General features: G+C 48.7%; 409 protein-coding genes, 2 tRNA genes, 3 rRNA genes and 9 pseudogenes (2 of these 423 only partly in view). 195 read left to right on the forward strand and 228 right to left on the reverse strand.

The genetic code is table 11. The features are described 5' to 3' along the window. Both tnpC (AC566Q_RS21080) and AC566Q_RS21085 read left to right on the forward strand, forming a co-directional pair. Positions 1 to 625, forward strand: the 3' portion of a protein-coding gene (tnpC, locus tag AC566Q_RS21080) for an IS66 family transposase (RefSeq protein ID WP_499617577.1). It extends 944 nt beyond the left edge of the window; the window shows 625 of its 1,569 coding nt (coding positions 945-1,569); its start codon lies off the left edge, out of view; the stop codon is at positions 623 to 625. Between the two features lie 37 nt (positions 626 to 662). Then, complete coding sequence (locus tag AC566Q_RS21085) at positions 663 to 1,397, forward strand: IS4 family transposase (RefSeq protein WP_499617579.1); 735 nt, start codon at positions 663 to 665, stop codon at positions 1,395 to 1,397. Positions 1,398 to 1,657: 260 nt separating this feature from the next. Here AC566Q_RS21085 and AC566Q_RS21090 read toward each other — a convergent pair whose 3' ends face one another. The 10 genes from AC566Q_RS21090 to AC566Q_RS21135 all read right to left on the reverse strand — a co-directional run bounded on the left by AC566Q_RS21090 (position 1,658) and on the right by AC566Q_RS21135 (position 16,639). Then, positions 1,658 to 2,779 carry an ISAs1 family transposase gene (locus AC566Q_RS21090; RefSeq protein ID WP_499610468.1) on the reverse strand — a complete coding sequence of 374 codons (1,122 nt, stop codon included), beginning with the start codon at positions 2,777 to 2,779 and terminating at the stop codon, positions 1,658 to 1,660. 72 nt (positions 2,780 to 2,851) lie between these two features. Then, positions 2,852 to 3,763: a WcbI family polysaccharide biosynthesis putative acetyltransferase gene (locus AC566Q_RS21095; protein WP_499610472.1), complete on the reverse strand. Its 912-nt coding sequence runs from the start codon at positions 3,761 to 3,763 to the stop codon at positions 2,852 to 2,854. Beyond that, the gene (locus AC566Q_RS21100; RefSeq protein ID WP_499610475.1) at positions 3,760 to 4,509 is read right to left on the reverse strand and encodes a Stf0 family sulfotransferase; all 750 of its coding nucleotides are present in this window, start codon (positions 4,507 to 4,509) and stop codon (positions 3,760 to 3,762) included. Before AC566Q_RS21100 ends, AC566Q_RS21095 begins: the two co-directional genes overlap by 4 nt. Further along, positions 4,502 to 4,819: a hypothetical protein gene (locus tag AC566Q_RS21105; protein ID WP_499610478.1), complete on the reverse strand. Its 318-nt coding sequence runs from the start codon at positions 4,817 to 4,819 to the stop codon at positions 4,502 to 4,504. The genes AC566Q_RS21100 and AC566Q_RS21105 overlap by 8 nt, the downstream gene beginning before the upstream one ends. Next, positions 4,816 to 8,430 carry a glycosyltransferase gene (locus AC566Q_RS21110; RefSeq protein ID WP_499610480.1) on the reverse strand — a complete coding sequence of 1,205 codons (3,615 nt, stop codon included), beginning with the start codon at positions 8,428 to 8,430 and terminating at the stop codon, positions 4,816 to 4,818. Before AC566Q_RS21110 ends, AC566Q_RS21105 begins: the two co-directional genes overlap by 4 nt. A 25-nt stretch (positions 8,431 to 8,455) precedes the next feature. After that, positions 8,456 to 9,397, reverse strand: a complete 942-nt coding sequence (locus AC566Q_RS21115) for a sulfotransferase family protein (RefSeq protein ID WP_499610483.1) — start codon at positions 9,395 to 9,397, stop codon at positions 8,456 to 8,458. Beyond that, complete coding sequence (locus tag AC566Q_RS21120) at positions 9,390 to 10,469, reverse strand: hypothetical protein (RefSeq protein ID WP_499610486.1); 1,080 nt, start codon at positions 10,467 to 10,469, stop codon at positions 9,390 to 9,392. The genes AC566Q_RS21115 and AC566Q_RS21120 overlap by 8 nt, the downstream gene beginning before the upstream one ends. A gap of 15 nt (positions 10,470 to 10,484) precedes the next feature. Beyond that, positions 10,485 to 11,651 carry a hypothetical protein gene (locus tag AC566Q_RS21125; protein WP_499610489.1) on the reverse strand — a complete coding sequence of 389 codons (1,167 nt, stop codon included), beginning with the start codon at positions 11,649 to 11,651 and terminating at the stop codon, positions 10,485 to 10,487. Positions 11,652 to 11,659: 8 nt separating this feature from the next. Further along, complete coding sequence (locus AC566Q_RS21130; RefSeq protein WP_499610491.1) at positions 11,660 to 15,469, reverse strand: coiled-coil domain-containing protein; 3,810 nt, start codon at positions 15,467 to 15,469, stop codon at positions 11,660 to 11,662. Positions 15,470 to 15,682: 213 nt separating this feature from the next. Continuing rightward, positions 15,683 to 16,639, reverse strand: coding sequence for an IS1595-like element ISAma5 family transposase (locus AC566Q_RS21135; RefSeq protein WP_499610494.1), 957 nt, complete (start codon positions 16,637 to 16,639; stop codon positions 15,683 to 15,685). 126 nt (positions 16,640 to 16,765) lie between these two features. Between AC566Q_RS21135 and AC566Q_RS21140 the strand changes: the two genes are divergently transcribed. Both AC566Q_RS21140 and AC566Q_RS21145 read left to right on the forward strand, forming a co-directional pair. Next, on the forward strand, positions 16,766 to 16,945 hold the full coding sequence (locus AC566Q_RS21140; RefSeq protein ID WP_499610497.1) for a hypothetical protein: 180 nt from the start codon (positions 16,766 to 16,768) through the stop codon (positions 16,943 to 16,945). A 138-nt stretch (positions 16,946 to 17,083) separates the two neighbouring features. Continuing rightward, positions 17,084 to 17,467, forward strand: coding sequence for a hypothetical protein (locus AC566Q_RS21145; protein ID WP_499610500.1), 384 nt, complete (start codon positions 17,084 to 17,086; stop codon positions 17,465 to 17,467). Between the two features lie 111 nt (positions 17,468 to 17,578). On the opposite strand, the gene rplQ is transcribed toward AC566Q_RS21145, so the two are convergent. From rplQ to AC566Q_RS21240, 19 genes are all read right to left on the reverse strand, one after another. Next, complete coding sequence (gene rplQ / locus AC566Q_RS21150; RefSeq protein WP_070176332.1) at positions 17,579 to 17,980, reverse strand: 50S ribosomal protein L17; 402 nt, start codon at positions 17,978 to 17,980, stop codon at positions 17,579 to 17,581. A 40-nt stretch (positions 17,981 to 18,020) separates the two neighbouring features. Beyond that, a complete protein-coding gene (locus tag AC566Q_RS21155) occupies positions 18,021 to 19,010 on the reverse strand; it encodes a DNA-directed RNA polymerase subunit alpha (protein WP_123324765.1) in 990 nt (329 codons plus the stop codon). Positions 19,011 to 19,029: 19 nt separating this feature from the next. Then, a complete protein-coding gene (rpsD, locus tag AC566Q_RS21160) occupies positions 19,030 to 19,650 on the reverse strand; it encodes a 30S ribosomal protein S4 (protein WP_070176334.1) in 621 nt (206 codons plus the stop codon). Between the two features lie 24 nt (positions 19,651 to 19,674). Next, on the reverse strand, positions 19,675 to 20,067 hold the full coding sequence (gene rpsK, locus AC566Q_RS21165) for a 30S ribosomal protein S11 (RefSeq protein WP_012519215.1): 393 nt from the start codon (positions 20,065 to 20,067) through the stop codon (positions 19,675 to 19,677). Between the two features lie 16 nt (positions 20,068 to 20,083). Further along, complete coding sequence (gene rpsM, locus AC566Q_RS21170) at positions 20,084 to 20,440, reverse strand: 30S ribosomal protein S13 (protein ID WP_070176335.1); 357 nt, start codon at positions 20,438 to 20,440, stop codon at positions 20,084 to 20,086. Between the two features lie 165 nt (positions 20,441 to 20,605). After that, a complete protein-coding gene (gene rpmJ / locus AC566Q_RS21175; RefSeq protein ID WP_070176336.1) occupies positions 20,606 to 20,722 on the reverse strand; it encodes a 50S ribosomal protein L36 in 117 nt (38 codons plus the stop codon). Positions 20,723 to 20,747: 25 nt separating this feature from the next. After that, positions 20,748 to 22,067, reverse strand: a complete 1,320-nt coding sequence (gene secY, locus AC566Q_RS21180) for a preprotein translocase subunit SecY (protein ID WP_123324766.1) — start codon at positions 22,065 to 22,067, stop codon at positions 20,748 to 20,750. Between the two features lie 5 nt (positions 22,068 to 22,072). After that, complete coding sequence (gene rplO / locus AC566Q_RS21185) at positions 22,073 to 22,507, reverse strand: 50S ribosomal protein L15 (protein WP_499610508.1); 435 nt, start codon at positions 22,505 to 22,507, stop codon at positions 22,073 to 22,075. Between the two features lie 3 nt (positions 22,508 to 22,510). Continuing rightward, positions 22,511 to 22,690, reverse strand: coding sequence for a 50S ribosomal protein L30 (gene rpmD / locus AC566Q_RS21190; protein WP_014950907.1), 180 nt, complete (start codon positions 22,688 to 22,690; stop codon positions 22,511 to 22,513). Between the two features lie 6 nt (positions 22,691 to 22,696). Continuing rightward, complete coding sequence (gene rpsE / locus AC566Q_RS21195) at positions 22,697 to 23,197, reverse strand: 30S ribosomal protein S5 (RefSeq protein ID WP_070176339.1); 501 nt, start codon at positions 23,195 to 23,197, stop codon at positions 22,697 to 22,699. A 9-nt stretch (positions 23,198 to 23,206) separates the two neighbouring features. Continuing rightward, a complete protein-coding gene (gene rplR, locus AC566Q_RS21200; RefSeq protein WP_105934291.1) occupies positions 23,207 to 23,560 on the reverse strand; it encodes a 50S ribosomal protein L18 in 354 nt (117 codons plus the stop codon). Between the two features lie 12 nt (positions 23,561 to 23,572). Further along, entirely contained in the window at positions 23,573 to 24,106 is a 534-nt protein-coding gene (rplF, locus tag AC566Q_RS21205) for a 50S ribosomal protein L6 (RefSeq protein WP_105934290.1), read from the reverse strand. Between the two features lie 13 nt (positions 24,107 to 24,119). After that, positions 24,120 to 24,512, reverse strand: a complete 393-nt coding sequence (gene rpsH / locus AC566Q_RS21210; RefSeq protein WP_105934289.1) for a 30S ribosomal protein S8 — start codon at positions 24,510 to 24,512, stop codon at positions 24,120 to 24,122. A 12-nt stretch (positions 24,513 to 24,524) separates the two neighbouring features. Further along, positions 24,525 to 24,830: a 30S ribosomal protein S14 gene (rpsN, locus tag AC566Q_RS21215; RefSeq protein WP_070125769.1), complete on the reverse strand. Its 306-nt coding sequence runs from the start codon at positions 24,828 to 24,830 to the stop codon at positions 24,525 to 24,527. 11 nt (positions 24,831 to 24,841) lie between these two features. After that, a complete protein-coding gene (gene rplE, locus AC566Q_RS21220; RefSeq protein ID WP_499610514.1) occupies positions 24,842 to 25,381 on the reverse strand; it encodes a 50S ribosomal protein L5 in 540 nt (179 codons plus the stop codon). 16 nt (positions 25,382 to 25,397) lie between these two features. Beyond that, complete coding sequence (rplX, locus tag AC566Q_RS21225; RefSeq protein WP_105934287.1) at positions 25,398 to 25,712, reverse strand: 50S ribosomal protein L24; 315 nt, start codon at positions 25,710 to 25,712, stop codon at positions 25,398 to 25,400. A gap of 12 nt (positions 25,713 to 25,724) precedes the next feature. After that, positions 25,725 to 26,093 (reverse strand): 50S ribosomal protein L14, encoded by a 369-nt coding sequence (gene rplN / locus AC566Q_RS21230; RefSeq protein WP_105934286.1) that lies wholly within the window; start codon positions 26,091 to 26,093, stop codon positions 25,725 to 25,727. Positions 26,094 to 26,374: 281 nt separating this feature from the next. After that, entirely contained in the window at positions 26,375 to 27,757 is a 1,383-nt protein-coding gene (locus AC566Q_RS21235) for a DUF4397 domain-containing protein (protein WP_105934285.1), read from the reverse strand. A gap of 211 nt (positions 27,758 to 27,968) precedes the next feature. Then, a complete protein-coding gene (locus AC566Q_RS21240; RefSeq protein ID WP_499610520.1) occupies positions 27,969 to 30,362 on the reverse strand; it encodes a TonB-dependent receptor in 2,394 nt (797 codons plus the stop codon). A gap of 318 nt (positions 30,363 to 30,680) precedes the next feature. On the opposite strand from AC566Q_RS21240, the gene AC566Q_RS21245 reads away from it, so the two are divergent. Beyond that, a complete protein-coding gene (locus AC566Q_RS21245) occupies positions 30,681 to 31,232 on the forward strand; it encodes a DsrE family protein (RefSeq protein ID WP_499610523.1) in 552 nt (183 codons plus the stop codon). 18 nt (positions 31,233 to 31,250) lie between these two features. Here AC566Q_RS21245 and epmA read toward each other — a convergent pair whose 3' ends face one another. Next, positions 31,251 to 32,228 (reverse strand): elongation factor P--(R)-beta-lysine ligase, encoded by a 978-nt coding sequence (gene epmA / locus AC566Q_RS21250; RefSeq protein ID WP_499610526.1) that lies wholly within the window; start codon positions 32,226 to 32,228, stop codon positions 31,251 to 31,253. Positions 32,229 to 32,284: 56 nt separating this feature from the next. Then, positions 32,285 to 32,854 carry an elongation factor P gene (efp, locus tag AC566Q_RS21255; RefSeq protein WP_499610531.1) on the reverse strand — a complete coding sequence of 190 codons (570 nt, stop codon included), beginning with the start codon at positions 32,852 to 32,854 and terminating at the stop codon, positions 32,285 to 32,287. Positions 32,855 to 32,888: 34 nt separating this feature from the next. Here efp and epmB point away from each other — a divergent pair, with 34 nt between their 5' ends. Further along, complete coding sequence (gene epmB / locus AC566Q_RS21260) at positions 32,889 to 33,920, forward strand: EF-P beta-lysylation protein EpmB (protein ID WP_499610533.1); 1,032 nt, start codon at positions 32,889 to 32,891, stop codon at positions 33,918 to 33,920. A 20-nt stretch (positions 33,921 to 33,940) separates the two neighbouring features. Here the strand turns inward: epmB and AC566Q_RS21265 are convergent, their stop codons facing one another. Continuing rightward, positions 33,941 to 34,132 carry a hypothetical protein gene (locus AC566Q_RS21265; RefSeq protein ID WP_499610536.1) on the reverse strand — a complete coding sequence of 64 codons (192 nt, stop codon included), beginning with the start codon at positions 34,130 to 34,132 and terminating at the stop codon, positions 33,941 to 33,943. Positions 34,133 to 34,254: 122 nt separating this feature from the next. On the opposite strand from AC566Q_RS21265, the gene priC reads away from it, so the two are divergent. After that, complete coding sequence (gene priC / locus AC566Q_RS21270) at positions 34,255 to 34,566, forward strand: primosomal replication protein PriC (protein ID WP_499610539.1); 312 nt, start codon at positions 34,255 to 34,257, stop codon at positions 34,564 to 34,566. A gap of 38 nt (positions 34,567 to 34,604) precedes the next feature. Here priC and AC566Q_RS21275 read toward each other — a convergent pair whose 3' ends face one another. From AC566Q_RS21275 to nudF, 7 genes are all read right to left on the reverse strand, one after another. Beyond that, on the reverse strand, positions 34,605 to 35,876 hold the full coding sequence (locus AC566Q_RS21275) for a hypothetical protein (protein ID WP_499610542.1): 1,272 nt from the start codon (positions 35,874 to 35,876) through the stop codon (positions 34,605 to 34,607). 35 nt (positions 35,877 to 35,911) lie between these two features. Then, positions 35,912 to 36,577, reverse strand: coding sequence for an HAD family hydrolase (locus tag AC566Q_RS21280; RefSeq protein ID WP_105934276.1), 666 nt, complete (start codon positions 36,575 to 36,577; stop codon positions 35,912 to 35,914). After that, on the reverse strand, positions 36,577 to 38,469 hold the full coding sequence (gene parE, locus AC566Q_RS21285) for a DNA topoisomerase IV subunit B (RefSeq protein ID WP_499610546.1): 1,893 nt from the start codon (positions 38,467 to 38,469) through the stop codon (positions 36,577 to 36,579). Before parE ends, AC566Q_RS21280 begins: the two co-directional genes overlap by 1 nt. 126 nt (positions 38,470 to 38,595) lie before the next feature. Beyond that, positions 38,596 to 39,189: a YqiA/YcfP family alpha/beta fold hydrolase gene (locus tag AC566Q_RS21290; RefSeq protein WP_499610549.1), complete on the reverse strand. Its 594-nt coding sequence runs from the start codon at positions 39,187 to 39,189 to the stop codon at positions 38,596 to 38,598. A 13-nt stretch (positions 39,190 to 39,202) separates the two neighbouring features. Further along, positions 39,203 to 39,940, reverse strand: a complete 738-nt coding sequence (locus AC566Q_RS21295; RefSeq protein ID WP_499610552.1) for a metallophosphoesterase family protein — start codon at positions 39,938 to 39,940, stop codon at positions 39,203 to 39,205. After that, the gene (locus AC566Q_RS21300) at positions 39,941 to 40,378 is read right to left on the reverse strand and encodes a DUF1249 domain-containing protein (protein WP_499610557.1); all 438 of its coding nucleotides are present in this window, start codon (positions 40,376 to 40,378) and stop codon (positions 39,941 to 39,943) included. Continuing rightward, the gene (gene nudF, locus AC566Q_RS21305; RefSeq protein ID WP_499610560.1) at positions 40,368 to 41,000 is read right to left on the reverse strand and encodes an ADP-ribose diphosphatase; all 633 of its coding nucleotides are present in this window, start codon (positions 40,998 to 41,000) and stop codon (positions 40,368 to 40,370) included. The genes AC566Q_RS21300 and nudF overlap by 11 nt, the downstream gene beginning before the upstream one ends. A 316-nt stretch (positions 41,001 to 41,316) precedes the next feature. Between nudF and tolC the strand changes: the two genes are divergently transcribed. Continuing rightward, positions 41,317 to 42,699: an outer membrane channel protein TolC gene (tolC, locus tag AC566Q_RS21310; protein WP_105934271.1), complete on the forward strand. Its 1,383-nt coding sequence runs from the start codon at positions 41,317 to 41,319 to the stop codon at positions 42,697 to 42,699. 62 nt (positions 42,700 to 42,761) lie between these two features. On the opposite strand, the gene AC566Q_RS21315 is transcribed toward tolC, so the two are convergent. Continuing rightward, on the reverse strand, positions 42,762 to 42,920 hold the full coding sequence (locus AC566Q_RS21315; protein ID WP_170308447.1) for a hypothetical protein: 159 nt from the start codon (positions 42,918 to 42,920) through the stop codon (positions 42,762 to 42,764). Positions 42,921 to 42,994: 74 nt separating this feature from the next. Here AC566Q_RS21315 and AC566Q_RS21320 point away from each other — a divergent pair, with 74 nt between their 5' ends. Beyond that, positions 42,995 to 43,798, forward strand: coding sequence for an ion transporter (locus tag AC566Q_RS21320; RefSeq protein ID WP_499610564.1), 804 nt, complete (start codon positions 42,995 to 42,997; stop codon positions 43,796 to 43,798). Positions 43,799 to 43,922: 124 nt separating this feature from the next. On the opposite strand, the gene AC566Q_RS21325 is transcribed toward AC566Q_RS21320, so the two are convergent. Next, complete coding sequence (locus tag AC566Q_RS21325) at positions 43,923 to 45,449, reverse strand: S10 family peptidase (RefSeq protein WP_499610566.1); 1,527 nt, start codon at positions 45,447 to 45,449, stop codon at positions 43,923 to 43,925. Between the two features lie 167 nt (positions 45,450 to 45,616). After that, positions 45,617 to 48,391 carry an XrtA/PEP-CTERM system TPR-repeat protein PrsT gene (gene prsT, locus AC566Q_RS21330; RefSeq protein WP_499610569.1) on the reverse strand — a complete coding sequence of 925 codons (2,775 nt, stop codon included), beginning with the start codon at positions 48,389 to 48,391 and terminating at the stop codon, positions 45,617 to 45,619. A 161-nt stretch (positions 48,392 to 48,552) separates the two neighbouring features. Here prsT and AC566Q_RS21335 point away from each other — a divergent pair, with 161 nt between their 5' ends. The 4 genes from AC566Q_RS21335 to AC566Q_RS21350 all read left to right on the forward strand — a co-directional run bounded on the left by AC566Q_RS21335 (position 48,553) and on the right by AC566Q_RS21350 (position 55,271). Beyond that, a complete protein-coding gene (locus tag AC566Q_RS21335) occupies positions 48,553 to 50,307 on the forward strand; it encodes a DEAD/DEAH box helicase (RefSeq protein ID WP_499610573.1) in 1,755 nt (584 codons plus the stop codon). A 90-nt stretch (positions 50,308 to 50,397) separates the two neighbouring features. Further along, positions 50,398 to 51,795, forward strand: coding sequence for a siroheme synthase CysG (cysG, locus tag AC566Q_RS21340; protein ID WP_499610578.1), 1,398 nt, complete (start codon positions 50,398 to 50,400; stop codon positions 51,793 to 51,795). Between the two features lie 61 nt (positions 51,796 to 51,856). Further along, complete coding sequence (locus AC566Q_RS21345) at positions 51,857 to 52,831, forward strand: hypothetical protein (protein ID WP_499610581.1); 975 nt, start codon at positions 51,857 to 51,859, stop codon at positions 52,829 to 52,831. Between the two features lie 247 nt (positions 52,832 to 53,078). Beyond that, positions 53,079 to 55,271, forward strand: coding sequence for an ammonia-forming cytochrome c nitrite reductase subunit c552 (locus tag AC566Q_RS21350; RefSeq protein WP_499610584.1), 2,193 nt, complete (start codon positions 53,079 to 53,081; stop codon positions 55,269 to 55,271). 148 nt (positions 55,272 to 55,419) lie between these two features. Here AC566Q_RS21350 and AC566Q_RS21355 read toward each other — a convergent pair whose 3' ends face one another. Beyond that, complete coding sequence (locus AC566Q_RS21355; RefSeq protein ID WP_123324791.1) at positions 55,420 to 56,817, reverse strand: PhoH family protein; 1,398 nt, start codon at positions 56,815 to 56,817, stop codon at positions 55,420 to 55,422. A gap of 296 nt (positions 56,818 to 57,113) precedes the next feature. Between AC566Q_RS21355 and rapA the strand changes: the two genes are divergently transcribed. From rapA to AC566Q_RS21380, 5 genes are all read left to right on the forward strand, one after another. After that, positions 57,114 to 59,936 (forward strand): RNA polymerase-associated protein RapA, encoded by a 2,823-nt coding sequence (gene rapA, locus AC566Q_RS21360; protein ID WP_499610588.1) that lies wholly within the window; start codon positions 57,114 to 57,116, stop codon positions 59,934 to 59,936. 15 nt (positions 59,937 to 59,951) lie between these two features. Continuing rightward, positions 59,952 to 60,662 carry a bifunctional tRNA pseudouridine(32) synthase/23S rRNA pseudouridine(746) synthase RluA gene (gene rluA / locus AC566Q_RS21365; RefSeq protein WP_499610591.1) on the forward strand — a complete coding sequence of 237 codons (711 nt, stop codon included), beginning with the start codon at positions 59,952 to 59,954 and terminating at the stop codon, positions 60,660 to 60,662. Positions 60,663 to 60,808: 146 nt separating this feature from the next. Further along, the gene (locus tag AC566Q_RS21370; protein ID WP_499610594.1) at positions 60,809 to 61,567 is read left to right on the forward strand and encodes a DUF3530 family protein; all 759 of its coding nucleotides are present in this window, start codon (positions 60,809 to 60,811) and stop codon (positions 61,565 to 61,567) included. A 242-nt stretch (positions 61,568 to 61,809) separates the two neighbouring features. Further along, a complete protein-coding gene (locus AC566Q_RS21375; RefSeq protein ID WP_499610597.1) occupies positions 61,810 to 62,133 on the forward strand; it encodes a hypothetical protein in 324 nt (107 codons plus the stop codon). Positions 62,134 to 62,239: 106 nt separating this feature from the next. Next, positions 62,240 to 63,583 (forward strand): AmpG family muropeptide MFS transporter, encoded by a 1,344-nt coding sequence (locus tag AC566Q_RS21380; protein ID WP_499610600.1) that lies wholly within the window; start codon positions 62,240 to 62,242, stop codon positions 63,581 to 63,583. An 11-nt stretch (positions 63,584 to 63,594) separates the two neighbouring features. On the opposite strand, the gene AC566Q_RS21385 is transcribed toward AC566Q_RS21380, so the two are convergent. The 7 genes from AC566Q_RS21385 to rppH form a co-directional block, all read right to left on the reverse strand. Continuing rightward, entirely contained in the window at positions 63,595 to 64,542 is a 948-nt protein-coding gene (locus tag AC566Q_RS21385; RefSeq protein ID WP_499617581.1) for a GGDEF domain-containing protein, read from the reverse strand. Positions 64,543 to 64,561: 19 nt separating this feature from the next. Continuing rightward, a complete protein-coding gene (locus tag AC566Q_RS21390) occupies positions 64,562 to 65,575 on the reverse strand; it encodes a response regulator (RefSeq protein ID WP_105935733.1) in 1,014 nt (337 codons plus the stop codon). Positions 65,576 to 65,583: 8 nt separating this feature from the next. Then, positions 65,584 to 66,417 (reverse strand): thymidylate synthase, encoded by an 834-nt coding sequence (locus tag AC566Q_RS21395; protein ID WP_105935732.1) that lies wholly within the window; start codon positions 66,415 to 66,417, stop codon positions 65,584 to 65,586. Positions 66,418 to 66,424: 7 nt separating this feature from the next. Continuing rightward, entirely contained in the window at positions 66,425 to 67,249 is an 825-nt protein-coding gene (gene lgt, locus AC566Q_RS21400) for a prolipoprotein diacylglyceryl transferase (protein WP_499610604.1), read from the reverse strand. Positions 67,250 to 67,252: 3 nt separating this feature from the next. Further along, positions 67,253 to 68,059 (reverse strand): sulfite exporter TauE/SafE family protein, encoded by an 807-nt coding sequence (locus AC566Q_RS21405; protein WP_105935730.1) that lies wholly within the window; start codon positions 68,057 to 68,059, stop codon positions 67,253 to 67,255. Positions 68,060 to 68,144: 85 nt separating this feature from the next. Then, positions 68,145 to 70,439 (reverse strand): phosphoenolpyruvate--protein phosphotransferase, encoded by a 2,295-nt coding sequence (gene ptsP / locus AC566Q_RS21410; RefSeq protein WP_499617583.1) that lies wholly within the window; start codon positions 70,437 to 70,439, stop codon positions 68,145 to 68,147. A 44-nt stretch (positions 70,440 to 70,483) separates the two neighbouring features. Further along, the gene (gene rppH, locus AC566Q_RS21415) at positions 70,484 to 71,014 is read right to left on the reverse strand and encodes an RNA pyrophosphohydrolase (RefSeq protein WP_105935729.1); all 531 of its coding nucleotides are present in this window, start codon (positions 71,012 to 71,014) and stop codon (positions 70,484 to 70,486) included. A gap of 115 nt (positions 71,015 to 71,129) precedes the next feature. Here rppH and mutH point away from each other — a divergent pair, with 115 nt between their 5' ends. Together mutH and AC566Q_RS21425 are read left to right on the forward strand one after the other, a co-directional pair. Next, on the forward strand, positions 71,130 to 71,807 hold the full coding sequence (gene mutH, locus AC566Q_RS21420; protein ID WP_499610612.1) for a DNA mismatch repair endonuclease MutH: 678 nt from the start codon (positions 71,130 to 71,132) through the stop codon (positions 71,805 to 71,807). Between the two features lie 118 nt (positions 71,808 to 71,925). Beyond that, positions 71,926 to 72,171 carry a YfhL family 4Fe-4S dicluster ferredoxin gene (locus AC566Q_RS21425; protein WP_105935727.1) on the forward strand — a complete coding sequence of 82 codons (246 nt, stop codon included), beginning with the start codon at positions 71,926 to 71,928 and terminating at the stop codon, positions 72,169 to 72,171. A 19-nt stretch (positions 72,172 to 72,190) separates the two neighbouring features. Here the strand turns inward: AC566Q_RS21425 and AC566Q_RS21430 are convergent, their stop codons facing one another. Together AC566Q_RS21430 and AC566Q_RS21435 are read right to left on the reverse strand one after the other, a co-directional pair. Further along, on the reverse strand, positions 72,191 to 73,273 hold the full coding sequence (locus AC566Q_RS21430) for a helix-turn-helix domain-containing protein (RefSeq protein ID WP_499610617.1): 1,083 nt from the start codon (positions 73,271 to 73,273) through the stop codon (positions 72,191 to 72,193). A 25-nt stretch (positions 73,274 to 73,298) separates the two neighbouring features. Beyond that, positions 73,299 to 74,804 carry a CYTH domain-containing protein gene (locus AC566Q_RS21435; RefSeq protein ID WP_499610622.1) on the reverse strand — a complete coding sequence of 502 codons (1,506 nt, stop codon included), beginning with the start codon at positions 74,802 to 74,804 and terminating at the stop codon, positions 73,299 to 73,301. 217 nt (positions 74,805 to 75,021) lie between these two features. Here AC566Q_RS21435 and AC566Q_RS21440 point away from each other — a divergent pair, with 217 nt between their 5' ends. Then, the gene (locus AC566Q_RS21440; protein ID WP_499610625.1) at positions 75,022 to 75,588 is read left to right on the forward strand and encodes a TIGR04211 family SH3 domain-containing protein; all 567 of its coding nucleotides are present in this window, start codon (positions 75,022 to 75,024) and stop codon (positions 75,586 to 75,588) included. 92 nt (positions 75,589 to 75,680) lie between these two features. Here the strand turns inward: AC566Q_RS21440 and putA are convergent, their stop codons facing one another. After that, positions 75,681 to 79,481 carry a bifunctional proline dehydrogenase/L-glutamate gamma-semialdehyde dehydrogenase PutA gene (putA, locus tag AC566Q_RS21445; RefSeq protein WP_499610631.1) on the reverse strand — a complete coding sequence of 1,267 codons (3,801 nt, stop codon included), beginning with the start codon at positions 79,479 to 79,481 and terminating at the stop codon, positions 75,681 to 75,683. A gap of 329 nt (positions 79,482 to 79,810) precedes the next feature. Here putA and AC566Q_RS21450 point away from each other — a divergent pair, with 329 nt between their 5' ends. The 10 genes from AC566Q_RS21450 to rpoS all read left to right on the forward strand — a co-directional run bounded on the left by AC566Q_RS21450 (position 79,811) and on the right by rpoS (position 88,131). Further along, the gene (locus AC566Q_RS21450) at positions 79,811 to 81,523 is read left to right on the forward strand and encodes a TIGR03545 family protein (RefSeq protein WP_499610635.1); all 1,713 of its coding nucleotides are present in this window, start codon (positions 79,811 to 79,813) and stop codon (positions 81,521 to 81,523) included. A gap of 49 nt (positions 81,524 to 81,572) precedes the next feature. After that, a complete protein-coding gene (gene ftsB / locus AC566Q_RS21455; protein ID WP_206427258.1) occupies positions 81,573 to 81,863 on the forward strand; it encodes a cell division protein FtsB in 291 nt (96 codons plus the stop codon). 40 nt (positions 81,864 to 81,903) lie between these two features. After that, positions 81,904 to 82,644 (forward strand): 2-C-methyl-D-erythritol 4-phosphate cytidylyltransferase, encoded by a 741-nt coding sequence (gene ispD, locus AC566Q_RS21460; protein ID WP_499610639.1) that lies wholly within the window; start codon positions 81,904 to 81,906, stop codon positions 82,642 to 82,644. 9 nt (positions 82,645 to 82,653) lie between these two features. After that, the gene (gene ispF, locus AC566Q_RS21465; protein WP_105935720.1) at positions 82,654 to 83,124 is read left to right on the forward strand and encodes a 2-C-methyl-D-erythritol 2,4-cyclodiphosphate synthase; all 471 of its coding nucleotides are present in this window, start codon (positions 82,654 to 82,656) and stop codon (positions 83,122 to 83,124) included. 5 nt (positions 83,125 to 83,129) lie between these two features. After that, a complete protein-coding gene (gene truD, locus AC566Q_RS21470; protein ID WP_499610644.1) occupies positions 83,130 to 84,188 on the forward strand; it encodes a tRNA pseudouridine(13) synthase TruD in 1,059 nt (352 codons plus the stop codon). Between the two features lie 45 nt (positions 84,189 to 84,233). Beyond that, positions 84,234 to 84,977 (forward strand): 5'/3'-nucleotidase SurE, encoded by a 744-nt coding sequence (surE, locus tag AC566Q_RS21475; protein ID WP_499610652.1) that lies wholly within the window; start codon positions 84,234 to 84,236, stop codon positions 84,975 to 84,977. A 41-nt stretch (positions 84,978 to 85,018) separates the two neighbouring features. Then, entirely contained in the window at positions 85,019 to 85,654 is a 636-nt protein-coding gene (locus AC566Q_RS21480) for a protein-L-isoaspartate(D-aspartate) O-methyltransferase (RefSeq protein WP_105935717.1), read from the forward strand. Continuing rightward, the gene (locus tag AC566Q_RS21485; RefSeq protein ID WP_499610663.1) at positions 85,651 to 86,229 is read left to right on the forward strand and encodes a YqaA family protein; all 579 of its coding nucleotides are present in this window, start codon (positions 85,651 to 85,653) and stop codon (positions 86,227 to 86,229) included. Before AC566Q_RS21480 ends, AC566Q_RS21485 begins: the two co-directional genes overlap by 4 nt. 20 nt (positions 86,230 to 86,249) lie before the next feature. Continuing rightward, complete coding sequence (locus AC566Q_RS21490) at positions 86,250 to 87,065, forward strand: peptidoglycan DD-metalloendopeptidase family protein (protein ID WP_499610667.1); 816 nt, start codon at positions 86,250 to 86,252, stop codon at positions 87,063 to 87,065. Positions 87,066 to 87,138: 73 nt separating this feature from the next. Next, positions 87,139 to 88,131: an RNA polymerase sigma factor RpoS gene (gene rpoS / locus AC566Q_RS21495; RefSeq protein ID WP_499610672.1), complete on the forward strand. Its 993-nt coding sequence runs from the start codon at positions 87,139 to 87,141 to the stop codon at positions 88,129 to 88,131. Positions 88,132 to 88,172: 41 nt separating this feature from the next. On the opposite strand, the gene folA is transcribed toward rpoS, so the two are convergent. The 4 genes from folA to rplU all read right to left on the reverse strand — a co-directional run bounded on the left by folA (position 88,173) and on the right by rplU (position 90,591). Further along, on the reverse strand, positions 88,173 to 88,667 hold the full coding sequence (folA, locus tag AC566Q_RS21500; RefSeq protein ID WP_499610677.1) for a type 3 dihydrofolate reductase: 495 nt from the start codon (positions 88,665 to 88,667) through the stop codon (positions 88,173 to 88,175). Positions 88,668 to 88,697: 30 nt separating this feature from the next. Further along, positions 88,698 to 89,843 carry an Obg family GTPase CgtA gene (gene cgtA, locus AC566Q_RS21505; protein ID WP_499610684.1) on the reverse strand — a complete coding sequence of 382 codons (1,146 nt, stop codon included), beginning with the start codon at positions 89,841 to 89,843 and terminating at the stop codon, positions 88,698 to 88,700. A 163-nt stretch (positions 89,844 to 90,006) separates the two neighbouring features. Next, positions 90,007 to 90,264 (reverse strand): 50S ribosomal protein L27, encoded by a 258-nt coding sequence (rpmA, locus tag AC566Q_RS21510; RefSeq protein ID WP_105935713.1) that lies wholly within the window; start codon positions 90,262 to 90,264, stop codon positions 90,007 to 90,009. A 15-nt stretch (positions 90,265 to 90,279) separates the two neighbouring features. Beyond that, on the reverse strand, positions 90,280 to 90,591 hold the full coding sequence (gene rplU / locus AC566Q_RS21515) for a 50S ribosomal protein L21 (RefSeq protein ID WP_499610703.1): 312 nt from the start codon (positions 90,589 to 90,591) through the stop codon (positions 90,280 to 90,282). A gap of 422 nt (positions 90,592 to 91,013) precedes the next feature. Between rplU and ispB the strand changes: the two genes are divergently transcribed. Continuing rightward, positions 91,014 to 91,985, forward strand: a complete 972-nt coding sequence (ispB, locus tag AC566Q_RS21520; RefSeq protein ID WP_499610706.1) for an octaprenyl diphosphate synthase — start codon at positions 91,014 to 91,016, stop codon at positions 91,983 to 91,985. Here ispB and AC566Q_RS21525 read toward each other — a convergent pair. From AC566Q_RS21525 to AC566Q_RS21535, 3 genes are read right to left on the reverse strand one after another with little or no spacing between them, the layout of a single operon-like run. Continuing rightward, positions 91,982 to 92,692, reverse strand: a complete 711-nt coding sequence (locus AC566Q_RS21525) for a ZIP family metal transporter (protein ID WP_499610715.1) — start codon at positions 92,690 to 92,692, stop codon at positions 91,982 to 91,984. The two genes, ispB and AC566Q_RS21525, sit on opposite strands and share 4 nt — an antisense overlap. Before the next feature lie 30 nt (positions 92,693 to 92,722). Then, positions 92,723 to 94,048 carry a Xaa-Pro dipeptidase gene (pepQ, locus tag AC566Q_RS21530; RefSeq protein WP_499617585.1) on the reverse strand — a complete coding sequence of 442 codons (1,326 nt, stop codon included), beginning with the start codon at positions 94,046 to 94,048 and terminating at the stop codon, positions 92,723 to 92,725. 57 nt (positions 94,049 to 94,105) lie between these two features. Beyond that, complete coding sequence (locus AC566Q_RS21535; RefSeq protein ID WP_499610722.1) at positions 94,106 to 96,058, reverse strand: transglycosylase SLT domain-containing protein; 1,953 nt, start codon at positions 96,056 to 96,058, stop codon at positions 94,106 to 94,108. 415 nt (positions 96,059 to 96,473) lie between these two features. Between AC566Q_RS21535 and fadB the strand changes: the two genes are divergently transcribed. The 3 genes from fadB (at position 96,474) to AC566Q_RS21550 (ending at position 100,809) form a co-directional block, all read left to right on the forward strand. Further along, entirely contained in the window at positions 96,474 to 98,624 is a 2,151-nt protein-coding gene (fadB, locus tag AC566Q_RS21540) for a fatty acid oxidation complex subunit alpha FadB (protein WP_105935709.1), read from the forward strand. A gap of 20 nt (positions 98,625 to 98,644) precedes the next feature. After that, positions 98,645 to 99,808: an acetyl-CoA C-acyltransferase FadA gene (gene fadA / locus AC566Q_RS21545; protein ID WP_105935708.1), complete on the forward strand. Its 1,164-nt coding sequence runs from the start codon at positions 98,645 to 98,647 to the stop codon at positions 99,806 to 99,808. A gap of 128 nt (positions 99,809 to 99,936) precedes the next feature. Beyond that, the gene (locus tag AC566Q_RS21550) at positions 99,937 to 100,809 is read left to right on the forward strand and encodes an MBL fold metallo-hydrolase (protein ID WP_499610728.1); all 873 of its coding nucleotides are present in this window, start codon (positions 99,937 to 99,939) and stop codon (positions 100,807 to 100,809) included. On the opposite strand, the gene gmhB is transcribed toward AC566Q_RS21550, so the two are convergent. From gmhB to AC566Q_RS21565, 3 genes are all read right to left on the reverse strand, one after another. Continuing rightward, positions 100,803 to 101,360, reverse strand: a complete 558-nt coding sequence (gene gmhB / locus AC566Q_RS21555; protein WP_499610731.1) for a D-glycero-beta-D-manno-heptose 1,7-bisphosphate 7-phosphatase — start codon at positions 101,358 to 101,360, stop codon at positions 100,803 to 100,805. The genes AC566Q_RS21550 and gmhB overlap by 7 nt on opposite strands. Positions 101,361 to 101,395: 35 nt before the next feature. Then, on the reverse strand, positions 101,396 to 102,484 hold the full coding sequence (locus AC566Q_RS21560) for a hypothetical protein (protein WP_499610734.1): 1,089 nt from the start codon (positions 102,482 to 102,484) through the stop codon (positions 101,396 to 101,398). Between the two features lie 187 nt (positions 102,485 to 102,671). Further along, the gene (locus AC566Q_RS21565) at positions 102,672 to 103,922 is read right to left on the reverse strand and encodes a hypothetical protein (RefSeq protein WP_499610737.1); all 1,251 of its coding nucleotides are present in this window, start codon (positions 103,920 to 103,922) and stop codon (positions 102,672 to 102,674) included. A gap of 639 nt (positions 103,923 to 104,561) precedes the next feature. Between AC566Q_RS21565 and AC566Q_RS21570 the strand changes: the two genes are divergently transcribed. Then, on the forward strand, positions 104,562 to 105,137 hold the full coding sequence (locus AC566Q_RS21570) for a D-sedoheptulose 7-phosphate isomerase (protein ID WP_499610740.1): 576 nt from the start codon (positions 104,562 to 104,564) through the stop codon (positions 105,135 to 105,137). Positions 105,138 to 105,585: 448 nt separating this feature from the next. On the opposite strand, the gene AC566Q_RS21575 is transcribed toward AC566Q_RS21570, so the two are convergent. The 28 genes from AC566Q_RS21575 to AC566Q_RS21710 form a co-directional block, all read right to left on the reverse strand. Further along, positions 105,586 to 106,941, reverse strand: coding sequence for a cytochrome-c peroxidase (locus AC566Q_RS21575; RefSeq protein WP_499610742.1), 1,356 nt, complete (start codon positions 106,939 to 106,941; stop codon positions 105,586 to 105,588). Positions 106,942 to 107,152: 211 nt separating this feature from the next. Further along, positions 107,153 to 110,146 carry a thrombospondin type 3 repeat-containing protein gene (locus tag AC566Q_RS21580; protein WP_499610745.1) on the reverse strand — a complete coding sequence of 998 codons (2,994 nt, stop codon included), beginning with the start codon at positions 110,144 to 110,146 and terminating at the stop codon, positions 107,153 to 107,155. Positions 110,147 to 110,189: 43 nt separating this feature from the next. Then, positions 110,190 to 113,186, reverse strand: a complete 2,997-nt coding sequence (locus tag AC566Q_RS21585) for an ArnT family glycosyltransferase (RefSeq protein ID WP_499610748.1) — start codon at positions 113,184 to 113,186, stop codon at positions 110,190 to 110,192. A gap of 9 nt (positions 113,187 to 113,195) precedes the next feature. Then, positions 113,196 to 114,536 (reverse strand): hypothetical protein, encoded by a 1,341-nt coding sequence (locus AC566Q_RS21590; protein ID WP_499610751.1) that lies wholly within the window; start codon positions 114,534 to 114,536, stop codon positions 113,196 to 113,198. Next, positions 114,537 to 116,027: a flippase gene (locus AC566Q_RS21595; protein ID WP_499610754.1), complete on the reverse strand. Its 1,491-nt coding sequence runs from the start codon at positions 116,025 to 116,027 to the stop codon at positions 114,537 to 114,539. Between the two features lie 5 nt (positions 116,028 to 116,032). After that, positions 116,033 to 117,376: a TolC family protein gene (locus AC566Q_RS21600; protein ID WP_499610757.1), complete on the reverse strand. Its 1,344-nt coding sequence runs from the start codon at positions 117,374 to 117,376 to the stop codon at positions 116,033 to 116,035. Next, the gene (locus AC566Q_RS21605) at positions 117,366 to 118,523 is read right to left on the reverse strand and encodes an efflux RND transporter periplasmic adaptor subunit (RefSeq protein ID WP_499610761.1); all 1,158 of its coding nucleotides are present in this window, start codon (positions 118,521 to 118,523) and stop codon (positions 117,366 to 117,368) included. Before AC566Q_RS21605 ends, AC566Q_RS21600 begins: the two co-directional genes overlap by 11 nt. Before the next feature lie 12 nt (positions 118,524 to 118,535). After that, a complete protein-coding gene (locus AC566Q_RS21610) occupies positions 118,536 to 119,144 on the reverse strand; it encodes a metal-dependent hydrolase (protein WP_499610764.1) in 609 nt (202 codons plus the stop codon). A 10-nt stretch (positions 119,145 to 119,154) separates the two neighbouring features. Beyond that, positions 119,155 to 120,306, reverse strand: coding sequence for a beta-galactosidase (locus tag AC566Q_RS21615; RefSeq protein WP_499610767.1), 1,152 nt, complete (start codon positions 120,304 to 120,306; stop codon positions 119,155 to 119,157). Continuing rightward, on the reverse strand, positions 120,303 to 121,046 hold the full coding sequence (locus AC566Q_RS21620) for a nucleotidyltransferase family protein (protein ID WP_499610770.1): 744 nt from the start codon (positions 121,044 to 121,046) through the stop codon (positions 120,303 to 120,305). The genes AC566Q_RS21615 and AC566Q_RS21620 overlap by 4 nt, the downstream gene beginning before the upstream one ends. Positions 121,047 to 121,061: 15 nt before the next feature. Then, positions 121,062 to 121,649, reverse strand: coding sequence for a serine O-acetyltransferase (locus tag AC566Q_RS21625; RefSeq protein ID WP_499610773.1), 588 nt, complete (start codon positions 121,647 to 121,649; stop codon positions 121,062 to 121,064). After that, positions 121,639 to 123,030, reverse strand: coding sequence for a glycosyltransferase family 4 protein (locus AC566Q_RS21630; protein WP_499610779.1), 1,392 nt, complete (start codon positions 123,028 to 123,030; stop codon positions 121,639 to 121,641). Before AC566Q_RS21630 ends, AC566Q_RS21625 begins: the two co-directional genes overlap by 11 nt. Continuing rightward, positions 123,023 to 123,700, reverse strand: a complete 678-nt coding sequence (locus AC566Q_RS21635) for a hypothetical protein (protein ID WP_499610782.1) — start codon at positions 123,698 to 123,700, stop codon at positions 123,023 to 123,025. The genes AC566Q_RS21630 and AC566Q_RS21635 overlap by 8 nt, the downstream gene beginning before the upstream one ends. Next, positions 123,688 to 124,536, reverse strand: coding sequence for a sulfotransferase domain-containing protein (locus tag AC566Q_RS21640; protein ID WP_499610786.1), 849 nt, complete (start codon positions 124,534 to 124,536; stop codon positions 123,688 to 123,690). Before AC566Q_RS21640 ends, AC566Q_RS21635 begins: the two co-directional genes overlap by 13 nt. Then, positions 124,537 to 125,085 carry an LbetaH domain-containing protein gene (locus AC566Q_RS21645; RefSeq protein ID WP_499610789.1) on the reverse strand — a complete coding sequence of 183 codons (549 nt, stop codon included), beginning with the start codon at positions 125,083 to 125,085 and terminating at the stop codon, positions 124,537 to 124,539. It lies immediately after the preceding gene. A gap of 39 nt (positions 125,086 to 125,124) precedes the next feature. Then, positions 125,125 to 125,706 carry a serine O-acetyltransferase gene (locus AC566Q_RS21650; protein ID WP_499610791.1) on the reverse strand — a complete coding sequence of 194 codons (582 nt, stop codon included), beginning with the start codon at positions 125,704 to 125,706 and terminating at the stop codon, positions 125,125 to 125,127. Further along, positions 125,699 to 125,947 carry an acyl carrier protein gene (locus tag AC566Q_RS21655; protein ID WP_499610794.1) on the reverse strand — a complete coding sequence of 83 codons (249 nt, stop codon included), beginning with the start codon at positions 125,945 to 125,947 and terminating at the stop codon, positions 125,699 to 125,701. Before AC566Q_RS21655 ends, AC566Q_RS21650 begins: the two co-directional genes overlap by 8 nt. A 12-nt stretch (positions 125,948 to 125,959) precedes the next feature. Beyond that, a complete protein-coding gene (locus tag AC566Q_RS21660) occupies positions 125,960 to 126,547 on the reverse strand; it encodes a chorismate--pyruvate lyase family protein (protein WP_279321223.1) in 588 nt (195 codons plus the stop codon). A 12-nt stretch (positions 126,548 to 126,559) separates the two neighbouring features. After that, positions 126,560 to 127,993 (reverse strand): class I adenylate-forming enzyme family protein, encoded by a 1,434-nt coding sequence (locus AC566Q_RS21665; RefSeq protein ID WP_499610797.1) that lies wholly within the window; start codon positions 127,991 to 127,993, stop codon positions 126,560 to 126,562. A 19-nt stretch (positions 127,994 to 128,012) separates the two neighbouring features. Continuing rightward, entirely contained in the window at positions 128,013 to 128,792 is a 780-nt protein-coding gene (locus AC566Q_RS21670) for a glycosyltransferase family 2 protein (protein WP_499610800.1), read from the reverse strand. 15 nt (positions 128,793 to 128,807) lie between these two features. After that, positions 128,808 to 129,863 (reverse strand): GHMP family kinase ATP-binding protein, encoded by a 1,056-nt coding sequence (locus tag AC566Q_RS21675; RefSeq protein WP_499610803.1) that lies wholly within the window; start codon positions 129,861 to 129,863, stop codon positions 128,808 to 128,810. A gap of 439 nt (positions 129,864 to 130,302) precedes the next feature. Beyond that, positions 130,303 to 130,560 carry a hypothetical protein gene (locus tag AC566Q_RS21680; protein ID WP_499610807.1) on the reverse strand — a complete coding sequence of 86 codons (258 nt, stop codon included), beginning with the start codon at positions 130,558 to 130,560 and terminating at the stop codon, positions 130,303 to 130,305. Next, positions 130,539 to 131,568 (reverse strand): IS630 family transposase gene (locus tag AC566Q_RS21685; protein WP_499610811.1). Its coding sequence is split into 2 segments (ribosomal slippage): positions 130,539 to 131,115 and positions 131,114 to 131,568, totalling 1,032 coding nucleotides; the frame shifts between segments, so codons are not numbered across the junction. Before AC566Q_RS21685 ends, AC566Q_RS21680 begins: the two co-directional genes overlap by 22 nt. 355 nt (positions 131,569 to 131,923) lie before the next feature. Continuing rightward, positions 131,924 to 132,039: ribosomal RNA gene (rrf, locus tag AC566Q_RS21690) — 5S ribosomal RNA — on the reverse strand. A gap of 219 nt (positions 132,040 to 132,258) precedes the next feature. Then, positions 132,259 to 135,218: ribosomal RNA gene (locus AC566Q_RS21695) — 23S ribosomal RNA — on the reverse strand. A gap of 698 nt (positions 135,219 to 135,916) precedes the next feature. Then, positions 135,917 to 135,993, reverse strand: a tRNA-Ile gene (locus AC566Q_RS21700). A 37-nt stretch (positions 135,994 to 136,030) separates the two neighbouring features. Further along, a tRNA-Ala gene (locus AC566Q_RS21705) sits at positions 136,031 to 136,106 on the reverse strand. Positions 136,107 to 136,200: 94 nt separating this feature from the next. After that, positions 136,201 to 137,744: ribosomal RNA gene (locus AC566Q_RS21710) — 16S ribosomal RNA — on the reverse strand. Together the 16S, 23S and 5S rRNA genes with 2 tRNA genes alongside form the textbook arrangement of a ribosomal RNA operon. Before the next feature lie 506 nt (positions 137,745 to 138,250). On the opposite strand from AC566Q_RS21710, the gene AC566Q_RS21715 reads away from it, so the two are divergent. Continuing rightward, positions 138,251 to 138,739 (forward strand): RNA recognition motif domain-containing protein, encoded by a 489-nt coding sequence (locus AC566Q_RS21715; RefSeq protein WP_499610814.1) that lies wholly within the window; start codon positions 138,251 to 138,253, stop codon positions 138,737 to 138,739. A 35-nt stretch (positions 138,740 to 138,774) separates the two neighbouring features. On the opposite strand, the gene AC566Q_RS21720 is transcribed toward AC566Q_RS21715, so the two are convergent. Beyond that, positions 138,775 to 140,019 (reverse strand): DUF5610 domain-containing protein, encoded by a 1,245-nt coding sequence (locus AC566Q_RS21720; protein WP_499610818.1) that lies wholly within the window; start codon positions 140,017 to 140,019, stop codon positions 138,775 to 138,777. Between the two features lie 146 nt (positions 140,020 to 140,165). On the opposite strand from AC566Q_RS21720, the gene trmA reads away from it, so the two are divergent. Next, the gene (gene trmA, locus AC566Q_RS21725; protein WP_499610822.1) at positions 140,166 to 141,266 is read left to right on the forward strand and encodes a tRNA (uridine(54)-C5)-methyltransferase TrmA; all 1,101 of its coding nucleotides are present in this window, start codon (positions 140,166 to 140,168) and stop codon (positions 141,264 to 141,266) included. 5 nt (positions 141,267 to 141,271) lie between these two features. Here trmA and fabR read toward each other — a convergent pair whose 3' ends face one another. Then, a complete protein-coding gene (gene fabR, locus AC566Q_RS21730) occupies positions 141,272 to 141,889 on the reverse strand; it encodes an HTH-type transcriptional repressor FabR (RefSeq protein WP_499610825.1) in 618 nt (205 codons plus the stop codon). A gap of 120 nt (positions 141,890 to 142,009) precedes the next feature. On the opposite strand from fabR, the gene AC566Q_RS21735 reads away from it, so the two are divergent. The 4 genes from AC566Q_RS21735 (at position 142,010) to sthA (ending at position 148,993) form a co-directional block, all read left to right on the forward strand. After that, a complete protein-coding gene (locus AC566Q_RS21735; protein ID WP_123324726.1) occupies positions 142,010 to 143,137 on the forward strand; it encodes an acyl-CoA desaturase in 1,128 nt (375 codons plus the stop codon). A gap of 258 nt (positions 143,138 to 143,395) precedes the next feature. Continuing rightward, on the forward strand, positions 143,396 to 145,561 hold the full coding sequence (locus AC566Q_RS21740; RefSeq protein ID WP_499610829.1) for an EAL domain-containing protein: 2,166 nt from the start codon (positions 143,396 to 143,398) through the stop codon (positions 145,559 to 145,561). A gap of 21 nt (positions 145,562 to 145,582) precedes the next feature. After that, positions 145,583 to 147,445, forward strand: a complete 1,863-nt coding sequence (locus AC566Q_RS21745; protein WP_499610832.1) for a sensor histidine kinase — start codon at positions 145,583 to 145,585, stop codon at positions 147,443 to 147,445. 120 nt (positions 147,446 to 147,565) lie between these two features. Continuing rightward, positions 147,566 to 148,993 (forward strand): Si-specific NAD(P)(+) transhydrogenase, encoded by a 1,428-nt coding sequence (gene sthA, locus AC566Q_RS21750; protein ID WP_499610835.1) that lies wholly within the window; start codon positions 147,566 to 147,568, stop codon positions 148,991 to 148,993. Between the two features lie 69 nt (positions 148,994 to 149,062). Here sthA and AC566Q_RS21755 read toward each other — a convergent pair whose 3' ends face one another. Next, positions 149,063 to 149,371, reverse strand: a complete 309-nt coding sequence (locus AC566Q_RS21755) for a pyridine nucleotide transhydrogenase (protein WP_279321990.1) — start codon at positions 149,369 to 149,371, stop codon at positions 149,063 to 149,065. 132 nt (positions 149,372 to 149,503) lie between these two features. Then, positions 149,504 to 151,735 (reverse strand): bifunctional diguanylate cyclase/phosphodiesterase, encoded by a 2,232-nt coding sequence (locus AC566Q_RS21760; protein WP_499610839.1) that lies wholly within the window; start codon positions 151,733 to 151,735, stop codon positions 149,504 to 149,506. Between the two features lie 128 nt (positions 151,736 to 151,863). Between AC566Q_RS21760 and AC566Q_RS21765 the strand changes: the two genes are divergently transcribed. Further along, complete coding sequence (locus tag AC566Q_RS21765) at positions 151,864 to 152,766, forward strand: TIGR03899 family protein (protein ID WP_499610842.1); 903 nt, start codon at positions 151,864 to 151,866, stop codon at positions 152,764 to 152,766. 12 nt (positions 152,767 to 152,778) lie between these two features. Here AC566Q_RS21765 and AC566Q_RS21770 read toward each other — a convergent pair whose 3' ends face one another. The 11 genes from AC566Q_RS21770 to dusA form a co-directional block, all read right to left on the reverse strand. Further along, positions 152,779 to 153,528, reverse strand: a complete 750-nt coding sequence (locus tag AC566Q_RS21770) for a phosphoadenylyl-sulfate reductase (RefSeq protein ID WP_499610844.1) — start codon at positions 153,526 to 153,528, stop codon at positions 152,779 to 152,781. Continuing rightward, positions 153,521 to 155,233: an assimilatory sulfite reductase (NADPH) hemoprotein subunit gene (gene cysI, locus AC566Q_RS21775; RefSeq protein ID WP_499610847.1), complete on the reverse strand. Its 1,713-nt coding sequence runs from the start codon at positions 155,231 to 155,233 to the stop codon at positions 153,521 to 153,523. The genes AC566Q_RS21770 and cysI overlap by 8 nt, the downstream gene beginning before the upstream one ends. Then, a complete protein-coding gene (locus tag AC566Q_RS21780) occupies positions 155,233 to 157,071 on the reverse strand; it encodes an assimilatory sulfite reductase (NADPH) flavoprotein subunit (protein WP_499610850.1) in 1,839 nt (612 codons plus the stop codon). Before AC566Q_RS21780 ends, cysI begins: the two co-directional genes overlap by 1 nt. A 90-nt stretch (positions 157,072 to 157,161) precedes the next feature. After that, entirely contained in the window at positions 157,162 to 157,917 is a 756-nt protein-coding gene (locus AC566Q_RS21785) for a TIGR04219 family outer membrane beta-barrel protein (RefSeq protein WP_499610853.1), read from the reverse strand. A 3-nt stretch (positions 157,918 to 157,920) separates the two neighbouring features. Next, complete coding sequence (locus tag AC566Q_RS21790; RefSeq protein ID WP_499610856.1) at positions 157,921 to 158,913, reverse strand: DUF2333 family protein; 993 nt, start codon at positions 158,911 to 158,913, stop codon at positions 157,921 to 157,923. 131 nt (positions 158,914 to 159,044) lie between these two features. Further along, the gene (locus tag AC566Q_RS21795) at positions 159,045 to 159,371 is read right to left on the reverse strand and encodes a hypothetical protein (RefSeq protein ID WP_499610859.1); all 327 of its coding nucleotides are present in this window, start codon (positions 159,369 to 159,371) and stop codon (positions 159,045 to 159,047) included. After that, positions 159,371 to 159,574, reverse strand: a complete 204-nt coding sequence (locus AC566Q_RS21800) for a PspC domain-containing protein (protein WP_499610861.1) — start codon at positions 159,572 to 159,574, stop codon at positions 159,371 to 159,373. Before AC566Q_RS21800 ends, AC566Q_RS21795 begins: the two co-directional genes overlap by 1 nt. Before the next feature lie 65 nt (positions 159,575 to 159,639). Beyond that, on the reverse strand, positions 159,640 to 160,308 hold the full coding sequence (pspA, locus tag AC566Q_RS21805) for a phage shock protein PspA (protein ID WP_499610863.1): 669 nt from the start codon (positions 160,306 to 160,308) through the stop codon (positions 159,640 to 159,642). Between the two features lie 570 nt (positions 160,309 to 160,878). Further along, positions 160,879 to 161,157 (reverse strand): hypothetical protein, encoded by a 279-nt coding sequence (locus AC566Q_RS21810; RefSeq protein ID WP_499610866.1) that lies wholly within the window; start codon positions 161,155 to 161,157, stop codon positions 160,879 to 160,881. A 507-nt stretch (positions 161,158 to 161,664) separates the two neighbouring features. After that, positions 161,665 to 161,943, reverse strand: a complete 279-nt coding sequence (locus tag AC566Q_RS21815; protein WP_499610869.1) for a hypothetical protein — start codon at positions 161,941 to 161,943, stop codon at positions 161,665 to 161,667. Between the two features lie 188 nt (positions 161,944 to 162,131). Next, a complete protein-coding gene (gene dusA / locus AC566Q_RS21820; protein WP_499610872.1) occupies positions 162,132 to 163,178 on the reverse strand; it encodes a tRNA dihydrouridine(20/20a) synthase DusA in 1,047 nt (348 codons plus the stop codon). Between the two features lie 349 nt (positions 163,179 to 163,527). On the opposite strand from dusA, the gene AC566Q_RS21825 reads away from it, so the two are divergent. Together AC566Q_RS21825 and AC566Q_RS21830 are read left to right on the forward strand one after the other, a co-directional pair. After that, a complete protein-coding gene (locus AC566Q_RS21825) occupies positions 163,528 to 164,559 on the forward strand; it encodes a type IV toxin-antitoxin system AbiEi family antitoxin (RefSeq protein ID WP_499610874.1) in 1,032 nt (343 codons plus the stop codon). After that, positions 164,543 to 165,403, forward strand: a complete 861-nt coding sequence (locus AC566Q_RS21830; protein WP_499610877.1) for a nucleotidyl transferase AbiEii/AbiGii toxin family protein — start codon at positions 164,543 to 164,545, stop codon at positions 165,401 to 165,403. Before AC566Q_RS21825 ends, AC566Q_RS21830 begins: the two co-directional genes overlap by 17 nt. A gap of 168 nt (positions 165,404 to 165,571) precedes the next feature. On the opposite strand, the gene AC566Q_RS21835 is transcribed toward AC566Q_RS21830, so the two are convergent. From AC566Q_RS21835 to AC566Q_RS21865, 7 genes are all read right to left on the reverse strand, one after another. Further along, complete coding sequence (locus AC566Q_RS21835) at positions 165,572 to 167,125, reverse strand: tryptophan halogenase family protein (RefSeq protein ID WP_499610879.1); 1,554 nt, start codon at positions 167,123 to 167,125, stop codon at positions 165,572 to 165,574. Next, on the reverse strand, positions 167,122 to 168,681 hold the full coding sequence (locus tag AC566Q_RS21840; protein WP_105933328.1) for a tryptophan halogenase family protein: 1,560 nt from the start codon (positions 168,679 to 168,681) through the stop codon (positions 167,122 to 167,124). Before AC566Q_RS21840 ends, AC566Q_RS21835 begins: the two co-directional genes overlap by 4 nt. 52 nt (positions 168,682 to 168,733) lie before the next feature. Continuing rightward, a complete protein-coding gene (locus AC566Q_RS21845; protein ID WP_499610883.1) occupies positions 168,734 to 171,763 on the reverse strand; it encodes a TonB-dependent receptor in 3,030 nt (1,009 codons plus the stop codon). 446 nt (positions 171,764 to 172,209) lie between these two features. Continuing rightward, entirely contained in the window at positions 172,210 to 173,418 is a 1,209-nt protein-coding gene (manD, locus tag AC566Q_RS21850; RefSeq protein WP_105933329.1) for a D-mannonate dehydratase ManD, read from the reverse strand. Positions 173,419 to 173,442: 24 nt separating this feature from the next. Continuing rightward, positions 173,443 to 174,729 (reverse strand): TRAP transporter large permease, encoded by a 1,287-nt coding sequence (locus AC566Q_RS21855; protein ID WP_105933330.1) that lies wholly within the window; start codon positions 174,727 to 174,729, stop codon positions 173,443 to 173,445. Beyond that, entirely contained in the window at positions 174,726 to 175,193 is a 468-nt protein-coding gene (locus AC566Q_RS21860) for a TRAP transporter small permease (protein WP_105933331.1), read from the reverse strand. The genes AC566Q_RS21855 and AC566Q_RS21860 overlap by 4 nt, the downstream gene beginning before the upstream one ends. After that, positions 175,190 to 176,197 carry a C4-dicarboxylate TRAP transporter substrate-binding protein gene (locus AC566Q_RS21865; RefSeq protein ID WP_499610894.1) on the reverse strand — a complete coding sequence of 336 codons (1,008 nt, stop codon included), beginning with the start codon at positions 176,195 to 176,197 and terminating at the stop codon, positions 175,190 to 175,192. Before AC566Q_RS21865 ends, AC566Q_RS21860 begins: the two co-directional genes overlap by 4 nt. Positions 176,198 to 176,571: 374 nt before the next feature. Between AC566Q_RS21865 and AC566Q_RS21870 the strand changes: the two genes are divergently transcribed. From AC566Q_RS21870 to AC566Q_RS21880, 3 genes are all read left to right on the forward strand, one after another. Then, complete coding sequence (locus AC566Q_RS21870) at positions 176,572 to 177,642, forward strand: glycoside hydrolase family 43 protein (protein ID WP_499617586.1); 1,071 nt, start codon at positions 176,572 to 176,574, stop codon at positions 177,640 to 177,642. Continuing rightward, positions 177,642 to 179,072 carry a sugar porter family MFS transporter gene (locus tag AC566Q_RS21875; RefSeq protein ID WP_105933333.1) on the forward strand — a complete coding sequence of 477 codons (1,431 nt, stop codon included), beginning with the start codon at positions 177,642 to 177,644 and terminating at the stop codon, positions 179,070 to 179,072. The genes AC566Q_RS21870 and AC566Q_RS21875 overlap by 1 nt, the downstream gene beginning before the upstream one ends. Positions 179,073 to 179,622: 550 nt before the next feature. Continuing rightward, positions 179,623 to 180,399: a hypothetical protein gene (locus AC566Q_RS21880; RefSeq protein ID WP_105933334.1), complete on the forward strand. Its 777-nt coding sequence runs from the start codon at positions 179,623 to 179,625 to the stop codon at positions 180,397 to 180,399. A gap of 32 nt (positions 180,400 to 180,431) precedes the next feature. Here the strand turns inward: AC566Q_RS21880 and AC566Q_RS21885 are convergent, their stop codons facing one another. Continuing rightward, a complete protein-coding gene (locus tag AC566Q_RS21885; RefSeq protein ID WP_205664740.1) occupies positions 180,432 to 180,572 on the reverse strand; it encodes a hypothetical protein in 141 nt (46 codons plus the stop codon). A 272-nt stretch (positions 180,573 to 180,844) separates the two neighbouring features. Here AC566Q_RS21885 and AC566Q_RS21890 point away from each other — a divergent pair, with 272 nt between their 5' ends. Further along, the gene (locus AC566Q_RS21890; protein ID WP_105934978.1) at positions 180,845 to 181,015 is read left to right on the forward strand and encodes an acetyltransferase; all 171 of its coding nucleotides are present in this window, start codon (positions 180,845 to 180,847) and stop codon (positions 181,013 to 181,015) included. After that, the gene (locus AC566Q_RS21895) at positions 181,015 to 181,416 is read left to right on the forward strand and encodes a type II toxin-antitoxin system death-on-curing family toxin (RefSeq protein ID WP_105934977.1); all 402 of its coding nucleotides are present in this window, start codon (positions 181,015 to 181,017) and stop codon (positions 181,414 to 181,416) included. Before AC566Q_RS21890 ends, AC566Q_RS21895 begins: the two co-directional genes overlap by 1 nt. A 145-nt stretch (positions 181,417 to 181,561) precedes the next feature. Here AC566Q_RS21895 and AC566Q_RS21900 read toward each other — a convergent pair whose 3' ends face one another. Continuing rightward, positions 181,562 to 182,434: an alpha/beta hydrolase family protein gene (locus AC566Q_RS21900; protein WP_499610901.1), complete on the reverse strand. Its 873-nt coding sequence runs from the start codon at positions 182,432 to 182,434 to the stop codon at positions 181,562 to 181,564. A gap of 462 nt (positions 182,435 to 182,896) precedes the next feature. Between AC566Q_RS21900 and AC566Q_RS21905 the strand changes: the two genes are divergently transcribed. Then, positions 182,897 to 183,991, forward strand: a complete 1,095-nt coding sequence (locus tag AC566Q_RS21905; RefSeq protein WP_240621875.1) for an MBL fold metallo-hydrolase — start codon at positions 182,897 to 182,899, stop codon at positions 183,989 to 183,991. 49 nt (positions 183,992 to 184,040) lie between these two features. Here the strand turns inward: AC566Q_RS21905 and AC566Q_RS21910 are convergent, their stop codons facing one another. From AC566Q_RS21910 to AC566Q_RS21925, 4 genes are all read right to left on the reverse strand, one after another. Further along, entirely contained in the window at positions 184,041 to 185,237 is a 1,197-nt protein-coding gene (locus tag AC566Q_RS21910) for an IS4 family transposase (RefSeq protein WP_499610904.1), read from the reverse strand. A 187-nt stretch (positions 185,238 to 185,424) separates the two neighbouring features. Further along, positions 185,425 to 188,271 carry a glycosyl hydrolase 115 family protein gene (locus AC566Q_RS21915; RefSeq protein WP_105932871.1) on the reverse strand — a complete coding sequence of 949 codons (2,847 nt, stop codon included), beginning with the start codon at positions 188,269 to 188,271 and terminating at the stop codon, positions 185,425 to 185,427. A 14-nt stretch (positions 188,272 to 188,285) separates the two neighbouring features. Continuing rightward, on the reverse strand, positions 188,286 to 189,974 hold the full coding sequence (locus AC566Q_RS21920; protein ID WP_105932872.1) for a glycoside hydrolase family 43 protein: 1,689 nt from the start codon (positions 189,972 to 189,974) through the stop codon (positions 188,286 to 188,288). A 251-nt stretch (positions 189,975 to 190,225) separates the two neighbouring features. Further along, the gene (locus AC566Q_RS21925; RefSeq protein WP_499610907.1) at positions 190,226 to 191,428 is read right to left on the reverse strand and encodes a XylR family transcriptional regulator; all 1,203 of its coding nucleotides are present in this window, start codon (positions 191,426 to 191,428) and stop codon (positions 190,226 to 190,228) included. Between the two features lie 231 nt (positions 191,429 to 191,659). Here AC566Q_RS21925 and xylB point away from each other — a divergent pair, with 231 nt between their 5' ends. The 8 genes from xylB (at position 191,660) to AC566Q_RS21965 (ending at position 204,173) form a co-directional block, all read left to right on the forward strand. Then, on the forward strand, positions 191,660 to 193,117 hold the full coding sequence (gene xylB / locus AC566Q_RS21930; RefSeq protein ID WP_499610909.1) for a xylulokinase: 1,458 nt from the start codon (positions 191,660 to 191,662) through the stop codon (positions 193,115 to 193,117). Between the two features lie 110 nt (positions 193,118 to 193,227). Beyond that, positions 193,228 to 194,547: a xylose isomerase gene (xylA, locus tag AC566Q_RS21935; RefSeq protein WP_499610911.1), complete on the forward strand. Its 1,320-nt coding sequence runs from the start codon at positions 193,228 to 193,230 to the stop codon at positions 194,545 to 194,547. Between the two features lie 67 nt (positions 194,548 to 194,614). Further along, the gene (locus AC566Q_RS21940; protein WP_499610913.1) at positions 194,615 to 196,543 is read left to right on the forward strand and encodes a sialate O-acetylesterase; all 1,929 of its coding nucleotides are present in this window, start codon (positions 194,615 to 194,617) and stop codon (positions 196,541 to 196,543) included. Positions 196,544 to 196,567: 24 nt separating this feature from the next. Then, on the forward strand, positions 196,568 to 198,289 hold the full coding sequence (locus tag AC566Q_RS21945; RefSeq protein ID WP_499610916.1) for a glycoside hydrolase family 9 protein: 1,722 nt from the start codon (positions 196,568 to 196,570) through the stop codon (positions 198,287 to 198,289). Between the two features lie 323 nt (positions 198,290 to 198,612). Continuing rightward, complete coding sequence (locus tag AC566Q_RS21950; protein WP_499610920.1) at positions 198,613 to 199,401, forward strand: TonB-dependent receptor plug domain-containing protein; 789 nt, start codon at positions 198,613 to 198,615, stop codon at positions 199,399 to 199,401. Next, positions 199,359 to 201,944 (forward strand): TonB-dependent receptor, encoded by a 2,586-nt coding sequence (locus AC566Q_RS21955; RefSeq protein WP_499617588.1) that lies wholly within the window; start codon positions 199,359 to 199,361, stop codon positions 201,942 to 201,944. Before AC566Q_RS21950 ends, AC566Q_RS21955 begins: the two co-directional genes overlap by 43 nt. 68 nt (positions 201,945 to 202,012) lie before the next feature. Further along, positions 202,013 to 203,518 carry a tryptophan halogenase family protein gene (locus tag AC566Q_RS21960; RefSeq protein WP_499610924.1) on the forward strand — a complete coding sequence of 502 codons (1,506 nt, stop codon included), beginning with the start codon at positions 202,013 to 202,015 and terminating at the stop codon, positions 203,516 to 203,518. Beyond that, a complete protein-coding gene (locus AC566Q_RS21965; RefSeq protein WP_499610927.1) occupies positions 203,511 to 204,173 on the forward strand; it encodes a DUF6445 family protein in 663 nt (220 codons plus the stop codon). Before AC566Q_RS21960 ends, AC566Q_RS21965 begins: the two co-directional genes overlap by 8 nt. On the opposite strand, the gene AC566Q_RS21970 is transcribed toward AC566Q_RS21965, so the two are convergent. Both AC566Q_RS21970 and AC566Q_RS21975 read right to left on the reverse strand, forming a co-directional pair. Continuing rightward, positions 204,174 to 205,295, reverse strand: a complete 1,122-nt coding sequence (locus AC566Q_RS21970; RefSeq protein ID WP_240621805.1) for an endo-1,4-beta-xylanase — start codon at positions 205,293 to 205,295, stop codon at positions 204,174 to 204,176. 9 nt (positions 205,296 to 205,304) lie between these two features. Further along, positions 205,305 to 208,034, reverse strand: a complete 2,730-nt coding sequence (locus AC566Q_RS21975) for a glycoside hydrolase family 3 C-terminal domain-containing protein (protein WP_499610930.1) — start codon at positions 208,032 to 208,034, stop codon at positions 205,305 to 205,307. Positions 208,035 to 208,315: 281 nt separating this feature from the next. On the opposite strand from AC566Q_RS21975, the gene yihG (AC566Q_RS21980) reads away from it, so the two are divergent. From yihG (AC566Q_RS21980) to AC566Q_RS21990, 3 genes are read left to right on the forward strand one after another with little or no spacing between them, the layout of a single operon-like run. Beyond that, entirely contained in the window at positions 208,316 to 209,218 is a 903-nt protein-coding gene (gene yihG / locus AC566Q_RS21980) for a 1-acylglycerol-3-phosphate O-acyltransferase, YihG family (protein ID WP_499610938.1), read from the forward strand. A 3-nt stretch (positions 209,219 to 209,221) separates the two neighbouring features. Continuing rightward, positions 209,222 to 210,118, forward strand: a complete 897-nt coding sequence (gene yihG / locus AC566Q_RS21985) for a 1-acylglycerol-3-phosphate O-acyltransferase, YihG family (protein WP_499610941.1) — start codon at positions 209,222 to 209,224, stop codon at positions 210,116 to 210,118. Beyond that, positions 210,119 to 211,423, forward strand: a complete 1,305-nt coding sequence (locus AC566Q_RS21990) for a mechanosensitive ion channel family protein (RefSeq protein ID WP_499610944.1) — start codon at positions 210,119 to 210,121, stop codon at positions 211,421 to 211,423. 58 nt (positions 211,424 to 211,481) lie between these two features. Here the strand turns inward: AC566Q_RS21990 and AC566Q_RS21995 are convergent, their stop codons facing one another. Beyond that, positions 211,482 to 211,673 carry a hypothetical protein gene (locus AC566Q_RS21995; protein ID WP_105932886.1) on the reverse strand — a complete coding sequence of 64 codons (192 nt, stop codon included), beginning with the start codon at positions 211,671 to 211,673 and terminating at the stop codon, positions 211,482 to 211,484. A 258-nt stretch (positions 211,674 to 211,931) separates the two neighbouring features. Here AC566Q_RS21995 and AC566Q_RS22000 point away from each other — a divergent pair, with 258 nt between their 5' ends. Continuing rightward, positions 211,932 to 212,735, forward strand: coding sequence for a YggN family protein (locus AC566Q_RS22000; RefSeq protein WP_499610946.1), 804 nt, complete (start codon positions 211,932 to 211,934; stop codon positions 212,733 to 212,735). A gap of 54 nt (positions 212,736 to 212,789) precedes the next feature. Further along, the gene (locus AC566Q_RS22005; RefSeq protein WP_499610950.1) at positions 212,790 to 213,626 is read left to right on the forward strand and encodes an SDR family oxidoreductase; all 837 of its coding nucleotides are present in this window, start codon (positions 212,790 to 212,792) and stop codon (positions 213,624 to 213,626) included. Between the two features lie 13 nt (positions 213,627 to 213,639). Here AC566Q_RS22005 and AC566Q_RS22010 read toward each other — a convergent pair whose 3' ends face one another. From AC566Q_RS22010 to AC566Q_RS22020, 3 genes are all read right to left on the reverse strand, one after another. Then, the gene (locus AC566Q_RS22010; protein WP_499610955.1) at positions 213,640 to 215,061 is read right to left on the reverse strand and encodes a sodium-dependent transporter; all 1,422 of its coding nucleotides are present in this window, start codon (positions 215,059 to 215,061) and stop codon (positions 213,640 to 213,642) included. A gap of 194 nt (positions 215,062 to 215,255) precedes the next feature. Continuing rightward, complete coding sequence (locus AC566Q_RS22015; RefSeq protein WP_499610957.1) at positions 215,256 to 215,975, reverse strand: SDR family NAD(P)-dependent oxidoreductase; 720 nt, start codon at positions 215,973 to 215,975, stop codon at positions 215,256 to 215,258. After that, positions 215,972 to 216,379 carry a thiol-disulfide oxidoreductase DCC family protein gene (locus tag AC566Q_RS22020; protein ID WP_499610960.1) on the reverse strand — a complete coding sequence of 136 codons (408 nt, stop codon included), beginning with the start codon at positions 216,377 to 216,379 and terminating at the stop codon, positions 215,972 to 215,974. Before AC566Q_RS22020 ends, AC566Q_RS22015 begins: the two co-directional genes overlap by 4 nt. 93 nt (positions 216,380 to 216,472) lie before the next feature. Between AC566Q_RS22020 and msrA the strand changes: the two genes are divergently transcribed. Further along, positions 216,473 to 217,024 (forward strand): peptide-methionine (S)-S-oxide reductase MsrA, encoded by a 552-nt coding sequence (gene msrA / locus AC566Q_RS22025; RefSeq protein ID WP_499610965.1) that lies wholly within the window; start codon positions 216,473 to 216,475, stop codon positions 217,022 to 217,024. A gap of 60 nt (positions 217,025 to 217,084) precedes the next feature. On the opposite strand, the gene AC566Q_RS22030 is transcribed toward msrA, so the two are convergent. Then, positions 217,085 to 218,227: a hypothetical protein gene (locus AC566Q_RS22030; RefSeq protein ID WP_499610968.1), complete on the reverse strand. Its 1,143-nt coding sequence runs from the start codon at positions 218,225 to 218,227 to the stop codon at positions 217,085 to 217,087. Between the two features lie 153 nt (positions 218,228 to 218,380). Here AC566Q_RS22030 and AC566Q_RS22035 point away from each other — a divergent pair, with 153 nt between their 5' ends. The 4 genes from AC566Q_RS22035 to AC566Q_RS22050 all read left to right on the forward strand — a co-directional run bounded on the left by AC566Q_RS22035 (position 218,381) and on the right by AC566Q_RS22050 (position 222,162). Then, the gene (locus AC566Q_RS22035) at positions 218,381 to 220,294 is read left to right on the forward strand and encodes a metallophosphoesterase family protein (RefSeq protein ID WP_499610972.1); all 1,914 of its coding nucleotides are present in this window, start codon (positions 218,381 to 218,383) and stop codon (positions 220,292 to 220,294) included. Next, the gene (gene fldB / locus AC566Q_RS22040; protein WP_499610975.1) at positions 220,287 to 220,829 is read left to right on the forward strand and encodes a flavodoxin FldB; all 543 of its coding nucleotides are present in this window, start codon (positions 220,287 to 220,289) and stop codon (positions 220,827 to 220,829) included. The genes AC566Q_RS22035 and fldB overlap by 8 nt, the downstream gene beginning before the upstream one ends. A 7-nt stretch (positions 220,830 to 220,836) precedes the next feature. Further along, the gene (locus AC566Q_RS22045; protein WP_499617590.1) at positions 220,837 to 221,625 is read left to right on the forward strand and encodes a CLCA_X family protein; all 789 of its coding nucleotides are present in this window, start codon (positions 220,837 to 220,839) and stop codon (positions 221,623 to 221,625) included. 135 nt (positions 221,626 to 221,760) lie between these two features. Then, positions 221,761 to 222,162 carry an ExbD/TolR family protein gene (locus tag AC566Q_RS22050; protein WP_499610979.1) on the forward strand — a complete coding sequence of 134 codons (402 nt, stop codon included), beginning with the start codon at positions 221,761 to 221,763 and terminating at the stop codon, positions 222,160 to 222,162. 67 nt (positions 222,163 to 222,229) lie between these two features. On the opposite strand, the gene AC566Q_RS22055 is transcribed toward AC566Q_RS22050, so the two are convergent. After that, positions 222,230 to 222,973: a tRNA1(Val) (adenine(37)-N6)-methyltransferase gene (locus AC566Q_RS22055; protein WP_499610984.1), complete on the reverse strand. Its 744-nt coding sequence runs from the start codon at positions 222,971 to 222,973 to the stop codon at positions 222,230 to 222,232. Beyond that, positions 222,970 to 223,605, reverse strand: a complete 636-nt coding sequence (locus tag AC566Q_RS22060) for an NAD-dependent epimerase/dehydratase family protein (protein ID WP_499610987.1) — start codon at positions 223,603 to 223,605, stop codon at positions 222,970 to 222,972. Before AC566Q_RS22060 ends, AC566Q_RS22055 begins: the two co-directional genes overlap by 4 nt. Positions 223,606 to 223,742: 137 nt before the next feature. Between AC566Q_RS22060 and AC566Q_RS22065 the strand changes: the two genes are divergently transcribed. Beyond that, a complete protein-coding gene (locus AC566Q_RS22065) occupies positions 223,743 to 225,947 on the forward strand; it encodes a S9 family peptidase (RefSeq protein WP_499610990.1) in 2,205 nt (734 codons plus the stop codon). Between the two features lie 86 nt (positions 225,948 to 226,033). Here AC566Q_RS22065 and AC566Q_RS22070 read toward each other — a convergent pair whose 3' ends face one another. Next, positions 226,034 to 226,255 (reverse strand): hypothetical protein, encoded by a 222-nt coding sequence (locus tag AC566Q_RS22070; protein ID WP_123323448.1) that lies wholly within the window; start codon positions 226,253 to 226,255, stop codon positions 226,034 to 226,036. Positions 226,256 to 226,354: 99 nt separating this feature from the next. Here AC566Q_RS22070 and AC566Q_RS22075 point away from each other — a divergent pair, with 99 nt between their 5' ends. Together AC566Q_RS22075 and AC566Q_RS22080 are read left to right on the forward strand one after the other, a co-directional pair. Continuing rightward, entirely contained in the window at positions 226,355 to 227,311 is a 957-nt protein-coding gene (locus tag AC566Q_RS22075) for an IS1595-like element ISAma5 family transposase (RefSeq protein WP_499610992.1), read from the forward strand. A gap of 215 nt (positions 227,312 to 227,526) precedes the next feature. Beyond that, the gene (locus AC566Q_RS22080; protein ID WP_499610995.1) at positions 227,527 to 228,171 is read left to right on the forward strand and encodes an MBL fold metallo-hydrolase; all 645 of its coding nucleotides are present in this window, start codon (positions 227,527 to 227,529) and stop codon (positions 228,169 to 228,171) included. 49 nt (positions 228,172 to 228,220) lie between these two features. On the opposite strand, the gene AC566Q_RS22085 is transcribed toward AC566Q_RS22080, so the two are convergent. Next, positions 228,221 to 229,129, reverse strand: coding sequence for a MipA/OmpV family protein (locus tag AC566Q_RS22085; protein ID WP_499610998.1), 909 nt, complete (start codon positions 229,127 to 229,129; stop codon positions 228,221 to 228,223). 213 nt (positions 229,130 to 229,342) lie between these two features. Between AC566Q_RS22085 and AC566Q_RS22090 the strand changes: the two genes are divergently transcribed. The 6 genes and pseudogenes from AC566Q_RS22090 to AC566Q_RS22115 all read left to right on the forward strand — a co-directional run. Then, complete coding sequence (locus AC566Q_RS22090) at positions 229,343 to 229,696, forward strand: hypothetical protein (RefSeq protein WP_499611001.1); 354 nt, start codon at positions 229,343 to 229,345, stop codon at positions 229,694 to 229,696. A 177-nt stretch (positions 229,697 to 229,873) separates the two neighbouring features. Then, positions 229,874 to 230,869 (forward strand): annotated as a pseudogene (locus AC566Q_RS22095) (IS630 family transposase). A 169-nt stretch (positions 230,870 to 231,038) separates the two neighbouring features. Next, positions 231,039 to 232,019 carry an IS5 family transposase gene (locus AC566Q_RS22100; protein ID WP_499611003.1) on the forward strand — a complete coding sequence of 327 codons (981 nt, stop codon included), beginning with the start codon at positions 231,039 to 231,041 and terminating at the stop codon, positions 232,017 to 232,019. A 292-nt stretch (positions 232,020 to 232,311) separates the two neighbouring features. Continuing rightward, positions 232,312 to 233,295, forward strand: a complete 984-nt coding sequence (locus tag AC566Q_RS22105; RefSeq protein ID WP_499611006.1) for a hypothetical protein — start codon at positions 232,312 to 232,314, stop codon at positions 233,293 to 233,295. 78 nt (positions 233,296 to 233,373) lie between these two features. Then, entirely contained in the window at positions 233,374 to 233,679 is a 306-nt protein-coding gene (locus AC566Q_RS22110) for a hypothetical protein (RefSeq protein WP_499611009.1), read from the forward strand. Between the two features lie 499 nt (positions 233,680 to 234,178). After that, positions 234,179 to 234,796 (forward strand): annotated as a pseudogene (locus AC566Q_RS22115) (ISAs1 family transposase); the annotation flags it as partial. Between the two features lie 229 nt (positions 234,797 to 235,025). On the opposite strand, the gene AC566Q_RS22120 reads toward AC566Q_RS22115, so the two are convergent. Continuing rightward, positions 235,026 to 235,298 carry a tyrosine-type recombinase/integrase gene (locus AC566Q_RS22120; protein WP_499611012.1) on the reverse strand — a complete coding sequence of 91 codons (273 nt, stop codon included), beginning with the start codon at positions 235,296 to 235,298 and terminating at the stop codon, positions 235,026 to 235,028. Positions 235,299 to 235,401: 103 nt separating this feature from the next. On the opposite strand from AC566Q_RS22120, the gene tnpA (AC566Q_RS22125) reads away from it, so the two are divergent. Genes tnpA (AC566Q_RS22125) through tnpC (AC566Q_RS22135) form a run of 3 tightly spaced genes read left to right on the forward strand, consistent with a single transcriptional unit; the run spans position 235,402 to position 237,601 of the window. Further along, entirely contained in the window at positions 235,402 to 235,686 is a 285-nt protein-coding gene (gene tnpA, locus AC566Q_RS22125) for an IS66 family insertion sequence element accessory protein TnpA (RefSeq protein ID WP_499611014.1), read from the forward strand. Beyond that, positions 235,686 to 236,021: an IS66 family insertion sequence element accessory protein TnpB gene (gene tnpB / locus AC566Q_RS22130; RefSeq protein ID WP_499611017.1), complete on the forward strand. Its 336-nt coding sequence runs from the start codon at positions 235,686 to 235,688 to the stop codon at positions 236,019 to 236,021. The genes tnpA (AC566Q_RS22125) and tnpB (AC566Q_RS22130) overlap by 1 nt, the downstream gene beginning before the upstream one ends. Before the next feature lie 23 nt (positions 236,022 to 236,044). Then, complete coding sequence (tnpC, locus tag AC566Q_RS22135; protein ID WP_499617592.1) at positions 236,045 to 237,601, forward strand: IS66 family transposase; 1,557 nt, start codon at positions 236,045 to 236,047, stop codon at positions 237,599 to 237,601. Here tnpC (AC566Q_RS22135) and AC566Q_RS22140 read toward each other — a convergent pair. After that, positions 237,584 to 237,952, reverse strand: coding sequence for a site-specific integrase (locus AC566Q_RS22140; protein ID WP_499611020.1), 369 nt, complete (start codon positions 237,950 to 237,952; stop codon positions 237,584 to 237,586). The two genes, tnpC (AC566Q_RS22135) and AC566Q_RS22140, sit on opposite strands and share 18 nt — an antisense overlap. Positions 237,953 to 238,131: 179 nt before the next feature. On the opposite strand from AC566Q_RS22140, the gene AC566Q_RS22145 reads away from it, so the two are divergent. Both AC566Q_RS22145 and AC566Q_RS22150 read left to right on the forward strand, forming a co-directional pair. Then, complete coding sequence (locus AC566Q_RS22145; RefSeq protein ID WP_499611023.1) at positions 238,132 to 238,302, forward strand: acetyltransferase; 171 nt, start codon at positions 238,132 to 238,134, stop codon at positions 238,300 to 238,302. Further along, on the forward strand, positions 238,302 to 238,703 hold the full coding sequence (locus tag AC566Q_RS22150) for a type II toxin-antitoxin system death-on-curing family toxin (protein ID WP_499611025.1): 402 nt from the start codon (positions 238,302 to 238,304) through the stop codon (positions 238,701 to 238,703). Before AC566Q_RS22145 ends, AC566Q_RS22150 begins: the two co-directional genes overlap by 1 nt. A 116-nt stretch (positions 238,704 to 238,819) precedes the next feature. Here AC566Q_RS22150 and cysE read toward each other — a convergent pair whose 3' ends face one another. Then, a complete protein-coding gene (gene cysE / locus AC566Q_RS22155) occupies positions 238,820 to 239,635 on the reverse strand; it encodes a serine O-acetyltransferase (RefSeq protein WP_499611031.1) in 816 nt (271 codons plus the stop codon). Between the two features lie 326 nt (positions 239,636 to 239,961). On the opposite strand from cysE, the gene uvrD reads away from it, so the two are divergent. The 7 genes and pseudogenes from uvrD to AC566Q_RS22190 all read left to right on the forward strand — a co-directional run bounded on the left by uvrD (position 239,962) and on the right by AC566Q_RS22190 (position 248,996). Beyond that, entirely contained in the window at positions 239,962 to 242,130 is a 2,169-nt protein-coding gene (uvrD, locus tag AC566Q_RS22160) for a DNA helicase II (protein ID WP_499611034.1), read from the forward strand. 9 nt (positions 242,131 to 242,139) lie between these two features. After that, positions 242,140 to 243,393, forward strand: coding sequence for a GGDEF domain-containing response regulator (locus AC566Q_RS22165; RefSeq protein WP_499611037.1), 1,254 nt, complete (start codon positions 242,140 to 242,142; stop codon positions 243,391 to 243,393). A gap of 950 nt (positions 243,394 to 244,343) precedes the next feature. Continuing rightward, on the forward strand, positions 244,344 to 246,344 hold the full coding sequence (locus AC566Q_RS22170) for a serine hydrolase domain-containing protein (protein WP_499611040.1): 2,001 nt from the start codon (positions 244,344 to 244,346) through the stop codon (positions 246,342 to 246,344). Between the two features lie 247 nt (positions 246,345 to 246,591). Continuing rightward, on the forward strand, positions 246,592 to 246,729 hold the full coding sequence (locus AC566Q_RS22175) for a hypothetical protein (protein ID WP_499611043.1): 138 nt from the start codon (positions 246,592 to 246,594) through the stop codon (positions 246,727 to 246,729). Positions 246,730 to 247,079: 350 nt separating this feature from the next. Next, positions 247,080 to 248,186: pseudogene (locus tag AC566Q_RS22180) on the forward strand (M13 family metallopeptidase). Positions 248,187 to 248,266: 80 nt separating this feature from the next. Continuing rightward, on the forward strand, positions 248,267 to 248,446 hold the full coding sequence (locus AC566Q_RS22185; RefSeq protein ID WP_499611046.1) for a hypothetical protein: 180 nt from the start codon (positions 248,267 to 248,269) through the stop codon (positions 248,444 to 248,446). A gap of 1 nt (position 248,447) precedes the next feature. Beyond that, positions 248,448 to 248,996: a M13-type metalloendopeptidase gene (locus AC566Q_RS22190; protein WP_499611049.1), complete on the forward strand. Its 549-nt coding sequence runs from the start codon at positions 248,448 to 248,450 to the stop codon at positions 248,994 to 248,996. Positions 248,997 to 249,065: 69 nt separating this feature from the next. On the opposite strand, the gene rarD is transcribed toward AC566Q_RS22190, so the two are convergent. Beyond that, positions 249,066 to 249,980, reverse strand: a complete 915-nt coding sequence (gene rarD, locus AC566Q_RS22195; RefSeq protein WP_499611051.1) for an EamA family transporter RarD — start codon at positions 249,978 to 249,980, stop codon at positions 249,066 to 249,068. 15 nt (positions 249,981 to 249,995) lie between these two features. Beyond that, positions 249,996 to 251,338: pseudogene (locus tag AC566Q_RS22200) on the reverse strand (magnesium transporter). A 158-nt stretch (positions 251,339 to 251,496) separates the two neighbouring features. Between AC566Q_RS22200 and recQ the strand changes: the two are divergent. Continuing rightward, positions 251,497 to 253,377, forward strand: a complete 1,881-nt coding sequence (gene recQ / locus AC566Q_RS22205) for a DNA helicase RecQ (protein ID WP_499611053.1) — start codon at positions 251,497 to 251,499, stop codon at positions 253,375 to 253,377. Positions 253,378 to 253,405: 28 nt separating this feature from the next. On the opposite strand, the gene AC566Q_RS22210 is transcribed toward recQ, so the two are convergent. Further along, entirely contained in the window at positions 253,406 to 254,083 is a 678-nt protein-coding gene (locus tag AC566Q_RS22210) for a glutathione S-transferase (RefSeq protein WP_499611056.1), read from the reverse strand. Positions 254,084 to 254,273: 190 nt separating this feature from the next. On the opposite strand from AC566Q_RS22210, the gene AC566Q_RS22215 reads away from it, so the two are divergent. From AC566Q_RS22215 to AC566Q_RS22230, 4 genes are all read left to right on the forward strand, one after another. Further along, positions 254,274 to 255,686, forward strand: a complete 1,413-nt coding sequence (locus tag AC566Q_RS22215) for a protein adenylyltransferase SelO (RefSeq protein WP_499611059.1) — start codon at positions 254,274 to 254,276, stop codon at positions 255,684 to 255,686. Further along, entirely contained in the window at positions 255,674 to 256,006 is a 333-nt protein-coding gene (locus AC566Q_RS22220; protein WP_499611062.1) for a DUF3630 family protein, read from the forward strand. The genes AC566Q_RS22215 and AC566Q_RS22220 overlap by 13 nt, the downstream gene beginning before the upstream one ends. 158 nt (positions 256,007 to 256,164) lie before the next feature. Continuing rightward, on the forward strand, positions 256,165 to 256,785 hold the full coding sequence (gene ribA, locus AC566Q_RS22225) for a GTP cyclohydrolase II (protein ID WP_499611065.1): 621 nt from the start codon (positions 256,165 to 256,167) through the stop codon (positions 256,783 to 256,785). 118 nt (positions 256,786 to 256,903) lie between these two features. Continuing rightward, a complete protein-coding gene (locus AC566Q_RS22230; RefSeq protein WP_499611067.1) occupies positions 256,904 to 258,259 on the forward strand; it encodes a DUF3300 domain-containing protein in 1,356 nt (451 codons plus the stop codon). On the opposite strand, the gene AC566Q_RS22235 is transcribed toward AC566Q_RS22230, so the two are convergent. Together AC566Q_RS22235 and AC566Q_RS22240 are read right to left on the reverse strand one after the other, a co-directional pair. Beyond that, on the reverse strand, positions 258,243 to 259,112 hold the full coding sequence (locus AC566Q_RS22235) for an ATP-grasp domain-containing protein (RefSeq protein WP_499611069.1): 870 nt from the start codon (positions 259,110 to 259,112) through the stop codon (positions 258,243 to 258,245). The genes AC566Q_RS22230 and AC566Q_RS22235 overlap by 17 nt on opposite strands. Positions 259,113 to 259,136: 24 nt before the next feature. Further along, a complete protein-coding gene (locus tag AC566Q_RS22240) occupies positions 259,137 to 259,580 on the reverse strand; it encodes a hypothetical protein (protein WP_499611072.1) in 444 nt (147 codons plus the stop codon). A gap of 391 nt (positions 259,581 to 259,971) precedes the next feature. Here AC566Q_RS22240 and AC566Q_RS22245 point away from each other — a divergent pair, with 391 nt between their 5' ends. From AC566Q_RS22245 to AC566Q_RS22265, 5 genes are all read left to right on the forward strand, one after another. Continuing rightward, positions 259,972 to 260,952: an IS5 family transposase gene (locus AC566Q_RS22245; RefSeq protein ID WP_499611075.1), complete on the forward strand. Its 981-nt coding sequence runs from the start codon at positions 259,972 to 259,974 to the stop codon at positions 260,950 to 260,952. A 202-nt stretch (positions 260,953 to 261,154) separates the two neighbouring features. Continuing rightward, on the forward strand, positions 261,155 to 262,033 hold the full coding sequence (locus AC566Q_RS22250; RefSeq protein ID WP_499611078.1) for a mechanosensitive ion channel family protein: 879 nt from the start codon (positions 261,155 to 261,157) through the stop codon (positions 262,031 to 262,033). Then, a complete protein-coding gene (locus tag AC566Q_RS22255) occupies positions 262,033 to 263,004 on the forward strand; it encodes a zinc transporter ZntB (RefSeq protein ID WP_499611081.1) in 972 nt (323 codons plus the stop codon). The genes AC566Q_RS22250 and AC566Q_RS22255 overlap by 1 nt, the downstream gene beginning before the upstream one ends. 115 nt (positions 263,005 to 263,119) lie before the next feature. Further along, positions 263,120 to 264,598, forward strand: a complete 1,479-nt coding sequence (locus tag AC566Q_RS22260; protein WP_499611083.1) for a methyl-accepting chemotaxis protein — start codon at positions 263,120 to 263,122, stop codon at positions 264,596 to 264,598. Next, complete coding sequence (locus AC566Q_RS22265) at positions 264,598 to 265,125, forward strand: DUF6436 domain-containing protein (RefSeq protein ID WP_499611085.1); 528 nt, start codon at positions 264,598 to 264,600, stop codon at positions 265,123 to 265,125. Before AC566Q_RS22260 ends, AC566Q_RS22265 begins: the two co-directional genes overlap by 1 nt. 8 nt (positions 265,126 to 265,133) lie before the next feature. Here the strand turns inward: AC566Q_RS22265 and AC566Q_RS22270 are convergent, their stop codons facing one another. The 4 genes from AC566Q_RS22270 to AC566Q_RS22285 all read right to left on the reverse strand — a co-directional run bounded on the left by AC566Q_RS22270 (position 265,134) and on the right by AC566Q_RS22285 (position 272,400). Further along, on the reverse strand, positions 265,134 to 266,066 hold the full coding sequence (locus tag AC566Q_RS22270; protein ID WP_499611088.1) for a histone deacetylase family protein: 933 nt from the start codon (positions 266,064 to 266,066) through the stop codon (positions 265,134 to 265,136). Further along, the gene (locus AC566Q_RS22275; protein ID WP_499611092.1) at positions 266,056 to 267,936 is read right to left on the reverse strand and encodes a GNAT family N-acetyltransferase; all 1,881 of its coding nucleotides are present in this window, start codon (positions 267,934 to 267,936) and stop codon (positions 266,056 to 266,058) included. Before AC566Q_RS22275 ends, AC566Q_RS22270 begins: the two co-directional genes overlap by 11 nt. 181 nt (positions 267,937 to 268,117) lie before the next feature. Continuing rightward, on the reverse strand, positions 268,118 to 271,243 hold the full coding sequence (locus AC566Q_RS22280; RefSeq protein WP_499611097.1) for an efflux RND transporter permease subunit: 3,126 nt from the start codon (positions 271,241 to 271,243) through the stop codon (positions 268,118 to 268,120). A gap of 32 nt (positions 271,244 to 271,275) precedes the next feature. After that, positions 271,276 to 272,400 carry an efflux RND transporter periplasmic adaptor subunit gene (locus tag AC566Q_RS22285; protein ID WP_499611103.1) on the reverse strand — a complete coding sequence of 375 codons (1,125 nt, stop codon included), beginning with the start codon at positions 272,398 to 272,400 and terminating at the stop codon, positions 271,276 to 271,278. A gap of 125 nt (positions 272,401 to 272,525) precedes the next feature. Here AC566Q_RS22285 and AC566Q_RS22290 point away from each other — a divergent pair, with 125 nt between their 5' ends. Then, a complete protein-coding gene (locus tag AC566Q_RS22290) occupies positions 272,526 to 273,134 on the forward strand; it encodes a TetR family transcriptional regulator (protein WP_499611106.1) in 609 nt (202 codons plus the stop codon). 92 nt (positions 273,135 to 273,226) lie between these two features. Here the strand turns inward: AC566Q_RS22290 and AC566Q_RS22295 are convergent, their stop codons facing one another. The 5 genes from AC566Q_RS22295 to AC566Q_RS22315 all read right to left on the reverse strand — a co-directional run bounded on the left by AC566Q_RS22295 (position 273,227) and on the right by AC566Q_RS22315 (position 277,219). After that, positions 273,227 to 273,667 carry a hypothetical protein gene (locus AC566Q_RS22295; RefSeq protein WP_499611108.1) on the reverse strand — a complete coding sequence of 147 codons (441 nt, stop codon included), beginning with the start codon at positions 273,665 to 273,667 and terminating at the stop codon, positions 273,227 to 273,229. Between the two features lie 96 nt (positions 273,668 to 273,763). Beyond that, complete coding sequence (locus AC566Q_RS22300; protein WP_499611112.1) at positions 273,764 to 274,327, reverse strand: CBS domain-containing protein; 564 nt, start codon at positions 274,325 to 274,327, stop codon at positions 273,764 to 273,766. Between the two features lie 70 nt (positions 274,328 to 274,397). After that, positions 274,398 to 274,706, reverse strand: coding sequence for a hypothetical protein (locus tag AC566Q_RS22305; RefSeq protein ID WP_499611116.1), 309 nt, complete (start codon positions 274,704 to 274,706; stop codon positions 274,398 to 274,400). Between the two features lie 199 nt (positions 274,707 to 274,905). Next, complete coding sequence (locus AC566Q_RS22310) at positions 274,906 to 275,478, reverse strand: YceI family protein (RefSeq protein ID WP_105936968.1); 573 nt, start codon at positions 275,476 to 275,478, stop codon at positions 274,906 to 274,908. A 106-nt stretch (positions 275,479 to 275,584) separates the two neighbouring features. Beyond that, positions 275,585 to 277,219, reverse strand: coding sequence for an IS1634 family transposase (locus AC566Q_RS22315; RefSeq protein ID WP_202942833.1), 1,635 nt, complete (start codon positions 277,217 to 277,219; stop codon positions 275,585 to 275,587). Between the two features lie 477 nt (positions 277,220 to 277,696). Here AC566Q_RS22315 and AC566Q_RS22320 point away from each other — a divergent pair, with 477 nt between their 5' ends. Together AC566Q_RS22320 and AC566Q_RS22325 are read left to right on the forward strand one after the other, a co-directional pair. After that, the gene (locus AC566Q_RS22320; protein WP_499611130.1) at positions 277,697 to 279,001 is read left to right on the forward strand and encodes a methyl-accepting chemotaxis protein; all 1,305 of its coding nucleotides are present in this window, start codon (positions 277,697 to 277,699) and stop codon (positions 278,999 to 279,001) included. Positions 279,002 to 279,136: 135 nt separating this feature from the next. Next, positions 279,137 to 280,495, forward strand: coding sequence for an 8-oxoguanine deaminase (locus tag AC566Q_RS22325; protein ID WP_499611137.1), 1,359 nt, complete (start codon positions 279,137 to 279,139; stop codon positions 280,493 to 280,495). A gap of 317 nt (positions 280,496 to 280,812) precedes the next feature. On the opposite strand, the gene AC566Q_RS22330 is transcribed toward AC566Q_RS22325, so the two are convergent. After that, positions 280,813 to 282,105 (reverse strand): NAD(P)/FAD-dependent oxidoreductase, encoded by a 1,293-nt coding sequence (locus tag AC566Q_RS22330; protein ID WP_123323424.1) that lies wholly within the window; start codon positions 282,103 to 282,105, stop codon positions 280,813 to 280,815. A gap of 456 nt (positions 282,106 to 282,561) precedes the next feature. Here AC566Q_RS22330 and AC566Q_RS22335 point away from each other — a divergent pair, with 456 nt between their 5' ends. The 8 genes from AC566Q_RS22335 to AC566Q_RS22370 all read left to right on the forward strand — a co-directional run bounded on the left by AC566Q_RS22335 (position 282,562) and on the right by AC566Q_RS22370 (position 292,284). Beyond that, positions 282,562 to 283,605, forward strand: coding sequence for a porin (locus AC566Q_RS22335; protein ID WP_499611144.1), 1,044 nt, complete (start codon positions 282,562 to 282,564; stop codon positions 283,603 to 283,605). Between the two features lie 252 nt (positions 283,606 to 283,857). Continuing rightward, complete coding sequence (exaC, locus tag AC566Q_RS22340; protein ID WP_499611149.1) at positions 283,858 to 285,375, forward strand: acetaldehyde dehydrogenase ExaC; 1,518 nt, start codon at positions 283,858 to 283,860, stop codon at positions 285,373 to 285,375. 98 nt (positions 285,376 to 285,473) lie between these two features. Next, positions 285,474 to 285,746, forward strand: coding sequence for a DUF4242 domain-containing protein (locus AC566Q_RS22345; protein ID WP_105936961.1), 273 nt, complete (start codon positions 285,474 to 285,476; stop codon positions 285,744 to 285,746). A gap of 13 nt (positions 285,747 to 285,759) precedes the next feature. Next, positions 285,760 to 286,755 (forward strand): ABC transporter substrate-binding protein, encoded by a 996-nt coding sequence (locus tag AC566Q_RS22350; protein WP_499611157.1) that lies wholly within the window; start codon positions 285,760 to 285,762, stop codon positions 286,753 to 286,755. A 6-nt stretch (positions 286,756 to 286,761) separates the two neighbouring features. Further along, a complete protein-coding gene (locus AC566Q_RS22355) occupies positions 286,762 to 287,505 on the forward strand; it encodes an ABC transporter permease (RefSeq protein ID WP_123323419.1) in 744 nt (247 codons plus the stop codon). After that, a complete protein-coding gene (locus AC566Q_RS22360) occupies positions 287,496 to 288,236 on the forward strand; it encodes an ABC transporter ATP-binding protein (RefSeq protein ID WP_499611161.1) in 741 nt (246 codons plus the stop codon). Before AC566Q_RS22355 ends, AC566Q_RS22360 begins: the two co-directional genes overlap by 10 nt. A 180-nt stretch (positions 288,237 to 288,416) precedes the next feature. Next, a complete protein-coding gene (gene nosP / locus AC566Q_RS22365; RefSeq protein ID WP_499611163.1) occupies positions 288,417 to 289,625 on the forward strand; it encodes a nitric oxide-sensing protein NosP in 1,209 nt (402 codons plus the stop codon). Further along, positions 289,594 to 292,284, forward strand: a complete 2,691-nt coding sequence (locus AC566Q_RS22370) for a NahK/ErcS family hybrid sensor histidine kinase/response regulator (protein WP_499611166.1) — start codon at positions 289,594 to 289,596, stop codon at positions 292,282 to 292,284. The genes nosP and AC566Q_RS22370 overlap by 32 nt, the downstream gene beginning before the upstream one ends. A gap of 13 nt (positions 292,285 to 292,297) precedes the next feature. Here the strand turns inward: AC566Q_RS22370 and AC566Q_RS22375 are convergent, their stop codons facing one another. From AC566Q_RS22375 to AC566Q_RS22415, 9 genes are all read right to left on the reverse strand, one after another. After that, positions 292,298 to 292,705, reverse strand: a complete 408-nt coding sequence (locus tag AC566Q_RS22375; RefSeq protein ID WP_499611169.1) for a hypothetical protein — start codon at positions 292,703 to 292,705, stop codon at positions 292,298 to 292,300. Between the two features lie 320 nt (positions 292,706 to 293,025). Then, positions 293,026 to 293,328 carry a type II toxin-antitoxin system RelE/ParE family toxin gene (locus tag AC566Q_RS22380; protein WP_499611172.1) on the reverse strand — a complete coding sequence of 101 codons (303 nt, stop codon included), beginning with the start codon at positions 293,326 to 293,328 and terminating at the stop codon, positions 293,026 to 293,028. Then, the gene (locus tag AC566Q_RS22385; protein WP_012841716.1) at positions 293,316 to 293,573 is read right to left on the reverse strand and encodes a type II toxin-antitoxin system Phd/YefM family antitoxin; all 258 of its coding nucleotides are present in this window, start codon (positions 293,571 to 293,573) and stop codon (positions 293,316 to 293,318) included. The genes AC566Q_RS22380 and AC566Q_RS22385 overlap by 13 nt, the downstream gene beginning before the upstream one ends. Positions 293,574 to 293,943: 370 nt before the next feature. Further along, the gene (locus AC566Q_RS22390; RefSeq protein WP_499611176.1) at positions 293,944 to 294,102 is read right to left on the reverse strand and encodes a hypothetical protein; all 159 of its coding nucleotides are present in this window, start codon (positions 294,100 to 294,102) and stop codon (positions 293,944 to 293,946) included. 174 nt (positions 294,103 to 294,276) lie between these two features. Next, complete coding sequence (locus AC566Q_RS22395) at positions 294,277 to 294,945, reverse strand: response regulator (RefSeq protein ID WP_105936952.1); 669 nt, start codon at positions 294,943 to 294,945, stop codon at positions 294,277 to 294,279. A 113-nt stretch (positions 294,946 to 295,058) separates the two neighbouring features. Then, complete coding sequence (locus AC566Q_RS22400; RefSeq protein WP_105936951.1) at positions 295,059 to 295,850, reverse strand: ABC transporter permease; 792 nt, start codon at positions 295,848 to 295,850, stop codon at positions 295,059 to 295,061. Beyond that, entirely contained in the window at positions 295,851 to 296,588 is a 738-nt protein-coding gene (locus tag AC566Q_RS22405; RefSeq protein ID WP_499611180.1) for an ABC transporter ATP-binding protein, read from the reverse strand. Then, complete coding sequence (locus AC566Q_RS22410) at positions 296,585 to 297,541, reverse strand: YVTN family beta-propeller repeat protein (protein ID WP_499611183.1); 957 nt, start codon at positions 297,539 to 297,541, stop codon at positions 296,585 to 296,587. The genes AC566Q_RS22405 and AC566Q_RS22410 overlap by 4 nt, the downstream gene beginning before the upstream one ends. A gap of 16 nt (positions 297,542 to 297,557) precedes the next feature. Continuing rightward, the gene (locus tag AC566Q_RS22415) at positions 297,558 to 298,685 is read right to left on the reverse strand and encodes an ABC transporter substrate-binding protein (RefSeq protein WP_499611186.1); all 1,128 of its coding nucleotides are present in this window, start codon (positions 298,683 to 298,685) and stop codon (positions 297,558 to 297,560) included. Positions 298,686 to 299,024: 339 nt separating this feature from the next. Here AC566Q_RS22415 and pedF point away from each other — a divergent pair, with 339 nt between their 5' ends. From pedF to AC566Q_RS22435, 4 genes are all read left to right on the forward strand, one after another. After that, positions 299,025 to 299,471, forward strand: a complete 447-nt coding sequence (pedF, locus tag AC566Q_RS22420) for a cytochrome c-550 PedF (RefSeq protein WP_123323522.1) — start codon at positions 299,025 to 299,027, stop codon at positions 299,469 to 299,471. 37 nt (positions 299,472 to 299,508) lie between these two features. Next, positions 299,509 to 300,408, forward strand: coding sequence for a substrate-binding periplasmic protein (locus AC566Q_RS22425; RefSeq protein WP_499611191.1), 900 nt, complete (start codon positions 299,509 to 299,511; stop codon positions 300,406 to 300,408). A 412-nt stretch (positions 300,409 to 300,820) separates the two neighbouring features. Further along, complete coding sequence (locus AC566Q_RS22430; RefSeq protein WP_296047582.1) at positions 300,821 to 302,515, forward strand: PQQ-dependent methanol/ethanol family dehydrogenase; 1,695 nt, start codon at positions 300,821 to 300,823, stop codon at positions 302,513 to 302,515. A 108-nt stretch (positions 302,516 to 302,623) separates the two neighbouring features. Beyond that, entirely contained in the window at positions 302,624 to 304,735 is a 2,112-nt protein-coding gene (locus AC566Q_RS22435; RefSeq protein ID WP_499611194.1) for a 4Fe-4S binding protein, read from the forward strand. A 26-nt stretch (positions 304,736 to 304,761) separates the two neighbouring features. Here AC566Q_RS22435 and AC566Q_RS22440 read toward each other — a convergent pair whose 3' ends face one another. The 4 genes from AC566Q_RS22440 to AC566Q_RS22455 all read right to left on the reverse strand — a co-directional run bounded on the left by AC566Q_RS22440 (position 304,762) and on the right by AC566Q_RS22455 (position 307,474). Beyond that, positions 304,762 to 305,775, reverse strand: coding sequence for a cytochrome-c peroxidase (locus AC566Q_RS22440; RefSeq protein WP_499611197.1), 1,014 nt, complete (start codon positions 305,773 to 305,775; stop codon positions 304,762 to 304,764). Between the two features lie 297 nt (positions 305,776 to 306,072). After that, the gene (locus AC566Q_RS22445) at positions 306,073 to 306,495 is read right to left on the reverse strand and encodes a GNAT family N-acetyltransferase (RefSeq protein WP_499611200.1); all 423 of its coding nucleotides are present in this window, start codon (positions 306,493 to 306,495) and stop codon (positions 306,073 to 306,075) included. A 3-nt stretch (positions 306,496 to 306,498) separates the two neighbouring features. After that, entirely contained in the window at positions 306,499 to 306,786 is a 288-nt protein-coding gene (locus AC566Q_RS22450) for a peptidylprolyl isomerase (RefSeq protein ID WP_105936941.1), read from the reverse strand. Between the two features lie 88 nt (positions 306,787 to 306,874). Then, positions 306,875 to 307,474 carry a pentapeptide repeat-containing protein gene (locus tag AC566Q_RS22455; RefSeq protein WP_499611204.1) on the reverse strand — a complete coding sequence of 200 codons (600 nt, stop codon included), beginning with the start codon at positions 307,472 to 307,474 and terminating at the stop codon, positions 306,875 to 306,877. Between the two features lie 198 nt (positions 307,475 to 307,672). On the opposite strand from AC566Q_RS22455, the gene AC566Q_RS22460 reads away from it, so the two are divergent. Beyond that, positions 307,673 to 308,116, forward strand: coding sequence for a DUF2721 domain-containing protein (locus AC566Q_RS22460; protein ID WP_105936939.1), 444 nt, complete (start codon positions 307,673 to 307,675; stop codon positions 308,114 to 308,116). A gap of 22 nt (positions 308,117 to 308,138) precedes the next feature. Next, positions 308,139 to 309,851, forward strand: a complete 1,713-nt coding sequence (locus AC566Q_RS22465) for a GGDEF domain-containing protein (protein WP_499611210.1) — start codon at positions 308,139 to 308,141, stop codon at positions 309,849 to 309,851. On the opposite strand, the gene AC566Q_RS22470 is transcribed toward AC566Q_RS22465, so the two are convergent. Genes AC566Q_RS22470 through AC566Q_RS22480 form a run of 3 tightly spaced genes read right to left on the reverse strand, consistent with a single transcriptional unit; the run spans position 309,848 to position 312,496 of the window. Beyond that, positions 309,848 to 310,465: a flavin reductase family protein gene (locus AC566Q_RS22470; RefSeq protein ID WP_499611218.1), complete on the reverse strand. Its 618-nt coding sequence runs from the start codon at positions 310,463 to 310,465 to the stop codon at positions 309,848 to 309,850. The genes AC566Q_RS22465 and AC566Q_RS22470 overlap by 4 nt on opposite strands. A gap of 13 nt (positions 310,466 to 310,478) precedes the next feature. Beyond that, positions 310,479 to 311,462: a hypothetical protein gene (locus tag AC566Q_RS22475; protein WP_499611225.1), complete on the reverse strand. Its 984-nt coding sequence runs from the start codon at positions 311,460 to 311,462 to the stop codon at positions 310,479 to 310,481. Further along, a complete protein-coding gene (locus AC566Q_RS22480) occupies positions 311,462 to 312,496 on the reverse strand; it encodes a 5'-methylthioadenosine/S-adenosylhomocysteine nucleosidase family protein (protein ID WP_499611234.1) in 1,035 nt (344 codons plus the stop codon). Before AC566Q_RS22480 ends, AC566Q_RS22475 begins: the two co-directional genes overlap by 1 nt. Before the next feature lie 252 nt (positions 312,497 to 312,748). Between AC566Q_RS22480 and AC566Q_RS22485 the strand changes: the two genes are divergently transcribed. The 13 genes from AC566Q_RS22485 (at position 312,749) to AC566Q_RS22545 (ending at position 326,122) form a co-directional block, all read left to right on the forward strand. Beyond that, on the forward strand, positions 312,749 to 313,192 hold the full coding sequence (locus tag AC566Q_RS22485) for an Hsp20 family protein (RefSeq protein ID WP_123323399.1): 444 nt from the start codon (positions 312,749 to 312,751) through the stop codon (positions 313,190 to 313,192). A gap of 191 nt (positions 313,193 to 313,383) precedes the next feature. After that, positions 313,384 to 313,692 (forward strand): c-type cytochrome, encoded by a 309-nt coding sequence (locus tag AC566Q_RS22490; protein WP_123323398.1) that lies wholly within the window; start codon positions 313,384 to 313,386, stop codon positions 313,690 to 313,692. A gap of 165 nt (positions 313,693 to 313,857) precedes the next feature. Then, a complete protein-coding gene (locus AC566Q_RS22495) occupies positions 313,858 to 314,397 on the forward strand; it encodes a porin family protein (RefSeq protein WP_499611250.1) in 540 nt (179 codons plus the stop codon). A 186-nt stretch (positions 314,398 to 314,583) separates the two neighbouring features. After that, the gene (locus AC566Q_RS22500) at positions 314,584 to 315,636 is read left to right on the forward strand and encodes a DNA topoisomerase IB (RefSeq protein WP_499611253.1); all 1,053 of its coding nucleotides are present in this window, start codon (positions 314,584 to 314,586) and stop codon (positions 315,634 to 315,636) included. Between the two features lie 305 nt (positions 315,637 to 315,941). Further along, positions 315,942 to 317,126 (forward strand): pyridoxal phosphate-dependent aminotransferase, encoded by a 1,185-nt coding sequence (locus AC566Q_RS22505; protein ID WP_499611256.1) that lies wholly within the window; start codon positions 315,942 to 315,944, stop codon positions 317,124 to 317,126. A 125-nt stretch (positions 317,127 to 317,251) separates the two neighbouring features. Beyond that, the gene (locus tag AC566Q_RS22510; RefSeq protein WP_499611258.1) at positions 317,252 to 317,656 is read left to right on the forward strand and encodes a GFA family protein; all 405 of its coding nucleotides are present in this window, start codon (positions 317,252 to 317,254) and stop codon (positions 317,654 to 317,656) included. An 80-nt stretch (positions 317,657 to 317,736) separates the two neighbouring features. Then, positions 317,737 to 319,188, forward strand: coding sequence for an NAD-dependent succinate-semialdehyde dehydrogenase (locus AC566Q_RS22515; protein ID WP_499611261.1), 1,452 nt, complete (start codon positions 317,737 to 317,739; stop codon positions 319,186 to 319,188). A gap of 365 nt (positions 319,189 to 319,553) precedes the next feature. Next, a complete protein-coding gene (locus tag AC566Q_RS22520; protein WP_499611264.1) occupies positions 319,554 to 320,630 on the forward strand; it encodes a CDP-glycerol glycerophosphotransferase family protein in 1,077 nt (358 codons plus the stop codon). A 222-nt stretch (positions 320,631 to 320,852) separates the two neighbouring features. Beyond that, entirely contained in the window at positions 320,853 to 321,788 is a 936-nt protein-coding gene (locus AC566Q_RS22525) for an ABC transporter ATP-binding protein (protein ID WP_499611267.1), read from the forward strand. Then, positions 321,785 to 322,567: an ABC transporter permease gene (locus AC566Q_RS22530; RefSeq protein ID WP_499611269.1), complete on the forward strand. Its 783-nt coding sequence runs from the start codon at positions 321,785 to 321,787 to the stop codon at positions 322,565 to 322,567. Before AC566Q_RS22525 ends, AC566Q_RS22530 begins: the two co-directional genes overlap by 4 nt. A 14-nt stretch (positions 322,568 to 322,581) precedes the next feature. Next, complete coding sequence (locus tag AC566Q_RS22535; RefSeq protein WP_499611272.1) at positions 322,582 to 324,411, forward strand: amidohydrolase family protein; 1,830 nt, start codon at positions 322,582 to 322,584, stop codon at positions 324,409 to 324,411. 2 nt (positions 324,412 to 324,413) lie between these two features. Beyond that, positions 324,414 to 325,514: a sensor histidine kinase gene (locus AC566Q_RS22540; RefSeq protein WP_499611276.1), complete on the forward strand. Its 1,101-nt coding sequence runs from the start codon at positions 324,414 to 324,416 to the stop codon at positions 325,512 to 325,514. Then, positions 325,511 to 326,122 (forward strand): response regulator transcription factor, encoded by a 612-nt coding sequence (locus AC566Q_RS22545; RefSeq protein WP_499611279.1) that lies wholly within the window; start codon positions 325,511 to 325,513, stop codon positions 326,120 to 326,122. The genes AC566Q_RS22540 and AC566Q_RS22545 overlap by 4 nt, the downstream gene beginning before the upstream one ends. 10 nt (positions 326,123 to 326,132) lie before the next feature. Here AC566Q_RS22545 and AC566Q_RS22550 read toward each other — a convergent pair whose 3' ends face one another. The 4 genes from AC566Q_RS22550 to AC566Q_RS22565 are packed head-to-tail and all read right to left on the reverse strand — an operon-like array spanning position 326,133 to position 329,772. Then, on the reverse strand, positions 326,133 to 326,321 hold the full coding sequence (locus AC566Q_RS22550) for a hypothetical protein (RefSeq protein ID WP_499611282.1): 189 nt from the start codon (positions 326,319 to 326,321) through the stop codon (positions 326,133 to 326,135). Positions 326,322 to 326,366: 45 nt separating this feature from the next. Then, on the reverse strand, positions 326,367 to 327,623 hold the full coding sequence (locus tag AC566Q_RS22555; RefSeq protein WP_499611286.1) for a DUF3526 domain-containing protein: 1,257 nt from the start codon (positions 327,621 to 327,623) through the stop codon (positions 326,367 to 326,369). After that, positions 327,620 to 329,053 (reverse strand): ABC transporter permease, encoded by a 1,434-nt coding sequence (locus AC566Q_RS22560; RefSeq protein ID WP_499611291.1) that lies wholly within the window; start codon positions 329,051 to 329,053, stop codon positions 327,620 to 327,622. Before AC566Q_RS22560 ends, AC566Q_RS22555 begins: the two co-directional genes overlap by 4 nt. Continuing rightward, the gene (locus tag AC566Q_RS22565; protein WP_499611296.1) at positions 329,050 to 329,772 is read right to left on the reverse strand and encodes an ABC transporter ATP-binding protein; all 723 of its coding nucleotides are present in this window, start codon (positions 329,770 to 329,772) and stop codon (positions 329,050 to 329,052) included. Before AC566Q_RS22565 ends, AC566Q_RS22560 begins: the two co-directional genes overlap by 4 nt. Positions 329,773 to 329,987: 215 nt before the next feature. Between AC566Q_RS22565 and AC566Q_RS22570 the strand changes: the two genes are divergently transcribed. Further along, the gene (locus tag AC566Q_RS22570) at positions 329,988 to 330,488 is read left to right on the forward strand and encodes a tetratricopeptide repeat protein (protein ID WP_499611302.1); all 501 of its coding nucleotides are present in this window, start codon (positions 329,988 to 329,990) and stop codon (positions 330,486 to 330,488) included. 59 nt (positions 330,489 to 330,547) lie between these two features. Here AC566Q_RS22570 and AC566Q_RS22575 read toward each other — a convergent pair whose 3' ends face one another. From AC566Q_RS22575 to AC566Q_RS22585, 3 genes are all read right to left on the reverse strand, one after another. Next, positions 330,548 to 330,916 carry an outer membrane protein assembly factor BamB family protein gene (locus tag AC566Q_RS22575; RefSeq protein ID WP_499611307.1) on the reverse strand — a complete coding sequence of 123 codons (369 nt, stop codon included), beginning with the start codon at positions 330,914 to 330,916 and terminating at the stop codon, positions 330,548 to 330,550. An 80-nt stretch (positions 330,917 to 330,996) separates the two neighbouring features. Next, on the reverse strand, positions 330,997 to 331,818 hold the full coding sequence (locus AC566Q_RS22580) for a tetratricopeptide repeat protein (protein ID WP_499611310.1): 822 nt from the start codon (positions 331,816 to 331,818) through the stop codon (positions 330,997 to 330,999). A 218-nt stretch (positions 331,819 to 332,036) separates the two neighbouring features. Continuing rightward, positions 332,037 to 332,912, reverse strand: a complete 876-nt coding sequence (locus tag AC566Q_RS22585; protein WP_499611313.1) for a LysR family transcriptional regulator — start codon at positions 332,910 to 332,912, stop codon at positions 332,037 to 332,039. Between the two features lie 128 nt (positions 332,913 to 333,040). Between AC566Q_RS22585 and AC566Q_RS22590 the strand changes: the two genes are divergently transcribed. The 4 genes from AC566Q_RS22590 to AC566Q_RS22605 all read left to right on the forward strand — a co-directional run bounded on the left by AC566Q_RS22590 (position 333,041) and on the right by AC566Q_RS22605 (position 337,964). After that, a complete protein-coding gene (locus tag AC566Q_RS22590) occupies positions 333,041 to 334,168 on the forward strand; it encodes an S-(hydroxymethyl)glutathione dehydrogenase/class III alcohol dehydrogenase (protein ID WP_499611318.1) in 1,128 nt (375 codons plus the stop codon). 79 nt (positions 334,169 to 334,247) lie between these two features. Further along, positions 334,248 to 335,081 carry an S-formylglutathione hydrolase gene (gene fghA, locus AC566Q_RS22595; protein WP_499611321.1) on the forward strand — a complete coding sequence of 278 codons (834 nt, stop codon included), beginning with the start codon at positions 334,248 to 334,250 and terminating at the stop codon, positions 335,079 to 335,081. A 260-nt stretch (positions 335,082 to 335,341) separates the two neighbouring features. Continuing rightward, positions 335,342 to 337,249, forward strand: a complete 1,908-nt coding sequence (locus AC566Q_RS22600) for a methyl-accepting chemotaxis protein (protein ID WP_499611323.1) — start codon at positions 335,342 to 335,344, stop codon at positions 337,247 to 337,249. A 553-nt stretch (positions 337,250 to 337,802) separates the two neighbouring features. Further along, positions 337,803 to 337,964 (forward strand): hypothetical protein, encoded by a 162-nt coding sequence (locus AC566Q_RS22605; protein WP_499611326.1) that lies wholly within the window; start codon positions 337,803 to 337,805, stop codon positions 337,962 to 337,964. A gap of 8 nt (positions 337,965 to 337,972) precedes the next feature. On the opposite strand, the gene AC566Q_RS22610 is transcribed toward AC566Q_RS22605, so the two are convergent. Continuing rightward, positions 337,973 to 338,497: an acyloxyacyl hydrolase gene (locus tag AC566Q_RS22610; protein WP_499611328.1), complete on the reverse strand. Its 525-nt coding sequence runs from the start codon at positions 338,495 to 338,497 to the stop codon at positions 337,973 to 337,975. A 265-nt stretch (positions 338,498 to 338,762) separates the two neighbouring features. On the opposite strand from AC566Q_RS22610, the gene AC566Q_RS22615 reads away from it, so the two are divergent. Then, entirely contained in the window at positions 338,763 to 339,332 is a 570-nt protein-coding gene (locus AC566Q_RS22615; protein WP_499611331.1) for an exopolysaccharide biosynthesis protein, read from the forward strand. Here the strand turns inward: AC566Q_RS22615 and AC566Q_RS22620 are convergent. Together AC566Q_RS22620 and AC566Q_RS22625 are read right to left on the reverse strand one after the other, a co-directional pair. Next, positions 339,329 to 341,215 (reverse strand): methyl-accepting chemotaxis protein, encoded by a 1,887-nt coding sequence (locus AC566Q_RS22620; RefSeq protein ID WP_499611334.1) that lies wholly within the window; start codon positions 341,213 to 341,215, stop codon positions 339,329 to 339,331. The genes AC566Q_RS22615 and AC566Q_RS22620 overlap by 4 nt on opposite strands. Before the next feature lie 32 nt (positions 341,216 to 341,247). Beyond that, positions 341,248 to 342,210 (reverse strand): ketopantoate reductase family protein, encoded by a 963-nt coding sequence (locus tag AC566Q_RS22625; RefSeq protein ID WP_499611336.1) that lies wholly within the window; start codon positions 342,208 to 342,210, stop codon positions 341,248 to 341,250. A gap of 252 nt (positions 342,211 to 342,462) precedes the next feature. Between AC566Q_RS22625 and AC566Q_RS22630 the strand changes: the two genes are divergently transcribed. The 6 genes from AC566Q_RS22630 (at position 342,463) to AC566Q_RS22655 (ending at position 349,600) form a co-directional block, all read left to right on the forward strand. Then, entirely contained in the window at positions 342,463 to 344,499 is a 2,037-nt protein-coding gene (locus tag AC566Q_RS22630) for a TonB-dependent receptor (RefSeq protein WP_499617594.1), read from the forward strand. 108 nt (positions 344,500 to 344,607) lie between these two features. Further along, positions 344,608 to 344,895 carry an autorepressor SdpR family transcription factor gene (locus AC566Q_RS22635; RefSeq protein ID WP_499611339.1) on the forward strand — a complete coding sequence of 96 codons (288 nt, stop codon included), beginning with the start codon at positions 344,608 to 344,610 and terminating at the stop codon, positions 344,893 to 344,895. Next, positions 344,892 to 345,542: an SdpI family protein gene (locus tag AC566Q_RS22640; RefSeq protein ID WP_499611343.1), complete on the forward strand. Its 651-nt coding sequence runs from the start codon at positions 344,892 to 344,894 to the stop codon at positions 345,540 to 345,542. Before AC566Q_RS22635 ends, AC566Q_RS22640 begins: the two co-directional genes overlap by 4 nt. 356 nt (positions 345,543 to 345,898) lie before the next feature. Continuing rightward, positions 345,899 to 348,031 carry a TonB-dependent siderophore receptor gene (locus tag AC566Q_RS22645; protein WP_499611346.1) on the forward strand — a complete coding sequence of 711 codons (2,133 nt, stop codon included), beginning with the start codon at positions 345,899 to 345,901 and terminating at the stop codon, positions 348,029 to 348,031. A 141-nt stretch (positions 348,032 to 348,172) separates the two neighbouring features. After that, a complete protein-coding gene (locus AC566Q_RS22650) occupies positions 348,173 to 348,664 on the forward strand; it encodes an Lrp/AsnC family transcriptional regulator (protein WP_123325357.1) in 492 nt (163 codons plus the stop codon). A gap of 3 nt (positions 348,665 to 348,667) precedes the next feature. Continuing rightward, entirely contained in the window at positions 348,668 to 349,600 is a 933-nt protein-coding gene (locus AC566Q_RS22655) for a 2-hydroxyacid dehydrogenase (RefSeq protein ID WP_499611359.1), read from the forward strand. 53 nt (positions 349,601 to 349,653) lie between these two features. Here the strand turns inward: AC566Q_RS22655 and AC566Q_RS22660 are convergent, their stop codons facing one another. The 7 genes from AC566Q_RS22660 to AC566Q_RS22690 form a co-directional block, all read right to left on the reverse strand. Next, complete coding sequence (locus AC566Q_RS22660; protein WP_499611362.1) at positions 349,654 to 350,010, reverse strand: cupin domain-containing protein; 357 nt, start codon at positions 350,008 to 350,010, stop codon at positions 349,654 to 349,656. A 167-nt stretch (positions 350,011 to 350,177) separates the two neighbouring features. Next, on the reverse strand, positions 350,178 to 353,306 hold the full coding sequence (locus tag AC566Q_RS22665) for an efflux RND transporter permease subunit (protein WP_499617596.1): 3,129 nt from the start codon (positions 353,304 to 353,306) through the stop codon (positions 350,178 to 350,180). Positions 353,307 to 353,318: 12 nt separating this feature from the next. Then, positions 353,319 to 354,506, reverse strand: a complete 1,188-nt coding sequence (locus AC566Q_RS22670; RefSeq protein ID WP_499611368.1) for an efflux RND transporter periplasmic adaptor subunit — start codon at positions 354,504 to 354,506, stop codon at positions 353,319 to 353,321. Position 354,507: 1 nt separating this feature from the next. Next, on the reverse strand, positions 354,508 to 355,728 hold the full coding sequence (locus AC566Q_RS22675; protein WP_499611375.1) for a TolC family protein: 1,221 nt from the start codon (positions 355,726 to 355,728) through the stop codon (positions 354,508 to 354,510). A 66-nt stretch (positions 355,729 to 355,794) separates the two neighbouring features. Further along, positions 355,795 to 356,145 (reverse strand): hypothetical protein, encoded by a 351-nt coding sequence (locus AC566Q_RS22680; RefSeq protein WP_499611381.1) that lies wholly within the window; start codon positions 356,143 to 356,145, stop codon positions 355,795 to 355,797. Between the two features lie 15 nt (positions 356,146 to 356,160). Beyond that, the gene (locus tag AC566Q_RS22685) at positions 356,161 to 357,096 is read right to left on the reverse strand and encodes a GNAT family N-acetyltransferase (RefSeq protein ID WP_499611389.1); all 936 of its coding nucleotides are present in this window, start codon (positions 357,094 to 357,096) and stop codon (positions 356,161 to 356,163) included. A gap of 24 nt (positions 357,097 to 357,120) precedes the next feature. Beyond that, positions 357,121 to 358,293 carry a M20 aminoacylase family protein gene (locus AC566Q_RS22690; RefSeq protein ID WP_499611393.1) on the reverse strand — a complete coding sequence of 391 codons (1,173 nt, stop codon included), beginning with the start codon at positions 358,291 to 358,293 and terminating at the stop codon, positions 357,121 to 357,123. Positions 358,294 to 358,555: 262 nt separating this feature from the next. On the opposite strand from AC566Q_RS22690, the gene AC566Q_RS22695 reads away from it, so the two are divergent. Both AC566Q_RS22695 and AC566Q_RS22700 read left to right on the forward strand, forming a co-directional pair. Continuing rightward, positions 358,556 to 360,022 carry an aldehyde dehydrogenase family protein gene (locus tag AC566Q_RS22695; RefSeq protein ID WP_499611399.1) on the forward strand — a complete coding sequence of 489 codons (1,467 nt, stop codon included), beginning with the start codon at positions 358,556 to 358,558 and terminating at the stop codon, positions 360,020 to 360,022. A 23-nt stretch (positions 360,023 to 360,045) separates the two neighbouring features. Continuing rightward, a complete protein-coding gene (locus AC566Q_RS22700) occupies positions 360,046 to 361,356 on the forward strand; it encodes an NAD(P)/FAD-dependent oxidoreductase (RefSeq protein ID WP_499611406.1) in 1,311 nt (436 codons plus the stop codon). Between the two features lie 73 nt (positions 361,357 to 361,429). Here the strand turns inward: AC566Q_RS22700 and AC566Q_RS22705 are convergent, their stop codons facing one another. Both AC566Q_RS22705 and AC566Q_RS22710 read right to left on the reverse strand, forming a co-directional pair. Next, on the reverse strand, positions 361,430 to 362,941 hold the full coding sequence (locus AC566Q_RS22705; protein WP_499611413.1) for a S10 family peptidase: 1,512 nt from the start codon (positions 362,939 to 362,941) through the stop codon (positions 361,430 to 361,432). 277 nt (positions 362,942 to 363,218) lie between these two features. Continuing rightward, positions 363,219 to 363,494, reverse strand: coding sequence for a metal/formaldehyde-sensitive transcriptional repressor (locus tag AC566Q_RS22710; protein ID WP_499611421.1), 276 nt, complete (start codon positions 363,492 to 363,494; stop codon positions 363,219 to 363,221). 76 nt (positions 363,495 to 363,570) lie between these two features. Between AC566Q_RS22710 and dmeF the strand changes: the two genes are divergently transcribed. Beyond that, the gene (dmeF, locus tag AC566Q_RS22715) at positions 363,571 to 364,542 is read left to right on the forward strand and encodes a CDF family Co(II)/Ni(II) efflux transporter DmeF (protein WP_499611428.1); all 972 of its coding nucleotides are present in this window, start codon (positions 363,571 to 363,573) and stop codon (positions 364,540 to 364,542) included. 48 nt (positions 364,543 to 364,590) lie between these two features. On the opposite strand, the gene AC566Q_RS22720 is transcribed toward dmeF, so the two are convergent. The 5 genes from AC566Q_RS22720 to AC566Q_RS22740 all read right to left on the reverse strand — a co-directional run bounded on the left by AC566Q_RS22720 (position 364,591) and on the right by AC566Q_RS22740 (position 371,705). Beyond that, positions 364,591 to 367,842, reverse strand: coding sequence for a S41 family peptidase (locus AC566Q_RS22720; RefSeq protein WP_499611435.1), 3,252 nt, complete (start codon positions 367,840 to 367,842; stop codon positions 364,591 to 364,593). Positions 367,843 to 368,297: 455 nt separating this feature from the next. Beyond that, positions 368,298 to 369,287, reverse strand: a complete 990-nt coding sequence (locus AC566Q_RS22725) for an ABC transporter ATP-binding protein (RefSeq protein WP_499611441.1) — start codon at positions 369,285 to 369,287, stop codon at positions 368,298 to 368,300. Continuing rightward, the gene (locus AC566Q_RS22730) at positions 369,208 to 369,918 is read right to left on the reverse strand and encodes an ATP-binding cassette domain-containing protein (protein ID WP_499611448.1); all 711 of its coding nucleotides are present in this window, start codon (positions 369,916 to 369,918) and stop codon (positions 369,208 to 369,210) included. Before AC566Q_RS22730 ends, AC566Q_RS22725 begins: the two co-directional genes overlap by 80 nt. 1 nt (position 369,919) lies before the next feature. Next, a complete protein-coding gene (locus AC566Q_RS22735; protein WP_499611456.1) occupies positions 369,920 to 370,744 on the reverse strand; it encodes an ABC transporter permease in 825 nt (274 codons plus the stop codon). A 4-nt stretch (positions 370,745 to 370,748) separates the two neighbouring features. After that, positions 370,749 to 371,705, reverse strand: coding sequence for an ABC transporter permease (locus AC566Q_RS22740; RefSeq protein WP_499611461.1), 957 nt, complete (start codon positions 371,703 to 371,705; stop codon positions 370,749 to 370,751). A 285-nt stretch (positions 371,706 to 371,990) separates the two neighbouring features. Between AC566Q_RS22740 and AC566Q_RS22745 the strand changes: the two are divergent. Continuing rightward, positions 371,991 to 372,821, forward strand: a pseudogene (locus AC566Q_RS22745) (tyrosine-type recombinase/integrase). Positions 372,822 to 372,831: 10 nt separating this feature from the next. Then, positions 372,832 to 374,013, forward strand: coding sequence for an IS91 family transposase (locus AC566Q_RS22750; RefSeq protein WP_499611465.1), 1,182 nt, complete (start codon positions 372,832 to 372,834; stop codon positions 374,011 to 374,013). A gap of 557 nt (positions 374,014 to 374,570) precedes the next feature. Here the strand turns inward: AC566Q_RS22750 and AC566Q_RS22755 are convergent. The 5 genes from AC566Q_RS22755 to AC566Q_RS22775 all read right to left on the reverse strand — a co-directional run bounded on the left by AC566Q_RS22755 (position 374,571) and on the right by AC566Q_RS22775 (position 379,334). Continuing rightward, positions 374,571 to 375,050 carry an acetyltransferase gene (locus AC566Q_RS22755; protein WP_499611468.1) on the reverse strand — a complete coding sequence of 160 codons (480 nt, stop codon included), beginning with the start codon at positions 375,048 to 375,050 and terminating at the stop codon, positions 374,571 to 374,573. Between the two features lie 50 nt (positions 375,051 to 375,100). Next, complete coding sequence (locus AC566Q_RS22760) at positions 375,101 to 375,283, reverse strand: hypothetical protein (protein WP_499611471.1); 183 nt, start codon at positions 375,281 to 375,283, stop codon at positions 375,101 to 375,103. A gap of 480 nt (positions 375,284 to 375,763) precedes the next feature. Next, the gene (locus AC566Q_RS22765; protein ID WP_489806279.1) at positions 375,764 to 376,723 is read right to left on the reverse strand and encodes a DUF4350 domain-containing protein; all 960 of its coding nucleotides are present in this window, start codon (positions 376,721 to 376,723) and stop codon (positions 375,764 to 375,766) included. A gap of 549 nt (positions 376,724 to 377,272) precedes the next feature. Next, positions 377,273 to 378,454: an IS91 family transposase gene (locus AC566Q_RS22770; RefSeq protein ID WP_499611474.1), complete on the reverse strand. Its 1,182-nt coding sequence runs from the start codon at positions 378,452 to 378,454 to the stop codon at positions 377,273 to 377,275. A gap of 10 nt (positions 378,455 to 378,464) precedes the next feature. After that, a complete protein-coding gene (locus AC566Q_RS22775; protein ID WP_483414985.1) occupies positions 378,465 to 379,334 on the reverse strand; it encodes a tyrosine-type recombinase/integrase in 870 nt (289 codons plus the stop codon). Between the two features lie 260 nt (positions 379,335 to 379,594). Between AC566Q_RS22775 and AC566Q_RS22780 the strand changes: the two genes are divergently transcribed. The 3 genes and pseudogenes from AC566Q_RS22780 (at position 379,595) to asnB (ending at position 384,710) form a co-directional block, all read left to right on the forward strand. Beyond that, the gene (locus AC566Q_RS22780; RefSeq protein WP_069945706.1) at positions 379,595 to 381,109 is read left to right on the forward strand and encodes a transposase; all 1,515 of its coding nucleotides are present in this window, start codon (positions 379,595 to 379,597) and stop codon (positions 381,107 to 381,109) included. Positions 381,110 to 381,330: 221 nt separating this feature from the next. Continuing rightward, a pseudogene (locus AC566Q_RS22785) lies at positions 381,331 to 382,824 on the forward strand (M28 family metallopeptidase); the annotation flags it as partial. Positions 382,825 to 383,042: 218 nt separating this feature from the next. Then, entirely contained in the window at positions 383,043 to 384,710 is a 1,668-nt protein-coding gene (gene asnB / locus AC566Q_RS22790; RefSeq protein WP_105936751.1) for an asparagine synthase B, read from the forward strand. Between the two features lie 56 nt (positions 384,711 to 384,766). On the opposite strand, the gene AC566Q_RS22795 is transcribed toward asnB, so the two are convergent. Then, on the reverse strand, positions 384,767 to 385,222 hold the full coding sequence (locus AC566Q_RS22795; protein WP_499611479.1) for a hypothetical protein: 456 nt from the start codon (positions 385,220 to 385,222) through the stop codon (positions 384,767 to 384,769). Between AC566Q_RS22795 and AC566Q_RS22800 the strand changes: the two genes are divergently transcribed. The 5 genes from AC566Q_RS22800 (at position 385,212) to AC566Q_RS22820 (ending at position 390,574) form a co-directional block, all read left to right on the forward strand. Continuing rightward, positions 385,212 to 386,078: a transposase gene (locus AC566Q_RS22800; protein WP_499611482.1), complete on the forward strand. Its 867-nt coding sequence runs from the start codon at positions 385,212 to 385,214 to the stop codon at positions 386,076 to 386,078. The genes AC566Q_RS22795 and AC566Q_RS22800 overlap by 11 nt on opposite strands. Before the next feature lie 441 nt (positions 386,079 to 386,519). Further along, a complete protein-coding gene (locus tag AC566Q_RS22805) occupies positions 386,520 to 386,936 on the forward strand; it encodes a hypothetical protein (RefSeq protein ID WP_499611485.1) in 417 nt (138 codons plus the stop codon). 111 nt (positions 386,937 to 387,047) lie between these two features. After that, positions 387,048 to 387,818 carry a tryptophan--tRNA ligase gene (gene trpS / locus AC566Q_RS22810; protein WP_499611490.1) on the forward strand — a complete coding sequence of 257 codons (771 nt, stop codon included), beginning with the start codon at positions 387,048 to 387,050 and terminating at the stop codon, positions 387,816 to 387,818. Between the two features lie 548 nt (positions 387,819 to 388,366). Then, entirely contained in the window at positions 388,367 to 389,461 is a 1,095-nt protein-coding gene (locus AC566Q_RS22815; RefSeq protein WP_022992087.1) for an IS91 family transposase, read from the forward strand. Between the two features lie 246 nt (positions 389,462 to 389,707). Beyond that, positions 389,708 to 390,574 (forward strand): transposase, encoded by an 867-nt coding sequence (locus AC566Q_RS22820; RefSeq protein ID WP_499611482.1) that lies wholly within the window; start codon positions 389,708 to 389,710, stop codon positions 390,572 to 390,574. Between the two features lie 308 nt (positions 390,575 to 390,882). On the opposite strand, the pseudogene AC566Q_RS22825 reads toward AC566Q_RS22820, so the two are convergent. Next, positions 390,883 to 391,447, reverse strand: a pseudogene (locus AC566Q_RS22825) (transposase zinc-binding domain-containing protein); the annotation flags it as partial. A gap of 460 nt (positions 391,448 to 391,907) precedes the next feature. Here AC566Q_RS22825 and AC566Q_RS22830 point away from each other — a divergent pair. Both AC566Q_RS22830 and AC566Q_RS22835 read left to right on the forward strand, forming a co-directional pair. Then, positions 391,908 to 392,888 (forward strand): APC family permease, encoded by a 981-nt coding sequence (locus tag AC566Q_RS22830; RefSeq protein ID WP_499611493.1) that lies wholly within the window; start codon positions 391,908 to 391,910, stop codon positions 392,886 to 392,888. A 236-nt stretch (positions 392,889 to 393,124) separates the two neighbouring features. Next, a complete protein-coding gene (locus AC566Q_RS22835) occupies positions 393,125 to 393,586 on the forward strand; it encodes a hypothetical protein (RefSeq protein ID WP_499611496.1) in 462 nt (153 codons plus the stop codon). Positions 393,587 to 393,598: 12 nt separating this feature from the next. Here AC566Q_RS22835 and AC566Q_RS22840 read toward each other — a convergent pair whose 3' ends face one another. Beyond that, positions 393,599 to 394,162, reverse strand: coding sequence for a GNAT family N-acetyltransferase (locus AC566Q_RS22840; RefSeq protein ID WP_499611501.1), 564 nt, complete (start codon positions 394,160 to 394,162; stop codon positions 393,599 to 393,601). 101 nt (positions 394,163 to 394,263) lie between these two features. Here AC566Q_RS22840 and AC566Q_RS22845 point away from each other — a divergent pair, with 101 nt between their 5' ends. Both AC566Q_RS22845 and AC566Q_RS22850 read left to right on the forward strand, forming a co-directional pair. Then, on the forward strand, positions 394,264 to 394,449 hold the full coding sequence (locus AC566Q_RS22845) for a hypothetical protein (RefSeq protein WP_071978359.1): 186 nt from the start codon (positions 394,264 to 394,266) through the stop codon (positions 394,447 to 394,449). A 214-nt stretch (positions 394,450 to 394,663) separates the two neighbouring features. After that, entirely contained in the window at positions 394,664 to 395,575 is a 912-nt protein-coding gene (locus tag AC566Q_RS22850; RefSeq protein ID WP_499611506.1) for a transposase, read from the forward strand. A gap of 409 nt (positions 395,576 to 395,984) precedes the next feature. Here AC566Q_RS22850 and AC566Q_RS22855 read toward each other — a convergent pair whose 3' ends face one another. Next, positions 395,985 to 398,405 carry a TonB-dependent receptor domain-containing protein gene (locus tag AC566Q_RS22855; protein WP_499611509.1) on the reverse strand — a complete coding sequence of 807 codons (2,421 nt, stop codon included), beginning with the start codon at positions 398,403 to 398,405 and terminating at the stop codon, positions 395,985 to 395,987. Between the two features lie 284 nt (positions 398,406 to 398,689). Here AC566Q_RS22855 and AC566Q_RS22860 point away from each other — a divergent pair, with 284 nt between their 5' ends. After that, entirely contained in the window at positions 398,690 to 399,799 is a 1,110-nt protein-coding gene (locus tag AC566Q_RS22860) for an MBL fold metallo-hydrolase (protein WP_499617597.1), read from the forward strand. Between the two features lie 56 nt (positions 399,800 to 399,855). Here AC566Q_RS22860 and AC566Q_RS22865 read toward each other — a convergent pair whose 3' ends face one another. Beyond that, a complete protein-coding gene (locus tag AC566Q_RS22865) occupies positions 399,856 to 400,716 on the reverse strand; it encodes an alpha/beta hydrolase (protein ID WP_499611512.1) in 861 nt (286 codons plus the stop codon). A gap of 182 nt (positions 400,717 to 400,898) precedes the next feature. Here AC566Q_RS22865 and AC566Q_RS22870 point away from each other — a divergent pair, with 182 nt between their 5' ends. Next, positions 400,899 to 401,855: an IS1595 family transposase gene (locus AC566Q_RS22870; RefSeq protein WP_139336491.1), complete on the forward strand. Its 957-nt coding sequence runs from the start codon at positions 400,899 to 400,901 to the stop codon at positions 401,853 to 401,855. 90 nt (positions 401,856 to 401,945) lie between these two features. Continuing rightward, on the forward strand, positions 401,946 to 402,845 hold the full coding sequence (locus tag AC566Q_RS22875; RefSeq protein WP_499607888.1) for a winged helix-turn-helix domain-containing protein: 900 nt from the start codon (positions 401,946 to 401,948) through the stop codon (positions 402,843 to 402,845). Here the strand turns inward: AC566Q_RS22875 and AC566Q_RS22880 are convergent. Next, the gene (locus tag AC566Q_RS22880; RefSeq protein WP_499607886.1) at positions 402,826 to 403,569 is read right to left on the reverse strand and encodes an ATP-dependent metallopeptidase FtsH/Yme1/Tma family protein; all 744 of its coding nucleotides are present in this window, start codon (positions 403,567 to 403,569) and stop codon (positions 402,826 to 402,828) included. The genes AC566Q_RS22875 and AC566Q_RS22880 overlap by 20 nt on opposite strands. A 54-nt stretch (positions 403,570 to 403,623) precedes the next feature. Further along, positions 403,624 to 403,695, reverse strand: a pseudogene (locus tag AC566Q_RS22885) (AAA family ATPase); the annotation flags it as partial. Positions 403,696 to 403,910: 215 nt separating this feature from the next. Between AC566Q_RS22885 and AC566Q_RS22890 the strand changes: the two are divergent. The 8 genes from AC566Q_RS22890 (at position 403,911) to AC566Q_RS22925 (ending at position 409,662) form a co-directional block, all read left to right on the forward strand. Continuing rightward, positions 403,911 to 404,780, forward strand: a complete 870-nt coding sequence (locus AC566Q_RS22890; RefSeq protein ID WP_499611518.1) for a transposase zinc-binding domain-containing protein — start codon at positions 403,911 to 403,913, stop codon at positions 404,778 to 404,780. Positions 404,781 to 404,878: 98 nt separating this feature from the next. Continuing rightward, complete coding sequence (locus AC566Q_RS22895; RefSeq protein WP_499611521.1) at positions 404,879 to 405,778, forward strand: IS982 family transposase; 900 nt, start codon at positions 404,879 to 404,881, stop codon at positions 405,776 to 405,778. A gap of 25 nt (positions 405,779 to 405,803) precedes the next feature. Further along, positions 405,804 to 406,022, forward strand: coding sequence for a transposase (locus tag AC566Q_RS22900; RefSeq protein WP_499617599.1), 219 nt, complete (start codon positions 405,804 to 405,806; stop codon positions 406,020 to 406,022). Continuing rightward, positions 406,019 to 406,288 carry a hypothetical protein gene (locus AC566Q_RS22905; protein WP_499611525.1) on the forward strand — a complete coding sequence of 90 codons (270 nt, stop codon included), beginning with the start codon at positions 406,019 to 406,021 and terminating at the stop codon, positions 406,286 to 406,288. The genes AC566Q_RS22900 and AC566Q_RS22905 overlap by 4 nt, the downstream gene beginning before the upstream one ends. Then, complete coding sequence (locus tag AC566Q_RS22910) at positions 406,185 to 406,493, forward strand: hypothetical protein (protein WP_499617640.1); 309 nt, start codon at positions 406,185 to 406,187, stop codon at positions 406,491 to 406,493. Before AC566Q_RS22905 ends, AC566Q_RS22910 begins: the two co-directional genes overlap by 104 nt. A 334-nt stretch (positions 406,494 to 406,827) precedes the next feature. After that, entirely contained in the window at positions 406,828 to 407,256 is a 429-nt protein-coding gene (gene tnpA / locus AC566Q_RS22915) for an IS200/IS605 family transposase (RefSeq protein WP_499611530.1), read from the forward strand. 100 nt (positions 407,257 to 407,356) lie between these two features. Next, entirely contained in the window at positions 407,357 to 407,785 is a 429-nt protein-coding gene (locus AC566Q_RS22920) for a hypothetical protein (RefSeq protein WP_499611534.1), read from the forward strand. A gap of 362 nt (positions 407,786 to 408,147) precedes the next feature. Next, positions 408,148 to 409,662 carry a transposase gene (locus tag AC566Q_RS22925; RefSeq protein WP_069945706.1) on the forward strand — a complete coding sequence of 505 codons (1,515 nt, stop codon included), beginning with the start codon at positions 408,148 to 408,150 and terminating at the stop codon, positions 409,660 to 409,662. Between the two features lie 221 nt (positions 409,663 to 409,883). Here the strand turns inward: AC566Q_RS22925 and AC566Q_RS22930 are convergent. Both AC566Q_RS22930 and AC566Q_RS22935 read right to left on the reverse strand, forming a co-directional pair. Next, positions 409,884 to 410,535, reverse strand: a pseudogene (locus AC566Q_RS22930) (transposase zinc-binding domain-containing protein); the annotation flags it as partial. Between the two features lie 112 nt (positions 410,536 to 410,647). Next, on the reverse strand, positions 410,648 to 411,604 hold the full coding sequence (locus AC566Q_RS22935) for an IS1595-like element ISAma5 family transposase (protein WP_499608922.1): 957 nt from the start codon (positions 411,602 to 411,604) through the stop codon (positions 410,648 to 410,650). A 418-nt stretch (positions 411,605 to 412,022) separates the two neighbouring features. Here AC566Q_RS22935 and AC566Q_RS22940 point away from each other — a divergent pair, with 418 nt between their 5' ends. Both AC566Q_RS22940 and AC566Q_RS22945 read left to right on the forward strand, forming a co-directional pair. Further along, the gene (locus AC566Q_RS22940) at positions 412,023 to 413,003 is read left to right on the forward strand and encodes an APC family permease (RefSeq protein WP_499611493.1); all 981 of its coding nucleotides are present in this window, start codon (positions 412,023 to 412,025) and stop codon (positions 413,001 to 413,003) included. Between the two features lie 236 nt (positions 413,004 to 413,239). Continuing rightward, positions 413,240 to 413,701 (forward strand): hypothetical protein, encoded by a 462-nt coding sequence (locus AC566Q_RS22945; RefSeq protein ID WP_499611496.1) that lies wholly within the window; start codon positions 413,240 to 413,242, stop codon positions 413,699 to 413,701. A 12-nt stretch (positions 413,702 to 413,713) separates the two neighbouring features. On the opposite strand, the gene AC566Q_RS22950 is transcribed toward AC566Q_RS22945, so the two are convergent. Continuing rightward, positions 413,714 to 414,277: a GNAT family N-acetyltransferase gene (locus AC566Q_RS22950; protein WP_499611501.1), complete on the reverse strand. Its 564-nt coding sequence runs from the start codon at positions 414,275 to 414,277 to the stop codon at positions 413,714 to 413,716. A gap of 101 nt (positions 414,278 to 414,378) precedes the next feature. Here AC566Q_RS22950 and AC566Q_RS22955 point away from each other — a divergent pair, with 101 nt between their 5' ends. The 3 genes from AC566Q_RS22955 to AC566Q_RS22965 all read left to right on the forward strand — a co-directional run bounded on the left by AC566Q_RS22955 (position 414,379) and on the right by AC566Q_RS22965 (position 417,379). Continuing rightward, positions 414,379 to 414,564, forward strand: coding sequence for a hypothetical protein (locus AC566Q_RS22955; RefSeq protein ID WP_071978359.1), 186 nt, complete (start codon positions 414,379 to 414,381; stop codon positions 414,562 to 414,564). Between the two features lie 214 nt (positions 414,565 to 414,778). Continuing rightward, entirely contained in the window at positions 414,779 to 415,690 is a 912-nt protein-coding gene (locus AC566Q_RS22960) for a transposase (RefSeq protein ID WP_499611506.1), read from the forward strand. Positions 415,691 to 416,062: 372 nt separating this feature from the next. After that, positions 416,063 to 417,379 (forward strand): MipA/OmpV family protein, encoded by a 1,317-nt coding sequence (locus AC566Q_RS22965; RefSeq protein ID WP_499611537.1) that lies wholly within the window; start codon positions 416,063 to 416,065, stop codon positions 417,377 to 417,379. Positions 417,380 to 417,410: 31 nt separating this feature from the next. On the opposite strand, the gene AC566Q_RS22970 is transcribed toward AC566Q_RS22965, so the two are convergent. The 10 genes from AC566Q_RS22970 to AC566Q_RS23015 all read right to left on the reverse strand — a co-directional run bounded on the left by AC566Q_RS22970 (position 417,411) and on the right by AC566Q_RS23015 (position 427,955). Beyond that, positions 417,411 to 417,656: a helix-turn-helix domain-containing protein gene (locus tag AC566Q_RS22970; protein WP_499617601.1), complete on the reverse strand. Its 246-nt coding sequence runs from the start codon at positions 417,654 to 417,656 to the stop codon at positions 417,411 to 417,413. Beyond that, positions 417,619 to 418,179 carry a sulfite exporter TauE/SafE family protein gene (locus tag AC566Q_RS22975; protein ID WP_499611543.1) on the reverse strand — a complete coding sequence of 187 codons (561 nt, stop codon included), beginning with the start codon at positions 418,177 to 418,179 and terminating at the stop codon, positions 417,619 to 417,621. Before AC566Q_RS22975 ends, AC566Q_RS22970 begins: the two co-directional genes overlap by 38 nt. Before the next feature lie 2 nt (positions 418,180 to 418,181). Beyond that, positions 418,182 to 418,451, reverse strand: a complete 270-nt coding sequence (locus AC566Q_RS22980) for a hypothetical protein (RefSeq protein ID WP_499611549.1) — start codon at positions 418,449 to 418,451, stop codon at positions 418,182 to 418,184. 79 nt (positions 418,452 to 418,530) lie between these two features. Further along, positions 418,531 to 419,652 carry an ISAs1 family transposase gene (locus tag AC566Q_RS22985; protein WP_499610468.1) on the reverse strand — a complete coding sequence of 374 codons (1,122 nt, stop codon included), beginning with the start codon at positions 419,650 to 419,652 and terminating at the stop codon, positions 418,531 to 418,533. A 67-nt stretch (positions 419,653 to 419,719) separates the two neighbouring features. Next, a complete protein-coding gene (locus AC566Q_RS22990; RefSeq protein WP_499611553.1) occupies positions 419,720 to 420,310 on the reverse strand; it encodes an MBL fold metallo-hydrolase in 591 nt (196 codons plus the stop codon). 464 nt (positions 420,311 to 420,774) lie between these two features. Beyond that, positions 420,775 to 421,197 carry a glucosaminidase domain-containing protein gene (locus AC566Q_RS22995; RefSeq protein WP_377939713.1) on the reverse strand — a complete coding sequence of 141 codons (423 nt, stop codon included), beginning with the start codon at positions 421,195 to 421,197 and terminating at the stop codon, positions 420,775 to 420,777. Positions 421,198 to 421,743: 546 nt separating this feature from the next. Further along, positions 421,744 to 422,907: an MFS transporter gene (locus tag AC566Q_RS23000; RefSeq protein ID WP_100972757.1), complete on the reverse strand. Its 1,164-nt coding sequence runs from the start codon at positions 422,905 to 422,907 to the stop codon at positions 421,744 to 421,746. A gap of 215 nt (positions 422,908 to 423,122) precedes the next feature. Further along, positions 423,123 to 425,246, reverse strand: a complete 2,124-nt coding sequence (locus AC566Q_RS23005; RefSeq protein WP_020745975.1) for a TonB-dependent receptor family protein — start codon at positions 425,244 to 425,246, stop codon at positions 423,123 to 423,125. A 196-nt stretch (positions 425,247 to 425,442) separates the two neighbouring features. Continuing rightward, positions 425,443 to 425,748 carry a 2-oxoglutarate and iron-dependent oxygenase domain-containing protein gene (locus tag AC566Q_RS23010; protein ID WP_024024471.1) on the reverse strand — a complete coding sequence of 102 codons (306 nt, stop codon included), beginning with the start codon at positions 425,746 to 425,748 and terminating at the stop codon, positions 425,443 to 425,445. 413 nt (positions 425,749 to 426,161) lie between these two features. Beyond that, the gene (locus AC566Q_RS23015) at positions 426,162 to 427,955 is read right to left on the reverse strand and encodes a sensor histidine kinase (protein WP_499611558.1); all 1,794 of its coding nucleotides are present in this window, start codon (positions 427,953 to 427,955) and stop codon (positions 426,162 to 426,164) included. A 107-nt stretch (positions 427,956 to 428,062) separates the two neighbouring features. Between AC566Q_RS23015 and AC566Q_RS23020 the strand changes: the two genes are divergently transcribed. Continuing rightward, positions 428,063 to 428,341: a BLUF domain-containing protein gene (locus tag AC566Q_RS23020; RefSeq protein ID WP_499611560.1), complete on the forward strand. Its 279-nt coding sequence runs from the start codon at positions 428,063 to 428,065 to the stop codon at positions 428,339 to 428,341. Here the strand turns inward: AC566Q_RS23020 and tnpC (AC566Q_RS23025) are convergent. The 3 genes from tnpC (AC566Q_RS23025) to tnpA (AC566Q_RS23035) are packed head-to-tail and all read right to left on the reverse strand — an operon-like array spanning position 428,324 to position 430,523. Beyond that, on the reverse strand, positions 428,324 to 429,880 hold the full coding sequence (gene tnpC / locus AC566Q_RS23025) for an IS66 family transposase (RefSeq protein WP_499611566.1): 1,557 nt from the start codon (positions 429,878 to 429,880) through the stop codon (positions 428,324 to 428,326). The two genes, AC566Q_RS23020 and tnpC (AC566Q_RS23025), sit on opposite strands and share 18 nt — an antisense overlap. A 23-nt stretch (positions 429,881 to 429,903) precedes the next feature. Then, complete coding sequence (gene tnpB, locus AC566Q_RS23030) at positions 429,904 to 430,239, reverse strand: IS66 family insertion sequence element accessory protein TnpB (protein WP_499611571.1); 336 nt, start codon at positions 430,237 to 430,239, stop codon at positions 429,904 to 429,906. Next, on the reverse strand, positions 430,239 to 430,523 hold the full coding sequence (gene tnpA, locus AC566Q_RS23035) for an IS66 family insertion sequence element accessory protein TnpA (RefSeq protein ID WP_126874056.1): 285 nt from the start codon (positions 430,521 to 430,523) through the stop codon (positions 430,239 to 430,241). The genes tnpB (AC566Q_RS23030) and tnpA (AC566Q_RS23035) overlap by 1 nt, the downstream gene beginning before the upstream one ends. 133 nt (positions 430,524 to 430,656) lie before the next feature. Here tnpA (AC566Q_RS23035) and AC566Q_RS23040 point away from each other — a divergent pair, with 133 nt between their 5' ends. The 3 genes from AC566Q_RS23040 to AC566Q_RS23050 are packed head-to-tail and all read left to right on the forward strand — an operon-like array spanning position 430,657 to position 431,301. Then, a complete protein-coding gene (locus AC566Q_RS23040; RefSeq protein ID WP_020745969.1) occupies positions 430,657 to 430,797 on the forward strand; it encodes a hypothetical protein in 141 nt (46 codons plus the stop codon). 45 nt (positions 430,798 to 430,842) lie between these two features. Next, positions 430,843 to 430,980 (forward strand): hypothetical protein, encoded by a 138-nt coding sequence (locus AC566Q_RS23045; RefSeq protein WP_198033587.1) that lies wholly within the window; start codon positions 430,843 to 430,845, stop codon positions 430,978 to 430,980. Positions 430,981 to 430,983: 3 nt separating this feature from the next. Then, entirely contained in the window at positions 430,984 to 431,301 is a 318-nt protein-coding gene (locus tag AC566Q_RS23050; protein ID WP_499611583.1) for a DUF1801 domain-containing protein, read from the forward strand. 22 nt (positions 431,302 to 431,323) lie between these two features. Here AC566Q_RS23050 and AC566Q_RS23055 read toward each other — a convergent pair whose 3' ends face one another. Next, complete coding sequence (locus AC566Q_RS23055) at positions 431,324 to 434,104, reverse strand: AAA family ATPase (RefSeq protein WP_499611588.1); 2,781 nt, start codon at positions 434,102 to 434,104, stop codon at positions 431,324 to 431,326. Positions 434,105 to 434,357: 253 nt separating this feature from the next. On the opposite strand from AC566Q_RS23055, the gene AC566Q_RS23060 reads away from it, so the two are divergent. Continuing rightward, entirely contained in the window at positions 434,358 to 435,449 is a 1,092-nt protein-coding gene (locus AC566Q_RS23060) for a hypothetical protein (RefSeq protein ID WP_499611594.1), read from the forward strand. Then, the gene (locus tag AC566Q_RS23065; protein WP_494309805.1) at positions 435,449 to 436,741 is read left to right on the forward strand and encodes a hypothetical protein; all 1,293 of its coding nucleotides are present in this window, start codon (positions 435,449 to 435,451) and stop codon (positions 436,739 to 436,741) included. The genes AC566Q_RS23060 and AC566Q_RS23065 overlap by 1 nt, the downstream gene beginning before the upstream one ends. A gap of 173 nt (positions 436,742 to 436,914) precedes the next feature. On the opposite strand, the gene AC566Q_RS23070 is transcribed toward AC566Q_RS23065, so the two are convergent. From AC566Q_RS23070 to AC566Q_RS23080, 3 genes are all read right to left on the reverse strand, one after another. Beyond that, positions 436,915 to 437,943 (reverse strand): methionine synthase, encoded by a 1,029-nt coding sequence (locus tag AC566Q_RS23070; RefSeq protein WP_499611606.1) that lies wholly within the window; start codon positions 437,941 to 437,943, stop codon positions 436,915 to 436,917. A gap of 21 nt (positions 437,944 to 437,964) precedes the next feature. Beyond that, entirely contained in the window at positions 437,965 to 438,942 is a 978-nt protein-coding gene (locus AC566Q_RS23075; protein ID WP_499617602.1) for a DUF1852 domain-containing protein, read from the reverse strand. A 162-nt stretch (positions 438,943 to 439,104) separates the two neighbouring features. After that, positions 439,105 to 440,064 (reverse strand): alpha/beta hydrolase, encoded by a 960-nt coding sequence (locus tag AC566Q_RS23080; RefSeq protein ID WP_499611612.1) that lies wholly within the window; start codon positions 440,062 to 440,064, stop codon positions 439,105 to 439,107. A 180-nt stretch (positions 440,065 to 440,244) separates the two neighbouring features. Here AC566Q_RS23080 and AC566Q_RS23085 point away from each other — a divergent pair, with 180 nt between their 5' ends. Further along, complete coding sequence (locus AC566Q_RS23085; RefSeq protein WP_499611618.1) at positions 440,245 to 441,288, forward strand: CobW family GTP-binding protein; 1,044 nt, start codon at positions 440,245 to 440,247, stop codon at positions 441,286 to 441,288. 110 nt (positions 441,289 to 441,398) lie between these two features. On the opposite strand, the gene AC566Q_RS23090 is transcribed toward AC566Q_RS23085, so the two are convergent. The 4 genes from AC566Q_RS23090 to AC566Q_RS23105 are packed head-to-tail and all read right to left on the reverse strand — an operon-like array spanning position 441,399 to position 446,356. Beyond that, positions 441,399 to 441,614: a YgaP family membrane protein gene (locus AC566Q_RS23090; RefSeq protein ID WP_499611622.1), complete on the reverse strand. Its 216-nt coding sequence runs from the start codon at positions 441,612 to 441,614 to the stop codon at positions 441,399 to 441,401. Positions 441,615 to 441,623: 9 nt separating this feature from the next. Next, positions 441,624 to 442,979, reverse strand: a complete 1,356-nt coding sequence (locus tag AC566Q_RS23095; protein ID WP_499611625.1) for a hypothetical protein — start codon at positions 442,977 to 442,979, stop codon at positions 441,624 to 441,626. Beyond that, positions 442,979 to 443,794 (reverse strand): outer membrane lipoprotein-sorting protein, encoded by an 816-nt coding sequence (locus AC566Q_RS23100; protein ID WP_499611627.1) that lies wholly within the window; start codon positions 443,792 to 443,794, stop codon positions 442,979 to 442,981. The genes AC566Q_RS23095 and AC566Q_RS23100 overlap by 1 nt, the downstream gene beginning before the upstream one ends. 9 nt (positions 443,795 to 443,803) lie before the next feature. Continuing rightward, positions 443,804 to 446,356: an efflux RND transporter permease subunit gene (locus AC566Q_RS23105; protein WP_499611632.1), complete on the reverse strand. Its 2,553-nt coding sequence runs from the start codon at positions 446,354 to 446,356 to the stop codon at positions 443,804 to 443,806. 209 nt (positions 446,357 to 446,565) lie between these two features. Between AC566Q_RS23105 and AC566Q_RS23110 the strand changes: the two genes are divergently transcribed. From AC566Q_RS23110 to AC566Q_RS23160, 11 genes are all read left to right on the forward strand, one after another. Further along, positions 446,566 to 447,774 (forward strand): MFS transporter, encoded by a 1,209-nt coding sequence (locus AC566Q_RS23110; protein WP_499611634.1) that lies wholly within the window; start codon positions 446,566 to 446,568, stop codon positions 447,772 to 447,774. 224 nt (positions 447,775 to 447,998) lie between these two features. Continuing rightward, a complete protein-coding gene (locus tag AC566Q_RS23115) occupies positions 447,999 to 448,580 on the forward strand; it encodes a TetR/AcrR family transcriptional regulator (protein WP_499611638.1) in 582 nt (193 codons plus the stop codon). Beyond that, complete coding sequence (locus AC566Q_RS23120) at positions 448,577 to 449,524, forward strand: DMT family transporter (RefSeq protein ID WP_499611640.1); 948 nt, start codon at positions 448,577 to 448,579, stop codon at positions 449,522 to 449,524. The genes AC566Q_RS23115 and AC566Q_RS23120 overlap by 4 nt, the downstream gene beginning before the upstream one ends. 60 nt (positions 449,525 to 449,584) lie before the next feature. Further along, entirely contained in the window at positions 449,585 to 451,078 is a 1,494-nt protein-coding gene (locus AC566Q_RS23125; protein WP_499611642.1) for a leucyl aminopeptidase, read from the forward strand. A 98-nt stretch (positions 451,079 to 451,176) separates the two neighbouring features. After that, positions 451,177 to 451,248 carry a pyrroloquinoline quinone precursor peptide PqqA gene (gene pqqA / locus AC566Q_RS23130; protein WP_073324441.1) on the forward strand — a complete coding sequence of 24 codons (72 nt, stop codon included), beginning with the start codon at positions 451,177 to 451,179 and terminating at the stop codon, positions 451,246 to 451,248. A gap of 163 nt (positions 451,249 to 451,411) precedes the next feature. Beyond that, the gene (gene pqqB, locus AC566Q_RS23135; protein ID WP_499611644.1) at positions 451,412 to 452,335 is read left to right on the forward strand and encodes a pyrroloquinoline quinone biosynthesis protein PqqB; all 924 of its coding nucleotides are present in this window, start codon (positions 451,412 to 451,414) and stop codon (positions 452,333 to 452,335) included. Positions 452,336 to 452,347: 12 nt separating this feature from the next. After that, positions 452,348 to 453,106 carry a pyrroloquinoline-quinone synthase PqqC gene (pqqC, locus tag AC566Q_RS23140; protein WP_499611646.1) on the forward strand — a complete coding sequence of 253 codons (759 nt, stop codon included), beginning with the start codon at positions 452,348 to 452,350 and terminating at the stop codon, positions 453,104 to 453,106. Continuing rightward, entirely contained in the window at positions 453,107 to 453,382 is a 276-nt protein-coding gene (gene pqqD / locus AC566Q_RS23145; protein WP_123324615.1) for a pyrroloquinoline quinone biosynthesis peptide chaperone PqqD, read from the forward strand. Continuing rightward, positions 453,375 to 454,505: a pyrroloquinoline quinone biosynthesis protein PqqE gene (gene pqqE / locus AC566Q_RS23150; RefSeq protein ID WP_499611657.1), complete on the forward strand. Its 1,131-nt coding sequence runs from the start codon at positions 453,375 to 453,377 to the stop codon at positions 454,503 to 454,505. The genes pqqD and pqqE overlap by 8 nt, the downstream gene beginning before the upstream one ends. A gap of 7 nt (positions 454,506 to 454,512) precedes the next feature. Next, the gene (locus AC566Q_RS23155; RefSeq protein ID WP_499611661.1) at positions 454,513 to 455,961 is read left to right on the forward strand and encodes an insulinase family protein; all 1,449 of its coding nucleotides are present in this window, start codon (positions 454,513 to 454,515) and stop codon (positions 455,959 to 455,961) included. 239 nt (positions 455,962 to 456,200) lie between these two features. Further along, positions 456,201 to 456,986 carry a siderophore-interacting protein gene (locus AC566Q_RS23160; RefSeq protein WP_499611666.1) on the forward strand — a complete coding sequence of 262 codons (786 nt, stop codon included), beginning with the start codon at positions 456,201 to 456,203 and terminating at the stop codon, positions 456,984 to 456,986. Here the strand turns inward: AC566Q_RS23160 and AC566Q_RS23165 are convergent. The 4 genes from AC566Q_RS23165 to AC566Q_RS23180 form a co-directional block, all read right to left on the reverse strand. After that, positions 456,983 to 457,603, reverse strand: coding sequence for a DNA-J related domain-containing protein (locus AC566Q_RS23165; RefSeq protein WP_499611673.1), 621 nt, complete (start codon positions 457,601 to 457,603; stop codon positions 456,983 to 456,985). The two genes, AC566Q_RS23160 and AC566Q_RS23165, sit on opposite strands and share 4 nt — an antisense overlap. Before the next feature lie 40 nt (positions 457,604 to 457,643). After that, positions 457,644 to 458,519: an EamA family transporter gene (locus tag AC566Q_RS23170; protein ID WP_499611675.1), complete on the reverse strand. Its 876-nt coding sequence runs from the start codon at positions 458,517 to 458,519 to the stop codon at positions 457,644 to 457,646. Between the two features lie 502 nt (positions 458,520 to 459,021). After that, a complete protein-coding gene (locus AC566Q_RS23175) occupies positions 459,022 to 459,369 on the reverse strand; it encodes a Fis family transcriptional regulator (protein WP_499611677.1) in 348 nt (115 codons plus the stop codon). Positions 459,370 to 459,415: 46 nt separating this feature from the next. Then, positions 459,416 to 459,994 carry a DUF502 domain-containing protein gene (locus AC566Q_RS23180; protein ID WP_499611680.1) on the reverse strand — a complete coding sequence of 193 codons (579 nt, stop codon included), beginning with the start codon at positions 459,992 to 459,994 and terminating at the stop codon, positions 459,416 to 459,418. Between the two features lie 132 nt (positions 459,995 to 460,126). Here AC566Q_RS23180 and AC566Q_RS23185 point away from each other — a divergent pair, with 132 nt between their 5' ends. Further along, the gene (locus AC566Q_RS23185) at positions 460,127 to 460,951 is read left to right on the forward strand and encodes an inositol monophosphatase family protein (protein WP_499611683.1); all 825 of its coding nucleotides are present in this window, start codon (positions 460,127 to 460,129) and stop codon (positions 460,949 to 460,951) included. Positions 460,952 to 461,084: 133 nt separating this feature from the next. Then, positions 461,085 to 461,373 carry the 5' portion of a GGDEF domain-containing protein gene (locus tag AC566Q_RS23190; protein ID WP_499611686.1) on the forward strand. Its footprint extends 689 nt past the window's final position, so the window shows 289 of its 978 coding nt (coding positions 1-289); the start codon lies at positions 461,085 to 461,087; the stop codon falls past the right edge of the window.

Here is a 461,373-nt window from a genome sequence, read left to right on the forward strand (position 1 = left end):
ACACGAACAAAAGATAGTGCACGCTGCCTGTTGGGTACACATGCGCAGAGGCTTTGAAAAAGCCCTCGACAGTGAGCCGCAAACAGCACAACAGGCACTGGATATCATCGCCACGCTCTACCGGCATGAAAAACACATCCGGGATAAGCAATCAGACCTGGCTGATATCCATACCTACCGCCAACAACACAGCGAACCCTTAGTCACTGAGTTCTTCCGGTGGGTCTACCAACAACGCCAGCGCACCGATTTACTGCCCAAATCCCCCTTCGCCAAGGCGCTTCACTATGCGCATGAGCGGGAGAGCCAACTTAAGGTGTTTCTGAGTAACCCCGCGTTACCCATGGACACCAATCATCTCGAACGGGCACTGCGGGTAATCCCCATGGGCAGAAAAAACTATTTGTTCTGTTGGTCCGAACTCGGGGCTGAACAACTGGGCATATTACAAAGCCTGATGGTGACTTGCCGCCTGCAAGGCGTCAATCCCTACCATTATCTGGTGGATGTATTGCAGCGTGTAGCACTGCACCCGGCCAAAGATGTACTCGACCTGACGCCAAGAGTCTGGAAAGAGAAATTCGCGGACAAAAAATTGACGAGCGATTTAGATAAAATGGGGTGATCCGGGTCTATATTGATCGCTTACTACCTGCCAGCCCATTATTGTCACTGATGCGGGCTACAAATCGCCGTGGTTTCGTGAAGTGCAGGCATTGAGATGGCATATTGTCGGACGTGTGCGAAAGCCACATTTATATTCGCTGGATGGCGGTAATGAATGGCAATCTATCGCTGAGCTTTATCTAAAGGCTACAACACGGCCCAAGCGATTTGATAACGCGCTTATCGTCAAGTCACGACCTTTTGCCTGTACCTTGGTGTTGGTTAAAGAGAAAGCGAAAGGTCGACGAGCGTTTAATGCCAATGGCTCGCGCCAACGGGATACCAATTCATTGAAATATGCTGATGGCGCAAGAGATCCGTGGCTACTGGCGACGTCATTGCCCTACCATCGTCACTTATCTAAACAAGTCATCGATATTTATCGCCAGCGCATGCAAATAGAAGAAGGCTTTCGGGATATGAAAAGCACGCGCTTTGGTCTGGGGTATGAAAATAATCGCAGCACAACCAAGACACGCATTACTGTTCTGGTCTTGCTTACCACACTGGCTTCGTTAGTGGCTGTACTGTTGGGCATGCTATTAGTTGTCAGTAACAAGCATCGACGCTTTCAGGCAAATACCGAAACAAAATCCGTACTATCCTTTCACTTTCTTGGCTTGAGAGCTTTTAACACCTCAATGCGATTTACCCTGCATCAGTGGAAAAAGACGATCCGCTGGCTTGATGAACTCACCGCTGAAGCTTGCATGAGCAAGAATACATGCTAAATTCGTGGGGATCCCTCAGACTTTAACATTTGGTAAATATTCGTTATCTATCTCCAGCGAATCGTGTCGAGAATAATTTAATACCTTTTCTAAGCCCAAACACTTAAGCTCACAAAATTCAAATGAATTCAAACCAGTAGCTTTAAAATTCTTCTTAAAATGCGCTACGAACTTGAACTCATCTTCGAGGTTATCGCTAGCGAAATTCTCAAGTGTTTCATCTTCGAAGGCTAATGCAGGCAGGGCGAGAGCATGAGTGCTCAAATTTCGTTCAACGCTACCAAACCCGCCGCTAACACCTTTTCCAAGTAATCAGTGCTGCCATGCGCACGCTTCTGTTTCCGTGGCACACTCGTTTTTCTGGTTGTCTCCGCACGAAGCATGTTCAAGGCAAGCTTCCTCGCTCCTGACAGTATTTCGGCGGCATTGCCACGATATATCTGGCATTCATCTTCTTTCATTGAGACATCAAGGACCCAATGAAGACTGTTTTCTACTGCCCAATGACTACGCACTGCGTTGGCAAAGCGTGCTTTAGTTAAAGCTGCTGAACTGATGTAGTACCGGTATTCCAAAGATGCTTTACCTTTTTTTGGCTGCCGATAGCTTAACGTAACGCCTATCGTTTTCAGCCCTTTCCATTCAGGAAACCTATTCACTAACGATGCCGCATCCATAACATGGTACGCTCTTGCTTCGCCTCGTCCATGATGTTTCTCCAGACAAATGACTTCTTGGTTTACAGCACCCGCAAGCTCATTGCGCACGGCATCATGAAGTTCCTTTTGATTACCTTTTAGAGCAAGAAGATAATCACCACCACTCTCTACAATCTTCTCCGCAATAGCAGTTTGGCAGCCCATCGCATCTATTGATATCAAGCAACCTTTGATATCCAGCAGGTTCAGTAAGGCTGGAATGGCTGTGATTTCATTCGACTTACTCTGGGTCTTAATTTGCCCCAATACCACATTATTTTCGGCTGCAAACGCATTCACCATATGGATGGCTGATTGCCTGTCTTCACGATTGTAAGAACCGCAAAGCCGCTTACCATCAATCGCAATTAACTGCCCGTCGGATAACTCGGCGACTGACTGCATCCAACCGATAAAGCAACGCTGGAATTGTTCGCTATCGACTCTTGATATCACACGAGCAATCGTGTCATGAACGGGCAGTCCATTTTTGAAAAGCCCTTTCTCGCGAAACCAGTCAAAGTGTAAATCACCAAAATCTTCAATGTCTTCCCAGCCTTTGGCACCAGCGATGGAAGCACACACGACAAGGAATAAAATATCAGTGAATAAATGTGCCACCTTAGCTGATTGACGAGGATCTTCTAACTCACTAAAAAGCTGTTCAAATGCACCTGTACCCATGACTCTCTCCGCAAAAGAGAGTATAAGATCACAGTCACTAAATTTCGTCCAGTTGTAATATCTCTTGTTAACTCAGTTGGTCAATAAATGTTCGTGATCTTGCCCTGCTAATGCAGGTTTGTAATAAAAATCGGACAGTATTTCAGACTCTTCGATATACTTGGCTTTTTCCAGGTCAGAATTTCCAACATTAGGATAATGCGAGAAAGTACTAACCAACCTTACCGTGGAGTTAGTATGGCGCTGAAAAATCGAAGTATATACTTGTAGCCAGTTGGAATGATAACCATATTCAAATCCCATAACCTCAGCATCGGCCGGCGAAATACATACAACCCCTTTCGGTAAGCCCGGATACGCTAATGAACGTTTGGGAACAACTTCGTTCCAAGACAGAATCTTAATTATTTGCTCAGCAATAAAACGAAATAATGGATATGTTGGATGGTTTCTGGTATCGAATAAGGGTATTCCTCTAATATTTTCATTAATAAATTCTGAAGTCTTTATATCACACGAAACTTCTCGTGCCTTTAATATTTGCAAAGAACTTTCAAATCGTTCTAAGATATTTGTTTTCTCAAATATCGAATTTTTAATTACGAGATCACCTCGCAGCTCTCTTTCGTTTTCGTTCAAATAACTTAAAAACGGCTCCAAACCATAAAAATCCGAATTAGTATCATCCTTATTAATTAATCCAGCGAAGCCGGTGCTATACAGATAAGGGAATGATATAAGTACCTTATCCGCGTATTGTGTGCGAATGTAAGCATCAGAAAAATAATGCTGTTCTGACAAGGGTTGATAAATAATGATATCCGAATTATCAAACAACTTATGTGTTGCTTCGTTACTTAAAACATGTCCACTTTTCGGGTTGTTATAAACGGCATTCACAGTCATCCTATTAGCAAACAACTCCAAAAACATATTCGCTAGAGTGGAAGCCTGACAGTTACCGAAGAATGTTATTTTTATCATTTCCCTAAAACTTCATTTTTGTATTTTTCAATCCATTTGCCTGCCAACTCTCCAGATATTTTTTTCAAACTTCTATCTTTTAAAACAATGCCATTACTCTCCAGCTTTAACAAAGATGCCACTTCGTAAATATAATTTCTAGATTTAACTGAATCCTCGTACTTAATTTCATACACATTCATATTAAAATCATTGATTAAGTCAGTTAGAAAACGTTCTTCCTCTTCAATTTTTCTAACTTCTGCATCTATCTCATCGTATGAATATTTTAATTTACTGTCATCTCTATTTTTTACTGAAAATTTGCCGAGTAGGTCTTTCACCTCGCTATCTTCAGATACCTGATGATAGACATTCGTATGCTTTGCAAAAATCCTTGATACAGCCTGAGCAACTTTGTCGTCCCTAAAAATCCTAACCCAAAGGAAATCTTTAAAGTAATCACAAAACGCTTTTTTGTGAGAATCTCCTTGTACCAAACCGGAATCTAACAAAATCTTACCTAGCACACCAATTTGGCTTTGCATAATTTTAACTGACAAAGAATCAGATGCAGGAACATAACCTTTATTAAGTGATTTTTCAAAATCTAACTTCAACTGATCAGGGTCGTTAACATTCTGAAAATTATCAACTATACCCGAAAAATACTCGGAGGGTCTACCAAGTAAACCGGTACTAGCAACATCTTCACATATCATTGTGCTCCCACTTCTTTGAGTGGAAAGTAGTAATATTTTATTCATCTTTTTTCACCGCTTCACTAGTAATTATTTCGTATGCTTTTTCCAATCCCACAGCATTGTAATGATTTAAATCAATCCGAAACTTAGCATCTTCATTTCTCTCTTGTAGTAAAGATGCCGGAATTTGAGTATCGAAAACTTTATTTATATTGACAATATTAGTCTTGTTTAGTCTTTTCGAGATAGACTTTAGTTTTTGCTGCAACGCTTCTTTAGAAGAGTGCGTAAACCTAATTAACTTGAAATGGACTCGTTCATTTAAACGTATAGGATCGTTTACTCGACACGAGCCAATAGGTATATAATTCATACGAGGCTCCTGTAACCGACAGATACCTTTTCTAGCCCAAGCTCTTTCTTAGCGTATATGTTTGGAGTATATCTATCCTGCAAGAAAGTTAATTCAATCAGATCTGAAAGTTCCTTTGCTGAAGAAGCCCGTTCTCCATTAATAGTTTCCATTATCAATTCACCACACCCGCCATTATCAAACGTGACAACAGGCGTATTACATGCCATAGACTCCAAAATGACATTAGGTAAATTATCCTCCAAGCTTGGAAGCACAGTTACATCAGCTGCACTATAACCCACGGCAAGTTTCCACTCCTCATCAATATGGCCAAGTGCCGTAAATGGAATTGGTAGATTTTTGGTTTCTTCAGATGCGTGGCCAAACATCAATACATGCAAATCATCTCTTTTGCTCGCCAAAATGTGAGCTACTTCCATTAACTCTTTGAAGCCTTTGCGTCGCTCTCCATGGCTCTGACATGTAAAGAGAAGTATTTTCTTGTCTTGGGGTAGATTGAAGAAACTTCTTGCGTGAGCTTTTCCTGTTGGCTGAAAAACGTTTGTATCAAGGCCGTTACGAATAACCTTAACCGGCTTGTTTCTGAAAGCCTGACTTTGTTTCGCACAATCTGCCAACCACTGGCTAGGGGAGACAATTGTAAGATCTTTGTCTTTCCAGCGCTGTACCTTTTCATTTAAAACTTCGGAAGGAAAAGCCTTCTTAGGCTCACTTAACTGTGGGCAATCGCTGCAATCATTAGTATAGCCAACGCATCCGTTTGAGTAATGGCAACCGCCTGTAAACGGTGCCATATCATGTAAGGTCCAGATGACTTTTTTGCCAAAACTTAAAATATAGTCAATGACTTCTACAGAGAGAAACATCTGTACCCAATGAAGGTTTATTACATCAAAGTAACGTAAAAACTCTACTTGCTCTTTGGTTAAGCTCGGATACAACTGATTAGAGAAAAATGTGCTACCTTCATGAGTAAAGTTTCTATCAAGGCTTAAAGAGGCCTCATAAAGCTTTTGTTGCTCCTGGTTTAACTCTAGCTTGTAATCAGCGTCGTGTAATCTTGGTGAAAAACTAATGCAGCTTACATCTACGCCTTGCTGTCGCAACCCCTTCGCTAATCGTACTGCGGCAATACCAGCTCCGCCTTCAGTATAAGTTGCTAACACTGCATACTTAATTTTTTTAGCGGGCACATGCACAGGCAAAAGCTTCTGTTTGGTTTTACCCTCATCCTCACATACTGAAGATAATGATTCGATATAAGCATTTACTGTATAGCTTCTTGCTGCTTTAGATGCCTCGGTGCCGTAATGACTTAATGAGTCTTTATCATTACAGAGCTTTAAGAGTGCTTCGGCCATACTATCAATGCGGTTACCCGATTCAATTAATAATCCACTTTGCTCATGGGAAACCAGGTTTTTAACGCCTTCACAGTCTTTGAACGCTATAACGGGTAAACCGAAAGACATCGCTTCAAGGGCGGTTAAGCCAAAACCTTCAAATAGTGAAGGGAATGCAAATACATCTCCCATTGGGTAAACATTATGTATATCCTTGCGAGCCCCCATCAGAATTTCGTCTGGGTTTAATCCGAACTCTATACACTGCTGTTTCAGCTCCTTGAGGAGAGGACCCTCGCCATAAATCTTAAGTTTCCAACCAGGTAAGTGTTTCGAAACTTTTGCAAACGCACTAATTAAGGTTTTATGGTCTTTTTGCTCCGACAGCCTGCCTACTGAAAGGATAACTTTTGAGTCTGAGGCTTTTTGATGATTTTTTGCTTTTGCAAAAATTTCTTCAGAAAGAAAATTGGGTAACACGAAGCATTTGTTCTGAAAAACTTCAGGTACTTGCTGTGCAAACTCGTCAAAAAGAACACCGACTCTATCCGCTTTCTCAAGTGCGACTAAACGCATGTATCTTTCCATTTTGGATTCTGCAGGATACAAAGGCGAATAGAATTTGAACTCAGGAGCATTATGTAAAGACGCTATATGTAACGTATTATCATTTTCTTTGCGGCCTAATAACGTATACGGATACGTTGAAGGCATGTGTGAAATCACTACGTCAAATTGGTGATGATGGAAAAATCCTGCATATATTTGCGATCGCCAGAAATGCGGGCTTTTTTTCCACTCATCAAAATCAGCTTCCGTTGGTTGATAATCGAGCTTATCGAAATATCTACCGCCATATTTCTCGAAAGAAATATCTATTTGGTCGGCTGGCATTAGGTACTGATTTTTATAAGGGAAAATAGCTAAATCGATTACAGGGATATCCGGGTGTAACTGATAATATGACTCACCTGCCATACCAAAGCACTGAACGACAGTCACTGCGTGCCCTTGCTCAAACAATTTGTTGGCAGACTCTACTGCAATCCGTTCAGCACCACCGGATGCATTGGTGAGATAATTTAAAGCAATACAGATCTTAAGCTTATCGCCTTTATCTTTTTCCGCTGGCTTAATTCGTCCACAGAGCGGCTTCTTACGATTTTCTAATGACATGAACATTGCTTTATGAAGCAATGAGTCTGTCTCTAATGCTTTAACAAGATATTTATCGACAGCTTGATCGTCTACTGTATAGCCATGCCAGTTTTTATAATATTTAAGCCCATATAAAAATTCGAAAAAGTCTTGGTCCAGCTCACCGAAACAATATTCCAGAACTCTTCTATTTTCTTTGATGCCGACCTCTTCGTTGAAAGACGTGCCGCCGGGCATCATCACCAAAATATTCTTTTGTAATGGCCCAGCTCGGAAGCCAGCGAAGAAGCTTCTGACAAATAAATGGTAATCTGCGGCTAACCGATAAGATTCATCATATCCCTGAAGATAATCATAACAATCCTTATGTAAGAATAAAGTTTCGTGACCTCCAGGCACACCTTCCACTAACATAGCCTCAGACCATGGTTTAGCCTCGTCTGCAACAACGGCTACTCCATTTTCGTCGGCATAATAAAACCCTGCGTAACTAATTTGTAACTCGTTTTGAAGTAGGTTTCTAACTGACAGCTCAACCGCTTCACTTATGTAAAAGTCATCAGCATTTAAAAAAACGATGTACTCGCCTCTTGCCAGTTTTAACCCTTTGTTCATCGCGTTATAAATGCCATCATCTGGCTCACTTACAATATAATCCAAGTGCTCTTCATATTGCTTGATGACATCAAGAGTTCCATCTTTAGATGCGCCATCAATGACAATATACTCAATATTCGAATAAGTTTGGCCTAAAACAGATTCTATGCACTTGCCTATAGTTTGTTTATTATTAAATACAACAGTGACAACAGTTACTAGCGGAAGAGCATCGGAGTCATTCTGATCTCGACTTGATTGAACAAGCCTTTTTCCACCTTCATACAACGGAGGAACATCTTTTCTTGGAACTTTATCCCAGGTGCCACAAAACTTATCAAATTTGATCTCTTTGCTTACCACAGAATTCAGTTTTTCGCAGAGTTTTTTAGCAGAAGGGCTTTTAGCTTCAGCTTCTAATTTCTTTAGCTTAACAAGAGCCTGGTGGCTTCGCCCTTGCTTATGATCCAATATAACCTCATTGAATCTCGATGATAATAATGTGCTCACTGAGAAAGACTCCTTCGATCTCTCGTTACAATTCATAGTGAAATCTGTCCGCTATTGTTCGGTAGCTTTGCGACTTTTTAATTTCTTCTTGCATTTCGTTACTTACTTCTCGTCTAGTTCTTTTAGAAATGTTTGAACTCTTTCGCCCACTGTCTCCAGTAACTACAGCTGTGTCAAAGAAATCGAGAAAACTATCAACAAAGTCAAGCTCCATATACTCACAGATTAACTTCATTTGCTCGATGGGATTTTCGACAAAAGCTTCATATTTAAATACCTGAGAATTGTCATAGTTATCCAAGAAAGTAACATATCGCCGACAATATTCTTCAAAATTGTTTGGTGAAAAATGAGCCCAATCATTATTTTTCAAAGATAAGTAAGAATCTATTGGGTCTCTTACCGTCACGACGGATTTTATCGTAAAACTATGACTTAAACTTTTCACTACCTCTGAGTATCCCGTCTCCCGATCGCCTACACAATAATCAGAGTGGGTATGCTCCCTGATAACCAGTTTACTTCCAATTTCGCTTAAGAATTCAGATACACGCTTAACACTTGAATCTAATATGTTTCTAGATAACTCATCAATGTTCGGCAATTTGCCATATCGGCAGAGTGATATGACGTCTGTTGGTCTAAACTCTGTGTTATTTCCAAGGTTTAAATGAGTCGTTGGATGAACTTCACTCAGCAAATAAGTATTCGGCATAGAAGAGATACACTTTGAAATCAGTGTTCCACCGCTACATGCAAAATGATGTAAAACTCTTATCAAAGGCTTTTCGCTTTGCTTTTTATCTACGATATCAGCACATCGCTGAAGTAAACTAGCCGTTCCCTTAACAATGTTATCATGTGTACTATCTTCAACTGGGAAATCACCGAGTCTCTCCTGAAGTAAGCTCAAAGCTCCATTGAGTTCTTCATTTATTTGACTGAAGTCTGCTAGGCTTTTACTCATCAAACTTCCTTGCGATCTCTGGATAATTTTGTTCTAGCTTGTAGTAAAATTCGGAGGCTTGTTTTAACTTAACGTAAAGCTCGCTAATTAAATCAGTTAACTCTTTTTCTGATTGTACTTTTTTAGAATATTGAACCCTAATGTTATCCAGATCTGCCTGAAGCTTGAGGTTCAGTTTGCATGTAGTTTTAAGAACACTAGCTTCTTGCTCTCGCTCTTCTTTAAGCTTTTTAGCTTCTGATAACCAGGACTGCTTCTCATCTTCAAAGCGGTTACTTTGCTGTTCTAACTGTTGCTTATTTTTTTCACTTTCCACTTCAAGATTAGCCACTTGCTCTTGCGCTTGCTGCAGTTGCTTTTGTAATGATTGGGATTCTTTTTTCGTTGCTTCCAGTGCCTCAGTTTGCTTTTGGAAATCTGCATTTAGCGAAGTAAGTTCGCTCTGCATTTCTTTCTCACGGCTGAAGTATTTGGAGTAAAGAAAACCAGTAATACCATTTTCGTTCAAATTAAAATTAGTAAGATTGAACCCTTCTATTTTTTGTCTGACTTCCCAAGCTGTCGCATAATAGTTAGCATTCTTTGGATCTATCAGTATGTAATCAAATGCGTTCAACTTTTCTGCTGCATGCTGAATCAACGTAGTTTCTGAACCTGGTACAGAAAAAATTAATAAGTTTATCTTTTCTTTACCGAAAGGTAACTCAGATAGTAATTCAGCAAATGGTTTTCCGCTTCTTTGTTCGTTAGCGAGTAATTTCAGGTTAGGGCGTGATTTTAGCTTCTCTGAAGGTGCAGCAAGTGAGTTATAGCGCGGATTTGAAAACTCGTAAATTGGAACTGGCTCTGAACCAGGAGTTACCCACTCATTAACTATGCGAACATTACTTACTTTCTTTGTTCTTTTTTCTAAGGCTGCGGCCAGTTGTTTATTTGCCTCAATGCACACGAGTAAATCAGGCTGCAGAGCAATAATTTCACCCAAATCACTACCGCTACCTGCTCCCACAACTACAACGGAGCCAAGCTTTTGGTTTAATGTTCCTTCGAGGAACTCTAACTCTTTGATCATTTAATCTGGCTCCTCTCAGCTCACAACCCATGTTAAGCAATCTTCAAAAAGACTGCTGTAATAGCTACTACATCTCGTAGGCATAGGCTTATCATTAGTTTTGTCAGCAAAATCGGTTAGTGAATGATAATAAGTTATGCCTAACCGTTCGATTTCCCTGTGCATCCAAAAAGGTTGTTGGCTCATAAAAATGATTGGCAAATTGTAATAGCCGCATAGCCAGACTAAACCGGAACTTTTATTTTGGTAAGTTTGATTATCGTAAGTACATACGACTCCCGAGAGGCTAGTTATAACAGACTGAAGCTCATCTTTAGACCAAAAACGGGTATATATTTGTACCTGGGCCGGGTAGTCTTTTTCCAAGCGTTTCAATGTATATATAACTGCCGCTAATTCCGGATAGTCCCACGCTAATGTGTATTGTACCGTTAATTTAACTTTTCCATTGAATTTAGCAATCGCTTTGGTGATAACTTCGGGTAAACGTAAAAACCCTTTGTTCTCCTTGGCGTCGCCCATATATAACAGGAGGTGTGGGGTTTCCGAACTTGCTGTTTTTTGTTTGTTTAAGCTACTCCAGGGTAACAAATAACATGGGTGGAAGCCCTGAATAGTGATACCCAGGTCTTCATAATACTCTCTCGTTTCCCAGTCCGATGCGAATAGCTTCACCTCTGAGCGTTTAGCCAATTGCCCGAACGAATATTTATAAAGCCATTCACTTTTATAATTAATTTTTAGCGGCTTAAACATACAGCTTACTTTATGTGTACATAGGTACCGTTCACCACTCATTGTTAGTGCTAGGCTAATTGCACTGGCATGTTCCCAGTTCAAGCAGGGGTAAAAACACACTACCTCATTGTTAGCACTTCCTTGAGCAGCTAGTTTAATAGCACGAGCATACTCCCAAGCCAGTAGTCTTATGTAGTTCTGCATACCACTTAAGTTTAAATCCAGGCTGTCTTCGTAATGTTGATAAAAGTTAGTTGAGAAAAATCGATGAACCTGAATGCTGTTATTTTTTGCTTTAATTTCGAGATCGTTATCAAGCTGTTGATGAGTGAGTACACAAACCTTAGCTCCTCCGCTTTCGGAATGAATTAACGTTTCCAAAAGCGCAGCATGATGGCCTCCGGCTTCCATCATGCCAGGATCGATAACGAATACAGATTTCATAGCAAATTTTAAAGTATGCTTTGCTTACGATTAAGCATGTTTACCCAAAGGCGCTTCACCAGTTCATCAACTTCACTACTACTTTCCAGCTCGGTGCAGATTTGATCGTATGCCTCTACTAACCAGCTAAATTCTGCTTGGCGCTCATTCGTTATTTCACCCATAAGTGCCTCTGCGGGTATCAAAACTCTTGGGCCATACTCGTCTTCACCAAAAAATTCGCTGTCATGGTAAATAACATCAGGCTCACCATTTCGAAGTTCTACAAAGAGTTCAGCATCAAAGGTATCCGCATTGATATTCTGGGCTTTTAACTTCACCTTGGTAATATCATCAGGTTTGCTAAATAGCACATGCTGGTAGCTGCCCATACTTACCACTTCGTTAACTGAAAATAATGCTTCGGGAACCGCTGGTTTGTCAGCATCAACCTCAGGCTGTTGCTCTTGAGACAACAATTCGATTGCACTAATCCAGTCCTTCTTAGGCCGTTGCATTTCTGCATGCTGCACTTCGGCTTTTTCGATAATACTTGTGAGGTTGTTTGCTAAATGCGTAATAAGATTGAGATCTGGCGTAGCTAAGTCCGACAGGGAATTTAGATCTCCCAGTTGCACGATTAGCTTATGACCATACTCATCGGCCGTTTCTGGTGGCCAGGATAGTAACGGTGGTGTTCCATCTTCCAGCGCTCTGTACTCCAGCGCAATCTCATTACTAAAAGGTTGCTCATCGCCTGTTACATTGGATGCAGCCACTTTTAGCTCTAATCTTTCCTGCCAGTTGTCGCCAACCAGCACATTTTTAAACTCAAGCCACAAGTGCTCATAACCACTGGTTTGAAACTCTTCTTTTAAAACTACGTTATCGAAGCTTAACCACGCTGGTACACTCTCAGTTGCTTCGAGTAGCTCAATAGCAGCCAAACGCCATGAGCGCCACTCCGAGGCGTCGATTTGAACTTCGCATTCGATGGATTGATTTTGGAGTAACTCTGCTATTAGCATGATGGTGCTCATGACCAACACGCGCTCACTTGCATTCATACGGTTAAATACAAGCTTCTGCTGTTCTGTTTGCTCGGCCGGAGGATTGGCATAAAACCGTAAAAACGGGCCGTATTCATCAGTTGTATCATCAAAATGTTGGAATAAATTACCTTCTGATGTGTCTCTGAACTCTACGGCAATGTGATCACCAACATTAGCGAGTTTCACAGGTAATTCTGCAAACTCTTTACCGCAACCCAAACGTACATCATTTAGTACAAAGTGAATATCCTGATATCCATCGTCAGCATATTTACCAATTACTTTTATGCCCGCTGCCATTGCTTTGGAAAACACTTTTTGCCGTTGATTTGCCATGGTTTTAACACTTACTCCTTTATTCTGTGCTTCCTGATAGGCCTGATAGTAATATTCGAGCTCCTCTTGAAGCTGACTTATTTGTAATGAGGCTAGCTCTAATTCTGCTTGATGAAACTCTTTGTTTTTCGTCATACCGGCTTCTGATTCTTTCAACTGGTTCTCTAGTTTATCTTTCAGTTCTTTAATCTGTTCGTTTCTTTTTATTTGCTGTGCAAGTTGTGACTGTAGCTCCCCAATGAGTGCCCGGCTCTTTTTACTCTGCGACTGCGTTGCTGCATCAACTTGTTGTGTTAAGCTTTTACACTTGCTTTCAAGTTCTGAGTTTTGCTTATCTAACTGCACACTTTCTGTTTGTAACCTGACTATTTCGGATTCGGCAGCGTCCTTCTCCGATTGAAGTTGGTTATAATCTTTGGCTAACCCTTCCGAACTTTTCGTTTGTTCAGTAAGTTGTTTTGTCAATGTCTGTTGTTTGGTTAGCTCTACCAGCGTTGCTTCTAACTCTTCTTGTAACTGGGCCACGTGCATCTCTGCAAGCGATTTATCAGATGTTAACCCCTCAATTTTTTCTGCATCTTCTTGAACCATTGCCTGAGATTCTTTTAGTCTTTCAGGGAGCGGGCTTAACACATCAATTTGTGAAACCGTTGATTCAAGCTCTTCTTGCAATTGAGCAATCTGTATCTCTGCAAGAGATTTATCAGAAGTTAACTGCTCAATTTTTTCTGAATACTCTTGAACCATTGCCTGAGATTCTTTTAGCCTTTCAGGAAGCGGGCTTAACACATCAATTTGTGAAACCGTTGATTCAAGCTCTTCTTGCAACTGTGCTATTTGCAGTTCCGCCAACTCATATTGCTGGGTGACTGATTCTAATTTAGCCGGGAGTTGTTCTAATTCCGCAAGACGTTTATTTGCTTTTTCGAGCTTCTCTGAAGCTCTCTGATATTGCTCTTCAAATGCTTTTTTATCTTGTACAGCTTGTTTGTTGTCAGAGTTAGCTTGCTCCAGTTGCTGTGTAACAGCCTTATGCTCGGCCACTATACGACGATTCTCTTCTACACACGCATTAATTTCTGATTGCTGTTGATCTTTTGCTTCTACAAGCTGCTCTTTTTCGGCAAGCAAGTTTTCCTGGCTTTGTTGCAACTCTGCAATTTTTTTCTTGAGCGCAGTTACTTGATGATTTTGCTCAGCTAGTACACCCGTTTGCTTATTAAGCTGTTCATCTTTTTCATGACAGGCTTGTTTTGTTGCTTCAAGAATCTTCTCCAACTCTTTCTTGGCCTGTATTTCGGCTTGAAGCAGTTGCTTGTATTCCTCTAACTCTTTAACAATTTCTTGTTGTTCTTTTTCTAGATTTGCAGAGTGTTGCTGGGCTTGCTCAATTCTTTTATCGTATTCTGCCACTATTTGTTCTTTATTTTCTGTGGCTTCTTTGAGCTTCGTATTGGTTGAATTGAGTTGCTGTTGCAAGCTTTCCAGTTTTTCAGCCTGTTGCTTATTTAACGTTTTGCTTTGCCCTAGCTGGTCATTTAGCTCGGAAATATTTTCTTCGAATGCTTGCTTGGTATTTTTTAAAGACTCTAAGTGTGATTCAAGTTCTTTAACCCGCTCTTTATGAGTCTCGCTCATTTGGTTAAGCGCTTGCTCAACATCATTCTTTTCTGATTTGATCTTTTCAAGGGTAGCCTGTACATCGCCCTGTTTAGTCTCAGTATCATTAAGTTGCTTCTGAAGCTCCTGAATTCGCGCAGCTTTAGCCTGAATTTCTCGGTAATTAACCGTTAACGTTTCTAGTACTGACTTACCAACTGCCTCAGCTTTTGATTTTAGCTCTTCAGCCTCAGGGCCTAAGTGAACCGTAAACTCGCCGAATAGCTTACCAATTGATAATGCCTCGTCGTAAAGGGCGAAAGCATCGTCTTGTTCAAATAAGTGAAGCGTAGCAAGGTGATTAGCAAACTGTTTTTTTGTGTGCGTAGAAGGCTTAAACTCGGCGGCCTTATTGATTGCGAAAAAATCTTTAAGGAAAAGCGATGAATGTTCTAAAACATCATTAAGGTCGCACAGCGAATACAATTCACTCTCTTCAACCAATGCCATAGCCTGGCTAACTGACTCCTGCCAGCGGTTAATCACCTGCTCGGGTTTAACCGTACCGTTTGAGGTTTCGAGTGCATTTGCTAACGCAGTAGCAGGGGAGCAGTATAGTAACACCAGCTTTTCTGTGGCATCGGCAATGCGTGGTATGTGCTGGCTAAGTGAACTAATGCCTTTTAGTAGTACACATTGGCCTTGGTCATCCGCTTGAATAAGTTTGTCTATCTCATCCACCGAGCTGGTAGTAGCGTCGATAACCTTACTACTTATAGAGTTTTGTTTGAGTAAGTCATTTAAGGGGTTGAGAGGGGTATCTCCCACCGCCACTACAATGGCTTTAGGCATGGTGTCTCCACATACTACGAATATTGACAAACTTGTCCTTGTTAAGCATTTCAGTTTACCGAGTTTGTCAGTTTAATTAAACCTTTGAAAGCTAAGTATAGCGGACATTAATGTGTTTCCTCCCCTTAATAAGAATCGTAATCCAGTTAGAAGGGCTAACATTAATTACACAGCCGACAGATACCAGTAACAATTCGGTATTTTAGTACAGGGCTATGTTCGGATTAACTGTTGTTGAATCGAAAAGAGCCTGTTTTCGTTAAGGTTTTCTGGATTATCCATAAACCTGAACCAACCTAGGTAGTGTTCCAAGTATTTTGTGGCTACTCCGTGAAACCGTTTTATCCACGCTTTCAGACGGCTGTGATAGGCGTTAACATTTTGAATGTGAAAGACTTTATCTATCACCTTAACTCCTCCTGCCACATCTAAGCGCTTGTGTATTAAATCATTTTTCTCAGAAAGAGCTATGTAGGGCTTATAGCCATCACTACACAACACACTGTCTTTCTCTAATTTCCCTGCTAGCTCCTGATGCAGAGCTGCCGATGTAACACTTGGCACAACGGCTTCATACGTATTCTTAGCTCGGTCTCTGACCGTTAAAACTGGCACCCAATCATCCTTTGAACGCCCCCGTTTTTTCGCTTTCATCCCTCTTTTACGGGGCTGACGAGTCATCCGTTTTGAGCCTTTCTCTGAGTAGGGAAAAAGTGTTTCGTCTGCCTCGATAATGCCTTCTAATTTGCTCGCTTTCAGTGCTGATGGTAGCGCCAAGAATCGGTGCCGCCACCTGAACGATGTTTCAAGGTGGAGGCCACATTCTTCGGCACATTTACGCAATGGCTTACTGTCCAGCATACAGCGAATATATTCTAACCAAAGCTCTTTGTACCTCAGTCGAGCTAGCGGTGTCGCCGTTGTCGCTACAAAGGTTTTGCCGCAGTTCTTGCAGCGATAACGCTGCATCTTGTTTACCTTGCCGTGCCGATTGATCAGTGAGCTATGACAGTGCGGACATTCAGGGTTTTCAACCATCCGCTCCTCAAGCTCTGTTATCAACTGTGAGACGCTATCAGTGCCTTTCAGCAGCTTCTCAACATAACGGGTTTGACTATCTGTTAAGTGTTCTAACTCGGCTATAAGCTTTGTAAATTGTGCTGGGATCATGATCAACCCTCAATAACTGTATTCATATACAGTATAGCAACAATTTAGCAGAACATAGCCTAGTACAGTAGTTTGTTTATCAATCTCACCATAAGATTAAATCTCCACTTCACAAAGGAGGCAATAATGTACGAACTAAACTTAACCGAGCAAGAAGCCGTATCTGGCGGTAACCCACTTGTGGTCTATGTCGTTAATTTAGTAGTCGGGGGTATCGTTTATGATGGTTTAAAAGCTGCTTACGAAGAACTATCAAAAACAGAATATGGCGAAACGACTGGTGGTAATATGCAGCGCGGCAGATAATTGGATACGTAGGTTGTATCTATAATGGCTAAACTACTTTCCACTACCGTTGTGTAACCGCAAAATAAGGCCGAAACCAAGATGTTGTCGGTTGCAGTATGGCCTTTCTTCCATCTCATAATGAACAAGGTAGTTACAATGAAGACAACAGACTCACAAAGACATGCCCTGTACCTATACCTAGCTATCGCCTCATTTATACTCTGCTTGTTTTTTCAGACTTTTTATAGATCATTTATTCTTGATAATCAGATCAGTGACTTTGGCATTGCAGGTTCATCGGTGAGTTTTTGGGGGCCATTGTGCGCTATGTTTTACTTCTACTACCGTGATGTATCAGCAAATTCCTTTTCTATTTCAATAGCAACCGCGCTTGGTGCATCAATTTATGAATGTATCCAACCTTTTTTAAAATTAGGTTATTTCGATTGGCTGGATATAATTGCATCCTGTCTGGCTGGCCTGATTTTTCCGTTTATTGTTCACCTAATAAATAAAACTCAACTGACAAAAGAGCCATAAATAAAAACAAGATTGCTCTTTAAGTAGAGACCATAAAACAAAAAACCCGCCAGCGGCGGGTTTTTTAATCGAATCGGTTAAGCGTGAACTTAGCCGTTATCGAGTAATTGCTTACTCTTCAGTTGCTTCCACTGCTTCTTCTTCAGCTTCTACAACCGGACGGTCAACTAACTCAACGTATGCCATAGGCGCGTTGTCGCCAGCACGGAAACCGCATTTTAAAATGCGAAGATAACCGCCTGGGCGAGTTTCGTAACGAGGACCAAGCTCGTTGAACAGTTTACCTACTACTTCTTTATCACCAGTGCGGGCCATTGCCAGACGACGGTTTGCAACGCTGTCTTGCTTAGCCAGAGTGATAAGAGGCTCAATTACGCGACGTAATTCTTTCGCTTTTGGTAACGTCGTTTTGATCACTTCGTGCTTGACCAAAGAACCGGCCATGTTTTTAAACATAGCTTGACGATGGCTGCTGTTGCGATTCAACTGACGACCACTCTTACGATGGCGCATAGTTTTATCCTTCTAAAAAATCAGTTTCTTTTAAACCTGATTAATCTTTTTCAGCGATGCTCTCAGGCGGCCAGTTTTCCAGGCGCATGCCCAGAGAAAGTCCACGTGAAGCGAGAACATCTTTGATCTCAGTTAGCGATTTCTTACCTAAGTTAGGCGTTTTAAGTAACTCAACTTCGGTACGCTGAACCAGGTCACCAATATACTGGATAGCTTCTGCTTTCAGACAGTTAGCAGAACGTACGGTTAATTCCAGGTCATCAACCGGACGCAGCAGAATAGGATCGAACTCTGGTTTCTCTTCTTTCTGCACTGGCTCAGAGATATCACGCAGTTCAACAAAGGCATCCAGCTGTTCAGCCAGGATGGTTGCGCTACGACGGATGGCTTCTTCAGGATCTAAAGTACCATTCGTTTCCATATCAATGATCAGCTTGTCCAGGTCGGTACGCTGTTCTACACGCGCAGATTCTACGGTGTAAGCAATACGCTCTACTGGGCTGTATGATGCATCTACTAATAAACGACCAATTGGACGATCATCTTCTTCAGAGGAACGACGAGTTGACGCTGGAACGTAACCACGACCCATTTCTACTTTGATGCGCATGCTGATTTCAGCTTCGCCGGTTAAAGTACAAACTACGTGCTCAGGGTTTACGATTTCTACGTCACCATCATGCTGGATGTCACCAGCTACAACAGGGCCAGCGCCAGATTTCACCAGAGTCAGAGTCGCTTCGTTTTTGCCTTCTAAGCGTACCGCCAAACCTTTAAGGTTCAACAAGATCTCGATTACATCTTCTTGAACACCTTCTTTGGTGCTGTACTCGTGAAGGACGCCGTCGATCTCAACTTCAGTTACCGCACATCCAGGCATGGATGACAGTAAGATGCGACGTAAGGCGTTACCTAAAGTGTGGCCAAAACCACGCTCCAGGGGTTCCAAAGTTACTTTGGCACGAGTAGGAGAAACGTTTTCGATCTCAACTAATCTCGGTTTAAGGAATTCAGTCACAGAACCCACAATGCTTCCTCTTTAGTTAGCTTTACTTAGAGTAAAGTTCGACGATCAACTGTTCGTTAATTTCGGCAGACAAGTCAGTTCTTTCAGGAACACGCTTGAACGTACCTTCCATTTTGTTGCTGTCTACTTCAATCCAGGTTGGCTTCTCACGCTGTTCAGCCAGTTCCAAAGCAGCCGCGATACGCGCTTGCTTTTTAGCTTTTTCACGAACAGAAACCACGTCTTCGGCAGTAACGTTAAACGATGGAATGTTTACCACTTTGCCATTTACTAAAATAGCTTTGTGGCTAACCAGCTGACGTGCTTCTGCACGAGTACTGGCAAATCCCATACGATAAACTACGTTATCAAGACGCTGCTCAAGAAGTTGCAACAGGTTTTCACCAGTGTTGCCTTTCAGACGAGCGGCTTCTTTATAGTAGTTACGGAATTGCTTTTCTAAAATGCCGTACATACGACGGACTTTTTGCTTTTCACGCAGCTGCACACCGTAGTCAGACAGACGACCACGACGGGCACCGTGTTGACCAGGCGCCGTTTCGATTTTACATTTAGAATCGATTGCGCGAACGCCGCTTTTCAGGAACAGGTCAGTTCCTTCACGGCGGCTAAGCTTGAGTTTTGGACCCAAATATCTTGCCATGTTCTTTCTCCAACTGTCCGTCGATTAAACGCGACGTTTTTTCGGTGGACGACAACCGTTGTGAGGGATAGGCGTCACATCGGTAATGTTTGTGATCTTGTAACCTGTAGCATTCAGGGCACGGATCGCAGACTCACGGCCTGGACCTGGACCTTTAACGAAAACTTCAAGGTTTTTCAGACCGTATTCTTGCGCGGCTACGCCGGCACGCTCAGCAGCTACCTGTGCAGCAAATGGGGTAGATTTACGTGAACCACGGAAACCAGAACCACCAGATGTTGCCCATGCAAGTGCGTTGCCTGAACGATCTGTAATAGTCACAATTGTGTTATTGAAAGACGCATGGATATGAGCCATACCGTCTGCAACCTGACGTTTAGCGCGCTTACGCGTGCTACGAGCTGGTGCTTTTGCCATAACTTATACTCCCCGTTTACTTCTTAATTGGCTTACGAGGACCTTTACGGGTACGCGCATTGGTTTTAGTGCGCTGACCACGTAGAGGCAAGCTACGACGGTGGCGAATACCACGGAAGCAACCCAGGTCCATCAAACGTTTGATGCTCATAGAAACTTCACGACGTAAGTCACCTTCTACAGTGAATAACGCCACTTGTTCACGAAGCTTCTCGATTGTAGCTTCATCAAGCTCTTTGATTTTTGTATCTTCTGCAACACCAGCGCCTGCACAAATGCTTTTCGCACGTGTAGGACCAACGCCGAAGATTGCCTGAAGGGCGATCACAGCGTGCTTGTGCTCAGGAATGTTAATGCCAGCGATACGGGCCATTAACAGCACTCCTCTTAATTATAGTCGACGGCCTAAAAAGCCCGATAGGATACTTACCCGTCGAACAAATTGCAAATAAAAGGTGATTAATTCATCTGCGCCGAAAGCAGAACCTGATGTCAGGTTCTGCTTACAGTTTTAACAAATTACTCACCGTTATGGTGATTAGCCCTGACGCTGCTTGTGCTTAGGGTCAGAACTACAAATCACACGCACAACACCGTTGCGCTTGATGATTTTGCAGTTACGGCAAATCGTTTTAACTGATGCACGAACTTTCATTACATCACTCCGTAGTAGGCTTATCTTAGCGGCCGTAGCCTTTAAGATTCGCTTTCTTCAGAACAGACTCATACTGACTGGACATCAGATGGGTCTGCACCTGTGCCATAAAGTCCATGATAACAACTACGATAATCAACAGTGACGTTCCACCGAAGTAGAAAGGCACGTTCCACGCAATCAACATGAACTCGGGCACTAAACAAATAAAGGTTATATACATTGCGCCAGCAAGTGTCAGGCGAGTCATTACCTTATCGATATAACGTGAGGTTTGTTCACCCGGGCGGATGCCTGGGATAAATGCACCGGATTTCTTCAGGTTGTCTGCTGTATCACGCGGGTTAAATACCAGCGCAGTATAGAAGAAGCAGAAGAAGATAATCGCTACTGCATATAACATCACGTACAACGGCTGACCAGGCGACAGCAATAACGCCACGTCCTGTAACCATGCCATTGATTCATTTTGTCCAAACCAGCCCGCAATGGTACCAGGGAACAGAATGATACTGGAAGCAAAGATTGGTGGGATAACCCCGGCCATGTTTACTTTTAGTGGTAAGTGCGTACTTTGCGCAGCGTAAACCTTACGGCCCTGCTGACGTTTAGCATAGTTTACCACAATACGACGCTGGGCGCGTTCTACAAACACTACCAGGTACGTTAAGCCTACTACAATGGCGCCAATCAACAGCAGCAACAACATATTGATGTCGCCCTGTCTTGCTTGTTCCGCGGTCTGACCTATCGCTGTTGGCAGACCGGCAACAATACCAGCAAATATCAAAATGGAGATACCGTTACCGATACCCCGCTCGGTAATTTGCTCACCCAGCCACATCAGGAACATTGTCCCGGTGACCAGGCTTACTACCGCTGTAAAGTAAAATCCGAAGCCAGGATTAATCACCAAACCACTAATCAGGTTAGGCAGGCCGGTAGCAATACCGATAGACTGGAACGTTGCCAGTACCAGCGTTAAATAACGCGTATACTGACTAATTTTACGTCTGCCTGCTTCACCTTCTTTTTTCAACTCAACCATTGGCGGATGCACAACAGAGAGCAGCTGCATAATAATCGATGCAGTAATGTATGGCATAATCCCCAAAGCCAGAACTGATGCACGCTCAAGCGCACCACCGGAGAACATGTTAAACATTTCTACGATAGTACCTTTTTGTTGCTCGAACAGTTGCGACAGTACTGCAGCATCGATACCAGGAATAGGCACATATGAACCCAACCGGAATACTACAATCGCACCAAGTACGAACAACAACCTTGCTTTAAGCTCACTCAAGCCGCTTTTTGCGCCCGAATCCAATCCTGGTTTCGCCATTTAGCTTATTCCTCTACTTTACCGCCAGCAGCTTCAATCGCCTCTTTGGCACCTTTAGTAACCTTCAACCCGCTAACAGTAACAGCGCGTGATACTTCACCGCTCTTCAGCACTTTAACGAACAGTACGTCTTTTTTAATCAGACCCGCTGCTTTTAAAGTGTCTACCGTTACTGTGTCGCCTTCGACCTTAGCGATTTCAGTCAGTGTAACCTGATCGGATACAAAGCTCTTACGAGAGGTGAAACCGAACTTAGGCAGACGGCGCTGAATAGGCATCTGACCACCTTCGAAGCCTGGCTTGATAGAACCGCCTGAACGGCTGGTTTGGCCTTTATGACCACGACCACCAGTTTTACCAAGACCAGAACCGATACCGCGACCTACACGCTTAGCGCTTGGCTTTGATCCTTCGGCAGGAGAAATTGTGTTTAAACGCATGTCTTACTCCTCCACGATCTCAACCATGTAATATACACGGTTGATCATGCCACGAACGGCTGGGGTATCTTCGAGTTCACGAACATGGTTGATTTTACGCAGGCCTAAACCTTTAAGCGTCGCTTTGTGCTTTGGCAGACGGCCAATTGCACTTTTAGTTTGCTTTACTTTAATCGTTGCCATGTCTGATTACCCCAAAATTTCTTCTACAGACAATCCGCGTTTGGCAGCGATACCGGCTGGCGAGTTCATCTCGGTCAGCGCGTTAACGGTTGCACGTACAACGTTGATTGGGTTTGTAGAGCCGTAACATTTTGAAAGTACGTTCTGCACACCAGCTACTTCAAGTACTGCACGCATTGCACCACCGGCGATGATACCGGTACCTTCTGATGCAGGCTGCATGTAAACTTTAGAGCCAGAGTGACGACCTTTAATAGGGTGCTGCAGTGTGTGACCGTTAAGGTCTACACTAACCATGTTACGACGGGCTTTTTCCATCGCTTTTTGGATAGCGGCTGGCACTTCACGTGCTTTACCGTAACCAAAACCAACACGGCCATTGCCGTCACCCACTACTGTCAATGCAGTGAAGCTGAAAATACGACCACCTTTAACCACTTTAGAAACGCGGTTAACGGCAATCAATTTTTCAAGCATTTCACCTGTTTGAACTTCTTGTTTAGCCATTATTAACTCCTAGAACTGAAGGCCAGCTTCGCGAGCTGCATCAGCTAATGCTTTAACGCGACCGTGGTATTTGAAACCGCTGCGATCAAAAGCAACATCTTTGATGCCTTTTTCGATAGCGCGTTCTGCGATTGCTTTACCTACTAAAGCCGCTGCTTCAGCGTTGCCAGTTGATTTCAGATCTTTAGCCAGATCTTTTTCAACCGTAGAAGCCGCCGCCAATACTTCAGCACCGCTAGGAGCGATTAACTGAGCATAGATGTGGCGAGGTGTACGGTTAATCACCAGGCGATGCGCGGCCAGTTCACGAATTTTAGCGCGTGCGCGAGTTGCGCGACGCAAGCGTGCTGTTTTCTTATCCATCGTATCACCCACCTACTTTTTCTTAGCTTCTTTACGACGTACATGCTCGTCTGCATAACGAACACCTTTACCTTTGTAAGGCTCTGGTGGACGGTACGCGCGGATGTTCGCCGCAACCTGCCCAACGACCTGCTTATCGGCGCCTTTCACGACGATTTCAGTTTGGCTAGGAGTTTCAACTGTGATGCCCTGAGGCATTTCGTATGCTACAGGGTGAGAGAAACCCAGTGTCAGGTTTAGTTTGTTACCTTGTGCCTGCGCACGGTAACCAACACCATTCAGCTGCAGTTTTTTCTCAAAACCTTGCGTTACACCAACAACCATTGAATTTAACAGCGCGCGAACAGTACCAGCCTGAGCCCAGCCATCAGGGAAACCTTCACGAGGTAACGCCTTAACCTGGTTCTCTTCCTGTACTACTTCAACTGCGTCGTTAAATACGCGGGTTAATGTACCGTTTTTACCTTTGATTGTGACTTCTTGACCTGAGATAGAGATCTCTACGCCAGAGGCGAGGTCAACAGGGGCCTTTGCTACACGTGACATTTCAACTCCTCCGTTACGCTACATAACCGATGATCTCACCGCCCATGCCTGCTTTACGCGCAGCACGGTCAGTCATCACACCTTTAGAAGTTGACACGATAGCAACACCTAAACCACCCATTACTTTTGGCAGCTCATCTTTTTTCTTATAGATGCGCAGACCAGGACGGCTTACACGTTCAATAGTGTCGATTACTTGCTTGCCTTCGAAGTACTTAAGAGTCACTTCTAAAACAGGCTTAACGTCACCAGATACAGCGAAGTCTGTGATATAACCTTCAGCTTTAAGAACGCCAGCAATTGCTACACGTTGCTTAGAAGAAGGCATAAGTACAGAAACTTTCTGTGCCATCTGGCCGTTACGGATGCGGGTAAACATATCCGCGATAGGATCTTGCATGCTCATATCAGCTACTCCTTACCAGCTGGCTTTTTTCAAGCCAGGGACTTCACCGCGCATCGCCGCTTCACGCAGCTTGATACGGCTCAGACCGAACTTACGTAGGAAACCATGTGGACGACCAGTAACACGGCAGCGGTTTTGCTGACGAGACTTGGCGCTGTCACGTGGTAATTGTTGCAGCTTCAATACAGCATCCCAACGCTCTTCTTCAGAGGCGTTAACATCGCTGATAATCGCTTTAAGCGCAGCACGTTTTTCAGCATACTTAGCAACAAGCTTTGCACGCTTTACTTCACGAGCCTTCATTGATTCTTTTGCCATAACCCTACACCTTATTTTCTGAATGGGAAGTTGAACGCACTAAGTAATGCGCGCGCTTCTTCGTCAGTGCCAGCACTGCTAGTGATGGTAATATCCATACCACGAACTTTATCTACCTTATCGAAATCGATTTCAGGGAAGATGATTTGTTCGCGCACACCCATGCTGTAGTTACCACGTCCGTCGAACGACTTAGCGTTCAGACCACGGAAGTCACGGATACGTGGAATTGCAATCGAAATTAAGCGCTCTAAGAATTCCCACATGCGCTCGCCGCGCAGGGTTACTTTACAGCCAATCGGATAACCTTCACGGATTTTAAAACCCGCTACTGATTTACGTGCAACTGTAACAATTGGCTTTTGGCCAGCGATAGCAGTCATATCTGCTGTCGCGTGCTCAAGAACTTTCTTGTCAGCAACTGCTTCACCTAAACCCATGTTTAGAGTGATTTTTTCAATCCGAGGGACTTGCATGACGCTTTTGTATCCGAACTGCTTCGCAAGTTCAGCTACTACTGTTTCTTTATAGAAATCATGCAGTTTCGCCATCGTACTCTCCAATAAATTAAACGAGTTCGCCGTTAGACTTAAAGAAACGAACTTTCTTACCGTCTTCTGTACGGAAACCAACGCGATCAGCTTTACCCGTTGCCGGGTTAACTACCGCAACATTAGAAACGTGAATAGATGCTTCTTTCTCAACGATACCGCCAGCTTCACCCAGTTGTGGGTTAGGCTTTTGGTGTTTCTTGACAAGATTTACACCTTCAACGACTACACGGTCATCAGAATTAAGCACACGCACGACTTTGCCTTGCTTGCCTTTATCTTTACCCGCTAATACGACTACTTCATCATCACGACGAATTTTATTAGCCATTATCGTGACTCCTTATAGTACCTCTGGGGCCAGTGAGATGATCTTCATGAAGTTATCACTTCTCAGCTCACGGGTTACCGGTCCAAAGATACGCGTACCAATTGGTTGCTTGTTTGCATTAAGCAAAACAGCCGCATTACTATCGAAACGGATGGTAGAACCATCTGCACGACGAATGCCTTTTCTAGTACGCACCACCACTGCGTTCAGTACATCACCTTTTTTTACTTTACCGCGAGGAATTGCTTCCTTAACAGTAACTTTGATGATGTCACCGATACCTGCATAACGGCGATGCGAGCCACCAAGAACCTTAATACACTGAACCCTGCGAGCGCCGCTGTTGTCGGCAACATCCAGGTTAGTTTGCATTTGGATCATGATTAATGCTCCGCTGTTAATTATGACTCTCTCGAGTCTCCGATTGCGTTAAAAACGATCTTTTTGACCATTTTTAAACCATACCCCGCTAAAAAGGGCGCGAAATAATAACAGAAAAGATGGGGGGAGTGTAGCGGCAATTTGAATTATTTTTAGCTAATCGCGGGTTTTATGCGTTTAACTGTTAAAATATCTTTCCAATGGGCGCAGATGCCGGAATTTACTGGCCGGATGCGTAATGAAACAGCCGGCCGAAGGTGCTTAATATAGTCGATTTTGGCTTAATTTACGATCTTTATTTCATAACCAGAGCTCGTTTCAGCTGGCTCAACGGAAATAAAATAGTTTTTGGTTTCATTAAAGCCGTACAGCGGATACCTGAATAACAAATATTGTTCCTCATTACTGTCCTCATGCACGGCAATGACTTCGTAATAGTCCGCTGGCACTACATCTGAATTGGTCTCGGCAAAGCCAATATGCTGAGTGCTGTATTCGGCGGTATCAATGGTTTCATCATGCCGTACCATGTAAAAATCAACGTCAGCATAATCATCTACCAGATTTACATAGTTGATGGTTTTATCGTAAGCCTGCGATGCCGAACTCTCCACAAAGCTAAGTGATGCCAGTGACGACTCGTTTTGGTAGAGCACAATAGCCTTACTTTCACTCTGATTAAGCGTTATCAGCTTGTTGTTCATGGTGGTCAGGCTGTTATCGGCAATACTGGCGGTAATCCGGTAGTCACCGTATTCTACTTCGGTAAACTCCCCCACCTCGCCGGGCGCAAGTTCTACGCTTATGGCTTGTGCTTCGTTGTCACCGGTAAAGGTAACGGTAACCGGGGAGTCGATATTCAGGCTGTTGTAGATTCGATACTGAGACGTAGCGTCTACATCGGTCACTTCGTAAACGGTAGTTGAGTTTAGTAACACATCAAGCGCCATACCGTTTTGAATAGCACCGGATAAGTCGCGGGTAATCAGCACGTATTCTGTGTTATAGGCCAGGCTGAGGGTGGGTGTTTCAAATATTACTTCATCAGAGCCAGGTTCAGTAAGGTAGATGGTGTATTCGTCTTCATTAAAATCGTCGCTGTCGTCATCGCCGTCCCAGTACGTGTATTCGGTAAGTTCACCACTGGTGATCGTACCCAGATAGTTAGCCGCTTCGAAAGGGTCGCCCGAATCGCTCATATACAAATCGAAGGTGGTGGTGCTATCGAACATGGTGGAGGTGGCCATCAGACGGAAATGGTCTTCCAGCGATTCACGGAAATATTCGTAGGTATCAAATACCGGTGCTTCAAAGTCACCACTCAACACTACCAGCGTTTTGTATGACGTTTTTAGGGTAACGGTGATGGTATCGATCACCACTTCCTGGTCGTCGCTGTCGATGCGATAAAATTCGAGCTCCAAATCGCCCTTTTCACCGGAAATGAGCGCACTGGCATCGCCAAATTGAGCGTAGCCAAGATCCGAGCCATCCACTTCCCGCATGTAAACCGTGGCGCCATTTGGCGACCCGTTGTAAAAGTGCAGGTAAGCTTCATCGTAGTCGCTGTTGGTAGAACTGCCTGAGCCCCCGCAAGCCGTTAACAGCACAGTAAGCAGTGCAGCCATTGCCAGGCGCATTATTATTTTAAAATGGGTGAACATGAGGTATTGCTTCCTTGAGATAATCAAAAGTCATCTCAACAGACGCCCCATTGCGAAGTTGGTTCGCCAGCCTCGCGCAGCTTTGCATTCCTTAACACTTCTTTTCGTTGGCGGCGTAATTTTTCATATTCAACCCTAAGAAAGGCCAAAAAAAAGCGGCCGGGTGGCCGCTAAAATGGGAATGAAGTGAAATGTCCCAGGTACGCTCAGCTTAAAAACTAAAACGCGTGCCCAGTGTAAAATTACGACCGGGCAATGGCGCCTGATCTTTCAAAAATGAGGTATGTACCCGGGCGTCTTCATCAAACAGGTTGTTAGCTCTTACATATACCGTCCAGTCCTGCGTATCAAATAGGCGATAATCTACCGAAGCATTCACCAGGGTGTAACCGTCTGTGGCGGTTTCATATTCGGTGGTTTTCGTCTGATCGTCATACCACACTACCGATAGCTCTGAGCTTAACGCTTCACCTTCGTAACTGATGGTAGAGCCTAACCGCAGGGGCGGAATGCGTGGCAGGTTATCCGAGTCGATTTTGGCTCGGATATAATCGCCAAACACGCTTATCCGCCAGTTGAGGTTAAGATCGACAAAACCTTCTGCTTCCATACCGTAGATGGTGGCATCGTCCTGGTTGAAGTAGTACACCGGCGTGCCTTCTTCTGCGTGCTCGTCGTGCGCTTCTATCTCATCAACGCCATTTTCCTCTTCTTCATGAGCATGCGAAAGTGCCGTCAGGCCGGTGGCACTCTGATAGATATAATCATCAGCCTGGTTGTAGAAGAAAGAAAGGGTGTAACCGCTGTCACCACTGAACTTACGGAAAGTCAGATCAATATTGTTACTCACCTCTTCTTTCACGCTGCGCAGGTTTTCAGACACTTCGCCCTCTTCGTCCATGTCGTAAACCAGGCCTACCTCGAAGGTTTGCGTTGCCAGATGCTGGCCGGCCGAGAATAGCTCCTGCATACTCGGTGCCCGTTCGTTGCGAGATAAGGTCAGTGCTACCGAGTAGCCTGGTATATACTCCCAGTTTAAGCCTGCTGACAGAGAGCTACTGGTAAAAGCATATTCGTCAAAGTTGAATGCCAACTCGTGCTCTTCGTGTTCAGCCACCTCTAATTCAAAATCGATGCTATCTGCATTGTAGGTTGTTCTCTCCAGACGCCCGCCCAACTCAAGGCTCACTGAGCCAAACTTCTTCTGCTCTACTAAAAACAATGCCATGCTTTCGGTTTCGGTGGGTGGTGTGTAGGCCTCATCACCTTCTGCGGTGTAGTCACTGTTATGGTATTGCAAGCCAAACACCCCGTGCCAGGCATCAATGTCTGCGTGGGTAGCTGCCAGTCGAATATCGCTGCCCTGATTGGTAAAGCGAGTGCCAACCTGACCATCTTCAATCTCTACATGCTCGTAATCCGTATAGGCAGCGCCAAATTTAAGTGAGCTGATGCCCGTATACGGTGAGTACCACTCACCGGCCGCCTGGTAACGGGTCATGTCTACATCCAGGTTAGTTCCCTCCTCACCTGCATGCTCGGCATGTTCTTCTTCGGTTTCACCTTCATGCTCTTCTTCATGATGGTGGCTGTGACCCGGCACGCCATAAAAATTATCAAGCTTTTCTACCGAGAAGCCAAAGTAACCTTCTTCGTCTACCAACGACAGACCCGCCGTGAGATTGGTGGTATCCATTGCACTGCTTTCCAGGGTGCCCGGTTGCTCATCTTCATCGGGTATTACCGATGCGTACCCCGGAATATCCGCGTTGTCGGTTTTACGCTTAAAACCATCTACATGAAAGGCGATATTTTTTTGTCCGCCAGTCAGGTTAAAGCGGCCAAACTTGCCGTCGTTTACGGTGGCATAGTTGGCTTCTACATCGCCCTCAAGGCTGGTAGGTACTTCGCGAGGGATGCGGTTATCCACCACGTTCACCACGCCGCCGATAGCGCCACTGCCATATTGCAGAGTAGCCGGGCCGCGCAGTACTTCAACCTGGGTCGCACTGGTGCTGTTGGCCGCTACGTTATGGTCCGGGCTAATACGCGATACGTCGGACACATCCAGACCATTCTGCACAATCTTAACCCGTGGACCATCATTACCGCGTATTACCGGGCTACTGGCAACAGGGCCGAAGTAAGTGCTGTGCACCCCGGGAGTGTTTTTTAACGTTTCGCCAAGGGTTTCGGCCTGAATTTTTCTCAGTTTATATTCATCTATTACCGATACCGGGGTTACCGACTCGAGCACAGAAGAGCCCAGCACACTAGCGGTGACTACAATGTTTTCAACTGAAACTGGCGTCAGTACGAAGTCTGCTACCTGATCGCTGTTGATATCGCCAAGGTCGTTATCGCCATGCACATAATCCGGCGAATACACATGCAAATGCACATGAGGCACCTGTACGCCTTTAAATTCATAATTACCCTGCGCATCGGTATAAGTAACTTGTTTAGAGCCCTCTATGCGCACTTCAGCGCCAGCGACAGCCTCGCCGGCTTCGTTAGTCACTTTGCCCTTAATGGTAGTCGCCATAGCAACCTGGGCAGTGAATGCCATAAACACTGCAGCACTAATTGCGGTTGTTTTGTTCATTGTGTGTTTGACCCTGAATCTGTCGATAAGAGTTATTGTTATAATATAACATTACCTCGATTATGCCATTTTCGTCAAGCGTCAGTGACCGCTGAAATTATTCGTATTGTCGTAAGGCAGGCAGTAGCACGGCATTAAATGTAAGCACTCACTATCAATAAATTAACTTATTAAAAATAAGGTTTAGAGTTTATAGCTGAGTTTTTTGATGATCATCACACAACATAAACGATTAAATGCTGTATCAGTCAGGACTATTCCGTTATGGTGAAAATAGCAGCAATATCTCATCAATGAGTTTTTATTTCGGGAGGAAACATGGGCATTCGTCAGTCAGTTACGTGGTGTATTTCGGGTCTTATTTTAAATTGCGCCCTGGTTGTCGGTGTAAGCTCTGCCGCTGAATTTAACACAGGGCCGGTGTTTCAGGATTATGGCAAAAAGGTGCAGGTTGAAGGCGTCGAATTTAACGCTAACACTGAGTTTATAGTGGCTTTTGATGTGGCGAAGGGGGCAGAACCCGGTAAAGTAAACCGACAGTTCGACAGTCTTGCCCGATTTATTAATATGCACGTGGCGAGCGGTGTTCCGGCAGAAAATATTGAGCTGACGTTGGTGGTGCATGGCAGTGCCACACTGGATTTACTGGCGGACCCGGCCTACCAACAAAAGCAGGGCGGCAAAAATACCAATATTGCCTTGTTAAATGCGCTGATGGCGAATCAGGTGCGGGTAATTGTATGCGGTCAGTCAGCCGCGGCCCATGGCTATGCTAATGAGGCTTTTCTGCCCGGCGTGGAAGTGGCGCTATCAGCGATGAGCGCTCACGCGTTGTTGCAACAACAGGGCTATACCTTAAATCCTTTTTAAGCAATGCCGTTAAAATTGTCAGGCGCGGTTTACCGGAAACGCCAATACCTGTTCGATATGGGTGTAGCCATGTTTGAGCATTAAAATACGATCAATGCCCATGGCCACGCCCGCACAGGCAGGTAAACCTGCCTCTAATGCACCGAGGAAACGTTCGTCGAGCGGTTTTTCCTCAAACCGGAAAGTGCGGCGTAAGCGGTTGTCGTGTTCAAAGCGTTTGCGCTGCTCGGCGGCATCCTGCAACTCGTGAAAACCATTCGCCAGCTCGGTACCTTTAAAATACAGTTCAAAGCGGTCGGCGACTCGCGGATCATCGCGGCTAATTTTTGCCAGTGACGACTGAGAGGCCGGATAATCATAAATAAAACACGGATATTGCTGGCCAATTCTCGGCTCAATTTCATAGCTGAACAGCAACTGCAGCATGCCATCGTGATCGATGGGATACTCATCGCTTAGATCGATATTGCAATCATTAAAGACTTCAGCAATACGCTGGGTACTGTCGCTTAGCGGGTCGAGGTTCAGGTGCTTTTGAAATGCCTGCTGATAGGTCATGCGCTCGGTTTGCTGCGCGCCAATAAGCGCTTTAAGCAAGTCGCTTATTTCATCCATCAAGGCATGGTGATCCAGCCCAATCCGATACCATTCAAGCATAGTGAACTCGGGGTTATGTAAGCGCCCGAAGCCCTCATGGCGGAACACTTTCGACATCTGATAAATGGAAGTCTGGTAGCTGGCCAATAAGCGTTTTAACGCGAATTCGGGGGATGTCTGTAAATACAACGTTTCATTGTGGCCACTGTCGCTGTAGGCGAAGTTTGTCGAAAAGCCATCAATAAAAACATCAGTAACGGTACCGTGAGATAACACCGGCGTATCGACTTCCAGCACATCACGTTCGGCAAAAAACTGGCGAATGGCAGTGTAAAGTTGTGCTCGCTCGCGCAAGGCTTGTAATGAGGCGGTAGGCCGCCAGTTGTCTGGAGTTGTCATAGGGTACGCTGGTAAGTCTGCGTACCTGCCCGGTTGGAAGGTACGCAGTGAAGGGGTTATTTTTGTACGCGGGAAACGTATTCGCCAGTACGGGTATCAACCTTAATCACTTCGCCGGTTTGCACAAACAGCGGTACGCGAACCACGGCGCCGGTGCTTAGTGTTGCAGGTTTACCACCGGTACCTGCAGTATCGCCTTTCAGGCCCGGGTCGGTTTCGGTAATTTCCAGTTCAACAAAGTTTGGCGGGCTCACGGTGATAGGGGCGCCGTTCCATAAAGTAATGGTACAAACATCGTTTTCTACCAACCACTTTACATTCTCACCCACTGCTTTTTCGTCAGCAGCGATTTGTTCGAATGTTTCATTATTCATAAAGTGGTAGAATTCGCCGTCGGTATACAGATAGGCCAGTTCCGTATCCATTACGTCTGCGCCTTCTACTGATTCACCGGAGCGAAAGGTTTTTTCCAGTACTTTGCCAGAAATCAGTTTACGAATTCTAACCCGGTTAAACGCCTGGCCTTTACCGGGCTTAACATATTCGTTTTCAAGAATGTTGCAAGGTTCGCCGTCGAGCATGATTTTCAGGCCCGCTTTGAACTCGTTAGTGCTGAAATTAGCCATAATTCCTCAATAAACACTGTAGGTTTTAGTTTTAGTGGCGCAAATAATACAAAAAAATAGCATAACTGTAGAGCAAAACTGGCAAAAAGAGTTGGCCAGTGGCTTTACTGATCCATTTTCACTGCTTAGTTACCTGAATCTGGACCCCACTGACTTTGGCTCGCATGCCGAAGCCCGTCGTTTATTTCCGATGCGGGTGCCGCGCTTTTTTGCCTCATTAATAGAAAAAGGCAACTGGCAGGACCCTCTGTTATTGCAGGTGCTGCCAAACAAACAGGAATTTCTTACGGCGCCTGGTTACAGCCAGGATCCGCTTGCAGAGCATGATACCGCGAATCCAGGCCTGTTACATAAATACCACAGCCGCGTGCTGTTAATTGTAAAAGGCGGCTGCGCGGTAAATTGCCGCTACTGCTTTCGCCGGCACTTCCCCTACGCCGACAACTCACTGAGTAACACCGAACTGGAAAATAACATCGCCTATATTGCTGAGGATCCAGCTATCGACGAGGTGATACTCTCCGGCGGCGACCCGTTAATGGCAAAAGACAGCAAACTCGCTACACTGGCCGAAAAAATTGCCGCCATTCCCCATGTAAAAAGGCTGCGTATTCATACCCGCCTGCCGGTGGTCATGCCCTCGAGACTCGACGCTTCTTTCTATCGCTGGTTTGCCGGGCTCCCCGTGCAACGTGTACTGGTACTGCATATCAACCACGCCAATGAAGTGTCGACTGAACTGGCCGAAAAACTTGCGCCTTTGCGTCAGGCGGGCGTCACGGTGCTTAATCAGGCAGTGTTACTAAAAGGGGTAAACGACACCGCCGAGACCCAGGCACAGTTAAACGAAAAGGTGTTTGCTGCGGGCATTATGCCTTATTACCTGCATCTGTTAGATAAGGTACAGGGTGCTGCGCATTTTGATATTGATGTAGCACAAGCCAGAGAACTAATGGCCGAAGTGATAAAGCGATTGCCAGGCTTTATGGTTCCCAAACTCGTTACCGAAATTGGTGGCCAGCCTGGCAAAACGCCGGTTGACTTACGTCTTTATCCGCAAGACTAAACCCACAGGTTCAGTCCGAGTTACGCGAACGTATCGATGTTGGCACCGATAGCCGGGTTGGCGGATGTAGGTTTTGGTACGTCAGCGGCTGATTCCAGCAGCTGAAGCGTCGCTTGTCCTTCCTGCTCTTGCTGGCCCTTAGCCAATTTGAGAGAAGCCAACTCAAGCGACGCACCGGACGTTCCAGAGGCACCTGCACCTTGAATATCCATACCAGTTTCCTTATTTGCTTGTAGCAACGTTAAAAAGTGGGCAGAATTGCCCACCTCACTGCTATATCGGCAGACCTTAATCATTCTTTAGTCTTTTTTCTGTTTTACTTAAGGAGCGCTCTTTGGATTCTGTTCACCAGCAATTACAGGAAACGCTACAAACACTTTATCGCAAAGCGGTGGATGCCGATCAGATCCTTGATCAATTGCAGCACCAGCAACAGGGCAAGTTTGCTGCCATCTTTGCCGACGACAGCGGTTTTACCACCCGCTCAAAACGCTTTGACCCCTATGTGGAAGAAATCGCTGCCGACTGGCAGGCCCTCAAACAACTCAGCGATGAAGAGGCTAAACAGGCACTGCTGCCATTAGTAAAGAAAATAGAACTGACATTAAGCACCTTGCAGCAATTTGTCAGCAGCGTGAAGAAGTAAGCCCGCCGGGCAAATTTGAAAAGTATGGGCTGCCGCGATTACTGGTACAGCGGCAGGTTATCAATACGCTGTTGAATCTCAGCGACCTGTTTTCGGTATGCCGGGCTGTCTACCTCGCTGTAACGGTGCCGAAACGCCTGCTTGCTTAGCCCTTCAGGTAAGCCTCCGATGTAGGGCAGAATATCCCGCTCACGAAGACCCTGTTGCGCCAGCTCCTGGAGTCGCAACGCGCTGTCTGGCTGAGTAGCAATACGGGCAAACGCCATTCCCGACATATCCGCCGCCAGATCAACAAAACTGTAGCCACTGCCACCCATAGCCCGGTCCATCAGTTCCTTAAATTCGCCAATGGCCAGGGTCATGTTTTGTTGGGAAAGAATTTGCAAGGCTGCAGAAATGGTAAAGTGACGAGCCAGGTCGTTACGCTGGGCCAGCACGGCCGGCGCTTTAGACTCAACCGGCGACTCTCCTTGTGGCTGACTTGCCCCGGCCAGGCCGCTGATCCTGTGATCGCCCAGAAAGATGGCTAAAGCCAGCAGCGCAGCCTGATTATGCATTACCGGATCGCCCTCTTCACTCAGTGAAGCGGCCCGGCTGAGCATCAGGTTAAGGTAATTAGCAACCGACTGCGGCGACGGCGAACGCCCTAAAGGCGAACCATTAATGTAAGCCAGATAATCGGTAGTTAGTTCGCCTAGTGCATCGACCCCGGTACTGATGTTTTCCCGCGCCACATCGATTTGCTGCAGTAATTCATCCAGCGGGCGCATATCCAGTACCAGTCGTTCATCAGACATAGTGATTTGGGTGATCTGATTTGCAGCCGTACTGGCTACATCACTGCTGGTAAAACGATCCACCAGCCATACCGCGCTGGATAAGGCAGTATCTCCCGGCACCACCAGGTTACCAATCCTAACGTGTTCGATATTAACACCCTCCCCCGGAAACACCTGGGCAGAAAGGTTAATGTAAAAATCATCGGCCGGCGCCGGCAACGCAATACTGGCAGCAATTTGGGTTTGCTGCGCTTCTACCTCTACTGCCCCGTTAAAACCGGGCAAGGCGCGCTGGGCAAACCCCATCAGGCTTTCAAACTGTGCTTGAGACACCTCAACGCGCTGCTGTGAATGGCGCTCTTCAAGGCTGTTTTTTAACTGGCGGAGCAAAGCGTGCACTGTTTCGGCGTTATCGACCTGCTGCGCAGATACGCGACTGACCTTAGGCGAGCCGTCTACCACCAGCACGGCAAGCAGGGTTAGCGCGGCAACAAACAGCAATACAATAATAAACAGGAGTCGGCCGAACATGTTTTTGGATATCCTATCAGCACCGGGTTGGTTAGTTAGCTAAATTGCTCATTAGTCCACGCAGACAAGCTTTGATATACTGCGGCCGCGGCAGAAAAGTCATGGCCCATGGATTGTTCAGTAGGTATCGCCACACATTGCAGTCCTGCCGCTACCGCGGCAGCCAGACCGTGCTCGGTATCTTCCACTGCCATCGCCTGCTCTGCTGTCAGCCCCATGTGCTCCAAAGCCATTAAGTAACAATCGGGCGCTGGTTTACTGTGCTCAACGTCCTCTACCGCTACTACACACTCCACCCAGTCGGCAAAGCCATAACATTCCAGGGTGCGTTGCACCGAATACTTGCTGCCGCCTGTCACGATGGCAATACGTAACCCCAGCTCATGACAGAGCGTCATGGTTTCCAGCGCGCCAGGCATTAACGGGAAGGGCGCTTTTTGCAGATGTTCTTCGGTCAGCCGGGTTTTCGTATCGGCTAACGCCGCGGGCTCAGCCGACAACTTGAAATCCCGCACCACATCCACGCCATTTTGTGAAGTGGGCACACCCGCCATGGTCTCGTTATAGTAAGCGTCGGTTAATTCAACATCATAAGGCGCGAGGGTTTGCTGCCACAACTTAAAATGAACCGCCTCTGAATTTATCAGCGTACCATCATGGTCGAATAAAATTGCCTGCAGCGCTGCTCCCGGGTTTGCCATTACACTACCTCGGCCAGATTACCTTTGCTTTCCAGCCAGGTTTTACGGTCACCACTGCGTTTCTTGGCCAAGAGCATATCCATCATTTCGAGCATTTCATCGTTATCGTCAGCCGTTAATTGCACCAGCCTACGGGTATTTGGATCCATGGTGGTTTCGCGCAGTTGTAACGGGTTCATTTCACCAAGGCCTTTAAAGCGCTGTACGTTTACTTTGCCACGTTTTTTGTCTGCTTCGATGCGATCCAGAATGCCCTGTTTTTCGGCTTCATCCAGCGCATAAAACACTTCCTTGCCCACATCGATTCTGAATAGTGGCGGCATGGCAACGTACACATGACCAGCATTCACCAACGCACGGAAGTGACGCACAAATAACGCGCATAATAGGGTAGCGATATGCAGACCGTCTGAGTCAGCATCGGCCAAAATACAAATTTTACCGTAACGCAAACCGGTTAAATCTTCGGAGTCGGGATCAATCCCCAGCGCCACGGAAATATCGTGAATTTCCTGCGAGCCGAGTATTTGCCCGGAGTCCACTTCCCAGCTGTTAAGTATTTTACCGCGTAGCGGCATGATGGCCTGAAATTCGCGATCGCGAGCCTGCTTGGCAGAACCACCAGCGGAATCTCCTTCCACCAGGAACAGTTCAGACTGAGTAATATCCTGCGAGCCACAATCGGTTAATTTACCTGGCAACGCCGGGCCCTGAGTCACCTTCTTACGGGCGACCTTTTTGTTCTGACGCAGGCGGCGCTGTGCATTGTTGATACACATTTCGGCCAACGCTTCGGCGATGTCGGTGTGCTGATTCAACCACAGACTGAATGAATCTTTAACCACGCCAGAAACAAACGCCGACGCCTGGCGCGAGGACAGTCGCTCTTTGGTCTGGCCGGCGAACTGCGGATCGTGCATTTTGGTAGAAAGAATATATGCACAGCGATCCCAGATATCATCGGGTGTTAATTTAACCCCGCGTGGCAGTAGACTGCGGAATTCACAGAACTCACGCATAGATTCTAACAAGCCCTGCCGCAAGCCATTAACGTGTGTACCACCCTGAGCGGTAGGAATCAGGTTTACGTAACTTTCGGTGGTCAGTTCGCCACCTTCCGGTAACCACATTACAGCCCAGTCAGCCGCCTCGCCGTTACCACTAAAGCTGCCGGTGAAGGGCACATCGTCGGGCACGGTAATGTAATCTTTAACGGCGCTTATCAGGTAATCCTGTAAACCGTCTTCATAATGCCACTCGTGCGTTTCTTTGCCGATCTTGTCTTCAAACTTGATCCGCAGACCGGGGCACAGAACCGCCTTTGCACGCAGGTTATGGCACAGTTTTGCTACAGAAAACTTTGCCGAATCAAAATATTGCGGATCGGGCCAGAAGCGCACGCTGGTGCCGGTATTACGCCGGCCGCAGGTATCGATAACGTTGAGGTCTTCAGCTCTGTCGCCATCGGCGAAGGCGATGAAATACACCTGACTGTCGCGACGAATGGTCACTTCCACCCGGTTAGACAGCGCGTTGACCACCGAAATCCCCACCCCGTGTAAACCACCGGAGTACTCGTAGTTTTTATTGGAAAATTTACCGCCGGCATGAAGCTTAGTCATGATAAGCTCAACGCCGGAGATCTTTTCTTCCGGGTGAATATCAACAGGCATACCACGACCGTCATCGACCACTTCCAGGGACTGGTCTTCGTGCAGTACTACTTTGATATTCGAGGCGTGCCCCGCCAGCGCTTCATCCACACTGTTGTCGATCACTTCCTGACCCAGGTGATTCGGGCGGGTTGTGTCTGTGTACATTCCCGGACGCCGTTTAACCGGCTCCAGACCATTTAGGACCTCAATTGCATCTGAATTATATTGATTCGACATTGTTGTGATTATTCTTCGTTTGAGCTGCACACGTGTTGTGCTGGCAGCATTGCAAGCAGACGCCACCAGAACAACCTTTTAACTGATGTTATCAGGGGTCTGGTAGAAGCGCAATTTGACCTAACTTTAGGTTGCGTCGGCCGAATTCAGAAAAGCCATTATTCCCTCAAGGTGCGCTTCGTAATTCACAAAACTGTGATCGCCGCCATCCTCTATATACACATCTGCACCGGCGTAATGCTCAACTGCCTGGCGATAATCAAGGGTTTCGTCGCCGGTTTGCAGCAGCACCTTATAGTGCTCTGGATGACGCAGCTGCGGCTGATAAAACTCGCGGATGTGGCCAATGTCATCTTCGGTAAGAACGAAACGTTTATTGGTGTAGGGATTTTCATGTTCGCCGAGATAATCCTTGAGCAACTCAAACGGCGTTACCGCCGGATTGATAAGCACCGCTCTGCCACCGTATTGCTCGATTAACCAGCTTGCCAGATAGCCGCCCATAGAACTACCTATCACTTTAAGGCCCCCGGTGAGTAACTCCGGATGGTCTTTTAGCAGCGACTGCAATTGCGCCTCGAGTTCGGCCGGGCTATTAGCTAATTCCGGGCAGATAAAGGAAGTGTCCGGATAATGGTGCAGCAGATACGCCCGGGTTTGATTGGCTTTTAACGAGCTTGGAGAGCTTAAGAATCCATGTAGATAAAGTATCGACGCCATGACGACTCCTGTTTTATTGCGTTATCCGGTGTATGCGGGAGGTAAAAGTACCATTTTCTGCCCATTCAATTACCCGAAAGCCTGGTTTTTCGCTGGCCAGGCCAAATTTGCTGGAGAGTTGCCACTGCCAGCACGAAGAAGGCACGCCAAGTACCGGCGTATCGCTAAGCTGAGCCTGATTGTCGGCATGAATGTGACCATGTAATACGGCTTTCACCGGGTACTCTGCAAGCCAGCGGGCAAGCGCGACAGTATTTTGCAGCGCATGATTATCCATCCAGCTGCCCGTGGCAACCGGATGATGGTGAATTGCCAGCAGGTGCCCGGCATCGGGTGCAGTAGCAATACTAGCTGCAACACTGGCCAGTTGCCTCTCATCAACCATACCAAGCGTACCCTCAAGTCGCGTATCCAGGCCATGAATATATTTGCCTTCAAGTACCCAGGGCGCATTAGCCTGTAACCAGTTGGCTTTAAGCGTCTGGTCAAAATAGGCGTTATTATCGTGATTGCCGGGGATCACCCGCCATGGTATCTCCCCGCCCCATCGGTTCAGCAGACTCAGAAACAACTGGTAACTGGCCCAGCTGTCGTCGCCGGAGATATCTCCGGTAAATAACAGACCGTCCGGTTGTTGCTCAAGAGCAGCAATCAGCACAGCAGTAAGAGATTGAGCGGGATTAATATCACCGTAGGCGGATAATTCGGGTGATTCAAACAAATGACAGTCAGATATTTGGATCAGCTTCATTCAGGTTGAGGCAATAGGTTGTGCGTTGTGATTTAAACAAAAATGCAGCCACTCGGTTAAAAATAAATTCACCATGTGTTTTTCGTTGCGAAGACGCATTTTGGCATTGGGGTATTCATAAGAAGGTGCCAGCGCACCGGCATTCTGACTGGAGGTCACCTCTGCCATTCGCGCATCATGGTACAGCCGTACTGTCATGGATGGTTTAAGGTAACCGGGCGTGGACACATTTACCTGCTCCACCAAAATGGTGCTGGTGTATCGTGCCGACTCAATAATCTGAATACGGTAAGATAACCCCAGTCCGGCCGTAAACCGGTAGGTCAGATCTTCGGTATCACAGTCGGGTAACAGATTTAACAGATGCACATAATTACGCTCGCAGATTGCCTGCAAGGTGGGTAAATTAGGGACATATTTACGCTTGTTACTGGTCACCGGACTGCCACTGCTCTAACAAAGTGTGTTTGTTCATAAAAAACCATTGTAACGCAATTATGCTTGCAGCGTTGTCTATTTTACCTGATTCGAGCCACTCACGGGCTGAGTCTTCTGCCACGCGGTGGACTAATATATCTTCTGATTCATACTCCAGTCCGTGCACGCCGGACGCATTAGCCGCATCGGTGCAGGCCACGTACACATGCAACCTTTCGGTGGTGCCACCCGGGCTCGCCAGGTAACTCAGAGCTTTAGTAAGGTGAGTGAGTGCAATTCCCGCTTCTTCCTGCGCTTCGCGGTGACAGACTGATTCCTGACTTTCCCCTTCGTCGATAATGCCGGCGATAATCTCAATTAGCCACGGAGAATTGGTGGTGGGCAACGCACCAATCCGAATTTGCTCAATCAACACAAACTCCTGACGAACCGGATCGTATGGCAGCACGGCAACCGCGTGGCCCCGTTCGAAGATTTCCCGGCTGATGTTTCCGGTCCAGGTACCGTCGTATTTCTTGTGCGAAAAGTCGTAGCGAACCATCGTGAAGAAACCTTCGTACAAGGGTTCAATTGCCGCGATTTTGACGTCTTCTGAGTTGAAACGTTGAATTTTCGCTGTCATTGCATTCTCATTTATTGGTTAAACCAGTTAATATACGCGATTGAGTATTTACGATCATGAGTGTATATATAATTTTCGTATAAACACGCTCAGACAAAGAAGACACATATTCTGTTACACTTACGCAAGCTCTGTTACGACTTAGTTGTGTCTTTTATTATGTGATTTTTTTAAAGTACACCAATGTAATAGAAGTGAGATCGTCATTTGGGTGCATGGTTCGGGCAAAGGCATACCCGTTAACCATACTAGCGTAATTTTGCTACCCATATCACCCATTTAGTTAGTAAACACAGTTGAGATTGAAGGCACAAACATGAAAAAAACACTTTTATCGCTAATGCTTGGTCTGGGAATGACCACACCGGTATTAGCAGATAGCTTATTGGACGTTTATCAACAAGCCATGGCCAACGATCCGGTTGTTAATCGTGCAAAAGCACAACGCGACGCCGCTTATCAGGCTATTCCAATTAGCCGTGCCGCGCTGTTACCACAAATTTCAGGTTCACTGGGATATTCCACGTCTACCAGTGAATCTACCCAGAACATTCAACGTGAAGATGAAAACGGCAACCCGACCTTCGAAATTTTTGACGTAGATGTTGACCTTGACTCGACCAGTTGGGGCATTGACCTCAGTATGTCGTTATACGACCACTCTCGCTGGTTAGGTCTGGACCAGGCTGAATTAACCGCAGAGCAAAGCGATGCCACGTACGCTGCCGCAGTACAACAACTTATCGTCCGTACCGTTACGGCTTACCTAGATGTATTGCGTGCCCAGGACAACCTGGATTTTGTGCAGGCAGAGAAACGTGCCATCGAACGCCAACTGGAACAAACCAAACAACGTTTTGAAGTGGGCTTAACTGCCATCACCGACGTGCACGAAGCGCAGGCCAATTACGACAATACTGTTGCTCAGGAAATTGTCGCAGAAAACAACATCGAGCTGGCCCGTGAAGCACTGCGTGTGATTACCGGTAAATATCACGACCGTCTGGACGTGCTGGATACCCAGCGTTTTTCCGCCTCATCACCATCGCCGCAGGCCGTTACTGAATGGCTGGACATCGCCGAAGAGTCTAACCTGACCCTACTAGCGCAGCGTCTGGCCATGGATGTAGCGAAGATGGAAATCGACATTGCCACAGCGGGTCACTACCCAACGCTTGGCCTGTCTGCATCGTATGGCAGCTCAAAAACCGAAGTTTCATCACCGTTTTTCATTGACGAAACGCCATTTCAGGATAGTCAGAGCATTGGTGTAAATGTGTCCGTACCTATTTACCAGGGCGGTCAGGTATCGGCGCAAACGGATCGTGCCCGCGCGTTGTTTATCAGTGCCAGTGAAGATTTAGAACTTGCCCATCGTCAGGCCGTTCAGTCAGTACGCAGTTCGTACAACGATGTGAAGGCTGCCATTTCGACTATACGCGCACTAGAACAAGCTGTGCTTTCAGCCGAAAGTGCATTAAAAGCCACTGAGGCGGGTTTTGATGTGGGTACGCGTACTATTGTTGACGTACTCAACAGCACCCGTAATCTTTTCAACGCTCGCGCTAACTTGTCTGGTTCGCGTTATGACTTTATTCAGGCGATGGTGACGCTAAAACAAGCGGCTGGTAATCTGACCGCCAGTGACCTTGAGCTAATTAGTCAGGGCCTGAAAGATGCGCCAATGGACAGCGAGTAATTCGCTTTACAATACACAACAAACGCGCCCTTGCGGCGCGTTTTTTATTGCACGATGATTTATCAGGGTTTAGATATAAACTGTATGGCCTCGAGACGTTGCAGGATTTCTTCCATAGACGCCTTAATTTTAAGGGTCTCTTCAACACTCGGCGCATGGTTATTTAATTGTTCTGCCAGTTGCGCTAATTTAGCTTGCAAACTTTCACTGCTGTCGTCCATGATACGGCCTGAAAAATTGATATTTCACAATCATATAGTCTTATTTCACGATTCTCAAACGAAACTAACTGACCATGAAGGCATCTCATCTACAGCACAAATTTGAACAGGTTCGAACCAATAAAGTGTTCGAACTTTTTGTTATTGCAGTTATTTTATTTTCGGCGTTACTGGTAGGAGCAAAAACCTACGACATGCCGAGTACCGTTAATCAGGTCACCAATGTACTCGACTGGCTGATTAGCGCGTTCTTTTTAATAGAAATCACCATTCGTTTTTTGGGTGAGAAAAACAAAGTCGATTTCTTTAAAAGCTTCTGGAACTGGTTTGATACGCTGATTGTATTAGTCAGTTTATTACCACTGGAAAACAGCGATACTGCACTGATAGCCCGACTGGTGCGGGTTTTCAGAGTGCTGCGGATGATCTCTATCATTCCGGAATTAAGAATACTTCTGGTTTCCCTGATGAAGGCCTTGCCTCAGCTTGGCTATGTGATGCTGCTGATGTTTATCATCTTTTATATTTACGCGGCCATCGGCAGTACGCTATTTGAAGACATCAACCCTAAACTATGGGGCGACATTACCATTTCACTGCTCACCCTGTTCAGGGTGATGACCTTTGAAGACTGGACAGATGTAATGTACGAAACCATGGAGGTCTATCCGTTAAGCTGGTTCTTCTACCTGAGCTTTATCTTTTTCACCGCTTTCGCGTTTTTAAATATGGTGATTGGTATTGTGGTCAATGTAATGGAAGAAGAAAACGCTAAGGCATACCGTGAAGCCCACAAAGATGAACCGACCATCAATGATATCGCCGCTCACCTGCAACGGCTGGAAGAGAAAATTGATGGCATGCAGCGAAAGGAATAATCGCACTTTAAATCGCTGAGCCAGTCGGTTCTGGAAATCCCGGATAAGCACTGCGTGCTTTCCGGGAAGCAGGAATAACTGATACCGGCTAACGGCCGGTATCAAGGCGACGTATTAAACCCACTTACCGTGAATATCTAGCCGCTTTATTTTTACCGGGCAGAGAGGCTTTAATAAACGCCCGGATGTCATCATTGGCCGTTTTCAAATCTTCATGGCGCAGATACATCATATGGCCGCTGCGGTAACCTTTAAAACTCAGGCGGCCTTTCATTTTACCGCTGGCGTCCAGTTGCCATAGCGTGTATTTCGCGTCGAAGTAACTCGTCGCGCCATCATAATAACCCGATTGGATCATAACGTTAAGATAAGGGTTAGCCGCCATAGCAAGGCGAAGATTTTCACCGGTTTTGTCGTTACTGCGATCCCAGGGATGAACCGGACCAAACATGTTGTACTTCACATCGGTTTTATAATTCAGCACTTCACGTAAATAGTAATTGAGTGCCGGCGTAAACGAGTGCAGCCATGAAGTGAGTTCGGCATTGTAGTCCGGCCGACTGCCACTGTCTTTGCCATCAATTCCCAGATAACGGCTATCGAGGCGACCGACCGTTTTACCTTCTTCACGAAGCAGTTCCTTCCAGTAATACCAAGGGCTCACATCCAGATTATTTTGCTCTACGGCTTGCTCTGATAGTCCTGAATAGGCTGCCACCTGCGCAACAATCGCTTGTTTTTCTGTTTTGCTGATAAAGCCGCCCCGGGCAACCGCCGGCAACAGCTTATTCAGCGCAAAGGCTTCAACCTGAGGCAGAAATTCTTCCAGCGCCATATTCTGATACTCAGGCGCCAACAGTTTATGGTGCCAGGCGGTAGCAGCAAAGTAGGGCAATCGGTTTGCTACGTTTACCGGGCCATCACGCTTAATGCCAAGATCTGTTGGCGATACCAGTATCACGCCGTTCAGATACATCCACTGGCTGTTTTGTAATGCCAGCGCCAGGCCGGCAACCCGGGTGGTCCCGTAACTTTCGCCAATCAGGTATTTGGGTGAGCGCCAGCGGTTATTGCGGGTAACAAAGGTATTTAACCATTCTGCCAGGTACTTAACGTCGGCATTAACACCAAAGAACATCTCTTTTTGGGCGTCTTTAGAAGGTAGCTCGCCCTCTTTGTTTTTCAGGACGCGGCTGTAGCCTGTGTTCACCGGGTTAACGTATACAATGTCGGCGACATCCAGAATGGAATAAGGATTTTTTTTCACGCCGTAAGGCTGCAGCGGGTAGCCCTCGTCATCAATGTTCAGAATCACCGGCCCGGTATAGGCAATGTGCATCCACACAGAGGCGGAGCCTGGTCCGCCATTAAAACTAATCACCAGCGGGCGGGTGCTGTCATCTTTCACATCACTGCGCTTGTAATAGGTGTAATGCAAAGAAGCAACTGCATCGCCCTCTTCATTCCACACAGGTTGGGTTCCAGTAGTGGCGGTGTAGGTAATCCTGGTGCCATTAATACTGGTTTTGTGTTCAGTGGCTACGGTTCTGTCGGGCTCAATAGCACGGCCATAGTCTTTAGCAACGCCAGGCGAAGCTATAAATAATGCAGCCCCCACTGTTAGGGTGAGGAGGGATTTAATGAGTGTCATTTAATGCGCTCTTTTTATTATCGTGTCATTTATTATCATGGCACAAAAACAGGAGCAGGTTGAGTATTGCCGGGGCATTTTGCCGGATCCCGGCGATAGTTGGCTGCTAAGCTGAGCAACCAGTGGATGGGTGATACAAGTCGGCACTTGTATCACCACAGTAAAGCTTACAGGTTATATTGCTGTTCCAATTCGGCTACCCGGGCTTTGGAATCGGCCGCATCAAAAATACGATCAGCCAGGCGACGTTTTGCCAGCGGGGTTAAATCCATTTTCAGCAACAGTTCAATGTAGTTAAGGTAAATTTCATCGCTGCGCACCTGTTCAGACATCACACCGTCGTAGATCGCCTTGGCTTCTTCCTTTTCGCCCTTGTCGATAAGTACCTGAGCAAGGGTATCAGCAATTTCCGGGGCCTGGGGTACGACTTTCAGCGCCTGGCGTGCATGAACTTCAGCGTCATCGAGCATGCCTTCCTGATGTTCGAGGTAAGCCAGGTTATTGAGTGCGATGGCATTTTCCGGTTGCTTTTTAGCAAGCTGACGATACACATTGATGGCTTCGCTACGATCCCGTTGAATAAGTCGCTCTGCGTACAGCAGCATCGCCTGGGTGTTGTCCGGGTTGTTTTCTCTGAATACTGTAACCAGCTCAAAAGCTTTGTCTGGCTGATCAGCCATTTCGTGGGCAGCCATGGCTAACAGCAGGTTGCGGGTATTCGGAATGGCCTCATACGCAGCCAGTGCATTGGGAATGGCTGCGGTTGGATTATCACGGTAAAGCTGTAACCGTGCTCTGATCCCCTTAACGTAAGGTAACTGCTTTTCTTGCTCCGACAGTTGATTAAGGATGGTTTCGGTTTGCGGAATTTGCCGCAACATGGCATGAAAATGCGCTTTGACTATTTCAATTTGCCGGTCCGGGCGCTTTTCTAAAAAGCCCGCGGTCAACTCCACACCATTCTGGAAGCGGCTTTGCAAATCAAGGATCATAGCCATACCCAGCACAGCGGTTTTATGATTTGGCTGTTCATTCAGCCATGCCTCGTAATGCGCTTTCGCTTCGTTTATCCGCGAACCCGCCAGCAATAACCGGCCTCTGGTATCCCAGTATAAGTCGGGCGTATCGTCGTCAAGCTTGACCTGCTCAATAAGCTCAATACCATCGGCAACCCGTTTTTCGGCCAGATAGACTCTGGCCAGAATGGTTTTTGGTACATCGTCGTCCGGGTGACGGGCAACCACTTCCTGAATGGTATTCACCGCTTCGTTGGCTTTGTCGGTTTGCTTTTGCACAATGTAAAGTAGCGCCAGCGATGCCTGATCGGTTGGGTCGATAGTGAGCGCCTGATTAATAGCATCCAGCGCCTGCTGTGGCTGTTTTTGCACCATGGCCAGCGAGACCCGCTGAATTTTAGCTTTTATGCTGTTGCTGTCTAATGCCTCAGCTTTGGTAATGGCGGCCTCGGCGGCCTCGTAGTTTTGCTGAGCAAGGTAAACCTGCCCTTTCACCAGCCAGGGCTGAGCATTTTGCGGTTCGGCTTTCTGCCAGTTTTCTGCCACTTCCAGCGCTTTATCGAACTGCCTGGTAGCAATGTAGGCATTGGCCAGTGTTTGCTGGCCCATAGTGAGTTCTGGTGCACGCTCTACTGCAGCTTCCAGATTAACCAGACCTTCGGCATCGTTAATCGACAGCTGTAATACCCCGATACGGGTTAAGTCTTCTGCCGAGGTAGCAATAGGCACCGACTTTTCAATCATCGCCTTAGCGTCGACCACGTTACCGCTTTGCAGTAACTGATACCCGGCTTTGGAAAACAGCATGGCATCATTTTCGGCTTCGCCATCGACTCTGGCCAGGATATCGGTCGCTTCTTCATTTTTGCCCTGTTGCAGCAAGCTGTTTGCCAGCATCCGCAGTGCCGCATGAGACGGTGGTAAGTCGGAGGCAATCATCGACAGATGGCGTGTGGTGGCAGCATAGTCTTCAAGCTGATAAGCACTGAAGCCGGCTAACAAACGGGCCAACGGATCATTGCGGCCATTCTGAATTGCCGTTTCGAGGTGCTTAAGGGCCACGCTGAAATTGCCCTCGCGAGCTTCAATGACACCCTTAAACTGATTAAGCAAAGGGTTATTAGCACTTTTTTCGAGCAGATCATCAACTAATGGCGCTGCGTCTTCAAAACGTTTGGCGTCCATCAGAATAGCGGCGAGGATAAATTTGGTTTCGGTATCATCCGGCGCTACGTCCAGGTACGCATCGTATGCGGTAACAGCGGCATCCAGGTTGCGTAAATACATATTCAACCGAGCTTGCTGCATTAACACGTCTTTGTTCAACGGTGCTTGTTGATGCAGGGTATTGATGGCTTGTAATGCGCCTTCATAATCGTCGTCGAGTACTTTACCGAGCGCCAACGATAGCCCCTTATACACGCTCGATGTGTCTATTTGTGCAATGTCGTCAAGCAGGACCCGGGCTTCTTTGTTTTTTTCCAGTCGCAGCAGGGCTTCCAGTTTGTAGTACGTTACCTCGGCCCGTTTAACCGGCGTCAGACCATCCACGTTGTGGTTAATCTCTGACAAGGCGACTTCTGAATTGGTTTCCTGATAGGCCCGGGTGATGAGTGGCAGCACTTCGCTGACCTCATAGCCAAGATCCAGGGCACGGTTAAGCTCTTTTTCCGCGGCTGCAAAGTCTTTTTGTTGCAGATAGAGCTGGCCAAGTTCAAACCGTGCGTTGGGATCCTCCGGGTCTTTTTGAATGGCGCTTTTATATTCGATAATGGCCGACTGGTTATCCTTCGCCTCAACAAACTGACGTGCTGCGAGCATGTGTTCTTCACTGGTTTTCTGACCGCAGCCGGTCAGTGACAGGCTGGAAATTCCCAGCATTACAGCAGCTAACACCGCGTTACGATTAAATGACTTTCTTTTCATAAAGCTTACCTTGCAAATGATTCTCAGACTTTCCGTATTGTTGCAGCGACTAATACCAATCAGACGTGGTATCCACACTACTATTGGCCTATAATAGTGTTTTAATAATCAGCTGGCTTTTCTGCTATGCCCCATCCGAGTTATTCAGGATCCGTAATTTAATGACCACAAATGTCGAACTGACCTTCACAGACCTTAATCTTCCGCAGCCTATCTTACAAGCCCTGGAGAAAGTTGGCTACGAGAAACCGTCGCCAATTCAGGCGGAAAGTATTCCGTTACTACTGAACGGACACGATCTGTTGGGTCAGGCGCAAACCGGTACCGGTAAAACGGCAGCCTTCGCACTGCCCATGCTGGCTAACCTGGACATCGAAGGCAACTACCCGCAACTGCTGGTACTTGCACCAACCCGCGAACTGGCAATCCAGGTGGCCGAAGCGTTCCAGGCTTATGCCAGTTTTTCTAAAAAAATCCGCGTACTACCGGTTTACGGTGGTCAGTCATACGATAACCAGATCCGCCAGTTAAAGCGCGGCGTTCAGGTTGTTGTAGGCACCCCGGGTCGGGTTATCGATCACATTAAACGCGGTACGCTTAAACTCGACCAGCTGAAATTTTTGGTTCTCGACGAAGCCGACGAAATGCTCCGCATGGGTTTTATCGATGACGTAGAACTCATTTTAAGCCATGCTCCGGCAGAACGTCAGACGGCGTTGTTCTCAGCAACAATGCCAGGGCCAATCAAAAAAATAACCGAGCGTTATTTAAAAGATCCCAAGCATGTCAAAATCGCCTCCAAGGTAAGTACCGCCAGCACTATCCGCCAGCGTTACTGCCAGGTTGCCGGTCACCACAAACTTGAAGCGCTGACGCGTATTATGGAAGTGGAACCCTTCGACGGGGTTATCATCTTTGTGCGCACCAAAACCGCAACGCTGGAATTATCCGAGAAACTGGCCGCACGGGGTTATGATGTGGAGCCGTTGAATGGGGATATTCCGCAGAACGCCCGGGAGCGTACTGTTGATCGCCTGAAGCAAGGCAAGATTGATATTCTGGTTGCCACCGACGTAGTAGCCCGTGGTCTTGACGTAGAACGTGTTAGCCACGTAATTAACTTCGACGTACCATACGACACAGAAAGCTATGTACATCGTATCGGTCGTACCGGCCGTGCCGGAAGAACCGGTGATGCTATTCTGTTTATCTCTCACCGCGAAAAGCGCATGCTGCAATCGATCGAACGGGCGACCCGCCAGACCATCGAAGCCATGCCGATTCCGTCGATCACGGAATTAAACGAAACGCGCCTGAGCAACTTTAAACAAAGTATCTCAGAGGCCACCAAAGACGACAGCATTGAAAACCTGATGCCAATTGTGGATATGCTGCGCGAAGAAATCGAAGCCAGCCCGGAAGTACTGCTGGCCGCACTGGTAAAAATTGCCCAGGGTGACGAGCCGTTACTGCTAAAAGAATCTGACCGTCCGGACCTGCACAGCAAGCCCCGTCGTGACCGTGACTTTGATGGTGGTAACCGCCGCGACCGTGATGGTGGCAGAGGCCGTGATGCACGCCGTAAGTCACCCCGTGACAGTCGTCGCCCGGATGAAGGCAAGCAACGCTTCCGTATCGAAGTGGGTCATGTACACGGTGTTAAGCCCGGTAATATCGTAGGCGCCATTGCTAACGAAGCCAATATCGACAGCAAACACATTGGCGCTATCGAAATATATGATAATTTCAGTACCGTAGATTTACCGGAAGGAATGCCGGCAGACACCCGCCAAACCTTACAGGGCACCCGCGTTGCAGGCCAGCGTCTGGCCCTTCGCGAATGGTCTGATAAGCCACCAGCAAAAGGCAAAGGTAAAGGTCCTGGGGCAGGCAGAGGCAAACCTCGCGGTAAATAACGTTAACGTCTAAAAAATTCTTTTTTATTCGTTTGAACAATATAAAAAACGGGGCACACTAGCTGCAATTGGAAACACTGAGAGTTTGATATGCGCTACTTCCCGTTATTCATCGATACACAGAACCTGCCCTGCCTGATAGTGGGGGCGGGTGAAGTGGCCGCTCGCAAGCTCGAACTGTTACTGAAAAGCGAAGCGCAGGTAACGGTAGTAGCACCTGAAATCTGTGGCACGGTCAGGCATCTGGCCAGCTCAGCACAGGTTTCCCTTCATCAACGTCCCTTTGAAACCTCAGATCTCGACCATGTTAGAGTGGTGTTTGTTGCCACCAGCGACGAAGCGTTAAATGCTGAAATCCATGCCGAAGCCACGGCTCGTGGTTTACTGGTAAACGTTGTTGATAACACGCCTTTGTGCGGGTTTATTACGCCCTCAATTATTGATCGCTCCCCTATAGTCATTGCCATGAGCAGTGGCGGCCATGCGCCGGTTTTACTGCGATATATGCGCCAGAAGCTGGAGTCGCTGATTCCTGCCAATATCAGCAAGCTGGGCGCTTTTTCTGAACGTTTCAGAAATAAGGTCAAATCTTCACTGGCATCGGTCACTGCCCGTCGTTATTTCTGGGAGTCCGTGCTCGACGGTGACATCGCCGAAGAGGTCACTCAGGGGAATAACGAAAAAGCCGAGCAAAAGTTTGAGGCGGCTCTCGCGGCTGCCGCTGAAAATAAACAAACCGAAGGTCAGGTTTATTTAGTTGGTGCCGGCCCGGGCGATCCGGACTTACTGACCTTTCGTGCGTTACGCCTGATGCAAAAGGCCGATGTGGTGGTATACGACCGCCTGGTATCGCCGCAGATCCTGGAACTGGTGCGTCGCGACGCTGAAAAAGTGTACGTTGGCAAAGCCAAAAGTGTCCACACCGTTCCTCAGGACGATATCAATCAGCTATTAGTGAAATATGCTAAAGAAGGTAACCGGGTTGTACGTCTTAAAGGCGGCGATCCCTTTATCTTTGGTCGTGGTGGCGAAGAGATCCAACGCCTGATAGAAGAAGGCATTTCCTTCCAGGTGGTACCAGGAATTACCGCTGCTGCCGGTGCAGGCAGTTACGCAGGAATTCCACTTACGCACCGCGATCACGCGCAGTCTGTGGTATTTGCCACCGGCCATCTAAAGAATAACACCATCGATTTAAACTGGCCTTCGCTGGCGCAGCCAAATCAGACCGCAGTGTTTTATATGGGCTTAACCGGCTTGCCGATTATCTGTGAACAGCTGATCAAACATGGCTTAGCCGCCTCAACACCTATCGCGTTGGTGCAATCGGCAACAACCCACCAGCAAAAGGTGATCACCGGAACACTGGCCGATATGCCTGACCATCCGCAACTGGGTGAAATAGCACCGCCAGCACTTATCATCGTGGGTGGCGTAGTTAGCCTGCATAAACAACTCAACTGGTTTGAGCAGGGCCAGCCTGCTTAGGCTGCTCATAAGCTGAAAAATTGCGCTACACTTAAAGGATGACTCTGCTAAGTTGCGCGCAATGAAATATTTCAGCTTTATTGGTTGCTTCTACCTGCTTTACAGCTTGCTCAATGTTGCCCAGGCAGAGCAAACCGCATATCGCCGTTCAGCCACAGCAGAGGGAACCCAATACACCTTTGCCTGGCTCGATCACGATAGCAAACCCCGTAAAATTTCATTTTTATTGCCCGATGACAGCAGCCGGCAGTTACCAGTTCAGCAGGTTAACTATAATCCTCAACTGGCACTCAGGGCAGTCGAGATAGAATTGCTCAAAGCTGCGCGGGATATTGATCCCCGGGAGGCTCGTTTTAAACTGATTAACCGGCATGATTCACTGGAGTTTAGTCTAAGCGGTAAAAATGAAAAACGCCTGGACGAGCTGACCACTGAATTAAAGGAAACTCAGGAAACCGCCTTAGATAACTACCTGACCGAGCGTTATTTTCAGCAGTACAAAACGCCTCTGTTACAGGAAGCCATTAAACCCAACCACATACGCTACATTGAAGAAAGCACACTGCCTCTGATCCCGTTAGCCCAGTCGCTGTATGATATTGTTGATGAGCAATCCAATGCGCGCTCTTACCTTAATCTGCTGCTAAGCTGGGCACAGACCATCCCCTACGATGAGCTGACTAACCGGGTTTCCAGCAACGGCTCAGGTTTTTCGCCGCCGCTGGCGGTGCTCAATCAGAATCTTGGTGATTGCGACAGTAAGTCAGTACTTACTGCGTCTCTAATAAGAGCATTCCTGCCAAACAACTCTATGCGACTCGTGCTGTTACGCAACCATGCTTTACTGGCCATCGCCATGACACCACTCACAAAAGACACCACGATGATGATAGACGGCATGCCGTTTATTCTGCTCGACCCTACCGGTCCGGCACAGATGAAACTCGGCGAAGTCAGTAAATCTACCAAGCAGGCAATAGCCTCTCAACAGTACACACTTGAAGTTATTCCGCCCGCAGCAGCCAGGCAACAGTAGGCTGGTAATTTAATCCCGATTAAAAACAGAGATATTAACGAACGTAAAAACCATTTTGCCAGTGCTCACCCGAACATCAGAGCAAAGACTACTACGTTAAAATAGCGCACGCAGCCAGTATCAAACCAGTTGAAAATCAGCTTGATAAATGTAATAAAGTCTTCCCGTTTGTGTCCAGAGTAAGCTCCCGGAGTCTGCTATTAAACCGCTAAATTGCTGGCTCGTTCTGGCAATCGCCCTCGCTTTTGTGAGCGGTCATTCTTCTGTCTATGCCAGCGAAAATTATGCAGGCGCAGAGGCCTGTATTGCTTGTCATAAAGCCCAGGGCGATGCATGGCTGAGCTCCGATCATTATCAAAGCATGCAGCGTGCTGATGAAAACGTGGTGCTAGGAGATTTCTCGGGTACTAAGTACACCTTTGGCAAACGCACTTCGCGGTTCTTTGAACAAGACGGTGAGTATTTTATAGAAACTCTCAACCAACAGGGCAAGCAACAGACTTACCCTGTTCGCTATGTCTTCGGTTACCGCCCGCTACAGCAATATTTACTGGAAACCGAGCCAGGCCGTTTACAGGCGTTTGATGTTGCCTGGGATACCCGGCCCCGGTCTGAAGGTGGTCAGCGGTGGTATCAACTGCAAGATGAAAGTGTTACGGATCCTGAGCATCCCTTTTTCTGGACCGGGTATTATCAAAATTGGAACAGCCGTTGTGCCGCCTGTCACACTACCAATTTTGAAAAACAATTTAACAGCGAAACCAATCAGTATCACTCCACGTGGACAGACGCAAACGTTGCCTGTGAAAGTTGCCATGGCCCAGGTCAGGAGCATATACAGAGTATTACTGACAAAACCTATTCTTCTGATCATACCGGTTTAAAAGACCTGGGTGAAAAACTTGTCTTTCATTTTAGTGATGGTGATCCTATCGCTCGCCCGCAGCAGTCGCCACAAGGCCTTTCGCTGGCACTGGACACCTGCGGAGCTTGTCATAGCCGCCGGTCCGAGCTACAGGAGCCCTCAGGCGCTGAGCCCTATCACCAGCAATTTCAATTGGAAGGACTGGATGAGCCACTGTATTTTAGTGACGGACAAATTCGTGAAGAGGTGTTTGTTCTGGGGTCATTTCTACAAAGTAAAATGGCTGAAGCCGGAGTAACCTGCACAAATTGTCATGATCCTCACACAGGAAAAACGCTCTTACCGGGCGCTCTGGTATGTAGTACCTGCCATGCCCCAACCGTTTTTGCAGCACCTGAACATACTAATGGACATGAAGGCGCAGACTGCCTTGATTGCCATATGCCAGAGCGTATCTATATGGGCGTTGATGCGCGTCGTGACCACCGATTCCACCGACCCAGTCCTAAACACCCAAATAGCAGCTCGCCCTGTAAAACCTGTCATGAAGATGCATCCGAAGGGTGGCTGACAAACGCGCTGAAAGCCTGGCCAAAACGACAGGGCGCATCACCAGACACCCTTGGCGAGTGGGCAGCCTTAAACCATCGCTTGTCTGCTCTGGATACCACAGCCATGAGTTCGGCCAGTAACCTGCTGAACAACGGGAGTCTCCCCTCGCTGGAAGAGGCCGCGCTGGTCGAAAAAATGGTTGTTATTACGCCCCAACGCATGCTCGAAAAGGTTTCCGGCATGACTGATGACGATGATCCCATTATCAGACAAAGTGCTGCGCGTGCAGCCGCGAGTTTACCCGAAGCCAGTCAGTATCAACTCTTACTTAAATTAAGTCAGGACCCGATCAGATCGGTGCGAGCGGAAGTAGCCAGTACGCTTTTATCGCTGAGCCCCCAATGGTTTTCAAGGGCACCTCAACTGACCGCGTTGCTGGAGGAGTACCAGCAACTATTGCGTGATAGCCAGGATCACCCTGGCGCAAATCTAGGTTTAGCCAAGATTGCTTCGCTCCAACAGCAAATTCCCGTTGCAATAAAGCACTATGAACTGGCATTGCAAATAGATCCTCAGCATATCCCCTCATTACTGAGTTATTCGGACTTTCTACGCAGTTTTGGTAACGAAGATAAAGCCCGTAGGCAGTTGGAGCTCGCCCTGCGATATGGCAGTGATATGGCTGCGGTACAGTTCTCTTACGGACTACAGAAAATTCGCGACAAGGCATACCAGCAAGCGCTTCCCCATCTCACTAAGGCAGCAAACTCAACTGAAGCCATACCAAGATATGCCTTTGTAAGTGCAGTGGCGTTATGGCAACTCAATTATCGAAAGGACGCCATCACTGTTCTGGCCGAAGCTCACACTCGCTGGCCAGGCAATTACGATATATTAGTGACCTGGGCAAAATATGCTTACCAGCTGAGAGATGTAACCGCTTTGAAAACCGCAGTTAAAGCGTTAGGTGAGTACTATCCCAATGACGCCACTTATAAGCAGTTACTGGGATTGCTTAACTAAGAGTTGCAGTGACTGCTTGCCTTGCTGAAGTTCACTGACCATTTGTTGGTGAGTTGCATAATTCAGCGCTACTGACGGACGATGATTATTTCCTTTACTCCGCCGGTCCCGGCCCTCGCCGAGCGAGACCGGGATAGCAGGGTTGAGTTTACAGGTGATGCTCAGCAAAATCTGCCAGACGCGAGCGCACCACACCATCAAGGTTAATGGTGGCACTGCCCGAGAAGTCTTTAAACTTCTCCACCAGGTAGGTTAAGCCCGAGGTCACAGCGCTTAGATAGTTACTGTCTATCTGCGCCAGGTTACCGCTACAAATCAGCTTGGTGCCTTCACCGCAACGGGTAATAATGGTTTTAAGCTGCGATGCTGTGAGGTTTTGCGACTCGTCCAGGATCACAATGGAGTTCTGGATACTCCGCCCGCGCATAAAGTTAACCGACTTAAACTGAATATTGGCTTTCTCCATAATGTAACTCATGGAGCCTTTGGTGTTTTCGTCGTGTTTATGCAGCACTTCCAAAGAGTCGGTAATTGCCGCCAGCCAGGGCGCCATTTTCTCTTCTTCGGTACCAGGTAAAAAGCCGATGGATTCAGCGATTTCCGGGGTATTACGGGTAACGATAATCTTATCGTACATGTTCCGCTCTACCACCATCTCCAGTGCAGCGGCTAATGCCAGCAGCGTTTTACCACTACCTGCCGGGCCGGTAAGGATCACCAGATCGATATGCGGGTCGAGTAAAGAATGCAGGGCCATCGCCTGGCCAATATTTTTCGGATTAATTCCCCACGCGTGGCGCGACATCAGACGCTCATAACCAAGGTCAAGAATTTCCATCTGGTCGCTGTCCATGGATTCCACCAGGCCAGCAAACTGATTACTTTCGTCGAGTAGAAACTCATTAATGTACGCTTCGGGTAATAACGAGCGGGGCACGGTGTGAATGGTGTCTCGCCCTTCTGAGCGACTGTCTACCGATTTTACGCGCTCCCAGAAATCCCCCTCAAATTGGTGATAGCCGCGGGTCAGATATTTAATGTCTGAAATCAGCTGATCGGTACGGTAATCCTCAACATGAGCAAGCCCGGCGCCTTTCGCTTTGAGGCGCATATTAATGTCTTTAGTGACCAGCACCACTTCCTGCGAGGCAAACATCGTTTGCAAATGCAATGCAACATTAATGATACGGTTGTCATTTTCGTCACTGGCAAAAATCTGCTGTGACTCGGTCATATTTAGATCAGCATAAATCGATAACGTCCCGGTCGGTCGGTTATCACCGGCACCGAATCCACTTAGTGGCACGCCAGCCAGCATGTCTTCGGGCGTCGCATCACGCAATAAATCTTCCATGGCGCGAATACAGACCCTGGCATCACGGGCAACGTCTTTCTTGCTGTCTTTTATATAATCCAGCTCTTCCAGTACCGTCATGGGCACCACCACATCATTTTCTTTGAAAGAGAGGAACGCGAGGGGTTCGTGTAGCAGGATATTGGTATCTAGGACATATATTCTGGTGTCTGCATTGCTTTTTCTTGGCATCCGTTACTCCAATGAACATGACCAGGCTCGTCTTATTGTCGACGTGCTATTACGAGCCGATGTACACGGAGTTACAAGCCGACTGACACTCCGCATCACATCGACCATCAACTCCACCATAATCCAGTTTTTAAAACTATTCACTTTTTTTTGGCATTTTTAGGCAAATTAATTTTTATCACCTGGTTGCCTGTTCATCAGGTACGACAAGATTGAAGTTGATTGCTATATTGAGCAAGACAGCTAAGGCGGGGATCAGTACAATACGCCCCCCGGTTATCGCGGAGTAGTTTAATATGAGTACCGACACACAATTTGCCATTGGCCAGCGCTGGCTGAGTAACACCGAAACAGAACTGGGCCTGGGCGCGATTATTCGCGTGGATTTCCGTTCCATAGAAGTGTTGTATCCCGCCACCGAAGAAAGCCGCATTTACACCAAAGCCGATGCCCCACTAACCCGCCTCACATTTACCGAAGGTGAAATGGTGAAATCGCAGGAAGGCTGGAGTTTGTGTGTTGAGTCGATCACCGAGCAACAGGGTGTGCTGATTTATCATGGTGTTCGCGAAGATACCAAACAGGCCACCACGCTGGCCGAACCCAACCTCGATCACCATATTCGTTTAAATCAGCCTGAGAAGCGGTTATTTAACTACCAGTTCGACCACCCCAAGTGGTTTGACTTACGCCATGGCTCGCTAACCCATGAACATACTCACGCTAAGTCCGACACCATTGGTCTGGTGGGCGCTCGTATCGAGCTGATTCCTCACCAGTTACACATCGCTTCTGAAGTGGGTCGCCGCTATGCCCCAAGAGTACTGCTGGCTGATGAGGTTGGCCTGGGTAAAACCATTGAGGCAGCGCTGATCATCCACCAGCAAATTCTTACCGGTCGTGCGTCGCGGGTATTAATTGTGGTACCGGATACCCTGCTGCATCAATGGCTGGTTGAAATGCTGCGCCGGGTTAATCTGGCCTTTGCAATTTATGACGAAAGCCGCTGCGTAGCACTGGAAGATGAGAGCGATAACCCCTTTGATAACGACCAGTTGATCCTGTGCGGCCTGAACTGGCTGACCAGCAACCCCAAACGTCAGCAGCAGATCCAGGAGACATCCTGGGACTTACTGGTGGTCGATGAAGCGCATCACCTGGCCTGGTCTGCCGATGAGCCGTCGCTGGAATATCAAACCATTGAAAAGCTTGCCGAAGCCACACCGGGTGTATTACTGCTTACCGCTACACCGGACCAGCTCGGTCACGAAAGTCACTTTGCCCGCTTGCGTTTGCTGGACCCTGCGCGTTTTTATGATTACCCGGCGTTTTTAAAAGAAGAATCTCAGTATACGCAGTTGGCAGAAGCGGTAGCACCGCTTATTGAAGGCGATGAATTAAGTACAGAGCAAACCGCTCAGTTAACTGCGCTTGCACCTGAGATCATGGCGCAGTTTGATGATTTAAACAGTACCGAAAACCGCGATGCCATTTTGCATCAGCTTATCGATTGCCACGGTACCGGCCGCTTATTATTCCGTAACCGCCGCGCCGCGATAGAAGGGTTTCCGTCGCGCCACTTGCATGCTTACCCGCTGCCTAAACCTGAGCTTTACGAGAATGACGAGATTACCTCGATAACCGAGGCCTTGTACCCTGAGCGGCAACCGGCACTTATTGATGTCTGGCTGGATGCCGACCCACGGGTGAAATGGCTGTTAAACCTGTTGCCCGACATCAAACCGGAAAAGGTGCTGTTAATTTGTGCCAGTGCCGCCACCGCCCAGCAATTAGCTGAGCTGATCCGTATGCGAACCGGAATTCGTCAGGCCGTGTTTCACGAAGGCATGAGTATTGTAGAGCGTGATAAAGCCGCCCACTACTTTGCCGATCCGGAAGACGGTGCGCAGATTCTGCTGTGTAGTGAGATTGGCAGCGAAGGCCGTAACTTCCAGTTCGCCCATCATTTGGTGCTGTTTGATTTACCGCTATCGCCGGATCTGTTGGAACAACGTATTGGCCGACTCGACCGGATTGGCCAGACCCAGGATATCCAAATCCACGTACCAGTAATTGAAGAATCTGCTCAGTCAGTATTGTTAAAGTGGTACCACGAAGGCCTGAATGCCTTTGAACAAACCTGCCCTACCGGCGGTAAAGTGTTCGACACGGTAGAAGAAACCCTGGTAATGAACTGCCTCACCCCGTTCGACACCGAGCTGCAGCAGGAACTGATTGAGCAAAGTCAACAGCTTAATGCCGAGCTCAAAGCCAAACTGGATGCCGGGCGCGACAAACTGCTGGAATTAAACGCTGCCGGTGTGGGCCGGGTCGATACACTATTGGAGCAGATCGTCGCCCAGGACAGTGCCAGCGAGTTACCTAAATTTGCCGGCCGACTGTTTGATGCCATTGGTATTCAACAGGAAGAAAAAGGTCAGGACTGTTTTATTCTGCGCCCCAGCGAATCCATGATTGGCCATCTGCCAGGCCTCGACCCGGAAGGGATGACGGTGACCTACCGTCGTCGCACCGCAACCACACTTGAAAACGTGCACTTTTTAACCTGGGATCATCCGCTTATTCATCATGCCATGGAAATGGTAATGACCGACATTTACGGTAAGAGCAGCGTGGGCTTTGTGGCCGATACCAGCCAGCCCAAGGGCGCGTATTATCTGGAAACTCTGTTTGTACTCTCGGCCAAAGCGCCTGCGGCACTGCAGCTGGAACGCTTCCTGCCGCCTACGCCAATTCGCTTGTGCCTGGATGCCAAGAGCCAAGCGTCGGATCTTGATACCACAGCTCATCGCCCGCTCGGCCGCAAGGTAGCAACACAGTTAGTACAGGCACTAACGCCGCAGTTGCAACAGCATTTACAGCATGCCCGCGAGCTGGCCCATAAACAGGCTAACCACGTATTGGGCGAAGCGATGAACGCTATGCAAACCACCCTGGGCGGGGAGGTACAGCGCCTGAAAGATTTGCAGCAGCAGAACCCGGCTATCCGTGACAGCGAAATTGAGTTTATCGAAATTCAGATGGCAGCGTTAACCAAGGTGCTGCAGGAGAGTGACGTGCAGCTCGACGCAGTACGGGTATTGGTAAACAATCCTTAAGGTTAGCGAAATAGAATGAGTGCCAACCCGGAGTTTGTTTACCAGCCGCCACTAAGCCCCTTTTTAAGCTTGTTGTATCATGATGACGATGTGATTGTGGTTAACAAGCCGAGCGGGCTGCTCAGTGTGCCGGGCAAAGCAACAGAGCACCGGGATTCGCTAATTACCCGTATTCAACGGGTTTACCCTGATGCCAGGATCGTTCACCGGTTGGATATGGCTACTTCCGGGGTAATGGTGGTGGCTCAGCACAAAGACAGCCATCGCCAGCTTTCGCGGCAATTTGAGCTGCGCCAGACCGCCAAGCGTTACTTCGCCAGGATAGCCGGTGTACCTGCGCAATCTTCGGGCTCGGTAGACTTACCGCTAATCTGTGACTGGCCCAACCGGCCGAAACAAAAAGTTGACTTTGACTCCGGCAAGCCTGCACTCACCCATTATAAAGTTGTGCAACGGGATGCCACCGAGGCGCTTGTGGCGCTTATCCCGATCACCGGCCGCTCCCATCAGTTACGGGTCCATATGCTTGAACTGGGCCATCCCATCTTAGGCGATCGTCTGTATGGCACACCCACAGTGATTGCCAGCGCGCCACGCTTACAATTGCACGCAGAGACCTTATCATTTACCCACCCGACCAGCGGTAAACGCATGCAGTTCAGTGCGCCCCTGCCATTTGGTCACTACCAACCGGATATTTTTTCAGAAGCGTCACCGGGCCCTTAATGTTTGCGGATCATCGCCGATAACCTACTATTAGTGTTTGTCAGGACCTGCATATTTCAGTCATGAATCGCCCTTTTGCCGTCATTAGCGCTGCTTTTAGTCTGCTTTTATTGGTGCTTTATAGTCGCCCGGTGACGGCGCTCACTATGGACGATCTGACCCACTATTTTCATGACGAGGACTTACTGACACTGGCCGTGGCCGACCAGCAAATTCCCGCCCTTGCGATCCAACCGAGTGTTCCCTTGGTGCGCGGAACCGCCATTATCCTGGTATCCCTCCAGTCACAATCGATTAATCTGGATACCGGACTGGTACTGGCCGAGAGCCTGGGTGAAAAAGGCTGGCGCACCTTGCTTATTCCCACCGACTTTAATCAGGCCGAGGCTACCCAACCGGCATCGGTAACCAGTGATAAACCGGTGGCGAACCTGCTAACGGCACCGGTGGACTATGATGCCTACCGACTGCAAATTATCGGTTTGATTAACGCCGCCTACACCCATGCTAATCAGTTTAAAGGATACACGTTTATTATTGCCGAAGGCATGACCAGCGCAGTGTTACTCGATGCTATCCATAACGGGTTACTCAGTGCGCCGGATACGCTGGTGAGCGTTGGTGCTTTCTGGCCGGCCAGAACCCAAAACAATGCGCTGGCTGAGATGCTGGCCCAAAGTAGCTACCCGCTGCTCGATATTAGTTTGCCGTCGCTGAGCCAATGGCAATCCGCCACGGTTGAACAACGCAGACATGCCGTAGCGATGAGTTTGAAGCAACTTTATCGTCAACGCACGTTTACAGCGCAGCAAAGTTATGGGGGTGCCGGCGACCGATTACCTCGACCGGGGAGTGCCTGGTTAGGCACCGAGATTTACAGCTGGTTACGCTACCTCGGCTGGTAGCTAAGCTTAAAATTGCTCACTCAGAATTGAAAACTACTGAAGTCTCAATGGCTTCAGAAATGACTAAAAGTTCTTCTATAACTGCGCACCATTAAGACCAATAATTCTCTTACAGCCCTTGCCATGTAAGGTATAAACTGAGATACAGGGGTATACTGCAACTCGTCGCATTTTTATAATTCTACCGGTGACATTCGAATTTTGGACTATACTTCGATTATGTTTTCCAGCGGGTTGCCAGCGTGAGTATCAGTCAATTTATTGAGGAAAAATCCCGTCAGTTGTGTTTTTATTTGCGTGCATTCTGGCAGGGCACCCTTAACTATCAGGAACTCAATTATTTTTTCTGGGACACCCTTGAGGAGTGGTCTCTGTATCGCAGTGACGATCTGGAGCCGAGCACTCACAAAGAACGCGTCTTTTGGCACTTATTGCACCAAATACATTACTGGCGCGAAGATCAGCTTTTAGACGACGAAATTTTACGCGAAGAATTAACCCATTGTGTGGCTTACCTTAGAGGTGAGTCGGTGTATCCCATGGATTGCATCGGTATTCGTCCCTAACGCGTGCGGTATCGCTCGCCTTCTCTTTAGCCAGACTTTTACTTGCAGCCACTGGCTATCCGTGATCCAATAAGCGCATAACAATAGCTAAAAAGAGTCTTCCTTAGTGCGCACATCTCTGGCCATTTTCCGCGACAAGCGCTTATTCAGTATATTTGTTTTTGGCATTGCCAGCGGCTTTCCCTGGGTCATGATCGGCTCAGTGCTCTCCGCCTGGCTAAAAGATGAATCGCTGTCACGCTCAGCCATTGGACTGTTTGGTGCTATTTTTGCCGTTTATTCCTTTAACTTTTTATGGGCGCCATTACTTGACCGCATCAAGCCACTGGCGCTTGGTCAACGCCGCGGCTGGATAGGGCAAATGCAGTTGCTGATCATTGGTTGCTGTGTGTGGATGTCGACCCTCGATGCCCAAAGTTCGCTGTATCAGATTGCCCTGTGCGGCTTTATTATCGCTTTGAGCTCTGCCACCCAGGATATTGCCATTGATGCCTTCAGAATAGACACCATCGCTCAACATGAGACTGACGCCATGTCGGCAGCTTCTTCGCTGGCCACAGCCGGATGGTGGACAGGCTACGGCGGGCTCGGCGCGATACCATTTTTGGTGGCCGATCTACCCGGTTGGGAATGGCAGCATATTTATTTATTGCTGGCCGCTATTATGAGCTTATGCCTGATGGCCACGCTGGTGGTAGCTAAAGAGCCAGATGTAAACCGGCAGGCTATGCTGGATGCGGCCACCGCGCGCTATCAGGCATTACTGAGCGCTGGCGATAGTCTTTTCGGTAAGATCTCAAGCTGGCTGTTAGTCAGTCTGGTAGAGCCGTTCAGGGAGTTTTTTAGCCGCAATGGCGTAAAACTCGCACTGCAGATCCTGCTGTTTGTATTTTTGTTTAAAATTGGCGAGGCGTTTCTCGGCCGGATGAGCATTGTGTTTTACAAGGAGATAGGTTTCAGCAACAGTGATATCGGCACCTACTCTAAGTTACTCAACTGGTGGGTCACCATTGTGTTTTCTATTATCGGCGGGCTGGTTAATATCCGCTACGGTATCTTCCGTGGTCTGTTTGTTGCCGGCGTTGCCATGGCGGCAAGTAACCTGATGTTCGCCTGGATGGCGGAAATTGGCCCGCATAAAGGCTGGTTTGTGGTCACCATTGTGCTGGATGGCTTTACTTCGGCATGGAGCACAGTAGCCATGGTGGCCTTTATATCCCTGTTATGTAACCGGGCTTTTTCGGCTACCCAGTATGCCCTGATGGCGTCTTTGAGTGTCGCCAGCCGTACCTTACTGGCCTCGGCCAGCGGTATTCTGGTGGATGCATTAGGCGGTAACTGGGCACTGTTTTTTGTGCTCACCGCCCTGATGGTTATCCCCAGCCTGGTCATTCTGTACCGGCTGAGGCATAACATTACGGCGATTGAAAAAGGCAATTCTGCCGGATAGTGCAGGCCGAATTATTTGGCCCGCAGGATAGCCTGATTACGGCCGTTTTCCTTGGCTTCATAGAGCGCCTGGTCGGCAAGATCCAGCCACTGCATTTCATTGTGAAAGGCCGGGGAGAATTCCGCCAGCCCCAGACTTACGGTAAACCTGATGGACTGACCATCATGGGTAACTTCAGTTGCCTCGGCCGCCTTGCGGATCCGCTCAGCCACCTGCATCGCCCCGTCACCGCTGGCATCGGCTAAGATAATGGCAAATTCCTCACCACCATAACGACCAGAAAGGTCAGTTTCCCGGGTCTGCTTTTTGATGATTTGTGCCAGAGTCTGAATCACTTTATCCCCGGCCTGATGGCCATAGTTATCGTTAACCGCCTTAAAGTGGTCAATATCAAGCATCACGGCAGTATTGGCCGACTCACGGCGTTTTGCCAGCCGATACAAACTCTGAAACCGTTCCTGCCAATAGCGGCGGTTATACAATCGGGTGAGTCCGTCCACTCGGCTCATTTCGGTAAGTTGGTTATTGAGGCCTTCGATATTCAGCCGGCTGCTGGCCTGGTCTGTTACATCGTAAACCAGCATACACATACGCTCGACGTTACCGGTCAGCGATGACAAAGGAAACAGGGTCACGTTCTGATACATGACGTCCAGTTCGGAGGTAATAGGCCGGTTACAGCCAAACTTAAACAAGTAGGGGCGCTGCTCCCAAATCAGAAACACCGGGGATTTGAGGTTAAACACAGGCTCTGCTTTTAGCATTAACCAGTCCTGCTCAATCTCCGGAAAGTGCTGGAACAGCGACTTACCCACAATCTGGCTGGGCCGCAGGTTACTGTGGTTTTCCATAAACTGGTTCCACACTTCCACCTTAAAGTCGCGATCGAGCACCACTATCCCTACTTCAACGGAGCTCAGTAAGTCATGTAACCAATGCTGGCGGCTAAGTTCTTCCATTACATCAGTGTTCACGGCATTAGTCCTCAATATCTACCAGTCGTGAATAAATACGCTCCATGGAGGTATCCGGGAACAACAACAGCAACTCAAAATGAATGCCGCGCTGTTTAATACCATAACCAATTTCTACCGCCATAATACGATTCCAGCGCTGCTTGGTGTTTGCCAGCAAACTCTCCAGCTCACGATTGCGCCCCAGAATAATCGGTGACGAGTGGCTGAAAGTAACGTTAAGCTGATCAGACAGGGCATTCAGGCAGGCACCAATAAGGATATTAGAAATATCCATCAGCGCTTCAAGCTGCGCTGGCGCGGCCGACAACTGGTCATAATTTAATAGCGTAATGATATTTTCAAAGTCAGTATCATTGAAAATGACCAGCGCTTCACCGTTGATACCGGCACTAACAAACCCTTTGGACACTGCCGAAACACTGTCATTACGGTTAACCTCGGCAAAGGCCATATGCAGTTCGTTGTTCTCAATGATATTCACATTGGGAATGGGTAAGTCGATAAACTCGCCGAGTTGGCGGGCAAGGTTTTCACCCGCCCGGCCCATGGCCACATTAACTAGCTCCCGGTAAGCATCCAGCTTTTCGCTGTCGCTGCTACCAGCGAGTGCAGTTTGCTTCTTACGCTGCTCTGAACGGGCGTCGCCGGTGTAAATGCCGTACTGCTTGAGTAAGGTGATAAGCTTTTGATTATCGATGGGCTTACGAATAAAGTCTAATGCACCCATGGCCAGCATACGGGTGCGCGCTTCAGGCTGAACGTCTCCGGATACGGTAATCACCAAACAAGGTAAGTCTTCCCGACGGATGACTTCCATGGTGGCATAACCATCCATTACCGGCATATTCAGATCAAGGAACATCACGTCGCCTTTTCCGGCGCGGATCATTTCCAGCGCTTCCTGACCGTCTTTGGCAAAATGCAACAGTACGTCCCAGCCATCGGGAATAGCCCGGGCCATCTGCTTTCTGGCGAAAGCCGAGTCGTCGCAAATCAGTACATTGGTTTTACTCATAACCCACCTTAAATGGCCACCGGCGCTTTAATGTGTGGATGCGACTGATAGTTTTCTAAAGTGAAATCATCAATGCTAAAACCAAAGATATCCCTAACCTCAGGGTTGAGCCGCATGGTCGGGCGTGCAAAGGGCTCACGACTTAACTGCAGTTCTGTTTGCTCAAGATGGTTAAGGTACAGGTGGGCATCGCCCAGCGTATGGATAAACTCACCGGGTTCGAGGCCGCACACTTGTGCCACCATCAGGGTCAGCAAGGCATAGCTGGCGATATTAAAGGGTACGCCAAGGAAGACATCACCACTGCGTTGATATAACTGGCAGGAGAGCTTTCCTTCCAGCACATAAAACTGAAACAGGGTGTGGCAAGGCGGTAACGCTTGCTTGCCGTGGGCCGCATTGTCTTTCGGTGACATCGTTGGATCAGGTAGTACTGACGGGTTCCAGGCGCTTACAATCAGACGGCGGGAATCAGGGTTGGTTTTAATTTCGTTGATCAGCGCGGTAATTTGGTCGACGGTCTCGCCATCGGCGCCAGTCCAGCTGCGCCACTGATGGCCGTAAACCGGCCCTAACTCGCCCTCATCCGTGGCCCACTCATCCCAGATCGAAACACCGTTTTCCTTGAGATAGGCGATGTTGGTTTCGCCTTTTAAGAACCACAACAATTCATGAATAATGGAGCGCAGATGGCACTTTTTGGTAGTTACCAGCGGAAAACCTTCATTAAGGTCAAAGCGCATCTGATAGCCAAATACACTTAATGTTCCGGTGCCGGTTCTGTCTTCTTTTTTTACGCCGTTATCGCGAATATGGCGCATTAATGCTAAGTACTCTTTCATGCGTCGTCTAGCTCTTTACCGTTTTGTTAGCAGGTGTTGTTGTGACACCCTTGTTTTTATAGGCATATACCATTAGTCCCAGACCACCGAGGATCATCGGGATACAGAGTAACTGTCCCTGACTCAGGCCAACCTGATACAAGCCAATATGGGCGTCAGGTTCGCGATAAAACTCAACAATAAAGCGAAACGCGCCATACCCCATCAGGAATAAGCCGCCCACCGCACCGGTTGGTCTTGGTCGCGCAGAATACAGCCAGAGAATAATAAACAGTAACACACCTTCCAGGGCAAATTCATAAAGTTGTGAAGGATGGCGTGGCTGTGGACCAGCGCCCGGGAAAATAATCGCCCAGGGTACATCTGTAGTGCGCCCCCACAGTTCAGCATTAAGAAAGTTGCCAATACGGCCTGCACCGAGGCCAATGGGCACCAGTGGCGCAATAAAGTCTGCAACCTGCAAGAAGCTGGCATTCAGACGTTTAGCCTGCCAGGCCATGGCTGCAATCACGCCCAGTAAGCCGCCATGGAACGACATGCCGCCGGTCCATATTTTAAACAGATAAGTGGGATCTTCCACAAACAATCCCCACTGGTAAAACAGCACGTAACCCAGGCGCCCACCAATAATCACACCAACAAAGCCCCAAAACAGCAGATCGCTGAGCTGGTCGCGGTTCCAGGGCGAGTTTGGTAAGCGCTTTTTAGCCAGCAGATAAGCGGCAATAAAGCCCAGCAAATACATCATGCCATACCAGCGCACGCTTAGTGGCCCGAGACTGACAATAACCGGATCGATATTGGGAAATACCAGGAAGTCTGTTTCACCCATGTACTAATTCATTCCTATAATCATGCGGATACTCACTAACACCAGTAGTCCCGCTAAAATCTTTTTAAGTAATTCTGTTGGCATATTCTGCCCTAACCGGGCGCCAAAGCCAGCAGTAAATATAGAAGTGGCCATAATGCCAAATCCTGCGGGTAAGTAAACATACCCCAGTGACCAGTCTGGTAAATCGGGTAAATTCCAGCCCGCGTGGATGAAGCTTCCGGTGCCAAATAACGCGATGACAAGACCGCTGACTGCTGCACAGCCAATTGCCTGACGAATAGGCACCTGAAACCAGACCAGTGCCGGTACCAGCAAAGCACCGCCGCCGATGCCCATCAATGCCGAGATGGTTCCTACAATGGCACCCACGGTAATTAGGATGGCTGGCGTATAAGCTTTATTCGAGGCGGTACGCTTGCCAAATACCATTTGTGCGGCAATGAGTATGACTAATCCGGCAAACACTTTGGTGAGAATATCGGCCGGCAACATGCTGGCCAGTTGAGCACCGGCGATGGCACCAACCGCAATACCGGTACCGCTTAAAACAATCACCCGGGGCACAATATTGCCCAGTGAATAATGGGCTTTGGCAGAGAAAAAACCGGTGACGATAATGGTGAACAATGAAGTGGCAATAGCCATGGGCATCGCCAGTTCATGGCTGATGCCGGCAATACCGGTCAGCAGCGCAGACAGCACCGGTACGATAATCAGGCCGCCACCAATGCCGAGCATGCCAGCCAGCGTCCCGGTGAGCATTCCCAGGGCCATACAACTGACGAAAATGAGTAGCAGAGGATCCAATCTAAGTCTCCGTAATGATTGAGGTTGCTAGCATACCATAAGTCCACCTTACAGAGGGTTAGCATAGCCCTGTAATATGATGAATTTAAGAACCGGCCCGGACTAATCCACCGAGCCCTTTCACTTCCAGATACTGATTGATGTGATTAAAGACTTCTTCGTAGCTGTCGGAAGTTAATGCACAAGACAGCAACGACTGCGCCTCACTGAGGTTTACGTTGCGCACCACCCAGTTAATCTTACGCAGGTTAAAGGCATTCATACTAAGTTTACGATACCCCATACCCATCAGCAGGATGGCGCCGCCTGGTTCACCGGCGATTTCCCCACACACAGATACGGGTACCTGATACTGGTCGGCCTGTTTGGCAATGTCATACAAAGCCGAGAGTACTGCTGGGTGGTAGCTGTTATACAAGCTGGCTACCCGTGTGTTGTTGCGGTCTACGGCAAGCAGGTACTGGGTTAAATCGTTACTGCCGACCGAGAAAAAATCGACCTTTTTAGCCAGTTGCGGTAATTGATACAACACCGAGGGAACCTCAAGCATTATACCCAGGCGCGGGCGATAAAGCCGCTCGCCTTTCAGTCGGGCTTCTTCTTCTACCTCAAAAAAGGCCTGTTCTACCAGCCGGCGCGCTTCGTTCACTTCGCCAACACTGGTAATCATCGGCAGCATAATGCTGAGATTCTGTAAGCCAATACTGGCGCGTAACATGGCACGGATTTGTACCAGGAAAATTTCCGGATGGTCGAGGGTCAGGCGAATGCCACGCCAGCCCAAAAACGGGTTTTCTTCGGTAATCGGGAAATAGGGCAACGGCTTATCCCCCCCCACATCCAGCGTGCGCATAACAATCTCGCGGTTTGGTGCGCTCATCAGGACATTCTGATACAGCTCAACCTGCTCACTTTCAGATGGAAAACGCTCACGCATCATAAACGGAATTTCCGTACGATAGAGCCCTATTCCGACTTTGCCGGAGTGCACGGCAGTTTCAACCTCTGCGGATAACCCGGCGTTAACCTGCAAACTAATGTGGCAGCCGTCCTCACTTTCGCAGGGCTTGTCGGCTTCTTTGTCGATGCGCTCTGAGAGGAGTTTTTCTTCCTCTATCAGTTGACTGAACTCAGCCTTGATAGCCTTTTCAGGCGACACAATGACTTCACCGGCATAGCCGTCGAGGAGAATGTCTTTTTTCTCAAGCAGGGTTGGCGAAACATTCTGACAGCCCATGACCGCCGGTACGCCCATGGCTCTGGCCAGAATAGCAGCGTGGGAGTTATTGGAGCCACGAATGGAAATAATCCCGGCCAGAAACGCCTTGGGGAATTCGGCAAGCATTGGCGCAGAGACTTCTTCGGCCACCAGAATGCTAGCCTCGCTGGGCCGATCGCTGACCGCTTCGGTCTTGCCACTGATCACCTGCAGAATATTAACCAGGATCCGATTGGATAAATCCACAATATCGATAGCCCGTTCCTGCATGTACGGGTCTTCCATCGCCTCAAACCGGGCTGCATAGGCTTCCACCACCAGCTTTAATGATGAAGCGGCATCCCAGCCTTCGCGGATTTTTGCTTCAACTTCCCGCCCCAGACTATTGGCGTCGAGTAATTGATGATAAAGCTGAAAAATTGCCCGCACATCATCAGGTACCTGGCCTTCCAGCCGTTGCGACAGCGCTTCGACCTGGGTGCGGGTAACCTCTACGCCTTTGCGGTAATAATCAATTTCCTGCTGGGTATTATCCGACTGTTTTACAATCCAGGTAGCCAGCGTGTAAGCCGCATGAGGCGAATACCCCACGCCCATGGCCAGACCCGGTGAACCCGGCACGCCGCGAACATTCTTTTGCATGTGGCCAGCGTAAATACCGGCAATCGGGTTCAGTGCGCCACGGGTTTCAGCGTGGGATATTTCCAGCGCTATTTGCGCCGCCAGCGTCACCAGAAAGGCTTCTTCATCTTCACTGAATTTACGCTTGGCGCTTTGCTGCATGGTGATAACACCCAGCACTTTACGCTGATGGATAATCGGAGTGCCAAGAAAGGCGTGATAGCTTTCTTCTTTAACTTCCGGGTAATGTTTAAAGCGAGGGTGGTTGGGCGCATCCTGAATATTGAGCGGCTCTTCACGCTGCCCTACCAAGCCGATTAAACCTTCAGAAAAACCTATTTTAACCAGCTCCACAGCGTCAGGCGCGAGGCCGTCGGTGGCTTTAAGAACAAAAGCCTGAGAGTTGTAGTCGGCCAGGTAAATGGAGCAGGAGTCGACGCCCATGGTTTGCTTAACGCGTTCAGCCAGGCGAAACAATGCATCGGTCAACCGGGGAATTTGGTTGACCTCCTGAACAATACTTTTAAGTACCGTTAGAATGCTGTTTTTTCGACCCGCTTCTGCCGCCAAGAGTGACCCTACCCTTATCCGCGTCGTTTGCGACGATGCTGCTTTGAATGATGATGCTGGTGTCGCGGCTGCGAGGTGATCACCGTTCCGGCAAATTCTTTCATTACACGGCGGTAGACATCGCGCTTAAAGGACACCACATTTCTCACCGGGTACCAGTAACTCACCCAGCGCCAGTCATCAAATTCCGGATGACCGGATTTCAGTACATCTACGTCTTTGTCCTGGCAATCCAGTTGCAACAAAAACCATTTTTGTTTTTGTCCTATACAAACCGGATTACTGCCTTGCCTTATTAACCGTTTGGGCAGTTTGTATCGCACCCAATTTCGTGTCACACTCAGAATGCTTACGTCTTTCGGGGTAAGTCCTACTTCTTCATGTAACTCACGATACATTGCCTGCTCTACAGTTTCCCCTTCATCTATTCCGCCTTGGGGAAACTGCCATGAATGTTGGCCATAACGTCTTGCCCAAAATACCTGACCTATTTTGTTGCAAATCACTATGCCCACATTCGCACGGAATCCATCGGTATCTATCACTCAGACTCCCGGGCACTTTATAATGTTCTGTGATAGCATTCTTTCACAAACCTTTGTGCATGCAAAGTATTTATGACATTTGTTTAACGTAATGGTTTTTTAAGGGATAGAAGGTTTGCAAATACCAACCTGTGCACCCGCTGACTTATCAGAACTGGAAAGCCGCGCCCAGGCGATTGCCGGATTCACACTTGGCGAGCTGGCAGGCATGGCCGGTATTGCTATTCCACGGGACTTTAAACGCCACAAAGGCTGGACAGGTCAGTTGATTGAAACCTGGTTAGGCGCCACCGCCGGCTCTAAGCCACAACAGGATTTCCCGGAGCTCGGGGTGGAACTCAAAACCCTGCCAATTAATCAGTTCGGCCAGCCGCTGGAAACCACTTACGTGTGTTATGCCCCCTTACTGCTGCCACCGTTAATCACCTGGCAAACCTGTAATGTCAAAAACAAGCTGCAATGTGTTCTGTGGGTACCGGTTGAGGGCGAGCGGCAGATACCGGTAGCCAGGCGGCGCATTGCTACGCCTTTTCTGTGGCAACCCAACGAAGCACAAAACGCCCTGTTGCAACAAGACTGGGAAGAACTCACCGAGATGATCGCCCTTGGCCAGGTTGAGTCAGTGACGGCACGGCATGGCGAAGTCATGCAGCTTCGACCTAAAGCAGCCAGTGGCCAGGTGTTAACCGATGCCCTGGATGCCGAGGGTAATAAAATTCAAACCCGGCCGCGAGGCTTTTATCTGCGTAAACAGTTCACCAGTCTAATCCTGCAAACCCATTTTCAGCAATAATTATCGTTTCCCGGTGTTGCCTTTGACCTGAATCAAGCGATAGCGTTAACGGCTTTGCATATAAATAAAGACTTATATACAGTCGGGACTCAGAATTTGGCTGGCCCGGAGAATAACCATGGCTTTATTAATCAGCGAAGAATGTATTAACTGTGACTTGTGTCCGGCGGAGTGTCCAAACGAAGCCATTAGCATGGGTGACGAGATTTATCAGATCGATACTGCACGTTGTACTGAGTGTGTGGGCCACTACGACGAACCACGTTGTGTGGATGTTTGCCCGGTTGAATGTATTGAACAGGATCCGGCAAATAAAGAAACCCTTGATCAGCTCGCCGAAAAATACGCCGCCATGTATGCATAACGTCCACGGCCGCTAACCCTTAGCGGCGGCTTTCGAGGTATTTTAAAAAGCTGCGACTGGCAGTGCCATTCGCTCCCAGCTTCAGGCGCTTGGTAACACTGCCGAGTTTGGTGTCAGACCCCATTAATACCTGCTTGGCATACTTCATTCGATACTGGTAGATAAACCCACGGAAATGGGTTTTCTTACCCGCCAGTAACGCCAGACAAATATCACTGGCAGACATGCCTGCCCGTTCTGCGAACATCGCCAGGGTCAGGCCGATTTCTTTATAAGCTTTTTGACTGATCACCGCGGCTTCTGCGCGTTTTAATACCGCCTGAGCAGTGCTCTGCGACATTTTCGGCGCTGCACTCATAGCGTCGTGGTCGAAGGGCGACGGTGACGGCCGGTGAGCACGGCTCAACTGTGCCAGCAATACCAGCGTAGTGAGCGCCAGCCCTAAATGAAACCAGGTCAACCAGAATGTCAGCGGTAAGAAACCAAACGCAACCGCGGCAACAATAATCGCCAGGCAGAAAGCCATGCCTACCGCAAACCCACTGGCGCCGCTGAGCCCTTTGATGTGATACATTTCGGTATCCACTACCTGCAAGGGTAACTCGTGGTGGTATTGTTGTAGTTGCTCAATCAGCACAATACTGATGTACAAAAATAAAAAGGCAGCAATCAGGCAAGTTAAATACACAGCCCAGTAACTGAGTGGCTCTCCAAGCGGCGCAAATCCAGGCCATTGTTGCCAGTCACTGCCATGCAACCAGCCCTGAATAACCACTAGCACCAACATTCCAGGCCCTATCGTATAAAACGGCCACATTATCCGTTTTGGCTTACGCCACAGCATCGCCAGCAAGTTACGATAAATTCCGGCCAACAATACCGGCATTGCAGCCACAGCCGCCGCTGCCAACCAGGGTGATGCGCCGCCAACAAGCTGCCATAATTCACTGCTAAGCAGCAGCGGCCAGCTCAGCATGGCCAGCCAGAACCCCTTATAGCCTTTCGCTGCAACCTTATTCCTGCTGACTTTAAGCAGCAGACACAGCCACAGGACAGTTAGCGCACCTGCGCTCCAGAGTGGGATCATATGTTGAGTGGACATGGTGTTTTTGTTCCGCGGTGATCAGTTACCAGTACACTTCGCCGGTCATGGCGACCTGACGACTTCTTTCCATCACATTGAGCAGCCCGTGAGTTTTCTCGTGGACCCATTCCAGCAACTCCTGTTGCTCGGCCAGCTCGGCATCAAAAATTGATTTTTTCAATAATAACAGGGCATTGAGTTCATCGATACCGATTAAAATATCCAACCATGGCGCCCGGAAGTGGCCCCGGCTGTCTTCAAACATATCGGCCAGTAAAAAGCCGTTAAATAAGGTCTGGCGCAACAGCATTTCTACCGACGTATAGTTGGAAGCGTACATGCGGCGCTGGATGGGCATGGTTTGCAGAATAGTTTGCCAGCCTTGCGACAGCCAGCCTTTGGCATGCTCCATCAGCGGCATATCATAACCTTTTACCTCGGCTCGCCAGGGTTTGCTTTGCAGCATCTCAGCGATAGCCAGCTTAAGCTTTGAGGGCGCAGACTGAAAAAGCCGGCTCGCAGGATCATGAGCCTGCACCAAACCGGCCTGCCGCCCCTGCAAGTAGCTGATCAGAGCCGGATAGCGTGACAGCTTTTTATTAAACAAACTCTTCTTAGACAACAACAAACGTAAACTCTGCAGATCGTCCTGCCACAGCCAGTTATCGGCATAACTGAGCAGTTGCTTATGCAGTGTCAGCATGGCCGGGCATTGTAAAACGGGTAAATACAGCGACACCGTCTGTAACAGCATTCGCACTGCCCGGGTAACCTCAGTAAGCATTTTGGTAGCGCCGGTTTCAAAGTACAGATGCTCATGTTTTTGCCAATGCACTAATCCACATTCCAGCGCCCGGCAAAAAGCGGCTTCGGTAGAAATATTGTCTTTCAGCGGCAGGAAGTCCGGTAGCGGCGTCACTTTATGAGAAACACCGTGCAGTAACTGGTACCCCTGGGCCGCTTTGGAGGTATCACTTAATCTCGCCGGTAGCGCATCCACCAGCCGGTTTGCCAGCTCGAACATGCGGCTCAGTTCGCCGCTTTTTAACTCAAGCTCGATTTCGCGGATCGGTGCTTCCTGCTGTTGCGCAGCAACTTTGCCGTTATCGAAAACCAGCTCAATTTCAGCATCGGGATAGCTGATATCAAAGATAGTTCGGTTAAAATGTGTGCCGAACTGCTTTTCTAACTGCTCGTTTAGCGTTTGTGCCTGATGACCTTGTGGCCATGGCACATCATTAAACAGGGTCAGGTCGGGTTCCGGACTATCCAAATCAACGTTAAATTCCAACCGCTGATGCAAGCCGCCACTTACCTGTCCGGTGGTTTTTACCGTTTGCTCGTAGCGACCATCGGCACCGCGCACACGCATGCCGATTTTATTTTGCTGAAACAAATGTTCGGTGGTGTCGTAATAATCATTGAGCAGATCAATCTGCCCTTTCTCCTCAATGGAGACATCCTGCGACGTTAAGGCGGTGAAGAGATTGTTTTTAAGTGCGGGCAACGGATCTTCGCGCAGCACAAATTTGATTTCGGTTTCCGACATGGAACAGTCGTACTCATAAGCAGTTGCGAGATAGTCCGGCTACATTACCTGCCGACGGGTCATTTAGCAATAGGCGCCACGCCGCAGACCACCAGCAATAACAATGTATGTCGGGAAGCACTTGCCTTTCAGGGTATCAGCCCCTAACATCAGAGCATTATTTTATGATGTAGAGACACTCATGCGCTTGCTACCTTTTCTTTTCGGCCTGGTTTTTATGAGCCTGCCAGCCGCGGCTCAGCAATCTTCAGATAATTTAACGGCCGATAGCGATCACTATATTGCCGATAACCTTATTGTATACATGCATTCAGGACCGGGACGTAATTACCGGATCCTGGGTTCTATTGAAGCCGGATTGCCGGTAACCGTGCTGCAAACCAACAGTGAAAATGACTTTTCTCAAATCAGCGATGCCGACGGTCGTGAGGGTTGGGTGGAAAATCAGTATCTTATCAACACCATTTCCCGCCGGGCACAATTGCCGCAACTGAGTCAGCGTCTCGCCGACAGCGAACAGCAGCTTAACCGGGTTCAGTCGCGCAACGCCGAACTGAGCCAGGAGCTGGCGCAGGTAAAACAGCAAAATGCTCAGCTTGAAGCGGCGCTGAATGAATCACAGCAATCTGTTTCGTCGCTGGAAGCGCAAATCAGCGATCAGGATACTCAGGAACGTTACAGGATGTTCAGTTATGGCGGTATTGTTGCAGGTGCTGGTGTTTTACTGGGTATTATAGTGACCTTTATTCCCAAGCGTCGTCGCCGGAACGACTCTTGGATGTAGTGGCTTTTGCGAACAGAAAGGGCGCTTTAATAAGCGCCCTTTTTCGTTTTTGATGGCTCAATTTTTGATGACCTGTTTTTTTTATAGCTTTGCTACTCGTCTTCATCCACCATGGTCATCAGCGAGGTATTACCGCCCGATGCCGTGGTATCGATACTGATCGTCTTTTCGGTCATCAGACGCTGAATCAGCTTATCGTTATATTCAGCGGTGATTACCGGCAAAATAGCGCCCTGACGTTCAGCTAACATCGCCGAGATGTGTGCCGTCCGCTCGGTGCTGCTGTCGACCACCACACCAGCCAGTTGCTCATCCATTAACAGCGCATCGAGGTGGCTTAGTCTGGCAACCTGGAACACACCATCCGGCGCACCTACTGCCTTAAACTTCTCTTTTACTGCCAGCGCCTCTTCATAGAACAAATCAGAGACAACAGACACCACGCAGTTACCGGTAGCCAGGGCCGACACGATAGACAGCATCCAGTATTCGAACGCTACTTCCTTATCCGCGAAACATACCAACACGCCACGAGGCTCAAGGTACAGTTTATTCGACTCACCGGTTGGCCCGGGCAATACAGTAGGTTTAGCGAGCTTTTTATCGATGCTGATTAACTGCGAACGAGCAGAAGCCAGTGTGCGGTTAAGGTCATCGGCCAACTCCTCAACAATATCTACCGTTGCCAGTTTAGCCAGTAGCTGACGCACCTTGGAAATCCGCTCATGTAACGGCAGATAACGCCAGGTTTCTTCTGTCTCGGTTGCCTTACGCATAATGGCAGCCGCTTCTTCGTGCTGCGTCTCGCCGCCCGATAGGGCATCGTCGATACTTTCAGGCTCTTCCAGAATGGTGGGTTTCGGCGTCGCTTTTTCCATCATCAGGCGCGACAGGTAGCTTGGGCCACCCGCTTTGGGCCCGGTGCCGGATAATCCACGGCCACCAAATGGCTGAACACCGACAATGGCGCCAATCATGTTGCGGTTGATATATACGTTACCTACGCGGGAGCGTGCCGCCAGCTCATAAGCCCGCTCTTCTATACGTGAATGGATACCCATGGTCAGGCCATAACCGGTATCATTAATTTGCTTAAGCACTTTATCGAGCTCTTTACCTTTAAAGCGCACCACGTGTACAACCGGACCAAACACCTCACGTTTTAATACGCTCAGATCACTGATCTCGTAAAGAGTTGGCGGGAAGAAAGTACCGTCTTTAGCGCTTTGAGGCAGCTCTGACTGATACAGCAACTTGCCGTTTTCTTTCATGTATTCGGCATGTTCCTGTAGCGAAGACAGGGCTTTCTGATCAATCACCGGACCCACATCGGTGCTCAACCACGACGGATCGTCGATGGTCAGCTCTTTCACCGCACCGGTGAGCATTTTGATCAGGTTATCAGCAATGTCTTCCTGAACAAACAAGACCCGCAATGCAGAGCAGCGCTGACCGGCACTCTGGAAGCCGGAATGGATAACATCATCCACCACCTGTTCAGGCAAAGCGGTTGAATCGACAATCATACAGTTCTGACCGCCGGTTTCGGCAATCAGTGGTACCTGTTCACCACCACGCTGGGCCAGTGTCTTGGAAATCAGCGTACCGGTTTGGGTTGAACCGGTAAAAATAACCGCCTTGATACGCTCATCCGGCAGCAGTACGTTACCCACATCCGGGCCTTTGGCGATAACCAGTTGCAGAGCATTGTCCGGTAAGCCCACCGAGCGCATCATCTGCACTGCGCGCAGGGCAATCATGCTGGTTTGCTCAGCAGGTTTGGCCACCACAGTATTACCGGTTGCCAGCGCGGCAACCACCTGACCAAGGAAAATAGCCAGCGGGAAGTTCCACGGACTGATACAAAGCACCACGCCACGGGGGACCAGACGCTCATCCTGGCTAAGCTCCACAGCTCTGGCAGCGTAATAACGACAGAAATCCACGGCTTCTCGCACTTCGTCGATTGAATCCTGGGTTACCTTGCCCGCCTCGCGAATACAAATAGCAATCAGCTCGTCCATATGCCGTTCCAGGGAATCCGCTATCTGATTCAGCAGCATTGCCCGCTCACTGGCAGAGCGCTCTGACCATTCCTGGAAACCGCTTTCGGCGTTATCAAGGGCCTTTTTGATAGCCGCTTCATCGGCATAATGATGATAACCCACAACGTCGTTAAGGTTGGCCGGGTTCTTCACCGGCACCGCACCTTCCGGCACATCCTCTGGTTGCACAACGTACTGACGTGCATAACGGCCTACGTTGTACTTGAGAGTATTAACGGTATTGAGATCGGTAAGATCCATACCTTTGGAATTGACCCGCTCCGGGGCAAACAATTCTGAGGCTTTATTGATTTGCTTGTTATAGCGGTACGTCAGGCGCTGAGTCAGTTCCACAGGATCCTCAAGCAGGGCCTCTACCGGTTTGCTGTCGTCCACAATGGCGTTAACGAACGAAGAGTTAGCGCCATTTTCTAACAGACGACGTACCAGATAAGCCAGCAGGTCTTCATGAATACCTACCGGCGCATACACACGGCATTGAATCTGTTCTTCGGTAACCACCTGATCGTACAGGGTATCGCCCATGCCATGCAGACACTGGAACTCAAAGCCCTGCTTGTCATCACCGGCCAATTCAACAATCACTGAGGCGGTATAGGCGTTATGTGTAGCAAACTGCGGATAGATCGTATCCCGGTACGCCAACAACTGGTTAGCACAGGCATGATAAGACACGTCGGTAGACGATTTACGGGTAAACACCGGAAACGCATCCACACCGGCTGTCTGGGTGAGCTTAATTTCAGTATCCCAGTACGCCCCTTTCACCAGACGAACCATCATTTTGCGGCCAACATCCACAGTTAACTCGCGCAGCCATTCAATCACATGGATAGCACGTTTCTGATATGCCTGCACAGCCAGACCAAATCCTTCCCAGCCATCCAGATCCGGATCGCGGAACACCTTCTCGATGATATCCAGCGACGTCTCAAGCCGGTCTGCTTCTTCGGCATCCACCGTGAGGCCAATATCGTATTCCTTGGCCATCATACACAGTGATTTAAGTCTTTCTGGCAGCTCTTCCATCACCCGCTCATAGTGAGAAAACTCATAGCGTGGATGGATTGCTGACAGCTTTACTGAAATTCCCGGCGACTTGCGCGGCCCTCTGCCCGCAGCAGCTTTACCAATAACCTTGATAGCTTTTACATAGGCATCGTAATAACGGTCAGCATCGGCAAAGGTGCGAGCTCCCTCACCAAGCATATCGTAAGAATACACATACCCTTTCTTTTCTTTTTCCTGAGCGCGTTCTACCGCGTCTTCAATGCTTTCGCCCATCACAAACTGACGACCCATCACGCGCATGGCTATATTCATGGCCCGGCGGATCACTGGCTCACCGAGGCGGCCCAAGGTCTTTTTCAACAGGCCAAACTGCTCGCTTTTACGTTTGTCGGCATAGTTGACCATGTTGCCAGTAAATAATAAGCCCCAGGATGAAGCGTTAACGAACAGCGATTCGCTGTTGCCCAGGTGCGGGGTCCACTGACCTTTGGATAATTTGTCGCGGATCAGTTCGTCCTGGGTGTCTTTATCCGGCACCCGCAATAATGCTTCAGCCAGACACATCAATACCACGCCTTCGGAGGTAGACAGAGAATATTCATTAAGCAGAGCGTCAACACCACCGTGCCCCTCCTGCTCGCGCCGAATTTTAAGCACCATGCGTCGGGCGCGTTCCCATGCCCGACTGCGGGCACGGGGATTGACTTCGGCAATCGGCAGGATCTGATCGACCGCGTCAGTTTCAGGGATGCGATAATAATCGCGGATCAACTGTCGGATCGGGCTGGTAGTCGTAAACGTGCTTTTAGTTAACATTGAACCCCTTGTGTACTTTCTGTCGTATAAAATTTAAAGTTAACACCGTTTTTTAACGCGGCAGTGTGAATACAGATCACTGTTTTATTTGTAGAAGCGCTTATTGATGCGCTCTGTTAACAAAGGTTATGTATTCTAACCAAGACGACTGCGCCGGGGTATTCCCCCTAACCTGCCCGTGACGAGAAAGCCGGTGAACTAACGTAAGATTTTGTTGCCACATTAACCGGCCAGTTTTTGTGCGTCAAGGCAGAGCCGGTGCACTGCGTCGCTGTGCGATATCTAACAGCCTGACGGAAATGGCGTGTTTTACACTAAAGGAGCAAGTTATGCAGAGTCGAGCCACTAAGTTTACCGTCTGGATAGCAGGGATAATTCTCACCCCGGTGATCATCTACTGGCTGTTTGCCGACATACTGATTAAATCAGTGCTGGAAGCCCAGCTAACCGAGGCCCATGGCGCAGAAGTGAACATTGGCGGTTTTGAGCACAGGTTGTTCCCTTTGGAATTCGAAGTTACTGAGATAGGCTTTACCGATCCGGCCCAGCCACAAAACAATCAGCTGGTTGTAGGACGCCTGGCAGGCGATGTAGAACTGATCCCCTTATTGTCTGACCAACTCATCATGAATCAGGTGGATTTACTGGATGTTGCTTTTAATCAGCCTCGTCCTGTGCCGGGCAAAGTGCTGCGTCAGCCTGAGGGACAAAGCTTCGATGATCTTCTAAGCGAAGCGAAGGAGGCCCTGCCAACGGTAGATGAATTGCTGGAACGGTCACCACTGAAAACCACCGCTGCAGTGGAAGAAGCCAGCACCACCTACAACACCTATGCCACCGAGCTGAAAACTGAGTATCAGGCGTTGCCCGACAAATCCCGCCTTGAGTTTTACAAAACAGAAATTCAGAAACTTCGCGACACCGACTTTAAAAATCCGGCAGAAGTAGTGAAAGCCAAAGCGGCTTTTGATGAATTAAAGCAACAAATTCGCACCGATAAACAGAAAATCACCACTTTCAGAGAAAAAGCCAGTGAGGCCAGAACCGCGATGAGCGGCGCTTTGAAAACCTTAAAATCGGCACCACAGCAAGATTACGAATTGCTCAAAGGTGTTTACGCTGGCGACCAGGCCGCCCTGTCACAACTAACCGAAGCGGTATTCGGCGATAAAGCGGCTCAGTATAACCGTTATTTATTCAGCGCTTTTGATTTGCTGGTGCCCTTACTTAAGGGCGGCGAAGCGCCACAAGCAGATGAACAGTACGGTACGCCACTGCAGGTGTTAGTCAGGCAGGCCAACCTATCCGTTAACTGGCAGGATACACTGCTAACCGGTGACTGGAAAAATATCACCAACCAGCACTCGGTATTTGGCAACCCTACCACCTTCATATTAAATGCCGCTGCCGAGGGTGCACAAAAGTTTGTAACGCAGGGGCAGTTTTTTATGGATTCTGACGGGCTGGATGCGTCGCAGACCTGGCAGATTGCCGGTTTGCTGTTAGACAGCGTATCGCTGAGCGATAATCCGCGCCTTGATGCTTCTATTAAGCAGGCCTTACTGGCGGCCAGTGGCTCGCTGCAAATCACCGATAACGCGCTGGATGGCTCGGGCACCGTCGATCTGACTAAGCTGACCATGGCAGCAACGGGCAGCGATAACCTGACTAACGCCATTGCCAGCCTGCTCGACAGCCTGCAGCGGCTTGATATGACCATGAACATTGGCGGTACCTTAAGTGCACCAGACTTTGGCTTTTCATCCGACCTCGACCGCCAGCTGGCCAACGCGGCACTATCCAGCCTCAGCGCCTCACAACAGGACAAACTCAACGAACTGAATAGTAAATTACAGGGTATGGTAGGCAGTGAGGATGACAACCTGGCCAGCGAGCTGGGCAATATTTCAACCTGGCTGAGCGCTACTCAGGGCGATGAAGCCGCGTTGCAGGAGTTGCTGCAGGCGACCTTTAAAAACGCGGTGGAAAAACACAAAGACAAACTGTTGAATAAACTGTTCGATAAACTGGATGGACGTTGAGCATCCGGCGCGGCATAATAACTGCGACTAATTCGAACAGGTGTTCATTGTGTGGCGAGATCGGGCAATCCTTTTTATTCTGCTGGCGCTGTTAGGCGCGCTGCAGTATCGCCTGTGGCTCGGGAAAAACAGTATTCCTGATTATCTGGCCAAACAACAGGAAGTGCAAAAGCAGCATCAGCAAAACGCTAATCTGGTGCAGCGTAATGCGCTGCTAAAGGCTGATATCAGCGACCTCACTATTGGCCTGGAGGCGGTAGAAGAAAGAGCCAGAAACGAGCTTGGCCTGATCAAACGGGGTGAAACCTTTTACCGTATACTGCCCAGCGAAGATGACTAAGTGGCGCAGTTAGCGTTGGTTTCCTTAATCCACTCCAACAATGACCATCAAAAAAACAACAAAGAGAATCAAACCTTTGAGCAAAGCTAATACATCTATTGTTGCCGTGGTACCCGCGGCGGGTATTGGTTCACGGATGCAGGCCGACCGCCCCAAGCAATATCTCACCATTGGCTCGCAAACGATTCTGGAACACACCTTATTAAAACTGGCGGCCCATCCCGCTATATCCAGGGTGGTAGTTGCCCTGAGCCCCAACGATCACTACTTTAGTCAGTTGTCGCTGCAGAATGCGCCGTGGCTGACTGTAGTAGACGGCGGGGCAAGTCGTGCTGAGTCGGTAAACAATGCCCTGGCTGAGTTAGCGGGCAACGAGTGGGCGCTGGTGCATGACGCCGCGCGCCCCTGCGTAAACAGCAGCGACATTAGCCGCTTAATTGAACGTACTGAGGCAGACGACTTTGGCGGCGGCATCCTGGCCACGCCGGTTCGCGACACCATGAAACGGGCCAGCGCAGATGCTGCCAACCCGGTGGTGCTTAAAACGGAAAAGCGGGATAACCTCTGGCATGCGCTGACTCCTCAGTTATTCAGGGCGGACAAGTTGCGTGAAGCGCTGGCGTCAGCGCTCAGGGCTGGTGCCGTAGTGACCGATGAAGCCTCAGCCATGGAATTTGCCGGATACACCGTTGAGTTAATCGACAGCGATCCGGCCAACATAAAGATTACACGCCCGGCAGATTTGCCGCTGGCGCAATTTTATTTACAACAAAGCAGGTAAGTGACACATATGCGGATCGGACACGGTTACGACGTTCACAAATTCGGCGGCGAAGGCCCGATTACTATTGGTGGAGTATCCATTGACTATGAACAGGGTCTGCTCGCCCACTCTGACGGCGATGTACTTATCCATGCCCTCTGCGACGCACTGTTAGGTGCGGCCGCACTGGGCGATATCGGTAAGCACTTCCCGGATACCGACAACGCCTATGCCGGTGCCGATAGTCGCGGATTATTGCGTGATGTAATAGCCCGGTTACATAACCTGGGCTATAAGCTGGTCAATGCAGATATGACTATCGTTGCCCAGGCACCCAAAATGGCGCCGCATATCACTACCATGCAGCGCTTACTGGCAGAAGACTGCGCAGTCGACACCGATCAAATCAATGTGAAGGCCACAACCACTGAAAAGCTCGGTTTTGCCGGACGTAAAGAGGGCATTGCGGCACACGCAGTGGTGCTGATTACTAAGTGAATAGCATGCAATTAAACACGCAACACTGGCAGTACCTCAACGATAAGCCTGTCGCCAGCGGGCTGCTGAAGCAACAGGTTGAAGACTTTAAAGTAACCGAAGAGCTTGGTTATACGCTTTCCGGAGAGGGAGAGCATATCTATATCGAGCTTGAGAAAACCCAGCTTAATACCGCCTTTGTGGCAGAACAGCTGGCCAGTTTCTGCGGTTTGCCACTCCGGCAGGTTACCTATGCCGGCCGCAAGGATAAATATGCCGTCACCCGGCAGTGGTTCGGTTTGCATGTCCCGGGCAAAGCAGAATTTAACTGGGACGAGTTCACCCTCGAGGGTACACGTATTCTTCAGGTACAGCGCCATAATAAAAAGTTACGCACCGGGCAGTTAAAAGGCAACACTTTTGAAATTACCCTGCGTGACGTAAGCGACCCGGAAGCGGTAATAAACCGGCTCAATCAGGCCGCCCAACAAGGCGTACCCAATTATTATGGCAGCCAGCGATTTGGCATCCAGCGCATCAGTGAAAGCGGCGAAGTAAACCGAGGCGGCAATCTCCTGATGGCAGAACGCATGCTAAATGGTGAGGTCATTAAAAATCGTAATAAACGATCTATGGCATTATCAGCGTTACGCAGCTGGCTGTTTAATGAAATGCTGTCGGCCCGCATTGCCGAGGGCCGCCTGCAGGCCATTTTGCCCGGTGATGTTATTAATCTCACCGGTTCTAACAGCATATTTGTTGCCGATGAAGAAACGGAAGTCCTGATCGAGCGATTAGGCCGGCAGGATTTATCCACCACTGTCCCCCTGTGGGGAAAGGGCGATATCGGCTCAGCCGGTGCAGCCAAAACAGCTGAGCTGAAAACTGCCGCCGGTTATCCGGAGGTAACCGCGTTTTTGGCCGGCCAGAAACTCAACATGGAACGCCGCGCGGCGATTATTTGGCCCCAACGGCTTGAATGCAGTCAGCAAGGTGATACATTAATCATTCGGTTTTTCCTGCCCTCAGGCTGTTTTGCTACCACGGTTTTAAGAGAATGTCTGCTTACCACCGAATTAGCCTGATGGAACACATTTCCTGTAGATACAATCGGTATACGTTAACAGCTTATGAAAATACTACTCAGTAATGACGACAGCGTTTTTGCCAAGGGCATTGCCACCATGTATGCCGCGCTGGCAAAACAGCATGATGTAACGGTCATTGCTCCCGACCGCAACTGCAGCGGCGCGAGTAATGCCTTGTCATTGCATCAGCCACTGCGCATTCAGAAGATGGACAGTGGCTTTTTTGCCGTAAACGGCACGCCTTCCGATTGCGTCCATCTGGGCGTTAACAGTTTTCTGGAAGAAGATCCTGAACTGGTGGTCTCGGGCATCAATCATGGCGCTAATCTGGGTGACGACGTTATATATTCCGGAACTGTAGCCGCCGCCACTGAAGGACGTTACATGGGTCTGCCAGCCATTGCGGTGTCGCTGTGTAACTACGACGGCGGGCATTTTGAAACCGCGGCCCGGGTGGTAGTAGAAGTGATTGAAAAATTAATCACTCACCCGCTGCCTGCTAATCAGATCCTGAATATTAACGTGCCTGATCTCCCTTATGAAGAATTAGCAGGTGTGAAGGTTACCCGTCAGGGGCGACGCCATCGCGCCGAGTCCATGGTAAAAGCCAAAGACGCTTTTGGACGGCCAATTTACTGGTACGGACCGGCCGGCGCAGAGCAGGATGCCGGACCGGGAACGGATTTTCACGCTATCGCTCATGGCTATTGTTCTGTCACGCCTTTAAGTGTGGATATGACAGCTCGCGATAGTATTGCAGAAATGGAAAAATGGCTTGAAATGTAAGCCCGATAAGAAAAATAACCCGTAACAAGAATTAATGACACATGAGAACAACAAGAAAAGGCGATGCACTGGCACAATTGTTGTGCGACGAAGGGATTTCGAATCAAAAGGTGCTCAATGCAATAGCCAGTGTTCCCCGCGAACGCTTTCTGCCGGATGCATTGCAGCATAAAGCCTATCAGAATACGGCTTTACCCATTGGTCAGGGACAAACCATCTCGCAACCTTATATTGTTGCCAAAATGAGTGAGCTGCTGCTGGCAGCCCCCAATTCCGCCAGTTCAGTACTGGAAATTGGTACCGGCTCAGGTTACCAGACTGCTATTCTGGCGCTGCTGTTTCCCCAGGTATTCTCGGTAGAGCGCATCAAAGCCCTGCAATTTCAGGCTAAACGGCGCATGAATCAACTGGATTTACATAACATCAAAATGAAACACGGCGACGGCTGGCAAGGCTGGAGCAGTAAAGCGCCTTATGATTGTATTATTGTTACTGCAGCTGCCAGCAGCGTGCCAGAAGCTCTTACCGATCAACTTAATGAAGGCGGCCGGCTGGTGATCCCGGTGGGCGACGATCAACAACAATTGTTGTGCATCGATAAAATTGAGGGCGAGCTGCACAGCACCACAGTGGAAGCCGTTCGTTTTGTGCCCCTGGTGGCCGGAGACCTCCTTTGAAACTATTCCAACCTTGTTACGACCTGGCCTTACGCTGGTCTAAACACCCGGCCGCCAGTCATTACCTGGCATTGCTGAGTTTTGCCGAATCGGTGATTTTTCCTATTCCGCCTGATGTCATGCTGGCGCCTATGTCACTTTCACAACCCTCCCGGGCCTGGCATTTTGCCCTGATCACCACGCTGGCTTCTATTGTAGGAGGTGTAGCCGGTTACCTGTTAGGCTTCTTTGCTTTCGATACGTTACTCCAGCCATTCATTGAATCATCGGGATACGCGCATAAGCTGGAAACGGCCATTGGCTGGTTCGAAACCTATGGCGTCTGGGTGGTCTTTCTGGCCGGTTTCTCGCCTATTCCCTATAAAGTCTTTACTATCAGTGCCGGCTTCTTACAGATGGCTTTTCTGCCCTTTTTAATCGCCTCAGCGATAGGCCGGGGTGCGAGATTCTTTTTAGTGGCATCACTAATGAAGTGGGGCGGCGCAAGAATGGAAGAGCAATTGCGTAAGTACGTAGAAGTGCTCGGTTGGGCAGTGGTTGGACTGGCGATTGTCGCTTATCTGATGCTACGATGAAATTTAACGGGACTAGCGTAATGCGCGTTGTCATTAGCCTGATTGCCAGCATAACGTTAGTCAGCTGCGCTGGTCCGGAGCGTCCGGCACCGGTGGTGGTGCTCAATAGTCAGCATTATCCTGAAGCCGAGGAAAAGCTAACCAATTATACGGTAAAGGCCGGCGACACACTCTATGCGATTGCCTGGTACACAGGGAACGATTACCGGGATATAGCGAAATGGAATTCGTTGTCTGAACCCTACAACATTTATCCCGGTCAAACACTGAATTTACAGCAACCGCGAAGAGTGTCAAAAAAATCACACACTGTCAATAATATGACTGGTCAAACCAGTAAGCAAAACCCAAAAATGTCTATTGACCAAAAAGATAGCCAGGCGTATTGTGATTGTAAACCAGATGTTAACAACACAAAAGGAGTTGTGAGTAAACCCAAGATAAATGGTTTCCCACAACGTGTTGAAAGATGGATTTGGCCTGCGCAAGGTCGAATCGAATTATCAAACAGTAACGGTCAGACTACTCAAACAGGGGTCGACATTTACTCAAATCAGGGCAGCGAAGTCGTTGCTGCTGCCTCAGGGAAAGTTGTATACGCTGGTAACGCGCTGCGCGGATACGGGAACCTAATAATAATAAAACATACCGAATCGTTTTTAAGTGCTTACGCCCACAATGACCGGATACTGGTTAGTGAGCGGGAATGGGTTAGCGCGGGTCAGGAAATTGCGAAAATGGGCGATACTGGTACAACAAAAGTAAAGCTCCATTTTGAAATACGCTATCGGGGAAAAGCTGTTGAACCGATGAAATATTTACCAATCAAACAATAACAATAAATAATAATAATAATAATTAAGAAATCAGGAGAACGTCGTAAGGTAAAACAACGCAGGAGATACAGTTGTGGGTCAACAAAATATCGCTGTCATCGACGCAACACCCCAAGACGAAGTAGACAACATCGAAGTTAATGAGAATATCAAAGACGACGGGTTGTTAGAAGAAAATGAAAAAACCAAGACCGAAACATGGTTAAACCAGGAAGAGGTCTCTAAAACACTGGATGCAACTCAGTTGTACCTGAGCGAAATTGGCTATTCACCTCTGCTCACCGCAGAAGAAGAAGTGCATTTTGCGCGCAGAGCACTGAAAGGCTGCGAAGCATCCCGTAAACGAATGATCGTTAGCAACCTCAGGTTGGTAGTGAAAATTGCCCGTCGTTACAATAATAGAGGCCTGGCACTGCTGGATCTTATTGAGGAGGGCAATCTTGGATTGATTCGGGCGGTGGAAAAGTTTGATCCGGAACGGGGATTCAGATTTTCAACTTACGCGACATGGTGGATTCGTCAGACGATTGAACGAGCCATTATGAACCAGACCCGGACTATTCGGTTACCAATTCATGTGGTGAAAGAATTGAACGTTTATCTGCGTGCGGCGCGTGAACTGGCTCAGGAGCTTGATCACGAACCAACGGCAGAAGACATTGCTCTGCATCTCGATAAACCTATTGATGAAGTCAGCAAGATGTTGCGTCTTAACGAACGTATCAGCTCCGTTGATACTCCCATCGGTGGCGAAAACGACAAAGCACTGCTGGATATTCTGGCCGATGATAACGAATCCAGTCCGGAAGACGAACTTCAGGATAGCAATATTAAACAAAATATTGTGTCCTGGTTACAGGAGCTTAACGCCAAGCAACGTGAAGTTCTGGCACGGCGGTTTGGTCTGATGGGTTACGAACCATCTACGCTGGAAGACGTAGGCGCTGAGATTGGCCTGACCCGGGAAAGGGTACGTCAGATTCAGGTAGAAGGCTTGCGTCGTCTCAAAGACATGCTCAGCAGCCAGGGGCTGGATTTAGAAAGCGTCTTTAGTCGCCTGAGTTAAACTGATAAACAAACGCCCCTCAAAGAGGGGCGTTTTTGTGTTTACTGTCTGTCCAGAGTGACAAAGCGGTAAGGATACGGGTTTTTCTCGTCTGGCTCACATGCCTGTTCTTCAACCAGCAACCAGTCGCCGTCGGCCTGATAATCCGGAAAATGGGTATCACCGTCGGTGTCTAAATCTATGAGTGTAAGATACAGGCGGTCGGCTTTGCCAAGCAGGCTGCTGTAAATTTTACCACCACCAATAATCATCACCTCTTCAGGCGCCTGCTGTTGCGCCTGATTAAGAGCATCTTCGATAGAATTAACCACTACAGCATCTGCCAGTTGATAGCTGCTATCAGTAGTGATGACGATGTTCAGCCGTCCCGGTAAGGCTCTGCCAATCGACTCGTAGGTCTTGCGCCCCATAATGACAGGCTTGCCAAGCGTGGTGCGTTTAAAATGGGCCAAATCGGCCGGCATGTGCCAGGGCATCTCGTTATCTTTGCCAATCACCCGGTTGTTCGCCGTTGCGGCAATCATCGCTATTTTCATATTTACTGCCACCTTACTGCTAAAGCCGGATTACTTACGGTAGATCACTTCAACGTCGTAGTCGTCGTCATCATCATCGTCCCAGTCGTCATCCGCTTCAGGCTCCGGGTTATAAGTATCCCACTTAAACTCAACTTCACGCTTTTCCTGCTCATCTTCGAGTTCGTCCGGCAGATTCTCAATAAAGTTCATAATCTCAAGACACAGCGGCTCCAGACCGATGCGCTGGAATGCAGAGATATAAAATACCGGACCGTCCCATTCAAGCTTATCGACAATTTGCTGGCACAATTCTTCGGCTTCTTCCTCGAGTAACAGATCGATTTTATTAAATACCAGCCAGCGCGGTTTGCCGGCCAGCTTAGGGCTGTACTTCTCGAGTTCATTAATGATCGTAATGGCATTTTCAGCCGGATCAGACTGATCGGCAGGCATCAGGTCAACCAGATGCAACAGTACCCGGCAGCGCTCCAGGTGTTTAAGGAAGCGAATACCTAAACCCGCACCCTCGGATGCGCCTTCGATTAACCCAGGAATATCCGCAATAACGAAGCTGCGTTGTGCATCCTGCCTGACTACGCCTAAGTTAGGTACCAGGGTAGTAAAGGGATAATCCGCTACCTTTGGCTTGGCCGCCGATACCGAACGAATAAAGGTGGATTTACCGGCATTCGGTAAGCCTAACAGACCAACGTCAGCCAACAGCATTAGCTCCAGCTTAAGGTTGCGAATTTCTCCCGGGGTGCCGTTGGTTTTTTGGCGTGGAGCGCGGTTTGTACTGCTTTTAAAACGAGCATTACCAAGACCATGGAAACCGCCCTGCGCTACTTTTAAACGCTGACCATGACGGGTTAAATCGCCCAGAACTTCCTGCGTATCGGCGTCGGTTGCACGGGTACCGATGGGTACCATCACGGTAAGATCTTCACCGGCCTTCCCCGTACAGTTACCACCCATACCGTTCTGGCCACGCTCCGCGCGGTGGAAACGCTCAAAACGATAATCGATAAGGGTGTTGAGGTTCTCGTCCGCTTGTAAGTACACACTACCGCCGTCGCCACCGTCACCACCGTCCGGGCCACCCTTGGGGACATATTTTTCGCGACGAAATCCAATGGTACCGTTGCCGCCATCACCTGCTTCAACTCGAATTTCAGCTTCATCTACAAATTTCATGTTTACCCCGGACCGAACCCTAAACTTTTAAGTGTAACTCACTTTATCGAAGAGGATAGCCACCAGGGCCGTTTCTTCACTCCGATAATTATAAACTGCTATGTTACCTGCAATAAAAAACCCCGCAAGCGCGGGGTTTTTTGAATCAGTAAACGATTGCGCTTTATTCAGCAACAATGCTCACAAACTTACGGTTGTTAGGTCCTTTAACTTCGAACTTAACTTTACCGTCAGCTAATGCGAACAGGGTGTGATCTTTACCGATACCCATGTTGTTGCCAGCGTGGAAACGAGTGCCGCGCTGTCTAACAATGATGTTACCGGCCAGCACAGACTCACCACCAAAACGCTTAACACCTAAGCGTTTACTTTCTGAGTCGCGACCGTTTTTGGTACTACCACCAGCTTTTTTGTGTGCCATGTGTCTATGCTCCTATTATGCGTTAATACCAGTGATTTTCACTTCAGTGAACCACTGACGGTGACCCGCTTGCTTACGCGAGTGCTTACGACGACGGAACTTAACGATTTTTGCTTTATCGCCACGACCGTGTGTAACAACTTCAGCAGTCACTTTACCACCGGCAACATATGGTGTGCCGATTTTAACGTCGTCACCATTGCTAACCATTAATACGTTATCAAACTCTACACTGTCGCCTGGAGCGACTTCGATCTTCTCGAGACGAACGGTTTGACCTTCGGCCACACGGTGTTGTTTACCACCACTTTGGAAAACCGCGTACATAACTTTCTCCGCTCTGCGCCAAATTTATTGCGCTTTCAATTCTAAAACAGGGCGCGAATTGTACGTGAATCAATTTTCGATCACAACCCCATATTGCGAAAAAAGTTTAATTTTCGAGCGAAGTTATCGATCCCAGGTCAGAGGGACTATTTTAACAGGTTTAGCGGCTAACCAAAACGCTTGTTTTTATTGATATTTACCAACAATTTCAAGCTCATGCGATTAACATAGGTTGCAATGCTGGAGATTGTTTTTGTCCCAGAGTCGCCGGGATCGCCACCGCCGATCCTGGGATCACGCGTCGTTTATCACGGTACGGCTGTTAATTATGGCGAAATTAATCTAATTCACTGGATAGACGGTAATATTTATGTACAATCTGCTGCCAGTCAGCTTACACGTACCGGACACTACGAGACGCTATGAATATTGATCAAATAAAAGCATTGGCCGAATCCGACATGCAGGCAGTTAACCAACTGATCCAGCAGCAGGTTGATTCGGATGTTGCCCTGATCAATCAACTCGGCTTCTATATAGTTAACAGTGGCGGCAAGCGCCTGCGTCCGTTATTAACCGTGTTGGCAGCCAGAGCACTGCAAATCGAATCAGGCCAGCACCACACTCTGGCCGCAATCATTGAGTTTATCCATACCGCCACGCTGTTACACGATGACGTTGTTGATGAATCAACCATGCGCCGGGGCCGCGAAACGGCCAATGCGCTGTTCGGTAACCAGGCCAGCGTTCTGGTAGGTGATTTCCTGTATACCCGCAGTTTCCAGATGATGGTTGAGCTGCAAAGTATGCGGGTGATGGAAATACTGTCAGACTCCACTAACCGTATTGCTCAGGGCGAAGTGCAGCAGTTGATGAACTGTAACGATCCGGATACAACTGAAGCCAGCTATTTTGACGTTATCTACGGTAAAACTGCCCGTTTGTTTGAAGCAGCTACCCAGTTAGCGGCGGTAATCACCGGCCAGTCGGCTGAGATTGAACAGGCTATGCAGGCCTATGGCCGTCACTTGGGCACGGCTTTCCAGCTGGCCGATGATATTCTCGACTACGAATCAGACAGCGATGCCATGGGTAAGAACGCTGGTGACGACCTTGCCGAAGGTAAGCCAACCCTGCCATTGCTCTACGCTATGTGGCATGCCGGTAATGAAGATGCAGTACTGATCCGCGAAGCCATCGAAAAAGCCAACGGTTTACCGCATCTACAGCGTATAGTCACGGTGATGAACGACACCGGTGCGCTAAACTACACCCGTCAGAAAGCTTTTGAAGAAGCTGACATGGCAATATCCGCTCTCAACGTATTGCCAGAAAGCGATTACAAGCAGGCGCTTATTGCTTTGGCGCACATCGCTGTTGACCGCAATAGCTAAAGACTAAAGCCCAGCATTCCTATCATAAAACCCAGGATCCCGCCCAGCGGTGGCGCCCAGCTGTTTTCCATGCGTACCTGAGGTGCGATGTCCTGTAGTACTGAATACAGAATTCCCCCTGCTGCGAATAACATGATGGCCGAAACCACCAGATTATATTGTGCCAACAGAAAATAACCGGTTAAAGCCATTACCGGACCGAGCAATGCCATCAGTAAAAACATCATCAGGATCTTGCGTGAACTGAAATGCCCTGCCGCTTTTAATTCACGATAGGCATTAAATCCCTCGGGAAAGTTTTGTACAGCAACCAGCAAGCCAAGCAAAATGCTGCCTCCGCCCAAAGCTGCAGTAGTGCCAAGGGCAATGGATTCTGGAACAAAATCCGACAACATAGAAGCCAGCTGACTGGCTGGCAGATCATTTCGTGCCAGCCAGATATCCAGTCCCATAAACGCAAATGCGCCAAGCAAGAAACTGATACATGAAGCCGTAGTACCGAGGTCTTGCATGCCGTCTGGCACCAAAACCAGGGCCACCGCCGAAAGTAAAGCACCCGCCCCCATGGCAAGAATGCTGTGGCGCAACTCTTCGTCGAGCCAGGCCGGAAAAATGCCTTCAACTCTGGCGAGCAGCGCGCCCGCGGGCATAGCCAGGCCCGCAACCAGCGCAATGACAACGACATAGATTACTGACGGATCTGTCACAAATCTTCCTCCCTGAAAGTACTACATAGCTTACCCGGCCAGACGCTCCGCTGCTCTGGTCATATTTTCATTGCTGTCGCGATGCACGATAATGTTATCTTCGATACGAATTCCACCGTAGGGGCGATAAGTATCGACCACATCCCAGTTGATGTATTTGGAAGACTCGCTGCTTTTCAGATCGGCCAGCAGAGACTCAATGAAATACAGGCCCGGTTCGATAGTAAAGACCTGACGGGCTTCCACCGTACGGGTACAGCGTAAAAACGGGTGATCGTCAGGCGCAGGCTTGGGTGTGCCGCGATCGTCCATTACCAGTCCGCCCACATCATGAACCTGTAACCCCAGGAAGTGGCCAATCCCGTGGGGGAAGAAAGTACGGGTGATCCCCTGCGCCAGGCAGTCTTCAGCACTCATGTTAACCAGTCCGGCCTGCACCAGCACATCGGCAATGCCTTCGTGGGCCGCCAGGTGAATATCGGCATAATCCACGCCCGGTTTTAACCTTCCGGCCAGTGACAGGGTGAGTTTATCGAGTTCGCTGATAAGCCCTTTAAACGGATTTTCTCCCACCGTATAAGTGCGGGTTATGTCTGCCGCATAACCATTGTAATTAGCCCCGGCATCAATCAGAAAGGAACGATGCTGGTCTGGTTTAGCGGTGTCATAGTCCATGTAGTGGAGAATCGAACAATGCTCATTAAGGGCAATGATACCGGTGTAGGGCACATCGTTGTCCCCCTGCTGGGTAGCAGCATTGTAAGCAAGATTAATATTAAACTCGCTTTCGCCGGCAAAGAAAGCCTGCGCCGCCGCCCGGTGACCAGCCACCGCTATACGATTAGCTTCGCGCATACAGGCAAGCTCATAGTCGGTTTTATAAGCGCGCTGGTAATGTAAGTAATGCAGTGCCCGGTCGGGATTCACATTGTTAAAGCCCAACGCACTGGCCACCTCGATATACTCACCCACATAGGCAAAATTGCGTTTATCGTATGGCAGATGCTTTTCCACCATATCCGCCTGCTTAAGCATGACGACGTCGAAACAGTCAGTCCAGTATTCGTTGGGCTCGGGCGGTACCTTGTGCCAGAAGTCGGTAGGCCGGTAAAAAATCAGCTTAGGCTTATCCAACCCGTTAACTACCAGCCAGCAGTTTGGGTTATCGATAACCGGTAACCAGGCCTTAAACTGTGGATTAACCTTAAAAGGATAATGGTTGTCGTCTAAAAACAATCGCTTGCTTTGACCTGAGTGAATAACCAACCCTTCCAGTCCTTCACGTTCCACGGCTTCGCGAGTACGTTGCTGAAGGGTTTCAATATGCGCTGCATACAGGTCGTGATGCTCTGTCATAGTGCCTCTGTCGTTATCTTTTATGCTTATATTATGGCGCATAACACTACCACGCGCCTAAGGTAAAGTCAGGCTGTCTGCCGAGAGTTTCATGCGACTCAAAGTATCAAACAGATGTGACGGCTGGCCAAGTTGTACCTGGTAGATATAACGGTAAGCCATCACCGCTTTGACATAATGGCGGGTTTCCCGGTAAGGGATGTTTTCAATCCACACATCCAGCGACTGCTCCCCGCTGGTTGGCAACCACTCCATTACCCGTTGCCAGCCAGCATTATAGGATGCCGACACCAGCACCGGATTGTGGTTGAGCTTGTCGTTAAGGTATTTCAGATACTGAATTCCAAATTCCAGGTTTTGCTCAGGCTGAAGCAGAGTGCTATAACCCACCCGCTGCTTACTGATGTAATTCACGGTGCCCGGCATCAGTTGCATCAGGCCCCGGGCACCAGCCGGTGACACGGCATCAACCATAAACGAGCTCTCCCGCCGGGCAATCGCCATAGCCAGCGCCGGGTCAACCTCGTGCTGGGACGCTTGCTGCTGAAACTCTTCGGCAAATGCCATGGGAAAGCGGCGGCGCACATCATTGAAATAACCGGTTTGAGCAAAGCCAATAATCGCCTGATCGTGCCACCCCCAATCACTGGCAAGCAGCGTTACCGCGCGCTTTTCTTCGTTGGTCAGGCGCCGGTTCAGGTAATACCACTCACGCCGGGCTTCCACATAGCGGCCCAGTTTAAATAACTCATAGGCCCGCTGAACTGCCGGCACCGTGCTCATTCTGGCCAGAGTGTAGTCGCTCATTTCAAGGGGCTGATCGGCCAGTTCCGGGGGCTGTTGCAAACGAGCGCTGGCCAGAAAACCATAATAATGGCGTTCTTTGGCCAGTTCACCGTAAAGTTGTTGGGGAACTTGTTCAGCACTAAGCTCTGAGAGTCCACGTGCCCGCCAGTAACGAAAAGCGTCCTGGCGCTGTTCTTCTGCCGGTGCGGTCTGAATCACTTGCAAAGCCTGCTGCCAGTCATTTTGCCGCAGCATATAGGCAAGATGCCAGTGTCTGACGTCTTCTTCGGCATCAGGGACATTTGCCTTCGCCAGCCACTCACTGGCATTATCGTCACCCTCAATCACCAGACTAATAGCAATGGCGCGATAAATTTGTCTGATTTGTGCTTCACTGAATGCGATTTTGCCCTGCCAGTACTGAAAGGCTTTTATTGCTTTAGCTGGCGCCTGCCAAGCCAGCCGGATCAGGCCATAATAAAGTACGGCCTTTTCCTGCTCCGGATACTTACGCGGGAACAAGCTGTATTTCAGTACCGTAGACGATGAGCGACGGGTCTGCCGCCATAAATCCACCAAATAATGATGCGAGGCAGGCAGCCTGCGCTGCAGATAACCCAACAAATTACGATCGCCGCCTCTGACCACTTTCTCGATGCGACCTAACACCCTGTCTGTGGTCATATGGCCAGCCTGTTGCCACTGTTTGAATACCGGATCGCACTCATCCGGACGCGACTGTCCGGACAACCATAGCGTATCGACCTGCTCAAACCAGTAGTCCGGGTTGTCGGACTGCTGTAGCTGATAGTGCAGATAGCGGCAGGTATATTTAGTGCCAAGCCCCGGCTGATAGGCTTCAATGAAAGCCGCTTTTCTTTGCTGGTCGCTGAGTAAGTCCAGCCAGCGCTTGCGCAAATGAGTCGCCAGAGGCGTACCTGCATAGCGGGCGAGAAATTCATTTACGGTAGTGTCGGACAGGCTCCCCAGGGTGCGCTCGGCAAGTCGTAGTTTTAAATACGGCACCAGCGGGTAGTTTGCCAGATCCTCAATGTCTTTATGAATAGCGGGTAGTTTTGATACCGGCAGTGTATTGAGTTGTTTCTCCAGGCTTAAAAATTGTGCGCGTTGCTGTTCACGCAGTTTGCCGTCTTCGGCCACCGCATACGGCGAAGCAAACCAATTCAGTAACGTGATCAGCAGTACTAACCGCAATGCCTGCACAACATCTCCTTTTTTGCCCGGGCCATATCAGAGTCTTGTAGTGTAGAGACTCTGCGTCCGGGATGACAGCGATATTCGATGACTCGCTTTTGTACGAGTTTCAGGGCAAAAAGTAACCAACAGTGCTAACATCAACAACAGCATTGCCGGAATCGCCTGCCCGTATTTCTAATTTAGCAAAATTGGCAAAAAATGGCAGCGACACCGAATGGCTATACACAACTATAAATAAATTAAATATGCGTTAAAGGGCTTGAAAACGTTACCTTAGACACCATTGACTCAACATAATTGAAACACCTGTTTGAATTTTTGTTGATATTTTTCTCTGCATTGGAAAGAATCAGGGTTTTAAAGAAAACGCGCCTCCCTACAATTTTATTAATTTCACGCGTAACGCTGAAAGGAGACAACAATGATCTACGAAGGCCAAAATCTAACGGTATCACTGTTGGATAACGGTTTTGCTGAACTGGTATTTGATGCCAAGGGTTCAGTAAATAAATTCGACCGCCAGACAATCAGTGACCTGGACGAAGCTACCCAGGCCATCGCCGCTAACAGCGACGTAAAAGGTGTGGTAGTTCGCAGCGCCAAGCCGGCTTTTATCGTTGGAGCTGATATCACAGAATTTACCGACATGTTTGCCCAGCCTGAAGAAGAAATTCTGGCCTGGGTTGCCAAAACGTCAAAAGTGTTTGACCGCTTCGAAGATCTGCCGGTCCCCACAGTGGCTGCTGTGAATGGTTTTGCACTGGGTGGCGGTTGTGAGATGGCATTGGCCTGTGATCTTCGCGTTGTGGATACCACGGCTTCTATCGGTCTGCCAGAAGTGAAATTAGGTCTGATGCCAGGCTTTGGTGGTACGGTACGCCTGCCACGTCTCATTGGTTCGGATAACGCCCTTGAGTGGATGACCACGGGCAAAGACAGAAAAGGCCAGCAGGCACTTAATGAAGGCGCCGTTGATGCCGTTGTCGCGCCTGAAAAGCTAGCTGAAGCCGCTCTTAGCATGGTGACGGACGCCGCCGCTGGCAAAATTGACTGGCAGGCTCGCCGGGCCAGCAAAAAAGCGCCACTTAAATTAAACAGCAACGAAGCGATGATGAGCTTCTCTACCGCCCAGGCTTTCGTTGCTGCCAAAGCAGGTAAACACTACCCTGCTCCGCACATGATGGTAGAAACGGTTAAGAATGCTTCTTCACTGGATCGTGATGGTGCGCTGGCGCTGGAAAACCAGGGCTTTGTCAAACTGGCTAAAACCGACGCGGCGAAAGCACAGATTGGCATTTTTATGGCCGACCAGTTGGTGAAAGGCAAAGGTAAGAAGTTAGCCAAATCAGCCAGCAAAGCAGTCAAGATGAATGCGGTACTGGGTGCCGGTATCATGGGTGGCGGCATTGCTTACCAGAGCGCCGTGAAAGGCTTGCCAGTAGTAATGAAAGACATTAACCAGCCTGCTCTGGACCTCGGCCTGTCTGAAGCCGCTAAGATCCTTAACAAGGGCATGCAGCTGGGTAAAGTTACGCCCGAAAAAATGGCTAAAACCCTCAACGCCATTACGCCTTCACTGGAATACAGCGCCATTAAGGACGTTGATCTGGTCATTGAAGCGGTGGTTGAAAATCCGAAGGTTAAGAGCATCGTTCTGAAAGAAACCGAACAGAATGTGGATGACGATACAATCCTGTGTTCAAACACCTCTACTATTTCGATTAACCAACTGGCAGAAAGTCTGGAAAAACCAGAGCGTTTCTGCGGTATGCACTTCTTTAACCCGGTGCACCGCATGCCACTGGTCGAAATCATCCGCGGCGAGAAAACCTCAGACGACACGATTGCTGCGGTAGTGGCTACCACGCTGCAAATGGGCAAAACGCCGATTGTAGTGAATGACTGCCCGGGCTTTTTGGTAAACCGCGTATTATTCCCTTACTTTGCTGGTTTCTCGAAACTGGTACTCGATGGTGCCGACTTTGTTGCCGTTGATAAAGTGATGGAAAAACAGTTTGGCTGGCCAATGGGCCCGGCTTACCTGCTCGACGTGGTAGGAATGGACACGGCAGACCATGCCGCCTCGGTTATGGCAGAAGGTATTCCTGAGCGTATGGCAAAAGTCGAAAATGATCCGGTAACGCTGTTGTTCAAAGAAGAGCGTTTAGGTCAGAAGAATGCCAAAGGCTTCTACAACTTCAGTAAAGATAAGCGTGGTAAGCCGAAGAAAGATGCGGCCCCTGAAGCTTATGAGCTGATTAAGCCTCACCAGGCAGAAGCCAGTGAATTTAGCAGTGAAGAAATCATTGCCCGTCTGATGATCCCGATGGCCAACGAAGCGATTCGTTGTCTTGAGGAAGGCATCGTGGCAAGTGCTGCCGAAGCCGATATGGCCCTGATTTACGGACTTGGCTTCCCGCCGTTCCGTGGTGGTATTTTCCGTTACATCGAAACTATGGGATTAGCGAACTTTGTCGAACTTGCCGACAAATACGCCCATTTAGGTCCGATTTACCAAATTACAGACGGCGTTCGTCAAATGGCCGCTGAAGGTAAATCTTACTTCGCTTAATCACCTTAGGAGACATAATCATGAAAGATGTAGTAGTTATTGACTGTATTCGCACACCCATGGGTCGCTCCAAAGGTGGCGTATTCAGAAACGTTCGTGCCGAGAGTTTATCGGCGCACTTAATGAGTGCCCTGATTGCCAGAAACCCCAATGTGGATCCGGCAGAAATTGAAGACATTATCTGGGGCTGTGTTCAGCAAACCAAAGAGCAGGGCTTTAACGTGGCCCGGAATGCCCAGCTGTTAACCGAGATCCCACGCAGTACTTCTGCGGTAACAGTTAACCGTTTGTGTGGTTCATCCATGCAGGCGCTGCATGATGCCACTAAAGGTATCATGACAGGTCAGGGCGACGTGTACATGATTGGTGGTGTGGAGCACATGGGCCATGTTCCAATGACCTTTAATCTCGACTTCCATCCGGGCCTGGCAAAGTATACCGCCAAAGCGTCTGGTAACATGGGCATGACAGCAGAACTGCTGGGCCGTCAGAACGGCATTACCCGTGAGATGCAAGATGCCTTCGCAGCCCGCTCACACCAGAAAGCACATCAGGCACATTTGGAAGGCCGCTGGGCTAGCGAGATTGTAGCCACCGAAGGCCATGATGCCGACGGCGTGTTAAAGATGGTCGACTTTGACGAAGTTATCCGCCCGGAAAGTACGCCAGAAACTATGGCTGCGCTACGCCCGGTATTTGATCCGGTAAACGGTACTGTTACCGCGGGATCTGCCTCGGCGATTTCAGACGGTGCTTCGGCAATGCTGTTAATGTCGGCCGATCGTGCTAAAGAACTGGGCCTGACACCACGCGCTAAGATCCGCTCAATGGGTGTGGCTGGCTGTGACGCGGCGATCATGGGTTACGGCCCGGTGCCTGCGACTCAAAAAGCTCTCAAACGTGCGGGCTTAACCATGGATGATATTGAGATTGCCGAGTTCAACGAAGCCTTTGCGGCCCAGGCGCTTAGCTGTATCAAGCAACTTGGCTGGCTGGATAAGTACGACGAGTGCGTTAACTTAAACGGCGGTGCCATTGCGCTTGGTCACCCTCTGGGTTGCTCTGGTTCACGTATCAGCACCACGCTGATTAACCTGATGGAAGCCAATGACAAGTCAATCGGCCTGGCGACTATGTGTATTGGTTTAGGCCAGGGTATCGCTACCGTATTTGAACGCGTGTAAGTCAGTACAACTTCATTGAAAGGGCACCTTAGCGGTGCCCTTTTTGTTATTGGCAGAAAACTCTGAGCTTTACCGGCATACCTGGCGTAGTAAACCCATTAATACTTTGTTTCTGCCAGGGAGTTTTCATGAAGGTAATGATGTTTTTCTTTTCTTTTATCTGTTTGGTTTCTTTTTCTGCACACGCCGCTGAATATGCTATTGAGCAGGTGAAGGACAATGTTTATCGCTTTACCGCCGGTAATTATCATTCAGTATTTGTTACCACGGAACAGGGCACTATTGTTACCGATCCTATCAGCGCTGAAGCGGCGACTTACCTCAGGCAATACCTTTCCGAAAAGAAACTACTGCCAGTAAGTTATATGCTGTACAGCCACAATCATACCGATCATGTTAGTGGTGGCGAACAATTGGCCGGTAGTGAAACGGTGGTGGTTGCTCACCAGCTGGCCGCCCGGGATATTGCCTTCACCCGCCTGCCAACCCGGCAACCCGACATTACCTTTAACGACCAACTAGCCGTTACTTCCGGCTCAACGCAGGTGCAGCTGGCTTACCATGGCGAGAACAACGGCAAGGGCTCGGTGAGCTATCTTATTCAGCCCGCCGGAGTATTGCATGTTGTGGACTGGATAGTGGTAGGTCGCTTACCCTATAAAGACCTGCCGGGTTATGACATACAGGGCATGATCAGCTCCACCAAAGCGGTACTTAACCGCTATGACTTTGAGGTGTTTATAGGCGGCCATGCTGATATCGGTACTCGTGCGGATATTGAACATTATCTGGCGTACCTTGAAGCGCTTTACACTGCTGTGAGAGACGGCATACTGGCCGGAAAAACCTTAGCGGAATTACAGCAAAGCATTACACTAGAGCAGTTCAGCGATCTTAAAATGTATAACGAATGGCTGGCCGACAATATAAAAGGCGTGTACCAGTCACTGGTGGATGACTCCTATTTTAATTTTCGTGCCGACCTTGAAACAACCTACTGACCGTTGAAGTACTTCGTTACCGCATCAAACAGGCTGGTACAGCGTTGGTAGCCCGAGGCCACACCATCGCTTTCATACTCCGAATCCACCAGATATAAGTGCTGTATTCCGGCACTTTGTCCGGCCTGTATGTCTGACATCTTGTCGCCAATCATCACTGAGCTTGCCAGGTCAATCTGATGTTCTGTGGCAGCAGCGTTGATCATGCCCGGATTTGGCTTACGGAAATCACAATCTTTAAGGTATTCGCCCTGACCGTGAGTAGCGTGATGCGGGCAAAACCTGACATCGGTAATGGCGACCCCATGTTGAGAAAATTGCTCACACATCCATTTGGTAAGTGCCGCAAATTTCTCCTCGGTATAGTATCCCCGGCCAATCCCCGCCTGATTGGTAACAACAATGATGACAAAGCCTTCATCCACTATGCGTTTACAGGCTTCAAACACACCGGGGGCAAACTCAAAACTCTCAGGCTCGCATACATAGCCGTGATCAATGTTAATGACACCATCCCTGTCGAGGAAAAACGCTTTACGAGGTAACGTCATGTTGATTCCGCTTTTAATCGCCAGCGCTCGCTGGCCTAGTTTTCAATGTCTGCCAGATATTCAGCGTTAAGGATATCTGTGAGAGTGCCATTCTGAATATCGCTGGTCCAGAATTCAAAGTTTTTAAATCCGGCGTCAACGAAAAACGCCATTTCATTTCTGAACGCCTGCTCTGTGCTAATGCCTGGCTCAAAACGCTCAGGTTCATCGGTGAAACTGGCGATGGTCTGACAAATAGCAAAAGCATTATTCGCCGCCTGCTGTGCAACGCTGAATACCGGATATTCAGATTCACGAGGGTTAGTTGCCATACGTGATGCACACCACCAGATTGCCACACCGCAACGCTCACCTATGGTGTCAAAGCAGTAATCGTAAGCGGTTTGCGCCAGAGCGGCACTATCAAAAACGGTATGCGCCTCGATAATGATGGGCGTGGTAGGGAAATAGGTCATGTACATATCAATGACACCATTGAAAGCATCGCTGAGGCGTGAAAAGGTGTAGCCGGCCTCAGCAAACCTTTGCTCATCCACACGCCAGTGCATCTCCACACCATTGGTCATCGCTGCGTAGGTAACGTATATACCTGCCAGGCTGGCATGACTATCAAACTGAGCTCCAAGCTGGCTGACCAGCGCTTCTTTATAGTCGAGGTAAGCGGAATCCCAGGGTAAGCAGGTTACTGCCGGGTTGCCCCTGAACGAATAGTCAAAGGTTGTGCACTCATCCAGCACCCATTGGGGCATTTCTTTGCTATCGATGACGGCCAGGTTCACCCTGTCACCCAGCGCCTCTGCTTCCTGTAGTTCCCGTTCTATTACCGAAAAATCATACTCTGCAGGAGCCGGATTTATTTCTGACCAGCTTAATCTCACCAGGGTGCCGGAAACATGAGGTAAGCCATTAATATGTTCAGATACAAAAGCGCCTGGATTATTGATATTGATGGTACCAGCACTGTTGAAGATCCCCTGCGGGTGGTCTTTAAACTCGCCGGCTGGCGGCGGATTAGTCACTGGTGGCAGCGGGGTTGGCGTTGGCGAGGAAGTGGTAGAGTTACCTCCCCCGCAAGCCGTTATCAGCAGTAACAAAAAAGTCAATAAGCCGGATAGTCGAAACAAAAGAGATTACCTCGTTAGTCTGCACGGTACATTCGTTATCAGAACCGCCCGGTTACTGCCGGCAGGCTGGATACTGGTACAGCAAAGTATGCTGGTAATCCCTGCCATTCTCAACTACGGGATATCTTTTACGACAAACAAATACAAAACAGGCCCCTAAGGGGCCTGCATCATTATTTGAACACTGTTATTTTAAAAGGGGCGCGTATTCGTTTTCCAGAATGGCCTTCAGAGTGGCATCCTGTAAATCAGCAGACCAAATCTCAAAGTTCTTAAAGCCCTCGCCAATGAAGAAGTCCATTTCATTACGCAGTGCTTCTTCAGAAGTCCAGCCCTGTCCAGAGTCGAAGCGGTCTGGCTGAGTGCTGAAGTTACCAATGGTCTGACAAACCGCGAATGACAGTTCGGTAGCCTGTTGTGCCACATGATAAACCGGATATTCCGCCTCCCGGGGGTTAGTGGCCATGCGAGATGAACACCACCAGATGGCTACACCACATCGGCTACCCAGAGTGTCGTAGCAGTGATTGAAAGCATTCTCTGCCAGGTGCGACTCCTCAAACACGGTATGGATTTCCATCATAATTGGCGTAGTAGTAAAGGCCTCTGCGTACATATCCATAACATCGTTATAGGATTGCTCCAGGCGATCCGGAGTATATCCGGCAGCAGCAAACTCGTTTTCATCTACGCGCCAGTGCATTTCGATGCCGTTAGACATAGCCGCATAGCTCATATAAACCCCGCGCAGATTTGGGTGGGAATCAAACTGTGCACCCAGACGGCTGACCAACTCTGCTTTGAATTGTTGATAGTAACTATCCCATGGCAAACAGGTAGTCACTGGCTGACCACGGAAGCTGTAATCAAAAGTTTCACACTGATCCAGTACATACTGAGGCATTTCTTTGCTATCGAGTATGGCCAGACTAATACTCGCATCCAACTCTGCAGCGGCAGCCAGTTCATTTTCCAAAGGCGTAAAGTCAAACACACCTTCAGATGGATTAATAACTCTCCAGCTGACTCTCACCAGACTGCCAGACACGTGGTCTTCACCATTGATATCGTCACGGATAATGGTGCCACGCTGATCGCTGGAACTGATTACACCAGCGCTGTGGAAAAGCCCCTGAGGTGCATTTTTAGTCTCAGGCTCAGGTGTAGGTTCAGGGGTCGGCTCAGGCGTCGGTTCCGGAGTTGGCTCTGGTGTTGGCTCTGGTGTTGGCTCTGGTGTTGGCTCAGGCGTTGGCTCTGGAGTCGGCTCAGGCGTTGGCTCTGGTGTTGGCTCTGGCGCAGGCTTTCTGAAGATTGGGCGCCAGAAGCTACGGGTTGGAGAAATCACAGAGGTGGTGCCAGTGCGAGCAAATTTCAGCTGGGACGATCCATCGAGGTTATTGGTTTCCATACCTTTTCGGGTGAAGCTAGTGTCACTCATGCTAGCGGCGCCTGCAGAGAATGTTGCAGAGATTACAGCGGTAGCAACAACACTTTTGATAAAACCAGTCATTTCTATTTACCTCAAAAAAACTTAAACACGGTTGCAAGGAACGGGATGCATTAAAGTCTTTTTCGGTATGAATAAAAATCACCAACTCCATACAAACGTATATAAAACGCGACCTGAAGCCACATGAGTGTTTTTTTAGGAGGTTAATTTCGACCCTGAATTAGCAGCAATAAGCTCTGTTAGTACAACTAACTGTATGACAGAAAAGCGCTTTCGCTTTTGAGATTTTAATTTGGCTGAACCACAAGAAAAAGTATTGAAACAATCATATTAATTCTGGCAAAAAGGTATTTAAAAAAATAACAAAACAAATGAAATAAAAGTGAAAACAGCCGGCAGTGAGGCCTCAAAATTTAAAAAAGTAAGACAAAACAAAAGGATCTAGTAAAATTGGGTGACATCGCGTTTGCAGACCAAGACCTTCTTACTATTTTAGCTCAACGGTACGCCCCGGAGCCTAAAAAGAAGTGTTTTTCCCAGGGGTCTATGGCACGATAAATATCTCACACTAATAACGATATCATGCGCACTAAACACCGCAGTAGCCCTACACGACAGGAGTAACACATGAGCCCGGATATTCAGGATGAAATAAAAGCATCCATTGCTGTTAAGGAAGCAACTTTACAGGATGAACATCTGCTATCTCAACTTAGCGAACTTATCGATGCCTGCCTTGCTTCACTTCAGCAAGGTGGCAAGATTATTTTCTGTGGCAACGGCGGCAGCTTCGCTGATGCGCAACATTTATCCGCCGAGTTTACGTCCCGCTTCCTGTTTGATCGGGCGCCACTGCCGTCGCTGGCACTGGGTACCAATAACTCAGCTATCAGCGCTATTGGTAACGACTACGGTTATGAATTTGTTTTCTCCCGCGAATTACAAAGTATTGCCACCGAAAAGGACGTGTTTGTAGGTATATCTACCAGCGGTAACAGTCCAAACGTTATTGCCGCAGTAGAAGTCGCTAAACAAATGAACGTCACAACGTATGTGTTAACCGGTCAGAGCGGCGGCAAATTGAAGGCGCTCTGCAATTGCCTGTGCATTCCATCCCCCGACACAGCACGTATTCAGGAGTGCCATATCCTGCTGGGCCATATATTGTGCGGTCAGGTAGAAAAGCGATATTTTAAAGGATAAGGCTCTTGTTTATCGCCCAAGTAAAGAATCCCCCTTTAAAGAAGGTGGCTTTGCGTTAACCCCCTAAAAGGGGGCTCTGTTTAAATCGAAGAAAGGACAATAATTGTGCCCTTCTTCAGTGTTGTCATTGTCACTGACAGACATAACAAACTAGAAGAATCATCATGGATGAGGATTCAGTCGATGCGGCACAGGGACGATGACGCTTTTCACTGATAAGGGCTGCGGGGAGTCCAGAGTGGTTCCCGGTCACCGGGTCGCACTACCCCCTCTGGTCGCTGTCGGCGACTCCGACAACAATGTATAAACACCTTCCTTTGCCAGCTTACATCGATGCGGACAAAGTCCTACCATGCATGATAACCACCTACTGAAGTAGGTGGTTTAGGGCTGAAAATAAAAAAGCACCTGATGGTGCTTTTTTTGAGCTTGTCAGTTTAGGCCGCCATCAATCAAAAACCGGCAGCCCACTAGGTACTTCAGCCGGAATCATTCCGCCTCTTTCGAAGCTGTTCCAATCAGTAAGCGCCTTCAGAAACGCCATAATATCATCCACCTGCTCAGGACTAAGAGCAACCGGCTGCAGCTCATTGGCATCAATAATGGTTTGGCGTAAAACCAGATCGTTATAACCATCCAAATCGGTTAGGTCAAATTCGTCATGTTTAGCTACTACTATCTGACTACCATCGTAATTTTCCAGAGATGTCAGCGGGTCGAGGTGATGTTCAATAACGCCACGTAAGGTTGCGTAGGCACCGTCATGGCCATAAGGCGCAGTTAACCAGACATTGCGCAATGACGGTGTTTTAAATTTAGCCCAGTCTTCGGCTTTACCTGTACGCTCTGAACGTCCACGATCCTGTAACGGAAAGCGGAACTCAGGGCCCGGGCCGACCTGTGGCATGGCAATACCATGAAAGCCCTGATCCGTTTGAAATTTACCACTGTGGCAGCTCGAACAGCCCGATTCACCATAAAACAGATTCATCCCACGTACTTGTTGGGCAGTCATCGCATCGGTGTTACCTCGCAGATAATCATCAAAAGGGCTGTTGTCACTTCTAAAAGCAACAGCCTGAAACGCCGCAACCGCATTGGCATAGTGTTGAATCTGCATATCCTGAGCACTGAGTATTTCGCCTGGATAGGCATCCATAAACATTTGCACATATAACGGGATGGCCCTTAAACGCTGCATGTAAGCGTTCCAGATTGCCGGGAAGTTTGCCGGACCGACGCGGGGCCTGACCACGGATGACACTTCGTTATCGCCAATTTCGCCCATCATTTCCGCAAAGTTGGTAATTGGAAATAATGACTGGCCGGCTAACACATTTTCGATGTTGCGGGGAGTTGCTCTGCCTGAGGGCAAATCAAGGCGCCCACTGCTTATCTGATGAATCCCGTTCCAGTTCATGCGAATGAACTCTTTGGCGCCAAGATTAAACAAATGCGGCGCATGCCGGCCGATACGGGTAGAGATCGCCTCAGCCCCTTCCCCCGTGGTTCGGTAACGGCCAAGGCCCCGGCCGCCTTCGCCAACCCCCAGCGACAATCCATCGCCACTGCTTAGCAATGGGTTATGACATGTTGCACAGGATATGTTTTGGTTACCGCTCATGATCTTATCAAAAAACAGCATGTTACCCAGTTTAACTTTGGCCTCGGGAGGCGCGCCATTATCATAATAATCGGCATCGGTTACCGGTTCGGGAAGTTCCTGGGCCTGCGCGCTGGTGAGCGCGACAGAGATTCCCAGAGACACAGCTATCAGTTTCAGTTTATTGGTATATCTGACCATTAGGTCTTCTCCTTGTGTTCCAACTCATTGCACCTACTGCTGTGCACCCAGAGTGTTGCTGGTTGTTATATTTATATTTTTTGTAATTATTATGTTGCAAGATGAAAGCCATAAATTTATTTTAATAAATACATGAATTTACAAATTTCAACGTAAAACCTTGCCACCGAACTGAACAAAAAAGCATCAATCTGGTGCAAAATCGTTTAGCTTATTCGCGGATTTGTATTTCTCTGATGAACGGATATTCGCTGGCAGGATTAGCTCCAAAGTCCCGACACCAAATCCTCAGCAGATAAGTTCCGGGTTCTTGCAGCGTGCCATTACCCGACGAGCCGTCCCATTCGTAAAAGACATCCTGCGCACCTTCTTCACCATCATAACCCCCGCCCAGCTGGGTTCTGACCAGCTCGTTTACCGTGGTAAAGCCGGACTCATCAAAGATGTAGATTGTCACCACAGCACTTTCAGTAATGTGAAATCCTATGCTTCCTGGTGTACCAGCACTCAAATCCACATCGACAATCTCCAGGTTTTCTACTTTCACCGGTGTCATATCTATCACGATATCAACCGCTGATTGCGCTGTGCTGCCGTCATCTGACTGAATGTATACATTAAAGGTATAAGTACCTTCTGGGTACGAAGTACCGTCATCAAACAGACCATCCCATTCGACAGTGGTAGATGCACTCACACCGGTCTGCGAAAAAATAAGATTGTCGTCAGCGTCGAGCAACGTCACTTCCCAGGGTAACGCCTGGTTGAAGGTGGCCGTTGCAATAGCAATGTCCGTTCGACCATCATCATTTGGCGAAAATGCCTGACGGTCGGTAGCAAAAGTGAGTATCTGAGGAAGGCGTTCGGGTGAGTCAACGCCGTAAACCCGAATAGTTCCACTTCTCTCGATCGGTATTCTCTCTGGGGTATAGGCGGTTATTACGTAGCTGTATTCTCCTTCACTCACCACTTCACCGTCAGCATTCCGTCCATCCCAGAAATAGTAAGTACTGGTACCGGTGCTTGAAGCTGTTACAACACTGGCCCCCGTATTTGCATAAATTGTCACGTTGGATATCAGCGAGTCAGAAAAAGCTGCCGCAAGCATGACTGGCAACTCCTGCTCAGGGTCAAAAAAGCTGGGCACATCACTGATATCGTTAACTAAGGGGATTGAACTGGTGCCATAGGACAGCGCGATGTCAAATGATTCGTAGCGGTTGTCATCCCAACCAACAATGAAATTATTGTTTTCATCAACATCTGAATCGATAACCAGCGAACCGTTGTCACTCGGTGAAATTACCACCAGCTCACTAAACGTTTCTCCACCGTCGTCAGACTCAACATACACGGTTTCATAATTGCCCGTAGTAGTATCTGACCAGGCGAGAAAAACGTCTCCTGTGGGTCCGACAGCCAGCGACGGGTAGATTGAGGTTCCACTGTTAGTCGATATGTTAAGCGGATCACTGAAGGTCTCACCACCGTCGCCGGATTTAATCATCAGAATATCGGTGTTCTGGTTCAGGAGCTCCTGGTCCCAAACAATGTAAACATTTTCGTCGAAGGCCTGAATATCAGGACGCTGGATTGTATCCTGCGAAACAAAAAGCTGGCGAGGTGTTTCGTAAGTCTCGCCACTGTCGGATGAGGTTACATAGATAAGACTATCCTGTTGCGCCCAGACTATCCTCACCAGGCCACCTTCACTAACCGATATTGCCGGCTCCACAATCACGTTTGTCCGGTAACGCAAAGGGCTGCTAAACGTTGCACCATTATCAGTGGAGCGGATAATATTTACCGCAGAGTCCGAAGACCAAACCACGTGGATTATCCCTGCAGCATCAATAGCTATAGTCGGCTCATTACTCGCCTGAGCAGAATTGGAAAGGTTTGTTTCAGGGTTTATATCATTAGCGTTGCGCGTTGAGCTTATCTCAAACAGCTCCGTTTCTGCATTACGCTCAAGGATCAGATAATAAATATCCGAGGTATTGGTTTTAGTATCCTGCCAAACCACATGCACACTGCCGTCGGGCGCCACATCTATATCAGCCCGCTGTGCAAGACCGATAATCTCAGATTGAGAGTTTGATAGCTTAATGACCTCCTGCTGCTCAAAACCATCGATCTTTACTGCGGTATAATAAACCTCGGTAGCCCCTTCGATGCCGGTGTTGTCATCCCAAACCGCGTGGTAATAGCCATTGTTATCAAATTTTATTGCAGGACGCAGAGTCAACCCCGGATTATCGGACAAGTTAACCGGTTCGAAAAAATTGACAGCAGGCGAGGCTAAACCGGTATCACAGGCATCACCCTGTCCATTTTCGTCCTCATCTTCCTGCTCCGGATTAACATCCACAGGGCAGTTATCAGTTCTGTCGGCTACACCGTCGCTATCCCGGTCGCACGCATCGCCCAGCCCGTCCTCGTTACTATCAGCCTGATTAAAGTTAGCGGTAAACGGGCAATTATCGAGTTCTGTCGGGATAGAATCGCTATCAACATCACAGGCATTCCCTACTCCATCGCCATTGGTATCGGCTTGATCTGGATTGGCTTCAAACGGACAATTGTCGTTCACATCAAGGATCAGATCTTCGTCTGTATCCTGGCAAGCATCACCCGGATAAGCTTCGTCGCTGTTGAGCTGTTCAGGATTAGCAATGTCCGGGCAGTTATCGATACTGTTGAGAATACCGTCATTATCATCATCACAAGCATCGCCGATACCATCGCCATTAGTATCCAGCTGGTCTACGTTAGCCGTTGCCGGGCAGTTATCATCAATACTGCGAATGCCATCGCTGTCTTCGTCACAGGCGTCGCCAATTGCGTCACCATTGCCGTCGAGTTGTTCCGGATTGAAGGTGGCCGGGCAGTTATCCTCGGTACTTTCAATACCGTCACCGTCGGCATCACACGCATCGCCCAGTCCGTCGCCATTCGTGTCCAGCTGGTCGGTATTGGCTAGCAGCGGGCAGTTATCAATCTCATCGTCGATAGTATCGTTATCATTATCGGTGTCACACTGATTGATAATGCCATCACCATCCTGGTCGCCTGCATTTGGATTTACCAGCGCGGAGCAGCGGTTCTCTTCTGTATCCTCAACCGAGTTGCCTTCTCCACAACCGGCAAGAAAGCCGGTGCAAATAACAAGCATGAGCAAAACACTAAACACTTTCACTGACATTTACTCCCTGATATATCACTGCTGTACTGCCCATACATGCTGGTTAACGCTCCCAAACATACAGGCGGCTATCGTAGCTCTCAGCGACAACCCGCATATTCTGATTAATAAAATCCAGCGTCTCGGCATCGATGATCCGAGTTAAGCCGTCTACCGGTGCTGCAACAAAAAACACCCGATCATGTCGACTCAGCACATCCTGAAGTTCCTGTTTATTGCGCAGTACAGGATTGCCAACAAACTTATCCACGTAATAAGGCCGCTGCTTAACCGTGTCGTACACTACCTTGCGATCGGTAATGGTTTGCACAAAGTAGTCGCCTTTATTATCAACATAGTGCTCGGTAAGCAGTGGTATCGAAGTGATTAGAACGTCTGATTCACGCCAATACTGCGCAAGCGCAAGAGACACAGAGCGACCGTCCATACCAGCCAGTTCGGGGCGATAATCCACACGCATCGCATCAATATTGCCGCTCATCAACCGGTACAGGTGCAAGCCTCCCGCGCCGGCCGGCACCACTAGCACTGCCATGATAAGCACTGCAGTAAGTACGCCCTGAGCACGAAAGACCTGCCCTCTTACCTGGCCAATCTGACGCTGGATCAGCATTAGCAATTTTACAAAAACCGCAGCAACCGCGAGCAAAAAGACCGGTAGTACAAAGTAAAAGTAATGGGCGTTGTAGTAGCCAAGTAAATTGGTTAATGACAAATAAGCCATCACTACAAACAGCACTACAAAACTCAGTTTGCGGTCATAAAACATGAAAATCAGTCCGAGCAGGAAGAATAAACTCAGGCCGATATGAGTTTCGGTGAAAAAGAAATTATTGATGTAATACCAGGGTTCGTACGACGGCTGAGTGAAGGTGAGTTTCGGTGTTGCCAGGTCGCTTTTACCAAACCCAACCATGATAAAAGGTTCCTGCAGTAAGGAGCGACGAATGCCCTGGGCGGCCACCACAAATATAATCAACACCGCCGCAATCCACAGATTCGGCTGAAAAAACCAGCGCCAGTCCTGCCAGCGTATGACCAGCGCAACGAATGCCATAATAGGCAACACCAATCCGGAACCTTCCCAGCTCAGATAACTAAAGGTAAAGGCCAGTGCTGATAAACAGGCGAGTTTCAGGGAAATCCGGTCACTGGCTAGCAACCGATAGAAAGCTATCAGCGCCACTAAATTGAAGAACTGGATTTGAGACGGATGGAAGCAATTCTTACCCCAGTATATGGCCCACGGCGAAATCGCATAGAGCACCCCGGCGATGAGGCCCGTTAACCGACCAAACCAGGCCGAGCCACAATAGATAATTAACAGGCAGGTGCTGGTACCAAACAGCACTGCGGGAATGCGCAGGGCAAAATCACTGTAACCAAAGGTCTTTACCGAGGCGGCCAGAAAATAAGGCACCAGCTCATAGGTAGCCAGCTCAACTTCCATGCCACCAACCATTAAGTAGGGATAGCCGCGTTCCACTACCCCTCTGGCAAATCCTGCAATCGTTGCCTCATCTACCGTAAGCGCCTGTTGGTCTATATTGTGTAATCGCATTAAAAAAGCTGCCAGTGCCACAACGGCGCTGACAATATAAAAGGCAGTGTTACCCAGCTTGAACTGATTACCGCGGTTCAACTCTCCAGGCGACTGGCTACTAACTGGTTTGATAGTCGCTGCAGCCTGTTCAGCAAGCACCACAATGACCATCAGCATCCACACAATCAGCATCAATTGCAGGGCATTTACCGAAAAAATTTGGCGCGCGTCGAATCGTACATCCTGAGCCATAAACCAGGCGGCAACTAAACATAAGATAGCAATGGCATTGGCAAAACATGTGCTGGTGAGCTGTTTTTGTAGGCTTATTCCCATTAGTTTGAAGAGCGGCGCAATCAACAGAATAAACAGCACCACTATACCGCCTTGCAACCAGGGGCCGCTCTGCGCTACTGCAGGAGGGGTAAAGTTATCATTTACAATATAGGCATAGGTTAGTGGCACTGCCGGAGCTGAGATTCTTACCTGAGTTAAATTGCTGCTCGCACGAATATCCTCTAATGCAGAATGGCCGCTGCCGCCACCGCCATGAATTTGCCAATCAGGCGAAATAAACGTTGTGGTTACCTGATAATCATTCTGCCGGATAAGCCCACCAGCTACCACCGGATCTACACCGTTATTCATCAGGTTGATTTCGATACTGTTTTCACCGTCTTTCAGGCGCGGCAACACCGAATTCAAATGTAACTGCGAATCGGACGGTGAAAAGATACCGCCACTGATGCCATTAATAATCGCTTCATAAGGCACATCCGATGCTACCGCCAGCCATACCTGCTCTTCAGCCGCCGGCGCATAGTTAAAGGTAGTGGAGAGTGAAACCGACCAATGTTGTGATGCATCCAGTACGTATGAAGGTGGACTCGGTAAGGCAAGTAATAACTCTGGAGGTGTTGTTACCTGCGCCATGCGGTTGTCACCGGCAACCGGCACCGAACTGGTCCAGAATGCATCATCGTACCCTTTGTCGAACCATTTTTGCCGGCTGGTAGTTTGCGGGTATAACGACTGGCTTTTCACCATAGCGTCAGAAATAAAGGTCTGCCGCTGGCCCAGCGCATCGATAACGGTTAATTCATATCGCAGCGCAACCATTGCCGGAAATGAAGAGCGGTGCAGTTCAAAAGCCAGAACATTACTGCCGGTTTGTAAGTGGCGACTCAGATCCAGTACGGCAGTGGCCTGCACTGAGCGATTTTCCACAGTTTTAACAGTCTTACCGTTTGCAAAAATCTGCAGGTGGTCTGTGCCTGACACATGCAGCACTGCACGCTGCGGGGCATTGTCCAGCTCGATCGAATGGCGAAAGTAGCCGTTAGCGCCGGCTGACTCGGTGCTAATCCACTGACTTTGTGACCAGTTCAGTAGCGAACGGGGATTCGCCGTATCCACTGACTGCAAATAGCCAAAGATCACTGCACAGACAATCAGGATAATAAGTGTGAGGCTGCTCCACCAATGCTCGGCTTTCATTATCATCCCCTACGTCCCGCTCAGGCCTTTGACCGCCCGGTAATTCTTATCGCTATCCAGAGCAATAGACTGCTGATAGGCCTGACGGGCCTCGGCAGGGCGACCAAGCTGACTAAGACAATCACCTTTTGACGAGAAAACATCAGCCGACACGGATCGGTTATGGGTGCGTTGCAGCAATAACTCGGCAGTACTGACACAGGCCTCAAACTGGCGGGTCTGCTGGTAAATTCGTAACAATGCCGTTTGCCCGACGGGGTTACCATGAATTGCCAGTGAGGATTTAAAGTGACTCTCAGCAAATCCCCAGTCGTTGCGCCACAGGTGTAGTAGTCCCAGGCGATTATAAGCATCCATGGTGATCCGCTGCTCAGTTCGAACGTGCGCATTAACCAATTCAGGCCTGATGTTGAGCTGCTGCTCCCCAGCGTTTAACGCCGCGGCGCTTACCGACAGTGCATTGGTATCGATGACTTCAGTAAACCGGCCGGCACTAAAGCGCTGTTCAAGCTGATAAGCTTTTGCCAGAGGTGTTGCCGGCCCATAAATTGAAAAATACAGATAAGAATGTAGCAGCGTAAATCCTGGCGAATAGGTCAGCACCGGATCGAGCGTCACCGCTTCATTGAGAATGCCAATGGCCACCGCAGGTTCGCCGTTATTAATCGCCCGAATCCCCTGGTTAACCTTCAGGTACGCCAGCGACACACTCCCCAGCCCGGCAGCAAAAAAGGTGATCAGAGCAAAAATCAGCGCCAGTAATAATGCAAGCAGTTTACGCTGGCTGCTGACAATACAGTAAAGGGATACTGCGCAGCCGATAAGGATACTTAATTTGGCTCCCCAGCCCAGTATTCCAAGAGCCGCCCTGATGCGATCGGTAAAATGATAAGCATCAAATGCCAGCGCGGTTTCCACCGAGCGACCGGCATTGGGGATCGCGTTTAATGCCAGAATATGCTGTATATCGCGAAATGCCTGACTCTCGGTGATATAAAGCTGAATACGTTCACCGTCGAGCATACTTAACGACAAGGCAATACAAAACATCAGCGCGGTTAAGCCAATGCATATCAATAAACGCAGCGTATACATGCGCATGGCAGTAGTTAAAAAGATCAGCGCAGTCAGGCCCAGCACTACCAGCTTAAACTGGCCGTTTTGGCCTGCCGCCTGTAGGTCGGCTAAACGATATTCTCCGGTCAGAGGCATCACCACCCAGGCGCCGCCACTCCCCACCAGCATTAACAATGCTGCCAGTAATAATACGGGGTGTTGTTCAACAAACCGCCAGGGCCTGGTGGTTGCCGTAAGCAGACCGGTTTGCAGGAGACTAAGAGCACGCATCATCTAACTCCCCGATGCCGAGTTGTCGGCCAGCCCGGCGCGGCTTTGGCGTTCTGTTAGCAATGCCAAAGCCCGTTTAATGTCTGCCGGTTTAAACACTCGTAACACAAACAACCCGGCAATGTAGCTCACGCCATAAGCCAGCGAAAAGAGCACCTGTTCTGTGACGCCTTGTGGGGGAGAAAGGTAAGCCACCCAGCTGATCAATAAACATAACAAAACCGGGCGAGCCAGTTGGGCCAGCCAGGCATAAGCCAGTTGCACGCGAGATAAAAACACAATACACAGCAGGAAGTAACTCAGCTCTCCCAGCAAGGTTCCCCATGCTGCGCCGGTGGCGCCCATACGAGGTATTAGCAGCACATCCACCAGAGTGTTCACGGCCAGACAACTCATTGCGGCCAGCAGGTAAAACCGCTGTTTACCCAGTGCCATAAACACATAGCTAAGCAACATGTTGACAAACAGGCCAATAATGGCAAAAGCAAGGATCCGCAAAGCCGGTATTGCGCTGATATAAGTCGGCCCGTAAAAGAGCTCTATCAGGTTGCCGGCAGAAACAAATACATACCCGCATAAAGGAATGGAAACAATTAAAAAACCGGTCAGGGTTAGCGAGAAGAATGCCGGCAGTTTATCCGGCTCGTTGCTGGCCATTCGTGACATAGCCGGAAACAAGGGCAGACAGATAGCAAATGGGATCATGTCGACCACCTGAACCACTTTGTAGGCGGCGCTGAATAAGCCAACGGCACTGGCTGTTGCCAGTACGCCCAGTAATAAAGTGTCGACCTGCAACGTTAACCGGCGGATCACCATGGAAGCCCCGATTGGCACGGCATCTTTTAACAACTGCCAGGCAAAGGCAAAATCACGACCAAAACCAAAGCGAATAAACCGGGTTCTGACCACGACAACAAAATAAACATACTGACAAAGGTTTGCCACTAAATACGCCATACAAATAGCCAGCAGCGAAGAAGAAAACAACGACACGTGATAAAACAGGTAGATAAGTGCCAGCAGAATAACCTTGTGCACTACAAAGCTGATGGCGTTGTAACTCATTTGTTCAAAGGCCCGGCACACCGAGGAATAAACCACAGAGTGATAGGTGGCCAGCACCGCCACGCCCATTATGATGGCAGCGTTTTGCTGCCGGGCGGTATCCAGGCTAAACAACGCTATCAGAGCAACCAGGGTTAAGATCACAATCGAAAGTGCCCATGCCAGCGACAGTACATTACTCATAATGTATTGCGCCCTGCTGGTATCCTTGGCGACTTCCCGAACGATCAGATTAGTTAGCCCAAAATCAGCCACCAACTGACAAACACTGGTGATCGCCAGGATGTAGGAAAACACACCAAACTGCTCTACTCCCAGCAGCCGGGCAGCCAACAACACGATAATAAAACTTAGCAGTCCTCCAACGCCTTCGCTGGCAAACACCATAACCAGGTTTTTTAAAACGCGCCCGTTGCCTGCCATCATTTATATCACTCAGACTGGCAGATTTGATTACTGAACAAAGACGCCTCGGCATATTGCATCCAGGCCTGATTGTAGGCAGCCAGCAAATTCAGTTGGGCGGTAATTTTGTCATCCTCAGCCTGAACCAGCTCATCAAGCCCCGACAGCCCGTTTTCCACCCTTTCATTTTCGCTACTAAGCATTTGTTCACGGCGGTTCAGTTCAAGGCGGGCAACCTCAATTTTACTTTTAGAGCTGGCCAGATCACCGGCGATATTGGCCGCTTGCAAGCGCTTTATCTTGCGCAGGTAATCCAGCTCAGAATCAATCGCGGTAACGGTTTTTCGCAGCGCTTTGGACTCTCCGTAGTTACTGGCCACCGCACCCAGTGGATATTCTATAGTCAGGCCAATTTCGCTGTAGTCTTTGCGCAGTGCATTACCAAAGTTATCTCCGGTACGTAATTTTACATACAGGCCAAGTGAAGGTTTGAGTTTGCCGTACTGGGCATCGAGCTTGTCTTTTTCCAGTGCCAGCTTAGATTCCAACAGAGTGATATCGGGGTGCGCAGAAACCAGGCGGTCCAGATCATTCATCTGCAGGCGCCGCTCCGTAATAGCGGCTAACTCTTTAAAACTCTGTTGCGGTTGCGCGCTTAATAACTCGACATCGCGCTGGAGCATCAACAGCAAAAACTTATAGTTAACTTCCCGTTGGCGAAAGGCGTCGTCGAGCTGATCTTTCAGACTGGCGTAGGCCGCACTGGCGGTGAAGAGGTCGTCGGTAGTGCTGACTCCGGCCTCCACCTTAGTCTTCATATCATCCAGTTGCTGCTGACGTTTCACCACCAGCGGCTGCAACACGTCACGCTGAGCACTGTACATCATAATGTTAAAGTAGTACTGGCTCACCAGGGTAAGCGCCTCTCGATGAGCGGTGCTGAGCTGCGATTTGGCAACCGACAGCTGTGACTCTGCCTCTGAGTTTGCCAGTGCCGACTCTCCCAGCCACTTGCCGTCTTCGTAGAGCCCCCAGTTCATATCCACCTTCCCCTGCCAGGCTTCGCCTTTAGAGTAAAAGTTAGGTTGTTCTGGGTCCTGAACCGCGCCTTCCTGAACGGCAAAAAAACTGGTGGGCTGCCCTTTAGCCGCATACACATCAAGCCCAACGGTAACGTCCGGCATCCATTTATTGAGCTCGGCATTTTCGACCCGCTGTTTAGCCGCATCCAGCTGCAACCGCACGTTAGCCGTCATGTCATGGGCTTTACAGGACATGTCGATAAGCTGCTCATAACTGTTTACCGGCACCGCACTGTGCGCCTGCAACGACAAACAACTAATAAATAATAAAAGGTATTTAGCTCGCATTGCCCATCTCCACACGATCTCCATCCTTAAGCGCCTGCTGGCCTACCACTACAATTCTGTCGCGTGGACTCAGACCTGAGCGAATGCCCACATACCCTTGCTCATAACCAATAATGGAAACTTCTTTAAGGTGTGCCTTCTTGCTTTCATCGATAACAAAAACAAACCCACTGCGACCATTACTACCAAGCAAGGCAATAGCCGGGATCCGCAAGGTATCAGCAGAGCCTCCCGCCAGTTCAATGGTGGCAATACCGCCCATACCAGGACGTAAAATCAGGTCCGGGTTATCAACCTTAGCGTAAACAGACACCGTGTCGCTGATCCGATCCACTTCATACCCCAGACGCAGGATTTCAGCGGTAATAGTGCGTTCGGGAAAAGCATCCAGCGACACACTAACAGGCTGACCCAGAGACAACTCACCAAAATATCGCTGAGCCACTTTGGCTTCTACATAAATAGGATTAGTCACACTCAGAGTGATTATCGGCATGGTCATGCGCACCTGGGTGTTTTCAAAGGCGGATACAGCTGTTACCACGCCGCCCACAGGCGCTTTGTGTTCTACCTGTGAGTATTCAAACTCAGCTTTCTGCACTTCGTATTGATTATTGATAAGCTTCGATTTGGCCTGTTTTTCGGCCAGAGTGGCTTTGGTGAATTCGTCTTTACCAACCAGATTCTTGGCAAATAGTGCTTCCACGCGGGTAAAGTTACGCTGCGCTTCCTCGTATTCTTCCTCGGCAATCTCAGCCACTGATTTGGCCAGTTCCACTTTGGCTTTGAGCTGGTCTTCATAAAAACTCACCAGCACATCGCCTTTCTTAACCAGATCGCCGACCTGCACACGCACCTCACTGACCATGGCATTGGAGCCCGGATAGATGGGTAACTCCTGGTTTTCAACCAGGGTCGCCTGGGTGACCAGCGTGGCTTTTACCGGAGCGGCTTCCACTTCAATGACTTTTACCGGTATGGGTTTGTCGTTTTCTCTGGCATAGCTGGCATTGGTAGTACTAAGGTGTGCAGAGATGATATTTAGCGCCCAGTTACCCAGTATTAGTAAGGCGACTATCAAAACCACCAGTAAGGTGACAGACAAGCGTTTTTCCATTTTCTGGTTAGAGCTGTTATTTGCTGTCATGATTCATCTCACTCACTTGAATCTGGCCGGTACCAGATTGATTAAAAAGCTGTTTATTTGCTGTCTTAAGGTTGGCGAAAAGTACCAGAGCGCTAGTGCAAAACCGCCAAAGATGAGCGTCTCTCTGGTCATAACCCACACGTTATGCAGCGACAGTAGCTCTGTCATCGAAGCGTGATTAGGGCCGAGGAAAAGGGTTAAGGGAGCGTGAATACGCTCCATATTAAATGGCCATAAGATTACGATACCGAAACTAGGGTTTATGCCGGGGTTGGGGCCTGTAAACCAGTCAACAAACACATGACTGAGCAGCGTGGCAGACACCATGGTTGCCATAACCCGCCCTTTTCGTTCTTCCACGCCGCTAACCCGGGCAAGCAACCAGAATGTCAGGCCGCACAACAGCGCAAACATAATTGAGTGAGTTAACTGCCCGTGCAGATAATGGTGATGCTTACCTAATAAGGGACCGACCAGCAAATCCAGATCCGGCGCGTTGGCTAAAAATACGGCCGCAAAAACGGAGCCGATACTGAGCGGACTCACCAGTTTCGGACTAACCAGACGACCAACCAATAAACAATCAATGCCACATAATGCGTGACCAAGTGTACTCGCCATAACTTCTCTTCTAATCCTGTTGTAAGGTGCTACCAAAAGTTGCTATTTCGCCTTGCAGCGTGTTGTTAGCTAAATCTGCGCTCCAGACCTCAAAATACTGTGCGCCCAGCTTTTCAGCTTCCTGCATCGCACTTAGCAGGCTGCCGTTCAGTAACCGCTCAGGCTGTCTGGTTTGATTACCTATCATCTGAATATTGCAAAACGAGAATTCACAGGCACTTTCTAAAAGCGGATACAGCGCCTGGTTCCAGCGTTGTGCTTTACCACTCCACCACGCCGAGAACAGGCCAAATCGTTTGCCGTAGCGAGCTTTGCCGAATTCATAAACCTGGCGCGCGGGCTCCACAGAATCCAACACCGGGTGTATCTCAATATCCAAAGGCGTATCAGGGAATGCATCAGCAAAATAAGTGATCACCTGCTGAATGGCCTGAATGTGTTTTTCCTGGGTATAGCCGGCATCATGCCATGGGCCCAACGTCGACGTTTCAGGACGTCCCGCAATCCGCTCTTCGGGGAGCTGCATTTCAAATCCATTCTTAGAGGAATGGGTGATATGCACGAGCGCAATCGTCGGGTTATCTGCATAACGTTTACCTAACTCTGCAATCAGCTTGTGCCAATAAGACAGGTAGGTTGGGTCCCAGGGTAAAGGAATGGCTTCCTGACGATTGCCGCGACCTGAGTAACGGGTTTTAAATTCGTAGCTAAACGCTTTGGCACCCTGCTCGTAAACCCAGGCTGGCGTTCGCGGCCCATTCAGCACGCTGAGTGTCACCCGCTTATTATGCTGACGGGCCTGGGCTATCAATGTATCGATGGCAGAAAAATCGTAATTAGCCGGCGCAGACTGGAGTTGATCCCATCCCACCCGAATCAGATTACCGGCAACGTGCGGCTGCCCTAGCACCCGATCACTCACAGTTGGTCCGGAGCTAACAAAAATGCCAGCCGGTGCATTGCCCGTTGGCTTTGCTTTTTTATTAGCCTCTGGACTCTTGGGTAGTGGTTGGCCAACGCCACTTTCATTGCCAGTTACTGGTTTTGTTGACTGCGGGTATTGCATGTTATTGCCGTGACAAGCGGTAACCAGCAGTAATAAAACACTGAGGCAGACCGGGATCCGACGACAACGAATAAAGGGCCACAACCGCAATTTCATGATTGAGTATCCACAACGGCAGCCGGCCACCTCGGCCGCGAGGGGAAATAATAATCCGGCTGCGAGGCTAACCGTTGATAGTCTTCCGGTATGCCCATGTCGATAAACGGGCCCGCCGCCTCAACCGTAGCAACACCCTGAGCCATTAAGCCAGGCATGATGGCTTGCTCAAAAGAAAAGCTCTGAGGGCATTGAAAGCCCTCAAAAATATCGCCCGGCAGGCAATAAACACCAGCGTTTATCAGACCGGCCCGGGCAACTGGCTGTTTTTCATGAAAAGCTTCAACACAGCCGTTATCACGTAATGTGACTTCACCATAGCGACTAATGTTATCTACCTTCGCCACCACCATGGCCATGTTATGCTGCGAGGCAGCCTCCAGCAATTCGGCAAGGGGAAAATCACAGTAGCTGTCACCATTGAATATCAGGTAGCGTTCCGCCGGGTGGCTGGTAAAACAAAATTTCAGAGCCCCTCCGGTTCCCAGAGGTTCTGATTCAACCACCAGTTCAAGGCTTAACTCAGGCAGCAATGATTTTTGTGTGGCAATAAACTGTTCGAAATGGGCTGACTTATACCCTACTGATAAGATGAATTCCCGCAGCCCTTTGGCATACAGCGCATTCAGCATATAAGCCAGATAGGGAATATGCCGGATAGGTGCTAAAGGTTTTGGTACATCGTTCACAACACTGCGTAACCTGGTGCCGAGTCCACCGGCCAGAATGATCACTTTCATATCGCCCCCTGCCGGTTATTCAACATCAAAGCTAAGGTAATCACTGGTGACTCCCCGCGATACTATTTTGGCTGGGATCCCAACCACTGAGCAGTTATCAGGAATCGATGACATCACAACTGAATTGGCTGCAATTACCACATTGTTGCCAATTTCAATGTCACCCAGTATCTTGGCACCGGCGCCCACAAATACATTATTACCAAGTACAGGTTTACCCCGTTTGTAATAATCGGCGCCAATACAAACGTTTTGATTAACTGTAAGGTTGGTGCCAGCGCGGCGGGGATCGAGCTCTATACCGGCAAAGTTATGCAAAACCAGGCCTTTATCTATATCTGCCTGCATATTAATACGGCAATCGGTGGCCAGTTTTACCGGCGCGGAAAGCAGCCGGAAAAGAGCAAGTAAGAGGAAACTCAGAACAGGGATATCCAGCTTGCTAATCTGCTGCTCACAGCGATAAACCATTACGGCCAGGGAGCCCCACTGTAATGTCATCTTTATGTATTTATTAACAAAATTATCGATGCGCGTGTAGTGGCGACGCTTACGCCGCAAGTCTATTCTTAACGCATCAAACCCCGACAGACTATTCTGCATCGATGACTCTCCGCCGCTCGATAAAGTCGATACGCAGATGTTGCTGACGTCGCTCCCCTTTGCGGCGCTCCAGAATTTCTGCCGGTACGGGCGTTGTTTGTTCCCGGCGTTTATCCCAGTATTTCGGTTGATAGCTGTCTCTGATGTACTGTTTAAGTAAAGGTTTTCGAGTTTCAAAATCACGCTCAATCAGCATGTCATAGATAACCGCGATGCCCTTTGCCAATACTTTCCACTCATACAACTCACCCAGCGTTTGCCGGGCCTGCGCCGCCACATACTGTGCTTTCTCTTTCTCATCCAGCAGCATGGCAATCGATTTGGCGAACTCTTCCACGTTGTGATCTTCAGCCAGCACGGCGGTTTTCATATGGTGCAGCCCTTTTGCCGCGCCGGTAAAACCGGCGATAGGAATATTGCCACACATGTAGTTGAGAATTTTCACCGGATGACCGGGGCAGTCTGTTCGGGGTAACGTTGCCACGTCAGATAAGGCGAGATAATCAGGCAGTTTTTCTAGTTCCAACCCTTTTACAATGTCCACTACGTCTGCAATATCCAATGTCTGGATTTGCGCCTCAATGGTATCAAGGTCTTTTTGATTGGCGATATTCGACGCCAGAATCACTTTAAGTTCGGGGTACTGTGGCTTAAGCAGATGGGTGGCATCAAGCAGATAATCGATGCGCTGAAATTTGTCGAGACTACCCGTGTAAATGACTATCTGTTGCCCCTCGCGGTAGCCGTATTTCTCTCGCAGAACCTGTTTATCCCGGGCAGAGAACATACTGGCATTCACACCGGCAGGTAATACCTGAATCTTATCGGCTCTGACGCCAATTTTAACCAGATAAGCTTTTAAAGAATCCGATACCGCGGTGACATAGTCACCCATAAAAGGAATGGTTTTATCCAGCAAACCGGCCAGTTTAAGAGCAAACTTTTTAGACCAGATAAAGTCGTAGGTGACCAGTTCATCGACCATATTATTCACCGCGTTATAAAGCATCGGCCGACGGGTGACCAGCTTCGCCAGCCAGCCAATCAGCGCGCCTTCGTAATTGTGCGCGTGAATAACATCAATTTTATATCGCCAAATCATCCAGATAAGGCGGAATACCATTAGCGGATCGTAGACAAATTTTTCCAGCGTAGGGCCAACTGTAACCTTATCCTTATTGAGGAAGGGAAAGGACACACGGTGGATTTTGGGCCCGACTACCGGAATATTTTCTTTAATCGGGTAGGTAAGAATATGCACCTCATGGCCCAATTCTACCAACGCTTCCGACATTTCTCTGATGGATGCCGGCGAGCCATGGTTAGCGGGGAACGGGCATGCTGCCACCATCACAACTTTATGTTTACGGGATTCATCCATGACTGACTGCTACTTCCTTGTTAACCACAGGATGTGGCTCAACCACTGTGATCGCAGGCATTGCGTTCACTCGTTCGTTGAAACCACCGTACATTTTTTCTAGTCCTGCCACGATGGCGGCAGGCTGATCACGCCAGGAGGATTTTCTGGTTCGCACCTCAAAAGGTTTATCGCAATCGAAAAATGCCAGTACCTCATCAATTGAGCTGGCTAACTCCTCGTACTTGATAAGAATAATCGGATGTCTGGTCAGTTCAGGGTTCAACCAGTTATCCAACTGCCGCTCAAGGCGAAATTCATCGACTCCGCGCTCCAGATAGGCCTCGATAGACATGTTTTTCAGATCCGCAGCAGGTGTATCACTGTTGGCATTCATTGCCTTGGCGTGCATAGACTGATAGCCACGGCGAAAGACAGAAAGCACGCTGTTATAGGGATTACCAAACACGTAGCCAAGCTTGATTTGAGTTTCGTCGTTGTAGACCGCCGGTGAATAAGCATGTTCACGCACGGTTTTATCAGCAATTGAGCCGATGTGCCGCGCCAGAGCGGTTGAGCCTACGCCCCCCATTGAACAAAGGGCGACAGAAGGGCCTCGAAAGATTATTCTGCGCAATGCAGGAACCCGGTTAAGTAGCGATACCACGCCGTCGAGTTTTAACGATTCCATATTTGCGTATCCCTGCCTAGTAGTTGAGCTAATCGGGTTTGCTCCTCAGCAAAGTAATCAACCAATTGTTGCCGGCTTGCTGAGTCCATCTCAGGTAGCGGTTCTGATTTGGCGTTCATTTTTCTGACCAGCTGCGCCAGGCCAGACCTTTTGAGACGCTCGGCAAACCCGGTTAGACCGCGTTTCACCATAAAGCGATAGGTTCTGACCAGCACATTTTCGAGTTTTAAGAAGCGGTAATTAACACCCTGATTGCGTTTTTCCTCAACGCCTTCGGGTAAAAAGTTGGTGTTATTTACGCCTATAAATTCAAAGATTTGTTTATAGCAGGCGGCCAGATCGTGCTGCATTTCCTCGAGCACCAGTACCAGGATATTCTCTTTGGGAAAATGTTCGTAAAAGGGCGCCAGATAATCGGTGTAATAGCCAAACTTTAACTTGTCCTGGTCGCGGATATACTCCGAAAAGGGGTAATCGCGACTGACGTCACCCTTGCGAATAAAATGCTGATAATCTGAGTAAGTACGCTCAACCGGATCGCGCACCATGGCGATAATTTTGGCATCGGGGAAGTGCTTATGTATGCGCTCCGCCGCTTTTGGGTGGTACATATAGCTAATAGAAAACTCACCCTTGATCTTTCCTTCTGAGCCGGCGAATAAATCTTTGTACCAGTTAAAATCCTGCTGCTCGTAGAGATCACCAAAATAGTGAATTTCTTTGGGGTTACCATCAAACACTTCGGGATGCTGGATAACATTTTCATACAGCCAGGTAGAACCACATTTGCCTGATCCTACGCCAATAAAGTCAACTTTAAACTGTTCCCGAGACATCTAACTCTCCGACTCATCTGGTTTACGTTTTATCCGCGCAGGATTGCCCACCGCCATGGTGTTGTCCGGAATATCCGTTAGCACCAGGCTATTTGCTCTGATCAGCACGTTATCGCCAATCGTTACTCCGCCTAATATTTTGGCGCCGGGCTCGATGCATACATTATTGCCAATGACCGGCAGGTTTTTACTGCCACGCACATTGCCAACGGTAACGCCCGAGCCCACGACGAAGTTTTCACCAATGGTTTCAGCCAGAATAAACAATCCACCGGTACCATTGAGAACTAATCCAGGTTGTATTTTGCAGTGTGCCTGAACGCTGATCCCTGTTACGCCCTGAGTGATGAAAAACAGTGGGTAATAAAGTACTTTGCACACCACTTTCAGTGGCTTGATATCAATTTCGTTGGCATAACGTCCAAACCGGTACACACAGGTTGCTAACCATGTGCGACTCAACAGGTGGCCAGCGCCGTTGCCATTTAAGCCACCATCGACAGCCCAGATACGCCGCTGCTCAGCATCAACTTTTAATTTTTTAAACATCCCTTTGAACCTTATATGCGGGTCCGACCGAGTCCTGCGTTAATAGTTGTCGTCTTTACCAGCCAGCTTTTCTGACATCCAGTTAGTCTCACGGGATATAATCCGTGCCGGATTTCCCATTACAGTGCAATTGTCCGGCACATCGTTAATCACCACGGAATTTGCACCGATAACGACATTGTTACCAATCGTGACGCTGCCAAGTACCTTAGCGCCGGCTGCAATCAATACGTTATTGCCAATTTTCGGTGGTGCAGGTTGTCCGCGAAGGTGACCGATAGTCACTCCCTGAAACACGATGACGTTTTCACCCATCTCCCCTTCGCTAATAAAGATCCCTGAGAAGTTGTGAATAGTGAAACCCTTGCCAATTTTGGCTTTGGACGGGATATAAATACCAAAGGCCGTAACAACAATCGCTTTGGCAAAGAAATAGGGGATTCTTACCAGGAGCCTTAATAAATTAGGACTTACCGTGCGGGTCCAGTTTCCATACCGGTATACAATCGAAGCAATTGTGCCGGGTTCCAGAAATATCCGTATATTCTTGGTGAACCAGCTTTTCTGACTGAGGAACCAGTCTTGCTTAAACTTCAGGTCAGCCGTAATTAGATCAAACACTTTCGTTCACCAACCCTTCAATGTAACCAGCCAGAGAATTAAGGGTGTCGAATACTTCGGGATCCAGACCGTCTGAATCTATCTCAATATCGTAAACCCACTCCAGTTCGACGATAAGCGAAATACGATTGATAGAATCAAGATTCAGCGATTCGTCTGCACCAACCTGACTGAAATCCTTTTTCACTACTTTGGTAAGGGTTTCCCGTAACGACTCAATGATTTGCGCTTTACTGCTCATAATTCTTCCTGATTAAATGGCTTTTTTCTGAAATAAGCGGATAGGGAATCGCTCTGTAATCTGAATTGCCGGATTACCGCCAATATTAATGACATAGGTTCTGTAGATAGCTTCCACATACTCTGGCTCGCCATCCTCCTTTACACTGGCATTAAAAACTTCGCGTCCGAAATCAACAATTTCGCGGTAGGTTTCAAGGCCAATTTCACGTAATAATTCGCCGATACCTATCTTTCCACCAAGCATTTGCTGTTTTACTTCTTCATCCAGCAATCCTGTTAGCAGGTAAGACGTTGCGTAGGCATAGATATCAGAGGTTTTGGCGCCTTTTAAAATGACGTCTCGCTTCAGGGCATGCTCACCTGTTTTGGCATTAATGAACGGTAGATCCTGAGTGAGCCAGCATTGCTCCTGCATGCGCATCTCTACTTTGATATTTTCCCAAAAGAAAGCTTCCAGGCTTTTGGTTACCGTACCATCCGTTACCAACAGGGTACGCAGGAATGGAGGCAGGGCCTCCATGTCCATCGCGGTCTTTTCGCAATTGTGGACAATGCCCCCTTCTATGAAACCGCGACTTCTAAAGTGCTCTTTCAACATGATTGCTTTCCTTTATAAATACTTTCGTAAGATTTTTCCGAGCGGGCTTTTCGGAATTTCATTTCTGAACTCAATGATTTTTGGCCATTTATATTCTGCCAGGTGCGCTTTGCAATGCTCTATTACATCTCTTTCGGAAGCCGCCTCGAGCGGAACGATTACGGCTTTGACCTTTTCCCCGTAGTCACCGTCTTTCTTGCCCAGCACAACCACCTCGCTAACGCCCTCCATAGCGAGAATGGCAGACTCCACCTCAGCCGGATCTACTTTTAAGCCAGCAACGTTAATCATTTTCTTACGGCGGCCCGTTACGTATAAGTCGCCGTTTTCATCAAAGCGTCCGAGGTCACCGGTATAATAACGCCCTTCCCGGAAGGTTTTTGCTGATTGTTCAGGCATACCGACGTACAACCTTGCTGATGCAGCGCTAATCACCACTATCTCACCTTCTTCGCCTTGTGGAAGCGTTTTATCCTGTTCATCAACAATCAGAATTTCGACATTGGCCATAGGCTTGCCAACACTATTGGTAGGCGCATTAAGTTTGTTTACTGCTGCCGCACCGGTTTCAGTAGAGCCGTAAAGCTGTCGTGGCGTCACGCCAAAGGTCGAAGAGAAAGAAGATATAACATCGGCTTCAAGCGGAGCACCAGCTGTGTAGACAATCTTAAGCCGGCTTAAATCCGGTTGCTGACGCAAACGCATGACCGATAACATTTTGACCATAAATGTGGCTGACGGGTAAATGGTAATCTGATGAGTATCGAGCGCTTTAATCACACTCCGGGGATTAAATTCACCAGGAGTAACTACTATTTTTGCGCCACTTAATATTCCCGCCAGCAATACGTTACCAAAGCCATGGGTGTGATGTAGCGGCACAGTACACAAAATGGTGTCGTCAGACGTGATTTCGAACGTTTCGACCTCGGATTTCCACTCAGCAAGTAAAGCTGAGTAAGTTCTCATTACCTGTTTTGAACCACCCGTAGAGCCAGAGGAAAACATAATCAGCGCTGGTTGATCTGCCTCGCATACAGCTATTGGGGGAACAGACACAGACTCCGTAGGATGAGTATCAACGAAACTAGCGACTAAGCCCAAAGATTCGATTCGCGATTGCTGGCTTTCAGCTTCGCCAACTACCACCAGAGCCGATGATTTATCGATGTACTGAAATAGCTCTGAATCTGTGTAGTTAACATTGAGCGGAACCAAGGTAGCACCAAGGCGGAATGTTGCCAGTGTCGCAACAAAAAACTCAGCGCTATTCGGGATGATAGTTGCCACCGCGCTTTCAACGGTTACGCCACTCGATGCCAGAGAAGCAGCTAGTTGTTCTGCGCGAGCATTGAGCTGGGCATAAGACATATTTGTCTCACCAGCACTGATGGCAATTTTGTCGCCATGCGCGTCAACGATGTTTAAAAACTGTTGATAAACCATAACTCAACAACCACCCAATTTAAGAAATCTTCGCGTAGAGCTTAAATAATTCTACAAATGCTCTGATAATTACCAGCGGATTTGCCCCGGTTTGCTCGCCAAGCTGTCTGGGATAATGCGACACTGGCACATTAGTCATACTGAAACCGCGCTTTCTTGCCAGGGCTAATAGTTCTGTGTTGACCATCGCGCCACCGGCCTGAAGATTAATTTCGTTAAAAATAGCGCGACGGAATAGCTTAAAGGCGCAATCGATGTCTTTTACTTTCACACGAAATAACAGACGTACCAAACTTCCCCATGCCCAGGCATTTAACTTTCTGTGTAAAGGGTCAGCACGATGAGCCCGGTAGCCAAGTACCATATCGAAGCTGTCTATGTGCTCCAGCAATAAAGTAATTTCTTCCAAATCAAACTGACCATCTGAGTCTGAGAAGAAGATAAAGTCGTTTTCGGCAGCGCTAAAGCCACTGCGTAGTGCTCCACCGTAGCCTTTATTCACTTCATGATGGACTGGCTTAATCCGCTCATCCTTAGCGGCCATATTATCGATTATCTCGCCTGTGGCATCATGACCACCGTCATCCACAGGTATTACTGTTACTTCGTGAAAATATTTACTGAAAGCCTTGATCGCATTGTTTATCGAATTTGCGATATTCTCTTCTTCGTTATAAGCAGGGAAGATAATTGAGACACTGCTTAACTTTTCCGACAACTCAAAAGCCTTGCTTACCGCGACGCTTTCGCTCGTGCTGTCATCCAGATCCAAAGGGACTGTAGTAGCTTCACTGTTCATAATGGTATCCTTACCTTACACAGCTACGTTTAAGCGCTCACGAATGAGCTGCTCTTTTCTTATATTCCGCCAGGACTCAACACCATCCAGTTCAAATTTAAAGCTTTCTACCCTTGCCCCCATCCGTTCAAGGGTTTCAACAACCTGGCGTTTCTTATTATTTTCACAATAAAACATCATGAATCCGCCGCCACCGGCGCCACTTACCTTGCCGCCGATTGCACCGGCCTGCCTGGCTGCTTCATAAAGTTCGTCAAGATGTTCATTAGTGATGGAGTCAGCCATGCGCTTTTTCTGCTGCCAGGCTTCATGAAGCAACTCACCAAACTCATTGGTGCGGCCTTTTAACAGTAGCCTTTTCATGTCATTCGCGTGCTGCTTAATTTGGTGCATGGCCGCAATATTGTCAGTCTTCTTAGACTTAACATTACTGATTTGATCTTCGATGATGTTTGATGAGAGACGAGATTTTTGGGTGTACACAAGGATCATATTGTACTCCAGTTCCCGTACTACCCAGGGGTCCATTTTTAAACGGTTTACCAGTACGCTGTCGCCGTCGAATTCCATGAAATTAAAACCACCGAAAGCAGCTGCATACTGATCTTGCATACCACCTAATTGCTGTAATTCCTGGCGTTCTATATCGTGGGCAAGTCGGGCAATGTCATAGGGACTCATAACCAGATTTTCCAGTTCTTTGAAAGCACTGATGATGGATACCATCATGGCTGAAGACGAACCTAAACCCGAACCTGGAGGCGCATCGTTGTGGGTAATAACTTCCATGCCTAACGGCTTGCTTACCAGATGCTTATAAACTGATTTCACAAAGCAATCGTTGATGTTGTCGGTTTTCAGTGTGGAACTACAAAACTCAGTTGTAGTATCAAAGTCATAAGAATTAACAGTGATGGATTCACTGTTATTTAATGCAATGCTCGTGTATGCATACTTGTTAATGGTGGCATTAAGTACAAATCCGCCATACATCGACGCGAAAGGATTAACGTCTGTACCACCGCCTGCAAAACTGATACGCAGGGGAGCCCTTGCTCTAAAAATTTCCATCTTCCGTCTCCAGTGTGCTTCATTGCATCCCGACGCAAAAACTCACTCAGAATTATTGTAAAAATGATCTGATTGATGAGTTATAGCGTTTTAAGCAAGAGAGTGGACTTACGTCACTACTACAAAATGACTATTGCAGACGTTTGTTACTCTGTATAGGCTTCTTATATATTTATTTAATTTTAAAATCAGATAGCCTTTATCTGATTAAGGCAATTTGTATACCAGTATAATTATTTTGGTGCTTTACCCGTAAATACAGCGTTTTAGCCGCAAACTGTAAAAAATCTTAACGGTTTAAAATTGTAAGTTGCACCATTTATGACCAATAGAGTTCAGTCTAGGGCATTTATTGTTCAGACTCACTCAAGCATTGTCATGATTCTTAAACCAAAAAAATAGCACTTAAGTGCTAGGTCCCCTTGTATATACTTCATTTTTATATATCGCCCATATTTTTGAGATGTTCTGAACTCCACAACTTAATCATGGAGATCCCGGATAAGCACTGCGTACTTTCCGGGATGACGATGATAGGGTGTTCCGGGATGACGATTCTTTCTTTTATCAGCGCTGTGTACAGTGCGCGTTTTAACTCTACGGTTGCACGATGGGGGTCCCGGTCTTCGCTGAGCGAAACCGGGATGACGGTTCTTTTTATACCAATTGCATTAATTAATTGACCAAATTTGTCCACTCTCTCCAACAGAGATTTTTGACTCGCTCAACATCCGCAATGAATGTATTCCAGGCACGAGAGACCTGTTCTACTATTTCTTCGTAACCTCGAAATACCCGGTTTGATAAGCAACGCTGCCGTAGCCATTGCCATACCTGTTCCATCGGGTTCAGCTCCGGAGAATAGGCTGGGAGTTTTACGAGACTGACGTTGGTAAATGGGCTGGCCGTGTCGAATGTATGCCAGCCAGCGCCATCCATCACAACAACGGCATGACGCCCAGGCTCTGTCGCTTCGCTGATCAATTTCAGATGCTGCTTCATCACCTCTTTATTGACAAGAGGGCTGATAAGCGCCTGGGTATTGCCATTGCTCGGACACACCGCACCAAAGATATAGCCATAATCGAATTGCTGTTGCTTTACCACTCTTGGTCTGCTGCCCTTCGCAGCCCATATTCTGGACGTCTGATTTTGCTGACCGAATCGTGCTTCGTCTTGGAACCAGACGTCAACGCGATCCAGAGGGAGATGACCTGGAGTGTGAAGGATCGTTTCCAACTGGAAGTTTTTTAAAAGTATCTTGGGTTTGCTGTGATTGTTTAGGGTGTTTAGAGCGGCTGGTTATCCAACTGAAACCGAGCGTATCCATGATGCGGTATACGTTTCGCAACTGATAGTCGATTTGGAAGGTGTCGCTAATGTATTGTCGTACATCCTGTGCAATCAAACGACCTCCCTCCTTTTTAACCGCGTTTTCTTCAATAAAATGTGCGACCTGTTCTCGCTGAGAGACGGAGAGCTGGCAGGGTCTACCCGGACTAGGTTTGGATTGCAGGCCTTCAAGTCCGTGAGCCAGATAGTTGGATACCCATGTATTAACACTGCCTCTGGCAACCCCAAGGTAAGCGGCTATCTGAGTACGTGTTTCTCCTTTCTTGAAATGATACAAAGCTAAATAGCGGGTCCGTAATTGGCCGTTGGATGTCTGCTTTGCTAATTGTTTAAAGTCGTCGGCGGTATGCATATGAAAATCACTCGAATATGAATACTGCCATTAGATCAAACTTTTAAGGCAATTGGTATAAGGCAATTGGTATTATATCGGTGTGCAGAAACGAAAAAAGCCCACTCAAATGAGTGGGCTTTTTTCTTAATTGGGAGCCCCGTAGCCGGCGCGGGCGGTGTTCTACTCTCACATGGGGGCAGAGAACGGTTTCAAGCAAGCAAACCGTTTTGCTTGCTCCGTTCGGAGCGGCTTCGCCTCTGGCGAAGACTGGGGGCCCCCTTCGGGAACGGACGACCGCGAAGTAGAACTTTCAGTTTTACTTAAACGAAAAAAGGCCGACCTTCATGGTCGACCTTTTTCGTTTCAATTAGGAGCCTGGCGGTGTTCTACTCTCACATGGGGAGACCCCACACTACCATCGACGCTAACGTGTTTCACTTCTGAGTTCGGAATGGATTCAGGTGGGACCACGTCGCTATTGCCGCCAGGCAAAGTCGTGCAAAATTGAGTGCTTTTCTCGACTTTTGCGCAAGGAGGACAAACAGTACTCTCAGGTGCCTGTTCATCAGCCTTATTTAAACTTTTAATTGTTTTAACAATTCTGGAAATACTGATATGTATTCAATCTATCGAGTAACTACTACTCTCTCTGACTTAATTAGTCAGCCATTCCATCAACATCTAAATGTAAAGCCATTTAGGCGTTGTATGGTTAAGCCTCTCGGGCAATTAGTACAGGTTAGCTTAACGCCTTGCAACGCTTCCACACCCTGCCTATCAACGTCGTAGTCTACAACAACCCTTCCAGAACTTAAGTTCAGGGATGACTCATCTTGGGGCTCGCTTCCCGCTTAGATGCTTTCAGCGGTTATCGATTCCGAACTTGGCTACCGGGCAATGCCTTTGGCAAAACAACCCGAACACCAGCGGTTCGTCCACTCCGGTCCTCTCGTACTAGGAGCAGCTCCCCTCAATCATCCAACGCCCACACCAGATAGGGACCGAACTGTCTCACGACGTTCTAAACCCAGCTCGCGTACCACTTTAAATGGCGAACAGCCATACCCTTGGGACCGACTTCAGCCCCAGGATGTGATGAGCCGACATCGAGGTGCCAAACACCGCCGTCGATATGAACTCTTGGGCGGTATCAGCCTGTTATCCCCGGAGTACCTTTTATCCGTTGAGCGATGGCCCTTCCATACAGAACCACCGGATCACTATGACCTACTTTCGTACCTGCTCGACGTGTCTGTCTCGCAGTTAAGCTAGCTTATGCCATTGCACTAACCTCACGATGTCCGACCGTGATTAGCTAACCTTCGTGCTCCTCCGTTACTATTTGGGAGGAGACCGCCCCAGTCAAACTACCCACCAGACACTGTCCGCAATCCCGATAAGGGACCTACGTTAGAACATCAAACATACCAGGGTGGTATTTCAAGGACGGCTCCACAGAAACTAGCGTCTCTGCTTCGAAGCCTCCCACCTATCCTACACAAGTAGGTTCAATGTTCAGTGCCAAGCTGTAGTAAAGGTTCACGGGGTCTTTCCGTCTAGGTGCGGGTACACAGCATCTTCACTGCGATTTCAATTTCACTGAGTCTCGGGTAGAGACAGCGTGGCCATGGTTACACCATTCGTGCAGGTCGGAACTTACCCGACAAGGAATTTCGCTACCTTAGGACCGTTATAGTTACGGCCGCCGTTTACCGGGGCTTCGATCAAGAGCTTCGCTTACGCTAACCCCATCAATTAACCTTCCGGCACCGGGCAGGTGTCACACCCTATACGTCCTCTTTCGAGTTTGCAGAGTGCTGTGTTTTTAATAAACAGTCCCAGCCACCTGGTCACTGCGACCCCCGACTGCTTAAGGAGCAAGTCCTATCACAATCAGGGGCGTACCTTCTCCCGAAGTTACGGTACAATTTTGCCGAGTTCCTTCACCCGAGTTCTCTCAAGCGCCTTAGTATTCTCTACCTGACCACCTGTGTCGGTTTGGGGTACGGTTCACATAATCATAAGTTTAGAAGCTTTTCCTGGAAGCAGGGCATCAACAACTTCACCACCTTGGTGGCTCGTCTCGCGTCTCAGCCTTAAGAAACCGGATTTACCTAATTTCTCAGCCTACTCGCTTTCACTTGGACAACCAACGCCAAGCTTGCTTAGCCTTCTCCGTCCCTCCATCACTGATTATATAAGTACGGGAATATTAACCCGTTTCCCATCGACTACGCATTTCTGCCTCGCCTTAGGGGCCGACTTACCCTGCCCTGATTAGCATGGGACAGGAAACCTTGGTCTTCCGGCGTGCGGGTTTTTCACCCGCATTATCGTTACTCATGTCAGCATTCGCACTTCTGATACCTCCAGCAAACTTCACAGTTCACCTTCAGCGGCTTACAGAACGCTCCCCTACCCAGAGGACATCCTTAACCCCACTCCACTGTGATGAAACGCTTTAACAGCAGGTCGCTTCGCGACGTTGCTGTTAGCTTACATCGAAGTAGTGTTAAGTGATGTCCTCTGCCGCAGCTTCGGTATATTGCTTAGCCCCGTTACATCTTCCGCGCAGGCCGACTCGACTAGTGAGCTATTACGCTTTCTTTAAAGGGTGGCTGCTTCTAAGCCAACCTCCTAGCTGTCTGGGCCTTCCCACATCGTTTCCCACTTAGCAATATTTTGGGACCTTAGCTGGCGGTCTGGGTTGTTTCCCTCTTCACGACGGACGTTAGCACCCGCCGTGTGTCTCCCGGATAGTTCTCTTTGGTATTCGGAGTTTGCAAAGGGTTGGTAAGTCGGGATGACCCCCTAGCCTTAACAGTGCTCTACCCCCAAAGGAATTCGTCCGAGGCTCTACCTAAATAGATTTCGGGGAGAACCAGCTATCTCCCGGTTTGATTGGCCTTTCACCCCCAGCCACAAGTCATCCCCTAACTTTTCAACGTTAGTGGGTTCGGTCCTCCAGTTGATGTTACTCAACCTTCAACCTGCCCATGGCTAGATCACCGGGTTTCGGGTCTATACCTAGCAACTAGACGCGCAGTTAACACTCGCTTTCGCTACGGCTCCCCTAAACGGTTAACCTTGCTACTAAATATAAGTCGCTGACCCATTATACAAAAGGTACGCAGTCACCCCGAAGGGCTCCCACTGCTTGTACGTATACGGTTTCAGGTTCTATTTCACTCCCCTCACAGGGGTTCTTTTCGCCTTTCCCTCACGGTACTGGTTCACTATCGGTCAAATAGGAGTATTTAGCCTTGGAGGATGGTCCCCCCATCTTCAGTCAAGATAACACGTGTCCCGACCTACTTAATATGTAAACAAAGCAGCTTCATGTACGGGGCTATCACCCTGTTTCGCCCAACTTTCCAGAAGGTTCCACTACTACTTTGCTTATCGGCTGCTCCCCTTTCGCTCGCCGCTACTCAGGGAATCTCGGTTGATTTCTTTTCCTAAGGGTACTTAGATGTTTCAGTTCCCCTCGTTCGCCTCTACACCCTATGAATTCAGGTGCAGATACACATAAATGTGTGGGTTTCCCCATTCGGACATCTGTGGCTCAAATGCGTTTTGTCAGCTCACCACAGCTTTTCGCAGACTTACACGTCCTTCATCGCCTCTATTTGCCAAGGCATCCACCGTATACGCTTAGTCACTTAACCATACAACCCTAAATAGCTTCTAGGTGCAAAATCGACGTTGTTTGTCGACTTTTGCGCAAGGAGGACCAAAAGTACTCTTTGCAGCAAAAAACATCTCATCAGTCGCTATTTCCACTTATTGACATGACTCATAAGTGTCCATAGCCGTTACAACTCAATCCAAAGCGTGCGACACGCTAAAAGGATGGACTGCGTTGCGCCTTACCTCCGCCTTTTTATCCGGAGCCAGGTGTGCATTAAAGCACTGTTGTATGCATGACTGTCTAATCTTCGTGCAAAATTTTCATTATCGCCTCAGCGATGATGGAAACTTTTGCGCAAGTAGGACATACAGTACACTCAGTTGTGTACAATTGCCTTCTTGCTACACTTTCGTCAAGTAGAGTAGCTCTCGTGCAAAATCGACGTTTTTTGTCGACTTTTGCGCAAGGAGGACTCACAGTACGCTTTGTTGTTAAAACGAAACTTACTGCTAATTCTCTCAGTTACTCAATATTGATTGATTACTAATATCAGCTTTCCAAATTGTTAAAGAACAGATTTAAGGTTTAAAAACCTTAATCAATAACGTATGTTATTGATTAAGACTCTTACACATCAGCCAATTCGCATGGTAAAGGCAGTTTCAACGCGAGAAACGCAGTGTGCGCCAGCACATGAGTATCGCAGCGATTGAAAATGGCGAAACCAGGTAGAATTGGTAGGCTTGGGCAGACTTGAACTGCCGACCTCACCCTTATCAGGGGTGCGCTCTAACCAGCTGAGCTACAAGCCTGCTCTTTTTAGTGTTAGTAAACTAACAGACTAAAGAGTGGTGGAGCTAAGCAGGATCGAACTGCTGACCTCCTGAATGCAAATCAGGCGCTCTCCCAGCTGAGCTATAGCCCCAGTGATTTCCCTTACGAGTAAATCTTGGTCGTTCTTTATTTCATAACAAAACAATCTGTGTAGGCACTACATCAAGTCGTCCAACGACTTTACGTAAGGAGGTGATCCAACCCCAGGTTCCCCTAGGGTTACCTTGTTACGACTTCACCCCAGTCATGAAACACAAAGTGGTAATCGTCCTCCTCACCGCTAGGGCGAGGTTAGACTAACTACTTCTTTTGCATCCCACTCCCATGGTGTGACGGGCGGTGTGTACAAGGCCCGGGAACGTATTCACCGCAGTATGCTGACCTGCGATTACTAGCGATTCCGACTTCATGGAGTCGAGTTGCAGACTCCAATCCGGACTACGACAAGCTTTAAGGGGTCCGCTCCACATCACTGTCTCGCTTCCCTCTGTACTTGCCATTGTAGCACGTGTGTAGCCCTACACGTAAGGGCCATGATGACTTGACGTCGTCCCCACCTTCCTCCGGTTTGTCACCGGCAGTCTCCTTAGAGTGCCCAACTAAATGCTGGCAACTAAGGACAAGGGTTGCGCTCGTTGCGGGACTTAACCCAACATCTCACGACACGAGCTGACGACAGCCATGCAGCACCTGTGTCAGAGTTCCCGAAGGCACCAATCCATCTCTGGAAAGTTCTCTGCATGTCAAGTGTAGGTAAGGTTCTTCGCGTTGCATCGAATTAAACCACATGCTCCACCGCTTGTGCGGGCCCCCGTCAATTCATTTGAGTTTTAACCTTGCGGCCGTACTCCCCAGGCGGTCTACTTAGCGCGTTAGCTTCGCTACTCACGAATTAAATTCACAAACAGCTAGTAGACAGCGTTTACGGTGTGGACTACCAGGGTATCTAATCCTGTTCGCTACCCACACTTTCGCACATGAGCGTCAGTCTTTGGCCAGGGAGCCGCCTTCGCCACTGATGTTCCTCCAGATATCTACGCATTTCACCGCTACACCTGGAATTCCACTCCCCTCTCCAAGACTCTAGTCTGCCAGTTCTAAATGACCATCCCAGGTTGAGCCCGGGGCTTTCACATCTAGCTTAACAAACCGCCTGCGTGCGCTTTACGCCCAGTAATTCCGATTAACGCTCGCACCCTCCGTATTACCGCGGCTGCTGGCACGGAGTTAGCCGGTGCTTCTTCTGTTGTTAACGTCACAGCTGGCAGGTATTAACTACCAACCTTTCCTCACAACTGAAAGTGCTTTACAACCCGAAGGCCTTCTTCACACACGCGGCATGGCTGCATCAGGGTTTCCCCCATTGTGCAATATTCCCCACTGCTGCCTCCCGTAGGAGTCTGGGCCGTGTCTCAGTCCCAGTGTGGCTGATCTTCCTCTCAGAACAGCTAGAGATCGTTGCCTTGGTAAGCCGTTACCTTACCAACTAGCTAATCTCACTTGGGCCTCTCTTCAGGTGCGAGCCGAAGCCCGCTTTGGTCCGTAGACGTTATGCGGTATTAGCAGTCGTTTCCAACTGTTATCCCCCTCCCGAAGGCAAGTTCCCAAGCATTACTCACCCGTCCGCCACTCGTCAGCGATTAGCAAGCTAACCCTGTTACCGTTCGACTTGCATGTGTTAGGCCTGCCGCCAGCGTTCAATCTGAGCCATGATCAAACTCTTCAATTAAATATCGAAATTTTGAATTGTCGTTGTTGACACTCTTAATGAGTGCCCACACAGATTGTCTTGTTATAAATTGTTAAAGAACAGTGCGAAATCTTATTTCGCTGCTTCAGCGTTCTTTCAGAACCTGCCGAAGCGGGATGCGTATAATACGCTCTTCGTTTTCAGTGTCAACATCTTTTTGAAATTAATTTCGCAAGTTGTTTTCGTTGAAAACCGTTAATTGAGGCTTACTTTACCTTGATTAACGACTTCTTCGTATCCCGTCTGACGTTCCCCGTCGAAGTGGTGCGCATTCTACGCATCCGAGGTTTTTCGTCAACCCCTTTTTTGTTTTTTTAATGCGTTTTTATCAAAATCAGGCTTAAGCGCCTATTTTTACAGCAAAAGGTATATTTCGAGTTATTCTTTTGTCTATATATGTGAATCAATATTGTTCATTTTGTTATAAATGAGTAAAATTTAGATAGCCGACACTTTTTTCTCATAACAATTATTAAGGTAGCATTATGAAAGTCAGCTTAATGCAGTGTTTTTTAGTCAGTCTTGTTCTGGCTGTTTTAGGATTTGTAGTTACTCAACAGGTTTCATTTGAAGGGCAGGCACCTACCATGGTTGCTTTGTCTCTTTTGATTAGTGGTATCGTTACACCATGGATAGCTTCTTTTATAGGGACGAATAAGCAAAGTCATTCTCAGGCTTCTGCTCCCATCACTAACCACAGCGCCGATTCTTCGTCTGATAACGTTTCTACATTATATGTAGGTAACCTTCCGTACAAAGCCAATGAAGCAGCAGTAAAAGCTTACTTTGAAGATCACATCCGTATTCAATCAGTAAGGCTAATGAAGGATAAGAAAACCGGTAAGCGTAAAGGATATGGTTTTATAGAAGTCATCGACGGTGACGTTGAGGCCATTATTGGTCAGTTTAATGATTCGGTATTTCAGGACCGTACTTTGAAGGTCCGACCGGCGAAAGATAAAGTCACTGACTAACCCAAATAAGCAGGCCCCTTTCCAGGGGCCTTTTTTTATTCAGCTTTAAGAGCGTTGATACGCCCGTTAAATAAATGGAAGCGGTTAATCGCGGAAAGCACATCCGGCACGTGTACCTCTTTCATCTGATTAATAACGCCGGTGACCAACTCTTTATACCCCTCCCCCTCTTTTAAAGTCGTATCGAGTAACTGATTTAATGACTTCAGTTCATCCATATATTCTTTAATAGGACGCATGTATTTTTTCAGCTCTGACGAATCCCCATCACTGACTTCTTTATAAGCCGATATCTTTTCGCTGACGACTTCACGACTGTTAAGCTTTAAAGCAAAACCCGCCAGCTCTTTTTCGTCGTATCCCAGGTCAAGGGCTTTATCCAGCGCAGTATCCAAATCACCTTTAAAAAATGATTTGCTGACATCAGTGATTTGCCTGACCAGATCAGAAATAGCGCCGAGTTCATCATCATCCAGTTCGCCCTGCACAGAAAAACTGATACCCCGGTATTCTGAGAACTGCACATTCAGTGATCGCTGGGCAACGACATCGTTTTGCGGCGCCGCAGGCTTCTTATTATCTCCACGACTATCGCCCGACGACGTTATCCGTTCGCTGGCACTGTACTGATACTGGCGCGACTGACCGAAGTTGATTTCTACCTCGTCACCGTCTTTGGTGGTTATCTTTAACCCGCCTGACTGTGACTGGGCATACTGAGCAGATAACGAGGCCCCCACTTCCATGGTACCGCGAAACGGCGATAAGACTTCTTTCTCGATGTTATCGATACCCTCGCCGATAGCTTCTTTACTGTTGCGTATACCATCGGTGATCTCCGGGTTCATAAACCCGGCCAGGTCTTTTTCTGCCAGTGCAATACCTTTGGCTACCCCGGAACGAGCCTGACCAAGCAGATCGGTTAGCTGCGCCTCATCGGCACCACTTTTCGCCGCACCACGCACAACGCCGCCAACAAACTTCAGCACATTAGAAGCTACCTTCTCAAAATCAAAGGCAGACTTGTTTTCCTCAGCCTTGTCAAACTGCCGGTTATCGAAGCGTCTTTCGTTTAACACAACTTCCTGTTCCAGAGAACTTACCAGTACGGTACTGCCCACCCGGGTTTGTGACACAGTAACTTGTGTTGCCTGACTACTTTGCTGAAACTCGCGTGCCTGACGCAAGCCTTCTTGTTGAAGCTGCTTTTTAAGGGCAACGTCCGGCTTTTCAACGGTCGCCTGGCCGCCTTTTGCAGCAGGAATTGAATCCACACTCATAATCTTATCCTCTCACACCTCACTATAGTTATCGGCAGTTAATGAGGATTGTTTAATTTTAATACATAATTAGCTTAACGCCGCTACATTGGAAGTTTTCTGAAAAGTCTCTACAATGCCGCTGCAAATGCGGTACGGGGAACAAAATGAGCACAGCACCAACTACTACCATTACTTATCAGGACCAGCTTCAGGCGAAAGTCGACACCTTAACGTCGCTGCTGAGCCCTTTTTATCAACAAGCGTTGGATGTTTACCCGTCGCCTGAGCAGCATTACCGTATGCGCGCTGAATTCCGCGTATGGCATGATGATGATGACCTTTATTACATCATGTTTAATAAAGAAACCAAGACCCCCTACCAGGTAGATGAATTCCCGGCAGCATCAGAAACCATTAACCGGTTAATGCAGCGTATTATCGAGCTGGTAAAGCCCAACCCTGTGCTGCGCAAAAAGTTGTTTCAGGTCGATTTTCTCAGCGGCTTATCGCAGGAGTGTGTGATCAGCCTGCTGTATCACCGCCAGTTAGATAACGAATGGCAGGTGCAGGCCGAAGCACTGCGTACCGAATTGAATAAAAAATTTAAGGTCAGCGTTATCGGCCGTGCCCGCAAACAAAAGGTCATCCTCGGTGACGACTTTATTATTGAAGAGCTGCCCGCCGACGGAAAAACCTACCAGTTTAAACATATCGAAAACAGCTTTACCCAACCTAACGCTTATGTGAATACCCATATGATTGAATGGGCGATTGCGCAAAGCCAGGGGTTAACCGGCGATCTGCTGGAGCTTTATTGTGGCGCGGGGAATTTTTCTATTCCGCTGGCCGCACATTTTGATCATGTTGTGGGCACAGAAATAGCAAAGCCTTCAGTGGAAGCAGCGCAGTTTAATATTGCAGTCAACAAGATTGATAATGTCCAGATAGCCCGGCTATCTGCTGAGGAGTTTGTTGAGGCACTCGCCGGTAAACGTCAGTTTGAACGGTTAAAAGGCATTGAACTGACTGAACGGCAATTTAATACGGTGCTGGTTGATCCGCCTCGGGCAGGGCTGGATCCGGCTACCACACAAATGATCAGTCAGTTTGACAACATTATTTATATATCGTGTAACCCACACACGTTGGTAGAGAACCTGGAGGCGCTTTCGTCAACCCATGAAGTTAGCCGGGCCGCCTTGTTTGATCAATTCCCCTTCACCGAGCATATGGAGTCAGGTGTGTTGCTCACCCGCAAAGCTTAATGCTTTTATGCCTGACTCTCTGGCATGGTTTGCCAGTAGGCCAGACTGCCTAACTGAATAAACCGTAACTGGCGCTTGAGCCTGTCGCTGATATCATTTTTCAAAATGGTGTCGGCTTCCAGGGCATCGGCGCCGGCACTGAACACCAGGCGCACCATGCTTTCTGCCTGCAACACCGCAATGTCATGGGGAATGCGCAGTTGCTCAATGATGTAGTCGCTCAGTTCGTCGGTGAAGTGCTGGATTTCTCGGGACACCGCCAGTCGATAAGCGGCTGAAGTACCAGTATGCTCACGCAGCAACAAACGAAAAACGTTGCTGTTAGCCGAGATAAACTCCATAAAAGTATCCACCGAGGTATCAATCACGCCCCCACCGGATGCAATCCGTCGCCGGGCCTGGCGCATTAACTGACGTAACGCTAAACCAGCTTCGTCCACCAGGGTCAACCCCAGTTCGTCCATATCCTTAAAGTGCCGGTAAAAAGACGTCGGCGCGATGCCAGCTTCCCGGGCGACTTCCCGCAAACTGATGGCCGACAGGGTGCGATTTTCGTTAAGTAACTGAAATGCACCGGCTATTATATTCTGCCTGGTCTTTTGTTTTTGTTCCTGACGGCTCAACGACTGTCCCCGACTGATACCTATGGCTTATTCTTAAGACTAATCTTAACGGTATTTCCCTTGCGAAACACCTCTTTTAAAGCTAAATTAGCGTACAGTTGTAAGCTGAGATAGAAATCAATGAATAAGCCACGTTTAATCGTTACTAATGTGCTGGTCTTTGTGGTGACCGGACTTATCGCATTTGTAGGAGTTCCATTCTGGGCATTCTCATATGGATTTGATACCACTGAAATCATTACCACCGTTGTACTATTTTTTGTTACCGGCATGTCGATTACTGCCGGTTATCACCGCTTGTGGGCGCATAAAACCTACGAAGCTCATCCAGTTGTAAAAGTCTTCCTCGCCATTGGCGGTGCCATGGCTCTGCAAAACAGCATTTTGCACTGGTCGTCAGATCACCGGGTGCACCATCGCCATGTTGATGTGAACGACAAAGACCCGTATTCGGCCAAAAAAGGTTTCTGGTTTTCACACATGGGCTGGATGCTGCGCGAATATCAGGCCGAGAGTTATGGCGATTACCGTAACTGTAAGGATCTGCTCAAAGATAAAGTGGTTATGTGGCAACACAATCACTATCTGGCTATCGTGCTAGCTGCAAACTTTGGTATTACGGCATTACTTGGCTGGATCAATGGTGATGTGCTGAGCATGATTCTGATTGCCGGTGTATTCCGTCTGGTCATGGTTCATCACGTTACGTTCTTTATCAACTCCCTGGCGCACATCTGGGGCAGCCGTCCCTACACAGATACCAACACCGCCCGTGACAACGGCGTTATCGCGCTGTTCACCTTTGGTGAGGGATATCATAACTACCACCACATTTTTGAATACGATTACCGTAACGGCATTAAGTGGTATCAGTACGATCCAACCAAATGGCTGATTAAAGGGCTTTCTTATGTGGGGTTAACCAAAAACCTGCGCACCTGCCCTGAAGAACGTATAGAAAAAGCACGTCTGGCGATGCAATTAAAATATGCCAGCCAGAAGGTATCCAAGCTGCCCAATGCAGAAGAGGTTATGCAAACCTTGCAACACGAATATGATGTGCTGATGCAGAAAATGACCGACTACTACACCACTAAAAAACGTATTATGGCGTTGCGCAAAAAGCACCTGCTGAAAAGCATGGAGCGGCTTGAGCTGGACTTTAAATACAAAGAGCTTAAGCAATCCTTACTACTGCAAAAAGAAAAATGGCTTAAGCTAAGCCAAATGGAATTTGCTTTTAGTTAATTTTTTATCCGCATCATCCGTGGTGGGTTGCCGCCCACCACCACTTTCTGCACATTATACTTTCCGCCAACTTCTGGTATCCCGACTTGCTATTTACCAAAGTTCGTCAAAACTTAGTCCTTTAGCCCCCAATATTTATTTCAACGCGAAACCGCACAGGATATGAATACAGTCAGGAGGTGAGGGAAAGTGAATGAACGAGCTGTTTGAGTTTAGCGCAGAGGAAGATACTGCAGGGCCATCACAAAAAAATGGGTAGTGTTAAGTGTAGAGGATAACCAGCCCTATCAGGACGTGCTGGAATCAGCTTTACAGGAAGAGGCCTTTGAAGGGCGTAAAATAGAGCTACTACGTGCTTCTTCTGCAGCATCTGCGGCAACTATCTTATCCAAGCGGCAGGATATCAGCCTGATCCTGCTGGATATAGTCATGGAAACTGACGACGCTGGTTTTTACCTTATCGACACCATACGCAACGTTATTGGTGACGAGCTGGTACGCATAGTGGTGCTTACTGGCCAACCCGGCGTTAAACCCCACGATAAAGCCATTAACGAATACAACATTTCTGAGTACTGGAACAAAACCGACCTGAGCGCCGATAAACTCAAAAGCGTTGTGATTAGCAATCTGAGAACTTGGCAAATCTCTCAGGAACTTAAAATAGCCCGGCGTGGTTTACAAATGATTGTCGACGCCTCACGCTCGCTCACTGCCAGGCAGGATACGTCAGAGTTTGCTCACACGGTGTTAGAAGAAATAGCCCGGGTCATCAATGTACCAAACACTGGTGGCATTGTTTGCATAGTTAAAACGGGCATCGAGAGTTTACAGCTTGCTCCCATTGTGGCAGCAAGTAGTCACTTTCGGGAATTGATTGATGCCCGACTCGAAAATGTCTTTAGTGTTTACGACGACAACAGAAAACAACGAGTTGAAAAGGCCATCTTTGAGGCCTGGCAAACACAGCAACACGTGTTTGAAAACGATTTTACTCTGCTATTTTTTGATACCAGCGAACATGATGACAAACAGTACCTGATGCTGGTTGATTCGCCGCACGCGCTGGATAGCAACCACCTCAATTTGTTACAGGCCTTTGCCGAAAACATCAGCTCTGGCTTTGTTAATCAGGCGCTGATGAATAAGCTTAGTGAGCTGGCTTATCTCGACACACCAACCGGTATTCACAATCGCAACTGGCTGGTAAGAGAGCTAAATCAGCAATCCTCTTATCATTTAAACAACAGCTCGCTGGTATTGTTTCGATTACTTAACTACGAAACCGCTGAAATCATGGCCGGACACGAATATGCCACCAAGATGTTCAAGGTATTTTGTAACTTTATCAAAGAGCAACTCAACAACCATTACTTACTGGCCGTCTGGGATCAAGAAACCCTGGCTCTGGTTTTCACACTGGACAACAAGCCCTCTGAGGACAGGCTTAATTACATTCGACAAGCCACCATGGAAATGGACGAGCTCGACATCCAGCTTCAGTTTCAGGTAGGCCTGATGGACTTTAAAGACAGCCAGTCTTTAGGCCTCTCTGAAATACTGGTGCTGGCTAATAATGCACTTGCTAAAGCTCACCGGGCTGGTACACCTATTTATCAGTTCGACCATGCCATGATTCAACGCCTTGCAAACCGCATGCGAATTCTTACCGCATTAAAGTCGGCATTAGCTTCGCGGGAAGCGTTTTTTCTGGTGTTGCAGCCTAAGGTTAACCTGGCAACCGGCAAGCCGGTTGGCTTTGAAGCCTTGCTACGGTGGCGCATGGAAGACAATACCCTGTGCCCGCCATCTGAGTTTATTCCCATTGCCGAGGCCTCGGGCCTGAGCCTGGAAATATCTGAAATGGTGCTGGCAAAAACCATAAACGTGATCCAGCGCTTACAAAAAGAAGGATACTCATTACCGGTTTCGTTTAATCTGGCTAATAGCGATGTGGTGAGCCCGATTATCTTTAACGAAATTAACCGCTGTATTGATGAGCATGACATTGATGCCTCGTTACTGGATATCGAAGTTACCGAAACCCAGGCCACCAAAGACTATAATATCATTAACCCTCTGCTTCGCTCTTTTATCGATAAAGGCGTGGGCGTGAGCATTGATGATTTTGGTACAGGTTACTCCTCGCTTTCACAGTTGGCCGATTTAGCCGCTACTACCATTAAGCTCGACCAAAAATTTGTTAACGATCTTACCGCGGAGAATAAGGATAAAGCCCTGCACATCGTGCAAATGATTGCCCGCCTAGCCGAGCGTTTTGCCTTTAAGCTGGTTGCTGAAGGCGTAGAGACTGAAGAACAGCGACAGCTGTTAATGGCCAATGGATATCAGCATGCTCAGGGGTATTATTTTGCCAGACCCATGCCATTAGACGAGCTGTTAAACTGGCTGGGTAAAACTTAACCCGAATAAGAGGGGAGTACCTTGTTTATACCGGCCCGATGGCGCTATTTGTGGTTATTTTTTGTTGTGCTGGTGTGCGCTCTGGTGTTTCGCCTGGCTTTTGTTGACCGCCTCAATGAATTAAAACAGCCCTATGAAGTTCGTCAGGGCGCGCTTATCGATCAGGCAGCCCTGCTTATTAATACTCGCCTCAGCCTGGTAGAAACGCAAATTCGTTTATTTCGTCACGAACTAGAGCTACATAACCCCGCGCAAGCCGAGCTTGAACCGGCCATGACCTCCATGTTTAAGCTTTACAGCGACACGCTCCAGGTTCGCTGGATTAACGAACAAGGTTTTGAGCAGGTAAGGCTCAACAAAACTGCCGACAATGGTGTAACGGTAATGCTCACCGAGGAATTACAAAACAAGCGTAACCGCTATTACGTTGAGGCTGGCCTCGCATTGGCAGACGATGAGGTATTTATTTCTCAAATTGACCTCAATATGGAGCGAGGCAAGGTAGAACGGCCATATCAACCCACCTTGCGGGGCGTCATCCAAGCCAGCCTAGCAAGCATGGGAGATGGCCTGTTGGTCATTAATTTTGATTTACGCTCATTACTGGATGAGGTGGCGGCACTCAGTGAAACAAACATCCAGCTATTGATAGCAGCCGGTGATGACCGCTGGATAGTGCACCCGGATAAACGTAAGCTATGGCGCAGTGACCTTAACCTGGAAGCGGCGGGTATTGAAACAGACCTTCCCAAATTAGTGCAAAGCATAGAGGATGACGGTCTCGCCCAGGGCGCTGAACATAACAATCAACTTTTTACTGCACAGCGACTTGCTTCGCCTTATCAAGGCGAGTCCAGTTTGCAGGATATTGTTGTTATCACTCAAACAGCCCCCTTAGTACTAAGGACTCTCAAAACTCAGGCACTGCTTCGGGCTGCCTTACTGGCTATTGCCACAGGTATTGCAGGTGTGATCCTGCTGACGTTGTATTCGCGGCACTTACGTGAAGTAAACGACCTGAGTGTTATACTGGAGCACGAACGCGACAACCTTAAAACAACACTGGAGCGGCAGTCTTCGCTTATTAATGAACTGGCCGAAACCAAAAAGCTGTCTTCGTTGAGCATAATGGTGGCGGGTCTTGCTCATGAGCTTAATACTCCGGTGGGTGCTACACAGCTGGCACTCTCCAGTCAGGCGTCGCTACTGGATAATTTAATTGAAAATAAAAATACCGGCCTGACCAAATCGGCATTCGACAATTACCTTAAGCAGTCTGGTAAATCCCTGCATCAGGCCCAGCGAAATAACCAACGAGCCATCGAGTTGATCCAGAGCTTTAAACGCCTCACTTTTGAACGGGCCAATAATGAACTCAATACGTTTAACGTTGCACAGCACCTTGATGACCTTTGCAAGTCGATGCACGGCCTGTTGCACAAACACAACATTCGGCTCGACAACAACCTCCCTAACCATATCACCCTTACCGGATACGCGGGCGCGTTTAGTCAGATTGTGCAGATTATTATAAGCAATGCCATCGATCATGCATTTGAGAATATGGCCGGCGCGTGCCTGGAATTAAGCTGTGAATACCGTGGTCAGGATGTTGTGGTGATTATCGGCGACAACGGCAAGGGGATTAAGGCTGATGAGTTACCTCATATTTTTGAGCCCTTTGTTACCTCCAAACGGCAACAGGAACACACCGGGCTGGGTTTGCATATGGCCCGGGTCTGGATTGAACAGGCATTTTCGGGAGACATTAAGGTTGAATCATCACCTGGCGTGGGCACCACCTTTGAGCTGACATTCCGTTCGGTCCGAAAACTGGCTGCGCGAATAGCCAAAGATAAGATCCCGGAAAATCCATTTACCTGAAGAGTGAACAGGTAAGAACGACACGCCGGCAGAAAATCCTAAACATATCAGTATTTTTTGCTACTATAATTTTGATATCTCCCACTCATTCACTTAACGCAAGTTGAACAGCGCACAATTATGACAACCAAAAAGAAAACAGCTAAACCCAACTATCAATTTGATGCCATCGTTATCGGTACAGGTCCTGGTGGTGAAGGTGCTGCCATGCAGCTGGCCAAGGCAGGCAAACGGGTCGCAGTAATAGAAAAATATCACGCAGTGGGTGGTGGCTGTACGCACTGGGGAACCATCCCGTCAAAGGCGTTACGGCACTCGGTGAGTCGTTTAATTGAATACAACAACACGCCGTTGTTTGCCGATAATCACGTATCCCGCAGTCTGACCTTTTCCGACATTATGCAACATGCCAGCGGCGTTATTCGTAGTCAGACCCGGCTTCGTTCTACCTTTTATGATCGCAACAGAGTCACGTTAATTCATGGCGAAGCGAGCTTTATTGATGCTCACACTGTTGAAATCACCCGCAACGACGGCTCTAAAGAGATCATCACCGGCGAAAAAACCGCTATCGCCACGGGTTCGCGGCCTTATTGTCCTAAGGACATCGACTTTAATCATCCAAGAATTTATAACTCTGACACGATTTTAAACCTCGACCATGAACCCCAATCCATTATTATTTATGGTGCCGGGGTAATCGGTACTGAATACGCGTCGATATTCCGTGGATTAGGCGTCAAAGTCGACCTGGTAAATATGCGTGATCGGTTGTTGTCTTTTCTTGATGCCGAGATTTCTGACGCTCTGAGCTATCACTTATGGAATAACGGCGTAGTGATCCGCCATACCGAAACCTACAGTTCGGTTGAAGGCAGAGAAGACTCGGTTATCCTAAACCTGGAGTCTGGCAAACGTATGCGCGCCGACTGCCTGCTGTTTGCTAACGGCCGAACCGGTAACACTGATATGCTTAAGCTGGAAAACGTCGGTCTGAAAGCCGATTCCCGCGGCCAGCTTAAGGTCAACCACAATTATCAGACCGAAGTGGATAACATTTATGCCATCGGTGATGTAATTGGCTATCCCAGTTTGGCATCAGCCGCTTATAACCAGGGGCGTTTTGCTGCTGAAGCCATGTTGCACGGCAATGCGAATGCACAGTTGGTTGAAGATATTCCCACCGGCATTTATACCATTCCTGAGATTAGCTCTGTGGGAAAAAATGAGCAGGAGCTCACCCAGCTTAAGATCCCATACGAAGTAGGCCGTGCCCAGTTTAAACATCTGGCCAGAGCACAGATTGCCTCTACTCAGGTGGGAAGCTTAAAAATTCTGTTTCACCGTGAAACCAAAGAAGTACTGGGCATTCACTGCTTTGGTGAACGTGCTTCGGAGATTGTTCACATCGGCCAGGCGATTATGCAGCAACAGGGGGCCAGTAACACTATTGAGTATTTCATCAATACCACGTTTAACTACCCCACCATGGCAGAAGCCTATCGGGTCGCTGCACTCAATGGTTTAAACCGGGTCTTTACTGATTAATTATTAGGGGCCTAAAACGAAAAAAACCGGAGATAAACTCCGGTTTTTTTATTCAGCCAGTGCTGAAGGCTATTTCTGCTCGGTGGCATTACGCACTAACAGCGCGTCTCTGTGAGCGACGATATCGATAGTCATTTCTTCGACATTAAAAGTCATAGTTGCCATCGCGTACTTGCTGCTGTTGGTATCAGCAGCTTCAACAATAGTTTGTTGAGCAGCCTGGAAGTCCATGTTGTTGCTGATTTTATCAACCATACATGTACTATTAATTTCAAACGTCTTCGCATCCATACAAGAAAATGCTTTATCGTTACCGGTGTCAGCATGCGCCACACTAGCTCCAGCAAGCAACAGTGATGCTAATACAACTTTACGCATGAGATAATCTCCTTTTGTTAACGATAATTTTACTTTACTGTATTTTTGTCCAATTAGCAAATGCTAAATCACAGCTATATGACAGTAATATTACAGCGAGTGTAACAAAGCAAAAAAATTCGCTGATTGCGTTTAGTCTGCGCTTTTTTCGGCCAGAAACTCTACCAGGCTGGTAAATGGCATGGGCCGTCCAAATAGATACCCCTGGGCTTCATCACAGCCGAGCTTGATCATAAAGCTCGCCTGCTCGCGCTTTTCAATGCCTTCGGCAATGGTGGTAAGGCCTAGCTTACTGCCGAGAGTCACAATGGTCTCGGCAATAAAGGCGGTTTCGCCGGGGCGAATTTCGGCCACAAAGGAGCGGTCAACCTTCAGACGATCCAAAGGCAACTTTTGCAGGTAACTCATAGACGAAAAGCCGGTACCAAAATCATCAATGGCGATGGTCACTCCAAACTGTTTAAGGTCGGTGAGAGCATCGATGACTATTTGCGGTTCATCCATCACCACACTCTCAGTAATTTCGAGTTCAAGTAAACTGGGGCTGATGCCAGATTCTGTAATTAATCGTTTGATGCTTTTAACAAACTGCGGATCCCTGAACTGGGGAATCGACACATTAACCGCCACCCGTAAATTCGGATACCCCAGGTTCGCCAGTTCCTGAAGACGTTTACAGGACTCCTCAACAACCCAGTAGCCAATATCAACAATCAGCCCGGAATATTCGGCCAGGGGCACAAACTCAGCTGGTGAAATAAAGCCGCCGTTACCGTCGGGCCAGCGCAACAAGCCTTCCATGCCAATCACCTTTTCGCTGGAAAGGTCGACCTGCGGCTGAAACCAGAGTTCCAGTTTGCGGGCAGTAAAATCGTTGCGCAGGCGACGGATCATATGCAGTCGCCAGGTCGTTTGCTCTTCGATTTCCGGGGCAAAATACTCAAAGTTAGTGGTGGGGATTTTCTTAGCCCGGTTAAGTGCAATATTGGTTCGCTTGAGAATATCCACGCCGGCTTCCGGCTTACGACCCAGCAAACACAAACCAACCGTGACATTCAGTGGCATGGTGTTATCGTCGGCACTGAAGGGCTGCTGAAATGCTTGATTTATGAGTGCCGGTGTAACCTCCTCAGCTTTTCCAAACAGACCAAACACGTCTGCTGCTATGCGACTCTTCTTAACCTCTGTACCAAAGCAGTCATTCAGCCGTTGCGCCACGGCTTTAAGCAATTCGTTGCCGGCCTCCTGACCTAACCCGTCGTTGATATCTGAAAACTGGTTAATGTCAATTAACGCCGCACAGAGCTGCTCCTGGGTGTGGTAGTTTTTTGAATGGTCGAGAATATTAATAAATTCGTTACGGTTGGGCAGCCGAGTGAGCCAGTCTCTGAAAGCCGCGTTTCTGAGCTCATGAAACAGATACACGTTCTCATAACCTACAGAAATGCTCGACAGGAACACTTCCAGCAGTTGTTTATCCAATTCGCTTATTTCACTGTGCAGGTTTAAGTACACAGCGGCTTCAAAGCCAGAGCTATTTAAGTAAAGCACGGAAACGCCGGCTTCAAATATATGTTTCTTAAGCCGTAAACAGCGGCTGACATGCTCTACTATCAGGGCGTTATGTAACGACTCGATACGTTCGTTAATGTAGGTGGCATAATCGCCAGCCGCGCCGAGCACGTAAACACCATCATCGTCGCGATCGAGTACGGAGCCCGCCCGGGCACACACAATGCCTTCGGCTTCGAGCCCTATCATCGAACTGATTTGCGTAACGATCCCCTCACAAAATCCTTTAATGGAATGTTCTTCCAGCAGATTGGAGGCTGAGTGGATGATTTTCTGTAAACCAACCCGACTTTGATTAATGGTCAGGATTTGCTGATATGACCGAACCGAAGAAATCACTGTGGTAAGCAGTTTTGCCCGGGTCAGCTCAGTTTTGGTTTTGTAGTCATTAATATCATAGGTTTTGATGACTTTTTCTTCAGGGGCAAAACCTGGCTGACCAGTGCGTAGAATGATTCGCGGCTCATGGTGGTTGAGTGTCTCGCGCAGATAGCGAACCACTGTGAGGCCGGCGTCATCGGTTTCCATCACCACATCAAGTAGAATAATAGCAATGCTGCTGCCATATTCATTGAGTATCGTTTTGGCTTCTTTGCCGGAATAGGCATGAAGAAAGTTTAACTTGCGGTCGTGAACTTCAAGATCGGATAAGGCGAGGCGGGTCACGGTATGGATTTCTTCATCATCATCAACGATCAAGATATTCCATTCTCTTTTATTGCTCTGTTCTAATTCCTGATGGGTGTCTTCATCAAGAAATACCAGCTCGTCGTTATCGTATTGCGCAGACATCTTGTTTACGTTGTGACCAATATTATTAGCATCCTACCCCTAATATAGACCTTTGCATAGTAAACTTCCTATACACTAAAGTCGAAACAAGGTATTTTTAGTTATGTGTATACGGCGAATGTTATGAGATGAAAATACCCACGCACACTTCAGCCACGCAGTGGACCAGCGCTACCGGTAAGGAGCGTAAAGTCCCCAAGCCTGCCAGTGAAGAAACGTCATCCACCAAACGCCGCTCCACACAGCATAGTAGTTCAACTCGACACCGCATCACCCATTGGTTTTCATCCATCGGCATTGAGCAATCGGCGCTGGACTACTCCACTCAGCCGGCCCGGCAAATAGCTCAATATCAACGCCTGCGCGAACAAAAAAGACTGGCTAACCTGCAAAAAATTATGTCGGTAGCCTTATCAGTTTCCAGCGGTGAGCCGTCTCAGGAGCAGGTCGACCCAGACTGGTTTCATTCGTTTATTTCCATGGCTGAAAATATTTACTCACCTACCATGCAGGAGTTGTGGGGTAAAATTCTGGCAGTAGAAATTCAGCGACCGGGCAGCTTTTCACTACGGAGTCTGGAAACACTGACGAAACTCACTCAACGGGATGCGGGGTTATTCAGCAAGGCCTGCCAGTTAGCTTGTCGGCGCAACAACGACCCGGCGCCAGTTATCGTTACCGGATACCATCAACAACCCGGTTTACTTAATGCCCTGTTTCCCGCCCCGGCAGCACACACCCAATTGGCTCAGTTTGGCTTGTCTTACACTGATATACTGGCTCTGGGCAGCATGAAATTATTGTATGCAACGGAAATAGAAACCGGTCTGCTGGACAAGGGAACATCCATAGCACTGAAGTTTTCGACCGAAAGTTTGACGTTAGAAGCGCGAAGCAAGCAATTGCTAATGACGTATTATAAGTTTACTGCGGTGGGCAGTGAGTTGGCACGCTTGTTACCAAAACAAAAGTCTGAAGCGTTTACTGCGCATATTAAATCGCTGTTTACCCCACATTTCAGTGTGGAGTAAACAACCATTTGATTAAATACCGTCACCAAATTCGTGCAGGCCACATTCGCGCTTAAGCCCGAAGAAGCGGGTATCCTGCTCGCTCATCCCTTCCTGCAGTGACTGGGTGGTATGCCAGTCACCAATAGAAACATAACCCTGCTCCCACAGTGGATGATAAGACAAGCCATTATCTTTAAGGTAATAATGCAGGTCTTTATTTGACCAGTCGATAATCGGGTACAACTTAAACTGGTTGCCAGAGCGTTGCAGAACAGGTAAATGTTGTCGTGTATCAGCCTGACTACGACGCAACCCGGCAAACCAGGTTTGTGCCTCTAGCTCTTTTAACGCCCGTTGCATAGGCTCAACTTTGTTCATCTTGTTGTAACGCTCGATGCCGTCGATCCCCTGCTCCCACAAGCGGCCAAAACGCGCCTCCTGCCAGGCAGGTGAAATGTCGCTGCGATACACCTTTAAGTTGAGCTTGAGCTGCTCTGCCAGTTCGTCGACAAACTGGTAAGTTTCCGGAAACAGGTAACCGGTGTCGGTTAACACTACCGGAATATCAGGCTTTGCCTGGGTAAGTAAATGCAGCATAACCGCAGACTGCGCGCCAAAGCTTGACGACACAATGTGGTTACCCGGCAAATACTCCAGGGCCCACCGGATACGCGCTGACGCATCCAGTGTTTCCAGCACCTGATTGATTGCCGTCAGTTCCTCATCAGTAGTATCGGAGGTAACCGGTCGGCGAATCGATTGAAGATCGTGATCAGTCATAAAAATCCTGAGCGGAGTTGATCACCGGGGCAATCACGCCTGTGCGCACTACGAAATCGCCGAATGACTCATTCGCTTCACGCGAACCGGCCCACTGGCCAAGAAGCTCATCGAGAATAGCCATGACTTCCTGCTCGGTGATGTTTTCTTTAAACATACGAGGAATACGGGTCCCTTCACGGTTACCACCTAAGTGCAGGTTGTAACGGCCCGGGCCTTTACCCACCAAACCGACTTCAGCCAGCATGGCGCGACCACAACCATTCGGACAACCGGTTACCCGGAATATCACGCTGTCGTCGCTTAAACCGTGCTTGGCCAGTAACTCGTCGAGCTGGTCTACTGCGCCAGGTAAGAAGCGCTCGGCTTCTGCCATTGCCAGCGGGCAGGTAGGTAACGCTACACAAGCCATGGAATCTAAACGCTGAGCCGATACATCCGGTTGAATTAAACCATGCTCTCTGGCGAGCGCTTCAATGGCGTCTTTCTGATCGGCTGGTACACCCGCCACAATCAGGTTCTGATTAGCCGTCATGCGGAAATCACCTTTATGAATTTTGGCAATTTCGCGGCAACCGGTTTTCAGGGTTTTATTCGGATAATCCAGGATCCGGCCGTTTTCGATAAACAGCGTTAAATGAAATTTACCGTCAATGCCTTCAACCCAGCCAATGCGATCGCCACGGCTGGTGAATTCATAAGGCTTGCTTTGGGCAAAGGTAACACCGGCACGTTTTTCCACTTCAGCGCGGAAGTTATCCACACCTACGCGCTCAAGGGTATACTTGGTTTTCGCGTTTTTACGATTCACCCGGTTACCCCAGTCACGCTGAGTGGTTACCACGGCTTCAGCAACCGCCAACGTATGTTCTAACGGAATAAAACCAAAGTCGTCGGCCTTACGCGGGAACGTGGCTTTATCGCCATGGGTCATGGCCAGGCCACCGCCCACTAATACGTTAAAGCCCACCAGCTTGCCGTTTTCGGCAATGGCCACAAAGTTAAGGTCGTTAGCGTGAACGTCGACATCGTTTTGCGGTGGAATAACCACGGTGGTTTTAAATTTACGAGGTAAATAAGTATCACCGAGGATTGGCTCCTGATCGGTGGTTTCGACTTTCTCACCATTTAACCAGATCTCGGCGTACGCACGAGTTTTCGGAAGTAAGTGCTCACTAATCTTAGTAGCCCAGTCGTAAGCCTGCTGATGTACTTCCGACTCAACCGGGTTAGAGGTACACAGAACGTTACGGTTAACGTCACCTGCGGTCGCGATTGAGTCAATCCCTACGGAGTTAAGCGTTTGGTGCATTAACTTAATATTCGGCTTTAACACGCCGTGGAACTGGAACGTCTGGCGGGTAGTTAAACGAATACTGCCGTACATGGTGTACTCATCGGCAAACTTGTCGATAGCCAGCCACTGCTCAGGGTTACACACACCACCCGGTAGACGGGCGCGCAGCATTACGTTGTGCAATGGCTCTAATTTTTGCTTGGTACGTTCACCGCGGATGTCACGGTCGTCCTGCTGATACATGCCGTGAAAGCGGATCAGCTGAAAGTTATCTGCAGTAAAGCCACCGGTTAACGGATCCTGCAGATCCTGCTCGATGGTGCCGCGCAGATGGCGACTCTCTGCTTTAAGGCGTTCATTGTCGGCCAGTTTGCCTTCAACAATAAAAGGAGACTTAGTATCGCTCATTAGTAGACATCCTTCTGATATCGTTTTGCTTTGCGCAGTGACAGTAAGTAAGCCTTGGCTTCTTCGTCACTCTTACCACCGTGGGTCCTGAAGATTTCAAGCAGCGCACTTTCAACATCTTTGGCCATTTGGTTAGCATCGCCACACACATACAGGTGGGCGCCTTCTTCTAACCACTCATAAACCGCCTTGCCTTCTTCAAGCAACCGATGCTGAACATAAATTTTGTCTTTCTGATCACGTGAGAAAGCCAGGCTGATTTTGCTCAGCAGGCCACTTTTCACGTATCCTTGCCACTCAACCTGATACAGGAAGTCCTGAGTAAAGTGAGGATTACCAAAGAACAACCAGTTCTTCCCTTCTGCGCCCTGAGCATCACGTTCCTGCATAAACGCGCGGAATGGTGCAATACCAGTTCCCGGACCAATCATGATGACAGGTGTGTCAGAGTTTTCCGGCAGACGGAAGTTATCGTTTGGCTCAACAAACACTTCTACTTCACCGCCTTCTTCAAGACGCTCACACAGATAGCCTGATGCGCCGCCCTGATGACGATTACCAAAGGCATCGTAATCAACGTGCGCGATAGTTAAGTGCACTTCGTCTTCTACTTCTGACTGGCTTGAGGCAATCGAGTACAGACGCGGCGTTAACGGACGACAAGCTGCGACAAACTGCTCAGCCGTAACCGGATGCGGATGGTCGCGAACAATATCGATAATCTGGCGATCGGCCAGATAGTCACGCAGTGCAGCTTTGTCTTCCAGCAACTTCGCTAATGCTTCACAGCCAGAGGCTTCCTGATACGCCTTTACAAACCCCGGATAGCTCAGGGTAAGTTCCAGCTTATTGATCAACGCTTCTTTAAACGACAGCGTGTGTTCGGCGACGGTGACTTCCTGATCGGCAGATGCCTGGATCAGGGTAATAATTTCGTCGGCCAGTGCTGCATCGTTCTTAAACCAAACACCCAGCGCATCGCCAGCCTGATAAGTAATACCAGAATCTTCCAGGCTGATTTCGATGTGGCGGATATCTTTAACCGAGTCACGACCCGTAATCTTTTGCGAGGTTAACAAGGTTGCCTGATAAGGCGCTTTCTTGGTGTATACCTGCGCTGCGGTGCCGGCGGCTACTGCAGAACCAGTTTGCATGGCTACGGCGGCTGAACCGGCGGAAGTGAAATCGTCTTTTAACGTTTCGATCAGTTTGGCAACCCAGGCCTCGGCTTCAGCTTCATAATCCACATCGCAGTCTACGCGTGGCACTACCAGCTTACCGCCCAGCTTCGCCAGACGCTCGTCGAAGTCTTTACCGGTTTGGCAGAAGAATTCATAGCTTGAATCGCCCAGCGACAGCACTGCGTATTTCAGCTTATCAACCTTAGGGGCTTTCTTAGTGCCCAGAAACTCATGCAACTCAATGGCATCATCAGGCGGCTCGCCTTCACCATGAGTACTGGCCACAATGGCCAGGTGAGTTTCATTTTTAATCTGACGCGGCTTGTAATCGGCCATGCTGATTAATTTGCTGGAGTAACCTGCGGCTTCAACCTTAGCCTGTAACGACTGGGCAATGCCCTTGGCGTTACCGGTTTGAGAGCCGAACAAAATGGTTAGTACCGGCGCTTCGCCGGCCGCCACTGGCACGACTGCTGCCTGCCCTTGCGGTAACGCTTGTCCGGACGCTGCCAGACCCGCCAGGTAACCACTTACCCAGGTTAATTGCTGTGCGTTCAACCCAGAGATCGACTGGGTGATCGCATTCCATTGCGGTTCACTCAGAATTGCTCCCGGTGCACCGACTGAAGTGTTTTGGTTGTTAGAATTTGCTGACATAACTCATTAGCCTTATTTGCATACTACTAGGCTAATGAGTTTTCTTGATAACTGGAAAGAATTAAAATTACTTTTTTATATCTTAAAATACTAGAAGTGAATTTCAAGACCGGCAAAGACGCCGTCGAAGCCCAGATCGGCGTAGATATCGTCCAGATCTTCAATGTCTACAGTGATGTCGCGATAGCCAACCTGTAGGGTCATATCGATAGCTAAATTCTCGACAAAAGAATAAGTAAGCGCAGCCTGAATGTCTCGAACCTCATGATCATCAAAACTCAGATAGCTACCTTCAGCGTAAACACCTAGGCCAGTGAACGGCAGGCCAAACTCCACCCGACTGTAAGCCATTGGGATAATACCTTTAAACGATGCCTCACCACTTTCGCCGCTATCAACGTCTTCCACATAAAACGTACCGTCGATGTATTTACCGTTGACACCAATATCAAAACTAACCAGATCGTTATCGAAGATCTCGTAATACAGAATAAGGTCGGCGCTATCGATGCTCGCGTCGGTTAATAACGATGTGTTGGCTTCGTATTCAGTGCCTTCAAATTCAAAGGCTGCATTCAGATTAGTTACACCGTCGGTATCCAGTTGCAGATAGTTAACTTTTACATTAGGAACCAGCGGTACAAAGTGTTCAAACGCCACGTACAAAGACGCATTGGTAGAACTGTCAAAATCAAAATCAGCCGTGTTGGAGGTTTCAGAGAAACCGCCCGACGTGGAAGTATTCCATCCCTGAGCGCCAGCGTAGAGCCCAAGCAGCGTATCTGCATGAGTGGCAGGGGCAAGACATAACGCCCCAAGAGCGGCGGCAATGACACGTTTTTTCATCGTTTATCCTTGATTGAGTAATTCAGACAACTCAATTATGGCTGCATTTGCACGAGAAATATAGTTCGCCATTACTAACGAGTGATTAGCTAACATACCAAAGCCGCTGCCATTAAGAATCATCGGGCTCCAGATAGTCTGTTGTGTGGCTTCTAACTCTTTGATTATCTGTTGTAAACTCACTAACGCATTCTTGTTTTCCAAGACACTGGCAAAGTCTACTTCAATGGCTTTTAGCAGGTGTAAAAGTGCCCAGGTAGACCCTCTGGCTTCATAAAACACATTATCCAGTTGCCACCAGCTGGTACGGGTTTGAATAGAGTTAGGGCGCGGTGTGCTGTTAGACGCCGACTTATCACCGGCCAAATCGGTATTTACCCGCTCAGCCTCAACACTGGCGCTGAGTCGTTGAGATAAACTGCCAAGTTTCTTCTCAACCTGTTTTAAATACTCACGAAGGTTATCGGCACGGGTATAAAACTGGCTGTCGCCAAGGGTGGGATCAGCAAGGTCATCACGATACTGACTCAGATAATCAATGGCTTCTGAGTACTGCGACTCTGCGGAAGGAAACAGCCAGTTACGGCTGTCGATGTTGAATTTTGGTTGCGCTTTTACCAGATGTGGATTTTCAACCGACTGCGACTGAGAGCGACTAAAATCCTTGCGCATGGATAACAACATATCGCGGACTATCTCCAGTACCCCGAACTCCCAGCTGGGCATGTTATCCAGAAACACAGATGGCGGCATTACGTCATTGGATAAGTAACCACCTGGTTTGTCCATGAGGGTATCGGCAACAGTAATTAAGGTGGTAGTCACAGTATAGCCGGGCACTGGTTGCACATTGGTACTACTCATTTGCTCTCTGGCATTGGCTTTAACATCAAACGTATCGGGTTCGAGGCTACAGTAAAAACCAATCAGCCAAAGAAGCAGAAACAAAACACCTAAGGTAATACTAATGGTTTTTACATTTAAATACTGTTTCATAGTTTTCCTTGTTTGCGATTGGTCTTTGAGGTGAACAGCCTGTCATACATTCAAAGTATGGCTCATTATGCTAAGTTGTTCATCTCTGAAAGTAAATCCACTGTGGTTGGTGGAGGCTGACGAAGGAGAAATCAGGCTGTTGCGTTATTTGACTTCCCTACCAGCAATACAATGGCAACGATTAACAATACCGGCCAGAACACACCCAGTCCGGCAAACACTAGCCCGCCAAGTACCGCGATAGCGGCGATGCCCAGCGCAGCGGCAATGCTCATGGCGACCACAAAGCCAATAACCACTAACAGTACACCAACTCCGGCCATAATTATCCATTCCAGCGTACCACTTACCAGTTCGTCACCCATGACCAGGTGTAAATCAAACCAGTCGGATGCCACACCGCCCAATACCTTGGTGAGCACGATGGCAATCAGGATGGCAAGAATAAAGTTTTTCATTATGCTCTCCTTGGTAACAGGATCACCGCCGCAACATAAGCAGGCAGAGTAATCATTGGCACGAACACTAAACCTAAAGCAGCACCGGCACGAACCCAAACCGGATCGATGTCAGCATAGCGGGCTACACCAGCACATACACCTGAAATTACAGCCCGACCTAAATCTCTTGATACACGTTTTTTTTCATAAATAGTTTTCATAACCTTACTCCTGCTTGAATGACCCGGTTGGTTGCGAGGCCCGCACTGCGCGGGCCATCATGCGTTTACGCGACTTTTTTCGCTTTTAACGCAGCCAGTTCCTGCTCAATTGATTCGTCTTTTTCCAGGGCGTCGAACTCAGCCTGTAGTGAGGTTTTTGAAGCGCTGTCGGTTAAATCATAGGCTTCAGCCCGTGCTTCCAGTTCATCTACCCGCTGTTCATAGTGAGCGAAACGGCCCATCACACTATCTAACTTGTCACTGTGCGTTGCCTGTTTAGCCTGCATTCTTACTGAGGCAGACTGACGACGTACTGCCAGCGCTTTTTGCTTGGCTTTGGCTTCGTTTAATTTCTCGTTTAAACGGCCGGTATCGTCCTGCACTTTTAACAGCGCTTCATCGATTACCTGTAACTGCTCCTGCAGTTCTACTTGCTTTGCTTCCAGTTCTTTCTTTTCTTTCAGCGCTGCCCGAGCCAAATCATCTTTACCTTTACTGACGGCCAGCTCGGCATTTTCCTGCCAGTGAGCGGCGCGTTTACCCAGGTTATCAATCTGGCGGTTAAGGTGCTTTTGCTCGGCAATATGCTGTGCAGCCAGCGTACGGATTTCCACCAGGGTTTCCTGCATCTCCTGAATAATCAGGCGGATCATTTTTTCAGGATCCTCTGCCTTATCCAGCAGCGCGTTGATGTTAGACTGAATGATGTCGTTGATACGTGTGAACATTCCCATAATTAAATCTCCGATTGGCGAAACGTTTTTAAAAGTTACTTAACACTTGCTTAGATATAACAATTCGCATGCCAACTTATAAACCACTGATTTTTATAACTTTAAATTAAATCCCGTATTTCTCACATCGAATAAAACAATATCAAAACCATATATTGGCAAAATTGACTAACTGTTTAGCTTAATTGACCAAAACCCTTGTCTAACCCCATATACGGCGTTTAAATCATCAATTAACCACACCAGTCGGCGTACAAGAGAGCTTCTGAGCAGCGATGTGATGAGTACATTATGGTAAGACGTAATTACGGACGTACAGAGACCAGAGAAGCAGCAGAGATTAAAAGGAAAGAATAAAAAGCAGTGCAAAAAAAACAGGTAACGTTTTTACGGTTACCTGTGCCTTCGAATTTGTCTTAGTAAGACGTGGGGCCTTATGGAGCTGACCCTTTGTACGTAGCTTTGTATCGCGGATGTCACCAAAGCGCAGAGGCCTATGCTGACTATCGGTAGAAGGACTACGTAACTGGCGAGTAGTGCATGGCTGAACATCATAGCCAGTGCCGCCTGTTACTCGCTATCAACCTGGATGTTGTGTTGCTCAGTATTGGCAGCCAGTTCCTGTACAGAGACTTTACCTGCCGGCACATCAGACAGTGATACGTGATAAGTGGCATTGGCAATATTCTGCTGAACCTCACGGCTAATTTCAGCCTGAGTTACTGATACTGCACTGGAGATCAGGCTACTCATTAAACGCTCTACAGCTGATTCCTGGGCATTGGCCTGAGCACTAACAGACAGACCTAAAGCAATGACTGAAGTAAGAATGATTGATTTGATTTTCATGGTGTTTCCTCTATTTAGTTAAATAAGTAATTGGTTGACTAACAGATAGCGAAAGCTGTGCCATCCTTTAAGAAAACTGCAAATAATTGTTTTATATAGGATTTCAACAATCATGTTCGTATAACTAATAACCACATCAGATTTTTTGAACTAATAGTTAGTTAATTTCACTACTTACATTGTGAAGTTCGCCAACCATATTCGGGCATTGGAACGAGATTAGCGGTGTACTGGTGAATTATTGGTCAAAGAAAGGTGTTTAAAACGCAAGAGGAAAGGAAAATAAAAACTGTGGAGTTGCAAATACAAAAACAGGTAACGTTTTTACGGTTACCTGTGCCTTCGAATTTGTCTTAGTAAGACGTGGGGCCTTATGGAGCTGACCCTTTGTACGTAGCTTCGTATCGCGGATGTCACCAAAGCGCAAAGGCCTATGCTGACTATCGGTAGAAGGACTACGTAACTGGCGAGTAGTGCATGGCTGAACATCATAGCCAGTGCCGCCTGTTACTCGCTATCAGCCTGTTTGTTGTTCTGCTCGGTTTTGGCAGCCAGTTCCTGTACAGAGACTTTACCTACCGGCGAATCAGACAGTGATACATGGTAAGTGGCATTGGCAATATTTTGCTGAACCTCACGGCTAATTTCGGCCTGAGTCACTGATACTGCACTGGAGATCAGGCTACTCATTAAACGCTCTACTGCTGATTCCTGGGCATTGGCCTGAGCACTTACAGACAGACCTAAAGCAACGACTGAAGTAATGATGATTGATTTGATTTTCATGGTGTTTCCTCTATTTAGTTAAACAAGTGATTTGTTACACACTAGATAGCGAAACCTGTGCCATTCTTTCAAAAAACTTTAGATTATTGAAATTTAATGATTTTTCATTTTTGTGTTGGCATGCCAATTATCGTACAAAAAAGAAGCACACCAACTGTTGGTGAGTTTAACCAAATAAGGTTGTGAAATTAACCAATCTCTTTAGATTGATACTCAATAGCTTTCGATGCGGTTTCCTGCATTGCCGCTAAACCATTCATCAACAAGTTAGGATCGGGGTTTTTGCCAGTGCCTTTCTGACTAAGGTAGCGTCGCCACACTCTGCCACCCGGTTGCCCCTGAAACAGGCCGAGCATATGGCGGGCAGCATGCCAGGGTTTAAAGTACGGTGCATCCTGACGCTCAATATAAGCCTGCATTAAGCTAACAATCTCTGCGCGGTCCAGCGGCTGCGCAGTGTCGCCGTAAAAGCGCTTATCAACCTCTGTCAGAATGTAGGGATTCGAATAAACCTCGCGGCCAATCATCACGCCATCAACCTGATTAAGGTGCCCTTCGGCCTGCTCCAGGCTGGTAATACCGCCGTTGATTGAAATGTTCAGATCAGGGTGTTGCGATTTTAACTGGTACACCCGCTCATAGTTGAGTGGCGGGATATCGCGGTTTTCTTTCGGACTAAGCCCCTGCAGCCAGGCCTTGCGGGCATGTACAATAAACGTATCGCATCCGGCACCGGCCACCACATCAATAAACCGGCTGAAGTCTTCGTACTCGTCCATATCATCAATGCCAATCCGGCATTTAACGGTAACCGGAATATCCACTTCGGCCTGCATGGCTTTTACGCAATCTGCCACCACCTGAGGCTGGGCCATCAAACAAGCACCAAAACTGCCATTTTTCACCCGGTCAGACGGACAACCAACGTTGATATTCACTTCGTCGTAACCGTATTCCTGAGATTTAACCGCGCACTGTGTCATATGCTCCGGATCGCAGCCACCAAGTTGCACCGCGACCGGATGCTCCTCTTCGTTAAAACCAAGATAGTCGCCCTTGCCATAAATAATGGCGCCGCTTGTAACCATCTCGGTATACAGCAGCGTGTGGCGGGATATCAACCGCAAGAAGTACCGGCAATGCCTGTCTGTCCAGTCGAGCATTGGAGCGACAGAGATACGCCTATCCAAAGTGGGTTTCGCAAGTTCTCTATTTAAATCTTTTACATCAGCCACTTACGGCGTTCCTCAGTTAAACTTAGCATTTAAAAGTTGAGCATTTTCACACTGTTTTGTCCCCTTTGAGAGGAACTCGTTGCCCAAATAGGGGAATACTTTTGGGCAGCCGTACACTTAAAGTGAGTGAAAATAAGATGGCTAATATTAGCATAAGTAAATGGACGAGAAAAAAACCGCGTGTGTTACACCGCCAGGGTCAGACAGAAACGCGCCGATTTTCACTCACGTTCACTTTTAAGCATAGTTCAATACAAATGAACAAATAAAAATAATGAACGACATATTGCCATACTGTTCATTTTAGTGCATTGTTCAGTAGGAATGAACAATATTAATAAATGAACACATGGACACTCTACTAGCTGAAGCAGCCGAACTGTTAGCAGTAACAACAAACCTAAACGTCACCCAAACGCACAATATTGGAGATAATATTCATGAAGCCGACGAGCGTTTAACTATTGCTTACGGACAACAACAATTTACTTGGGGCGTTGAAACAAAAAAAAGACTTACGCGTCAAATACTGGCAAAGCTCACCCTAGTGAAAACGGTATTTAACGATGAAAAAGTTCTCATCATTGCTCCCTACATTAATGAAAAGCTTGCCGAACTTTGTCGGGAAATGCAGATCGATTACTTAGATCTCGCTGGTAATGCTCACCTCAATCATCCACCGATTTATATAGACATTCGAGGCCGTAAACCACCGCCAGAGCATCAGATACAACTAACTCGCCAACTAACAGGTAAGGCTTTCCAGCCTAAAGGGATGAAACTGGTGATGATGCTGTTGTTAAGACCAGAACTCGTCAACCAACCAATGCGCGTGCTCGCTGACGAGGCAGAAATTGCATTAGGCACCGTAAAGCAAGTCTTGGATGATCTCAAACAACTCACCTTTATTATCGATAGAGGAAAAAAAGGGTATGCCATCAATGAGCAAGACCTGCTCCACACGCGATGGCTGGATGCTTACCCTCACAACATGGAAGCAAAGCTGAAACAGGCTCTCTATGTCGCCCAGGATTTAACTGAAATACGTAATGCCCCGCTTGAACCATACGGTGCACTGTGGGGCGGTGAGGTCGCTGCCGACGCATATACCCATTACCTCAAACCGAAAACCTATCAAATCTACGCAGATGCTGAGGCGCATAAAACACTGTTAAAAAAATTCAGACTGCGCCGACTACATGCCAATGAAACAGACGTTACGCCAATCAGGATTGTAGAGCCGCCTGTAGCAATTGAGAAGATTAAAGGTAAGTTACCAGGCTATGCCACGCCTTTACTGGTGTATGCAGAATTGCTCAATAGCGACGACCCTCGCAACCTCGAAACCGCGAAAAGGATCTACAATGACTATCTCACTTGATGTCAGCAACAAACTACCTGATGGACTGGTTGAGGTTTATGGCCGAGTTCAGCGTATTGCAGTAGCCTTGAAGATACCACTACTAATCGTAGGAGCGACGGCAAGGGATATCATTTTAGTTCACGGCTATAACGCTGCGATTGAACGTGGTACGCGGGATGTGGATTTTGGTCTGGAAGTGCCAAGTTGGGAGCATTACAAAAAAATGCGAGATGCCCTGATTCAATCGGGGTTTACAGCACACCCAAAGAAAACACATCAACTCAATACCACTGACAGTGACGGCCTGCCTTGGGAAATCGATCTCATTCCATTTGGGGGAGTCAGTGACGCCGAGGGCCAGATCACCTGGCCGCCAGAACATGCTTTTCAAATGAGCGTGCTAGGCTTTGATGAAGTCTATGACCATGCCTGGGACATACACCTGAGCAAAGAGCCTGCGCGAAGTGTAAAAGTAGCCTCTCCGGCTGGCATCTTGTTACTCAAACTCATCACCTGGACAGAACGAGGTCGCGAGTACCAGGGAAAGGACGCTATCGATATTTATTACGTCATAAAACACTACAGTAAAATTCCCGACGTATTTGAAGCCCTCTACGAACGCGATTACATGGAATTACAGGATTATGATGACATGAAAGCCAGTGCAATGATGCTCGCTGATGAGGTCGCGGCTATGGCACACGGCGACACCTTAAACTATATCAGGCAGACTCTGCTCGACAATGAACGAGTATTGGAACGCCTCAAGACAGATATCACTAAGTTCACCCGTGTAGACTTCGAGGAAGCTGAGACACTGATTGACATAATCAAACAACAATTAGATGTAGAAAAAAACTAACGTGGGTTTCAGTAATTGTAATCCGCTTTTATAGTGGCGTGGAGTAAGGTGTACTGCAAGAACGCTGATGAGTAATAGAGAACTATCGCGATTGAATTGATACCGAAAGCTCTGGAACAGAGGGGCTTTGCCTTCCCCTCATTGCTTCCTTAACATTGCGCAACACAATTATGCCGCCGCGGCCTGGCAGTAACGGCGGATAAACTCCTCGTGTGTGGGCATAGACTCGGCCGTTTTCGCCACTGACATGCGCAACATTTGCATGTTTTTAAGTAGCGCCTGAGCAGGCACCCTATCCACCAGCACATCGTAGTTTTGCGGGTATATCCCCTGCCCCAGCATAACGGCCAGCCAACTGTGCGGCGTAAACAAGTCTTCGGGCGACGGGATCACCCTGCCACTGCTGCGAAATATTTCCAGTTTGGCTGCCAGTGTATCCGGGATTTCCATATGCTTTACGTAGCGCCAGAACTCGGTATCTTCGCGCTCGGTAGCGTTATAGTGCAGCACGATAAAGTCGCGCAGGCGCTCATAGTCGGCGGTCATTAATGCATTGTACTGCGCTATCTCAGAACGATTACAGCCGCGCCCCGGCCACAAGTTCACCAGTTGCTGTATGCCCATTTGGGTGAGGTGAATACTGGTGGATTCCAACGGTTCGATAAATCCGCCAGCCAGGCCGATAGCCACGCAATTCTTCTCCCAGAATGCTTTGCGGTGCCCGGTACGAAACTTAAGCGGCAGCGGTTGCGTAACCGGTTCTCCCTCAACTCCGGCAAGTAACTTTTGCAGTGCCTCATCCTGCTCCATAAAGTCACTGCTGTATACATGGCCATTGCCTAACCGGGTTTGCAGTGGTATGCGCCAGCGCCAACCGGCGTCATCGGCAGTGGAGCGGGTAAACGGGTCTGGCGAACCGGCTAATTTGGTTTGCACCGCAATGGCACGGTCGCAGGGTAAGTAGTGATGCCAGTCAACAAATTCACTTTGCATCGCACCATCAATCAACAGCGCCTTAAAGCCGCTGCAATCGACAAACAGGTCACCTTCCAGAATCTGCCCACTGTTTAGCGTGACCGATTGTAGCAGGCCCGTATTATGATCCTGTTTAACACTGTTAACAATGCCTTCAATTCGTCCTACATTGTGTTGCTCGGCATAGCGCCGCAGCAATTGCCCATACCGCGCTGAGTCGAAATGATAAGCGTAGCGCATGGTCGATAAGATGGTATCAGCGCCCCCCTGAGGCGGCGCATAACGCCCTTGCTTAGCCGCTACGCTACACAAATTATAGTCGCTGATAATGCCAGGGGCATCGGCAGGGATTTCGCCTTTTTCAGCCATTGCATTTAAGCGCAGCCACAGTTGGTGAAAGGAGAACTCCGGCGTATCGCGGCCGTAAAAGCCAAAGGGATGAAAATAGCTCTCGCCTTTTTGATACCAGTCGACAAAGTCGATGCCCAGTTTGTAAGTACCCTGGCACTCGCGGAGTAAATCGTGCTCTTTAATGCCGAGAAAATCATTAAACTCCATCAACGTTGGAATGGTGGCTTCACCCACGCCTATCACGCCGATATCCTCAGATTCCACCAGGGTAATGCGGGTTTCCGGCGGCGCAATGCGAGCAATGGCGGCTGCACACATCCAGCCTGAGGAGCCTCCTCCCACTATCACCACGCGTTTTACTTCAGGTGTATTAACGGGGTTAGCTGAGTGGCTCATCGACGGGCCCTCCGCGGCTGTGGTTTAAAGCCATTCTGGCATACCTCACTCACCAAATCGCGATGGGTAGGCACTGCCCGTTTGGCATTCTCACTTTGCTGGCGAATGCTGGCAAACTCGTTACGTGCATCATCAAAGAAACGCAACGCGCCTTCACGGGCCGAAATATCGGTTTTAAAGCCCATGCCATAAAGAATATATTGCCAGCTGTTTTCATCAAAAATATCGTGGCTGGCGTCAATGTCTAAAAACGAAGGCGGCCGGTGACGCCACTGTTCCAGCTTCCCCTTAAGGTACTCAGAAGCTGTGGCCGGATCCTGGTTGTCACGCCAGAATGCCGTATCGTCGCGGTCAGTAAGATAGTAGTGGAGCTTAATGAAGTCTTTTACGTGTTCGAAGCGTTTACTCATGGCGTTGTTAAACTGGGTAGCAGAACGCTCATAATCACCGGACCACGGAAACAGATTACACAGCATCAATGCGGCCACTTCCGCAAAGCTTATCCCCGTAGCTTCGAGCGGCTCAATAAAGCCCACCGACAAGCCTATCCCTACACAGTTTTTATGCCACTGGGTTTTACGATAACCCGGCTCAAATTTCAGTAAGCGGTGTTGCAGGTTATCGGCCGCTGGCCCGATATGCGCTTTGAGGGTAGCCACTGCGGTTTCTTCATCGCAGTACTTTGAGGAATACACATATCCCAGTCCACGCCGTTCATGCAAACCAATATCCCAAATCCAGCCGTAATCTTTGGCTGTAGTATAAGTACAGGATGGAATGGGGCCGCCGGCTTGTTCATAAGGCACCTGCAAAGCTACCGCCCGGTCGCAGAACAACTCATTTTTATAGGAAGTAAATTCCGACCCCAGGGTTTCACCAATGAGTCTGGCTCTGAAGCCGGTGCAGTCAATAAACAGATCGGCAGTGAGTTCGCCATGCTCTCTGGCGGTAACCGATGCAATGGCACCGCCTTCATCGAGCTTCACATCGTCAATGGTATCGATTAGTCGTTTAACCCCCATCTCCATCGCCCGACGGCGTACTAACGCTGCCAGCTTGGTCGCATCAAAATGGTAAGCGTAATTAAGGGGCGCCTCATAATTGGGATGCGATATTAACTTGGGTGCCAGCTTAGCCTCCACCGCCCGTTCCTGTACTGTGCAGCATTCAGACCAGGGCACATCCCCGGCGACACCTAACAACCAGTAGGGCAACAAATCCATATCAGTATGCTGAGATGCTACCTGAAAAGGGTGAAAGTAGCTGTCATTCGGGTCGTCAGCGGGATTTTTCTTCCAGTTATTAAAACGGATGCCCTGTTTGAAGGTAGCATCCGCGTGTTTAATCAGATCACTTTCATCCAGGCCTATACGGCCCATGGTTTTACGGATGATAGGAAAGGTACCCTCGCCTACGCCGAGGATACCGATTTCTTCAGATTCGACCAGAGTGATTGATACGCCGCCGGGGGTGTCTGCTGCCAGCATCCGCGCCATGTAAGCCGCGGTTATCCAGCCTGCGGTACCGCCGCCAACGATCAATACACTCTTTCTCATCTTACATTTACCTTTTATTTACAACTTAGTTTGAACCATCTCAACACCCTGCTTAGAAGTCAAATCCAACGTGCAGGCTGATACGACGGTCGGTCACAAACACGGCCCGGTCGACAAACACGCCGTCGAGGATTTCCATCTCGGTACGCTGGTCTTCGTCGGTCAGGTTCTGTACGTTCAGCTTAACGTTGATAGCGTCAGTCACCCGATACGAAACACTGGCATCCAGACGCCCAATAGCCGCTGCGTAAACCGGCAGACCGATTTGAATATCGTCACCGCTGAACGGGTCGGTATACACCCGCGTAGTACCTGAGTCGTTGGTGGTAGTCAGGTAACGATCACGCCAGTTATAGGCCAGACGCGCACTCAGATCGCCTTTATCGTAAAGTAAGGTGGCTGAGTAAGACCACTCAGATAAACCAATTACCGGTACACTAAGCTCATCGCCATTAATATCCAGGGCGAAGGCATCCGGCGAGTCGTTACCGATGTAAGTAACGTTAGCATCCACACCAAAACCGCTTAACCAACCCGGCAACTCGTCGAAGTAGGTTCGGCCACCCAATTCAAAACCGCTGATAATGGTATCTTCGTCGGCGTTGAAGTTGGTTCGGCTCTGTACCGGGCCATCCAGGAAGGAACCGCCACTACCGTCGGTAAACGCCGACTGCGGATAGTTGTCTTCATTAAAATACTCTGCGCCCGGGCCAGAGAAATTATTGAACGTAATGTAATTTTCAATGGTTTTATGGAACAGCGATAAATGCACCGAAGAGCCTTTACGTGGATACCACTCCACCGATACATCGTGGTTGAGTGCAATTTCCGGCTCCAGGAACGGGTTCCCCGAGGTATTGGTGTAGCCCGAGAAGATGGCCGGAATCGATACATCGTCATCCGGATACAACGCATCCAGTTCTTGGTTAATCACGTTCTCAGTAGTTTGTACTGATGCAATACCCTGAGCCCGGATGTCCGGATAACGCGGCGGCGTTAAGGTTTTGGTAAACGCGTAGCGCACAATCCAGTTTTCAACCGGCTCAAACTTAATGTTAAAGGACGGCAGGAAGTAGTCTTTTGTTAACTCACCCACACGATCGTTTTCAAACCCGACACTTTCGCGGGTAAACGGAGGTTGCACCCCTTCGTTGGCCTCCTGCCAGGCCAAAATGTTTTCCAGGCCGCCCATGGCTTCTACCGATGCCTGTGCATCAGCTTCGGTTGCGTAGTAACGGGCACCGCCATTGAAAGCAAAGTTACCCATACTTTCTATGTCATAGTTCACCCAACGCACACCAAAGTTACCGGTAAAGTTAGACCAGAACGAATCGCCGTAATTCTCAAACCCTACCATGGCATACAACGACTGGGTTTTATGCTTGGTATCGTAGAACTGCGGACGCTGATCAAAGTTACGGTTTGGCGGGTTGCCGTAGATATAGTTACTCGCTTCCGGATCGCTACACTGGTAATACAAATCTGGTCCACAAGCGGTATAGGTGTTGTATACCCGCGCAAACTGGTCGGCAGAGTTGATTTGGTCGGTACCTACCCACACTGCGCCTGGTGCCTGTACATCACCTTTAAAGAAGTCGGAGAATTCTTCTAAGTAGAAATCACCTTCCGGTGCCGTATCAACAAAAGCTCTGGGTACACCGTTCCAGTTACGGCCTGTGGCCGACCACCAGGTACCTACAAAGCTGTCTGATTCTTCACGGTCGGCGACCCGGCCGCCCACAGCCACTTTACGGAAGAAGTCATGCTCAAGATAGAAACTGGCATCCAGTTGGAACGCGTGCGCATCGCCTTCATTTTCCATATCCAGCCAGTTAATCCGCGACATACCGGTATTCGCCGGATCGGTAGACAGCGGATTACCAAAGGTTACCGCCGGACGACTGCCGGTTAAGTCCATATTGGTTTCAATAATATTCTCAAGCACCGCACCACCCAGGCTGTACTTGCCCGAACGAGATTCCGCTTTAACGTACTGATAGCTACCGCTTAAATCCCAGTAATCCGACTCGTATTCAAAGCCAAAGCTGTGATCAGCTGTTTTACTGAAGCCCGGCGTAAAGCTAGAGTTCATTGCCACTGGCAAGCCAGAAGTAAGGTTAGTGCTGGAAATTGCACCGCTAACGAATACGTCACCATCAAACTGCGCACCATCAAGCACGCCTACCGGCGCACCCGGCTCAATAGTCATGATCTGACTGTCACGGTTACTTTCACGTTCTGATATAAAGGTAGTATGGAAGAATTCCAGGTTTTCTCTTGGCTTCCACTGCAGGGCTGCGTAATAGCCGGTCCGTTCACGCTCAAACTGGTCCTGGGTAAAACGCACTCCGGCAGGGGCATATACGCGCTGGCCGTTGTAGTTGGTCGCGTGGTACGGCGGAATAATAATATTACTGTCGTGCGAGGCGATTTTTGAGTAACCCATATTGAGTAACACACCAAATTCGCCGTAGTCAGTTTCCCAGCGATCTGAGATAAGACCAGAATAAGCTGGGGTTAGCTCTTCAGAAAAGTCACCGTAATCGGCCGTTACTGAGCCATTCGCTTTAAAGCCTTCAAAGTCAAAAGGCATACGGGTTTGCAGGTTTACTGTACCGGCCACACCACCTTCAATCAGATCGGCGCGGCTGGCTTTATATACGGTTACCGCTTTTAGCAGCTCCGGGCCTACATCTGCCCAGCTCAGCCCTGAACCACCGTTAGCGGAAAATACTTCGCGCCCGTTGATCAGTGTTTTGGACTTATTTAAGCCGCGTACCTGAATACCTGAACCTTCGAAGGCGAAACCATCTGGTGAGCCTTCGCTGCCCGCTCTAACCCGGTTCATGGTAACACCCGGTGAACGTTCCAGAATTTCTAACAATGAGGTACTGGGGACTTTGCCAGCTTCATCAAGGACAATAGAATCACCAATGGTATCGGCATTCTTCTTTAAGTCGATGGCGCTTTCCAGCGACTGACGTTGACCCGTTACCGAGATCACCTCTACAGCGCTCTCGTCCTCGCTTTCTTTGCTTTCATCAACTGCCTCTTGCGCCATTACCGCTGTGGTACAAGACATAATAGCAGCGGCAAGCACCGACCTTTTAAACCGCGGGAATGACTCCCCTGGCATCAAGCCGTTTTGCTCACTTTGTGAATTTAAATTTCTGCTTTTTGATTTAGGCATGTGTAGCAGCCCTCCGGTTTCAGTGATTCTCAGCCTTTATTGAGGCAACTGTGAATTTACAATCGAGTTCGCAATCGAGTGTCAGAGTTTCCTTTGTACAACTCATTCCGGAGGGTATTATTAACTTATTATATTAACATTTAATTTACGTTTATTGGTAAGTTTATTGCTTTTGCTTAAATAACATTAATAAAAAATTACCATGTAAAATAATCACATAAACAAAAGCATGCCTCAGGGTGACAATCGCCCCGATAACCTTTCACCTCAATTCAAAATTAACCTTTTTTTAACCTACAAATGGATTGTCCTGAGTCGGTTTTAATAAGAAAAAACGATCACCAATGCCACAGCGTGCCGTCTTCGAGTCGGTTAACTGGTAGCGCCGCTCGCTGGTAAGGATATTTTGCTGCCAGCTTTTCATCGATATCCACACCATGGCCGGGCGCTTCACCCGGCGTGAAGAAACCACGGTCAAACTGGTAGTCAAAAGTGAACACCGATTCCATCAGTTCGCTGTGCGGCATATGCTCCTGAATACCAAAGTTAGGCACCCAGTAATCAAAGTGAAGTGCGGCCCCCATGCATACCGGAGACAGATCGGTCGCACCATGAAAACCAGTACGAATATGGTAGAGGGCCGCTAAATCGGCTATCCGGCGCATTTGCGTAATGCCGCCGGCGTGAACCAGCGTAGAGCGAATATAGTCAATCGACTGATTAAGGATAAGCTCCTTACAGTCATGAATAGAGTTAAACACTTCTCCCACAGCCAGTGGGGTGGTGGTGTGCTGGCGGATAAGCTCAAAGCCCTGCTGGTTTTCAGCGGGCACGACATCTTCCATCCAGAACAGATGATAAGGCTCCAACTCCTTACCCAGCCGCGCTGCCTCAATGGGTGTTAAGCGGTGATGCACATCATGTAGCAGGTGAATTTCTTCGCCATACTGGCGACGCACTTCACTGAACAGGTGTGGCACAAAATTGAGATACTTTTCGGTAGACCACACCGCCTCGGATGGCAGCGCCGCATCCGCCGGCTCATACTTTTTGCCGTCTTTAGCAACGCCGTAAGTGCTGTCCATACCAGGTATACCCGACTGCACGCGCACCGCCTGATATCCCTGATCGATAGCTTCACCCACCGCTTCTAGCGTTGAGGCCAGATCATTGCCGTTGGCATGGGTATATGTCATGATGCGATCACGGCTACGGCCACCGAGTAACTGGTATAACGGCAGGCCAGCCACTTTGCCTTTAATATCCCACAGAGCCATATCAACAGCGGCCAGGGCTGTCATACCCACTGGCCCACGACGCCAGTAAGCACCGCGATAAATATACTGCCAGATATCTTCAATCCGGGCCGGATCCTTACCGATTAATGCCGGGATAAGGTAATCCTCAAGATAACTGACTACCGTTTTCTCACGGCCGTTGAGTGTTGCATCACCAATACCGTATACCCCTTCGTCGGTGACTATTTTGAGGGTAACGAAGTTGCGACCAGGCGAACAAACAATCACATACGCATCAGTAATTTTCATAATAAAGTCTCATCTTCAAATTGGTTAAGGCGTGGCATACACATAGTCGGGTAAAAACAGCACCAGCTCGGGCAACAATGCCAGTAACAGCAATACCACCAGCACAGTGAGATAGAATGGCCAGACATGACGAATAAACTGAGTGATCGAGCAATCCATGATGTTGCACACGGTGTACATGGCAATACCCACCGGCGGTGTAGTACCGCCAAAGGTCACTACCAGTACGAGTAAAATGCCAAAGTGAACCGGATCGATCCCCACGCTTTGGATAACGGGCACCAGAATAGGAGTGAGCAACAGTACCGTAATGGTGCCCTCCATTAACGTACCGATCACCAGCAACAGCGCCAAACATATCATCAGCACAAGCAGCGGCGACTGGGTTACTGCCGACACGCTTTGGGCTAGCTCAACCGGTAGTTGTTGAAAGGCAATCACATAACCTACCGTGCCGGCTGCCAGTACAATCAACATGATCATGCCGATATCCCGTACGCTTTCGTTTAAGGCGCTGTACAGCTGTGCAAAGGTAAGTTCCCGATAGGCAAATAGCCCGACTAAAACGGCGTATACCACAGCAAAGGCACCGGCTTCTGATGGCGTGAAGATCCCCCAACGAATGGTAACAATCAGCAATACCGGGAATAACAGCGCCCACTTACAACGGCTGGCGGCGTGCATTACTTCCCGGAATGCCGGCGGCTTTTGTGTTTCGGTGTTACCCAGCTTCTGAGAGCTTGCCACCCAACGTACACAAAGCATCAGTGCGATAGTCAGCAAAGCGCCGGGTAATAGTCCGGCGATAAACAATTTACCAATCGACACATTGCCCATGTAGCCATACAAAATTAAGCCGATACTGGGCGGAATACAGGCCGTGATCAAAGCACTCACGGTGATAATGGCAGCACTGAAGCCCCGCGGTAAGCCGGAGTCTTCCATAGGCTTACCAAGAATACGGGCCTGCATGGCCGCATCGGCAATCGCTGACCCGGACACGCCGCCCATCAAAGCACTGAGCACAATAGTGACATGAGCCAGACCACCACTGATCCAACACACCAGTAAATTAGCAAAGCTAATCAGCCGCGTGGTGATACCCGAAGCATTCATAATGTGCCCCGCCAGGATGAAAAACGGCACTGCCAGTAATGGAAAACTCTGACTGCTCGATACCATTCGCTGCACGGCCACCAGCGCCGGTAAGGAGTCATGCATCACAAAAAACAGCAGGCCGCTGGCCATCAGGCTAAACGCCAGAGGCACCCCGGCTAATAGCAAGGCTAAGAAAACCAGCAGCATCATCATTGCGCCGCCCTCTGTTTATTTGAAAACCACTTAAGCCAGCTTTGTTCAAGCAGGGTTAACAGCATCAATCCGGCGCCTACCGGGAGTGCAAGGGCTACGTAGCGGTAAGGTAAAGACGTACTACCCAGCGTTCGCTGAGGGTTAAGGTTAAACAGCGCAATGCCATATACAACAATAACGGCGAGCACGCCGATCATGATAAGAGATGCCAGGCCTGAAAGCCGCCGCTGCCAACGTGCGGGCAGGTATTGGGTGGCAATATCCACGGTGGCATGTTGTGCGTGTTTTAAGGTTTGATTAGCACCAAGCATACACAGCCAGGCAAACAGAAGTTGGGCAATATCGACCGACCAGATAATCGGCAAGCCTACAGTGCGCATCACTGCCGCCGCAAAGACCAGCAACACAATGGCAGATAACAAGCCAATACACACTATGCGCTCTATCTTATCGAGGTGGTTCATTGGGCGTTCCCCTCATCCAGCAATGCACAAACCTGCTGGCGCAGCTCGCTATAGCCGAGGGCCTGATAGACTGACTCCGTAGCGTGTAAAAATGGCTCAAGCGGCGGGGTTGATATTGAAACGCCGGCTGCGGCTAGCTTAGCCTCGATGTCATTTTCAGCAGTAAGTACCTGAGAAGTGGCATACTTACCTGCCGCAGTGGCAGCGTGGATGATGATATCTTGTTCGGCGGCTGTTAGCCGGTTAAACCATTCATCACTGGTCACCAGGCCGGAGATTAGTTGAATGTGGCCAGTTTTAGTCACATGACTTATTACTTCATAGAGCCTTGCGCCCCATACAGCAGCAAGCTGTGCTTCACCGGCGTCGATAACGCGCTGCTGCAAAGCACTGTATACTTCAGACCAACTCAATGGTGTGGGCGAAGCCCCCATGGCTTCGATGGTACTTATCCAAACCGGCGCACTGATCGTGCGAAGTCTTAGTCCGTTGAGATCCTCAGGCTGAGCTACCGGCTGCTGGGTTAGCAGATGCCGTGCGCCCTGCCACCAGTTAAATGCCAGCACACGTAAACCGGCGTTTTGCTGCAGGCTGCCATTCCACTGTTGAAACAGATCAGATCCAACCAGGTGTTGTAGCTCAGCCAGGTTGTTCACCAGATAAGGAGCGCCAAGAATGCCCATTTCATGGGCATACACAGACAGACGCCCGCCATCTACCAGCACAGCAATGCCAGCACCCGCCATGGCCTGCTCCAGAATGTCGTCGTCATTACCGAGCTGAGAACCAATAAACAGGTTAACGATAAGTGAGCCCTTACTGCCCGTTTCGACCATCTGCTTAAAGTGCATCAGGCCTTTATACATAGGATCGCTGCTACTCAGCGACGTCACCACGTTGAGTGACGTCACTTTTTCTGACCCCGCATCTGCATTGCTACCGGTAGCAAAAAAAGCCAGCAGCAAGCCAAAAATCAAATTGAGCAGACGATGTTGTGTCACCATAGATTTACTTAAATTACTGCGTAAAGGCGTCAGGATAGCGCTGGTGGTTGGCAGGCGACATTGCCATTTTTCACATTCCAGCAACGTTTTTTGGATGACCGAAAAAATCCTCGGCAAAGCCAGTAATTAGCAAAGCGTTATTTAAAAAAGAATTTTTTCCATTGCCGAAAATCGAGTGCAGTATAAGCACTTTACATTGTGAAATTTATGTTATTCATTACCGCTTTATCTTTTTATCGTTTCACAGCTCGTTAACATTGCCGATTGCCGTCAGTCGCTGCATTATTTGCCCCTGAATTTTAATCACTGACCGGGAGCGTATTGTGACGTTTCAACCAAAATATTCACTGACCTTTTCTGCGTTGTTGTCAGCCATGGTGCTAACAGCGTGTCAGCCACAACAACAAAATGTTGAAGCTCAGAACACTCAGGCTCAACCTGAGCCTCAAACACAACCACAAGTAAAAAGCGGCCTTGCTGAGCCGTTAGTAGAGCATATCTATACCGCGGATCCTTCCGCCCACGTGTTTAACGGCCGCCTGTATATTTATCCTTCTCATGACGTGGAATCTGGTATTCCTCAAAACGACAATGGCGATCATTTCGACATGCGCGATTATCATATCCTGAGCATGGACGAAGTGGGCGGAGAAGTGACCGACCATGGCGTAGCCTTATCAGTTAAGGATATTCCCTGGGCCGGACGCCAGCTATGGGCGCCGGATGCCGCCGAAAAAGACGGTAAGTACTATCTGTATTTCCCGCTTAAAGACAAGAACGACGTTTTCCACATTGGCGCAGCCGTGAGCGACACGCCGGAAGGCCCGTTCACTCCTGAGCCGGAGCCAATTGCCGGCAGTTACAGTATGGATCCCGCCGTGTTTAAAGATGACAACGGCGAGTACTACATGTATTTCGGGGGAATTTGGGGTGGTCAGCTACAGCGCTATGAAGGCGGCACTTATAACCCGGAAGATGCTTATCCGGCCGATGATGCACCGGCAGTAAAACCACGTATCGCCAAAATGGCGGATGACATGCTTTCTTACGCCGAAACGCCTAAAGAAATTGAATTACTCGATAAAGATGGCAGTCCCATCCTGCAAGGCGATAATGACCGTCGCTTCTTTGAGGCAGCCTGGGTACACAAATACCAGGGTAAGTATTACTTTTCTTACTCTACCGGCGATACCCATAAAATTGTTTACGCAACCGGCGATAATCCATACGGCCCGTTTACCTATCAGGGCGTGATCCTGCAACCGGTAGAAGGCTGGACTAACCACCACTCTATCGCCAAATTCAAGGGTAAATGGTACCTGTTCTATCACGACAGCTCATTATCCGGCGGTCAAACGCATTTACGCAGCGTAAAAATGACCGAACTCACCTATAACCCGGATGGCAGCATCGTTACCATCGATCCATACCTGGAGCAGAAGTAATGCTTGAATCAACCGCCACGCCAGCATCGACGGACAGTCCGTCGGGCGAAAATATCGGCTTTGTTATTTTTATCAGTATTGTGGCCACCATAGGCGGATTTCTCTTTGGATTCGACAGCGGGGTAATCAACGGTACCGTAGATGGCTTACAGCAAGCGTTTAACTCGGCCAGCGCCGGCACCGGGTTTAATGTTTCCAGCATGCTGCTGGGCTGTGCGGTAGGGGCATTTTTTGCTGGCCGCTTTGCCGACAAATACGGCCGCCGTGCGCTACTTATTGTCTCGTCAGTACTGTTTATCATCAGCGCCTGGGGCTCTGGTATTGCTACGTCGTCTTTTGAGTTTGTTATCTACCGGGTCCTTGGCGGCCTTGCGGTAGGTGCGGCCTCAGTGATGGCGCCAGCGTACATTTCGGAAGTCTCCCCGGCCCGTTACCGCGGTATGCTTACCAGTATTCAGCAAATTGCCATTATCAGCGGTTTGTTTGCTGCATTTCTGAGTAACTACATGCTGGCTGGTGAAGCAGCCGGTTCAACCAATACGCTGTGGCTAAATTTTGAGGCCTGGCGCTGGATGTTCTGGATTGAGCTTATTCCGGCAACCCTGTTTTTTGTGATGCTATGGTTTATACCTGAAAGCCCGCGTTTTCTGGTATCCAGCAACAAAACCGAGCGAGCTCACCGCGTACTCACCCGTTTACTGGGCGATGATGCAGCCACGCATAAACTCAACGAAATTAAGCAATCACTGGCCGACGATCACCGTCCTCAACTTAAAGACTTAATCGACAATAACACCACTAAGGTGCGCCCCATTGTTTGGGTTGGTTTGGGCCTGGCGGCGTTTCAGCAACTCGTTGGTATTAACGTCGTGTTTTACTACGGTGCGGTGCTGTGGCAAGCGGTTGGCTTTTCCGAGTCGGACGCTCTGCTAATCAATGTGTTAAGTGGGGCTATCAGTATTGCCGCCTGTATTCTTACCTTGCTGGTAATTGATAAAATCGGCCGTAAACCACTGCTCAAGTGGGGCTCAATTGGCATGACAATAACCCTTGGCATAATGGTAGTAGCCTTTTTGAATGCCTCACAAGGGCCAGACGGTAAGCTTATCCTGGGTGACTGGGGAACCACTGCACTGGTAGCGGCAAACCTGTATGTCTTTTTCTTTAATATGTCATGGGGCCCGGTAATGTGGGTAATGCTGGGCGAGATGTTCCCCAATCAGATCCGTGGTTCTGGCCTTGCGGTAAGCGGCCTGGTGCAATGGACTTCAAACTTCCTGATCACCATTACTTTCCCAATGCTACTAGCCGGTATTGGCTTAGGCGGTGCTTACGGTATTTATGCCATTTTCGCCTTCCTGTCGGTAATTTTTGTGGTGAAGTTTGTTAACGAAACCAAAGGTAAAGAGCTGGAACAAATGCAGGGATAGCTGTACCCACTCCCGCACTGTTTACAATAATAAAAATCAGTGTTGCCAGCGCTTCTGCGCTGGCTTTTTTATGCTTATTTACCTATGGAAGCACCAACATCCGTTGCAATGCCGATGCACTAGGCGTTACTGACACATATTCAGCCCGCGCAAAGGGCCAGCGATGAACAGGAAAGGGGCGTCGTGATGCTTGAGTACTCAGATAAATGCACCAACACTACTGTAACGTCTATTGAACTACGTGTTCAGGTGAATTAAATATAAAACCAGAGATGATGCTCGCCAGGCGAGGTTCAATTAAATCGAAATGTTCTACAATCCCAAACGTCGACGTACCAGCAACGAATGATTGTCACCAATATAATATGGCCGGCAATATTTTAGGAACATGGAAAGTGTCTAGGATTCTCAAGCCTTATCTCTTTCGGTTAAATTAAAGGTTGTAACATTTCGCTAAACAATCGGGAGGTTCTCAAAAGGCTTTTACTTTTCATTTACCTACGGATACAGTAGCGTAGAAATTAGAGTCATATTTTGTACAGGAGGTACGATGAAAGTTTTATGGATTAGCCTGATTGTTTTCGCTGCTGTATCTGGTTTTTTGGTCGGCAGAGCGTCAGCGCCTACTGCGTCCTTGCCGGTGAGTGAATTATCAACGGATGATTCGTCAGTAGTGCCCTCCCTGCCGACATCCGCGCCGGAAAACTCGGAGACAAAACCTATATCGCCAGTTGAAAGTACTTCAACGAAAATGTCTGCGTCCCCTGCAACATCGCAACCTTCGCCTTATTCCAGAGCCGACGTTGACCCGGACAGCAGCGCGCCTTACAGTAATGAACAAATCGCAGAACAGCAGACCTATGAAGATCTTCGTCGTATGGCTCAGGACAACTATCCCGCAGCTCAACAGGAGCTGCATGAGTGGGCTGAATTGCACAAGGCGGATTTAAAATCCCGCATGGAAGCGACGCTCGGAGAGAGCAGTGGCTTCATGTTTGAGGAGGTACTTAAGGACAATGCCATGCTCAACGAACCGCTCGCACAGCAACCCATGGAAGAAGATTTTGCCTGGCGCGAGCAGGCTCAGGTTAACATTCATGATTACATTATTATGAACAGCACCGACCCCAGGCTGGAAATCCTTAATATTACTTGTATGCAAAAGAAATGCGAAGTAACCCTGACTGGTAAAGACGACAGAGCGGGAATTATTCTTTACATGCAGCTGATGCAAACTCGGCCATTCGGCATCACCGGCGGCCCCAGCCCCACTACCATGATGAATGACGACGGCTCCTACTGGATGTATATGCTGCTGACTTTCTGATTCATTTAGTCTATTGATGAGATTAGCCTGATTCATGCCGCTTCTAGCTCCGCCTTCACAGATGCCAGCGATACGTGGTCGTCCATTTCGATGACCATTTTTGCTGTCAGCTTCGGATAGTATTTTGCTAATGCCGCGATAACCTTGCCTTCTTTGTGGTCCTCCAATTCCAATCGGATGAGGATGCCCCATATGTGTGAGATCTTTAGCGGTCGGTTCTGTCCAATAATTCGGGGATGTTCCAAGGTTTGCTTGCGGTTGTCATAGCAACCTCCCAGCTATTGCTAAATTGCAGTATGGGTTGGAAGCACTGAAATAGGCACTATTGACGTTCTTTTCTCTCGAATAAGCAGTAAACTAAACACTACTATTTAGTACTTGGTTTGCCTGATTCTCTTATCTTTGAATCAGAGGTATACTAGCTGCTATATCGTTAGAGGTGATTATGAATACAAAGATTGAAATATACGGCGTGAAAGCTGTAAAGCGCCCTAAAATCGCCGCCAGCAAGAAACTTGACTTGTCCGGTGAGTCTGGCCAGCAAATTGTTAAGTCTGAAACTAAGCTGGTTTTAAGAACACATAAGCGCACTTTTGAAAAACTCGCTGATATGTAATGGATCTCATTTTCTTCCCCTTTGAACGCGTGATAGAAATTAACGTGTTCATTCTCGAAAACGAACCAGGCATGAAAGGCGCTGCTGATATCAACAAACTTCAGGGTGCCCTAGGCAGAATTGATAATGCCATTGCCTATTCAGGCTTAGATGACGTTTTCGAAATAGCTGCAAAATATGCCTCTTCAATTGCGCTTTCTCATTCACTTCCCGATGCTAATAAGCGAACAGGTCTGGCTGTTGCGCTAGAGTATTTGTCGCTCAACGATTTTGAGTTAACCGCTGATAATGATCTCTTCGCAGATGCTATCAGAGACTTAGTTATTGGAAAAATCGATGAGTCAGATTTTGCCGACTTGCTTTATTCACAATATATTTTCGAACAAAACTCAGATCTCTGAAATTTACCTTTGCTTACCAGTCCTTCATGGTATTGCTAATGTCTGCTTCTCGCTCATTTCGGCCATTTGCCAGTGACTGACAGCCAAATCTGATTTAACTCAAAATCCGTTACTGCCAGTTCGTGTACGAATCTAATTACCCTAATTACTCTTTAGGAGCATAGTTTATTATGGGCGGTGGTTGCTGATCCCTCACATAGCGGTCAAGCCAGTTACGAAGCTGCATAAAGACCTCTTCTCGATACTGACTAATAGCATGATCGGCACCTTCATACATGATAAACCGCACCGGATAGCGTTTTTCATCCAACGCCTCGACAAGCTTTAATGCCTGAGTCGAACGGGTACGCCAGTCGGAAGAGCCGTTCAGTACTAGTATTGGCACTTTAGGTAACATATCCAGCCACTTTATTACCGAACGCTCTGCAGGCCAGGCTTGCGGATCCAACTGATACTGTGGGTCCATTTCAGCAAACGTTTTGCTAAACTGCGGGCGGTGTGCCAGTGTTAAAGCCACATCTGCAACAATACCGCCAACGGCTACGGCACTTACCTTAAGTCCCTTTTTTAACGCCAGAAAACTCATCATACTCCCGCGCGACCAGCCAAATAAACCGATACGTAGAGCATCAACCTCTTCAATCGCGGCTAGAACGGCAGGTAATGCCAGCACATCGTTTACATCATCGCCACCAAAATGATCTGCCCCCTCACTGCCTCCGGCCCCCCGATATTGGGAGGCAATCACCACATAGCCCCAACTGGCAATTTCAGCCAGTTGCGCCGGTCCTATCGATGAGCCCGGAAACGCCAGTGATCCGAAATCCCGATTGCCGCCGCGATTATAAATCACTGCCGGATATTTACCCGGCGCTTTTGGTTTAAAGACAAAGCCCCGGATTTTAAGACCATCGACCTCATAGACAATGCCCGATAGGTGTACGTTATGATTGAAGGTGTTTTCGAGCATCGCTCGGTCAGGTGTTTGTTCAACCCCGGATGTGAATAAGGGAGTCATGTTCCAGCAAATAGGCTTTAAATTCTGCAGGTGAGGTAATGGGGGTATCACTGATAAGCTGTGCAAATGCACTATGAGTCATAAGTACAAAAAGAGACAGCAATAGCCCAATCAAGCGAGCATGATTGTTCTTCATTAACCGAATCGTTGTCTGAAATAATGTCAGTTCTGTTTACTAGTGCTGTTCACATCCAACATCGAAACGGCATCTACAACACTATACTAGCTCATTCAAAAAGGCTGGCAACGCCTTTTCCGATGATTACATCTTCGTGGCTTACATCGGCGCTTTGGCCAATGGAAAAGTCTATATCCATAGCGAACTTGGCCATCATCTTACTAGTATGAGGGCTAAAAACTATCCTCCCACCGCCGTTAAGTTTGTTTACAACTTTTTGCGTTTGTCGCAGACCCTGAGTTGGTAAACTTACCTTTGGAACATTTGAAGGGAACTTAACATCAGTGAAGTACATCGCTTTTTCGCTTGCCTCAGCGCTTGCGTTTTGTATTGCAGCCTGCAGCAGCAATAATCAAACAGAACGGTTAACACCGCCCGATTCGGTGGTGAAATATTCCAGCATGGAAGGCTATCAGGACCGCTTTATTAATTTGTTTCCCAAATTTAAAGATTACCCGGTAACCTGCAGCGAAGACTGCTACCAGCCCAGTGAGCTTTTGGCGTGTAATGAGCCCATGGAAAATTGCACATATAAAGGTGATTCTGCGCCGTTGTTGCTCAACACCGGCTATACGGTGAAATGGTATGGCCACGCCAGCTTTCGGATCACCACCCCGGATAACCAACAGTTTCTATTCGACCCGGTATTTAATCAGTTTGACTGGCCGGTAAACTGGGCTTTTCGCTTGTCGGCTGGCTTTAATCGCAACGAACCGGAACAGCCATCGGATTTGATGCTTAATGCAACCGATGCGGTAATGTATTCGCACATTCATTATGATCACTTTAACAAAGGCGATATCCAGGCTTTCTCTGCAGATACAGCGTTTTTAACGCCTTTAGGTTTTGCTGAGCACTTTCCCGGCGGTGATTTTAACATTACCGAAATGGCCTGGTACGCCAGCAAACCACTGGGTAAAGTGAATGTGCATTTTGTCCCCGGTCATCACTTTAGCAACCGGATTTTGGTTCCCTATTTGTATGAAGACGAGAACAAAACTCTTTGGGGTGGCTGGTTGCTTGAACATCAGGGCAACACATTATTCTTTGCCGGCGACACCGGCTATTCGCCCCACTTTAAGCAGATAAGAGAAAAGTACGGCGAGATTGATGTGTGCTTGCTGCCCATTGCGTCCTATTTCAGCGCGGAATCACCAGCCTTTTACCGAAAAGTCCATATGACGCCAGAAGATGCGCTTATTGCAGCAAAAGAGCTTAACTGCAAAGTGATGGTGCCATGGGGGTATGGCAATAACAGCTGGAAGATGGGCGATAAAACCTCACACTCTGCCCTATTCCGCCTGCTAACCATGCATAAGCGTTTAGACTCAGAGATCCCCTTACACATTCTCAACGAAGGGGAGCAGGTTAGCTTTTAATAAAGGTAATAAAGGGGTCAGAGTCTGAGGGATCCCCACGAATTTAATTTCATGTGCCTGCGGCCCAGGCAGCGTCAACTATGGAGCTGTACCATTTGAGTGCAGCTTTCCACTGTCGCATAGTGAATCTTATTCGGCAAGCAATAGCTCTCAGACCGAGATAGTGGAATGACAGCACGCTTCTGGTGTCGGTATTAGCTTGGAAGCGCCGATGTTTATTCGAAGAGACGACTACCATACCCAATAAGATAGCAACCAGTGACGCTAACGTAGTAAGTAATATCAGTATTGTTAGACGCTGCTTTTTCACGCTTTTATTTTGCTCATAGCCAAGCCCGAACTTGGTGCTTTTCATGTCCCTAAAGCCTTCTTCAATCTGCATGCGCTGGCGATAAATGGCAACGACCTGTTTCGATAAGCGTCGATGAGATGCTAGTGATGTGGCTAACAGCCACGGGTCTTTCGCACCTTGCGCATGGACTTTCGACCGCTTTGATGCTTTGCGTGTACCATCTGGATTTGAAGCGTGGCGCCCTTTCGCTTTCTGCTTGAACAGAACTAACGTACAGGCAAAGGGGTTACCTCTAGCTATTTGGCTGTTATCAAAACGCTTTGGTCGACTGGTCGCTTGGGCATAAAGGTGACGAATACACTGCCACGTATTGCCGCTGTCGAGTGAGTAAAAATGCGGTTTGCGAACCCGTCCGACAATATCCCAGCCTAACGCTAATACTTCCCTGAACCAGGGTGATTTATACCCTGCGTCGGTGACGATAATGGGTCGGCAATTTGAAGGTAACATGGCGTGTAACGTCTTTAAGAATGCCTTGTGGGTGGCGGGTTTCTCTTTGGTCTTGTTGCAGTGAACTTCTTGATAAAGTGTGACGGGTCTACCCTTTAAAGATATGGCCGCGCGTAAAAGAAAGTGCGCTTTATGGTCATCTAAATCTGACCAGTCGATTGAGATAACAGGGCGTGATGTGCTGCCACAAAATAGTTGGCAAATAGATGCATAGATAAACGGTGTTTCACTTAATAAATGCGGGTTTGAAAGCAAGCGGTCGGCACGTTTAATCCGATGTTTTTCATAAGCTTTAGTACTAACCCCACGACCAATACTCGTTACGCTTGCTGCGCTTCCATGAAGAAGGCTTTTCACGCACGCCGTTACCACATCCCGACGCGCTTTATGCATTTTATAGCTGACAAGCGATATGACATTGTTCACAATAGATAGGGCATTCATGGCAGTTTGGTCTCGGTGATTTTTGGCGATTGATCTGATCACCAAACGTCATGAATGTTCCTATCTTTTTTTATCTTATTGATATTGCATTATTATTTGTGGGGATACCTCAGACTCTGCCCCCTTTATTTAATTAACTCTGACCCCTTTATTATTTATTACGCCCCCTTTATTTCTTGATATTTTCTTAGGGTGCGCGCCTTTGGGGCGGCCCAATATAGCTGGGTTTCAGATTACCAGTATCGATGATAACCCGCTGTAATACGGCTCCTGGCGTTAAGGCTTTTACCGCCAACCGGTGGCGACCTGCCTTAGTCACAGGCAATGTAGTACTGAGTTCTTTCACGTTATCCATTACCCCCTGCGCCCAGGCTTGCTTGTCTTTTTGTGAAGGCAACGCAAGTGTAGCCACATGCTCACCATCCAGGGTTACCGCCACTTTAATGCCCGTTGCCTCATCAAACGGCAATGAAGGCGATAGCTGGAGGGTAAGCGGAAACTCGCCGGTTGAGGTAAGGAATACTGGAAACTCCAGTGCTGGCGCCTGCTGGGGTTTCAGGCTTGAGTACGGCGGCAGTGCCGCACTCATGGCTTCGCCTGTCCGCCCGTGTACCGCGACCTTATGCCAACTGCCATTCGGGGTCGACTTCACCTTGGCCTCGCTGGAATTCATCGCCACATAACCGTCTGCTTCAATAAAGTCGCCGCTAACCGGCATTGCAGTAAGTTCTGGTTTGTGCGCAGTAACTTTTATGTTCGCGCCGCCCCAGCCGGTGCCTTTCACATTAATGGTCCCCTCGTGATGGCCAACCTCTAACTGAGACCAGTCAATGGAAACCGCAACTGGTGTATCTGTCAGCAGCTCACCGCTGTTTTTTTCCAACACGATCCAGGGTTGTGAGGCTGTCGCCGACCACTTGAAAGCCTTGCCCTGCCGGTTGTACACGGTAAAGTTGCGAGTCGCTTCGCCGTAGAGCGTAAATTCCGGCAGCAACAATCCGCCGGTGGCGGGCCAGTAAGCACGGCTTCCCTCAACTGAAACGCCCATATCAGCTACAGCGGGTTGAGCCAGTGCTTTGGTTTGAACTACCGGAGGAATATTGGCCGGCGGGTTATTCCAGTACACATAACCAATGTGTGGCTGCGACATCATACGGTTCCATTTGCCACCCTTGATGCTGTGATACATTTTAGTAAGCTCGGCATCCCGTTCAAACCACGCGTTGACTGTGGCCGCCTTGGCCGACGTAGAAGCGCGATCCTGTTCGGCATACAGAGCGTTCAGCGCCTGGGCTCGGTTTAACTCAAACATGGCCTGGGTAGCCCACACCGGATGCGCAACCAGCTGGAAAAATGCATCCTGATAATCACTGTCGATGCGCTCATAAATGCTATTGGCTTTATCCGCCGCTTCGGCCAGTGTTTCGCTTATCCGGTCGGCTTCGTTGTAGTTCAGTACGCTGTAAGTTTCCGGGCTCAGCGCTTCGGGCTTACGTCGGCCGTTTTGTAGCGTATAAACTGTCAGCAACTCAGCAATATCGTTAGTAAACTGTCCGTTAAACTGACTCGCTGCCCATTCCCGGGTAAACCGTTTGGCAGACTGCGCGTTAAATGCCTCCGGATCCCAGGCCTGCGCCAGGAAAAAGCTGATAGGTAATTCCATAGGCTTTAAGTCGCCTACGTTGGTGATCCAGATTTTATCCGCACCATACTCCCAGGCGAGATTCATTTGCTCCCAGACCTTACCCAGCGGCACGGTATTGATCCACCGGTAAGACCGCGGGCCGCCCACATAATCAAAGTGATAATACACTCCGGCACCGCCGCTACGGCCGCGCTCGGCTTCGGTTGGCAGGCGGCGAATATTGCCGGCATTGTCGTCAGACCAAAGTAATGTAACATCATCCGGCACACGCATGCCCCGCTCATAGAAGCCCTGCACTTCTTTGTACAATGCCCACACTTGCGGCACTTCAGATAGTGGCTTATCCATCACATCGGCAAGAATTTCCCGCTGATCGTGAACGATTTTTTCCAGCAAGCCGATATTTTCGCCCTCGCTCATTGGCGTATCAGCCTGACCACGCATGCCAAGGGTGAAAATGCCGTCTTTATCTTTGTAACGCTTAGCACCTTCTACCCAGAAGTCGTAGAGTTTGTCGGGGTTGGTTGAATATTCCCACGGACCGCTGCCATAGCGGTTCCACTCTTTATCCGCCCGCATCATGGGCTCGTGGTGTGAGGTGCTCATTACTATGCCCATAGCATTGGCCAGATACATGTTTTGCGGATCATCGTCAGCAAAGGCATTGTTCCACATCGCCGGCCATAAAAAGTTGGATTTCAGCCGCAGCAGCAGTTCAAAAACATGCTTATAAAACTTAGCGTTATAGCCACCGAATTGCTCGTGCACCATACCGGTAAGGGCTGGCGCTTCATCGTTGAGGAAGATCCCCCGGTATTTCACTTTGGGCGCATCGCTGATATGCGTATCGGCCTTAATGTAGAGTTTGTCATGGGTGATAACCGGTACATCAGCCCACCAATACCAGGGCGACACGCCGATTTTTTCACTCAGATCATAAATACCAAAAATGACGCCGCGCCGGTCATTACCACTGATCACCCAGGCCTGTTCAACGCCGGGGAGCGGGCTCGCTATCGTATCGAGCTGATAACCTTCCCACTGCCGGGCCTTTGGCTGAACTGTGAATTGATTACTGCTAATCAGTTTATCCACCAGCGCAGCCTGACCGCGCTCACCAACGATGATCACGTGGCCTGAAAGGTCGTCTTTGTTACTGGTTAACTGAGGCTTAAGGCCGGTTACACGGAGGATATCCTGTTGCAACGATTCAGCCGCCATTCTAATCCCCGGGTTGGCGGTACTGTCTACCCAGATAGTCGCCGTTTGTTTTGCGGTGCCATCGGCCACCACAAAGTCGCCTGACGCATACTGATGGGTAACATAGTCACTCGCCAGGGCCGGTACGCACAAACACACCAATAAAATACATACAACGCGCTTTAACATGCCTTTACCTCTTATTATTTTCTGGCGTGGGGGCCAATAGTGGTACCAACAAAGCCACCCGCTTTTTGCGTACTTAGCCAGGTAGCATCCTGCGATTCGCCCACGGCCAGCCACTCACCATCCTGCTCAACAGCAAAGTCAATTAATGCTCCCTCGCCGTGAATTTTTACTTTTACTGGCTCCCCCATCGGGGTTGTCAGGGGCAGACGGGCAACAGTGGCTACCTTGCCGTCAACTACCTGTTCAACAAACGCCTCATAGCGCCCCTGCTCACCGCGTAAGCCAAGAAAATAGTGGTAGCGGGCACTTTGGAATGCCGCCAGACCAGCCTCTGCTGATGAAGCGTTGGCGATGGTCACTTCGGTAGTCGCCGCAAACGAAGCGGCAGCCTGATGCGAGCCCACATAGCTCACCATTTCCTTGCTATAAAGGGCATTCTCCAACGGCGACATAGTCAGCACGCCGTTTTCAACACTCACCCAGTGGCGGTCAAAATCCCGCGGAGTTTGCCAGCGCACGCTCAGGCTATTGCCGTCAAACTGGTCATCCCAATCGTAAAAATCCGTGCCCTGCTGCTTGCTGGTTCCAGTCGGGCGCGGGCTGGTAGGCGGAATAGGTGTTTTTGCCGGTAGAATATGCGGCCATTCATTACGCCACTCTACGGGCAGTAAAAAGGTATCCCGCCCCGTGTTATAGAGGTAATTCTCGTACGGTCGGGTGCCTAGAAACACGGCCCACCACTCGCCGGTGTCAGTCTGAATCATGTCGGCATGGCCTGCGGTATCTACCGGGTTGGGTCGCGGCCAGCTCAGATCCCGCTGGGTCAGAATCGGATTGTTTTCGTACGGAATAAAAGGCTCATCCAGAGAACGTGTGCGGAATACCACCTGCGAGTGTTGTGGCCCGGTGCCCCCCTCCGCGCAGGACAAATAATACCAGTCATTCACTTTGTAGATATGCGGCGCTTCAATCCAGATAGGCTCCTGACTAATATCTACACCGCCATTTACCAGCAGTTTGCGGCTGTCGGCTAACACTTTCTGAGCGGCGGGATCATACTCCCACATCCAGATAGCCCGGTGGCCGTTATACAAAGGCTCGCCAGGAGGGGCTTCATTATGAGTGATGTAAACACGGCCATCGTCATCAAAGAAAATGTCCGGGTCGATACCTCCGACTTCCGGTAACCAGATGGGTTCAGACCAGGGACCGGCCGGATCGCTGGCAGTGATAATGAAGTTGCCGCCGTTATCTACCGACGTAGTAATGATATAAAATAGTCCGTCATGGTAGCGAATAGTTGGCGCAAAGATCCCTCTTGAAATGCGTGCGCCGGAGAATTCCATTTGCTCTTCACGGTCAAGGGCATAACCCACCAGCTCCCAGTCGGTCAGATTTTTACTGCGTAAAATGGGTAAGCCCGGGGTATAGCTGAAAGAAGACGTGGTCAGGTAATAATAGTCACCTTTTTTGGTGATAGACGGATCAGGATAGAAGCCCGGCAAAATCGGATTGGCATATTCGCCGGCTGGCGCCGCAGGGCGGTTATTCGGCGTTGCATACTTAAACCAGTCAAAGGTCACTTCTGCAGACATCGCTGCAGGCTTAGCCGTTGCCTGCTGTGCAGACCCTGAAGAACCGGCAGAGTTACACCCGGTCATCAACAGGCCTGTCAGTAAAGATAAAATAACACGCTGCTTCATAAACATTCTCTGTGTACTAATGTGACTGGCATTTAACGTTAAAGCCCGCAAGGCTTCAACGCGCAGGCGTTATGAAAAATCTCACCAGATTTGCGTTTTTTGTGAAGTAAATGTAAACAAGCAGAAGTCGTGTGAAGCGACCGTCGCTATTTAGCTAACCTTATGAATTAAGGGGATTAAGAGATAAAAAAGTGACAAAATAGGGGCCGGAAGCAGGCTGAGTTTTGTTTACCTGCCGCCAGCTATCACATTCAGGATGCCTTGAGTGACAGGTCCTGTTCTTCCTTATCGCGCCGTGCGTCGCGGTACTCCTTGGGCGTTTGGTCAAAGTGCTTTTTAAATACCGCATACATGTACTGCAACGATGGATAACCGCAGATCTTGGCAATCTGTGAGGTGGCTTCGTCAGAATTCTCCAGCATCTTGCAGGCACGGCTTAGTTTTTCATTGTGGATCTCATTGTGAATACTGTGGCCACGTTCTTCTTTAAAACGATGTTCAAGGTTTGAACGGGAGACCCCTACGTAGTCGAGCACCTGGTCTACCTTAATACCACGGCAGGCGTTCTGCCGGATATAATGCATTGCCTGCATTACATGTGGATCGCTGATGGCTTTAAAATCGGTAGACTGACGCTCTGCAACACATTCAGGAGGGATCAGCACCGGCTTGCGCGGCTTATTATGGCCTTTCAGGATTCGGTGCAGAGTTTTAGCAGCCTGAACCCCCATTTCAAAGCAACCCTGACGCACTGAGCTCAGGCTAACCCGGCTCAGATAACGGGCCAGTTCATCATCGTCTATACCGATAACCGACATTTTATCCGGGATGAGCATACCAATATGGTCGCACACCTGCAGTAAATGACGCGCTCGCGAGTCGGTAACCGCAATGATCCCCACCGGCGTTGGCAAGCTTCTCAGCCAGTCGGCCAGACGTTTGGTTGTGTATTGCCAGGTTTCAGGCCGTACCGGATGCCCGCGGTAAACATGACACTCATAGCCCTGAGAGCGGGTGATCTCTAATACCGCATTTTCACGTTCCTGGGCCCAGCGATGATGCTCATTCACCGGTGCACCATAAAATGCAAAGCGCTGGATACCTTTTTGTCTGAGGTGCTCAAAGGCAGCCTGGATGAGGGCGTAGTTATCGGTTGCAACATAAGGTACATCGGGGTAATCGGCCGGATTAGCATAAGAGCCGCCGATGCCCACCACCGGCACCTTGGCTTTATGCAGCGCCGCCTGAATTTCCGGGTTATCATAATCGGCGATAATACCATCACCGCTCCATTCATCGAGATGATCAAGACGTGCCATAAAGTCTTCTTCCAGGTACAAATCCCAGTCAACTTTTGACGTTTGCAGATAATCACCAACACCGGCAATGATGCGTCGGTCGTAAATTTTATTGGCGTTAAATAAAAGCGTAATACTGTGTTTATTCTCAAACATGAACTGCCCCGTGCTAGCCGCTTGTGCCCATAGCGGTTAATGTTTCAGACTTTAACTGTCTAGCAATTAACCACTTTGTTTAAATTAAGTAACTTTTTTTACGATTTTTGTTGTTTCGAAGCATACTAATACACCTTGTTCGAATTAACAAAAAACTAACAAATTTTCGTAATTGCGATTTAGTGATTTCGCAATCAGCATAAGCGCCTAATCTTTCCGGTGAGAGTAACTATGTATATTGGTATTGATCTTGGCACATCCGGTGTCAAAACCATTTTGACCGATGAAAGCGGCCAGGTGGTGGACTCAGCGTCTGCTTCATTAACGGTAGCCATACCGCAACCGCTGTGGTCTGAACAAAATCCAGAAGATTGGTGGACAGCAACCTGTGCCACACTGGATGAATTAAAGCAGCGTAACGACTTATCGGTTGTTAAGGCGCTGGGTCTTGCAGGACAAATGCACGGCGCCACACTGCTTGATAAAGCAGGTCAGGTATTACGCCCGGCGATTCTGTGGAATGACGGTCGCAGTGAAGACCAGTGCCGAACGCTGGAAAGCACTGTAGCAAAAGCACGGGTGATCACTGGTAACCTGGTGATGCCGGGTTTTACTGCTCCCAAATTATTGTGGGTGAAAGAAAACGAGCCCGACACTTTTAATCAGGTAGATAAAGTTCTGCTACCGAAAGACTACCTGCGCTATAAACTCACCGGTGAGTTTGCGTCAGACATGTCAGATTCGGCCGGCACCAGCTGGCTGAACACCGGTGAACGTAGCTGGAGCAAATCCATGCTGATGGCCTGTGGCTTAAGTGAGAATCACATGCCAAAGCTCTATGAAGGTAACGAGATCACCGGCTATCTAAGCACAGCCTCGGCCAGTCGTTGGGGCATGAATGCTGTTCCGGTAGTGGCAGGCGCCGGCGACAACGCCGCCGGTGCAGTTGGTTGTGGCATTGTTGATGCCGGCCAGGCAATGTTGTCGCTGGGCACCTCCGGCGTGTATTTTGCGGTGACCAATGACTACCGCAGCGACCCGGAATCAGCAGTACACAGCTTTTGTCATGCTGTGGGTCATCGCTGGCATCTGATGTCGGTAATGTTGAGCGCGGCCAGTTGCCTGGACTGGTTTGCCAAAAACTCTGGCTATAGCTCCGTTGCCGAACTATTTGACGACGTGGTTAACAACACCCGGCCGGATGATCCGAATACGCCGTTCTTTTTACCTTATTTAACCGGCGAACGCACACCACATAACAATCCCAATGCCAAAGCCGGCTTTTTTGGATTAACCGCTTCCACCACCCGGGCACATATGGCCCAGGCTGTTGTGCAGGGCGTCTCTATGGCGTTGGCTGACGGTATCGATGCGGTGCACGGCTGTGGTATTCAGGTTGACGGGATAAGCCTGATTGGCGGTGGGGTTAAAAGTACTTACTGGCGCCAGTTACTGGCCGATGTCAGCGGCATTGCCATGAATTATCGCAAAGGTGGTGATGTAGGACCGGCTTTAGGAGCGGCAAGGCTGGCACAGCTCGGCGTTTCACCACAAACACCGGTTAGTGATATATGTCCGGTGCCGGAACTGGTTGCCAGCTACGAGCCTGACTCTGCCCTGAAAAACTATTACGTTCAGCGTCGCCAGCAGTTCCGCGAGCTATACTTTTCACTTCATTCACAATTTTAACAAAAAACACAAAAGTCGATGAAGTTTACATAATTGTCGAATACACGCCGATTGCACAGTATTAGCAATCATCATTATAACGGGCCATTCGGCCCACTCAGGAGTTAACTATGGCGGATTTTTTCCAGGACATCAGCCCAATTCAGTACGAAGGTGCCGAGTCCACTAACCCACTGGCATTTAAACACTATAACCCCAAAGAAGTGGTGTTAGGTAAAACCATGGAAGAGCATTTACGCTTTGCTTCCTGCTACTGGCACAACTTCTGCTGGGACGGCGCCGACGTGTTTGGCGGTAATACCTTCGACCGTCCCTGGTTGCAGCCAGGCGATGCCATGGAGCGAGCAAAACAAAAAGCAGATGTCGCCTTTGAGTTTTTTAGCAAACTCGGCGCACCTTACTATTGCTTTCACGACATTGACGTAGCACCAGAGGGTGACAGCGTTAACGATTATATTCGTAATTTCAGTGAAATGACTGAAGTACTGGCGGCCAAGCAGGAAGCCACCGGCATGAAACTGTTATGGGGCACTGCTAACGTCTTCAGTCACCCGCGTTATATGTCAGGCGCAGCGACCAATCCGGATCCGGAAATCTTTGCCCGCGCAGCAACTCAGGTATTTCACGCCATGAACGCCACTAAAACCCTTGGCGGTGCTAACTATGTGCTGTGGGGTGGCCGTGAGGGTTACGAAACACTGCTCAATACCGATCTCAAGCGTGAGCGTGCTCAGCTTGGCCGCTTTATGAATATGGTGGTGGAGCATAAACACAAAATTGGTTTTGACGGTTTGCTGCTGATAGAGCCAAAACCTCAGGAGCCAACTAAACACCAGTACGATTACGATACGGCAACCGTTTATGGCTTCCTGAAAGAATTCGGCCTGGAAAAGGAGTTCGCGGTCAATATCGAAGCCAACCATGCAACTTTATCCGGCCATTCCTTCCACCACGAAATTGCCACGGCATTTGCACTGGGTGTGTTCGGATCCATTGATGCCAACCGCGGTGACGCACAGTTAGGCTGGGATACTGACCAGTTCCCTAACAGCGTGGAAGAAATGACGCTGATCTGTTACGAAATTCTCAAAAACGGCGGTTACACCTCAGGTGGCTTTAACTTCGACACCAAGTTACGCCGTCAGAGTATTGATGCGGCCGATCTGTTCCACGGCCATATTGGTGGTATGGAAACCTGTGCTCTGGGTCTGAAAAAAGCCGCCGCAATGCTTGAAAACGACTTTATTGCCGATGCGAAAGCCAAGCGTTACGCGGGCTGGAACGGCGAGCTGGGCGAGAAAATCCTCAACGGTGCTTTCTCTCTGGAGTCACTGGCCGGCTTAACCACTGAGCAGCAGCTTAACCCAAGACAGGTATCTGGCAGTCAGGAACTGCTGGAAAACCAGGTTAACCAGGTTATCTTCCGCTAAGTCGTTATTTTTACTTAAAAAGTGCAGACAACCTCTGCACTTTTTTTGTTTCTGAAGGAGACATAATTTGATTCGGTTACTTTTGCTATGTACCTGTCTTATCGCCCAATGTGCAGGGGCAGCCACCACATTACACCGGCTTATTTCAGACAACGCGGTGTTACAACGCAATAAGCCTGTTCTGTTAACCGGCACCACAGATTCAAAAGCACCGGTTCAAATCTTGTTTGACGGCGAACTGCTGGGTGAAACCAGCGCAAGCAACGGCAAATGGCGCTTTGAGTTACCAGCCCAACCCGCCGGCGGCCCCCATCAGCTTATTATCAAAAGCAACGACACCCTTACCGTTAATGACTTGCACTTTGGTGATGTGTGGCTAACCTCTGGGCAGTCAAACATGGAGCTGACCATGGCCCGTGTTGAAGAGGCCTATCCGCTCGATGTAGCCGAAGCAGATTTTCCGCTGATCCGCGAATTCGCGGTGCCCGATATCTACCGTTTCGATGGCCAGAACAGCGATTACAGTGACGGTCAGTGGCGCAGTGCCACGCAGCAAAACATTCGCCATCTGTCAGCCGTAGCTTACTACTTTGCCCGCCAGATCCACCTTGATCAGAATGTGCCCATAGGCATTGTTAATGCGTCGCTGGGTGGCTCGCCGATTGAGGCCTGGATGCACAAAGACATTCTTAGCCCCTATCCGGCTAAAATTGCCGCCGGTGAACGCTTTGCCGATCCGGCAGTAGACGAGCAAACCCGCAAAGAGGATAAAGCCCGCTCAGATGCCTGGTATGCAAAACTCCATCAGTCCGATAAAGGCTTACAGTCTAACCCCACCTGGTATGACCCGAGCCTCGACGACAGCGACTGGCAATCAATCACCCTGCCCGGCAATCTGCCAACTAACGGCGAAGGCTTTATTGGTGTTTGGTGGCTCAGAAAAACAATTCACCTGGACGAAGTTCCCGCGGAGCCTGTCACACTCCGATTAGGACGCATTGTTGACGCCGACACGGCGTATATCAACGGCCATGAAGTTGGCGGCACAGGTTATCAGTACCCTCCACGGCGCTACAATGTTACGCCGGACATGCTTAAAAAAGGCGAAAATGTTATCGCCATTCGCATTACCTCCGGCGGTGGTTCAACAGGATTTGTGCAGGACAAGGCTTACTTTTTAGGCACCGACAAGGCGCGTTATCCACTGGCAGGCGAATGGCATTACAAGATTGCCGCCGAAATGCCCCGCCTGAAAGGTTCGACGTTTATCCGCTGGCAACCCATGGGGCTCTACAATGCAATGATAGCGCCAGCGACCCACTTCCCGCTTACCGGGGCCCTGTGGTATCAGGGTGAGTCGAACAGCGGCGCGCCCAATGACTACGCCGACAAGCTAACCGCAATGATTAAGCACTGGCGTGGTCAGTGGCAACAGCCGGACATGCCTTTCATTATTGTTCAGCTAACCAATTTTATGGCTCGCCGGGCTCAGCCGGTTGAAAGCAACTGGGCAGTTCTGCGAGACCAGCAACGCCAGGTTGGAACGCTTGATAACACCGCTTCTGTGGTCACCCTGGATGTGGGAGAGTGGAACGACATCCATCCGGTCAATAAGGCTACTGCAGGAGAAAGGCTTGCACTGGCTGCCCGCAACATCGCCTACGGCCAGGACATTGCTTATCAGGGCCCGGTGCCGACTACAGCAGAGCGACAGGACGACAAAGTCATTGTGCACTTTAGCCATACCGGCGAGGGCCTGACTGAAGCATCCCCCTTAACGCAGAGCTTTGCTATTGCCGGCGCTGATAACCAGTACTACTGGGCTGACGTACGCATTAGCAACGACAAGGTGATTCTATCCAGCGCTAAGGTCAGTCAACCGGTTCACGTTCGTTATGGCTGGGCTGATAACCCCGAACCCGGTTTGTTCAGTAGTACCGGGCTTCCCGCAGCGGCTTTCAGTATGGCCGTCACCAGCGCAACCAATGCTGATTAATCTTTGTTTCAGGCCGGAGTAAATATGAGCACTAAACTACTATCATTTAGCAAGCTGGCGATGTCTTTATCACTGGTTTTCGCCATAGGAGCCTGTTCGGGCGTTAACAGCACAAGCAGCACTGCCAGCTCAGCAACCCCAGATAGCCAAGCGCAGCCCGTTGAATTCTATGCCAATCAGGTTGGCTTTTTGCCCCAGCAGCAAAAGCATATCGTGGTAAGAACTTCCCAGATGCTTGCTTATCGGGTAACCCATACTGCCAGCGGTAAGACCGTGCTGGAAGGCACCACCAGTTCACCGGACTACTGGCCACTGGCAGATCAAACCGTGGCTATAGCAGACGTGAGCAGTATTACTGCTCCCGGCCTTTACCGGCTGTCTCTTGGCGACAACGACTACACCACGTTCAGAATTTCTGTCCAACGTGTGAGCGCCCTGCATGATGCGGCGATTAAAGCGTACTATTACAATCGTGCCGGCATGGCGCTGGACCCGGCCTTTGCCGGTAAATGGCACCGCAAAGCCGGCCACCCGGACACCTATGTGCTTAACCTCAACCAGCCGCAGGTTAGCCTGGCAAGCCCCAAAGGCTGGTACGACGCTGGTGATTACAATAAATACATTGTTAATTCCGGCATATCGACCTACACCCTGATGCGGGCATACCTCGACTTCCCGGCTTTTTATGCGCAGCGACGCTGGAATATCCCGGAGTCCACCAACAACCAGCCCGATTTACTCGATGAAATCAACTGGAACCTGGACTGGATGCTAACCATGCAGGACAGCGACGGCGGCGTTTATCATAAGCTCACCACGTTAAACTTTGCCCCGGCGGTAATGCCGGCACAGGCCACAGAGCAGCGTTATGTGGTGGCCAAGGGCACTGCCGCGTCGCTCAATTTTGCAGCGGTGATGGCAACAGCCGCCAGAGTGTACCCGCAACGGCAAAGCAATTTTCTGGCTGCAGCGAAAAAAGCCTGGCAATGGGCATTAGAAAACCCGCAAATGGCCTATAAGAATGCACAAAACGTAAAAACCGGGGAATACGGCGACTCATCGTTTAGCGATGAATTTGCCTGGGCCGCCAGTGAGCTGTTTGTTACCACCGGCGAGCAGGACTATCTCAGTGAGGCAGAAAATTACCTGGGCTCCCCTGCCACCCCGGGCTGGTCTGATACTATGGGATTAGCCTATCTGTCATTACTCTCTGAGCAAGGGCAAAACGCTCTTCCCGCCGAGCGCTACCAGGCGTTAAAGACGCGCTTTCTGGACTACGCTGACGCACTGGTAAAAACCAGCCAGGCATCACCGTTCAGAACAGCCATGACCGCCAACGATTTTGTGTGGGGTAGTAACGGCGTTGCCATGAATCACGCAATGGTTTTAGCCAGCGCCTTCCGGCTTAGCAATAACGTCGACTACCGTCATGCCTTCACTGGCTTGGTGGACTATGTACTGGGTAAAAACCCGGTGGGCTACAGCTATGTCACCGGGTTTGGTGAAACATCGCCACGCTTTATCCACCATCGCCAATCCCACGCCGACGGTATAGCCGAACCCGTACCGGGCTTTTTAGTGGGCGGCGCTCAAAACGGCCAACAGGATAACTGCCAGTACAGTACCTCGTTGCCGGCCACTTCATACAAAGACAACTGGTGTAGCTACTCTACTAACGAAGTCACGATCAACTGGAATGCCCCATTGGTATATTCGCTGGCAGCAATGATCACCCTAACAAAATAAGTATGTAGGTGTGGGGTAACAAATGTAAACCATTTGTTGCCCCACACTCCCATCAGACTTGTAATATAACAATTCAAATAAGGCGAATTAATCTCATAAATTCAGACTATTAGCCATCATTCTTACAACTTTTTGTTAATTAAATGTTGCGGTATATGGTTTCTAGTTTGTGATATTTTAACATCCCATTGATAGTTATGCCGGCTTCAACGAGTATGCTCCCACCATAGTTGGCTTTCAAAATAGAGGTTACCAGCCGGTCAGCTTCAAAGCCAAGTAAATGGATAACAATAACTCCATACTATTCCAGCGGAGAAGTAAAAATGGCTAGGATTCGGGCACACAGAAATAACCGATACGCTACAACCTTTAATAAATCCCTCGTTGCACTAACGATCCTTTCTGCTTTGCATGGCGCAAACGCCCAGGAACAGGACGATCAGGAAAACACGGTATCCAGCGAAGAAGAAGTCGTAGAAAAAATTGAAGTTAAGGGGATCCGCGGCAATCTCCTAAATGCACAGAACCTTAAACGTTATTCCGATACGGTAGTGGATGCCATTACCGCCGATGACATCGGCACACTGCCCGACCGCAGTGTTCTTGAAGCCATTCAGCGGTTACCCGGAGTATCCATTGAACGCTTTGCAGGCCCCGACGACCCAGACCACTTTAGCGTTGAAGGCAGTGGCGCCATTATTCGTGGCATGACCCAGACACGAAGTGAATTTAACGGGCGTGACTCTTTTACGGCTAATAGTGGTCGGGGCCTTTCTTTTCAGGATGTATCGCCTGAGTTGATGGGCGGTGTGGATATTTACAAAAACCAGACCGCCGACATGATTGAAGGCGGCATCGGTGGTACCGTGAGTCTGCGCACCCGCAAACCCTTTGATTCAGAGGGCCGGGTTATTGCCTTTGGTGGCGATTACTCCTATGGCGATGTAGCCGAAAAAGGCAGCCCCACATTTTCCGGGCTCTACAGCGATCGCATCGATCTTGCTGAAAAGGCGAGATTGGCTTTCTGGTTAACTACGCTAATTCACAACTTTACGGTGAGTCACATGGTATTCAGTCTGATGCCTACGTGCAGACCTACGCACGCGATATAGCGGGGGCGGAAGCCTTTACCGGCGCCGACAACAACGGCACAGTGTGGATCCCTAACGCGTCGAACCTGCTTAAGAAATTTGACGACCGCAAACGGGAAGGCTTTGCCAGTACTCTTCAATGGGAAAATGAAGATGAAACCCTGTTGGCGACCATGCAGTACATTCGCTCTGATGCGTCACTGTCGTGGCATGAGCAGGCGGTTAAATATCAGGGCGGTTATTATAGCCTGGATAACCGCCGTACCCGGGCGCTGGAAGGCACCGAGTTTGAGTTCGATGACGATGGCCTGTTTGGCTCCGGCACCATGGTACAGGGCGCAGACGGCTGGCGCGCCGCTGATGGTAACAACGATCGGGTTATTCGCTCCTGGGAAAGCGGCGGTCGCCCACAGTTTGGCTACCCCTATCAATTTGATTCGCGTGTTAAGCAAACCGATACCCTGGTTGAGGATCTGTCTTTTAACCTTGAGTGGATGGCCACTGATGCGCTGGAATTGGAAGCCGATGTTCAATATATTAAGGCCAAAACCCGCGACGACGATGTGGTGTTACATACTGCGGCGTTTGCCGGTCAGGCCTATGACGTAACAGGCAGCACACCTACCATGACCCTGATCGAGCCCTACTTCGGTTACCGGGATGCAAACCCGGACGTTTATGCCGAAGGTAACTATCCGGGCTTCACCGGCGACCCGGCCGGCGATAGCAATTACTTCCAGGATCCCACGTCTTATTTCCTGCGTAGTGCCATGGATCACTGGGAACGTTCCGAGGGTGATTCTTTTGCGACCAGACTGGATGCTACGTATCACCTCGACAGTGACGGTATTTTCACTTCGGTACAATCAGGTGTACGCTATGCTAAACGTGAACAGACCGTACGCTCTACCAGCTACAACTGGGGTGCATTAGGTCCAGAGTTCAGCAGTGCCGCACCTGCCGGCTGGCTAGACACCATTCCGGTCGATGCAAGTAATTTTGAACTGGTCGACTGGTCTGATTTTCATGGGGGTGGCATCGCCGATATCCCGGGCAATCAAACTATTCATGCTACCGAAGCTTATGTGCGGTCGATTATCGCTGGCGCTCGTCCCTATATGACGGGCGGAGGCACATGGGAGCCCTACCCGGACCGTCCCGGTGTCGATGATAAGTACGGTATCTTTACCCCCGGCGAGGTCAATCTGACCACCGAGGAGAATAAAGCAATTTACCTGCGGGTAAACTTTGAAGGCACAGGCGATCTGCGCTATAGCGGTAACATTGGCTTGCGCTATGTACAACTCGACCGTCAGGCCGATGGTGCAGTGACCTTTCCGGATTTAGTGCCGGACTTCATGCCACCTGAGGCTTTACAGGGTGCTCCGCTAACCGCTGAAATTGTTACCAACTGGCTCAATGAACAGATTAATGCAGGCAATTATGCCGACCTTGAGGAAGCTCTCGAGGCCGAAGAAAACCGCTGGATTGGCGATCAACGCAACTACCTGTCTAATGCCGAGCGTAATTTTGGTAATGATGCTGAAGAACGCCTGTCTGCCGAAACCGACTTTGATATGCTGCTACCCAGCTTTAACCTGAAAATCGAAGTCGCCGATGATCTCATTACCCGCTTCGCGTTCTCAAAAGCCGTTGCGCTACCTGATATGTCGGATATCCGTAACCGTGCCACGCTGGGTACTGAGTCTATCCAGGCTATCCGTCCAATCAGTAATCCTGATCCGGAGAATCCACCAGAGCCAGGTGAGAATCTGATCCAGTCGGCCTATGTGCCAGCCTGGACCGGCTCTGGCGGTAACCCGTTCTTAAAACCGATGGAATCTACCCAGTACGATCTTGCACTGGAATGGTATTTTGCTGAGGTTGGTCAGTTGAGTGTGACCTATTTCCATAAAGACCTGAAAAACTACTTCATTCAGGGCGCAGCGGTGCAGGAGTACACCAACCCCACCACCGGTCAGGTGCAGTCGGCGCTTGTCAACTCCACCACCAATGGCGGTAAAGGCAAAATGGACGGCGTTGAAATTGCCTATCAACAATTCTACGACATGCTTCCGGCGCCATGGGATGGGCTGGGTGTGCAGGCTACCTACACTTATATCAATGCGTCCGGCGTGCCCAATAACGAAGTAGATGTAGAAGATGAAAGCTGGTTAGGCGATGATTTTACCGACACTGGTATTCGCGTAAATCTGGATAATGTGCCGCTACAAGGTCAGTCAAAACATACTGCCAATATTGTGGCCATGTATGAGAAGAATGGCTGGAGTGCACGACTGGCGTATAACTGGCGTTCACGTTACCTGCTTACTACCCGTGACGTCATCTCCAAGGCACCGCTGTTTTATAACGATATTGGTCAGTTAGACGGCTCCATATTCTACAACTGGAACGAGAATGTTACGGTGGGTATTCAAGGCACCAACCTGACCAATTCGCAGTCTGAAACCATTATGGTATTAAATAACGAAGGACAGGAAGCAGGCCGCTCGTGGTTTAAATCAGACCGCCGTCTGGCATTTGTAATTAGAGCAAACTTTTAATCACACGTGCACGGCGTAATGGATCAGGCCCTGGCTAAGGGCCTGATTTTTTTGTTTCAGGGGTAAACATGCAAACACAATTAAAAAAAATCATCATTCTGGGTGGCGGTTCCGCTGGCTGGATGACGGCTGCCGCACTAGGCAAAATTTTAAGTAAACACCCCTGTGACATTCAGGTCATTGAGTCAGAAGAAATTGGTACCGTGGGGGTTGGCGAAGCGACTATCCCGCAAATCCAGTTGTTCAACGACTTAATCGGGCTGGATGAAGATACCTTTTTAAAACGCACCCAGGGCACTTTTAAACTGGGGATCCAATTTCAGAACTGGCGCAAGCCAGGCCATAGCTACTACCACGCGTTTGGTGAGGTGGGCAAAAATATGGAAGGTGTGCACTTTTATCAGTACTGGCTCAAAATGCGCCAGCAAGGTAAAGCCGCGCCACTGGATGAATACACGCTATCGTCGTTGGCCTGCAACGAAAAGCGTTTTATGCGCCCCTTTGAAGCGGGCAACTCGCCGCTTTCAAACATCGCCTATGCGTTTCATTTCGATGCCGGCCTGTATGCTAAATTTCTGCGAGAGGTGGCCGAAAGCCATGGCGTGCAGCGTACGGAAGGTAAAGTCACTGAAGTCCGTCAGCACCCGGACGGCTCTATGCAGTCACTGATTCTGGAAAACGGTAACGAACATGATGCCGACTTCTTTATCGACTGCTCCGGCTTTCGCGCTCTGCTAATCGAGCAAACCCTGAAAACCGGTTATGAAGACTGGCGTCATTGGCTACCCTGCGATCGCGCCGTCACAGCGCCATCATCGCTCACCGAAACGCCCTGGCCATTTACCCGGGCTGCCGCTCAGCAAGCCGGTTGGCAGTGGCGTATTCCGTTGCAACACAGAGTAGGTAACGGCCACGTTTATTGCAGTGAATTTATGACCGACGAGGAAGCAGAAAACACCCTGCGATTAAACATCGAGGGCGACCTGCTGGCCGACCCGCGACAAATTCGATTTGTCACCGGTAAACGAAATAAGTTCTGGCACAAGAACTGTCTGGCAGTAGGCTTATCCGGCGGCTTTATGGAGCCACTGGAGTCCACCAGCCTGCATCTGGTGCAGGTAGCGATTTCCAAATTCTTTAGCTACTTTCCGTTTCAGCAACCGTGCCAGAGTGATATTGACCAGTACAACGCAGAGATGGACTTTGAATTTACCCGTATCCGCGATTTTCTGATCCTGCACTATCATGTTACCGAGCGAGAGGACACAGAGTTCTGGCGTTACTGTAAACATATGCCTATCCCCGACACCTTGCAGGAAAAAATCGACCACTTTAAGGCTAACGGCCGCATCAGCCGTTTTAATAACGAGTTGTTTAATGATCTGAGCTGGTTTGAGGTGATGTACGGCCAGGGCCTGCGCCCCGAGGGATATCACGCGCTGGCCGACATTTTTCCGGAGGAGGAACTGGCCCGGCGCCTGGAAGGGATCCAGCGAGTGGTGAGAAAATCCGTGGATTACATGCCCGGCCACGCCGAGTTTATTGCTAAAACCTGTGCCGCAAACCGTGACTAATATCAGGATGCTGCCGGTCCCCGGCAGTAATCATCAGGTGCTGGTGATCGACGACTTTATGCCTGCGCCAGACAAATTAATCGATTACGCGGTGGCCCCGCAACAGCCACCCAGTGAATCGCCGGTGTACCCGGGTCTGAGGGCGCCAGTACCGCCCGGCTATCTGAAATACGCCATAGCCACCATAAACCGGGCTTTTCAGCACGAAAAGTTCACTGCAAGGGTAAGTGATGGTGAAGCCTACTTTGCCATGGTAACCCGTGCAGCTGACGAGTTAACCCTTGAGCAATCTATCCCCCACTTTGACCGGCCGCTGCTCAATGAGTACGCTGTCGTTCATTACCTGTGTTCACCGGCGTTTGGCGGAACCAGCTTTTACCGTTACAAACCTACCGCACAGGTGGCAATCACCCGGCCTGGTCTTCAGGCTTATCAACAAAATTTGGCGCAACACCTGAAAACTTATCCCGCTGAACGCGGCTATATAAACGGTGATACGCCATTATTTGAACGGGTATTGCAGGTGTCCTGTGAGTTTAACCGGGCTGTGATTTACCCCTGTGCGCTGCTTCACTCTGGGGATATCGCGAAGCGGTTTATTGCGGATTTAAACCCGTACACCGCTCGCTTTACCGTTACCGCCTTTTTACGCTAGTTACTCCGGCGTAACCAGCTCAGCCACGGCGTGATAAGCCGCTTTGTGCTCGCCCTCGCGGTCCAGCAGCAGTGGGTAATCCGTGCGCCCGCGAATAGGCCAGTTATTGCGCCAGGAGTCACCGTCGGTAATGCCCCACAAGGTAACGCGGCTGATATGCCCGGCATGCTTAAGAAACAGAGCAAACAACGATTCATATTTGCCAGCCAGATCTTGTTGCTGCTTCTCGGGTAAGCCGTCAACATAAGGGTCATAAACCGGATGCGCGGTAAAACTCTGGGTAATATCCGCGCCGGTATGGGCATTTTCCGGTAGGGGTAATACGGTAACGTCCAGTTCGGTAATGGCTACATTTGTACCGGCGTTAATCAGCGCTGTAATGCTTTGCTCAACATCACTGATGGCCGGATAGAACAACGAATAGTGGCCCTGCATGCCCACGGCATGTACTTTAATGCCTTTGCTGGCCAATTGTTTAACCAGCCGGACGGCCCCCGCCACTTTTTGCGGCTTGTACAGGTTGTAATCGTTGTAGTACAGCTCGGCGGAGGGATCGGCCTGCCTGGCATATTTAAAGGCGTATTCAATGTAGTCGTCGCCGATGATGCGCCGCCAGGGTGTGTCCCGCAACGAGCCATCGTCATTGAGTGCTTCATTGACAACATCCCAACCTGCTACCTGCCCCTTGTACCGACCCACCAGCGTGTATATGTGCGCTTTCATGCGGGCGAGTAACACTTCCCGGCTCACTTCTTCGCCAGCATCGTCGGTAAACACCCAGTCGGGAGTTTGCTGATGCCAGACCAATGTGTGACCAATAACCTTGCCGTTACAGTGTTCAGCAATGCGAATTAACTGATCAGCCATGGCAAAGGAAAAAACGCCCGGCTCTGGTTGAATATGCTGCCATTTCATCGCATTTTCAGCAGTAAAAGCATTAAAATCGCGACATTCCGGCGTGTTTTTAGCTGGCAATGGTGACTTCAGTGTGCCCGACTTCACCGCCGTGCCAACCAAAAATTTTCCTTCATAAGCATTCGCCAGGCTATTGCCCGGATTGGCAGCGCAGCCAGTTAACAGACAGGGGACTAGTAACGCAGCGGTCAGACGACTCAACATCATCAGGCTCCTTTACTGCAACTCAATACGGGTGTGGGCAACTTTCTCCGGCTTACCAAAGCCTGGCTGACCATCTCCCATGTACACATCGAGTGTTCCGGTATAAGGGACTTTTTGCCCTCGATCGTTAATGTATACCAACTCGTCTGCACTCAGCGTGAGTGAAACCGTCTGCGTTTCACCTGCGCCAACCTCCGTACGGGTAAAGCCCTTAAGACTAAGTTTAGGTGTATTTACCGGTGCATCCGGCATACTCACATAAACCTGAGTCACCTGACTGGCAGCCTGCTCCCCCAGGTTATTAAGCGTTACCTGCAGCGTTAAATCTTCTCCAGAAACCAGCGATGCCGGGGCTTGTAAGTTGCTATATTGCATAGCGCTGTAACCAAGGCCATAACCGAAAGCATAGAGCACATCGCCTTCGAAGTAACGATAGGTACGGTTCGCCATGGCGTAATCATCGAGCGGCGCAAAGCCATCAAGATTCTTGTAGAAGGTAACCGGCAGGCGACCCGAAGGGTTCACTTCACCCCACAGAATTCGCGCCAAAGCAGTACCGGTGGCTTCCCCCGGATAGAATGCCTGAATGATCGCATCCACATTTTGCTGCTCCCAGTTGAGCGCCATGGCACTACCACTGAAGTTAACCAGTACCACCGGTTTACCCAGTTTTTCTACCGCTTTGATCAGTGCCTGTTGCTCTGCGGGTAAGGCAATGCTGGTGCGATCGCCATAGTTAAAGCCTTCCAGCTTAACCGGCATTTCTTCCCCCTCTATACGGGGAGAAATCCCCACCGCCATTACCACCACATCGGCTGCGGCCGCTTTTGCCAGGGCTTCTTCCTGCAGCGCTTTGCTCTCATTCACCCAGCGCAGTTGCCATTCTGCCCGCAGGCCGCCGGCGGTATTGCTAACCGGATTGGATACCACCTTATGACTGACCTTAAAGTCGTAGCTTTGCTTTGCTTTCAGCTCCACCGCACCATTTACCACCTCACCGTTAAGCGTTACTTCACCCGGCCCGTCGAATCGGTAACTGCCGGACTCCTGCGGCACAAGCTGGCCACGTGCCACCAAAGCAAAGTCATCCAGCCACTTACCGCTAACCGGCGAGCGCAGGGGACGCATTTGCAATTTATTCAGTACCTCAGAGTGCACTGCGCTACCGGTTTGCCTGGCTGGCACCCTTAATGAAGAGAAATCGGTGATAGCTTCACGTGCTACAGCATAGTATTCCACCTTCACGCCGGGGCTTAATTCACCTGATTCATCGTGGTGAAACAACACCGAATCATCGAGGATTTGCCAGTGGCCGTAAATGTCATCAATCAGGGCACTGCCTGGCGCATAAGGCACGGCTTCATTGCCCGTGTAATTTTTAATGCCCTGAAGCACGGTAACCGGATTAACCGGCAGACCATTGTAATTACCCAGCAGCACATCCTGATTGTCTGCGTTGGGCCCAATCACTGCCACCTTAACTCCCGGTTGAAGTGGTAGTACGCCATTGTTTTTGAGCATTACCAGGGAGCGTTCAGACGCTTTTTGCGTGAGGGCCAGATGCTCTTCATTCCCCACTACCTCCAGCGGAATATCAGCAAAGGGGACGCTACTATCGGGGTCGAACATGCCCAGTTTAAAGCGGGTCATCATCAGGCGGCCTACAGCCTGATCTATCAACGACTCCTCAATAAAACCCTTTTGTACGGCAAAGGTAAGGTTGGCATAACTGCTTAGGCGTCCGGTGCCACAATTCAGATCGGTACCACTTTTTACTGCCCAGGCTGCCGCAGCTGCTGGTGAGCGCGTTACATTGTGGGCTTTAGGATCGTAAAAATCGGCAATTGCACCACAGTCAGACATTACGTGACCATCAAACTGGTAACTACCGCGCAGGATTTCCTTTAACAACGGATCGGAGCCGCAGGCCGGGGCGCCGTTGACCCGGTTGTAGGCACACATAACCGCCTCAACATCGGCATCCACTACCGCCTTTTCAAAAGCCGGTAAGTAGGTTTCAAACAAGTCTTTATCCGATACCACATAGTCATCAGAATGGCGTGAGACTTCCGGCCCGTTGTGCACAGCAAAGTGCTTGGCGGTGGCAGCGGTTTTTAAATAGGTGTCATCATCACCCTGTAAACCACTGATGAACGCAACACCCAGCTCGCCGGTCAGGTAAGGATCCTCTCCATAAGTTTCCTGGCCTCGCCCCCAGCGCGGATCGCGGAAAATATTAATATTTGGCGACCAGTAAGTTAATCCGGTATAGCGATAACTCAACCCGCGTTCCTTGAAGGCATGGTGCTTAGCGCGGCCTTCGTCAGAGATGACCGTGGCAATCTCATTTAACAACTCCCGGTCCCACATTGCAGCCATGCCGATAGCCTGGGGAAACACCGTTGCCTCACCCGCCCTGGCTACACCATGCAGGGCCTCATTCCAATAGTCGTAGGCGGGTACATTCAGCCGCTCGATGGCCGGTGCATCGTTGTACATTTGAGCCACTTTTTCTGTCAACGACATTCTGCCCACCAAATCATCGACCCTTTGACTCATCGGCAACGACGTATCCTGATACGGCAGAACCTGCTCAGTTTGTAAGTCATTACTCTCGCTATTGATCACTGCGTTATTGCTTTCGTTACAAGCAGTGAGGGTAAGCGCCAGCGTCAGCCAGGTTGCCAGCCGACATTTGGCCAGCAGGTCGATATTGCTTTTTTTGTGGATGGGTAGTTTCATCAGATGCCTCAACAATTGAATTAAAGGCACCATACCTGAAGGTGTATCAGGCACAATCGAAGGACGGCAAAACGTAAACAAAAAGTTAAAAAACGCTAGACTTATCGTTGAATCTTACTTCATTCATGTTCCTTTGACTGGCAGGCACCGCGCGTTTCAGTCGTAACAATGAAAGCCCCCTTTGAATATACTTTTATCTCAACTTAACTCGATTAAGTATCGGTTTTAAGCCTGGTTTACGTTAAACTGTGGCCAATTTTGCAACTGGTAAGACGACTGTAGTGAAAACCCTATTACATAGCCTTAACGGCGCGCTGTCGGCGCTACTTTACGGGCTCAATACGCTGTTCTGGGTGCCATTGGTATTAACCCTGGCGGTATTAAAGCTTTTGGTTCCGCTTAAACCCTGGCGGACCTTTATGACTTATCTTCTGGATGCCTGCGCTGTAGGTTGGATAAGCGTTAATAACTTTAATCAACGGCTGTTCAGTCGCACTACGCTGGAAGTCTCAGGGCTGGAAGGGCTGGCCCGGAATGACTGGTACCTGGTAATTGCCAATCACCAGTCCTGGGTTGATATTTTATTACTTCAGCGAGTATTTAACCGCGAAGTCCCGTTTTTGAAGTTTTTCCTTAAGCAGCAACTGATCTGGGTCCCCTTTTTAGGTCTGGCCTGGTGGGCGCTGGACTTTCCTTTTATGCGCCGCTACAGCAAGTCATTCCTGGCCAAAAACCCGCACTTAAAAGGTAAAGACATGGAAACGACCAAAAAGGCTTGCGAAAAATTTCAGTACAAACCCACCAGCATTATGAATTTTGTCGAAGGCACACGCTTCACTAAAGAAAAGCATGCCCGTCAGGTCTCGCCTTTTAAGCACCTGTTAAAACCCAAGGCCGGAGGCATTGCTTTTGTTCTTAACGCCATGGGCGGTCAGCTTCATCATTTAATTGATGTCACTATTTTTTACCCCGCCGGTACGCCATCCTTCTGGGATTTTATTAACGGTTCAGTCAGTAAGATAAAATTGCATGTAGACGTAAAACCGCTGAAAGACCTGTTTCCTGAAGATATAAAGGTGATGGACTATTTTGAAAACCCCGAACAACGGGCCCGTTTTCAGCAATGGCTCAATCAACAGTGGCAGGCAAAAGACCAACGCCTGGAAAACTGGAAGACGGTGTAAGCAATGCTTAGAGTAGTCCTGGCCCCACTGATATTTGCAATCCATTTGCCGTTACAACTGGCCAACCTTGCCCTGTGGGGCGGCCTGGTTATTGTGTTTGGCTTGCTGCGCTTTTTATTGCCCATTGGCGCAGTGCAGCGAGCGCTGGCACCGCTGATGAACTTCTTTATGCTGTGTTTTGGTAAATGCAGCTTAGCGCTGATCCGGCTGTTTAACCCGGTCATCCTTGATTACCGGGTGCAGGGTGAGCTAAGTAAAGAAAACTGGTATCTGATAGTTGCCAACCACCTGAGCTATCTGGACATTGTCCTGCTCATCGAATTCTCGGCCTTTCGGATCCCAGCACCTAAGTTCTTCCTGAAACAGGAGCTTATCTGGCTACCTTTTGTTGGCCTGGCCGCCTGGGCGCTGGAAATGCCGTTTATGAAACGCTATTCGGCCGCCTACCTGAAAAAATACCCGCACAAACAGGGCGCCGATATCGAAACCACCAAACGCTACTGCCAGAAGTTTCGCCATAAACCCACTACCGTCATCAACTTTGTGGAAGGAACCCGATTTACCCCGGCCAAGCATGCCAGTAAAAAAAGCCCCTACCAGCACCTGTTGCCGCCTAAGGCCGGCGGTATTGCTTTCACCCTGGCAACCATGGGCGAGTTGTTCACCAATATTCTGGATATCTCGCTACTGTATCCGGATAATCCTAAGCATCCGATGCTGGCCATGTTAAGTGGTCAAATGCGACGAATCGTTGTAGATGTCAATGTAGTTGACATTCCGGCCGAAGCCATTGGCGATTATTATACGGATGAACAGTTTAAAGCTGGTTTCCAGCAGTGGGTGAATACCCTTTGGCAGGACAAAGACCGCAACATTATTGGATTAAAAAAGGGTAACTAAATGGTCACAGCGGAAACGCTTCGTGAAAACTTCGTTGAGCTGCTCAGGCAGCTTGACACCGATATCGTACTAAACGGCTCGCTGTATAACAGCTTTTCGTTATTGCTGATATTTGTGCTGGCGATCACCGGCCTGTTAATTAGCAGAATCGCACTGAATTCGGTCGTTACCCGCTGGATCCTGAAAAGCAAAACTCACTGGGATGACGCACTACACAGCCACGGTTTTTTCAAACGATTAATTCACCTGACTCCGGCACTGACTATCTTTGCCTGTACCCATGTACTGTTAACCACAGACAGCCTGCTGTATACCGTTCTGCTGAAATGCTCTCTGCTGTATCTGATGACCGTAGCGGCGCTGTCTGTCAGCGCATTGCTTAATACGTTTGAAGACTGGTATAACTCCACCCCTTTTGCTGCGCAAGCCTCGATTACCGGCTTTGTGCAAGTGGCCAAGCTGGTGCTGTTTATTGTGCTGATGTTGCTCAGCGTATCGCTGATTGTAGAGCGCAGCCCGCTGTTGTTGCTATCCGGCTTAACGGCTATTGCCGCTGTATTGTTACTGATATTCCGCGACACCATTCTGGGTTTTGTGGCCGGTATTCAGATAACAGCCAACCGATTGTTTACCAATGGCGACTGGATCCAGGTCGATAAATTTGGCGTTGACGGCGAGATCATCGAGCTCGGATTAACCAACGTAAAGGTGAGAAATTGGGATAATACGATTTCCACTATCCCTACCTACTCACTAACCAATGAAGCGATTAAAAACTGGCGCGGTATGCAGGAATCAGGCGGACGACGCATCAAGCGCGCCGTGTATATTGATATCCATTCTATCTGCCTGTATGACGAGAAAAGCCTGCAAAAAGTAGCCAAAATTCGCTTTATTGCCGATTACATCAAAAGCAAAATTGATGAATTACAGCGCTACCATAAAGATAATTCCATTGATGAAGGCGACTTACTAAATCGCCGCGCATTAACCAATATCGGTACTTTTCGCGCCTATCTGGAAGCTTATTTAACCAAACACCCCAAGATTAATCAGGACATGACGCTGATGGTACGGCAGTTGCCGCCTAATGAGTTAGGATTGCCCTTAGAAGTGTATTGCTTTTGCCGGGATAAGTCCTGGGTAGCCTACGAGAAGGTACAGGCTGACATTTTCGACCACATTATGGCCATGCTGCCACTGTTCGACCTAAGAGCCTACCAACGCGATAGCCATTTAGCGGCACTTTCGGGCCCTGCACCACAAAGCCAGTCAGATGAGGCAACTGAGGCCATAAAAGACTGACACAAAAAAAGCGCTCAAATGAGCGCTTTTTGTTTACCGAAAATCGGTGAGCCGTTAATTAGCCGATTACGTAGAGCATCAACAGGCTGATCACCAGGCCGCTAACGCCCAGATATCCCATCTCAATACGCTCATGCAGGGCTTCGCTGCCCTCTTTGCCAGACATAAAGCCCATGACGATGCTGCTCATGCCTAAAGTAAACGCTACTAACGCAACACCAAATAAAATTGCATCAATCCAGTCACTCATAATCTTTACCCTATAAAAATTCTGCGCGTATTATGCACTAAGGAAATAAAAATGAACATGCGCAAAATCAATATTCCACTGAATAATGAACATGGTCAAATACGCTAATAATTAGTGTTACTTCCAAAACAATAAGCAATAAATGTGTAGATATAAAACCAATAAAAATATAAGCCTTTGTTTTATATAAATTTAACAGATTGGCCTGTGATTTGCGATACGACCTTCGTATTGTTTAAAAGCAAATTGAGGATAACCATGAAAACTGTTGCTGCATCATTGATTTTAACCACTGCTTTTATTGCCCAACCTACACTGGCACACGTTGAAGTCGATAATCAATGTAATATGGAACTGCACGGCTCGGTAACCTTTGACCATGGCGATTTGACCATTACCACCGAAAGTGGCGAAAAGGTTCTGATCACGCCAAGTCACCAGCTATATGTAGATAACCAGGCAGTCAATCTGGATAACGACGAACAACGCTGGGTGTCTGATTATTACAGCAGTATTGAAACCGCTATCCCCATGACAGTTGAAATTGCCCGTGACGGTATCAAAATTGCCAGCTTCGCCATTACCGAAGTATTCACCGAACTGCTGGGAACAGATAATGACCTCAGCGAAGATTTTGATACGCTGTTTACCGACCTGTCGAACGAGATTGATGAGCGTTTTTACGCTGCCGACGGTACGTACAAATTCGACAGCACAGGCCTTGACGGCGACTGGACAGATGCCGCCTGGAGCGAAGAGTTTGATGACAAAATTGAGTCGCTGGTAGAGCGTTCTACCGGTCACCTGTTAATGGCGATTGGTCGTCAGATGCTGTTTGAAGACGGCGACATGGACGCCTTTGCTAACCGCATGGAAAACTTTGGCGAAATGATTGAGCAACGCGTAGAAGGTGAAGCGGATGCGCTGGAAAGCAAAGCTGAAGCATTATGCACCGTGCTGGCTAAAGCCGACTATGCCGAATCACGCATGCAGAAGAATATCGCCGGATTATCTGGTCTGGATTTACTGGAAACCACCGGTCAATCACCGCTGAAACAATAATGAAATCGCTACCGATAGTGTTAAGCTTTAGCAAAACAAACACCGGTAGCATAAATGACATCTCAACAAGAAAATAAATTGATACTTTGTGGTTGTGGCTGGCTGGGAGGCTATCTCGCCAGCCACTTTCGTTCTCAGATGACTATCTACGGAACTACCCGCAGTGAAGACAAAGCCCGGGCGTTGAGCCAACAAGGTATTCAATCCATCCCTTATTCGCTGGGTGATAATCCTCAGGACCTGCTCGCGGAAGCCCCCGACAGCACCTTTATTCTTAATATTCCGCCGGGCAGACGCAACACCGATTTAAGCCAGTTTACCTCAGCCATGCAGCAACTGATTTCGGCGTTATACAGCCAGGCACCACCTAAGCAGCTTATTTTTATCAGTACCACATCGGTTTATGGCGATCAGGATGGCGATGTCACCACTGATACCGCGCCAGCCCCAAACACCGCCTCTGGCGAAGCCCACGTTGAGATTGAGCAATGGCTCCGAAACACCGCGCCGGACTCGGCTTACATATTGCGCCTGGCCGGTTTAACCGGACCCGACCGCCACCCGGTAAAGAGCCTGGCAGGCCGAACACTCAGCGGCGCCACTCAGGTAGTAAATCTGGTACATGTTGATGATGTGGTAAAGGTGATTGAAGCGCTCTTAGCGCAAAAGCCCGCCAACAAGCTTTGGCATTTATGCAGCGATGAACACCCTATGCGCGGTGACTATTATCCGCAGATGGCAAAACGGCTGGGGTTACCAGCCGTTGAGTTTAGTGACCAATTAACCAGTGCAAGCGTGCCGTCGGGCAAAAAAATTAATCCCGATGCCACTCTTACCAGCCTGGGGATAACGCTTAATTATCCCACACCGTGGACAATGCAGCCGGCCTGATGGCCGGCCCGGCTTAGCCAATCAGACTGACTCCGAAATATTTAAGCGCCACGGTATTAACAAAGATCACCACCAGGATAAGCGGAATAAACGTACCTACCGAGATATCCACGTAGCGTTCAGCCCAGCTGCCTTTGTAGTTGGGCGCGCCAACCTGCAGTGCCTTGTTAAAGTTATGGCGCTTCCAGCGATACATCACGAAAATACAGATCAGCAGGCCGTTGAGGGGCAAAATCGTATCGTAAAAAACGTCATACACGACATCGAAGAAAGACTTATCCGCTCCCGCGTAGGCGGTAAACGATGTCAGGGCCGGCACAAAGCCAAACGACAATGCACACAGCGCGGCGAAAATCACCAACAGAGCGCCCAGTACCACCAGCGACTTACGACGGCTGTAGTCTTTTTCATCCATTAACGCAGCCACAGGCACCTCAAAGATAGAGACCAGAGAGGTTATGGCGGCAAAGAAAACCAGCAGGAAGAATATGCTGGCAACGATACTGGCGCCAATAAATCCGATACTGGTTTGCAGTGCCAGAAAAATCTGCGGCAAAAATGAGAAGATCATGCTAATTGATGATTCACTCAGCTCAGTCGGATCGGTATTCGGGTTAAATGAGAATATCGCTGGCAGGATCATCAGACCCGCCGTAAACGCTACAGCGGTATCGGTGATAGCCACCAGTTTGGCCGAGTTAGGAATGTCAGACTGATTATCAATGTAACTGCCATAAGTAATCATGATCCCCATGCCCAGACTTAACGAGAAGAAAGCCTGTGACAGGGCGCCGTTAATAACCGAAGCATTAATTTTGCTGAAATCCGGTACCAGATAAAAGCTAACACCCGCCATAGCGTTGTCGCGGGTCAGCACGAAAATAACCAGTAAAACCAGCATCACAAACAAGGTGGGCATGAGTAGCTTGGCCGCTTTTTCGATACCTTGCTTAACACCGCCCTGGAGGATGCCGTACATAATGCCCAGCACCGCAGCCATGTAGGCGAATATCACCGGCGAGTTGATAAAATTACCAAAGGTACTCGGGTCGGCGAGTAACTCTAAATCGCCGGTCACCGCATAAAACAGGTAGCCAAATATCCATACCGTGATTACCAGATAAAACACGGCAATCATAAAGGGTGTGACAATGGATAACCAACCGGCTATCTTCCACTTCGCCGAGTTGCCGGTGAGCTCAGAATAGGCCCCCAGCGGATCTTTCTTGGTATGCCGCCCCACCGACATTTCTGCCATCATGACCGGTAAACAAATAGCGAAGACAAAAATGGCATACATCAGCAGGAATGCGCCGCCACCATTTTTTGCAGCGCCTACCGGAAATCCCACCAGGTTGCCAATACCTACCGCAGAGCCTGCGGCGGCCAGAATAAATCCAAGGCGCGATCCGAACTGTTCTCTGGTCCCGCTCATATAAGTTCCTCTTGTGATTTTTATTGTTGCTTTATTTCGGAACGGTGCGCACAACTTCTTTTATTGGTAATGACGGTTGGCTGCGTCCTGTCGTCCGATTTTTTCCAATTGGCATACTATCAATACCCTGTAAAAAAGTCTTGGGTTTCATCGGTAGCAATCAGCCAGCGGGCGGGTAACGCTGTACGCGCAACTTACCAGGGGATAGGTTTGTTGTCCCAATCAAGGAAATAAGGACTGTGTTCTACTTTGCGTTGCTGAATTATGGCGACCAGTTGCTGCGCGGTATATTCTGGCGTAAACAGTTTTTCAGGTTTTACGTTACGCTGAAAAGGCTCTGATAGCTGCGAGTCTACTGTGCCGGGATGATAGCAAATCAGACTGGTGTATTTGGCACGCCGTTTATATTCCACCGCAGCAGTTTTAACCAGCATATTGAGCGCTGCCTTTGAAGCCCGGTATCCGTACCAGCCCCCCAAACCGTTATCTTCGATGCTGCCGACCCTGGCGCTCAGCGCGGTTAAGGTAGAATGCTCAGAGGGGAAAAAGCCAACCAGCCGTTTTATCCACAGCATCGGCAGCACAGTGTTAATGGCAAAGTAATGCTGCAGCGCTTCAGGGGTAATGTCTTCGAGGCGTTTTTCCGGCTGTACCTCACTGTCGTGCAATATTCCGGTGGTGCACACCACATGATGAAACTGCATGTCGTGCTGCTTACATTCTGCCAGCCAGTTCGCAATCGCCTGCTCATCCGTGGTATCCAGCTGTACTGATTTGAGGTTTGCCTGCCCGTCGTCAATCTCCTGCGGCTTACGCGACACAGCGTAAACGGTAGCCTGTGGAAATGCTTTTTGCATTTGCCGCGCAAGCGCGTTACCAATAGCGCCGCTGCTACCAATAACTAATACATTCATGGTTTTTTGAGCTCACACTGCTGGCAACGTTTTTGCCCGGTTAATAAGTAAGAGATGCGGTAACGGTGTTTGGCAAACCACAGGTAAAAACGGTCGGCCAGCGGCTTTATCAATGGCCAGCGCAGCGGCGCATACAGCCAGCCTTTCCCCACCAGCCGCCAGGCTTCGTAGGTAACATCCAGGCCAATAAGCATGGTGCCGTCAACCCGCATGGCATGGATGCGGTCGTTCAGGGCCTGCCAGTCGAGCTCGGGATAACGCTGGGCAAAGTCTGCCGCCATAATATCGACAAAGCGAAGCTTATTATCCTCATTGAGGCGCTTCAGGTGGCGCATTTCTATGGCACACAGCGGACAGCCGCCGTCATAGAATATGGTGAGTTGTGGATTTGTATTTGTGTTCATGCCAGCTTATACGCACAAATTTATCGCCTGGATGACTTGAAGATCACGCTTTGCGCCACCACACTTCATGCATAACAAAATGCGGAGTTTTTTATGACAACCACAGCGACAGAAACCACAGCAACTGCCACGCTGGCCGGCGGCTGCTTCTGGTGTATCGAATCAGCCTTTAACCAGATTCAGGGCATTCAACTGGCGACATCCGGTTACGCCGGAGGCCACACTGATTCACCCAGCTATGAGGCCGTTTGTAAAGGTGATACCGGCCATGCCGAAGTGGTACAGCTTACTTACTATCCTGACCAAATCAGTTACCGGGAAATTCTCGAAATCTTTTTTGCCCTGCACGATCCAACCCAGTTAAACCGTCAGGGAAATGATGTGGGCACGCAGTATCGCAGTGCAGTGTTCTATCATGACGAAGAACAAAAGGCCGCAGCAGAAGCCATTATTCAGGAAATGACAGACGATAAGGTATGGCCGGATCCCATTGTGACCGAGATCGTACCGTTATCCAACTATTCGGCAGCAGAAGATTATCATCAGTCCTACTTTAAAAATAATCCGCAAAACCAATACTGCGCAATGGTTGTCGCGCCAAAGCTGGCGAAGTTTAAAAAGACCTTTGCCGAGCGTCTGCGTTAATCAATTCGGGCTGGTTTAGGCCAGCCCGCGCTATCTCTTCACCTAATTAAATCTCATTAGCTAATTAAACCAGCTGGCATCCAGCGGCATGCTGAACAACAGCGGTGCCATGCCCTCGTAACGACTACGGTTAGCTTCGCACTGCAGGTTCTTCATGTAATTGACTTTCCATGGATCGTTTACCAGCCAAAGGGTGTCACCAATCACGGCCAGCCCTTCTATCGAGGCGTTGTCCATGACCTCCTGTGCTGCGCAGTTCTCCGGGTCGCCACCAGGCGCGGTAAATTGCAGGGCGATTTTCCGGGTGGGCTTTTCAGCTGCCGTATCAATAACCCACAACTCGTTATCATTACGAGCAGCAGCAAGTAAAAAGCCACTGGCTGCGCCGGCAGGCTGATAATATTCCAGCCCGTTGATGGGATGGCGACCATTGTCGAACGCAGGAACCTGCAGGCCCGGATCGGTAACTACTGCAAAATCAGTGTTGTCCCAGAAGCTATCATCCAGGGTCACCGAAAACACTCTGGGGTTGCCGGCATTATCCCGCTCAAGCGCCAGGTACAAGGTGCGGTTCTGGCCCAGTGCCATGCCTTCAATCCCATCATTAGGAAAGTCTCCCACCGCATACTCGAGCGGAAATTGCAGAGGGCGCACATGGGTCATGGTAGCGTTGCCGCTGTCGTGCTTTTCAATACGCACTAATAATGTAGGGTAATCGGTTGAGCCGGTTGCCTCATAGCGCTGCTGGCAGCGGTCAGACAGGGCGCCAGTGCGTGTGGCGTCCTCCGTGACGGTGTAAAACACATTGGGTTGTTCGGGGTCGGCCACCAGGGCTTCTAAGTCAGGTTCGTCTGCCAGATACTGAGAAAAACAGCTGCGGCGAACCCGGCTTGCCATGCCCATATCGTCCGGGCGGGGCGCCAAAGTGGCACTGGCAGGATCGATTTTATGTAAACGGCGACGCTGATACTCTTTAGCGCTGCCATCGGAGATAGTGTAGAGCATCCCGTCAACATGGGTCAGGCCGGAAGTTTGCGGATCCAGCATGACACCGCCGGCGGCTTCCATAATCCAGGCGCCAGCCAGCACATGTTCTTGCGGCGCCGATTTTAATTCGTTAGTTGCTTCAGTAGGCTGCTTGTCGTTACTGCAGGCACTTAATAAGCCGGCGGCTAGCAGGCTTAAAAACCAGGCTGATTTCATTGTCAGGTCCAATCCATAGTCATTTTGCGCTTATCGTCGCTTACTGACTCACCCTGGTCAAGCCCGTTGAGCAAACGCTCTGAGCCGTTGAGCGCACTTGCCTGAAGCCAACCAGCACCGTATAGTCTGGCAGTAACTACTACAGGAGCTGTTTTGACCTCATCACCCCTTCCTCTTGTTATCGCCGGCCCTGTTTTAAGGCATACGCAACAGGCTGGTTTTACCTTATGGCTGGTTACGTCAGAACCGGCCGATATTGATGTATCCCTGCATCAGGCGCAGCAGGCACAAAACAGTAACTCTACCGACCGCGTTATTCAGGTGGGTGAAAAGGCTTTTATTCATGTACTGACCTGCTCACCACAAACGCCGCTGGCGGCAAACACGCTGTATCATTACCGGCTTAATTTTAATCACACTGAGCAACAGCAACGCTGGCAAAACGAGTTACCTTCGCTGTGCTACCCGGGCCAGAATGACCTGCATTTTCGCGTGCCCGCAGCGCTATCCAATGTGCTGCATGGCAGTTGTCGCAAACCTCATCACCCGTCAGAAGACAGTCTGGTGAGGGTTGATGAACTCATTCATCAGGAGTGTGAGGGCGGCGCGCAAAGACCAGACCTGCTGCTGATGACCGGCGATCAAATCTACGCTGATGACGTAGCCGGCCCCATGCTGCAGGCGATAATGCAAACCATCAGACGACTGGGGTTATTTCATGAAGATCTCGATGAGGCAATTGTGGATTCCACAGCCCAGCTTGATGGTCACCCGTACTGTTATTATCACCGCCAACAAATTCTGCCTCAGGTAGCCACCAATACGGCGTTATCCAAGCTCTTTTTTGGCGCCAAGAAAAAACCGGTGTTTACTTCGGTTAACGCGCAGAACCACCTGATTGGGCTGGCCGAAGTGATTGCCATGTATTTATTGGTGTGGTCAGAATCACTGTGGGCCGATATTTCGTTTAATGCCGATGAGGTCGACCCGGACCATCAGGCCTTATTTAACCGCGAAGCTGACATTATTGAGCAGTTCAGCCAATCCCTCGGGCAGGTTCGCAGGGCGCTGGCGCACATTCCTACCTACATGATATTCGACGATCATGATGTTACCGACGACTGGAACCTGACCCGCGGCTGGGAGCAGGAGGTATACGGTCATCCGTTATCCCGGCGAATGGTGGGCAATGCACTGGCCGGCTACTGGCTTTGCCAGGGCTGGGCGAATCAGCCCGATAGATTTGAAGACATCGAAAAGCTCGCCGGTGAGAACTTCACTGCCAATGGCATGATGAACCACCCCAGGTTCATCGATGCATTATTCGATTGGGAGCAATGGCATTACCAGTTGGACACCCAGCCACCGGTACACGTACTGGATACCCGAACCCGACGTTGGCGCAGTGAATCCAGTCTTAATAAACCTTCGGGTCTGATGGATTGGGAAGCTTTATGTGAATTTCAGCACCAGCTTATCGGTCAGGATGCCGTTATCGTTGTTTCCGCCGCGCCCATATATGGTGTAAAGTTTATCGAGGTCATTCAGAAACTCTTCACCCTGGCCGGCAAAGCGTTAACCGTAGATGCGGAAAACTGGATGGCCCATAAAGGTACTGCCAGTGTTATTCTGAATATCTTCAGACACTACAAAACGCCACCGCACTTTATTATCTTGTCTGGCGACGTCCATTATTCCTTTGTTTACGATGTGCGTTTGCGTTTCAGGCGCAACAGCCCTGAAATCACCCAGTTTACCTGTAGCGGTATTAAAAACACTTTCCCGGATACGCTGATCCGCTGGCTTGACCGTTTCAACCAGTGGTTTTATAGCACCCGCTCTCCGCTCAATATTTTCACCCGACGACGCAATATGTCGGTGCACGATCGCCATCCTGACAGCAACGACAGTATCGCACTGCTTAATCAGTCGGCCATTGGCCAGATGTTGATTGATCCCGAAATCGAAAATGTTCGTTGTATTGCCTTGTGTAGTAATGGCGACACGGTAGAATTCCCCCCGGAACTGTCGGAAGACGAAACCTGCAAGAGAACAGTAAATGAGTGATACCGGATTAAAAATTGGCCTGTTTTATGGCTCAACCACCTGTTATACGGAAATGGCGGCTGAAAAAATTCAGGACCAGCTGAATGCCTTATTCGGCGAACCGGTTGTGGAGCTGCATAACATACAGGATGTATCACTGAGTCAGACTGCCGGTTACGACATTTTAATTCTGGGTATCTCTACCTGGGACTTTGGTGAACTGCAGGAAGACTGGGAGTCCAGCTGGGACGACGTTCATCAGCTCGATCTATCGGGCAAAATTGTTGCTCTGTACGGTTTAGGCGATCAGTTGGGCTATGCTGACTGGTTTCAGGATGCGCTGGGAATGCTCCACGACGCCATCGCACCAGCAGGATGTCAGTTTATTGGTTACTGGCCCAATCAGGGCTATGAGTTTGCCCAGTCCAAGGCACTTACCGAAGATGGCTCCCATTTTGTGGGACTGTCGCTGGATGACGAGAACCAATATGACCAAACCGATGACAGGATCCTGGCCTGGTGTACCCAACTGGTAACCGAACTCAGTGAGCTCTGAGGGTAAAATTCCTCCTCCTGCCGGACGACTTCACCAACAATACTACCGCAACGGGCAGAGCCATCGTGATGGTGCCGATGTGTCTTTTCAGGATATTCGCCGCCTCTTTGGCTTTCAGTCTATTACAGTGGGCCGTTGGGTAACCGCCGCAGAACAACAAATAGCTGCCAACCTGTTCTTCGATGCATTATATGACCTGATTGATATATTACAGGTCAACGAACGGGTGGTGTCGCTAAATGGCTCACTGTCTCTTGCTTTTGGTACCGGCGGCCAGAAACACGCCAATGCCCATTATCACCCGGCTAAACGCCAGCTGGCATTGGCCAAGAATGCCGGCGGCGGTGCGCTGGCCCATGAGTGGTTTCATGCGTTTGATCATTACATCAGCCAACGCTTTTTAAGCGCGCCTAAACCCTTGCTATTTGCCTCCCAGGCCTGGCTTGATGATGCAGAACTGGTCGAACATCCTTTAAATCTGCGCCTGGCAGATTGCTTTCAACTGATGTTTTTAGATGCCGATGGTAGCGCCCCAAACGATTATGTTTTACGTTCGGTAGAAGCCGATAAGGCATTGAAAAGCTTTTACTTTGCATCTCCACCAGAGATGGCGGCCAGAGCCTTTGAAGCGTGCATTCAGGATCAGGACATTAAGAACGCATTTTTAGTGCAGGGGACAAAAATGTCGGTAGAGGCTAGACTTGGCATTTATCCTCATGGTATTTTGAGACGGCAGCTAAACGAAGCATTTAAGTTGTATTTTTACCAACTGGGTGTGGCGCTGTCCGCAAAATGATGTTGCTTTCTAACGAAAGTGAACGACTAAGTCAGTAAGTTTATCGCTTTTGGTGATACTGTTTGTACAAATTACTACATTTTTTTGTTACAAACAGTATACTAGGCAGACAAGTGTTAGAGACAAGAAAACGAAATGAAAAGAAAAAAGCATACTTCTGGGGATGACGAAGCCCAGGTCGACATGACGCCCATGTTGGACATTGTGTTCATCATGCTGATCTTCTTTATCGTAACGACATCATTCGTTAAAGAGAAAGGTCTGGATGTTAATCGCCCAGAAAACAAAAACGCATCAAATCAGCCAAGTAAATCTTTGTCGATTCGTATCGACGAAATGGGCAAAATCATGATGAATGGCCGCGAAGTGGACATCCGTCGTGTAATCGCCAATATCCAAACTTACTTAGCTGAAAACCCAACTGACACTGCAGCTATCCAGGCTCACGAAAATACTGAGCACGGTGTAGTGGTTGAGGTGATGAACCAGGCTAAAGAAGCTGGGATCAATAAAGTATCAGTTCTGGTTAAATCTTAATAACCTAAGCCGATGATAAAAAAGCGCGATTATCGCGCTTTTTTTGTGCCTACAGTTTCCTTTTTAATTAGAAATTAAGGTAATAATCAGCGCAGAGCGTTTTGTACTCAAGCGTATACTGGTTATCCTCAGCCCGGATAGTTAACAGATCAGCGGTAGCCTCACAGGGCTTGCGAACGAAGCAGTACACTCCAAGGTAAGGTGCCGAACAAGCATTGTGTCGGACGGCCATCTGATGCCGTAAATGCCACCCACACTGCAAGGCATTATCCAGCACTAATGCTTTTCTGGTAATTGGGTACATACAATAAAGCCGGCCCTCAGCAGTACTGAGCAAAGCCGTTTCAGCAAAAAATTGTTCTACACTCAGCGTCTGCTCCGTTCGCGCATGCCCTCGATTTTCAGCCATCGACGCATAAGCACGGGTGGGACTAACCGCGTCAGCGAAATACGGCGGGTTGGAGACTATCAGGTCAAAGCGTCCCAGGCCCTCTATCGCCTGGAGTGGGCTGTGTACCACTGAAATTTTGTCAGGCCAGGGGCTGTTAAGACGGTTTTGGCTCGCCTGTGCAATTGCAGTCTGGTCGATATCGATAGCAGTAATCACCGTACCAGGGGAACTTTTTTGCGCCAGCATCAAGGCCAGAATACCTGAACCGGTCCCCACATCGAGAACAGACCGGGCATCGGCCACTTCAACCAGGCTGCCCAGAATCAAACTGTCTGTGGAGACTTTCATGGCGCACTGATCATGAGCGACAAAAAATTGCTTACACTGAAACCCTTTGGGTTTGGCACCACGACCACTCATTTGAAGGACTGGTGGCGCATCATTTCGCGCGCGACCTGATGAGGATAGACCGCCCGGTATTTTTTTAGCCGCCCGATGAGCAAGGGTTTCAAGAGTTGCATCATGCTCGCCCCCATTCGCTCCAGCGGGCGGTTATCGTTAGCACGCTCGCCAATGAGTACGCCTGGTCTTACCGCAGCGGCATTGGGCAGTTGTGGCATGCGCATAATCGCATTTTCCAGTTCGCCTTTCACGCGCAGGTAATAGTTTTTACTTTTCGCATTGGCCCCTACCGAGGAAATCCATACAAATCCGCCAGCCCGCTGTGCCCTGGCTAACTGCGCCGCCACGTGAACATATTCAAAATCCACCTTACGAAAGGCGCTGATGTCACCGGCTTTCTTTAGCGTGGTTCCCAGGCAACAGTACACATGATCAACCGAAAAATAGCCCTGATACTCATCCAGGTTATCAAAATCAATCACCACCGGCCGCAGCTTGTTATCGGGATCCTGATAGTGCTGCTGCCCCAGTGGACGCCGCACCAAACAAGTGACCGATTCATAGCGGGGATCGAGTAACAGCAGCCTCAGCAGGTTCTGCCCTACCAATCCACTGGCTCCCAGGATAAGTGCGCTTTTTAATACTGCCAAATTGTGTCATCCTCTAGCTTTAAATAAGAGTCCGTTCAACGCAGTGCTCTTGTGTATAACAACAACTTGTTTATACGTATTTCAGAGCAAATACGTGCAGTAAGCAAGCCCTAATAACGACAGATAATAGCGTATCCATGAAAAAAGCTTTAATACTTGGAGCCCTTATGCTCACAAACACGGTAGCCGCTGAAAAGCTGACCATTGAACGAATTTACCAGTCGCCTTCTTTGGATGGTAGTTCGCCGCGAAATTTACAGGTTGCCCCCGATGGCCAGCGAGTCACGTATCTGCAAGGCAAACAATCTGATTACGAACGTCTGGACTTGTGGGAATACAATATTGCCTCGGGCACTACGCGGCTGTTGTTTGATTCCGATGACTTATCCAGTGGTGAAGAGACCCTTTCAGACGAAGAAAAAGCGCGCCGCGAGCGCATGCGCTTATCCGGTAGCGGGATTGTTAGTTATCAGTGGTCGGCCGACGGCAAGGCGCTGTTATTCCCCATGGGCGGCGATGTATTTTATCACCAGTTAGGTAAACCCGGCGCCCGCCAGTTACTCGATACCGACGCCTTTGAAACCGATATAAAGTTATCGCCCAAGGGTAACTATATCTCGTTTATTCGCGACCAGAACCTGTATATCAAGCATATTGAGTCAGGCAAGGAAACGGCAATTACCACCGAAGGCGGTGGCAACATTAAATACGGTATGGCTGAGTTTGTCGCGCAGGAAGAAATGAACCGCATGACAGGCTACTGGTGGTCACCGGATGAGTCGTACATTGCCTTTACCGAAGTAGATGAAGCCCCGGTTGAAGTGATCACCCGCTCAGAAATCTATGCTGATGAGATCAAGATGATCGAGCAGAAGTACCCCGCGGCAGGTACACCCAATGTCACCATTAAACTGGCTGTCCAAAACATTGCAAGCGGCGAACGTCAGTGGATTGATACGGGTAAAGAAGAGGATATTTATATTGCCCGCGGTAAATGGATGCCCGACAGCGAGCATTTTACCTATCAGTGGCAAAGCCGTGACCAGCAACAGCTGGAACTGCGCAGCTACAACGTAAGTAACCAGCAACAGAACCTGGTGCTTAAAGAGCAGTCAGATACCTGGGTAAATCTGCACGATGACTTTACCTTTTTAGCCGATGGCAAGCACTTCATCTGGGCCTCTGAGCGTGACGGTTTCAAACACCTGTACCTGTTTACCAATGAAGGCAAACTGGTTCGTCAGTTAACCAAAGGCGAATGGGTAGTGGACGAACTGGAAGCGGTTAACGATGACACCGGCCACCTATATTTTACCGGCCGCATGGACACGCCCCTGGAGCGCCATTTATATGTGACTGATCTTGAAGGCAGCAAACCGCAGCGCCTGACCGAACGCGAAGGTATGCACGGTATCAGCTTTAGCCACGATGCCTCAATTTATGTGGATAGCTCTTCTACCGCTAACCGCCCTACCCAGGTAAGTTTGCACAGCGCCAACGGCAAACAAGTCACCTGGCTGGAAGAAAACGCGCTGGATGAAAACCACCCGCTCACGCCCTACCTTAGCGACTGGGTAAAGCCTGAGTTTGGCACTATCACTAATGACGACGGTATTGACCTGCATTACCGCCTTTACAAGCCTGCAGAACTGAAAGGTAAGCATCCGGTAATTGTGTATTTGTATGGTGGCCCTCACGCACAGGTGGTTAATAACGCCTGGGGCGGTAACCGCGGCCTGCTGATGCAGCACTGGGTAAGCAAAGGCTATGTAGTGTTCAGTATTGATAACCGTGGTTCAAATTACCGTGGTAAGGCATTTGAGGAACCTATCTACAAAGCCATGGGCAGCGTGGAAGTTGACGATCAGGTAAGCGGCGTTAAATTCCTCCACACTCTGCCCTATGTGGATAAAGAGCGCATCGGCGTATACGGCCACAGCTATGGCGGCTACATGACGCTGATGAGCATGTTCAAGGCGGGTGATTACTTTAAAGCCGGGGTATCCGGTGCACCAGTGACCACCTGGCGGTTGTACGACACGCACTACACCGAACGCTATATGGGCAACCCGAACACCGATAGCGATGCCTATGAAGCGTCATCGGTATTCCCTTATGCAGAGGGTCTGCAAGGCCCGCTGCTGATTTATCATGGAATGGCTGATGACAACGTATTGTTTACCCACAGCACCAAGCTGTATAAACACCTGCAGGATGCCGCCAAACCTTTCGAGGTGATGGACTATCCTGGCAAAAAGCACAGCATCCGAGGTAAACAAACAGGTATACATTTGTATCACACCATCACTAATTTCTTCGACAGACATTTTGATGTGAAGTAAATCCACCCGGCGCAAAAAAGCACTCACTGGCCTTAACCACTGAGTGCTTTTTTTAGCTTTTCTATAGCAACTTTTTAAGGTAACTTTCAGGCTTCTTTGGCAAAGCCTCTGAAAACATACCCCAGTGCATCACAAGCACGTCCTACCGGACAGTCTTCTTTATGCACAATATCCAACCCTACCTTTACTGCTTTCTCTTTGCACACACTGCACTCACAAGCCGTGTTAAACGACTCATCACTGATAAACTGGCCAGCGTCGAGCAAATCCATAATGATGATCTTGAGATCTTCCCGAGAAACGTCCACTTTCGTCTCCTGCATATGATAAATTTCATGATTATTATAGGCTATGTTCTGCTAAATTGTTGCTACACTGTATATGAATACAGTTATTGAGGGTTGATCATGATCCCAGCACAATTTACAAAGCTTATAGCCGAGTTAGAACACTTAACAGATAGTCAAACCCGTTATGTTGAGAAGCTGCTGAAAGGCACTGATAGCGTCTCACAGTTGATAACAGAGCTTGAGGAGCGGATGGTTGAAAACCCTGAGTGCCCGCACTGTCATAGCTCACTGATCAATCGGCACGGCAAGGTAAACAAGATGCAGCGTTATCGCTGCAAGAACTGCGGCAAAACCTTTGTAGCGACAACGGCGACACCGCTAGCTCGACTAAGATACAAAGAGCTGTGGTTAGAATATATTCGCTGTATGCTGGACAGTAAGCCATTGCGTAAATGTGCCGAAGAATGTGGTCTCCACCTTGAAACATCGTTCAGGTGGCGGCATCGATTCTTGGCGCTACCATCAGCACTGAAGGCGAGCAAACTAGAAGGTATTATCGAGGCTGACGAAACACTTTTTCCCTACTCAGAGAAAGGCTCAAAACGGATGACTCGTCAGCCCCGTAAAAGAGGGGTGAAAGCGAAAAAACGAGGACGTTCAAAGGATGATTGGGTGCCAGTTTTAACGGTCAGAGACCGAGCTAAGAGTACGTATGAAGCCGTTGTGCCAAGTGTTACATCGGCAACTCTGCATCAGGAGCTAGCAGGAAAATTAGAGAAAGACAGTGTGTTATGTAGTGATGGCTATAAGCCCTACATAGCTCTTTCTGAGAAAAATGATTTAATACACAAGCGCTTAGACGTGGCGGGAGGTGTTAAGGTGATAGATAAAGTCTTTCACATTCAAAATGTTAACGCCTATCACAGCCGTCTGAAAGCGTGGATAAAACGGTTTCACGGAGTAGCCACAAAATACTTGGAACACTACCTGGGTTGGTTCAGGTTTATGGATAATCCAGAAAACCTTAACGAAAACAGGCTCTTTTCGATTCAACAACAGTTAATCCGAACATAGCCTTATTATATTTGCAGTGGTTAGAACAGGTGCATATTGATACAGATAATCGGGTATCGTCAGACAAACCCTGATTTATTAAACTTTAGTATAAAAAACTAAAAACTCTCAGAAAATCAACGCACCAACTGTTCACCGCCAGAGACGCGTCTGATTGTGACATCGACGAATATTTCCTGCTAACATAACTACAAATTTCCAGGTCAGATACGATTGTGAAAATACTTATTATTCCTGTAACGCCCTTTGCTCAGAACTGTTCTTTAATCTGGGACCCCGACACCATGAAAGGTGCTCTGGTCGACCCGGGCGGCGATGAAGATAAGCTTTATAAAGCGGTAAGTGAGCAACAGGTTACCATCGAAAAAATTATTCTCACCCATGGGCATCTCGACCATGTTGGCGGCACTACTGCCGTGGCTGCCCATTACAACGTGCCCATCATTGGCCCGCACATTGGCGACAAATTCTGGCTGGATGCCCTGATGCAACAGAGCCAGATGTTTGGCTTTCCACCTGCCCAGCCTTTCAGCCCTAACCAGTGGTTAACCGAGGACGATACCATTTCGGTGGGTAATCTGACGCTGGAAATTCTGCACTGTCCCGGGCATACACCTGGCCACGTTGCCCTGGTTGAGCGCAACAGCAACAAAGTGATTGTGGGCGATATTATTTTTGCCGGTTCAATTGGCCGTACTGACTTCCCTCAGGGCAACCACCAGCAATTAATTGAAGCTATACGTGAAAAGCTGTTCACACTACCAGATGAAATGACGGTATACCCGGGCCACGGCCCAACCACCAGCATAGGGCACGAACGCTCAACCAACCCATTTGTGGCAGACGCCAAATTTGGCTAACGTCTATCAGAAAACGCCGCTGTCAGCGGCTTCTTTCTTTTTACTAGCTTTACCAGGTGGCTTTAGCGTCGCTTTTACAGGCACGCCAGACAAACCCGATACCCACACTGTAGGTCACATCTTTCTCAAAAAGCGGACTGTTTTCATTCGCAGAACCACTGTTAAATTGCACCGATGTGGTTAAAAAGCCCCGCACGTTTTTAATCACCGGGAAAGCCAGTCCTGCTGACAACTCTGCGCCCAGGTAGCCACTTTGTGCATCGTATGCAGGCCTGACTGCAGTGGCATACTCTGACGTTACCTCATAGAAGTAATCCTGTAACTTTTCGGTGGCCCAGGTTGCGCTGAGAGCCAGGCTAAAACCGGTCTCAGGCAGGAAAACGCCCCGTTGCTGATAGGTCAGAGTCGGTTCGAAAACAAATCCTCTGGCATCAAATCCGCCAAAATCGGTAGAGAAGACAGCACGGGCCTGTAGACGGGCATTCAGGCGCGCGTTACCACCACCGCTAAAAGAAAAATCTTTAACTTTGTAGATCAGCTGTGGGCCAATCTCAACCAGATAGTCGAGCTCGGGCATGCCTTCACGAACGGTATTGTCATCACTGTCAGCAGCAAAAGCCCCGCCAAAACTCATATCGAGCTCCAGCCTGTCATTTTCGAGGAATACCGCTCTTGCTCCTCCTCTTCCGCCAACCCGAAAAATATCGCCGCGATAAATCACATAAGGCAATGCCAGTGCCACAAAATTGCGCTCTGATGAGGCCGGATAATTCGGTGACACTATCATGCCCCCGCCCACACCCGCTTCCCACAGGGGAAGTCGCTCATTCAGGCCCTCAAAACCGGTTAAATCACGATTCGGCGAGTCTTCGATAGCGGCATCCTCAGACGCGGCAAGACCTCCATTGCATAGCAACGTCAGCAAAATCAGCCCGCCAAGTTTATTAAAAAAATACATGGTGTAATCCTAAACAAGAAAAATACAGTCCATAAGACCGACCTTAATCTGGCATAAACCACTCTTTATACTCAGTAAATCGCGCCAGGGATGAAAAAATCACCAGAGAAAGGCAGCAAGTTACTAACCAATGGGAAATGCCGCATAATTAAGGCTTTTGCTCAAGGCAATATGCGCTATGATGCCATTACTTCAGACTAAAAATCTTTTCTGATGGGATTGCCGGACTTTATAAAACAATGGTTTCGCCCTGCCCCGCTCCCTGTGATTGCGGTAGGTACTGATATCGCCTCTTACCAACTGCTTGAATATCTCACGAACTCGCCTAAGTTTACCCCCCTGTACGTACTGAACGAAGAGCCATGGCATCACCGCACTTACATGTTTAATGCGCAATTGCGCTACGCCAGTGAGCTTATTGCTCTGGTTGAAAAGCATCAAATCAAAAGAGTCTATTGTGTCACGGCCCAAGACTACGCTAGGCTGGAGTGTGAGTACGCTAAGGCGTTATCGGTAAAAGACTGTGAGCTTTGTTTGCTGAGTAAAGGGGAGTTACCGCAACGCTAAAGTGCTCAGGTTCGAAATCAAAGGCTGACCGCTTTGAGCGAATTGCGGACATACTAAATAACTATCCTTAAGTGTAGATCACACTTTGAAGATAACTTACTGTGATTTCTGCGTCCAGATCAATCGCCAAAAAGAAATTACCGAGAACCACACTGAGCATGAAAAGAATATCATTAGATTGACCGAACTGGGCGACGCCGTTTAGAAAAAATTGTTCAAAGTAGTAAAGACTAACGCTTGAGTCGTCGAGAAAAGTCAGTGCTTTTAGTTCAAAAGGCCAATATCTTAAGCATGTTGCGGCACTGCTGAGTGCAGCGAGTTCATTGGTTAATAGCTGGTGCAAGTGGTATGAAGAATAGGGCATAGAAGGTTTAAAAGATTCGGAGCATGGCGAACCCGCTTAATTACCCGCGGACTCAATAGTTCAGATACTGTTCTTGTTGATTCCATGTACACCCCAAGATCTTGGTTATCAGCGCAGTCTCTGGAGTTCAGTATTACTGACGAAGGTGATTCATGAAAATACAGACATTCGTATACATAGCGCGACATTACGACGATGGATGCCAGAACTAGGCATTATTTGGCGCAGAGCAGCGCCTACCTTGTGAATTAGAGCCCCTCACAGGGAAGAGAAACTGGTCGCGATTAAAACGGAACTGGATATATACAGCTGATCATCCTGTGTTTTACGAGGACGAAGTGGATATTCATCTGAATCCGAAAATAAGGGCAGATTGGGGATTTAGAGGAAAACAACGGTTAGTTCCGACGCCAGGGCAAAATGAAAAATACTATCTGGCTGGAGCGTAAACCGCCGGAAAGGGTAAAGTACTTTATGTTGGCCGACAGTCAAAATGTTCAGAGTTATTTATCCGACTAATGGAACACCTGATAAAATCGTACCGGAAATCTAAAACCATTACACTGATAGTGGATAACTACATCATCCACAAAAGCAAGAAAACGCAAGCATGGCTGAAGCAGAACACCGAATCTACACTGTAGCCCTTGAGTGAACAAGATTGAAGAGCTAAGGCATGCTTTGCATGAAACCGTAACTCGCAATCATAAATGCACAGAAATGTGGCAGTTATTGCGAAAAGTACGGCGATTAATGGAAAACGCCGTCACCATTGCCCTGGCAATAAGCATGGACTGGCAAAGGTGTAGCAGAGTAGAGAGCATTTATTTATTACTTCAATTTACCCCGATGCGGCATTTTTTGTTTTTACATGAAAACTGTATTTCAACTTTAAAATGCAAATAGCCCTAAGGAAGATGCGAATAAGTCCTGAATGTGAGATCATAGCTGCATAGTGAATCACAGCCATTACCGCCCATGAGCCAACAGTTAACTTTTGCCGATAGTGAGTTTTCCAGCAAACGTCGCCAGACGAGAAAAGAGATTTTCTTATCCAGAATGGATAACCTGCTGCCGTGGTCTCAACTGCTGAAAGTGATTGAACCCTTTTATCCTAAAGCAGGCAATGGCAGACGTCCGTATGCGCTTGAGACCATGTTTCGCATTCATTGTATGCAGCAATGGTATAGCCTCGGTGATGAAGCGATGGAAGATGCGTTATATGAAATTGCTTCGATGCGTCAATTTGCGCAACTATCACTGGATAAAGCCATTCCTGACCGCACTACCATTATGAACTTCCGGCACTTGCTGGAAAAGCACAAGCTGACTCGCAAATTGTTCAAAACGGTCAACCAATGGCTTTCGGACTGCGGTGTGATGATGACGCAGGGCACACTGGTGGATGCCACGATTATTGAAGCACCCAGCTCCACTAAAAACAAAAAGAATGAACGTGACCCGGATATGCATCAGACCAAGAAAGGTAATGAGTGGTACTTCGGTATGAAAGCCCATATCGGTGTGGATGCCAAGAGCGGTCTGACTCATACGCTGGTGACCACCGCCGCCAACGAACATGACCTGAATCAGATGAAGAACCTGTTGCATGGCGATGAGGAATTCATCTCTGCCGATGCTGGATATCAAGGCGCAGAGAAGCGTGAAGAACTTAAAGAAAAGGATGTGGAATGGCTGATTGCTGAGCGTCCTGGAAAAGTTCGGGCACTGAAAAAGCATCCCCGCAAAAACAAAACGGCCATCAACATCGAATATTTAAAAGCCAGCATCCGAGCAAAAGTTGAGCACCCGTTTCGCATCATCAAATGCCAATTTGGTTTTATCAAAGCTCGCTATAAGGGACTGGTGAAAAACGACAGTCAATTGGCTATGTTATTCACTCTGGCGAACGTGTTTAAAGTTGACCAGATGTTGCGACGACAGCCAAGATCTGTCTAGAATCCGGGAATAGCCCGAAATAAGGCCAAAATCCTGCCTAAAACGGCGGCATATTGGCCTAAACTGCAAAATTAGAGTTTAAAAATTAGGCAGGTGATGCTGCGGCTTAACTAAGCGTTAAACTGCAGGACTTATTCGCAGTTTCCCTAAAATACGATAATCCCGATTTACAAAGGATGCGGGTATCATCTGGACTCAGTTTGATTTTCAAATGCCAGTATGCTAGGTTGGACTGAGAAATGCTTTTCCGATGGGATTCGGGATATTAAATTTAGAACAAGGAGTTGAAAAAGTGAATATTGCGTTTAATATTTTTCCAAATTATTTGATCAAAATAATATTCTTTTTTTTCTTAGGTTCAAGCTCAGCAATCGCAATAGTTCCGAGCACAGTGGAACCAGAAAATGTCATAATTTGTCATGGCTGTAATTCGGCTGAAAGATATTCTCTCGCTTACCAAAAAGCTCAAGAGATTGGAATAAGCACTTGGGACCCTTTAACCTCAACTGATCCAGAATCTACATTTATATTTATTTTTGACTTTGAAACTGAAGAAGTCGATGCGTTTTATGTGAGCGGAAATTACGATCTTGCGAATCAGCGCCCTATAACAGTAGCAGAACAACCACGTAGTTACATTCCCGCTTCTGTAACCAATGGTTGGTATCAGTTTTCTAATGAATTCAAAGTTGCGTTTCAAAGCGTTTCCGATATGTATATAGATGGTGACGGATTTGAATTTCTTGCAAATGCAACATATAGGGATCAGGTTTATAACACGGTTAGAAATAATTTAGATACTTCGTTTACTGGAGTATTCATTGGAATGGGATCGGCAGTACAAGTGATTGGAAATGTTACAAATTTTGTTCCTAATCATTCTACATTAACCACGCTAACGTTAAACTTTTCTAATGGCGTATCTCTGAAAATAGGACTTAATGTTGACGGAAATCTAACGCTAATCGACATTCTTGCACTTAACTATGATTACATTTCAGATACAGCTATATTTACGGATGCAGATGGGACGCAAATCCCACTTATAGACAGTCCAGACGATGTAATATTAGATTATACGATTAGCGCAAATCAAACCGTATATGAAGGTATTATTAGTAATTACGATAGAAACGGTTTTACTATCAGTGGTGGGTTTGGTTCTGGAGGACTAAGTTTTAGTAATGGTACTTATTCCTGTAATGTTGTCCGAGAGGAAACTGGGGAAACGGACGAAGACAACTTACCAATATATATTTATGTATTTTCATGCTAAATGTCTTCTATATAAAATTATTCCGTTTAAATTTAATACGTGCTAGTCGCTGCATTACTCTAACGTCAGGATAACTGTATGACAAAACTGTATGAGTTTTTTTTAGTTATTTGGGCTGCTTTTGGTTTGGTTTTCATTATCACTGCCATATCGATTTCACGTTCTTTTTTTAGCTTTGTATTGTATGGCCAAATTGCCGCGGGTGTGGCAATGGTGCTTTTTTCATTTTTCACAATCAAAGCGCAAAAAACACGTAACAAGTTTTTTATGAACGTATCTTATATTTTAGCATTGATTCCATGCGTCCTACCTGTGTTCTGGATTGTTAACTATTTTTACTTCAATCACTCAAATAAAGATAACAAGTGTATCACTCATGGTTAACGAGCCAGATTCATTTGGGATTAGGCTACTAAGCTTTGAGACGGAAAATTCTTTGCCTCAAGATCCGATGTACGAACACAGGAGATGCACAAGCAGCCACCAAAGCTTAAACTTCAATAGATTCAGATACTTCTAAAACATCGTTTACCTTGGTTCCTAAGTAGCGGATAGTGCTCTTTAATTTTTATGGCCAAGCAAAATTTGTACTACCCGAGGGTTTATAGTCCTCTTATAAATCAGATAACATTTGGTTCTGCGCATTGGGGGGATGCTGTTGAGCGATGTGTCCAGTCCAAGTTTTTCAGTCCATCCGTGAAAAATGCGATTATATTGTCTGGTTGGTATATGCTCAGCGACTTATATACACGACTTAGAAGGATAGCCAGATCAGGGCAAGATCACGAACATAAATTAGCAAAATGAGTTGCCATTCAGCATAAAACATGGACGAATAAGGCTGTCTGTGATCTTATACTCTCTTTTGCGGAGAGAGTCATGGATACAGGGGCATTTGAACGATTTTTTTGGTGATTTAGAAGATCCTCGTCAGTCAGCTAAGGTTGCACATTTATTCTCAGATATTTTATTTCTGCTGGTCTGCGCATCTATCGCAGGTGCCAAGGGCTGGGAAGAGATTGAAGACTTTGGTGATTTGCACTTCAAGTGGCTCACCGACAAAGGTTTGTTCAAGAATGGTTTACCAGTGCATGACACCATCGCTCGTGTGATATCCAGAGTAGATACAGACCAATTATAGCGTTGTTTTATTGATTGGATGAAGTCCGTGACTGAATTGTCAGATGGCGAACTGATAGCCATAGACGGAAAGCGACTTTGTGGCTCATACAACCGTGAAGACCGGCAATCAGCTATCCACATGGTGAACGCCTTTGCCACCGAAAACAACGTGGTACTAGGCCAGGTCAAAACACAAAGCAAGTCGAATGAAGTGAAGGCGATTCCCGCGTTATTTCAGCTTTTAGACATCACGGGTTGCTTCATATCAATTGATGCTATGGGTTGCCAGACTGCGATTGCTGAACGAATTGTCGATAGCGGCGGCTATTATCTACTTGCCCTGAAAGGGAATCAACAATACCTGTTTAATGCTATGAAAAACTGAGGCGACAACTATCCTGACACAGGTGGCTATTGGAAAAATTGATGAGTCAGATTTTGCTGACTTGCTTTATTCCCAATATATTTTTGAACAAAACTCAGATCTCTGAAGTTTATCTTCGATTACCACTCTTTCGTGGTAATTGCTGATGACCGCTCCTTACCAAAAGGCGCTCCCGCAGTGCTCTCTAATGACTTATGTGGGCGAAGTTCTGATTAGTATGTTTTCAAATATCGAGCGATTCAGCAATATCTAGAGCATCATCAACTTCGATCTCCAAGTACCTCACGGTGCTCTCAAGCTTTTTATGACCGAGTAGCAACTGAACAACGCGTAGATTCTTCGTCTTTTTATAAATCAGGTAAGCCTTAATCCTTCGCATGGTATGCGTGCTGTAAAGCGTGGGATCGAGACCTATTTTTTCAATCCAGTCGTGGAATATGCGGTTATATTGCCTGGTGCAGATGTGCTCTCCTGGGACTTTTGCTGATGGGAACAAATAACTGCTGTAATTGAGTAAGCGATCAATTTAGACCGTCTTCCCCAGACAGAACCACTCCGTAAAATAGTCCCCGTAGATTTTACTTACGGAGATTTAATTGATGGCAACAAAAAGACGTACACGCGAGCAATGGCAGGAATTGATTGATAAGCAAGCTGAAAGCGAACTGTCGGTCAGTGAATTTTGTACGCACCATGATTTAACGGTATCAAATTTCTATTTGTGGCGTAAAAAACTGAGCGATGATAGTCAATCGCTTGCGCAGCAAGATAACTGGCTTGCCTTTGATATGCCAGCAAGTGCGAACCAGAGCGCAGGCTCTGTCTGGGAGATTGAACTGGCATTACCCGGTGGTGTGGTGCTGCGGATGAACCGGGCTGCCTGATGTTACCCTTATCCAATGGGCGTATTTGGCTGTATACCGGAAATACGGATATGCGCAAACAGTTTGATGGGCTGGCGGCACTGGTACAGGGCAAACTGGGGATGCAAGCGCATTGTGGTGACTGGTTTGTGTTTATCAATAAGCGCCGCACCCAGCTCAAGGTGTTGTATTACTACCAGGGCGGTTATTGTTTGTGGAGTAAACGGTTAGAAAAAGGCACCTTCGCCAAAGTGACTGACGGCAAAGCAAAAACCTCTCTCAACAGTGCCCAGTTACAGTGTTTGATTGATGGCATTTACTGGCAAAAAGACAAACAAAACAGGCGATTTAATTGACTGATTTTGTTATAATTTACGCCATGAAAACGCCTTCGAATAACACCTCAAAAGATGCACAAATTGCGGCTTTATCAGATGAAGTTGCACAATTAAAGCATCAACTGGACTGGCTTAAACGCCAGTTGTTCGGGCGTAAGTCTGAAAAGGTGTTAGTGGATAATCCGGCGCAGAGCAGTTTGTTTGATGAGGGTGAGACACACGCCTTACCGGCAGACACCAAACCGGTGAAGGCCCATACCCGTTCCTCACAAAAGCAACGTCGCGACTCGGATGTGAATGATGACGGCCTACGCTTTGATGAGACGGTGCCTCAGCTGATTATTGATGTGCCTGCGCCTGAGTTACAGGGGGCGGATGCCGACCAGTATGATGTCGTGGATATCAAAGAAACCCGTCGCTTAGCACAACAGCCCGGCAGTTATGTGGTACTGGTGTATCGTCGTCAGGTCGTGCGTCATAAAACCACGCAAACCCTTAAGGATACCCCAGCCCCCATCAATGTACTGGAAGGCTGTTACTGCGATGTCTCACTACTCGCTGGGCTGATGGTGGATAAAGCGGTATATCACTTACCGCTTCACCGCCAACATCAACGGATGCTTGATAGCGGTATCACCCTTAGCCGGGCTACCTTAATCAACTGGATACAACAAGGCATTGAGCTGCTTCGGCCCATCGCCAAGGCCCAGTGGCAGCACATTCTGCAAAGCAAAATCCTGATGATGGATGAAGTGCCCATTAAAGCCGGGCGTACCAAAGGGGCTGGCCGAAAACCGGGGCAAATGAAACAAACCTACTTCTGGCCCCTATACGGTGACAATGATGAGGTGGCGTTTACCTGGAGTCACAGCCGGGGCATGTTGCACGCCAAAGCACAGTTACAGGACTTTACCGGTACCTTGCTCACAGATGGCTATGCCGCTTACACCAAAACGGTTGAACAATTAAATCAACACGAACAAAAGATAGTGCACGCTGCCTGTTGGGTACACATGCGCAGAGGCTTTGAAAAAGCCCTCGACAGTGAGCCGCAAACAGCGCAACAGGCACTGGATATTATCGCTGCGCTCTACCGGCATGAAAAACACATCCGGGATAAGCAATCAGACCTGGCTGATATCCATACCTACCGGCAACAACACAGCGAACCCTTAGTCACTGAGTTCTTCCGGTGGGTCTACCAACAACGCCAGCGCACCGATTTACTGCCCAAATCCCCCTTCGCCAAGGCGCTTCACTATGCGCATGAGCGGGAGAGCCAACTCAAGGTGTTCCTGAGTAACCCGGCGTTACCCCTGGATACCAATCATCTGGAACGGGCACTGCGGGTTATTCCCATGGGCAGAAAAAACTATTTGTTCTGCTGGTCCGAACTCGGGGCTGAACAACTGGGCATATTACAAAGCCTGATGGTGACTTGCCGCCTGCAAGGCGTCAATCCCTACCATTATCTGGTGGATGTATTGCAGCGTGTCGCACTGCATCCGGCCAAAGACGTACTCGACCTGACGCCAAGAGTCTGGAAAGAGAAATTCGCGGACAAAAAATTGACGAGCGTATTAGATAAAATGGGGTAGTCCGGGTCTATATTGATCGCTTACGTAATTGAGGCTCTTAAAATTGATCCAGTCCAGCACAGATTTTCTCGTGCCCTCAGTAATTTCGAACTGAACCGGAGAGCCTGTTTTTTGCTGTGTCACAAGTGCGCGCCGCATTACCACGCCTCCCGACATGACATCCGATACGAGCAGCTTGACCAAATCACAGCCGCGAAGTTTACTGTCCAGAGCCATATTGAATAATGCTAAGTCGCGTTTGTTGTCTTCTATTTCCAATCTGATTCTGATCCCCCATATGTGAGAGATCTTGAGCGGTCGCTTCTGTCCAATATTTCGGTGTTTGTTCCAAGGTTTGCTAGCGGCTGTCATAGCGACCTCCCGGCAATTAATAATTTGTAGTATGGGCCGGAAGTCCCGAAACAGGCAGTTGTGACGTTCTTTTCTCTCGAATAAGCTGTAAACTAAACACCACTTATTTGTACCTGTGTGCCTGATTTTCTTATCTTAGAATCAGAGGTATACTAGCTGTCATATTGTTAGAGGTGTTTATGAATACAAAGATTGAAATATACGGCGTGACAGCTGTTAAGCGCCCTAAAATCGCCGCCAGCAAGAAACTTGATTTGACCGGTGAGTCTGGGCAGCAAATTGTGAAGTCTGAAACTAAGCTGGTTTTAAGAACACATAAGCGTACGTTTGAAAAACTCGCTGATATGTAATGGATCTCATTTTCTTCCCCTTTGAACGCGTGATAGAGATTAACGTGTTCATTCTCGAAAACGAACCAGGCATGAAGGGCGCTGCTGATATCAACAAACTTCAGGGTGCCTTAGGCAGAATTGCTAATGCTATTGCCTATTCAGGCTTAGATGACGTTTTCGAAATCGCTGCAAAATATGCCGCATCAATTGCACTTTCTCATTCACTTCCAGATGCTAACAAGCGTACCGGTCTGGCCGTTGCGCTCGAGTATTTGTCGCTCAATGATTTTGAGTTAACAGCTGACAATGATCTCTTCGCAGATGCGATAAGAGACTTAGTCATTGGAAAAATTGATGAGTCAGATTTTGCTGACTTGCTTTATTCCCAATATATTTTCGAACAAAACTTAGAACTCTGAAGTTTATCTTTGCTTACTAGTCATTCGCGGTTTTTGCCGAAACGACCGCTTTTGACCATTTTCAGCCTCGGCAGTGGCTGTTTAGGACTTCAATGAGCGATCAGCCGTTAACCCTGCTAAGCTTGTTCGTAGTGTTCGTTGTCTTCCAGCACATTTTGATTCATGGAGTCGCAGGGTCGCGGACAACAGGGACGCCCCACCACTTTGGCCGGTACACCTACCACCGTAACATGAGGCGGTACATCGTTAAGCACAACACTGCCTGCGCCCACTTTTGAACCTTCGCCAATTTCGATATTGCCCAGTACCTTAGCACCAGAGCCGAGCATAACGCCCTGACGAATCTTAGGATGACGGTCGCCACTCTCGTTACCTGTACCGCCAAGCGTAACGTTTTGCAGAATCGACACGTTATCTTCAATGACTGCCGTTTCGCCTACCACAATACCGGTGGCATGGTCGAACATTACGCCCTTTCCAATGGTGGCCGCAGGGTGAATATCCACGGCAAACGTTTCTGAGTTACGGCTTTGTAAAAACAATGCCAGCTGGTGCCGCCCCTGTTGCCACAAATAGTGCGCCATCCGGTGTACCTGCACCGCCTGAAACCCTTTAAAGTGCACCAGCACGTTGAGGTAATTGGTGACGGCCGGATCACGCGTGTAGATGGCACGGATATCTTCGATAGCTGACTCAACGATGGCCGGCTCCAGCAAATAGGCTTCGTCCAGAATTTCTCTGATAGTCAGCGCGGGCATGACATCGTCGGCCATTTTGTTCGACAAAATAAAGCTCAGCGAAGACTCAAAGTTATGATGGGTTAAAATGCAGGCATGAATAAAACTCGCTAACAGCGGTTCTTCATCGACAATTTGCCGCGCTTCTTTTTTTAGCTGCAGCCAAAAATCAGCGGTATCGGTCAGTGCATGCATGGGCATTCCTAATTAATTTGCTGTGCGGGTAAAGTTGAACAAGAGTAAACCAGCCAACGCGCGTAGCGGTAACATAATGGTTTATGGCGTCAATTCAAGAGGCAACCCGAAAAAATTGCGATAGCCGGAGAGTTCAGCGCGATCTGCGACACCGGAAGGTCAATCATATCTTATATCTGACCAGACTTCGCCAGGATCACTTTCATTATGATTGCTACGGGCAATAATCCGCCATTATTGTGCAAGCGCGGTTTAACGCAGTAGGCTTTAATGGCATACTTTGCTTTTTATGGCCTGAATAAAAATACAGGTGTTTTTGTATTGTTATGGATGTTTCTGAGTTACTCGACGAATTAAACGATAAACAGCGCGATGCCGTGGCTGCGCCGCTGTCTAACATGCTGGTACTGGCGGGTGCCGGTAGTGGTAAAACCCGTGTGCTGGTGCACCGCATTGCGTGGTTAATGCAGGTAGAGAATATCGCCCCTTACAGTATTCTGGCGGTAACCTTCACCAATAAGGCGGCGCGGGAAATGCGCGGCCGAATTGAGCATGTGATGGGGCGGCCGTTAAATACCATGTGGATAGGCACCTTTCATGGCCTGGCGCACCGTTTGTTGCGCGCCCACTACGCGGAAGCCAATCTGCCGGAAAACTTTCAAATCCTCGACTCAGACGATCAGTACCGATTGGTTCGGCGAGTGCTTAAGGCCATGAACCTGGATGAAAAACACTGGGCGCCGCGGCAAATCCAGTGGTATATCAACGGCAATAAAGATGAAGGTCTGCGCCCCCAGCACATTGAAACCCACGGCGATCATACCCAGCAAAAGATGCGCGATATCTATGCCGCGTATCAGGAAGCCTGCGACCGTTCCGGACTGGTAGACTTTGCCGAGCTGTTGCTGCGCGCCCACGAATTATGGATTAAGAATCCCGATGTGCTGGCCCATTACCAGCGCCGCTTCCGCGCCGTGCTGGTAGACGAATTTCAGGATACCAACAATATCCAGTACGCCTGGTTACGCCTGCTGTGTAACCAGGACAACAACATTATGATTGTGGGTGACGACGACCAATCTATTTACGGCTGGCGTGGCGCGAATGTAGATAACATACAGCACTTCCTGAAGGACTTCGACGGCGCTTCAACTATTCGCCTGGAACAGAATTACCGGTCTACCGCGACCATACTTAAAGCCGCTAACACGGTTATCGATAATAACCAGGGCCGTCTGGGTAAAGAATTGTGGACCGACGGCGACGATGGCGAGCCGATTTCGATTTATGCCGGTTTTAACGATCTCGATGAAGCGCGCTTTATCGTGGCGCAGATTTCCGACTGGCATAACCAGGGTAATCAGTTAAAAGAAGTGGCCATTTTGTATCGCAACAACGCTCAGTCGCGGGTATTGGAAGAAGCCTTGCTGCATCAGAGCCTGCCCTACCGCATTTACGGCGGTCTGCGCTTCTTCGAACGGCAGGAAATTAAAGATGCGCTGGGCTATATGCGCCTGGTTAATCACGCTCACGACGACGCCGCGTTTGAACGGGTGGTGAATACGCCCAGTCGCGGTTTGGGTGAACGCACGCTGGCCACCATTCGTGAGCAAACCCGTTTGCAGGATTGCTCTATGTGGCAGGCCAGCTTACAGTTATTGCAGGATGGCAGCCTGAAAGGCCGTGCCGCCAATGCCCTGAATGCCTTTATTGAGCTTATCAATAAACTGGCCGATGAATTTGAGGGCCAGCCACTTGAAGAACAAGCCAACAAAGCGATTAACCAGTCCGGGCTCTACGCCATGTATCAGGCTGAAAAGGGCGAAAAAGCCCAGGCCCGACTGGAAAACTTAGAGGAACTGGTCACCGCCTGTAAGCAGTTTGTGATCCCCGAAGAAGCTGATGAAATGACCCCACTGCAGGCCTTCCTTGCCCACGCTTCACTGGAAGCCGGTGAGACCCAGGCCAGTGGCGATCAGGATGCGGTGCAGTTAATGACCATTCACACTGCTAAAGGTCTGGAATTCCCGCTGGTATTTATTGCCGGAGTCGAAGAAGGCATGTTCCCGAGTCAGATGACCAACGACGAGCCCGGCCGCATGGAAGAAGAGCGCCGCCTGTGTTACGTAGGTATGACCCGGGCGATGAAAAAACTGTACATGACCTACGCCGAAATGCGCCGGGTATACGGGCAGGAAAAATATCACACCGCTTCACGGTTTTTACGGGAAATTCCCAGCGAATGTGTGGAAGAAATCCGCCTGACGTCTACAGTATCAAGACCGGTCACCAGTCGTTTCAGCAATGCGGCTTCTCATGAGCGGATGGAGCAAAGTGGTTTTTCACTGGGTCAGCGGGTTAAACACCGCAAGTTTGGTGAAGGCGTAGTGCTAAACTATGAGGGTAGCGGCGATCATGCCCGGGTTCAGGTAAACTTTGACGAATTCGGCAGCAAATGGCTGGTACTGAGTTTTGCTAAACTAGAGGTGATATAGGGTTCATAAATGCAGCAGAAGGTGCTGATAATTGAAGATTATGCGAGTAGCATCAGCCTGCTGACCAAGTTGGTTGAAATGGCGCAATTAAAGCCGGTACTCGCGACTTCGCTGACTGCTGCGAAACACATCTTTATCAACAGCGACCCGGAAGATTTTCTCTGTGCAATTGTCGACTATGACCTGCCGGACGCCCCCAACGGCGAGGCTATCGACTTCGCCGTCAAAAGTTACCTGCCGACCATTGTTACCACAGCCAGACTCGACGAGGATATTCGTAAAGCCGTGCTGTCGCGGGATGTAGTAGATTATATCCCGAAAGAAAACGCGCAGATATTTGACTACCTCATGCGCCTGATTGGCCGGCTGGAAAAAAACAAAACTACCGGTGTGCTGGTGATTAACCCTAAGCGAAGTGAGCGCAACGCTATGGCAGCCCTATTGCGCCGACATAACTTTATTACCTACGAATGCGCCACCGCCGCTCAGGCCGAGACTCTCCTCGATGAACACAGTCACATAAAGCTGGTGTTTGTCGACAGCGATATTCAGGATAAGCCGCCTACCCAGTTTGTTGCCTGGTTGCGCAAACAATACAGCAAGGAAGATCTGGCGATTATTGGTATCGCTAATGATCGCAACAACCTGCTATCGGCGCGTTTTATTAAAAGCGGTGCCAACGACTTTGTACGCAAGCCATATCACCTGGAGGAGTTCCTTTGCCGGGTAAATCAGAACATAGAACTATTGGAAAATGTGGAAACTATCAGGCGCACGGCAAATACTGACTACCTCACAGGTTTACCTAACCGCCGACACTTTTTTTATACCGTTAATAAAATGCAGCGCAATCAGCCAGCGAATCAGGCGCTGGCGTTACTGGATTTGGACTTTTTTAAAGCCATCAATGATACCCATGGTCATGACGCCGGTGATGAAGTGCTCAAAGTGGTCGCTAACCGCCTAGCGGTAATGTGTGCTGATGTGATTATTGCTCGCTTTGGCGGTGAGGAGTTTTGCCTGTATTTGCCCGACACCACTCCTCACCAGGCGTTAACCCGACTTGAAAAAATTCGCCGTAACATCAATGAACATCCCATTCAGTTCGGCGAACTGACTTTAAAGGTAACCGTCAGCATCGGCCTTACCACACGAAGTGATCATAATATTCAGGCAATGCTCACCACCGCCGACAAGCTGCTTTATCAGGCCAAGCACAATGGTCGTAACCGAGTGGAACATGATGCACCTCCTGCCGATTAATACCAAGAACCTGCTTTGCGATTATCAGTCAAGGATGTTTCATGCGAGCTTTGGTCGTCAGATTGTGATATGTAGTTAGTCCTATAAAGACAATCAAAAGCTATTTAACGCTTCCATAATCTGCACATCGCTAACAGTAAGGTGTCCGACGGCTATGCCGTGAAATCTATTGACTTGTAAGGCTTCTGCTCATAAGAACCCCGAACCCACCCTCAGCTAGGTTTGCGTTAATACTTGTAAATGCCTTATCAGATATTGGCGGCCATCACGCAGAAGGGCGCTGGCATTACCTGGGCGTTTCCATCGTTTACACAGCTTGCCATCGATCACTGGCCTTGCTCGGAAGGTTGATGAATGATTCAGCGGATATGCGTTCTCAAAACCTGACCGCCAACACAATATTCATTCCTGACGATATCAAGGTTGTTCGCATAAGTACTTCTGAATGACCTGCCGGGTGGGAAGCAACACCATATACTCAGTATACACAAAAAATTGCGTACAGACTGGCACAGAAACAGTGAATCTGCGGTAATCCCGGTGCCATCATGCCTATGCGATGATGAATATAATTTTATTATGAATTCAGATCATCCCGATCTGACCAAGATAAAAGTAGTAGACAGTAAGCCCTTTATTTATCCCGACAGATTAGCCCTAAAGCTCTGATTTAAAATTAAAGCCATCGATTTTTTCTTGCAAACTTTGTCGCGCAGTTTCCGGACATGCCCCAAAAGGATGAGACAGCATATTCCTCATAGGATGCTTTTCTGTAAGGCTTTCTCAATGGCAGTGATGCCATATTAGTTACCAAGCTACACTGCACCAACCGGTCGTTCGCAAAATATCCGTCAATGACTTGCTCGAATTTTAACCAGTCTGTATGCTTTAAGTTCATTTTTGTTATTGCAGTTTAATAACGGAAGTCACACTGACGAAGGAAAGCAATAATGAAAACCCTCATAGTATGGATGTTAGCCCTGTTGCTAAGTGCTGCAACACTTTCGGGATGCACTGAAAAGCCGAACCAAGCCTCCACGCAGGGCTCCCCTGCAGAAGCAGACACCGACGCCAGCGTTACATTCACGCCACCACCGGGCTGGACAGAAAACGTCAAGGGGCCACTAACCATTTATACCCCTAAAGAGGGCGATGCCAACGTTGTTATCGCAGCCATTAATGATGCCCTGAATGAAGAAGATGCGGCGCAGCAAGTCTGGACAATGTTCGACCCCGATTTTTCTCGGGATATCAGGGTAAATTCTCCGGACAATATTTATGGTGGTTGGCAACGAATACGGAGTATCGAGTATGTTACTTCGCCCAGTGAGCAACAACTGATTTACGCCACAACGTTTCAAAGTGATGGGCATTGGCAGGTTGTTATCGTCGCGGGCAGTAACGCCACACTCTATAAACGCTGGGCTGAATATAATGAGTTTATTCAGAGTTTTGTAAAAGCGGATTACGTTGCGGAAGATCTGAGTGCTCGTCAGGCAAAACAGTTAACCGATAATGATATTACCGAACTGTTGACGTTTGCTGAAAAAGCGTCCGTGAGCCTGAAGATTCCAGGAGCAGGCATAGCCCTGGTACAAAATGGGAAAGTCATTTACAGCGGCGGTATTGGGGTCGAGGACATCAATACCAAAGCCCCGGTCACCAAAGATTCTGAATTTATGATTGCCTCTAACACTAAAGGCATGACAACCCTGTTGTTAGCCAAACTGGTAGAGCTGGGCAAAATAGGTTGGGATGATCAGGTAATCAGCCATTATCCACAATTTGAGCTGGGAGATAAAACCACCACAGAAAGTGTATTAATAAAACACCTGGTCTGTGCCTGCACCGGACTGCCTCGTAAAGACTACCCCTGGTTATTTAAAAATACACCCGACACGCCTGTTACAGTCACTTTCGAAGATTTGGCGAGTACCGCACCCACCAGTGATTTCGGCGAGATCTTTCAATATAACAATCAGATGGCTGCGGCGGCCGGGTATATTGCAGGCCATGTTCTCTACCCTGAAATGGAACTCGGTGAAGCTTACGACAAAGCCATGCAAGAATTGATTTTTGCACCTCTTGATATGCAAAACACAACGTTTTCTTTTAAAGAGGCTTATAGCCAAGGCATTGCTTCACCACATGCCCTGGATATAGATGGCGAGATTATTATATTAGAGCAATCAACCACTGCAGGCTTTAATCATCTTGTTATGCCTTACCGTCCTGCAGGCGCAGCATGGTCTACATCCGCAGATATGATCAAATATGTTTTTAATGAACTGTCTGGCGGCGTAACGCCAGATGGCACCCGATTGTTTGCAAAGGAACCTTTGCTGAAGCGTAGAGAGCCATTTGTTAAGACTGGCGCGAATGAAAGTTATGGAATGGGCTTATCCAATGAGACAACCGGAGGCATTGATATTGTGTTACATGGCGGCAGTTTGTTCGGCTACAAGTCGAATTTTTTTGCTATTCCGGGCGCACAAACCGGCGCAGTGGTATTGACCAATTCTGATGAAGGCTACTCTCTGCTGCAGCCATTTTTAAGAAAACTAATTGAAATTTTATATGACGCCGAACCGTTAGCCCAAAGTCAGGTGGATGTTGCAGCCGAAAGTAATCAACTTTACCTCGATACGTTCCGAAGCGAATTTACGTACCCTGCGTCTGAAGAAACTATTAACCAACTGGCAGATACTTATATAAGCGACGACCTCGGTGAACTGAAAATTGTAAAAGTTGACGAAAAAGTATTTCTCGACTCGGGCATGTGGACCGCGGAAGTGGCAACCAAAGTAAGTGAAGATGGCAGTAATTTGTTATTCGTGATCGCACCTGAATTGTTGGGTTTAGAACTCGTTATTGGTGAAGAATCAGGGGTTAGCGTGTTAACCCTTTCTGATGGTCAACACGACTACAAATTTCGGGCAGTGTCACCATAACAATGTGATACTCAGTCGTAATAGCGTTGAATAACCAGAGAGAAGCAATACCCCGCGTCATCAACTGTCTACCTCGATGGAGCACAAGCCATTCCTCGCCTGTGGCTGAACAATGATGATGCTACATTCAGCGCCAGCGCACAGGATTTATAATCTTCCCGCAGTAACGACAACCGTCGTTACTGCCGTTTCCAACGTCTGCACTATGCCGCCCGTAGTGCTTTACGCTGCTGCCGGTAGGTCTTCAGTGAGTCGAGGAAAAATAACATCAGGCCTCACCACACGAAGTGATCATAATATTCAGGCAATGCTCACCACCGCCGACAAACTGCTCTATCAGGCCAAACACAATGGCCGTAACAGAGTGGTACACGATGCTATCTAAAGTACGTCATGTTCCTATCCTCAACTTTATTGGCTGAGCAACTTTACTGGCTGAGCAACTTTAGTTGCATTGTATAAATATTGTACGATAGTCTTAAGGTATCTGCTTTCGCCTGCCTTTTTTGACGATCGAGATTTTCATAACTATCCCTGTCGGATTGTTATCACTCAAGACAAAAGGAATGTTGCATGTCTCGTATCTCACTTATAAGTTCCCTATTTATTGTATTAACGCTAACTGCCTGCAGTAAGCCCGAGCAACTGCTGACAAAAGAAGTCCAGGACAGCGTTACCGAAAGTGAACAAAGCGCAACGGCAGAAGTCGGGCAGTGGGGTATCGATCTGGCCGAAATGAATACCACAGTTCGCCCTGGCAGTAACTTTAACCAGTACGTAAATGGCAAGTGGCTCGATACCCTTGAAATACCGTCAGATCAATCCGATTACGGGATTTTCATAGCGTTACGGGAGCGTTCAACAGAACAGGTTAAAAACATCATTGAGTCACTTCGGGAGGAAAGTGCGGCTCCCGGATCGCTGGTGCAAAAAGTAGGTAGTTATTACAGCACCTGGATGAATATAGAAGCACTGAACGATAAAGGTACAACCCCATTAACGCCCTGGTTAGAAGACATTAACTCACTCAAAAGCAGCCAGGATTTAGTCAAATTAGTTGGCTCGCTGCACTTCGATTCGCCCATCGGTTTTGGCATTTTGCCGGACCCGGCTGATACCACAAAGTACACCGCTTTTATTGGCCAGGCAGGGTTGGGATTACCCGATCGCGACTATTATCTGAAGGACGACGAAAAATTTGTCGCTTATCAGCAGGCATATAAAGACTACATGGCTAAGATGATGACTCTGGCCGGGATCAGTGATGCAGAAGTCAAAGCGCAAAGCATTTATCAGATAGAACATGAACTGGCAAAAATACACTGGAGTCGCGAAGACAGCCGCGATATCCAGAAAATCTATAATCCAATGACCCCAGCCGAGCTGGTTGAGTTGGCCCCTGAATTTGACTGGCCAACCATGTTTAAACAACTTGGTATGGACAGTATTGAAAGTTTCATCGTCGCACAGCCCGATGCCATTCAGGCGTAGGGCAAATTGTTGACAGAAATCCCTCTGGAGCGCTGGAAAGAATATTTCACTTTTCATTTTATCGACGCCAATGCCCCTTATCTCACCGCAGAATTAGATCAGACCCGCTTTGCATTTTATTCCACTACACTGCGAGGCGTACCAGAACAACGGGAACGCTGGAAACGCGGCTCAGATTTGGTCAACCGTAACCTCGGGGAAGCCGTGGGTAAAATTTATGTCGATCGGCATTTCCCACCAGCGGCCAAAGAACAGATGGACGAACTGGTCGCCAATCTGCGCAGTGCCTTTGAAGCGCGGATCAAAGAAAACCACTGGATGGATGAAGAAACCAAACAGCAGGCATTGTAAAACTCAGTACCTTTGAGCCCCGCATAGGGTATACCGAGAAATGGACCGACTATGACAAGCTGAAAATTGTTGATGGAGATATGGTAGGTAACGCAGCCCGTATAGCCGAATTTAACTGGCAACAGGATGTCGACCGACTGGGACGCCCGGTGGACCGCCAGCAATGGCCTTACCCTCCTCAAACAGTGAATGCCTCTTATAATCCATTAATGAACCAGATCACTTTTCCTGCAGGTATTCTGCAACCGCCCTTTTTTTGATATGAATGCTGACCCGGCGGTGAATTATGGCGCAATTGGTGCCGTTATAGGGCATGAAATTTGCCACGGCTTCGATGATCAGGGTCGTCGGTTTGACGAGCAAGGCCGCATCCGCGACTGGTGGACAGAAACCGCAGACGAAAATTTCAAACAACGCTCCGATAAACTGGTTGCACAATACGATACCTTTTCACCATTAGAAGGCCTGAATGTGAATGGCCGCCTGACGCTGGGCGAAAACATTGGCGATTTGGGCGGTTTGGAAATGGCCTATTCGGCGTATCAGTTGTACAAAGAAAAACACGGCGAGCCAGAAGTGCTCGACGGCTTTACCGGTGATCAACGATTTTTTATGGCCTGGGCTCAGGTTTGGCGCGAGAAAATACGGGATGATGCATTACGCGAACAACTACTCTCCGATCCGCACAGCCCTGCGCAATACCGTATTAATGGTGTAGTCAGAAACATGGACGCTTGGTACACCGCATTTAATGTGACAGAAGATGACCTGATGTACCTGCCTCCCGAAGAGCGCGTATCTATCTGGTAGAACCCCACCCGCAGCTTGAAAACAGAGTCTGCGGGCTAATCACTTGAGACGGGCTTCCTTCCCCGCAGTCTAAGCAGCTTTTAATACTTTACGCTGCTGACGGTAGGTTTTCAGTGAGTCCAGACTAAATAGCACCAGCCCGCACCACACAAACCCAAAGGTTACCAGCCTGGCCGGCTCCAGCGGTTCGTTGTACATCCCTACCGCAAAGATGAACATCAACGTTGGGCCGATATACTGAATAAGCCCGAGGGTGGTAAACATGATGCGTTTGGCCGCTGCATTAAACGCCAGCAACGGCAATGTAGTCACAACGCCTGCTGCCATCAGCCAGACATTTAACGACCATTCGTTGGTTAGCATGTTGGCCTCAGCAGAGGCAAAGTACACCCAATACAGCGCCGCAAAGGGCAACAACACCAGGGTTTCCATAAACAATCCAGGCAATGGCTCAACGGGAATTTGCTTACGTAACAGGCCATAAATAGCAAAGCTGCCCGCCAGTAACAACGCCACCCAGGGTAAGGTACCGTGGGCAATAATAATATTCGCCACTCCGATGATCGCCAGCACCACAGCGGCTTTTTGCATGGTGCGCAGCCGTTCGTTTAAAAACAGCCGGGCCAGAAACACATTAAGCAACGGATTGATATAATAACCCAGGCTTGCCTCGAGCATCATGCCGGCATTAATTGCCCAGATAAAAAGCAGCCAGTTACCGCCCAGCAATACACTGGCAACGGCCAGTAACCCGATTAACCGTTTAGACCGGAAAATAGCGCTGACTTTGGCAAACTGCCTTAAACCCAGCAGTAACAACGCCAGTAACGCCGCCGACCAGACAATGCGATGCATCAGAATATCCGGCGCCGGCACGCTGGCAATTTGCTTAAAATATAATGGGGCAATGCCCCACATGGTGTAAGCCGCCACCGCATAGAGAAGACCGGCGGTGGCCTGGCGTTGAATAGCCTCAGCGTTCAAAGCATTTCCTTTTCATTACAGTAAAAACAGGCTGCCCAGGCCCAGGAAGGCCACAAAGCCAACAATGTCGGTAACGGTGGTGAGAATCACCGAGCCTGAAAGTGCCGGGTCTATTTTGAGTTTTTCAAGGATAACCGGCAATACCACGCCAGCCAGGGCCGCAGCCAGTATGTTAACGAATATGGCCAGGCAGATAACCAGTCCCAACAGCGGATCGCTGAACCACATAAAAGCCACAATGCCTATCACCACTGCCCAAATCACGCCATTAACGCCACCCACCTTGAGCTCTTTGGTCATCAGCGCTTTTAAGTTAGCACTGGTTATCTGGCCGAGGGCAAGCCCCCTGACAATCAGGGTTAAGGTCTGGCTACCGGCGATCCCGCCCATACTGGCTACCACAGGCATCAGCACCGCCAGTGCGACCACCTGTTGTAAGGTGGCTTCAAATAAGCCAATAAACCACGAGGCCATAAACGCGGTAAGCAAGTTGATACCTAACCACAAGGCACGACTACGGGCACTTTTTGCCACTGGGGCAAATAAATCCTCGTCTTCATCCATACCGGCGGTTGCCATCACCTGGCGTTCGTAATTTTCATTAACCAGTTCACTGGCACTTACAATATCGTGTCTGCCGAGCAATTTATTATTGTCATCAATCACCGGCAGCGCGGCATAACCACTGCGCTGCACCAGCAGGGAGGCCGTGGTGGAATCATCGGAGCCTTTGATGACTGGCATGGACTCTTCGATCAGCTCCACCATGGGCAAGTGTTCTGGCGCACCGAATACGGCAGTAAGCTTTACGGCGGCCGAAAACTGCCCGGAGCGATTGACCAGGAAAATACTGTCACAGTGGACCGGTACATTGCGCCTTATCAGACGCAAGCCATCACGCACCTTGGCATTGAGCGGCAGTACCAGCATTTCGTGAGATATCCAGTGACCCACCTGTTCGTCGGGGAACTGGGTTGCATCACGAAAATAGGCCTGTTGCTGTTCATCCAGTGCCTGAATAGCCAGTTCCAGCAGTTTGCTTGGCAAGGAGTCCATCAACTCAAGTAAGTCTTCAGCGTCGATGCCGAGTAAAATAGCACTCCATTTGTCGTCCGGGGTGGCAGAAATCAGCACTTCCCGCGGATCGCTGCGCATTTCCACCAGCACGTCGAGTTTGCGCACATCCGGCAGCACTTCCCACAGCGACATCCGCTCTTCAACAGGAAGTGATTCTAACAGCGTGGCGATTTCGACATCTTCAACCGGTAACAGCTGTTCCGCTACTGTTTAGGTTGAAAGTCGTCGACGCCGTTATCGGCAACGATTTCTTCAATGAGATCGGGTAAGGGTTCAGCCATGAGTTCCACCACACAACAAAATTTGCCCCATAATAACACTGTTGCTATCACCGCAGGAATGACTCTGTCGTTCTACTTCAGTCAGTTATGGCATGAATCATAAAAAGTCGGGCAAAACCCGTGAACCAGAGGCAAAAAACGCGTAAACTCTGCGACTCATGACTGCAACACCAGATACCCCTTTAGCCATCGACGATAACGATAGCCAGACCGCTATCGTGGCAAGTGCTGCGCAGCCCGCAGACAGCCGCAATGCTCAGCAAATTCTTGAAGATATCTTCGGTTACAGCAAGTTTCGCTCCGGTCAGGCCGAAGTGATTGATCACACCATTAACGGTAAGGATGTGCTGGTATTGCTGCCTACCGGTGGCGGTAAGTCGTTGTGTTATCAAATCCCGGCTATGGTGCGCGATGGCACCGGTATTGTGGTATCGCCCCTTATCTCACTGATGCAGGATCAGGTAGAGCAATTGCGCGAGGCCGGCGTAAAAGCGGCGTATCTGAATTCCTCGTTAGATCAGGACGATTATCAGGCTACCGTGCAGCGCCTTCAGGAAGGCCATTACGACATTATTTATGTATCGCCGGAGCGCTTGTTACAGCGCTACTTTCTGAACATGCTGGCACAAACTAAAATCGCCTTATTTGCGGTAGATGAAGCGCATTGCGTATCGCACTGGGGGCATGATTTTCGCCAGGACTACCGGTCATTGGGTCAGCTAAAACAGCGCTTTCCGGATATCCCGGTCATTGGCCTGACAGCAACAGCCGACACCACCACAGAACAGGATATTCAGGTGCAGTTGGGGCTGGATAATCCACTGGTGTATAAAGGCTCTTTTGACCGCCCGAATATTCGCTACCGGGTAATCGCTAAATACAAACCCTTCGAGCAAATTGTTACGTATATCCGCCAACAGGATGGCAGTGGCATTATTTACTGTAATTCCCGGGCCAAGGTGGATGATCTCAGTGCTAAATTACACCGCCAGGGTTTTAAAAGTGCCGCCTATCATGCGGGTATGGATGCCGACGAGCGGGCCTACGTACAGCGCCAGTTTATTACCGACAAAATTGATGTGGTGGTGGCTACCGTGGCTTTTGGCATGGGCATCAATAAGTCTAACGTGCGCTATGTGGTGCATCACGATGTACCGCGCAGTATTGAGAGTTATTATCAGGAAACCGGGCGGGCCGGCCGTGACGGGTTGCCCGCAGAAGCATTATTGCTGTTCGACGAGAAAGACAGCGCCCGGGTAAAACAGTGGATAGATCAGGGCTCGATGGCCGACCGAAACGCCATTGAACTACAAAAATTCGCGGCCATGGAAGCCTTCGCCGAAGCGCAAACCTGTCGTCGTCAGGTATTACTTAATTACTTTTCGCAGTTCAGCGATACCGCCTGCGGTAACTGTGATATCTGCCTGGATCCGCCGCGCCCCTTCGATGGCCTGGAAACCGCTCAAAAAGTACTGAGTTGTATTCTGCGCCTTCAGCAGCAGGCAGCTACTCAGTATGTTATTGATGTCCTGCGCGGTAAAAACCTTAAACGTCTGCAGGAAGCCGGGCACGACAAGCTATCTACCTGGGGAATTGGTAAAGATCAGAGCGATCAGTACTGGCATAATATTATCAATCAGCTCATCCACCGCGGCTATATCCGGGTGGATATTGCCAGCCATGCTGTGCTGCGCTTAACCGAGGCTGCCCGTCCGGTTCTAAAAGGAGAAATTACGGTGGAACTGGCCACCCCACGGCTTGAAATTAAAGCTGATAAACCGGCCAAAACGGCGCTTAAAAACTACGATAAAGCGCTGTTTGCCAGACTTAAACATCTACGTAAAGTACTGGCGCAGGAAAACGACGTGCCGCCTTTTGTTATCTTTAACGACGCGACTCTGGCCGAAATGGCCGCCAGCAAACCCACCGATAAGCAGAGTCTGCTGGCAGTCAGCGGCGTTGGCTTAACCAAGCTGGAGCGTTACGGCGTGCCGTTCCTGCAACTGATTAACGACTACCTGGAACGCGACGACGAGTAGCTGCTCACGCGTAAGGACGGGTAACTGCTCACGCGTAAGCGTATTCGCCGCCTTTTTCGAGGCCACGCTGGTAAGCATCGCGGCTGTGGATTTTAGTAACCCAGGCATCAATAGCGGCATACTGCCCTTTACCAACCCGCCCCTGCATGGCTTCTAATGGGAAGCTCATCTGGAAGTCGGCACCGCTTAAACATTCCCCTGCAAACCACCCATTCTCTTTAAGATAGCTATCAACATAGTCGAGACTGGCTTTTAAGTTTGGCCCGTAATAGGCACTGGTGATGGCATCAACCACCTTGGCCACCACGGGTTTCATAAAGAACGGACTGGCCTTTTCTTTGGCTTTGCTCAGCACCAGTCTGGCCACCAGCGGCGGCATCAGGCTGCCTTCGGCAAAGTGCATCCAGAACCGATACTGATTGAGCGCGTAACGGCTGTCAGTGGGTTTAAATTGTCCGCCAAACTCGTCTATCAGGTATTCGATAATGGCGCCGGATTCTGCCAGCGTGCTATCACCGTGGGTGATTATGGGCGCCCGGCCGAGAGGATGAACCGCCTGCAGACTTTGCGGTGCCAAATTGGCTTTGGCATCACGCTGATAGTGCTTAATTTCGTAGTCCACCCCCAGTTCTTCCAGCAGCCATAAAATTCGCTGCGAGCGGGAATTATTGAGGTGGTGCAATACAAGTGGAGATGCTGCTGTCATAAGTAACCTTGTGGGCCGTGTTTGGGTCACCACGGCCATAAAAAAACAATAAGATGAAACTAATACGCAAAAAGCGTGAGTTGGATTACATTGGGTTAAAAATAGTCGTTACGCGGGTTATTCATCGCTATTTCTGTATCTGTCGTACCTAATGTTACACTTTACCCAATGACGAATATCTGAGAGTCCAATGCTATTACACCATCGCTACGCTACTGAGTTGGCCGACACCGTCAGCGCAGTAAAGCCGCAGCCTTTGAGCGAAATGCGCATGCCAATGTATAACAGCGAACTGGCAGCCCAGTTTAGGCTGCCGAATAGTGACGCACTGATGTCGGCGATATTTGATGAAGGCGGCGAGCTGGCAGCTAACTCCGTGGCGCAAAAATACGGCGGCCACCAGTTTGGTCAATGGAACCCATTTCTGGGCGATGGGCGTGGTTTATTACTCGGTGAGGTAAGCGACGACCAGGGCAACAGCTTAGACCTGCATTTAAAAGGCGCAGGACAAACACCCTACTCCCGTCATGCCGACGGGCGGGCTGTGTTACGCTCGACGTTGCGAGAATACATTGCCTCAGAAGCACTGCATCATCTGCGCATCCCCACCTCGCGGGCGCTGTGTCTGATCACCAGTGAGCAATCCATTGTGCGGGAGTTGCCTGAGCCTGGTGCAATGATGATCCGCATGGCGCCAAGCCATCTGCGTTTTGGCCACTTTGAGTTTTATTACCATAACAAACAAAAAGACACGTTGGATAAACTGATGCAGTACACCCTGACTCATCATTTCCCCGAATGTCTGGCGGAGGCTAATCCACACAAGGCACTGCTAACCGCGATTACCCTGCGCACCGCGCGCATGGTGGCATTGTGGCAGACTTATGGGTTTGTGCATGGCGTAATGAATACTGATAATATGTCGCTTCACGGGATTACCTTCGATTATGGGCCTTACGCATTTATCGAACACTTTCAGTCTGATGCTGTATTTAATCACTCCGACTATGAGGGGCGCTACGCATTTGATCGACAGCCCGGTATTGCGCTGTGGAATCTTAACGCGCTGGCCTATGCCTTCTCAGATCACTTAAGTACTGACGATATTCGCGACTGCCTGACTCTGTTTGAGCCAACCTTTTTAAATCAGTACCGCCATCAGATGCTTAGCCGGATTGGCCTTGAGGATAACGCCGAACACGAGAACTGTCTGAACACCTGGTTAAGTTTGATAACTGCGGAGAAACGCGATTACACGCAAAGTTTCAGGCAACTGGCCATGGCGGACCCACACTCAGAAGCATCGCCGTTAAGAGATCATTTTGTTGACCGTAATGCCTTCGATGGCTGGTGGCAGGATTACCGCCAGCGCCGTCTTGCTGCAGCTATAGCAAGCAGCGAACTCGGCCAGCTTAATCCGGTTGTGATCCCCCGTACTCATTATTTACAGTCTGCTATCGAAGCAGCGGAGCAGGGTGACTTTAGTCCGGCCCATCAACTAATGGAAGCCATTCGTCAGCCTTTTGATGATAACGAAATCACCCGGAACTACACGACACCTGGTCCCGACAGCTCACAAGGAGGTCTGTCGTGCAGCAGTTAACCCCACACGACATTGCTCGCGCACTGGTCTGCGAAACAAACATTGTGCGATGGACCGGGCCCATGCCTCAAACTCAGCAACAAGCGGTGGGGTTATGTCACACTATTGCCCGGTTATTGGGCGCACGTCAGGGCGACAGTGACTGGGGGGCAGACCGGTTACAGGTCAGGCTTAGCGCAGAGGATTTTGAAGCGGTGTTAAATGTTGAATGGCTGTGTGAAGCAATATGGCTTGAACCGGTGGGAGCCTCGACTGCGCACATCAGTAAAGCCGACATGCTACAAAACCTGCAATTGAAATTGCGGCAAGCCCTAAAGTAACTGGATCTTTATTATGCCAATTTAGTTGCGCCTGAAAATTAGACCCATGCCCTCTTAGGCGTTATAATCGCCGCCCCTGAGGGCTTGTAAACCTGTGTCACTGCCCTCATGTAGTGGTACTTATTAGGCAGTTTCTACATCAACCCGGCTCGAGTTTCATGACCAGTAAATCCCAGCAATACCGATTTGTCAGCGCAGCAAAGCTTCCTACCCGCAAGGGCGAATTCACTATCCATGGTTTTGTGGAAGAAAACTCGGGTGTAGAGCACGTTGCGTTATCATACGGTACCTGGCAGCCGGAAGACGTGGTGCCAATTCGAATTCATTCTGAATGTCTTACCGGCGATGCCCTGTTCTCAACCCGCTGTGATTGCGGTTTTCAGTTAGAGCGGGCGATGGAAAATATCGTCGACAATGGCTGTGGCGTACTGCTGTATTTACGTCAGGAAGGGCGTGGTATCGGTCTTATCAATAAAATCCGCGCCTACCACTTACAGGATCAGGGCATGGATACCGTTGAAGCTAACGAACACCTGGGTTTCGATGCCGACATGCGCACCTACGAGATGTGCAAGGTTATGCTGGATAAGCTGAACGTTAAAAATGTAGAGCTGATGACCAACAACCCCCGTAAAACCGCGGCACTGAAGGATCTCGACATTAACGTGGTGGCCCGCAAGCCCATTGACCACGGTATCACCAAAGACAACAAGCACTACATTAAAACCAAAACCGAAAAACTCGGCCACGCCTTCGACCCGCATATTCTGGGTGACTAAGCTTTATTCGCTGTCAAGCTGAACAATTGGTTCAGCTTGGTTCAGCCTGAATTAATGTTGCCCTTGCTATAACGATACAAACATCACACCAAGTGCCCTGTTGCACAGGAGAGTTTGTATGAAAAAGCGATTAATACTGGCCCTGTTTCTACCGCTGGTCTGCACCGGTCAGGCACTGGCCACAACCGCCCCTGAATACCAACCGGCTATCAGCGAAGAGCGCCTGAGCGAAGAAACGCTCGACACCGTGTTAGCACCAATCGCGTTATACCCCGATACGCTGGTAACCCATATTCTGATCGCCAGCACTTACCCGTTACAGGTGATAGAGGCCGACCGCTGGCGTCAGAATAATCAGTCGCTGGAGGGAGATTCACTGGACAGGGCGCTGGAAAACAGCAACTGGGATCCAAGTGTTAAGGCTTTGGTGCCGTTTACCGATGTCCTGCGCCACATGAGTGATGATCTCAACTGGCTGCAAAACCTCGGCGACGCGGTGATCACCAACGAAGACTGGGTACTCGACAGAGTACAGGCACTGCGTTTACAGGCGCGCCAGAGTGGCAACCTGCAAAGCAATGATTACCAGCAGGTTTCTACCGAAGATAAGATCATTGTGATTGAATCCCGTCAGCCGGAAGTGGTGTATATCCCTTACTACGACACCCGCCATGTTTATGGCCACTGGCATTACCACAGCCAGCCGGTGTTCTGGCCCACCAGCGTGCGGATCGCCCTGGGTCATCGTATTTACTGGGGCCCGCGGGTAAGCATTTCAGCCGGTTTTTACTTTGGTAATATCTGGTGGCCCGAGCGGCACATTGTTATTCGCAGTACCCCTGTACGTCATTATGTAAGGCCGGTTTATCATGCAAAACGCTCATCCGTGAGAGAGTATCATCGCTGGCAGCATAATGTAGGCAACCGCCATGCCCGCTATTCGCAACGGGTAGCGACCCATAAACCAGCCATCGTTAAGCAGCACCGCTCGTTAGATAATGCTGCCAGACATCGTGAACTGTATACCCGAACTCAAGCTGGCAGCAGCTATCAGATAGAGGGCGGCAAGCAGGGTAAACCATTACAACGCGAGCCCAAGGGTCAGAAAACGGTAAAATACAGCCAGGACGCTAGACAATTAAAACAGCGCCTGAAAAGTCATGATAATAATCAGGGCAATCATCGCCAGCCTGAAAATGTGGTGAGAGCGCCCAAGGAGCAGGCTCGCGGTGGTAAGCCGGGTTCCAAACAGCGGGAATTTGCGCCGGCTGAACGACAACAACCAGCTCGCCAACAGCCACAGGAACGTACCGTAAACAAAGAGCGCAAGTGGGTGAATAAAACACCGTCCCACTCGCAGCGACCCCAGAAGGCCTACTCGGAGTCCCGCCAGCAGCGACCGGTTAAACAGTCACACAGTCGTCCGGCGCCACGGGATCATGCTCAGAAGCCACGTGTTAAGCGTGAGCATTAATATAGCGGAGGTAGGCATTAACAAACCGCTGGGGAGACTGTTCATCAAGATTGAAATAGAGTGAGGGCTCAATGAGCTCGAGCTCTATTATGCGCCAGTCATCGGCAAACCATAACAAATCAACCCTGGCATACAGATAGTCATCGGGCATCGCCTGAAGCGCTGCTTCTGCATTGTGTACCATTGACGGCTCAGGCGTGATTGCCTGTAAGCTGCCACCATGCTCTTCCTGAACCCTGAAGTCGCCTTTTTTGGGACGCTTCAAAATGGCATGGCTTAATTCACCGCCAAAGTAAAACAGCGACACCTCCCCCCGTTCTGTCACACTCTGCACAAAAGGTTGGACCATACACTGACGCTGCTTAAAACAGGCGGCTAGTTGCTCATGCTGCTGTTGAATTGCGGCGCGGGTTAAACGAAACGTATCATCTGCATTGGCGCTGACACATGGCTTGATAACCACTTCATCGCAGGCAAACCGGGAAAATGCACCGGACACGGCAGCCTCATCGAAGTCGCTGAGCCAAAGCGTGGGAAGTACCGGCACACCGGCAGCGTCCAGATCCTTAAGATACCGCTTGTTTAAATTCCACATCATCAGTGGCAATGAATTCAGCAGGCAGGATTGTTGATCGATACGCTTCAGGCAGGCTACAAACGCTGCTTCATATTGCTGATAGTCCCAGGGGCTGCGAACGATAACCGCTTCATAATCGCTGAAGTCGTAATCAGCTTCATGCCATGAAACGGTATCTACTGTGTAGCCATGCTCGGCAAAAGGCGCAAACAACAGGTCATCGTAAACAAAAAAATCCTGCAGATCATCCATCGACAGAAAGGCGAGTTTTTTCATGGGTATTCTCTGCGTAGAAGCCGGTTAGATTTCGATAAGTAAGCCTTTACTGGTAATGTCGATTCGCTTGGGTTTCTGAACGCCAAAAGCAGCCAGATCCAGATCGTCAAAATCCAGTAACAGGATAACCGGTACCCGCTTCCCCTCCAGACGTTTAATACCATTAACCAGGCTGTCAGACACCACCGCCTGATTATCCAGTACTTGCAGTTTGTCTAACCGCGGCTCGATAAGTCGCAGTTGCGCTAACTGGTGGTGGTAAGCAATCTGCCCGGAAATCTCGGCTTTGGCTTTAAGTTGCTGACCATTTTGCTCGGCCAGCACGGTAACTTTCACGTTCACTTCGTCTTCCAGCGGATCCAGCTCAACAAAGGGCTCAGAAAAGGTAAACACCACATCATCAAAAGTGCGCTGCTGGGGAAATACCGCGGTAACCATCGTGTTTAACTGGCTTTCAGAAAAAGTCATGGTGAATGCATTCACTGCAGGCACAACTACCAGCGATGCAAAAAGGCATGTCCAAAGACGAGAAAGGAGCTTCATAAAGCGACATCAGCAAATTAATATCTGACAAGGCTACCAGATTTTTTATATGCAGGCACGATACTATGTGAAAAGCCCTGATCTCAACATTTTGCATATTCAAGTGATGGTATGTTTTTGTGCTTCATGCGCCAAAATCGAAGTCGCGTTAACTGTCTCGAATTCAGATAATAAGTGCACCACTCATGGTTAAAGGGTGACAGACGAACAACTGCCTGTTGGCGGTACTCTAAAGTCGCCAAACAATTAGGAAAGATGCGAATAAGTCCCCGATGTGAGATCATAGCTGCATAGTAAATCACAGCCATTACCGCCCATGAGCCAACAGTTAACTTTTGCCGATAGTGAGTTTTCTAGCAAACGCCGCCAGACTCGTAAAGAGATTTTCTTATCCAGAATGGATAACCTGCTGCCGTGGTCTCAACTGCTGAAAGTGATTGAACCCTTTTATCCTAAAGCAGGCAATGGCAGACGTCCGTATGCGCTTGAGACCATGTTTCGCATTCATTGTATGCAGCAATGGTATAGCCTCGGTGATGAAGCGATGGAAGATGCGTTATATGAAATTGCTTCGATGCGTCAATTTGCGCAACTATCACTGGATAAAGCCATTCCTGACCGCACTACCATTATGAACTTCCGGCACTTGCTGGAAAAGCACAAGCTGACTCGCAAATTGTTCAAAACGGTCAACCAATGGCTTTCGGACTGCGGTGTGATGATGACGCAGGGCACACTGGTGGATGCCACGATTATTGAAGCACCCAGCTCCACTAAAAACAAAAAGAATGAACGTGACCCGGATATGCATCAGACCAAGAAAGGTAATGAGTGGTACTTCGGTATGAAAGCCCATATCGGTGTGGATGCCAAGAGCGGTCTGACTCATACGCTGGTGACCACCGCCGCCAACGAACATGACCTGAATCAGATGAAGAACCTGTTGCATGGCGATGAGGAATTCATCTCTGCCGATGCTGGTTATCAAGGCGCAGAGAAGCGTGAAGAACTTAAAGAAAAGGATGTGGAATGGCTGATTGCTGAGCGTCCTGGAAAAGTTCGGGCACTGAAAAAGCATCCCCGCAAAAACAAAACGGCCATTAACATCGAATACTTAAAAGCCAGCATCAGAGCAAAAGTGGAGCATCCGTTTCGGATCATCAAATGTCAGTTTGGCTTTATCAAAGCACGTTATAAAGGGCTGATGAAAAATGACTCACAGTTAGCCATGTTATTCACCTTAGCGAACCTGTTTAAAGTAGACCAGATGTTAAGGCGACAGCCAAGATCTATCTGAAATCCGGGAATAACCCGGAATAAGGCCGAAAAAGGTAGTATATTGGCCTTAATTGAGAATTTAGCGTTCAAAAATTAGACGGCGAATGCAAAGGCTGGTTCAAGAACTAAATTGCAGGACTTATTCGCAGTTTCCCTAAGTTATTTGCATTAATCAATAGCACACTTATTATGAGCGCCTCCGATAAATAGGGATAAGACCCGTGGAAGAAACACTACAACAAGTAAAACACTTTCTGTCGCAAGACCTGTTTACGCTGTTTGATATTACTTTCACCAGCGGTGATTTAATTGCTGTACCACTGATTTATGTGGTGGGTATCTGGCTGATGAAGAAGCTCGCACATATTGCGACTTACCGGTTACGGGCATCCGGTGCCAGCGCCGACACCATTCATTTGTTCAAGCGGCTTTTCTATATTATCGCCGGCGCGATTTTAATCGTGACCACGCTGGATGTCATGAACGTGCCGCTCACGGCTTTTGCGTTTTTGTCCGGTGCCGTAGCCATTGGTGTGGGCTTTGGTGCTCAGAACATTATTAACAACTTTATCTCCGGCTGGATTTTAATGTGGGAGCGACCAATCCGTATCGGTGACTTTCTGGAAGTAGACGGAGCCCGCGGAACCGTTGAGACCATTAATACCCGTTCTACCCGTATTCGCAGGGTTGATGGCGTACACATGCTGATCCCGAACAGTAAATTACTGGAGAACACGGTAGTGAACTGGACGCTTATCGACAACCTTACCCGCACATCGGTGCGGGTTGGCGTGGCTTATGGTTCAGACTGCAAGCTGGTGGCCCGCCTTATAGAACAGGCAACCGTGGCTCAGGATGACATCCTCAACGAGCCTGCTGCAGTGGTGATCTTTGATGATTTTGGTGATAACGCGCTGATGTTCGAAACGTTTTTTTGGGTGAATGCCACCAAAGAACGGGACTTAAGACAAATTCGCAGCCGCGTTCGATTTACTATTGATGAGCTTTTTGCACAGCACAACGTTGTGATCGCTTTTCCTCAACGCGATGTGCATCTGGACGGTACTTTACAGCTGGTTAAACCCGGCAGGAAACCTTAATGACAAATGTAAATGAAGCCTTTTTATGGGCTTATGATGTAAAGCCATCGGGCGAAATTAATACACTTGATGTGGCCCAACTAACATCCCCCTCTCCGGAACAAGGTTACCGGTGGGTTCATATGCAATCCGATGCGCCGGAAGCGGCGGCTATGCTTGATGCACTGGGGCTTTCAGAGGATGTAAGCGACAGCCTGATGGCCTTACAAACCCGGCCCCGGGTGATCCCGGTGAACCGTGGTGCACTGGTATTTTTACGCGGCATTAATGTGAATCCGGGCGCGGACCCGGAAGACATGGTATCCCTACGCCTGTGGATTTCCGGCTCGCTGATTGTCACAGCGCGTCGCCAGGATCGTAAATTAATGAGTGTGCAGGATACCCGCACCCGTTTTGAACAGGGAGAGGTGCCTGCCTCGACTGCCGAATTGCTGATTGCCCTTTTAACCCGTATTGCCGACCGCATTCACGACAAGGTAGAAGACATCGACGAAAGCCTTGGCGACTATGAAGCACAGGAATCACTCAATAAACAGGATCGTAACCAGCTGGCTATGCTGCGCCGACAAACTGCGAGTATTCGCCGTCACCTGGCCCCTCAGCGAGACGCACTGGAGAACCTGGTTCGCATTCCCGGGCTGATACCCGACTCACAGGCTTTTGATCTGCGCGACCAGTCAGACCGTATGACCCGTTCGATTGAGGATTTGGATCTCGCCCGTGAACGCGCCATTGTGCTGCAGGATGAACTGCGCAACCAGATTGCCGATAAGCAGAACATCCGCATGTATGTGCTTTCCATGATTACCGCCATTTTTTTACCCTTGTCGTTTTTAACCGGCGTTTTTGGTATGAACGTAGCGGGTTTGCCTGGCACTGAAACACCCAATGCCTTTACTTTGCTAATGTCGTCAATGGGTGTCCTCGCAATAATCATGCTGATCGCCATGCTATGGAAGAAGTGGCTGTAACATAAAGGGTAATTTTGCTCCGACCAGTTGGATTATTTAACTAAAGATTGATCTGGTTGGCTGGCGTGATTCAGATCCTCAACTACACTTAACAAAAATTCTGGAGTTTTTGCTTATGTATTCGTGGGTATCCGAAGGACATAAAATTTTTCGTGGCGTCTTGGTAGCCCAGCTGGTACTGGCCATTATTATTGGCCTGGTAACCGGCGAGCTGTTCATTGCTTTTTGGCTGGGCATTCCCATTATCGCACTGCCGCTTTTCTTAAGCTTCAATAACCCTGCAGCGGAGATAAGCGCGCATGCTATGGGCATTGGCACCCAGTTAATGACCGCCCTGCACATTCACCAGGCCTTTGGTCTGACCGAAGTACATTTTGAAATTTTCGCCTTACTTGCAGTGTTGGCCGTGTTTCGCAACTGGAAAGTGATCGCCTCAGCCGTTGTTGTTGTCGCCATTCATCACATTGGTTTTTTCCTGCTCCAGGTAAATGAAGTGGCTGTGTATGTGTTTGAGGAGGGCCACGTTACCTTTATTATTTTAGTCCTGCATGCACTATTTGCGCTAGTGGAAGGCGGCATCTTAATGTACACCACAAAACGGAGCCACGATGAAGGTGTGGGCGGCGCAGCGCTGGAAGTTGCCATAAATGAAATCCTTGCCGATCGTCAGCAAATTAATCTGCGCGTGGATATCGACAAATCCATCCCCATGCTAAAGCGTTTCGACGAATTGCTGGGTTCATTACGTCAGTTGGTACACGATGCTTCGTCACTGGCCAACGATGTGGCCAGCACCAGTGATTTTATGCAGTCATCCACCAAAGAACTCAACCGTCACGTGCAACAAAGCAGCCATGAAATTGGCGCTATTTCGGTGGCATCTGAAGAAATTGCGGTAACGTTACAGGACTCATCAGAACGCACCAATGCTGCCAATGACATTACCAAAGACGCTCGCCACACTACCGGCGAATCCCGCGCTGCAGTAGAGAGTGCAACGGCCACCATTAATTCGCTCCGCGACCGGCTGAACAATGCCGCCAAAACTAACCAGGAGCTGAATGAGCGCTGTACCAACATCTCTGATGCTATGCGCTCTATTACGGCGGTGGCAGAACAAACTAACTTGCTGGCATTGAATGCCGCTATTGAGTCAGCCCGCGCCGGCGAGCACGGCCGAGGCTTTGCTGTAGTTGCCGATGAGGTGCGCACGCTGGCCATACGTTCAAAAGAAAGTGCCGATGAAATCACCACTATCACCGAGCAACTGGTATCAAGCACTTCATCGTCGGTTACCCAGATGAATCAGTGTATCGAACTGGTGGATGAAGCAGTAAGCGCATCAGGCAATGCAGCCAGCTTTATGACCACTATTGAAGAGAAAATCCAGGCAGCCAGCGACAATATGATGGAGGTCGCCACCGCTGCGGTCGAACAGGAATCGGCTTCAAGTTCAATTGCCCAGAGTACGGCAACCATTCATGAACTGGCAAACCTGGAGGCCACAACAGCTCAGGCTCTTGAAGCTAAGTCGGTACAGCTGGCCGAGATGTGTCAGCGTATGCTACAAACCGTTAAACGCTTTGTGGTGTAATGACACAACGTACTATCACCCTGATCGTTGTGGTATGGGCGCTCGGTATTCTGAGTTTGCTGGGTATTGCCAGCGTTAACCAGATTAAACCCTTCGACCCATCCATGTTGCTGGCCCAGGCGGCCAGCGACCCACAGTTTGATAGTGATTTTACCCAAGCCTTAACTCAGGCAGGCGTTGCGCCGGGCACCCTGGTGCACATGGTTTCCAACGGCGATTGCTACTGTGATCAGCTCACTGAATCCCATCGCCAGGAGTTATCCGGCGAACTGGCCAGTGCAGGATATCGGCTTCAACAACTCTCTTTGGCTGAACATCCTGATTTATCCCGCTATCTTGATCATTACCCCGCGCTGGCGGTAATCGATGGGGCCGGACAGTTACGCTATCTGGGGCCTTACGCTATCGGCTATGGCTGCTTCACCGGTAAGAATCTGGTGGCGCAAATCAAACAGGCCGCTACCTCAGCGGAATACTACGGCGCTAGTATCAACAGCGATGTAAAAGGCTGCTTCTGCGCCGTTTAACACACTCTCTAATGGCTCTGCTCGTCGCCGTGTAAACCTTTAATATGCGCGACAACGCTTCGCCCTAAAGCACTCTGGTTATAACCGCCTTCCAGCATGCTTACTATTCGTCCGTGGCACACCTCATCGGCCACATTGCGAAGCTGTTTGCTAACCCAGTGGTAGTCATCCTCGCGTAAACGCAACTGGCCCATGGCATCTTCGGCGTGGGCATCAAACCCGGCACTGATTAAAATCAGTTCCGGCATATAATTACGCAGCGCATCAAACCAGTAATTCACCTTTTCGCGAAATGCTTCGCCGGTTGCACCGGCTTTCAGTGGCGCACTGAGTATATTGCTGGCCGATACCGGATGACCGGAGTGAGGGTAAAAGGGGTGCTGGAAGGACGAGCACATTAAAATTTGTTTGTCCCCGGCAATGATATTTTCGGTGCCGTTACCGTGGTGCACATCAAAGTCGATAATAGCCACCCGCGATAATTCATATTGCTTCAGTGCATAGCGGGCTGCTACAGCGATATTATTAAACAGGCAAAAGCCCATGGCATTGTCGTACTCGGCATGGTGGCCCGGCGGTCGCACAGCACAAAATGCCTGGCGATCGTCCCCTTCCATTACCCAGTCAACCGCGTCACAGCCGGCACCCGCTGCATATAAAGCGGCACTTAAAGTAATTGGTGTCATACCGGTATCCTGCTCCAGCCAGATGACGCCGGTACGCGGTGAGCGCTGAAAAATACTGTCTACATAGTAGGGGTCGTGAGCCAACGCTAAATTTTCCCGTTTAACCTGCCTGGCATCACCATGCTGGCAAATCATTTCCAGGCCGGAAGACAATAGCTGATCGTCGATGGCGTAAAGGCGGTCGGGGTTTTCCGGGTGTTCAGAAGACACATCGTGATGCACGCAATCTCTACCGCGGTAAATTTTAATGGTCATTTTTTGTCTCCTGTTCCGCCCCTTCCGCTGCTTCAGGTTCCTGCAGCGGCAATTCCAACTCCACCTCACTGGGATCGCCACTAAACAGGCGCTTGAATCCGTGATGTTCGAAGATGGCAATCATCGGTTTATTATCGGCCCGGCAAAACGCCAGCATCTTGTTGATTTTCCGTTTGCGGGCAATGTCGATAAGCTTGATCAGCAAGCGGCTGCCCATGCCTTTACCCTGCTGCGTTTCCCGGGTAACAAAGGCCGCTTCGCAGGAATTATCGTGCTCGTTATAATAAAAACGTCCCACCGCATGGATGGTGATCCGCGAGCCTTCCTGACGCACAATACACAAAGCCGCGTCGGAGTTCTGATCAACACTTACGAGGTTACAGGACTTCTCACGCGACATTTGCTTGGGGTCGTAGTTATAACGTAAGCGCAGGGTTTCCTTGGTATGCGAATAGAAAAACTCCTGCAAACGTCTTTCATCAGCCGGATTCAACGGCCGCAGGTAAAAGGTCTCGCCCTGGATCACCATCTTCTGAAGCTGGATAGCCCCAAGTTCAGGAATATCAGTAGGATATTTTTGCTGAAAATGCGGTACCCAGTAGTTTTTTCGAACCTCGGCTAGCAGATGAGCACGAAACTTCGGGTGTGCCACGCGGATCAGCTCCAGGGCCCGTTCACGAATACTTTTACCACGCAGCGAGGCAATCCCGTACTCGGTCACAATATAGTGCACATTCCCGCGAGAGGTGGTTACCCCAGCCCCTTCAGCAATGCACGGTACAATACGCGAAACGGTTTCATGCTTCGCCGTAGAGGGCATTGCAATAATGGGTTTGCCGCCTTTGCTCATCGACGCGCCCGAGACAAAATCCACCTGCCCGCCAATGCCACTGTAAAAATCATAGCCCAGCGAGTCGGCCACCACCTGGCCGGTTAAATCCACCTCTAGCGCACTGTTAATGGAAATCATATTATCGTTTTTAGCAATATTGGTGGGTTTGTTCACATAGCTGCTGGGATAAAATTCGATATGCGGGTTATTGTGAACAAACTTATACAGGCGCTCACTGCCCATACAAAAACTGGTCACGATTTTGCCCGGATGAAAGGTTTTCTTGCGGTTGGTAATGGCCCCTGATGCAATGATGTCCATAATGCTGTCTGACAGCATTTCACTGTGGATCCCCAGATCCTTATGGCGCTGCAGGTACTTTAACGTGGCGCTGGGAATTTTGCCTACGCCAAACTGCAGGGTGGCGCCGTCTTCCACCAGCATCGCCACATACTGGCCAATCCGTTCAGTCACACTGTCAATAGCCGGTGCTTCAATAGCTTGTAACGGTTCATCGGCTTCGATACAGGCGGTAAATTCGCTGATGTGAATAAAAGAGTGACCAGCGGTGCGCGGCATTTGCGGATTTATCTGAGCAATGGCGATGGAGGCATTGCGTACCGCCGACATAGAGATGTCTACCGACACGCCCAGTGAACAATAGCCAAACTCATCCGGCGGACTTACCGTTACCAGCGCAGCATCCAGCGGTAAGGTACCGTCGCTGAACAGGCTCGACATTTCCGATAAAAATACCGGGGTATAATCGGCCCGGCCCTCATCCACTGCCCGGCGAATTTCATCACCCTGAATAAAAAAGGTATTTACCTTAAACCTTTGCCGGTATTCTTCCTTTGCCCAGCGAGTATCGCCAAGGGCCAGCATATGCACCAGCTCAATATCGCTGAACCCTTTACTGTGCTTAATTAAATCATCGATGAGTGCATACGGCACTCCGGCATTCCCACCAACAAATACCCGGCTACCTGATTTGATCAGATGCGACCAGTCCGGTCGCGGGGGCAGAGCAACAGCCATAGTTCCAACTCCCAATCTCAACTCACTTCATAATGCCACAGTTGCCTGTGGTTCGCAGAATCAAACAGCGGTTATTTGATCTGGTTGGACTTTGCGCGTTGAATTTCACACTGATGCTACCTGGCACCAAAATCAAGAAACCCCGCTGGGAGCGGGGTTTCTATTAAAGCAAGCTACAAGATTAACTTTCTTTGCTGTCTTCCTCATGTGGATGACGCTTAGCGCCAAACCACTTAACCACCATCACGTAGAACATAGGCACGAAGAAGATAGCCAGGAAAGTTGCGGCAAACATCCCGCCCATCACGGCGATACCAATAGCGTTCTGACTTTCAGAGCCGGCACCGGTAGCGATTGCCAGCGGTGTTACACCCAGAATAAACGCCATGGAGGTCATTAGTATTGGCCGGAAACGCTGTTCTGCCGCTGTGATCACCGCTTCAAATATAGGCGTGCCGTTGTCGTAGAGTTCTTTGGCGAATTCCACAATCAGGATAGCATTCTTGGAAGCCAGGCCCACGGTGGTCAGGAAGGCAACCTGTAAGTACACGTCATTCGGCAAGCCAAAGATATAGGCAGCCACTACCGAACCGAAGATCCCCAAAGGCACCACCAGTAATACGGCAAAAGGCACGACCCAACTTTCATACAGTGCCGCAAGACAAAGAAAGACCACGATAATAGACAGCGCATAGAGCATCGGTGCTTGTGAACCGGCCGCTTGTTCCTCATAAGACATACCAGACCATTCAAGGCCAAAACCAGCGGGTAACTGACTTACCAAGCGCTCGGCTTCCGCCATGGCTTCACCAGTAGAAATGCCTTCAGCCGGACTACCCTGGATGTTTACTGAGGAAATACCATTGAAGCGTTCAAGCTTAGGTGAGCCATAGTTCCATTCAACGGTAGAAAACGCGCTGAACGCTACCATGTCGCCTTCGTTATTGCGCACAAACCACTTGTCCAGATCTTCCGGATCCATCCGGTACGGTGCATCAGCCTGCATGTAAACCCGCTTAATACGGCCTTTATCGATAAAGTCATTCACATAAGCAGAGCCCCAAGCGATACTCAGAGTATTATTAATATCACTAAGCGACAAGCCCAGTGCTGACGCTTTTTCATTGTCGATATTGACTTTAAATTCAGGTACATCGCTCAGTCCATTAGGGCGCACGCCTGCCAGTTTAGGGTTCTGTGCAGCCATACCCAAAAACTGATTACGCGCCTGCATTAACGCCGCGTGTCCATTGCCTGCACGGTCAACCAACTGGAAGTCAAAACCGGTAGCGTTACCCAGCTCCCGAATAGGCGGCGGTAAAATAGGAAATACACTGGCATCCTGAATTTGCGATAAGGCCCCAAAGGCCTGGCCGATAATCGAGAAGGCACTCTGTGATTCGTCACGTTTTTCCCAGTCAACCAAATGCACAAAGCCCATACCGGAGTTTTGTGCGGCCCCGGCAAAGCTAAAGCCAACAATGGTAAAGATGTCTTTTACCGCTTCACCTTTTTGATCAAGGAAAAAATCCTCTACCTGTTTGACTGATTCCAGGGTACGACCAGCCGTGGAACCCGCCGGCGCGTTGACCAGCACCATAATGTTGCCCTGATCCTCATCCGGCAGGAATGCGCCGGGCAACTGGGTGAAAATAGCGCCCATGCCCACAACCAACAGACCATACACCAACAACGAACGTTTTACGCGATGCGCAATACCGGTAGAAACTTTTCCGTAGGTATCACGGCCTTTATTAAACACCCGGTTAAACCAACCAAAAAAGCCTTTATCTTTTTTGTTTTCCACATCTTCTCTACGCAATAGCGCAACGCAAAGTGTTGGAGATAGAATAATGGCGACCAGAACCGAGAATGTCATGGCAGAGACAATGGTAATCGAGAACTGACGATAAATAGAGCCCGCAGAGCCGCTAAAGAATGCCATGGGAACAAATACCGTAGACAGCACTACCGCTATCCCCACCAGCGCGCTGGAAATTTGGGTCATGGATTTTTTGGTAGCTTCTTTGGCATCGAGGCCTTCTTCTTCCATCAGGCGCTCGACGTTTTCTACCACCACGATGGCGTCATCCACCAACAGGCCGATAGCCAGCACCATGGCAAACATGGTCAGTACGTTGATACTAAAACCGAAGGCATAGAGCACAGCAAAGGTACCCAACAGCACTACCGGTACGGCAATGGTTGGTACCAGCGTCGCACGCCAGTTTTGCAGGAATAACAGCATCACGAAGAAGACCAGCACCACCGCTTCGACCAGGGTTTTTACCACTGAGCTAATCGACAGCTTGATAAATGGTGACGAGTCTACCGGATACACAATTTCAACATTGTCGGGCAGGTTAACCGCCAGTTCTTCGACCCGCTTTTTAACCGCATCGATAGTCTCTAACGCATTGGCACCACTTGCCAGACTGACCGCCATACCCGCTGCTGGTCGGCGCTTATAACGGGCAATAAAGCTGTAGTTTTCAGAACCCAGCTCGACCTTGGCTACATCTCTTAAACGCACCTGAGAACCATCAGTATTTACTCTGAGTACTATATTCTCGAAGTCTTCAGCGGTTTTTAACAACGACTGAGCGGTGATGGTAGCGTTGATTTGCTGGCCCTCAACCGCTGGCATACCGCCCAGTTGACCAGCCGAAATATCGGTATTCTGCGTTTGTACTGCCGCCCTTACATCTACCGGCGTCAGGTTGTAGCTGTACAACTTGTCGGGATCCAGCCAGATACGCATCGAGCGCTGCGCACCGAACACCCGCAAGTTACCCACGCCGTTGACCCGGGCAATCTGATCCTGAAACTGCGACACCAGCATATCACTCAGGTCAAACTGTGAGAGGCTGCCGTCTTTGGAATAGAAGCCAACGACTACCGCAAAGGCATCATTGGACTTGTTTACCGTTACGCCCTGCTGTTGCACCTGAGTTGGCAGCAACGACATGGACGACTGTAACTTATTCTGCGTTTGCACCTGCGCGATATCGGGATCGGTTCCGGGTTCGAAGGTCAGAGTAATCGACATCCGCTCATTTTCACTACTGGAAATGAAATAGCGTAAGTTGTCGATACCGGTCAGACTCTGTTCGATGACCTGGGTTACCGTATTTTCGATGGTTTCGGCCGAGGCCCCGGGATAAGCGGCGCTGATCGTCACTGACGGCGGCGCAACCTTGGGGTACTGCTCAATGGGAAGCCCGCTAATTGACAGAATACCCGCCATCATAACGATGATAGCAAGTACCCAGGCAAACACCGGGCGGTCTATAAAAAAACGTGCCATATAAGATGATTTCCTGAATTAGTTAACGTGCGTTAGCCCTGAGGCTGCCATGGCTTAGTATTGACCTGAGCACCCGGTTTTACCTTCTGGTAACCGGCAACAATCACTTTATCGCCAGCGGCCACACCGCTGGTTACGATGTACTGATCACCGTAGCTGCCGGCAATGGTAATGGTGCGCGCTTCAACTTTATTCTCAGCATTAACAACCATCACTGAAAGCGAGGTATCAGGCTGGCGCGTGGCGGCACGCTGAGGCACCAGTATCTCCTGGGTATTGGAGATATTCACCCGGGCCTTAGTAAACATACCTGGCATCAACAGTGAATCAGGGTTAGGGAACTCGGCACGCAGGGCAACTGCACCGGTGGTTTCATCAACAGTCACTTCTGAAAATTTAAGCTCACCGGTGTGCTCATAGCTTTCGCCGGTCATGTCATCAAGCACTAAAGTTACTGGCAGTGTGCCACTTTCCTGCATAGCACGACGCAGTTTTAAAATGCCTTTACCAGATTGCTGCATATCCACATAAATCGGGTCTAACTGAGTAATAGTTGCCAATTGCTGCGTCTGATTAGAGGTCACCAATGCACCCACTGTCATGTAAGAGCGACTGATCTGGCCGCTGATCGGTGCATAAACCTTAGTAAAATCGAGGTCTACCTGAGCGAGCTCTACCGCCGCTTTAGCCACGCTGATTTGCGCATCAGCCTGCTCTGCCTGGGCAATTGCGTCATCATATTCCTGTTGACTAACTGCATTCTTATTCAGCAACCCCTTGAAACGTTCGGCTTTGGCTTCCAGTGTTTTGCGATTTGCTTCAGCACTTTTCACATCGGCTTTAGCGCTGGCTAACTGAGCGGCATAGCGTGAATCATCAATTTGATACAGTTGCTGGCCTTTCTCCACAAACGCGCCTTCTTCAAACAAACGCTCGGTGATGACACCTTCTACCTGTGGACGCACCTGTGACTGCCGTAGTGGACTTACACGACCGGGCAAAGTAACCGTATTTTCAACGGGTTGCAGGACAACCTCGAGAACAGAAACAGTAGGAGGCGGGGGCTGACCACCACCAGCGGCTTGAGGAGCAGGTTCCTGTGAACAACCTGATATTGCAATAATCGATATTGCGGCTATTACCAATTTTTTGATCATAAATACTTTTACTTTAATGGTTCCTGAGGACTACTTGACAGGAAGACTGGACAAAAGGGTCTGTAAGTTATAGTTTAAAATACATTCATGTATGTATGTTGTCAATCAGCCCAAAAAGTCAGAATATGCGACGAACGAAAGAAGAAGCCGAACAAACCAGAAACGCCATTCTGGAAGCTGCAGTAGACGTCTTTACCGAAAAGGGCGTAGCGCGCGCAACGTTAGAACAAATTGCTAAAGCAGCGAATGTTACCCGGGGCGCCGTTTACTGGCATTTCAAAAACAAAACTGACATCTTTGTGGCTCTTCACGATGAGCTTCATCGCCCATTTATACAAGACTTAGTAGACGGGCTGGAGAATACCGGCGATGATCCACTCCAAAGTCTCAAAAGCTACTGCATTGAGCTGGTAACCCGTTTAGAAGATGACCTGTACCTGCGCCGTGTGCTTTCACTTTTTTTACTGAAATGCGACTACACCGGCAGCCTGCAGGTATGTCAGGAGCGAACCATTGATGCCCGCCGGGAAAAGAGTGAAGTCCTGTCAAAATTTTTCGAAAAAGCACAATCCAAAGGCACCTTATCGGCAGATCTGGATCCAAAGACACTGACTCTGGCACTCAACTGCTTTATGCGTGGCATTGCCATGGAATATCTGGAAAATGCCGACACTATGTCTATACGTGAGGAAGCCCCAAAACTGTTCAGTGTTTTTTTCAGAAAGTGGAATTAACCGGTTTATAATTAAGAGACGTTGGTTATTCTGGCTGCGCTACACTCGGTTTAACGGGTGTTAGGTCATGAAGTTTGGGACGGGTTATTGAGTCAGCCAAAGAACGTCCGTATCTGTTCAGCATCTACCGCAAAGCCTGCTTTGCCGGCGAGATCAATTGCTATATCCAGTTCAGTCACATATTCCACGTTAATATTATGGGGCTCATAGAGCTTTTTGATTTGCCTTACGGAGGTAATCTTCGTGCGTGACTTTTCGGTAACAATATACACCTGCACCAGCCCGGCAGCTATTGCTCTGCCGATACGCTCGGTGAGCGCGCGCTCTGCTTCAGGCACTAACAGGCTTTCACCATCCAGCACAACAATGTCGGCCCAGCGCAACATGCCACTCTTGTATACCGTGCCGGCATAGGTGAGGCCGAAGTTTTCCACACATTCGGTGTTCCATGGACCTTTGGCATTCACCAACACAATGTCATTTACCATGGTTAGAGCAAAATCACCGTGCTGCTTAATGTACCTGATATCCATATTTTCATTCCGCAAGCAAACTTATTTTTAAGTGTAGCAAAAGCGGGCCTGCCGCGACACAGGGTTGTCGCGAACAGGCAAGGTGTGATTTAGCGGCTAAGCAGCAATAATATGGGATAGTGCCGCAAAGGAGGGCTGGGACTGAATATCCAGTGGGATCCGCAAGATGCGGGCAATGTCGCTCACGCTGATTACTCCACGAATTTCATGGGCCACCTTATCAATCACCAGGCAATGCATGGCACCATTCTCGCGCAGGGCATTCACGACGTCAGACACACTCGACAGCTTCAGCTCGCTGTAGTCGAATGCCTGCAACATGGATTTAGGTTGCATCATATCCACCACCAGCAGCTCCGACCGCGGTATTCCCAATTGAACTACCCGTTGTAGTATTTTCTGCTCTGTAATATCAGCAAACGTGACTATACCAACAAACTGTTCACGCTGGTCGAGCACCAGTTTCATTTTAACGTGAGACTGGCGCATCAGTTTTTCCAGCTCTACCGCTTTTACGTTGCCATCAATCACCAGCGGTTGGTGATCATGAAAATCGGTAAAAATACTCAGCGCAGAAGACGCTAACTCAACATGCTCAAAGATATCCGGATGAGCGAGCGTATCTATAGATTCGGTTTTGCACAGGGTTAAATTATGCATGGATTTATCCTCATTTAATTAATTTCTATGCGCCTGAATGCACCATTGCACGACGCAGATAAGAGTGAAATTAACTTACTGAGGGAGGCGCTCTGATGCCGTGGTGGGAGCGATAGGTGTGCTTGTTTCGACTCTGATAAGTGAATACAGATTGGCAAAGATGTACTTCAGAACTCGAAACAGATTGCGGCAGGTAGCCATCAAAATCGGTGTCGCTCTCATCACTGATTTCAATGCTATCGGCAGCATTAGCATCAACGACAACGTCCTGTAGATCAACACGCTGAACTCCGACGCTGTGATCATCATGCAGCACAGTGCTAACAGCGGGACAGCCCACCATTGCCACCATCACTACTAACAATCTTAACCAGTTCATCTGAGTACCACGAGTTAAAGGATATACACTAATAGACTTACAATGGTTCGTATTGGTTCCAAAGGAAAGTCAGTTACCGACCAACTGATGCTATTTTACGCCGAACTGCCAGGCTGGCGGTAAAATGCGGTAGCGCAGATCACGCCTTTGCTACCGCCCAGAGTGCTGAGGATGTGATGAAAAAGCACTCTGCGAAAAACTACTTAGCCTGGGCTTCGGTAGTCAGGCGCAGTGTAATTTCATCACCTACATAGGGCACGTACTGGTCGATGCCGAAATCAGAACGCTTAATAACCGTTTCGGCGTCAAAGCCAATGGCCTGCTTCTTCGACATCGGGTGCTCACCCATACCGTTCAGAGTCGCGTCCATAGTAACTGTTTTGGTAGTGCCTTTAATCGTCAGATCGCCAGTAACAGCAAACTTGTTATCGCCTTTTGGCACGACTTTAGTGCTTACAAAAGTGGCCTTAGGATACATCGCCGCATTAAACCAGTCTTCGCCAAGAAACTCTTCAGTCAGCTTGTCCACAAAGGTATCAACCGTTTCGATGCTAACAGAAATGGCGATATCACTTTGAGCCGGCTTTTCGGCGTCGTAGGTAATGGTGCCTTCAGCTCCGGCGAATACGGCGGTAGGCGTTGAAAAGCCAAAGTGACTCCATGAAGCCACTGCAAAGGTATGCGTAGGGTCTACCGAATAGCTGGTCGGTGCTGCAAAAGCTGATACGCTGAAAAGCGCGCTAAGAAGAATAGTAGATATTCGTTTATTCATCACAGATTCCTTTTGTTGTCTGAAAGAGTCATTGAATTTCGACTATTCTTACGTGATTAAAGGAATTTAGCTTTATCTATTAATTAACCGACATTCCGCATCAAATTCAGGAATAAATCTCTTGGTATAATGTGCCAAGTACATCAATGATCACCTGCTGGCGCTCCTGTTTGTCTGTGATTACGGGGGGAGAGTCACCAATGCTGACTTCGTGGATCCCACTAAAACACAGAAATACCCATCGTGCCGTTGGCTTCTGGGACGGTTTCTTTTTCATGTCAGGGAAGTATTGTTGTCTTTCTTTTAATGACGTTCGGATCCGGTGTTCAAGGGCGGCGTATATCATCAGACTGCACGTCATCACCATGAGCAGCGCTTCAATCCTTTCCGGTTTCTTTAGAAACAGTGAGGATGTCAGAAATTCCGGACTTTTGAGAAAACGAAATCCCCGCTCAACATGTTGCTGGGATTTGTAGGTATCTAACACTGTCTGCATACTGAGTTCCCCGCTACAATCATTGGTTGCGAGGATAAACATCCCGGTTTGCGCCTGAGCTATTCCAACTTTATCCAAACAGGTGGCTATCAGCCCATCGAGTTGGTATTCATAGTATGCTGGCTGTTGTCCTTTTTTGGGGCGACCTTTACCTGAGAACACGGGGTGGGCTATACAGTCAAACTCACTGATGCGGGTTGTTTTTAACGTCTTGCTAAAGACTTTCATTGCCGTCTCGGCATCGGTCTGGCAGGCAAAGCGTTGCTTACACAATTTAATAAATTGCTTGTGCTCTTTTTCACTGCTTTTAAGTAAATTGCGGGCCAGTGTCTGCTGCTCCCGTTTAGTCGCCTGCTCACTGCGCAGAATCAACCATTTCTGTTTCACTCCGGCATAGTCTGCATCCACCCAACAACCGTGGTAACCGTTACCCATGGCAGTGAGACTGGCTTCCGTCACGTTGCTTACGTGCTGCCTGGCGTCTTTGATGGTCATGGGGACTCGTGAGATAAACAATTGGTTCTGTGTTGCCAGGGCAGTGATAGATTCTTCGGTATAAAGCGCCGCATCGGCAACAAAATATCGGCATTGTTGTGCGGCCTTTAAACACTGAATATGGTGACGGGTGACTTCTGCAAAAGCTTTCTGGTCATTCGTATTGCCACTTAAAGCCTGCATATAGACAGGGATACCGGCTTGATTTTCACAAATCAGCTCCAGTATCACCTGGTTTAATTCTGGCCGGTGGTCCCGGCTGTAACCTTTAACCAGCTCAATGCGTTTAGTCTCGCTATCTTGTTCATCAACAGCGTATTCACCATCGACATGAAAACTGGTGATATCCAGGTGCACAGCGTTACTGGCTAACCCCAGCGTGTCGACCACTCGCTCAGCCATGACTTGATATAGCGACGACACGTCTGCTTCATAGAGGGCATCAAGACACCGACCAAGTACATCATCATTCAGGTGCTTGGCCTGTACACCCGGACCAATCAGGCGTTCAGTGGGTTTGTCAGCGAAAAAATCTGCAAACATGTGTAGGGTGCGACTGTGAAAACCCAAACCATTGAGAAGCATGGCGACAAAGGCTTCTCCATGAGTCACCTTATGCTCATTGTTTTTTGGGATAACCGCGTCAATCATCTTAGCGATACCAAGCTCCCGACACATACCGGATACTAAACCAAGATGGTCCATGCGTTTGATAGTTAACCCTGATAGGGAGGTAGTAGAAATAGCCATTTTGCTGCACCCAAAGATGAGTAATAGATCAAAATGGGGGATCGGTGTCAAGAAAAATAAATCAGTTAATTAGGTGCGGAATGACGGATTAAACGTTTCGTTCTGATTTATAGAATATGGCGGATAAAAATAATAAAAAACCGTCTCAACGTCCTCTGTCTGGCAAAAAGTCCCCCCCTCAGATAGTTATATTAAAGAATTTTCGTTCCCTCAGGTTTTAACCCGAAAAAAATATACGTGAGTATCTTTTTTAATACGTTTGATTAATCAATATACGAAATTAAATACTACTATTTATAAAACCCCGCAATGAACAGGTTTAATACAAACGCTGAGTACAACGACATTACTTTCGTTGCCTGCCAGGAACTTGCCAGCCAGGCGAAAAGTTCCTGCCAAAAGCGTAAGCTCACGGATTCAATTAGAGCCGTATTGATGACTGTGGATTGGATCAAGCAACACAATAGAGCAACAGCCATGTTAGTACGTAAATCAGTTTACACGCAGCAAATTGAAGCGCTTGAACGCCAGTTGGCGCTGAGTAAAAGTTCGGAAAAAGAATGTCTGGCCATTAAGCGCCAGACGAACTATCTAGCCATCTCTGCTGCCGGTATGATCCTCGAATCCAGTCCTCAATTTGAGGCGCTGAGCGGGTACAGTAAAGCGCAGTTGACGTGTGAGCACATTGATAATCTGCTGAGTGAGTCACTAACCCAAACCAGCTTTTTTCAGAGCTTGCTCCAGTCTGGCGCCGTAGATACCATGGAGCAGCTCGAGGTCAACCTTAAGCAATCAGGCGGGGCGCTGCGTCATATCAGCGCACAGTTTGTTCCTATCGCAGATGACAATCAGGGCATTACCAAGGTAATTGCCTTAATTCAGGACCGCAGTGACGATTTTAGGCAGCAACAAAAAAATAAAGTTCTGGCCGATACGCTGAATGCCTCCATGGCAGTCATAGCCTTTACCCCTGAAGGCGAGATTCTTGAGGCCAACGAAAATTTTTTGCAGGTAATGCAATATCAGGCCGGGGACATCATTGGCCAGCACCATCGTATGTTTTGCGAACCCGACTTTTATGCTGAAAACCCCAACTTCTGGCAACAACTGGCTGGTGGCGAACGCTTCACCGGGCGCTTTACCCGGGTGGATGCCAAAGGCAATAAAGTGGCACTGGAAGCCACTTATAATCCGGTTAAAGACAGCAACGGTAATATAGTGAAGGTTATCAAGTTCGCCACCGACATTACCGAACGTATCAACAAGACCCAGCAAGTCATCAATATGGCGGCCGCTACCTCGGAACAAACCTCTACCATAACCCGCAGTGCCGTAGAAGTACTTAGCGAAGCCATTAACTCAGCGGTAAAAATTGCTGATGAATTAAAGCAAATCGCGGAAGACGGCCGCCGCTTGTCAGAGCAATCCACAAAAGTGACCGACATGGTGGTTACCATTCAGGGCATTGCAGAGCAAACCAACCTGCTGGCGTTAAATGCCGCCATCGAAGCAGCCCGGGCAGGAGAGCACGGACGAGGATTTTCTGTGGTCGCAGACGAGGTGCGCAACCTTGCCGAAAGTACCGCCACCGTAACCAAATCGATTACTGACATCGTTAATAAAAACAGTGAGCTTACCGAAACTATGGATGGCAAGTTAGGCGTGTTATCTGAACAGGCGCTGGCGGGTACGGATAAATTTACGCTGACCTCCGAGGGGCTCGAGGATATCAGTAACGGCGTTAAACAACTGGTTGAACTGATGACGCAACTGGAAATCTAGGAACCAGCCAGGTGCCCGGGCTTTTCATTTGTGAATGATAGGGTAGAATATTCGGCGAATTTACTTCTCCTGGATCAGCAGACAGGACATAACTGAGCTGGCATTACCATTAACTTTATTATTGGAGCCATTGCTATGTCTGCAGCACAGCGTATCTGGATAAAATCGCCGTTATATGTTTTTGCCCCCGACCAGTCTCAACCGGTCACCGGTCTGATAGTTAATCAGGGTAAAATTGAAACGCTTCTGTTTAATCATGACGCCCCTGCATCGCCCTGCGATGAAGTTTTCGACGCATCTGGTCTGGTGATTTTGCCAGGGCTGATTAACACCCATCATCATTTTTATCAAACTCTCACCCGTGCCTGGGCACCAGTAGTGAATGAACCCTTGTTCCCATGGCTAAAAACCTTATATCCGGTATGGGCACGGCTCACGCCGGATGCCTTGCATCTGGCCACCCAGGTCGCTATGGCTGAACTACTGCTATCCGGCTGTACCACCGCCGCCGATCACCATTACTTGTTTCCGGTAGGACTGGATAACGCCATCGATGTGCAGGTGGATGTAGTCAGGCAACTGGGCATGCGCGCTATGCTTACCCGCGGCTCAATGAGCCTTGGTGAAAAAGATGGCGGCTTACCTCCTCAGCACACCGTACAAACCGGTGAAGCCATTATTCGCGACAGCGAGCGACTTATTAGCCAGTACCACGAGCGCGATACCGGCGCACAAATTCAAATTGCCCTGGCGCCCTGCTCACCATTCTCTGTAACCCGGGAAATTATGCAGGAAAGCGCTCAGCTGGCTAAGCGCGAAGATGTGCGCCTGCACACGCACCTGGCCGAAACCCTGGATGAAGAAGACTTCTGCCTGCAAACCTTCGGGATGCGTACCGTGGACTACCTGGAAAGTGTGGGCTGGCTGAGCGACCGCACCTGGCTGGCGCATGGTATTCACTTTAATGAAGAAGAAATTGCCCGGCTGGGCGCCGCCGGTACCGGTATTTGTCATTGTCCGGTGTCGAATATGCGTCTGGCTTCCGGGATCTGCCCTACGCTTGACCTTATTGAGGCCGGTGCACCGATTGGCTTAGGAGTAGATGGTTCAGCGTCTAATGATGCATCCAACATGATGTATGAAGCCCGTCAGGCGCTGTATCTGCAACGTTTAAAATACGGCGCAGAAAAAATCACGCCGGAAGTGGTGTTACGCTGGGCAACCGAAGGCTCGGCCAGCGTGCTGGGACGCACGGATATTGGCGCCATTGCCGAGGGCATGCAGGCTGATTTGGCCCTGTTCAGTCTGGATGACATCCGCTTCAGCGGCTCCCATGATCCACTCGCAGCTCTTATACTGTGCGGCGCAGAAAGAGCCGAGCACGTTATGGTAGGGGGCCATTGGCGGGTGAGTCATGGCCAGATAAACGGCCTTGACCTGCCTGCTCTGCTAGCTCGCCACCGGGCTGCCGCCAGCCAACTTATCGCCGGGTAATCAGCCTTACCAGACACTGTGGCGGCCTCCACCGCCACCTACTACTTAGGCATCAACCAGGCGGTACTTTGGTAGCAACAAGGCCGGTAATTTACACCTGAAAGCCTTTAAATGAGTGAAAATCGTTTGTTAAACAGTCTTTACTGAATTGGCAAATAAAGTACATTATTTGAGCAACTCAAGCCGCCATTTTTCACTTTTCAGCAAGCCAAATCTCCATGCTGTTTGTTACAAAAATCACAATTTTTTAACTGTGGTCAGAACGACCAGAGGCAGGATTTACCCGGTAACGGTATGCCGCTACCGGGTACTATTTGTTAGTGAAGTTTTAATTTAGGGGTAACCAGGTTACTGACTTTGCGCATCAGCAGCATTAAAAAGCCCTTAAACCAGCCATGCACCGCAAACAAATGCATATTATACAGCGACACATACACCATCTTAGCCAGTCGCCCTTCAATAAACATGGTGCTGTTGCTGAGTTTGCCCATCAGACTACCTACCGTGGAGTATTTACTGAGGTGCACCAGCGAGCCGTAATCGGTGTAGGTATAGGCCTGCATCGGTTTATGCATAAACAGGTTTTGCAGGTTTTTGGCCAGTAAACTGGCCATCTGGTGCGCCGACTGCGCCCGTGGTGGTACCCAGCTACCGTCTTTCTGGAGCACTCCGCAACAGTCGCCGATAGCAAAAATCTTATTATCCACAGTACTTTGCAGAGCAGGCGTTACCAGGATCTGATTAGCTTTGTTAAGCTCGAACAGATTTAAATCGGTCAGAAACTCGGGCGCCTTAACCCCGGCTGACCACACCATTAAGTCGGCTTCAATCAGCACGTCTTCGGCGGTGACAAACCCTTCTTTATCCACCCTTTGTACCCGCGTATTCTCGCGTACTTCAATGCCTAGCTTGGTAAGGGCACGACGCGCAGAGCCCGCAATTCGCTCGGGTAATGCAGGCAATATCCGTGGTCCAGCCTCGAGTATCGACACCTGCAGTTTGTCGGCCGACATTTCAGGCATACCGTAGGCTCTGGCCAGGTTACTCACGTGGTGTAACTGCGCTGCCAACTCGGTGCCGGTTGCCCCGGCTCCCACAATCGCGACGTGGATTTTTTTCTTGGTAACGCCTTCCTGATTGATCTTCAGTAGCTGATTTAACAGCGCGCGATGAAAGCGTTCGGCCTGGATAAGTGAGTCCAGGCAATAACAGTGCTCACTCACGCCAAGGGTACCGAAATCATTGGTTACACTGCCGATAGCCATAACCAGATAATCATACTCCACAGTACGCTCCGGGAGGATTTCCAGGCCGTCTTCATCGTATAACGGGTCGAGGTAGATACTTTGGTTGTCACGGTCAATATAGCTCATATTGCCGAGCTGAAACTGGTAATGGTGCTGGGCGGCGTGCATACGGTAATCAACACCGTCTGAGGCTTTATTAATGACCCCGGCAGCCACTTCATGAAGAAGGGGTTTCCAGACATGCGTGCGGCTACGGTCAACCAGTATTATCTCGGCCAGCTTGCGCTTACCCAGTGTTTTACTCAGCCGGGTAACCAGCTCAAGACCACCGGCACCACCGCCTACAACTACGATTTTTTTCATAACAGACCTACTTATTAAATGTGAATTGGTCTGCACAATGCACTGATGTGCACAGATCAATCGACACTCAGGGTCTCATCAACCACTAGCAGCTTACGCCTTTTACCGGTGAGGTAAAGTCAGACTCTGCCAGTGTAGAAATATTTTATGTTAACAAAAACAGCAAAAAACACTCTCTAAACTGCCACTTTGCGCTGGCTTTTAGTAGCACGTCAAAGCAGTGCCAAAACCGCCCTTCCAAACCAGCACTTTGGTAGTAGATCTTTAGGCGAATTTCCGCAGAGGACTAAAGTTGAATTCAAAAGGCTCCATTGAGGAGTACTCAAAATCCGGCTGCTCAACAATACTCAATGCACAAAGAGCAACGGCAAAGAATCGTTGCCAATTAACGTGAGTGACAGTGGGACGCAATTAAAGTGTTACTCCACGCAATAAACACAAATATGAGGGTTACACATGAAAAATAATAAATTTGCGTGCAAACCGCTAGCAGTTGCCTTACTTGCACTCTCTTCAGCTTCAGCTAATGCCGCAATCACCATTTACGACGATGCCGAAGTGGCTACCGTATCGGTTGATGCGTCATTTAACACATTCTACACCACAACGTCTGTTGATAACGGCCCAAACGGTGACCGTGACCAGTCCCGCGTTAAAATGGGTTTCCTGCCTAATTGGCTGGGTATGAACTTCAGTAAGCAGATTGGTGACATGAAAGTGGGCGGTCGCTCATCTTTCTGGGTAACCATCAACGATTCTAACAGTGGTGTTACCTCAACCGGTATCGATGTTCGTCAGTTTTACGCGACGCTGGATGCCGACTGGGGTCAATTACTGATTGGTAAAGATTTCACACTGTTTAACCGCAGCAACGTTTTCTTAGACGAAGTCCTGCTTGGTTACGGCAATGTCAATGATACGCTGGGACTGGTTGATGGCCAGGGCGTATCATTCGGTAACCTCGGCAGCGGGTACACTTATCCGTTCCCAGCGTCGCAAATACGTTATACCTCGCCGTCTTTCGGTGGTGGCTTCAAAGTAGCCGTCGCGGCTGTCGATCCTTCGCCAGTCAATGGCGATGCTGACCGCGAAGAATCTGCACCTCGTTTTGAGGGTGAAGTGACCTACAGCGGCACTTTCGACGACGCATCAGTCACTGCATGGGTGGGTTTCCTGTCGCAAACCTCTGAATCTGATATGGGTGACGTTGACTCAAACGGCGCTTCATACGGTGTAAAAGTAGGCTTTGGTGGTTTATCACTGCACGCATCAGGCTACAGCGGTGAAGGTATCGGCATTCTGTTAGGCCCCACAGAAGCAGCACTGGGTTTAGCACCGGTCACCATGTATGACCCAACCACTTATAACGAACTGGACAGCGAGGGCTATATCCTGCAGGCATCTTACAAGCTGGATGCTAACCGTTTTGTTCTGTCTTACGGCGAAAACGAAATTGAAGACAGTGACTACATCGGTCATGAAGGTATGCAGGCTGCCTGATTCTACGGCTACAACAGCAACGTGACCTTTGCAGTGGAATATTCTACCAGTGAGTTCTCGGGCATTCTGGGTCAGGAAGAAGCCCAAACCGTTGCTGTCGGTGCCATCGTAAACTTTTAGTAACTGACTGTTTCCTTGCCAGAAAACAGTCTTGTCTTACGGCAGTCGGTGCCGGTCAGGGAGCTTAATCATGGCTCCCGCAAAACCGACAATCTGGCAACGCTTTTATAATTGATTACCGGAGTAAGCAACATGATCTATGCAGCACCTGGAACAGAAAATTCTGTCGTCTCATTTAAATCAAGATACGAAAACTTTATTGGCGGCGAGTGGGTTGCTCCCGTTAAAGGTCAGTATTTTGATAACGTATCACCTGTTAACAACGAAAAGTTTTGTGAGATCCCACGCTCAACGGCCGAAGATATCGAATTAGCGCTGGACGCCGCACACAAAGCCAAAGCAGCCTGGGGCAAAACCTCAGTCACTGAGCGCTCTAATCTGATTTTAAAGATTGCTGATCGCATTGAAGCCAACCTTGAAGCCCTGGCCGTAGCAGAAACCTGGGACAACGGTAAAGCGGTACGTGAAACGTTGAACGCTGACGTACCATTAGCCGCCGACCATTTCCGCTACTTTGCCGGCTGTATTCGTGCACAGGAAGGTGGTATCAGTGAAATCGACCAAAACACCATTGCTTATCACTTCCATGAACCACTGGGCGTTGTCGGTCAGATTATCCCTTGGAACTTCCCACTGCTGATGGCAGCGTGGAAGCTGGCACCTGCACTGGCTGCCGGTAACTGTATCGTTCTGAAGCCTGCTGAGCAGACGCCTGCGTCTATTCTGGTACTGATGGAAATCATTGGTGATCTGCTGCCACCGGGCGTACTGAACGTCGTAAACGGCTTCGGCAGAGAAGCAGGTGAAGCACTGGCGACTAACAAGCGTATCGCGAAGATTGCCTTTACCGGTTCAACGCCTGTTGGTGCCCACATTCTGAAATGCGCTGCAGACAACATCATCCCATCTACTGTAGAACTGGGTGGTAAGTCGCCAAATATCTACTTCAGCGATGTAATGAAGCACGAAGACGAGTTCCTGAGCAAGTGTGTTGAGGGTACTGTACTGGCGTTCTTCAACCAGGGTGAAGTATGTACCTGTCCTTCTCGTGCTCTGATTCAGGAAGATATGTACGATGACTTTATCTCGCTGGTTATCGCTCGTACACAACAAATCAAACGTGGTAACCCACTGGATACCGATACTCAGGTGGGTGCACAGGCATCTGCTCAGCAGTATGAAAAAATCCTGGGCTATCTTGAGTTAGGTAAGAAAGAAGGCGCCGAAGTGCTTATCGGTGGCGGTCCTGCCAATGTAGAAGGCTTCAGCAACGGTTTCTATGTACAACCTACCCTGCTGAAAGGCTCTAACGACATGCGCGTGTTCCAGGAAGAAATCTTCGGACCGGTTGTTGGCGTAACCACCTTTAAAGACGAAGCAGAAGCACTGGCTATTGCTAACAATACTGAGTTTGGTTTGGGTGCGGGTGTATGGACTCGTGATACTAACCTTGCATACCGTATGGGCCGTGGCATCGAAGCCGGTCGTGTATGGATGAACTGCTACCATGCGTACCCTGCTCACGCAGCGTTTGGTGGTTATAAGAAATCAGGTGTGGGCCGTGAAAACCACAAAATGATGCTCGACCACTATCAGCAAACCAAAAACCTGCTGACCAGCTACGACATCAACCCACTGGGCTTTTTCTAAAAGCGTTGCCATAACTGGCGTAAGCGAGGTTCCCGCATCTGCGGGGACCTTTTTCCTTTCTGTACCCTATAGTCAATAAAAAGAAGGATTTGTCTGCCATGCCAAAATTTATTATCGAACGCGAAATCCCCGGTGCTGGTGAACTTAGCGCTGAACAACTACAAAATACGTCACAGCAATCCTGCTGTGTGTTACGTGATGCCGGCCCGCATATTCAATGGGTGGAAAGCTACGTCACCGACAACAAAATTTACTGTGTTTACATTTCACCTGATAAACAGGCCATCCTCGACCATGCTGAACAAATGGGCATTCCGGCCAACCAAATTAATCAGGTCAAAACGATGATCGACCCAACAACCGCTGAATAGCTCCCAAAAAGACATGATGATTAGAGTTGTACTGTGTAGTGTCATCCTGTGGTGCAGCGCGCTGACGTCGGGCGCAAGAGCTGCTGATCTTCCGGAAATCCGGGTTGGTGTACTGAAGTATGGCACCCTCAACTGGGAGCTGGACCTGGCAGAAGCCAAACAACTTCCTGAACAATACGGTTTTAAATTAACCCGGGTGGCATTAGGCTCGCCCCAGGCCCTTTCGGTTGCTTTGCAAGGCGGCGCCGTAGACATGATTGTGGGCGACTGGTTATGGGCAGCACGGCAGTTCGATGAAGGGCGACTGTATCATTTTTATCCCTATTCCACGGCTGCCGGCGAACTGGTTGTTGATGCCAAAGCCAATGCTTCAGACATGGGTGATCTACAAGGTAAAACCATCGGCTTTGCGGGCGGTAAAGGCAACAAAAACTGGATCCTTTACAGTGCCTATGCAAGGCAACATTTCGGCCTTGAATTAGCCAGTCAGACAACCGTTAAATTCGCCGCGCCCCCTATGCTTAATCAGCTTATGCTGCGCGATCAGCTCGACGCCGTCGTCAATTTCTGGCATTACGCCGCGGAGCTGAAAACTCACGATAAACGCTCGCTACTAACAATGGATGAAGTGCTTGGCAGTTGGCAAATCAGTGCCGACGTACCGGTGATTGGCTGGTTATTTAAACAAAGCTGGGCAGCCGAAAATCCGGCGTTGGTAGACCAGTTTTTTGCTATGTCTTTTGCTACACGGGCCAAAATGAACGAAGACGATAACCTGTGGCAATGTATTCCCTCTTTCACACAAAAGTATTCAGACGATGCCCGGCCTGTGCTCATTGCGCATTACCGTGCTGGGATCCCGACCCGCTTTGATGCCAGCATTAAAGCCGATTTACAAAAGCTGTTTAAGGTACTTAAAGCCAATGAGGGAACGACCGGTGTAACCGGTGCACTGCAATCTCTGCCCGACAGTTTGTTCTGGCAAAGTCCGGCGCTGGCAGGACAGTAAGCACTGATGCACAGTCATCCGGCACTAACCCGCATGCTGTCGATGGTGGTTTTTATTCTGCTATGGCAGGCCGCTGTGATGCTATTTACTCCCGACTTGTTACCAGCTCCCTATGCAGTGCTGACTAACCTGATGGGTCATGTCGACAGCGGCGAGTTACCGCACCACCTGACCATTACCCTGCGCCGTATTGCCATTAGTTTTCTGTGCGCTATGTTACTGGGCAGCTTACTGGGGCTGGTTATTGGCCACTTTAAGCGGCTTGATTTATGGCTCGACAGCGTCGTGACCCTGGCGCTGAACGTGCCGGCGCTGGTAACGATTATTCTGTGTTTTATCTGGTTTGGATTAAATGAAACAGCCGCGCTAATTGCTGTTATCGTAAATAAAACGCCCAATATCGCGGTCACTATGCGCGAAGGCGCCAGAGCCGTGGATAAGCGCTTGCTGGATGTGGCCAAAGCCTATCAGGTACCGGCGGGGCGCACTTTTATAAAGGTTTATTTGCCGCAACTGTACCCGTATTTTCTGGCCGCAGCCCGCGGCGGTCTGGCCCTGGTATGGAAAATTGTGCTGGTAGTTGAATTGCTCGGCTGCAGCGATGGCGTGGGCTTTCAACTGTCATTGTTCTTCCAGTATTTTGATATTACCAGTGTGCTGGCTTATACACTGGCGTTTGCCTGTATTATCTTTGCCCTGGAAGCAGGCGTATTGCGCCCCTGGGAACGGCGGGTACTCAAATGGCGATGACCTATCAGATCGATATCGCCAACAAATCATTTAAGGATGAGGGCGGCAACCAACGCACGATTATTTCAGAGCTCAGTATCACCCTGACCGCTGGCGAGTTTGTTACTTTGCTGGGACCATCTGGCGCCGGTAAAAGTACCTTGCTGAATATCGTTGCAGGTCTCGATACCGATTATCAGGGTAAGGTTAAGCTGACTTTGCCCTATGCCCAGCCAGCACGTGTGGCTTTGATGTTTCAGGAACCACGGCTAATGCCCTGGCTGACCATTTGCGATAACGTAATGCTGGTTTGCGAAGGCGCTTCATCACAACGCCGCAGTAATGCACTTTACTGGCTGCAACAGGTTGGACTGAGCGGTGCTGAGCATCAGTACCCGGCACAACTTTCCGGCGGCATGTTAAAACGTGCGGCACTGGCCCGGGCTTTTGCCTGTGAGCCGGATATTTTACTGATGGATGAGCCTTTTTCGTCGCTGGATGTTCCGGCCGCCGACTCACTCAGACACCTGCTCACCCAGCTATGGCAAGCACGTCAGACAACCGTAGTGTATGTCACCCATGATATTACTGAGGCAATCACCTTATCGGACCGCATTTTATTGCTTAGCAGCCAGCCGATGCAGATTCTGGAAGACGTCAGGCTGACCGCTCAGCGCCCGCGAAACCCTCGCGATGATGGGCTTTTTACCCTCTCCCAACGTTTTAGACAGTCGTTAGCTGATCCGGCCTGATCGTTAGTTGTATGACCAACGGCCCAATTTATGCTACTAATGGCCGAGTTTTGTGCGTAAATCACTCCTGCGAATCTTGTTAAACAATTGTGAATTATATAAACTCAGCAGCGGTGAATTGGTATCTCAGCCCTTTGGCACAGCGTAATGCAACCAGTCACCCGAGTTTAGGGAGTATCCATGCTGTCGCAACCAATTAGTCAAACCGTTGAAGTCTTCGACTCACCCTCTGTAGCCAGAGCCGGCTCGGAAAGTCTGGATCCTGTGATTGCAGCACGGGACATCTACCATGCCCTGGCTCCCTGCGAAGCAGCATGCGTAGTATTTTACTGTTGTACCCGTTATCCGCTGGAACAGCTATCAAAAGAATTAAACCGCTATTTTGGTGACACCCCTGTGATTGGCTGTACCTCCGCCGGTGAAATCACCCCCGACGGCTGCCGCATGCATTCCATCAGCGCCTTTGCCCTCAGTAAGCATCACTTCGCCGTAGAAACCGTGCTCATCGAAAATCTGGCTGCTTTTGCAGAGCGCGATGCCGACGTACTGGTTAACTCCATGCTCGACAAACTGCGCAGCAAATCAGTATCACCCGGACCAGTAGAACAACATTCCTTCGGCATGACCCTACTGGATGGCTTATCCATTCGCGAAGAACTGGTTATCGATGCACTCAATATGAGTATGCAGGATATTCCGCTGGTTGGCGGCTCTGCCGGGGACGATCAACATTTTGTCGATACCCAGGTTTACTGCAACGGCCGCTTTTACAGCAGCGCAGCAGTCTTTATGCTGATCAATACCAACTGTTATTTTGATGTATTCAGCCACCACCATTTAGCACCCGAAAACGATAAACTGGTGGTTACCCAAACCGCACCAGGGCAACGGGTTGTCGAAGAATTTAATGCCGAACCAGCTGCGCTGGAGTACTGCCGGATAAACGGTTTAAAGCTCGAGGACCTGACTTCAGAGGTTTTCGCCATGCACCCACTGGCAGTGCAAATTGGCGACCAACTGTATATCCGCAGTATCCAACAGGTGAACGATGATTTAAGCCTGACTTTTTTCTGCGCCATTGACGCCGGGATTGTGCTGACCAACATGAAATCCAGCGGACTGCACGCTCACTCCACCATGATCCTCAATGATATTCGCCGTAATGTGGGCGACATTGAATTACTCATTGGTTTTGACTGTATTCACCGCCGCGCTGAAATCGATAAGTACCAGTTAGAAGATGCCATGTCAGAGCTTTACCGTGCCAATCATATGATCGGATTTAATACCTACGGTGAGCAAATAAATGGGTTACACTTGAACCATACTTTTACCGGCGTAGCCATTGGAGCGCCCATTGAAAACCACCTCAAGTCCACTGACGCCTGAAGTAGCCGTTGAGCCGCCGGAAATGGCCGGCGATGATGAACTCGAACGACTGCGCTACGAAAACGAAAAGCTGCAGAAAATAAACCGTGTGCTGATGCGCCGGGTAGAAATGGGCTGGGGTAATCACAGTGATGCCTATCAGTCGTTCGAAGATGCGGCGATGCTCGCCGACAAAGTAAAAGAGCGCACCTACCGCCTGCAGCAGACCCTGCATCGTCTCGAGGAGTCCAACCAACAGCTCGAACTGGCCCGCCGGGAAACAGAAAAAAGCCAAATCCAGGCCGAACAGGATCGGCAGCGTCTGCGTGACGCCATTGAGAGTATTTCCGACGCCTTCGCCCTGTTCGATGCAGACCGCAAAATGGTAATGGTAAACAGCCGCTGCGCCGAGTTCTGGCAACAGCACAATATTACCTACGAGTTGGGCAAAACCTCTTTTCAGGAAATTACCGCGGCCTCGCTGGTACTGGTTGATCATAAAGCAAAAGCGCAGAAAAAAGTGGGCGTCTATCCCGACCCGATTGCCCAGACTATCTTTAAATTGCGCGATGGTACCTGGATCCAGATGCAGGAACGCAAAACTAACGATAACTGTCTGGTGGTGGTGTATACCGATATTACTAATATTAAATTAGCCGAGGAGGTCCGCTACGAGACCGCCATGGCTGAGCAGGCAGAGCTACTCAAAGCCACCCTGGAAAACATGACCCAGGGCGTTGTGCTGATTAACGCTGAACGACAAATCGAAACCTGGAACCAACGCTTTTTCGAGCTGTTAGGCCTGGCGGATGACGGCGTGAAGCGTGGTGATGTGTTTGCCGAACTTATGCAACAAAACGTGTTTGCCAAAGCTCTGCTTAGCGCCATTTCGTTTGATGTAGCGCCCGATAAAGACTTCCTTGAAGTCGAGATGATGCTCGATGACAATCTGGTATTACTGGTTCGGCGTAACCTTATCCCAGGCGGCGGTATACTGATAACCTTTGCCGATATTACCGAACGCAGTCGCAACCAGATTGCCCTGCGCGAGAGTGAACAGCGTATCCGCCTGATCACCGATGCTATGCCGGCACTGATTTCCTACGTTAATAAAGATCTGTGCTATGAATTCGTCAACCGCGAGTTTGAAAAGTGGTTTAACCGCTCACGCGACGAAATTATTAATCATCACCTCAGTGATGTGCTTGGCCATAAAGAGTATCAGACACTCACCATCCATATTGCGCGCGCCATGCTTGGTCAGGCCGTAAACTTTGAGCTCGAACACAGCCGCGATCCGGATAACGTGCGGATTTCGAATAAAACCTATATTCCCCACTTTGACGAGCAGCGCAACGTCATTGGTTTCTTTGCCCTGGAGCAGGATGTTACCGAGCAGCGCCGCACCGCCCGTGCCCTTAAGCATGCCTATGATTATATGGAGCAGCGGGTTAATCAGCGCACTAAAAAGATTTCTGAAATTAACCTGCAGTTACGCAACGAAATTGAAGAACGGCAACTGGCCGAAATTAAGCTGCTGGAGGCAAAACGGGAAGCCGACCAGGCCAATGAATCGAAATCAAAATTCCTCGCCGCCACCAGCCACGATTTACTGCAACCCATGAACTCGGCTCGTTTATTTGCCGATGCCTTAAACGATCTGACATTGAGCGATGAGGCCCAGAAACTTATTCGTTCGTTAAGCTACTCACTGGAAAACCTCGAGTCGCTTATCAGTGCTTTAGTGGATATTTCCAAGCTTGAGGCCGGCTTGATTGAACCGGTACTGGATGATTTTGAAATTAATGACTTAATTACCAATATGGCAAATGAGTTTACGCCTCAGGCAGAGGGCAAAGGCCTCGAACTGAGAGTAAAGACCACACAAACCCTTGTTCATTCAGATACTTACCTTCTGGCGCGGATCCTTCGCAACCTGCTCAGCAACGCGATCCGCTACACCAACGAAGGCAGTATTCTAATAGGGGTAAGACGGCGCAAGGCAGGCTTACAAATTCAGATTTTTGATACTGGTATTGGTATCCCGCAAGACAAACTGAGTGAAATCTTCCGTGAGTTTAATCGACTTGATGCCAAGAAGCGCCGTCATGACAAGGGACTCGGCTTAGGCCTGGCCATTGTTGAACGGCTCGCCAGTGTGATGAACCATACCATTAACGTGCGTTCGGTAGAGGGCAAAGGATCCTGCTTCAGCATAACTCTGCCTTATGCCGATGTGTCTGTGGAGCGGGTAAAACCGGCTCCACCACCGTTAATTGATCGCTTTAACGATAAACTAGAAGGGGCACGTATTTTACTTATCGATAACGATGATGAAATATGTAAAGGCATGGAAACGGTGCTGGGCAGCTGGAATTGCAACATCACGTCGATACAAACTCTGGAAGAATTGCAGGAGCCGGAGTTTTTAAACGAGCTGGACCCACAACTGATCATCGCAGATTATCACCTTGACGATGGCGATACCGGCTTTGACGCACTGGAAATTACTCACCAGCATTTAGACCCGCACCCACCGGTTATTATGATCACGGCAAACTACACCAATGAACTGCGCCAGATGGTCAGGGAAAAGGGCTATTCGCTGTTAAACAAGCCCGTGAAACCTCATAAGATGAAGCTGGCATTATCTAACCTGTTGTCCAATGCAAAAGCCTGATTGTTGGTACTTACTACCACCATAAACTAGACAGAGTTAGACCAAGCAAAACAACATAGGGATACATTACTGTGGGTCTGAGACACTGTTTTAAGTACTCTTTAATCAGGTCCACACCGCTGTTGGCGATTTGCTGATACTGTTGATTAAACTGGCAGCCGGTTTCATTGTGATTGGCAGCTAAGGCCGCCTCAACAATTAGCAAGCGGCTTTCAAAACGCCCCTGAAAGGTTTTCCAGATACCGTCCTGCAACCAGAATACCCCAACCATTAACACCGGCACTAACAGGTTAAATTCAAACCCTAAGGCAAAAGACGTAGTAAAAATAGCGACCAGCTTAATGAGCAGACTGTATTTCTCATAGCTATCGAATTGGTTTTGCAGCGTCTGCCATTCCAGTGATAAATAATCCGTGGCCATTGGCTAATCCTAATTCCAAAGTGTTGATGATCATCGCTTGCTTAGCATAACCAGTGAAGGCCCTCTGCGCGACTAAAATCGTCATGCGCGATACCGGCAACGTTTACCGTTCATGGGCACTGCCACCGAATGCATAGGACTAGACGTAATCGCAACTTTCCTAACTGAGCCGAAGGTCAAATAAGCGTAACTCCCTGTGAGGGTGTGAGCAGCGCAATGCCAACGCCACCGCATACTACCTGAAACACCACAGCCTATGGTGAAAATGCCACGCGTTGCGAATTACTCTTAAACAGATTGTTAGCCCTAATTCCAAAAGGTTATTGTTTACTCAACAGGAACTTACGTAAATCTCTCTCCCTGCGCATAACAAACAAAATAAACACGCTGTCACCATCTTGCTTATAGAAAACACGACATGGATTCACGACAACTTCACGATAGATTAAATGTTCTAGTTCGGGTGGAATACGACCTGACTCAGGGAAAGTTTGTAAGCGTTCGATTTTGGAGAAGATCGTTTGTACTAACTGCCTTGCCGCAACAATATTTTCTAGTGCGATATATTCAGCGATATCATTAAGATCAGATAACGCGGACTCAGTCCAGATTATTTCAGCCATTTTGACATTTTGTCTTTGGCTTCATCATGACTTACCGCTTTACCGTCAGCTAGTGCGCGTTCACCTCGCGCGATCCCCTCAAGGATAACCAAACGATTTTGCATAAACTCATAATCATCGACATCAACCAGATACGCGGATGGCTTACCATGCTCGGTAATTAGCACTGGTTCTTTAGTGTCGTGGAGATCCGCAAGGATCTTAGTTGCCTGACGTTTAAGTGATGTAACTAGTTCTACTTTCATGAGAGCCGCACCAAAGGAATACCAAAGTGATACTATTCTATCACTTTGAACATAATAAACTCTACAACGGCTAACCTCTTATTATGGGACTTTACTTGAAGTGACGTCTAATTCTGGAAAAACTAATACGTCATAGGAACACGAGCTTCAACTGAACTTGCTGATTGTCTTGCATTGATTTCTCCTTGTCCTACAAAACGACAGTCCATAAGCGTAGGCATTAAGATTCTATTTTAAGATACTTATGTTTACCAAATGTCACGTAATAAAGCGGAAGTAACAGCGCTTTAAGTGGGTTAGAGGCGAATGCGTTTTTGACTACGATGCGGCTACCCTGAATATCACTAACGGCAAAGTCCGGGCTGTAGCACTAATCTATGTAAGCCGTGAGTATTTTACTGTCGGGCGGCAGAGTAACCTTTTGCGTGGTACCGCGTTCGATTAACGCCACTTCCCTGCCATCGGCAAGCAAACGGTAACTGCGGGTAAAATCGGTGAATTGTTTTGGTCGGGTAACTTCGATATCCATATCAACCTTTGCAAATCTGGCGAGCAAGGCCAAAACAATACTTAATTTTTAGTGGTTTTTAAAGCACTTGCAATAAAAGACCGTCACAGGTGGGAAGTCGGCAGGAAGGAGAATCACTCACGCCATGGGCAACAGGATACCCATGGCTTACAAAGCATTATCAATCGCTAACCGCTAATTGCGCATCAGATACTGGTTAAAGTCGATACTGGCGGCACAAAGCGCTGCCTGGATGCGGTTATGGACATTCAGCTTAGTAAGAATGGCCGACACGTGAGCCTTCACTGTGGTTTCAGCGATATTCAGCTCATAGGCAATCTGTTTGTTAGACTTACCTTTGGCGATACACTCAAACACCAGTAACTGGCGGCGGGTCAGAGCGCCAATCAGCTTAGGATCGATTTGCTGCTGAGCAGAATCTTCCTTGGGCTTGCTGCTACCACCATTACGGATGATATCCGGTGGCAGGTATACCTGACCGGACAGTACCTGCTGGAGCGCACCCACAATCTGCTCACAGCTGGAAGACTTGGTGATAAACCCTACCGCGCCATAGGTAAAAGCCTGCAGCACGACGTTTTTATCTTCTTCTGCCGACACAATAACAATAGGAATTTCAGGGAACTGATTACGAAAACGCACGATACCGTTAAGGCCATCCATGCCTGGCATATTCAGGTCGAGTAGCACCAAATCAATGTTGGGGTTTTCTTCTGCTGTATTGAGTGCTTCTTCAAGGTCGATACAACTGATGGTTTTAGTGTCCGGAATATTACGCTCAACGAAATCGGTGATTGCATATTGAAATAAGGGATGGTCATCAGCGACGAGAATTTCTACCATTTTTATCACCCTGTAAATGCTATGTAAGTTATATTAGTGGATGTACTGTCATTCAGCTAGCCTTTATTTACCGCGGCTATCAGGATAATCCATCCGTTTGTTAATTCAGCGAGCTAACCGCCCACCTTGCGTTTTACCATGCCCCTTTTGGGGTCGTAGCCCCAAATAGCCAGACTGGTAAAAATCAGCGTACAAAGACCGGTTACCAGCGCTGCCTGTCCGTTAAACTGGCCATAAAGCGCAAAACGAATCAGTTCTACCGCGTGTGTGAACGGATTAAACTGGCATATCCAGTAAAGCCATTCGCTCGACTCGCGCATTTTCCACAACGGGTATAATGCCGAAGAGAGGAAAAACATCGGAAACACCACGAAGTTCATCACCCCGGCGAAGTTTTCCAATTGCTTGATAAAAGACGACAGCAATAGTCCCAGCGCTCCCAGTAATAAGGCGGTAAGGAGTAAAGCCGGAATAACCAGCAAGTAACCGATTGGCTCAGCTTCCACCTCCAGCAGCCAGGCGATGGCAAAAAAGGCATACACCTGCAACATGGAAATACAGGCACCGGCCAGCAGCTTACTAACCAGCAGAAACGGTCGGGGCATGGGGCTGGTGAGAAGCACCTTCATGCTGCCCATTTCCCGGTCGTACACCATAGAAAGCGAGCTTTGCATGCCGTTAAACAGCATGATCACGCCGGCCAGCCCCGGAATAATGTAAACCTCATAAGTGATGTAGGTTTCATAGGGAGGAATAATCGCTACCCCCAGCGCAGCGCGAAAGCCCGCCGCAAACACCACCAGCCATAATAAAGGGCGTACCAGCGCGCTTATCAGCCGCGAGCGCTGTTGCCAGAATCTCAGCAGTTCCCGTTTTAGAACACCAACAAAGCAGGTCCAGTACATCTATTGCTCCCCCTGCTGATGGAAGTGTCGGTAAAGCGCCTGCACCGAGTCCAGTTGCAGGGCCTGCATGGCCTCCTCACAACGTTGCTGCAGTTGAATCTGGCCTTTGATCAACACAATCAGCTCGTCATTCGGGCGCACTTCGTCAATCAGGTGGGTCGACGACAAAATCGTGATACCCGAGTCGCTACACAATTGGCGCAGGTGATCGTTAATCGTGTCACGGGTGGACTGATCCAGGCCCACGGTGGCCTCATCCAGCAACAGGATAGCCGGTTGATGCAATAGCGCACGTGCTATCTCTACACGACGGCGGTGACCGCCATTGAGTAAGCGAACTTTATCTTTGCGTCGCTCGCTTAATGCAAAACGCTGTAATTCTTCATCGATCCGCTGTTTTGTGTAGGCGCTTGATAAGCCGTGCAGACTGGCGTGATAAGCCAGGTTCTGCTCAACACTCAAATCTAAATCCAGAGTGGGTTGCTGAAACACCATACCGATTTGCTTTAACACCTGACGCGGCTTTTTCGCGGCACTGATGCCGTTTACCGTTACGCTACCGGATTGTGGCTGCAATAACTGACAAAGAATCGAGAACAGCGTGCTCTTGCCCGCACCATTAGGCCCAAGCAATGCATAATAAGACCCCGCTGAGAGCGAAAATGTCACCTCAGACAGTGCCTGTTTGGCCCCGTAGTTAAATCCTACTTGCTCTACAGCCAATACCGGAACACTCATGGTTTAACCACAACGCCCCATGGATAGCGGCCGGCTTTAATCGTTTTAATGACTTTCAGATCTTCCACATCAATCACCGACACATCGCCGCTAACACCATTAGTGGTGAACAATAAAGACTGTTCTTTGGCAAAAGCTAACTGCCATACACGGCGACCTACCAGCAGATAATCAAGCACTTCATAGGTGCTGGCATCGATTACCGCCACATGGTTTGCCGGGCCGAGTGCCACAAAGGCATATTTGCCATCATCGGTAAGTTTAATGCCCACCGGCTGTATTTTATCGCGGTGTACGCCAGGAATTTTAAAGGTGATTTTTTTAATCAGTTCCCGGGAGGCTGTATCAATAACGTCCACTGTGCCGCCAATCTCAGCCGACGCCCAGACCTTTTCACCGGACTTGCTGAATTCCACATGGCGCGGACGCTGATCGACCAGGGTGTTATCCACCAACTCGTGGGTACTGGCATCGATCCAGTGCAGCATGTTGGTGGTTTCCGAGGTATTGATAACCCATTTTCCATCGGGGCTCACTGCCATACCTTCCGGTTCAATGCCCACATCAATTTGTGCGATAACGGTACGGTCTACGGTATCGACAACGGTAACCACTGCGCTGTCTTCATTAGCAATATACAGATGACGGTTGTTTGGATGCAGGGCGAACTGCTCCGGATCTTCACCGGAAGGCAGATTGTGAATCACCTTGTGGGTAGCCAAATCCATTACCTGCACGGCATCAGATTCGCTGGCACAAATATACAGGTATTTATAATCCTGGCTGAAGATAATGCCGCGGGGACGCATTCCTACCTCCAGCGTATCGATGACTTCCAGTTTATCCACATCGATAAGGGTTAGCGTATCGCTTTTCTCATTGGAAACGTAAGCCACCTCGGCCTGACTCACCAGTGCCGTTAACAGGCCGGCTGCTAAAACTATTAAACGCATACTTCTATACCACCTTTTAGTAAGCCATATCACAGCGTGATTCTGGCTTGTCGAATCCCAGCGTATCTAAATCAGTGCTCGGGTGAAGATACCCTTCCTGCGGCGACAGAGAGGTCAAACCTTTTGGGTGCACCAATGGAATCGGTTGCCGCAACTGGCCGTTCCACGGCCGAAAGCTCAACTTGCGACCCTTAAACGCGGCCAGCTCAAAATCATTGCTCATCAGATACGAGTAAAGGGCTTTAGGATTATTGGTTTGGGTGCGGGTAACCGCCTCACTGATGCTGCGCACTGCCAGCCATGCTGCATAATCTTTGTCGAGCATTTCGCGACCAAACTGTTCGTAAAAACGGTTTTGTAACTGGGTAGCGCCCCACTGCTCAAGGGCCCAGTGCCAGGTTGTTGGGGTTAACCCATGGGTGCCCGCAACCGGTCTGGGTAACCAGGTATTGTTCGGAATATAGTTACCAAACAAATCAGACTCATCGGCCACCAGCACAACATCATAATCGTCGCCCTGAGTGAATAGCGGCACCTCGCGCTGAGCACTGCGGCGCAAATCGGTATCAAAGCTCCAGGTTTTCTGCTCGGTTATTTTTGCACCAAAGCGTTTGGCTGACCGGTTAATTGACTCAGCATAGGCTTTGTCGGCGTCAGATTTACCACTGATCACAAACCACTCCCGCCAGCGTCTGGCCATAAAGAACTGGGCCATGGCATCGGTTAACATAGCGCGACTCGCCAAAGTGTGTAACAACCCACCACGGCACTGAGATATACGTAAATTATTGTCGGCTTCACCGGCATTTATGATCACACTGGAGTTGGCGAGTGCTAAATCAGCTACTACTTTCAGCGTAGTCGTGGGCAGGTCTGTGAGGAGGATAGCCGGCTGTCCGTTCAGACGTTGCTTAAGGGCCGCTACAATTTCCTCACTATTATCGCCGGTTACACCAGAAAGGCTGTACTGATGTTTTAAAAAACGCCCCGTGGTATTGCTGTCTTTTATGGCCAGTTCCGCACCAGCGATGGTGAGATTGCCGGGCGTTTTTTTAAGTAATAAGGGCTGCGCAGCCTGGTTTGATGATTGCTGAACATAAATCACATCTATATTTAGTGCCTTGGCATTAGCCACTGCAGGCATCAAAACCCCACCTACAACAAGCGCGATCAGGACGCCAACGTGCTGCGAAAATCGCGTTAAACAGGTGTAAAATTTGTAATCTATCCGTTTTTTTATGTTCAAAAACAAAACCCTTTTTTAACCTTATGGTGCAATAGTAGAGCATGATTGTACACAGTTGAAATGAGCAAAAAGGATGAAAGGTTTACTACCTAAGTACAATTGGAAGGAAACCCCAGATCTCCTAACTTTCACCCTGTGCTTTGTTGTAGACATGAAAACTTATTGATGACTATTTTTACTTCCCTGCAACATTTAACGGCATGACAACTCAATGTGGCAGCTTTTGGAGAAACCGAGATGAAGATGTATTTAACTATTTTGCGCAGCGCGATGCTGGCGGTACTGACCCTGGTAACCGCTAATGCAATGGCTCACGGTGATGTAACGCCGCAAGCAGTAGACACCAGTGAATTACCACAATTAGGTGATGAGTGGCTGAAGACTAACCCTTACACTGGCAATGAGCTGGCGATTAAAATCGGTGACTCAGCTTACAACCAGAACTGTGCCCGTTGTCATGGTCTGGAAGTTATTTCTGGCGGAATCACGCCTGATCTGCGTAAACTAAACGATGAGTTTGAATTCTTCAGCCAGGAAGAAGCCGACGGCTGGTTTATGACACGTATCCGTAACGGTGCTGTGGTCGATGGCCGTGTTTACATGCCTCCGTTTGAAGGTATTCTTTCTCAGGAAGCAATGTGGGCAATCAAAGCGTACATCGAAACTCGCGGCGTGCCAGAGTAAGCCGCATACCTGATCAATTCATAGTTAAGGGGCAGTAATGGTAGTAAGAGTTGTTCTTCTGATTTGTAGTTTAATAGCCACGTCTGTTATGGCTAAAAGTTATGAGGATATTCTTGAGCAAGGCCAGATAACCATTGCTGTCTACAACAACTTCCCCCCGTACTCCTACCTCAAGGACGGCGAACCTGCCGGTGTAGATATTGAAGTAGGTAAACGTATAGCGGCGGGACTGGGCGTTGATCTGGAGTGGATGTGGATCAACGCTGACGAAAACCTCGAGGATGACCTGCGCAACGCGATCTGGAAAGGACATATCATTACCCGCCAGAAAGCCGACTTGATGCTCCGGGTACCTTACGATCGTAAATTTGCCTATGCCATTGACGGTTACGGCTTGCCCAAGAATGACCTGGTGGTAATGTTCGGCCCCTATCAACAGGAAAGCTGGGCACTATTGCGTGACCACGAAAAAACCAATGATATTCGCACTCTTGCCATATTCCAGTATGAACCGGTTGCGGTAGAGCTTGATTCATTACCCAGCTTCTTCCTCGGTGCAACTATTGGTGGCCGCCTGCGTGACAAGCTGGTGCATGTGGACTCGGTGTTCGACGGCATCAAACTGCTGCAGGAAGGTAAAGTGGATGCAGTGGCCGGAATGAAAGGCCAGTTGCAATGGGGAATGAGTACCTCAGGAGACGTTAACAAAACCGAATTCGCGCCGCTTCCCGAGCAATACGACATCAGTGCTGACGGCCTGGCCGCTATGAGCATTAAGTCGTGGGATATTGGCATGGCAGTTAAGACAGATTATCGGGAGCTGGCTTATGCAATCCAGGCAATCACCGAACCGATGATTAAAAACGGCGAAATGGAAGCACTGTTTTTAGAGTACGGCCTGAGCTACGAAATCCCCGATTACCACCGCACCGAATAAGCATTACATTTTTTTTACAAGACTTCGAAAGGCCGCTATTTTTCACTTTAAAATGCGGCCTTTTTTACTATTTATCGTTCCTCTCATACACCGTCAAAGCCACGATTTATAAGCCCTTCAGCGAAGTATTACTACCAACGAACTAAAAATGATAACCCAAGGTTTAATGGTTGTTAACAAAATGATGACTGATACTAATTCTGAGGACTCTTAGGTAAGTATGGTGTTCTATACTCACCTAGTGGACGAAAACAACACTCAACAGTCGCATGCTTTTTGATGAACAAGCCGCGGACGTTGTAACAAAGGGTACCAAACCCCGTTGAAACACTGGAGAAATCTGATGAAAAGTAAAAGAGTTTCAGGCCGCTTACTCAGCTCTGCGTTCTGTTTAACCCTGTCCCTTGGTGCTATGACTGGCATGGCCCAGGCCAAAGTGACAGATAAAGATATCGTCAATGACCAGGCAACCCCAGGTGACGTGGTCAGCTATGGCCTTGGTCCACGTGGACAGCGCTTTAGTCCAATCGACACAATGAACACTAGCAACGTTAAGAAGTTGAGTCCGGTTTGGGCCTTTTCTTTCGGTGGTGAGAAACAACGTGGTCAGGAATCACAGCCACTGGTTAAAGACGGCATTATGTTCGTTACCGCTTCTTACTCTCGTATCTACGCTATCGACGTAGAAACTGGTGATGAATTATGGCAATGGGAAGCTCGTTTACCCGACGGCATCATGCCTTGCTGTGACGTAATCAACCGTGGTGCGGCGTTATATGATGACGTAGTTATCTTCGGTACCCTGGATGCCAAACTGGTAGCACTTGACCAGAAAACCGGTAAGCCAAGATGGCGCAAAACTCTGGGCGATTACAAGGCGGGTTATTCATTTACTGCTGCGCCTATGATTGTTAAAGGCATGGTAGTAACCGGTATTTCCGGTGGTGAATTCGGTATCGTGGGTAAAGTTGAAGCCCGTGATGCAGTAACCGGTGAACTGGTATGGTCGCGCCCTACTGTTGAAGGTCACATGGGTTACCTGAACGGTAAAGAAAACGGCATCACTGGTGGTGAAGCAAACAAAACCTGGACTGGCGACCTGTGGAAAACCGGTGGTGCAGCAACCTGGTTAGGCGGCACTTACGACCCGGATCAGGACCTGATCTTTATGGGTACTGGTAACCCTGCGCCGTGGAACTCTCACTTACGTCCTGGTGATAACCTGTACAGCTCTTCGCGTCTGGCTATCGACCCTGACACCGGTAAGATCGTATGGCACTTCCAGACCACACCACACGATGGTTGGGATTTCGACGGTGTTAACGAATTAATCGCGTTTGACTACAAAGATCGTGGCAAAACCGTAAAAGCAGCAGCAACGGCTGACCGTAACGGCTTCTTCTATGTTCTGAACCGTGAAAATGGCGACTTCATTCGTGGCTTCCCATTTGTAAGCGGCATCACCTGGGCCAAAGGTCTGGACAAAAATGGTCGTCCGATTTACGACGAAGCAATGCGTCCTGGCAACCCGGCTGAAAGTGAAGACGGTAAAAAAGGTAAAACCGTATGGGCCGTACCTTCATTCTTAGGTGGTAAAAACTGGATGCCTATGGCCTATAGCCAGGACACTGGTCTGTTCTACGTGCCTTCAAACGAATGGGGCATGGTCATCTGGAATGAGCCAGTTAACTACAAAAAAGGTGCTGCGTACATGGGTTCTGGTTTCACTATCAAACCTATCTACGACCACATCGGTTCACTTAAAGCCGTTGACCCTAAAACCGGTGAAATTGTTTGGGAATTCAAAAACAACGCGCCTCTGTGGGGCGGTGTGTTAGCCACTGCAGGTAACCTGGTATTTACTGGTACACCTGAAGGCTACCTGTACGGCTTCAACGCCAAAACTGGTGAAGTGGTTTACAAGTTCAATACTGGTTCAGGCATCGTTGGTTCTCCAATCACTTGGGAACAGGACGGTGAGCAATACCTGAGCATCGTATCTGGATGGGGTGGCGCCGTTCCTCTGTGGGGTGGTGAAGTTGCCAAGAAAGTTAAAGACATTAACCAGGGTGGTACTGTCTGGACGTTCAAATTGCCTCGTAGCTAAGAGGCACCGCGACAAACCGTTTTAGTCCCACCGGGTTTGTCGCGTTTTTTCTCCTCGGGGCTGGTAGTTTAGTCATCGCTACTTGCCCCACCCACTGCAGGGAGCCCAATGAAACGTTTCACATTTGTTCTCGGTATTTGGTTAGTTATCTGCTGCAGTATTTGTTCTGTCAGCCACGCCGAAGAAAGTATTACCCCGGAACGCATTCAGCAACTGTTTCCCAAAGCCACAGTGATTGGCGAAAAGCAAGCTGACTATCCCGTTTACCCCGTTTATCAGTTACAGGAACTCCTTGGTTACGCCTTTCAAAGTAACGACCTGGTTGAGTTACCCGGCTTTTCCGGCGACCGCATTAACCTGCTTATAGGCATCGATGTGGAAGGCAATATTGTCGGCATCGATATTCTGCACCATCACGAACCTATTTTTTTACACGGCCTGGGGCCAGAACCCATGCTGAAATTTCTCGACCAGTATATTGGTCAGAACGTGTCTAACCGCGTCATTGTCGACAGCGCGTCTAACGACACCAACCCGAACGATAACACCGTACACGTAGACGGCGTGACTAAAGCCACCGTGTCGGTAATTGTTATGAGTGACACGGTGTTACTCTCTGCGCTACAGGTTGCCAGAAACAAGCTCACCGGCTTTGCCAGCGCTCCTGCGGCCACTGCTAAGCAGGATAATTACGAGCCCCTTACTACGGCCCAGCTGCTCGAAAAGGGCTACCTGAAAGAGTGGCAGATCAGTCGTGAAAGCTTTGAGGATGCACTCGGCAGCGACCTGGATGATTACCCGTCAGAGACCTTCGACACCGACTTTAACGATACATTCACGGTGTATTACGCGTACCTGAACTCACCGCTCATCGGTCGTAACCTGCTCGGTGACGACGCCTTTAACCGTCTACAGTCAATGCTGAAACCTAACGAGCAGGCGTTTATGGTGATGTCGGAAGGCTACTTCAGCTACCTCGATGCCGACTTTAAGCCCGGCACGGTACCCAGCCAGGTAAGCCTGACGCAAAATGAACTGCCGTTTGCCATGCGCGACCTCAACTTTTTTAGTTTCGAGCCACAGGCGCTACAGGGCGATATTGCCGCTACAGAAGATTTGCAGCTGTTCGCGGTTAATACACAATCAGGCTTTAACCCCAGTGTGCCAATGCAGCTGAATCTGAATGTCGAGGTGGCGAAGAACCACCTCATCAAACAACAGGCGCAGTTTTCCAGCGACTATGCCCTGCCTGAAACCCTGTTTGATATCGCCGAGGTAGAGGTGATGGAAGAGCCACTACCGGCATGGGTAAGAGTGTGGAAGATGCGCTGGCATACCATTACCATTTTAGTGCTGAGTCTGATTGCTGTTACCGCCATCTTTGCCTTCCAACACAAGCTGTCTGCTAATGAGCCACTATTTCGTAAGGTGCGTTGGGGCTTTATGTTTTTCACCCTGTTCTTTATTGGCTGGTATGCCCAGGGGCAGCTGTCGATTGTTAACATCTACCCCATTCTGCAAAGCTTTATCAATGGCTTTGATTTACAGGTGTATCTGATGGATCCGGTGCTGTTTATCCTGTGGCTGTATGTGTTTATCAGCCTGTTTATTGTTGGCCGCGGGATTTTCTGTGGCTGGCTATGCCCCTTTGGGGCCCTGCAGGAAATGGTCGGCTGGGTTGCTAAGCGCTTCCGCATTCGCCAGTATAAAATATCTTTTTCGCTGCACCGCCGCCTGTGGTGGATTAAATACGCCATTTTAATCGGCCTGGCCGGTACCTCTTATTATTCTCTGTCGGCTGCCGAAGTGCTCTCCGAAGTAGAACCGTTTAAAACCGCCATTACCCTGCATTTTGTGCGCTACTGGCCATTTGTGCTCTACACCCTGGTATTGCTCGGGCTCGGTTTGTTTATTAATAAATTCTATTGCCGTTACGTGTGCCCGTTAGGTGCCGGACTGGCAGTACTTGGCTACTTCCATAAATTTGAATGGTTAACCCGCCGCAAGGAGTGCGGTAAGCCCTGTACCATGTGCTATCACAAGTGCGACATCAAGGCGATTACACCACAAGGCAAGGTAGACTATAACGAATGTGTGCAGTGTCTGGAGTGTATTGTTTATTACAATAATGACGACTTGTGCCCGCCACTTAAAAAGGCCAAGAAGACCAGACGAGCCAAACCGGATATCGCCGACTCGCTGGCTACAGAAGTAAAGTAGCTCCCTTCAGGGAGCTACTTTAAGCCTTACTGACCCACCTCAGCACCGCTGTTTAAGTACTTAACCGTAATGGTATGGGTATCTTCCAGCGCACCCAGGAAAGCCACAATTTCAGAGACTTCCTGATCACTCAGCTTACGACCTAACTGCATCCATGCCATTTGTGCAACCGCCTCGTCCAGCCCGGCTACCGCTCCATCATGGAAATAGGGCGCGGTTTTAGTGATATTACGCAGGCTTGGTACCTTAAATACATATTTATCAGCCGGGTTGTTGGTTACCGCGAAACGTCCCAGATCGTGGGTGTTTTCGTAGGCGTTAATCAACCCCATTTTCATGTACATGGAACCACCAAACAGCGCACCATTGTGACAGGAAGCACAGCCCGATTGCAGAAAAGTCTGGTAGCCCTTGAGTTCAGTTTCGGTCATGGCGGTATCGTCGCCGGCCAGGAACTTATCGAAGCGATCCACGGTAATAAGCGTACGCTCAAAAGCGCCAATGGCTTTAGCTACGTTGTCGTAGGTAAGTGGCTCAGCTTCGCCTTTGAAAACTTCTGCAAACAGCGTTTCGTAGCCTTCCTCTTTGAGGTTATTAACCGCCGTTTTCTCATCTGGCACCGCCATTTCTACCGGGTTGAGAATAGGCCCTTTGGCCTGAGCGGCGAGATCGGCAGCACGGCCATCCCAAAACTGCGCCACATGAAAACCTGCATTCCACACAGACGGTGAATTACGATCGCCACGAGCTCCTTTCACGCCGAGTGAAGTAGCTTCGTTATCGACGCCGCCCCGACCACCATCGATGCGGTGACAGGTATTGCACGACTGGCTGCCATCGGCTGATAACGCCGTTTCGAAGTACAGGCGCTCACCCAAATCGATTAATGCCGGCGTATCCACTTCTGCGCCAGGCATGGTTGCCGGGATCGGTCCGTGCATCATTTTAGCCTGAGTACGTACCGCGTTTTTATCCACCGCCATTGCTGTGGTGGTCACGCCGCCAATCATGACGGCCAGGACGAGTTTTTTAATATCCATAGTATGAGTATCCGAAAATGATGAAGAAGAAACACATACTACAAAGCAACCTTTATGCCTGTTCAAGGAATACCAAAAGCAGCTTATATTTTTGGTATAAAGTCACTGTTTTGGCTAATTTCAGAGTAAAAACTGCCGCACTTTCAACATTTTATTTACATCCACATGAAAAGTTAACTGCCAATAATGGCAAGCCACATGACAAGTTTGTCAGGCTGCATTATTGCAGTGCATAGTTGTTTCCCTGGGGGACGTATTGAGTGAGACTATCGGGGCAAATATTTTGCTATTCAGTAGTCAGTCAACTTCGGGCCAGCTAACGCTCATGCGAAAGTAACTTACCCCTGATTTAACAAACTCACGGCCTTCCACTGAGAGGCCAAACTTCTGATAGAAAGCCGTTGCCGTCGTTCGGGCGTCACACCAGAAGCGTTTGATATTTTGTTGTTTGAGTTGTTCTATGGCCTTTGCAAGTACCTTACTGCCAATTCCCCTGCCCTGATAGCCTGGCAGCGTTGCAAACTTTCTTAGTCTGGCACTATCTTCGCGCAGGTAAACAGATGCTACACAAACCAGTTTCCCATCGGTGAATGCCCCGTAGTGGGTAGCGATTTCATCTCCATCGACCCGGGAAAACGAGACGGGTTTATCGGGCCACAGCACCTGATGCCTGACTGACAAGGTATCCTGCCAGTCAATTTCGCGGATGGTTAGCGCCATGCTTTAGTCGTTGCGATACAAGGTTTTGATCAGGTGATAACCGAACTTGGTTTTTACCGGTCCGTGGATGGTGAGGATGTCTTTTTTAAATACCACGTCATCGAACTGCTTTACCATTTGGCCACGTTTAAACTCACCTAAGTCACCGCCGCGTTTGGCAGAGGGGCAAATTGAAAACTTGCGGGCCAGGGCGGCAAAGTTTTTACCCTTGGCTTTTTTGAGCTGGGCTAGAAGTAGTTGCGCTTCTTTTTCGGTTCTTACCAGAATGTGTACTGCGGCGGCGGTGGCCATATGAAATCCTCTAATGCAGGTTTGCTGGCATTATACCTGTAAGCGGCGGATATTTGGATATGCAGGTTGTAACGCTGCCGCGCTTACTCTAATCCACCAGCACTATGCCTAAGGACTCCAGTAAATGCACTGCCTCGAAACTGGAAAAGGTGGCGCCTTTGAGCTCGTTAGCCAGCACATCAATAGAACACCCGGTAGAATCGCTAAAATCAACGCGCTCAAGATTGGTGTGCATAAACAAACTGCGATCAAAGGTGCAGTGTGTCATCTGACTGTCGGCAAAGTTGCCTTCGCGAAAGTCAGCATCATGCACCTTGCATTCATCCAGCACCAGTTCATTCAGGGTGAGGCCGTAAAAGGACGCGTCGTTAAGTAAGCAACGCTGAAACTTAAGCTCAAAATCACGGTAGTATTGCGGCCAGTCAGCTTTCGTCCAGTCGACGCCCACCAGTTTGCAATCCTTAAACGTCAGGCCATATAACTGACTGTTAGCCATATCCGCCAGGCTAAGGTTACAGCGGATAAACTCACATTGGGTAAATTTACAGCCCTGAAACCGGCTATCGGAAAAGTCACAATCGATAAACTCGCATTCTTCAAAGCTTGCTCCGGATAGCCGCTTTTCGGTCCATATCAGGCCTTTAAAGGTGTCTTCGAAATAGTCGCCGGCGTCGGTTAGTTTATCCATATTCTTCCGTTTTTGCTGTTAAGCTGACTGCAAGCAGGCAGCGTGTTTCATCCCAGATGTGGGGATGTATTATGACTGCTGTACTACACGAAGCAAAGCCTGATAACCATAGTCGCCTAAGCTCACAGCACTCTGAACTGCCAACCGTCTGCTTTTCTGTGGTATAAAGGCGAAATTGTGCGCTTTAAATAAGAAAAAATGGAAGCTTTGATCCCGTCACTGTCGACCCTGATTGAAATTGCCGTTGCCCCGGTATTTTTACTCGCTGGTATAGCCGGCTTTCTTAACGTCATGTCCGGGCGACTAGGGCGCATTACCGACCGGGTTCGTTCAGCCGAAAAGGAAATGAACAGTCAGACAGAAGCAGAGCAAAACACCCGCTTACGCCGGGAGATCATCTTGTTGTGGCGCCGGGTTAAGTTAATCAACTGGTCCATCGGTTTTTGTACTGCGTCTGCGGTAATGGTGTGTGGCGTGATAATGAGTTTATTTGCCGGGGAGCTATGGCAGGTCAAACTTAATGTGCTGGTTGTCACCCTTTTTATTCTGACAATGCTATTGTTAATTTCAGCACTGACCTTGTTTCTTGCAGAAGTGAAACTGGCGACTGCCACTATAAGAGTCATTAGGACAATTAAGTAATCACTACCCAACGGAGAGAGCTTTGTTGCGATTTGGTTGTTTTGTTTTTGCTGCACTGGCGCTGCTTAGCAATCAGGCTGCCGCTCAGGCTACAAACTCGCAATGTTTAAGCGCGTCACAATTCGCCAGCAAATTAACGGCCGCGTTGTATTCTCTGCATCTTAGTGAAGTACAGGCAATCAACACTGATATTGCTCAACATTGCGCAAGCACTCTGTCGCCTGACATTGAGGTTATTGCCGATGCGGCAACCTTGTTTACTTTTATTCATCGCCGTAATGACGGCGATTCAGCCCAACAGGCGTTTGACCGATTACTGCAACAGGATTTTACACCGCTGCCCCGGCGGCATCAGGCAGCTTATTACCACCTGATGGCCCTTTATTCGTTGCATACCGGCGAATACAAACAAGCCTTGTCGATTAGCCACATTATTAGCACAGAACTTCTTCTCGCGGCTCTGAACGCCGCCGATGATATGGCGGCTATCAACCTGGCGGTTGCCGATATTCATTACGAGATAGAGTTTTATCAGTCGGTGAGGGAATTACTGCTGCCATTGCTTACGCATCCGGCTCAATACATTCGGGTTCGCGCTGCATCGCTGTTATGGCATATCCCGCAAACCCAGCAACAACTTGCAGACACCCTTGCCGTCCTCGATGATTACTCAGCCCTACCTCAAACGCTGGTCAAACTGCATGCCCTGGAAGCATTAGTTCGCCAGGCGCTGGAAGATAATGACCAATCGACTGCCCAAGCACTGCTCGAAGAGGCATACCTATTAGCTGAAGCGTTAGACGCCAAAGCAGTATTGATTCGTTTATACCTGCTGGAAACAGACAACACGCCTTCACCACATGCTGTAGAACAACTATTGGCTTTTTCTGCCAATCAGCTCAGCCTCAAAGAGCAGTTGCCGGTACTTAAGTTAGAGGTCGAGCGAGCCACTGCCAGTCAGAATTGGCAGCAGGCTACTGCAACATTGCAGCAGGCCGTCGCGCTGAACCAGGAACTTGCCCGCAATAATGCGCTGGCCAGAGAGTATGCCGGCTTTCAGATGGTTAGCCAGGCCCGGGAGCTTGAGCAGGCACGCCAGCAATCCCGTTTACAGGCACTGGCAGCTGAACAGCAAAATCAGCAGCGACTCATCTACCTGCTGGCACTGGTATCAGCCATTCTGGCATTGGCAGTACTCACCTTATTGTTTGTTAAAAAACGCAAGGCAGCAGTGCATTTTGAAAAACTCGCCAATACCGACGGCCTCACGCAGGTACTAAATCGCCGGGCGATCCAGCTGTTTGCCAGACAAGTCGCAGACCGCAGCAAACAGCTTGGCCAGCCTTTTGTGGTCGCGCTGGCCGATATCGATCATTTTAAGACAATCAATGATACCTACGGCCATGATGCCGGCGATATAGTGTTAACCGAGTTTGCCCGGCGCACCAATGCGCTGATCCGCCAGCAAGATCGGCTCGGGCGTTGGGGCGGCGAGGAATGGCTTATTATTATGACTAACACCCGCCTCGATGCAGTAGACGGGCTGTTTAGCCGTATGCAGGAAGAAATCCGCGACATAACCGCCGGTGAACATAAACTTACCGTCACATTTAGTATGGGGGCAGTAGCCGGTAACGGCGAGCAGTCTGTTGAGGCGCTGGTGCAGGCCGCTGACGAACTGCTCTACCAGGCAAAGCACAGCGGCCGTAACCGCTTATGCAAAGGCGGGGGCTAAGGCCGCCCCATAAAGAATTTTGCCTCTGCCGACACACCAAAATAATCGCCGGGGCCACCGGCCCGCATAATCGAATTAGCCCCAGCCGTATCAAACACGCCGTCGTTTAAATACGCTTTCTGAATATGCACCGCCACTACTTGTCCGAGCACCAGCCAGGTATCGCAAGTCTCACCGTGCATGTCATTGAGCTGAATGATTTGGGTAACCTTACACTCCATTGAAGCCGGGCTGACGGCAACGTGAGGCACCCTGACCAACGTGGATGACCGCTTTTGCAAGCCAGCCAGCTCAAATTCATCTATCTCAGGATCCACGCCAGCACTGGAGGCATTCATGGCATCAGCCAGCTCCCGTGTTGCCAGGCTCCAGCAAAATTCACCGGTCGCCTTAATATTACTTACGCTGTCTTTAAAGCCTACGCTGGCGAAACCAATAATTGGCGGCGCACCGTTAAAGGCATTAAAGAAACTGTATGGTGCCAGATTGGCAATACCGCTTTGATTTTCAGAGGCAATCCAGCCTATAGGTCGCGGCGCTATAATGGCTTTAAAAGGGTCATGAGGCAGCCCGTGGCCATTACTTAACTGATAGGAATAAAATGTATCAGACATATGCATTTCTCCTTTAGTAAACCCAGCCGTCCAGACAATTTGTTGGTTCGCCCAGTTCCTGTATTTCGCTAATAATGTCGTCGATAAATGAGGCTTCATCGGGCTCATTTTGCCTGGCCTTATTAAGCCATTGCAGGGCTTGTTCAGTATTTCCCACACATGCCTGGTAGTTGCCATACCAGCGCTGGGCAACAAAGCTGCCCTGCTCCGCCGCCTCGCCAAACAAGGTTACGGCTCTTTCGCGGTCGGTAAAGCGCAGGCTGTCGGCCAGTTCGTATAAATCACCGGCCGTGTTGGTCTGTTGATATACATACTCCCGGAGCGCTACCGATTGCGGGTAATCTTTGGTGATCTGATTAGTAAAGGCAACCATGCTGTAGCGGTACATACCGCTTTCCAGCGCCATGGCCAGCCCGCGAATTTCGGCTACCGATAACTGCTGATAACGAGCTAGCTGATGAATAAATACCCTTACCAGTTGCTCTTCATCCGGTTTATCCCGCGATATACCCAGCAAATCGGGCAATTCGGTTAACTGCTCAATAGAGGGCTGCAACATATTTTGCAGCATCCCGGCAAACCATTGCTGAACAGCGCTTTCTTCACAGCCGCCAATATCGGTAAGGGTGCTACTCATCAGTTGTTCTACCAGTTTAGCTTCCTGAGCGGGGTCGCTAAACTGCTTGCGCCACTGAAAGAAGCTCATATTGGTTTGCATACGCAGTGCGTAATCGATAGCCGAATAAGACTGGCTGGGCATGGCAACTTTGGTATCACACTGCTCTGTCATCGCCGCGAATAACTTATCGGTTAATGCCAGCCGACCGACAATTTCGGCGTAACTGCGGGCCAGTGCCTGCCTTCCGGATTTATTACCGGCTGGATTGCCGACTGGATTGCCGACTGGATTGCCGACCGGTTCGCTGGTTTGTGCGCTAACTGCCACCGGGACTATGGCGCACATCCATACCAACACAGAGCAGAACAGGCGCTTCATTATTGTGCCGCCAGCTCGTCCATCACGGCGAACAACACATTAGCGCCTACCCGGGAAACTTCTTTATCGTAAATATGCTCTACGTTAACGCCCTCCTGGCCACCGGCCAGATCGCTGATGGCGCGGATAATCACCCAGTCGACTTCGTTAACCGTACACACCTGGCCAACCGCGGTGGATTCCATTTCGGTGACTTCGGCATTAAACACTTCGCGGGTCCATTTGCGGTATTCGCGGTTATCGAGGAACACTGAGCCGGTAACACCGTTACCACCAACGCTTAACTTAGCTTTGCGTTCACCGAGAATCATTTGTGCCGGCATTTTAGCCATGGCACTTTCAGCTGCGCTCAATAAACGGGGCGATGCTGAAAAATACGCAGTATCCTGTGGTTTATCCATGCCGTCTTTAATGATTAACACTTCGTCGGGATGCACAAAATGGAACGGCTTATAGTCTGGATAATGCGGGTCGGCCGCTTTACGAGCCGGTTGCTCGGCCATAAAGCGCGCATAATAGGCTGGTAACACCGATTCGCCGGGATTGTTCGGATCCGGATTCGCATACACGCTCTCGTCGTGGTAATACCAACGCTGAGGCACAATCACGTCACCAGGCTGCCACTCCGGATTCACTGCCCCGGCAATCCCCATGTACACCACTTGCTTAACCGGGAAATAATCAAACGCCATTTGCATACTCATCGCCGCATTGGCAATGCTCATGCCGGTAGCAAAAATCAAAATTGGTTCATCATGATATTTACCAATGCGGTATTTGATTCCCTTGTAGGTCACCATTTGAGTGATGCTGGCATTGGGATCGGCTTCGATGCGCCCCAGAATACCTTCCATCTCCGGAGCATAGGCCACCACAACTGCGGTAAAGCCCTGATCATGCTCAGCAAACTTTGGCCCGTAGGCAGTGCCAGTAGGAGACGACGTATTCTGACACGCCGTGGTAACCACCAGCAGCACAGCAACAATGACCAGGCGAACCGATTGGACCTGGCGGGTAAAAGGTCGGTAAGACATGTGATATCCCTTAAACAAAACGACTTTGATAGGTTAATACTGACCATGCTATCAGGCTTTGGCCTGAAGCAGTGAGGCCCTTTCTCGTAGGGTTTGGCAAACTGGTCGAAAAAAATTTAAATTTTTGCCTTGAATAAATTTAACCCGGCCCTACTTTAGAATTGTCGGTGCTTAACAGTAAGGCCGACAACACCGCCGCCGATTATCGGGGCATTTAATTTTTAAACATATTGCTTAATAAAGGATATGACTATGCGTTCTATCGATCTATCTCCACTTTACCGTTCATTCATTGGTTCTGATCACCTTGCATCGTTAGTTGATGCTGCCAGCCGTGCTGAAAAGCAAAGCACGTACCCGCCGTACAACATTGAATTACTGGCGGAAGACAAATACCGAATTACCATGGCGATTGCCGGTTTTAGCAAAGACGACATCAATATTGTTGTAGAAGACAACACCTTATCGATCACTGGCACTAAAAACAGCGACGCCGATAAACAAGAGCGGAAGTTCCTGCATAAAGGTATTTCCGAGCGCAACTTCGAGCGCAAATTTCAGCTTGGCGACCACGTAAAGGTACTCGCGGCCGACCTGGAAAACGGCTTATTACATGTTGATCTGGAAAGAGTGATCCCAGAAGCTAAGAAGCCACGTAAGATAGAAATAGGTGGGCGCTTATTCGAGAGCGAATAACACCTCCCTCACCTTGTGTTTTCATGTTCGGCGCCTTCTTGGCGCCGCTTTTTTTGTAGCGCCTGCCACATACTCCTAACACCATTGCCTCGTACGTATAGTCAAAATCGCCACTAGTTATTTTACTTTTTTTTTACAAGAAATGTACGATACTCAATCTTAAGCATTGTGCTTTTTTTGGAGTTAGAAAAATGAAAAAAATAGTATCACTTGGCGCTTTGACCTTTACTCTTTCGCTCGTCAACTTTTCAGTTGCTGCAGCGGATATTGAAAAAGGTAAAGCTCTGTCAGGACAATGTGCCGCCTGTCATGGTCCGGCGGGGATCAGCCCCAGTCCTATGTGGCCTAACCTAGCCGGTCAGAAAGCCGCCTACCTGGAAAAACAGTTAAAGGATTTTCGTGCTGATGTACGCAAAGATCCCATGATGGGCATGATGGCCAAGCCGCTATCAGATGAAGATATTGCCAATCTTGCCGCTTACTTTGCATCATTGAAATAAAATCTTTTACGGGCCTTTACCAGCGTAGGCGGCCCGTAACACACCTTTTCTGCCTATTGTTTATTACCCTCTGCACCTCACAGCCCAACTATTAAACATTTTACTTTCCATTGCTACTTGGGTAGTCTGCGCTGCGTTCTTTATCAATGATTCATAGGGATATAAATGAAACGTATTCTCGCACTGAGTGCTGTTTTTACTTCTTTAACTGCAAGTGTCGAAGCGCTAAATGCGCCGCAAAAACTGGACTTTTATGTTGGGGCCGACGCCCAGGCTACGAGTGTTTCGCTAAACCCCGTTAACGCCGACGGGCGATTTGCTACAATGGGTTTGCGCGCTGGAGTTTATCTTTTTAAAGGTGTTGCTATTGAAGCGCAAACGTCGACGTCAGTATCGGACGATACTATAGCCAGTATCAACACCGAGATGGATTCTTCTCACGCCGTGCTTATTCGCCTTCAGACACCCAGAAAACAAGGTTTTCTTTTTGATCTCGGCCTGGGTTATGCTTCAACAAATTTAACTCTTGTCGACCCGGAAACACAAACACACGAAGAGTTAACCGAAGATGGGTTTGCCTGGTCAGCCCGAGTAGATTATGCCCTCACTTCTCACTGGCGAGTAGCTTTTGACTACACGGCAAGAAATAACAGTAACACTACCGACATCGACAGCTACGGATTAGGTGTTAGCTACACTTTTTAACCAGCCGCTTGATCCCCAAAAATGCAACGACTATTCTCACTCCGGTTATTACCGGGGTGATTTATGGATCCTAACTGTAAGAAAGCACCTACTCTGCCTTATACTTCCCGCCTTTTATAAAATTCTGAACCTCTTCACAGTCTGACCGTACAAGCTTAAGGACAACCATCCAGACCACAAGGACTTATGCATAACCGAACAACGCCAGTCAGCGTGAAGCAATACTGCTGCGCCGTGGCCACCACCAGTGAAGAAATTCACGAATGTGAGAGTTTTCTTGTAACCCGGCGTAAACGCGGGCGAGGGTTTCAGTATTTGCTGACTGATAACGAAAAAGTTACCGAACAAACGTTGCTCAAGCGCTTCAGAGGTTTGGTCATTCCCCCTATGTGGCAGGATGTTCGCATTAGCTTGTGTGAACTGTCTAAGGTGCAGGCTTTTGGTTACGACCAGCGTCAGCGCAAGCAATATATTTATCATCAGCAGTGGGAAGCTCAGCAGCAGGCTGAAAAGTTCGCCCGTCTGAAACAGTTTGCCCGGGTACTGCCGCAGATCCGTAAGACCTATGTGAAACACTTAAATCACGAAAAGTGGGATTTACAGCGCTCCTGCGCACTGGCAGTTATGCTGCTCGACAGAACCGGCATTCGCATTGGCAATCGCGCATATCAGCAGAAAAATGGTACGGTTGGCCTGACAACGCTCCGCCGCAAACATATGGAACAGGAAGGTGAGGAACTTGCCTTTCACTTCACCGGTAAGCATGGCAAGACGCGGCATATCGATATCAGCGACCCAACCGCCTCACAGCTAATTTGTGATAGCGCAGCCCGGCCCGGCTACCCGGTTTTACGTTACAAGCAAGGCGGGCAGTGGAAGGATTTGCTCAGTGACGACGTTAATGAGTACCTTCACTCACTCACCGAAATGGCTGTCTCTGCCAAGGACTTTCGTACCTGGACAGGCACCCGACTGGCCGTGCAACAAGCCCATGAGGCAGCAGCGCTGGTTGCTGAACACCCACGCCGCAAGTTTACCGCAACGCTGGTAAAACTGGTGGCAGAAACACTGGGTAATACCCCGGCGGTGTGTGAGAAATACTATATCCACCCCAAAGTACTCACCGCCCTGACCGAACGTTTTGAGAGAAAAAGCGCACTGCCCTATTTTGACGACGATAACGACTGGCTATCATCCGATCATTCTGATTGCGAGCGAGCTACGTTCAAGCTGCTGTAAAAGGCACTTATCGCTGAACCTGAGCGACAGTGCTTTTTATCCCTGATTTTCGACAACTGAACGCTTTATGTACGTTTCATCGTCAGTGCTTATTTGCCGGATTAATCACTCCTGAAACCGCAAAAACTGGTGCACCAGCTGCATTTTTTCAATTTTTTGTTCACGCCCCGTTTATCTCTTAAACCATTCAGATCACCCAACTCCCTGATTTACGCCTTTAAATCGCCCTATTGCATCAACCTCAAATACCCTTTAATGTGGATACTCCGTATACTTTATATATTGAAGACAGAGTGACCTGACCTATGAAATCTGATATCCAAAATATGCCACCAGTGGACTCCTCACGCCGTAAATGGTTAAAAGCAGTTGGACTTGGAGCCGGTGCAACAGCCCTGGCTGCCTGCGTAGATTCCGGGGTTAAAGAACTCAACGCAGCGGGCATGAAGACTGAACACTTTCCGTCTGCCACGCCCAATCTGAATGATGGATTAATCAGATTATCGTCGAACGAAAATGCCTTTGGCCCGTCTGCCAAAGCGGTAGAAGCCATGCAGGGCGAACTGTTTAACCTGTGCCGCTATGCCGATCCCACCGCGTCAGTACTAAAAGAAAAAATTGCCAAACAAGAAGGCGTGTCGGTGGATCAAATTGTAGTGACTAATGGCTCATCACCTATTCTGTTTGGCTATGCCGACTGGATCACACAAAATGGCGGCAAGCTGGTTACTTCAATGGCCACCTACGAAGGCGTGCCTCGTGGTGCGGAATTCATGGGTGCCGATGTGACTTACGTACCACTTGATGCCAACATGGATTTTGACCTGGACGCTATTGAAGCGGCGGTTACCGAAGAGACCACAGCAGTCTATATCTGTAACCCGAATAACCCTACCGGCCGCGAGCTGGATCCTGCCAAACTGACCGCTTTTGCCAAACGCGTATCGCAAAAGACTCAGGTATTTATTGATGAAGCCTATATCGAGATGTCTGCGGGATACCCTGGTAACGTGCAGTCGAGCCTGGCGGCTGAAGGTTACAATGTGGTTATTTGCCGTACCTTCTCAAAAATTCACGCCATGGCAGGGCAACGTCTTGGCTACGCCATTATGCCTGCCGAACAGGCTCAGACTATCGGCCGTAAACTGCGTATGGGCGGGGTTAACTACCTTGGTCTGGTTGCCGGTATGGCAAGCATGGACGACCACGAAAACCTTAACACCATGCGTAAGCGCGTAGCGACCGAGCGCGCCAAGCTAACTGCCGTAGCAGAAGAGTTAGGCCGCCCTTACGCGAAAAACCCACAGGGTAACTTTATCTACGTGGATACCGGCATGCCTCACGATCAGTTCGCAGCTAAAATGCGCGAACAAGGGGTAAAAGTAGTAGGCAGAACCTGGCCCGGTTATGATTCGTGGTCACGCATCAGCGTGGGTACTCCCGCTGAAACTGATGCCTGTGTAAGCGCTCTGAAAACCGTTTTAGCTTAGTTCTTCAGGTGATACCGGCTCTGTTCCTCCAGGTCAGAGCCGGTATCACCTTCCTCTCAGTTTTTCCCCGCCCCTTTCAAATTATGCTTTAATTAGTCTTATTATTTCCCTTCAGGAAGAAGCGCATGGCTATACACGGCAGTTGTTTATGTACAGCGGTAACCTTTACGGTAGCCGATAATTTTGACCACTTTTTTATCTGCCACTGCCAGCATTGCCAGAAAGATACCGGCTCTGCATTTGCCGCTAACCTGTTTATCAACGCAGACGCTATTACCTGGCTCACGGGTAAAGAACATATCCGTCATTTCCAGCTTCCTTCAACCCGACACGCCAGAAGTTTTTGTGCAACCTGTGGCTCTGCGCTGCCTTATATTATGACAGACAACCTCACCGCTGTAGTGCCAGCTGGCAGCCTTAACTCGCCTCCGACTAAACAACCCGATGCGCATATTTTTACCGCCAGCCAGTGCCTGTGGGAGTCTTCTCTTGCCAGTATTCGCTCGTTTAAACAATTTCCGGGGGAATAGACAGAGTTGATCTACGCACCGACCGTTACCAGTACAAAGTAGAGGACACCTCTTATTTTTAACCAAAATGGACACCGTTTATGACCCTGAATGATATCGACATCTTTAAACAAGCCTGCCTGATCAACGGAGAATGGGTGACGACATCGGACTGTCTGGAAGTGGACAACCCTGCCACGGGAGAAGTGATAGCGACCATTCCACAGCTGGACGCTGATGCGGTTAATCAGGCGGTAACGGCGGCGAACGATGCTTTTAAACTGTGGCGCAAAAAAACACCCGCAGAGCGTGGTGAGCTGGTTCGCAAATGGTACGAACTCATGGTGGAGCGCACCGACGAGCTGGCTACCATCATGACCACGGAACAGGGCAAGCCGCTGGCCGAGGCAAAAGGCGAAATTGCTTATGCCGCCAGCTACGTTAAATGGTTTGCCGAAGAAGCCATGCGCATTAATGGTGAAATTCTGCCGGCCGGTACACCCGATACGCAAATTCGGGTTTCCCGCGACCCTGTGGGGGTTTGTGCAGCCATTACACCGTGGAACTTTCCCGCGGCAATGATTACCCGTAAAGTGGCGCCAGCACTAGCGGCTGGCTGCACTATCATAGTAAAACCGGCCAGCCAGACTCCCCTCACGGCTCTGGCTCTGGGTGAGTTGGCAATCCAGGCCGGCATCCCCAAAGGCGTTATTCAGGTAATCACCGGTAAGGCCAGTGTTATCGGCGACGCGCTGTGTGAAAACAGCACGGTACGCAAACTTACCTTTACCGGCTCCACCGAAATTGGCTCGCAATTAATGAAGAAATGCGCGCCGGATGTGAAAAAATTGTCACTGGAACTCGGTGGTAATGCCCCCTTTATCGTATTCGAAGACGCCGATATCGACCTTGCCGTAGATGGCCTCATGAAGGGCAAGTTCCGTAACGCCGGGCAAACCTGTATCTCGCCCAACCGGGTTTATGTGCAGCGTAGCGTGTTGGAAGCTTTTCAGACCAAACTGGTAAAAAAAGTGGAAGCACTTAAAGTCGGTAACGGCCTCGACGAAGGTGTTGATATTGGTCCACTTATTGACGCGCCGGGTGCCGACAAGGTAACCGAGCACGTGGACAACGCGCTCAGTAACGGTGCGACATTGCTGACCGGAGGTAAACGCCTGCCAAACGGCGACAACTGGTATACGCCAACAGTACTAACCAATGTACCGCCAACGGCACAGTGCACCTGCGAGGAAACCTTCGGCCCGCTGGTCCCTATTATCCCCTTCGATACGGAAGAAGAAGTGATCGAGTACGCTAATGATACCCCGTTCGGACTGGCCGCATATTTCTTCACTGACGACCTGCATCGAACACAGCGCGTGGTAGATGCCATTGAATCCGGTATGGTCGGTATTAATACTGGTGCCATCTCAGCGGCTAATGCCCCTTTCGGCGGGGTAAAAGCCAGCGGTCTGGGCCGCGAAGGCGCTCACGCAGGCATCGAAGAGTATCTGGAAATGAAATATCAGTGTTATGCAATTAAACAGGCCTGAGCCTGTTTAATTGTCCCGGAAAGTCCAAAGGACTTATCCGGGACCTCCATAACAGCCTGACTATTCTTCTACCTTCACCTCCGGTAAGTCCACAGGACTTATCCGGGATCGCCATAACAGTCTGGCTAGCCATTAACTGTTCCAACACAAACTAATGCCAGGGGATCCCGTACAGTGTCGGCAACACTTCCGGGATAACGCTCTCTGTTTTAGATCAACAAAACACGGGTAAATTCGCAATTTCCATCCGCAGTAGCCTTTGCTGCGAATTGCCGTTATGATGAAACAATAATGACAAATATCTTAAATTTTCATTCATTTGTCGCAATAATTATAAATAAGTCATGCTTCTGGGGAGTCATTCGTTGGTTCGCGTTTATTTCGATACACAACATCTGTATTACCTGCCTCAATACCTGCCGGTAGCCCAAAAATTAACGAACGCGGGTGTTGAATGTATCTTTGTTCTGTATCCTGAAGAAGGCTTTGACGAGCTGAAAAAAAGCGAACTCGACAAAGCGGAAATGGCTTATCACTTTTTAGATTCGCCCAAAAACGCTCACCTTTTTTATCAGCAAAATAAAGCCGACTGGATTTTCTTTGGTAACCCCCCGCAATTTTGTAAAAGCGAGAAAGCCAAGATTAAGGCACGTCTGGCGTTGGTTTTACATGGTATTGGCCCTAAAGCCATTTATTACACAGCATCAGAGTTCCCATTTGATGTGCGCTTTGTAGAAGGTCAGCAACGCTTACAGCGGTTGCAGGAGAAGTTTCCGGAATCCGGTTTTGTGGACACCGGCTACGCTAAGCTCGCTCCTTTATTTGACGGCACCCCAGCTTCTATTGGCTTACGCGAGTTCGGCCTGTCGCCAAATAAACCCACGGTGCTTTACGCTCCCACTTTCTATCCATCGAGTATCGAAAAGTTCGATGAATCGCTGCCGCAACTGCTGGCCGATTACAATGTGCTTATCAAGCCGCATTATTTTAGCCTGACCAAAGAACGCTACGAAGGTCAGCGCGCGCTATTTAAAAAATGGGCTACCCATGCAAATGTGCATATTGCCGGTGTGGAGGACTATAACCTGATACCGTTTATGCAAATATCCGATGTAATGTTATCAGATGCCTCATCAGCCATCTTTGAGTATGCTGCGCTGAATAAACCGGTAGTATGGTGTGATTTCTATCAGACCCGCTGGAGCTATCGGGGCATTTTAAAGTTTCGCTTAGAGAAACGTCTTGACCCCGACCTGCAGATGTTCAACGATCTTTGCACGCGCGCCACGTTGCCTAAGCAGGTACCCGCCGCCATTGAAAGCGCGTTGAATAACCCGGAAAAGCTCGAACCCCAGCGTTTGCAAATTACCCAGGACATGGTGGGCGCCACCGACGGGCAGTGTAGCGAACGGATTAAAGACTACATTCTGGCTAACAGTTAACTAACCTGAAAAATCGTCGTCCGCGCGGGACTTACTTTATATATGTGGTAGTTTGCGAGTCGTTGAGAAGCCAATTGCTACCAATTCAGTTGGCATAGACAATTTCTATACTACGGCTCCCAAAACACAATATGACAAATGTCACATAATATTGATGACACTTGCTAATTATCTCTCACACCAGCACCGGGCATACTGAATCCATAATCACGGAGAAACAGTATGCAAGCAGAACATAAACCGCTCGTCAGCATTAATCATCTTTCAAAACGCTTTGGAAAAGTGTGCGCCGTCGACGATGTCTCGCTAACTATTCAACCTAATGAAGTCGTGGCATTGCTCGGTGAAAATGGCGCGGGAAAAACCACCACTATAGGTTCGCTGCTGGGTCAGCTGAAAGCTGATTCCGGGGAAGTTATTGTCTTCGGCCATCCCGCCGCGCATTGGGCTGCCAAACAACAAATGGGTGTCATGCTACAGTCGGCTACGCTGCCCGATAATGTAAAGGTTATAGAGCAGTTACGGTTGTTTGCCAGCTATTATCCAAACAGTCTGTCGCTAGAGGACGCTCTTGAAAAAGCCTTACTCACAGACTTGCAACAACGCAAAGTGCAAACCTTATCTGGTGGTCAGAAGCAACGGTTGCTATTTGCTATGGCTATTATAGGCAATCCACGCCTGGTGATATTGGATGAACCGACAGTCGGCCTGGATGCCACAGCCCGGCGCGAATTCTGGCGCTGCATCCGGGCATTAGCAGCACGAGGCGCGTCGGTATTACTAACGACCCATTATCTGGAAGAAGCTGATGCGCTCTCCGACAGAATTATCGTGTTATCCAAAGGGCGAGTAATCGCTCAGGGTGTACCCGAACAGATAAAAGCAGAGCTGGGCGGTAAACGCCTGCGCTTTCGCAGTAACACTTCGCATGATGTTGTTCAAAAGCTCCTGCCAGATACCAAGGTGCATAGCCGCGGCGACTATATTGAGGTGTACTCAACAGCCCCACAAACGCACTTGATGGCGCTATTCGACGCTGACATTACAACCCTTGATCTGACTGTGTCAGGGATTTCACTGGAGGATGCGTTTTTACACCTCACTCAATCCACAGTCTCAACAAATAGCGCGGTAAATAATCAGGAGATATCGTCATGATCACTTCGCAACCGTTGTCGCTCTCTAAACGCTGGCAAATATTGCAGTTAGAGACTCAAACAGAATTATTAAAGACACTACGCAGTCCTGGCTTTGTGATCCCAAGCCTCGCTTTTCCGCTGATGTTCTATGTATTTTTTGGGTTACTGTTTAACGCCATGGGCGGTCAACCTGGTCAGGCGGCAAAATACCTGATGGCCACCTATGCCGTGTTCGGCGCTATCGGCCCGGCGCTATTTTCTTTCGGAGCCGATGTGGCCACCGATAAAGACAAAGGGATTTTGAGCCTAAAGCAGGTAAGCCCAATGCCAATTGGCAGCTATTTTGCTGCCCGTATTATTACGGCCATGTTATTTGCACTGGTCATTATTCTGAGCCTGTTTGCTCTGGGAGCCGCGTTTGGTAGCGTTACGATGACCCGCACTCAGTGGCTTTCTACACTCATAACCGTGTTGTTCGGTACGTTGCCATTCTGTGCTATCGGACTGTTTATTGGCTTGTCAGTAACAGCCAAAGCGGCACCAGCAGTAGTCAATCTTATTTACCTGCCCATGGCATTTTTATCCGGCCTGTGGGTACCCATTCAGCTATTTCCGTCGACGCTTGAACTGGCAGCCAATCTCTTCCCTGCTTACCACCTGGCACAACTGGCACTGGCAATTCAAGGCAATAGTCTGGGCGCGCCCTGGTATTTGCATGCTGGCGTATTAACTGCCTACACGCTGGTCTTTCTAGGCCTCTGTGTAAATCGATTCAACGCTATCGACAACCGTCACTAAACAAGGACAACAACATGAGATTCTCTATCATTGTAGTGGTGATATTAGCACTTATCGGCCTATTTATTAGTGTGCTTCCTACTCCGGAAGTAACGCCGCAGCCGGCAGCAACTAATGCCGAAAACACCCTTACTATTCCTGACAGCGGCAGTTATCGAATAACTAACATTGCGGTTTTTGATGGCCAGCAATGGCACGACAATACAGAGCTCACTATCAGTGAAGGACGTATTGTCAACCCTGACACAGTAACCGATGTCACGGTAATTGATGGTCAGGGCGGCTTTGTGATCCCGGGCCTGATTGATGCCCATACACACTCCTGGGGTAACGCGTTGCAGCAATCCTTACAGTATGGCGTAACCACCAGCCTGGATATGTTTACTGATACACGGTTTTTCCTGGCAAAAAAAGGCCAGCGGATTAGCCTGGATACGGTAACGGAAGCCGACTTATTTTCTTCAGGTGTGCTGGTAACCAGTGCCGGCGGACATGGCACCGAGTATGGCATTGCTATTCCAACTATTGCCCACCCCCAGGAAGCCAGCGACTTTGTGGCTGCGCGACTGGCTGAGGGTTCCGACTACATTAAGATTGTCTACGACGCATCGGCCAGTCATGCCGATCACAAAGGCCGTTTTACGTCTATTGATTATGACACCCTGGCGGCTGTAGTCAGAGCAGCTCATGCTCAAAACGCTGTGGCGGTAGTGCACGTCATGGATCTGGCTTCGGCAGAGCATGCTGCTAAGGCCGGAGCAGATGGCCTGGTTCATACTTTTGGTGGCACGCCAGCCAGTGACGAACTTATTGCACTGATGAAATCTCAGGACATGTTCGTCATCCCCACTTTATCAATTCTGGCATCGCTGGCCGGGGAAGGGCGAGGGCAGGCATTAATCGAGAATTCCGCTTTTAGCTCTCATTTGGCTGCTGATGTGAAGCACGCAATTGCTAACGATATTGCTTCTGGCCGGGTGGCGGAAGATTACTTTGCCATTGCAATAGAAAATACCCGCAGAATGTATGAAGCAGGTATCGCGGTACTAGCGGGAACCGATGCGCCAAACCAAGGTACTGCGCATGGGATCAGTCTGCACGATGAACTGGCCTTACTGGTGGACAGTGGGCTATCGCCTACCGAAGCGCTGACCGCCGCGACCTACTTACCCTATTCGACATTTAATCTAGGCGAGCGAGGCCATTTACGCAGTGGTGCGCGGGCAGATTTCATCGTGCTCAACAAAGATCCCAGGACGAACATCAAACACACCCAACATATTCGGTGGATAGTCAAAAATGGTTTTCAGGTCGCTGCCTATTTTGACACTCAGACTACCACCGGCGAAACACCCAAGACAGGCATGGTAAGTCAATTCAATACAGACCTTAAGTCACAGTTAGGTGGCCGGTTTGTAGTCTCCACTGACCAGATGATGCAAGGTAATTCTACAGCTACCATTAGCCACAATGCCCAGGGCTGTCATGGTAATGGCGCACTGAAAGTTTCAGGCACTGTTGGTAAGCAGTTTGCCTATCCATGGTCGGGCGTTTTTCTGATGTTCACAGAGTCCATGGATGCTGGCTATAATCTTAGTAATTTCAAGCGTATAGTATTTGATGTTACGGGCACTGAAAACGTCTTCAGATTAATGGTGCTAACGTCTCAAACCGGCCGCCCCAGCGAGGTAAATTTTACGGTAACAGGCCAGTGTCGACAGGTGTCGGTTAACCTGAGTGATATTGGTGGCGTTGACTGGACTAACGTCACTGGGATTGGCTGGGTTGCCGGAGCCGCAACACCGAATTTTAACTTTGAACTCGATAATATTTACTTTGAGTAAACATGATTAACCACCTTAAAAAGCTGGCCACAACGGTGCATCGCCGCTTGTTGCCAGCCAACACCGACATTGGCGTTTTGCCTTACCTATGGCTGGTCTACCTGGGCACTTTTTTTGTTCACTTTGTGTTTTACGATCCACCGGCCTGGCATGTGTGGCTGTCGGCAATAGGTATACTGTTTTTCCTTATCTGTTATTTTCGTGCTTACTGGACATCTGGTACTCATACCCTGTTTTACATTGCCGCCATCTGTGCAATAGGCACGGTACTCACTCTGGTTAATCCGGGAGCCGGCGTATTTTTTGTGTACGCCAGTGCATTTGCGGCACACGTGGGGCAACCAAAACAGAGCCTTGCCACCATAGCGATCATACTGGCTTACATAGTGTTACTAGCCTGGCTGCGCGACTTACCAGCTTTCTTTTACGTGCCGGCACTGACTTTCTCTATCATGATTGGCGGCGTCAATGTTTTTCAACGTGAAATGGCGAAGAAGAATACGCAACTCAAACTCAGCCAGGAAGAGGTCAAGCGTCTCGCTACTACGGCCGAACGCGAGCGGATTGCCCGGGACCTACATGATTTAATCGGCCACACCTTCTCCATGCTTACCATGAAGGCCCAGCTGGCGCAAAAACTGTTTGATCATGATACCGACAAAGCCCGTCAGGAAATTGCCGAACTCGAACAGATCAGTCGCAGTGCTTTAGCAGAAGTACGGGAAGCTGTTACCGGATATCGCCAAAAAGATATGGCCACAGAATTAGCCAACGCCAAAACCCTGCTCAATTCAATTGAGGTTGACTTTCATTATCATATTCCTGAGACCCCCTTGCCTGCTAACATAGACAGCACTCTGGGCTTTATTGTCCGCGAGGCAGTTACCAATCTGGTAAAGCACGCCAACGCAACCCGCTGCCAGATAACACTGAGCGAAACAGCCGGGCAGCTCAAACTTACTATTGCCGATAATGGCAGTAGCAAAGCCGGTCCTGAGGGCAATGGGCTAAAAGGTATGCGCGAGCGCGTAGCTCAACTGGGCGGCGAGTTGTCGCTTGATCATACACAAGGGTTTAGCATAACCGTAACGGTGCCACTATGAATACAACCATTAATATTCTGATTGCCGAAGACCAGGGAATGCTGCTAGGCGCATTGTCTGCACTGTTAGATTTAGAGCCGGACATGCAGGTCATCGGCAAAGCCAGCAACGGTAAACAGGCCTTGCAACTTATCAGCGAACTTAACCCCGACCTGGTACTAACCGACATTGAAATGCCCCAGATGACAGGGTTGGAATTAGCCCAACAAATTCAACAGCAATCTCTGGCCTGTAAAGTCATTATACTTACCACCTTTGCCCGTTCAGGGTACTTACGGCGTGCCATGGAATACGGCGTAAAAGGCTATTTACTTAAAGACGCTCCCAGTGACGATCTGGCCAATGCAATTCGCCGGGTAATGCAGGGCCGCAAAATGATTGCGCCAGAGCTTATTGTAGATGCCTGGGAAGAGGCCGACCCGTTGAGCGACAAAGAGCGCAAAGCCCTCAAACTGGCTGCAGATGGTTATCAAACTGAACAGATCGCCAATGAAATGCATTTGTCGCCGGGGACGGTGCGCAACTATTTATCCAGTGCCTCCAGTAAACTGAATGCCAGCAACCGTATTGAAGCGGCCCGAATTGCGCGACAGAAGGGTTGGCTGTAAGCAACTGAAACTATACAAACAGCGTATCGCTGCCCGCACAAACTTGCTCCATCACACCGGAGCCAGCTAAAGGTAGCTTTTCTAAGCGGGCATCACCGCCATAAGCACGACGTTGTTTTAGCACCGAGATAGGTTCGGGATCATCACTGCCTGAATCTCTCGTTTGCGCAGCCGCTGTCGCGCTGAGTCCTGATAACACTGCCAGATGTAAAAGTCGGCGTGCTGGGTTATCAATGAAAGATTCCTAGGGCGTGTTGGGTTGAAAAGCAGGCCTTTGTGCTAACGACCCCTCGTTGTACTCAGTGCCGTTAAACAGGAAGGGATAGTAAAACTCCCGTAGTTCAGCATGGAACGTGCGGATATCGCGCTCGTATTCCCATGCAGCTTTTGCATCCGTATAAGCCCAGCGTGTTAGGGTTCTTTTAAACAGTGTTGCTGGCGACAGTAGTGCTACCCATCCCGCCGCTTCATAACGCTGCTCAGCAATTTGCTGATAAGCCCGGGAGAGAGGCCGGGCTTTTTCATCGCCCACTTGCTGAAAGGCGTAATACCACTTCCATTCAAACAGGCTGCTGGTTTCAGTTTTGCCGTACCACTCGGGGTGAGATGCGACGAACGCATCCATGGTTGCCTGGTGTGGTAAATCCCAGGCATCATTTACTGCTTCACGCTGGGTCATCAGGATATCGCCGCCCTCAGGCCCATGATAAGCCTCCTCAAAGGCCACGTTGCCAACCGACGGTATGATATAGGTCGTCGCTAACCAAATACCCAGCAGCAGCGAAGCCAACACCGGAGCAGGAAAGGTAAAACGCGCAACCCAGTAACACAGCAACGACCAGAATAGTAAGTAAACCAGTACTACGGCGCACACCGCTGCCATTTGCCAGATTGGTACCCCGTTTACTATGGCGCCGCCAATAAACGGCAGGATGAGGGCCAGCCACAGCCCCAGCACAATTAATCCGGCACGTAATGGCCACAAGCTGCTATGCGTTCTGGCCGTGACAATCAAAAAGTCATGACGACCAGCAGCACGTTCAGCAGCTCGTAGATCGTGTAGTAGTAATATCAGTATGAGCGGCGCAAACACAGCTATAACAAAGGTAAAATCAATTTTGCCGGCTAATGATAGTTCAGGGTTTTGCGTATCTGACTCGTGAATCTGACCTTCCAGAGCTAACATTCGGATACGGTGTTTCCAGGGATACACATCCCGAACGCCCAACGCTGCAAAGGCCAGTGGCGAGGGCAGCGCATACGTCAGGTGAAAGGTGTAATAGGCAATATAGCCATTGTCGTGATGCTTAAGGGTTACCTCTTCACGATCCGCTTTATCCCCTTCCAGTAAACGCTCAATGGTGGCTTTTTGCTGCGCCACCTCAACACTGCCTGTCCAAACTGAAAACAGGGCCAACGCACAGGAAGCCACTAACAGTAGAGACACATTTTTTTTGCGTAAAACAAACGCAGCTTCACGACGAATATCTGACCAACTCATACTCGTCTACCTGCAATATAAGTGAAACCCAGCACTAATCCGGCAGCAAACAGCAATTGCAATACGGCCGTCAGGCTATTAAAAAACCGTTGTCCGGCTGGCAACGGCGTAAATTGAAATTCTTCCAGCATCTGCCAGTTTTCAGCATCCACGGTAGCGGCTTTTTTAGCCTCTGCACTTTTATATTTATTCGCATCCTGCTCAAGGCTCATGCCCTCGGCATGCAGCTTATTCAGTGACTGCACAAATTCAAAACGTACAGCTTCGGCCTCGCGCATAAACCGCTGGTAGTTTTCCAGATCCGTGCCTGCGAGCTTCATCGACGCATTTTGAATAGCTATCATCGGTGATAGCCAGCCAAACATTCTGGCAATGACTGCCTGCGATTGCTGTTGCGCCATTTGCTGTTCAGCAAATTCATTTAACACTTCGGTTAAATCCGCTTCAGATTTTTGTGCCACCACGCCCCTGAAGTTAATCGGTAGATCCTCCACCGAGTCTACGTTGTATTGCGCTAGCAAATTGTCTTTAAAAGCTTTAAACGCCGGATCGTTAGCATTATGCCCATCACCCATCTGATGCAGTTTCTTTAGCACCGCAAAATCTGTTTCCAACTTACCTGGCGAGGCAACCATTACGCTTGCTGTGTTACTCGCGACCCGCGGTACTACAAGGCACAGTAGGATCCATACCGCCACCAAACCACTGAAGCTAACGCTGTTAGAACGAGCCAAAGTTGATATCAGCAACACCAGCGCGCACCACACCACAATGTAAATCAGGTAACTCAAAATGAAGGTCAATACCGGCACTACCTCGGCACCGTTTAACACCGAAATCAGGGCACCGATAATCAATGGGGTAAGCACCAGCAAACCAGCCCCTGCCATTGCAACACCTTTACCGGCGAGTAAAACCAGTGGCGATACGCCCTGTACTTTAAGAAAATCCAGCGTGCCGGCTTCCCGCTCCCGGGTCATCACCCCAAATCCCAGAACAATTAACAGCAGCGGCGTAAGTACCTGCATGACATAGGCCGGAGTGAGTCTTCCTACCCAGGTTAAACCGGTGCCTTGCTTCTGGTCAGCAAAGGTAGCTCCATTTTGACGATGGCCTTCCAGAAAAATGGCATTACCAGTGAAGCTGTCGATGCCCGGATCAAGCGAGCCCAGTGGCGGTGGTGAACGAAACAAGTAATGCCCATAATGCACCATTCGGTGAGGATGACGATCAGGCTGCTCTTCAAATGCCGTAATCGATTCTGACTGCATGTGCTGACGCTGTTCAGTGGTATGGCTAATGGTCGCATGCGTTACCCAGACCGATGCGGCGGCAAGAAGCAACGCAATAATCAACACGGTTTGCGCCAGGCTGGAACGCCGCCAGTAACGCCATTCATCCCTGGCGATGGTAAAGACAGTGTTACTCATGCAACCACTCCCTGAGTAAAGGCTTTATGCACCGCTTCAGAATCAATATTTCCCTGCTCAGGGGCATCAAACATACCTACAATCTCACCATCCCGAAGCAAACCAATGCGATTAGCTACATGGCAGGCCCCATACACGTCGTCAGTAACCATTAAAATGGTGGCACCCTGTGCAGCCAGCCGACTTACCAGGCGGTTAAACTCATCAATAGCTACCGGATCAAGCCCGGACGTGGGCTCATCCAGAAAAAGAATGGGGGCTTCACGCAGCAGCGCTAAAGCAATTGCTGTTTTTTGCCGCATGCTTTTAGAGTAACCACCAAGTGCGGTGCGCCATGCTGACTCCTGCAATGCTACTCGTTGAAGAGCGGCAACAATCTCTGTTTCTGACTTGTCTTTACCCGACAAAGATAAAAAGTACTGGATATTCTCAATCGCGGTTAAATGCCCGTATAACATGACCGATTCCGGTAAATAGGCCACCTTCTGACGAACAATGCCAGGGTCTTTTTTCACATCCACGCCATCCAGCCGCACCGAGCCTGAAGTTGGCTTCATTAACCCCAGAAAGGTCTTGATAGTTGTCGATTTACCAGCCCCGTTTCCGCCGAGTAAGGCAAGTACCTCTCCTCTGTTAGCATTAAAGGAAACATTTTTTAGAATTTTCTTTGTTTTCACATCAACACATAAGTTTGATGCGCTGATAACGGCGTCAGGCATGGTAATAAATCCGGAAATGAAAGTAGATTAAGGGATAAAATAGCTACACCCATTATGTTATACCATAACATTTACGAACAAAATTACCTTGTTATGCGCCTCGTCGTCCAATTTATCTTATTGATCTCATAAGCTTAGTTTACCCCTTCCAAAGCATCATTTTCATCTCTCCACCATTCATTTACAGTGAAGCTAACTAACCGTCGGGAGTCAGCATGAAAACCATTCATTTTGTCATTGCAGCAATCAGCCTGTTATTTGCTATACGCCCGGTTTCTGCACAGCACGAGGGTGGCAGCGGGAACACCAGTGAGTTAAGTTACGAATCCTTTGTAACCAGCACCAAACCGATTAAATGTTTGTATGGTTATGCCGCAGAAAAAGTAGGCGATCACGATGCGGCGATTGCGATTTTTGAGGACTGCATTGAACGCTTCAACAGTGTGTATTCAATGATTTGGCTGGCGCAAATTTACGATACTGGGGTTGGCGTTCCCAGAGATGAGAAAAAGGCCACGGCCCTGCTTAAGCGCGGTGCCATGACTAATGATGAAGCGGGCTATTCCGCATTGGCTCAATACCATTATGGCGTTGCACTAATAGAAGGTAAAGGTACCCCTGCCGACCGCTCGGCCGGCGTTGCCTGGCTTACAAAAGCCAGTGAAGCCGGAGTTCAGGAGGCAACCGATTACCTCAACAGCCTTCCGTCTTCCTAAAAGTGACATTCAACCGCAATAGTGTCGTTCCGTCACTTTGGGTAACAGTTCAGGACAGACTAATCCGATCCACTGGCTGACGCCGAACCTGCTGTTGCCGCAATCACGCCGGCTGTAGCCGCAGATGACTGCTGAGCCTGGAGCTGATCGGCAATTAACGATGCATTCTGGTTTTCGCTGGCAATAATGCACGGGCCATAACCCAGACCATCCAGTTTGTTTTCCCATAACACCTTGCCATCTTTGGCGGCAACGCAGAATAAATGCCCACCTGAATAGGCGAACACCTTGTCATCTTCAAATAACAGATTAGTTACACCGGATGTGGATTTTAGTTTGGTGGCCCAAAGCTTATCGCCCGAGGCTTTATCGATGCATACCAACTGACCTTTTATACCGAGAAAGAGCTTTTCCATCATTAATACCATACTCGCTACAGATACAAATCAGCCTAACACTAAATGACGCAGTCGGGGGCAGTCAGACATACTTACTAACAAATATTGAGTTAACTGTCTTTTTCTGAAGTTGCTGCCAGTTGCTCTACCGCCGGTTTGTAGTTTTGCGCGGCGGACTTTTGTAACCACTGCAAACTTAACTCCGCATCCACCGGCTTGCCTGCACCGGTTGAATACATCACCGACAGTGCATACTGAGCCCGGGCATTGCCTGCTTTAGCAGCTACCGAGAAAAGCTCGGCAGCTTTATTGAGATCACGCGGCACGGCCAGGCCGGTTTCATAGAGCCACGCCAGTTCGGTCATGGCGGCATAATTAGCGGGCGATTGCTCGCTGAGTTTGATCAGTTGCGCAATGGCCTGTTCATTGTCGCCGCGCATAAGCAAGCGTTTAACGCTGAGCATGGGATCACTACTGTCTGGCTCATCAGTAGTGAGCGTTTTGAGCAGCCGGCCGGCATCTTCGTCGCCATCTAAAGCAGCCACCATCAACCAGTGTTTTGCCGTATCCGGCGACACCATTTCAGGATGCTCCAAAGCCATCAGACCTACCTGATAAGCCCCCGCTCGACTGCCTGCTTCGGCGGCCTGCAAATAGTAACCGCGGGCCGCAACCAGGCTTTGTTCAACGCCTTTGCCCTGCTCGTACAGGATCCCTAAATTAAACAGTGCTTCGGCCTTACCTGCGCCATCTATCTGCTGCCACATAGCATGCGCCAGCGGATAATTGGCCATCTTGTATTCGGCATAGGCCATGTAGAGCTGCACTCTGGGTTGTGCATTAACGAAATCGTCTGACAATTCCACGCTGGCCCTGACCTGATTTACGCTAACCAGCCCCAGTAATCCCATCACCAAAACAATTGCTCGCATAGTTCACCTGCTTAACAACACTGATGCACTAAGCCTAAGTCAATTTTAAGCGGGATGATCTCCTACTTTAGGCCTTTTTTCGCAGGCAAAAAAAAGCAGGCCAGTGGATGAGGGCCTGCTAAAAGGATTCTAATAGAGTTAAGAGACACACTATTAAAACTACGTACGCCGTTAATGTAACCTCTCTCCAACCCAATTGCAAATAATAACTATTATCATTACGGATTTTGTATGCCGGCCACCAGGCTATCAATTACCATACGGATTTTGGGTGATAAATGGCGGGTAGGCGGATACAGCGCCCAAATTCCCTCATGGGCGATTTGCTGGTTGGGCAACAACTCGATAAGCTCACCGGAGGCCAGATATGGCCGGATATAGTAATCAGGTAACTGAATAATTCCGAGATTTTTAAGCGCGGCATCAATTAGCGCTACACCGCTGTTACAACGCAGGCGCGGCTTTACCCTGACGATTTCATGCTTGCCATTGCGGCTGAACTTCCAGTTATCTGAGGTACCCAGAATACATTGATGATTGGGTAATTCAGACAGTGAGTGCGGCGTACCACGCTTTTCGAGGTAAGCTGGAGAAGCCGCCAGATGCCAGGCGCGGCTGGACAATCGCCGGGCGATATAGGAAGAATCTTCCAACTCACCCAGGCGAATCGCCAGATCGTATCCATCGTGAATTAAATCCACCAGCTGATTGGTCAGGTTTAGCTGAATTTCAAGATCCGGGTGTGCTGCTGATATGTCATTCACAATGGGGGCAATAATTCGTTCTCCGTAAGTGACCGGCGCTGTCATTTTTAACTTACCGGTAGGTTTTGCCTGCAGATCAGTAACCACTTTCTCAGCCGCGCTGAGTTCTTCCAGAATAGGTTTACAATGACGATAAAAAGTCTCGCCCGAGTCTGTTACCGCCACCACGCGGGTGGTACGGTTGAGCAGTTTGGTACTGAGCCGGTTTTCAAGCTTAGCTACCTGTCGCGAAACCTGCGCAGTAGAGAGCCCCAACCGCTTTGCTGCCAGGGTAAAATTCTGCGCTTCAACCACCGCGACAAATTCGTTGATCCCTTCCCAGTTCGCCATAAAACCCCGATTATTACCATATGGTAAAAGTTATTTACATAAAACAGCTATTGTTACTGATTCTATCAGGTCTACAATAAATGTAATTAACTAAATCAACTCAAGAAAAACCAAGAGGATGTTGAAATATGGCAGATGTCATTACCTGTAAAGCAGCAATTGCCTGGGAAGCTGGCAAACCTTTAAGCATCGAAGAGGTGCAGGTTGCGCCACCGAAAGCGGGTGAAGTTCGCGTTAAAATTGTTGCCACAGGGGTTTGTCATACTGATGCGTTTACCTTGTCAGGTGACGATCCTGAAGGTGTATTCCCGTCAATTCTGGGTCACGAAGGTGGCGGTATTGTTGAGTCTGTAGGCGAAGGTGTTACCTCAGTAAAAGTGGGCGACCACGTTATTCCGTTATACACGGCTGAGTGTGGCAAGTGTAAATTTTGTACTTCGGGTAAAACCAACCTGTGTAGCGCAGTTCGCGAAACCCAGGGTAAAGGCCTGATGCCTGATGGCACTACACGTTTTACCTGTAACGGTAAAGAAATTTTCCATTACATGGGTTGTTCTACTTTTTCTGAATACACCGTACTGCCAGAAATTTCACTGGCTAAAGTAAATCCAACGGCGCCACTGGAAGAAGTATGCTTACTGGGCTGCGGTGTTACCACCGGGATGGGCGCAGTAACTAAAACCGCAAAAGTTCAGGAAGGCGATACCGTAGCGGTGTTTGGCCTGGGCGGCATTGGTTTGTCTGCGATTATCGGCGCTACCATGGCAAAGGCTGGTCGCATCATTGGTATCGACCTGAATGAGTCCAAGTTTGAACTGGCGAAAAAGCTCGGCGCTACTGACTGTATCAACCCGAAAGACTACGACAAGCCTATTCAGGAAGTGATCGTAGAAATGACCGACGGTGGCGTGGATTACTCGTTTGAGTGTATCGGTAACGTGAATGTTATGCGTTCCGCTCTTGAGTGCTGCCATAAAGGGTGGGGGGAATCAGTCATCATCGGTGTTGCCGGAGCAGGTCAGGAAATTTCGACCCGTCCATTCCAGTTAGTCACCGGTCGGGTATGGCGAGGCACTGCCTTTGGTGGCGTAAAAGGTCGCTCAGAACTGCCAGGGATCGTTGAAGACTACCTGGCTGGCAAGTTCGCCCTGAATGACTTCATTACCCATACCATGAGTCTGGAAGACATTAACGAAGCCTTTGACTTAATGCACGAAGGCAAGAGTATCCGCAGCGTAATTCACTACAACGGTTAATAACTGCACCCGCCACCAACGAGCGATGACCCACATCTCGGTGGCGGGGTAGTTTTTTCAACGGACGTCGAATTTTATCATGACAATAGAAAACACGAGTTGTAACAGAAGCTTTGGTGGCTGGCATAAACAGTACACGCATCGCTCCAAAGTCAATCGCTGTGAAATGCGATTTGCTATTTATTTACCTCCACAGTGCAATGATGGCACAAAAGTACCGGTCCTTTACTGGTTATCGGGCCTTACCTGTACCGACGAGAACTTTATGCAAAAGGCCGGTGCGCAACGTCTGGCGGCGGAATTAGGCATAGCCATTGTGGCACCGGACACCTCCCCCCGCGGAGATGATGTGGCCGACGATGACAACTACGACTTAGGGAAAGGCGCGGGCTTTTATGTCAACGCCACTCAATCACCCTGGGCAACCCACTATCACATGTACGATTACGTGGTAAAAGAGCTGCCTACGATCATCGAAGAAAACTTCCCGGTATCAGGTAAACGTGCCATTGCCGGTCATTCTATGGGCGGACACGGTGCGCTGAGCATCGCGCTGAAAAACCCGGGTATGTTTGCTTCGGCATCGGCCTTCAGCCCAATCACCAATCCGGTTAATTGCCCCTGGGGTCAAAAAGCGTTTACGGCCTATCTGGGCGATGATAAGTCTTCCTGGGAAGCGCACGACACTGTGTGTCTGATCAATGCCAGCAAAGCGCATACGCCAATGTTAGTCGATCAGGGCCTGGACGATAACTTCCTGGCAGAGCAGCTAAAACCTGAGGCACTGCAACACGCCGCTGAAGCAAATCAGTATCCGCTAACCCTGCGTCAGCATGAAGGCTACGATCACAGCTATTACTTTATTGCCTCGTTTATTGGCGATCACCTGCGTTTTCACGCCGATCACTTCTAAATGAGCCATGCAGAATAACAAATGTGAAAGGCCACTATTGAAGTGGCCTTTTTTATTTCTATTCCACGGGCTCAATTGTAAATAAAAAGATAACACAATCCGGTAATTGTGTTAGCAGCCTAAATACAACTTGTACGACCACCTTCAACCTAATACATTTATTACTGCGCCAAAGGCCCCGCGCAGCATGATTTGTGCCCTTTAAGACTACCCGGCGCGTTCCCGCTCAATAACAATTATTAGGTTTCCAGGTACTTACTATGCGCTTTAGCTCACTTAGTATTAAACAAAAGCTCATCACCATTCTCATCATTGCGGTACTCGCCTCTACTTTGCTGGTGGGTACGGTTCAACAATTTATCGCCCGCGATATGATGGAAACCAACATGGAAACGGCGCAGCTACCCAATATGGTAAAACAGGTGGCCAACCGGGTAGATAAAGAAGTGACTTTGATGAAATCAGTCGCTTTCAGCATTGCCAATAATCCGGACATTATTGCCTGGTCTGCGGCCGGTGCCGATAAGCCGGGCGAAGCCCGCCTGGTAAATTATCTTGGCGAAATTGCCCGTTTTAACGACCTCACTGTTACCTCATTTGTCGACCGCAACACCCACAAATACTGGAATCAGGACGGCTTTTTACGGGTACTTAAAAACGATCAGTACGATGGCTGGTTCTTCGCTTATAAAGACAGTGGTCAGGAAACTTCATTAAGTTTGTACAACGAACCCGGCCAGGGCTATCGTTTATTTGCTAACTACCAGCAAACCAATGGGCGCGGTATGTCAGGGGTAGCAAAGTCTGTCGATGAATTGGTGGATGTGCTGAACAGTGTAAAAATCGCCGAAAGCGGTTTTATTTACATGACCGATGGTGAAGGCACTATCATTGCCCATTCCAATACCGACCTGTTAGGTAAGTCACATTTACGCGATGTCACATCCGGGCAAACAGCCAACCAGTTACTGCAACAGCAGTCTTTCAATCTGGCCCGGGGGGAAGACATGCTTTACGCCAGCACCTATGTAAAAAGCGCAGGCTGGTATGTCATCGCTCAGGTACCGGAAAATGAGCTGTACTCGCAAATGGATAATGCCAGCCTGAGTATGATTTTCTGGTCGCTGGTGATTGCCGGTGGGTTTGCTCTGCTTGGCGTCTGGCTGGCCGGAACCATCAGTAAACCCATTGAAAATCTCGCCGCAGTGTTTAAACAGCTTGGTGACGGCCACGGTGATCTGACCAAACGCATTCCCCTGCCCGAGCAGCGCGAAACCCGCCAGTTGGTTGATGGCTTTAACCGCTTTATTGCCAGCCTGCATGACATTATCTCACGGGTAACCGATACCAGCGCGAATCTGCGCCAGTCTGCTTTTGAGGTGGCCAGCCAGTCCAAAACGACACAGACCAATAGCGAAGAGCAGCGCGACCGCACTATCCAGGTAGCCACGGCGCTAACCCAGATGAGCCATACGGTTAATGATATTGCCTCGTCTGCGCAGGCAGCCGCCGCCGATGCCCAGGCGTGCTCCTCAACCTCCACTAACGGGCTGGATACCACGGCACGGGCGGTCGCTAATATTAATCAGTTAGCCAAACAGGTATCCGAAGTAACGGCCGTTATCGAGTCACTGGATTCCCATACTGCCGATATTATTGGCATTCTAGATACCATCCGTGGCATCTCAGAACAAACCAACTTACTGGCCCTGAACGCCGCCATCGAAGCGGCCAGAGCCGGCGATCATGGTCGGGGCTTCTCGGTAGTTGCCGATGAAGTTCGCAGCCTGGCTTCACGGGCGGCTCAGTCTACCGACGAGATCCAGAGCAAGATTGATAAATTTAAATATGACTCCGACCAGGCGCTGGTGAAAATGCGCGACAGCCGCGGACAAACCGAAGAAGTGGTTAGCGCAGCACAAAATCTGGAAACCCTGCTTACCTCCATTGCTTCCGGTATCCAGCATATTAATGATGTAAATATGCAGGTCGCCACTGCCACCGAAGAGCAGACTCAGGTCATAGAAGATATTAACCAGAACATTCAGCAGATCAGCACGAATAGCGATGATAATCTACATGCGGCCCGACAAATGGTTGCCGTGAGTGATCAATTGGATTCGCTGGCCGCCGAGCTTAATGAGCAGGTTAATCGCTTTACGCTGTAGTAAAAAATCCACCTTCTAAAGAAGGTGGCTTTGCGTTACCCCCCTAAAAGGGGGCTTTGTTTAAATCGAAGAAAGGACAATAATTGTGCCCTTCTTCAGTGTTGTCATTGTCACTGGCAGACATAACAAACTAGAAGAATCATCATGGATGAGGATTCAGTCGATGCGGCACAGGGACGTGCCGTCATTGACGGTCTAGTTTGTTCTGTCAGGGACGATGGCGCTTTTCACTGATAAGGGCTGCGGGGAGTCCAGAGTGGTTCCCGGTCACCGGGTCGCACTACCCCCTCTGGTCGCTGTCGGCGACTCCGACAACAATGTATAGACACCTTTCTTTGCCAGCTTAAATCTATGCGGGCAAAGCCCTACCACGAATGATAACCACCTACTGAAGTAGGTGGTTTAGGGCCGAAAACAAAAAATCCGAGCGTGAGTGCAGTTGCCCGGGTTGATACCCAGTGATAAATCTGCACACCCTGGCGGGCTTTACATAGTGAGCAATGGTGGCTATATATTAGTCAACAGACATTGTCAAAATAAGGATATTTTCGCTATGAGTAACGCCCGCAGTTTGCGTATTTTCGCCCTTATCGGTTTAGTTTCTTTAACCGTATTTCTGGCTTATTCCACCTATCGCAATCAACAAAGCATTGAGCACATTGAGTCTAAGGTTGTCAGCCAGAGTGAAGCTAAGGCGCGTCTGATTAGCCACTAGTCCCTGAGCTAAAACTCCCGCTGATAAGACAGGGCAATAAAGTCCAGGCCAGGATTAGGTTTCTTAAAGCCGGCATTAGAGTAATGGAAATAACGCACGGCTACGTGATGCTGGTTGTTGTTTCCAAACTGCATCATTATGCCAAGTCGATCTTCAAACTGATAGTGAGTACTAACGTCTTTACCTGCGAAGGTGGTATCTTCAATAAGCGAGAAACCAATCCCGGCTTCCAGAAACAGAGGAGCTTGTTTGATTGTTCCAATCTGTTTTACCAGCACCGGCGAGACCGCCAGCACAAAATCGGTATCGTGGTTATCGTCCGCCCCGTATTCCCAGAAATTAACGCTCGCTTCCCAGTACAGCAGGATGTCATCGCTGATATATGACAACGGTCCGGCGTTGTAACGGGCGGCAAGCTTAATCCCTTCGACATCACCCTCACCGCGAATATAGTCTACAGAGTAACCAGGATTTCCGGCCACACTCAGGGTTGGCAGCAGTAACAGGCAGAAGCTTAAAAATAGTTTTTTCATAAATAGAATTTTCAGCCATTAATAAGTAGTGACTGCATTTTAAATCCTAATTAAATGGATATTTATTGCTTAAATAGACTAAATTCGTTTCACAAAAAAGAACGATCTTTACAGACAGATCACAATCTTCAGGCAAAGTGAGAGTTCGATAAGGGCCCTGTCTGCAATAGTCCGAAAAAACAACGATGAGTGTTACTGATCATGCCACTATCATAAAGTTCGGATAGTGTATGATAAGTGTATTCACGGACACGGATAATCAGGCATGAGTAAAAACAAAATCAGTGACATCATGGATGATCTGCTGGACAAAACCACTGGCGAGGTATCGGTTGGCGATGTGGTCAACAAATTTGAAAGCCGGGGGTTCGGGCCGCTTCTGTTACTGCCTGCTCTCATTGCCTTGCTGCCTACCGGCGCTATCCCGGGAGTGCCGTCGATTTGTGGCGTAACGCTGTGTATCATCTGTTTACAGATGGCATTTGGCGACGAGCATCCCTGGTTACCCGCTGTTCTGAAGAATCGATCTCTGAGCCACGCAAAGCTGGAAAATGCGGTAGAAAAATCCAGACCCTACGTGGTAAAAGCCGAGAAAATACTCACTCCGCGCTTAACCGGGTTAACTCAAAGTCCGGCATCGCGTTTTGTTGCTGTCTATTGCGCACTGTTTGCTCTAAGCATGATCCCTCTGGAAGTGGTGCCCTTTGCTGCCGCAGTGCCGGCCTTCTCCATCACCCTCACCGCTGTAGGAATGATGAGCAAAGACGGCGCAGTGTTACTGGCTGGGATAATATGTCAGGCAGCAACCGGTATGTTACTGCTACAGGTGCTCTAGCCGGTTTTAAAGTTGGCAACCAGCAGGCGCAACTGCTCCGCCTGCTGCGACATACTGGCGGTTGAGCCTGCAGCATTCTGTGTACGCTGCTGGGCATTGGCCGATAAATCACGGATAGCGACTACCGCACTGTTTACACCGCGTATCACAACTGCCTGCTCTTCAACACTCAGCGCTATCTGGTGATTACTGTCGGCAATCGCAGCAATGATATCGGTTACCTGGGCCAATGAAGCGGCGGCCTCCTGAGTATGCTTAACCATTTCGTCGCTGATAGTGTGAGTACTTTGCATCGCACTCACAGCAATTTCGGTGGCGCCCTGGAGCCCATCGATAGACACCTGAATCTGGCCCAGCGACTGCTGGGTTTTAGTGGCCAGATTGCGAACCTCGTCGGCTACCACCGAGAAGCCACGGCCATGTTCACCGGCACGGGCCGCCTCAATAGCGGCATTCAGCGCCAGTAGGTTGGTTTGCTCGGCAATGGAGTTAATCACCTCGGCCACACCGCCAATTTCTTCGGCCAGCCCGGCCAGTTTTTCCATCTGACCGGTAGCGTTGGCCACATCACTGGACATGGTCTGGCTGTTAGCCAGGGTTGAATTAAGCAGTGTCTGACTATTACGCGTTTCTGCCAGTGCATTGCTGGCCTCTTTGGCTGCCCCGGCCGCGTGCTGGGTAACCTGCTCAATAGAAGCCAGCATTTCTTCGGCGGAGGTCGCCAGGCCATCGGCCTGTTCCAGCTGTGCCTCCAGATCCCTGGCAATCGACTGGTTGCCGGTATTCACAGAGCTGGCCATGGATGAGGTTGTAGCAGATAACTCTTTCACTTCTGCCACGATGCCCCGGATATGTTCAATAAAGCGATTAAACTGTTGGGCCAGTCGCGCGATTTCACGATCGCCACTCTCATCCAGCCGCTTTGACAGGTCGCCGCCGGCGTCGGCCAGCTTGCCCGCGCGATTACTGATTAAGTCCAGACTTTGGGTAATACTGCGCCCGGCCGCCAGGTTAATAAAGACCACCAGCACAATGCCAATAATAGTCAGCGTTGAAAGCATAATGATGGCGCCCCGCACGTCAGCAAAGCTCTCATCAATCCGGCTGGTCTGAACGTTGCCCAGAAGGGTGATAAACTCTGAAAAATCACTTAGCAGTGCTTTTCTTAGCTCACTCAGCCGCGCCGCATTGTCAATGTATTGTTCGCTGACTTCCTGGGCCTGAATATTGAGCTCTAAACCCCTACGGGCGGCATTTTCAACCGGCGTGCCGGTGAGCGCAATAAGGTCTTTGCGGGTATTTTCGATGGCGGTACTGATATATTCGCGCACCTCAGGAACCAGACTACTATCGTTTATCATGCGCAGAAACAGGCGTTGGATACGATAGTTAGTGTCGGTGTTATTGGTGGCACCAATGATGGTGCGCAATTCCCCTTCAGGCACCGACACCGGATCTTTCAGCAGCTTCTTCGCGACGTAGTTTAAAAACGAGTTTGACTCATTAATGGAACTGTCGGTGGCCGCCAGTAACTGCGCTTCCAGTTGCTGCATTTGCTCACGGTGGTCGCCAGCCCGGGCTATCCGGTTAGCCATTCCGGAAAATTCACTAGCCTGCACGTGCGTGGTCAGCGAGTCGGGGGTATTTTTAAGTTCATTTACCGCGTCAGTTAGCGCAGCTACGCTCACCTCACCATCAAAATAATTCACCAGCATAAACTGCGTTTGCCGGGCTTTTGCCGCGTAACGCTCAATTGCTTCCACTGAGGATTGGGCACTGCCTAATACCGATATCACGTAAAATGAGGTAATCAGGGCAAGGATGGCCACAATGGCCAGGATAACCACCGGAACATAGAGCTTTCTTTTTAATGATGACAACACGGTCAGACTCCTTACTGCGACAAAGGTTGTTATTATTCCCGTTTAAACAAGCCATCCAGGCTGTCTGGCAAGGGTTTTGAAGTCAGCTCTGTCCATAGAGTTTCGGTAATTTGTGCCGGCTTACCCAGCATACGACAACGGGCAATAACGCTGCCCAGAATAGCGTCGAGTTCCAACTCTCTGCCTTTCTCAAGATCAATTAACATGGAGGTTTTGATGGAGTTGAACGACTTAATAAGGCTGAACATGTCATCGACTTCGGCCGGGGTAATTTCTACCCCATCGTAAGCGGCTGCACGGCCGGTCTCCTGCATGGCGCCATAAACCTTTTGGGCCAGCTCCGGCTGATGGGTTAGCTCATAGGTTTTTTTCCGCGTGACCGCCGACAAAGGGTTCACTCCGCAATTCACAATCAGTTTTTTCCACAGCTCTTTGCGAATATCATGGCTTACCTCTAGGGGAACATGTTGGCTTTGCCACAAGCTAGCCAGTATCGAGAGATTTTCAGGCATCGTGTGCGACGCTGGCCAGGGGCCCATAATAATTTTATAAATGCCGGTCGTTGTGGCCACACCGGGTTGCGATATCTCACCACCGCTGCGCACCGACAAGCCACCCCATACACGCGCCTGCCCAACCACAGAAGCCAGCAAAGGCTCGTTATCTACGCCGTTTTGCAGCGACAGCACTGGCGATTTGCCTCCGGCTAACCAGCTTCCCAGTTCGTTGAGCAGCGCTTTGGTTTGCGTGGCTTTCAGCGCAATCACGATGACATCAAAATCATCCGCCTGACAGGCAGTCTGTAATTCAGAATGAGCATAAGCGGTAACAGCTTGATGGCGGGTTTCGCCATCATGGATCACGGTCAGGCCATTGCGTTTCAGTGCCTCAAGATGGGCACCGCGAGCTGTTACAGAGACAGTAGCATCGGCATTCGCCAGACGTTCAGCATAAAAGCTACCAATCGCCCCACACCCAATTACCAGTACATTCATCGGTTAACTTATTAACAAAATGTTATAAGCAACACATTAATAAGAGTTTTTATGATGTTCAACTAACAATATTGTCAACCCCCGGACTTACAATTTTGTCAGGCCAGTAGTGACCTGGAAACCGGCAAAGGTGAAATTATGACCTGGCGCCCGGTGGCCCGGCACTTTGGTCGTTTTGCCCGGTCGCTTATCGGATCCTGCATCCAATCCGCAATCCAAAACGTTAAGATCAGTAAGTTCCTTTTTTTAAGAGTGGAAGTTTTGAAATATCTGATTTTTTCTACCTCGCTGTTGGCCTCTGCCACAGCAATCGCAGATGGCCCGCATATCGAGCGCGTGGTGGTATTTGGTAAACAAAGCGACCTGATAGGCGAGTCGATTTCTGCCTCAGAAGGCGTAATCGGTGCCGGCGATATTGCTCAGCGCCCGTTGCTGCGCCCTGGTGAAATACTGGAGTTTGTGCCAGGCATGGTGGTTACCCAACACAGCGGCTCAGGTAAAGCCAATCAGTATTTTTTGCGCGGATTTAACCTCGACCACGGCACGGATTTTAGTATTTCACTGGATGGCATGCCGGTGAATATGCGCACCCACGGTCATGGTCAGGGCTACACCGACCTTAACTTTATCACGCCGGAGTTTATTCAGCGCATCGACTACCAGAAGGGGCCATACCGTGCTACTCAAGGCGATTTTTCCGTGGCGGGTTCGGCCAACTTTTCACTGATGTCTTCCTTTGATCAACCCTTCGGCAAGCTTGAGATTGGCGAAAATGGTTTCCTGCGCACGGTTGCCGCCACTAACTTAGCAGTGGGCGAAAGTAATCTTGCCGTGGGTGGAGAATGGCAGCAATACGATGGCCCCTGGACCGACATCGACGAAGACATCGCGAAAACCAGTGCCTTCGCCCGTTTTCGACAGGCGACTGACGACAGCATCCTGCACGTTACTTTCTTAGGTTACGACAACAGTTGGAATTCTGCCGACCAGATCCCACTGCGCGCAGTGCAAAGCGGCCTGATAGATGAACTGGGCTCTTTGGATCCAACGCTCGGCGGCCAGTCCAACCGCTACAGCTTATCAGTTAACTGGCAATCGGCCGACTGGATGGTCAACGCCTATGCGATCTCAAGCGAGCTGAACCTGTTCTCTAACTTCACCTATTTTCTGGATAACCCTTACGCGGGCGATCAGTTTGAGCAGGTCGACGACCGCGCGATCTATGGCGGTACACTTACCCGTTTCCACTCCACAACCGTTGGTGATTCTCACGTACACCTTACCGGTGGCCTGGAATGGCGTTATGACGATATCAAAGAAGTGGGGCTTTATCGCACCACCGAGCGGGTACGACAGTCACCGGTTCGGCGCGACAGCGTGGATGAGTATTCGCTTGCCGCGTTTCTGCAGGTCGATGTGGATATCACCGACAACTTAATTGGCCATGTGGATATCCGCCATGATTACCTGACCGTAGACGTTAACAGTAATTTAAGCGCAAACAGCGGTGATGACAGCGATAACATCACTAGCCTGAAAGGCGGACTGAGTTATATTTTAAATGACGCCTGGCAGGCCTATGTCAATGTGGGGCAATCTTTTCATTCCAATGATGCACGCGGTGCAGTGATCAGTGTTGACCCGGCCTCCGGCGAGTTGGCTGAACCGGTTGATCTGCTGGTGAGAGGCGAAGGGGCAGAAGTTGGCTTAAGAGTAGCGCGCTATCGCTACTACAATGCCTCACTTTCGTTATGGTATCTGGAGAACGACTCTGAACTGGTCTTCGTTGGCGATGCCGGTAACACCGAAGCCAGCCGTGCATCCCGCCGCTGGGGGGTGGAATTCTCCGCCTATTACTGGTTTACGTCTAACCTGACCACTGACGTGGAGTTTGCCTGGACCGATTCGCAATACCGCGAAGATGAACCCGGCGAAGGAAACTATATAGAAGGCTCTTTACCGGTTGTCGCCAGCGTGGGCCTGAACTGGCAAATTGATGATAACTGGCGCAGCGATTTGCGGGTCCGGTATTTTGGCAAACGTACGCTGGATAGCTTTAAAGAACGCCAGTCCGACACCTTTACTGTAGTAAATACCAGCCTGGTATATGAAGTCGACCAGTGGCAGGGCAGCCTGTCGGTACTTAACCTGCTGGACAGCAACGACCATGATATCGATTACTGGTATGCCAGCCGTCTGCCTGGAGAACCTGCAGCAGGTGTTGAAGACCTCCACTACCATCCGATTGAGCCGCGCACCCTGCGCGCTGGCATCAGTTACCGCTTCTAATTTATCGTTACCCTCAAGGCTTAATTTCGGCAATTGACGAAATTAAGCCTTGCCCCTATTTCGTTATTTCGCTAAATTACGAATTAACTAATCAGAACAGGCCATGTGATGTCGGATGTTTTCCAGGCGCTTTCCAGTCCGGTGCGCCGTCAGATACTCAACATATTAAAGCAACGGGATTGCTCAGCAGGTGAAATTGCTGAACAGATCGACGTGGCTAAATCCACACTCTCCGGCCATTTCAACGTGCTGAAAAATGCCAACCTGGTAGTAACCGTAAAGCAAGGCACAACTATTACCTATTCGTTAAACACCAGCGTACTGGAAGATGTTATGACCAGCCTGATGGATTTGCTGGATACCTCCGGCTCAGGAAAGAATAAGGAGCACTTATGAATTCACTCAAAACCGCCGGTTTACTGGTTGTTCTCAGCGCGATGGCTTCACTTTATGTTATATCCCGGTTACCGGCTGATATGACCTTACCGGTTCATTGGGGATTAAACGGTGAGCCCGATGCCACCGCGAGCGCAACGATTGCCTTACTATTGCCTCCGGGCATCATGCTGGTGCTTACCGTGCTGATAGCAACGCTACGTTATCTGGAACCCCGCAAGCAGAATCTTGAACAGTCACGGGTGGGTATTCAGGCCATTTTCTGGGCGCTGATGGTTTTGTTTCTGGCTTTAGAAGCGGGCTACCTGGGATTAGCCAACGGTTATCAGGTGCCCATGTTTCAGCTCATCATTAGTGCGCTTGGCGTTGCATTTATCATTATGGGTAATTATTTTGGCAAAGTGCGCAGCAACTACTTTATTGGGATCAAGACACCCTGGACGCTGAGCAGTGACGCGGTGTGGCAAAAAACCCATCGTCTGGCCGGCAAACTGGCCATTACAGCAGGACTCATCAGCGCCGTACTGGTGTGGATACTGCCCGCAGATTTTGCCGGCATTTTAGTGATAGGCCTGCTTGTGCCAAGCATTTTGCTGCCCGCAATGCTTTCATGGTGGTTTTGGCGGACCGAAACACGCACCAGTTAAAATGTCGTTCACCTCAATATACTGCAGATTAGCGCCGTTTTCTGGCGCTAATCGTGGGCCTACCACCTGAAACCCCTTTTTCGTATACGATTTTCTTCTTCTAAGCTCGCCAATCTTCGTCATTTCCGGCTTTTTCTATCCAATTAGCATTTTCTGCTGCATCAACCTGAGGCTTGATATTTTTCACTGCACAGAGGGGATTTTTCAACGCAATTTGAGCGCGGCGTTACACTTATACTGATTGTGGAAGGATTATCCACTTAAAAAAAGAATCTCAGATAGCACAATAACAATCATAGGCTGTCGGATATCTCCTTTTGCCGTTGACCAGAGAACTTATTGGAGAACAACACAAGATGAACACCAACAGAATTATTGTGAAGTCAGTGCTTGCAGCTGCTGTATCAGTCGCACTGTCATCCACTGTCAACGCCCAGACTAACGCCGATGCCGATGACATCGAGCAAATTGAAGTTGTTCAGCAGCGTCAACCGTATCGTGGTGATATTCCTCTTAAGTCAATGCCACAAAATATTGATGTCGTCAGTGCCGAACTGCTGGACGATCTGGGGGTTAACGACTTCCAGAGTGCTATAGACTTTGCCAGCGGTATTGCCCGCCAGAACAGTTTTGGTGGTATGTGGGACAGCTTCGCCATCCGCGGTTTCGCAGGCGATGAAAACCTGCCAGGCGGTTATTTGGTAAATGGTTTCAGTGCAGGCCGCGGCTATAGCGGTCGCCGTGAAACCTCGAATATTCAGTCTATTGAAATTATTAAAGGCCCGGGCTCAGCATTATTCGGGCGCAGTGAGCCGGGTGGTACCATTAATATCATCACCAAGAAGCCGCAGTTTTATGAAGAAGGGTATATTCAGGCAACTGCAGGCAGCTACGATCTGTACCGTCTTGAAGGTGATTACACTAATGCTATCTCCGAAGATTTGGCATTCCGTGTTAATGGTGCCTACGAAGATGCTGGCAGCTTCCGTGACATGGTTGAATCCAAAAAGGTTTCTGTTAGCCCGTCATTCCTCTACAACATTTCAAATGACACTAACCTGTTATATGAAATGGAATATCTGGATCAGGAATACCCGTTCGACCGCGGTATCATTGTAACGGATTACCAGTTCAATGACGTGCCAAACGATGTGTTCTATGGCGAGCCCGCTGATGGTCCGGTAGAAATTGACGCCACAGGTCACCAGTTAACCCTGCAGCACAATATCAATGCAGACTGGAGTTTACTGGCGGGATTGAGTTACCGCGAATCGTCGATGGAAGGTTTTGCTTCTGAAGTAGAGCTTGGAGGCCGTCAGTTAGTCGGTCAGGAAGGCTTTGAGGAAACGGTTGTTCGCCGCCGCTTATATCGTGACTACGACAGCGAAGATTTATCAGGCCGCCTGGAATTCAGCGGTACAGTTGAACTTGGCGGTATGGCTCACCATATCCTTATTGGTGCCGATGCCTACGATTATACTCTTGAGCGTATCCAGGATCGCTGGCGTGTAGCCTGGGGTGTTAATGACACAACTTACGCTGTCAATAAATACGACCCGGTATACGGCCAGGAACAGCCTGCACTGACGCGCATGTGGGATGACCAGGAAAATCAGGATTCCTACGGTATCTACTTCCAGGATCAGATTGATATTACTGAACGCTTTAAAATCCAGGGCGGCATCCGCTTTGACGATTTCGATCAGGAATTCAGCTCCTACCAGACAGGTGCAACAACCACTCAATCACAAACAGCTACCAGTCCACGCGTAGGTGTTGTGTATGAAGCCTCGGCCTTGTATACACTCTATGCCAGTTACTCAGAAGGTTTCCGCCCTAACTCTGGTGCCGACTTTCAGGGTAACTCTTTCGACCCGGAAGAAAGTAAGTCTTACGAAGCCGGTGTGAAATTCAACACTATTAACGAGAGTATCACGGGTACTGTAGCTCTGTTCCGCGCCGAAAAATCCAATGTGCTGACTGCTGACCCTGTTAATGCTGGTTTCTCAGCCGCATTAGGTGAAGCAGAAAGTCAGGGACTGGAAGTCGACCTGAACGCTATGCTCGGCGAAGACACCATGGTAACTGTGGCCTACGCATTTGTTGATGCTGAAACGTCAAACAGCGTTATTAATGCCGACTGGGGAGTTGAAGTACCGGCCGGTACACCTCTGGTAAACATTCCGGAGCACAAGCTAAATGTAACCGGTATTCACTATCTGGATATTGCCGGTAAAGAATCTAAAGTGGGCGCAAGTATTACTTACGTCGACGATCGCCCTGGCGAACTGATTGATCCAAACTACATTTTGCCAAGCTACACCACGGTGAGACTATTTGGTTCAATTAACCTGACGGATGCGCTTAGCATAAACGCCGATATCGAAAACCTGTTCGATAAAGAGTACTACGCCAGTTCTTACTCGGCTATGTGGACCATGCCAGGCGCACCACGTCAGGCGAAAATCAGCGTGAAATACGCCTTTTAACATTGCTTAACCGGACCAGCCGGAGATCACGGCTGGCCCGGCCACTTCGTAAATCATCATCCGCAGCATGTAAATCAGGTGACTGTTTTCTACGATAGCGGTAATGTGACGAAGACCGAGAAGTACTAAGAGGATAATACTGTGGCTGGCACTAAATTAGACCGCATTGACATTAATATACTGGCAGAACTGCAAAAAAACGGGCGGATTACCAATACCGACCTGGCGGATGCAGTCGCTCTGTCGCCAAGCCCATGCCTGGCGCGAGTTAAACGGTTGGAAAAAGCCGGCTATATCACTAGCTATAACGCAAAAATTGCCCTGGATAAATTAGGTGAAACGGCAACGGTTTTTACTGAAGTCACGTTAACCGATCACCACATGGAAGACTTCGCGAAATTTGAGCGCAATATCCGCACCATTGATGAAGTGATTGAATGTCACCTGATCAGTGGCGGTTATGATTACCTGCTCAAATTTGTTACCCGTGGGATTACCCATTATCAAACACTGATGGAAGAGATACTGGAACAGGATTTTGGCATTGCAAAATACTTCAGCTATATCGTACTGAAGTCGCCAATCGAGAAACTCCACTATCCGCTAACCACTTTGTTTAAACCGGAAAAGTAGTAAGTGGCGCTAACCCTTTTGTATAAAGGCCCCGCTGAGCGGGGCGAGTGCTGGCAGCAAGCCGTCAATGCTGAATTACCCGAAGTGCGCTGGTTTACCTGGCCTGACGTGCCACAGCCAGACGCCGTAGATGCCATTATCACCTGGACACTGCCGGATAATTATCAGCAGCAGTTTCCTAACCTTAAGGCCATTTTCTCCGTAGGCGCCGGTGTTGATCAATTCGCGCCGGCGTCACTCCCGTCTCATTTAAAACTGGTGAGAATGATAGACCCTTCGATAGCCACCCAGATGCAAACCTGGGTGCTAACGGCGGTCATGATGCTTCATCGCGACATATTTCGCTACCAGCGCCAGCAACACCAGAATCTCTGGCAACCTCATAGCGTTAAGTTACCTCATGAATGCACTATCAGTATTCTGGGCCTTGGTGAACTTGGCAGCCAGGTTGCGTATACGCTGAGCGGGCTGGGTTTCGCCGTACAGGGCTATAGCCGCAGCGCCAGGCAGCTTCCTGGCGTGTTAACTTTTTCAGGTGACACACCGTCTGCAGAGATGCTGGGCAACACCGACATTCTGATTAGTTTATTGCCCTTAACAGCCAATACCAAAGGGATCCTAAACGCAGAATTACTGGCCAAACTCCCTAAGGGTGCCGCACTGATAAACGCGGGCCGCGGTGAACAGCTCATCGCCGACGACTTGTTGTTTCACCTGGATGCCGGACATATCAGCGAAGCCATCATGGATGTCTTTGATCCTGAGCCGTTACCGAAAAGTCATCCTTTCTGGGACCACCCGAATATTCATATTACACCGCATATTGCATCGGTAACCCGCAATGACACAGCGGCAATTCGATTGGTAGAAAACCTGCAACGCTGGCTGGCCGATAAAACCATGACCGGTGAAGTGGATAAACTCAAAGGTTATTAAGGTAATTAAAAAGGCAGCGCTCTGGCTGCCTTGGTAAATCTATCCGCTAATGCTTAATCGTAAACACACACATATACTTTTTTGTATTTTTCTATGGTCCGCCAGGTCCCGGCAAACCCTTCCTGCAGTAAAAACGTGTCACCAGCTTTGTAAGTAACTGTCTCACCACCGTCTTCGGTCAACTCAATCAGTCCTTCAATCAGGTAGCAAAACTCAAAGAAGCCTTTTTTCACCGAGCGATTAACACTGGGTTCGCAAGTCATTACACCTACTTTTATTTTATCGTTACCCGACGCTACGTGAGCCCACTTCTCCAACAATGGATTGCCCTCTAAAAGAATTTTTGGATCGGCGTAGCTGGTAGCTGGTGCTTCTGAAGGATGCTGAACAACGGTTTGCAATAAGCTCATTTAAACTCCGGTTAATGGCGATGTAAATAAAATAGGAAACAACCCCATCCCTGGGAACACATGAAAGCATGAGAAGTTAGTATACGACTGCTGCCCCGGCAGCTTGCTCTGAAAGCGTTTTGCTGCGGGGCATAATTGTTGGGTTGTGTAAAAAAATCAGCGGAAAATTACGCCGCTGATTTTTGTTTGATAAAGCTGCTGTAGAGTGACGGAATAACCACCAGCGTGAGCAAGGTTGAGCTAATTAGCCCGCCAACTATCACCGCCGCCAACGGCTTTTGGATTTCAGCACCCAGACCGTCAGACAAAAGCATTGGAATGAGCCCTAACGCCGATGTGAGCGCAGTCATTAATACCGGCCGGAGTCGTGAGCAGGCACCATCGAAAATAGCAACAGCCAGATCTGTGTTTTGCCCACGCCGCTGATTGATGCTCTCCACCATCACTACGCCATTCAATACAGCCACACCAAACAAAGTAATGAAACCAACTGAACTCGGCACAGATAAATAGTGACCACTCACATACAAAGAAAACACGCCGCCAATTGCTGCTAACGGAATATTCACCATAATTAAGGCGACCAGGCGAACATCGGCAAACGCAAAATATAACAGCAAGGCAATCAGCAGCAGGGATATTGGCACCACCAGCATTAAGCGCTGCATGGCGCGTTGCTGGTTCTCAAACTGACCACCGATCTGCACCGCGTAGCCGCCAGGCAGCGCAACGTCGGCTTCAATAGCGGCCTGAATATCTGCCACCACACTGCCCATGTCACGACCATCAACATTCGCCTGAATCACTACCCGGCGCTGCACATCATCCCGGCGGATTTGAGGCGGCCCCGACTCAATCGCCACCGACGCGACATCCTGCAAGCGTATCCATGCCCCCTGCGCAGTCAGCAGGCGCAGTTCTTTGATGGCGGCAATATCACCCCGGAAAGCTTCGGCATAACGCACCACGATATCGTACCGTTCATTGCCGTTAATAATTTGCCCGGCTGAGGCGCCACCCAGCCCGTGCTGGACCAGATTCATCACATCAGCAACGTCCAGGCCATATCGGCTAAGCTGCTTTCGCACCGGCCGCACCACTAACTGGGCTTCGCCGCTTATTTGTTCCATCGCTACGTCCTGAGCGCCCTCGATGCTGCCGACCACTTCAGCAATCTGCTGGCCATACTCAGCCAGTACATCAAGTTCCGGCCCGAATAATTTAATCGCCAGCTCCGCTTTAACACCGGATAACAGTTCATCTACGCGGGTAGCAATAGGCTGCGAGAAGTTAAGCAAAAGTCCAGGATGCGCTTCCAGTTTATGCGCCATAGCTTCCTGCAGAGCCACCCGGTTGGTTGCGGTTTGCCACTCACTTGCCGGCCGTAAACCTATATAGATTTCTATATTGTTTACCGGTTCCGGATCGCCGCCTATCTCGGCACGGCCAATCTTACTCACCGCATAGGTCACTTCAGGAAATTCCAGCAACATGCTTTCAAGCTTCGGAGCCACGCTTAGCGCCGTTTCCAGGCTGGCTGAAGGTGCCAGTGTCACCCGCAGGTTGATGGTGCCTTCTTCCAGCTCCGGCGCAAACTCAGTGCCCAGCCGGGGCAGCAACACGCCGGCAATCGCTATCAGTACCAGTGAACTGCCAGTAACCCATTTGCGCTGGCCCATAGTGATGTTAAGCAGTCTCGCATAACCGCGCTCCAAAGTACTAAGCAACAGATTATTGCGCTGCTTAACCGGCCGTGCGCTCAGTAAAAACGTGGCTAGTACCGGCACAAATATCAACGCCACCAGCACCGCACAAATAAGGGCCAGCATAATGGCGATGGCCATGGGCTGAAACAGTTTGGCTTCCACGCCTTCAAAACTGAACAGCGGAGTAAATACCACCAGAATAATCAGCGTCGCAAAAAAGACAGGTTTTGCCACTTCCCGGGCCGCAGTCACCACTAATGTGGGAATTTTATGGGTTTCGGTGCTGTTTTTCGGTAATTTTTGGTAAATATTCTCCACCACAACCACCGAACCATCCACCAGCATACCAATGGCAACGGCCATTCCGCCCAGAGACATCAGGTTAGCAGATATTCCCAACATGCTGAGCATGGCCAACGCCAATCCGATCGACACCGGGATAGAAAGCAACACCAATACCGTTGCCCTCACGCTTAACAGAAACAATGCCAGCACAATGACAATGAACATAAAGGCCAGTAACAGGGCTTTTACTACAGTATCTACCGCCTGTTTAATCAGATCCGCCTGGTCGTAATAGGGTTCAAAGTGAACACCCTCGGGCAATGCTTTAGCAATTAAATCCAGCCTAGCATTAATGCCTTCGATAGTGGCATTGGTGTTAGCTCCCATGCGTTTTAAAACCACGCCGGAAACCACCTCGCCGCGATTGCTGATACTGCCATCGGCGTGCTTAACTGACATAGTCACGGCACCCTGGCGTATTTCGCTGCCAAACCTGACTTCAGCCACGTCCCCCACTGTGACAATGGCTGCACCTGACGTTTTCAATGGAACTTGTTTAAGCTCCTCCAGAGCTTGCTGACCTGATGACAGCCAGCCAGTACCGCGGATCACCAGTTGTTCCGGGCCGCGCTGCATATACCAGCCGCCGGCATTGTTGTTGTTGCGGGATAAAGCATCCACCACATCCTGCTGAGTCAGGTTATAAGACAGCAACCGGTTGGGATACAGATTCACCTGATACTGGCGCACATAGCCGCCAAACGACAGCACATCGGTAATGCCATCAACCGGCATTAACATGAGTTTTATCAGGTAATCATTAAGACTGCGTAATGCCATGCTGTCGAAACCTGAGTCCGGTTCGGCAATCAACAGATATTGATACACCTGGCCAAGGCCCGAGGTGTTGGGGCCAATGGCTGGTACTCCAACCCCTTCGGGGATCATCTCCGCGGCTATCTGCAACCGTTCAAACACCAGTTGTCGGGCAAAATAAATATCCGTACCTTCCTTAAACACCACGGTAATGCCGGATAACCCGGTTTTGGAAATCGAGCGTACCTCTTCAACATCGGGGAGCGCATACATTACCGCTTCAATGGGATAGGTAATCAGCTGCTCAACCTCTTCGGCTGCCAGACCCGGGGCCTCGGTATTAATGGCCACCTGAATATTGGTGACATCGGGAAAGGCATCCAGGTTGAGTCGCGGTATCATAAGAGCCGCCATCACACACAGGCCCACAAGTACCAGTAACAATACAAAGCGCAGCTTCACCGCGCGGCTTATTAACCATGCAAACATCATAAGCCCCTGTTAATGGTTATGTGGGTCAAAACCGCCCTTGGCGATTTCTGACGCAACAAAAAAGGCCCCGCGACTCACATAGGTTTGGCCCGGCTTCACACCGCTAATGGCCTGCCAGTCACCGTATTGTGGCCCGAGTGTCACTACTTGCGGGAGCAAATCGCCGTCGTCGTCAGCGATAAAGATTTGCCATTCGCCCTCAGCATCGCGCATCAGCGCCGACTGAGGCACCGCCAGGATGGCGTCGGTTTGCGAGCCATTAAAGTAAATATCGACAAACATACCGGAGTGAAAGCGGTGGTCACGGTTATCCAGTTCAAGGCGCACCGTGCGTGTACGACTCACCGGATCGATAGTGTGCGACTCCTGAAGAACAGTGCCAATTGCTGCGATATCGCCAACTACGACGCTGGCCTGATCGCCCGGCTGTAGGTGCAGGTCGTTCTGGGCTGACAAGCGTGCTTCAACCCATAAATGCGCCTCGTCAGACAGCAGCATCAGTGGCTGACCGGGCTCAATGCGTTGCCCCTGATTGAATTCATCGGTCATGATAAGACCCGACGTTTGCGCCGTGAGCGTGTATTCGCCCAACGGATAATTGGTGTTTTGCTCTATGCGGGCGATGATAGCAGCAGATAAACCTAACGCCTGTAAACGCCGATTGGCAGCGTTGTATTCGGTTTGCGCACTCACAAAGCGCTTCTCGCCTACCGCACCCTGCCCGAGTTTACTGACCCGCTGCCACTCTACATAAGCCTGCTGGAGCTGACTCTGCGCGGTGATCATTTCTTCACTGAAAAGGGTGACCAGTGGCTGACCAGACGTCACTTTTTCACCGAGTCCGGCGTGACGGGCAGTCACCACAGAACTGACCCGGGGCGACACAATATAACTGCGATAACCATTCACCTTGATTTCGCCCGGTGCATAAACCTGTTCACTGAGGGTCATGGGTTGCAGGGTTTCCAGGTGAATATCGGCCGTTTGCCGCTGCCCATCACTGAGGCTCACTACGTTGGTCTCAGCGTGCTCGTCGTGGCCATGTTCATCATCATGACCATGGTCCTGTTCTTCAGCGTGAGCCTCAGTTTCGTGCTCTTCCTCATGGGCATGATCATGCTCCTGCGCAGGGAGTACAGGACTGTAAAGTAAAGCAGTGATACTCAGCACCGCCAGATAGTTGTGAAAGTGTGACATATTACTGCTCCGAAGAAATTAATGAAGAAACCACATCCGCCAACCCGGCGGTGATATGCAGATAAGCAACGTAGGTTTGCTGGTAATTTTTTTGCAGCGTCAGGCCAGCCTGCATGCCATCCCTAAGCTGCTGCACCTGCCATTGATAGTCAGCAAGACTCAGATCGCCCTGCGCATAACGTTGTTGAAGTACATCAACCTGCTCGGTCATTTCGTTATCGTGCAGTCCCTGCCATTGCTCAAACCGCAGGCGGGTTTGCTGTAGCTGTTCGGCGAGGTTACGCACCGCTTCGCGGGTATCGCGCAATTGTGCGTGCAGGCGCTCTTCGCTGGCCAGAGCCAGTTCTCTTGCAGCAAGAGCGACCTCGTTGAAGTTATTGCGAAACTGAATAGGCACCGACACATTGACAGAAAGCAGAGATTCCCCGGCCTGACGGCCAACACCAAATCCCACATTGGGCACCGGCTTATTCGCGGTTTGTTGTTGATTTGCGCTGGCAGTTGCAGCCAGCCACTCAAGCCGTGCCTGTTTTACAGCAGGCAAGGCAAGTAATTGCTGCGGTGCGGGTGCCCTCAGTTGCGCCTGAAAGAATGCCTGGTTAACAGTAACATCCGCAGCCTGCTCACCAGCCAGTGTGCGCAACGTTTTTTGAGCGCTTAACCATGCACTGAGGCGCTCGTTTTCCGCCACCATACCTTGCGCCACAACTGACTTTGCCATGGCCAGTTCGGTTCGGTTAACCTCGCCCGCAGCCAGTTGTTGTTCGGTTAATCTGAGTAGCCGCAGATCCTGCTCTACCTGCATGCGAGCAAGCTCATATCCCTGTTGTCCCAGCTGAACATCAATCTGAGCATTGAGGATTTGCGCCAGCAGATCATTAGTGGCTATCTGCACCGCTAGTGCACGCTGCTCAGCCTGAAGTCTGCCAACCTCAGATTGAGCTTCCCTTACCCCCCACCAGTCAATATCCGAAGACAGTCCGATTTGAAAATTGGTCTCACTGCCCTCTCTTTCCATGGAGGTATCCAGCGACGGGTTATAAATGGGTTTAGTCAGGGCTTGCGCCTGGTATTTTGCAGCGCTGTTTTCGTATTGATAGGCCTGCATGATGGGGTGACGCTCCACCGTGCTCATCAGCCAATTGGCCCAGGGTTGCTCGCCGGCAAGAACCGGAAAGCTCAGTGCGGTCATTAACGCCGCACCGCATAATTGCAGTTTCATAGGTTAATCTCTTAACAAAGTTTATCATCCGGTTACCAATAACCGGTACGCTTTCGAAACTCTTTGTTAAGCGATGGGCGGACGCAGCAAATTACGCCAGAAGCCAGTGGCGGGAGGCTGGTTAAGGTTGTATCGCACCGCATAGTGGCCATCGACCGGCGGTGCTTTAATCAATAAAAGGAGAAAGATGTGTTGTGCACCATGGCAATGACAACAGTGCTGGCAATCCAGCCCGCTGCTGTCGGCGGTATTTTCTGGTGGCTGGCTCTGCTCAGAGTGAGCTTCATTATGGCGTGTATCTGACAGATGAGAGGCCGTTTCCTGGTGGGCAGCGTGAGAGTCAAATACCACGCTCAATGCCTGCGTGCTCACCGAGAGCAGCAGTACCAGAACGAGAAAATTAACCCATTTACCCATCAGTAAGCTTGCCTTTTATCCAAATGCCTGAGAAATCAGACTGTAAATTTTCGCGCCGGTTCCACCCGCCGGCACAAACTCACCTTTCACCATCAGACTGACTTCATCAACCTGCGCCAGTCCCAATGACTCCAGCCAGGGTTGAATGGCCTTAGCCCGCTCAGTTAAATCGAACCGAATAAAGCCGGTCTCACTGGTCAGCAACTGGCTGATCAGAGCTTTCGCGGTATCGTCATCATCAGCCAGTACCGGCCCCAGAGTCTGACCATGACCGCTGGTTCGCAACATCGCATAACCAACCGCTTTACCGTCACGATAAGCTACCAGCCCTTTACCCTGCTGCGCCACGGCAGTGAGTAACGACGCCCGACTGCAGCCATAAGCAGCGACATCCAGTGCTATGATATCTGCCAGGTTGTTGGTATCAAGCGCTTGGATACTGGCATCCGACGACAGCGGCGCTACTGTTCCGGCCAATTGCCCCTGCACCTGATAAATTAACGCCGCTTCTTCAAAACCACATTGTTGATACAAGCGTTTGCCGGCCACCGTGGCCACCAGTTGCAAATTGCGCTCACCGGTCTGACTCATCACGGTATCCATCAGCTTGCGCCCCAGACCGTTACCCTGCATATGTTCAGGCACTACAACCAGGCCCAATGTGGCGAGTTGCTGACTATAATCCCACCACAGGATACAACCTACAATATCGCCCTCTGCATTTTCAATAATACTACCATTGCCCTGGGAAAAATGCAGTTGCCAATCCCCCATCCGATGCGGCCACTTTACCTGCTGAGTAAATTCAAGGCAGATTGGCAGGTCGGCTTCGCGCATCTCGCGAACGGTAAAAGCAGTCTTAGTCATTAGCGGTTCAGGCCTGTATTGCAGTTTAAATTCAATGGCATTGATTTTACCGGCTGTGGACAACAGATTTTGCTGTTTACTCATCTCAGGCAGGTCAAATCTGTTATTTCAATCACCCTGTTGCGGCAGAAAATCCTCCACCAGCGCGGTGTGAAGTTTAACGCCTGTAGCGATGATCTCATCATTAAAATCAAATTCCGGGTGATGCAGAGGAATATGCTCGCCCCCTTTGCCTTGCCCTAACCAGATATACGCACCCTCGCAGGCCTGTAACATAAAGGCAAAGTCTTCAGAGGTAAATGCGGGCTGTGGCGCCTCAACCGCATTACCTACCGTTGCAGCCACGGTCAGCGCATGCTGTGCAGCCGCTTCGGCGTTGATAGTTGCCGGATAGTAGCGGTTATAATCAATACTGATTTGCGTGCCGGTTGCTATGCCCACCCCCTCAATAACCTGGCGGATAGCCATTTCAATCTGATCCTGGACTTGCGGATCAAAGGTTCGCACCGTGCCGGTAAGTTCCACGCTGCCAGGCAATACATTGTGGGAGCTGCCGCCGCTTATTTGTGTAACCGACAGTACCGCAGTAGACGTTGGCGCGATTCGCCGGGACACGATAGTATTAAGCTGACTAACCAGTTCGCTGGCCGCCAGAATGGCATCCGGGGTTTGATGGGGCACGGCAGCATGACCGCCTTTGCCCTTCACCTGGATAGAGAATTTATCTGCTGCCGCCATAATAGGGCCCGGGCGGGTAGCAATGGTGCCAGCCGGTAAGTCAGGCCAGTTATGGAAGGCATAAACACGGTCGCAAGGAAATCGCTCAAACAAACCATCTTCAATCATCGCTTTGGCGCCAGCTTCACCCTCTTCAGCGGGCTGAAAAATAAAGTGTACCGTGCCGTCGAATTGTTTGCTGCGCGCAAGCTGGCGGGCAGCCCCAAGCAACATGGTGGTATGGCCGTCGTGCCCACAGCCATGAAAAACGCCGTGATGGCAACTGGCATAGGGCAGACCGGTTTGCTCAACAATCGGTAGGGCATCCATATCGGCACGCAAACCGATAGTGCGGGTGGAGTTACCTGCTTTAAGGGTACCCACCACGCCGGTTTTACCAATGCCGGTGGTTACCTCAAGGCCAATGTCTCGCAGACTCTGCGCCACTTTATTCGCCGTATCGACTTCTTTAAAGGCGAGTTCAGGATGAGCGTGGATATCACGCCTGAAGGCAATTAACTCTTCCAGTAAGTCCTCTACATCATGTTCATGTGAATTTGCCATAGTCCTTCTCCCGCAGCGTACTGCCTGTGCTAATGAGCCGTAGGATGTCATTTTAGCGTGCCCGGCACACATTTTTCGATCTGTTTAGGCCTGACTTTTTAATATAATTTGCTGTTGAGGATGTCAAAGCGGCAACCCATGCTGCATCATCCCCCCTATACTGGATTCATATTCATTCTCATACTTTGCAGCAGAATCTGCCGTGAACAATTTATTCGTTCAGGGGCGGTTTGCAGCAATCCGTTTTAACAGGAAATATCTCATGACAATACAACCCGTCGAACAGTTGCTTGATACCCGCCGGCTTGCTCAGGCGTATATCAATGGCGAGTGGGTTGCTTTATCGCAGGATAAGCCGTTTGATGTTATTAACCCGGCCACCGAAGAGGCCGCAGCGACCATTGGTTTGGGCGGTGAGCAAGATCTAAATGCCGCCGTGGCAGCGGCCAAAAAAGCTTTCCCGTTATGGGCCGCCACACCGGTCGAAGAACGTATTGCAGTGCTGGATAAAGTACTGGAGCTAATCGATGAGCGTGCCGATAAGCTGGCCAACCTGATGTCACTGGAGATGGGCGCAACGCTGGGCTATGCCTTGTCTACGCAAGTACCACTGGCAGCCGCGCACATCCGTGTTGCCAGGGAAAACCTGGCCAGCTATGAATTCACCAAAATGCGTGGCACCACGGCTATCACCCGCGAACCTATTGGCGTTGCCGGTCTGATAACACCCTGGAACTGGCCGCTTTATCAGGTTACCGCGAAAGTCGGCCCGGCCCTCGCTGTTGGCTGCTCAGTAGTGTTAAAGCCCAGCGAATTATCACCGTTAAGTGCCCTGGCCTTTGCTGAAATTCTCCATGATGCCGGCATTCCTGCAGGCGTTTTCAATCTCGTTAATGGTAACGGTATAGACGTGGGTGAGCCCCTTGCCAGTCATCCGGATGTCGACATGGTCTCTTTCACCGGCTCTACCCGGGCGGGGATCCTGGTAGCTCAGGCTGCGGCGCCAACCGTTAAACGGGTGGGTCAGGAATTAGGCGGCAAGTCACCCAATATTCTGTTGCCGGATGCCGATTTTGCCAATGCCGTTGGGTCTGGTGTTCAGGCTGGTATGCGTAACAACGGGCAGTCATGCAGTGCACCTACCCGCATGCTGGTACCCCGAGATCGCCTGGCCGAAGTGGAGCAACTGGCTGCTACCGCCGCTGAGTCTATTGTAATTGGCCTGGCAGATAACGAACTGGCTACACATGGTCCGCTGGCCAATCGCCCGCAGTTTGAACGGGTACAAAGCATGATCCAGCGTGGCATCGACGAGGGCGCACGTTGTGTTACCGGTGGCCCCGGTCGCCCCGATGGCTTTGAGCGAGGTTTTTATACCCGCCCTACCGTGTTCAGTGATGTCACCCCGGATATGGCAATTGCCCAGGAAGAAATTTTTGGACCGGTACTTTGCCTTATTCCTTATGACACTGTTGAGCATGCTATTGAGATTGCCAACGACACGGTGTACGGGCTGGCTGCCCATGTTCAGTCTGCCGACTTAGCAGCAGCCAGAGCAGTAGCCCGTCAAATCCGCAGCGGACAGGTACTGATCAACTATCCGGCCTGGGATCCGCAAGCGCCTTTTGGTGGCTACAAGCAATCAGGAAGCGGCCGGGAGTATGGCATCGAAGGGCTGGAAGAGTACCTCGAGACCAAAGCCATTGTTGGCTACGACATTGAAGCATAATTTTCCGAGCAGGTAGTAAATACATGTCACCACAACTGAAACACATTCCCAGCGATGAGAAAATTCCCGCAGAGGCCGATATCGTCGTGATTGGCGGCGGTATTATTGGCGCGGCGGCCACCTATTTTTTATCCAAACAAGGCTACAAAGTTGCGCTGGTAGAAAAAGGCCAGGTTGGCTGTGAGCAATCCAGTCGAAACTGGGGCTGGTGTCGCCAGCAGAACCGCGATGAACGTGAGTTACCTACTTCCGGGCTATCAATGCGCCTGTGGGATGAGATGTCTAAGGACATCGGCTTCGACCTGGGCTTCAGACGCTGCGGTTTACGCTATGCCACCGACGACCCCAAGCAATTAGCACAATGGGATTCGTGGCGTGATCTGGCTAAACAGTATGGCGTTAAAACCGTTATGCTCAATGCCAAAGAGGCCAACGAAATGATCCCGGCCCGTGGTCGCACCTGGATCGGCGGCGTCCACTCTATTGACGACGGTAAGGGCGAACCCGCCATTGCCGCGCCGATGATTGCTGAGGGTGCCCGTGCACTGGGCGCAACCATTCATCAGAACTGTGCAGCCCGTGGACTGGATATCACCAACGGTAAGGTTGAAGGCGTAATCACTGAACACGGTACCATCAAAACCAACCGGGTATTGTGCGCGGCCGGTGCCTGGGCCTCGGCTTTTTGCCGTCACCACGGTATTAGCTTTCCACAGGCCAGCGTGCGTCAAACCGCGTTTCGAACCAAGCCAATCAAGAGTATTGGTGATGCCGTCTATACCAACGGGGTTGCCCTTACCCGTCGCTTAGATGGCACCTACACAGTAGCAATAAGTGGCACGGCACGTCTTGAGTTTACGCCGCAGGGAATACGCTACGCCAAAGAATTTATGCCGATGTTTATGCAGCGTATTAAAGCCGTACAGTTTGGCGTTAGCAGTTCTTTTTTTAAAGGCCCGGAAGCCCTGAATAGTTGGACCAATGATGGTATTTCGCCGTTTGAGCAGATCCGCATTCTCGATCCGGCACCGGTAAAAAGTAACCTCAGAAAAACCCTGGCGACGGTTAAGGCATTGTTTCCGGCACTGGAAGCAATGGAAATCGACGAAAGCTGGGGCAGCTTTGTAGACTGCACGCCTGATGCCATTCCGGTTATTTCAGAAGTCGACGCTGTGGAAGGCTTCTTCCTGGCGGCGGGCAGCTCTGCCCATGGCTTTGGCCTGGGGCACATTGCCGCCGACCTGGTAATGGGCAAACAATCATCAATTGACACCCACCCCTACCGCCTGTCCCGACTGCTGGATGGCTCTAAAGTAAAAGTAGGCGCTATTTAACCGCGCCCGGAACCGCGTTCCTCCGTATGTGGTCGGCTGCGTTATCGCGCAGGCCACGTTTTTTATCAGCGCTTCAGTTGGGTAAGCTGGCATCAATAAAGGTTGCCAGGTCCGCTTTAAACTGGGCCATCGAAGGCTCATGCACATACATCATATGTCCCGCCTCATAGTAGGCTGTAGAGATATTACTGCGCAATGCCGCCGGTATTTTAAGATGATCGATCATGTACTGGGTAGTGAAGTGCGGCGTAGCCAAATCATAGTAGCCCTGTTGAAACAGCACCTTCATTTTGGGGTTCTGAATCATCGCGTAGGATAAATCAATCAGAGTGTCGGGAAAGGGCATTTTGAAGCCAACATTTGGTTGTACATGCCCCCAATCCCAACTGCTGAACACATCACCAAATACCTTGTAATCCACCTCCTGCTCAGATTTGAGTTCGGTGCGGTAATAATCCATAAAAGCAGCCAGTAGAGGCGGCCCAACCGCAGTGGTCATAGGATCATAACTCATCGCTTCTGAATGCACCGACAAAGTGTTGCCTTTAAATCGGGAATCAATGCGCCCAACCGTTTGTGCGCTTTCGCTTAGCACTTCCTTGGTAAACACCTGATGGTTTACCCGCAAATTTGCATCCAGCCAGTATTGCGCCTCCAGACCTGTTAAGGCGGCAAGTTTTTCGGCCAGCGCCTTTTTCTTATCTGCCGATAATCGTACGCCTTTCAGTAAGGCCGGGGCATATTCGTCTACGGCGAAGGCTTCTGCCGCCTTAAGATGCTCCGCTAATGTTACTGGTTTGTTGTCAATAGCATCGTGATACCAGCCGGTGGCGGCAAAGGTGGGTAAAAACAGTACATGGGGCAGGTCGGTCTGACCAAAATCAAATCCATTCACAAACTGTAAAAACGGCGACACCAACATAATGCCATTCAGACTAATCATTTCATTGGTAAGCGCCTGAGCTACCCCCGCGGTGCGCATGCCGCCATAGCTTTCTCCCAGAATAAATTTGGGCGACTGCCAGCGGTTATTCTCAGTAATATACTGCTTGATAAATGCAGACACCGAACGAATATCCTGGTCGGTACCCCAAAAATCCTCACCTTTGCCCTCTCCTACCGGGCGCGAGAAGCCGGTACCAACCGGATCAATCATCACGATATCGGCCTTATCCAGAATGGTGAATTCATTAACCACATAGCCATACGGCCCATTATTGGCAAACTCAACGTCTTTAACGACTGCTCGTTTAGGACCGAGGATACCCATATGTAACCACAACGACGCTGAGCCCGGCCCACCGTTATAAGCAAACAGGATTGGCCGCTTGCGCAGGCTGGTATCTTCTTTTACATAAGCCGTATAACCAAACAGTGCTATCGGCTCCTGCTTGGCGTTTTTCATCAGCATGGTACCCGCGGTAGCGGTATAACTGAGTTTTTTACCATTGATTTTGATGCTGTGACTGGTGACGGAAGTTTTCGCTTCGGGTACAGGTGGTTTTTCTTCTGGTTCATCCTGAGCAAAGCCAGAATAACTTACCAGACACAAACAAAGCAACGCTCGGTGGATAATAAAACGCATGGTCGGATCCCTGAATTATTGTAAAGGAACAAACAGGGTTTCTGATATTACAGGCAGTAAAACCGATAACGGCATAGGCCACAGGAGGGACGCTGTTCGTTTTTGCACTTAAACGACAGCGCTGTACAAATACTAGACAACCTTACAGGCAAGCGCAATGACTAATGAGTGACTTTGATTGCACAGTCAGTTCTTCCCGGTGCAGCGAATCGGCGGGTCTAGCCGCAATACCAATAAGCTAACACCAATAAACACACACTAAAAAAACCTGGTAATGCTACTTGAGGTAGGACTTAAGAATTTTATTCAGCGCCTCTACTTCTTCTGTACGTTCTGTGTCGCTAAGCCCTGGCTTGCCCACATGTTCGCGGATGTGATCTTCCAGAATCGTGGTCATCAGTCCGTTCACGGCGCCCTTAATTGCGGTGACCTGCTGCAGGATAGCCAGACACTCATTGCCATCATTCATTGACTTTTCTACGGCATTTAACTGGCCACGAATTTTCTTTACGCGGGTAAGTAATGCCTGCTGATTTTTATGGATATGCGCCATAGTCTGCTCTGCCAACCCTCACGTTTAATGGTATACTGGGGTATAGTATATCAATAAACTAAACAGATGGCCTGTTATGACTAAAAATATTGCTGAAAAGTGGTCTCATTCACACAACTTTTATGTGGATAGCAGCGAGTCAGAGCGCAAGGTGAACCTGGTGTTCTTACTCACCACCGTCACCATGGTGGTGGAAATCGTAGCGGGCAGCTGGTTTGGCTCAATGGCCCTGCTCGCAGATGGCTGGCATATGTTTACCCATTCAGCAGCCTTTGCGGTATCCATGTTTGTTTACTGGTATTCCCGTAAGCATCGTCATAGCAGCGACTATTCTTTCGGTACCGGTAAGGTCAATGCACTGGGAGGCTTTGCCAGTGCGGTGGCCCTGGCAACCGTTTCGTTGTTTATGCTGATTGAGTCAACCGAGCGGCTGTTTCTGCCCCAGGCTATCAGTTTTAATGAAGCAATCGTGGTGGCCATCGTTGGCTTTGTTGTGAATGTTGCCTCGGTATTTTTACTGCACGATGATCATCACCACCATCATCATGGCCACGGGCACCAAGACCACGACCACGACCACGACCACGACCACGACCATCATGAGCATAATCATGCGCATCACGATCACAACTTAAAAGCCGCATATTTTCACGTGCTCGCCGATACCCTGACCTCCTTACTGGCCATCGTTGCACTGATACTGGGTAAGTTTTATGGCTGGCTGTGGGCCGATGCAGTTATGGGCATTGTGGGCGCAGCGGTTATTGGAAAGTGGGCCTGGGGCCTGATGACACACAGCAGCGGTATGTTGTTAGATAAAGCCGCGAAACCGCAACACGCAGCAAAAGTCGCCCGCCTGATTGAGGAAGATGGCGTATCGGTGGTAACCGATTTTCACTACTGGCAGCTATCCGGCAAGCATCATGCGGCGATTGTCAGCGTTGCCACCAGCGCTTCGCTAACGCCTGATGACATCAAACATAAAGTTCGACATCACCTGCCATGCGACCATATTACGGTAGAGATTAATCCATTGCCCAATGCGTAAAAAAGCCCGCATTTAGCGGGCTTCCAATTGGCAGTTCCGACTCAGAGACTAATCTGGCACTGGCACCCGAACCGGTGCTTTGGGCATTGGTTTGATGGGTGACTGATAGCCTTTCAAACCGGCCAGCCCAACTTCAATGGCTTTATCCAGTTGTGGATCCTCGCCCTTTGCCGTTTTGCTGGTCCATTGCTCCACATTGATATCCGGTGCCACACCGTAATTCTCAACCTGCCACTCACCATTCACGTCATAAAAGCCCGACCGAGGCGCAGTCATGCTGCCACCGTCAATAAAGGCCGGTACGCCCCAGATGCCCACCAGGCCACCCCAGGTGCGTTTGCCCACCAGCTTACCAAGGCCATAGTAGTTAAACATGTAAGGCAACATATCTCCGCCGGAACCCGATACTTCGTTAATCAGCATCACCTTGCTGCCCCAGGTACCTGCTGCCGGGCTGGTCAAAGGTTCAGCCGGCGCGTAGGGATTATTGAAGAAGCCATTAAGCTCCCGGCGCAGCACGTTAATGATGTAATCCGCGATAAAGCCACCATGATTAAAGCGTTCATCGATGATCACGCCCGGCTTGTTGGCCTGGGGATAATAATAACGGTTAAAGCTGTGATAGCCTCCCTCCGCGGTGTCTGGCACCCATACGTAAGCGAGCTTACCGTTGGATTTTTCTTCCACATACCGACGGTTCTGTTCTACCCAATGCTGCTTGCGCAGTTCATTTTCGTTACCAATGGTTTTAACCAGAAAATCCTGTTGGTTGTCTTTTTTGCCTGGCTCACCGATGGTTACCGTTACCGTCTGGCCAAGGGTACCTTCGAACTGCGCATAAACGTTCTCTTTACTGGTTAGTGGTTTACCGTTAACGGCCAGCAGGTAACTGCCCTTTTCGATAAGATGCGCATAAGGTCCCAACGGCGCCATCAGGTTTGCACCGGCAACAAAACTCTCACCAGTGTACACCCGGGTAAGCTTTATCCCGCGGCTATCGAGTTCATAATCCACACCCAGCAGGCCGACATGAGATTTACCTGTTTCAGGTTTATCCCCGGCGCCGGTATAGGAATGCCCAATCGACACTTCGCCGCCCAGGGTATCGAGTAGATAAGTGAGATCCAGCGGATGACTGACCGAAGCAACCAGCGGCTGATAGACTTCATAGATTTCATCCCAGTCAGCGCCGTGGAAGTTATCTACATACAGATAATCGCGCTGATAACGCCAGGCTTCGCGAAAAACCTGTTGCCATTCTTCGCTATAGTCAACCCGCTTGGATAGCGCCAGCTTAATGGCTTTATCGTCTTTACCGGAGCCCTGTGCGGCACTGATCAGGCGATAAGAAGAGCCACTTTTAACCAACAGGGATTTACCGTCGGCGGTGAGTTTAAAATCGCTGATCTTATCGGCCAACTTTTTCATTTCACGCTCAGAGGCATTAAAGGTCATCAGGCTGGTTTGTTTGTCACCGGTATCGTCTGCATACTGACTGAGAAAATACAGGTTGCCCTCTTTGCCACCGGTTAAATGACTAAATTGTCCCGACTTGGCACTGACCGGCATGATGCGTTCAGCAAAAGCGGCCACCTGTACTTTGGTTTGTGATTCGCTGGTCGGTTTGTCATTACCTGCTTTGTCATCACCGGCTTCATCCTCTTCACTTTCAGGCGCCGGCTCTTCATCGGAACGCTCCGGGAACAACGGCATGTCTTCTGCGTTGAGTAGCGCATAGTACAGCTGGTAGCTGGGCGTAAAGCTGATCGATGACATATCAAGCCAGGGCGCTTTAGGACCGTAGTCCACGCTGCCAAGGAAGTACAACACTTCACTGTCATCACTAAAGGTAGGCCAGGTCACTTCGACCATGCCGTCGGTCAGCTGAAAGGTTTTACGCTCCATCACCGAATACAGGTGCAGTTCGCGGAAGAAATTGACGCCCTGTTTGGTATAAGCGATGTACTGACTGTCGGGAGACCAGCTGGCCATCATCTGCCATTCAGGGTGCACCCGTTTATTGGTATCGATAACTCTGGTAGTCTGGTTTTCCCGGTTAGCGACCCATAACTGCTGGGAAGAGTCGGTAAATAGCAGTCGTTTGCTGTCGGGCGACCAGCGCAGTTCATCGTAAAAGCCGCGCCCCGCAAGCGTAATTACCGTTTGCTCTTTGCCATACTGATTGGCAATGATGAGTTCATACTCGCCGGAGCGATCGCTGAACCAGGCAATAAACTGGCCGTCCGGCGACCAGGCTGCACCATGCTCACGTGCGCCAGAAGTGTCGGTCAACGGGCGTGGCGACCCGTGTTCTACCGGCACCGAATAGACATCGCCACGAGCCGTGAACAGCGCGCGCTGACCGGTAGGTGATACATCAAAACCAGTGACCTGTTTGTGCGCGTCTACATAACCGGTACGGGCCCAGTAGAAATCTGCGGCCACCTCTATATTTAACTTGCTGGCTGCAGCATTGCCGTTTTTCAGATACAGGTCGCCGAGGTACTCATACACAACCCGGTTACCCTCTACCGCAAAGCCCATCACATCATATTTATCCTGTCGGGTAACCTGGCTCACCACCTTCGACTGCGGCGAATATTTAAAAACATTCGTCACCTTTGAGCGATTGGATAAAAAGTAGATATCACCATTTGATGACCATTCAGGGTCCACATCAAAATCGTTATCGAACGGCAGGTCGTACTCTTTCAGGCTGTCGATATTAATCACCCTCAGCGCCTGATTCTGGCCGCCACGGTAATTACGCCAGCCTCTGTCCCAGAAGCCAGCTCGCCGGAATACAAGATTTTCACCGCTATTATCGAAAGCTCCGTCAAACGCTCGATGCATAGGTAACTGGCTCGGGTTGTCCCCGTTTACCGATACCGTGAATAACTGTTGCCAGTTACGTGGCGCCGAAAACCGCGCCGAACTGAATAGCACCTGCTGGCTGTCTGGTGTCCAGCCCACCGCTGCGTCTGCGCCAGGATGATACGTAAGCCGCTGAGGTTCGCCGCCATTAATGCTAACCACAAACACATCACGATTACCTTCGTATTCACCGGTGAATGCGATGTAGTTACCATCGGGCGAAATGACCGGCTGTGATTCACTGCCCTGGAAGCTGGTTAACCGCTGAGCTTTGCCACCGCTGACACTGGTTTTCCAGATATCATTAGCATAGGTAAATACCAGGGCATCACCGTGCAATGCAGGCTGCCGGAGCAGTTGTGTGGCGTTAGAGACAGCTGGCAGAATGGCCAGCATGAGAGTGAGCGAAATTCCTTTTAAGGTCATAAGCCGTACCTTTTTGTTTATTGTTATACTGCCGTTGCCATTCAGCTTAGCTTAATTAGTAAACAATGTAATTATTAACGCTTACAATCTGCCGTAGGACAATCGTAAGAACTGGCTAATTGGAGAGTAGTTGTGTTCAGAACGATAGCCTAAATTGGCTTTTGAGTTGTCCGTCACGTTATTCATTGCAAGGAGGCAAGCTTTGTTCCAGCGGATGAAACTAAATAAACACCGATTTTTCTTTACGCTATTCCTTTTATTGCAGATTGCTTATGCAGTACGAAGCTATCCCTATAGTCAGGCAGAACTGGTCTGGCTCGGAGCAGGTGTGGTATTTGCGGTGCTTTACTATTGGTTTGGCGGCGTAAGGGCAAGCCGGCATTGCCGGGGCGGGAGCAAAAACGGCTGGCGCTAATCGACCACCAGCCGGAATATTGAGCAGTCCGTATTATCCCTTATGCCCGGGACTGGCGTGAGTCCAGCCAGGTAGGATCCAGCGTTGGCACACTGTTTAGCAGCAACTCGGTATAAGGTTCATAAGGCCCGCTGGCAAACTGTTTACCCGAGGTGTACTGCACGGTTTTGCCTTTGTAGAGCACCATGATCTCGTCGCACAGACTTTTTACCGTAGAAATGTCGTGGCTGATAAACACAATGGCAATATTGAGTTTCGCCTGCAACTCGCCCAGTAACTCAAGAATGGCCGCAGCCACCACAGTGTCGAGTGCCGAGGTGACCTCATCACATAAAATAACGCTTGGCTCCGCCGCTAACGCCCGGGCCAGATTTATGCGCTGTTTTTGCCCGCCCGACAGTGCACCGCATTTACGGTCGGCCAGATCAGTGGGCAATTTAACCAGCTCCAGCAGCTCTGCTACGCGCTGCTTGCGCGCAGCACCTTTAAGGCCATGGAAAAAGGTCAGCGGTCGACCCAGAATATCACCCACTTTATGAGCAGGGTTGAGCGCCGTATCCGCATTCTGAAATACCATCTGAATTTGCTGGCACTCGGCCTTACTGCGGTCCACTATGGCTGGCGTTAACTCTTTGTTGTTGAGTAACATCGACCCGTTAGCCGCCGGTAGCAGGCCGGCTATTACCCGGGCAAATGTTGACTTGCCTGAACCTGATTCACCGATAATCCCCACGGTCTGACCACGACGAACGCGCATGGAAATATCCGATAAAATGGGGATTTCAGGCTTACCTTGTTTGGTCATCCTGCCATAGCCCGCTTCGATATTATTAATATCGATAACCACTTCACCAGGCGCGTTATCCTTATAACCATCACTGTCCTGCACTGCACTGAGCAGTTGCCGGGTATAAACATGTTCGGCATTGTTGAGGATAGTGGCGGTAGGGTTATTTTCCATCATCCTGCCGTTTTGCAGCACCAGGATCTGATCGGCAATCTGGGCCACAACGGCCAAGTCGTGAGACACATAAACTGCCGTAGTGTTGTACGCTTTCACTAACGTCTTTAAATGCTTTTAGCACGTCTACCTGAGTGGTGACATCGAGCGCAGTGGTAGGCTCGTCAAAAATAATCAGTTCCGGCTCGCAAATCAGCGCCATGGCCGCCATCAGTCGCTGCAACTGACCACCCGATACTTCATGAGGATAGCGGCGGCCGATAGTCTGAGGCGACGGCAACGACAGCTGCTTAAACAGATCAATGGCTTTGGCCTCAGCCTGACCGCGCGACATCACGCCATGCATCAGGGCACTTTCTATCACCTGCTCCATAATGCGGCGGGACGGATTAAACGCCGCCGCGGCACTTTGCGCCACATAAGCGACTTTGCGTCCTCGCACATCAGCCAGCTGGGCAGCATTCATAGCGGCCATATTATCCTCGCCCACGTGCACTGCACCGCCGCTAATACGACAACCCGGACGGGCATAGCCCAGCAGCGAAAGCGCTATAGTGGTTTTGCCGGAGCCGGACTCGCCGATGAGTGCAAGCACCTCACCACGCTTAAGGGTGAAACTGACATCATGGACAATCGTTTTTGCCTGACCTTGCGGCCCGGCTTCAACGCGTAACTTCTCAACATTCACATGTGCAGTCATCTTACTTACCTCGCGCCGCATAAGTTGCGCCGCCGCGCAGACTGTCAATTAACAGGTTAACCGCAATGGTAATGGTCGCAATGGCAATGGCTGGAACAATAACCGCCGGAGCACCTTCTGCCAGACCGGAAATGTTCTCGCGAACCAACGAGCCGAGGTCGGCTTCCGGTGGCTGAACGCCAAGCCCTAAAAAGCTCAGGCTACTTAGCAACAACACAACAAACACGAACCGCAAGCCAAAATCGGCCAGCATGGGATGCAGTATATTGGGCAGAATTTCTTTTACGGCCAGATACAAGCGGCTTTCTCCACGGGTTCTGGCCACCGTAACAAAATCCATGTTCGCCACATTAACCGCCAGCGCCCGGGCAATCCGAAACGACCCTGGCATATAACTGATAGCGGTAATGGTTAACAGTAATGGCACCGATGAACCGAATGCAGCAATCATTACCAGCGAGAAGATTTTGCTGGGAATAGAAATCAGCGCATCCATAAAACGGGAAATCACTTCATCAGTTCGAGGGCCGCTAACGGCTGAAAACAGTGCGATTAAGGTCCCGGTGGAACAGGCTAATGCCGCCGCCAGTAACGGAATAAAAATGGTAAACCGGGTACCATCAAGGATCCGACTAAACACATCACGTCCAATATAATCGGTACCTAATACATAGTCGCCGCCGATGGGCTCAAACACATCGTAAGCAACGATTTCACTGGCCGAATGAGGCGCCAGCCAAGGGCCGAAGACGGCTATAAAAACCCAGAACACTACCAGCAGTGCACCCAGCTTGCCGGATAAGGGCATTGATTTTAATATATTCATTGGCCTAGCCTCCGGTTCGCAGTTTAGGGTTAGCCAAAATGGCCGAGATATCAGCGATGAGTACCAATATTAAATAGCCGGTACAAAACAACATGGCGCAGGCTTGCAACAGCGGCATATCACGATTAGTTACGGCATCCACCATTAAGCTGGCCACGCCGGGATAGTTGAAAATCACCTCAACAATAACTACCCCGCCGAGTAAATAAGAAAGACTTAATGCCACGGCGTTAATGATAGGCCCGACCGCGTTGGGTAATGCATGGCGCAGTACCGCTCGTGACAGCGGCGAACCTTTAAGTAGTGCCATTTCCACATAGGGCTGGGAAAGCTGTTCCAGCACGGCCGCGCGGGTCATTCTTGCCATCTGTGCACTGAGCACAATGCACAGGGTAGCAACCGGCATGGCAAATGCCCGGAAATAATCATACAACCCGGCATCGGCGGAAATGTACGATAACGAGGGCAGCCAGTTTAGCTCCACCGCAAAAATGAGCACAAAAATGGTAGCCAGCAAAAACTCCGGCACCGCCACCATCGATAATGTAAAGATGTTCATGGCTTTATCGATGCGACTACCGCTGTACATAGCGGCAACAATCCCCAGCACCATGGCAAAGGGCACCGCTAACAACGCGGTAAACCCGGCCAACATGAGCGATTGTGACAGCCTTGAGCTAATCAGTTCGCTTACCGGGCGTGCATTGGCCAGCGACGTACCCGCATCGCCACTTAGCAGTCCACCCAACCATTTTGCGTATCGCAGCATGGGCGGATCGTTTAAGCCATAAGCTTCCCGCAGCTCTGCCACCGCTTCGGGGGTAGCGCTTTGACCGAGCATTTCCTGCGCGGCATCACCGGGCAGCAAGTTTGCAATAAAAAATACCACCGCTGAAACAATTAACAGCGTAATAATCGATAAGCCAATCCGTTTAATAATCAGCTGGAAAATGACCTTCATTGATAACTCCGGCTATTTGCATTCTAAGGTTGGATATTGAAATTTCATCCAGATGGCGACATTTCCGATTTGTGCAAAACTTGGTAGAAACTGGTTTGATAGTCAAGGTCGCCTAAAGACAATTGGACTAAACCGCTCCGCGGTAGTAGTGCCGCCCCCACCTCATTAATTATATTCTGATCTCGTTCCCCGCTTCTAAGCTGAAGGAAGGGCAATGTCGCCCTGAATTCACTCAGGAGTGAAACCATGAGTTACTTTGAAGGATCCAACCCCTTACGCCAACGCATGATTGAAGATATGACCATGCGTAGGCTCAGTCCTAAAACGCAAATAGGCTACATCAGAGGCGTGAAGAAACTCGCTACCTTTTTGAAACGCTCGCCAGAGGATGCCACGGCTGAAGAATTGCGCCAATTCCAACTCGCATTGGCCGAGCAAGGTACATCTAACATCACCATCAATGCCACGTTATCGGGTTTAACGTTCTTATTTCATAAGTCCTTGAATCGACCTGATGTGATGCTCAAAGTCAGCACCGTGCCGGTGCCAAGGAAGTTGCCGACGGTATTGAGTAAAGAGGAAGTCAAGCAACTGATTGATGCCACACATAGCATCAAATACAAAGCTGCCTTCTCGGTCGCTTATGGGGCTGGGTTACGGATTGGTGAAGTGGTGATGTTGAAGGTGACGGATATCGACAGTTCTCGCATGCTATTGCGCGTTGAGTAAGGTAAAGGGAAGAAAGACAGAATGGCAATGTTATCGCCCATGCTGTTGAGTACACTTCGCCAATGGTACAAACATGCCAAAGCGCATCACTTAATGCTACCGGGTGGGTGGTTGTTCCCAGGGCAAAATCCGTTAAACCCACTTGGCACCCGTCAACTCAGTCGTGCCTGTCAGTCTGCGTGTCTGGATGCAGGACTGAATAAAAAAGTCTCCATGCACACCTTACGGCACAGTTTCGCCACGCACTTACTGGAAGATAAAGTCGATATTCGCATCATCCAAACGCTGTTGGGGCATAGTAAACTGGAAACCACTGCGCTGTATGCACAAGTCGCCAGCAAACTCTTGCGAGAGGTGGTGAGTCCGTTAGATACACTGGCATTGTGAGCGTGACGTTATGTCGAGTTGTTCACGGCCACCGCTTGAGGTGGCGGATGTGTTTCGTCTGTCTGGTACGCAGTATAAAAGCGCTCAGCATGGGCATTTAAGCTTAGCGCAACTGAAAGTGATGTCAGCCATTGCGCGTTGTCGAAGTGCCCAGTTAGGTGCTCATCACCTGCACTGCGAACACTGTCATACCGATGCCATCGCATATAACTCCTGCCGTAATCGTCACTGTCCGAAGTGCCAGGGGTCAAGCGCCAAACGCTGGTTTGCAGCCAGAGAGCAGCAGTTGTTACCCGTAGAGTACTACCATGTGGTGTTTACCTTACCTGGTGAGGTAGCACAACTGGCCTTTTACAACAAAGCACAGATGTATCAGCTGTTGTTTAAAGCCGCATCACAAACGCTACTGACCATTGCCGGTGATACGCGACACTTAGGCGCTGAGGTTGGCACCACTATGGTGTTGCATACGTGGGGCTCCGCGATGATGCATCATCCTCATGTGCATTGCATTGTGCCCGGTGGCGGGCTGGATAACGCTAAACAATGGAAAGCGTGTAAAAAGGGCTTCTTCTTGCCGGTCAGAGTGTTATCACGCTTGTTCCGCCGTTTGTATATGCAAGGCGTACGTGAGTTATACGAATCGACGCAGTTACTGTGCTTCGGGGAGTTGACGCAGACCAGTGGCTTTGAACACGCCGGGCACTTTATGGCATGGTGCAAACAGCAACAATCCATGGAATGGGTGGTGTATGCCAAACCGCCGTTTGCAGGACCACAAGCGGTGCTGAAGTACCTGTCGCGTTATACGCATCGTGTAGCGATTGCGAATCGCCGACTACAATCCGTTGATGAAACACATGTCTCGTTCACCTATAAGGATTACCGGCGCAAAGGAAACAACATGCACCGGACGATGCAACTGACGTGTGACGAGTTCATGCGTCGATTCTTATTGCATGTCTTGCCAACCGGGTTTCATCGTATCCGGCATTATGGGTTACTGGCCAGTAAAGCCAAACTCAATATGGCCAGACAAGCCCTGCACGTAGCTCCGCCGCCAGACATCAAAAAGACGGCCAATGAATCGGAGACAGACTCAGCACCCTTCGTGTGCAGGCAATGTCAATCACCGATGAAGGTGTCGGCGCTCAGGCTACCTGCATACTTACCAAGAGCGCCCCCTAAATAGGCAGAGTGCTTAAGGAGATAAAAAAGCGCCTTTACTGGTGAGGATGATGCTTTACCTGAAACGCTATAAACCCCATGACAATGAATAGAATGAGACAACCGAGCTGAATAAAAACGTGAAAATCAGATGCAAATAGAAACAAAGCACCACTGGAAACACGTGATCTTGGCGATCATCCTCTACAGCAGACTCACATTCACCATCGAAATCCCCATAGCCAAACCACAGGGGTAACATCCCGCGGTTTCGTCCAACGAAGATTATCTGATATCTGCCCGAGAGTAGGACATCAAGGTGGATCTGAATGGAGGGCAGATAACTGATAATCTAAACAGGAGCGGACGTTTGACGATGTGATTTCCTACTTCCCACTTTGGTCAGGGTCGGTCATGAAGTTTCCTTCATTTTTGTCTTTTGGCTTTAAGTTCATTGAGAGCATTTAGATGTTGTTGTCATCAGAAATTAAGATGTATCAACGCTCGAAGTTGTCAAGTTCGACAGATAGCCCGATATCCGTTTATTTGACACCGATACACATGAACCATTTTAGTTATCAGCTAATTGATAAACTTGTACATAGTTTCGAGCGTAGGAGAAGCTTCTTCGGGTTGCACTGGCAGCCTTTTAAAGTTCCATGCCTCATAATGTTGAATTAGATGGGCGTTACATTCCAGAATCAGCAGGCGATTCCCAACCAATGTTTGAGCTTGAATGATTATCGCATCTACTTCATCCAAAATTTCCTTAAGAGTAATTGGAGTCTCAATTGCGAAATTTTTTCCAAGTTGGCCTATGAGAAAACAACGAACTCTTTGCTCTTCGTCTTGAGGATTTATTTTCATGCGCTTTCTTTGCGTAGACGAAACAGCAAATTTAGTCAGGGCAAGCTCTTTTGTTGAGATACTAAAGTAAGCATGTATATTGCCATCCTCACCTACAAGCAAATAAGTTCTGCACTTATCCTCTCGTTCGAATTGAATGGCTCTGTTATGGAGAAAAAGTTGAATATCTGTGTCGCGAGATGAGAAAGTTTGCAATAATTCATCAATCTCAGAGGAGGTTAATGCCTCCTCTGAAGTATCATTTATCAGTTGGCCGAGTGGCGTAATTTCCGTTTTAATAGAGATAAACCTTTACTTCCTGATGCCTTGATATCTCTTTGACGAACAGAATCGTCGACCTTAAAAGGCTTCTCCATATCAGAGCAAAATATCTTTGCGGCTTCTTTATCGGTAACGACAAAGTTTTTGTCAAAAGATGCTGTTGCCATTTTACACCTCCTGTATTCGTGTAAATTTTCAGCAAGGCTGATCATAACACAACGGAAAATTATACTGGTCTAACCAGTTGGGAGGGTTGATGGTGTAAATACATGGAAGGAAGTTTACACGAGCCTAATCGCTTTGACATAGAGGGTGTATCAATCCGTTTATTGGTGATACCGAAAGTAGATTAGCACTTTCGTCCTACTTATGTCTACTATTCACTCATAAATGCAATTAAAATTGCAATGAGCCAACGGCTGTTTTACGTACATTTAAGACTATAGTGCCGAATAGAAGAAATATCTCTCACCGGCCGCTATACGTACGAATCGGCCAACTAAGACAGGGGCACTTAAAGACAAATAGCCGACTGTTTGGTTTGAGACTCTGAGTTTCTGGCATGAGCCAGAATAGAAATTTGTTTACGCAAAATTGTTTCCCAGAGCAATAGGCTGCCTTTAAACCTGTAGACAGCTAGTCAATTATCAGTCTTGCGAGTCAGCTAGCCAGCGCATTATGTTCAGTAAAAACTCTTCATTTTGTTCCGCACCAACAGAGCGTAACCCCATAGTTTTGCCTGTACTTTTAACTAATTGCGAAGAGAACATCATGCCTTCAGAAAAAACTGCTACACGTCCTTTGCCTAGCTCTAAAACAGCACCTTGACTCCATCCTGACATTGGAAGCTTTGGTGTATCCGCGTTAACTTGAAACGGTATTTTGGGTTCTGTAGCAGTGATACCGTTCCCTAATTTCAGTAGAGATATTGCTTTTTCGGGAGCTTTAAATGCTGAGCCACCAAACGATCTTACCTGTAGTATATCTGGTGATACATTATTAATACTTTGCAGAAAAAGAGGCTGTGATTTTTCATCTATATTTTGCGAAATTTCTTTATTGTAAGTTGTAGCGTGTTCGGTGAGCGAATGATTCACTTTGCTAAAGGTTGCGTTTCCAACATGTCCATTGATGAATTGAAAACCAAGTGCAAGTGCCAGATTATCTATAGCTTTGGGAAACGGTGTGTGATCAGCAACTAAAAAAAGTGAACCACCGTTCGATATCCAGCTCTTGAGCACTTCAACTTCATTGTCATCAAACGCATCTCCATAAGGTGGAAGCCAGTCCTGTCGCTTTCTGTCAAGCGCGTTTGCAATTACTAAAATATCCACTTGCTTTAGCTGATTTTCTGTAATTGGTTTATCGTTCGAATCGACCCTGAACCCGTCACTTTTTAGAACTTGCGCGAATGGCTTATATCTGCCGCTCAACGTCAAAAAGTTATTATGGGCTTCGTCTATTAAAACAAGTGGACTACTCTCAGGGGAAAAGTGTGCAACTCTATGTTTAGGTCTGAAGTCAGGGTCAGATTGTTGAGGGCTATCAGAACAGGCTACCAATAATGTAGCAAAGCCAAAAACAACTAAGCTATGAACTAACTTCATTTACGACATCCTGTGTAATAACCTGGTAGTGATTAACGTTAAAATTTCACGGTGCTCGACCATACCATGAAAAATGTTTGAAAGGGTGATTGCACATATCAGAAGAATAAATAGACGTAATTCAGTAGCCGCTCATTGCGACGCGCAATGTCCAGTGTTTCAACTTCCGCTTTACGTACTTTGCCGCCCCTCCAGCTTTCTTGACTGGCACAAATTGTTTAGGTTATCAGTTATCTGCCCTCCATTCAGATCCACCTTGATGTCCTACGCTCGGGCAGATATCAGATAATCTTCGGTGGACGAAACCGCGGGATGTTACCCCTGTGGTTTGGCTATGGGGATTTCGATGGTGGATATGAGTCTGCTGTAGAGGATGATCGCCAAGATCACGTGTTTCCAGTGGTGCTTTGTTTCTATTTGCATCTGATTTTCACGTTTTTATTCAGCTCGGTTGTCTCATTCTATTCATTGTCATGGGGTTTATAGCGTTTCAGGTAAAGCATCATCCTCACCAGTAAAGGCGCTTTTTTATCTCCTTAAGCACTCTGCCTATTTAGGGGGCGCTCTTGGTAAGTATGCAGGTAGCCTGAGCGCCGACACCTTCATCGGTGATTGACATTGCCTGCACACGAAGGGTGCTGAGTCTGTCTCCGATTCATTGGCCGTCTTTTTGATGTCTGGCGGCGGAGCTACGTGCAGGGCTTGTCTGGCCATATTGAGTTTGGCTTTACTGGCCAGTAACCCATAATGCCGGATACGATGAAACCCGGTTGGTAAGACATGCAATAAGAATCGACGCATGAACTCGTCACACGTCAGTTGCATCGTCCGGTGCATGTTGTTTCCTTTGCGCCGGTAATCCTTATAGGTGAACGAGACATGTGTTTCATCAACGGATTGTAGTCGGCGATTCGCAATCGCTACACGATGCGTATAACGCGACAGGTACTTCAGCACCGCTTGTGGTCCTGCAAACGGCGGTTTGGCATACACCACCCATTCCATGGATTGTTGCTGTTTGCACCATGCCATAAAGTGCCCGGCGTGTTCAAAGCCACTGGTCTGCGTCAACTCCCCGAAGCACAGTAACTGCGTCGATTCGTATAACTCACGTACGCCTTGCATATACAAACGGCGGAACAAGCGTGATAACACTCTGACCGGCAAGAAGAAGCCCTTTTTACACGCTTTCCATTGCTTAGCCTTATCCAGCCCGCCACCGGGCACAATGCAATGCACATGAGGATGATGCATCATCGAGGAGCCCCACGTATGCAACACCATAGTGGTGCCAACCTCAGCGCCTAAGTGTCGCGTATCACCGGCAATGGTCAGTAGCGTTTGTGATGCGGCTTTAAACAACAACTGATACATCTGTGCTTTATTGTAAAAGGCCAGTTGTGCTACCTCACCAGGTAAGGTAAACACCACATGGTAGTACTCTACGGGTAACAACTGCTGCTCTCTGGCTGCAAACCAGCGTTTGGCGCTTGACCCCTGGCACTTCGGACAGTGACGATTACGGCAGGAGTTATATGCGATGGCATCGGTATGACAGTGTTCGCAGTGCAGGTGATGAGCACCTAATTGGGCACTTCGACAACGCTCAATGGCTGACATCACTTTCAGTTGCGCTAAGCTTAAATGCCTATGCTGAGCGCTTTTATACTGCGTACCAGACAGACGAAACACATCCGCCACCTCAAGCGGTGGCCGTGAACAACTCGACATAACGTCACGCTCACAATGCCAGTGTATCTAACGGACTCACCACCTCACGCAAGAGTTTACTGGCGACTTGTGCATACAGCGCAGTGGTTTCCAGTTTACTATGCCCCAACAGCGTTTGAATGATACGAATATCGACTTTATCTTCCAGTAAGTGCGTGGCGAAACTGTGCCGTAAGGTGTGCATGGAGACTTTTTTATTCAGTCCTGCATCCAGACACGCAGATTGGCAGGCCCGACTGAGTTGGCGGGTGCCAATAGGGTTTAACGGATTCTGCCCTGGGAACAACCACCCTCCCGGTAGCATTAGGTGATGCGCTTTGGCATGTTTGTACCATTGGCGAAGTGTACTCAACAGCATTGGCGATAACATTGCCATTCTGTCTTTCTTCCCTTTACCTTGCTCAACGCGCAATAGCATGCGAGAACTGTCGATATCCGTCACTTTCAACATCGCCACTTCGCCAATCCGCAACCCCGCCCCATAAGCGACCGAGAAGGCAGCTTTGTATTTGATGCTATGTGTGGCATCAATCAGTTGCTTGACTTCCTCTTTACTCAAGACCGTCGGCAACTTCCTTGGCACCGGCACGGTGCTGACTTTGAGCATCACATCAGGTCGATTCAAGGACTTATGGAATAAGAACGTTAAACCCGATAACGTGGCATTGATGGTGATGTTAGATGTACCTTGCTCGGCCAATGCGAGTTGGAATTGGCGCAATTCTTCAGCCGTGGCATCCTCTGGCGAGCGTTTCAAAAAGGTAGCGAGTTTCTTCACGCCTCTGATGTAGCCTATTTGCGTTTTAGGACTGAGCCTACGCATGGTCATATCTTCAATCATGCGTTGGCGTATGGGGTTGGATCCTTCAAAGTAACTCATGGTTTCACTCCTGAGTGAATTCAGGGCGACATTGCCCTTCCTTCAGCTTAGAAGCGGAGAACGAGATCAGAATATAATTAATGAGGTGGGGGCGGCACTACTACCGCGGAGCGGTTTAGTCCTCTTGTCTATTTGTGCCAGTCAAGAAAGCTGGAGGGGCGGCAAAGTACGTTTTTCGGACCTTGAGACTATAAATTTCCCACCCTATTGATCAGTAGATTTACATTAAAATCATATACACACTGTGATGCCAATTCAAGATAAAGGCGCCATTGCTAGTAACTCACTCTCATACCTATAAACGACATCGTCCAGAGCAGACGTTACTGTATCAATTGGTCGAACGCCACTACCCAGAATTTCAGAAGCAGCTTTCACAAAAAGGGAAGTCGTTACCACTTCATGTGGTAAAAGAGTTTGAAGAGTTTCTTAGGTGTGGTCGGCTTGAGCATGGTTTTTTGCGTGTAGTTTGTGACGACTGCAAGCATGAGAAACTGCTGGCGTTCAGCTGCAAACGCAGGGGATTTTGCCCAAGTTGCGGTGCAAGAAGGATGGCAGAAAGTGCCAAGTTGTTAGTTGAAGATGTTCTTCACGGTTACCCTGTACGCCAATGGGTATTGAGTTTACCCATCCCGCTTCGTCTACTTCTAGCTAGGTATCCCAAACACTTAAGTAAAATCATGCAAATCATTCATCGTGCTATTTCTTGCGATATTGTGCATCGGGCTGGGTATCTTAAGAAGCAAGCAAACACAGGAGCGGTGACTTACATTCAGCGATTTGGTAGTGCGCTGAATCTCAATATTCACTTTCACATGCTCTTTTTGGAAGGCGTTATCACTCAGGAGTGTGGACAGTCCAAATTCAAGTGCGTTAAAGCACCAAACCACAATGATATGGAAACCCTCGTGAATGTCATTAGCCATCGCATCGCGACCTACTTGGAGAAGGCCGGGCTCGTTCAACGGGATATGGACAACACATTTCTCGATTTACCCATGGATGACGAAGATAGTTTACTGCCCTTGCAAGCAGCCTCTGTCAATTACCGCATTGCTGTAGGACCAGATACAGGCAAAAAAGTCTTTGCCTTGCAAACCTTACCTGCCAAAGACGAACAACATTACGGTCAATTAGCTCAAATAAACGGTTTTAGCTTACACGCTGGGGTGTTTGCAGACAGCCATCAAACTGACAAACTGGAAAGGCTATGCAGATATATCTCAAGGCCAGCGTTAAGCGAGCAACGATTGAGTCTAACCGATTCAGGAAAAGTAAGATATCAACTGAAAACTCCCTATCAAGACGGTACCACACATGTCTTTTTTACTCCCTTGGATTTCATAGGCAAGCTCGCGGCACTGGTGCCAGTGCCGAGGCTAAACCTTACGAGGTTTTATGGCGTGTTTGCTCCCAATGCTAAGGTGCGTGCCGAGGTAACGGCTTCACAACGCGGTAAGAATAGCCCTCGCTTAGCAGAGCATCTGAAAGATTCAGATAAACCATACCATGCGCGAAGCATGTCGTGGGCACAAAGGTTAAAAAGAGTATTCAATATTGACATCACAGTCTGTGAGGCTTGTGAAAAAACCAACGTCAAAATTATTACTTGTATTACGGATCCGGCTGTTATCCATAAGATTTTGGCGCACCTTGACAAGCAGACTCTTCTTGAAGCAAAAAACGATTCTCTAATGCCGCCACTTCGAGCTCCACCAGCCACAGCCTCATTCAGTGACTACATCATTCAACGCGACTTCGATTTTGGCGCATGAAGCACAAAAAACAGACCATCACTTGAACATGCAACATGTTGAGGTAAGGGCTTTCACATATCTCATTGCGGATTTCAGTACCAAAGACCAGTTATATTGCGTCTATCTTGATGACAACTACTTCACTGATTCCTGAAAAGTACCCATTTGACACACGTGCAACTGGCCTTAAATACAGCTGACACAGTGGGTAGTACATAGCGTTAATATTTCTTATACTCCTTAAGACCCTGGCGTCTGATGAATTTGAGGGGCGTCTGCCAACGACAGCAGGGGAAAAGAAAACCCTCGATTTTCTGGTTTCAGAATTTAAACGACTTGGCCTTGAACCGGGCAACGGCGACAGTTACCTGCAAGCGGTGGAGTTGATGGAAATTACCGCCGATCCGGGCATGACCATGACCATTGGCAATCACACTTTTGACTACAAAACCGATATGGTTGCCGGCTCCAAACGTGAGCAGGATGTGGTAACACTTACCGATTCAGAGCTTGTTTTTGTCGGTTATGGCATTAATGCTCCGGAATACGAATGGAATGACTACGAAGGCCTGGATGTAACCGGTAAAACCGTAGTAATTCTGGTTAACGACCCAGGATTTGAAAACCCGGAAGGCGGTAAATTTCAGGGCACTACCATGACCTATTACGGTCGCTGGAGCTATAAATACGAAGAAGCCAGCCGTCAGGGCGCCGCGGGTGCCATTATTGTTCATGAAACAGCTCCGGCTTCTTATGGCTGGTCGGTGGTGGCTAATAGCTGGAGTGGCCCGCAGTATGGCCTGGTTAGCCCGGATAAAGGTGCCAGCCGCGTAGCCGTTGAAGGATGGTTAACCCTGGACGCGGCTACCCGTGTTTTCGCCGATGCCGGCCTTGATTTCGAGGAAGAAAAAGCTAAAGCCATGCAAGGCCCCTATTCCGTGCCACTCGAGCAGAACATGTCGGTAACTGTGCAAAACACCTATCAGGCCTCAACCAGTTACAATGTGCTGGCTACCCTGCCCGGAAGCGAAAAACCGGATGAGCATGTGATTTACACGTCGCACTGGGATCATCTGGGCAAGGATGAAAGTCTTGAGGGCGATCAGATCTATAACGGCGCACACGATAATGCTACCGGTACTGCCGCCGCATTGGTTATGGCTGAGGCCTTTAGTAAACTCACTCCCGCGCCAAAACGCTCTGTGTCATTTTTAATTGTCACCGCCGAGGAACAGGGCTTACTGGGATCGAAGTACTACGCCGACAACCCGATTATCCCGCTTAATAAAACCGTGGCCAATATCAACATGGATGCCATGAATGTGCTGGGTAAAACCAAAGACATCGCGGTAATTGGCATGGGTAAATCCGATCTTGAAGAAGAGCTGACTATTGCAGCGACTCGTCAGGGTCGTACTGTCACTCAGGAAGATCGTCCTGAGGCGGGCTATTACTATCGTTCCGATCATTTCAGCTTTGCCAAAGTGGGTGTTCCGGCGCTCTATGCCAAAGGTGGAAGCGAGCCCTTTGACGAAGAAACCGCGAAATATCGTAAACGTACCAGCGTGATAGTGACCGGCTGTTATCATCAGGTCTGTGACAAGTTTCGGGACGACTGGGATCTGAGCGGGATATCTCAGGATACCCAGCTATTAATGGAAGTTGGTTATTTAGTCGCCAACAAAGACAGTTGGCCGCAATGGCGTGAAACCAGTGAGTTTCAGCGCAAATAATCAGCCCCCTTCAGAAAACCGCCGCTTTCGGCGGTTTTTTTTATCTAAATGTTTAAATAGACCAGATTGTACTTGCATTTTTTGCTCATGCTGGCACATTCAGTAGTCGCGAGTGTAAAGGTTTTATCCTGCAAAAAAATAATCCACCGCTGTACGTCAATTCGAGCACCGACAGAAAACATTATCCTTTAACTATGTGACAAGAGAGAACGCTTCTTATGTGTGGTATTTTCGGTATCTTAGATATCAAAACCGATGTGTCTGAACTCAGAACCCAAGCTTTGGAACTAACCAAAACGCTGCGTCACCGCGGCCCTGACTGGTCGGGTATCTGGAATAATGACAATACCATTTTGTGTCACGAGCGTTTAGCAATCGTCGATGTTGATACGGGTGCCCAGCCACTGATCAGTGACAACGGTCACCAGGCTCTGGCTGTAAATGGTGAGATCTACAACCACAAGCAGCTCGCTAAAGAGCTGGACACTCCTTACAACTTTAAAACCCGCTCTGACTGCGAGGTCATTCTGCCGCTGTATCAACAGCGCGGTGTTGAGTTTATTGATGATTTACAAGGCATGTTTGCGTTCATTCTGTATGACGAAAAAGAAGATGCCTATCTGATTGCCCGTGACCATATTGGTATTATCCCGCTGTATACCGGTTACGACGAACACGGTAATTTCTACGTGGCTTCCGAGATGAAAGCGCTGGCCCCGGTTTGTAAAACGATTAGTGAATTTCCTCCGGGCCACTATATGTGGAGCAAAACCGGTGAAATGGTGAAGTACTATAAGCGCGACTGGATGGAATACGACGCCGTTAAAGACAACGAGTCGAACATCGAAGAACTGCGCGTAGCCTTCGAAAAAGCGGTTAAATCTCACATGATGTCAGACGTACCTTACGCCGTGCTGTTATCTGGTGGTCTGGACTCATCACTGGTTTCTGCTGTCGCCGCCAAATACGTTGCCAAACGGGTTGAAGATGAAGACAAATCCGATGCCTGGTGGCCGCGTTTGCACTCATTTGCTGTAGGCCTTGAAGGTGCCCCCGATTTAGTGGCTGCCCAGAAAGTTGCAGAAATGATTGGTACGGTGCACCACGAAATCCACTTTACTATTCAGGAAGGTCTGGATGCCATTCGTGATGTGATTTATCACCTGGAAACCTACGACACCACCACTATCCGTGCCGCTACGCCAATGTACCTGATGACCCGTAAGATTAAAGCAATGGGTATTAAAATGGTACTGTCGGGCGAAGGCTCTGATGAAATCTTCGGTGGTTACCTGTACTTCCACAAGGCACCGAATGCTAAAGAGTTTCATGAAGAGACGGTACGTAAACTCGACCGCCTGCACATGTTCGATTGCGCCCGTGCTAATAAAGCTACCTCGGCGTGGGGTGTTGAAGCCCGTGTCCCCTTCCTGGATAAAGAATTCATGGACGTGGCCATGCGCCTCAACCCGAAAGACAAAATGTGTGGTAACGGCAAAATGGAAAAGTACATTCTGCGTGAAGCCTTTGATAACGGTGAAACGCTGCCGCCAGAAGTGTTATGGCGTCAGAAAGAACAGTTTGGTGACGGTGTAGGTTACTCCTGGATTGACTCAATTAAGGATTTTGTTGCCAACGAAGTAAGCGATCAACAGCTGGCTTCTGCGGAGTTCCGCTTCCCAATCAATACCCCGGATACCAAAGAAGGTTACTACTACCGCACAATCTTTGAAGGTTACTTCCCGCAAGAAACTGCAGCTCGCTGTGTACCTGGCGGTAAGTCAATTGCCTGTAGTACGGTTGAAGCCCTTGAATGGGATGAGAGCTTTAAGAACAATGCTGACCCGTCTGGCCGCTCCATGCAGGGCGTACACGGCAAAGCATAACTTTTGCTTACCTACTAAAAAAAACAGCACCTTTAGGTGCTGTTTTTTTCTACTGATTATTCTTTATTAGGGGCGCTTTGGGGCGTATGGATCTGCGGATCAAACCATAAGGCTTTATCATCCAGCGGCGTTTCTTTAGGGAGTAATGGATTCTCCAGGTGAAATACCTTGCGCTCAGCTACGTTGACTTTAAGCAACGCCTCACGATGATGGCTGACAAAGATATTATCGAAAGAGCCGTCTTCCAGGGCTCTTCGTAATCCCGTTTCAATCAGCCTCGCCATGGTAGGATTGGAACGATTCACAAAGAAATACATTGCCGCCGGATAATGCATAACCAAAGATGGCTCGAGTACAATATCGTCATCCAGTGAAAGGGCATTTAATTCTCCCAGTACTTCACTAACGGCCCGTGGGAAAAAGTCGCCCTGTTTTAACTCCAGGCGATTAAATGCCTCCAAGTGCGTTAAAGCACCAAACCACAATGATATGGAAACCCTCGTGAATGTCATTAGCCATCGCATCGCGACCTACTTGGAGAAGGCCGGGCTCGTTCAACGGGATATGGACAACACATTTCTCGATTTACCCATGGATGACGAAGATAGTTTACTGCCCTTGCAAGCAGCCTCTGTCAATTACCGCATTGCTGTAGGACCAGATACAGGCAAAAAAGTCTTTGCCTTGCAAACCTTACCTGCCAAAGACGAACAACATTACGGTCAATTAGCTCAAATAAACGGTTTTAGCTTACACGCTGGGGTGTTTGCAGACAGCCATCAAACTGACAAACTGGAAAGGCTATGCAGATATATCTCAAGGCCAGCGTTAAGCGAGCAACGATTGAGTCTAACCGATTCAGGAAAAGTAAGATATCAACTGAAAACTCCCTATCAAGACGGTACCACACATGTCTTTTTTACTCCCTTGGATTTCATAGGCAAGCTCGCGGCACTGGTGCCAGTGCCGAGGCTAAACCTTACGAGGTTTTATGGCGTGTTTGCTCCCAATGCTAAGGTGCGTGCCGAGGTAACGGCTTCACAACGCGGTAAGAATAGCCCTCGCTTAGCAGAGCATCTGAAAGATTCAGATAAACCATACCATGCGCGAAGCATGTCGTGGGCACAAAGGTTAAAAAGAGTATTCAATATTGACATCACAGTCTGTGAGGCTTGTGAAAAAACCAACGTCAAAATTATTACTTGTATTACGGATCCGGCTGTTATCCATAAGATTTTGGCGCACCTTGACAAGCAGACTCTTCTTGAAGCAAAAAACGATTCTCTAATGCCGCCACTTCGAGCTCCACCAGCCACAGCCTCATTCAGTGACTACATCATTCAACGCGACTTCGATTTTGGCGCATGAAGCACAAAAAACAGACCATCACTTGAACATGCAACATGTTGAGGTAAGGGCTTTCACATATCTCATTGCGGATTTCAGTACCAAAGACCAGTTATATTGCGTCTATCTTGATGACAACTACTTCACTGATTCCTGAAAAGTACCCATTTGACACACGTGCAACTGGCCTTAAATACAGCTGACACAGTGGGTAGTACATAGCGTTAATATTTCTTATACTCAATAGAATATACCAGTGTCGGGGATTCCTTATCTAGTACCGGAGACGGCTCAGTAAAAACATCGGGAGTACTGATAGAAGCAGAATACGAGCAAAATAATTGGGGCTTTACTTTTGGTTTCGAGCGTTGGAACTACCAATGGACCAAGCCTGAAGCACTGCCATTTATCAATGGTATAGGCACTGACCCCTGGAGCAGTTTTACTACCCTGCAACTTGGCTTGGAATACGAACAGGAAATCAATGATCGCTGGGAGCTGGTTTATTATGTTGAAGCCGAATCATCTTATGAAAAACAAACGGCGGGCTCGAATGAATATGAAGTCGGCCTGGATATTGGTTATGAACCGTCTGATAGCTGGAGCTTTGTATTAAACACTAACTATGAATACCTGGATGCAGATGGTGGTGAGTTTGGCGTGGATTTAGAAGTTACCTGGAATGATCACAGTAAGGAAGGTTGGTCTGGAGAACTTGAAATAAGCAGTGAATTTCCAGAGTCTCGCCTGACATATCATTTTTCCAATGCGTTTTCGACAACCCTGTTTTACAATGACAGTGGCACCAATACTATCAGGCTGGCTGATGATAGCCCGGTCACGGGTATGCAGGGAGGATATCTTGAAGATCTATCTTGATGACAACTACTTCACTGATTCCTGAAAAGTACCCATTTGACACACGTGCAACTGGCCTTAAATACAGCTGACACAGTGGGTAGTACATAGCGTTAATATTTCTTATACTCGGTGTTTTACCGTCAATCTGACATTCCAGAGATCCCAGAATTGTGCTGGATGCTCAATTGTATGGCTGCGAAAGGCTTAATGAATCGTGCTCACGCCTATAAGGCGGCCGTTGCCGCCAACCAAGAGGCGGGTGAAGATACGGATTACGGCGTGACCATGGGTTTGTATAGCTACCCTGTGCTGATGGCAGCTGATATTTTGATGTTTAACGCCAACAAAGTACCTGTCGGCAAAGATCAAATTCAACACGTCGAGATGGCTCGCGATATCGCGGCGCGTTTTAATCATCACTATGGCCAGCACTTTGTGGCTCCTGAAGCCGTAGTTGATGACAAGGTGGCGGTGTTGCAAGGCCTCGATGGTCGTAAAATGAGTAAGAGCTACGGCAATACCATTCCCCTGTTCTTGACCGAAAAACAACTGAAAAAACACATCAACAAAATTAAAACCAACTTGCTGGAGCCCGGAGAGCCGAAAGATCCCGATAGCTCCACGGTGTTTCAAATTTGGCAGGCTTTTGCCAGTGAGCAACAAACCGTCGATATGCGTCAGGCATTTGCCGATGGCATCGCTTGGGGTGAAGCCAAGAAGCAATTGTTTGAGTTGGTTAACGGAGAGCTGGCGGAGGCTCGAGAGCGCTATAACGAGCTGTTGGCCAATCCTGCAGCGATTGAAGAAAAACTGCAGCAAGGCGCTGAAAAAGCGCGTTCTTTCAGTTCGCCTTTGTTGGCCAAGTGCAGAAAATCAGTGGGTATTCGCCCGATAGGCTAAGCTCCCGCCATGCTAGGAGCCTCAGTGCTCCGGTCGTGCTAGGCGAGTTGGCGCAGGGCCTTTTTGGTATTCCCGATCAGCCCCTCGACGAGGGGTTTTATCCCTTCTCTTATACAGAATGTTGTACTTCGAGATCGCCAGGAGGGCGCGATAGTGTTGGATCGGGGGTTTCTTCGTTCCTGCCTCTATCGTTTTGACCTGGCGCCTCTTGTCGTCATTCACCTCTGCTTCTAGCGGCCACTAACGTCTGATTATCAGTAACGGTGAACGGCCGCGCAACAAACTCTACTCTCGCAATCCATCGTCGTTGGCAAACCTCTGGCACAAGGACTAGGCTTTCTTTGATTGTCTGCCAAATTGCCCATCAATAATTCTCAACTTGGCCGATATCCCTATAGTCATGTTGCAATTGGTGAGTGATTCATGGAGTCGAATGTCAAGCTGTTGGTCGTGTCTGGTGTGGTTACCCTGTACGCCAATGGGTATTGAGTTTACCCATCCCGCTTCGTCTACTTCTAGCTAGGTATCCCAAACACTTAAGTAAAATCATGCAAATCATTCATCGTGCTATTTCTTGCGATATTGTGCATCGGGCTGGGTATCTTAAGAAGCAAGCAAACACAGGAGCGGTGACTTACATTCAGCGATTTGGTAGTGCACTGAATCTCAATATTCACTTTCACATGCTCTTTTTGGAAGGCGTTATCACTCAGGAGTGTGGACAGTCCAAATTCAAGTGCGTTAAAGCACCAAACCACAATGATATGGAAACCCTCGTGAATGTCATTAGCCATCGCATCGCGACCTACTTGGAGAAGGCCGGGCTCGTTCAACGGGATATGGACAACACATTTCTCGATTTACCCATGGATGACGAAGATAGTTTACTGCCCTTGCAAGCAGCCTCTGTCAATTACCGCATTGCTGTAGGACCAGATACAGGCAAAAAAGTCTTTGCCTTGCAAACCTTACCTGCCAAAGACGAACAACATTACGGTCAATTAGCTCAAATAAACGGTTTTAGCTTACACGCTGGGGTGTTTGCAGACAGCCATCAAACTGACAAACTGGAAAGGCTATGCAGATATATCTCAAGGCCAGCGTTAAGCGAGCAACGATTGAGTCTAACCGATTCAGGAAAAGTAAGATATCAACTGAAAACTCCCTATCAAGACGGTACCACACATGTCTTTTTTACTCCCTTGGATTTCATAGGCAAGCTCGCGGCACTGGTGCCAGTGCCGAGGCTAAACCTTACGAGGTTTTATGGCGTGTTTGCTCCCAATGCTAAGGTGCGTGCCGAGGTAACGGCTTCACAACGCGGTAAGAATAGCCCTCGCTTAGCAGAGCATCTGAAAGATTCAGATAAACCATACCATGCGCGAAGCATGTCGTGGGCACAAAGGTTAAAAAGAGTATTCAATATTGACATCACAGTCTGTGAGGCTTGTGAAAAAACCAACGTCAAAATTATTACTTGTATTACGGATCCGGCTGTTATCCATAAGATTTTGGCGCACCTTGACAAGCAGACTCTTCTTGAAGCAAAAAACGATTCTCTAATGCCGCCACTTCGAGCTCCACCAGCCACAGCCTCATTCAGTGACTACATCATTCAACGCGACTTCGATTTTGGCGCATGAAGCACAAAAAACAGACCATCACTTGAACATGCAACATGTTGAGGTAAGGGCTTTCACATATCTCATTGCGGATTTCAGTACCAAAGACCAGTTATATTGCGTCTATCTTGATGACAACTACTTCACTGATTCCTGAAAAGTACCCATTTGACACACGTGCAACTGGCCTTAAATACAGCTGACACAGTGGGTAGTACATAGCGTTAATATTTCTTATAATCAAACCACAATGATATGGAAACCCTCGTGAATGTCATTAGCCATCGCATCGCGACCTACTTGGAGAAGGCCGGGCTCGTTCAACGGGATATGGACAACACATTTCTCGATTTACCCATGGATGACGAAGATAGTTTACTGCCCTTGCAAGCAGCCTCTGTCAATTACCGCATTGCTGTAGGACCAGATACAGGCAAAAAAGTCTTTGCCTTGCAAACCTTACCTGCCAAAGACGAACAACATTACGGTCAATTAGCTCAAATAAACGGTTTTAGCTTACACGCTGGGGTGTTTGCAGACAGCCATCAAACTGACAAACTGGAAAGGCTATGCAGATATATCTCAAGGCCAGCGTTAAGCGAGCAACGATTGAGTCTAACCGATTCAGGAAAAGTAAGATATCAACTGAAAACTCCCTATCAAGACGGTACCACACATGTCTTTTTTACTCCCTTGGATTTCATAGGCAAGCTCGCGGCACTGGTGCCAGTGCCGAGGCTAAACCTTACGAGGTTTTATGGCGTGTTTGCTCCCAATGCTAAGGTGCGTGCCGAGGTAACGGCTTCACAACGCGGTAAGAATAGCCCTCGCTTAGCAGAGCATCTGAAAGATTCAGATAAACCATACCATGCGCGAAGCATGTCGTGGGCACAAAGGTTAAAAAGAGTATTCAATATTGACATCACAGTCTGTGAGGCTTGTGAAAAAACCAACGTCAAAATTATTACTTGTATTACGGATCCGGCTGTTATCCATAAGATTTTGGCGCACCTTGACAAGCAGACTCTTCTTGAAGCAAAAAACGATTCTCTAATGCCGCCACTTCGAGCTCCACCAGCCACAGCCTCATTCAGTGACTACATCATTCAACGCGACTTCGATTTTGGCGCATGAAGCACAAAAAACAGACCATCACTTGAACATGCAACATGTTGAGGTAAGGGCTTTCACATATCTCATTGCGGATTTCAGTACCAAAGACCAGTTATATTGCATCTATCTTGATGACAACTACTTCACTGATTCCTGAAAAGTACCCATTTGACACACGTGCAACTGGCCTTAAATACAGCTGACACAGTGGGTAGTACATAGCGTTAATATTTCTTATAATCGGTATGGACTAGCTCCACCATGTCGTTATGGGACGGTGCTTTGATGCGGGTAAAAGTTGTGCCACTTAATGGATTTTCACTTATTGCACCTTCTAAGAACAACATGTGGAAATGGATATTTAGATTAAGAGCGCTACCGAATCGCTGAATGAGCGTAACGGCACCGGTTTTTGCCTGCTTGTTGGTAAGACCTGCTTTGTTCACAATGTGAGTGGAAATGGCGAGGTGAATGATTTGCATCACCTTGCTCAGTTCACTTGGGTACCTTGCTAGAAGCAATCGAAGCGGAATGGGTAAACTCAATACCCACTGGCGAACGGGATAACCCTGTAACACATCATCTACTAGCAATGCTGCACTTTCGGCCATTCTTCTGGCGCCACAGCTAGGGCAGAAGCCCCCTGCGTTTGCAGCTAAACGCGACTAACTTTTCATGCTTGCAGTCATTACACACCACGCGTAAAAAGCCGTGCTCTAGCCGTCCACAACGCAAGAACTCATCAAACTCACGCTCAACATACTTGGGTAAATACTTGCCTTGGTCGGCTAAGTTTGCTGTAAAATCTGGGTAGTAACGTTCAACCAATTGATAGAGTAGCGTTGTTTCCGGTCGATGGCGCTTGTATGTTTCACTTTGTTGCTTTGCCAGCACATTCGTTCATCACTGAATTATGTACCGACGAGTGTGGCAAAAAAAGGGCTAATTTACGACTGGCTGAATGACCGGTTTAGGATGTTTTTTGTCAGTCATTTAAATAGAAAAAACTACAAAGCTTGGCTTAATCTACCATCTTTTGCACAAAACGGATGTTAGTCCGTTTCCATTTAAATCGTTACTTCCAACCTCAGAATGCAAATAGCCTTAAGTGCTAAGGTTGGAAAATTATACTTATTCTTTGTTTCGTCAAATTGGGCTTCTCTGCATGATTAATTTTTTCACCGTGATGAGATAATTGTAGAATGCTTTGCTAGCGTTGAGTCTTTTTTGTAAGTATGCAACCGCTATCACTACCGCGATACTAGCCATTATCACTTTGTTTTTAGCCGGTGTAGGTTTGTACGGTATTTTGAGCTACAGTACTCAAATGCGTCGTTTTGAACTAGGGACTAGAATGGCGATTGGGGCAAAGCGAGCGAGTATAGTGACAGTAGTAAACGGACTGATAGGCGCCGGCATATTTGGTTTGCCAGAAGCACTCCATTCAGCGGTGGGAACATTCGCCCCTTGGTTATTGTTGATTGGCGGTATTCTGGTCATGGCCATCGTCATTTGTTTTGCAGAGCTCACCATGTTGACGGATCGCTCCGGTGGCCCACAGCGATATGTAGGTGACGCCTTTGGCGCCTATCCGGGTTTTGTGGTGGGCTGGACCTTTTTCGCTGCTCGCCTTATCAGTCAGGGAGCTAACGTATTGGTGCTGGTTGCATACGCCGCTGCGCTTTGGCCGGCTGTTGGTCAGGGAGCAGGAAAAGTTACTTTGATAATCGTTGTGTTAGGCGGGCTGACATTCATCAACGTGATTGGCATTAAGCGAGTAGTGGCGTTTTTGGGTGCGATGACAGTGCTCAAATTATTACCGTTATTGATACTGCTTGTCGTTGGCATTGGTGCTGCCACCTATGAAGAAGCAGTGGTGTTGCCTCAGTTCACCGCCATTGAAGGTATCGCATTAGCGACCTTATACGCCTATGTCGGGTTTGAAAACGCCACCATTCCGGCTGGCGAAACCAAGAATCCAAAATACGCGATGCCCCGCGCACTGCTATTTGGCATTGCAGTAGTGACGCTTATTTATTTTGGTCTGCAATGGGCATATAGCCATAGTTCAATTGCGGGCACCGGACCTGAAGCGCCGCTTACTTCTCTAGCCGGTGAGTATGCTGGTGACATAGGCGCTTTGCTAATTGCGGCCACCATTGTGGTCAGCGTGCTTGCTAACTTGACAGCAGGGCATACGTCGGCAAGTCGGATGCCGCCATCCCTTGCTGACGATGGTTTGTTGCCCGCTTGGTTTGGTAAGGTATCACGCTGGGGTACTCCAGCAAATTCGATTATATTTTACGGAGTTGGGGCAATTATGTTTGCGTTGTGAGACGACTTTTTAGCGTTGGCGGCAGTAAGCACTCTTGCTCGTTTACTCGCTTATGTTGGATCGATTGTTGCGTTGCCTAAACTTCGCAAGCGAGCCGGTAAACCGTCTGTTAATGCTGCGATCATTGTGGCTGGACCGATTGCACTAGTACTATGTATTTGGGCGACCACACAAACTAACGCCCTGCAATGGCAAACACTCGGTGGCTTTGCTTTGTTCGGCACAATGAATTCAGTATGACTGTGCTCAACCCTCTAAAAGCGGATGGACTATTGAGTGGATCATTAGAATTGATAGCGCAGAATTTTAAGGAATTGCTGTTTTTTCATTTAGACGGTATTTATCAGCAGTTGGACAATCGTTTGTTAAGTCTGTTATTAGCTGTTATCGAGGATAATGCTGAGAACTCACAAGGTTCCCTTTCCAGGCCAGATCTACAAAAACTGGCATTGTTTAGTAAGGGAAACCGCAGCCTGGAGTTAACCGGGCCTTTGCTTAAAGCGCTGCTTTTGCATCCTCTAAACAAAACAGCCTTACGTTCAGGAAAATTTGACCTGGTTATTGATTTTGCGTTAAAGAAAACCCCATCAGCAATATTGGTTTCTCGTTATCAACTGGACGGCAAAAAACACTTACAGAAAAAACTTAAAGAACTCACCAGCGAATTGATGGACATTCAGAATGGCACTAAGCAGTGACTCTTATCGCTGTTATGCCGCTTCATAATCTTTGCGTATCAGGCTGTAAAGATTCATATCGTGGAAGGCACCATTACAGAAACACTTCTCTCGCATTACCCCTTCAAACTCAAACCCCGCTCTTAGGGTTACTGAAATAGAAGGTAAATTACTGGGTAATATCAAAGATTCTACCCGGTTGATTTTGATAGGAAATTTTGCACTAAAGACATAATCCAGAATGCACTTTACAGCTTCGCTGGCGAAGCCTTTTCCCCAATGCTTTGGTGCTAAATCGTATCCAAGGATCACGCTGGCATCGAATTCGTTCCAACTATTAAATCCGCAACTGCCAATCAATTTAGGTTCGCCTTTTTTACGTATTGCCCAGCGAATACCGGTTCGGGTTTCAAACCTGGAGGAGAAATATTTGATCAATTGAACAGCTTCCTTGATTTCTTTAAAGCGCTCAACATCATAATGAGCCGTAACATCAGGATCGGAGAAAATCTCAAAGATTTGCTTGCGATCCGTCTTCTTAAGCTCATTAAGGATAAGACGCTCTGAAGTCAAAATGGGAAAAGGAGCTGCTGGCATGTTTTTCTTCTTCTAGTCGTTTTATTCCATGATAACAAATTGTTTTTGTGGTTGACAGCTTTACGCCTCTAAAGTGCACTTCTGAACTTTTCACCGAGAGCATGCAACTGCTCTTTGCTGATGATTTCGACGTTGTCAGAATCAATGCTGACACCGTCATTAAAAAGTACCGTTCTGAGAAATCCATGCCCGCCAAGGGCATCAACAAAATCATGGTGTTGCTGAGTCAAATAAACCCGTTTTTCCTGCTGAACAAGCAAATTGATGACGAGCATAAGACGGATTAAAGCTATTTTCTACCCCCTATGACAGTTGTCTTTTTGACTAGATTGGTTTGTTGAATTATCGAATTGTGGGAGTATTTTAAGGCGTGTTAGTTTGCAATGTCTTGCGACGATAGGCCTTTGGTGCAGGAAATGGGGGGTGAAGCGCGAATAGCCCCACCATTTACTAGCGTTTTTCTTTACTCTTGCAGCAGTAAATGGAGCCTACGCCCCAAAATTGAAGTCACGTAAAGCACCAAACCACAATGATATGGAAACCCTCGTGAATGTCATTAGCCATCGCATCGCGACCTACTTGGAGAAGGCCGGGCTCGTTCAACGGGATATGGACAACACATTTCTCGATTTACCCATGGATGACGAAGATAGTTTACTGCCCTTGCAAGCAGCCTCTGTCAATTACCGCATTGCTGTAGGACCAGATACAGGCAAAAAAGTCTTTGCCTTGCAAACCTTACCTGCCAAAGACGAACAACATTACGGTCAATTAGCTCAAATAAACGGTTTTAGCTTACACGCTGGGGTGTTTGCAGACAGCCATCAAACTGACAAACTGGAAAGGCTATGCAGATATATCTCAAGGCCAGCGTTAAGCGAGCAACGATTGAGTCTAACCGATTCAGGAAAAGTAAGATATCAACTGAAAACTCCCTATCAAGACGGTACCACACATGTCTTTTTTACTCCCTTGGATTTCATAGGCAAGCTCGCGGCACTGGTGCCAGTGCCGAGGCTAAACCTTACGAGGTTTTATGGCGTGTTTGCTCCCAATGCTAAGGTGCGTGCCGAGGTAACGGCTTCACAACGCGGTAAGAATAGCCCTCGCTTAGCAGAGCATCTGAAAGATTCAGATAAACCATACCATGCGCGAAGCATGTCGTGGGCACAAAGGTTAAAAAGAGTATTCAATATTGACATCACAGTCTGTGAGGCTTGTGAAAAAACCAACGTCAAAATTATTACTTGTATTACGGATCCGGCTGTTATCCATAAGATTTTGGCGCACCTTGACAAGCAGACTCTTCTTGAAGCAAAAAACGATTCTCTAATGCCGCCACTTCGAGCTCCACCAGCCACAGCCTCATTCAGTGACTACATCATTCAACGCGACTTCGATTTTGGCGCATGAAGCACAAAAAACAGACCATCACTTGAACATGCAACATGTTGAGGTAAGGGCTTTCACATATCTCATTGCGGATTTCAGTACCAAAGACCAGTTATATTGCATCTATCTTGATGACAACTACTTCACTGATTCCTGAAAAGTACCCATTTGACACACGTGCAACTGGCCTTAAATACAGCTGACACAGTGGGTAGTACATAGCGTTAATATTTCTTATAATCCCATCGATGATGCTGTCGAGAATCGGCATAGCCTTGTCCTGGTGACCGCACGAACCAAAGAGTATATGGTCAATGGGTTCACTGGCAGGCGCCGAAGCTGACGCAATCAGTGCACAGAGTATAAATGGGGTTTTCTTCATAATAAAAAAGGCGGGCTTTCACCCGCCAGCACTTGGACACACAAATGGTTAGAAAGTCACTCTGGCATTCAATGCTGCCGCACGAGGTGCGCCAATCCAGAATGCACCCGGTGCAATCGTCGAAGCATAGTCTTCATCGAATAGGTTGTTAATGGTGAAGCGAATCTCGATTTCTTCAATGCTCTCACCAAGCCCGTCGATGTAGCCACCAACATAGAAGTCACTGACAATGTAAGAATCTACTTCAGCGGCGTTGTAGATATCCAAGAAACGAGAATCTACGTACTTGGTGCTCAAGCCTGCAAAATAGTTATCTTTTGCCCAGTCTAAGCTGACAACGCCCATGGTATCTGGCGTACCCAATACCGTATTGCCTTCAATAGACACCAATGACGACTCTGGGTTGTTAGGGTCCGCAATCGCGGCTTCAGCAGCAGCAAGCGATTCGTAAACCGTACCTGAGTTGCCGATAGTACCTACGTATTCAGATTCACTGATAGTCAGCGATGAGAACAGGCTTAGGTGGTCGGTTAACATTACGTCGAGAGAAATTTCGAAACCGCTTGATTCAATCCCACCCACATTGCGATAGCCACCGGCCGCCGCTTCTAGGAAGTCGATACCAGACGCCGTTTCATTACTCGTGAACTGGATGCGGTTGTTAAACTCAATGTTGTAGTAGGTGACGCTAGCATTAAAACCAGGAGAAGAATAACGCAGACCTAAATCGACGTTATCTGCCGTCTCTGGTTGGATGAAACGCAAGTCAGCATCATCGCGTTCTAGTTGCGCATCTTTGATTGCAGCAAAGTTTTCACCATAACCTGCAAAGGCTTCTAACCCTTCAACTGGCAGTGGTACAACGATACCCGCAGAGAACAGCGTATCTGAATCTGAATTGACCTGTAGATCGTTGTCTGAGTTGAAGTTGTCTTGTTTTTTTAGCTCAACGTCAAACTGCTTAGCGCCAACGCGGACTTTGGCAAAACCGAAGTCAATCTCGTTTTCTGCGTAGAACATTAACGTATCGACTGGGAATGTGCGATCGTACTGTACCCAGTAAGGTCTTTCGTCAAAGCGGAAGCTGGTAGCAGAATCGATGATCTTGTGCCAATCACGGTATTCTTCGCGATCGTAGTCTTCCCACCAAATACCAGCGCGGAATACGTTATCAAATTCGCCAATTTTAGCGTACCAGGTAGCGTCTGCATTAAAGCCTAAACGCTCTTTTTTATAGTGAGTGTGACGGTAAGAACCTACGGGAATTGCACCTTGCTCGTAACAGCCTGGATCGTACTCTGGACCCGCACCACCGTATGGGAAGGTAAGTGAACTCTGGCAGCCATCGATAGGTGAAAGCTGTTCACCATTGCCGTTAACAAAGAATATTTGACCCAAGAATGGCCCACCGAATACGGTATTGCCGTTAAGTTCAGAGTGAGGGTTACCCGCACCGTCGTCAGTGACATTGACGAGATAAGGCGGAACCCAATCACCGCGACCTTCATTGTCGTGGTAGTAGACATTAGCTGATAAGTCTACCGCACCCATTGTCCACTCTGCCTGTAAATAGGCAAACATGTTCTCGCGCAAGGTCGACCAGCCACGACGGAATGCTTGGTCTTGATAAGGAATCCCTGTCCATTCGCTGGTCAGCTGGTCCCATTCTGAATTTTGCGCATATTGGTCTAGACCATAGATACGTTGATAGTTGTCTTCTTGAGTATCATCGTATGCTACGTAACCCGTCAGGTTAACTTCATTAATAGTCGATACAATTTTAGCTGCGAAATGGTCTCGGGTGTTTTCAGCAACCTGATCCATAAAATCGCTACTTTCTTGAGTTGATGCACTTACCCACGCGTAGGTGTCTTTAAAAATCTCACCAGTTTCGTAACGGATGAAGTATTTTGAAGCATCAAACTCTCCGCCTGTTACGCTGACTACTAGGCGCTCTTCATCACCTGGATTAATCGTGGTGAAATTGATTGTCCCACCGAGTGCTTCATGTGAACGAGACGCGATATCCGCCGTGCCCTGTGACACTTCAACGCCTCTTGTGTTTTCTGTATCGATGTAGCGGTTGGCTTTCGCACCACCGCCATAGTTTGAGTTACCGTTAGCGATGCCATCGATAGTCATACCGATTTGCTGTTCGTTCAAGTTGACTTGGAAGCCACGAATAACGATAGAAGTAGACCAATCATCGGAGCCAAATGTATCACCTTCATTGATTAGTACGCCCGGTAAATTATCGATGATAGACAATACGCTTGTCATGCTGGTTTGCTGTTTTAACATTTCGTCAGAAGTCGCGTTATTGGCGTAAGATACGCTGCGACCAACAACGGTAACTTCTTCAATCTCTGCTTCATCTACAGCGACGTCATCGGCCGCAAAAGCAGGCAAAGAGGTGGCTGCTAGCACTGATAGTGCTAGAAAACTTTTCTTGCTTGGAAATGTGTTCATTGAATGTGTTCCTAGTAGTCCGTTTGTTTTTAATGTGTGAAACCGCGGATCATGCTAGATGACTTTTGTGACATTTATATTTCTTTTTATTGAACGTTCAATTAATAAAAGTGGCGAGTTTGAGATTTAACTTAGTTAGGTGAAAGAAGAGAGTGTGAGGAGGCGGCCAAGTGGGCCCTGAAGTTATGTTTCTTACATTAGTGAATCACTGTGAATATTTTGTGACCCACAGCAAGATGCTGAAAAAATTTATATTACACTATGTAGTTTACTTTTGGTGTGATATGAAATATTTCGTTGGTTTGATGGTCGTGCTTGCGGCCATGTGTGTAGGAGCATATATAGTGAATAGTCAGTTGGTTGCCCAGAGCACACAGGATTTGTCGGGAAGAGATAATGTTGTGAATGGTAAGTTCGAGAATACTGAACCCGTTAATATGGGCAGTCTCGGCGATATGTTGCGCTTAACATTGCGTTATTTTACCGAGAAAAAGGTACATGCAATTCCAGACCAGGCACTGCCTGTTAGCACACTGACCCGCGATGATCTCCTCGCACTGTCCGATGATGAATTACACGTGGTTAAGTTTGGCCACTCTTCTGTTTTACTCAAGGTAATGGGCGAGTTTTGGTTGCTTGACCCCGTTTTTGGTAAGCGTGCTTCACCATTTTCATTCATGGGGCCAAAGCGTTTTCACAATACGCCAATGACGATTGATGAATTGCCCGATATCGATAAAGTATTGGTATCCCACAATCACTACGACCATCTAGATAAGTACTCTGTTAAAAAGCTTGTTGCGAAGACCAAACAGTTTTTGGTTCCCATCGGGGTAGAAGCCAGTTTAGAAAAGTGGGGCGTCAGCGCCGAGAAAATTCAAAGTTTCGATTGGTGGCAGGAAATGCAAACCGCAGTGGGGAAAGTGGCGTTCACTCCAACAAAACACTTCTCAGGTCGTGGTTTAACCGATGGCAACAAAAGTCTTTGGGGATCTTGGGTAATCGATACGCCAAAAGGCAAGGTGTTTTTCAGCGGTGACTCAGGCTATTTCGCGGGTTTTGCTGAAATTGGTAACCGCTATGGTCCATTTGACTTAACGTTTATTGAAACGGGGGCCTATGACAAGGACTGGGCTGATATTCACATGACGCCAGAAGAAAGCGTGCAAGCGCATCTTGATCTCCAAGGCCGTGTCATGATCCCAATTCACAATGGCACCTTCGATCTGGCGTTTCACGCTTGGTACGAGCCCTTAGAGCGAGTATTGGCTGCCGCACAAACCAATCAAGTCGTTCTGTCTACACCCAGAGTTGGCGAAGTCATGGGCGTGATGGCGCCACAGACGCAAGAGCGATGGTGGCAAGGGCTTATACCACAGCAACTCGCGATGTAAGAGCCTTGTCCAAGGCACTGATTAAAGGCCGCTCGTCAGAGCGGCTTTTTGGGACTTTAATCCTGTGCGGATTCCTCAACAGGTTCCGTTTGCAAACTCGATAGCCACTTTACTGCTTCGACAGCGGTTTCTGGGAAGGCAGTAGTATGGTCTCCGTTCATCACTTGATAGTGAACGGATTCCGGCGCTACAAGTTGTTTTTCTAGGATTTGGATAAAGGCTTCAACCTTGGTTTGTAGTTTGTTTTCTGTCGAGCCGTGAGAAATAAAGACTTTAGCTCGGCTAGCTATCCCTACCGGTTTAGGCGTTGTGTATTGTGTTATGTCCTGCCATACAGAAGGGCTACCCAGCACATAGTAGTGAAATGTATCTGGTTGACTCATCACTGTATATGCCCCAAAAGCCCCACCCAATGAATAACCAAAGTAGCTGCGTTTGGAAGGATCTGTGCGATATCTTGTATCGACAAAAGGAATCACGTCGTTGCGAATGAAGGCCAAGTGCTGCGCAGCTTGACCAAAACGGTATTTCTGTTGGTGCTCTTCATTTGTTGAAGGGGCGTAGGAGTAGTCGCTAAATCGACTGACATAAGGGCCGACTTCTTCAACCAATTGAGGGTCGCTATTCGTTTGCCATGCGATACCAATTAAAATGACATCTTCAAACAAAAATTCTGATAACGCAGAGAGTATCTCTATATGCCAATACGCATCGGTGTAGTAGACGACGGGGTAGTGTTTATCACCGGCGTCGTAATTGCTAGGTAGCTTAACGTAGAGTTCATAGCGTTTTTGAGTGGCATTGTCTGTGATATTAATGATATCGGTACGAGGTATAACAAAACCGTTTTTAGATTGGGTTGCAGCGTCACTGGAAAAAATAAATAACAATAAAGTCGTCAGTAATAGTCGTCGCATTTCAGTACCTATTGGGTTTGACAAGAATGATAGTCACGAAATCTAATTCACGTGTTTTCATTACGCTTGACGTCATACTGATTTATCGCTGAATTTCGACTGATTGTCTTAAATACTGGATTGGCTATGTTCTGCTAAATTGTTGCTATACTGTATATGAATACAGTTATTGAGGGTTGATCATGATCCCAGCACAATTTACAAAGCTTATAGCCGAGTTAGAACACTTAACAGATAGTCAAACCCGTTATGTTGAGAAGCTGCTGAAAGGCACTGATAGCGTCTCACAGTTGATAACAGAGCTTGAGGAGCGGATGGTTGAAAACCCTGAATGTCCGCACTGCCATAGCTCACTGATCAATCGGCACGGCAAGGTAAACAAGATGCAGCGTTATCGCTGCAAGAACTGCGGCAAAACCTTTGTAGCGACAACGGCGACACCGCTAGCTCGACTGAGGTACAAAGAGCTTTGGTTAGAATATATTCGCTGTATGCTGGACAGTAAGCCATTGCGTAAATGTGCCGAAGAATGTGGCCTCCACCTTGAAACATCGTTCAGGTGGCGGCACCGATTCTTGGCGCTACCATCAGCACTGAAAGCGAGCAAATTAGAAGGCATTATCGAGGCAGACGAAACACTTTTTCCCTACTCAGAGAAAGGCTCAAAACGGATGACTCGTCAGCCCCGTAAAAGAGGGGTGAAAGCGAAAAAACGAGGACGTTCAAAGGATGATTGGGTGCCAGTTTTAACGGTCAGAGACCGAGCTAAGAGTACGTATGAAGCCGTTGTGCCAAGTGTTACATCGGAAGCTTTGCATCAGGAGCTAGCAGGAAAATTAGAGAAAGACAGTGTGTTGTGTAGTGATGGCTATAAGCCCTACATAGCTCTTTCTGAGAAAAATGATTTAATACACAAGCGCTTAGATGTGGCAGGAGGAATTAAGGTGATAGATAAAGTCTTTCACATTCAAAATGTTAACGCCTATCACAGCCGTCTGAAAGCGTGGATAAAACGGTTTCACGGAGTAGCCACAAAATACTTGGAACACTACCTGGGTTGGTTCAGGTTTATGGATAATCCAGAAAACCTTAACGAAAACAGGCTCTTTTCGATTCAACAACAGTTAATCCGAACATAGCCACTGGATTAGAAATAGTCGAGTGATTGAGTTTGGGTCTATGCGAGATTATGCTAATTCGATCTAAGGCTGCGGCCTTTAAGAGGAATTATGTCAGAACAATTTTGGATCGGTGGTTTTTTTGTTGACCTACCTCGCAATCAAATTACCCATAATAATAAAACGCAAACCCTAGCACCCAAAGCATTAGCTGTGTTAACTCACTTAGCCCGTCATCAAGGCCAGGTGGTGAGCCAAGATGCTTTGCTCGACGAAGTGTGGGCTAACACCGTTGTTTCTCCCAACACACTCCAACGTAGCATCGCCCAGTTGCGCAAGGCGTTTGGCGATGATGGCAAAGAACAAAACATTATTAAGACGCATGCGAAGCAAGGGTACAGTCTAGAGTGTGACGTGCGTTGGCAACTCACTGAGCAAGGTGCTGTTGTGCATATTAGGGGCGCACAACCGCAGAGTGATGTCGAAACTCCTCATCCGGAATCATCGCTGCCGCATAACAATGCGCAAACATCATTGTTTGCGTCCCCATTAAAAATGGTGGCGGTTGGGTTGTTCGCAGTGTTGTTTACCTCTATTGCAATAATGGCGGTTTTGAACAGTAATACAGAGGGTTTGACTGTCAAAGAAATCAGAACCATAACTGCAACGGATAACAAAGAGCATTCGGGCGCGTATTCACCTGATGGTCAATATATACTGTTTCATCGGTATTCTGATGTTCAATGTACCAACAATATCTGGGCAAAAAATGTCGACACATTGGAAGAGATTCAACTTACATCTCGACTTGAAGCCTACGGTGGGCACAGTATTTCACCAGATGGAAAGACATTAGCATTTGTGAAAGAGCAAGATTGTACAGCGCCGATCACGCAGAAAAAGTGCTATTTTTTGATGACATTGGATTTTCAAAAAGCGTTAGATGCCCCACAAACACCCACTCAACAGCTCGAATGTAAGCATTCTCGCATCAGGCTATTAACGATGTAAACTGCTCTTCTGATAAGACTTCTTTTTCCAGTAAGGCTTGTGCAACTTTGCTTATTTGCTCCCAGTATTGGTCAACTAATTGATCAGTTTTCAGGGTTGCTTCCTCCAGCCACTCTTTGACTAACTTTTCAGTCTGAGATTTGAAGTGAACTTCACGGCTCCATTCATGTAACACAGTGGTGTCTAAGTTGTAACTATCGGGATGCATTCCGTATTTGGCAACAGGATTCCAGGCAGACCACATGGCCTGCCTCAAATCACTGCTGGCACCGGTATCTAATCCTTCATCTCCGAACTGTTTTACCTGGGCCGCTCGACCAGCTAACGCTACACATGTCTGCGAGAACCAAAAAGCTTTCGTGTAATCAATTTCTTGTTCCCTGTTGTAGGCCACCATTCCTAAAGCTTGTTCTCTGGGCACAATACTTATTTGTTCAATTATTCTCTCTGGCATCAGAACTTTTGAGATAACCGCATGACCAGCCTCATGAAAGGCGGTTTCTGCCAGCATTTTTGCGCACTTATCAAGTGTCCGTTTAGCGCCATATTTAAGAATATTAATTTCTTCCAGTAACGTACTTTGACCAATTTTGCCAGTATTCTTACTTAGAGCCTGAAGCACTGTCTCCCGATGAACCTTCTCTAAATCTGCACCGCTCATACCAGCCGTTAGTGATACGATTAAATCAACATCTATAGCCTCTTCGTAAACGTCGTACTGCAAGAACTTTTCGATAAACCAGCGCCGGGCATTTTTATCCAGGAAAGGAACATGGACATGAAGATCAAGCCTTCCTGAACGTAATAATGCTTCATCAAGTTTATCCAGCCGATTGGTAGCCGCGACAATAAAAACCGCGCCTTTATTTGGCTATTTGCATTCTAAGGTTGGAAATCAGCTTTTCTGCCAAGGCAATGAAAAGGCTCAGTTGGTTGGAAGCTAAAGTATGAGGGGCTGCATTGTACGTATTCCGGACCTTCGCAATGGGTTTCCATCACCAAGGTCAGTAGGCTAACAGCAAAACCATCTGCATACTGAGCTACCAATCCTTGGTAAGGACGCCATTGTTAGCCACTCACACGCATACCTATAAACGCCACCGACCAGAGCACACGTTACTGTATCAATTGGTCGAACGCCACTACCCGGAATTCCTGGATCAGCTTTCACGTCAAGGGAAGTCGTTACCACTTCATGTGGTAAAAGAATTTGAAGAATTTCTTAAGTGTGGGCGTCTTGAACATGGTTTTCTTCGTGTGGTATGTGACGATTGCAAACACGAAAAGCTGCTAGCCTTTAGTTGCAAAAAGCGGGGCTTTTGTCCAAGCTGTGGGGCGAGACGCATGGCCGAGAGTGCCAAATTGTTAGTTGATGATGGTCTTCATGGCTACCCAGTACGTCAATGGGGGTTGAGTTTGCCCATTCCACTAAGGTTGTTACTCGCCAGATATCCCAAACATTTAAGCAATATCATGCAAATCATCCACCGTGCTATTGCGACAGATATTATTCATCGAGCAGGGTACCTGAAAAAGCAAGCAAACACAGGAGCGGTAACTTACATTCAGCGTTTTGGCAGTGCGTTGAATTTAAACATTCACTTTCACATGCTCTTTTTGGAAGGCGTGATCACTCAGGAGTGTGGACAGTCCAAATTCAAGTGCGTTAAAGCACCAAACCATAGTGATATGGAAACCCTCGTGAATGTCATTAGCCATCGCATCGCGACCTACTTGGAGAAGGCCGGGCTCATTCAACGGGATATGGACAACACATTTCTCGATTTACCTATGGGTGATGAAGATAGTTTACTGCCCTTGCAGGCTGCCTCAGTAGATTACCGCATTGCTGTAGGACCAGATACAGGCAAAAAAGTCTTTGCCTTGCAAACCTTACCTGCCAAAGAGGAACAACATTACGGTCAATTAACCTGAGCTTCGGATAAGAAATTAAGAAATCGAAGGAACTAAACGCTCGTTCCCTGATCCGATCATTCGACCAAGAGTAATTGGACCAAAAGGAAGGAACGAGCGTGAATAAGTTAGTTGAAACCTACTGCGATGTCGATGATTTCTGTCAGTTATTTATCAAGCACTGGCAATGCATGCTAGTGGAGAACGGGGAAATCAAGCGTCGCAGAGCCAATCGCTTATCTCCCGCCGAGGTGATGACCATCATTATCCACTTCCACCAGTCGCATTACCGAGATTTCAAGAATTATTATCTTCATTATGTCTGTCGCCATCTCAAAGCCTACTTTCCTGAGTTGTTAAGCTATACGCGTTTTCTTGCTCTGATGCCTGGTGTTGTCGTTCCGATGTGCAGTTACCTAACGTCAAAGCTTGGCGAACCCACCGGAATACAATTTGTCGATTTCACCAAGATAGAGGTATGTCACATCATTCGCGCTAAGAGAAATAGAGTGTTTGAAGGCATTGCCCAGCATAGCAAAGGCACCATGGGGTGGTCGTTTGGATTTAAACTGCATTTGATCATCAATCACCTGGGCGAAATCGTGGCGCTTAAACTCACAAAGGGCAACGTGGATGATCGAAAACCGGTAACAGAAATGGCCGACTCGCTCTTTGGCAAGCTCTACGGTGACAAAGGGTATATCAGCAAAGCACTGTCTGGAGAGCTGTTGGACAAAGGCGTCGAGTTGATCACGACAGTTCGAAAGAACATGAAGAAAAAATTCATATCCCTGTGGGATCGGGCCATCTTAAAGAAGCGATTCATCATTGAGACGGTGAACGATCAATTGAAGAACATTTCTTACATCGAACACTCCCGACACCGCAGCATGCACGGGTTTATGTTGAATTTGCTCGGCGGACTCATCGCCTACTGTTTAAAAGAAGAAAAGCCATCATTGGACTTGACGTCTCAGGAGCTTGAACTGTTAGAGAGCAACAATCTAATGCTGGCTTAACCAGATCTGAGGTCAATTAGCTCAAATAAACGGTTTTAGCTTACACGCTGGGGGGGTTGCAGACAGTCACCACGCTAACAAGCTGGAACGTTTGTGCAGATACATAGCGCGGCCCGCAATTAGCGAGCAACGATTGAGCCTGACCGATTCAGGAAAAGTGCGTTATGAACTCAATACACCCTACAGCAATGGCACGCCGGTGACCGCTCAGCTCACGTGTTTTTCAGCCCGCTGGATTTTGTGAGTAAACTAGCCGCGCTGGTGCCACCACCCAGATTAAATCTTACTCGCTTTTACGGGGTGTTTGCCCCGAATAGTCATGTGCGAGCAGAGGTTACGGCTTCACAGCGGGGAAAGAATAGCCCTCGTTTAGCAGAACACCTGGTGGATTCTGATAACCCCTATCATGCTCGAAGTATGTCATGGTCACCCGGTCACCGGCGCAACGCCCGTAGCCGGCGAGTCAAAGCGTGTATTCAACATCGATATCACGCAATGCGAGGTGTGTGAGAAATTTAACGTAAAGATTATTGCTTGCATAACCGAGGCCAGCGTTATCAATAAAATCTTGTCATATTTGGACAAGCAAAATTTGCCGGAAGCTGACAACGACTCTCTTATGCCACCACTTAGAGCTCCCCCGGACTTTGCCACATCCAGCGACTATATCATTCAACACGACTTTGGTTTTGCTGGGTCGGTCACCGACGCATGAAGCACAAAAACATACCATCACTTGAACATGCAAAATGTTGAGGTCAGGGCTTTCACATATCTCATTGCGGATTTCAGTACCAAAGACCAGTTCAATTGCCTATCTTAACGACAACTACTTCACTGACTTTTGAAAATTACCCATTTGTCACACGTGCAACTAGCCTTAAATACAGCTGACACAAGCGGCTTAAAGAGCTGAATTGGCAATTGAATTGGCAATATTGATGAGACTAACCACTCTTCGGAGTGGTTTTATGTGACCGGTCGCGAAGCGACAGAACACCACGGGTTTACCCGTGGATGAATGAGTCCGAGGCCTGTATGCTACGAAGATGGAAGTTCGAGTCTCATCACATGGTCTTTATAGACTTCAATATCACGTTGTCTGGCTAACTAAATACAGGCCTCGGATACTGAAGCCTTTCGTCGTGGAGTATTTGCGCAAAGTGTTGTCGAAGCTGCTTCGAAGTATGCCCGGCGTCACGATAGAGCGAGTGAGCTTTGATAATGACCATATGCACATGTTGATGGTCATCCCTCCGAAATACTCGATAGGAGAAGTGATGGGTAAACTCAAAGCCCAGTCAGCGTCAAACGTGAGAAAAACATTCAAATGGCAGGGAAAGGTTTATTGGAATGAGAATATTGTTTGGTCGCCGGGTTACTTTGTAAGCAGCGTAGGTTTAGACGAGCACACAATACGGAACTACGTTGAGCATCAAGGTCGGAAGGATTCAGATCAGCTCCGAATGGAGCTGTAACAGTAAGAACCCCGGGCATGCCCGGGGGAATCTATGCAACGATGCCTCATAAATGATACAACGAATGCATAGCAATTTGTTGTTTATAAGCACCATCTAAATGTATGATAAAGAACCAGTATGGCTATATTGGAATAACTTAAAAAATTCAAAGGACTATATAATGAAAAAAATGGGCTTAATTTCAGCAGTGTTAATGGCTATGTTATCCACCGGTTGTGCTCAGCGTGTCGCTGATTTTACATTGGCATCTACCAAAAACGTTGACCTAAACAGTGGTAATTTTGTTAAAGGTAAGCGAGTTTCCGGTGAAGACAAAAAGGCTGTCGTAATTGTCCCACTTGGTATGCCAAGTGTTAAAGAGGCTGCTGATAAAGCAATCGAGCAAGACAGATGCGCGGTTGGCTTAACTGATGTGACAGCCGACTCAGAAGCTTTCGCATTCCTATTCGGTTATGTGAAATATACAATCGAAGGCGATTTGATCATAGACAAAAGCAAACCAGGTTGTGAACACTGGAAAATGTAACGCGTAGTATATTGCAGCTTTTTAAGCCCTCTACCAGGAGGGCTTTTTTACATCCCAAGGATCTCCCAGCCATAAATCCCCGCTTGAGGATCATCCCCCGTGTTATACGCTATTCCCACTTAATGTGGGAATTGGGGCTAAGCTATGTCACAACACGATATGTTTGAACACGATGAACTATTTGCATTCTAAGATTGGAAATCAGCTTTTCTGCCAAAGCAATGAGGAAGCGCTGCTGGTTGGAATCTAAAGTATGAGGGGCGGCATTGTACGTTTTTCGGACCTTGAGACTATAAATTTCCCACCCTATTGATCAGTAGATTTACATTAAAATCATATACACACTGTGATGCCAATTCAAGATAAAGGCGCCATTGCTAGTAACTCACTCTCATACCTATAAACGACATCGTCCAGAGCAGACGTTACTGTATCAATTGGTCGAACGCCACTACCCAGAATTTCAGAAGCAGCTTTCACAAAAAGGGAAGTCGTTACCACTTCATGTGGTAAAAGAGTTTGAAGAGTTTCTTAGGTGTGGTCGGCTTGAGCATGGTTTTTTGCGTGTAGTTTGTGACGACTGCAAGCATGAGAAACTGCTGGCGTTCAGCTGCAAACGCAGGGGATTTTGCCCAAGTTGCGGTGCAAGAAGGATGGCAGAAAGTGCCAAGTTGTTAGTTGAAGATGTTCTTCACGGTTACCCTGTACGCCAATGGGTATTGAGTTTACCCATCCCGCTTCGTCTACTTCTAGCTAGGTATCCCAAACACTTAAGTAAAATCATGCAAATCATTCATCGTGCTATTTCTTGCGATATTGTGCATCGGGCTGGGTATCTTAAGAAGCAAGCAAACACAGGAGCGGTGACTTACATTCAGCGATTTGGTAGTGCACTGAATCTCAATATTCACTTTCACATGCTCTTTTTGGAAGGCGTTATCACTCAGGAGTGTGGACAGTCCAAATTCAAGTGCGTTAAAGCACCAAACCACAATGATATGGAAACCCTCGTGAATGTCATTAGCCATCGCATCGCGACCTACTTGGAGAAGGCCGGGCTCGTTCAACGGGATATGGACAACACATTTCTCGATTTACCCATGGATGACGAAGATAGTTTACTGCCCTTGCAAGCAGCCTCTGTCAATTACCGCATTGCTGTAGGACCAGATACAGGCAAAAAAGTCTTTGCCTTGCAAACCTTACCTGCCAAAGACGAACAACATTACGGTCAATTAGCTCAAATAAACGGTTTTAGCTTACACGCTGGGGTGTTTGCAGACAGCCATCAAACTGACAAACTGGAAAGGCTATGCAGATATATCTCAAGGCCAGCGTTAAGCGAGCAACGATTGAGTCTAACCGATTCAGGAAAAGTAAGATATCAACTGAAAACTCCCTATCAAGACGGTACCACACATGTCTTTTTTACTCCCTTGGATTTCATAGGCAAGCTCGCGGCACTGGTGCCAGTGCCGAGGCTAAACCTTACGAGGTTTTATGGCGTGTTTGCTCCCAATGCTAAGGTGCGTGCCGAGGTAACGGCTTCACAACGCGGTAAGAATAGCCCTCGCTTAGCAGAGCATCTGAAAGATTCAGATAAACCATACCATGCGCGAAGCATGTCGTGGGCACAAAGGTTAAAAAGAGTATTCAATATTGACATCACAGTCTGTGAGGCTTGTGAAAAAACCAACGTCAAAATTATTACTTGTATTACGGATCCGGCTGTTATCCATAAGATTTTGGCGCACCTTGACAAGCAGACTCTTCTTGAAGCAAAAAACGATTCTCTAATGCCGCCACTTCGAGCTCCACCAGCCACAGCCTCATTCAGTGACTACATCATTCAACGCGACTTCGATTTTGGCGCATGAAGCACAAAAAACAGACCATCACTTGAACATGCAACATGTTGAGGTAAGGGCTTTCACATATCTCATTGCGGATTTCAGTACCAAAGACCAGTTATATTGCATCTATCTTGATGACAACTACTTCACTGATTCCTGAAAAGTACCCATTTGACACACGTGCAACTGGCCTTAAATACAGCTGACACAGTGGGTAGTACATAGCGTTAATATTTCTTATAATCGGTATGGACTAGGTCCACCATGTCGTTATGGGACGGTGCTTTGATGCGGGTAAAAGTTGTGCCACTTAATGGATTTTCACTTATTGCACCTTCTAAGAACAACATGTGGAAATGGATATTTAGATTAAGAGCGCTACCGAATCGCTGAATGAGCGTAACGGCACCGGTTTTTGCCTGCTTGTTGGTAAGACCTGCTTTGTTCACAATGTGAGTGGAAATGGCGAGGTGAATGATTTGCATCACCTTGCTCAGTTCACTTGGGTACCTTGCTAGAAGCAATCGAAGCGGAATGGGTAAACTCAATACCCACTGGCGAACGGGATAACCCTGTAACACATCATCTACTAGCAATGCTGCACTTTCGGCCATTCTTCTGGCGCCACAGCTAGGGCAGAAGCCCCCTGCGTTTGCAGCTAAACGCGACTAACTTTTCATGCTTGCAGTCATTACACACCACGCGTAAAAAGCCGTGCTCTAGCCGTCCACAACGCAAGAACTCATCAAACTCATGCTCAACATACTTGGGTAAATACTTGCCTTGGTCGGCTAAGTTTGCTGTAAAATCTGGGTAGTAACGTTCAACCAATTGATAGAGTAGCGTTGTTTCCGGTCGATGGCGCTTGTATGTTTCACTTTGTTGCTTTGCCAGCACATTCGTTCATCACTGAATTATGTACCGACGAGTGTGGCAAAAAAAGGGCTAATTTACGACTGGCTGAATGACCGGTTTAGGATGTTTTTTGTCAGTCATTTAAATAGAAAGGCTATGTTCGGATTAACTGTTGTTGAATCGAAAAGAGCCTGTTTTCGTTAAGGTTTTCTGGATTATCCATAAACCTGAACCAACCCAGGTAGTGTTCCAAGTATTTTGTGGCTACTCCGTGAAACCGTTTTATCCACGCTTTCAGACGGCTGTGATAGGCGTTAACATTCTGAATATGAAAGACTTTATCTATCACCTTAACACCTCCCGCCACGTCTAAGCGCTTGTGTATTAAATCATTTTTCTCAGAAAGAGCTATGTAGGGCTTATATCCATCACTACATAACACACTGTCTTTCTCTAATTTTCCTGCTAGCTCCTGATGCAGAGTTGCCGATGTAACACTTGGCACAACGGCCTCATACGTATTCTTGGCTCTGTCTCTGACCGTTAAAACGGGCACCCAGTCATCTTTTGAACGCCCTCGTTTTTTCGCTTTCATCCCTCTTTTGCGGGGCTGACGAGTCATCCGTTTTGAGCCTTTCTCTGAGTAGGGAAAAAGTGTTTCGTCAGCCTCGATAATACCTTCTAGTTTGCTCGCCTTCAGTGCTGATGGTAGCGCTAGGAATCGATGCCGCCACCTGAACGATGTTTCAAGGTGGAGACCACATTCTTCGGCACATTTACGCAATGGCTTACTGTCCAGCATACAGCGAATATATTCTAACCAAAGCTCTTTGTACCTCAGTCGAGCTAGCGGTGTCGCCGTTGTCGCTACAAAGGTTTTGCCGCAGTTCTTGCAGCGATAACGCTGCATCTTGTTTACCTTGCCGTGCCGATTGATCAGTGAGCTATGGCAGTGCGGACATTCAGGGTTTTCAACCATCCGCTCCTCAAGCTCTGTTATCAACTGTGAGACGCTATCAGTGCCTTTCAGCAGCTTCTCAACATAACGGGTTTGACTATCTGTTAAGTGTTCTAACTCGGCTATAAGCTTTGTAAATTGTGCTGGGATCATGATCAACCCTCAATAACTGTATTCATATACAGTATAGCAACAATTTAGCAGAACATAGCCAATAGAAAAAACTACAAAGCTTGGCTTAATCTACCATCTTTTGCACAAAACGGATGTTAGTCCGTTTCCATTTAAATCGTTACTTCCAACCTCAGAATGCAAATAGCCTTAAGTGCTAAGGTTGGAAAATTATACTTATTCTTTGTTTCGTCAAATTGGGCTTCTCTGCATGATTAATTTTTTCACCGTGATGAGATAATTGTAGAATGCTTTGCTAGCGTTGAGTCTTTTTTGTAAGTATGCAACCGCTATCACTACCGCGATACTAGCCATTATCACTTTGTTTTTAGCCGGTGTAGGTTTGTACGGTATTTTGAGCTACAGTACTCAAATGCGTCGTTTTGAACTAGGGACTAGAATGGCGATTGGGGCAAAGCGAGCGAGTATAGTGACAGTAGTAAACGGACTGATAGGCGCCGGCATATTTGGTTTGCCAGAAGCACTCCATTCAGCGGTGGGAACATTCGCCCCTTGGTTATTGTTGATTGGCGGTATTCTGGTCATGGCCATCGTCATTTGTTTTGCAGAGCTCACCATGTTGACGGATCGCTCCGGTGGCCCACAGCGATATGTAGGTGACGCCTTTGGCGCCTATCCGGGTTTTGTGGTGGGCTGGACCTTTTTCGCTGCTCGCCTTATCAGTCAGGGAGCTAACGTATTGGTGCTGGTTGCATACGCCGCTGCGCTTTGGCCGGCTGTTGGTCAGGGAGCAGGAAAAGTTACTTTGATAATCGTTGTGTTAGGCGGGCTGACATTCATCAACGTGATTGGCATTAAGCGAGTAGTGGCGTTTTTGGGTGCGATGACAGTGCTCAAATTATTACCGTTATTGATACTGCTTGTCGTTGGCATTGGTGCTGCCACCTATGAAGAAGCAGTGGTGTTGCCTCAGTTCACCGCCATTGAAGGTATCGCATTAGCGACCTTATACGCCTATGTCGGGTTTGAAAACGCCACCATTCCGGCTGGCGAAACCAAGAATCCAAAATACGCGATGCCCCGCGCACTGCTATTTGGCATTGCAGTAGTGACGCTTATTTATTTTGGTCTGCAATGGGCATATAGCCATAGTTCAATTGCGGGCACCGGACCTGAAGCGCCGCTTACTTCTCTAGCCGGTGAGTATGCTGGTGACATAGGCGCTTTGCTAATTGCGGCCACCATTGTGGTCAGCGTGCTTGCTAACTTGACAGCAGGGCATACGTCGGCAAGTCGGATGCCGCCATCCCTTGCTGACGATGGTTTGTTGCCCGCTTGGTTTGGTAAGGTATCACGCTGGGGTACTCCAGCAAATTCGATTATATTTTACGGAGTTGGGGCAATTATGTTTGCGTTGTGAGACGACTTTTTAGCGTTGGCGGCAGTAAGCACTCTTGCTCGTTTACTCGCTTATGTTGGATCGATTGTTGCGTTGCCTAAACTTCGCAAGCGAGCCGGTAAACCGTCTGTTAATGCTGCGATCATTGTGGCTGGACCGATTGCACTAGTACTATGTATTTGGGCGACCACACAAACTAACGCCCTGCAATGGCAAACACTCGGTGGCTTTGCTTTGTTCGGCACAATGAATTCAGTATGACTGTGCTCAACCCTCTAAAAGCGGATGGACTATTGAGTGGATCATTAGAATTGATAGCGCAGAATTTTAAGGAATTGCTGTTTTTTCATTTAGACGGTATTTATCAGCAGTTGGACAATCGTTTGTTAAGTCTGTTATTAGCTGTTATCGAGGATAATGCTGAGAACTCACAAGGTTCCCTTTCCAGGCCAGATCTACAAAAACTGGCATTGTTTAGTAAGGGAAACCGCAGCCTGGAGTTAACCGGGCCTTTGCTTAAAGCGCTGCTTTTGCATCCTCTAAACAAAACAGCCTTACGTTCAGGAAAATTTGACCTGGTTATTGATTTTGCGTTAAAGAAAACCCCATCAGCAATATTGGTTTCTCGTTATCAACTGGACGGCAAAAAACACTTACAGAAAAAACTTAAAGAACTCACCAGCGAATTGATGGACATTCAGAATGGCACTAAGCAGTGACTCTTATCGCTGTTATGCCGCTTCATAATCTTTGCGTATCAGGCTGTAAAGATTCATATCGTGGAAGGCACCATTACAGAAACACTTCTCTCGCATTACCCCTTCAAACTCAAACCCCGCTCTTAGGGTTACTGAAATAGAAGGTAAATTACTGGGTAATATCAAAGATTCTACCCGGTTGATTTTGATAGGAAATTTTGCACTAAAGACATAATCCAGAATGCACTTTACAGCTTCGCTGGCGAAGCCTTTTCCCCAATGCTTTGGTGCTAAATCGTATCCAAGGATCACGCTGGCATCGAATTCGTTCCAACTATTAAATCCGCAACTGCCAATCAATTTAGGTTCGCCTTTTTTACGTATTGCCCAGCGAATACCGGTTCGGGTTTCAAACCTGGAGGAGAAATATTTGATCAATTGAACAGCTTCCTTGATTTCTTTAAAGCGCTCAACATCATAATGAGCCGTAACATCAGGATCGGAGAAAATCTCAAAGATTTGCTTGCGATCCGTCTTCTTAAGCTCATTAAGGATAAGACGCTCTGAAGTCAAAATGGGAAAAGGAGCTGCTGGCATGTTTTTCTTCTTCTAGTCGTTTTATTCCATGATAACAAATTGTTTTTGTGGTTGACAGCTTTACGCCTCTAAAGTGCACTTCTGAACTTTTCACCGAGAGCATGCAACTGCTCTTTGCTGATGATTTCGACGTTGTCAGAATCAATGCTGACACCGTCATTAAAAAGTACCGTTCTGAGAAATCCATGCCCGCCAAGGGCATCAACAAAATCATGGTGTTGCTGAGTCAAATAAACCCGTTTTTCCTGCTGAACAAGCAAATTGATGACGAGCATAAGACGGATTAAAGCTATTTTCTACCCCCTATGACAGTTGTCTTTTTGACTAGATTGGTTTGTTGAATTATCGAATTGTGGGAGTATTTTAAGGCGTGTTAGTTTGCAATGTCTTGCGACGATAGGCCTTTGGTGCAGGAAATGGGGGGTGAAGCGCGAATAGCCCCACCATTTACTAGCGTTTTTCTTTACTCTTGCAGCAGTAAATGGAGCCTACGCCCCAAAATTGAAGTCACGTAAAGCACCAAACCACAATGATATGGAAACCCTCGTGAATGTCATTAGCCATCGCATCGCGACCTACTTGGAGAAGGCCGGGCTCGTTCAACGGGATATGGACAACACATTTCTCGATTTACCCATGGATGACGAAGATAGTTTACTGCCCTTGCAAGCAGCCTCTGTCAATTACCGCATTGCTGTAGGACCAGATACAGGCAAAAAAGTCTTTGCCTTGCAAACCTTACCTGCCAAAGACGAACAACATTACGGTCAATTAGCTCAAATAAACGGTTTTAGCTTACACGCTGGGGTGTTTGCAGACAGCCATCAAACTGACAAACTGGAAAGGCTATGCAGATATATCTCAAGGCCAGCGTTAAGCGAGCAACGATTGAGTCTAACCGATTCAGGAAAAGTAAGATATCAACTGAAAACTCCCTATCAAGACGGTACCACACATGTCTTTTTTACTCCCTTGGATTTCATAGGCAAGCTCGCGGCACTGGTGCCAGTGCCGAGGCTAAACCTTACGAGGTTTTATGGCGTGTTTGCTCCCAATGCTAAGGTGCGTGCCGAGGTAACGGCTTCACAACGCGGTAAGAATAGCCCTCGCTTAGCAGAGCATCTGAAAGATTCAGATAAACCATACCATGCGCGAAGCATGTCGTGGGCACAAAGGTTAAAAAGAGTATTCAATATTGACATCACAGTCTGTGAGGCTTGTGAAAAAACCAACGTCAAAATTATTACTTGTATTACGGATCCGGCTGTTATCCATAAGATTTTGGCGCACCTTGACAAGCAGACTCTTCTTGAAGCAAAAAACGATTCTCTAATGCCGCCACTTCGAGCTCCACCAGCCACAGCCTCATTCAGTGACTACATCATTCAACGCGACTTCGATTTTGGCGCATGAAGCACAAAAAACAGACCATCACTTGAACATGCAACATGTTGAGGTAAGGGCTTTCACATATCTCATTGCGGATTTCAGTACCAAAGACCAGTTATATTGCGTCTATCTTGATGACAACTACTTCACTGATTCCTGAAAAGTACCCATTTGACACACGTGCAACTGGCCTTAAATACAGCTGACACAGTGGGTAGTACATAGCGTTAATATTTCTTATAATCTGACACAGTGGGTAGTACATAGCGTTAATATTTCTTATAATCCGCGGAGAATAAGATTTTTGACGGCGATCGCGAAGCGGTGCGCCGGCAAGCGGTTGCTTATGCCTTACAGCAACTGTTAAATCAGATTTAATTCGGTAGAAGAGTGTGAATGATTATAAAGTATGGTTGTCAGCGAATATTCCGCATCCGCTCTAGTTTCCCATTATTGATTTCATTTGTTTCGATCTCGATCTTCGCGGAGAACCGCGAGCCGGACGTATGGGGGTTGGCGTTCGGCGTGCGCTCGGCCGAGATCCCGTATACGACCGACATCGATACGGTCAACGATGTGGTCCCGTTGATTTATTACGATAATAACGAATACTTTTTTATCCGCGGTTTGACCGGTGGGTTGCGCTTTTACCAGAACGAGACACTCGAAACGAGCTTCATCGGTCGTTACCGCTTCTTCGATATCCCGGCCGATTTTCAGAACGAAGTCCAGGGCAACGCGTTCGATGTCGGTTTGCAATTAAAGTACAAGATTACCCCCCAATTCGACGTCGATTTCGAAGTACTGGACGATCGCAAAGGCCGGGCCCATGCCAACATCGTCGCCAATTACCAATGGTCGGGCGGTGATTGGGATCTGTATCCCTCCATGCGCTTGCGCTGGAAAGATGACGATTTCAACAACCGTTACTACGGCCTGGACCTCTACGAGCCGGGCAGCGGTTTTGATTTTAAAGTGGGGATCGACGCGCGTTACCAGGTGTGGAGTAATTTTTATCTTGTCGGTCGGGCCGCGGTTACGTCGCTCGAAAACGACGTGACGACGAACCCCGTCATCACCCGCGATACGCAAAGCGAGTTGTATTTCGGGATCGCCTTGTTCAACGACAAGAAAAAACCACGCAACGCTTTACTCAAGACCAAACCGTACCTACGCCTTGCTCACGGTTGGGCGACGCCGTCGAACATAGGGGAAATCCTGGCTGGACAAACACAAAAGGATCCTTTCAACAATCAACTCACTTCGGTTTTTTACGGCATACCGGTTTCCGATACGTTATTGACCTTACCGATCCAGATCTACGTGACCCCCGGCCTGGTCTACCATTATTCCTCTGCGGTGCAGGAAAACTTTCCGGAATACGTCTTGGCGCTGAAAGGTTATTACACGGTGCGCTGGCCGTTCCGCTGGCGTATCGGACTCGCCGAAGGGATCTCCTACGCGGCGGAAATTCCCTACATCGAAAAAACCGAACTCGAAGAAAAAGGCTTTCGGCCCAGCAACCTGCTCAACTACCTGGATTTTTCCATCGACATGAACCTCGGGGATATTTTCCGCAGCGAAGCGTTACAAAACCTCTGGGTGGGGTACAGCATTCATCATCGTTCGGGGATCTTCCAGACTTCCTCCGCGTTCGGTCGTATCAGGGGCGGCAGTAACTACAATACCTTTTATTTGCAATACCACTGGTAAGTGCACCGCCGGCTGAAAGACGCTTCTATCATTAACGTTTCATGGCAAATCGCTGTCGATATTGGTTGGGGGTTAAGCCGGTGTGACGCTTGAACAGACGGCGAAACGTGCTGTCGTCCTGGTAACCGACCCGCTGCATGATTTCTACGGCGGACAAGCGAGAGGTTTCGAGTAAATTCTTGCTCTTTTCGATCCGCACTTTCTGGATAAACTGGATCGGACTTGCGCCGGTACGTTGTTTAAACCGTCGTACCAGGGTGCGTTGGCTGGTGGCCAGGGCGTCGGCCCAGGCTGGTGCCCACGGCCTGGCGCATAGTTACGCCGCCAAGCGCCAGCAGTGCCGGCACAATTAAGAAGCCCCCCCCAACCCCGACCAAGCCAGCAATCATGCCCACCACCACAGCCGCCGGAATGAGCTTTACCAGAGACACCTCATTACTGGCAGCAACGCTAATGGGCTTAAGCATAAAACGGCTGGCAAGCAACATAATAACGGCGAATAACACTAACTGAGCCAGACCACTGAAGTACTGAGAAAGTTGCGCGCCCAGATAGGTACCAACCATACTGGGCAAGCCAAAACTGACCACTTTCTGCCAAGCCACCAAACCGGCCCGTTGCTGACGCCACACCCCTGCCAGCGCAATACCGCCCACAATTAACAGGGATTCCGCAATCGCCACTTTAGGCGGGCGCTCAACCACATAGGTCAGCAGCGGCACGGTGAGAATCGAACCACCAGAGCCGAGCAGGCCAAGACTCACACCAATCACAATGGCGCCAATAAAGGTAAGCAACATGGCTACGGCTTAACCGTCAGGGGAATTTTCAGGTAGCACTTGCCATTGTCTTCTACTGGTGGCATCTGGCCCGCTCTGACATTCACCTGAATGGCAGGGAGTAACAGTTTAGGCACCGCCAATGTGGCATCCCGGGCTTCCCGCATGGCCACAAAATCGGCCTGGCTGACGCCATCTTTTACATGAATATTGTTGCGACGCTGCTCAATCACCGAGGTTTCCCAGGCGAAGTGATCCCGAGTCGGGCTCCTATAATCATGCCCTACAAACATCCGGGTAGCCTCCGGCAAGGCCAGAATTTTACGGATAGACTGATAAAGGGTTTGTGCACCAGGGCGAGAGCATGAGTGCTCAAATTTCGTTCAACGCTACCAAACCCGCCGCTAACACCTTTTCCAAGTAATCAGTGCTGCCATGCGCACGCTTCTGTTTCCGTGGCACACTCGTTTTTCTGGTTGTCTCCGCACGAAGCATGTTCAAGGCAAGCTTCCTCGCTCCTGACAGTATTTCGGCGGCATTGCCACGATATATCTGGCATTCATCTTCTTTCATTGAGACATCAAGGACCCAATGAAGACTGTTTTCTACTGCCCAATGACTACGCACTGCGTTGGCAAAGCGTGCTTTAGTTAAAGCTGCTGAACTGATGTAGTACCGGTATTCCAAAGATGCTTTACCTTTTTTTGGCTGCCGATAGCTTAACGTAACGCCTATCGTTTTCAGCCCTTTCCATTCAGGAAACCTATTCACTAACGATGCCGCATCCATAACATGGTACGCTCTTGCTTCGCCTCGTCCATGATGTTTCTCCAGACAAATGACTTCTTGGTTTACAGCACCCGCAAGCTCATTGCGCACGGCATCATGAAGTTCCTTTTGATTACCTTTTAGAGCAAGAAGATAATCACCACCACTCTCTACAATCTTCTCCGCAATAGCAGTTTGGCAGCCCATCGCATCTATTGATATCAAGCAACCTTTGATATCCAGCAGGTTCAGTAAGGCTGGAATGGCTGTGATTTCATTCGACTTACTCTGGGTCTTAATTTGCCCCAATACCACATTATTTTCGGCTGCAAACGCATTCACCATATGGATGGCTGATTGCCTGTCTTCACGATTGTAAGAACCGCAAAGCCGCTTACCATCAATCGCAATTAACTGCCCGTCGGATAACTCGGCGACTGACTGCATCCAACCGATAAAGCAACGCTGGAATTGTTCGCTATCGACTCTTGATATCACACGAGCAATCGTGTCATGAACGGGCAGTCCATTTTTGAAAAGCCCTTTCTCGCGAAACCAGTCAAAGTGTAAATCACCAAAATCTTCAATGTCTTCCCAGCCTTTGGCACCAGCGATGGAAGCACACACGACAAGGAATAAAATATCAGTGAATAAATGTGCCACCTTAGCTGATTGACGAGGATCTTCTAACTCACTAAAAAGCTGTTCAAATGCACCTGTACCCATGACTCTCTCCGCAAAAGAGAGTATAAGATCACAGTCACTAAATTTCGTCCAGTTGTAATATCTCTTGTTAACTCAGTTGGTCAATAAATGTTCGTGATCTTGCCCTGGTTTGTGCACTGCCGTTAGGAAAATCCGCGCGCGCCGTACCGTAATCCGGCATAAACAGGGTATCGCCCACAAACACCGCATCTTCTATGTAGTAAGACACACAGGCCGGGGTGTGACCGGGCGTGTGCAGCACTTCAATATCAAGGTGCCCCAGCGTAATCACTTCCCCGTCGACAAACAGCTGGTCGAACTGACTGCCGTCAGTGAGAAATGTGCTTTCCAGGTTATAAATTGCTTTAAACGTGGATTGTACGCGGCGAATATGGTCGCCTACACCAATCAGCCCACCGAGCTTTTCCTTGATGTAAGGGGCAGCAGTGAGGTGATCGGCATGGGCGTGAGTTTCCAGGATCCATTCCAGTGTTAAGCCATTTTTGTCAACGTAATTGACAAGTTTGTCAGCGAACTCGTGGGAGATTTGCCCGGCTGCGGCGTCGTAGTCGAGTACCGGATCGATAATCGCGCAGCTGCTGGTGGCACGGTCAGTTACCACGTAGGTCACGGTAAACGTGGGCTCATGGAAAAATGGCGTGATCTGAATTTTGCTCATTTGCCAGCTCTCTGTATCAAAATAAAGTAGGTCTATAGTTTGATACAGCAAAAGCTTTGCCAGCTGGCCAGGGCGCTATCCAGAACGGCTTACAATCACGCCAAAAAAACACAAGCCATTGATTAATATATGTTTATATTATTTAGGATTTTTTGATTTTAATGGCATAATTCGCCAAATACGTTGTTGAGCTCGTACCTTTTCAGGGGTTTCACGTTGCCCTGTAAAGGTGACATAGATAAGCGGTTTGCAACTTCTATCGATGATGGCGTAGGGCTTTGCTGTCGAGTCTGTTTTCATAGTGGCGAGCATAAATTTAATTTACGATATATACGCATAGTTTTCGTTTATGGTCTTAATGTTGCGAGGCGCTTTTTCAACTAGTGCTTTGCACGATTTATCACGTTTTCATAGGGAAGCTAAGGCGAATAGGAAAGCGACGGCGAACCGCATTGGTCCGCCATCTAATCTGATGCCGTATCAAAGCGTGTTAGATCGTTGAAGGTAATCATGTCACGCAACTCTTTTCCATACTCCTCACCACGTTCAGAGTATTTGTTTAAACCGTGGGTAAGCGGTAACCCAGAAATAACAAACCCTTTTTCCCTAAGTGATTGGCGAATAGTGCGAAGCGGTTTGTAGGCATCATGACGATTTAAATTCATCATGTAGCTTTCGACCGAATCTGCTGGTGAACGAAAGTCGGCGACCTCATGGGCTTTTCCTTTATCACGAGACTGGGGAACAATGCCGCAGCCTTTGGTAAAGCACCATTGGCCAAAGAAGTTGTTCCCTTGTTTAGCAAAACGAGACGTGCCCCACGCACTTTCGTTTGCAGCCTGAGCGAGTGCTAATGAAACGGGCACCACATCCGCGCGACGCAACAATAATTGACAAGCAGACTCTTGTTGTAGATCGGCATCGTCAATCCGATACTTGGTTAAGTAACTTTCTAGCGAGGCCGCGTCACTGTTACCCTTATCGCATATTTTTTGAATTTGTCGTCTATCTGCGGCTAGTTGCTTATTAGCATCAACGATTATAGGGGTAAAATAATTGAAGAACGCGGTTTTGCGCTCTGGCCCAGCAGCGTAGGCAGTAAAATCAGGTGCTAATTCCTTGGCGAAAAAAATAAACCATACAGCTACACTAAGCAGTAGTGCGGAGCCTAAAAAAACAATATATTTAAAGTTTAGAATTGAATTCTTCCTTTTGATTAGTCAACGTTGTGATACTTAAGCTGTACCATAATTAATGGAAATATAGGTTAACCGCCTGAATACTTTATACAAGTTAAACTTAATATAGAAAATAAGCACGGTACGCTGTATAAAAATCGCGTAAAAATTTCAAACTGAGTGCACACTCGGTCTTGTGTACAACGATCTATTAATAAAGTGCACTCAGCAATGAAAAAAGGGGTTGCAACTATGTTAGCCGTAAACGCCCTTTGCTTTACTTTTCAGCTTAATACTGGCGATTAGCATATAAATGCTGGTGGCGAGGAGACAAGTAAATAAGTAACCCATCAGGCCTTGTTCACGCAGTATAAAACCATCGGCTATAATGGGTCCTGCAACTGAACCAAGACTATAACTGAAAAGCATAATCTGAGTAGCCGACACAATGTAATGGGCATCAAGGTTGTCGCAAGCAAGGTTGATGGCAACCGGATATAGGGCAAATAGGGCCATTCCAAGAAGGAATAGACCGGCGCCCAGTGCATATAAACCTGCAAAGGACAGTGTAAGAGAAATAGCAGCAACGCCCAGTAAGCAAAACAGGGCCATTAGTAGAGTTCTGGATAAATAGCGAGATAACATAGGGATCAAAGGCTGAACAGCCATTGCCCCAAGAATGACCAGCGCCATCAATCCTCCCAAGTGCTGATGAGCAATACCTCGCTGTATCAACTCTAGGGGCATTAAGCCGTAAACAGCACCTAGCGTTAACCCTGATACAATACATCCCATTATTGCAGCGTGATTGAGCTTGGTGATTTGCTTAAACGATAGTGGTGTGATTTCCGCGCTACTGGGCTGATCGCTTTTTATAAGCAGTAATACACCAACAGCAAAAAGTAGCGCAGTAAAAATGGCGACAAAAGGCATCACACCGTGAACGCCAACAAAGCCAAGGCAAAGCTGTCCTAACGAGCTGCCACCATAGAACGCTCCCATATAAAGGCCCACGCGCTTGGCGCGGTCGGCTTCATTACCATGTAATAACCAAGACTCAACAACAACGAATACACCTGCAACGGCAACGCCAGCAACGAACCGGGCAAGCAACCAAACGCTGGCGTCAGGGATTGCAGGCATTATGGCAATAGTAGTGATGAGCGTACCTAAACACCAAACAAATCCGTTTCGGTGTCCCAAGCGGGTAACCAAAGGCTCAATGGCCAACGCACCGAGAAGAAGGCCTGCATAAAAGCTACTTGCTAACCAACTGGCCAGCGACGTATCAAGGCCATAGTGCGTTAGCATAAGTGGAATGAGGCTCATTAAATAGCCTGACGCTATCGCATACATTGCCAGGGCAATCACCGGCGCTGAAATGCGTACTTTAGGCTCTGTAGACAATGTGTTTTCCAACGTTAAAGCCCCTGCAATCCGCAACTGCGTTCTAATGGCTATTAATTATTTGCGGGAATATGAGGGAATTTAACGGCGAGGTAAAACAAAAAGAAATGGTCGTAAAGAGCGATTTTATTACATGTTGAAGTGTGGAGGTGGTCTGAAAAGACGCTGGTTATAAGCGCGCACCGCAGGGCCAAGTTATCGCCCCTGCTTGCTTACAATTTTGCTATTTACATTTGAAAGCGTACGCCTGCAAATACGGTTCTTTCGAGGGCAGGTTCGATACCATCATTTCTCACGCGAGAATAATAGTTCTCGTCTAAAAGGTTATTAATGCCTCCATATACTGCCCATTGCGAATCGATACGATATTCAGCGGTCAGGTCAACAACTTCATAGGAAGGAATTAGCGCGGCTATTTCATCGATGCCTGTTCCTCTAGACGCATTCGAGTCTTGCCAAAATTGCTCGTCTACCATTGTCGCAGTAAGCGCGACATCAAGCTTTTCCGTGTTGTATATAAACCCGGCGCGTAAAAGATACTCCGGTGCAAAAGCGGTGGTATTTCCAACCAGGCTCTCGTTAAGGGAAGAGACGATTTCGGCATCAAGCAACGAGCCATTGGCAAAAATTCTAAAACTTTCGTCAGCACGACCCGCAAAAAGGTCGTAGTCGACGCTAAACTCTACGCCTTGATGGCGAGAGTCGCCAGAGTTCACTCGCTCTATGTCAGCGATATTTACCTGAATAGTTTCAATTTTGTCGTCAAAGTCGATTCTAAACGCACTCACGTCAAGTACAAGACCATCAACAGGCATGGCGCGGTAACCAAATTCATAGTTCATTGCACTAGAAACATCGGGGCCATTTGAGCTGGCGAGTTCTGAATTGGGGTTGGCCAAATCATCAAATCGTTGAGGGCGATAAGATTCAGAAACGTTTGCATAAAGCTCACTGATTTCGTTGAGCTGATACATCATGCCAAGACCGAGTAGCAGTTCATTTTCAGTCTCGTCTACGTCGATAGGATCTCGGTTTAGACTTGGATTTTTAGTCAACTCTTCTAAGTCGTAATTAACGCGCTCATAACGTAGGGTAGGTACCACACTCAATTTATCGAATTTGAATAAATTTTCGATAAATACGGCGTTATACGTCATTTTACGGTCTTGATCGAATAGCAAGTCAGCGGCGTTCTGTTGGTTAGAGCGAATATCGCTACTGACGTGACGAGTTCTTGGGCTATCTCCCCAGTAAGAGGTTGTCCCCACAGTCAGCACATTGTTGTCGCCCCAGGCTTGCGCATAACGGGCGTCGAAGCCCCAATTATCGAATTCTTGTTGATCAATATTTGTGGTAGCAGGCTCATTCTCAGGCTCAGAAAATTGCCCAGAACGGCGACTAAAGCGGTCCATGTATGAATACCAGACATTCGCGTCAAGCGTCGCACTATCGCTAATCTTCTGCGCAAAAGTAAAATTAGCCAGTACTTGTTCTATCTCAACACGATTGAATGGGGTTAATGTTTGATTGCGGTCTTGTTCAAATTCCGTCGTACTCAAACGACCTGCTTCACCAGAGTCTGAGTTGTATACATCAAGTTCGAAACCAAGGCGAATGTCGTCAAACCCTTCATAAGCCACACTAACGTGGCCTGATGTTACATCGAAATCTTCATTATCTCGAGGGCCGTCGGCCGAACGGTGGTCTACCGATGCAAAGAAACCGAAGTCTCCAGTTGAAGTGGCAAACTCATTATAAGTGCTATATAGCCCATTGCTCCCGAGTGCTTGATCGGTTCGAAAGCCCGTATCGCGGCCTACTTCTGCGCGCTTGGTAATAAAGTTTACCGTCGGCCCTATTTGTGGACCGTAAATTAAACCCGACCCGCCGCGAACGAATTCTATGCGCTCAATACGCTGTGCTGGCGGCATGTAGTAGATGGTAGGGTATCCGAAAAGGTCTGCGGCTAGGGGAATATTGTTTTGAAAAAAGCCCACGAACTCAGACTCATGAGGGTTTCCTAAGCCGCGGTAGTTCACATTGTAAAAACTGGGGATGGCTTGATCTGAAACGAAGAGCCCCGGCAGCGTAGAAAACATCTGTCTTAAGTTTGGCTCAATGAAGTTAGGCATTTCATCAAGCTCTACCACTGAGGTCTTTTTGCCCTCAAAGATTTTGCCAGAATCAACGGCAGCCATGGTGCGTGGAAATGTTGAATCGCTATTTCCACTAATGGTGATACGCTCAATATCGTCTGGCGCTATAGCCGCCATTGCGGACGCGCTCGACAGTCCCGCTAGTGCAAATGCTATCGCTTTACCCAATTTAGATACTCTACTTACATTTCTCATAAATTTACCCTTTAATACTCTAAATACAAATGATAATGGTTCGTATATGATATATATAATTGTTTTTTTATCAACAAAAAATTCGAAGAATAAAATCTATTTAACAAAAATGCTTATGAACTAGATGATTGCCCACTCAGAGGGCGCTAGCAAGTCTCCTAGCGAAACGTGAGAATCCAGGAGTGGCTGTTCCCTTTCAAATTCCCAGGACGAAGCTACGCATAGTGAAGGTTTCTTTGATATCTGCCGGAGCGGTGGGATCCAGGTTTTCCTCCAGCAATCCCTGATAACCAAAGTTTTCCTGAGCAGAGCGATAACCGCAGCGGGATTTGGTTTGCTGATCGCCGGTAAAAAATACACGGCTGACCGCATAAACTTCCGCTAATAATGTCGGCTCTATACCAATGTCGCTGATTTGCATAAACCCAGACTGGCTTAAGCTCTTGTGGATTGCCTGCGCCGGGGCAGGATGTGGATAAAAGGGGATGACAGGTAAGGTCATTTTTGCTCTCTTTAAAAAATGGGTGACAATGCCGCGTCCGCTCAATCGAGGCGCAGACGCATGAGTTAAGTTAAAGAGATTTTGTGTTACCAGCCCACCAGGCCAGGCACCAGTGGAAGAAGCCGTAACTGCATGGCAGTAAATTAAGCTTACTAAAGTGAGGAATGCTCGCCGGCTGTTTGACACAACCGTGAGCCAGTACCGTGAGCAACGACATTAAATCGATCAGCAATCCTAAAACACCGCATGTAAAGCGGTGTGATGTCATACTCATTGATTGAAAAAACGAAGTGGTTGCCACGCGCCTGCTCTGTATATGGTATAAATAAAATACTACACGGCAGCCGGTTAAATGCAATGGGAAAATTATCGGTAAAACCCAATTGAAGCATGCTCCGAAATCGCCTTAAAACTCAATCAGCCTGCGCGTTTTCCTGCTTTAATGGCAACAACAAAGTAAACTCGGTAAACACACCGGGTTCGCTCTCGCAGTGAATCGAACCATCCAGTCGCTGCATAATGTTATACACCACCGATAAGCCAAGCCCGGTTCCCTCGCCGATGGGTTTGGTGGTAAAGAAGGGCTCAAATATTTTCTGCTGGATGTCGGCCGCCATGCCGGGGCCGTTATCCCTAATTCGAATGTGCAGCATATTATCTATCTCTGCAGCGCTTATTTGAATAACCGGCTCAGCCGTATCCGCCTTTTCCATTGCCTGCACAGCGTTTTTAATCAGATTCACCAGTACTTGCTCAATGAGACCGGAGTGCGAATGTAACACGCCATTAAACTCAACATCCCGCTGGATACTGACCTTGTTGTCCAGGTCATATCGCATCATCTTCAGAGTGTCGTCCAGCAGCACAGAGAAATCACAAACCTCTTTTTCTCCGGTCTGATTATGAGAAAAAGAGCGTAAGTCGCTAATGATATTTTTAACCCGTTGCAGACCATTAAAAGAATCAGCGACGATTGCTCTGATATCTTCCAAAATAAACGGTATACCCGCCTGCTCCTCAAATTCACTGAGACTTTGTTTGAGATGAGCCGCTTTTTGATCCTGCTGAATGTCTATGGCAGTTAACAGCTCACTCTGCATGGACTGCAACTGAATAATGTTATCCAGATAGCTATCCATTGAGGAGAAGTTGCTGATCACAAATGACAGTGGATTATTAATTTCGTGAGCGATGCCCGCTGCCATACGCCCGATACTGGCGAGCTTTTCGTTGTGTGCCAATGCCTGTTTAGTGGATTTAAGCTCCAGCAGCGTATCCCGCAGACGGGTATATTGTTTCTTGAGGCTCGACTCAGCCTGTTTGCGCTCTAACAACACCGTAAGCTGCTCGGCGGCCTTATTGATAATCGTAATCTGCTTCATGGAAACCCTATCCATCTCCTGTTCGGGGATCAGGTAAAGCAATAAACACACTACCCGTTTATACACCACGATGGGGAATGCCAGATAACTACCTATATGGGTTGTAATTAGTTGGGTGACCGGCTCCAGCCCAACGCTTTCATCCAGCAGATGAATTTGTGGGTGCTGTTCCTCAATGGCCTGAGCAAGGCTGGCCGGCAGCCCGCCCTCTGATAACAATGCCTGCATAGTTTTTGCCAGATCGTTGCTGGCAGTATCGGAACCGCGCACCCGAAAACGCGATGTGTTTTCCAGGTAAATTTCGAAACTGCAGTGGGCATGGCATAATCTCGCCAGCGCATTTGAGAAGGTTGAAAGCAGCGCCGTGAGCTTTTCGTCGCCTCGTGAAAAGCGTGTGATACACACCAGCAATTCTGTTTCTGCATCGTGCTGACGGTAGGTGTTTTCAATATACTCAAAAGTGGCCAGCTCCCGTTTGAGCACACTGGCATTAAACTTGGCTTTCGCTTCAGACGCCGTTAAACAGGCATTGATTTGGTACTCTTCCAGCCAGACTACTTCGTCCAGTTGCTGAGTGGGGTTATGCATAAGAATGATACGGGTATCCTGGTTAACCAGCCCCTGACGAATATACTGGGCTACCGACTGACAGAGGGAAATATCATCATCGGAGCCTACACAGAGTATAACCAGTGAGGGCTTACAACTGCGCAGTGTCTTTTTAGCGTTTCTCAGGCTGGTTAATTTTTCGCAGTGCATTGTGTTATCCGGCAAAAATGCCGCTAAGTCTGGACTCTGACCAACCAAAAACACTGGATTTTCCATACATTTACCCAACACTACCGTTTCTGAAAACTCTGCTATATTTGAAAGATAGTCGTTGCCTGCAGTTACGCAAACAATTGCGCCGTTTAGAAAAAAGGAAAGTAAAAATGAAGTTAGTGAGATTGGTGTACTACAGCCATGCCTCGCGGGAAATGTCACTTAGCGATCTGAAATCCATTCTCGACACCGCCCGCCGTAACAATCAGGCCGAGGGCATTTGCGGTATGCTTTCTTACGAACAACAATATTTTTTGCAGGCGCTGGAAGGCGAACGCAGCGCCGTTAACGAGCTTTACCTGGATATTGCTGATGACCCCCGCCATGACGAAATCACTATTATCAGCGTAAGCGATCAATATAGACCCGGATCACCCCATTTTATCTAAGTCGCTCGTTAATTTTTTGTCCGTGAATCTCTCTTTCCAGACTCTTGGCGTCAGGTCGAGTACGTCTTTGGCCGGATGCAGTGCTACACGCTGCAATACATCCACGAGGTAGTGGTAGGGATTCACGCCTTGCAGGCGGCAGGTCACCATCAGGCTTTGTAATATGCCCAGTTGTTCAGCTCCGAGTTCAGACCAACAGAACAAATAGTTTTTTCTGCCCATGGGAATAACCCGCAGTGCCCGTTCGAGATGATTGGTGTCCATGGGTAACGCGGGGTTACTCAGGAACACCTTGAGTTGGCTTTCTCGCTCATGCGCATAGTGAAGCGCCTTGGCGAAGGGGGATTTGGGTAGTAAATCAGTGCGCTGTCGTTGTTGGTAGACCCACCGGAAGAAGTCAGTCACGAGTGGTTCGCTGTGTTGTTGCCGGTAAGAATGGATATCGGCCAGGTCTGATTGTTTATCCCGGATGTGTTTTTCATGCCGGTAGAGCGCAGCGATAATATCCAGTGCCTGCTGTGCGGCTTGCGGCTCACTGTCGAGGGCTTTTTCAAAGCCTCTGCGCATGTGTACCCAGCAGGCAGCGTGCACAATCTGTTGTTCTTGTTGGTTTATCTGCTCAACAGTTTTGGTATAAGCAGCATAGCCGTCGGTCAGCAAGGTACCGGTAAAGTCCTGTAACTGTGCTTTGGCATGCAACATGCCTCGGCTGTGACTCCAGGTAAAGGCCACTTCATCACTGTCACCGTACATCGGCCAAAAGTAAGTTTGTTTCATGTGTCCGGGTTTTCGACCCGCGCCTTTGGTGCGCCCGGCTTTAATGGGCACTTCATCCATGGCCAGTATGTTACTTTGCAGGATGTGTTGCCACTGGGCTTTGGCAATGGGCCGAAGCAGCTCAATGCCTTGTTGTATCCAGTTGATTAAGGTAGCCCGGCTAAGGGTGATACCGCTATCAAGCATGCGTTGATGTTGGCGGTGAAGCGGTAAGTGATATACCGCTTTATCCACCATCAGCCCAGCGAGTAGTGAGACATCGCAGTAACAGCCTTCCAGTACATTGATGGGGGCTGGGGTATCCTTAAGGGTTTGCGTGGTTTTATGACGCACGACCTGACGACGATACACCAGTACCACATAACTGCCGGGCTGTTGTGCTAAGCGACGGGTTTCTTTGATATCCACGACATCATACTGGTCGGCATCCGCCCCCTGTAACTCAGGCGCAGGCACATCAATAATCAGCTGAGGCACCGTCTCATCAAAACGCAGGCCTTCATCATTCACATCCGAGTCGCGACGTTGCTTTTGTGAGGAACGGGTATGGGCCTTCACCGGTTTGGTGTCTGCCGGTAAGGCGTGTGTCTCACCCTCATCAAACAAACTGCTCTGCGCCGGATTATCCACTAACACCTTTTCAGACTTACGCCCGAACAACTGGCGTTTAAGCCAGTCGAGTTGATGCTTTAATTGTGCAACTTCATCGGATAAAGCCGCAATTTGTGCATCTTTTGAGGGATTGTCTGAGGACGTTTTCATGGCGTAAATTATAACAAAATCAGTTAATTAAATCGTCTGTTTTGTTTGCCTTTTTGCCAGTAAATCCCATCAATCAAACACTGTAACTGGGCACTGTTGAGAGAGGTTTTTGCTTTGCCGTCAGTCACTTTGGCGAAGGTGCCTTTTTCTAACCGTTTACTCCACAAACAATAACCGCCCTGGTAGTAATACAACACCTTGAGCTGGGTGCGGCGCTTATTGATAAACACAAACCAGTCACCACAATGCGCTTGCATCCCCAGTTTGCCCTGTACCAGTGCCGCCAGCCCATCAAACTGTTTGCGCATATCCGTATTTCCGGTATACAGCCAAATACGCCCATTGGATAAGGGTAACATCAGGCAGCCCGGTTCATCCGCAGCACCACACCACCGGGTAATGCCAGTTCAATCTCCCAGGCAGAGCCTGCGCTCTGGTTCGCACTTGCTGGCATATCAAAGGCAAGCCAGTTATCTTGCTGCGCAAGCGATTGGCTATCATCGCTCAGTTTTTTACGCCACAGATAGAAGTTTGATACTGTTAACGCATGCTGTGCACAAAATTCACTGACCGACAGTTCGCTTGCTGCTTGCTTATCAACCAATACCTGCCATTGCTCGCGTGTACGTCTTTTTGTTGCCATCGATTAAGTCTCCGTGAGTAAAATCTACGGGGACCATTTTACGGGGTAGCTCCGCCGGGAAAAGACGGTCTAAATTGATCGCTTACTTATCAGCTATGAGGAAATCACCGCCCCTATTTTCAAACAGTGGAAAATGGGCTACGCCGGCGGCAGTGCCGAGTTTACTAAATTGCTCAAAGAGATGGGCCAGACTGAGTTCCTGCCGGAAACCATGAGCCCTCGACAGGCATTCCAATTCCTGCAACACCTTGCTGGTAATCAGGACAACCTTTAAGGCATAGTGGTTAAGCAATCTAACCTAAGTTAGCCAGGAGCGACTATGTCCGACGCACAGAGTTACACATCGGTAGACCAGTACATTACCGCCCTACCCGTGGAAAAGCAGCGGGTAATATCACAGTTACGCCAGACAATACTGGATAACCTGCCAGCCAGATTTAGCGAATGCATCAACTAAAACATGATTGGCTATGTGGTGCCCCATCAACGGTTCCCGGCCGGTTATCATTGCAACCCAGAATTGCCATTACCCTTTATGAACCTGGCGGCACAGAAAAGCCATTATGGCTTTTATCATATGGGCATTTATGCAATGCCTGAGCTCGAAAGCTGGTTTCGGGTCCGTTACGCCGAAGCGGTACCTACTAAGCTGGATATGGGTAAAAGTTGTATCCGTTTTAAAAACCCCAAACACATTCCCTACAACTTAATTGGCGAGTTGGTCAGCAAAGTGAGCGTTGATGATTGGATATCGGTTTATCAAAGCCTCAAAAAATAGAACTTGTTCCACTTTTACTGTTCTACTCTATTAACGACTTAAATTGCGCTTCTGATAACACTTCTTCTTCCAGTAAAGCTTGTGCTACCTTGCTTATTTGCTCCCAGTATTGGTCAACTAATTGATCAGTTTTCAGGGTTGCTTCATCCAGCCACTCTTTGATTAATTTTTCAGTCTGAGATTGAAAGTAAACGTCTCCGCTCCATTCATGTAACACTGTGGTGTCTAAGTTGTAACTATCGGGATGCATTCCGTATTTGGCAACAGGATTCCAGGCAGACCACATGGCCTGCCTCAAATCACTGCTGGCACCGGTATCTAATCCTTCATCTCCGAACTGTTTTACCTGGGCCGCTCGACCAGCTAACGCTACACATGTCTGCGAGAACCAAAAAGCTTTCGTGTAATCAATTTCTTGTTCCCTGTTGTAGGCCACCATTCCTAAAGCTTGTTCTCTTGGCACAATACTTATTTGTTCTATAATTCTTTCTGGCATCAGAACTTTTGAGATAACCGCATGACCAGCCTCATGAAAGGCGGTTTCTGCCAGCATTTTTGCGCACTTATCAAGTGTCCGTTTAGCGCCATATTTAAGAATATTAATTTCTTCCAGTAACGTACTTTGACCAATTTTGCCAGTATTCTTACTTAGAGCCTGAAGCACTGTCTCTCGATGCACTTTTTCTAAATCTGCACCACTCATACCAGCTGTTAAAGAAACAATTAAATCAACGTCTATAGCCTCTTCGTAAACATCTAACTGCAAGAACTTTTCTATAAACCAGCGCCGGGCATTTTTATCCAAAAATGGAACATGGACATGAAGATCAAGCCTTCCGGAACGTAATAATGCTTCATCAAGCTTATCCAGCCGATTGGTAGCCGCGACAATAAAAACCGCGCCTTTATTTTTACTAAATCCATCAATCTCAGTCAGCAAACGATTCATTAACGCGTCAGCTCCAGGCCCGGCTTCACCTCGCTTCGGCAATGCATCAATCTCATCTATAAATAATATACAAGGTGCGTATTTCCTAACTCGAATGAACAGCTCCTTTATAAAATTATCAGACAGCAGATCAGTACCTGAACAGGTTGCTATTGGCAGGCCAGCCTCACTGGCGAGTGCTCGCGCCAACATAGTTTTTCCCGTTCCCGGGGGACCAAACAACACCATGCCTTTAGGAGGCTCTACACCAGCATGCTCAAGTTGTTCCCGGTGATTTAAAATTCTGACTGTCTCCAGTAAGCGCTGTTTCACGACGTCATGGCCAGCGATGTCGTCAAAGCCAACATCAGGCATATCCAATATAATACCGCCATCAGCTTCCACATCATCCACATGTAAGAGTAATTCTTGCTTTGGATTGGAGTAAGTTAATATCAGTACCTGTTCGTTCGCACGACATGATGCTTCCATGTACAACACTTCTCCGCGTAACGTTAACGCATCGAAATGCTCAGAAAGTTCATTATTGGCCAGCATGTCTTTTATATCTGCGCCTAATGTAATCTGAACTTGGTCAAAGTCCGATTCAGGATGGGCTCTGATAAAGTCAGTTACTGGATCAACCACTTTTGCAGTGATATTCGATTTGATATCACGCACATCAAAAAACGGCGCAAATGTGAATAATAACAGACGAGTTAAATCACTTTCATAGGGCAGAAAATCGATTTTACTTTTTTGAGTGAAAAAGCTTAATTCGCGATTCAACTGTTTGCCAGATAACAGCATTAACTCGTTAACGCCCAGTGAACGAAACAATATAATACTGCCCTGGGATAGGCGGGAAAGTAGCTCTGGTGGTATCGCTTTTACTTCGTGACTTCGTTCGATTTTAGTTTCGTTTCGCAGGTGCGAGAGCATTGCAGCCCGGGCTTGCACAGGCTGGTCCACTATAGTTTTAAGGTAATCCGGCTTATTATAAACAGTCCCACCAAGATTCGACGTAAAAACAATTATAGTATTGCGGAAATCAATATCTTTTTGAGTATATTCGTCTGTTACAAAGCCGGCTGAGAGCATCCGCAGCAAAGATAATAGTACCTGGGTATGGGCCTTCTCAAACTCATCAAACACAATGATCGATTTCGGAAATTTCTCAACAAAAGTTGTCAGCTCACCTGGCGCAGAATCATCATAGGTTTTCTTCGCACCGACTAAGCCAAAACTCTCGTTAGCATTAGTGTATTGCGTCATATCGAATACACGATACTGGTATTCATCCTTCAAATGATGAGCAAAGCGTTCGGCTAAAAACGTTTTACCCGATGCCGGAGGGCCCGCAAAGAAAAACACTCCCTGTGGCCGGTTCTGCTGTGGCTGCCATACGGCTTTCGACATACTGTCAATCAGGTCTTCAATTGCATGCTCCTGACCGACTACTTCTTCACATAACGCCTTTTTGAGCTGTTCAAGTTGTTTCAGGCTTTCCCGGTAATCAACAGCCATCTCAGGTAAAACAAATATTTCGGTAACTGATACCCAATCATCATTAGAAGCGGCTGGACGAAGCTCTTGTAAAAAAGAAGAAACCTGGTCAGAAAAAGGTAAAACCGGTTTCTCAGCCATATAGCTGAGCAACACGCTACTCAGGTCGTTTTTATAACGATCTGCCATAAACTCTTCGCCAATATCAACCGACTTAAACCTGTTTTGAAGTTCCCCAATCAGGGGGGCCGAATGATCTTTGGCAAAAGGTTCCAGGCATAAAAAAGACGCCGCGACGTGGTCTAAATCGATCTTCTTTTGGCTTTCTTCTAGGGCGATATATTTCGCGAAAAGTAACAGCGTTCTCAAGGTAAACGATCCCTGTAATACATGAACTGAAAATAGCTATTATAGTCGCATGACGCCTGTAAATTTAATAGCAATAGTTCTTCAAAAGTCTGGCCCTGGCAGCTATATTACTCAATTAGACTATTGAATCAGTGACATTTTTCAATTTAAATGACAACTAAACATGGTAGATAGGTTTTTACTTATCGCTATTGATGTATCCTCGCATGTGGTCAGTTGACGACGTATTTGTAGTATTTGAAAGGAGTCATTCATGAGTTCAGCACAAGCATACCGCGAACTGCTTACCCGCATTGCTGACCAGAAAGAAAACTGGTCCGTAACCTCAGAGCAGCCATTTATTATTTCTCGTCAAAGAGAAGAAAATAGATTGCCTGTTTCGATCAGAATGTATGGCAATGAGAATAAGGTTCACTTGTTCTATAACTTGTACAGTGAAACTTCACTTACAGAGCTAGCCCAAAAGTTTTTGCGTCTGAAAGATAAAGAGCAGATTCAGCAAAAAAATGAAGAGGCGGGCGTGGTTATAATGATAGACGAGGACGGGTTCGCCGTCGTTTATGATGCCACGGACGAAGAAAGTAGCAGCTTTGAGCAACAGTTTGAACCTATTTTAGATAATGCCGAAACGGTTTTACTTGGCGTGCTAAAAACGGCGCATGAAACTGTCGAAAATGCACCGGAAGATGCACTTGAGGTAGACGCTTCGACTGCTAACGTTGACGCTCCACAATCAATTTCTGATGCCGTAAAGCAATATCTCGAGGAAAAGGACTATTCCTTCAAGCATGATGAAGACAAACAACGGTTTGTATTTGGTTTTTCCACAGACAATTACATCAACATCAAGGGAGATGCCAGCCTTCGAATAGTCATCAACTACTCAGATAACGATCTACTGCGCTTTGAAACCCCCTGGCTTTATGAGTTTGATCTGAACAAAACGGAATATAGCTTAATCAGTATGGCTATCGCCTGGTTTCAATTTGAATATAAGTTTTTATCCATGTCACTGGATCCAAGAGACGGTGAACTAAAGATATCTATCGATATCCCACTCGGCAAAGGGACATTGCACCCAACACAAATACACCGCCTGGTAACGTTTATTTTACAATTCGCAGAACGAACTTATGATGAATTATTTTCACTAATGCTGAAAGACAGTGATGCTGCTGAAGTTAAGCTCAAGGGCCTCATCGATAACTATAAAGCCGAATCTGAAAATCATCAGTGGATTGATTCGATTAAAGACAAACTTGGTGGCATATCAGAAGAACAGAGAAAAGCAATTGAGGAGATTCTAGCCAACGGTGCTGATGAAAGAAGCCAAGGTGGTATCTGATGATCAATTCCAATGCAAAGGCTAATCCAGCAAGCTGGTTTAGAAGGATCTTGTTTGGGCCTGTTAGCGAACTAATCATACTGACATTATTTTTTGGTACTTTCACTTTTGCCCTGTTTTGGTTGACTATAAAATTTCAGTTGCTTCCCACCGAATTAATGAGGCCTGACTTATCGCAAGAAGATACCGGCCTGTTTGACGCACTTGGTGGCTGGGCTCTGGGCTTCGCCGGCGCGGTCGTTGCGATTCGGATTGCAGGTATTGCCAAGAATATTCAACTCAATGACTCTATTCGGGAACAAATTCGGTTATGGGAAGAACATGTTGAACGTATCTCAGATTTGAACTCCCGACTTACACGTTCTATATCTGATACTAAAAGGGCATGTGCAGCCGTTCTTCTGTATGCAAAAGATCTATATATTACTGAGCAGCGAGCTCACCTTATCAACCCCAAGCCTGGAAGAGATGGCAAAGTAGTCAAACCTCATGAAGCTCATGCCCCTGAGGAGATGCTGCAGGAAAAGCTAGAAGAAAAGCTGGAAAAACTGGTCGAAACGATAGAAGAAGCGTTTAAAGACTCTGTATTTCGTTCCGTGTTACAGTTTTCCGTACAAGCTGACATTAACAGAAGATCGGCGCCTGAAAAAACACACGTAAAAAATTACTCGGAGAGTTTTTTTACCTCTTCAAAAGACAGAGAGGCTGTAAAAAGAATTGTTGATGACGATAATGAATTCTTTGATGTCCTTAACGTTCTAAGTGGATTAAACCAAGGAGCAAGAAACTTCGGCATAGGCCTGGTAGAACTCCGAGCAATGGGTTTGATTCAGCATTTTAGAATGGACCTTATGCGCCTGACAGAATACCAGGAAGATAATCAGGGAGATGGCAAGGCTCTGGAGATTGCAGATGCCGCCTGGTTGCTTTTAGGACTGCTCCTGTCAAGAAGGAAACGTGAAAATTCCTCCATAGGACAAAATGATGGCTTCATAATTATCGCTCTTTTATTGGGCTCATTACCAACCGAAAAGACAATGAACGACTATTTAAACAGTAAGTTTAACCAGGTCGTACAAACCTATTCAGGTGAAGGTAGCGAGACCATGAAACGAGAAGTCGATGCGTTGTCCAAACGACTCTATTACGTAAAAGGTAATGAACTATCGGAGCTCGCAGATCTGATAACGAAATGTAGCAATAACCTGAGTTATCTTGATGTGTTGACCAAGAGTACCGGAGTGAGTGCCGCTTATGAGTCGAAGAAGGAATCAGGCAAACAAAGTGGCTAAAGATGTTTCCTCTCCAGTGAAAACGCGTTAATTAGCAAGTGACATGAAAATGTGCTGTAGAAGGATTGAGTGAAAAGGATTACAGACACCTTATACCGTCAGGATAAGTGTTACCTGGCCCCTGAACCTCAGGGGCCGATTTTCTATTCCAGGAAACGCCATAGATGTAATGATTACCGACCCAGCTCATCCCGCACAATTTGCGCACCGGCACTTAATGCCGCTAATTTACCGCTGGCGATTTGGCGCGACAACGGCGCCATGCCGCAGTTTGTACATGGATAAAGCTTATCCGCATCAACAAACTGTAAAGCTTTACGCAGCGTATCGGCGACTTCTTCCGGCGTTTCGATCGCATTGTTTGCAACATCGATAGCACCGACCATCACTTTTTTACCGCGGAGCAATTCAATCAACTCCATGGGCACCCGGGAGTTATGGCATTCCAGCGAAATAATATCGATATTTGACTGCTGTAGTTTTGGAAACACCGCTTCATACTGGCGCCACTCATCACCCAGGGTTTTCTTCCAGTCGGTATTGGCTTTAATGCCATAGCCGTAACAGATATGCACCGCGGTTTCACACTTAAGGCCTTCAATGGCTCTTTCCAGCGCTGCGATCCCCCAGTCATTCACTTCATCAAAGAACACATTAAAGGCTGGTTCATCAAACTGAATAATATCCACCCCAGCGGCTTCCAGTTCTTTCGCTTCCTGATTAAGAATTTTGGCAAATTCCCAGGCCAGTCTTTCACGGCTTTTGTAATGATCGTCGTACAACGTATCAATCATCGTCATCGGCCCTGGTAAGGCCCATTTTATTCGCTGCCCGGTGTGTTTACGTAAAAACCGGGCATCGTCGGCAAAGACCGGCTTTGTTCTGGCCACGGCATCCACCACTACCGGCACACTGGCATCATAACGATTGCGAATTCTTACCGTTTTACGGTTTTCAAAATCCACTCCACTAAGATGCTCGATAAACGTGGTGACGAAATGCTGACGGGATTGCTCACCATCACTAACAATATCTACACCGGCGCGGAGTTGATCCTGTAACGAAAGCAGCAGCGCATCCTGCTTCCCTTCCACCAGTGCCTCACCCTCCAGCTTCCAGGGTGACCACAGGGTTTCAGGTTGTGCCAGCCAGGCTGGCTTAGGCAAACTGCCGGCGCTACACACAGGTAATAAGGTTTTCATAGTAAGTCTGCTTTTAGGTGGTTAGTTAGTGTAATTGGCAGACCATTGCTCCAGCACGGCCTGATAAGGTTTAATGAAGTACTGTTCGGCAAACCGCCCCTGCTCGATAGCAAGCTGGCTGCGCTCTTCACGGTCATACACTATTTGGGTAATCGAATGATCCGGGTGTTTCAGGTTAGGCTTATACTGTTGCCCGGCCACTGCATTGGCGTTGTAAATCTCTGGCCGGTATATCTTTTGGAACGTCTCCATAGTGGCTATGGTGCTAATCAACTCCAGGTTAGTGTAGTCGTTCAGCAGATCGCCAAAAAAGTAAAAAGCCAACGGCGCAACACTGTTTGGCGGCATGAAATAGCGTACCTGCAGGCCCATTTTCTGAAAATACAGTTCGGTGAGTGACGACTCGTTTGGCTGGTACTCAACACCCAGTACCGGGTGGGTATTCTCGGTGCGGTGATAGGTTTTGCTGTCAGACACACTCAAACAAATCACCGGCAGCTTAGCGAATGCCCGCTGATATTCCGGCGAATTCACAAAACACTTAAACAACTTGCCATGCAGATCGCCGAAATTGTCCGGGATGCTAAAGCCCGCCTGGTTTTTATTATGATTTAGCAGCAACACACTAAAATCATAGTCACGCACATAAGAGGAGAAATTGTTGCCAACGTTACCGTTAATGCGCTCGTTGGTTTGCTTATCCACAATATAAGTTTGCAGCATTTCAATGGTCGGAAAAGCTTGCCCGCTGCCATCGATATCAATGTCCACCGATAGAATTTCAAGCTCTACGCTGTAGCGATTACCCGCCGGGTTATCCCAGCTTGCCAGGGCATTAAAGCGGTTGTCTATCATCGCCAGGGCGTTACGCAAGTTCGCCTTGCGGTATTCACCACGGGCCAGGTTGGCGAAATTAGTAGTAATTCGCGTGTTCTCTGATGGACGGTAATCTTCATCGAAACAAACGCGCTTTATGGAAAAGCTAAAATCATCTTTCATGGTCATCTGCTACCCTGCTCCAAGAACTAAAAACTCGCCAAACACCTTAAGTGTTCAGAACTTGAGAGAGTTATACGCACCAATTCACATGAATAAAAGTGACTTTATTTCATTAATTTATGAATAAAATGCATACTTTAATTGGTATAGAAGAAGCACTGATTAGTGGCAAAACCGATCCAGTGCCTGCAGCAGGCGCTGATTAAACTCATCCGCCAGTTGGCTTTGCGGGGCTATGGACTCAAAGGCATGAAATGCACCGGGCACAGTGAAAAGCTCAGTTACAATACCTAAAGCCTTAAGCCTTTCGGCAAAGAAGCAGTTTTCGGCATAAAACAAATCCAGTTCTCCCACCGCAATGTAGGTAGGTGGCAATCCGCTAAGGGTTTTCGCTCTGGCTGGTACATGGTGACTGGGTATTTTATCGCTACCAGGGGCTTTGCCGAGGAAGGTTCGCCAGCCATAGTGATTCTGTTCGGCTGTCCATAAATACTGCCCCTGATGTGCTGGCGGCATCACGGTACTGCCGGTTCTGTCATCCAGCATAGGATAAAGCAGCGCCATACCGGCTAAACCTATCATCTTATTATCGGCACAGCGTAGTGCCAGATTTACGGCATGGCAGCCACCGGCGCTCACGCCCAATAAGCTGATTCGGCTAGTATCAATTGCCAGCTTACCGGCCTGTGCAATGAGCCAGTTCAGCGCAGCCTGATGCTGTTTTTGCGCCTCGTCGGGCCCCACTTCAGGCGCCAGGCCGTATTCCACCGATACCACCGCGCAATTTAATGCTTTGGCCAGGCTTTGCATGCGCGGCAGCGAATTCTGGCAGTTGCCCATTACCAGCCCACCGCCATGAAAGTGCAGTACTGCCGGCCGCGCCAGAGCATTCGCATTTGTATTGATTACCCAAAGTCGAAAGCCCCGGTATCCTTGCCCCTCGGCTACATCCACCACCTCAAAAGGCACATCATCAAGGGGCTTGCTGCCCCCTACTCTGGCGCGCTTGCGATAAAACCCCAGATTCGCGCCGTTTAAGGGCGGCGATTGCTCGGTTAGCTGCAATAAAGCATTAAGGGAGGGTAATAATTCATCCGCAACCAGCGGATCGGTTATAGCCATGAGTGTTCTCTTTGGTGGTTATTCAATGGGAGCATCCAGACTTTATGCGTCATTCAGTAATGGTGTTTTACCGGGCACTGCATGCTGCATACCCTTGAATTGTTATGCTATAACGCCATGCTGTACCATACCAGTATTGCTGCTTAGCAGTGTTTCATTTTTTAAAGCGAAAGAGAAGTGATGAGCCAGAACACCCCTTTGATCCCCACCAATATCATTACCGGCTTTCTGGGCGTGGGCAAAACCACTGCTATAAATGGCCTGCTGGCCAATAAACCAGAGGGCGAAAACTGGGCGATTCTGGTGAATGAGTTCGGCCAGGTGGGTATCGATCAGGAAATGTTACCCGATCAAAACGGTCTGCACGTAAAAGAGCTGGCGGGAGGCTGTATTTGCTGTGCCCTTGGCGCTTCGCTGGGTAAAACGGTTCGCGCGCTGATTGAACAGGCCAGCCCCGACCGGCTAATCATCGAACCTACCGGTATTGGCCATCCTGAAGGGATCATCGATACGCTTACCGGCCCCGCGTTTCGCGATAAACTGGATTTACGCGCCACTATCTGCCTGCTGGACCCACGCTCTTTGGGCGAGCCCGAGGTGATTAACAACGAAACCTTTCACGACCAGTTAAACCTTGCCGATGTGGTGCTGATTAACAAGTGCGATCTGGCCAGTGCAGAGCAGATTGCGGCCACCGAAAACGGCCTTAATGCTATGTTTCCGCCCAAGCAATACGTGGGCCGCACCACCCGTTCGGTTATTGATCTAGCGCTACTGGACGTAGTACGAAACGGTGAGCTTAAAGCGCAGTTTCCTGAATCTCATCAACATCATCACGCTCACCACGACCACGAGCACAACCACCAGCATACGAATGAGCATACACATGACCACGGCGACCATGCTGAAATCGCGGAGCCGGGTAAGCCGGTGCGAAAAACCGGCGATGGCAATGGCCTTTACAGCTGCGGCTGGATATTTCACCGCGATGATTGTTTTGATTACTGGCAGCTCGAAGCCCTGCTTAATGAACTCGACCCTATCAGTCGTATTAAAGGTGTTATCAAAATCGGTACGGTATGGGTGTTTTATAACCGCGTAAAAGACGAACATGACTTCGACAAAGTTGCCTATCGCCGTGACAGCCGGATTGAAATTATCAGTACCCAACCCTTGGACTGGGCACAAATCGAGGGAGAGATGCTGGCGTGTTTAACCTCATAAAAAAAGCCCCGCAACAGCCGGGGCAAGGAACGGATGGGAACATCCATCAATGAGGAAAGTTAAAGAGTAAGCATTTACTTACTTTAAATTAATAACGAAATTTCAGCTAATTACTGATTTAGCGCCAGCTCTTTCTCGGTTTTAAAGCCAAACACCCTACGTAAAATAATGGTGGCTGGACAAAAACCGGTAAAGCTTTGCTGAAACAGGTTGGCGCCAATAAACACGGTAAACCATAAAAAGTTTTCATGAACAAACCAGGTGAGTGCCACAGACAGCAACACCATAAATCCGGCAAAAGCGGTTAACGCACGTTCTGCAGACATAACTAACTCCTAATAAAAATAACGGAAAGACGCATACACATTGCTGGCGTCGTTAAATTGTGAGTAAAAGGTGTGGGGCTCATCACCGTAAAACAGGTTGGCCCCGCCGTTTATCTGCCACTCATCCACCGGTGAATAGGTAGCACGAAACTTCATGTAGCCGTCACTATCAGTAGGCGAATAGAAATTAAACCAGTTCAGAGTCAGCGTTTGCCTGAGCGCCCGGTACATTAACTGGGTCGTCACCACATGACGGCTCTCTTCCTGTTCGTACTGCGGCCAGTAAGAATTGGCAAGCAGCACATCGTGATCAACAATATGCTCGGCGTACCACTGCACGCTGCCGGTTAAATTGGCAATCAGTTCCTGCTCGTAACCCACTAAAAACCGGTGCTGGCTATTAGGTACTAAAGGGTTGGTACCGTCATCGTCTTCCATGGCATCGTGGTAAGCATATTCAAACTTGGCGAGACCCGGTCCGAGCGGCTTAACCGCACTGGCGCCCCACACATTTAAGCGGCTGTAACGAGGCAAGCCTTGCTCATCGGCCGCCATCGGCGTTTTGTTGTAGCCCCGATACCCGTAGAAGGCGAGCTCAGTTTGCCCGACGGTTTGATACATCCGCAACGCCCACTCGGCGTTATCTGGCTCGTTGCTATCCAGCACGTCAAACGCCGGTGCGACATTCATTCCGAATTGCGGATTAAAAAAGGAAAAGTACTCACCGGTAATACCGTTATCCGGCTCAAACTGCGGAGTAACCACCAGATCCACATTCACCCAGTCAAAATAGCCGGATAACCTGGCCGACAGGCTGGGCGCCTTTAAATACTCGTCGTCCCGACCAGCAAAGAAGGACTGATAATCCTTGGGAAACATGTCATTTAAAAACACATAGTCGCCGGTGCCCCAGGTTAATACCTGCTGACCGATTTTAGCGTCGAACTTGCTACCCCAATCACCTAAGAAGGCCAGATTGCCCTGCCAGGCCGCTTCGCGAATTTGCACTTCCACACTGTCGAGGACACCGTCGTAATACAGGTCACCCCGAAACGCCAGGGTTGACGCTTCGAGGGTATAGTCGGCCTGTAACTGCACCCGTAAATCCCGTAAGGTTTTATCGGTATTTACTGCCGGGTCGGAATTTAAGCGCTGACCCACAGCAATTTCCCCAAAGCCTGCCCAGGTAAAGGGGGATACTTCTTCGCTTTCCTCGAATTCATCAAACTCATCCCAGGCATCCCACTCATCACTGCTGGTCTGAGCTTCCTGAGCAGTCGATTCGCCGGAGTACAGCACCGGTACTGCTACCAGAGCAGCCTCAATGGCTAAGAATGCGGCTAAGGATAAAAACGAACGGCGCATTATTTTATCCACTGCACTGGCGGGTTACGCAGGCTTCGCTCGGTGAACACATCATCCGGCAATCCCACGTTATATTCTGAGCCGCGAAACTCCATTAAGGTGTATCCGCCGTTAGCCAGATCGGACACTTTTGAGCGCAGTACGGTGGGGAAACCCTGTACTTCATCGACCTGCACCGATTCTACGCGGCGGTAATTAGTATCATCACTTTTGTAGAAGTTAATCAGTACCGGTAAGGATGTGGCCTTGTCGATTTCGACGATGTAGTAGGCGAATTCTACCGAGGCTGGATCTTTAGGCACCGCTTTAAGTACATACCGCTCTGCGTTTTCTTCTACCAGTGAGAAGTTATCCTGGGATACGGCACGACCAGACACGTCTTCATAGAAGAAGTGCGAACCCACAAAGGAGGTGCGTTTATCGCCTGCTGAAATTCGTTTCACCAGATCCAGCGCAGGCAGGTACAACCAGCGGTCGTCATCCACATTGGTATCGGCATGTTTCTCTACCCGGAAAACCGTGTCTTTCACATCGGTAGGACGAGAGAAAAACACCATCATTTTCTGGTCGCCGTTGTCTTCTACGTCCTTGCGTAAAATAGTGAACTGACGCAACTGTTTACGGCCCTGGCTGTCTACAATCATCATGCGGGCATCAGAGCGACCGTCGTCACCTGCATAGTAAGCGGCTTTTTCGGCCTGTTTGATCAGTTGGTCTACATTCACCTCTGCCATAGCGGGTGTCAGAAGTGTCAGGCTACTGGCTGCCAGAATTGTCGCAGCCAGGGTTGTTTTAGCAAATTGTGTGAATTTCATAACCACTCCTTAATTCGCCGACTTGAAGACGATTTTACGGCCCAGACTCATTACCGCCGGTAATAACAACAGGGTTACCAGGGCGGAGATAGCCATAATGCTCGCAAGAAACACACCAACGGTGATGTAGGGTACGAGCGGGGCAAACAATAACGGGGTAAAGCCCAGCGCAATCACCAGTGCATTACGCGAAATGGCGGTTGCCGGCTCTTCAAACATAATAGCCATAGTTTGCTGAACGCTGCCTGTATCGTTGAAAGTCGCCCGGGCGCGTTCCAGGAAGTGAATAGCAAAGTCCACCGACAAGCCGAGCGTTAACGCGGAGAGCACCGCGATAGGCATGTCATAGTCTTTACCCACAATACCAATCAGGCCATAAATGAAGGTAATAGTGATGGTAAGCGGCAACATGGCCAGCACACCGTATACCAATGAACGAAACAGCACTATCATCATCACAAACACAATCACAAAGGCGCCCATTAAGCTGTCGAGCATGCCGGCTACCATGTTTTCCTGCCACACTACGTTGAGGTAGGCTTTACCGGCCCAGTCGGCTTCAATGCCGGCAGGCAGTGGATTGGCGTCGATATAGTCACTAACCAGTTGTACTACGGCGGTCATATCCTGATTGTCGCCGCTGGTCAGCTGCAGCCATACCAGCGCTGCGCGGTAATCCGGCTTAACAAAGTGCCACAGATCGTTTGGCCGGTGTGACGACTGGTACTGCAATAAGGTTTGCGCAACGGCATTACTGCTGTCTGGTAACGCATAGTCTTTCTGATCGCCTGAGCGCAGCTCACGATTAACCACTTTCACTACATCAGGCAGTGCATTGGATTTACCCACTAAGCCGGAGTCCTGCAGGGTTTGCTGTAGCTTTTCAATATAGGCCAGTACTTCAGGGTTCTGAAAGGTTTTGCTCTGACTGTTGGCCGCTTCCACGTTTGCCATTACCGCATCGAGATAATCGACTTCCTCGGTAGTGAGGTCATCAAACAGTTTATCGTCGATGGCAAAGATCAGGTTTTGTAGGGCTTCGCCTGGTGCACCGTCCTGCACCGCTGCCAACGTTTCTTCGCGCCAGTCTTGCAGCGACGCAGGCATAGCCTCGCCATCCAGCATGCTCTGTGGCGTGGCCTGCTCAGTACGGTCGGTTAATACCAGATAGGCATTGTAGGTACCGGCAAAATTCTCGTTTAATACGCGGTCTGCTACACGGATTTCGTGATCAGATTTAAACCAGCGAACCGGGTTATCGTTAATCTGAATTTGCGTAACGCCCCATACCGAGACCGCGAAAATCACACCAAACGCCACCAGTAAAGAACCCTTGTAACCTGTAGCAATTTTGCCCAGTCCGCGAGCGATACGAGCAATGCGTGAACCATCGCCACTGCCGTCCTGATGCAGAGCTTCCTGTAAATTATTCAGCGCTTTATCACTCATGCGGGACAGGTAAGCGGGAATAAACACAATGGTGACTAAAAACGCAAACAGGATCCCAAAGCCCACGAAGGCGCCAAAAATCTGTACCGGCGGAATGGGCGTCAGCATGAGCGAGAAAAAGCCCACCGATGAGGTAATCGAGGTATACAACATGGGTGTAAACAGGTGACCAACCACTTCTTTCACCACCGCTTTTAAGTCTTCACCGGGTTTATAGCGGTCGGAGAATTCCGACAAAATATGCACTGAGTCGACCACCGCAATCGGCATCAGGAAGATAGCGATCATCGATGACATAATATGCACGGTAAACCCAAAACCTATCAGCAAGCCCATGGTAACGATAACGGTTGCCATGGCCACCACCATCGGCGCAATGATGAGCGGAATATTGCGGAAGAAAATAAACAGCAGAATAAAGATGGTCAGCCCCGCCAATGGCGCGGAGATGCCCATTTGCACAAACATTTCAAAACCGAACTGATCTTCGGCCACCGGTAATCCGGTAATATACCATTGCTCGGTACCGTCAAACTGATTGATGGTGGCGCGGATTTCTTCGGCGATTCGATAGCTCTCGTTTTTATCCAGAATAGGCACGTAAATAGCCGCGGCTTTACCGTTTTGTGAAACAAGCGTGTCATACAACAATGGCAGGCGTTCAATATTGGTTTGAATTTGCGCTGCGGCAGCCTCATCAGCCGGTGGGTTTGGCATAATCCATTCAAAACGAATGGTGCCCGGTCCGGCCTGAGAAATATTGTCTACCGTGGAGATAGACATTAAATCGGCATCTACCACGCCCTCAATTGACAAAATTGACTCAGTTAAGTCAAAAATGTCAGTCAAAGATGACTCATTGTAAACGCCCTGTGAATTTTCATCGTCCACAACGCCCACAACAATGGCGTCGTACATGCCAAAATCTGCTTTGGTCTGATTGTGAAAAACCCGTGCGGGATGATCGGCATCCAACATGTTCTCCGGGTCTGTATCGATGGTAATCCGTGGGATCTGGCTACCAACGCCGAGGGTCAAAAGCAGCAGTATGGCATAAACCCATAATGGCTTTTGCGTACTGATTGCAACAAGTTTGCTGGATATACTATTCATAATCACCGTCGTTAAGACAATAAAACCTAATTTGTAGCAGCAATATATGCGCCAAATCTAATATAACAAGTCTTTTTATTCATGAAGTGCTGCTGCGCGGCAGCTAAATTGACAAATAAATACATCTAACAACCTGATATCGGTGGCAAAGCATCTGTTCGTGTTAGACTGGCAATTCATTCATTTATTTTCGGTGTCCCCTTCCTGACATGACCTTTCGCTTACTGTTCTTTTCGTTGCTTGCCACCGCCATGGGTCAGTCTGTGGTGATGACAACATTGCCGCCGCTGGGCCGCGAGGTCGGGCTTAGCGAATTTAACGTAGCGTTTCTGATGTCCAGCTCGGCCATGATGTACGCAGTGGGTAATGCATTCTGGTCACGAATTGGTAAGCGTCGTGGATACCGGCGTCTCCTCATCACCGGACTGACTGGCTACACCATAGGTACATTGATATTTGCCTCGGTATGGCTAACCGGTTTTCAGGAATGGCTAGTTGGCTCGGCCTTATTTATCGCCCTACTGTTTTCCCGCACAGCCCAGGCCACCATCATGTCGGCTACTCCGCCATCGGTGGTGGGAATGGCCATCGCGATCAGCAGTGAAAAAGAAAGGGTTAAAGCAATCAGTAAAGTGTCCTCTGCGCACAGTCTCGGGCAAATACTCGGACCAACGTTCGCAGGACTGATGGTTAGTTTTCATCTGTTGGCACCACTTTATGGGATTACCCTGATGACCCTCATAGCGGTTGTGCTGGTCTGGCGTTTTTTGCCACCGGAACATGGTCAACCTGCCAGTGTTACAACCAGCAAAGCAGTACAGCCTGGCTCTCGAAGTATACAGCCCTATGTACCGCTGCTAATCGGCATGAACGCCAGTGTGTTTCTGGCTATTGCGATGATGCAGCAATCCCTGGCGTTTTTCCTGATTGATCATCACAAACTTACCACTACCGAAGCCGCCCAGGCGGTAGGACTGGCGATGATGTTAAGTGCCATTTGTGCGTTAACCGTTCAAATCACGCTGGTTCAACGTACCAGCATGCACCCTGGCAACCTGGTTAAAATCGCTTTTCCATTGCTATCCATTGGCTATCTGATTATCTACCTGCATCAGCAAACCCCACACTTATATGTGGCCATGCTGTTTTTAGGCAGTGGGTTAGGAATTAGTTACCCGGCCATTGCGGCACTGGCCAGTTCCAGCTGCAAACCGGAAAATCAGGCCACGGTAACCGGGTTTATCACCGCCTCGCCAGCCATGGGTTACATTATCGGCCCGCCTATTGCCGCAACCTTGTATGGCATCGGGCATAGAATGCCTTTTATTGCCGCTTCAGTGCTGCTGGCACTAGTTACTGTAATCGCCATAACCCATTTGCGCGCCCGGCCGACGCCCCAACCTACGTCTTCAGAATAATCATGACCTCAGTAGTTATGACCGTGTCTGAACAGCATTCCCTTTGCTACTTTTAGCTATTTTTCCCGACATTTCCATGGCTCTAAAGTCAGATAGAATGATTAGTCTAAAGTGCAATTAAGACAAGCTCTGTAAAAACATTTTAGATTTTTATCGGTGGTCTTACTTGTATCCTTAAAATTAACTATATAGACTAGTCTGTATAGTTAATTGCGGGGACGATTATGAGCCGTGTTAGTGCGCGGGATAAATTACTTAAAGCAGCAGGAGAATTGTTTTACGACCATGGCATCACTGCCACCGGTGTAGATGCGGTGATCACCCGGGCCGGCGTTGCCAAGATGTCGCTGTATAATAATTTTAAATCCAAATCTCAACTGATTGCCGCTTACATCGATGCCCGCCATCAGGAATGGCTCGACCTGTTTGCAAGGCGATCAGACAACCTGTCAAATGGCTGGGAACGGGTTCTCGCAGTTTTCGATGCCTATCAGGATCACGCCGAGTTCGACTATCAGAATGGCTTTCGCGGGTGTGGCTTACTAAACGCCGCGGCAGAAATGCCGGCAGATAGTGCTGAACGAGAAGCGGTCAACCGGCATAAGCAGGAAGTCCGGGAAATCGTTATAAACCAGCTCAGTGAATTACCCCTGACCGAAGAAAGCGGTAATACCGCTGCTGCACTCGCCGAACATATCTGTTTTTTACTCGAGGGCTCAATTTCGCTTGCCGGGCTTTCACGTGACGTACAAGCCATCTCTCGCGCCAGAACCATGGCAGACAAATTGATAGAGCGCGCCCTATGAGTTCACAGCCAGGTTATTTGGTTGGCATTATTGCCGTGGTGATTGCCGCCGTACTGTGGGGAACCACCGGCACTGCGGCTACTTTCGCGCCACAGGTCAGCCCATTAGGTATAGCTTCAGTCACAATGGGGGTTGGCGGTCTGTTACTGGCGTTGGTTGCTGCAAGGCCCATAGCCCGGCATAAAACCGCACTTTTTAACAACCGTCTGCTGGTATTGGCAGCCGCGGTGAATGTCGCCATTTACCCCCTGGCTTTTTACAGCTCCATGAAACTCTCAGGCGTCGCCGTTGGTAACGTAATCTCCATTGGCCTGGCGCCCATTGCCGCTGCGCTGATTGAGTGGACTTTCGATAAACAATCGCTAAATCGCAGATGGCTCATCAGTATTGCCTTCGGGATAACCGGAGTGGTGTTTCTGGCGACAGCAAAACCCGCCAGCTCATTTGAAAACACTGCCACCAGCTGGCATAACAGCGTCGGGATCCTGCTTGGTTTAGTTGCCGCTTTTACTTATGCTATGTATTCCTGGATAGCTCGTCGCCTGATCGACCGCGGCATTGCATCCCGGGCCGCTATGGGCAGCATGTTTGGCGTGGGTGCCATGCTGTTAATGCCCGTATTGTTCGTCACCGGCGCACCGTTACTCGCGTCAGTAAATAATTTTTCGGTGGGGTTATATTTGGCCGTGGTTCCTATGTTTTTAGCCTATCTGTTATTCGGCAGAGGCCTGACGGTTGTGCGCGCAAGTCTGGCCACCACTATCACACTGCTGGAACCAGTTGTAGCAGCCTTGCTGGCAGTCACAATAGTAGGTGAAAAGCTCTCCCTTACAGGCTGGTTTGGCATCGGCCTTATCAGCGCCTGTTTGCTTATCGCTACAATCAGAAGAAGAGTGAAAAGCAGACCCACGCCGTTACATCCGGTTAGCGAAAGCAGCACTTAGCCGTTACACTGATGGCACACTTACCCGCGTACAGATAGCACAGGAGTCGTTGCTGTGATAATGCAAACGCAACATCTGAATATGGCAGCCGTTGATGATCACAGTGCAGAATTGCTGGTCATTCTGGTGCCAGCCGGACAAACCGGCTTTCCGTCCCAGGCCTATCCAGCCAGCCTCGAAACCCTCATAAAACATTATAAAAAAATGGGTGACTGGCATTCAGAAAGTAAATACTTACTGTGCATAAATCCACCAGAATTTAAAGCTTCACGCATTTTGTTAGTCAACACTAACCTTGATATTAACAGGGCTGATGCCAAGCGTATCAGTAATGTGGTTACCGACGTACTAGAACAACTAAACCAGGCCAAAGCCGACATTGTTATGCCACCCTCGTTAAAGGGTGGCGAACTTCTCATCCAGGCCCTTTTTTATGCCTCCTATAAGTTTAACGATTACAAAACCAAAACATCCCGGCGTGAAGAAATTAGCGTAGCGTTGCTGGTCAGCGACGACAGCTTAGATGAGTCATTGGATTATGCCCGGGCTTTACATAACGGCATGAGCCGGACCCGCGATCTGGCCAACATGCCGGGCAACCTGTGTACCCCCGGCTATTTTGCTGAATGCGCCCAGGCCCTTGACGACCAGTTTGCCACTATATCAACCGATATCCTCGACGAAGCACAACTCACTGAACTGGGAATGGGCGCCTATCTGGCCGTTGGCAGAGGCTCGGTGCATCCAGGTTGTATGCCGGTAATTCGCTATGTAGGCGCAGAGCCTGAGGAGCCGGCAATCTGGGTGATCGGCAAAGGCATTACTTTTGACAGTGGTGGGATCACCCTTAAAAAGCCGCCGGGCATGCAAAACATGATTTACGATATGTGTGGTGGCGCGTCTGTCATTGGCCTGATGGCCGCCGTGGCAGAGCTTAAATTACCAGTAAATGTAACCGGGGTTATTGCGACCGCCGAGAACATGCCCGATGGCGATGCTTTCAGGCCAGGGGACATTCTCACCACCACGTCAGGGCAAACGGTGGAAATTATCAGTACCGATGCCGAAGGCAGACTGGTACTTTGCGATGCCATTACTTACGCCAAACAACACCAGCCAGCGCTGATTATTGACGTGGCCACCCTGACCGGCGCACAGATTGTCAGCCTTGGTAGTCATGCCAGTGGCTTAATGGGCAACTCACCGCAACTCAACCGGGCACTGCAGCAGGCCGGTGATGAAAGTGGCGACCGCGCCTGGACCATGCCGGTATGGCCGGATTACCAGGATGCGCTGGACTCCCCTTTTGCAGATATGCGTAATGCAGGCAGTCAATCGCCTGGCATGATCACCGCCGGCTGCTATTTAGCCCGGTTTGCCGGAAATACACCCTGGGCCCACCTTGACATAGCCGGTACCAGCTTTCAGTATGGAACAGGCAATAGTGCTACCGGCAGGCCTCTGCCGCTGTTGTTACAATTTTTACGAAATTATAGCAACTTAACTGCGCCGCAATGGTCTATAGATACGGACGCTTGTGGATTTTTACCCTAAAGGGATAATAAAAAGTAGTTCCAAAGTAGGATTTTTTTTTCATGAGGCGAGTCCTACAATCATTAAAGTGTTAAAACGAAGTTAATAAGGAGCCCGTTATGTGGACTAAACCTCAATACACTGAAATGCGTTTAGGCTTTGAAGTTACTCTGTACATCAGCAACAGATAAGAACTTCTTGCCCGGAATGTTTTTTCCGGAAACGTCATCTCGACAAGACCTATAAAAGGTTGCATTTACGCTTAATAGTGGTGCAGCCTTTTTTATTGGTAACGCTTTTAATTAAATTTACCGCAACCGTGTAGCGGTTAGGTAACCAATCAGGGCTCATTACATGAAGATTCTGATCCTGGGTGCGGGAGCCGGTGGTGGTTTTCCGCAGTGGAATTGCCACTGTGATAACTGCCGTGGCGTTCGCGATGGCTCCATTAAAGCCTCTCCCCGCACGCAATCAAGTATCGCTGTCAGCGCCAACGGCACTGACTGGGTGTTAATCAACGCCTCTCCGGATTTACGCCAACAAATTAATCATACGCCAGAACTCTGGCCGGCTGATAAACAGCAGCAACGCGGTACCAGCATTCGGTCTATTATCTTAACCGACAGTCAGATAGACCACACCACTGGCCTGCTAACACTGCGCGAAGGCTTGCCGCTACCGGTTTACTGTACCGATGTTGTGCACGAAGATTTAACCACAGCCTTCCCGCTGTTCACCATGCTCAAACACTGGCATGGCGGTTTACAGCGGCACAGTATTGATACCGATTATGCAGCGTCTTTCACCCCACAGGGGGCCGAGGGTCTGGTGTTTAATCCGGTGGTACTGGAGTCCAACGCGCCGCCCTATTCCAGCTACCGGGATAAAGTGGTGCCGGGTAATAATATTGGTTTACAAATCACCGATACCGTCAGCGGCAAGAGCCTGTTTTATGCGCCAGGTTGTGTGCAAGCCAGTCCGCTCGTGGAGTCTATGCTTGATCAGGCATCCTGCGTGTTGTTTGACGGCACCCTATGGCTCGATGACGAAATGATCCAGAAAGGCTTTAGCAATCGTTTGGGCAGCCAGATGGGCCACATGCCGGTAAATGGTCCAGACGGTACGGTAAGCCTGCTGAATCGCTTTAACATCGATCGCAAGATTCTGATTCATATCAATAATACCAATCCGGTTCTGAACGAAGATTCCCAGGCGCATCAGTATTTAACTGATAACGATATAGAACTGGCATACGACGGTATGCAAATCACCCTATAAAAGAGGTATCCCATGAGCGAACAACGCCCCTGGAGCAGAGAAGAATTCGAACAAAAGCTGCGTGACAAAGGCCAGTATTACCATATTCATCACCCTTTCCATCAGGCCATGAATCAGGGTAATTGTAGCAAGGAGCAAATTCAGGGCTGGGTAGCCAACCGTTTCTTTTATCAGCAATGTATTCCGGTTAAAGACGCCGCTATCCTGGCTAATTGTCCGGACATGCAAACGCGCCGTAAATGGATCCAACGCATACTTGATCACGATGGTGAAGAAGGCGATCCCCGCTTAGGTGGCATCGAAGCCTGGTTACGCTTAGGTGAAGCTGTGGGCCTTGACCGCCAGGACATTCTGGATGAAAAGCTGCTTTTACCGGGGGTAAAGTTTGCCGTAGGGGCTTATGTGAATTTTGCCCGCCGTGCTACCTGGGAAGAAGCAGCCTGCTCTTCGCTAACCGAAATGTTTGCCCCGGAAATTCACCAGAGCCGGCTGGATACTTGGCCGGAGCACTATCCATGGATCGATGCCGAAGGCTTTAAGTATTTTCAGATGCGTCTGAGCCAGGCTCGCCGGGACGTTGAGCACGGCTTACAAATAACCCTGGATCACTTTACTACCCGTAAGCTACAGGAAAAAGCGCTCAATATTCTGCAATTTAAGCTGGATGTGTTGTGGTCACTGGCCGATGCCATTAGTCTGGCCTATGAATTTGATCGGCGCCCGTTCCACGGTGTGGCCGACCAGAGTATTTGCCATAAGGGGTTGATGTAAGTGAGTGAATTAGCCAGCAAGGTGCCCAAGCTAAACCGCCTGTTCAAATTTCAGTTTGAAAAAGCCCAGGACTGCTATGTACTGCTGTTTCCGGAAGGCATGATAAAACTCAATGGTAGCGCCTCTGCTATCCTGTTACAGGTAGATGGTACAAAATCCGTTGGCGATATTGTTGCCGCACTGCAGGCAGAATATCCTGATGCAGAGGGTATCGAAGAAGATGTACTGGCTTTTTTTGAACATGCCGAACAAAAGCGTTGGATAAACTATGTCTGATAATGGCTCTGGTGATCCGCAACAACCCGGCCCACCGTTATGGTTACTCGCGGAGCTGACTTATGAGTGTCCACTGCATTGCCCCTATTGCTCTAACCCGGTCAATCTGGGTTCAAGGGAGCAGGAGTGTGATACCGATACCTGGTTAAAAGTGCTCAGCGATGCCCGTGAAATGGGTGCGGTGCAGTTAGGTTTTTCCGGCGGTGAGCCGCTGCTACGCAAGGATTTGGAACAACTGGTGACCCACGCCAGCGGTCTGGGCTATTACACCAACCTGATTACTTCTGGTATCGGCTTAACCGAAAAACGCATAGCAGCGCTCCGTGAGGCAGGGCTCGACCATATTCAGTTGAGTTTTCAGGCTGCTAATGCCGACGCCAATGATTTAATTGGTAACAAGCGCCACTCCTTTGAGCAGAAACTCAAAGTGGCAAAACTGGTTAAGCAATACGAATACCCCATGGTGCTTAACTTCTGCCTGACTGCGCAGAATATCCATCAGATTGAAGAAGTTATGGCCTTGTGTTGCGAACTGGAAGGCGATTACGTAGAACTGGCCACCGTACAATACTACGGCTGGGCCTACCTTAACCGCGATCACCTGTTACCCAGTCAGGCCCAGCTTGTTGAAGCCGAGGCCAAAGTGAATGCCTTTCGCGATAAGCAGGAGGGTAAAGGGCCACACTTTATTTTTGTTACGCCGGACTACTACGAGGAACGTCCCAAGGCCTGTATGAATGGCTGGGGTACTACTTTCCTCACGGTAGCGCCGGATGGCAGCGCATTACCTTGCCACAGCGCTAAAATCCTGCCGCTGACGTTCCCTAACGTGAAGGAAAAATCGGTGCGGGATATCTGGTTTGACGATTTTGCGTTTAATCATTTCAGAGGCTCAGACTGGATGCAGGGCCCCTGTAAAACCTGTGACGAAAAAGACCTCGACTTTGGTGGCTGCCGTTGCCAGGCCTACATGCTAACCGGCGATATGTACAAAACCGACCCGGTCTGTTCAAAATCACCGGATCACCATTTAATGGCCGAAGCCGTAGCAAAATCTCAAACGCCTGAGCGCGAATTAGTGTATCGTAACCCCAAAGTAAAGATCCCAATTACGGAAATCTGAATCAACCATGGGTAACCAGACACGCCTGAGTAACGGCCTCAACGTTGTCAGCTTCAAGCAACCTGCGCAGGAGTACGGTGCTGCCTTTGTAGTGCCTACCCCGGCGGTAGACAGTTCAGGCATCGCTCATCTGGTTGAACATTTGGTGTTCCGTTACTCCGACCGTTACCAACAGCGCCACACCCTGTTTGCCGCTAATAGCGTGTTGCCGGTAAAAATAAATGCTTCCAGTCACAACGGCTTTAGTTATTTTTATGCGGTTTCGCCAAGCAAATCGGTGTTGCTGAAGATTGTGGGCTACCTTTACGCGGGCATACAGCAACTTGAGTACCCCGCCGACGACATTAAACGCGAACGAGATGGTGTCATTGCCCGTGAGCTGGCTATGTACGAGGCCACTCCCGATTATCAGGCACAAATGAGTATCTGGCGCGGCGACCGCTCGCCGGATTGCTATCATCACTGGGGCGGTTATTGCGATACCCTGGCCGGGATTTGCGTTGAAGACGTGGCAGCATACAAGTCGCAGTACTATCAGCCAGAACACATCACGCTGCTACTGGCAGGCGTTGAAGCCGACGAGCTCCCTTTGCTGTGTACGGCGAAAAGTAAACCTACCGGTAATACTTATGTTCCTAAGGAGCACCGCTTTTTCAGCGATACGCTGCAGGATGATTATATTTTCAGTTGGTGGTTGCCTGAGTGCTATATCGACGGCCTGCTCTCGGCCCAGGCCCGCTTAAACGAGGCGATGAAACCCTATAACATGCGGGTGTTCGTGGAAGACTCAGCCAACCACGTTAAAAAGTTTGCTTTGCGACTGATTGGCCGCCCCGGCCAGCTTATTGCGGCGCAACAGGCCCTGGTAGACGAAGTCCGTCATCTGCATATTGTGCCCAAGCAGCATATCTTTTTTGAGTCAAAATACCCTGAAACCATCAACGCCCTGCTGGCATGGTATCACGGGCAGCTGCCGCTTAACCGCAAGGTAGTAGCCCTCTCTCAGGCACTCACCTTAACCCCGGTAATAACGGGGGCCCGTCCGCTCAAAAAGCCTGTGATCCGTATAATGGAGCGCAAGGCTGATGCCGAAGTATCCTGCCCGCTGGTAACGGATACGCTGGAAAATCACGCACCCCAGGTGCCGGCAGAACTGCCTAACCGTCTTACCCCGCTAGCCTCAAAGCTGGACGATAATGTGCATTTTGCCTGCGACTTACAGGATTGGATCCTGCAGTATTCGATGACCGGTATGTCGGCAGCCCAACAAAATACCTTTATTAAAGACGTTATGTGCGACGAGCGTTTATGGCTGCCACGCACCGGCGGCCACTGTTATGCGATGGGCGTTCAGCGAGTTGATAATGGGCTGCGAATTTATGGCGTGATGGACGATGAACCCCAGCAGCGCCGGGAAGCACTGGAACAACTCCTCGCCCGCTATCGTCACCTGTAAATAGCTGCCATTCTATTTTACGAATTAACCCGTTCGACAAGTTAACTGTAATTACAAATAATTCTCATTTACAATTATCGACAGATAACCTGACCGCTGCGGCTGATGCACGTCGGGCGGCGTATCAATCAGGTATGATTAAAACTGAGCAAGCCGGCCTTTCGGTTTGCGCGTGCCAACTCCTCTCCTTTTTACACGGACGATTAGGAAAGGTTTTCGACCCATTATAAGGAGTGTCTATGAAAAAACGGCAATACTACCAATTACAGGTGCTAAGCACAGAACGCCTGACCCCTAATTTACAACGACTGGTGCTCACCGGTGACGATTTAGCCGCGTTTCCGCATGCACCGGCTGGCAGCTACATCAAATTGTTATTTAACCAGTTTGGTGAGCCGCAACCTACCGCCCCAGAAGAAGGTCAGAAAATACTCATGCGTACTTACACCGTGCGCGCACTGAATAAAGCTGCTAAGACTCTGACCGTTGACTTTATGCTCCACGGCGAGGGTGTTGAGGCCGGGCCTGCTTCTCATTGGGCACAATCGGCACAGCCTGGTGACACAATCATTGTAGCAGGCCCCGGCACTTCCAAAGGCCTGGCGCCCGAGTACGACTGGGTGATTCTGCTGGGTGACATGACGGCGCTGCCAGCTATCAGTGCACAGTTAGAAGCGCTGCCTGAGCAAACCCGTGGCTATGCCATTATCAGCATTGTGAATGAGGCAGACAAACAGCCGTTGCAAAAGCCTGAAGGTCTCGAAATTATCTGGTTAGTGCAGGCTGGCAGTGCCGGTCTGGCCAAAAGCCTGCTGGATATCGAATGGCTACAGGGTGAGCCGGCCGTCTGGGCAGCTTGCGAGTTTTCCTCGATGCGCGCGATCCGCAGCACGCTGGACGTAGAATTCAACGTACCGCGCTCGCAGGTGTACGTAACGAGCTACTGGCGCGAGGGCCGCTCAGAAGATCAGCATAAAATTGATAAGCGGGAAGACGCCCAGCAATACACGCAGCGGGTCGGCTAATTACGCTGACCGCATAAAATACGATAAGCCTGGCTGATTTCCTGGGCTTTGGCCGTACACCCTCCTTTATCGGGATGATGCTGCTGAAGCAATTTACGATACTGCTTCTTTAACTGCGCGGTCGTAAGCGTTTCTTCTGTATCCAGATCAAGCGTGAGCCTGGCTCTTGCCACATCGCTGGCTGACGCTTCACGGCCGGCCATACGCTGCCAGAAATCATCCAGCAAAGCCTCCACATCGGCACCATTGGTGTCGGTAAAGTTATCCCAGTTCAGATAGTAAGCCTTAAGTCCGTCGTGGCCGGTTATCCCTGCCTCAAATTCAGTAGCGGGTTTCAGTCTGATACGAAGAGTGTGGATATCCAGCTCGCCCAGCCCTTGCTGGCGCCACGCCTCACTTAACGAGTACAGGGCATTAAACAGCACAAAATGGCAGCGAAACATTGCCAGTGGCTCGCTAAGCGCTACGCCATCAAACAGCAGCCAGGGCGGCTGTTGCAGTTGTTTAATTAACTCGTATTCAGAAATACCTTCGTCAAACACCGCTTTTAATTCAGTCAACGCTTCGAGCAGCACCGGGTCGGTATAGTCGGGCAATGTCTTTCCTTTATCACTCACAGTACTCTTAGCCTAGCGTGGTCCGGGCAGGAATGCGAGATCAGGTCCACATAACCAGTATGGCCGCCAAACCAATAAGTACCAACCCCACAAACTCATGACGCCTTACAGGTTGCTTAAACCATACAATCGTAATGAGCATGGTAGTAAGCACTTCCAGCTGACCCAGGGTTTTTACGTAAGCAACATGCTGCATGGCCATTGCGGTAAACCAACCAATCGAGCCAATGCAGCTGGTGACACTTGCCGCAATTACCAGCCCCGGGCGGGCAGCGAGCTTTTTAAACGTATCGGGTTGTCTGGCGGTGATAAATGTACACAATAAAACCGTTTGCAGTGATAGTACCCAGAACAACACCCAGCCTGCAGCCTGTACATAGGGCAATCCTAACGCATGACTCGCTTCGCGCGCATACAGGGATGTCAGCGCGAAACAGCTTCCACAAGCCAACCCTATAGCCACGGTTTTAGCCGATAAGTCGCCCCCCCGACGCCAGCCACTCAGCACAAATACGGCCACCGCCCCAATCAGAATACCCAGCCAACCCAGCAGGCTAAGGTCGCTACCGAAAAACAACATGCCCACTACGCCGGCCACCAGCGCTTCACTTTTTGCCAGCCCGGCGCCCACGGCAAAGTTCTTCTGTTTAAATAACACCACCATCAGTGAGGTCGCAGCAATCTGCAGCAGGGCGCCTAAAACAATAAACAGCCAAAAGCGAGGCGTAAATTGTGGCACGCCAATGCCCTCTTCAACAGACACCAGGATCACATAAACCGCCACAATGGGGGGCGCGAAAAGAAATCGCGACAGGGTGACACCGGCAGTGGGCACTGAGCTGCTGAGTTTACTTTGGATGGCATTGCGAAACGTTTGAAAAAACACCGCCATCAGGGTGAAAAAGATCCAGGTCACAAGCTAATTTCTAAACAAAATAAGAGGGCCTATAGGTTACGCTATTTAGCCAGGAATGTGTTGATTACTCTACCCCTTTAAAACCAGACGGGTAATGGTGACCGCAAGATAACAGCAAGCCCCCGCCCTGAATAAGACGGGTGCTTCGCCTTTGCCCAACAGCCAAAGATCATCAGCTTAATGCTTTGCGCAAAAGCCGCATTGGCGGCCATAACCGCAACAAACGCACAACTCCCGGCAATAAAAGCCGGTGCATATTTTTCGAAAAAGTAGGTTTATTGTGGATTGCATGATTCATAGTGATTTCCTTATTTAATACCAAACATGAATTACTAATTAGAAACGGCAACCTGATAAGGTGTGACAGTAGTGGCGATATTTAATAGTGGTTGAAGTATCCGTTTTTTGTTGGGGTGCCGATAGCGCCCAGGGGTGGCAGTGAGGCCCCCCTGGACCCCGCTCAGCTCTATGTGGCGAAACAGCACTTCAAAGTGCTCTTTAATTAGCAGTGAACTAACCTTTTCTGCCACTCGCCGTTGTGTTCACGCTCACAGCTCTCTTCACTATCGAAGCACACATGACGGCGGATATCCTTTACCTTTATCCCTACTTTCAACAAATGCTGCTGAATCAACTGACGAAGCTTTTTATCGTTTTCGTCAATAGCTAGCTGCCGTACGTCTTCGTCGTGTTCAAATACACAGGTGACCATCAGACTTCCCGGAAACTGCTCGTAACGGGCAGTATGAGTGAGCCACTGGAAACCGATTTCCCAGTCCTTGGCGGTTTCACAGGCCAGGGTAAGCGCTTTAACCACGTTGTTATCGAGCTTTTTGATAGTTTTCTTCATATTTGGTCACTCCGATGTCGAGCCTGAGAAGACACTTAGCTAAAGTCTATTTAGCGTCTTTCTCAATCGAGTTACCGCCGGTCACCGCTATTCGCATCGCCGTTTCAACGTCGATATCCAGCTCAGTGATCCTGCTGCGCTCAAGGTAAATCGTGTAGCCACCAATCTGATAGCTTAAGGGCAAATATACGGCCACTTTTTCCTCACCGGGAAAGAGCTTATTGGCAACTTTTTCACTGGTCATAAAACCCACCAGCTTAATGCCATTGTCCAGTTCAACCGCAACCGCCTTCTTGGCTTCTTTTTCCTTTTTTACCTCAAACAGTTCAACGGCATCCTGCACTGCGCCGAACAGGGTTTTAACCACTGGTACGCGGGCAAAAACGCGCTCGCCGAGCAGAATGATCCAGTTAAACAAATACGCATTAATCAGAATGCCAATCGCCGTTAGTGCCAGAATAACCGTCACCACGCCAAGTCCTGGAAAATAATACCGGGCAGGAATAAGCGGTGATAACAAAGCTTCGGTAGAACTGACCAGCCACACCAGAAAATAGATTGTGATGGCAAACGGCAGAATAGTAACCAATCCCTTAACGGGCAATAACAGCAATTTATTAAACATTGTAATTCTAGTGAAAAATCGGTCTGGCATTGTAGCCTAGTATCCGTGGGATTTAAAAACTCTCCATGATAACTACTGTCGAACAGGATTTATCCTGGCAGTATATAACCAGCCTCCCAATGCAACAGGATAATGATGATCACAGCCAGCGAACTACACCAACTTGCTAAAATATGCCAGGAAGCATCAGACTCAGAAATTATGCCCCGTTTCAGAAACCTGGCCAGCGGCCAGATAGCAGAAAAGCGCAATCATCATGATTTGGTTACCATAGCCGACCAGGCGGCCGAAGCATTTATTTTTAACAAGCTAAGCAACCTGTACCCCGATGCACTGCTTATTGGAGAAGAAAGTGTCTACCACAACCCGGTAGCCCTCGCAAAGTTTCATTCTGCGGCGCTGAGTTTTGTGTTAGATCCTATCGATGGCACCTGGCACTACGCCAATGGCTCGGTAAATTTTGGCGTGATGCTGAGTGTCGCCAGTTATGGAGAAATCGTCGCCGGACTCATCCTGGAGCCCATCAGCGGCGATTACCTGTGGGCAATAAAAGGTCAGGGTGCATGTGACCGGGTACAAGGTGAGGACCGCCCTCTGCAGGCAGGCCAGCAGGCTTCCCTGCCACTCTGTGAAACCATGGGCTGCTTTTCATTTGGCGTCTCTAAAGGCGCAGACAGAGAAAAAGCGGTACAGGCTGTTATGCAGATGGGCAGAGTTATGGACTACCGCTGTGCTGCGGCCGAATACCGATTGCTTAACACCGGCGCCACCGCCTTTGTTATCTTTCAGGGTACGCTCAACCTGTGGGACCACGGAGCCGGATTGTTGATCAGTCAGGAGGCCGGAGCGGTGGCTCGCATGCTTGATGGCACTCAGTATTCCCCCCAGATCACAGGTAAATTACTGGTCGCCGAGAGCGAAGCTCGTTGGCAGGAAGTCGCCGCGTTATTCTCCTGAGCGCAGAAAAAATTGCCACATATTTTGGCTGATATGGCGATTTAGCATTAAGCTCAATGGAACGACAAAAGAAATTAAGCGCGCCTTAGGGTTTAACAACCAACGGCATTGATGCTGATAAAGCGGAGGCGGTATGCTGGATCGAATATTTGATGGCAGCCTGATGCCACACGGGCATTGCCTGTTGTGGCGCTGGGATCTGTTATTTTTACACCTTGGCGGCGACCTGTTAACGGTGATGGCCTACTCGCTCATCCCATTTGGCATTTTTTATTTTATACATAAACGTAAAGATCTTAATTTTAACGGTATAGCCCTGTTATTTGCTGCCTTCATTGCTTTTTGTGGTGCTTCACACCTGGCCGGCCTGATTAATGTCTGGCACGGCTACTACTTTATTGAGGGTGTCATTAAGTTTGCTA

Source organism: Alteromonas sp. H02 (genome assembly GCF_059682525.1).

Excerpts from the sequence above, each read along its gene's own strand:
- rplN (WP_105934286.1), bottom strand. The coding sequence starts at position 26,093 with ATGATCCAAATGCAAACTAACCTGGATGTTGCCGACAACAGCGGCGCT.
- AC566Q_RS22560 (WP_499611291.1), bottom strand. The coding sequence starts at position 329,053 with ATGAGTAACACTGTCTTTACCATCGCCAGGGATGAATGGCGTTACTGG.
- trmA (WP_499610822.1), top strand. The coding sequence starts at position 140,166 with ATGAGCACAGCACCAACTACTACCATTACTTATCAGGACCAGCTTCAG.
- AC566Q_RS22865 (WP_499611512.1), bottom strand. The coding sequence starts at position 400,716 with ATGCGACGACTATTACTGACGACTTTATTGTTATTTATTTTTTCCAGT.
- AC566Q_RS22475 (WP_499611225.1), bottom strand. The coding sequence starts at position 311,462 with ATGAAGCGCCTGTTCTGCTCTGTGTTGGTATGGATGTGCGCCATAGTC.
- truD (WP_499610644.1), top strand. The coding sequence starts at position 83,130 with ATGCAATTAAACACGCAACACTGGCAGTACCTCAACGATAAGCCTGTC.
- AC566Q_RS22505 (WP_499611256.1), top strand. The coding sequence starts at position 315,942 with ATGAAATCTGATATCCAAAATATGCCACCAGTGGACTCCTCACGCCGT.
- AC566Q_RS22530 (WP_499611269.1), top strand. The coding sequence starts at position 321,785 with ATGATCACTTCGCAACCGTTGTCGCTCTCTAAACGCTGGCAAATATTG.
- AC566Q_RS22020 (WP_499610960.1), bottom strand. The coding sequence starts at position 216,379 with ATGAACACAAATACAAATCCACAACTCACCATATTCTATGACGGCGGC.
- exaC (WP_499611149.1), top strand. The coding sequence starts at position 283,858 with ATGATCTATGCAGCACCTGGAACAGAAAATTCTGTCGTCTCATTTAAA.
- sthA (WP_499610835.1), top strand. The coding sequence starts at position 147,566 with ATGACAACCAAAAAGAAAACAGCTAAACCCAACTATCAATTTGATGCC.
- AC566Q_RS22100 (WP_499611003.1), top strand. The coding sequence starts at position 231,039 with ATGAGCCAACAGTTAACTTTTGCCGATAGTGAGTTTTCCAGCAAACGT.
- AC566Q_RS22410 (WP_499611183.1), bottom strand. The coding sequence starts at position 297,541 with ATGCGTTTAATAGTTTTAGCAGCCGGCCTGTTAACGGCACTGGTGAGT.
- AC566Q_RS22695 (WP_499611399.1), top strand. The coding sequence starts at position 358,556 with ATGACAATACAACCCGTCGAACAGTTGCTTGATACCCGCCGGCTTGCT.
- AC566Q_RS21615 (WP_499610767.1), bottom strand. The coding sequence starts at position 120,306 with ATGAAATTGCGGTTGTGGCCCTTTATTCGTTGTCGTCGGATCCCGGTC.
- AC566Q_RS23010 (WP_024024471.1), bottom strand. The coding sequence starts at position 425,748 with ATGACCTTACCTGTCATCCCCTTTTATCCACATCCTGCCCCGGCGCAG.
- AC566Q_RS23095 (WP_499611625.1), bottom strand. The coding sequence starts at position 442,979 with ATGCGCCGTTCGTTTTTATCCTTAGCCGCATTCTTAGCCATTGAGGCT.
- tnpB (WP_499611017.1), top strand. The coding sequence starts at position 235,686 with ATGTTACCCTTATCCAATGGGCGTATTTGGCTGTATACCGGAAATACG.
- AC566Q_RS22395 (WP_105936952.1), bottom strand. The coding sequence starts at position 294,945 with ATGGTAGAAATTCTCGTCGCTGATGACCATCCCTTATTTCAATATGCA.
- AC566Q_RS21280 (WP_105934276.1), bottom strand. The coding sequence starts at position 36,577 with ATGGCAAACCCGGGAGCAGCGCTGCAGGCAATTTTATTCGACCATGAT.
- AC566Q_RS22270 (WP_499611088.1), bottom strand. The coding sequence starts at position 266,066 with ATGACCATTAAAATTTACCGCGGTAGAGATTGCGTGCATCACGATGTG.
- AC566Q_RS21370 (WP_499610594.1), top strand. The coding sequence starts at position 60,809 with ATGGACGATCTGACCCACTATTTTCATGACGAGGACTTACTGACACTG.
- AC566Q_RS22445 (WP_499611200.1), bottom strand. The coding sequence starts at position 306,495 with ATGGCGCTAACCATCCGCGAAATTGACTGGCAGGATACCTTGTCAGTC.
- AC566Q_RS23070 (WP_499611606.1), bottom strand. The coding sequence starts at position 437,943 with ATGAAAACCTTATTACCTGTGTGTAGCGCCGGCAGTTTGCCTAAGCCA.
- AC566Q_RS22000 (WP_499610946.1), top strand. The coding sequence starts at position 211,932 with ATGAAAACTGTTGCTGCATCATTGATTTTAACCACTGCTTTTATTGCC.
- AC566Q_RS23040 (WP_020745969.1), top strand. The coding sequence starts at position 430,657 with ATGGGCTACGCCGGCGGCAGTGCCGAGTTTACTAAATTGCTCAAAGAG.
- AC566Q_RS21140 (WP_499610497.1), top strand. The coding sequence starts at position 16,766 with ATGTACGAACTAAACTTAACCGAGCAAGAAGCCGTATCTGGCGGTAAC.
- AC566Q_RS21320 (WP_499610564.1), top strand. The coding sequence starts at position 42,995 with ATGAAGGCATCTCATCTACAGCACAAATTTGAACAGGTTCGAACCAAT.
- putA (WP_499610631.1), bottom strand. The coding sequence starts at position 79,481 with ATGTTAACTAAAAGCACGTTTACGACTACCAGCCCGATCCGACAGTTG.
- AC566Q_RS23080 (WP_499611612.1), bottom strand. The coding sequence starts at position 440,064 with ATGGCTATAACCGATCCGCTGGTTGCGGATGAATTATTACCCTCCCTT.
- AC566Q_RS21450 (WP_499610635.1), top strand. The coding sequence starts at position 79,811 with ATGCAGAGTCGAGCCACTAAGTTTACCGTCTGGATAGCAGGGATAATT.
- AC566Q_RS21760 (WP_499610839.1), bottom strand. The coding sequence starts at position 151,735 with ATGTCTGCGCAATACGATAACGACGAGCTGGTATTTCTTGATGAAGAC.
- AC566Q_RS22635 (WP_499611339.1), top strand. The coding sequence starts at position 344,608 with ATGTCGGATGTTTTCCAGGCGCTTTCCAGTCCGGTGCGCCGTCAGATA.
- AC566Q_RS22795 (WP_499611479.1), bottom strand. The coding sequence starts at position 385,222 with ATGACATTCACGAGGGTTTCCATATCATTGTGGTTTGGTGCTTTAACG.
- AC566Q_RS21870 (WP_499617586.1), top strand. The coding sequence starts at position 176,572 with ATGGTGCTAACAGCGTGTCAGCCACAACAACAAAATGTTGAAGCTCAG.
- AC566Q_RS21115 (WP_499610483.1), bottom strand. The coding sequence starts at position 9,397 with ATGAGTAAAAGCCTAGCAGACTTCAGTCAAATAAATGAAGAACTCAAT.
- AC566Q_RS22400 (WP_105936951.1), bottom strand. The coding sequence starts at position 295,850 with ATGTACTGGACCTGCTTTGTTGGTGTTCTAAAACGGGAACTGCTGAGA.
- AC566Q_RS22570 (WP_499611302.1), top strand. The coding sequence starts at position 329,988 with ATGAAAACCATTCATTTTGTCATTGCAGCAATCAGCCTGTTATTTGCT.
- AC566Q_RS21830 (WP_499610877.1), top strand. The coding sequence starts at position 164,543 with ATGACTATCTCACTTGATGTCAGCAACAAACTACCTGATGGACTGGTT.
- AC566Q_RS22165 (WP_499611037.1), top strand. The coding sequence starts at position 242,140 with ATGCAGCAGAAGGTGCTGATAATTGAAGATTATGCGAGTAGCATCAGC.
- AC566Q_RS22495 (WP_499611250.1), top strand. The coding sequence starts at position 313,858 with ATGAAACGTATTCTCGCACTGAGTGCTGTTTTTACTTCTTTAACTGCA.
- AC566Q_RS22700 (WP_499611406.1), top strand. The coding sequence starts at position 360,046 with ATGTCACCACAACTGAAACACATTCCCAGCGATGAGAAAATTCCCGCA.
- AC566Q_RS22665 (WP_499617596.1), bottom strand. The coding sequence starts at position 353,306 with ATGTTTGCATGGTTAATAAGCCGCGCGGTGAAGCTGCGCTTTGTATTG.
- AC566Q_RS22140 (WP_499611020.1), bottom strand. The coding sequence starts at position 237,952 with ATGACAGCCGCTAGCAAACCTTGGAACAAACACCGAAATATTGGACAG.
- AC566Q_RS22085 (WP_499610998.1), bottom strand. The coding sequence starts at position 229,129 with ATGTATTTTTTTAATAAACTTGGCGGGCTGATTTTGCTGACGTTGCTA.
- AC566Q_RS21635 (WP_499610782.1), bottom strand. The coding sequence starts at position 123,700 with ATGGAATCGTTAAAACTCGACGGCGTGGTATCGCTACTTAACCGGGTT.
- AC566Q_RS21810 (WP_499610866.1), bottom strand. The coding sequence starts at position 161,157 with ATGAAAATCAAATCAATCATTCTTACTTCAGTCATTGCTTTAGGTCTG.
- AC566Q_RS21920 (WP_105932872.1), bottom strand. The coding sequence starts at position 189,974 with ATGAAGCAGCGTGTTATTTTATCTTTACTGACAGGCCTGTTGATGACC.
- AC566Q_RS22210 (WP_499611056.1), bottom strand. The coding sequence starts at position 254,083 with ATGACAGCAGCATCTCCACTTGTATTGCACCACCTCAATAATTCCCGC.
- cysI (WP_499610847.1), bottom strand. The coding sequence starts at position 155,233 with ATGAGCGATACTAAGTCTCCTTTTATTGTTGAAGGCAAACTGGCCGAC.
- AC566Q_RS22870 (WP_139336491.1), top strand. The coding sequence starts at position 400,899 with ATGATCCCAGCACAATTTACAAAGCTTATAGCCGAGTTAGAACACTTA.
- AC566Q_RS22245 (WP_499611075.1), top strand. The coding sequence starts at position 259,972 with ATGAGCCAACAGTTAACTTTTGCCGATAGTGAGTTTTCTAGCAAACGC.
- AC566Q_RS21715 (WP_499610814.1), top strand. The coding sequence starts at position 138,251 with ATGAAAGTCAGCTTAATGCAGTGTTTTTTAGTCAGTCTTGTTCTGGCT.
- uvrD (WP_499611034.1), top strand. The coding sequence starts at position 239,962 with ATGGATGTTTCTGAGTTACTCGACGAATTAAACGATAAACAGCGCGAT.
- AC566Q_RS21630 (WP_499610779.1), bottom strand. The coding sequence starts at position 123,030 with ATGGATGAATCCCGTAAACATAAAGTTGTGATGGTGGCAGCATGCCCG.
- AC566Q_RS23120 (WP_499611640.1), top strand. The coding sequence starts at position 448,577 with ATGAGTTCACAGCCAGGTTATTTGGTTGGCATTATTGCCGTGGTGATT.
- AC566Q_RS21345 (WP_499610581.1), top strand. The coding sequence starts at position 51,857 with ATGAAATATTTCAGCTTTATTGGTTGCTTCTACCTGCTTTACAGCTTG.
- AC566Q_RS21440 (WP_499610625.1), top strand. The coding sequence starts at position 75,022 with ATGAGCCTGCCAGCCGCGGCTCAGCAATCTTCAGATAATTTAACGGCC.
- AC566Q_RS22685 (WP_499611389.1), bottom strand. The coding sequence starts at position 357,096 with ATGAGTAAACAGCAAAATCTGTTGTCCACAGCCGGTAAAATCAATGCC.
- ribA (WP_499611065.1), top strand. The coding sequence starts at position 256,165 with ATGACCAGTAAATCCCAGCAATACCGATTTGTCAGCGCAGCAAAGCTT.
- AC566Q_RS22500 (WP_499611253.1), top strand. The coding sequence starts at position 314,584 with ATGCATAACCGAACAACGCCAGTCAGCGTGAAGCAATACTGCTGCGCC.
- AC566Q_RS22680 (WP_499611381.1), bottom strand. The coding sequence starts at position 356,145 with ATGGGTAAATGGGTTAATTTTCTCGTTCTGGTACTGCTGCTCTCGGTG.
- AC566Q_RS22405 (WP_499611180.1), bottom strand. The coding sequence starts at position 296,588 with ATGAGTGTTCCGGTATTGGCTGTAGAGCAAGTAGGATTTAACTACGGG.
- ispB (WP_499610706.1), top strand. The coding sequence starts at position 91,014 with ATGAATATTGATCAAATAAAAGCATTGGCCGAATCCGACATGCAGGCA.
- AC566Q_RS22090 (WP_499611001.1), top strand. The coding sequence starts at position 229,343 with ATGGGATTGCCGGACTTTATAAAACAATGGTTTCGCCCTGCCCCGCTC.
- AC566Q_RS22075 (WP_499610992.1), top strand. The coding sequence starts at position 226,355 with ATGATCCCAGCACAATTTACAAAGCTTATAGCCGAGTTAGAACACTTA.
- AC566Q_RS22840 (WP_499611501.1), bottom strand. The coding sequence starts at position 394,162 with ATGCCAGCAGCTCCTTTTCCCATTTTGACTTCAGAGCGTCTTATCCTT.
- AC566Q_RS22615 (WP_499611331.1), top strand. The coding sequence starts at position 338,763 with ATGAGTAAAAACAAAATCAGTGACATCATGGATGATCTGCTGGACAAA.
- AC566Q_RS22415 (WP_499611186.1), bottom strand. The coding sequence starts at position 298,685 with ATGCCTGCAGTGGCTAATGCCAAGGCACTAAATATAGATGTGATTTAT.
- AC566Q_RS22240 (WP_499611072.1), bottom strand. The coding sequence starts at position 259,580 with ATGACTTTTTCTGAAAGCCAGTTAAACACGATGGTTACCGCGGTATTT.
- AC566Q_RS23075 (WP_499617602.1), bottom strand. The coding sequence starts at position 438,942 with ATGAAAGATGATTTTAGCTTTTCCATAAAGCGCGTTTGTTTCGATGAA.
- AC566Q_RS22955 (WP_071978359.1), top strand. The coding sequence starts at position 414,379 with ATGCAACTGCTCTTTGCTGATGATTTCGACGTTGTCAGAATCAATGCT.
- AC566Q_RS22255 (WP_499611081.1), top strand. The coding sequence starts at position 262,033 with ATGACAAATGTAAATGAAGCCTTTTTATGGGCTTATGATGTAAAGCCA.
- pqqC (WP_499611646.1), top strand. The coding sequence starts at position 452,348 with ATGAGCGAACAACGCCCCTGGAGCAGAGAAGAATTCGAACAAAAGCTG.
- AC566Q_RS22830 (WP_499611493.1), top strand. The coding sequence starts at position 391,908 with ATGGCGATTGGGGCAAAGCGAGCGAGTATAGTGACAGTAGTAAACGGA.
- AC566Q_RS22940 (WP_499611493.1), top strand. The coding sequence starts at position 412,023 with ATGGCGATTGGGGCAAAGCGAGCGAGTATAGTGACAGTAGTAAACGGA.
- AC566Q_RS23115 (WP_499611638.1), top strand. The coding sequence starts at position 447,999 with ATGAGCCGTGTTAGTGCGCGGGATAAATTACTTAAAGCAGCAGGAGAA.
- AC566Q_RS22590 (WP_499611318.1), top strand. The coding sequence starts at position 333,041 with ATGGCAGATGTCATTACCTGTAAAGCAGCAATTGCCTGGGAAGCTGGC.
- AC566Q_RS22510 (WP_499611258.1), top strand. The coding sequence starts at position 317,252 with ATGGCTATACACGGCAGTTGTTTATGTACAGCGGTAACCTTTACGGTA.
- rpsN (WP_070125769.1), bottom strand. The coding sequence starts at position 24,830 with ATGGCAAAAGAATCAATGAAGGCTCGTGAAGTAAAGCGTGCAAAGCTT.
- AC566Q_RS21800 (WP_499610861.1), bottom strand. The coding sequence starts at position 159,574 with ATGAAAACTATTTATGAAAAAAAACGTGTATCAAGAGATTTAGGTCGG.
- AC566Q_RS22690 (WP_499611393.1), bottom strand. The coding sequence starts at position 358,293 with ATGGCAAATTCACATGAACATGATGTAGAGGACTTACTGGAAGAGTTA.
- AC566Q_RS22190 (WP_499611049.1), top strand. The coding sequence starts at position 248,448 with ATGAATGCTGACCCGGCGGTGAATTATGGCGCAATTGGTGCCGTTATA.
- AC566Q_RS22030 (WP_499610968.1), bottom strand. The coding sequence starts at position 218,227 with ATGAAATCAGCCTGGTTTTTAAGCCTGCTAGCCGCCGGCTTATTAAGT.
- tnpA (WP_499611014.1), top strand. The coding sequence starts at position 235,402 with ATGGCAACAAAAAGACGTACACGCGAGCAATGGCAGGAATTGATTGAT.
- AC566Q_RS22950 (WP_499611501.1), bottom strand. The coding sequence starts at position 414,277 with ATGCCAGCAGCTCCTTTTCCCATTTTGACTTCAGAGCGTCTTATCCTT.
- AC566Q_RS21975 (WP_499610930.1), bottom strand. The coding sequence starts at position 208,034 with ATGAAACTACCCATCCACAAAAAAAGCAATATCGACCTGCTGGCCAAA.
- AC566Q_RS22555 (WP_499611286.1), bottom strand. The coding sequence starts at position 327,623 with ATGAGTTGGTCAGATATTCGTCGTGAAGCTGCGTTTGTTTTACGCAAA.
- secY (WP_123324766.1), bottom strand. The coding sequence starts at position 22,067 with ATGGCGAAACCAGGATTGGATTCGGGCGCAAAAAGCGGCTTGAGTGAG.
- tolC (WP_105934271.1), top strand. The coding sequence starts at position 41,317 with ATGAAAAAAACACTTTTATCGCTAATGCTTGGTCTGGGAATGACCACA.
- AC566Q_RS21625 (WP_499610773.1), bottom strand. The coding sequence starts at position 121,649 with ATGCAGAATAGTCTGTCGGGGTTTGATGCGTTAAGAATAGACTTGCGG.
- AC566Q_RS21610 (WP_499610764.1), bottom strand. The coding sequence starts at position 119,144 with ATGGCGAGTACACTTGGTCACGCATTATGTGGCATTGATTGTTTATTG.
- AC566Q_RS22945 (WP_499611496.1), top strand. The coding sequence starts at position 413,240 with ATGACTGTGCTCAACCCTCTAAAAGCGGATGGACTATTGAGTGGATCA.
- AC566Q_RS23180 (WP_499611680.1), bottom strand. The coding sequence starts at position 459,994 with ATGTTTAATAAATTGCTGTTATTGCCCGTTAAGGGATTGGTTACTATT.
- AC566Q_RS21785 (WP_499610853.1), bottom strand. The coding sequence starts at position 157,917 with ATGAAAAAACGTGTCATTGCCGCCGCTCTTGGGGCGTTATGTCTTGCC.
- AC566Q_RS22350 (WP_499611157.1), top strand. The coding sequence starts at position 285,760 with ATGATGATTAGAGTTGTACTGTGTAGTGTCATCCTGTGGTGCAGCGCG.
- AC566Q_RS22860 (WP_499617597.1), top strand. The coding sequence starts at position 398,690 with ATGAAATATTTCGTTGGTTTGATGGTCGTGCTTGCGGCCATGTGTGTA.
- cysE (WP_499611031.1), bottom strand. The coding sequence starts at position 239,635 with ATGCATGCACTGACCGATACCGCTGATTTTTGGCTGCAGCTAAAAAAA.
- rapA (WP_499610588.1), top strand. The coding sequence starts at position 57,114 with ATGAGTACCGACACACAATTTGCCATTGGCCAGCGCTGGCTGAGTAAC.
- AC566Q_RS21660 (WP_279321223.1), bottom strand. The coding sequence starts at position 126,547 with ATGTTGAAAGAGCACTTTAGAAGTCGCGGTTTCATAGAAGGGGGCATT.
- AC566Q_RS22545 (WP_499611279.1), top strand. The coding sequence starts at position 325,511 with ATGAATACAACCATTAATATTCTGATTGCCGAAGACCAGGGAATGCTG.
- AC566Q_RS22440 (WP_499611197.1), bottom strand. The coding sequence starts at position 305,775 with ATGGATATTAAAAAACTCGTCCTGGCCGTCATGATTGGCGGCGTGACC.
- AC566Q_RS21090 (WP_499610468.1), bottom strand. The coding sequence starts at position 2,779 with ATGGGTACAGGTGCATTTGAACAGCTTTTTAGTGAGTTAGAAGATCCT.
- AC566Q_RS21845 (WP_499610883.1), bottom strand. The coding sequence starts at position 171,763 with ATGTCTTGTACCACAGCGGTAATGGCGCAAGAGGCAGTTGATGAAAGC.
- AC566Q_RS22670 (WP_499611368.1), bottom strand. The coding sequence starts at position 354,506 with ATGTCACACTTTCACAACTATCTGGCGGTGCTGAGTATCACTGCTTTA.
- AC566Q_RS22265 (WP_499611085.1), top strand. The coding sequence starts at position 264,598 with ATGACACAACGTACTATCACCCTGATCGTTGTGGTATGGGCGCTCGGT.
- AC566Q_RS22285 (WP_499611103.1), bottom strand. The coding sequence starts at position 272,400 with ATGATCAAAAAATTGGTAATAGCCGCAATATCGATTATTGCAATATCA.
- AC566Q_RS22990 (WP_499611553.1), bottom strand. The coding sequence starts at position 420,310 with ATGAGCAAAATTCAGATCACGCCATTTTTCCATGAGCCCACGTTTACC.
- AC566Q_RS21995 (WP_105932886.1), bottom strand. The coding sequence starts at position 211,673 with ATGAGTGACTGGATTGATGCAATTTTATTTGGTGTTGCGTTAGTAGCG.
- AC566Q_RS21275 (WP_499610542.1), bottom strand. The coding sequence starts at position 35,876 with ATGTTCGGCCGACTCCTGTTTATTATTGTATTGCTGTTTGTTGCCGCG.
- AC566Q_RS21595 (WP_499610754.1), bottom strand. The coding sequence starts at position 116,027 with ATGATGGCAGGCAACGGGCGCGTTTTAAAAAACCTGGTTATGGTGTTT.
- AC566Q_RS23125 (WP_499611642.1), top strand. The coding sequence starts at position 449,585 with ATGCAAACGCAACATCTGAATATGGCAGCCGTTGATGATCACAGTGCA.
- AC566Q_RS21315 (WP_170308447.1), bottom strand. The coding sequence starts at position 42,920 with ATGGACGACAGCAGTGAAAGTTTGCAAGCTAAATTAGCGCAACTGGCA.
- AC566Q_RS22185 (WP_499611046.1), top strand. The coding sequence starts at position 248,267 with ATGGTAGGTAACGCAGCCCGTATAGCCGAATTTAACTGGCAACAGGAT.
- folA (WP_499610677.1), bottom strand. The coding sequence starts at position 88,667 with ATGAAAATAGCGATGATTGCCGCAACGGCGAACAACCGGGTGATTGGC.
- rpsE (WP_070176339.1), bottom strand. The coding sequence starts at position 23,197 with ATGGCTAAACAAGAAGTTCAAACAGGTGAAATGCTTGAAAAATTGATT.
- AC566Q_RS22450 (WP_105936941.1), bottom strand. The coding sequence starts at position 306,786 with ATGGCCACCGCCGCCGCAGTACACATTCTGGTAAGAACCGAAAAAGAA.
- AC566Q_RS21925 (WP_499610907.1), bottom strand. The coding sequence starts at position 191,428 with ATGTTTGAGAATAAACACAGTATTACGCTTTTATTTAACGCCAATAAA.
- efp (WP_499610531.1), bottom strand. The coding sequence starts at position 32,854 with ATGGCTAATTTCAGCACTAACGAGTTCAAAGCGGGCCTGAAAATCATG.
- AC566Q_RS22110 (WP_499611009.1), top strand. The coding sequence starts at position 233,374 with ATGACAAAACTGTATGAGTTTTTTTTAGTTATTTGGGCTGCTTTTGGT.
- AC566Q_RS21840 (WP_105933328.1), bottom strand. The coding sequence starts at position 168,681 with ATGAGAAAGAGTGTATTGATCGTTGGCGGCGGTACCGCAGGCTGGATA.
- AC566Q_RS22855 (WP_499611509.1), bottom strand. The coding sequence starts at position 398,405 with ATGAACACATTTCCAAGCAAGAAAAGTTTTCTAGCACTATCAGTGCTA.
- AC566Q_RS21135 (WP_499610494.1), bottom strand. The coding sequence starts at position 16,639 with ATGATCCCAGCACAATTTACAAAGCTTATAGCCGAGTTAGAACACTTA.
- AC566Q_RS22515 (WP_499611261.1), top strand. The coding sequence starts at position 317,737 with ATGACCCTGAATGATATCGACATCTTTAAACAAGCCTGCCTGATCAAC.
- AC566Q_RS22010 (WP_499610955.1), bottom strand. The coding sequence starts at position 215,061 with ATGAGCGGGACCAGAGAACAGTTCGGATCGCGCCTTGGATTTATTCTG.
- AC566Q_RS22835 (WP_499611496.1), top strand. The coding sequence starts at position 393,125 with ATGACTGTGCTCAACCCTCTAAAAGCGGATGGACTATTGAGTGGATCA.
- AC566Q_RS22005 (WP_499610950.1), top strand. The coding sequence starts at position 212,790 with ATGACATCTCAACAAGAAAATAAATTGATACTTTGTGGTTGTGGCTGG.
- AC566Q_RS21575 (WP_499610742.1), bottom strand. The coding sequence starts at position 106,941 with ATGGTCAGATATACCAATAAACTGAAACTGATAGCTGTGTCTCTGGGA.
- AC566Q_RS21550 (WP_499610728.1), top strand. The coding sequence starts at position 99,937 with ATGAAGGTAATGATGTTTTTCTTTTCTTTTATCTGTTTGGTTTCTTTT.
- AC566Q_RS22640 (WP_499611343.1), top strand. The coding sequence starts at position 344,892 with ATGAATTCACTCAAAACCGCCGGTTTACTGGTTGTTCTCAGCGCGATG.
- AC566Q_RS21235 (WP_105934285.1), bottom strand. The coding sequence starts at position 27,757 with ATGTTCACCCATTTTAAAATAATAATGCGCCTGGCAATGGCTGCACTG.
- AC566Q_RS22480 (WP_499611234.1), bottom strand. The coding sequence starts at position 312,496 with ATGTCTTACCGACCTTTTACCCGCCAGGTCCAATCGGTTCGCCTGGTC.
- AC566Q_RS21825 (WP_499610874.1), top strand. The coding sequence starts at position 163,528 with ATGGACACTCTACTAGCTGAAGCAGCCGAACTGTTAGCAGTAACAACA.
- AC566Q_RS21675 (WP_499610803.1), bottom strand. The coding sequence starts at position 129,863 with ATGGAAATTTTTAGAGCAAGGGCTCCCCTGCGTATCAGTTTTGCAGGC.
- AC566Q_RS21565 (WP_499610737.1), bottom strand. The coding sequence starts at position 103,922 with ATGAGTGACACTAGCTTCACCCGAAAAGGTATGGAAACCAATAACCTC.
- AC566Q_RS22965 (WP_499611537.1), top strand. The coding sequence starts at position 416,063 with ATGATTATAAAGTATGGTTGTCAGCGAATATTCCGCATCCGCTCTAGT.
- AC566Q_RS22985 (WP_499610468.1), bottom strand. The coding sequence starts at position 419,652 with ATGGGTACAGGTGCATTTGAACAGCTTTTTAGTGAGTTAGAAGATCCT.
- AC566Q_RS21290 (WP_499610549.1), bottom strand. The coding sequence starts at position 39,189 with ATGGCGTCGATACTTTATCTACATGGATTCTTAAGCTCTCCAAGCTCG.
- prsT (WP_499610569.1), bottom strand. The coding sequence starts at position 48,391 with ATGAAAAGAAAGTCATTTAATCGTAACGCGGTGTTAGCTGCTGTAATG.
- AC566Q_RS22750 (WP_499611465.1), top strand. The coding sequence starts at position 372,832 with ATGTCGAGTTGTTCACGGCCACCGCTTGAGGTGGCGGATGTGTTTCGT.
- AC566Q_RS22525 (WP_499611267.1), top strand. The coding sequence starts at position 320,853 with ATGCAAGCAGAACATAAACCGCTCGTCAGCATTAATCATCTTTCAAAA.
- AC566Q_RS21130 (WP_499610491.1), bottom strand. The coding sequence starts at position 15,469 with ATGCCTAAAGCCATTGTAGTGGCGGTGGGAGATACCCCTCTCAACCCC.
- AC566Q_RS22435 (WP_499611194.1), top strand. The coding sequence starts at position 302,624 with ATGAAACGTTTCACATTTGTTCTCGGTATTTGGTTAGTTATCTGCTGC.
- AC566Q_RS22215 (WP_499611059.1), top strand. The coding sequence starts at position 254,274 with ATGCTATTACACCATCGCTACGCTACTGAGTTGGCCGACACCGTCAGC.
- AC566Q_RS21890 (WP_105934978.1), top strand. The coding sequence starts at position 180,845 with ATGAATACAAAGATTGAAATATACGGCGTGAAAGCTGTAAAGCGCCCT.
- AC566Q_RS22735 (WP_499611456.1), bottom strand. The coding sequence starts at position 370,744 with ATGAATATATTAAAATCAATGCCCTTATCCGGCAAGCTGGGTGCACTG.
- AC566Q_RS22150 (WP_499611025.1), top strand. The coding sequence starts at position 238,302 with ATGGATCTCATTTTCTTCCCCTTTGAACGCGTGATAGAGATTAACGTG.
- AC566Q_RS21910 (WP_499610904.1), bottom strand. The coding sequence starts at position 185,237 with ATGAATGCCCTATCTATTGTGAACAATGTCATATCGCTTGTCAGCTAT.
- AC566Q_RS22975 (WP_499611543.1), bottom strand. The coding sequence starts at position 418,179 with ATGTTGCTTACCTTTATTGGCGCCATTGTGATTGGTGTGAGTCTTGGC.
- AC566Q_RS21815 (WP_499610869.1), bottom strand. The coding sequence starts at position 161,943 with ATGAAAATCAAATCAATCATCATTACTTCAGTCGTTGCTTTAGGTCTG.
- AC566Q_RS21430 (WP_499610617.1), bottom strand. The coding sequence starts at position 73,273 with ATGTCCACTCAACATATGATCCCACTCTGGAGCGCAGGTGCGCTAACT.
- AC566Q_RS22730 (WP_499611448.1), bottom strand. The coding sequence starts at position 369,918 with ATGACTGCACATGTGAATGTTGAGAAGTTACGCGTTGAAGCCGGGCCG.
- rpsH (WP_105934289.1), bottom strand. The coding sequence starts at position 24,512 with ATGAGCATGCAAGATCCTATCGCGGATATGTTTACCCGCATCCGTAAC.
- pedF (WP_123323522.1), top strand. The coding sequence starts at position 299,025 with ATGAAGATGTATTTAACTATTTTGCGCAGCGCGATGCTGGCGGTACTG.
- AC566Q_RS21605 (WP_499610761.1), bottom strand. The coding sequence starts at position 118,523 with ATGACAGCAAATAACAGCTCTAACCAGAAAATGGAAAAACGCTTGTCT.
- AC566Q_RS21970 (WP_240621805.1), bottom strand. The coding sequence starts at position 205,295 with ATGATGTTGAGTCGTCTGACCGCTGCGTTACTAGTCCCCTGTCTGTTA.
- AC566Q_RS21125 (WP_499610489.1), bottom strand. The coding sequence starts at position 11,651 with ATGAAATCTGTATTCGTTATCGATCCTGGCATGATGGAAGCCGGAGGC.
- AC566Q_RS22540 (WP_499611276.1), top strand. The coding sequence starts at position 324,414 with ATGATTAACCACCTTAAAAAGCTGGCCACAACGGTGCATCGCCGCTTG.
- AC566Q_RS21915 (WP_105932871.1), bottom strand. The coding sequence starts at position 188,271 with ATGTTAAAGCGCGTTGTATGTATTTTATTGGTGTGTTTGTGCGTACCG.
- AC566Q_RS21100 (WP_499610475.1), bottom strand. The coding sequence starts at position 4,509 with ATGAATAAAATATTACTACTTTCCACTCAAAGAAGTGGGAGCACAATG.
- AC566Q_RS22375 (WP_499611169.1), bottom strand. The coding sequence starts at position 292,705 with ATGGCCACGGATTATTTATCACTGGAATGGCAGACGCTGCAAAACCAA.
- AC566Q_RS22390 (WP_499611176.1), bottom strand. The coding sequence starts at position 294,102 with ATGGATATCGAAGTTACCCGACCAAAACAATTCACCGATTTTACCCGC.
- AC566Q_RS23060 (WP_499611594.1), top strand. The coding sequence starts at position 434,358 with ATGAGTTCAGCACAAGCATACCGCGAACTGCTTACCCGCATTGCTGAC.
- parE (WP_499610546.1), bottom strand. The coding sequence starts at position 38,469 with ATGTCGAATCAATATAATTCAGATGCAATTGAGGTCCTAAATGGTCTG.
- AC566Q_RS22290 (WP_499611106.1), top strand. The coding sequence starts at position 272,526 with ATGCGACGAACGAAAGAAGAAGCCGAACAAACCAGAAACGCCATTCTG.
- epmA (WP_499610526.1), bottom strand. The coding sequence starts at position 32,228 with ATGACAACTCCAGACAACTGGCGGCCTACCGCCTCATTACAAGCCTTG.
- AC566Q_RS23015 (WP_499611558.1), bottom strand. The coding sequence starts at position 427,955 with ATGGAAAATCCAGTGTTTTTGGTTGGTCAGAGTCCAGACTTAGCGGCA.
- AC566Q_RS22170 (WP_499611040.1), top strand. The coding sequence starts at position 244,344 with ATGAAAACCCTCATAGTATGGATGTTAGCCCTGTTGCTAAGTGCTGCA.
- AC566Q_RS22235 (WP_499611069.1), bottom strand. The coding sequence starts at position 259,112 with ATGAAAAAACTCGCCTTTCTGTCGATGGATGATCTGCAGGATTTTTTT.
- AC566Q_RS21670 (WP_499610800.1), bottom strand. The coding sequence starts at position 128,792 with ATGAACAGTGAAGCTACTACAGTCCCTTTGGATCTGGATGACAGCACG.
- fadB (WP_105935709.1), top strand. The coding sequence starts at position 96,474 with ATGATCTACGAAGGCCAAAATCTAACGGTATCACTGTTGGATAACGGT.
- rpmA (WP_105935713.1), bottom strand. The coding sequence starts at position 90,264 with ATGGCACACAAAAAAGCTGGTGGTAGTACCAAAAACGGTCGCGACTCA.
- AC566Q_RS21620 (WP_499610770.1), bottom strand. The coding sequence starts at position 121,046 with ATGAAAGTGATCATTCTGGCCGGTGGACTCGGCACCAGGTTACGCAGT.
- ispF (WP_105935720.1), top strand. The coding sequence starts at position 82,654 with ATGCGGATCGGACACGGTTACGACGTTCACAAATTCGGCGGCGAAGGC.
- AC566Q_RS22145 (WP_499611023.1), top strand. The coding sequence starts at position 238,132 with ATGAATACAAAGATTGAAATATACGGCGTGACAGCTGTTAAGCGCCCT.
- AC566Q_RS22460 (WP_105936939.1), top strand. The coding sequence starts at position 307,673 with ATGGAAGCTTTGATCCCGTCACTGTCGACCCTGATTGAAATTGCCGTT.
- AC566Q_RS23085 (WP_499611618.1), top strand. The coding sequence starts at position 440,245 with ATGAGCCAGAACACCCCTTTGATCCCCACCAATATCATTACCGGCTTT.
- AC566Q_RS21720 (WP_499610818.1), bottom strand. The coding sequence starts at position 140,019 with ATGAGTGTGGATTCAATTCCTGCTGCAAAAGGCGGCCAGGCGACCGTT.
- AC566Q_RS21755 (WP_279321990.1), bottom strand. The coding sequence starts at position 149,371 with ATGCGTAAAGTTGTATTAGCATCACTGTTGCTTGCTGGAGCTAGTGTG.
- AC566Q_RS22430 (WP_296047582.1), top strand. The coding sequence starts at position 300,821 with ATGACTGGCATGGCCCAGGCCAAAGTGACAGATAAAGATATCGTCAAT.
- AC566Q_RS22875 (WP_499607888.1), top strand. The coding sequence starts at position 401,946 with ATGTCAGAACAATTTTGGATCGGTGGTTTTTTTGTTGACCTACCTCGC.
- AC566Q_RS21640 (WP_499610786.1), bottom strand. The coding sequence starts at position 124,536 with ATGTCTCGGGAACAGTTTAAAGTTGACTTTATTGGCGTAGGATCAGGC.
- rplR (WP_105934291.1), bottom strand. The coding sequence starts at position 23,560 with ATGGATAAGAAAACAGCACGCTTGCGTCGCGCAACTCGCGCACGCGCT.
- pqqE (WP_499611657.1), top strand. The coding sequence starts at position 453,375 with ATGTCTGATAATGGCTCTGGTGATCCGCAACAACCCGGCCCACCGTTA.
- AC566Q_RS23105 (WP_499611632.1), bottom strand. The coding sequence starts at position 446,356 with ATGAATAGTATATCCAGCAAACTTGTTGCAATCAGTACGCAAAAGCCA.
- AC566Q_RS22325 (WP_499611137.1), top strand. The coding sequence starts at position 279,137 with ATGTCTGCAGCACAGCGTATCTGGATAAAATCGCCGTTATATGTTTTT.
- AC566Q_RS21580 (WP_499610745.1), bottom strand. The coding sequence starts at position 110,146 with ATGTCAGTGAAAGTGTTTAGTGTTTTGCTCATGCTTGTTATTTGCACC.
- rluA (WP_499610591.1), top strand. The coding sequence starts at position 59,952 with ATGAGTGCCAACCCGGAGTTTGTTTACCAGCCGCCACTAAGCCCCTTT.
- AC566Q_RS21790 (WP_499610856.1), bottom strand. The coding sequence starts at position 158,913 with ATGAAACAGTATTTAAATGTAAAAACCATTAGTATTACCTTAGGTGTT.
- AC566Q_RS21095 (WP_499610472.1), bottom strand. The coding sequence starts at position 3,763 with ATGATAAAAATAACATTCTTCGGTAACTGTCAGGCTTCCACTCTAGCG.
- AC566Q_RS22455 (WP_499611204.1), bottom strand. The coding sequence starts at position 307,474 with ATGGATAAACTAACCGACGCCGGCGACTATTTCGAAGACACCTTTAAA.
- AC566Q_RS21645 (WP_499610789.1), bottom strand. The coding sequence starts at position 125,085 with ATGTTTAAAAAATTAAAAGTTGATGCTGAGCAGCGGCGTATCTGGGCT.
- AC566Q_RS22760 (WP_499611471.1), bottom strand. The coding sequence starts at position 375,283 with ATGGCAACAGCATCTTTTGACAAAAACTTTGTCGTTACCGATAAAGAA.
- AC566Q_RS22355 (WP_123323419.1), top strand. The coding sequence starts at position 286,762 with ATGCACAGTCATCCGGCACTAACCCGCATGCTGTCGATGGTGGTTTTT.
- ispD (WP_499610639.1), top strand. The coding sequence starts at position 81,904 with ATGACCATCAAAAAAACAACAAAGAGAATCAAACCTTTGAGCAAAGCT.
- AC566Q_RS21570 (WP_499610740.1), top strand. The coding sequence starts at position 104,562 with ATGAGCCCGGATATTCAGGATGAAATAAAAGCATCCATTGCTGTTAAG.
- AC566Q_RS22320 (WP_499611130.1), top strand. The coding sequence starts at position 277,697 with ATGTTAGTACGTAAATCAGTTTACACGCAGCAAATTGAAGCGCTTGAA.
- AC566Q_RS22740 (WP_499611461.1), bottom strand. The coding sequence starts at position 371,705 with ATGAAGGTCATTTTCCAGCTGATTATTAAACGGATTGGCTTATCGATT.
- AC566Q_RS22770 (WP_499611474.1), bottom strand. The coding sequence starts at position 378,454 with ATGTCGAGTTGTTCACGGCCACCGCTTGAGGTGGCGGATGTGTTTCGT.
- AC566Q_RS22425 (WP_499611191.1), top strand. The coding sequence starts at position 299,509 with ATGGTAGTAAGAGTTGTTCTTCTGATTTGTAGTTTAATAGCCACGTCT.
- AC566Q_RS22705 (WP_499611413.1), bottom strand. The coding sequence starts at position 362,941 with ATGCGTTTTATTATCCACCGAGCGTTGCTTTGTTTGTGTCTGGTAAGT.
- AC566Q_RS22535 (WP_499611272.1), top strand. The coding sequence starts at position 322,582 with ATGAGATTCTCTATCATTGTAGTGGTGATATTAGCACTTATCGGCCTA.
- AC566Q_RS21795 (WP_499610859.1), bottom strand. The coding sequence starts at position 159,371 with ATGAAAAACTTTATTCTTGCCATCCTGATTGCCATCGTGCTCACCAAG.
- AC566Q_RS22305 (WP_499611116.1), bottom strand. The coding sequence starts at position 274,706 with ATGAACTGGTTAAGATTGTTAGTAGTGATGGTGGCAATGGTGGGCTGT.
- AC566Q_RS23090 (WP_499611622.1), bottom strand. The coding sequence starts at position 441,614 with ATGTCTGCAGAACGTGCGTTAACCGCTTTTGCCGGATTTATGGTGTTG.
- rpmJ (WP_070176336.1), bottom strand. The coding sequence starts at position 20,722 with ATGAAAGTTCGTGCATCAGTTAAAACGATTTGCCGTAACTGCAAAATC.
- AC566Q_RS22380 (WP_499611172.1), bottom strand. The coding sequence starts at position 293,328 with ATGGCTGAAATAATCTGGACTGAGTCCGCGTTATCTGATCTTAATGAT.
- AC566Q_RS22470 (WP_499611218.1), bottom strand. The coding sequence starts at position 310,465 with ATGTCTGATACATTTTATTCCTATCAGTTAAGTAATGGCCACGGGCTG.
- AC566Q_RS21245 (WP_499610523.1), top strand. The coding sequence starts at position 30,681 with ATGGGCATTCGTCAGTCAGTTACGTGGTGTATTTCGGGTCTTATTTTA.
- rplE (WP_499610514.1), bottom strand. The coding sequence starts at position 25,381 with ATGGCGAAACTGCATGATTTCTATAAAGAAACAGTAGTAGCTGAACTT.
- rplF (WP_105934290.1), bottom strand. The coding sequence starts at position 24,106 with ATGTCACGTGTAGCAAAGGCCCCTGTTGACCTCGCCTCTGGCGTAGAG.
- AC566Q_RS22275 (WP_499611092.1), bottom strand. The coding sequence starts at position 267,936 with ATGGCTGTTGCTCTGCCCCCGCGACCGGACTGGTCGCATCTGATCAAA.
- AC566Q_RS23065 (WP_494309805.1), top strand. The coding sequence starts at position 435,449 with ATGATCAATTCCAATGCAAAGGCTAATCCAGCAAGCTGGTTTAGAAGG.
- AC566Q_RS21105 (WP_499610478.1), bottom strand. The coding sequence starts at position 4,819 with ATGAATTATATACCTATTGGCTCGTGTCGAGTAAACGATCCTATACGT.
- AC566Q_RS22815 (WP_022992087.1), top strand. The coding sequence starts at position 388,367 with ATGCAAATCATTCATCGTGCTATTTCTTGCGATATTGTGCATCGGGCT.
- AC566Q_RS22360 (WP_499611161.1), top strand. The coding sequence starts at position 287,496 with ATGGCGATGACCTATCAGATCGATATCGCCAACAAATCATTTAAGGAT.
- AC566Q_RS22280 (WP_499611097.1), bottom strand. The coding sequence starts at position 271,243 with ATGGCACGTTTTTTTATAGACCGCCCGGTGTTTGCCTGGGTACTTGCT.
- tnpA (WP_126874056.1), bottom strand. The coding sequence starts at position 430,523 with ATGGCAACAAAAAGACGTACACGCGAGCAATGGCAGGTATTGGTTGAT.
- AC566Q_RS21240 (WP_499610520.1), bottom strand. The coding sequence starts at position 30,362 with ATGAACAAAACAACCGCAATTAGTGCTGCAGTGTTTATGGCATTCACT.
- AC566Q_RS22310 (WP_105936968.1), bottom strand. The coding sequence starts at position 275,478 with ATGAATAAACGAATATCTACTATTCTTCTTAGCGCGCTTTTCAGCGTA.
- AC566Q_RS21425 (WP_105935727.1), top strand. The coding sequence starts at position 71,926 with ATGGCTTTATTAATCAGCGAAGAATGTATTAACTGTGACTTGTGTCCG.
- AC566Q_RS22600 (WP_499611323.1), top strand. The coding sequence starts at position 335,342 with ATGCGCTTTAGCTCACTTAGTATTAAACAAAAGCTCATCACCATTCTC.
- AC566Q_RS21880 (WP_105933334.1), top strand. The coding sequence starts at position 179,623 with ATGAAAGTTTTATGGATTAGCCTGATTGTTTTCGCTGCTGTATCTGGT.
- tnpB (WP_499611571.1), bottom strand. The coding sequence starts at position 430,239 with ATGTTACCCTTATCCAATGGGCGTATTTGGCTGTATACCGGAAATACG.
- AC566Q_RS21265 (WP_499610536.1), bottom strand. The coding sequence starts at position 34,132 with ATGGATATTCAAGGTGCAGGTGCCTCTGGAACGTCCGGTGCGTCGCTT.
- xylA (WP_499610911.1), top strand. The coding sequence starts at position 193,228 with ATGGCGGATTTTTTCCAGGACATCAGCCCAATTCAGTACGAAGGTGCC.
- fldB (WP_499610975.1), top strand. The coding sequence starts at position 220,287 with ATGAGTGATACCGGATTAAAAATTGGCCTGTTTTATGGCTCAACCACC.
- AC566Q_RS21835 (WP_499610879.1), bottom strand. The coding sequence starts at position 167,125 with ATGAGCCACTCAGCTAACCCCGTTAATACACCTGAAGTAAAACGCGTG.
- AC566Q_RS21900 (WP_499610901.1), bottom strand. The coding sequence starts at position 182,434 with ATGACTCCCTTATTCACATCCGGGGTTGAACAAACACCTGACCGAGCG.
- AC566Q_RS22920 (WP_499611534.1), top strand. The coding sequence starts at position 407,357 with ATGTATGATAAAGAACCAGTATGGCTATATTGGAATAACTTAAAAAAT.
- AC566Q_RS21895 (WP_105934977.1), top strand. The coding sequence starts at position 181,015 with ATGGATCTCATTTTCTTCCCCTTTGAACGCGTGATAGAAATTAACGTG.
- AC566Q_RS21860 (WP_105933331.1), bottom strand. The coding sequence starts at position 175,193 with ATGAACCACCTCGATAAGATAGAGCGCATAGTGTGTATTGGCTTGTTA.
- AC566Q_RS21600 (WP_499610757.1), bottom strand. The coding sequence starts at position 117,376 with ATGCGAGCTAAATACCTTTTATTATTTATTAGTTGTTTGTCGTTGCAG.
- AC566Q_RS21950 (WP_499610920.1), top strand. The coding sequence starts at position 198,613 with ATGGCTAGGATTCGGGCACACAGAAATAACCGATACGCTACAACCTTT.
- AC566Q_RS22910 (WP_499617640.1), top strand. The coding sequence starts at position 406,185 with ATGCTCGAAGTATGTCATGGTCACCCGGTCACCGGCGCAACGCCCGTA.
- AC566Q_RS21770 (WP_499610844.1), bottom strand. The coding sequence starts at position 153,528 with ATGACTGATCACGATCTTCAATCGATTCGCCGACCGGTTACCTCCGAT.
- AC566Q_RS22230 (WP_499611067.1), top strand. The coding sequence starts at position 256,904 with ATGAAAAAGCGATTAATACTGGCCCTGTTTCTACCGCTGGTCTGCACC.
- AC566Q_RS22585 (WP_499611313.1), bottom strand. The coding sequence starts at position 332,912 with ATGGCGAACTGGGAAGGGATCAACGAATTTGTCGCGGTGGTTGAAGCG.
- AC566Q_RS21490 (WP_499610667.1), top strand. The coding sequence starts at position 86,250 with ATGCGCGTTGTCATTAGCCTGATTGCCAGCATAACGTTAGTCAGCTGC.
- AC566Q_RS23020 (WP_499611560.1), top strand. The coding sequence starts at position 428,063 with ATGAAGTTAGTGAGATTGGTGTACTACAGCCATGCCTCGCGGGAAATG.
- AC566Q_RS21120 (WP_499610486.1), bottom strand. The coding sequence starts at position 10,469 with ATGATCAAAGAGTTAGAGTTCCTCGAAGGAACATTAAACCAAAAGCTT.
- AC566Q_RS23100 (WP_499611627.1), bottom strand. The coding sequence starts at position 443,794 with ATGAAATTCACACAATTTGCTAAAACAACCCTGGCTGCGACAATTCTG.
- AC566Q_RS21945 (WP_499610916.1), top strand. The coding sequence starts at position 196,568 with ATGAGCACTAAACTACTATCATTTAGCAAGCTGGCGATGTCTTTATCA.
- AC566Q_RS22980 (WP_499611549.1), bottom strand. The coding sequence starts at position 418,451 with ATGTTTGTAGGGCATGATTATAGGAGCCCGACTCGGGATCACTTCGCC.
- AC566Q_RS22260 (WP_499611083.1), top strand. The coding sequence starts at position 263,120 with ATGTATTCGTGGGTATCCGAAGGACATAAAATTTTTCGTGGCGTCTTG.
- cgtA (WP_499610684.1), bottom strand. The coding sequence starts at position 89,843 with ATGAAATTTGTAGATGAAGCTGAAATTCGAGTTGAAGCAGGTGATGGC.
- AC566Q_RS23050 (WP_499611583.1), top strand. The coding sequence starts at position 430,984 with ATGATTGGCTATGTGGTGCCCCATCAACGGTTCCCGGCCGGTTATCAT.
- AC566Q_RS22775 (WP_483414985.1), bottom strand. The coding sequence starts at position 379,334 with ATGAGTTACTTTGAAGGATCCAACCCCATACGCCAACGCATGATTGAA.
- cysG (WP_499610578.1), top strand. The coding sequence starts at position 50,398 with ATGCGCTACTTCCCGTTATTCATCGATACACAGAACCTGCCCTGCCTG.
- tnpC (WP_499611566.1), bottom strand. The coding sequence starts at position 429,880 with ATGAAAACGTCCTCAGACAATCCCTCAAAAGATGCACAAATTGCGGCT.
- rpsM (WP_070176335.1), bottom strand. The coding sequence starts at position 20,440 with ATGGCCCGTATCGCTGGCATTAACATTCCTGAGCACAAGCACGCTGTG.
- AC566Q_RS22015 (WP_499610957.1), bottom strand. The coding sequence starts at position 215,975 with ATGAATGTATTAGTTATTGGTAGCAGCGGCGCTATTGGTAACGCGCTT.
- AC566Q_RS21480 (WP_105935717.1), top strand. The coding sequence starts at position 85,019 with ATGAGAACAACAAGAAAAGGCGATGCACTGGCACAATTGTTGTGCGAC.
- AC566Q_RS21735 (WP_123324726.1), top strand. The coding sequence starts at position 142,010 with ATGAATAAGCCACGTTTAATCGTTACTAATGTGCTGGTCTTTGTGGTG.
- AC566Q_RS21325 (WP_499610566.1), bottom strand. The coding sequence starts at position 45,449 with ATGACACTCATTAAATCCCTCCTCACCCTAACAGTGGGGGCTGCATTA.
- fghA (WP_499611321.1), top strand. The coding sequence starts at position 334,248 with ATGACAATAGAAAACACGAGTTGTAACAGAAGCTTTGGTGGCTGGCAT.
- AC566Q_RS22675 (WP_499611375.1), bottom strand. The coding sequence starts at position 355,728 with ATGAAACTGCAATTATGCGGTGCGGCGTTAATGACCGCACTGAGCTTT.
- AC566Q_RS21960 (WP_499610924.1), top strand. The coding sequence starts at position 202,013 with ATGCAAACACAATTAAAAAAAATCATCATTCTGGGTGGCGGTTCCGCT.
- nudF (WP_499610560.1), bottom strand. The coding sequence starts at position 41,000 with ATGACAGCGAAAATTCAACGTTTCAACTCAGAAGACGTCAAAATCGCG.
- AC566Q_RS21395 (WP_105935732.1), bottom strand. The coding sequence starts at position 66,417 with ATGAAAGAGTACTTAGCATTAATGCGCCATATTCGCGATAACGGCGTA.
- AC566Q_RS22490 (WP_123323398.1), top strand. The coding sequence starts at position 313,384 with ATGAAAAAAATAGTATCACTTGGCGCTTTGACCTTTACTCTTTCGCTC.
- AC566Q_RS22710 (WP_499611421.1), bottom strand. The coding sequence starts at position 363,494 with ATGGCGCATATCCATAAAAATCAGCAGGCATTACTTACCCGCGTAAAG.
- AC566Q_RS21295 (WP_499610552.1), bottom strand. The coding sequence starts at position 39,940 with ATGAAGCTGATCCAAATATCTGACTGTCATTTGTTTGAATCACCCGAA.
- AC566Q_RS22720 (WP_499611435.1), bottom strand. The coding sequence starts at position 367,842 with ATGACCTTAAAAGGAATTTCGCTCACTCTCATGCTGGCCATTCTGCCA.
- AC566Q_RS22315 (WP_202942833.1), bottom strand. The coding sequence starts at position 277,219 with ATGGCTATTTCTACTACCTCCCTATCAGGGTTAACTATCAAACGCATG.
- yihG (WP_499610941.1), top strand. The coding sequence starts at position 209,222 with ATGCTTAGAGTAGTCCTGGCCCCACTGATATTTGCAATCCATTTGCCG.
- AC566Q_RS22765 (WP_489806279.1), bottom strand. The coding sequence starts at position 376,723 with ATGAAGTTAGTTCATAGCTTAGTTGTTTTTGGCTTTGCTACATTATTG.
- rpmD (WP_014950907.1), bottom strand. The coding sequence starts at position 22,690 with ATGGCAACGATTAAAGTAAAGCAAACTAAAAGTGCAATTGGCCGTCTG.
- surE (WP_499610652.1), top strand. The coding sequence starts at position 84,234 with ATGAAAATACTACTCAGTAATGACGACAGCGTTTTTGCCAAGGGCATT.
- AC566Q_RS22625 (WP_499611336.1), bottom strand. The coding sequence starts at position 342,210 with ATGAATGTACTGGTAATTGGGTGTGGGGCGATTGGTAGCTTTTATGCT.
- AC566Q_RS21390 (WP_105935733.1), bottom strand. The coding sequence starts at position 65,575 with ATGAGTAAAACCAATGTACTGATTTGCGACGACTCGGCTTTCGCCAGA.
- dmeF (WP_499611428.1), top strand. The coding sequence starts at position 363,571 with ATGACTAAAAATATTGCTGAAAAGTGGTCTCATTCACACAACTTTTAT.
- AC566Q_RS21990 (WP_499610944.1), top strand. The coding sequence starts at position 210,119 with ATGGTCACAGCGGAAACGCTTCGTGAAAACTTCGTTGAGCTGCTCAGG.
- AC566Q_RS21385 (WP_499617581.1), bottom strand. The coding sequence starts at position 64,542 with ATGGAAGAACTTAGCCGCCAGCATTGGTTACATGACTTACTGAGCTCC.
- AC566Q_RS21585 (WP_499610748.1), bottom strand. The coding sequence starts at position 113,186 with ATGAAAGCCGAGCATTGGTGGAGCAGCCTCACACTTATTATCCTGATT.
- AC566Q_RS22485 (WP_123323399.1), top strand. The coding sequence starts at position 312,749 with ATGCGTTCTATCGATCTATCTCCACTTTACCGTTCATTCATTGGTTCT.
- AC566Q_RS23045 (WP_198033587.1), top strand. The coding sequence starts at position 430,843 with ATGTCCGACGCACAGAGTTACACATCGGTAGACCAGTACATTACCGCC.
- AC566Q_RS22330 (WP_123323424.1), bottom strand. The coding sequence starts at position 282,105 with ATGAAAAAAATCGTAGTTGTAGGCGGTGGTGCCGGTGGTCTTGAGCTG.
- AC566Q_RS21355 (WP_123324791.1), bottom strand. The coding sequence starts at position 56,817 with ATGCCAAGAAAAAGCAATGCAGACACCAGAATATATGTCCTAGATACC.
- AC566Q_RS22575 (WP_499611307.1), bottom strand. The coding sequence starts at position 330,916 with ATGGTATTAATGATGGAAAAGCTCTTTCTCGGTATAAAAGGTCAGTTG.
- AC566Q_RS23110 (WP_499611634.1), top strand. The coding sequence starts at position 446,566 with ATGACCTTTCGCTTACTGTTCTTTTCGTTGCTTGCCACCGCCATGGGT.
- AC566Q_RS23155 (WP_499611661.1), top strand. The coding sequence starts at position 454,513 with ATGGGTAACCAGACACGCCTGAGTAACGGCCTCAACGTTGTCAGCTTC.
- AC566Q_RS21145 (WP_499610500.1), top strand. The coding sequence starts at position 17,084 with ATGAAGACAACAGACTCACAAAGACATGCCCTGTACCTATACCTAGCT.
- nosP (WP_499611163.1), top strand. The coding sequence starts at position 288,417 with ATGCTGTCGCAACCAATTAGTCAAACCGTTGAAGTCTTCGACTCACCC.
- AC566Q_RS22055 (WP_499610984.1), bottom strand. The coding sequence starts at position 222,973 with ATGAGTGGTCGTGGTGCCAAACCCAAAGGGTTTCAGTGTAAGCAATTT.
- asnB (WP_105936751.1), top strand. The coding sequence starts at position 383,043 with ATGTGTGGTATTTTCGGTATCTTAGATATCAAAACCGATGTGTCTGAA.
- rplQ (WP_070176332.1), bottom strand. The coding sequence starts at position 17,980 with ATGCGCCATCGTAAGAGTGGTCGTCAGTTGAATCGCAACAGCAGCCAT.
- tnpC (WP_499617592.1), top strand. The coding sequence starts at position 236,045 with ATGAAAACGCCTTCGAATAACACCTCAAAAGATGCACAAATTGCGGCT.
- AC566Q_RS21875 (WP_105933333.1), top strand. The coding sequence starts at position 177,642 with ATGCTTGAATCAACCGCCACGCCAGCATCGACGGACAGTCCGTCGGGC.
- AC566Q_RS21780 (WP_499610850.1), bottom strand. The coding sequence starts at position 157,071 with ATGTCAGCAAATTCTAACAACCAAAACACTTCAGTCGGTGCACCGGGA.
- AC566Q_RS21865 (WP_499610894.1), bottom strand. The coding sequence starts at position 176,197 with ATGGTGACACAACATCGTCTGCTCAATTTGATTTTTGGCTTGCTGCTG.
- AC566Q_RS22580 (WP_499611310.1), bottom strand. The coding sequence starts at position 331,818 with ATGCGAGCAATTGTTTTGGTGATGGGATTACTGGGGCTGGTTAGCGTA.
- rplO (WP_499610508.1), bottom strand. The coding sequence starts at position 22,507 with ATGCGTTTAAACACAATTTCTCCTGCCGAAGGATCAAAGCCAAGCGCT.
- pqqB (WP_499611644.1), top strand. The coding sequence starts at position 451,412 with ATGAAGATTCTGATCCTGGGTGCGGGAGCCGGTGGTGGTTTTCCGCAG.
- AC566Q_RS22385 (WP_012841716.1), bottom strand. The coding sequence starts at position 293,573 with ATGAAAGTAGAACTAGTTACATCACTTAAACGTCAGGCAACTAAGATC.
- AC566Q_RS21590 (WP_499610751.1), bottom strand. The coding sequence starts at position 114,536 with ATGATGCGTGCTCTTAGTCTCCTGCAAACCGGTCTGCTTACGGCAACC.
- AC566Q_RS21655 (WP_499610794.1), bottom strand. The coding sequence starts at position 125,947 with ATGAGCAGTAAAGCGCAAATCATTGAGTCGTTACGGGAAACCCTTACC.
- AC566Q_RS21765 (WP_499610842.1), top strand. The coding sequence starts at position 151,864 with ATGAAAATACCCACGCACACTTCAGCCACGCAGTGGACCAGCGCTACC.
- AC566Q_RS22845 (WP_071978359.1), top strand. The coding sequence starts at position 394,264 with ATGCAACTGCTCTTTGCTGATGATTTCGACGTTGTCAGAATCAATGCT.
- AC566Q_RS22935 (WP_499608922.1), bottom strand. The coding sequence starts at position 411,604 with ATGATCCCAGCACAATTTACAAAGCTTATAGCCGAGTTAGAACACTTA.
- AC566Q_RS21435 (WP_499610622.1), bottom strand. The coding sequence starts at position 74,804 with ATGTCGGAAACCGAAATCAAATTTGTGCTGCGCGAAGATCCGTTGCCC.
- rpsK (WP_012519215.1), bottom strand. The coding sequence starts at position 20,067 with ATGGCAAAAGCACCAGCTCGTAGCACGCGTAAGCGCGCTAAACGTCAG.
- tnpA (WP_499611530.1), top strand. The coding sequence starts at position 406,828 with ATGGAAGTTCGAGTCTCATCACATGGTCTTTATAGACTTCAATATCAC.
- xylB (WP_499610909.1), top strand. The coding sequence starts at position 191,660 with ATGTATATTGGTATTGATCTTGGCACATCCGGTGTCAAAACCATTTTG.
- AC566Q_RS22050 (WP_499610979.1), top strand. The coding sequence starts at position 221,761 with ATGAAAAGAAAAAAGCATACTTCTGGGGATGACGAAGCCCAGGTCGAC.
- AC566Q_RS22335 (WP_499611144.1), top strand. The coding sequence starts at position 282,562 with ATGAAAAATAATAAATTTGCGTGCAAACCGCTAGCAGTTGCCTTACTT.
- AC566Q_RS23005 (WP_020745975.1), bottom strand. The coding sequence starts at position 425,246 with ATGAGAAATGTAAGTAGAGTATCTAAATTGGGTAAAGCGATAGCATTT.
- AC566Q_RS22065 (WP_499610990.1), top strand. The coding sequence starts at position 223,743 with ATGAAAAAAGCTTTAATACTTGGAGCCCTTATGCTCACAAACACGGTA.
- AC566Q_RS22605 (WP_499611326.1), top strand. The coding sequence starts at position 337,803 with ATGAGTAACGCCCGCAGTTTGCGTATTTTCGCCCTTATCGGTTTAGTT.
- fadA (WP_105935708.1), top strand. The coding sequence starts at position 98,645 with ATGAAAGATGTAGTAGTTATTGACTGTATTCGCACACCCATGGGTCGC.
- AC566Q_RS22300 (WP_499611112.1), bottom strand. The coding sequence starts at position 274,327 with ATGCATAATTTAACCCTGTGCAAAACCGAATCTATAGATACGCTCGCT.
- lgt (WP_499610604.1), bottom strand. The coding sequence starts at position 67,249 with ATGGGTGAAACAGACTTCCTGGTATTTCCCAATATCGATCCGGTTATT.
- AC566Q_RS22610 (WP_499611328.1), bottom strand. The coding sequence starts at position 338,497 with ATGAAAAAACTATTTTTAAGCTTCTGCCTGTTACTGCTGCCAACCCTG.
- AC566Q_RS22295 (WP_499611108.1), bottom strand. The coding sequence starts at position 273,667 with ATGGATATCAGGTACATTAAGCAGCACGGTGATTTTGCTCTAACCATG.
- AC566Q_RS23160 (WP_499611666.1), top strand. The coding sequence starts at position 456,201 with ATGAAAAAACGGCAATACTACCAATTACAGGTGCTAAGCACAGAACGC.
- recQ (WP_499611053.1), top strand. The coding sequence starts at position 251,497 with ATGACTGCAACACCAGATACCCCTTTAGCCATCGACGATAACGATAGC.
- rpsD (WP_070176334.1), bottom strand. The coding sequence starts at position 19,650 with ATGGCAAGATATTTGGGTCCAAAACTCAAGCTTAGCCGCCGTGAAGGA.
- AC566Q_RS21665 (WP_499610797.1), bottom strand. The coding sequence starts at position 127,993 with ATGGTTTATCAACAGTTTTTAAACATCGTTGACGCGCATGGCGACAAA.
- AC566Q_RS21335 (WP_499610573.1), top strand. The coding sequence starts at position 48,553 with ATGACCACAAATGTCGAACTGACCTTCACAGACCTTAATCTTCCGCAG.
- AC566Q_RS23185 (WP_499611683.1), top strand. The coding sequence starts at position 460,127 with ATGATGATCACAGCCAGCGAACTACACCAACTTGCTAAAATATGCCAG.
- msrA (WP_499610965.1), top strand. The coding sequence starts at position 216,473 with ATGACAACCACAGCGACAGAAACCACAGCAACTGCCACGCTGGCCGGC.
- manD (WP_105933329.1), bottom strand. The coding sequence starts at position 173,418 with ATGAAAATTACTGATGCGTATGTGATTGTTTGTTCGCCTGGTCGCAAC.
- gmhB (WP_499610731.1), bottom strand. The coding sequence starts at position 101,360 with ATGACGTTACCTCGTAAAGCGTTTTTCCTCGACAGGGATGGTGTCATT.
- pepQ (WP_499617585.1), bottom strand. The coding sequence starts at position 94,048 with ATGACAGAGCATCACGACCTGTATGCAGCGCATATTGAAACCCTTCAG.
- pspA (WP_499610863.1), bottom strand. The coding sequence starts at position 160,308 with ATGGGAATGTTCACACGTATCAACGACATCATTCAGTCTAACATCAAC.
- rplU (WP_499610703.1), bottom strand. The coding sequence starts at position 90,591 with ATGTACGCGGTTTTCCAAAGTGGTGGTAAACAACACCGTGTGGCCGAA.
- AC566Q_RS22345 (WP_105936961.1), top strand. The coding sequence starts at position 285,474 with ATGCCAAAATTTATTATCGAACGCGAAATCCCCGGTGCTGGTGAACTT.
- AC566Q_RS22660 (WP_499611362.1), bottom strand. The coding sequence starts at position 350,010 with ATGAGCTTATTGCAAACCGTTGTTCAGCATCCTTCAGAAGCACCAGCT.
- AC566Q_RS22645 (WP_499611346.1), top strand. The coding sequence starts at position 345,899 with ATGAACACCAACAGAATTATTGTGAAGTCAGTGCTTGCAGCTGCTGTA.
- rplX (WP_105934287.1), bottom strand. The coding sequence starts at position 25,712 with ATGGCTAATAAAATTCGTCGTGATGATGAAGTAGTCGTATTAGCGGGT.
- AC566Q_RS21855 (WP_105933330.1), bottom strand. The coding sequence starts at position 174,729 with ATGATGATGCTGCTGGTTTTCTTAGCCTTGCTATTAGCCGGGGTGCCT.
- AC566Q_RS22565 (WP_499611296.1), bottom strand. The coding sequence starts at position 329,772 with ATGCCTGACGCCGTTATCAGCGCATCAAACTTATGTGTTGATGTGAAA.
- AC566Q_RS23175 (WP_499611677.1), bottom strand. The coding sequence starts at position 459,369 with ATGAAGAAAACTATCAAAAAGCTCGATAACAACGTGGTTAAAGCGCTT.